Here is a 449,782-nt window from a genome sequence, read left to right as displayed (position 1 = left end):
TGATCCCGGCGAGCTCGGTCATCGTGACGCCGTCGCTGTAGCCGTCCGAGCGCCCGTCGACGACGACGAACACGAGGTGGTTCTCGTCGATCACGCCGACGGCGGTGCGGGGCTGTTCCCCCTGGATCGAGTGGTTGCCGAAGTTGGTGTCCACCTCGACGTCCTCGATGCCGGCCGCGATCTCGCCGTCATCGAGGAGGGACGGGCCGAAGGACAGCGTGTTCCAGACGCCGTCCGCGAGCAGCTGCTCCGCGGTCGTGGTGGTCTCGTCGTAGACCTGAACGGTGCCGTCCGTGTAGAAGGCGAGGCCCTGCCGTGCGCCCTCGTCCCGGTAGACCACGCCGTTGCGGATGACGATCCCGGTGTCGCGGAAGCCGTAGTAGTCGCCGTTGATGGCGAAGATGGCGTTGTTGGCCTCGGCGATGGCCGAGGTGGTCTCGGTGATGTTCTCGCCGAAGCTGTCGTCCGCGAACGCCGAGCGGAGGGTCGTCGCATCGGTGAGTTCGACGTCGGCCACGTAGTAGGTGACGGTCTCATCACCGGATCCCGTGACGACGGTGGAAATCTGGATGCTGCTGTCCTCCGAGGTGTAGGAGGTGTCGGTCAGGACGGTGTCGGTGTCGGTGTCGGTCTCCGTGTCGGTGTCGGTGGCGCTGGCGGTGGCGGTGTCGGTGGCGCTGTCCGTGGCAGCGGCGGTTTCGCTGTCCGTCGATCCCGCCTGCTCCGCCTCGTAGGCGGAGACGTCCGAGATCTCCACCTTCTCGACGACGAAACGGTCGAGGGCCCAGGCCGTGGTGCCGCCCGCGGCGAGGGTCACGGCGAGGGACGAGGCGAGGATGGTCTTGCGGAGGCGGTTCGGCGTGCGGGGCTTCGAAGAGGTTGGCATACCCCAGTTCTACGAAGCGGCCCTTTGGCTGCAGTGTGCCGTTCTTGTGCCAGGGCTGTGAGCAGCCGGCGGGGTCCTGGAGGACGAGCATCAGCGCCGGGACCGTGCCACTAGGAGCAAGGGGTAGACGTGCTCCCGGAGGTTGCTAAAATCATCGGGCGGGCAGCCGCTCGTCGATAAAGGCAAACCCGGTGTGAGCCGGGGACGCAAAGCCACGGGACCCATGAGGTCAGCCGGGCCGCCGAAGAGAACAGGTCCAGAGAATATGCCTCGGACACGCGAATTCACCAGCGTCGCCTCCACCATGGCCTCAGCAGCCGACTCCCTTGCCCTCGCACAGGCATCGCCGGCCGATCCACCGGGCGCGCTCCAGCACCATCGGGGAGCGTCAGGTCATGAGTAGTTCGAGCGATCGTCGTGCCGCCGTCGTCATCGAGGACGATCTCGACATCCGCAACCTCGTCTCCGCCGTCCTCGAGCAGGGTGGCTTCCAGGTCAGCGGCGCAACCACCGGGCGCGAGGGCGTGGACGTGGTCCGCCAGGAACACCCCGTCGTGGTGACACTGGACATCGGACTGCCCGACATCGACGGGTACGAGGTCCTCCGGCGGATCCGCTCCACCAGCGACTGCTACGTGGTCGTCCTGAGCGGACGCACGGACGAGACGGACATCCTCACGGCCCTCCAGGCGGGCGCCGACGACTACATCCTGAAGCCGTTCCGGCCCCGCGAACTGAGGGCGCGCATCGACGCGATGCTCCGCAGGCCCCGTATCGGCCAGCACGTCCACTCCACGCCTGCGCCGCCGGCTCCCGCCGCCGTCTCCAGCACCTCCTCCGCCGAGGCAGGAGCCGGGACGTCGTCGGACCATCTCCTGCGGAACGGCAGCCTCGTGGTGGACGGCGATGCCCGCACCGCGACCTGTTCGGGCATCGAGCTGCCGCTCACGAAGACGGAGTTCAATCTGCTGCACGAACTGATGCGCAGCAATGGCGCCGTGCGGACCAAGGAGGACCTGGTGCGTGTCTCCCGTGGCCGGGACTACCGCGGGTACAACTTCGTGAGCCGGACCGACGAACGGGCCATCGAGGTGCACATCGCCAACCTCCGCCAGAAGCTGGCCCGCGCCGACGGGAATCCGGAGCTCATCATCACTGTCCGCGGGGTCGGATTCCGGATCCTGCCCGGGCAGGCCCGGTCGCGTTAGCGCCCGACCGTCGGGTCAACCGTCGGGTCAGGGACGCCCCGGATAGATCTCCTGCAGTTCGCGGATGGTGTCAGAGGCGCATGCCCGGAGGAGGGCGACCGACCGCTGCGCGGCCTCGAGGTCGTCGGCCGCGATGAGCCGCTGCGTTGCGATCGCGGCATGGGTGAGGCGGGTAGCGCCCACCATCGCCGCCGACGTCGTGACGCTCAGGACGGCATCCTCGGCGCGTGGTGCGTCGCCTTCGCCGAACCGGAGGTCCAGCCGATTGAGCTTCCCCACCAGGGTCTCCGCGAAGTCCCGGGCGAACCGCTCGACGACGGACGTGCCCGGGAAGTCCCGTTCCATGTCCCGGAGGACGGCAGGATCGAGGAGCGGTGCGGCCTTTCCGGGCGCGTTCGCAGCCGGGTCGGCGTCGTTGAGCGGGGGTACCGTCCCGCCGTCCTGGCGCTGGCCAGGACGTGGCGGAGTCGGGTGGGTGGGCACACTCCCAAGGGTAACGACGGTCCGTACCTGTGGTGCAGCATCCACGGGTTCTTGCGCAAAGCTTGCGGAAGGTACGTGAGGAGCCTAGTAGTGATCCACCTCGACCCTCGCCGGCATTGCTGTACCGCCGCTGTGCCCTGCCACAGCAGGGAATGGGTATCCGCGGGCCCCGGTCAGGGGTCGCTCCGCCGCCGGCGTCCCCCGGCTGATGACCTCCTCGACGTCGTCGAGGACGGCCAGCAGGGGTGCATCCGCCGCCACGCGGTAGAAGCCTGCGAATTCGGGAAGTGCCAGGTAACCCTCCCGGTAGGCCCGGAGGTGCTGGAGGCTCTCCGCGTCGGTGCCCCGCGCCATGATCCGCCGGTAGGCCTCCTCGGGGCTCACATCGAGGAACACCACGGCGTCAGGGGGAAGCATCCGTGCCAGGGCGCCGAGGATTCGGCTCCGGCCGAACCCGCGGGAGCCGCGCAGCGCCTGCTGGCAGGAGAGGTGCCGGTCCATGATGACCACGCCGTCGAACCGCCGGGCGCGCAGGTGGTTCGCGACCACGTTGACCGATCGGACAGCGGACTCGGCGAGGTCGAGGACCCACACCGGGAGTGTTCGTCCGGATCGGTCGAGCCACGCCGCCACGGTGCGCCGTCCCGAGTGGTTGGCGAGGACGAGGGTGGGCCGGGACGGCCCGAGGAGCCGGCTGAGGGCGTGCGCGGCCGTCGTCTTCCCCGCACCGTCGATGCCTGCCAGGACGACGATGAAGCGGGCGGTGGTGCTCTGTGCTGCTGGGGTCATACTCCAGTTCTACGGCAGGAGCCTAGACGTGCTCTTGGTCCGGCATGTGCGCGGGCTGTGAGATCGGGAGGTCCACGCGGAACTGCGTGCGGCCCGGCTCGCTGGTCACACTGATGCTCCCGCCGTTCGCCTCGACCAGCGCCTGGACGATCGCGAGTCCGAGGCCCGTGCTACCCGCGCTCGCGGACCGCGCGGCGTCCCCCCGGCTGAACCGGGTGAAGATGGTGCCGAGGAAGGCCGGATCGATGCCCGGACCGGAATCCGTGACGGTGATGCTCGCGCGTCCCTCCCCCACTGCGAGGGCGGTGGAGATCACCGTGCCCGGCGGCGTGTGCTTGTGCGCGTTGGAGAGCAGGTTGATGAGCACCTGGCGGACCTCGGCCTCGACGGCCCGCACCTCGACGGGCTCGTCCGGCAGGTCCAGGCTCCAGGTGTAGCCCGGCGCCGCCACCTGCGCGTCGCTCGTCGTTTCGATCACGAGTTCGGTGAGGTCGACGTCGGATGCCTCGCCGCGCTGGCCCTCGTCGAGGCGCGCGAGCAGCAGGAGGTCCTCGACGAGGGACGACATGCGCTTCGACTCGCTGTCCACGCGTTCGAGCGCGGACCGTCCGGACGGGCTCACGGCCTCGCTCATGAGGACCAGCTCGGTGTAGCCGCGGATGGAGGTCAGGGGCGTGCGGAGTTCGTGGCTCGCGTCCGCCACGAACTGCCGCACCTTCATCTCGCTCGCATGGCGTTCCCGCAGGGCGCTCGTGACGTGGTCGATCATCTCGTTCAGGGCCAGCCCTACGGTGCCGACCTCCGTACCGGGCTGGGCTGCGGCAGGGGGGACCCGCACGGGGATGGCCACTTCGCCGGAGGACAGGGGAAGCTGCGAGACGGACGTCGCGACGGCCGACAGTTCCTCGAGGGGGCGCAGGGACCGGCGGATGATCACGGTTCCTGCGAGCCCGGTCAGCGCCAGTCCGGCCAGCGAGAGCCCGGCCACCGTGATGTCGAGGGACACGAGGGTGCTGTCGCGCTCGGTGGTGGACAGGCCGGTGACGAGGACGGAGCCGTCGGGGGTGAGGCCGGTGGGCAGGGCCGCGGCATCGACGCGGTAGCGCCCGCTCGAAAGCTCCAGTTCCGCGGGTCCACTGCCGGGGCCGACGGCGGCGAGGACGTCGAGGTCGGCGTCGGTGAGCGGTTCCGTGGTGCCGTCATCCTGCACGAGCGCGGAGTTCTGCGCCTCGCCGTCAGAGAAGACGGCGTTGAGGGTGCCCGGTCGCTGGCCGGCCGCGTTCTCCGGATCCACGTTTCGAAAGGGCCGGTCGTCGTCGTCGCCGGGCGGGCGCCCGCCGGGGAAACCGGCGCGCCCGGCGGCGGGCGTGAGCGCGTCGTCGAGCTGCCCCGTGAGGTAGCTGCTCATGGCGAGGTGGCTGAGGACGCCGATGGCCACGCAGATCGCCGTGAGCAGTGCGAGGGTCGCCAGGATCAGCTTCGTGCGGAGGTGCAGCGGACGGCGTCCCGGTCGGGCGCCCGCGGGATGCGGAGGAGTCACGAAGCCGCGGGTTTGAGCACGTACCCGGCGCCGCGGACGGTGTGGATCATGGGAGTGCGCCCGGCGTCGATCTTCTTCCGGAGATAGGAGATGTACAGCTCGACGATGTTCGCCTGGCCGCCGAAATCGTAGTTCCACACGTTGTCGAGGATCTGGGACTTGCTGACCACGCGGCGCGGATTCTCCATGAGGTAGCGCAGCAGCTCCCACTGGGTGGAGGTCAGGGCGATGTCCTCCCCATTGCGGGTGACTTCGCGCGTGTCGACGTTCATCACGAGGTCCCCGACCACCAGTTCCGCGGAATCCGACGCCGCGACGCCGGAGCGCTGGACGAGGCGGTGGAGGCGCAGCAGGAGCTCCTCCATGCTGAAGGGCTTGGTGACGTAGTCGTCGCCGCCGGCGGAGAGCCCCGAGATGCGGTCCTGCACGGCGTCCTTCGCCGTGAGGAACAGGGCGGGGACGTTCGGTGCGAACGTGCGGATCCTTTTGAGCGCCTCGATGCCGTCGACGCCGGGCATCATGACGTCGAGGACCAGGACGTCGGGGCGGAAGTTCCGCGCCGCGGAAACGGCTGCGGCGCCGTCACCGGCCGTCGTCACGCTCCAGCCCGCCATCCGAAGGCCCATGCTGACGAGTTCCGCGAGGCTCGTCTCGTCGTCGACGACGAGGGCGCGGATCGGGCTGCCGTCGGGATGCGCGAGGCGCGGCAGGTTGTCGGTCATGGAGTGGTGCGAGGCGTCGGCCATCGGGTCTTCCTGGTGTCTTCCGGAGGTACCGGCCGAGGCCGGAGCGAATGCGGGCGGAGCGTTGCGGTCCAGTATTCCGTACGGGTCTTGCGGAGTAGCGGACCGGGGCCGGCGTCAGGCCTCGAGCGGACCTGCCTCGGCCCCGATCGGGGCGAAGGCGGTGGTGCCGAGGACCGCGGCCAGGGCCATGGCCCCGAGGGCGGCTCTGAAGCCCGTGCGTCCGGTGGTCAGTTCGGGGGTGGGGCGGTAGGCAATCATTCTGTCCTCCTGGCGGGTGGTGTCTGTTCCCCTACTCTCCCGTCCTGACCTAGAGCCGCGCTTTCGCGAAGCTGTGCGTCTGCTGTGCAGGCCTGACAGCACCGATCGCAAGATTTTTACAGGCTAAGGGCTCGAAGATGACCGCAGTTCCGAACGTATGGGGGTAGTCATGAATTCCAGCGCTTTTCCGAGCAGCAACCTGAACCGACGCCAGTTCGGCGTTGCTATCAGCGGAGGGGCGCTCCTGCTGGCCCTCGGCGGTACGTATGGCGTGATCGCGCATACCAACGATAGTGCCGTCACCAGTGTGGGCACGGCCTTCGGCAGAGTTGCCATCCTTCGCGCTGGGCGCTTCGCGCGTCTTGACGCGTCGGGCCGCCCTGCAACGGGTGACCTGAGAGCGGCCAGATCGCGTTTCCAGGCCGGGAGCCGGGAGGGATCCCACCACGTCAGGGTGGGGGATGCGCCGGGAACGACTGATGACCATGGTCACGGCAGCTCCCTGCAGGACACAGGGTGGCCGCAACCGGTGAACCTCACGTGGGGTGACCTGCTCGTGCTTGAAGCGGAGATCCACAATGCCGGCCGTGACCCGGTGCTGTTCAGCCCCGCTCAACTACGGCTGACACTCACACCGTCGGGAATCACCATCACGCACCAGGACTCCGATCGCGGTCCCGGTGCACTGGCTCCGAAAGCCACGGAGCGCATCCTCATCAGCTACCTCGCGCCGCACTCCCAGACCGGCTTCGAGCTCGAGGTCTCGGATGCAGTGCGGGACGAACCGCTACGTCTCGCCCTGCCACCCCTGTCCACCACCCGGGCATCCTCATGAGCCCGCTGAGTTTGTACATCAACGAGGGGTTCCTGCCCATGGTGGACGGCTCGCTCGTCTACCACCGTGGATACGGTGACAGGGCTACCCGGATGAATGACACGAGCCCGTCGCTGACAACGGGACCATGGGTATTCACGGCCGCGGGACAGGTGGTCCCCAGCCGTAGCTATCCCCTGAATGCCCCGGTGCCGCCGTACGGCAGACCAGCCCCCCTGGGCCCGGACCCGGCGCTCCAGCGGCATTTCCTCCCCCGGCGTGCGTACTGGGCGAGTTCGTTCCCTGGGCGGACACTGATCGCCGAGACAGGAAGCACCATCAGCATCCTGTTGCACAACACACTGTCACAGCCCCACGAGATGCTCTTCCACGGCGCGGGTTCGGCAGGCGCGGACGTCACCAGCGGACCCATCGCTTCCGGACAGTCCACGCTCCTGGAGTTCCGTGCTCCTGTGCCCGGAACGTATCTGTTCTCCGATCCCGGCAACCAGCCCGTGGAGAGAACCTTGGGCCTGTACGGCGGCCTGGTGGTCATCGACCCCCAGAATGCCTGGCGGCTCGGCCCGAACGGACCCGAGTTCGAGCGCCAGTGGTTGTGGATGTGCCACGACGTGGTGCCGAACTGGGCGCGCATCGCCTCCCAGGGGCAGACCGTCGACCCGCGCACCACACCACCTGTGCCACGGTATTTCACGCTCAACGGATTTTCCGGTTTCCAAGCGCTGGCCCTCACCACCGACGTGGAGTTCAACAGGCATCGGGAGGAAGACACACTGCCCTCGGGGTATCCCCGGGATACCGATGTGCGCAACTTCAGCGCGTCCCCCGCCCCGGGTGCAGTCCGCACCGGCCAGCTCATGAGGATGCTCAACGCGGGCATCGTGAACCACCAACTGCACTACCACGGGAACCATGTGTGGACTGTGCGGGCCAACGGCGTCGACTTCCCGCGATCAGGCGGCCGCGTCAGCGCCGCGGGAGACGTCGTCCTTCAGCAGTGGGAGGACACGGTCCAGCTCCAGGCGGGAGAACGCAAGGAAGCGATGCTTTCGGTCCGCCGTCCGCCCGAGACCGTGGACGCGGTGTGGAACGCGAGGAACGAGGACTGGAAGTATCCCATGCACTGCCATGCCGAACCGTCGCAGACGGCAGCGGGCGGACTCTACCCCGGCGGTCTGATGGCCGACTGGGTGCTCGCCAACGGCCCCGTCGAGCCCGGCCTGCCGGGTTCGACGGGGGACGAGGCACACCACACGTTCCGGAGCCAGGTGGATTTCGCGTCGGACCAGCCGCAAGAGGGCAGCCCTAGTACCGAGTTCCCGCTCCGCCCGGACGTCTCGATGCACCTCGACTTCTTCAGCAGGGAGCTCACCTTCCCTGACGGCTCCTCCCGGGAGGTGTGGAGTTTCCAGAACGAGACGTCAGGCAGGCAGCTGCCTGCTCCGCTCGTGCGGATGACCGAAGGCGAGGTCTTCCACGGGACGGTCAAGCCGAGCAAGAACGTCCATACGATCCACTGGCACGGCATCGAGCCGGATCCCCGCAACGATGGCGTGGGCCACACCTCCTTCGAGGTGACTGGCAGCTACACCTATCAGTGGCGGCCCGAACCTGCGCAGCGGGGCAACCCGAACAAGGGCTCCGCCGGCACCTACTTCTACCACTGCCACGTCAACACACCCCTCCACGTCCAAATGGGCATGTTCGGGGCCCTCATCGTCGATCCGCCGTCCGACCCCGCCCGCCCCACCCCGACGGGAACCCGCCGCCATTCCTCCGAAGGGCCCCTGTACGACATCGCAACGGAGACGCTCATCGCACCGTACTCGATCGATCCACGGTGGCACGGGCTGAACCACGCCGCGGGGCTGTCCGGCGAGGACGTGGGCCTCAACCGCTTCGAGCCCAAGCACTTCTACCTGCTGGGGGCGTCATTCCTGCCCGCCCGAGAGGCGATCGCGTCTGGGCCCTCTCCGCGATGAAGGCGAACGTGGTGACCGGGGACAAGATGCCGACGCTGGTGCGGATGGTGAACGTCGACTATTTCCCTACACGCACCCGGTTCCTGGATGCTGACGGACGGCCTGCGCGAATCGCCGAACTGATCGCACACGACGGCCGACCCTTCTGGACGACCCCTGGCTCGTCGGCACCGGCCGTGCAGCCGTCGATAGCCGGGGAACCGCTGCTCACCAGCATTATCAAGTCGGGCGCGGCAGAGAAGTTCGACATCCTCCTGCGTCCTCCGACTCCTGGGAAGTACACGATCATGATCGAATTCCTGCACTGGATCACCGGCCAGGCCCTTGCGACGCGGACCGTCACCGTCACTGCTTCCTGACGAAGCACCGCGCTACCGCGCCGACGGCACCGCGCCGAGCTTCGAGGGCCACCAGATCTTCGGACCGATGTCGTACGCCAGGGCGGGGATCAGCAGCGAGCGCACCAGCACGGTGTCCAGCAGGACACCGAACGCCACGATGAAGGCGATCTGCGCGAGGAAGAGGATCGGGATCACGCCGAGCGCCGCGAAGGTCGCCGCCAGCACGACGCCGGCGGAGGTGATCACGCCTCCGGTCACCCCCAGTCCGCGGAGGATCCCGGGCCGAGTGCCGATCCGGAGCGATTCCTCCCGCACCCGCGTCATGAGGAAGATGTTGTAGTCCACGCCGAGCGCCACCAGGAACACGAAGGCGAAGAGCGGCACCGAGGCGTCCGCGCCCTCGAACCCGAAGACGCCGTTGAACACCAGCGCGGAGACGCCCAGGGCCGTCGCGTTCGAGAGGGCGACGCTGGCCACGAGGAGCACCGGCGCGAGGATGGACCGCAACAGGACGACCAGCACTCCGAGGATGACGAGCAGCACGATCGGGATGATCTTCCCGAGGTCCGCCAGTGCGGTGTCGTTGGTATCCACCGCCACCGCACTGACACCGCCTACCAGGGCATCCGGGCCGGCGTCGTCGAGGGTGGTCCGCAGTTCACGGACGACGTCCTCGGCCCGGTCCGAATCCGCCTGGTATTCGAGCGTCCCGCTGATGAGCACCCGGCCGTCCTCGACGACGGCGGCGCCACCGGGGTCCGCGGTCAGCGCGGCGTCGGAGACGCCCTCCTGTGCGGACACGACGGCGAGCGCGGCGTCGGCATCGGCTTCCGGTGCGACGACGTAGACCGGGCTGCCGGACCCGGCGTCGAAGTGGCGGCCGAGCGCCTCCTGGCCGTCGACCGCGTTCGACGGTGCCAGGATCAGGGCCGACTGCGGTACCCCGCCGGCCTGCAGCTGGGTCAGTCCGAGGGACCCGGCCACGAGGAGAAGCAGGGACGCGATCCACAGGACGCGTGGGCGGCCGGCCACCAGCAGGGCCACCCGCCTCCACAGGCCCCGGACCTGCTCGAGTCCGGTGGGTCCGGCGGCTGCCGCATGCCTGCCCCGGGGTGCGGCGGCCGCGGTCCGAGGGTGGTAGCGCGGGCGCAGCGGCCAGAAAGCGCCCCTGCCGAAGAGGAGCAGGAGTGCCGGGAGGAACGTGAGTGCTGCTCCGAGCGAGAAGGCGATGCCGATCGCGGCGATCGGTCCGAGGCTCCGGTTCGAGTTGAGGTCCGAGAAGAGCAGGCACAGCAGCCCGAGGATCACCGTGGCACCGGACGCGAGGATCGGCGCCACGGACGTCCGGTAGGCCACCCGCATCGCGTCCCACTTCAGCTCGTGCTCCGCCAGCGCTTCACGGAAGCGTGCGACGAGCAGCAGCGCGTAGTCCGTGGCGGCGCCGATCACGAGGATCGACAGGATGCCTTGGCTCTGGCCGGTGAGCTGGATCAGATCGAGCTTCGCGAAGCCGAAGACCAGCAGGATCGACGTCGCGAGCGCGAACACCGAGGTCAGGAGGACCAGGAACGGGAGGACGACGGAGCGGTAGACGGCCAGCAGGATGACGAACACGGCTCCGAGCGCCACGCCGAGCAGGATCCCGTCGATGCCGCCGAATGCCTCCACCAGGTCGTTCGTGAAACCCGCCGGTCCGGTCACGTATCCCGTCACGCCGTCGGGCAGTTCGTCCGTCAGGACGGTGCGCAGCTCCCCGACCACCTCTGCGAGTTCGGCATCGGAGGAGACGAAGGCGATGTACTGGACGGCCAGCCCGTCCTCGGACGGGATGGGTCCGGCGACGGCGGGCGCCCCAGCGGCCGGCGGTTCGAGCCCCTCCACCTCACCGAGCGCCACCCCGATCTCCTCGTACAGGCCGAGGTTCCGCGGCTCGATGGCCGTGTCAGATTCGGCGACGATTACCGCGGGAATGGCATCCGAGTCGCTGAACCGCTGCTGCAGCTCGCCCGCCTCCGTGGACTCGGCGCTCGCGGGCAGGAAGGACGCGGCGTCGTTACTGGAGACCTCCTCGAGCCGGCCGAAGGTCGGGCCACCTACCGCTGCCCCGACCAGCCAGATCAGCACGACGACGACGGGCAGCAGCACCCTCAACCAGCTGTTCCTCATGACGCTCTCCACCTTCCTGAATTATCTCTGCGATAAAGTATATCCATGGTGGAGATAATAGGAACCGACCTAAACTGGAGGAAAAGGAGGCGGGACCCATGGCGACGAAGGACGAACTCCTGGTACTCCTGCGGCAGTTCACCATCGAGACAGACCGCTACGTCGAGGCCGCCAGCGAGCGCGACAGCCTTTACCGCACCGACCTCCAGGCCCTGGGCATCATGATGGGCGCGGCCAGTGCCGGCCTCACCGTCACCCCTGGGCTGCTCCGGGAGGAGCTGAACCTGAGCTCGCCGGCCACCACCGCGCTCGTCGACCGCCTCGATTCCGCAGGCCACGTCACGCGCCGCCGCAGCGACGTCGACCGCCGGCAGGTGCACCTGGAGATGACCGAGAAGGCGCGCGCCACGGGCGCGATGCTGTTCGCCCCGCTCGCCCGCCACATCAGCGGGGTGTTCGACCAGTACTCGGACGAGCAGCTCGCCCTGCTGCTCGACATGATGCGGAAGGTAACCGACGCCACGGTTGCCGCCAAGAATGAGGCGCGGGACGACGTCGGTGCTTCCTGAGGGCCCTGCCGCGGGTTAGCCTTCCGGAATGAGCGATGAGGTCTATTCCCACGGACACCACCCGAGCGTGACCACGGCGCACGCGACGCGGACGGTCGCGTCCTCCGCCGCCTACCTCGAGCCCTACCTGGAGGCAGGCATGGACCTGCTGGACATCGGGTGCGGCCCCGGGAGCATCACCGCAGGGTTCGCGGACATCGTGGCACCGGGATCGGTGATCGGCATCGACAGCTCGGCGGACGTGGTCGCCCAGGCGGCCGAAACGCACCGGGACCTCGCGAACGTGGAATTCCGTGAGGGGAACGTCTACGACCTCGACTTCGCGGACGAGTCCTTCGATGTCGTCCATGCGCACCAGCTCCTCCAGCATGTCGCCGACCCGGTGGCCGCGCTCCGCGAGATGCGGCGCGTGGTGCGTCCCGGCGGCATCGTCGCCGCGCGCGACGCCGACTTCGGGGCCATGGCTTGGCATCCGGCGGTCGAGGAACTGGAGGAGTGGAGGACGCTGTACCGCGACCTGGCGCGCGGCAACCGCGGCGAGCCGGATGCCGGACGGAGGCTCCCGGGCTGGGCGTCCGCCGCCGGCTTCGCGCACGTGGAGGTGTCGTCGTCGAACTGGACCTACGCCACCCCCGAGGAGCGCAGCTTCCACGCCGGGTCCTGGGCGGATCGCGTCCTGCACTCGGCCTTCGCGGAGCAGACCCTCGACCGTGGGCTCGCCGACCAGCAGACACTCGACCGCCTGGCCGAGGGTTGGCGCAGGTGGGCGCGGATGGACGACGCCGTGTTCCTCATGCCGAGCGTGGAGATCCTCGCGCGGGACTGAGCACGTGCTCCCGGACCGTCGGCGATCACCCCGCCCGGGCAGTGGGTGCAAGCGCGGGATCCGCGGCTAGGCTGGCGGGATGTACCGCATCGTCACCGTCTGTACCGGCAATATCTGTCGCTCCCCCATGGCCGAGCTCATGCTGACCCATGCCTTCGCGAAGGCCGGCATGGCAGGCGACGTCGTCGTGGATTCCGCGGGCACCACCGACTGGGAGGCGGGCCGCCCCATCGACGAGCGCGCGGCGACGAAGCTGACCGAACTCGGCATCGAGAGCCACCTGCACCGGGCCCGCCGTTTCGAACCGGGCTGGTACCGCGAGCGGCACCTCATCCTCGCCCTCGACCTGGACCACTACCGCGAGCTGCGGTCGGAAGCACCGAACGACGACGCCCGGGACAGGATCCACCTGCTGCGCGAGTTCGATCCCTCGACGACGGACACCGACCTCGAGGAGCTGGGCATCTACGACCCCTGGTACGGCGACGCGAGCGACTTCGAAGCCACCTGGCGGATGGTCGACGCCGCGGTGGACGGCGTCGTCCGCTACGTCCGCAACGAGCTCGACGCCGACGGTTCGGACGGCTGACCTGCGGCGCTTACCATGAACGGGTGAATCCCTCCCTCTGGCTGGCGCTGCTCGGCGCCGGAACGCTGATCAGCTTCGTTCCCGGCGCCGGCGCCGTGAACACCATGAGCAACGCCCTGACGGTCGGCTTCCGCCGTTCCATCTGGGGCATCCTCGGGCAGCAGGCCGCGTTGCTGGTGCACATCGGCATCGCCGCGGCCGGCGTCGGGATCCTCGTCGCCAACTCACCCCTCGCCTTCAACCTCATCCGGTACACGGGCGCTGCCTACCTCGCATACCTCGGCGTCCGGAAGTTCCTCCAGAAGCCCGAGCGCAGCGACATCCGTGCACTGCAGGGTGATGAGGGAGCCTTCTCGATGTTCCGGCGCGGCGTGTGGGTCAACCTGCTCAACCCGAAGGCCATCGTGTTCTTCCTCGCCCTCATCCCGCAGTTCATCCGGCCGGAGGAACCGCTGCCCGCCCAGTATGGGGTGCTCGCCGCGACCGTCATCGGCATCGACGTCCTGGTCATGTGGTTCTTCTACGCCGGCACCGCGCGCTCCTTCCGCCGCTTCACGCAGGACGACCGCGGACAGGTCCTCCTGAACCGCACCTTCGGTTCGCTCTTCGTCGGCGTCGGCGCGCTGCTCGCCCTGGCCTGAGCCGTGCCTGCCGAGACACCCCTGCTCATCGCGATCGACGGCCGCTCCGGCGCCGGCAAGACCACCCTCGCCGTGGAACTCGCGGCACTCCTCCGCGAGCACCACACCGTCAGCCTCTTCCACCTCGAGGAGATCTACCCCGGGTGGGACGGGCTCGGCGACGGCATAGACCGCTACGTGAACCGCGTGGTTCGCCCCCTGAAGGCGGGACGGACCGCGCGATGGAACGCCTGGAACTGGGAGGAGGGCCGGGACGGGCCCGAGCGCACGACGCCGGCCGCCGAGATCGTCCTCCTCGAAGGAGTCGGCGCCGCGGCCGCCGCAGCCCGCGCCCACCTGGACGTCGTTCTCTGGGTGGAGGCCGACGAGGAGATCCGGCGCCGCTCCGCCCTCCAGCGCGACGGCGACACCTACGCGCCCTTCTGGCAGCGCTGGGCGGACCAGGAATCGGCGTGGCTGACCTCCGACGATCCGTGCGCCGCCGCCGACGTCGTCGTACAGGGCCACCACGGCCCGCAGCCCCGGGCGATCCGGCTCGCACTCACCGCCCTGCCCGCCTGCGCCGTCCTGCTGGCGCCGGAGCGTGCGGGACGGCGCGGGCTCACGGTCGACTGCGAGCGCATCGACGCGGTCCCGGACCCCGCCGCACTCTTCTCCGCGCTGTACGGCAGCGCCCCCACCGCCGCATGGCTCGACAGCTCCGACGCCGGCACCTCAGCGGCTCAGCAGCCCGGCGGCCGCAGCCGGTTCAGCGTCCTCGCCGATTCCGGCGGCGTCTTCGGGCAGCAGGCGCTGCACCGGGCCGGGATCACGGAGATCACCGCCGGAGCAGTCACGACCCGCATCCGCGAGCCCTTCTTCCGCTGGCTCGAGGACGTCTGGGGGCGCAGGGCCATCCGGACGCCCCAGGTGCCCGGATGCGAGTTCGGGCTCGGGTGGCTGGGCTACCTCGGGTACGAGCTGAAGCGGGAGACGGGGGGCACGGACTCCGCGCCTGGCGGCGATGCCCTGCCCGACGCCGCGCTCCTCTTCGCCGGCCGCGCCGTCGTCATCGACCACGACCACGGCGCCGTCTTCCTGCTGTCCCTCTCGGACGGACGGCCGGATCCGGAATGCGACGCCTGGCTCCGGCGGGCACGGGACGCCGTCGCGGCGCCGCCCCCCGCTCCCCCGTCGCCCCCGTCGCCCCCGCTGGGCGTGCCCCGCTTCGCCGTCCGCGACTCGCGCGAGGAGTACCTCGGGAAGATCCGCCGGGCGCAGGACGAGATTGCGGAGGGCAACACCTACGAGGTGTGCCTGACGACGTCGCTGTCCGCACGCGTGGAACGGACCGACCCGCTCTCCGCGTACCTCCGCCTGCGCACCGCGAGTCCCGCGCCGTTCGCACACTTTCTCCGCTTCCCGGGCTTCGCCATCGCGAGCACGTCGCCCGAGCGTTTCCTGGAACTCACCGCTGACGGCCGGATGCGGGCGGAACCGATCAAGGGGACCCGTGGCCGCTCGGCCGACCCGGACACCGACGCGGCCCTCGCCGAGGACCTCAGGACCTCGGAGAAGGACCGTGCGGAGAACATCATGATCGTGGACCTCCTCCGCAACGACCTCTCGCACCACGCCGTGCCGGGCTCGGTGACGGTCAGCCGGCTGTGCGCCATCGAGACCTATGCCACCGTGCACCAGATGGTCAGCACGATCGACGCCCGGCTGCGGCCCGGAAGCGCCCGCGCAGGCGTCATCGCGTCGGCGTTCCCCGCCGGCTCGATGACCGGCGCGCCCAAGATCAGCACCATGGCGATCCTGGACCGCCTCGAGGGAGCCCCGCGCGGCCCGTACTCCGGAGCCGCGGGCTACTTCAGCCTCACCGGCGCCGCCGACCTCGCCGTCGTGATCCGCACCCTCGTCCTGCAGGACGACGACGGCGGCACCCGCCTGACGCTCGGTGTGGGCGGCGCGATCACCGCCGATTCCGACCCGGCGGAGGAGTGGGACGAAGTGCGTGTCAAGGCCCGCGGCGTCCTGTCGGCGCTGGGCGCCACCTTCCCCGCCCCGGACTGACGCCGGTTCCACGGATATCCGGTCCGATGCTTGTGCGAGGTCTCCTCCTTCCCCTACAGTGGTCCGAAATAATGAATGCCATTCATTTTAGGCCGCCGGCAGCTCCGCCTGCCACGCGGCGGACCTCCCGTACCGCGAAGGAATCCCCGTGAACTCCGTACGATCCCCCCGCCCCGCACCGGCCGACGAGGTGCCGGGCCTGGCGCCCGTTGGCGGAACGATGCCCGCCGAATGGGCGAGGCACGACCGCACCTGGATGGCCTTCCCCCCGGCCAACGACACGTTCGGGCAGCTCGGCAGCAGCACGCTGCACCGGGCCCGGGCGGCGTGGGTCCGGGTCGCGGAAACCCTCGCCCGGTACGAGCCGGTCACGGTTCTCGCCGATCCTGCCGACGTGGACGCGGCGCGGACGATGCTGGGAGCGGGCATCGCCATCGAGGCCGTCCCCCTCGACGATGCATGGCTCCGAGACTCCGGGCCGACGTTCGTGCACGGGCGCGACGGAGCAGTGGACGCGGTCGACTGGGTGTTCAACGGGTGGGGAGCGCAGGACTGGGCCGCATGGTCCCGGGACGAGCACGTCGGCCGGGCCGTCGCACACCTCGCCGGGGTGGGCGCGTCGCAGAGCATGCTCGTGAACGAGGGCGGCGGATTCCACATCGACGGCCGCGGCACGGTCCTGCTGACCGACACCGTGCAGCTCGATCCCGGGCGGAACCCGGCGGCGACGAAGGAGTCCGTGGAAGCCGAGGTCCATGCCCGCCTGGGGACGCGCCATGCGGTCTGGCTGCCGCGCGGCCTGACGCGGGACTACGGCGAGTTCGGCACCCGGGGACACGTGGACATCGTCGCGGCATTCACCGCGTCCAGGACACTGCTCCTGCACCGGCAGGACGACCCCCAGCACCCGGACTTCGAGGTGACCCGCCTCCTGCGCTCCGCGCTCGGCTCGGCCGTCGACGCCGAGGGCACGCCGCTGACGATCATCGACGTGCCCGCGCCCACCGTCATCCGCGACGACGACGGATTCGTCGACTGGTCCTACATCAACCACTACGTCGCCAACGGCGTCGTCATCCTCTGCGCCTTCGACGACCCGAACGACGCGGTGGCCGCCGACATCCTCGCCGCCGCGTACCCGGACCGGACCATCGAACTGGTGGACGCCCGCGACATCTTCGCCTTCGGCGGAGGAATCCACTGCATCACCCAGCAGCAGCCGGCCCCGCGAAACCGTCAGGAGATGGACTGATGCCGATCGATGTCGTCGAAGCGACCATCCGGGACCTCCGCGAGGCCCTTGTGGCCGGCCGGACCACCAGTGAAGAACTCGTCACCGCCTACCTGCAGCGGATACAGGCCTACGACCAGGACGGGATACGGCTCAACGCCGTCGTCGTGATGAACCCCTCCGCCCTCGATGAGGCACGCGCCTCGGACGAGCGGAGGGCGCGCGGCGAGGCACGGGGACCGCTGGACGGCATCCCGTACACCGCGAAGGACAGCTATAAGGTGAAGGGCCTGACCGTCGCCGCCGGGTCACCGGCGTTCCAGGACCTCGTCGCCCAGCAGGACGCCTTCACCATCGGCCGGCTGCGCGACGCCGGAGCCATCCTCCTCGGCCTCACGAACATGCCCCCCATGGCCAACGGGGGGATGCAGCGCGGGGTGTACGGGCGGGCGGAAAGCCCCTACAACGCGGACTACCTCACCGCCGCGTTCGCCTCCGGATCGTCCAACGGGTCGGGGACGGCGACGGCAGCGAGCTTCGCCGCCTTCGGGCTCGCGGAAGAGACCTGGTCCTCCGGCCGGGCGCCGGCCTCGAACAACGGCCTCTGCGCCTACACGCCCTCGCGCGGCGTGATCTCCGTCCGCGGGAACTGGCCCCTCGTGCCCACCATGGACGTCGTCGTCCCCCACTCCCGCACCATGGCAGACCTGCTGGAGATCCTCGACATCATCGTCGCCGACGACGACGAGGCGCGCGGTGACTTCTGGCGCATCCAGCCGTGGATCGCCATCCCGCCGGCGTCGTCGCTGCGCCCGGACTCCTACCCGTCCCTCGCGCCCCGCACCCCCGACGACGCGCGCCGGCACCTCGCCGGGAAGCGCTTCGGCGTTCCGCGCATGTACATCAACGGGGACCCCGACGCCGGCACCGCGTCCTCCCCGGGACTCGGTGGGCCGACCGGGCAGCGCATCCGGACGCGGGACTCGATCCTGGACCTATGGGCGGCAGCTCGGGCCGACCTCGAACGGGCCGGGGCGGAAGTGATCGAGGTGGATTTCCCCGTCGTCTCCAACTACGAGGGCGACCGACCCGGCGCGCCGACCATCCGCACCCGTGGCCTGGTGAGCGCCGGATACCTGCGGAGCGAGATCGTCGACCTCTCGGCGTGGGCCTGGCACGACTTCCTGCAGGCGAACGGCGACCCGCACCTCGACTCGCTCGCCGACGTCGACGGCGCCGGCATCTTCCCTCCGGACAGTCGCGCGCTGCCCGACCGGTACTCGGGCTTCGACGACGACATCGCAGGATACCCCGGGCACATCCGTGCCCACGGGGCAGTCGACCTCACGGACATCCCGCATCTGGAGGAGGGACTGCAGGGGCTCGAGGAGACGCGACGGGTGGACCTCGAGTCCTGGATGGAGGGCCTCGGACTGGACGCCGTCCTCTTCCCCGCTGCAGCGGATGTCGGGCCGGCCGACTGCGACACCAACCCCGCGTCGGCGGACGTCGCCTGGCGGAATGGTGTGTGGGTGTCGAACGGGAACCTCGTCCCCCGACACCTCGGCATACCGACGGTCACCGTACCCATGGGGATGATGCACGACATCGGGATGCCCGTGGGACTGACGTTCGCCGGACCCGCCTACCGTGACACCGAGCTGCTGCGCCTCGCTGCGGCGTTCGAAGCCACGGGATCACCGCGACGATCAGCACCACCGCGGACCCCTCCCCTGTGACGGCCGGGGAAGCCCCTGATGACCGGCGCGACCTCCGGCGCTAGCTCGCGTCGGGGACGCTTCCCGGCACGGCTGTGTCAGGGGCCATCGAGGTGAGGTCCTCCAGGCTGGGCAGTGGCGGCTGGTCGACGGAGCCTTTCAGCTCGAGGACCTTCTCCGGCTCCAGATCGACGACCTCCGCGATGACCTCCGGGTCTTCGCCGTGCTCGAGCGCGACCACGATGGCTTCCTGGAGATTCAATTCGGCATGATCCAGTTCGAACGCCGCTGCCTCCTTGTCCGCTGCTGCGACGGCAAGCCGGTGACGGTCCTCTGCTGACATGATGCGCCCAGCCCTTCTCTTCCAATGGTCGAACACAGGGAGAGCGACGATGGGAACCGGAGGGCCCTGTCGTCGCTCGTGGCGTTCGATTGCACCTCCATTGTGCCTTTCCAGCGCCACAGCACCAGCGCGCGTCCGGCTTCGTTATCGAAGCGGCGCTTCTCCCGGACCATGGATAGCCGGTGGGCGCGACGCGCCGCACCGTTCCATGGGTCCTGACGGCCGTCAGGCGCGCCGTGTCAGTAGGATGATGACCAGCCGGCGACGCCGGCGACGGTTCAGAAGCGAGCCGGGTATCCACCGTGCTCGTTTCCCGAAGACAGGTGCTATGAACTCCCGGCTGACCCCTTCTGAACCCTTCCCCGAGGACCTGACGCCCCTGGAGCTGTCCGAGGTCGAAGTACTGAACAGCAGGATCCAGCGCGAGATGGCGCACGAGTATGTCCACGACGGCGAAGTCGATCCCGAGACGGGCCAGCGCAACGAGGAGCTCACCGAGGAACTGGACCGACGCGACGACGCCGACGCCGCCCGAGCGTCCACCTCCACCGCCGACGCCGCCCAGCTCTAGCCGCCGCCCGCCCTACGACCGCCGCGGGCACGCGCCGTCCCGTAGTACCTCAGGGAAGGCTTCGGGGGCCGTTGATCTCGTCCTCCACAGCGCGCGCCAGCACCCGCAGCTTCCTGCCGTCGCGGTGGGAGTAGTCCCGTGGTTCCTGGTCGATCACGCAGAGGGTGCCGACCGTCCACCCGCCCGGCCCGCGCAGCGGGTAGCCGGCGTAGAAGCGGATGTACGGCTCCCCGAGAACGAGCGGGTTGTGCCGGAAGCGATCGTCCTCGAGCGCGTTCCGCACGATCAGTGCCCCTGCGTTCCGGATGGTGGCGTTGCAGAAGGAGATCTCCCTCGGCATGTTCTGCTGGATCGGGCCGATGACGGATTTGAGGAACTGCCGGTGGTCGTCGATCAGTGCGATGATGACCGAACTGCACTGGAAGTACTCCTTGGCTTCCCTCGTGATCCTGTCGAAGCGCTCCTCCTGGCCGGTATCGAGCAGTCCGGTGCGCGACACCGCGTCGAGCCGCTCGACTTCCTGCTCCTCGTCGGTGAATAGGAAGGCTCCGGCGAGGCCGAGTGCCCGCCGGGAATCCTTCGGGGACTCCTGTGCTGCGTCCAGCCGGTGTTCGGAGCACCGTGGAACCCGGAAACCCCCCTCCCCCTGAGCCTCGGCCAGGAGTTCGTTCATCGCGTCGGCCAGCAGGTCGCACTCCTCGACGGGCAGTTCCAGCACACCGCCCACATAGGCTTCGATCTCGAACTGGGAGACAAGCCCACCCAGCGAGTAATAGCGGAGCCACACGTCCTCGAAGCCCAGGCCCGTGCTGGACAGCGCCTCCCTGATCCGTTGCACGTGTGCCTGCCGATTCATTCCCAGTCCTTCGCGCCGGCCGCCGGAAGTACGACGCCACGACGCCTATAGTGCGTCCCTGTCCCGCGATTCGTCAGCAGGCTTTCTACTACGGTACTGCTGTATCGGGAAGCGGTTTACCGCGAGCAGCATCCGACCCCTGGTTGCGGGTACACCACCGGCCCCGTCCCTCCGCCCGCACCTCCGGCGGCCCGACGTGGTTCCCGGGTGCGACGCCCGCTGGGTATGCGCCTCGGACGACGAGATCCTGTCCAGCGTACGGAACCACACCGCGACGGCCCACGGCTTGACGGACCTTCCCGCCGAAGTCAGGGAAGCGGTCCGGGTCCACACACTGCCTGCCTGACTGACGTCGTTGCATCCCGATCCGACCGCCGGTGCTTCCAGGGCCTCGCTGCGGCATGCCGAGGCGAGGGCATCGTCTGGATGTACCAACCCATCGTGGACACGGCGCGGGGCACCGTCGTCGGGTTCGAAGCCCTTTTGCGGTTCCCCGGCTTCACCGAGCAGGCGATGTCCCGACCCGCTTCGATCCGGTGATGGCGACCGACGACGCCGGCAATTTCGCGGGCCTCGCCCGTGTGGAGAGGCTCATCACGGCGCTCACCCGATCGGGGATTCCCGTCAGCTCCTGACGCGGTCAGTTCCTGACACGGTCAGCCCCTGGCACCGTCAGCCCTGACACCGCCGCCGTCAGGGGCCGTACGGATGTCCGGTGAGCCAGGCCAGCGCCTCGGCCGGGCACTCGAAGTAGCGCGTGGGGTACGGGGGGTTGTGCACCCTGGCGAAGAAATCCGCCAGTGTCCTGTCGACCGCGCTCGGGCCGACGATGGCCATGGCTGCGATGTTCAGCGCAGTCGCGAAACCGTGAAGAGCGCTCCGCGTGAGCGACACCATGCCATTGAGCTCCACCAGCATCGGCGGGCAGACGTCCCGGCACAGGGCGTTGGACCGTTCGATCAGTGCCGCAGCATCACTGTCGCCGACGCTCACGTTGTGCTGCCACTGGACCCACAGGACCTCGGTGCGTAGCTCGGCCACGAAGGCTTCCGCGGCGGCATCCCGTTCTTCCGCCATGCTCCCCAACCCCCTGTGGTGGTACCCGAGTGCCGAGCATCCCCTCGCACACTACAGACAGGGGTGGTCGGGCGCGAGCGGATACGCTGGGGGCCATGACTGTTCTCGTGTTCCTCGACCCGGCCCACGACGACGGCAGGGTCGTCGATGCCTCGCAGCCCCAGCTTCTGGCCACCGACCTGGGCGCCACCCGCGGCGACGGGATCTTCGAATCGCTCCTGGCCGTCGACGGGTCTCCCCGCAAGGAGCAGGCGCACCTGGCGAGGCTCGCGTCCTCGGCAGCGGCCCTGGACCTTACGGTCCCCGACGCCGAGGCATGGAGCCGTGCCATCCGCACCGGCCTCCGGGAGTTCGCGGCAGCGGAGCCGGAGCGCCGTGACGCCGTCGTGAAGCTCATCGCCACGCGCGGGGTCGAAGGCGCCGCGCGTGCCACGGCGTGGGTCCAGGTCGCTCCCGTGCCGGCGTCGACGCTCGAGCAGCGCAGGACGGGACTTCGGGTCCTGTTCCTCGAACGCGGCTATGACAGCACCGTGGCGCAGCGTGCGCCCTGGCTGCTGATGGGCGCCAAGACCCTCTCCTACGCCGTCAACATGGCGGCCCTCCGTTACGCGAAGGCCCACGGGGCCGACGACGTCATCTTCACCTCCTCGGACGGCAAGGTGCTGGAGGGCCCCACCTCGACCGTGCTGTTGGCCCACGACCGCGACGGACGGAAGACACTCCTGACACCGCAGCTCGAGAGCGGCATCCTCGCGGGTACGTCCCAGAGCGCCCTGTTCACGGCGGCGAAGGAGCAGGGGTGGGAACTCGGCTACGGCCCGCTCGAGCCGCACCACCTCCTCGACGCCGACGCGGTATGGCTGATCTCGAGCATCCGGCTCCTCGCACCCGTGCTCTCGATCGACGGCCAGGCCCTCCGATCCTCGCCCGCCCTCACAGCCGAGCTGACCGACCTCGTGGACCGGTTCGTGTAATTTTCACCACAAAAGCCTGCCCTACAGGCCGTTTACCGCGTCAAACGCTGATTTCCGCGCAGTTTCGTTTTGACCGGGCGCTTCGTGCTGCCATAGCGTTTTCTTGAAATCAAGAGCTCCAGCCCTCGGCCCTGGCCGGCTGGACAGCAACCCTCTCCCGTAGTGGGGTGCTCCAGGTGAAGATTCGGCCGCCGGGACCAGTCCCCCGGTTGGCAAGTACGGCGTCGTGCGGACCACCCAGAGATAACCGGGACAGCAGCCGCCACAACGCGCACGGCCAGAACAGCGAGCGTGTCACCAGCAGCCAGCAGCCTCCCCGGCAGCCATCCGTTCCTCCCCGAGATCCACCTCATCCAGTCGGCCCGCACCCCGGGCCAGCATCGAAGAAGGACCCCATGAACATCTCCCGCAAAGTCCTCGCGGCACTCGCCGTCCCGCTCCTCGCGCTGACCGTCTCCTGCGGCAGCAACAGCAGTAGCAGCAGCGAGCCGACCGCGACCACCGACGCCCTCGCCGGCAGCGACCAGCAGTCGCTCGACCAGTACACGACCGACGACACCACGCCGGTCGACGAGATCGACACCTCGAAGCTCGGCCTCATCACGGAGGGGACCCTGCGCGTGGGCACCCTCTCCGACGCCCCGCCAAACATCTTCATCGAGAACGGCGTCTTCACCGGCTACGACAACGAGCTGCTCCGCGCCATCGGCGACAAGCTCGGCCTCGAGGTCGAGTTCGCGTCCACGGACTTCTCCGCACTGCTCGCCCAGGTCCAGAACAAGCAGTTCGACGTCGGATCCTCCTCGATCTCCACGACGGCCGCCCGCCGCGAGAACGTCGGCTTCACCAACGGCTACGACTTCGGGTACATGGCCGTCGTCACGAAGAACGGCTCCTCGGTCACGGGCTTCGACTCCCTGTCGGAGAGCACCCGCATCGGCGTCGTGCAGGGCACCGTCCAGGACGACTACGTGACCAACACCCTTGGCCTCGAGCCCGTGCGCTTCGCGGACTACAACACGGTCTACGCGAACGTGAAGAACGGTCAGGTCGACGCATGGGTCGCCCCGTCCCAGCAGGCCACGGGCCAGGTGAAGGAGGGCGATGACACCACCATCGCCGAGACCATCATCAACACCGAGAACTTCACGGCCTACGCGGTCAACAGCGAGAACCAGCCCCTGATCGACGCGCTCAACTCCGGGCTCGACGCCGTGATCGAGGACGGCACGTGGACCGAGCTCACCAAGGAGTGGTACCCGGACCGCGAGATGCCCTCCGACTGGAAGCCCGGCAGCAAAGCCGTGGAAGTAAAGTAGCGGTCCCTGCATGAATGCCCTTGACCAGCTCTCGCAGACCTTCTTCGACTGGGAGGCAATGGCTGCGGTCCTGCCCGAACTCCTGGCGGTCGGACTGCGGAACACCCTGATCCTCGCCCTGTCCTCCGGCATCATCGGGACGGTCCTCGGCATGGTCCTCGCGATCCTGGGGATCTCCCGCAATCGGCTGCTCCGCTGGGTGGCGCGCATCTACACAGACATCTTCCGTGGAGTGCCTGCCGTGGTGATCATCCTGCTCATCGGCATCGGCCTCAGCCCGATCTACCGCCAGGTCACCGGCAGCACCAGTCCCTTCCCGATGGGCATCCTCGCCCTGTCACTGATGGCCGCCGCGTACATCGGTGAGATCTTCCGCTCCGGCATCCAGAGCGTGGAGAAGGGGCAGCTGGAGGCCTCCCGCGCGCTGGGCTTCAGCTACCGCTCCTCCATGCAGCTCGTCGTGGTTCCCCAGGGCGTGCGGCGCGTGCTGCCCGCCCTGGTGAACCAGTTCATCGCGCTGATCAAGGAGTCCTCGCTGATCTACTTCCTCGGGCTGCTCGCCAGCGAGCGTGAACTGTTCCGGATCGGCAACGACTCCGCGAGCACCACGGGCAACCTGTCGCCGCTGATCGCGGCGGCAGCACTGTACCTGTGCCTGACCATCCCGCTGACGCACCTGGTCAACTACATCGACAACCGGCTGCGGGTCGGCAAGCGGGAGAAGCCCGAGCCCGATGAACTGGCCGCGAAGATCGGCGAAGGAGCGAAGGCATGAAGACTCTCGAATCGGGGACCCTGACCGGCAGGGACCTCCACCTCTCCTTCGGCTCCAACCACGTGCTGCGCGGCATCGACCTGCACGTGGAGCGGGGCACGACGGCGTCGGTCATCGGCCCCTCCGGGTCCGGCAAGTCCACGCTCCTGCGCGTGCTGAACCGCCTGATCGAACCGGACAAGGGCGACATCCTGCTCGACGGCCGGTCCGTCCTGATGGACAACCCGGACGAGCTGCGCCGCCGCATCGGCATGGTGTTCCAGCAGTTCAACCTCTTCCCCCACAAGACCGTGGTGGACAACGTCTCCCTCGCACTGCGCAAGCTCCGGAAGATGTCCGCGGACGAGGCCCGGCAGAAGGCCCTCGCGCAGCTGGACCTGGTGGGCCTCAAGCACAAGGCCGACGTACGGCCCGGGAACCTCTCCGGCGGCCAGCAGCAGCGGGTGGCCATCGCCCGGGCGCTCGCCATGGACCCCGAGGTGATGTTCTTCGACGAGGCGACCTCCGCACTGGACCCGGAGCTCGTGAAGGGCGTCCTCGCACTCATGGCGGACCTCGCTACGGCGGGCATGACCATGGTCGTCGTCACCCACGAGATGGGCTTCTCGCGCAACGTCTCGGACACCGTGACGTTCATGGACGGCGGCGTCGTCGTCGAATCCGGTCCCCCGGCCGCGGTCTTCGACAACCCGCAGACGCCGCGGCTGAAGTCGTTCCTCTCGGACGTGCTGTAGCGGACGTGCTGTAGCGGTCCTGCCGCATCATCCGCTCAACCACAGGGGCTCCGCACACGCGGAGCCCCTGTGGCATTTCTCCCGCCGTTCGGTCGAGGGCGGCGCTCCGCGCGCAGTGTCCTGCCACGACGGCGGTCGTCCGGGTCAGGACAGGATGAAGTTCCAGGTCCCGGCCAGGACGGCCGCCGTCACTGCACCTCCGGCGATCAGGAGACCGACGACGGCGACAGCGGCGTCGAGCGGCGCCAGGGTGCTCTCGCGCGCCCACGTGCGCGGTCCTCCGCCGAAGCCGCGGGCCTCCATCGCCGTCGCCAGCCGGGTGGCCCGCCGGATGGCCTGCACGATCAGCCCGAAGGACTGCCCCAGCAGGTTGCGGGTCCGCGCGATGATCGAGCCGTCCGAGCCGATGCCCCGGGCGTGCCGGGCCAGCCCGAGGGCCTCCCACTCCTCCACCAGGAGGCCGACCAGGCGCAGCGACGCCAGCGCCCCCAGGACGAAGCGGTGCGGCAGGTGCAGCTTCTGCGCGAGCGCGTCGGCGAGGTCCGTGGGGTCCGTGGTGAGCAGGAGGAAGATGCCCGGGAGCGCGAGCGCCAGTCCCCTCAGCCCGACGGCGATGCCGGCCGCCACCGACCCCTCCGTGAAGAGGAGCGGCCCGACGTCGAGCAGGACGCGCCCCGTCTTCTCTGCCAGCAGGGCGGTTCCGTAGGCGCCGATCGCCGCGGCGATCAGCAGCGGCCAGATCCGCCGTGCCAGTCCCACCGCGCTGATGCCCAGGAGGGGCATCAGCGCGAGTTCGCAGGCGAGGACCACCGCGGCGCTCACCCAGTCGATGCTCGCCATCAGGGCGAGCGTGACGACGGTGGCGGCGAACAGCTTGGACACGGGATTGGCGCGCAGCAGCGTCTTCCCGGTCAGCACCGGGGTCAGGTAGTCGGTGCTCATCGGGTCACCAGCCGTCCCTCTCCGCCGGAGATGTGCAGGGTGGCGCCGCCCAGTGCCGCGATGAAGTCGGCATCGTGCGTGACGGAGAGGACGGAGACGCCCTCGTGGATCAGTTCGCGCAGCAGGGTGACGAGTTCGGCCCATGTCCCGGCGTCCTGCCCGAACGTCGGCTCGTCGAGGATGAGGATGCGCGGGGCGGTCGCGAGCATGGTCGCAACGGACAGGCGCCGCTTCTCCCCGCCGGACAGTGTGAAGGGATTGGCCTTCAGCAGGTGGGTGAGGCGGAGGCGCTCGGCGACGTCCGTGCGCTGCATGTCCTGGACCCCGCTCACACGCCGCGGCCCGAACTCCAGTTCGTCGGCGACGGTCCCGGTGAGGAACTGGTGCTCGGGCTCCTGGAAGACCGTCCCGATGCGCTGGACCAGTTCCGACGATCGCCAGCGGAACGGGTCGCCGCCGGCGGTCCCGGCCAGGGCCGCCGACGCCTCGAGCCGTCCCGCGCGCGGGCGGAGCAGGGCACCGAGCGTCAGGGCGGCGGTCGACTTCCCGGCCCCGTTCGGACCGGTGATGCTCAGCGCCCCGGCTGCGCGCACCTCGGTGTCGAGGTCCTCGACGACGGCCGGTCCCCGCCTCGTGCGGGCGACCGTCAGTCCGGAGGCCGACAGCAGGGCCTCGCCTCCGCCGGCGGGGGGCGGTCCGCCCACGACCGGCTGCCACCCCGGGACCCAGACACCTGCGGCGGCCAGTCGGTCACGGGTCGAGCCCTCGGCGAGCACGCTCGCCGGCGGCCCGTCGGCCAGCACCCCTCCAGCGGCGTCGAGCACGACCACGCGGTCGACGACGTCGGCCCACACCGCCACGCGGTGCTCGACGACGACGAGCGTGGCCCCGGTGCGCTCGAGGACGCGGACGACGGCGTCGCGGACCTCGAGGACTCCGTCGGGATCGAGGTTCGCGGTGGGCTCGTCGAGCAGGAGCAGGCCGGGTTCCATCGCGAGGACGGACGCGAGCGCGAGCCGCTGCTTCTGGCCCCCGGAGAGCGCCGTCGTGGGGTGATCGAGGGGGAGGTCGAGGCCGACGTCGTCGAGCGCCCGACCCACGCGCAGCCAGATCTCCTCGCGCGGCACCGACAGGTTCTCGGCCCCGAAGGCCACCTCGTCACCCACACGGGCGAGGACCACCTGCGTCTCGGGGTCCTGGAGGACGAGCCCGGCTCGTCCCCGGGCAGCGGCCGGCTGCGCGCCGTCGAGCAGGAGCTCACCCTCCTGCTCGCCCTCGTCGTCGGTGCCGAGCAGCCCGGCCAGGCCGGAGAGCACCGTGGACTTGCCCGCGCCGGAGGCCCCGAGGAGCAGGACCCGCTCCCCCGGAGAGATGTCGAGATCGAGCCGGCGTGCGGCGAAGGACTTCCGGCCGGCGTGGCGCCAGCCCCATCCCCGGGCGCGAACGTGGACGGCTCCCGTGGACGGGGACTGCGCTGGTGTCACTCGTCCGCCGTGCGGCCCGCAGCGAACGAGGACAGCACGCCCGTCCTGGCGAGGCCCCGCATGGCGAGCCAGGACAGCAGCCCGGCGATGACGATGCCGGAGATGGATGCGAACACCGTGTACAGGAGCTTGAACTCGAACGTCCACAGCGCGTTGTAGAGGATGTTCTCACTGATCGCGAGCGCGAGGCCGGCACCGAGACCGGCGAACAGCGCCACGGGCAGGTTCCACTTCCGGTACAGGAAGAGCAGGAAGACGAGCTCGGCACCGAGCCCCTGGATGGCTCCGGAGAGCAGCACGCTCAGGCCGAACTGCGTTCCGATGAGGGCCGATACCGCGGCGGCGAGGACCTCGCAGTAGAGTGCTGCTCCCGGCTTGCGGATGATGAGCCCGCCGAGGACCCCCGCGATGAGCCAGCCGCCGGAGTACAGCCCGGCCAGGGGCGGGAAGCCCGCCGTGAGCAGGCTGATGCCCGAGTACCCCGCGGACCATGCGAAGAACAGGACGCCGACGGCGACCGCGATGACCGAGGCCACCACGATGTCGACGACGCGCCATTGGCGGGTGCGGGGAGAGGTGCCCTTGAGGGCGGTTGATGATGCCATGGTGTTTCCTCCTGAGGTACAGGAGGGGAGGGTGGCGGGGCTGCCGGAGCAGTTTCCGTGCACTCTGAGAACTCGACTCCCTTCGCCGGTACTAGCCGGATCAGGTTCGAGGGTCTGCGGCGGTCCGCACTCTCAGCGCCCGTTCCCGCAGCATGCTGCGGATCGGCGCTCCCCTGTCGTTTGTTGGTTGAGCGTTACCGATCCTACACCGCAGGGGAAGCCCGGCAGGTGGTTGCGCGCCCGCCCGCCTCATGCAGGGTCCGGGTCCGTGCGTGCATCTTCCTGTGCCGGGGGCCGCCCGCCGCGGCTAGGCTAGGCGGAGGACTACCGGACCAGAAGGAGAGACATGAACGTACTGTTCAAGCTGCTCGGCGCGGGCATGAGCGTCGGCGCCGGCTTCGTGGGGACCAAGCTCGTCGACTTCCTGTGGGAGAAGATCACGGGTGAAGCACCACCGAAGAGCAAGGACGGGCTGGAGAACACCCTGCGCTCGGCCCTGGTGTTCGCGATCGTCTCGGGTGTGGTGAGCACCACCATCCAGGTTCTCACCAACCGTTCCACGCAGAAGGCGATCGACCGGTTCGCGAAGACCCGCGACCTGACCTGAGCGGATTTCACGCAGGAAGTTCCACGCAGTAGCGAGGGGCACTCTTCGGGGTGCCCCTCGCCGTGTCCCTGGGCAGTGCAGCTAGCCGCCCGGCCTGTTTCCTGCTCGATGTCCTGCTCCTGCTCCTGCTCCTGCCGAACGGCCTGCAGGATGCGGTGCAGGTTCATGCCGATCGCGGCCGCGGCGCCGAAGGGGACGTCCTTCGACGAGGACTCGTACGCAGCAATTTCGAGTGCCTTCAGGCTCCGCTCGGCCACCCGCAGCGTCCCGGCGTCGTCCTCCTCCACCGTCCACAGGTCCAGGACGTCGCCGACGGCGGTGAAGGCCTGCTGCAGGGGCTGCCGGACCGCGGCGGGCAGGGGCTGCTCGCGGGACGTTCCATGGAGCGCGTCCTGCAGCATGTTGGTGATGTTCAGCGTGTGGGTCGCGACGGCTTCGAGGACCTCGACGTGCCGGTGGTCGCGGTCCGCGTCGTGCGGATGGAAGCGCCGCCGGACGTTGCCCTTCCTGCTCTCGTCCGCGTACTGCAGGGCCTCCCGGGCATTCCGTACCGTGGCGGTGAGGTCGTCCCGCCGCTGGGGCCAGCGCGGATCATCCGCCGCCCAGTCCTCCTCGAGCGCCACGCCCATCTCCTGGAGCTGGCGGGACGCCGTCCTGCGGAGCCGGCTCACCTGCCCCACGGCGTCGTCCAGGTTCAGCGGCGGCAGGATCAGCGCGCTGACGGCAAGACCCACGCCCACGCCCACGACGGTCTGGACGAAGTACCCCATTGAGTACCCCAGGTCGTCGTTGCCGATAACCAGGACGAACAGCCCGGCGGACGCGATCCCGGAGCCGCCGCCCGCCGTCCTCCGCAGGGCGCCTGCGAGGAGTACGCCCACGCCGACGACGAAGGCGATCGTCAGCCAGTTCGGGTCCCCCGCCCACACGGCGATGTGGGCCAGGATGATCCCGATGGTGAGACCGGCCACCGTCTGCAGCCCCGACCTGAGCGTTCCCGCGACGGTCGGATACAGCGCGAGCAGTGCACCCAGCGGGGCGTAGTACGGATACCGGGAAGCCTCCCCCGGGATGGCGAGCGCGAAGGTCCAGGCGAGCGCGGCCGCGAGGGCTGCCTTGCCCGCGAAAAGGAGGTGGGGATGGACCACCGCGGCGCGGAGCCGCTCCTTCAGGTCGTCGTCGACGCGGGCGGCGAGGACGCCGCGGCCGGGAGGAGTCCTGTTCTTGGCCATCGGTGCAGTATGGCATCCGTACCTGGGCACACCGTCGACGTCCCGCCGCTCCGCACTCCGGGAGGACGCCGAAGGACCGCCCCGGGGGACGGTCCTTCGGTGTTTTGGCGCGGGTCTTCCGGAACAATGTTCCGGAGCAGCGTTCCGGGCCGGCGTTCCGGGATCTAGCGGCCTGCGCGGGCCGCCTGCTCGGTCTGCACGGTGGCCTTGTGCTCCTCGATGCGGGCCTGCTGCAGCGGCGTCTTCCGGTTGGCGTACCAGGCCGCTCCGAGCAGGAGGAACCACACCGGCGTGACGAAGAGCGCCAGCCGGGTGTCCTCGGCCTGCCCGAGCGCGACGAGCATGAACAGGAAGAAGGCCAGGACCACGTACGGCATGAACGCGGATCCGGGCATCTTGAACGCCGATGCCTCGTGCAGCTCCGGACGGCGGCGGCGGAACGCCAGGTAGCTGATGAGGATCATGGACCAGACGAACATGGTCAGGACCGAGGCCACCGAGGTGACAACCGTGAAAGCGCCGATCACGGAGTCGCCCGAGTAGAGCAGGATCAGCCCGGCGAGCAGGAAGATGCAGGAGAACAGCAGTGCGTTCTGCGGCACCTGGCGGCGGCTGAGCGTGCCGAAGGACTTCGGGGCGTTGCCGTCCTGTGCCAGTCCGAACACCATGCGCGACGTCGAGTAGATGCCGGAGTTCGCGCTCGAGGCGGCGGAGGTCAGCACCACCAGGTTGACGACGACGGCAGCGATACCGAGCCCGGCAAGGGTGAACATGCCGATGAAGGGGCTGTTCGCGGGATCGATGGTCCGCCAGGGGTTGACCGCCATGATGACGGTGAGCGCTCCGACGTAGAAGAGCAGCACACGGATGGGGATGGAGTTCACGGCGCGGGGAAGCGTCTTCTCGGGGTCCTTCGTCTCGGCGGCGGCGGTGCCGACCAGCTCGATGCCGGCGAACGCGAAGATCGCGATCTGGAAGCCGAGGATGAAGCCGAACAGCCCGTGCGGGAACATGCCGCCGTCGTTCCAGATGTTGGCGAGGTTCGCGACCTGCCCTGCGGGAGAGGTGAAGTGCGTGGCGATCATGACGATGCCGGTGGCGATCAGGGCCAGGATGGCCACGACCTTGATGATGGCGAACCAGAACTCGGCCTCGCCGAAGGCCTTCACCGTGGGCAGGTTCAGGAGCAGGAGCACCACCGGGGTGGCCAGCGCCGGGATCCACAGCGGGGTCCCGGGCGCGAGGATGTCCACGTAACCGGAGATCGCGACGATGTCGGCGACGCCCGTCACGACCCAGAAGAACCAGTAGGACCACCCGGTGAAGAACCCGGCCCAGGGGCCGAGCAGGTCTCCCGCGAAGTCGCTGAAGGACTTGTACTCGAGGTTGGACAGCAGGATCTCCCCCATGGCCCGCATGACGAAGAAGAGCATGAACCCGATGATCATGTAGACGAAGATCACGGAGGGACCGGCAAGCGAGATGGTCTTGCCCGAGCCCATGAAGAGGCCGGTGCCGATGGCACCGCCGATGGCGAGCAACTGGATGTGGCGGTTGCTCAGCGCCCGGGTCAGGTGGGGCGAGGAGCTGGAATGGCCGGTGGCGCGGGTCGAGGCCGGCGCCGAGAGAACGGGATCAGACATGGGGGAGGTGTTCCTTCCGCAGCCGCGGGGCAGGAAGGCAGCGGCGGTTGCGTGGGTAAAGACGGATATGACAGACATAAAACCCTGAACCGTAGGGGACTGAGAGTCAAATCACAGCCCCCTCGGCCGCCGACCGCGCGGGCGGGAGACCTTCTCCTGCCTCTCCGACGGGGCCATACTGGCCGCATGACTATCCTCGGCACCCGCCAGATCCTCGACGCCGATCTGCGCGACTGGCGGAAGCTGGCCCGGGCGCTCCACGCCCGCTTCCTGACCGGGAACTTCTCCACCGGCCTCGCCCTCGTCGCGGCCATCGGCGAGCTCGCCGAGGAGATGGACCACCACCCCGACGTCGTGCTGACCTACCCGCACGTCGACGTGAAGCTCCTCAGCCATGATGCGTCCGGCATCACGGAGCGCGACGTCCGGCTGGCCAGGGCGATCAGCGAACTCGCCTCCGCGCACGGCATCGCCGCCGACCCCGCGGCTCCCGCCGTCGTCGAGCTCGCCCTCGACACCGCCGACCCGACCGCGATCGGCCCGTTCTGGGCGGCGCTGCTGACAGGCGATTCCGGCGCGGTGGACGGCGACGACGTCGTCGACCCCTCCGGACGCGTTCCGCTCCTATGGTTCCAGCACACCGACGCGCACGAGACGCCGAGGCAGCGATTCCACATCGACCTCTGGGTGCCGCACGACGCGGCGGACGCCCGCATCGCGGCGGCGGTCGCCGCCGGAGGCACCGTGGTCGATGCCACCCGGGCGCCGTCCTTCACCGTGCTGGCCGACGCCGAGGGCAACCGGGCCTGCATCTGCACGACCCTGGACCGCTGATCAACGGCACCGGCGAGGAGGCCCGCCATGGAGCACGAGGACGCGATGGAGCACGGCGAACGGCACGACCCGGGGCGCGTCGACGTCCTGGTGGTGGGAGCCGGCCCCACCGGCCTGATGCTGGCGAACTGGCTGGTGAAGCTGGGCGTCCGGGTCCTGCTGATCGACGGCAAGGACGGCCCGACGGTGGAGTCCCGCGCCCTGGGCGTGCACTCGCGGTCCATGGAGATCTACGACCAGCTCGGCGTCGTGGACCGGGTGCTGGCCGAGGCCGTGCACGCCGAGTCCGTGCGGCCGGGTTTCGGGCGCACGGCCTTCCCTGCGGTCCCGCTGGGCGGCCTTGGCAGGGGACTCTCCCCCTATCCGGGGATGCACATGCTGGAGCAGAGCGCCAACGAGCGGCTCCTTGTCGACAACCTGCAGGTCCTCGGCGGATCCGTCCGCTGGGGGCACCGGCTGCGGTCGCTGGACCAGGTGGACGGCGGCGTCGTGGCCGTCGTCGAGGGGCCCATGGGCACGGCAACCGTGTCCGCGCGGTTCGCCGTCGGCTGCGACGGGGCGTCCTCGCGCGTCCGCACCCTGTCCGGCATCGCGTTCCAGGGGACCACCAGCCGGCAGACCTTCTACCTGATCGATGCGGTGGGAGTGAGCGGGCTTCCTCCCGCGTCCGTCAACATCCGCCAGGAGGCGACCGAGTTCCTCCTCGCCTTCCCCATGCGACCGGACGCCACGGGCAGGAACGGCCAGCGGCTCATCGGCACCGCGGGCGACGACGACATCCCGTCCGTCACCGAGGACTTCGCGCGACGCCGGATGGCCGAGTCGTTCGGCGTGACCTACGAGGACTACCGCTGGTTCTCCACCTACCGCATCCACCACCGGATCGCCGCGCATTTCTGCACGGGTTCCGTGTTCCTCGCCGGGGATGCGGCCCACGTCCACTCCCCGGTCGGCGCGCAGGGCATGAACACGGGGCTGCAGGACGCCCACAACCTCGCCTTCAAGCTCGCCGATGTCATCGCCGGGCGCGCGCCCGAGACGCTCCTCAGCCGTTACGAGGCGGAACGCCGGCCCGTGGCGGTGCGCCTGCTCACCACGACGGATCTGGTGTTCCGCGGGCTGACGTCCTCCTCGAAGGTCGTGATGGCCGTGCGCCGGTACGTGCCCCGGGTCGTGCTGCCGGTCGCCGTCACCCTGGTGCCCCGCCTGCCGCTCGGGCGGCGCCTCGCGGGTTACCTCGGCCAGATCCGCATCCACTACTGGATGGACGGGAGCACCGTGCGCCGACGCCGGGACGCCGTCGTCGGGAGGCGGCTGCAGTGGACCGGGGAGAACTTCGACGTGCTGCGCTCTGCAACCTGGCAGCTGCACCTGTATGCAGCGGACGAGGCAGGGATCCGGCACGCGGAAGCCACGGCGCAGGAGTTCGGACTCCCCCTCCACCGCTTCACGACCACCGGATCGACCCCCCTCCGCCCGGGCATCCTGTACCTCGTGCGGCCGGACGGGTTCGTGGCTGCCGCCTCGCGCCCGGAGGATGCCGTCCAGGCCCTGCACGCTGCCGGTGGGTACCAGCCCACGTCGAGCCCGGCCGGCGGCCGGCGCTCGTCCGGCTGAACGCTGCGCGTCGCTGCCCTGGGTGCCCGGGGAGGCCCGACCGGTACGACCACGGAGAGTCGGTGGAGCCGGAAGCGTCGTCTACGCCAACAAATGGCAATCCCTTGTCGCGCGAACGGTCCCTGGCCACGATGAAGCCATGTCCTCCCCGATTGCAGCCGAACCAGACCGATCCCTTCCCGTCCGAGGTCCCGCCTCCGCCAGCAGGAATGCTTACGGCGCCCAGGGGCAGCAGTTCGACGTCGATCTTCGGGCCGCGCCGTTCGATCTGGACGACGACGCCGTGGCCTGGGTGGAATCGACGATCACGGGCATGAGCCTCGAGGAGAAGATCGGCCAGCTGTTCGTCAACCACAACAACGATTACTCACCGGAGTACCTCGACGGTGTGCTGGAGAATTTCCACGTGGGCGGCATCCGGTATCGCCCCGGACCCTCAGCTGCAGTGCAGGAGCATATCCGCTACGCACAGTCCAAAAGCCGCATCCCGCTGCTGGTGGCGTCCAACCCGGAGATGGGGGGAGCCGGGAGCTGCGACGACGGAACGTTCGTGTCCACGCACCTGCAGGCCGGGTCCCATCCGGACAAGTCCATCGCCCGGCGGATGGGACAGGTAGCCGGGGTCGAAACCGCGGCACTGGGCTGCAACTGGGCGTTTGCGCCCATCGTGGACATCCACTACAACTGGCGGAACACCGTCATCTCCACCCGGGCCTTCGGCAATACACCGGAGGTCGTGGTGGAGCGTGCCAAGGAGTACTTCGACGGCATCAGCGAATCACCCACCGCCTGCGCCATGAAGCACTTCCCAGGGGACGGCGTGGACGAACGTGACCAGCATGTGGTCACCTCCTACAACACCCTCGGCTTCGAGGAGTGGAACCGGACCTACGGGCACGTGTACCGGGAGATGATCGGACACGGCGTGCAGTCCATCATGGCCGGGCACATCGGCGCGCCGGAACTGTCCCGGCACTTCCGGCCCGACACGGCGGATGCGGACATCCTGCCCGCTACACTGTCACCCGAACTGCTCCAGGACCTGCTGCGCGGCGAGCTCGGCTTCAACGGGCTGATCGTGACCGACGCCTCGCAGATGGTCGGGCTCACCCAGGCCAGGAAGCGCAGGGACCTGGTTCCTGAGACCATCGCGGCGGGCTGCGACATGTTCCTGTTCTTCCGCAACCCGGCCGAGGATTTCCGCTACATGCTGGACGGCTACAGGACGGGTGTTCTCACCGAGCAGCGCCTGCACGATGCATTGCGCCGGATCCTGGGACTGAAGGCAAGCCTCGGGCTGCACCGCACCCCTGCGGACCAGCTGGTTCCGCCCGTGGAGGCACTCGGGGTCATCGGCAGCGAGGCCCACCGGGCCGTGGCGGCGGACATCGCGGACAAGACCGTGACCCTGGTCAAGGACACCGCCTGCAATCTCCCCATCTCGCCGGCGACGCACAGACGGATCCGGCTGTACGGGATCTCGGGCGGGGCCGACTTCACCCGCGCCGATCCCCTGGCGTATCTGGACACCGTCAAGGAGGAACTGGAAGCCGCCGGGTTCGAGGTGCACCTCTTCCGGACGGCCGGCCAGCGTCAAGCCGCGGGGGAAACCGGCATGAACTTCATGAGGATCATGGCGGAGGAAGCCACCGACGACTACGCGGACAAGTACGACGCGGCGTTCGTTTTCGCCAATGTGAAAGGCTTCGCCCAGGAAGCCGCCATCAGGATCAAATGGTCGACCCCTCTGGCTGCGGAGATTCCCTGGTACGCCACCGAGGTTCCCACCGTGTTCGTGTCACTCAACCAGCCGAACCACCTGATCGACGTGCCCATGGTCAGAACCGCCATCCACGCCCATGCCGCATCCCGGGAAGCCATCCGTGCCACCATCGCCAAGATCCAGGGCACGTCCGCATTCCAGGGGACCTTCAACGAGAACGTCTTCTGCGACTCCTTCGACACCCGGCTCTGATCGCGCAGGGCCCAGAACCTGCCGCCCTGCCAGCAGGTTCAGAAACCTGTACGCAGAGGCATTGCCCCGAAAGGCAGATCCTATAGAATGTAGGAAAACGACCAGGAGGAATCGCAATGACGCGACTGTTCAATGAGCCCGGGGACTTCGTCGACGAGATGATCAGCGGCTTCGCGGCTGCGGCATCGCGCTGGGTCCAGCAGATCCCGGGCGGCGTCGTCCGTGCCGGCCGCTCGGCAGCACCGACGGTCTCCCTGGTCATCGGGGGCGGCAGCGGACACTACCCGGCCTTCGGCGGCCTCGTGGGGCCAGGCCTGGCGCATGGTGCCGTGATGGGCAACCTCTTCGCATCGCCGTCGGCACACCAGGTCCGCACGGTCGCCCGGACCGCCGACCAGGGCCGGGGCGTCCTCCTGAGCTACGGGAACTACGCGGGTGACGTCCTGCACTTCGACGAGGCGCAGGCCGAGCTGCGCGAGGCCGGGATGGACGTCCGCACAGTGACCGTGACGGACGACATCTTCAGCGCCCCCAAGGGCGAGGAGCACAAGCGCCGCGGCATCGCGGGGGACCTCACGGTGTTCAAGGTCGCCGGCGCAGCATGCGAGGAGGGCTACGACCTCGACGGGGTCGAGCGCGTCGCCAGCCGCGCGAACGATCGGACGCGCTCCCTCGGAGTCGCCTTCGGCGGCTGCACCCTTCCCGGCGCCGACGCGCCCCTCTTCGAGGTTCCTGAAGGCCGCATGGCCGTGGGACTGGGCATCCACGGCGAGCCCGGCATCGACGAGATGGACATCCCCACGGCAGCGGGCCTCGCCGAACTGTTCGTCAGCCGCCTCCTCGAGGAGGTCCCGGACGGCGTCGCCCTCGAGGGCGCGCGGGTCGTGCCCCTGCTGAACGGCCTGGGCAGTGTGAAGTACGAAGAACTCTTCGTCGTCTACCGCACCGTCCACCAGCTGCTCGGCGAACGCGGCATCAGCATCGTCGACCCGGAGGTCGGCGAACTGTGCACCAGCTTCGACATGGCCGGGTGCTCCCTCACGCTCCTGTGGCTCGACGACGAGCTCGAACGCCTCTGGACGGCGCCGGCGGACACCCCCGGCTTCCGCCGCGGCCAGGTCGCCGAGCAGCAGCGTTTCGACGCGGAGGTCAAGGACGACGCCGAGGAGACGGTCGGCAGGTCATCCGCCGAATCCCGTGCCTGCGCCGCCACCGTCGCCACGGCCCTCGAAGCCGTCGCACGCATCGTGGACGAGCACGCCGATGAACTCGGCAGGCTGGACCAGGTGGCAGGCGACGGCGACCACGGCATCGGGATGCAGCGCGGCGCCCACGCCGCCCGGGACGCGGCGCGCGCCGCCGTCGGGCAGGGCGCCGGCGCCGAGACGGCACTGCGGCACGCGGCCAACGCGTGGAGCGACCGTGCCGGCGGCACTTCGGGCGCCATCTGGGCGACCATCCTCAAGGCCCTTGGATCGGTGATCGGCGACGAGGCACGGCCCGGCGCGGAGGACCTCGCGCGCGGAGTGTCTGCCGCCAGTGACGCCGTCATGGCTTTCGGGAAAGCGAAGGTCGGCGACAAGACCATGATCGACGCGATCGTGCCGTTCTCCGACGAACTGTCGGCGAGGATCGGCGACGGGCAGGGGCTCGCCGAGGCGTGGTCGGGAGCCGCGTCCGCAGCCACGGCCGCGGCGGACGCCACGGCAGCGATGAAGGCCACCCTGGGGCGCGCGCGGGCCCATGGGGACAAATCCGTCGGCACGCCCGACCCCGGCGCGGTGTCCTTCGCGCTCATCTGCACCACCGTCGCCGACGTCATCAGTAGCGCAGCGGGCACCGGCCCGCAGGATCACTAGGAGAGAACATGGCCCTCAGACTCATCATCGGCTGCGACGACGCGGGATACCAGTACAAGGAGATCCTGAAGAAGGATCTCGAACAGAACGACCTCGTCGAGTCGGTGGTCGACGTCGGCGTGGGACCGGACGGCCATACGCCCTACCCCGCGGTCGCCATCGAGGCCGCCGAACGGATTGCCAGGGGCGAGGCGGATCGGGCACTGCTCATCTGCGGCACCGGGATCGGTGTCGCCATCGCCGCGAACAAGGTGCAGGGCATCCGTGCCGCCACGGCCCACGACTCCTTCTCCGTGGAGCGGTCCGTCCTGTCCAACGACTGCCAGGTGCTCTGCATGGGCCAGCGCGTCGTCGGCATCGAACTCGCCCGCCGGCTCGTGCGGGAGTGGCTGACCTACACGTTCGACACCTCGAGCGCGTCGAAGGCCAAGGTGGACGACATCCTCGCCTACGAGGGCGTGTAGCGACCCATGCCCAGGTTCACCATCGGCTCCAGCCTGAAGATGTACTTCGGCCACCGGCGCCAGGTCGAGTGGACCCGCCGCGTGGCGGAGATCGCCTCCGCCCACCCGGCGGTACGGGACGGAGTGGTGGAGCCCTTCGTCATCCCGACCTTCCCGTCCATCCCCGCCGTCCTGGACCTGGCTGCTCCCGCGGGCCTGCTCGTGGGAGCGCAGGACGTCCACTGGGAGGACGCCGGAGCCTTCACCGGCGAGGTCTCGGCGGCGGAGCTGGCGGAGCTGGGCGTGGGGCTCGTGGAGATCGGCCATGCGGAGCGCAGGGCGATGTTCGGTGAGACGGACTCCTCCGCCGCCCGGAAGGTCCATGCGAGCCTCCGTCACGGGCTGGTGCCGGTGCTCTGCATAGGCGAGGAGGAACGGGGCGAGCACGCGTCGGCGGTCGAGGCGTGCCTGCGCCAGCTCGAGGCGTGCCTCGCTGTCGCCCGCCATGAAGGGACCGGTGGGACGATCATCGTGGCCTACGAGCCGGTCTGGGCGATCGGGCAGCCGGAACCCGCACCCGATGTCCACATCCGCGCCGTCACCCGCGCCCTCCGCGCCCACCTGTCCGGAGACGGGCTACTGCACCATGCCCGGGTAATCTACGGAGGGAGTGCAGGCCCGGGCCTGCTGACGCGCATCGCTCCGGATGTCGACGGCATGTTCCTCGGCCGCTTCGCACACGACCCGGCTGCGTTCGGGGCCATTCTGGATGAGGCGTGGAAAATTGGGGTTGGCGATGACAGCAGGGCTCTCTGACCGTTCCGTTCCGGACATCGACCGGCGCGGGCTGCGGGACCGGGTGTACGACCGGATCCTCGACATCCTCCTCTCGAGCGAGATGGAACCGGGAGCGAGGCTCTCGATCGACACGCTGGCGAAGCAGCTCAAGGTCTCCCCGACCCCCATCCGCGAGGCCATGGTCCAGCTCGAACGCACGGGCCTGGTGACCCGAGAGGCCCTGAAGGGCTACCGCGTCGCTCCTCCCCTCGGAGCCGAGCAGCTCGACGAACTGTTCGAGGCCCGCATCATGCTCGAGGTCGAGGCGGCACGACTCGCGGCCCCCCGAGCGGCATCCTTCCTGCCTGCCCTGCAGCGGGCCCACGAACACCATCACCTGATGGGTGAACGGGTCACCGCAGCGATGCGGAACGGCGACGTACCCATCCGCACCATCCACGACTACTTCGACGCGGACAATGCCTTCCACCTGGTGATTTTGGACGCCGCCCGCAACCGGTACGTGCAGGACATGTATGCCAACCTCGGCGCCCTGACGCACCGGATGCGCCAGGCCGTCATCCGGGGGACGAGTGACGTCTCCGAGGCGGCCACCGAGCACGCCGCCATCCTGGAGGCCTTCGCCAGCGGGGACCTCTCCTCGCCCGTCGCGGCCCTGCGGGCCCACATCGAGGGCGTGCGTGCGCGCTCCCTGGACGACTCTCCCGGCGCCTGAGGAGCAACCTCAAAAACAGCTCGGCGAGGTCTTGCAGAGCCAGATCGGTCCGTCTATATTTCCTATAGGATCTTTTCCTTCTCCCCTTCCCGATTGCAATGGAGCAACGACATGCCTTCGCAGCCCGCGTTCACTGCCCAGGACTGGCCGATCGCCACGTGCCTGCACGGCATCCCCACGGTGAGCAAGGAGGGTGTAGCCCTCCACGACGCCGCCCCCGAGGCGTGGGACGACATGTTCACCCAGGTGGAACAGGTCGGATTCTCGCTCGCCGAACTGGCCGACAGCCACGTCCGTCCGGCCGACCTCGAGCCGTCCCGTCGCGACGAGTTCCTGTCCATCGCAGCCTCGCACGGCGTGCGGATCCCGTCGGTCCACCTGCAGCGGCAGAGCGTCATCATGCCGGGCCACGAGGAACGCAACCTCGCCTACGCCCACCGCACGATCGACGCGGCAGCCGAATGGGGCATGGAGGTGTTCTCCACCGGACTCCACCAGCCCTTCAGCGAGGCACAGCGCCGCGCCCTCTGGTTCTGGACGGCGGAGGGACCCAAGGACCCCGACGACCCGGAGGTCTGGCAGGCCGCGGTCACGCGCCTGCGGGAACTCGGCCGGCATGCCGCCGACGTCGGCCTGAAGATGTCGCTGGAACTGTATGAGGACACCTACCTCGGCACGGCGGACAGCGCCGTCCGCCTCGTGGAGGAGATCGGCCTCGACAATGTCGGGATCAACCCCGACGTCGCCAACCTCATCCGCCTGCACCGCCCGGTCGAGGACTGGCGTGAACTCCACGCGAAGCTCCTCCCCTACGCCAACTACTGGCACGTCAAGAACTACACGCGCGACGAGGCCGCCGACGGCTCGTGGGCGACGAGCGTTCCCAGCTCGATGGAGGCCGGGCTGATCAACTACCGCCAGGTGATCCGCGACGCCATCGAGCTCGGGTTCGACGGCATCTTCCTGTGCGAGCACTACGGCGGGGACAGCCTCGGGAACTGCGGCACCAACCAGACCTACATCCGCTCACTCCTGCCAGGGAAGAAGGACGCATGACACCGAAGAGAATCGCAGTCGTCGGATCGGGCTACATGGGCGGCGGCATCGCCCAGGTCCTCGCCCTGGCCGGCCACACCGTCCGGATCGCGGACGTGAGCGCCGAGATAGCGTCGTCGAACCTCGCGCGGCTGCTCTCCGAGGCGGACCAGTTCGCCGCCGACGGCCTGTTCCCCGCGGATGCGCGCCAGCGCATCGAGGCGAACGTCTCCGCCGCCGACTCCATCGAGGACGCCGTGTCCGACGCGGAGTTCATCGAGGAGGCGGTGCCGGAACGGATCGAGATCAAGCACGAGACGCTGCGGCGGATCTCGGCGGCAGCCCGTCCGGACGCCATCATCGGCTCGAACACCTCCACCATCCTGATCGCCAGCCTCGCGGAGGCCGTGGAGCATCCGGAGCGGTTCCTCGGCGTCCACTTCTCGAACCCCGCCCCCTTCATCCCCGGCGTCGAGCTCATCCCGCACCCGGGAACCGAGGACGGCATCATCCCGGTGGTCGAGGAGATCGTCGCCTCCACCGGCAAGGAGACGGCGCGCGTGAAGGATGCCACCGGCTTCGTGCTGAACCGGCTCCAGTACGCCCTGTTCCACGAGGCGACCCAGATCGTCGAGGAGGGCATCGCGACCGCGGACGACGTCGACACGATCGTCCGCACGACCTTCGGCTTCCGCCTTCCCGTCTTCGGTCCGTTCGCCATCGCGGACATGGCCGGACTGGACGTCTACGCGTTCTGCTACGCGTCCCTGCAGACCCGCTGGCCCGAGCGTTTCGCAACCCCCGATTCGCTGAAGCAACTCGTGGACGCCGGACACTTCGGGACCAAGACTGGATCCGGCTACCTCGACGTCCCGGCGGAACGCACCGCCGAGCTGATCGCCTACCGCAACAAGGCCTACGTGGCCATCAAGAAACTCATGGACGAACTCGGTCCTGCACCCATCCACTGATCCCAAGGAGGCCCTATCGTGGCACCAGCATTCCCCGACTCGAGGTCGGTCGTCCTCACCGGTGCGGCCTCGCCGCGCGGCATCGGCCGCGCGTCCGCGCACTACCTGGCAGGGCTCGGCTGGAACATCGGCATCATCGACCTCGATGACGCCGCGGCGAAGGCAGTCGCCCGCGAGATCGCGGAGGAGCACGGCGTCACGGCGGCCGGGGCCGGTGCCAATGTCGCCAACGAGTCCGAGGTACGGGCGGCCTTCGACACCCTGGAGGCCGAGCTCCCGCAGATCGTCGCACTGGTGAACCTGGCCGGGGTCTCCAGTCCCGTGCCCTACCTCGAGGTCACCGCCGAGGAGTGGGACCGCGTCATGAGCATCAACATGAACGGCGTCCACTACGCCACCCGTCGGGCCGTGGAGTCCATGGTCGAGTACGGGGTCGGGCGGGTCGTGAACCTGTCCTCGGTATCCGCGCAGCGCGGCGGAGGGACGTTCTCCAAGACCGTCTACTCCGCGGCGAAGGCCGGGGTCATCGGATTCACCCGCTCCGTGGCGCGTGAACTGGGCGGGGCGGGCATCACCGTCAACGCCATCTCCCCCGGTCCCATCGACACGGACATCATGGGCGGAACGCTCACGGAGGAACGCAAGGCCGCCATGGCGGCCGACGGGGTCCTCCCACGGATCGGCACCCCCCGTGACATCGCAGCAGCCATCGCCTACCTCATCAGCGAGGACTCCGGATTCGTGACGGGCCAGACCCTGAACGTCGACGGCGGCCTCTACATGCACTGACATGCGCGACTGGTCGAAGTCCCGCATCCTGTTCCTCGCCCTCGGCGTCGTCCTCGTCGTCATCGGGGCCTGGCTCATCCTCCCGGCACTCGTCGGGTGAGTCCCACCACCCACCACCAACTGCACTAAAGGAGAGGCCCATGTCCGCTACGGACGCGGTCAAAGACGACCTGGACAGCCCCGCGCTTGCCTCCGCCGTCAAGAAAGCTGCACGGCACCTGATGCCGATGCTCATCATCCTGTACTTCGTCGCGTTCCTCGACCGTACGAATGTGGGATACGCACAAGCCGCCCTCCAGGTCGACCGCGGCGTCTCCGCCGGGGCCTTCGCCCTCGGTGCCGGTATCTTCTTCATCGGTTACGCGATCTTCGAGATCCCATCCAACCTGGCGCTCAGGAAGCTGGGGGCACGCTGGTGGCTGGCCCGCATCGCCATCACCTGGGGCATCGTAGCCGCGGCCTTCGCCTTCACGACCGGCGACACCATGTTCATCATCCTGCGGTTCCTCCTCGGCGTCACGGAGGCCGGCCTGTTCCCGGGCGTGATCATGTTCCTCTCGGAGTGGTTCCCCAACAAGGTCCGCGTCCAGATGTTCGCCCTGTTCTACCTCGCCCAGCCCTTCTCCCAGATGCTCGGCAACCCCCTTTCCGGTGCCCTGATCTCCTTCGGCGACGCGTACACGCCATGGCACGGATGGCAGGTCATGTTCTTCGCAGAGGGCATGCTGGCCGTGATCGCCGGTATCGCCGCGATCTTCCTCCTCATCAACGGCCCGCAGGACGCGAAGTGGCTCGACAACGACGAGAAGCGCGCCCTGCTCAAGGTCATGGAGGCGGAGGACGTCGTCCGCAGCACCGACGGACCCTCGGGCATCCTGCGTGCCATGGGGAACTGGAAGGTCTGGTACTTCACGGTGATCTACTTCTGCCTGCAGGTGGCGGTCTACGGCACAACGTTCTACCTCCCCCAGCAGGTCAAGGCCATCATCAGCCCCGACGCCGAATTCTGGCAGGTCGGCCTGATCACGGCCATCCCCTGGCTCGTCGGCCTCTTCGTCTGCTACAACGTTGGCAAGCGCGCCAACACCATCCGGCGCCGCCGCACCTGGGGCACGATGTTCTACACCCTCACCGGGCTGGCGACCATCGGTGCCGCCTACGCCGGCGAGAACGGGATGCCCGTCCTGGCGATCGCGTTCCTCGTGGTCTCGGTCTCCAGCTTCCTGGCTTGCGGCCCGATCACCTGGTCCTACCCCACGGCGTTCCTCACCGGCACGGCGGCGGCAGCGGGCATCGGGCTGATCAACTCCCTGGGCAACCTCGGAGGATTCGTGGCCCCCATCATGCGCACCGCGATCGACGAGCGCTTCACGACCGAGACAGGCCTCTACGGCACCATCTCCGTCGGCGTCTTCGCCTTCCTCGCCGCAGTGATGTTCATCCTCACCCGCAACATGCGGTCCCGGTCGGACAACCTGCTGCCGGAGGAAGAAAAGGCAGCGGCAGTACCCGGCCACTGACGGCAAGCGGTCCATCGGCGGCGGCGCGGAGCTTTCTCCGCGCCGCCGCTGCTGGGTCCCGCACCCGATCCCAGGCTTCCACCCGACCACACCACGGAGTGCTGCATGCCCACCGAATCCGACCTCCTGTCCGGCTACCCGGCAGAACTGCCGATATCCGCCCGGGAGGTGGAAACAGCAGTCCAGGCCTCCCAACGGGACCTGCCCCGGATCTTCGTCGTCCTCGACGACGACCCGACCGGGACGCAGTCCGTGGCGGACCTTCCGGTCCTGACGCGCTGGGAGGTCGAGGATTTCTCCTGGGCCTTCCGCCAGGGCAAGCCGGCGGTCTATGTGCTCACGAACACTCGGAGCCTCGACGAGCCGGAAGCGGCAGCCCGGAACGAGGAGATCGTCCGGAACGCCCTGACCGCAGCAGCAGCCGAACCGGCCGCGGTCCACGTCAGCTTCGTCAGCCGGTCGGACTCGACCCTGCGCGGGCATTACCCCCTCGAACCCGACATCATCGCCGCGACCGTCCTCGAGGCCACGGGGGAAGCGACCGACGGCGTCGTCATCGTCCCGGCCTTCCCCGATGCCGGGCGCGTGACCATCGGCGGGGTGCACTACGTGCGGGCGCCCGACGCCGGCGCGGGCCGGCTCGTCCCGGTGTCGGACACCGAGTTCGCCCAGGACGCCACCTTCGGCTACCGCAATGCCTCGCTCGCGCACTACGTGGAGGAGAAGAGCGGCGGACGGGTCCCCGCGGACTCCGTGATCGTCCTGGACCTCGGCATCATCCGCGCAGGCAGCACGGGCGGTGGCCCAGCGGCATCGGCGAAGGCCATCGCGGACGCCATCGACGGTGCGACCGATGCCACGCCGATCGTCGCCGACATCGTGACCGAGAACGACCTGCGCGCCCTGGCCCTCGGCCTCGACGAGGCGGAACGCCGTGGCAGGAAACTGCTGTACCGGGTGGGACCGCCCTTCATGCGGGCCCGGATCGGGCAGGACATCCGTACCGAACTGACCGGGGACGAGGCCTATGCCGGCCATGAACCGTCGACTGCAGGCGGGCTGATCGTGGTCGGTTCGCACGTCGGCGTCACGACGCGGCAGCTCCGTATCCTCACCGAGCAGCACGAGCGGGCGCACATCATCGAGATCGACGTCGAGCAGCTCCTCGATGAGCGCGCGGCCCACCACCTCGACGGAATCGTCGGGGAGGTCGTGGCACGCCTCGCGGAGGGCGACGTCATCCTGCACACGAGCCGGCTGCTGGTCCGGACCAGTGATGCGGCCGCCAGCCTTCGAATCGCGCGGACGGTCTCCGCCGCCGTCGTCGCCGTCGTGAACCGATCGCTGAAGATCTTCCCGCCCCGCTTCGTGATCGCCAAGGGAGGCATCACCTCCTCCGACGTGGCCGCGCACGGTCTGCAGATCCGGCGGGCCATCGTCCGGGGCCCGATGCTCCCGGGGATCGTGAGTCTGTGGGAGCCGGTGGACGGCCCCGCCAAGGGCATCCCGTACGTCGTCTTCGCGGGCAATGTGGGAGACGATTCCTCCCTCGCCCAGGTCGCCAGGAAGCTCAGCGCGACCTTCTGACCAGCACCTCCAGGCACCACCCCCAGGCAGCACCCGCTCTAGCATTGGATGGCGATACCCATGACCGACAGCTACTCCGTCACAGTCCTCGGCCTCGGCGCCATGGGCCTGCCCATGGCCACACGCCTGGCCACCGGCCTCACGGTCCACGGCTTCGACATCGCCGAGCCGAGGCTCGCACTGGCCCGGGAGGCGGGAATCCGCACGTTCTCCTCCGCCCGGGAGGCAGCGACCGGCACCGACGCGCTCCTGCTCGCCGTGCGCAACGGCGAACAGCTCGACGACGTCCTGTTCGGCGACACGGGGGTGGCTTCCGTGCTGCGGGAAGGCGCCGTCGTCATCCTCACCAGCACCGTGGGGACCGACGCCGTCCCGGCGACCGTGGAGCGGCTTGCGGGGTACGGTGTCGCACTGGTCGACGCACCGCTCTCCGGTGGCCCGAAGCGCGCCGGCGAGGGCGATCTCCTGATCGTGGTGGGAGCCGAACCTGCGGCCCTGGAAGCGGCACGTCCCGTGCTCGAGCTCCTGGCCTCCACCCTGACCGTCGTCGGCGACAAGCCCGGGGACGGACAGGCCCTCAAGACCGTCAACCAGCTGCTGTGCGGCGTGCACATCGCGGCCGCAGCCGAGGCGATGGCCCTCGCGGACGCCCTCGGACTCGACCCGGCCCGGACCCTCGCCGCCCTCGAGGCCGGCGCAGCCGGGTCCTTCATGCTCTCGAACCGGGGTCCGCGGATGCTCGAGGCCTATTCGGACGAGGGAGCCGAGGTCCTCAGCCGCCTCGACATCTTCGTCAAGGACATGGGCATCGTGGGAAAGGCGACCCGCGCCGCCGGAATGGCCGCTCCCGTGGCTGCCGCCGCGGAACAGCTCTACCTGCTCGGCCAGGCGCAGGGACTGGCCGCCGCGGACGACTCGGCGGTCATCCGGGTCATCTCGCCCACCCGGCGCTCCGCCTAGCGCTGCACGCCACGCGAGTCCTCCACGAAGGGGTCCCTGCTGACCGAGCCGTGGCCCGACGCCGCCTAGGCTGCACCCTGGCGCGGGAAGACGCCGTCGAGGTAGGCACCGAGGAGGCGCGGGCTGAAGGGCTTCGCCATGAAATGGTTCGACCCGGCCGCGAGGCACTGTTCCTCGGTGAGTTGTGGGGGCCGGGCCGAGATCGTCAGGATGTGCGCGTCCGAATCGGCCCGAAGCCGGCTGCAGAGGTCGATTCCGTCGATGTCCGGAAGATTCAGGTCCAGGGTGACGAGTGAGGGGTCCACGGTGTCCAGGAGGCGCTGCCCCTCGGCACCCGTGACGGCCTCGTGCACCTCGAAGTCCCGCGAGGACAGGATGATGACGAGCAACTGACGGATATCGGCGTCGTCCTCAATGACCACGGCGACCCGCTGCCGCTCATCCAACTCCGAAACCAGCCTCAAATGTCATCGCTCCTCGATTCGAAGCAAGCTTACCGTCCGGGCCCGGACGGTACCACCTGGGGCGGGCGGGACGACGTCGAGGATCGCGGCCCGCACCGGCCTCCGCATCCCGTCAGATCGGGTGGATCAAGAGCGGGAGGCCGGCCCGGCCCGTGCGGCGCGACTCTCGAGCAGGTAGCCGACGGCGATGCAGAGCAGCATGAGGACGCTGGCGAACCCCTCGTTGATCACGGCTGGACGGGGGCATGCTCAGGTCCCGTGCTCAGGTCCCGTTCCCTCGTCCGCCCCCGCGTCCGCTGCCCCGGTCCGGCGGCGGAGGCCCGTCGCGGTCGTCCGCCGCCCGCACCACGACGTCGTCGAGCTCGTCCAGGGTGAGCAGATCACGTCGGAGGTGCCGGGTGCGGTATCCGGCACGGCCGACCATGTGCGCCGAGACGGGGCTCGTCAGCAGCTGGAACAGCCAGCACAGCACCAGCAGCGGCAGGAGCGCCCAGCTCCCGGACTCGACCGCGAGCGCCAGGAGGAAGAGCAGGAGCCCGAGGACCTGCGGCTTGGTCGCGGCGTGCATGCGGGAGAGCAGGTCGGGGAAGCGCACCAGGCCGATGCCCGCAGCGAGGGACAGGAGCGCCCCTGCGACCAGGAGGACGGAGACGACGACGTCGGTGACCACGGCGCTACTTCCTGTCCGTGACGAAGCGGGCCACGGTCACCGAGCCGACGAACCCGATCAGCGAGATCGCGACGAGCAGGATCAGGTTGTCGAGGTGCCGGTGCACGACCATGTTCAGCACCAGGGCCGCACCGATGATGGCGAGGACGACGTCGAGTGCCAGGACACGGTCGAGGATCGACGGTCCCCGCACGGCCCGGTACAACGCCAGGGCAGCCCCGGCGGCGAGTATTCCTCCGACGACATATTCCACCACCGTCATCTCGGCGCCTCCTCGGCCCGGAGTGCCGCGAGGTCGGCACTGCTTCCCATGATCCGAATCAGCCAGGCCTCCGTCGCACGGACGTTCCGGCGGATCGCGTCGGCCCCGGCGTCGTCCGCCACGTTCAGGCAGTGCAGGTAGAGCGTCGACGTCGAACGGTCCACCTCGAGGACGAGGGACCCGGGGATGAGCGAGATCGCGTGGCCCGTGGCCGTGACGAGGAAGTCGGAGGAGCTGCGCAGTTCCACGGCGACGACGGCGTTCCGCAGCGACGGTCCCTTGCTCACGGCGAGCCAGAACACCTGGAGGCTGGCGGTGACGAGTTCGTACAGGAACCAGCCGAGGAACGGCACCACCCACAGCACGTTGAAACGGCCCGTGAGTTCGACGGGCGGCAAGTAGAAGAGATTCACCACGACGTAGGCGATGAGGGCACCGAAGACGAGGTTGCCCGGGCCGAAGTCCTGCCACAGGGCGCCCCAGACGAGGACGAGCCAGATGACGAGGGGAAGCTCGGTGATGAGCGGTATGCGCTGGCGGGTCACCTGTCCGCCCCCTCTCCCAGGACTGCTTCGATGTACGGGGTGCGGTCCAGCATCTCCGAGGCTGCATCGTCGCTAAGCGTGAAGAGCGGACCGGCGAGGAGTGTCAGCGCCAGCCCGAGCGCCACGAGGCCGATCGTCGGCCCCGTCATGGTGCCGGGCAGGAGTGTCACCGGGTCCTTGCCGGCAAAGCGCCCCGTGTCCTCTCCGGTGACGTGATGGGACGTCCCCACGCCGGAGCCGTCCGCCGTGCTCGCCAGGAGGATGGGATCGGGATCCTCCGCGTCCGCCGGGCTCCGCCAGAACGCCCGGTTCCAGACGCGGGCCATCACCAGGAGCGTCAGCAGGCTCGTGACCACTCCCCCGGCCACCAGGACGTAGGCGAGCGGGGTCCCGAGTTCGATGCCCGCCTGGATGAGTCCGAGCTTCCCGAGGAACCCCGAGAACGGCGGGATGCCCGCGAGGTTCATGGCCGGGAGGAAGAAGAGGACCCCCAGGAGCGGCGACAGCTTCGCGAGGCCGCCGAGGCGGTCGACGTTGGCTGTTCCCCCGCGGCGCTCGATCAGTCCCGTGACGAGGAAGAGGCTCGTCTGGACGGTGATGTGATGGGCCACGTAGTAGACGGCTGCGCCGAGTCCGAGACGGGTGGAGATGGCCAGTCCGAAGACCATGTACCCGATGTGGCTGACGAGGGTGAAGGACAGCAGCCTCTTGATGTCCGACTGCGCCAGTGCACCGAGGATCCCCACGACCATCGTGAGCAGTGCGACCACCATCAGGAGGGAGTTGATGCGGTCGCCCGGGAAGAGCAGTGTCTCGACGCGGACCATGGCGTACACGCCGACCTTGGTCAGCAGCCCGGCGAACACCGCCGTGACGGGCGCGGGTGCCGTCGGGTAGGAGTCCGGCAGCCAGAAGGAGAGCGGGAAGACGGCGGCCTTGATGCCGAACGCCACCAGCAGCATCAGGTGGAGCACCATCTGCGTGGCCGGATCCACGTCCTCCAGCCGGACCGCGAGGTCGGCCATGGTGATGGTGCCGGTCGCGCCGTAGATCATTGCGATGGCGATCAGGAACAGCATCGAGGACACCACGCTGACGACCACATACGTCACGCCGGCCCGGATGCGCGGCGCGGTGCCGCCGAGGGTCATGAGGACGTAGCTCGAGGTGAGCAGGATCTCGAAGCCCACGTACAGGTTGAACAGGTCGCCCGTCAGGAAGGCGTTGGACACTCCGGCGACGAGGATGAGGTAGGTGGGATGGAAGATCGACACCGGCCCTTCCTCGTCGCCGTCGGTCATCCCCTGACCCGCGGCATAGATCAGGACGGCGAGGCTGACGGCGGACGAGACCACTAGCATGAGGGCCGAGAATTGGTCCACCACCAGCACGATGCCGAACGGGGGCTGCCACCCGCCGAGCGTCACGGCGTGCGTCCCGGCGCCGGGCGCGGCGAGGAGCATCCCGACCTCGATGAGCAGGGTGACGCTGAGCGTCGTGATGCTCACGGCACGCTGTGCCCGCGCGTGCCGGATGAGGATGAAGGTGACCGCCGCTCCGAGGAACGGCAGGACGACGGCGAGCGGAGCCAGGTCGGCCGCGATCATCGCGCCCCCCCCGGCGGGGCACCGGCGGTGCGGCCGGCGTCGTCGTACCCGTCCACCAGGCCGTCGTCGCCGGGGAACTCGGAGGTATCTGCGGCGATGTCGGCGTCGTCCTCGTAGTCGTAGCTGTCCTGGTCGGCGACGCGGCGGTCCTCCGGATCGTCCTGGACGTCGTCCTCCCGGCTCAGCACCCACGACCGGTAGATGATGCCGAGCATGAACGCGGTGACGGCGAACGTGATGACGATCGCCGTGAGGATCAGGGCCTGCGGCAGGCTGTCGGTGTAGTCCTCCGCCGCCGTCCCCGCGACGTAGAGGGGGGACTTCCCACCGCCTCCGCTCATGGCCAGGATGAGGATGTTGGCCCCGTTCCCCATGAGGATCAGACCGAGGAGCACTCGGGTCAGGCTGCGTTCGAGCAGCAGGTAGATCCCGGCGGCGAACAGGGCGGCCATGAGCGCGATGAGCGTGATGTTGACCGTCACGGCTGGACTCCTTCGGTGGCAGGCGGGACGAGGGCGTCGGGTCCGGCCGCCTCCTCGACGGGGCGATCGGCCTCGCTTCGCTCGTCGATCTCCGACCCTAGGCTCCGGAGGACGTCCAGGACGAGGCCCACGACGATGATGTACACCCCGATGTCGAAGATGGTGGACGTCACGAACTTCACGTCGCCGAAGACCGGCAACCAGAATTCCAGGATGTAGCTCTCGAGGACCTCGCCGCCGATCAGCAGCGGCGCTGCCGCCGTGAGGGAGACGATGGCGAGCCCGATGCCGAGCAGGGCTCCTGCACTGACCGGGCTGGCCTCGGCGAGCTCGAACCGTCCGCCGGCGAGGTAGCGGATGGCGAGGGCGAGGCCCGCCATCAGGCCGCCGGCGAAGCCCCCGCCCGGCAGGTTGTGGCCGGCGATCAGCAGGTAGATCGACAGCACGATGATCGTGTGGAAGAGCAGCCGCGTGATGACCTCGAAGATGATGGAACGGCGCTCGGGCGCGAGGGTCCGTCCGGCGACGAGCCAGGGGTCCCGGGCGACCGCGGCGAACCGCGCCGCCAGGGCCCGCGCAGCGTGCTCGCGGCCGTGCAGGGGCTCTTGCCCCCGGTCGACCGATCCGTCCTCCACTCCGTCGGCCCGGCGCCGCTTGTCGCCGCGGCCCCGGATGAAGATGAGGCTCGCGATTCCGGTGGCGGCGGTCGCCAGGACCGTGATCTCGCCGAGGGTGTCCCACGCGCGGATGTCCACGAGCAGGACGTTGACGGCGTTAGCTCCCCCGCCGTCCCTGTAGGCCAGCTCGGGGTAGGCGAGCGAGATGGGCGCCGCGGTCCTCGACGCCATGGCCGACATCGCGATGATCGCCATGATGCCGCCGAACGCTATCCCCAGCGCAGCGCGGAGGAGCCGGTGCCGGGTCTCCTCGCGGTTCCACAGCCGGGCCGGCAGCGAGCGCAGGGCGAGGACGAACGCGACGAGCACGATGGTCTCGACGAGCATCTGGGTGAGCGCGAGGTCGGGCGCACCGTGGAGGGCGTAGATGACCGCCATGCCGTAGCCGGTGATGCCCACCATCAGGACGGCCATGAACCGCTTGTCCGCCCGCAGCGCCGCGAGGATGCCCACCAGGATGACAGCCGCGGCGACGACCTGCCCCGGGGACTCCGCGATGCGGAAGTCCGAGGGCAGCGGAGCATCGAACAGGATCAGGGCGGTCAGCGGTGTGACGACGGCTGTGGCCAGGATGACGAAGAGGTAGAAGGACAGCGAGCCGCGCTGGGTGCGCCCCGTGACCCAGACAGCGACGTCGTCGAGGACGCCGACGGTGGAGCGGTAGACCACCTCGGCCTCCCGCACGGACGGCGCCCCGCCCTGCAGCCGTTCGACGGGAACGCGCAGGAGGTGGAGTGCGACGCCGGCCACGATGGTGACGACCGACAGCAGCAGGGGCAAGTTGAATCCGTGCCACAGGGCGAGGTGCGGCGTGCCCCCGCCGGCGAAGAGCGCGGCATAGGGCTGGATCGCTGCGTCGAGCGGGGCCGGCCAGATCCCGAACAGCACGGAGGCGACGGCGAGCACGGCGGGTGCCAGCAGGAAGGAGGCCCGGACCGGTTCGAAGGCCGTCTGCGGCCCGCCGTGCTTCAGCGCGAAGGCACCCCAGACGAACCGGGCGCTGTAGGCGAAGGTCAGGATGGAACCGAGCACGATCCCGCCGAGCAGGAGCACTCCGGCGGGGCCGTCCTCCGCGCGGTGCGCGAAGGCCTCGAACACCGACTCCTTCGCGACGAACCCCAGCAGTGGCGGAATGCCCGCCATGGACCCGGCGGCTACCAGCGCGACGACGAAGAGGACGGGTGCGGATCCTCCGATGCCGGACAGCACCCGGAGGTCCCGCGTGCCCGAGTGGTGGTCGATGATGCCGACCACCAGGAAGAGCGTCGCCTTGAAGAAGCCGTGGGCGAGGAGCAGGCCGAGGCCGGCCACGGCCCCGTCGCGCCCGCCGAGTCCCACGACCATGGTCAGGAATCCGAGCTGGCTCACGGTCCCGTAGGCGAGGACGAGCTTGAGGTCGAACTGGCGCAGGGCGCGCCACCCGCCGAGCAGCATCGTGGCCATGCCGAGGAGGAAGATCACGGGGTACCACAGGGCGGTGTCGGAGAATCCCGGGGCGAAGCGCGCGACGAGGAAGACGCCGGCCTTCACCATCGCCGCGGCGTGGAGGTACGCGCTGACGGGCGTGGGTGCCGCCATCGCGCCGGGCAGCCAGAAGTGGAAGGGCACGAGCGCGGACTTGGTGATGGCCCCGACCAGCACCAGCCCGATCGCGACGTCCACGAGTGTCCCGCGGCCCACGAGGGCCCCGGCACCGGCGAGGATCTCGGAGATCCGGTAGGTTCCGGCCGCCTGGCCGAGCATCACGAGGCCCACGAGCATGGCCAGGCCGCCGAAGGTCGTGACGATCAGTGCCTGCAGGGCCGAGCGGCGAGCCGAGAGGCGGTGGCGCGCATAGCCGATGAGCAGGTAGGACAGGATGGTGGTCAGTTCCCAGAAGATGAACATCAGGATCAGGTCATCGGCCGTGACCAGCCCGACCATGGACGCCGCGAATGCCAGCAGCTGGGCGCCGAACGCGCCCACGTCCGGATCGTCGTTCTTGAAGTAGCGCGCGCAGTAGAAGAGCACGAGCGCTCCGACCCCGAGGATCAGGATGCAGAGCACCGCGGCCAGCGCATCGAGCCGGAAGGCCAGCTCGAGCTGCAGGGTCGGGATCCAGGGGATGACGACCGACGGCGGGGCGCGGGGCCCGGCAAGCGCCTCCTGATCGGCTGCCAGGACTGCCGGCAGCTGGAGGAGGAGCCAGGCGAAACCCGCAGCGGGTGCGGCGGCCAGGACGAAGAACGCCGACCTGCCGACCCGGGAAAAGAGAACAGGCGCCCCGAGTGCCAGCGCGAACATCGCGATCAGCACGGTGAGCATGGGAGTCTCGATCTTCCACTGGGGGTCGGTCGGGCTCCTACCAGTCTATCGAAGGATTCCCTCCGACCTGCCCCCGGCCTCCCCGGGCCTTCCCTTCGGCCTCCCCGGGCCTTTCCCTGCCGACGCCCGAACCGCCGCCCCGCGCGCCGCGACGGGTCAGGCGTGACGGGCGTCATACGGCGCTAGCATTCACCCTATGAGTACCCACCAGCAGCTTCCGCAGCCCGCGGAAGCCCCTGCACCCCTTCCGGCGGTCGGATCCGGCCGCATCTTCAGCAAGCCCGTCCTCGCGTGGGCCTCCTGGGACTGGGGCTCGGCCGCCTTCAACGCGGTCATGACCACGTTCGTGTTTACGGTGTACCTCACGTCGGAAGCATTCGGCGGGGAGGAACGCGCCTCGCAGGTACTCGGGTGGGGCCTCGCCGTCGCGGGCCTGCTGATCGCCCTCCTCGCCCCTGTCACCGGGCAGCGCTCCGACAGCGGGGGCCGCCGGAAGCTCTGGCTCGGCGTGAACAGCCTCATCGTCGCCGTGCTCACCGCCCTGTGCTTCTTCGTGTTCCCGAGCCCCGGGATGCTGATCCTCGGCGTGGCCCTCATCGCCGCCGCCAACATCTTCTTCGAGTTCGCCGGAGTGAACTACAACGCGATGCTGACCCAGATCTCCACACCGGCCACGATCGGCCGAGTCAGCGGGTTCGGCTGGGCGATGGGTTACGTAGGCGGCATCGTGGCGCTCGTTGTGGTCCTCGTGGTGTTCATCCAGCCGGTGGTCGCCTGGCCGGGCGCCTCGAGCGACAACGGATTGAACATCCGGCTGGTGGCCGTCTTCTCGGCGCTGTGGTTCGCCGCCTTCGCGCTTCCGGTGATGTTCGCCGTGCCGGAGGTCCCGCACAGGGCCCGCGCGGCGCAGCTCGGATTCCTCGCCTCGTACGGCCTGCTGGTGCGGCGTGTGAAGGCCATCTACCGGGAGAGCCCCCACACGATCTTCTTCCTGCTGGCCAGCGCAATCTTCCGGGACGGCCTGGCCGCGGTGTTCACCTTCGGCGGCATCCTCGCTGCGGGCGCCTTCGGATTCTCCGCGAGCAAGGTGATCGTCTTCGCGATCGCGGCCAACGTCATCGCCGCCGCCGGCGCCGTGATCGGCGGCTTCCTCGACGACCGGATCGGGCCGAAGCGCGTCATCATGGGCGCCCTGGTGGGCCTGCTGGTCGCCGGGACGGCAATCCTCCTGCTCGGCACGGGAACGTATTCCTTCTTCGGCATGGAGTGGACCTCGGACACGACGTTCTGGGTCCTCGGCCTGCTGCTCACCCTGTTCGTCGGGCCCGCCCAGGCATCGTCCCGGGCCTACCTCGCACGCCTCGCACCCGTGGGGGACGAGGGCGAGCTGTTCGGCCTCTACGCTACGACAGGCCGCGCGGTCAGCTTCCTGGCCCCGACGCTCTTCGCCCTCTGCATCGGGATTTTCGGCTCGCAGCTCTACGGCGTGGTCGGCATCCTCGTGGTCCTGCTCGCCGGGCTCCTCGTCCTGCTGCCGGTCCGGCCGCCCTCCCGCGTGGTGCGCGCCGTCGTGCCCGAGGCATGACCCGCCGCTGCGGCCGGACGGTTCTGCCCGGGGGTCGGTGCGTCAGATGTCCGTCCGGTGGAAGTTGAGGTGGCTGCGCGACGCCGTCGGGCCTCGCTGGCCCTGGTACCGGTTGCCGTACTCGCCCGAACCGTAGGGGTGCTCCGCAGGAGAGGTCAGCTTGAAGAAGCACAGCTGCCCGATCTTCGACCCCGGCCACAGCTTGATCGGCAGGGTCGCCATGTTGGAGAGCTCGAGGGTCACATGGCCGGAGAACCCGGGGTCGATGAAACCCGCGGTGGAGTGCGTCAGCAGTCCGAGCCGGCCCAGCGACGACTTGCCCTCGAGGCGGGCGGCGATGTCGTCGGGGAGGGTCACCGTCTCGTAGGTGGACCCGAGGACGAACTCGCCGGGGTGGAGGATGAACGGCTCGTCCCGGGCCACCTCGACCAGGCGCGTGAGGTCCGGCTGGTCCTCGGCGGGGTCGATGTGCGCGTACTTGTGGTTGTCGAAGAGCCGGAAGTAGCGGTCGATCCGGACGTCGACGCTGGAGGGCTGCACCATCGCGGGATCGTGCGGTTCGAGGACGATCCGCTGGGCGGCCAGTTCTGCTCGGATGTCGCGGTCTGAGATCAGCACCGTCCAAAACTACCAGTCCTCCAGGACCCGGTTCAGCGCCCGATCTCGGTGCGCACGGCGAAGAGTTCGGGGAAGAACGTGAGCTCGAGCGCACGCTGCAGGAAGCCGACGCCGGACGAGCCGCCCGTCCCGGGCTTGAAGCCGATGGTCCGCGCAACGGTCTTCAGGTGCCGGAACCGCCACAGCTGGAAGTTGTCCTCGAGGTCCACGAGTTCCTCGCACGCCTCGTAGATGTCCCAGTGGCCGGCGGCGTCCTCGTACACCTGCTTGTAGACGGCGACGAGGGCCGGCTGGAACTCGTGCGCCACCGTGACGTCCCGCCCCAGGAGCTCGTCGGGGATGGCGTAGGCCCGCCGTGCGAGGAGCGCGATGAACTCGTCGTACACGCTGCTCTGCGCGAGGAGGTCCGAGAGCAGGGCGCGGGCTGCCGGGTCGGAGTCGAAGACCTGGATCATGGCGGCGTTCTTGTTGCCCAGCAGGAACTCGACGGCGCGGTACTGGTAGGACTGGAAGCCGCTCGAGGACCCGAGGTCGCCGCGGAACTCCGCGTACTCGGATGGGGTGAGCGTCGCGAGCACGGACCACTGCTCGGTCAGCGAGCGCTGGATGTGCTTGATACGGGCGATGCCCTTCATGGCGGCACGCAGGTCGTCCCCCTGCAGGTGAACGCGCACGGCGCGGAGCTCGTGCAGCACGAGCTTGAGCCACAGCTCCGAGGTCTGGTGCTGGATGATGAACAGCATCTCGTCGTGGTGCTCCGGCGAGCTCACGGGGTGCTGCGCGTCGAGCAGCCTGTCGAGCTCCAGGTAGGACCCGTAGCTCATCTTGTCCGAGAAGTCCCGCTCGATGCCCTGCTCCAGGTCGCGGGTGTTGCGCTCGACACTCATGCGGCAAGCCTACGTCCCCGGAATGTCGGTCCGCCCGGCTACGTTGGGACGAATCCAAGGAGGCCCATGCACCGGATCCACTGCGGCATCGTCCCGCCGCACCTTCTCACCCGGCTCGCCGCGCTCCGTGATCCGCGGCTCTCGGTCGCGGCCCGCGCGGCACGTCATGCACTGCTCGAGCTCGACCCCGTCCTGCAGGTCCGTTCGGAGGCCCTCCGCGCCCCGGTCCGCCGCGGTTCCGCCGTCGTCGGGACCCTGACACGGCGCATCTCCGACGCCGGCGGCCGGGAGGAACTCCCGGGGAACCTCGTGCGGGCCGAGGGGGCGCCGGCGACGGGGGACTCCGCCGCGGATGAGGCCTATGACGGCCTGGGTGCCACGTACCGACTGTTCAGCGAGGAGTACGGGAGGTCGTCGATCGACGGGGCCGGCAAGCCGCTCGAGGCCACGGTGCACTACGGCGCCGGCTATGACAACGCCTTCTGGGACGGCGAGCGCATGGTCTTCGGGGACGGCGACGGCGAGATCTTCGGCCGCTTCACGGCATCCCTGACGGTGATCAGCCACGAGCTCACGCACGGCTTCACGCAGTACTCCACGAACCTCGAGTACGAGGGCCAGTCCGGCGCGCTCAACGAGTCGCTGTCCGATGTGTTCGGCGTCCTCGTCGAACAGCGCGCTCTCGGGCAGGATGCCGCTGCCGCCTCCTGGCTCGTGGGTGCGGGCATCTTCACCGCGCACGTGGAAGGGAAGGCGCTGCGCTCCCTCGAGGCGCCCGGCACGGCCTACGACGACGACGTCCTCGGCAAGGATCCGCAGCCCGCCACCATGTCCGACTACGTGGACACGGCGTCGGACAACGGCGGGGTCCACATCAACTCCGGCATCCCCAACCATGCCTTCTACCTCGCAGCCACTACCCTCGGCGGCCCGGCCTGGAAGGGCGCGGGGCGCATCTGGTACGACGCCGTCCTCAACGGCGGCATCCCGTCGGACTGCGACTTCCCCACCTTCGCGAAGACCACGCAGGATGCCGCCGGGAAGCGTTTCGGGGTCGAGAGCCGCGAGGCCGACGCGGTGGCCGATGCCTGGTCGCGGGTCGGTGTGCCGGTGTGAGGATCGAGATCACCCGCTCGGGCGGTTTCGCCGGGCTCACCCGGAGCTGGACCCTCGAGGTCAGCCGGACGGAGGCCGAACAGCGCTGGCTGCCGCTCGCGGAGGCCCAGGCCGGGAGCAGCGGAGCGGAGTCCGGGTCGCAACGGGACCGCTTCACCTACCGCATCACCATCGGGTACACGGAGGTGCACCTCTCCGAGAACCGGCTCGATGATCCGTGGCGGGAGCTGATCGAGCGGGCGCGGGCGGCCGATCCCGGGAAGCCGGACGATCTGTTGTAAGGTGATGGAGCGGTCCAACCGCATGCGGGCGTAGCTCAATGGTAGAGCGCTAGCTTCCCAAGCTCGATACGCGGGTTCGATTCCCGTCGCCCGCTCTCCGCTCCCCTCCGGGGAGCTTCCGGGGTCCTCGCATGTGCTCGAGGCCACCTCCTTCGCCGAGCTGCCGGCCTGCGTTCCGCAGTATCCTTGAAGCGATGAATCGCACAATGTTCAAGTCGAAGATCCACCGCGCCACGGTCACCCACGCCGACCTGCACTACGTAGGGTCCGTGACCGTGGATCTCGACCTGCTCGACGCCGCGGACATCCTGCCCGGTGAACTCGTGTCGATCGTGGACATCACCAACGGCGCACGTCTCGAGACCTACACCATCGCCGGCGAGCGTGGATCGGGCGTCCTCGGCATCAACGGTGCCGCGGCGCACCTGGTGCAGCGCGGCGACCTCGTCATCCTGATCACCTATGCGCAGATGACCACCGAGGAAGCGCGCGCCTTCGTCCCCACCGTCGTCCACGTGGATGCCGGCAACCGCATCGTGGAGCTCGGCTCCGATCCCGCAGAGGCGGTTCTCGGCGACGTCGAGCGCCCTCCCTTCTCCCTGGACAACTCCACCGTCTCCGCCTGAGCGCTTTCCTCCGCCCTGGCCCCTCCTTCCGACCCCTCTATCCGCTGCGAGATAGTAAGCTGGCTGCCTAGCGGTTTCGACCGTCGAGGAATAGGGTCAAAAAGGAAGCATGCTTAGGCTGTCGATTCGATTGAATTGCCAGCCGGGTTGTCTACAAGGATGTGGAGGCTCGGTACGGATGCCGATGGATCGAAGAACACGCAGAGACGCGAAGAACCGCCCGAAGGCCGCCGTCCTGGCGGGCCTGATGATGGGGACGCTGGCCATGAGCGGGTGCGGTCCGGCCCAGGCGGACAACACGCTCACCTGGTACATCAATCCCGACGCGGGAGGCCAGGCCGCCATCGCACAGAAGTGCAGCGACGAGTCCGGCGGGAGCTACCGCATCGAGACCTCGCTCCTTCCGAGCGACGCCGCCTCGCAGCGCGAACAGCTCGCCCGCCGTCTGGCCGCGGGTGATTCGTCGCTCGACATCATGAGTCTCGATCCCCCCTTCATCCCCGAACTGGCGGAGCCGGGTTTCCTGGCGCCGGTCCCGGAGGATGTCCAGCAGAGCACCACCGAGAACGTCGTCGAGGGTGCCCTCGCCGGGGCGACCTGGAAGGACGAACTCGTCACGGTCCCGTTCTGGGCCAACACGCAGATCCTCTGGTACCGCAAGTCGGTCGCCGAGGCAGCCGGCCTCGACATGTCCAAGCCGGTGACCTGGGAACAGATCATGGAGGCCGCGAAGAGCCAGGAGAAGACGCTCGGGGTGCAGGGAGCTTCGGCGGAATCGATGACCGTGTGGGTGAACGCGCTCATCGAGTCGGCGGGCGGCTCCATCATCGTCGATCCCGAGGCCACTGCGGACACGATCGAACTCGGCCTCGACTCGGACGCCGGCACCGCGGCGGCCGAAGTGATCTCGACGATCGGCAAGGAGGGGCTGGGCGGCCCCGGCCTCCCCACACAGGACGAGAACGCCTCCCTCATCGGCTTCCAGGGTGACTCCGGCTCCTTCATGGTGAACTACCCGTTCGTCTGGCCGGCCACCTCCGGCGCTGTCGAGGCCGGGACGGTCGACAAGAAGGTCCTCGACGACATCGGCTGGGGGATCTTCCCGCGCATGACGGAGGACCAGGAGTCGGCGCCGCCGCTGGGCGGCATCAACCTCGGCGTCGGCGCCGAGAGCAGCAACCCCGAGCTGGCCTACGAGGCGATCCAGTGCATCGTCTCGGTCGAGAACCAGGCGGAATACTTCGTGACCAACGGCAACCCGCCGTCGAACACCGAGGCCTACGAGGACCCCCGCATCGAGGAGTCCTTCCCCATGGCCGAAACGATCAGGGACTCGCTCCAGGTCGCAGCGCCCCGTCCGCAGACACCGTTCTACAACGAGGTCTCCACCGGCATCCAGCAGACCTGGGCGCCGCCCGCCGCCGTCGATCCCGAGAGCACTCCCGGGTCGTCGAGCGACTTCATCACATCGGTCCTCAGAGGGGAGCAACTCCTGTGACCTCCGCCATTCCCGCCAAGACGACGACGGCGTCGTCCTCCGACCCCGGCCCGCGCCTCGACGCAGGCAACGGCAAGACCAATGGCAGGACCCGCCGGGCGCCGCAACAGTACAGCGACCGGGTCCGCGCCGAACGGCGGCTCGGCTGGATGCTCGCCGGTCCGGCCTTCGTCATCATGCTGCTCGTCACGCTGTACCCGATCCTGCAGGCCATCTACGAATCCCTGTTCCGGTTCCGCCTCACGGCACCGGATGAACGGGAGTTCATCGGCCTGGGGAACTACGGGGTGATCCTCAGCGACCCCGTCTGGTGGTCGGACCTGGGGACCACGGTCCTCATCACGGTCATCACCGTGGCCGTCGAACTCGTGCTCGGCTTCGCGCTCGCACTCGTCATGCACAAGGCCCTGAAGTCGGTCCGCGGGCTCCTGCGCACCGCGATCCTCGTCCCCTACGGCATCATCACCGTGGTGTCGGCCTTCGCCTGGTTCTACGCCTTCGACATCAGCTCCGGGTACGTCAACAACTGGTTCGGCTGGCTCCCCGGCATTGACGAGAACCTGAACTGGTTCGCGCAGGGACCCACTGCCCTGTTCGTCATCATGGCGTCGGAGATCTGGAAGACCACCCCGTTCATCTCGCTGCTCCTCCTCGCCGGCCTCGCGCAGGTGCCGGACGAGCTCAGCGAGGCGGCCAAGGTCGACGGCGCCACCTGGTGGGAGCAGATGCGCAAGGTCATCATCCCCAACATGAAGGCCGCGATCATGGTGGCCGTGCTGTTCAGGGCACTGGACGCCTTCCGCATCTTCGACAACGTCTTCATCATGACCAACGGTGCGTACAACACGGAAGTGCTGTCGCTGCTCGCCTACCGGCAGTCCATCAGCAGGCTCGAGATCGGTCTCGGTTCCGCCGTCTCCGTCCTCCTGTTCCTCTGCGTCCTGCTGATCTGCTTCGTGGCGATCAAGCTGTTCAAGGTCGATCTCGCCGGCACGCAGGGAGAAAAGTAATGACGAATACAACTACCAGGGGCAAGGTCCTCTGGACCGTCGTCACGATCCTCGTCCTGATCTACGCGCTGTTCCCCGTGATCTCGATCCTCGCGACGTCCTTCAAGGCGCCGAGCGATCTGACGAGCGGCAAGTTCCTGCCGACCTCGGGCAAGGCCACCACCAGCAACTATGAGCAGATCCTCGTCGGCGACGCACAGGGACTGTTCCTCTCGGCCCTGCGCAACTCGATCGGCATCTCGCTGATCGCCACGTTCATCGCCGTCGTGCTGGCCACCCTGTGCGCCTACGCGATCGCCCGGCTCGACTTCCCGGGCAAGAAGCTGGTGCTCACCACGGCACTGGCGGTCTCGATCTTCCCCGTCATCTCGATCGTGACGCCGCTGTTCAACCTGTGGCGCACCATCGGCCTCTACGACACCTGGCTCGGGCTGATCATCCCCTACCTGTCGCTGACCCTGCCGATCTCCATCTGGACCCTCGCCGCCTTCTTCCGGCAGATCCCATGGGAGCTCGAGCAGGCCGCGCAGGTGGACGGCGCGACGACATGGCAGGCCTTCCGCAAGGCGATCGTGCCGCTGGCCGCTCCCGGGGTGTTCACCACGGCGATCATCGCGTTCTTCATCGCCTGGAACGACTTCGTGTACGGGATCTCGCTGACCTCCACCGAGGCGGCACGGCCGGTTCCCGCAGCGCTCGCGTTCTTTACCGGTGCTTCGCAGTTCGAGGCACCGACAGGAGCCATCTCGGCGGCGGCGATCATCGTCACCATCCCGATCGTCCTCCTGGTCCTGCTCTTCCAACGCCAGATCGTCTCGGGCCTGACCTCGGGCGCCGTCAAGGGCTAACGCCCCCGGTTCAAGAAAAGGATTCGCACCATGGCTTCAATCACCCTCAACCACCTCGTCAAGAAGTACGGCGACGGCTTCCCCGCCGTCAACGACGTCAGCATCGACATCGCCGACGGCGAGTTCATCATCCTCGTGGGCCCGTCCGGCTGCGGGAAGTCGACGCTGCTGCGCATGATCGTGGGCCTGGAGGACATCACCGACGGCGACCTGCTCATCAACGGACAGCGCGTGAACGACAAGGCGCCGCGCGACCGCAACCTGGCGATGGTGTTCCAGAACTACGCGCTGTACCCGCACCTCACCGTGTACGAGAACATCGCGTTCCCGTTGCGCCTGGCCAAGGGCAAGCACTCCGAGGAGCAGGTGGACAAGCTCGTCACCGAGGCCGCGGCCACCCTGGAACTCACGGATCACCTGCAGCGCAAGCCGGCCAACCTCTCCGGCGGCCAGCGGCAGCGCGTCGCGATGGGCCGCGCGATCGTGCGGCAGGCGGACGCCTTCCTCTTCGACGAGCCGCTCTCCAACCTGGACGCCAAGCTCCGCGGCCAGATGCGGTCGGAGATCTCCCAAATGCAGCGCCGGCTGGGCGTCACCTCCGTCTACGTGACCCACGACCAGACCGAGGCCATGACGCTCGGTGACCGCGTGGCCGTCCTGAAGAAGGGCGAACTGCAGCAGATCGCCTCACCGCGCGAGCTGTACGAGCAGCCCATCAACCTCTTCGTGGCCGGGTTCATCGGCTCACCGTCGATGAACTTCCTGCCCGCCACCCTCGAGGGGAACATCCTCCGGACGGCCGTCGGCGACCTGGAGATCCCCGCCGAGAAGGCCCGGAAGGCGGCCGGCAAGAAAGTCGTCCTCGTGGGTGTCCGTCCGGAGTTCTTCGAGGACGCCAAGCTCGTCGAGGACCACAAGCGGTCCAACGGCTCCACGTTCAACGCGACGCTGACGCACACCGAGTGGCTCGGTAACGAGCAGTACGGGTACATCAACTTCGACCCGGCCCCCGAGATGCGCGAGTTGCTGAACAACCTCGCACGGGACATGGACGCCGACGAGCTGCGCCCGCAGGTGGTCGTCACCCTGGATGCCGCGAGCCGGATCCGCGGCGGACGTGAGGCGGAGCTCTGGCTGGACACCCGCAAGCTCCACCTGTTCGACGCCGAGACCGGTGAGAACCTGACACGCGACGCGGAGGCAGGCGCCGAGCTCACACGCCAGGCCGGCGAGGAGCGGGCCGAGGAGATCGAGATCGCCCAGCAGGCGGACGGACACGGGAACGGGAACGGCACCGGTTTCAGCAGCGGCACCTCCGGTCGGACGGGCGGCGCCCCGAACGCACAGGGTAACGGTGCCCCGGTCGACGCGGGCGCGAGCCGCTCCGGCGGCGCGACGGCGGCCGGCGGCAAGCACACCTCGGGCTGACCCGGCGCGTCCCCTGCTCCGGCAGGACGCAGCAGGACCGGCATCCGGAAGGGTGCCGGTCCTGCTGTGTAGTGTGGCCCTATGCCCGAACAGGATGCCGCCGCCCGGATCGCCGACATCGCCGCGGGATACGTCTTCGACGGTCCCACCCTGCACCTCGGCGCAGCCCTCGTGGACGGGACACTCCACGCCGACGCGCAGGTGCGCCTCCCGCTCGCCATGATGAACCGGCACGGCCTGATCGCGGGTGCCACGGGGACCGGCAAGACCGTGACCCTCCAGGTCCTGGCGGAGCAGCTCTCCGCGCAGGGAGTCCCCGTCTTCCTCTCCGATATCAAGGGAGACCTGACGGGCCTGGCGCGGCCGGGCACTGCCTCCGACCGGCTGGCCGAGCGGGCGGCGAGCGTCGGCCAGGACTGGACCCCCACAGCATTCCCGGTCGAGTTCCTCTCACTCGGCGGCGACGGAGCCGGCATCCCCGTCCGCGCCACCATCTCCTCCTTCGGGCCCCTGCTCCTCAGCCGCGTGATGGACCTCAATGAGACGCAGGAATCGAGCCTGCAGCTCGTGTTCCACTATGCCGACAGGAACGGCCTCGAGCTCTACAACCTCGCCGATCTGCGCGCTGTCATCGGCTTCCTCACCTCCGACGAGGGCAAGGGAGCCCTCGCGTCACTCGGCGGCCTCTCCAGGGCGACGGCCGGCGTGATCCTGCGCGAACTGGTCACCCTCGAGGCGCAGGGCATGGACGCCTTCTTCGGCGAACCCGAGTTCGACACCGCGGACCTGCTGCGTACCGCCGTGGACGGACGCGGCATGATCACGGCGCTGGAGCTCGTGGCCGCGCAGCAGAAACCGCGGCTCTTCTCGACGTTCCTGATGTGGCTGCTCGCGGACCTGTTCGCCGAGCTGCCGGAGGTCGGCGACGTCGACAAGCCCCGCCTCGTGTTCTTCCTCGACGAGGCGCACCTGCTCTTCGCCGGTTCCTCGAAGGCCTTTCGGGAATCGATCCAGGCCACCGTGCGGCTCATCCGGTCCAAGGGCGTTGGGATCTTCTTCATCACGCAGACGCCCAGGGACATTCCTGGGGAGGTCCTCGGCCAGCTGGCCAACCGGATCCAGCACGCCCTGCGCGCGTTCACGCCCGACGACGCGAAGGCATTGCGCGCCACCGTGTCGACCTTCCCGATGAGCCCGTACGACCTGGCGGAAGTCCTGACGTCCGCCGGAATCGGCGAGGCCGTCGTCACCGTCATGAACGAGCGCGGAGCCCCGACACCGGTTGCGTGGACCCGCCTGCGCTCCCCCGAGTCGGTTCTGGGCAGGGCGCCGGAGGGAACGGTTCCCGCTGTCGTCGCCTCGTCAGCTCTCCTGTCGGAGTACAGCCAGGCCATTGACGGTTACTCCGCCTACGAGAAGCTGACCGGTCGGCCGATACCTGCCGCTCTCCCGGGCGCTTCCTCTCCCGTCCCTGCCGGCCCACCCGGCGACGCGGTTCCCGATCGGTCGGCGGACATGTCCAGGGACGATCGCGACGCCGAGGCACAACGCATCGAGGAGGAGATCCTCGGGATGCCGTCCCGGCCCTCGCCGGGCGGCGGTCGCCGCTCAGGACGGGACGAGCGGGAGCGCGGCGTCCCTCGCGCGGAGCAGGACGGCGGCACGGGCCGGCCGTCGGCCCAGCGCGGACCGGACAGGGACGAGATGGCCGACCTTGCCCTGAAGGCAGCCGGCGTCATCGGCAGGGAGCTCGCGCGGGGTCTGTTCGGCACGAAACGCCGGAAGGGCCGTTGGTACTGAGGCCGGGCTGCTACCCGGCAGCCGGGGGCGCCGTCCGATGGTGGTGATCGAGATCGTGAGTTCCGCCCTCACGGCGCTGGGACCGGGGCTCCTCATCGCCGCCCTGGTGATCCGGCTGGTCTACGGCTCGTGGACCAGGACCCAGGCGATCACCTTCGAGCACGCGGGACATCCCTACCTGCGCTGGCACGACCACCGCTATCGCATCGTGGAGGCCCTGTGGTCGAGCTGTGCGCAGCAGCGGCGGGGAAACCCCGTCCCTCCGCCGCCGGCCCCCGGGAAGGACGTGAACATCTTCTATTCCGCCCGCAATCCCGGCCACTGGTCGCTGGAGGAGCCCTACCGGGGCACCCGCATCCTCGCCGTCGTAGGACTCGCATGCTTCATCGGAGGGGTGCTGCTGGGCTTCCTGCCCGGCTGAACGGGCACAGCCGGTACCGTTGAGAGGGTGCACACCCCCGTAGTGAAGGTCCTCGCGGCATGGCTGCTCGGCCTCATGCTCGTCGGCGCGGGTTTCATCGCCACCGTGGTTCTCCTCAACGGACGGCTCTACGGCCCGGAACACCAGGTGGGCCTGTACCTCGAGGCCCTGCGGCAGGGCGACGGCGGCAAGGCCCTGGGCCTGCTCAACGCCACCGTCCCGGAGGGCTCAAACCCCACCCTGCTCGACGGCGAGGCCCTGCGCCGGGCGTCCGCGTCCCTCGGGGACGTCGAGGTCGGCGACGCCCGGACGACGGACGGTGACCGGGTCGAGGTCCCGGTGACCTACAGCGTCGACGGGGCGGAGACCACCACGGTCTTCCCGCTCCAGCGGACGGGCACGGAGTGGGGCTTCTTCAATGTGTGGCGCTTCGAGCACACCGTCCTGCCCACGGTCGAGGTGTCGGCCCTGAACAGCGTCGAGGCCACGGTGAACGGCGTCGACGTCGGACTGCCCGACGGCAGGGCCGCGCTGGCGTCCTTCTACCCCGCCGTCGTCGACGCCACCTACGAGGGGAAGTACTTCTCCGCTCCCCCGCAGCACGCGGCGGTCACGAGCCGGGAGACGCCCCCTCCCGCGCTTGCCCTCGCCATGGAGGCGACGCCGGAACTCGTCCAGGCGGTCAACGACCAGCTGCACACGTTCCTCGACGGCTGCGCCGGCCAGACCGTCTTCCAGCCGACCAACTGCCCGTTCTACTACCTGACGAACGAGCGGCTGGCCGGCGGCATCGCCTGGTCCATCGAGGAATATCCGTCCGCGACGATCACACCGGACAACGGCCAGTGGTCGCTGGCTCCGCTTCGCGGGTCCGCCCGCATCGACACCCGGCTGCGTGACTTCTTCTCCGGCGCCATCCGGGACGTGTCGGAGTCCGTCCCCTTCGAATTCGAGGCGGACCTCCTGGTGACCGGGGACACCATCACGGTCACACCCGTGGTCCGCTACTAGCCGTACCGGACCGGCACGCAGGTCAGGGGATGAGGTTGTCGGCGCGGTAGCGGTCGAAGAGCGAGAGGAAGGCGTCGGATGTCCGCCGGTACCCCGTGAAGCCGGCGTCCCTGCTCTTGCCCATGTCGGTCACCACCTCGATGTCCCGGCCCAGGTCGCTGTCCGTGTGCCACCAGGAGGCCACGCGGTCCAGCCGCGGTTCGGCCAGCCCGTGGCGCTGAGCGAGCTCCGCCCACTGGTCCTCCCGTCCGGCCATGGCCTGCTCGAGCGGTCGCGGTGCGCCGGCATAGCCCTCCCACTCGACGCCGAAGTAGGCGGCGAGCCTCGGCCACATCCAGCGCCACCGGAACACATCGCCGTTGACGATGTTGAAGGCTTCGTCGGCCGCAGCGGGGGTCGTCGATGCCCAGAGCATGTGCTCGGCCAGCAGCCCGGCGTCGGTCATGTCGGTCAGCCCGTTCCACTGCGTCTCCGAGCCCGGGAAGACGAACGGCTCGCCCGACTCCCGGCAGAGGGTCGCCTGGGCCGCGAGTGTGAGGCCCATGTTCATGGCATTGCCCACCGCGTGGCCGATCACCGTGTGGGAGCGGTGCACCGACCAGGTGAACCCCTGCTCCGCCGCCGCCGCGAACAGCTCGTCCTCCTGCGCGTAGTAGAAGTTCGGCACCGGCAGGCGCGGCTCCTCCTCGTGGAACGGAGTGTCCGCCATCTCCCCGGCCGCGTACGCCTCGAACGGGCCGAGGTAGTGCTTGAGGCCCGTCATGAGGGCCACATGGGCCACGTCCTTGCCGCGGAGGGCGGCCAGCAGGTCGCGCAGCATGCCGGCATTGACCGAGATGTTCTCCTCCTCGGTGTCGCGCCGCGACCACGCCGTGAAGAAGACGTGCGTGGGGTTCTCCGGCGCGAGGACGGCTGCCAAGGACTCGGCCGACGTCAGGTCCGCCGACAGCCGGCGCACGCCGTCGCGCTCCGCTCCGGGCGTGCGGGACAGCGCCAGCACGGGCCATCCCTCCGCGGTGAGCTTCTCTACCAGGGCCGACCCGGCGATACCCGTGGCTCCGACCACGAGAGCCCTCCGCTGTCCGTCGCGAGCTGTTGCGGTTCCTGTTGCGGGTGCTGCCGTCATCCTGCGCTCCATCTCGTCGTGCCGCCGCCGGTGCCGGTGTCCCTGCGCGGGCCCGGGCACCGCGTGCGTCCTTCGGCCCGTTCCGGGCCCCGGAATCGACAAGCCGCCCTACGGGCAGGATATTCCGGCGACAGCTGGACCGGGGAGGGCGTCGGTGCCACGGATGCCTGTCCGGCTCAGGGCTCCTGGCCCGTGCCCTCGCCGGCCCAGACCTCCGTATAGAACTGCTGGGAATTCGCGTCCAGCAGTTCCGCATAGAGATCCGGCTTCAGGGCCTGGGCCGAGCCGGCAGGGACCTCGGGTGCGAAGGCGGACACGCCCAGTCCGGCCGCATGGTCCTGCAGGGTCAGGCCGGCGGCCTCGAGGATCGTGGGGTACATGTTCAGCTGGTCCACGCGCGGGCGCAGCGCGGGCGCCCCGCCGGGAACCCAGACCCGGTTGAAGACGGTGCGGTTCTCGTGGTGGTCCAGCTGCTCGTGGAACGCGTTGCCGGCGCTCATGAGCTTGAGGTGGTCGCCGGTGATCACGACGGCGGTGTCCTCGAGGTAGCCCTTGTCCTTCATGTAGTCCACGAAGCCGGCCACCTGGGTCATGGAGCAGGAGTACACGGAGGTGACCACGTTCTGGGTGTCCACGTCGCAGTAGTCGTAGACGTGCACGGGCTCGTGGGTGTCCAGCGTCAGCATGGACAGGTTGAACGGCTCGCCGGTGGCCTCCGCCTCGGCGTGCAGCCGGTCGATCTCGTCGCGGGCGTTCGCCATCAGGCGCTCATCGCTCAGGCCCCAGTCGCTACGGAAGCTCCTCTCCTGCTCGCCCGCGGCACGCCAGTCGGAGAGGTCCTTCTCCTCGGAGTAGCCGTGGGTCTCCAAAAAGACGTCCTTGGCGGCGAAGGAGGCGTTGGCGCCGCCCAAAAAGGCGCTGGTGTAGCCGTGCTCATCCAGGACGTCGCCCAGGCAGGTCAGCCCGCCCAGGTAGGTGTCGGCGCCGCCGCCGAGGTCGTTCGAGGGGGCGCTGCCCGCGGCGGAGCCTCCGGCCTTCAGCGGGACGCCGCACTGCGTCCCGACGATGCCGGCCATGGTCCAGCCTCCGCTCTCGTACTGCTGGAAGTCCTCCACGCTCTGCCAGCCGTCGGCGGCACTGGTGACCTCCTTGAGCGGTGCGAACGCGTCCTTCTCGAACAGCTGCTCGTCCTCGAGGGTGGCCTCGCCTGCCTCGAGGAAGATCAGCACCAGGTTGCGCTTGTCCGCATCGCTGGTCACGGTCGGTTCCACGTAATAGTCGCCGAGGTCGTAGTCCGAGTTCGCCGCCCTGATGTAGTCCCCGATACCCACCGTGGTGGAGAAGGCCGTGGCCCCGCCGATGACCACCGTGGCCACCAGGGCGGTGGAGACGGTGCGCAGGATCCACTGCCGGCGATCCGGACGCAGGTCCTCTCCGCTGCGGCGGCGTGCGCGGCGCCGGTAGTGCTGCCACACGGCGATCCCGACGGTGATGAGCACGGGCGCGACACCGACCCCCAGGATGCCGACCCACACGATGGATCCGCCCCCGCCGTCGGTCTCGACGGAGACGAGGTTCATGAGCATCTGGCTGACGGAGATCGTGCCCCAGTAGAAGCGGATGCCCGCGGCGGCGATGAGCAGGACGAGTCCCGCCCAGATCAGGAGGTAGACCAGGACGTGCCCCACGGCCACGCCGACCCGTCGGGTCACCTGAAGAATCCGGCCAGACATGGCAACACCTCGCGTTCCGGATGCCCGGGTCTTCGCCGAACACCCCTGACATCCGGCCCGTTCTCGGGCCCATCGAAGACTAGTACCGTTACGCTACCCGTTCAACAGCCGTTCACCCCGGCGCAAGGAGTTGTACACGGCGAGTTTGCACACCCGGCGCGGCGGCCCCATCCGGGGAACCTGCGCCACGGCTCTGCGCACCCGGCGCGGCGGCCCGCCATCCAGAGCGTCCAGCAGCACCGCGGGCACCTCAAGGGCGGCCGGCAGAGTGCGTCGCCAGGGCAGCGAGCTCGGCGAGCCCTCCGATCGCCGCCCCGGCACCCAGACGGGGCCGTCCCTGGACGCACGGAAAGGAGGGCACCCGGCCGATGCCCTCCGTTCCCTGATGGGTCAGTCGAGTCCGCGCAGGTCCAGGGTCAGGTCCGTGGCGCCGTCGGCCGTCACGGTAACGGGGATGCCCCAGTCCTGCTGGTACAGGTGGCACGCGGCGTGGTCGGGGATCTCGCCGCCCGGCTCGCCGTCGCAGGACGCGGCCCGCGCGGTGATGTGCAGGACGCCGTCGCCGGCCCCTGGCGCGAGCACGAGCTCGCGCGTCAGCCCGGTCGACGTGCCGCCCCCGGACACCAGGAGGGATTCGGGCGACGCGCTGATCTTCAGCTGCGTGGGATCGCCCCAGCGGTCGTCGAGCTTCTGCCCCTTCGGGGCTGTGAAGCGCACGGTCAGGGCTACGGGGCCCGCGGACATCGGGGTCTTGGGCCGCTGCGTCTGGGACGCGCCCTCGTCGACGGCGAGCGCCTCCTTGGGCAGGGGCACCCGGACCAGCTGGTGCCGGTTGGCCTCGACGACGATGAGCAGCGGATCCCCGCCCTCGGCCACGGGCGTCATGTCCACGAGGACGTCGGACGGTTCGGAGAGGCCGCGCAGCAGCGTGGACACCTGGCGGGTGGCCGGGTCGTAGCGGCGCACGGCACCGTTGTAGGTGTCGGCGATGGCGATGGAGCCGTCGGGGAGCGCCGCGACGCCCAGCGGGTGCTGGAGGCGCGCCTGGTCCGCGTCGCCGTCACGGAAGCCGAAGTCGAAGAGGCCGGTTCCGACGGCCGTCCGTACCTGCACCGTGCTGCGTCCGTCCACCTCGGCAAAGGTCAGGAAGCGGACCGACGAGGTCTCGGAATCGGCGATCCAGACCGTGCCGTCCGCGCCTTCGGCGAGGCCGGAGGACTGGGCGAACCACGCCTCGGAGGCGTCGCCGTCGAGCAGTCCCTCGAGGCCCGTTCCCGCCAGGACCTCGACGGCGGAGGTGCGGGGGTCGAAGCTGAAGATCTGGTGCGTGCCGGCCATGGCGACGACCACGCGGTCCAACACCGACGAGTACAGCACGTCCCACGGGGAGGACAGCGAGACGTTCAGCGCGTCCGTGCCGAGCTGGGTCTCCGTGAGGCGCGGGGTCTCGCTCGGGGCGCCGACCTCGGAGGCGTTCTCCTGCCGCCCCGTCTTCGTGTGGTTCCCGGCGTCCAGCAGGCGCTGGGTCCCGTTGCCGGCGAGGGTGCGCACCTCGCCGGTGGCGAGGGTCACGCCGCGCAGGCGGTGGTTGACGGAGTCGGCGACGACGACGTCGTACCCGACCTCGGAGGCCAGTTCGGCCGGCAGGAGGGCGACGCCCTGGGGCTCGTTGAACTGCGCCTCGTCGGCACCTCCGTCGCGGAAGCCCTTTATGCCGGAGCCGATGGTGCGGCGCACGGTGACGAGGTCCGCCTCGAGCTCGACGAGCCGGTGGTGACCCGTATCACCGGCGAGGAAGGTGCCGGTGGCGGGCAGGGCGAGCAGCTTGCCCGGGAACTTGAGGTCGCCCGCGGTGCTCTCGGCCGGCACGTACGGGCCGTTCCCCCGGTGCAGCGTGCCCTTGGCCTCGTGCTCGGCGACGAGCTCCTCCACGAGGGAGGTCAGGCCGGCGGCATGCCCCTCGCCGGACAGGTGCGCCACGATGTAGCCCTCGGGGTCGATGACCACGAGCGTCGGCCAGGCCCGTGCCGTGTAGGCCTGCCAGGTGGTGAGCTCGGGGTCGTCGAGGACGGGGTGGTGGATGTCGTAGCGCTCGACGGCGGCTGCGAGGGCCACGGGATCCGCCTCGTGCTCGAATTTCGGGGAATGCACGCCGACGGTCACGAGCACGTCCGAGTACTGCTCCTCGAGGGGCCGCAACTCGTCGAGGACGTGCAGGCAATTGATGCAGCAGAACGTCCAGAAGTCGAGGATCACGATCTTGCCCCGGAGATCCTCGAGCTGCAGCTGCCTGCCGCCGGTGTTGAGCCAGTTACGGCCGGTCAGCTCTGAGCCGCGCACGCGGTAGCCGGTGCGCACGGTGGTCTCGGTCATTCATCGTCTCCTGCTGTGGTGGCCCGCGCCGCGGGCTTGCCTCCCGGACGGGGTCCGACGTCGCGCGCGGCGAGGTCGGTGAACATGTTGTTGTAAGCCTCGAGATCGGCGTCGTTATTCCTGTCCGCCGCCCGGTCCTTGCGCTTGGTTTCCCGCGCGTCCGACCGCGACCACATGACGGCCACGCCGATCGCGAGGAGGAGGGTCGGGATCTCGCCGACTCCCCAGGTCACCGCGCCGCCCACCTGCTGGTCGGCGAGGGCCGAGGCACCCCACTCGCGGCCCATGTTGCCGAACCAGGATGCCTCGAGCAGGGACGTCGAACCCATCAGGGTCACACCGAAGAAGGCGTGGAAGGCCATGGTCGCGAAGAGGAGCAGGATCCGGAGGGGGTAGGGCGCGCGGAGCGGAACGGGGTCCGATCCGATCATCGAGAGCACGAAGATGTAGCCAGTGAGGAGGAAGTGCGTGATCATCAGCTCGTGGCCGACGTGCTCGCGCAGGGCGAAGCCGAACAGTGGTGAGTAGTAGAACACGATGATGGACGCCACGAAGTTGCCGGCGGCGAACAGCGGGTGCGTGATGATCCTCGACGGCCAGGAGTGCACGATCACGAGGATCCACTCCCGGAGCCCCCGCGTGCCGTCCCGGCGGGCGCCGAGTGCCTTGAGCGCGAGGGTCACGGGCGCGCCGAGCACCAGGAACAGCGGCACCACCATGGTGAGCGCCATGTGATCGATCATGTGGGCGCTGAAGAGCACCATGCCGTAGATGGCCGGCGCGCCGGACGTGAAGTAGGTCAGCAGCGCCATGCCCACGAGCCAGCTGAGGAGCCGTGGCACGGACCACGAGTCCCCGCGGCGGTGCAGCTTCACCATGCCCAGGATGTAGGCGACGCCCAGCGTCAGCGCGACCGTGATCCAGAGCCAGTCCGGCCGCCATTCGGTCAGCCAGCGGGCCGCGGTGGGCTCCGGCGGGAGGTCGTAACCGGACAGGATGCGGGCCGGGCCGGCCTCGGTGGGGAGCTCCTCCGTACGCGGAGGCGCGGTCCGTCCGAGGGCGCCGGCCACACCGGAGACGGCTCCCATGATGACCAGCTCGACGGCGACGAGCTGCCACAGCACGCGGCGCGCGGACAGCTTCGACGCGGTGCTGCCGGAGGACGCCTCGAGCTGCGGGATGATCCACTGCCGGTGCATCCAGCCGATACCGCCGAGGAGCAGCGTCGCGATGGTCTTGAAGGTGACCAGCAGCCCCCACGAGGAGCTGAGCTGCGCGAGGTCCGTGATGCGGAGGCTGGCGTTCACCACTCCGGAGCCGACCACGAGGACGAAGGCGAATCCTGCGAGGGCCGAGAAGCGCTTCAGGACCGGCAGCGTCTGCCCGCCCAGCGTGCCGCTGACGACGGCCAGGGCGATGATCCCGCCCATCCACAGGCAGATTCCGACGAGGTGCAGCGCGATCGAGTTCACGGCGGCGTTGTGGTCGTCCCCGCTCGCGGAATGGCCGATCAGCGCCATGGGCAGGAGGTTGAGGAGCGCCAGCACCAGCGTCAGTGCCAGGCCGGTCTGCGACCGGACACCGAAGAGGATCGTGGCAAGGACCGCGGAGACGATGGAGGTCACCAGCCAGGCGCGGCCCGTGGAGAAGTCGGTGAGGAAGGCGGCGAGCCCCTGCGTGTACGTGGGGTCGGTGCTCAGCGGCAGGCCCGCGGCGTCGGAATAGGTGAAGACCATGACACCGAGCGCCCCGAGCGTCCAGGCGACGGCGGAGACGGAAGCCAGGAGCAGCACACGAGCGAAGGCGGGGTGCTCGGCCGCACCGTCCTTCGGCTTCCGGCCGGTGTCGCCGACCTTCCGTGGCAGCAGGACCACCGCGAAGACGAGGGCACCGATGGTGGCGGCAGCCGCGGTGTTGTTGAGCACCTTGGCGACGGGCAGGCCCCACCTCGTCAGGGCGCCGGGGTCGCCGAGCTGGCGTGCGGCGGCCGCTCCCGAGTAGGACAGGGCCACGACGAGGGCTGCGAAGACGACGACGCCCGCAAGGATCAGCCAGCCGGTGCCGATGGCGCGGTCCGGAGAGTCGCCGGTGCGCGCCTGGCGGGGGTCTTTCGCTGTTGTGGACACATACACCATTCTCTACCCGAAGTAGAAAATAGGGCTAATCTCCGGGGTGCCTCGGGGGGACGGTGATGGCCGCAGCAGTGCAGCACGGAACGACGAAGGACCGCTGCCGGAACGGCAGCGGTCCTTCGTGGCACGTACTAGGTGATGGACTACTTGGCGGAAGCCTTGAGCTTCGAACCGGCGGTCAGCTTGACGCTGTGGCCGGCGGCGATCTGGATGGTCTCGCCGGTCTGGGGGTTGCGTCCGGTGCGGGCTGCACGGCTGGTGCGCTCGACGGCGAGCCACCCGGGGATGGTGATCTTCTCGTCCTTGGCGATGGACTCGGCGAAGACGTCGAACAGCGCGTCGAGGACGCTGTTGACTGACGCCTGGCTGGTGTCAGCCTTCGCTGCTACCTCGGCAACAAGTTCACTACGGTTTTTAGCCAATTTAGGTCCTCCTGGACGTCACTCTTCTGAACGAGCTTTCCACGGTATACGGAAAGCCTCTGTCCGAAAACCTATCAGCTAGGACGCCCCGCCCCGCGTGTTTACGCGGCTTTTCGGCTTAAACACGATCATTTCGAGGGTGTTTCGGGCCTGCGGGCGACCGCGGTGGGCCGTGTGGGTTCCTCCCCGGTAACTGCTCCTTCGAGGATCGCCGTCCACCGGTGATGCTAATCGTGCTTGTTTTTTTCCGGGGTGGTTAGCACTAGGCTCCATGGACCGCGGTCTAGCAGAAGGCCATGAAGCGGTCATTTGTGGAGTTCACTGTGAATCCTCGTGCCCCCGAATCGGACCAGCCCGGCACCACCCTCCTTCGAGGAGGGCATTCCAGGACCGCCGACACGTCGTCCCCGCCTGAGCCTTTCAGCCCCGGTGGCAGGCACGCCACGGCATCTGGGGGACGCGGAAATGCCGGCAATCCACAGACCATGGCCGGCGCCCTGGTCTTCGCGGTCCGGGACGTCCTACCCGCCGCCGGCAGGTTGGATGCCAAGGCCATAGCGGTGGAACTCGACAAGGGCCTCCGGGCATACTGGGGCCCGGATCACGGCATCACCACCAGTGAGATGCTGGCCACCGCCCGCGACATCAAGACCAGTGCCGCGACAGCAACCCTCAACTAGCGCCCGCGATGCTGTTTTCCCGGCTCGGCCGGTCGGAGCCCATCGGCGAGGCGACCAGGCATAGAATTTAGTTAGGTTGTTTAACAGAGGGCAGCCTTGGGTGCTCCTGGGGGTGCCGTGTGCAGTACGTGTCCACGTGCTGCTGCAGGCATCCCCGGGGGTATACCGACATGCGCCACACCTCACGGCTGCCGCACGGGTGTTCTGACGTGCAGCGCCTGCGAGGGGTTTTGTCCTACAGTCCGTCCGACGTGGATAGCTACGGGGTCTCGCTCAGCCGCCCCGTGGTGACGAGTTCCACAGCCACCTGCAGGAGCTTCGTGTTGGTGTTCGAGCTCGTCACGGTCAGAAGTTCGAAAGCCTGCTCACCGGTGAGCCCGTAGCGTTCCATCAGGATTCCCTTTGCCTGTCCGATCACGTCCCGGCTCTGCAACGCGATGGTCAGGTGTTCGACTTTCTCCGTTACTTCCCGCAGCCGCTCCGATACCTGCTCGAGCGCCGCGAGCCGGTCCCGACCCGTCACGCCGTCGGCCGGGTCGTTCGGGTCGTGCCCCATGATGCGATCCTTGCGTTGTCACCCGTGACCCGTTCGACAGGTCCCTTCCAGACACCCTCTCACGTGGTGTGCCGCCGAAGGACAATCTCGTGACGCCGGGAAGCCGGATGTTTCATGCCCACGGCCTGCGGGTCCGGTTCCCCCGTCGCCCATGGAGCTCCTCAGGCTGCGTCCGACGGATTGCAGGGCACGTGGTGGCATGGAAACGAAGAAGCCGGCAACCCGAGGGTTGCCGGCTTCTCTGCTCACCGCGCGGGGCGGTGGGTGGTGCTGTGGGACTGGAGTGTCCCGGGGTCTGCTACCAGCTCGACTTGGTCACGCCGGGCAGTTCGCCCTTGTGAGCCATGTCGCGGAAGCGGATACGCGAGATACCGAACTTCTGGATGGTGCCACGGGGGCGGCCATCGATCTGGTCGCGGTTGCGCAGGCGTACCGGCGAGGCGTTGCGGGGAAGCTTCTGCAGGCCGAGGCGTGCTGCTTCGCGTGCTTCGTCGGTGGCGTTCTCGTCGACGAGGGTCTTCTTGAGCTCGAGGCGCTTGGCCGCGTAGCGCTCGACGATGACCTTGCGCTGCTCGTTACGAGCAATCTTTGACTTCTTGGCCATGTTTAGCGCTCCTCTCGGAATTCGACGTGCTTGCGGATCTTCGGGTCGTACTTCATCAGGACCATGCGGTCCGGATCGTTACGACGGTTCTTGCGCGTCACGTAGGTGTAGCCCGTACCAGCGGTGGACTTCAGCTTGATGATCGGACGTACGTCCTTGTCCTTTGCCATTAGAGCTTCACTCCCCTCGCGAGGATGGACGCCACGACAGCGTCGATGCCGCGGACGTCAATCGTCTTGATGCCGCGGGCGGAGACCTGCAGCGTCACGTTGCGGCGCAGGGAAGGCACGTAGTAGCGCTTCTTCTGAATGTTGGGGTCGAACCGACGCTTGTTGCGGCGGTGCGAGTGCGAAATGCTGTGTCCAAAGCCGGGCTCGGCTCCGGTCACTTGGCAGTGGGCTGCCATAACTCTCCTCCAGATTAGATGAACGTGACGGAATCACTTGTTGAGCGTCCCGCCACCAGTAATGACACCGTTATTACTGCAGCTTTCCGGAGGTTGACCTGGCAGGGTGAGAACCTGCCGAAGCGCCTCGCCGCGGGGAAGACGGTGAAGATTAGGCGGGCGCGGCCTTGCGGCCGGCACAGCCTTAAATTCTAGGTAGTCACGGGTAGCTGGGCAAATCCCGGCCCGTCCTGGAACGGGTCGGCATCGTCCACAGCCAAACGCCCTACCATACTACCGACAGGATCCGGCTCGACCAAACCGGGTCAGTCGGTGCGCCGCCCGTCCCGGTCGACGACGGCGGGCGCGTCCGGTCCGGCGCCCACCCGCTGCCCTGAGACGTCGGCGCCCGAGTCGACGATCGCGTATTTCACGTGCGCGCCCTCCCTCACCCGGACCCGGTTCAGCAGGACGGAGTCCTCGACGACGGCGCCGGCCTCGACCGTGGCCCCGGAGCCGATCACGCTCCTGCGGACGGTCCCGTACACCACCGCGCCGGGGGCCAGGAGGGAGTCGGCCACGACGGCGCCCTCCCGGAGGAAGGCCGGAACCACCTGCGGGGGCTCCGTGAGGATCGGCCAGTCCGGGTCGGCGAGGTCCAGGCCCTTGCCGTCCACCAGGTCGAGGTGGGCGCGGAGGTAGTTGGCCGGCGTGCCGAGGTCCCGCCAGTACCCCTCGAGCCTGTGCTCGACGACCGATCCCCGCTCGACGAGGTGCGGCACGAGGTGGTGACCGTAGTCCCCGAGCCCGTCCCGGTCGTCCTGCAGGTGCCCGAGCGCATCGAGGAGCGTCGCTGCCGTGTAGAGGAAGACCTCCGCCGCGACGATCCTCGTCTGCGGCTCCTCGGGCTTGTAGGCGAAGGCTGTCACCCTGCCGTCGTCGTCCACCGCGACGACGCCGTGGTTGGAGGCGTCGCCGTCGAAGTCGACCGTGACCATCGTCAGCTCTGCTCCCGCGCGGAGGTGGGTGTCGACGACGTCGCGGTAGTCCAGGCGGTACAGGTGGTCGGAACTCAGCACCAGGACCAGGTCCGGCGCGAAGTCGCGGATGAAGGCGGCCTGGCGGAGCAGGCCGTCGGCGTTCCCCTCGGCGAATCCCTCCCCCTCGTGGCCGCTGAACGGAGGCAGCACCAGCAGCCCGCCGCGCGTGCGGTCGAGGTCCCAGGGCCGGCCGTTGCGGAGGTGGTCGTTGATGGTCTTGGGCTGGTACTGCTCCATGATCCAGACATCGGAGATCCCGCTGTGGTGCAGGTTGGACAGGGAGACGTCGATCAGCCGGAAGCTGCCGGCCAGCGGCATGGCCGGTTTCGCCCGATGGTGGGTCAGGGCGCCGAGGCGCCCTCCTGCTCCACCCGCCAGCACGATCGCGAGGATGCGGGGCTGGTGCCCGAACTGTGCGCGCTGGTCCATCGTGCCGTCCTTGTCCTGCCGGATCACTGCCCGGTGATGAGTGCCTGGTCGGGGGCCGGTCCCCTGCGGAGAGAACCGGACGCGGGGCCCAGAACGGCGGCCTCGGCCGCCGCTTCGCCGTCGGACAGGATCCAGTGGGCGCCGTCCATGCCCCGGAGGATCTTGCGGCCCACCCTCTCCAGGTCCGCAACGTCCTGTCCGTCCAGGGCGTCGAACACCGTGGAGCGGACCTGCGAGACGTGGGACACCGCGAGTTCGGTCAGCGTGTCGAGCCCTGCAGGGGTGAGCGAGGCCGTGGTCACGCGTCCATCGGAGTCGGAGGGCAGCCTGGTGACCCAGCCCCGGGCCTCCAGCTTCTTCACCACGTGGCTCAGGCGCGAGAGCGACGCCGCCGAGCGGGCAGCGAGTTCGCTCATGGGCAGGCGCGTCCCTTCCGACTCGGAGAGCATCGCCAGCACGTGGTAGTCGAACAGGGTGATCCGGGCCTCACGAAAGAGCTGGGCGTCGAGGGATGCCGGGAGCAGGGACGTCAGCGCGTAGAGAGCCAGCCATGCCCGCCGCTCGTCCGGTGTGAGCCATTGCGCCGCCATCCGCTCATTCTGGCACACGCCCTCCCCTGCCCCGTAGGGCGCCTCCGGCACTTCGACGGGTTGCAGATGGAGCGGGAACCGTACTCGCCCGTGCCCTCAGGCGCGAGCGGATGCCCGGTGCGGGTGGACCGGGGCCGGGTACTTCGCTGTCAGGGCATCTCCGGAGGAGACTCCGCGCAGGCGCCTGCCGACCCACGGTGTGACGTACTCGCGCGCCCACTGCGCATCCGCCCGCAGCTGCTCCATCCGCCGAAGGGCCGGGCGCGCATCGAGCTCCGGCAGGTCGATGGCATGCGAGGCCTTCATGGCCTCCAGGACCCGGGCGGCCATGAGCGTGTGGCCCGCCGTGGACATGTGCATCCGGTCGACGTCCCAGTACCTCCAGTCCTGGAACTCGCGCAGGCGCCAGTAGTCGACGATCGTGGCCTCGCGCCGGTCCGCGATCTCACGCACCCACTCGTTGTACACGGCGGTGCGCCCGCGGGTCTTGCCGAAGACGGCGGACCCCGCAGTGTCGAAGCCGGTGAAGAGCACGACGTCGGCTCCCGCGTCGCGGAGCCTGCCGATGCCGTCGTCGTAGTGGAACATCAGCCGGTCGATGTCGATCCGGGGGCGCAGGATGTCGTTGGCGCCGGCGTAGAGGGTGACGAGCGTCGGTTCGAGCGCCAGGGCTGCGTCGACCTGCTCGTCGAGGATCTGGCGCATCTTCTTGCCGCGGATGGCGAGGTTCGCGTAGCCCCAGGACGCGTCGGCCAGGATGAGCTGCTCGGCCACACGGTCGGCCCAGCCGCGGACGCCGTTGGGGGACCCCGGGTCCCAGTCACCCACCCCTTCGGTGAAGGAATCGCCAAGGGCCACATAACGCTGGGGAAAGGTCACCGTCAAAGATTACCCTCGGCACCGACGGCCACCGGGATAAGCTCGACGGAGCCATCCGTTGACACCCGCCCGAAGGACATCATGCCCGACGCATCTCCCGAAGCGACCCCGGACGCGGTTCCGGCGGTTCCGGACACCGGATCGCGCAGCCGACGTGCCGCGCTCATCATCAATCCCATCAAGGTCACCACGGTCGACGTGCAGGGCGCTGTCCAGCGCATCTCCGCCGAGGAGGGCTGGGAGGATCCCCTGGTTATCGAGACCACCGAGGACGACCCCGGGCACGGCCAGGCGCAGGAGGCCCTCGACGCCGGAGTGGACCTCGTGATCGCGGCAGGCGGGGACGGCACGGTGCGCTGCGTGGCCGAGGAGCTCGCGGGGACCGGCACCATGATGGCACTCGTCCCGCTGGGCACGGGCAACCTGCTGGCCCGCAACCTCGACATCGCCGTCGACGATCCGGATGCCGCCGTCGAGGCCGCCTTCCGCGGGACCGAGCGCACCATCGACGTCGTGCACGTGACGGTGGACCGCGCGCAGGACGCGCACGTGTTCCTGGTCATGGCCGGTATCGGGTACGACGCGGCCATCATGTCGGACACGCGCGACGACCTGAAGGACAAGGTGGGCTGGCTGGCCTACGTCGACGCGGGGATCCGCAACCTCCCGGGCAGGCCGGCGCGCACCACCATCTCGGTGGACGGCGGCAGGTCCTTCGAGCGCCGCCTGCGCAGCGTGATGGGCGGCAACTGCGGCAAGATCATGGGTGGCCTCGAGATCTTCCCGGGCGCGAAGATCGACGACGGCCTGATGGACCTCATGACCCTGGCACCCCGGGGGAAGCTCGGGTGGCTCGCCGTCGCCGGGAAACTGTTCACGCGCGGCAAGGGCAAGGACCCGTCACTGGAGTACTTCCAGTGCCGCACCGCGGAGGTCACCCTGCACGAACCGCTGGAGGTGCAGCTCGACGGCGATCCCCTCGGCAAGGCCACGCATATGGCGTTCGAGGTGAAGCCGGATTCGCTGCGTCTGCGGATGCCGCTGGGGTACAAGGACCCGGCCGTCGTCAGCGAGCCGCTGCCCTAGCAGGGGAGGATCGGACGGCTACAGCCAGGGCTTCGGGTCGACCTTCTTGTCGTCGACCATCACCTCGAAGTGGAGGTGGCAGCCGGTGGAGTTCCCCGTGCTGCCGACCGCCCCGAGGACGTCCCCGCGCTTCACCTTGGTGCCGGCCTGCACGTCGAGGGCGCTCAGGTGGTTGTAGGTGGTCTTCAGCCCGTCGCCGTGGTCGACCACGATGCGCTGGCCCCCGCCGTAGGCATGCCAGCCGGAGTCGACGACTGTGCCGGCATCCGCTGCCTTGACCGGCGTCCCGCAGGCACCGGAGTAGTCCAGGCCCTCGTGGAGTTCGTCGGCAGCCCCGCTCACGGGGTTGACGCGATACCCGAAGGTGGAGGCCAGGACCGGGTGGTCCACCGGAGCCCCGAAGGCCTTGCGGTCCTGGAGCGCAGGAGTGAGTGACGCGGAGCGTGCCCGGGCACTCGCGATGCCCGGCGCGACACCCTCCACGGCCCGACCGGCCCCCTCGAGGGTGAAGGTCACCGGCGCCTCCGCAGCAGCCGTGACGGCCTGCATGCCTGCTGCAGGGGTGGCCGCCGTCGTTGCCGAGGGTGCGACGGCACCCAGCAGCAGTCCCGCCGAGGCGAGGACGATGCCGGCCGTAGCGGCGTTTCCGCGCAGTCTCGCGAACGCCGTCGTACCTCCGGCTCTTTCCTGCCGGAGGTCGCGGCGCGTCGGCTGCGAGACCCACTGGAGGGCGCGATCGTCGGAGGCGCGAGGGCGCTCGGGCAGAACGGTATTCATCAACTGCTTACCTCTCTGGAACGCCCGCGAAGTTAGCTGTCGGATTCGAGCAAGAGTTGACTCGGCCCCTCTGCACGGCCCTCCACCGCGGAAATGTCGCAGGCGGGGCCGAACTAGCATGGAAGGGCTTCACCCCGAGGCGGCTCAGGCCGCCGGAACGTGGGTCCTCCACCCCTGTCACAGTGTGTTCAGGCGGTCCGCTGACAGGGTTAGGCGTACGGACCTGGATCTGGAATCCAGCTTTGACTGCTTAAAACAGTAGGTCACAGCGCACGAAGTTACAATTTCGTTATCGCATTTGGGGATAACTGTGATAAAGGTCGCCCGCCATAGTGCGGAGAGCGGTCCGGAACGGTTCGACGGCCGCGTCAGGTCAGTTCCGCGCGCCCCTTGCGCCAGTAGCCCATGAAGGCGACCTGCTTCCGGTCCACACCCACGTCCCGCACCAGGTAACGGCGCAGCCCGCGCACGACGGCAGCCTCACCGGCGATCCACGCGTAGAAGGGCTGGGTGCCGGAGGGTCGCCCGGGATTGACAGTCGACTGCACGACGGCCGCGTCGAGGAGCTGCGGGGTCTCCCAGAGGATGGTCCCGTCGACGTCGACCTCCTCGGGCTCCCTGCCCCCCTGGACGTCCGGGCCCGAGAGCGACACCCAGCCCGGCACGCGCACCGCGTCCCGGACGGCCGCCTCCAGCAATTCGCCGTGCGCCTTCCCTGCCCGGGCCAGCCACTTAATGGTCACCGCCGACCGCGTCGCGATCGGCTGGACGTCCTGCACGTCCGGCACCTCGAGGAACGCGGAGCCGCTGATGTCCTCGGGGAGTGCCTCGAGGATGGCGCTGATGGCCGGGACGGCCGTCTCGTCTCCGGCGAGGAGGACGTGCTGGGCGAGGCCGGGGCTCCACTCGATGCCTCCGTACGCACCCGCCGTCCTGCATTGCGCCGCCGACGCGTTGGGGCCGATCATGCAGACCCGGTCGCCGGGCCGGGCAGCCGCGGCCCACTCCGCCGCCGGGCCGCCGCGGCCGTCGTCGTCGAGGTGCAGGACGAAGTCGACGTCGATCTCCGTCCGCGGGCCCCGGCGACGCGCGGTGCGCACGGTGTACGTGCGCATGAACCCGCGCTCCTCCGCCTCCATGCCGAGCCACAGCTGGTACCAGTTCGCTGCGTTTCCGCGCTCCATCAGGCCTGCTATGTCGGGGCACTCCCGGCCGGCCGGCGGGATGATGATCTTGATCCGGAGGTCGAGGCTGTCCCCGGCCACCCCGAACGCCTCGAGGCACGCACCGCCGAAGGTGATGCGTCGGAAGGTGGCACCGAGGTCCTGCACGGCCGTGACGACGACGTCGAACGCCAGCACCATCGGTTCGGTGTCGGCGGCGGTCCGCCGCACGCTGCGCTGGGTCATTTCGGTCATGATGCTGCCTCCACGTGGGCCGGAACGGTGTCCTGGGGATTGGGTCGGTAGCCCCGGCCCTGCTCGCCGGCGGGGGACGTCCGGGCGTGGACCGGCGACGGGCCGTGGTACCTGCCGATGGGAACCACCATGGGTGTGCCGGACACGGGGTCCTCGACGACCCGGCACTCCAGGTCGAACACGCCTGACACCGTCTCCTGGGTGACGACGGCGGCCGGCGGCCCCTCGGCCACGATCCGGCCGTCCCGCATGGCGATCAGGTGGTCGGCGTAGCGCGCGGCCAGGTTGAGGTCGTGCAGCACCATGACGACGGTGGTGCCCGAGCGCCGGTTGAGGTCGGTGATGAGGTCGAGGACCTCGATCTGGTGCGTGACGTCGAGGAAGGTGGTGGGCTCGTCGAGCAGCAGGATCCCCGTCTGCTGCGCGAGGGCCATGGCGATCCACACGCGCTGGCGCTGCCCGCCGCTCAGCTCGTCCACGGTGCGGTCGGCGAGGGCGAGCGTGTCGGTGGCCTCGAGGGCGCTCGCCACGGCGTCGTCGTCCTCGGGCGTCCACTGGCGGAACCAGCCCTGGTGGGGGTACCGGCCCCGACCCACGAGGTCGGCGACGCTGATGCCGTCCGGAGCGACCGGCGTCTGCGGGAGAAGTCCGAGGACGCGTGCGACGGCCTTCGTGGACTGCTCCTGGATGTCCGCTCCGTTGAGCACCACGGTGCCCTCGGCCGGCTTGAGCAGCCGTGCGAGCCCGCGCAGCAGCGTCGACTTGCCGCACGCGTTGGCGCCGACGATCACCGTCACCCGGCCGGGCGGCAGGTCGACGGAGAGGGCGTCGACGACGGTGCGCTCGTCGTACGCGAGCGTGAGCTCCTCGGCGGACAGTGTGTCCGCCGCTGTGGGGTCGTGGCGCGGAGCCATTCTCAGCCTCCCTGGCCTGATCGGTTCGCCGTGGCGAGCAGCCACAGCAGGAACGGCGCACCGAGCGCGCCGGTGACGACGCCGACGGGCAGCGACGTCCCGGGAACGAGGTTGGCGGCGACGAAGTCCGCCCCGAGGACGATGACGGCACCCACGAGGGCCGCCATCGTCAGCGACGGCCGGTTGCCGAGCAGCCGGCGCGCGATCGGCCCGGACAGAAAGGCGATGGAGGCGATCGGCCCGGCGGCGGCGGTGGCGACCGCGGCGAGGGCGACGGCGGTGGACATCAGTCCCAGCCGCGACGCCTCGACGCGTACCCCGAGACCGGCTGCGGCGTCGTCGCCCAGTTCCAGGCCCTGCAGGCTGCGCGAGAGGACGGCCGCGGCGGGCAGGAGGACCACGAGGGCGGCAGCCAGCACGGTGGCGCGGTCCCAGTTGCTCGCATTGAGCGAGCCGGTGAGCCAGAGCAGCGCTTCGGTCGCCGTGCGGAGATCGGTGCGGGTGACGAGGAAGCTCACCAGCGCATGCATCAGCGCCGCGCACCCGATGCCGACGAGGATGAGCCGGTAGCCGGCCACTCCCCCGCGGCGCGCAATGAGGTAGATCGCCGCGGCGACCACCATCGCTCCGGCGAGCGCCGAGAGCGACACCGCGGCGCCCGCAGCCCCGAAGAGGACGATGGCCGTGACGGCGGAGGCGCTCGCCCCGTAGCTGATGCCGATGATGTCCGGACTCGCCAGCGGGTTCCGCAGCATCGTCTGGAAGACCGCGCCGGCAACGCCGAAGGCCAGGCCGACCAGGACGCCGATCACGGCGCGGGGCAGCTTGTTCTCGAGGACGATGAAGCTTGCCCCGGGGATGTCGGCCCCGCCGAGGATCCGGAAGAAGTCGGGGATGGTCACGGTGTAGGAGCCGAGCAGGACGGTGACGGCGAACAGCACGACGACGACGCCCGCGGCGGCACCGATCCGGACAGCCCTGCCGCGTCGGCGACGCGCGCGGACGAGCGCGAGCCGGGCAGCCGGGGCCGGGACCGACTGCGGAGGAGGGAGGGGGACGCCGGGACCGCGGTGGAGCGAGGTGCTCACAGCTGCGCCATCCTGCGCCGGCGCACGAGCCAGATGAAGAAGGGGGCGCCGACCACTGCCGTCATGATGCCCACCTGCACCTCGCCCGGCGGCAGGATGACCCGGCCGAGGATGTCGGCCCCGAGCAGCAGCACGGGTCCGAGGAGTGCGGAGAACGGCAGGATCCAGCGGTAGTCCGGCCCGACGGCGAGCCGCACCATGTGCGGGATCACGAGTCCCACGAAGGCGACCGGCCCGGCAGCGGCCGTTGCCGCGCCGCACAGGACCACGACGCCAAGTGCGGTGATACCGCGCGCCAGGTTCACGTTCTGGCCGAGGCCGCGCGCGACGTCGTCGCCCAGTGCCAGGCTGTTGAGGACCCTGCCTGTTCCGAGGGTCAGTACGAGTCCTCCGAGGAGGAACGGGGCCACGGCGGCGATGACGTCCCATCCCCGGCCGGACAGTGTGCCGACCTGCCAGAAACGGAAGGCGTCGAGGGTCTCCTGGCTCGAGACGAGGACGGCGTTCGTGAGGCTCCCGAGTCCCGCCGCCAGCGCGGCGCCGGCGAGGGCGAGCTTCACCGGCGTCGCGCCCTCCCGGCCGAGGCTCGCCACGGCGTACACGGCGAGCGCCGCGGCGCCCGCACCGGCGAAGGCGAACCAGATGTAGCCGGAGGCGCTGCTGAGCCCGAAGAGGTAGATGCCAACGACGACCGCGAGCGAGGCCCCGGCGTTGAGGCCGAGGATGCCGGGGTCCGCCAGCGGGTTCCGGGCGATGCCCTGCAGGGCGGCACCGGCGGTGGCCAGCGCTGCGCCGACGAGCAGGCCGACGACGGTCCGGGGGACGCGGGAGAGCACGACGGCCTGGTCGCCGTTCGAGGGATCGAAGGCCGTGATGGCGTCGATCATCGTCGGAAGGCCCACGGAACGGGCCCCGATGGTGAGCGAGCCGAGGCAGCATGCGAGGAGGACCACCGCTGCGATGAGGAGCTTCACCAGGGTCCGCCGCGTCGAGGACCGGCGGACGGCGGGGCGGGAATCCCCGGCGGGAGCGGGGCGCAGGGAGGAGGCCTGGACTGCCATGAAGCCTCCCTCAGACGGACGATCGGTCTGAAGTAAGGCTAGCCTACGCTCCTTGCAATTAAGAAACGAGTTTGTTCCCTAATGTCCCGCGGCCGGGCTGCCACGGGTGCCGTGGCGGCCCGCGCGGCTATGCGGCCGCGGGCGGCGTCCCGTCGCCGAAGGGCCGCCCGCCGAGGGAGTCCCGGCCGTGCGCGGTGGTCCACCCCGCGAGGTCCGGGCCCTTGGGCACGATCCCGGTCGGATTGATGTCCTCGTGGACGATGTAGTAGTGCTTCTTGATCTGCTCGAAGTCGATCGTGTCACCGAACCCGGGGGTCTGGAACAGGTCCCGGGCGTACCCCCAGAGGGCAGGCATCTCGGTGAGCTTGTTCCGGTTGCACTTGAAGTGGCCGTGGTAGACGGGGTCGAAGCGGACCAGCGTCGTGAACAGTCGGACGTCGGCCTCCGTGATGGTGTCCCCGACGAGGAACCGCTGCGTGGACAGGCGGTCCTCGAGCCAGTCCAGGGCCGTGAACAGCCGGTCGTAGGCGGCGTCGTAGGCCTTCTGGGAGCCCGCGAAGCCGCAGCGGTACACACCGTTGTTCACCTCGGTGAAGACCCGCTTGTTGACGGTGTCGATTTCTCCGCGGAGGTCCTCCGGGTACAGGTCCGGCGCACCCTCGCGGTGGAAGTCCTTCCACTCGCTGGAGAAGTCGAGCGTGATCTGCGGGAAGTTGTTGGTCACCACCGCACCCGTGGTGATGTCCACGAGGGCCGGCACCGTGATGCCGCGTGAGTAGCCGGGGTCGCGCTTGAAGAACGCTTCCTGCAGCCGCTCGATGCCGAGCACCGGGTCACGTCCGCCCGGGTCGAGGTCGAAGGTCCAGGACCGGCTGTCGTGCGTGGGTCCCGGCGTGCCGAGGGAGATGGCGTCCTCGAGTCCGAGGAGCCGCCGGACGATGATGGCGCGGTTGGCCCAGGGGCAGGCCCGGGCGGCGATGAGGCGGTAGCGCCCGGCCTCGACCGGGTAGCCGTCGGCGCCGTCGCGCGTGATCCTCGTCTCGATGTACTGGGTGTCGCGGGTGAACTCCTCCCCGGAGGTCACGTAGGACCCTTTGGTGCTGTGCTCGGACGTGTCAGCCTGCTGGGTGTCGGACATACCGCCAGTCTAGGACCGCGGACATGCGGGAGGCCCGGCCGTTGACTCGTCCGGGCCTCCTGTGCGTCGGGAGGGGGGCCTACCGTCCGGCGGCCTCCCGGCCGTACTTCTCGCGCAGCTCGCGTCCCTCGTTCACGAGTTTGCGCTGCTTTTCGTGCTTCTTCTCGGCGGCCTTGATGTCCCGTGGCGGGAGCTGGATGCTGTCCTCGGCCTCGATGCCGGCCTGGAGTTCGCGGGCACGCTCCATCTCGGCGTCGAACTCGACGCCGAACAGGAGGGAGAGGTTGGCGAGCCAGATCCAGAGGAGCAGGACGATCACACCGGCAATCGCGCCGTAGGTCTTGTCGTAGTTGCCGAAGTTGGCGACGTAGAGGGAGAACGCCGCTGTGGTGATCGCCAGGACGAGCAGGGCGATGAAGCCGCCCAGGCTCATCCAGCGGAACTTGGGCTGCTTGACGTTCGGGGAACCGTAGTAGAGCACCGCGATCATGAGCACCGCGAAGAACACGACGACCGGCCACTTCGCGATGTTCCAGATGGTGAGCGCAGTTCCACCGAGACCGATGGTGTTCCCAACTGCTTCGGCAACCGGACCCGACAGGACGAGCATGAGGCCCATGATCACGATCAGCACGAGCACGACGACGGTGATGAGGAGCATCTGAGGCCGCAGCTTGAAAAACCCGCGGCCCTCCTCGACCTCGTACACCCGGTTCATGGCGCGGGAGAAGGCATTGACATAGCCCGACGCCGACCAGATGGCGCCCAGGAGGCCGATCACGAAGGTCAGCCCGGCCGCCTGGTTCGAGGCGAGGTCCTCGATCGTCGGCTTGATCGTCTTCACGGCGTCGGCCGGGGCGAACTGGCCGACGATCTCCAGGACCTGGTTCGTGGTGGCCTGGGCCTGACCGAACAGTCCGAGGAGGGACAGCAGGGCGAGGATGCCCGGGAAGATCGCGAGCACCGCGTAGTAGGTCAACGCGGCGGCCAGATCGGTGCACTGGTCCTTGCCGAACTCGTTGAGCGACCGCTTGAAGACGTATTTCCAGGCCGGCTTCGAGACGTCTCCCGGATCGTCGGGCTTGCGAGGATCATTGGGGTCGGGCGCAGCCTGTGCCTTCTTGCCCGCCTCACTCTGCGGGTCGCTGCGCACCTTGCTGTTACTGCTCACGGGTACCTCCCAGTCGGGCCCTTGAATCGGTGTCGGGCGTCCTTACGGCTATACGGTTCCTTCCACTGCACCATAAGCTTGCTTAGCAGTCCAGTTCCGATCGGCCCGCCCTTGTGTCCCCGAACCACCACGCCCAGGAGTAGAGCATGCGCATCGCAGTCATCGGCGCCACCGGAAACGTGGGCACGGCGCTCCTCTCCCGCCTCCAGCGGGCTGCCCGCGACCGGGAGGCCATCCAGCGATCCGGCTACGACACGGCGGGGGACGCGGACGGCATCTCGATCACCGGGATCGCCCGCACCATCCCGGATACCTCGCAGGAACCGTACGCCGGCGTGGACTGGCACGCCATCGACGTCGGGACGGACGAGGGCCGGGACGCCCTGACGCTCGCGCTCGCCGGGGCCGACGCCGTCGTGCACCTCGCATGGGCCATCCAGCCGAACCGGAACGAGGCAGCCATGCGCCGCACCAATGTCACCGGCACGGCCAATGCGCTCCATGCTGCCGGCACCGCGGGCGTGCGCCATTTCGTCTGCGCGTCTTCCGTCGCCGCCTACTCCCCCTCGGACAAGGACACCCGCAGGGATGAGTCCTGGCCGACCGACGGCGTCGGGTCCTCGCAGTACAGCCGACAGAAAGCCGAGCAGGAACGGCTGCTGGATGCCTTCGAGCGGGACCGCCCCGAGATCCCCGTGGCACGGCTGCGCCCGGGGCTGATCTTCCAGGAGCAGGCGGGCAGCGAGGTGGGCCGCTACTTCCTCGGCCCGCTCGTCCCGAAGATCCTGCTCGGCGGCCTGCCGCTGCCGCTCCTGCCGGTCCCGTCGACCTTCATCTTCCAGGCGGTGCATGCCGAGGACATCGCCGAGGCGTACTGGCGCGTGGTCGCGCGCCGCGCGTCCGGGGCATTCAACATCGCCGCCGAGCCCGAACTCACACCGGGGCGCGTCGCCGACCTGCTCGGTGCCCGCCGCGTGATCGGCTTCCCGACACGCCTGCTGCGGTGGCTCGTCGGAGTGAGTTGGAGGCTCCACATCCAGCGCACCGACCCGGGCTGGATAGACCTGGCGGCGCAGAGCCCCGTCATGGACACGACCCGTGCGCGTAACGAGCTGGGATGGGAGGCGCGTCACTCCTCGCGTGAGGCGATGGCCGCGATCCTGACCGGGATGCGGAGCGGCACGGGCCATGGCGGCTCCCCCAAGATGTACCCGCGCCGAGCCCCGGACGCGGCCTGACGCCGCAGCAGCCGGGAGGCCGGCGGCGGGCAGGCTACAGCGATGGGCTGGCTACGGCGCCGGGCAGGCTACGGCGCCGGGACCCGGGGGCGTCGTCCGCGTCGACCAGTGGGATGCCCTCGGGTAGCTGATCCGGCGACCCCGGCAGGCTGACGGTGAATTCGGCGCCACCCTCCTCCACGTTGCGGACCCGGATCCAGCCGCCGTGGCTCTCGGCGATGCGGCGGCAGATGGCAAGGCCGAGGCCCGTGCCGGTGGCCTGGCCGAGCCCGTTCTCCGAGCGGTGGAACTCCTCGAAGACGCGCTCGAGATCTCCCTCGGGGATACCGATGCCGTTGTCGCGCACCCGGACGAGGGTCCTGCCGGTGGCCGCATCGGCCGACGTCGTGACGCTGACCTGCCCCGTGCCGTCGGTCCGCCCGTACTTCATGGCATTGCCCACGAGGTTCTCCATGAGCTGCAGGAAGAGGCGCTCGTCGGCGTAGACGGGGCGCGTGGCGTCCACGTCGAACCGGACGGCGGGAAGCTGCGTGCCCGGAAGCGCCGTCCGCAGGTCGATGATGCCCTCGACCACGTCGGCCACCTCGACGCGGGAGGCCGTGAGCTTCTCCTCCTTGGCGAGGCTGTAGGCCAGGAGGTTGCGGATGAGGTTGCGCATGCGCACGCTCGCCTGCTGCAGGCGCTCGATGCTCGCCTGCCGCTCGGCCGGCGGAAGGTCCGGATCCTCGAGCATCTCGAGCCACCCGTCGAAGACCGTGAGCGGCGTCAGGAGGTCGTGCGCGACGACGGACGCGAAGCGCCCGAGGTCGCGCTGGTATGCGCGCTCTTCGGTGACGTTGCGCATCACCACGACCGCGCCACGCTCACCGGGCAGGGGCATCGCGTCGACGGACAAGTGCAGAACCTCTCCGGAACAGTGCGTGAGGTCGATGTCCATCCGCTCCGTCACCGTCCCCTCCAGTGCGAGGGTCAGGGGATTGTCGGCCTCGTCGATCTGCCCTCCGCTGGGGGTCGTGGCCTCGTAGTCCCGCCGCCACACCTCACCGGGTCGGGCGGTCCCCGGTCCCAGCCAGCGTTCGCTCGCAGCGTTCTGGAAGATCAGCCGCTTGTCCGGCCCCGCGACGAGGACGCCGTCGTTCATCCTGCCGATCACGAGGTCACGGAGGTCCGCCGCGGCCCTCGCCTCCTCGTTGGCGCTGTAGAGGCGATCGATGAGGCGGCGCCGCTCGTCCATGCTCAGTGCCAGGACGGCGGACAGCGAGAACGCGATGAACATGAAGGACTGCGCCACGTAGGCGGCGACATCGGCATCGAGGTCCTGGAAGGGCCCGCGACCCGCGAGGGTGAAGAAGACCAGGAACGCGCCGCACACGAGGCCGTGCAGCATGGCCCATCCGGACCGGAGCCGGAGACCCGCCCACATGTGGGCAGGGATGGTCGTGTAGGCGATCGGCAGGGCTGCGCTCGTCCCGAAGGTGGCGACGTAGAGGATCACGGAGGCCAGGACCAGGAGTGCGTACTCGGCACGTCGCGCGACGGTGAGGGGCGGGCGGGGTCCGCCCGTCGCGCGGCTTCTGATGCTCGAAGCCGCCACGATCCCGAGGGAGCCGATCGCGGTCAGGGACACCGCGTGGCGCACCAGCCACGGGATGAAGGCGGAGAAGGGCTCCGCCGAGCCCTCCATGGCGACGCCGACGACGATGAACAGCGCGCCGACCGAACAGGCGCCGAGGGCGATGACACCCAGACGGAGGTACTCCCCCACACTCTGCACGCGCAGGGCAGGGACCAGCCGCCGGAAGAAGTAGGCGGCGACAGCGGTCTGCGCCACACTCCCCAGTGCTACCGCCAGGGCGAGGGCGACATTGAGGCCGGTTAAGACGTTGACCGCGGCGAGGACGGGAACGGTGACGGTCAGCGCAACGGTGAGGTCGCGCCGGGACCGGGACGCCCACAACCCCCAGAGGAAGTTGATGCCTGCCGCGGGCCACACGAGGGCGAGGCCCGAGGACTCGAGGGTGCTGTTGCGTCCGACGACGGCGGCCATGGCGAGCATCAGAGCGAACAGGACGTGAAGGGTCGCCGGAGACAACGCTGCCAGTCTCCCCGCGACCGCCTGCATCCGCCCCACGCCCATGCCACTACCCGTTCAGAAGGATCCTGCCGCGGTCTGACCAGAACCGGCGGCCCGGGGCCGGAATTGGCCACCGTCGCTCAGCATACTTGCTGGTACCTCCCTGCGTATGCTCCCCCGCTGGGCGGGGCGCCCGCCGGCACCCGCCCTGTGAGTGCCGGCTCAGGCGAGGGTGGCCGCGTCGATCACGAAGCGGTAGCGCACGTCGGAGGCGAGCACGCGCTCGTACGCCTCGTTGATGCCATCGGCCGGGATGAGCTCGATCTCGGGCGCGATGCCGTGCTCGGCGCAGAAGTCCAGCATCTCCTGGGTCTCCCGGATGCTGCCGATCCCTGACCCCGCGAAGGAGCGCCGCTGGTTGAACAGCGTGAACACATGCAGGGGAAGGGCATCCGCCGGGGCCCCCACGTTGACCATGGTCCCGTCCAGGCCGAGGAGCGAGAGGTAGGCGTCGAGGTCGATCTTCGCGCTCACGGTGTTGATGATGAGGTCGAAGGTGTTCGCGAGCTGCTTGAAGGTGTCGGGATCGCTCGTGGCGTAGTAGTACTCGGCCCCGAACCGCTTGCCGTCGTCCTCCTTGCTGAGGGTCTGGGACAGGACGGTGACCTCGGCACCCATGGCGTGCGCGATCTTGACGGCCATGTGCCCGAGTCCGCCGAGTCCCACGACGGCGACCTTCTTCCCCGGTCCTGCGTTCCAGTGCGCGAGCGGCGAGTAGGTCGTGACACCCGCGCACAGGAGGGGCGCGGCGGCCTCGTAGGGGATGCTCTCGGGGACCGACAGCACGAAGTCCTCGACGACCACGATGTGGGTGGAGTAGCCGCCCTGGGTGATCGAGCCGTCGCGGTCCACTCCTGCGTAGGTCCCGGTGTTGCCGTTCAGGCAGTACTGCTCTTCCCCCTGCTGGCAGTTCGCGCAGGTGCGGCAGGAATCCACCATGCAGCCGACACCCACACGGTCTCCGACCTTGTGCAGGGTGACCTCGCTGCCGGCTTCCTCGACGACGCCGACGATCTCGTGACCGACGGTGAGCGGATACTGCTGGGGTCCCCACTCGCCGCGCACGGTGTGGATGTCGGAGTGGCAGATCCCCGCGTACGCGATCCTGATCAGCACGTCCTTCGGTCCGACGTCGCGGCGCTCGATGGTCGTCGGTACGAGCGGCTCCGTGGCGGACGGGGCGGCATAGGCGTTGACGGTCTTCATGGGTTCCTCCTGGAGGATCGGTGACAACGAGCGGGCCGCTGTCGGTCCCAGTGCCCGCGCGTTGCCGCTGTCCAGCCGGACGGGGACGTCCTACTGATTCGCTGACCGAACCACCCTAGGACGAAAAGGGGCGGGAGTGGGAGTTCCGCGGGTACTTGCGATGCCGGGCGTTGTGGCCCTTGCCGCAGGCGGTGGAGGATGGCAGGAGACACCCGGGCGGACTGAAGGAGCTTCTCATGGACTACCTGTTCGACGTCCTCGTCATCGGTGGTGGCCCCGCGGGCATGGCGGCTGCCACCCGTGCGGCGGAACTCGGAGCCCGCACCGCCGTCGTCGAGCGTTCGGCACTCGGCGGCACCTGCGTGAACTCGGGCTGTGTCCCCACGCGCGTGCTCGCCAAGACCGCCCGCCTGTTCCGCGAGGTCCGCACGGCCTACGACTACGGGATCGTCGTGGCCGAGCCCAGCGTCGACTGGGACAGGACGGTGCAGCGGGTGCGCTCCACCGTCGCGCGGGTCCTCGAGGCCAAAGGGTACGGGCCCACCATGGAGCGCCTGGGCATCGAACTGATCGAGGGCGACGCCGAACTGACCGGGGCGCACACCATCTCCGTGGGCGGACGGGAGGTCACGGCCGCGTCGATCATCCTCTGTATCGGCGGCAGCGGCCGGCGCCTGCCGATCGACGGGGCCGAGCACGCCGTGCTGCCCCACGAGGTGCTGAGGCTGGAGAGCCTGCCCGGCTCGGTGGCCATCATCGGCGGCGGGCATACCGGCGCGCAGCTGACCACCATCTTCGATGCGATGGGCTCGAACGTCCTCCTGCTCGACCTCGCACCCCGGATCCTGATGACGGAGGATGAGGACGTCGCGGCGACCGTCACCGCGAGCTTCAGGGGCAAGGGCGTCCAGGTGGAGACCGGGATCGGCGGTATCGACAGCATCCGGAAGGAGTCGGACGGCCTCACGCTCACCTGGACGCGCGACGGTGAGCAGCAGTCCCTGCTGGTGGACGCGGTTCTCATGGCGGCCGGGTGGCCGGCGAACCTCGCAGGGCTTGGCCTCGACGCGGCCGGGGTGCAGGCTGCGCGCTCCTTCATCCCGGTGGACGAGTACCTGCGCTCCAACATCCCGCACATCTTCGTGGCCGGCGACGCCAACGGCAGCAGCATGCTGGTCCAGGCGGCGGTCTTCGAGGGCGAGACCGCAGCCGAGAACGCCGTGCTGGGTGCCACGCGCACCACGCCGCACCACCTCCTGCCCGAGGGTGGCTTCACCGACCCGGACTACGCGGGCGTGGGGCTCACCGAGGCGAAGGCGAGGGAGCGGGACGCGGAGTGCCACGCCGTCACGGTCCCGTACGCCGCCGTCGAACGGCCCATCATCGACGATCGCGAGCAGGGCTTCCTCAAGCTGGTCGTCGACCGGCGCCGTGAGCTGATTCTCGGCGCGCACGCGGTCGGCGAGAACGCCGTCGAGGTCATCACCGCCGTGGCTTCCGCCATGGCGGCCGGCACCGACCTCGCGACGCTCGCCCGCGTGAAGTTCGCCTACCCCACGTACAGTGCGGTCATCGGGCATGCGGCGAGGTCGGCCCTGCGCGGTTAGGTGCCGCCCTAGCTGCGGACGAGCACCAGCTCCTCCAGCGGAAGACGCCTGCGGGGTGCGGTCTCGCGCTCGGCCAGGGCTTCGGGGAGCTTGTCCGCCTCGTCCGCCGTGCCCACCGCCGTGATGGTCATGGGCTTCATGTTGTCGGGCAGGTCGAACGCGGCGACGATCCTGTCCCACTCGACCCCCGCCATCTGGTGGGTCACGAGGCCCTCCGCCTCCGCCTGCACGCTCAGGTGCGCCACGGCCTGCCCGAGGTCGTACTCCGCGTAGGGGCGCACATCGCCCTCGACGGAGGACGTCTCGGCGATTCCCACGATCAGGGCCGAGGCGTTGTGCGCCCAGGCGGCATTGAATCCCACGAGGGCCGAGACGATCGTGTCGAAGGCGGAGGTCCCACGGCGGGCGACGATGAACCGGCGGGGCTGGTTGTTGCTCGCCGACGGCGCCCAGCGCGCCGCTTCGAGCAGCGCATCCAACTGGTCCTCCGAAATGGTGGCCTGCGGATCGAAGGACCGCGGGCTCCAGCGCTCGGCGAGCTCGGGGAGGATGGGAACGCGGGTATCCGCGCTGCGGGTGGTGATGGCAGAACCGAGTGTCATGCGTGCTCCTGTGCTTGATCCGTAGGTGTTCGACGGCGCACCGTTGAGCCTCGTATCGGACAACAACGGAGTCCCCCGCGACATTCCGCCCCGGAACGGCAGGGGTCACGGAAGAACACGATGGAACCCGCAAATCGAATACATGTTCTATTCTTGGTCGATACGCAGGAGACGACCGAAGGACACCGGGTATGGCAGCACAGGCGGTTGGCGCAGGCGACGATGCACTGCGGGCACTCGACGAGCCGGCGGCGGTCCGCTTCACGCCGGCGGCCAGACCCCTCGCGTTGCGGTGGCACGGCTCCATCTGGCAGGTCGTCGGCGACCCCGTCCCGGAGCCCGCAGTGCGGGCCCGGAACGCTGCGCCGCCGGCCTGGCTGTTCACCGCGCAGACCGGGCCGGCCTCCCCCGTCCTGGAATTCAGGATCCGCTTCGACGCCCGGCGCGACGAGTGGCGGCTGCTCAGCGTCGGTGGCAGCTGACAGCGACCTCCTGACGCCGGCAGGGGTTCAGTGCCGGTCGGCCACCTCGGGACCACGCACCCGTGCGTCGCGGCGACGCCAGTAGGCAGCCATCGCCGCACCGGACACGTTGTGCCACACCGAGAAGATCGCGCCCGGCAGTGCGGCCTCGGGAGTCAGGTAGGTCCGCGCGAGGCCTGCGGCAAGGCCGGAGTTCTGCATGCCCACCTCGATGGCCGTCGTCCGTTTCGCCGACGTGGGCAGGCCGAACAGCCGGGCCGCACCGTACCCCAGCAGGTAGCCGAGTCCGTTGTGCAGGATCACGGCGGCGAACACCAGCAACCCCGCCGAGAAGATGATCGCCGCGCTGCCGGACACCACGGCGATCACGACGACGGTGATCGCCGCCACCGAGATCCACGGGAGCGCGGGGAGCAGCCGTTCGACGAGGCGGGGCAGGAAGTACCGGACGGCGAGCCCGACGACCACCGGGAGCAGCACGATCTGCAGGATCGACAGGCCGATCGCGGCGGCGTCCACCGGCATGTACTGGCCGGCCAGCCAGAGCGTGAGCAGCGGCGTCAGGACGGGGGCGAGGATCGTGGACACCGAGGTCATGGCGACGGACAGGGCCACATCGCCACGGGCGAGGTAGGACACCACGTTGGACGCCGTCCCGCCGGGGCAGCACCCGACGAGGATCACCCCGGCCGCGAGCGCCGACGGAAGCCCGAGCGCCATCGCGACGCCCCAGCCGAGCAGCGGCATGATGACGAACTGGGCCACGACGCCGATCGCCACGGGAATGGGGCGCTTTCCGATCAGCGCGAAGTCCACCGGCGTGAGCGTCAGGCCCATGCCGAACATGATGACTCCGAGGAGCGGATTGATCAGCGGGGCAAGTCCCGTGAAGCTGCCGGGCGTCAGGACTGCCACGAGTCCGCCGGCAAGGATGAGCAGCGGGAACAGTGTCACCGCGATCCTCGCACTGCGTTCTTCTGCGGCCTGTGGCTGGGACTTATCGATGCTCATTGTTAACCGAATACCACGTGTTGCCCCACGGAACCCACTGCTACAGTGTCTGTCACCCGGAAGGAAAGGGTACTTGGTTCCCCAACGGGAGGTAGGACGATGGCGACGACCGACAGGAAATTCACCGCCACCGAGGAGTCGACGAGCAAGCACCCGCACGATTGGGGGCGCGCCATGGCGGTTGCCATCTGCCGGCTCGCGGACATGGCGCGGGAAGCCGGCGACCCGGTGCACCACGAAGCGCTGGTCGGTGAAGACCTCCACCTGTTCGTGGAGGACACGGAGGACGGCGTGAACATCACGATGTCCTGGACCCCTCGCGAGCAGGGCACGGTGCCGCCCGCCCCGCCGGCGCTTCCGGCAGGGGACAGCGCGAACGGTGACGACCCGGGCGACGACGATCCGCACAGCGCCTCCGGCCAGCGGTTCGACCCGACGGGCGGCAGCACCGCGGGACTGGGCCAGTAACACCGACGCGGCACGCGGGACAGCCCCAGTATCGCTAAGCAGCCTTACTTTCTGCGGGGTAGGGTGAAGGGAATTGCCCGACCAACCACGCGGAGGACAGCATGAGTGAACGCCCGGACCCGTCGAATGCAGGAAATCCCGACCCGCTGGAGAACCACATCACCGGCCTCGAGCCCGGTGGCGGCGTGCCGCCGGGCGAGACGCCGCCGGCAGAGTCCAGCACGGCCTGGCAGCAGCAGGGACATGCGGACGAGGAGAAGACCTCGAAGGGCCGCCAGGCACTCTGGGTCACCATCATCGGAATAGTGGTCGTGCTGGCACTGCTCTACTTCGTCGGCTACATCGTGGGAATCGTCAACCTTTTCTAGGCCTTCCGGCACTGCACGAAGCCGGCACTGCACGAAGCCCCCGCCCGCTCTAGCGGACGGGGGCTTCGTGTTCCACCCGGGCGTCTAGGGCGCCTCGGCGCCGTCGCGGAGCCGGTAGTAGTCGATCAGCGCCGACTCCTCCTCCGCCGAGAGTTCGATATCGCTGAGGGCGCTCGGCGCATCGGTGATCTGGTCCTTCGTCCACGCGAGATGGAGGGCGTCGCCCTCGAAGTGCGAGTTCGCCAGGGGCACATAGTGCTTGCGTGAATTCAGCAGTCCGGTGGACACCGTAACCCAGGCCGGGATCCCCGACTCCTTCTCGAGGTGCACCTGGTTGACGTCACCGAGCTTCTTGCCGTTGCTGTCCCACGCCGTCGCGGCCTGGAGCTTGTTGATTTCCGCCTGAGCCATTGGAATTCCCTTTCATCGGAACAAGAGTCGGTTCATCGTCCATTCCAGCCCAGATGCAGCCGGAGGGCAATCTTGCGTCAGGCCTTGTCCGCGGCCTCTCCGAGCATCGGCAGGAAGCGGTCCAGCGCCCATACCAGGCTCAGGGGGTTGGCAGCGGAGATGGAGAGCGTCAGGGTGTTGTCGCTGTCCGCGACCAGTGCGCCCTTCTCCACGGCCGGGATCTGGCCGAGGAGGGCATCGCCGGCGATGGCCTCCTTGGTGGCCTCGTCCGCGACCCAGGTGACGAAGATGTCCGAGTCCAGTTCGTTGGCGCGCTCCGCGGACCACGGGATGAAGAACTCCTCGGACCCCTTCGTGTTCTCGGTGACGACGTCCGCCTGCACCATCCCGAGCTCGGTCAGGAACCTCGGACGGTTGTCGTTCTCCGTGTAGACGCTGACACCGTCCGCGCTGCCGGGTTCGAGGTTGCCGTAGATGAAGGTCTTGCCCTCGAGCTGCGGGTACTCGGCAGCAGCGTCCGCGATGGCCTGCTCCGTCTCCGACACCAGCTGCTCGGCGTCCCCGGACAGGCCGAGCGCCTTCCCGATGATGCGCGTGGAGTCCTGCCACGCGGTGCCGTAGGCCACCTCCGGGTATGCGACGACGGGTGCGATCTTGCTCAGGGTGTCGTAGTCCTCCTGTGACAGCCCGGAGTAGGCAGCGAGGATGACGTCGGGGTTCGTGGCCGCGATGTCGTCGAAGGCGATGCCGTCGGTCTCGGAGTACTGCACGGGGGCGTTCCCGGTCCCGATCGCCGCATCCAGCTCCTCGAGCTTGGCGTCCTTCCACGGCGTCGACTGGTTCTCGTTGCCGCCGTAGGAGTCGGCGGGCATGCCGACAGGAACGACGCCGAGGGCGAGGGAGACGTCGGCGTTGACCCAGGACACCGTCGCCACGCGCTCGGGCTTCTCGGTGAGGGTGGTCTCACCGAAGGCGTGCTCGATCGTGACGGGGAAGGCGTCGGCGGAGGCGCTGGTGCCGCCGGTAGCTGCGGTTCCGCTGTCGGCCGGGCCGGTGGAACAGGCGGAGAGGGACAGGACGGCGACGGCAGCAGCGGCGATCAGGCTGCGCAGGCGGGAGGGGGCCATGAGGCTCCTTGGCTTCTACGGCCTCGCGGAGGCCTGGGGACGGGGTAGAAGTAAGGCTAGCCTAAGCACGAGTCGATTAGGAAATGCTTTCGTTGCGTAATAGCTAATGTTCGCGTGCCCTGCGCGTCTCCCGATCGTTCGCCTTCTGCAGTGCCTCGACGAGCTCTTCCTTCGACATCCGCGAGCGGCCCGGTACGTCGAGCTTCTTGGCGAGGTCGTAGAGGTGCTTCTTCGAGGAGTTCGCGTCGACACCGCCCGCCGTCGGCCCGGTCCGGCCGCCCCCTCCCGCCGCCCGCTCGTCGGAGGGACCCCTCTTCTCCTTCGGCTCCCAGTGGTCCCCCACTTTCTCGAAGCCGTGCTTGAGCGAGGCGAAGGCCGTCCGTCGGGCGCGTTCCCCGTCGCCGTACTGCTCCTCCGCGGCGTCCAGCGTCGCCGCGAACGTGTCCTGGGCCTTCTCGTCGGATCGCTGCAGCGTGCTCGGGAGCGTGTCCGTCCTGACCTTGCCGTCCTTCGTGAAACGGGACATCGCTGCATCCTTCCGGGAGGTCGTCCCGGCCCTGCGGGCCCGCAGTGCCGGTACGAGAACGCTACCGCCCGTCAGCCGAGCGTCGCGAGGTAACGGACCAGTTCGCGGGGTGCGGACTTCGGCGCTACCGCTTCCACGGCCGCGTTGTAGTTGGTGTTCGTATTGACGTCGTAGGTCAGCACGCGGCCGTCCGCGGTCTCGATGAACTCGATGCCGCAGACCTCCAGGTTGTTCCGCCGCGCGAACTCCTCGAACCGGGCGATGACGGGGTGGTCGAAGTCCTCGCGCAGGCTGAAGAGCTGCTGGCCCGGCTCGGGGGCGATGGTGGCGCCGGGCGGCATGATGGGCCTGCCGGTCTCCGGGTCGATCGCGCAGGCGTCCGCGGGGCACAGCTGGAAGCCGCCGCGCGCCGTGTCCGCCGCGATGGCGTACACGAATGTGCCGCCCACGATCTCCGCCCGGGTGATGAAGGGCTCGGCGGCCTGGATGAATTCCTGGACCAGGGTGATGCCGTCCTGCGGCTCTTCGAACGCGCTCGAGGCGACATAGTCGGCGAGTTCCCCGTGCGAGTCGAACCTGCGCACGCCGAGGCCCTTGCCACCCTGGTTGTGCTTGACGATGAACGGCGTGTCGAATCCCTCCGCCGCTTCGAGGATGCGGTCCCGCCCGACGGCGGCAACGGTGCGCGGGGTGTCGATGCCCGCAGCCTTCAGCGCGGTGAGCTGGTCCACCTTGCTCATCTCGAGTTCGAGCACCCGCCGTCCGTTGACGGTACGGCGGCCGTGCGCCTCGAGCCAGGACAGGACCGAGCGGGCATAGTCCTTGGACAGGCCGTGGTCCCGGGTGTGGGCGGAGGCGCTGATCCGGGACCAGAAGATACCCTCCGGGGGAACGGAGTCGAGATCCAGCACGCCGTCCGTGAGCAGCCACTCCACCACCTCGACGCCTTCGGCCTCGAAGGCGCGGGCGAAGGGCGGGAACCACTCGGGGTTCTCGTGCAGGGCATAGACCGTTGTCACGGAGGTCCTTCCGATCGGCAGTGGAGATAAAGAGGTGAAGGCCAGACTAGCGGTCGGCAGCTCCGCCTTCGTCTCTGGTGCTGCCTTTGTCCCCCGTTCCGGCTCCACCGAACAGGGTGCCCCGCAGGGCGTAGGCCTGACCGCCGGCGAGCACGACGGTGATGAGGATGGCCATGGGCCAGGACAGGCTGGTGGCGTAGACGAGGACGAACGCGATGGACACGGCGAAGACCGCGATCGCGACCAGCAGGGCCATCCTCACCCCCGACCTGCGAGCGCCGGCCCCTGCCGGCGTCTGCCGCGGTACACCGGAATCGTCATCCACTGCGTCCTCCCCCTGGTAGATCCCCTGCACGCCGCCCGGTCGGCGTTCCAACGTGTCAGCCCGGAGGGCACCGGAAACGGCCTGATCGAGTCTGTACCATCCTGACCCCGATGACGGAGCCTTGGCCACCCTCTCCGAACGGCAGTGCTCCGCGGAGCCGCTTCGAGGACGGTGCGCTGCCCCCGGGAGCGTCAGGCGAAATAGGACGGCACGTCGATGGCGCCGCCCTGGTGCTGGAACTCCTCGTGCACCGCCCTGCGCAGGGAATCGTCGCAGAGATAGTCGAGCGCGGTGAGGGCGAGGCCCACGGCGCCGTCGAGCGCTCCCCGCTCCGCGTCCTCGCTCCTGGCCGCTGCGGCGAACCCGCGCGTATGCAGGGCCGTGGACGGCTCGGCGATGCGGATCAGCGGGTGGATACCGGGAATGCGGTAGCTCACGTTCCCGAAATCCGTCGAGGCAGCGAGCGTCTCCGAGACCACCCCGAGGGGAAGGGGAGCACGTCCGCGCCGCTGCTGGGCCACCGTCCACCGGCCGGTGAGGGCCTTGTTGGTGCGGATGGGGAGGGACGGGGGGTGCTCGTCCCACAGCAGTTCCACCCCCGTTCCCGTCATCAGGGCAGCACCCCGCGCCACGTCCTCGAGCCGCGCGCTGAGGTCCCTGAGGGTGGCGGGCTGCTGGGAGCGCGCGTAGAGCTTCAGGACGGCGCGGCCCGGGATGATGTTGGGGCTCGTCCCGCCCTCCGTGATGGTCGCATGGACGCGGTCGGACGGCGGCAGTTGTTGGCGCAGCAGCCCGATGCCCTGGTAGGCGAGATTCGCGGCGTCGAGGGCGTTCCGGCCCATGAAGGGCTGCGCGGAGGCATGCGCCTCGACACCTGTGAAGGCGATGGTGAGCAGTCGCCTACCGAGCCAGACCTGATCCGCGAGGTCGTAGCCGTAGGGGTGGACCATGATGGCGGCGTCGACGTCGTCGAACGCCCCGTTGCGGGCCAGGACCTCCTTGCCGGAGTGGCCCTCCTCCGCCGGCGTGCCGAGGAACAGGACGCGTCCGGGCAACCGGTCCGCCACCGAGGACAGCGCCAGGAAGGCACCGAGCGCCGCTGCCGAGATGACATTGTGCCCGCAGGCATGGCCGATCCCGGGGAGCGCGTCGTACTCGGCCAGGATCGCGATGGTCGGGCCCCGATCCGCGCTGCCCGCCGCCGCGCGCACCGACGTCTCGACGCCGTACTCGCCGAGGACCGCCTCCACGCCGTGAGCAGCGAGTCTCTCCTGCAGGAACGCCGCACTGCGGTACTCGCGGAACGCGGTCTCCGGGTGGTCGTGCAGCTCACGGACCACCTGCCGCAGGTCCGGGGCCAGCCCGTCCACGTGTCGCTCGACGTCCGAGGACAGGCCGGCCGGCGCTCCGCCGAACGGCGAGGGATCCGGCGCCGCCCCGGCTCGAAGCCTCAGGGTCCGCTCGTCGATCGACTGCAGGTAGGCCCGGTCCGGCTCGGTGGGTTCGCTCATCGGATCAGCTTAGGCAACGATCGGCCGGCGGACGGGCTCTCTGTACACCCTGGGCAACACTTCCGCGGACGCCGGAAAGATAACCTTCCGGAAATGTCCCGGCAACAACGCTCCCGAACTATGGAGTCATCAGCCCGGCAGGACGGGCCGCATCACCCTCAAGGAGCACCGATGACCGCCGTAGCCACCCCAACCGCCCGCATCCTCGACCTCGGCGTGCTCAGTGCCGGAACCGTCGTCGAGGCACGCCGCAAGAACGAGGTGCACTACCGCGGGTGCGTCGAGGACACCGCTCCGGGTCTCGGCATCGTCTGGATCCGCGACGACATGGCCGGGCACCGGGCCATCCTCCACCTCGACGAGTACAGCATCTGGCAGCTCAGCGCCTGAGCCGCCCGACCGGCGGAGGGCCTGCCCCTCCTAGACTGGAGGAATGACTGCAACCCTCGTGGCGAAGGACCTGACCGGGGGCCACGCCCACCGCACCCTCTTCTCGAAGCTCGACCTCACGGTCGCACCGGGCGACGTCGTCGGGGTGGTGGGCGCCAACGGCGCCGGGAAGACCACGCTCCTGCGACTGCTCGCCGGAGCGGACACGCCCCTCGGCGGAACCGTCCGGACCACCCCGCCCGACGCCTTCGTCGGCTGGCTGCCCCAGGAGCACGAACGCCTGGAGGCAGAGACGGTGGCGGGATACATCGGCCGCCGCACCGGGACGACGTCGGCCACGCTCGCCATGGAGGACGCCGCAGCAGCGCTGGGCAGTGGGGACAAGGGTGCCGACGACGCCTACGCGGCGGCACTCGACCACTGGATGGCGTCCGGGGCGGTCGACCTCGAGGACCGCATGCCCGGCGTGCTGGCCGACGTCGCCGGCGGCATCGATCCCGGCACTCCGACCGCGGCACTCTCGGGAGGACAGCTCGCGCGGGTCGCGCTCGCAGCCCTGCTGCTGAGCCGCTTCGACATCGTGCTCCTCGACGAGCCGACCAACGACCTGGACCTCGCCGGGCTCGAACGGCTCGAGGGGTTCATCCAGAACCTGCGCGGCGGCGTCGTCCTCGTCTCCCACGACCGCGAGTTCCTCGCGCGCTGCGTGACCACCGTCGTCGAACTGGACCTCGCGCAGAACAAGGTGGCCGTGTACGACGGCGGCTACGACGCCTTCCTCGAGGAACGCGCGGTGGCACGGCGCCACGCCCGCGAGGCCTACGAGGAGTACGCGGACAAGAAGCAGGACCTCGTGGGGCGTGCCCGGACGCAGCGTGAATGGAGCTCGCAGGGCGTGCGCAACGCCATGAAGAAGAGCCCGGACAACGACAAGATCCGGCGGAGGGCGAGCATGGAATCCTCCGAGAAGCAGGCGCAGAAAGTGCGCCAGATGGAATCCCGCATCGCGCGCATGGAGGAGGTCGAGGAGCCGCGCAAGGAGTGGCAGCTGCAGTTCACCATCGGATCCGCTCCCCGGTCGAGCTCCGTCGTCGCCACCCTGAGCAGCGCGTCCACCACCCAGGGGGGCTTCACCCTCGGTCCGGTGTCGCTCCAGGTCAATGCGGGCGAGCGCATCGGCATCACCGGCCCCAATGGCGCCGGGAAGTCGACGCTGCTGCGCCTCCTGCTGGGACACCAGGAGCCCGACGAGGGTGCTGCCTCCCTCGGTTCCAACGTGGCGGTCGGCGAGATCGACCAGGCACGGGGACAACTCGACGAGAACCTCCCCCTCGGTGAGGCCTTCGAAGCCCTCGTGCCGGAGCTGGCACAGGGCGAGGTGCGGACCCTGCTGGCGAAGTTCGGGCTCAAGGCGGACCAGGTGCGTGCCGCCGTCGGCTCCCTCTCCCCCGGTGAGCGGACGAGGGCGGGGCTCGCACTGCTCCAGGCGAGGGGGGTCAACCTCCTGGTGCTGGACGAACCGACGAACCACCTCGACCTTCCGGCCATCGAACAGCTCGAGGAAGCCCTGGAGGCCTACACGGGCGCGCTCCTGCTCGTCACCCACGACCGCAGGCTCCTCGAGAACGTCCGGCTCGATGAGCGCTGGCAGGTCGAGGACGGACGGGTCAACGTCGGCTGAACCCGTGCGCGCGCCGTTCCGTGGCACCATGGAGGCGAGGCGGACATCAGCCGTCTCCCGGACGAGGTGCCGTACCCGGTTTCCAGCAAGTCGGCCCGTGGAAGAGAGTCATGGCCTGGATCGTCCTCGTAGTCTCCGGAGTTCTCGAGGCCGTCTGGGCCACGGCGCTGGGCAGGTCCGAGGGCTTCAGCAAGCCGGCGCCGACCCTCGTGTTCGCCGTAGCCATCGTCGCCAGCATGGCCGGACTCGCCTATGCCATGCGCACCCTTCCGATCGGCACGGCCTATGCCGTCTGGGTAGGCATCGGTGCCGCCCTGACCGTCATCTACGCGATGGCCACCGGCGGCGAACCCGCATCACTGCTGAAGGTCGCGTTCCTCCTCATGATCGTGGGCGGTGTCATCGGGCTGAAGCTGGTCCACTAGCTGTACTGGGTCATGAGGTGGGTGACAGTCGGTTGATGGGTGTGGTTCCGATGCCTGTGTGGATGCGTTCAGTGTTGTAGTGGGTGAGGAACCGGTCAAGGGCTTCGGTGCGGGCTGTGTTCGAGGTGTAGGGCCGGCGGTAGGCTCATTCGGTTTGCAGGGTCCGGTTGAAGCGCTCGACTTTCCCGTTGGTCCAGGGGCAGTGGGGTTTGATGAAACGCTGCTCGGCGCCGATGGCTGTTACGGCTGCTTTGAGCGCGTGTCCGCGCCGGTGGGCCAGGGCGTTGTCGGTGATGATCCGTTCGATGCGGGAATCCCGTTCGTGGCGAAGAAGTCCCGGGCGCGCAGCAGGAACCCTGCGGCGGTGTCGGAGCGTTCGTCGGGATGGACTTCGGCGTACGCGAGCCGGGAGTGGTCATCAATAGCCGCGTGGACGTAGTCGTAACCGATGCCGTAACCCCGAACCTCTTCGGAGCGGCCGTGGGCACGCCAGCCGCCGCCGTCGGGGATCCGGCCGAGTTTCTTCACATCCAGGTGCACGAGCTCGCCCGGGCGGGCTCGTTCGTACCGGGCCTTGGTCGCCCTCGAGGCGCGGATCAGCTGCCCGGTGACCGGGTCGCACCAGGCAAGCCGGGGAACCTGGTGCCGGGACAGGATCCGGGAGACCGTCCGGGCCGGTACCCCGGTGGCGGCCGCGATGCGTAACGGTCCGGCCCGTAACTGCGTGCGGGCGGCAAGAACCACGTGCTCGGTCTCACGGCTGGTCCTGGTCGGGAAGGTCCTCGGGCGGCTGGAGCGGTCCTGCAGCCCGTCGATTCCTTCGGCCCGGTAGCGGCGCACCCACCGGTAGGCGGTCTGCCGGGACACGCCGAGTTCCTTGGCCACGTGCGCGACGGGCCGGCCTGCTAAAACGCGTTCAATGATGATTGATCGACCAAACGGGCTCAAACGAGGGATAACGTTGGACACGAGGACCTCCGGGAGGGTGCGGGAACTAGACAGCTCCACTAAGCCCGGAGGTCCTCCTCATTTTCAAGCCCTACCTGTCACCAACGTCCCGGCCCAGTACAACTAGCAGCCCTGCGCGCAGTCCTGCCCGGTGCCGCCTTCGCTGCCTGCAGGACGCACTCGAGCCGGACGATCACGAGTCCCGGTCAATCCGGCTCGCCGCTCCGCTTCTCGTACTCGGTGATCGCCGCGACCTTGGTCGCGGACGCCGACTGCTCGTCGAAACGGTAGCCGAGCCACTCCCGAACCAGCCGTTTGGCCAGTTCGAGTCCGATGACCCGCTCCCCGAGGCACAGGACCTGCGCATTGTTGGAGAGCACTGCGCGTTCCACCGAGAAGGAGTCATGGGCCGTCACGGCACGGATGCCGGCCACCTTGTTGGCACTGATGGCGACTCCGAGGCCCGTTCCGCAGATCAGCAGGGCCCTGTCGGCGTGTCCTGCAGCAATCTCGCCGGCTGCCGCGAAGGCCACGCTGGGGTAGGCGGTATCCTCATCCGCCTGGACCCCGACGTCCAGCACGGTCTCCACCTGGTCGCTCGACTCGAGGAGTCGTTTCAGCTCCTCCTTGTAGCGCAGTCCCGCGTCGTCACAGCCGATCACCAGTCGTAGTGGTTCCATTGCTTCTCTCCTGTCAGCATCCGCTGCCGCGATCAGTGGGCCACGTCCCTTTCTTCAGTGTTTCCCTGCGGCCCTCGGCTGTCAACGAGACGAAATCCCTTCGGGTGATGCCCGTGAGCTAGCGAGTGTTGACTGTCAACACTGAAGTGCGTAGTGTGCTTGACGTCACGTTCAGCAAGAGTGAGGGTCAACGACGATGTTCCATCCCCGCGTGGTGTGCTCATCCATCAGCTTCCGGCACCAGGATCTGCCGACGGCGCTGAGAACCGTGCAGGGACTGGGGTTCACGGAGCTGGATCTCGGCGCCCTTCCGGGAGTGTGCAACCACGTTCCGTTCGTCCTGGACACCCAGGCCGTCGACGAGGTCGCTTCCGAGGTTCTGCGCTCGGGCCTGCGCGTACGGTCGGTCAACGGTGACATCGGGGACCTGAACGCCCGCCTGACGCCGGTCGAGCGGACCGCCAGGACCAAGCACCTCGACATGCTCCTGGCGCTTGCGTCGGCCATCGGGGCGGCAGCACTGGTCCTGCCCTGCGGCGCCCCGTCGCACGATCCGCTCGTGTCGTTCGACGAGGACCTGGATCTGATCGCCGCGGCCCTGGGCGAGGCAGCCGACCGCGCAGCTGCGGCGGGCGTCGAGATCTGGGTCGAAGCGCCGCACTTCTTCCGCCTCTGCTGGGACATCGACCGCGCCCGGCACTTGCTGGACAGGGTGCCGCAGGAGTCCGTTGGCCTCGTCATGGATTTCAGCCACATCGTCGCATCCGGAGGGGATCCGGTGGAATTCGTCCGGCTCTTCTCCGACCGCATCCGCCACGTCCACCTTCGGGACGCGGTGCCCGGCAACATCAATCTGAGTATCGGCAACGGGCAAGTGGACTTCGCAGCGGGCTTCCGGGCCCTCTCTGACGCCGGATACCAGGGGCGCTTCGCCCTCGAGCTCGAAACGCGCGATGTCACCGACGACCAGCGACCCGACGCCACGGCAGCGGCTGCGCGCTTCATCTCCCGCCTTCTCTCGGACAGCACGTCCACCCCTCATGGGTCGCCTGCTCTCAGCGCCCACCACCCGAACTAGGAGAATCATGCCCAGCATCCAACGAACCGCCGTCATCACCGGAGCCACCTCCCCTCGCGGAATCGGCGTGACGACCGCCCGCCGCTACGCCCGGGAGGGGTGGGCCGTCGTCGTCCTCGACCTCGACGGGGAGACGTCCGCCAAGGTGGCGACGGACATCGGAAATGAATTCGCCGTCTCCAGCTTCGGCCACGAGGTCGACGTCACCGACGAAGCCTCCGTCACCGCAGCCCGCGATGCCGTGGCAGCCGAAGTCGCGGCCGGCAACCTGCCTCCTGTCGGGGCGCTGGCGAACATCGCCGGCATCACCTCCCCCGTGCCGTTCCTCGAGACGACCCTCGAGCTTTGGAACAAGGTGATGGCCGTCAATGCCACCGGCACCTACCTGGTGACGAAGGCCTTCCTTCCGGCGATGCTCGAGAACGGCTGGGGGCGGATCGTCAACATGTCCTCGGTGTCCGCCCAGCGAGGAGGCGGAGTGTTCGGGAAGGTCCCCTATTCCGCAGCCAAGGCCGCGATCCTGGGACTCACCAAGGCTCTCGCCCGCGAACTGGCGGACAGCGGAGTCACCGTCAACGCAGTCACCCCCGGCGCGGTTGACACGAACATCCGCGTCGGCAGTACGCCGGAGCAGGAAGCCGCGCTGGCACGGGACATCCCCCTCGGCCGCACCGCGACGACAGAGGAGATCGCGGCCGTCATCACGTTCCTGTCCTCCGACGACTCCTCGTACCTCACCGGAACCACGATCGACATCAACGGCGGCAGCCACCTGCACTGATCGCGGCTGGACCACGTCCAACCGCCGTCGGGCGTCCCGCCACGCGACTCCCGTTCCCTCCTGCGAGATACCCCTCCGTCGACTGTTGACAGTGGATGTGCTTCACGTCACACTTGAACCAGTCCACTGTTAACAGTCGACATCCCCACTCCTGAGCAAAGGATCGATTATGAGCAACGAAGCTCTGCAGATGCGAGGCCCGGTCAACGGGACCAAGGACGCCCGGAAGGTCGCCATCGGCTCCGGCGTCGGCGCCGTCATCGAAACGTACGACTTCATCGGCTTCGGCACGGCCGCCGCCCTCTACTTCGGCCCGGCGTTCTTCCCCGGAGCGGATCCCGTGACCGCGACCCTGGCCTCGTTCGCCACCCTCGGGGTCGGCTTCGCGGCCCGCCCCCTGGGCGGCATCATCGGTGGGCACCTCGGGGACAAGGTCGGACGCAAGCCCGTCCTTGTGGCCTCCCTGATCATCATGGGCCTGGCGACCTTCGCCATCGGCCTGCTGCCCACGTACGCCACCGTGGGCATCCTCGCCCCGATCCTGCTGGTCATCGTCCGCATCATCCAGGGCCTCGCGTTCGGCGCCGAATGGGGAGGAGCGATCCTCATGAGCTACGAACACGCGCCCTGGAAGTCCAAGGGCAAGTACACCGGCATCGTCCAGGCGGGCTTCCCCGTCGGGCTGCTCCTGGCCAACCTCGTCTTCCTCTCCAGCGCAGGACTCATCGGCGACTGGGCGTGGCGCATCCCCTTCCTCGCCAGCATCCTCCTGGTCATCGTCGGCCTGATCATCCGGTCGAAGGTCCCGGAATCACCCGTCTTCGAGGACGTGAAGGACCACGGCGACATCGTCCGGAATCCGATCGTCCAGGTAATCCGCCAGGACTGGCGCAGCATCGTCCGGGGCATCGGTCTCCGCGTCGCCGAGACTGCCGGCTACGCGGTAGCGGTCACCTACATGATCTCCTATCTCAAGAGCTCGGAACTGGCGACGCCGACCGAGACGCTCACCGCACTGTGCATCGCTTCGGCCATCGGCATCTTCGCCACCATGGGCTGGGCACGGCTGACCGACCGCATCGGCCGCCGACCGCTCTACATCTGGTCCTGCGCCTTCGCCGCCCTCTTCGCCATCCCCATGTTCCTGCTCGCGAACACGGGCCTGTTCATCTGCGTCATCATCACCATCGTCATCTCCTACGCCATCTGCCAGAACTCGCTCGCCGGCGCCCAGGGCTCGTGGTTCCCTGAGCTGTTCCAGGCCAAGACACGGGCCTCGGGAGCGTCCCTGTCCTACCAGATCTCCGCGATGGTCTCGGGATTCACCCCCTTCATCACCACGCTCCTGTTCGTCCGCTTCGGCTGGATGGGCCCGGCCCTGCTGTTCGGTACCTACGCCCTCATCGGACTGTGGGCGGCGCTCGCCACCCGGGAGACCTGGGGCCCCAAGGAACGCCGGCTGGCCGAGGAAGCGTCGAAGACCGCTCCCGTAGCCCAGCACGTCTGACCGACACCCACCGGGAACCAGAAAGAGCACCCCATGACCCTCACACCGACACCCACCACAACCCGCGGCCACGACGCAGGTCAGCCCGACTTCCGCGACCGGGTCAACACGGTCGAGGCATCCGCCTACCGGGCCCGGCACCATGCGCTGAACATGGGGGAGGTGCAGGGACAGGGCTACGTCGGCCAGGCACTGGGCTCCGCCGACATGTTCGCGGCCGTCTACACGGACCAGCTCCGCTACCGGCCCGAGGACCCGCACTGGAACGGCCGCGACCGGTTCCTGCTCTCCACGGGCCACTACGCCATCGGCCACTACGCCGCCCTCGCGGAAGCCGGCATCATCCCCGTCGACGAGCTGGACACCTACGGCTCGGACGAGTCCCGGCTGCCCATGTCGGGCATGGCGTCCTACACACCCGGCATGGAGATCTCCGGAGGCTCGCTGGGCCACGGGCTGGGAGTCGCGGTCGGCATGGCCCTGGGACTCCGCTTCCAGCAGTCCCCGTCCCGGGTCTTCAACTTCCTCTCCGACGGCGAACTCGACGAGGGGTCGACGTGGGAAGCAGCCATGGGCGCCCACCACCACCAGCTCGGCAACCTGACCGCACTGGTGGACATGAACGCCCTCCAGGCCGACGGAGCGACGAAGACGGTGCTGGGGATCGAGCCCGCGGCGGACAAGTGGGCGTCCTTCGGCTGGCACACCCAGCGCGTGAACGGGAACGACGCCGCCGCCCTCCTGTCCGCGCTCGACACCATCGCCCGCGAGGCCGGTCCTACAGGACGACCCTCCGTCATCCTGTGCGACACGAAGGTCGGCAAGGGCGTACCCCTCCTCGAAGAGCGGGAGAAGGCCCACTTCATGCGCATCGAAGAACACGAATGGCAGATCTGCAGGGATCAACTCACCGAAGGACACACGAAAGGGTCCCAGGCATGAGCACCACCACCGAGGCTCCCGACACCACAACAGCCGTCAAGCCGAAGCTGAAGACCTCCGCGATGATCGCGTCCTTCGCCGACCCGGGCCAGAAGACCGCTCCTGCGCCTTTCGGCCATGCATTGGTCGCAGCAGCGGAACAGGACCCGCGCATCGTGGGCCTGACGGCGGATCTCGGCAAGTACACCGACATGCACATCTTCGCCAAGGCGTTCCCCGAACGGTTCTTCCAGATGGGAATGGCCGAACAACTCCTGGTCGGTGCTGCTGCTGGAATGGCAGAAACCGGTCTTGTCCCCTTCGCCTCCACGTACGCGGTCTTCGCAGCACGGCGCGCCTACGACTTCCTCTGCCTGGACATCGCCGAACCGAACCTCAACGTCAACATCGTCGGCGGTCTCCCGGGGCTGACGACGGGGTACGGCCCCAGCCACCAGGCGACCGAGGACATCGCCATCTTCCGCGGCATGCCGAACCTCACCATCGTGGATCCCTGCGACTCGCTGGACATCGAGCAGGCCGTGCCCCAGCTGGCCGCGTCGGAGGGACCGACCTACCTCCGCCTGCTCAGGGGCAACGTTCCGACCGTCCTCGACGAGTACGACTACACGTTCGAGCTCGGCAAGGCCAAGGAACTGCGCCCGGGCCGCGACGTCGTCTTCATCTCCAGCGGCCTGATGACGATGAGGGCGCTCCAGGCGGCCGAGGAACTCGCACGCCATCACGTCGACGTCGCCGTCATCCACTCCCCCACCATCAAGCCCTTCGACAGCGAGACCGTCCTCCGCGAGCTGGGCAAGGACCGCCTGGTCGTCACCCTCGAGAACCACACCGAGGTGGGCGGCCTGTTCGAGACCGTCGCCGGCGTGGCGGTGCGTCATGGTGCCGGCGCCAGGATCGTGCCGATCGCCCTGCCCGACCTGTTCCTCGAAGCCGGGGCCCTGCCCACCCTCCACGAGAAATACGGGCTCTCCCGCGAGCGGATCGTGCAGAAGGTCCTCGGCGAGCTGTCATGACGGACAGCTCGCCCGGCCACCCCCGGCGCGGGTGACCGGCCCCGCATCCCATCGGGTTTGTAGGATCATTGTTGACATCGAAATGTCGACACTCGCAACTGGCGGAGGATTTCCATGACGGCACCACCAGCATCACTCCTCGGCGGGCTGGCCAGGAGCAATCTCCGTGAGCAGGCCCTCACCGCCCTTCGCCGAGCCATCACGACCGGGGAGCTCGCACCCGGCACGCACCTGGTGGAGACGGAGTTGTCCGACAAGCTGCAGATCAGTCGAGGGACACTGCGGGAAGCCATGCGGCAGCTGCAGCAGGAGGGACTGATCTCGGCGGGGGCGCGGGGGCGACTTGCCGTTCGCCACCTCGGCGCCAGCGACGTGCGGGACATCTTCCAGGTGCGTGCCGCACTGGAAGGACTCGCCGCGCGGATGCTGTCGGAGCAGGACAACCGGGACGCAGTGGTGCAGAAGCTCGAGGACGCGATCCAGCGCATGGAGGACTCGTCCGGCGGTGACCTCGATGAGCGCATCGAAGCGGACCTCGACTTCCACCAGGCGCTCTGCTTCCTGACCGGGAACCCGACACTTCTCCACTCATGGAAGTCCCTCGAAGGGTCCATCCGGATGAGCGTCATGTACGCGGGAGTGGAACGGGCGCTCAGCAACATGAGCCCTCACCGCCATGCGGGCATCGTCGAGGCCATCAAGACCGGCGACTCCGCCGGCGCGACCCGTGCGGTCGAAGAGCACATGCTCGATACCGCGCAGTTCCTCACCGGCAGCTGACATCCTCTGCACCCGCGCCTCCCGCTGAACCTCTTCCTCGCTGCTCCCCAGGGACCTGCTGGCCGATCTGGTGCGCCCAATCCTCTACTTTTCCCGCGGAGGCCTTGAGGCGGGACCCCGCCCTTGCGCCAAAACTGAACCTGATCGGCCGGTTCAGTTGAAGTGCGTGCGGGAGTATCGGAGAGGCTCAGCAGCGGGCCGCGACGAGGAGTTGAGCGCGATGCAGAACGAGGACACCCTGACGGCGATGGAGTTCGCAGGACTCTCCCCCTACGGAACCTGGATGCACTACTGCAACATGGGCGGCTCCACCGACTACTTCGAGCTCACCGCCTACCTGCACGGCCTGTACGAGCTCGACCCGGACGACGCCGACCTCGTCTCGCAGGCCGTCAACGAACTCATCGACGACACCTGCCCGGCAGAGGATGCAGGCATCTGCCGGGCGCCCTACTCCTGGACGCCCACCGGCGAACAACGCTTCGCCGACACCTGGCAGGACAGCGCGGACAGCGACCGGTCCGGCGCCGGCACGGTGCGGGTGCCCGTGGACGACCTCGTCGGGCCCCATTTCATCGACACCTTCGGCTCATGCTTCCTGGCAGGAGTGAATGTGAGCGCATTGCGCGGCCGGCCCGGCGTACCCCTCCCGCCCGGTGCCCCCGCGGAACTGCTCGGCGACGTCCTCGACAGCCGCGTGATCGGCCGCATCTTCTCCGCCGGACGCCAGTAGGCCTGCCGCCTAGACTGGCGCAGTCCGTACTTCTCCGAGGGGATGCCATGAGCCCGATGATGCGCGCCGCGGTGCTTCGCGCCGCCGAACTGCCCGTTCCCTATGCAGGGAGCAAGCCGCTCTCCCTCGAGATGGTTCCCGTGCCCGAGCCGAGGCCGGGCGAGGTGCTGGTCCGGATCGCGCGCGCAAGCCTCTGCCACTCCGACCTCTCCGTCATCAACGGTTCGCGTATCCGGCCGCTGCCGATGGCCCTCGGGCACGAGGCGACCGGCGTCGTCGAGCGCGTGGGCGAAGGCGTCGACGACGTCCGCACGGGAGACCACGTGGTCCTGGTGTTCGTCCCGGCGTGCGGATCGTGCCGGGCCTGCTCCGCAGGGCGCCCGGCGCTCTGCTACCGGGGCGCGGAGTCGAACGGAAGCGGCGATCTCCTGCATGGGCCCGCCGTGCTGCGCACCGCCGACGGGAACCGTATCAACCACCACCTCGGCGTCTCCGCGTTCGCGGAGTACGCCGTCGTCGCCCGCGAGTCCGTGGTGGTGATCGACGACGACGTCCCGTTCGACATCGCCGCGATGTTCGGCTGCGCGGCGCTGACCGGCATCGGCGCCGTCCTGAACACCGCCGCACTCCGCGAGGGGCAGTCCGTCGTCGTCTTCGGCCTGGGAGCCGTGGGACTGATGGCCGTGATGGCGGCGGCCCAGGTGCCGGGGACCACGGTGATCGCCATCGATCCCCTTCCGGCCAAGCAGGACCTGGGGCGGCGCTGCGGGGCGCAGCACGCCGGAGCGCCCGACGACGCCGCCCGCCTGGTGGCCGAGGTGACCGACGGGGGCGCCGACGTCGTGCTCGAGGCCGTGGGCAGTGGCCGCGTCATGGAAGCGGGCCTGCAACTGCTCGCGCGCGGCGGGGCCCTGGTATCCGTCGGACTGCCGCACCCCGAGCAGGACATCACGACGCAGGCCCTGCAGTTCGCGGGCATGGGACGGCGGCTGCTCGGTAGCTACATGGGCGATGCCGTCCCCGAGCGGGACATCCCCGCCTATCTGGACCTGTGGCGGAAGGGCCGCCTCCCCGTGGAACTCCTCCATACCGACACGCGTCCGATCAAAGACCTCAACGAGAGCCTCGACGCACTCGCCGAGGGACGGGTGGTACGACGGATCTTCACGCTTGGCCACTGATTTGTTGTCGATGGCACCAAATCCGAGTTCGTGCTTACCATGGCGACTGCACGTCTATTCAGAGGAGAACGACAATGCAGCAACGCACGCTCGGCGGTACCCCGGTCAGCGCTCTCGGACTGGGCGGCATGCCCATGTCCATCGAGGGACGCCCCGATGAGGACCGCTCCATCCGCACCATCCACGCAGCGCTGGACGCCGGCGTCACCCTGATCGACACCGCGGACTCGTACCACCGCGACGCGAATGAGGTGGGCCACAACGAGTTGCTCATCGCGAAGGCCCTGGCGACCTACGGCGCGGACAGCTCGTCCGTGCTGGTCGCGACCAAGGGTGGCCACCTGCGCCCCGGCGACGGATCGTGGACGCTGAACGGCCGTCCCGACTACCTCAAGGAGGCCGCGAAGGCCTCGCTCAAGCGGCTCGGTGTCGACGCGATCGGCCTGTACCAGTTCCACCGACCGGACCCGGAGGTCCCCTACGAGGACTCCGTGGGTGCTGTGAAGGACCTGCTCGACGAGGGCGTGATCCGCATGGCGGGCATCTCGAACGCCACCGTGGACCAGATCAAGCTCTCGAACGAGATCCTCGGCGGACGGCTCGTGTCGGTGCAGAACCAGTTTTCGCCCGCCTTCCGCTCCAGTGAGGACGAGCTCAGGTACTGCGGCGAGAACGGCATCGCTTTCCTGCCGTGGAGCCCGCTCGGAGGCATCAAGAAGGCCGGCGGACTCGGCGAGCAGTTCACGCCGTTCCAGGAGATCGCCGACCGGCATGGGGTCAGCCCCCAGCAGGTGTGCCTGGCCTGGGAACTCGCCCTGGCGCCGACGGTCATCCCCATCCCCGGGGCCTCACGCCCCGAGAGCATCCGCGACTCGGTCCAGGCTGCGGAGCTCGAACTCTCGGCCGACGAGCTCGCGACACTGTCCGGCACCCGTTAGCCCACCCACTCGAGACACTCCGGACGCCCGCCCTTCCCTGGAAGGGCGGGCGTCCGTGCTCGAACCTCCGGTATACGGGCGGGTCCACGGGAGCTGCAGGCGTCGGCAACCACGAGCCGGGATGGATCGACAGGCGCCGCGCGCTTACTCCCGGCCGTCCTCGGGAACAGGGCTGAGGTGTTCGTGGACCGCCCGGACGGCACCGCCGGAGCGGTGGAAGACGATGGTCTCGCGCTCGTGCGTGGTCTCCGGCGCGCCCGCGGTCGAGGTGGTCGTGCGGACGTCGTGGGTGAAGATCGCGACGTCCCCGAGCAGCTGCACCCTGGGGTTGCTGCTCGAGCAGCCGGTCACGCGCCAGCCCCCGGCGAGCCACTCCGCCCACAACTGCTCGTAGGCGCCTCGGGAGTCGAGCCTGCTGTCCTCGGTGTGGAAGACGAAGGTCGCATCCTCGGCGAAGCAGTCGAAATACGCGCGGGTGTCGGTGGCCCGGAAAGCATCGACGAGGACGGCGGCCGCCCGCATCACGTCCTCCTCGGTCAGATCTGTACTAGTCATGATCGGGCCTTTCGTGCCAGGAAGAGATGTTGTCCCTCGGTAAACCTTTGTTGTTGGAAGTGTCCGTGAGCATTCCCGCGGTGTCAACGGCAGCGACCCGGCCCGGGTCTTCCGGCCCCCGGATGATGGGGGCGCGTTGCTAGGGTGAAGCCATGTCTCCGAACCCTGTCGCCCTCATCACCGGCGCGTCCCGCGGCATCGGCCGCGCCATCGCCGACGAGCTGGCCCCGACACACCATCTGCTGCTCGGCGGTCGCGACCTGACCGCCCTGGCGCACCTCTCGTCGTCGTTCCCGTCCGCGGAGCCGTTCGCGGCTGAACTGCGCGACGCCGGACAGGTCGCCGCGGCGGTCGCGGGCATCCCCCGCCTGGACGTCCTGATCCACTCGGCCGGCGTCCTGCGGATGGGCGCGATCGCGGAGCTGTCCGACGACGCGTGGCGCGAGAGCTTCGAGGTCAACGTCTTCGCCGTCGCGTCCCTCACGCGCGCCCTGCTGCCGGCGCTGCGCGCGGCGGGCGGCCAGGTCATCGCCATCAACAGCGGCTCGGGCTACACCTCCGGGGCAGGCTCGGCGGTGTACAGCGGCACCAAATTCGCACTGCGGGCCTTCACCGACGCGCTGCGGGAGGAGGAGCGGCCGAACGGCGTGAGGGTCAGCTCCATCCACCCCGGCAGGGTGGCCACGGACATGCAGGAGGAACTGCATGCCTGGGAGGGCAGGGACTACCGGCCCGAGGCCTGGATCCGCCCGGACCAGGTGGCGAAGGGCGTGCGGCTCGCCGTCGACGCGACTCGGGAAGCGGCCGTCGAGTCGCTCAGCATCCGGCCCTCGGGTATCGCGCTGGGGTGATACCCCGTGCAGGTTCGCTGCGTCAGTCCGCGCAGAGGCAGAACGGGTGGCCCGCCGGGTCGAGGAACACGCGGAAGGTCGACCCGGGCTGGAACTCGTGCCGAACTGCGCCGAGGGCGATCACCGCGGCCTCGGCCTCGTCGAGGTCATCGACCACCACGTCGAGGTGTGCCTGCTGGGGTTTGTCCGTCGACGGCCACTTCGGCGGCGGATAGGGCTCGACCTTCTGGAAGCAGATCGACTGGCCGTAGTCGGCCCGGATCTCGGCCCAGTCCTCCGACACGTCGGCGGTCCAGTCCAGCAGCGCGCCGTAGAACGCTGCGAGGACGGCCGGATCGGGGCAGTCGAGGACGGTGCTGGGGAATCGTGCGATAGCCATGGAACCGACGATAGACCCGCACGAGGACGATCCGTGTCCGCATTCGGCGACAGGTTCTTCGCAGGCGGCACGCGCTGCGAACGGCGCGGGGCGCCGGCGCTCGACGCCGCCCTCAACCCCGGATTTCCACGCCGGATGTCGACGCCGGGACTGAACGGCGCCCCGACGCCGCCCCTCACGCCCGGTGGACCACGCCCGGCCGCCCGAACTGCGTCTGCACGCCGGGTGAGAACAGGACCGACTCCGGTGGGCCTTCGATCCGGAATCCGGCTGCGCCCAGCAGCCCGTCGTCGAACTCCGTCAGCGTCGCCGGGTGCAAGGGCCAGGGCGTGTGGGTGTTGGGGATGTAGAGGGTCCTCCCCGCAAGGGCGCTGTGCAGCCCGAAGCGCGCGGTCAGCTCCAGCGACAGGGCGTCCTCCGCTGTCCGGTCCGCATCCGGCCGGACCGCGAAGCGGGACGTGGCTTGCCTGCGGTACCGGACGACGTCGTACCCGTACTCGCGCCGCGCGCCTTCCCCGCGCTGGATCGGGGAGCACCTCGACCACACGTACGGGATCCCGCCCACGCGCGCGGCGAGCACGACGGCGAGGCGCGACGCGTCGAGGGTCACGAAGACGACGCCGCGCGTGCCGTCGGGTCCCCGCGAGTAGAGCCGGACGTTGATCTCCGGAAAGGACCCGAAGTACCGGACGGGCAGGCCCCTGCCCAGTCCGGCTCCGACCATGCGGAAGCCGATCAGCCCCACCCAGGACGACCCGTCCACCTCATCGGGCACCACTCCCGGGGGCAGGTAGGGTGCTGCCACCTCGGGGGCGATCCGCCAATGCAGGAACACCGCGTCCACCCAGCGCTGGTCCATGATCACGGGACGCGGCAGTGCGGGTGCGAGGTACCGGGCGGGGTCCGGCTGGTGGCCGCTTGTCACGCGGACTGCGCCCTAGAACGCATAGCGGATCCGGCAGTAGGGCAGTTCGGCCCCGGCCAGGCGGAGGAACTCATCGAGGTAGCCCCGCTTCTCATAGGCGATGTACCGCACGTTGGTGAAACCATTCTGCGACCGTTTGGTCTCCTGGAGGTCCGGCCGCCACAGAATCTCCTCGGCTTGTGGGTGCCAGCCCAGGTTGATCTCGTGCAACTGCTGGTTGTGCGTCAGGAAGATGACCTCCGCCGCGAGCTGCTGCTTCGCGGCCGGCGAGAGCGCGGCATCCAGCTGCCGGAAGAGTTCGCGCCAGTCCTCCTGCCAGCCGGGTGTGATGATCACCGGCGAGAAGTTGACGTGCACCTCGTACCCCGCGTCCACGAAGTCGTTGATGGCGGCGATCCGCTCGGCGACGGGAGTGGTGCGCACGTCCACCGTGCGGGCGAGCCTCTCGGGCATGAGCGAGAACCGGATGCGCGTGCGTCCCTGCGGGTCCCACGACAACATCTCCCGGTTCACGTACTTGGTGGCGAAGGAGAGCTTGGCGGTGGGGAGCTCGCGGTAGAGGTCGACGAGGTCCCGCACGTTGTCGCTGACGAGCGCGTCCACGGAGCAGTCGCTGTTCTCCCCGATGTCGTAGACCCACGCATGGTCATCGCACTGATTGGGTTCCAGTTTCATGCCCTGCCGGGCGACGTGCCGTTCGAGGTAGCCGCTGATCTGGTCGATGTTCGCGAAGACCGTGATCGGGTTGCTGTAGCCCTTGTGGCGCGGGACGTAGCAGTAGGCGCAGGCCATCGCGCAGCCGTTCGCCGTCGAGGGTGCGATGAAGTCCGCCGACCTGCCGTTGGGCTTGGCTGTCAGGGACTTCTTGACGCCGACGACGAGGGCTTCGGTCTTGATCCGCGCCCACCGGCGGACGTTCGCCTCATCGCCGCTGAGTTCGGGGATCCGCCAGTGGCTCGCGACCTCCACGACGTCGGCCTCCGGCCAGCGCGCGAGGATCTCCTTGCCCCTGGGCAGCTCGGCCGCGGCCGGCTCGACGTAGATACGGCTGATCTGGAGCAGCTTGCTGGCCTGGAGCATGCGACCTTTCGAGTGGCGGCTTTGCACCCAACATATCGGCCCGCACCGACATTTCCGGACCTCTGAGCACCCGTCCGCGGCTCAGCTCTCCGCGGCTCAGCTCTCCGCGGGAAATCCCGCCGAGTCGTCCGTGCCACGCTCCGCGGCATCGATGTTCGTGTCCGTCAGGACCAGGAGCCCCACGAGGAGGAACAACGTCAGCACGCCCATGAGAACGAAGACCGCCTCGATGCCCAGAGCATCCGCCAGCAGGCCCCCGGCTCCTGCGCCCAGCGGCATGGTGCCCCAGGCCATCAGCCGGAAGCCACTGTTCACCCGGCCCAGCAGCCGGTCCGGGGTGATGCGCTGGCGCAGGGACACCGAGATGACGTTCCACACCGCGATCGCGAGGCCGCCGAGCACATAGGCAGCCCCGATCAGCACGGGGCTGTCCGTCAGCACAGGAACCAGAACCATCAGGGCCGAGGCCGGAATGGCCAGGGCGAAGGATCGCGACCGGCCGAGGACCTCCTGGATCCTGTCGGCGACCAGGGCACCGGCCACGCTTCCCACGGCCAGCATGGCGAGCAGGACGGCGTAGCCGACCTCCGACAGCTTCAGGACCGATGACGGCCCCACGGCGTGGAGGACGAAGACCGCGAACGCCGCACTGGAGGCGAAGTTGAACACACCGACCATGAGGGCGAGTACCCGGAGCACCCGGGAGGCCCAGAGGAACCGCAGCCCCTCGGCGACCTCTGCCCGCATGCTCGTGGTGCCTGTTCGGGGCGTGCGGTAGGACCCCGGCAGCAGCAGCAGGGCGCCCGCGGCACACAGCCAGAGTGCCGCCGCACCCCCTGCGGCCAGCGCCGCTCCCAGGGCGACGAGTGCTCCGCCCAGCGGGGGCCCGATGAACTGGCCGGCCGTCAGTTCGACCGCGAACAGGCGGCCGTTGGCCCGCGGAAGCTGATCCCGCTGAATGAGCTGCGGAAGGATCGACTGCGCGGACGTGTCGTACAGCGTCTCCGCCGTGCCGATGACGAACCCGACCGCATACAGCAGCCAGATCGACATGCCCCCGCCCAGCGCTGCTCCGGCCAGCAGCAGGAGGGCGCAGGCGCGGACGGCGTTGGCCGAGGCCATCGCGCGGCGTCGGTCCAGCCGGTCGGACAGGGCACCGGAGGGCAGGGCGAACAGGAGCCATGGCAGGCTCAATGCCACGCCCAATCCACTGACGAGGACAGGCGAGGTGGTCAGGGCGACCGCCATGAGGGGAAGAGCCACCTTGAGGGCGCCATCGGCGAGGTTGGACAGCGCGGAGGACCCGAGGAGCGTCCAGAACGGACCCCCGAGGGGCGGCGCAGGCGAAGGCATGACTCAGGATGCCAGATGAACCGGGCCGGCGGGCAGCAACGCCCGCGGGAGCACCCGTGCCGGAACCGCCGACGGGGGCCGATGTGCAGGCCGGTAACAACAGGTAGTACCCTAACAATTAGCACGCAAACCTTCGTCCACGGAAGGGGTCCCATGGATACCAGAACCGACGACGATCTCCTGCTCGAGCGCCAACTATGCTTCGCACTGTCCGTGGCATCCCGCAGCGTGGTCGGCGCCTACCGGCCGGTCCTCGAGAAGCTCAACCTCACCCATCCGCAGTACCTCGTGATGCTCGCCCTGTGGGAGGAGAGCCCGCGCACGGTGCGGAACATCAGCCAGGCGCTCGCCATGGAGTCCGCGACCCTCTCCCCGATGCTCAAGCGACTGGAGACGCTGGGACTGGTGACCCGCACCCGGGTTGCCGGCAACGAGCGCGCCCTTGCCGTCGAACTCACCGCAGCGGGCCGGGAGCTCCGCGCCGATGCACGCCAGGTCCCGGTGACCATGATGGAACGGCTTGGACTGACCCGCGAGCAGGTCGAGATCCTCAACGACGCCATGCACGCCATCATCCGGGCGACGGGAACCGAGTTGCCGTCCTCGAGGCGCGCATCGTGACTCCCCCGACCCCGACCGTACGAACGACACCAGGAGAAGGATTACCCATGAGCAAGAAGGATCCGCTGTCCGCGCGTTTCATGACGGCCACCGGAAAGCTGCGCATGTTCTTCGGCCCCGCCCAGCGGGGTACGACGTCGGGGCCGATCGTCTACCGCGACGACGAGGCCCAGCGCCTCCGGCAGGAGGAACTGCAGCAGTGGACGGTGGTGCGCAACCCCGACGGGTCGACCTACCTCAGACGGAACGGGGAGTAGCGGCGGGAACCGCGCCGTCGGGCGCTTCCCGGGCCGGCGCCGGGGCGTGGCGACGAGCCGGCGTGGGTGCGGGCGGACCTCCCGGAGGCCGCATCGGTCTACCGATCGGTAACTTGCGGAATTCTTGCGTCTGGAGCGCAAGGAACGGGCGAAATCGGTGGCACACTATTGCAGTCAATGTTTTCTGCCCGTGGGGACTTTCAGGGCGCCCTCTTGACTTAGAAAAGGTCTCACCAATATGAGCACGCAGCGCCCGTCCGTCAGCACGCCCTCCGCGGCCTCCCGGCTGCCGAGGACCACGCTCCTCATGATGCCCGGCGGGCGCGATGCGCCGGGCGCCGGAGCACTCGCCGACCACCTGGCTGCCGAGACGGAGGGGTTGCTCGACTCACTCGAGGGAACCGTCGCCCGCCTCGCGCTGGCGCACCGCTCGTGCATCCCCGACCCCTGTGAGCGCGCCATGGACGACGAGGCCTTCGCCTGGGTACAGCAGTCCCTCGAGGACATCTCGGCGACCCTGCGCGGCCTCACGCTCGGGCGCGCTACTGACGATGCCGCCCCCATCGGGGCCTCCTTGCGCACGGTGACCGGCTCGGCCTGAGGCGCCATCAAGCCTCATACAAAACAATGCGCTGAACTCCGCCCGGGCGGAGTTCAGCGCATTGCCGTCAGGGCCGGTTCCGGCTCCGTGACTTCCGAATGGACTGCCGGATCTAGATGGACTGCCGGACCCGGATCCCGGCCCTGCCCATGGCGTCGGTGTATGCCGACTGGATCTCCTTGAGCCACAGCTCCTGATTGGCGGGCGTGCCCTTGAAGGCGCGCTCCCCCGGGGAACGGACCTCGTAGATCTTGAACCCGCGCTTGGCGATGGCACGGTTCTCGAGCTTCATGAGCCGGCGCGCAGCCTTGTGGGCATCGGCGCCGTGCGCCACGAGTGCCGAGGCGCGGGGAACCTGCTGTAGGAATGTCAGGAGGGGCTTCACCCCATCGGTGATCTGCTCCATGGTCAGCGCGCGTTCCTTGCCCTCCGGGAGGTACCAGGGATGGGCGTTCCACGGCATGAAAGCGTCGGGGCGAAGACCGATCGCTTCGTAGATCCCGGCCATGCGGATGGAACTCGGGTCGTCGTTCTCGAACGAGACGAATCCCGACGGCAGCGATGCTCCGGGATTCGAGAAGAGGCTGACGATCTTGCAGCCGTCGACATCATGGATGGGATCGATGTACGGCACGCCCGACCCCGGCTTGGACTCGGCCAGCGCGTCGCAGAGCCGGTTCACGTCCTCGATCTGTGGATCGTACCGCTGTTCCCATTGCTGGGCCCGATACGTGGGGTCTGCCATGCGCTGTACCAATTCCGCCTCCTCGCGGACGGCGCCTGGGGTGGCGCGAACGTGTCCGCAGACTTCCAGCCTACGCCAGTCCTTCGTGGGCACCGCTGCACCGGCATCAGCACTGGTATCAGCAGCGGTATCAGGCCGTGTTACCGGGCCGTGCCGACACGGCGCCCGGAAACCGACGTGGGCACTACCTGCACGAGCTGCCGGCGATCCCCGCCTGCCCATGGTTCACTGACCATGCGACCCCATACCGCCGACAGAAGTGCCTCGTCCGTCACGACGGCGGTCGATCCCTGCACCAGGACGGACCAGCCGGACATCTGCTCGGCAGCCACGTGATCGACCTGGAAGGCAACCCGGTCGAGGGACGTGCGGCCCAGGTCACCCGTGGATGAGGTGCGGAAGTAGACTCCGCGGTCGTGGACCACGTAGTTCACGGGGAAGATGAAGACGCGCCCATCCCTGAGGAACCCGATGCGGCCCGTGAGGCCGGTGCTGAGAAGGGCCCAGCATTCCTCCGGCTCGATGGCCTCATGGGAATGCCCTGCTCCCGGCATGTCCCAAACGTCGTAATCGGTGGTCATTGCGCGGTCCCTTCATCGATGAATCCGGACTCCTCCACCCTAGGGGAGCAAGGCCCTGGACGGGAGTCCGGCTGCCGACTTCTGTCCAGGGCCCGTGCGGACGTCAGCGGCTGCCGGTCTCCGTGCCTCCGGCGTCAGGCGAGGGTCGACACATAGGGATCCCAGTCCTCGGGCAGCGGCTCGGCCGCGGTTGCCGCGCTCAGCAGCGGGACGAACTCGCCCGTCGCGATACTTTCGGAGATCGAGACCATGGCATCGAGCACGTGGTACGCCATCTCGCCCTGCGCGCGGTGCGGACGGCCCTCGCGGAGGGCGCGCGCCATCTCGAGGACACCGCTGCCGCGGGTCGACGTCGCCCCGACTGCCGCGACGACCTGGGGTTCATCCGCTCCGGGGCGGGTGAGCAGCAGGTCGCCCGTGAAGGTGTTCGGGTCGGGGAAGGCGAGCGTCCCCTCGGTTCCGGTGACCTCGATGAAACCTGCACGCTTGAGCGGCGAATCGAAGCTGAAGATGCTTTGGGAAGACCCGCCGTCGGCGAACTGGGCGATCGCGCTGACATGGGACGGGACGGTGACGTCGAAGACCTCGCCGGCCTTCGGACCCGATCCGATGGTGCGCTGCTCCCTGGACTTCGAGCCGATGCCGGCTACCTTCGTGATGGCTCCGAAGGTCTGGACGAGGGCCGTCAGGTAGTAGGGACCCATGTCGAACAGCGGCCCTGCGCCCTCCTGGAAGAGGAACGCGGGGTTCGGGTGCCAGGACTCCGGTCCTGGCGACTGCATCAGCGTCAGCGCGGTGAGGGGGACACCGATGTCTCCCCGCACCACCAGGCGCAGGGCGGTCTGCAGGCCCGCACCGAGGAAGGTGTCCGGAGCGCACCCGAGCCGGACCCCTGCGGCGTCGGCGGTCTTCAGGAGGCCGAGGCCGCTCTCCCGGTCCAGCGAGAAGGGCTTCTCGCTCCACACGTGCTTGCCGGCACCCACAGCGGCGGTCGCGACCTCCACGTGCGCGGCGGGAATGGTCAGGTTCACCACGATTTCCACGTCAGGATGGTCCAGGGCGTCCTGCACTCCCCCAGATGCCGGGATGCCGAACTCGGCGGCCCGCGCGGCAGCGACCTCCTCGAACATGTCGGCGACGATGTGCACCGTCACGTCGGGGAAGCTCGTGAGGTTGGTCAGGTATTCCTTGCTGATGACCCCGGCGCCGATGACGGCGACGCCGACCGGGCCTGTGCGGCGGATCCCCGCGTTCTGGATGCTCACTTCTTTCCCTCGTTCAGGTACGCCAGGCTGTCCGCGACGGCGGTGAAGATGTCGCCGTCGAAGTCGTCGAGTTCCACGACGGCGGCCTCGAGCCCAGGAGCGGCGCCCAGCACGTCCCACACGCGCATCCGTCCGGAACCGACGGCCACCTGCTCCTTGTCGTTCTTCGTGAGCGGACCGTCCTTGATGTGGACGAAGCGCACGCGGTCACCGAGGCGGCGGAGCAGTTCCACGGGGTCCTCGCCGCCCACGGCCGCCCAGTAGGTGTCCACCTCGAGGACCACCTCCGGGTCGAGGTGGCCGGCGAGGACCTCGAGTCCGGAGACCCCGTCGATGCGCTCTTCCAGTTCGAACTCGTGGTTGTGGTAACCGACGGTGATGCCGTACCCGGCACCCTTCTTCGCCGCCGCGTTGAGCGCCTCGGCCGTGGCCTTGATATCGGCCTCCGACGTCCAGTGGGACCGCTCCACGTGGGGGTCGATCACGGTGCCGATGCCCAGCGTGCGTGCTGCCGCGAAGATCTCGTCCTGGTCGGCACGGAGGAGCGGCGCGTGGCCGGACGGCGCGGTCAGTCCGTTGGCCGACAGCGCTTCGGCCAGTTCATCCGCGGTGGCGACGAAGTTGTAGGGCTCGACAGCGGTGTAACCCAGTTCGGCGACGCGCTTGATGGTGCCGGGAAGATCCTCGCCTATCGCTGTCCGCAGGGTGTAGAGCTGCAGTGAGTACGTCACGGATTATTCTCCTCGCTGAGAAATCGGGGTTACTGAACCGGTTCAGGTAATGGGTCGAACCTAGGCGATAGTCCCGGGCCGGTCAAGGAAACGCGGGGCTATTGTGTAATCCATGGCCAAGGAAACCATCGCCGGTCTCGCGCAGCGCCTGGGCATCTCGAAGGCCTCCGTCTCCTATGCGCTCAACGGCCAGCCGGGAGTGAGCGAGCTGACCCGGCGTCGTGTCCTGGACCTCGCCGACGAACTCGGGTGGTATCCCAGCTCCTCAGCCCGCGCCCTCTCCCGGTCCCGGGCAGGCGCCGTGGGGATGGTGCTGTCCGCGGACCCCCTCCTGATCGGCACGGAACCGTACTACATGGGCCTTCTCACCGGCATCGAGACTGCGCTCGCCGAGGGCGACACGGCCCTGATGCTGCGGATGGTGGGCAAGGATCCGGAACAGGAGCGGGCCACCTACGAGCGGTGGGCCGGAGAGCGGAAGGTGGACGGCGTCATCCTGTTCGACCATCGCCACGACGACCCGCGACCGGCGCTGCTCGAGCGCCTGAGGCTTCCCTTCGTGCTGCATGGAGCGCCGGCCACGGAAGGTGCCGCTCCCCGGTCGGGAACCACGACCGACCACGCGCTGGACGCCGCCACCATCGTCGACCATCTCCACCGGGCCGGTCATCGGCGGATCGCCCACATCTCCGGCCCCCGCAGCTTCCTGCACGAGGAAGCGCGGATCGAGGGCGTGCAGGACCGCGCCGGCCGGCACGGCATGTCGGTGACGCGGTACGAGGCGGACTATTCGCTCGATTCCGGCCGCGATGCAGCCCTGGCACTCCTCCGCGCCGGGGAGGGGATCACCGCACTCGTCTTCGGGAACGACCTGATGTCGATGGGTGGCCTGCTGGCGATGCGCGCTATCGGCCTGCGCTGCCCGGACGACGTCGCCCTGGTGAGTTGGGACGACTCCCTGCACTGCGAGCTGGCCTCACCCTCCGTCACGGCACTGGCCCGCAATCCGGGCCTGCAGGGGCGGGTGGCCGCGGAACTGCTCCTGAGGCTGCTGGACACGGGCGCTGTCCAGACGGCCCGCATGCCTGCCGGTGACCTGATCGCCCGATCGAGCACCGGCGCCCTACCATAGGGCACCATGGACTCTCCCGACCCCCGCCCCCTGCCCGCAGAACGCGATGCCTCGGCCCGCGGGCTCGACGTCGTCCTGGTACCCAGGAAGGACGACGGCACGTTCGACGACGTTGCGGCCGCCCAGGGCCTCTCCGGTGACGACGGCGTCAAGACGATGGTGGCCAAGGTCAGCGGCGGGACCACGGTCTTCGTGCTCATTCCTGGGACGCGGCGACTGGACTGGGCGAAGCTGAGGTCGCTGCTGGCCGTGAACAAGGCGTCCCTCGTGAAACCGGAGGCGGCACTCGACATCACGGGATACGAGTCCGGGACCATCACGCCACTGGGCAGCAGCAGCGTCCTTCCGGTCTACGCCGACGAGCGGATTCCTGGACGCCGCATCGGCATGGGCTCGGGCTCCAGGGACTATCTGCTGTTCACGGATGCGGATCCGCTGCTGGCGTCGCTCGGTGCGACCGTCGGTGACATCACGTCGGAGCTCCCCGAGGAGTAACCCGCTCCGGCGGCATCCGGCCCTCAGGGGGCGGCTACAGGGCCACGAGGGCGTCGATGATGTCGCAGGTCTCCGTGCGCGTCGTGTAGTCCACCCGTGGGTCGATGAGGCGGATGGTGCCCGTGGCGTCCGCCACGACCACCGTGGGGAACGGGATGGCGCCGGTCCCGTCCATGTTGAGGCCTGCCACGTCGATGCCCAGGGCTGCCTGCGCCCGCACCACATCGGGACTCGGCACCGTCACGATCCCGAGGCGCGCGGCCAGGGCATTGCCCCTGTCCGCATAGAGAGCGAAATGAAGCCCATCGTCCCGGGCTGCCTGGACCGCGGAATCCGGCTCCTGCGGGCTGATCGCGATGAGCCGCGTCCCGAAACCCTCGACGACGGGACGGAGCTCGCGCTGGTACGTCTTCAGCGCGATGCTGCAGTAGGGACACCAGGAACCGCGGTAGAACACGATGATGGCGGACGCTGCGCCGAGCACCTCGCTCAGCCGCAGCCGCTGTCCTCCCGCGTCATACAGGAAGGAGTCGGGAAGCGTGTCACCCACTCGCGCGATCCCCTGCGGGAGGCCTGCGCGGCGGAGGTCCTGCTGTTCGCGGGCGAAGACCTCGGCGAGCACAGGGCCGATCTGCGCCTCGAAGGACGGGGTGAACTCGTCCACCTGCAAGGCAATGGTGTTCGTGAATGCCGGTCCCTGATTCATCTGTTCCCCTCACCAGATTCGCCCCGGCAGTCTCGAAACCGCGGCAGGACCCATTGTGGTGCAGGACACACGAAAATCCCAGCAAGGCGCCCCTTCCTGTCCTGCCGCCCGGCACGGATTCGAGGGGTCCTGCGTGCCGTCGGCGCAGTGCCGGGACGGCCTGCGGAAGACCTGCACGAATCCTTCGGCATATTTCAGGTGCGGAAGACCCTCCCCGGGCGGCTTCCCGGGACAATGGAGGAGGCTCCCGCGGCGCGGGAGACGCACCGCTCGGGCAGCCGCCCAGCGACAAAGGCAAACCCGGCGCGAGCCGGAGACGCAAAGCCACGGGACCCCTGCGGTCAGCCGGGCTACCGAACTCCTAGGTGCCGATCATGCTTCCAATCTCCTGCGTATCCGCCGGCTCCGCCCGTGGAACCGCCTACCGCCTCCTTCTCCTCGTCGCAGCGATGGCGGTCCTCACGTTCGGACTGACGCCCCCACCCGCGCAGGCCGCAGCGACGATCACCCTGAGCAGCACGTCCGGGGAAGCCGGTTCCCCTGTCACCGTCACGGGCGCCGGGTTCCCGAAGCGCACCAAGGGCACCGTCGTCGCGGGCACCGCGAAGGTGGCCGTGACGACGACGTCCACGGGCACGTTCCAGGTGTCGATCGGAATGCCCACCGCGCCGGGTACCGTGACCGTCACGGCCACGGCCGGCAGCGCCGTCGCGAGTGCCCCGTTCACCGTCGTCGACCCTGTTCCCGTGCCCTCCGGCACCCGGAGCATCCGGTTCGGTGTGGGCACGAACGGCGGAGCTGCCGCCGGCGGTGAGCTGGACGAGGTCGCTGCCCTCGCCGGGGAGGCTCCCTCGATCGTGCTGTCCTACAAGGACTTCAACCAGGCGGCACCACTCGCCGAGCTCGACGCCGTGCGGGCCCGGGGCGCCGAGACGCTCCTGACCTGGGAACCCTGGACGTGGGGCGGCGGCACGGAGCAGCCCGCCTACTCCCTTGACCGCATCGCGGCGGGAGACTTCGACGCCTACCTCCGTGAGTGGGGCACGGCGCTCGGCCAGTGGGGCCAACCCGTCTACCTCCGGTTCGCGCACGAGATGAACGGGAACTGGTATCCGTGGGCCGAGGGTGTCAACGGCAATGGCGCGGGCGACTATATCGCCGCCTACCGGCACGTGCACGACGTTGTCGCATCGACGGGCGCGACCAACATCAGCTGGGTCTGGAACCCGAACGTGCCCTACTGGGGCTCGACGCCCCTGGATCAGCTCTACCCGGGCGGCGACTATGTCGACGTCGTGGCGCTGGACGGCTACAACTGGGGCACGTCCCAGTCGTGGAGCGCGTGGCAGGAACCCGAGGTGCTGTTCGGGGAGGGCATCACGCAGCTTCGGCAGCTCGCCCCCGGCAGACCGATCATGATCGCGGAGACGGCTTCCTCCGAGGTCGGCGGATCGAAGCCCCAGTGGATCACCAGCCTGTTCCGCTATGTGTCCGCGCAGCAGGACGTCGTCGCCCTCGTCTGGTTCCACATCAACAAGGAAGCGGACTGGCGGATCAACAGCACCTCCGCCTCGGCCGACGCGTTCAGGGCGGGCCTCGCAGCACGCCGCTGACGGATGGAGCGCGGCGTCAGTCGGAGGAGCGCGAGGGCTGGCAGCGCGGACACCACCAGGTACGACGGCGGCCCGGGTCGCCGGGCACCTCGGCCCGAACGCGCACCGCCGTCCCGCAGCGCAGGCACGGCCTGCCGGCCCTGCCCACGACCCAGTGCTGTTCGCCCCTGCGGAGGGTGCCCGTGGTGACCTGGTGCGCTCCGGGCCGGGTGGCGGAGAAGCGCAGGCACCGCGCCCCGAGTGCCACCAGGGCGGGAACATCGACGTCGGCCATGACCGTGTCCGGGTGGAGGCCCCTGAGGAAGCAGAGCTCGTTGGCCCAGAGGTTGCCGAACCCGGCGACGTTGCGCTGGTCGAGGAGGGCAGCGGCGACGCGCGCGGCGGGATCGCGGCCGAGCCTGCGGACCGCGTCGTCCGCGGACCAGTCATGGCGCAGCGGGTCCGGCCCGAGGTACCCCACGACGTCCCCCTCCGCGGCGGTGGGCAGCAGGTCGACGACGGGCAGGTCCAGGCCGTACGCCGTCGGCCCGTCCGCCACCTCGAGGATCACGCGTGCATCGGGCAGGAGCCTGCGGGGCAGCGCCCTGCCTGCGGCCGTCACCGTCCACGACCCCTGCATCAACAGGTGCGTGTGGAGGGTGAGGCCGCCGTCGAACCGCGTCAGCAGGTGCTTCCCATGCGTCACATGCTCCGTCACGCGCATACCGTCTAGCGTGGTGGTGGCATGCGCGGGAACGCGGAGATCCCCGCGCTTCAGGGTGCGACCGTCGAGGGACTTCCTCAGCCTCGCCGCGAGCCGGAAGACGCTGTCCCCCTCGGGCATGATCCCTCCCCTGCTCCGTCCGTGATCCCGGGGAAAGGGTAGCCTCCGCCGCCGACACGGGCCGCCGACACCGCGCGAGCTGTCACCGGGCTTGTCAACCGCTGCGGAGGACCGGTTGCCCGTTGTGGCAGGGTTCCGGTGTTCCTAGCGTTGGCGGCATGACAAAGCCCATCACTCCCCGGCAGCACGGACTCATCGACTACGGCTTCTCCGCGTCGATGCTCACCCTTCCGTCCCTCTTCGGCATGAGCCGTAAGGCACGGCTCTTCTTCGCGATGTTCGGTGCCACCCAGGGTGCCGTCAACGCGGTCACCGACCAGCCCTTCGCCATCGCGCCGCTGATCAGTTTCCGTACCCACCGCACGGTGGACCTGGGCAGCACGCCCCTCTACGCCCTGGCTCCGCTGCTCACCGGCGTGGCTCGCGAGGGCAAGGCACGTGCCTTCTGGCTGCTCATGGGCGGCGTCCTGGTGGCGGTGTACAACCTCACGGACTGGCAGGCGAGCAACACCTCGAAGAAGAGCGGCGGCCGCTTCCGTTTTCGCTAGGCGACCGATAATATTTCCCTTTGCCGGGCCCCGCCCGGCAAGGGGGTCTAGAAGCGGGCCCGATTCACGTGTCCCGTCGCACCTCCGAACAGGCCCCCATGAGCACCAGACTGACGCCGTCCGAAGACTTCCCGCAGGACCTCACCACGCTCGGCTTGTCCGAGGTCGAGGTCCTCAACAGCAAGATCCATCGTGAACTGGATTACGAGTACACGCACGACGGCGAGCTGTCCATGGAGACGGAGGTCCGGCACGAGGAACTGACCGAGGAACTCGATCGCCGCGACCAGCAGCCCGAATCGGCGCCGGTCCGGCCCGAGGTCACGGAAGCGGCGCGCCGCTCCTCCTGAACGCGCTGCTCTCCCCGGTGCCCTGCGCTTCGAGCAGCCCGGTCGGCTCTCTTTCGGACAGCCTGGGCGCCGCGCACCGAAAATGCCCCTCGCCCCCCCTTGGTGCAGTGGTCTAGATTCGGAAGCACGGCAATCCACCGAAGGGAGAACAGCATGAAGAACAGACTGGTTTTCGGGGCGGGCATGGGTGTTGGCTACGTCCTCGGCACACGGGCAGGCCGGGGCGCCTACGAGCAGCTGCGGACGAGGGCCCAGAAGGTGTGGAACAGCCCCACCGTGCAGGACAGGGTCAGCTCCACCACCGACACGCTCAAGAGCAAGGCCCCGGCGTTGCAGGACTCCCTGAAGGGCAAGCTGAAGAAGGGCGGCTCGTCGTCGGACGACGGCGCAAAGGCACCCCAGAACCCGGGCAAGGACGTGGGCGCGAGCGGTGACCTCCCCCTGGACGTTCCGCCGGTCGTCACCGCCATGGACACGGGAAGTGCCGGCCTCGGCCCGAGCGGCGGGGATCCCCTCGTCACCGAGGACGCCCCCTTCCAAGGACAGGACGGGCAGACGCGCCCCGATCTCGACCGGTAGTCGACCCCGACAGGTAGTCGCAGGCGCACGGTAGTCGCAGGCGAGCGGAGGCCCCGGTCCAGCCGGGGCCTCCGTCGTGTCCGCGCCCCGGTCCGACGGCAGGTTGCGCCCCGGTCCGACCGGCAGGTTTCAGGCGCCCTCGCTGACCGATTCCTCGGCCTCCCTGCAGGTCTCGCAGTCCTCCTCGACCAGCATGGCGTTGATGGCGACCGCCATCCGGTAGGCGTCCCCCGCGGCCGGCACCAACTGGGCGGCAGGATCTGCGGCATTGCCGACGGCCCAGACCCGGTCGATGGAGGTACGCCCGATATCGTCGGTCGACACGCAGCCGTCGTCGCGCATCTCGCAGCCGAGGTCGGCCAGCAACGGCAGGCCCGCGTCGGCACCGGGCTCGCAGAAGATCGCTGAACAGGGAACCAGCGAACCGTCCTCGAGGCAGACGCCCTGCAGCGGACGCGGCCCGCCGTCATCCGGACCCAGAGCCAGGTGCCCGACCCGCCCCTCCGCGATCCGCACACCACGATTGCGCAGGCGTCGCTCGTCGTCCTCCGACAGCGCGCCGAGGAGGTGGGGGAAGAAGGTCACGTCCTCGGACCACTGGCGGACGAGCAGCGCCTGATGGATGGAGGTCGGGGCCGAGCCCAGGACGCCGAGAGCCTGGTCCCGGACCTCCCAGCCGTGGCAGTAGGGGCACTGCAGGAGGCCGCGGCCCCATGCCTCCCGGGCACCCGGAAGGTCGGGGAGGACGTCGCGGAGGCCCGTCGCCAGCAGCAACTGGCGTCCCCGCACGGTCGCCCCGTCGGCCGTGCTGATGGCCCAGCCGCCGGGCGTCTGTCCGGCGTGCTCCGCAGAGCTGTCGAGGAACTGCACTCCGTACGGCTCCAGGTCCTGCCGCGCGAGCGAGACCAGGGCCCCGGGCGGGGTCCCGTCCCTGGTGATGAACCCGTAGGCCGCATCGGCCGGAGCGTTCCGGGGCGTTCCCGCATCGATCACGACGACGCGGCGCTGGGCCCGCCCGAGGACGAGCGCAGCGCTCAGCCCCGACAGGCCGCCACCGATGATGACGACGTCGTATGTCTGGTCTTCCGGGCTGTCCATTCCTCCATCCGACCACGGCGGGACGATCCGGTGCGGCCCCAAATTCTTGTTGCGGTCAGGCGATGGGCCCGGTGGCACCCTCCGTGGCAGGAACTCCCAGTGCTGCGATGAGCGATGCGAAGCGCTGGTTCCCGGCGAGATCCTCGACGAGGACGGCCTTCCCCTCGGCGTCGGCGAGGGGGATGCGCCAGTTCGGGTACTCGTCGTTGGTGCCCGGCTGGTTCTGCGTGCGGCGCTCCCCGACGGCGTCGGCGAGCGCGACGCCCAGCAGCACCGACGGGGTCTGCGCGATGAGGGCGTGCAGCGCCTCGACGGTCTCCTGGACGCCCGGAGCCTCGCCCTCGAGCAGGCCGCGCTGCCGCAGGAGCTCGAGGAACTTCTCTTGGGTGGCGCGGTCCTCGGCCTGCTCCTCCTCGACGGGGCGGCTGAGCAGGCCGAGCTTCTCGCGCAGCAGCACGTGCTCGCCGGCCAGGTAGCCCGCACTCGGCGGGAGGTCGTGCACCGTGACGGTGGTCAGGCATCCCTTGCGGTAGGCCTCGGGAGGCAGGGGCCCGTCCTCGTCCTGCTCGAACCAGAGGATCGAGGTGCCGAAGATGCCGCGCTCCGCAAGGTACTCCTGCACCCCCGGTTCGAACACGCCGAGGTCCTCACCGACGACGATCGCCCCGGCACGCTCCGCCTCGAGGGCGAGGATGCCGATCAGCGCCTTGTGGTCGTAGTAGACGTAGGCCCCTCCCCCGGGCTGGGCGCCCTGGGGGATCCACCACAGCCGGAACAGGCCGAGGATGTGGTCCACCCGGATACCGCCCGCATGGCGGAGGATGTTCCGGAGCATGTCGCGGAAGGCCGCATACCCGGACTCGGCGAGCCGCTCCGGGTGCCACGGCGGCTGGCTCCAGTCCTGGCCGTGCTGGTTGAACATGTCCGGCGGGGCGCCGACGCTGATGCCGGCGGCGAGCACGTCCTGCAGCGCCCACGCATCCGCCCCACTGGGATGCACTCCGACCGCGAGGTCGTGCACCACGCCGATGGACATGCCGGCACCGGTGGCTTCGAGCTGTGCCTCCTGCAGCTGCTCGTCGACGAGCCACTGCAGCCACTCGTGGAACTCGATCCGCGCGGCGTGGCGCTCCGCGAACTCACGGGCGCCCGGCGACCCGGGGCGTCCGACGTCGTGCCATTCCGGTGCCCCGGGCGCGAGCGTCTCGGCGAGCGCGGACCACAGCGCGAAGTCGGCGAGCCCCTGGCCCTGGTGGGCGCGGTAGGCGTCGAAGTCGTGCTGGCGCTGTGCGGGGCGCTCGACGGCGAACACGAGCTCGAGGGCTTCGAGCTTGGCGGCGTAGGACGAGTCCCGGTCGAGGAGATCCGTGGCCGTGTTGGCTCCGGTGAACCGGGCGGCGAGGTCGCCGATCCTGGCGCGAGCGGCGTCATCGAGTCGCGCGTACTCCGGGATGTCCTCGATCCTCAGGTACAGGGGGTGGAAGTAGCGCCGCGTGGTCGGCAGGTACGGGGACGGCTCCACGGGTGGTACGGGCTCGGCGGCGTGCAGCGGGTTCACCAGCACGAACCCGCCTCCCTGTGCGGCGGCGGCCTGCGCCAGCCCGCCCAGGTCCGCGAGGTCACCGATGCCCCAGGACGCCGACGACCGGACCGAGTAGAGCTGGGCCATGAGCCCCCAGGTGCGGTGGTCCATCAGGGCCGCCGTCGTGCTCAGCCGGTCCGGCGTGACCACGAACGTGCACGACGACTGCTGCCCGTCGACGACCGCGTGCAGCGTGTGCCAGCCGAGGGGCAGGGCGTGGGGCAGCGTACCGTGCCGCCGCTCGAGGTCCTGCCCGTCGACGGTCCGCGTCTCCGTGGCCTCGGCGACCGTCCCGGTGTAATGGATGCCGTCCTCGTCGACAGCCCAGAACTCGACCTCGGCCCCGGCGGGCACGTGGAGCAGCACCGGGTCGACGTCGCGCTGGCGCACCACGACGACGGCGGGCAGTACCGAGCTCCACGGTCCGGCTTCCACGTCCTCCAGGGCCCGGGCGATGGCCGCGTCCGATGCGGCGTCGACGCCGAGGGCCGCGAGGACGGTGACGAGGGTCTCCGGAGCGACCCGGGCCGGCTTGCCGTCCCACCCCTTGAAGGTGGTCCCTACCCGGTGCGCCTCGGCGAGTTGCTCGAGCGGCGAGGTGATGGTGGGGGATGCTTCTGCGTGCTGTGTCGTGTCGGCCATGCCTCCAATCTAGGGGTGGATCAGCAGGCTCCGCATCCGGACGGGCAGAGCTCCCGCGATTTGACGGGACGCTCCGGCCGCCCGGCGGCGTAGCAGTCCGTGAACGGACGGACAAGCTGCCGCGGAGCACACCCCGTGCTGGCCGGAGCCCGTCCGGCGGTGACAGGGTGGGATCATGGCCTACTTCCTCGAGTACCTTGTCCCTGCGGAAAGCGGCGGGGCGGAATTGCCGGTCGACGACGCCAACGACGGCTTCACCGTCCCCGTCAGCGAGACCGCCGAGCGGGTGGTCCACGTCGACACCCTGCCTGCCCGCAGCCGCATCGTCGCCGACAGCCTGGAAGCTGCGCGGACCGAAGCAGAGCAACTCCTCCAGCACAGCAAGGCCGACACCGGCGAGCTCTTCGAGGACTCCGGGGATTCCCTGGAGTCGGGAGCGGGCCGGAGGGTGGGGCGGTTCCGCGAGGGTTCCGGGTGGAGCGAGGACTGACCGGCTACCAGGTGTCCTTCGTGTAGGCCGTGTTGAGCCGGGCGATCAGCGCACCGAGGTTCTCCACGTCCTCGGGCTTCCACGTGCGCATCAGCGCGGTGAAGGCGATGCGCCGCCCGCTCTGCGCGACGGAGAGCTGCTGCTCGCCGAGCGCAGTGAGCAGGACCCGCTGGGAGCGGGCATCGTACGGGTCGAGCTGTCGGATGACCAGGCCCAGCCGTTCCAGCCCTGCGAGCTGCCTGCTCACCGAGGGCTTTCCCACACCGATGCTCGCGGCGATGTCCGTTGCCCGCAGGGATCCTTCCCGCTGAAGGAGCGTCAGGATCCCGTAGGCAGCCGGCTCCATGTCGGGGTGCACGTTCTTTGCGAGGGCGTGGGAGGTGGTCCGTTCGCGGCGCCACAGCACACTCGTCTGCTCCTCCAGCACCTCGATCGCCCGATCGAATGCCCCTCCGTCGGGCCCCTTCACTGCTTCCATGGAGGAAGCGTATAGAGGCCGGAGGCAGGCAGGGGCATATTCGCCGGAAAAGTTGAAAAATTTCGGTGGATGGGCGCCGCGCGGGCGGATCCCGGTGGGCTCCCCGCGCAGTACTGCGGCGGGGCGGTTCCGGGGCCAGTGGCTCAGGGCCGGTGGCCGGCGGCGGGAGCCGTGCTCGAGCGGACCACCAACCGGGGGCGGAAGGAATCGCCCTCCACCGCCAGTTCACCGGACCGGTCGATCAGCGCCTCGATGCAGGAACGCCCCAGGTCCTGGAATTCCTGGCGCACGGTGGTCAGCGACGGCTCGTAGAATTCGGCCTCCGGCACATCGTCGAAGCCGATGACACTGATATCCCGGGGTATGCGACAGCCGCGCTCGCGCAGGGCCTTCACCAGCCCGAGCGCCATCTGGTCATTGCTCGCGAAGACGGCGGTGGGTCCGTTGTCGAGATCGACGGCACGGCCGGCCTCGTATCCCGACCGCGCGCTCCAGTCCCCCTGGTACACCGGCCCTTCACCCAGGTGGTGCTTTCCGAGGGCCGAACGCCAGCCGTCCAGTCGCCGCTGGGCGTCCACCCAGTCCAGTGGACCGGCGAGGTGGGCGATCCTGGTGTGCCCGAGCTCCATCAGGTGCTCGACAGCAGCGATGGCCCCGCCCTCCTGGTCGAGTGCGACGTCGCGTCCGAGGCCGTGGCCACCGCCTACCGTCACCATCGGGGTGCTGCCCTGCACTTCCGCGAGTACCTCGAGGGCCGAGACGTGCGGCGTGATCGCGATGACTCCCTCGACTCCGTGGTTGAGGAGATCGGTGAGTGCTTCGTTCACCGCCCTCTCGGAGTAGTCCTTGAGGGTCACCACCGTCAGGAAGTACCCCGCGCCGCGCGCGGCGTCCTGGATACCCATGAGCACGCTCGACGGTCCGTACTGCGCCAGCTCGCCGGCAAGGATACCGATGGAATGGGTGCGCCCGGTAGCGAGCCAGCGCGCGGCGGCGTTGGGACGGTAGTCGAGTTCGGAGATGGCCGCACGGACTTTCCTCCGCGTGGCTTCGCTGACGTTGGGGTGTCGGTTGACGACCCGGGAGACGGTCTGATGGGAGACGCCTGCCAGGGTCGCAACGTCCGTGAGGCTCGGGCCCCGCGGTGTGGTTACTTCGGTCATCCGGAATCGCCTTACTCCCCACGTGGTCCCAGTATGCACGACGTCGGGCCGTTCATCCCGCCTCAGTCAATGCGATCGGGACCCGCCAAGACCTCCCGCGGAAATGTGTCCAAGATCACTTGACGGTCGAATTGTTAGCGTTCACAATGGCTCGCAGGGCACGAGGCCCGGCGCAGCAACGACGGTGCACTTGCTCCTTGCTGTGGTCCCGAAATCAGGAGGCAGCAGTGTTCAAGAAATCTCTCGTGGCGGTCGTCGCAGCAACCCTGGCCCTCACGGCGTGCGGCGGAGGGTCCGACGCCGGTGGCGGTGCCGGTGGCGGTTCCGATGACGGGATCACCATGGGCTTCGCGCAGGTCGGCGCGGAGAGCGGCTGGCGCACCGCCAACACGAAGTCCGTCCAGGACTCGGCGAAGGAGGCGGGCGTCGAGCTCAAGTTCTCGGACGCCCAGCAGAAGCAGGAGAACCAGATCAAGGCCATCCGGTCCTACATCCAGCAGCAGGTGGATGTCATCGCCTTCTCGCCGGTGGTCGAGTCGGGCTGGGACACCGTGCTGAAGGAAGCCAAGGACGCCGACATCCCCGTCATCCTGACGGACCGTTCCGTCGACTCGTCCGACACCTCGCTGTACAAGACCTTCCTCGGGTCGGACTTCGTGGAGGAGGGCAAGAAGGCCGGTGACTGGCTCGTGGAGGACTCCGCCTCGACCGACGGGCCGATCAACATCGTGGAACTGCAGGGAACCACGGGGGCCGCTCCGGCGATCGACCGGAAGGAAGGCTTCGAAGCGGCCATCGCCGCAGATCCGGACCTGAAGATCGTCCAGTCCCAGACCGGTGACTTCACGCGCAGCGGCGGCAAGCAGGTCATGGAGGCGTTCCTCAAGAACACTCCCGACATCGACGTCGTCTACGCCCACAACGATGACATGGGCCTCGGCGCCATCGAAGCCATCGAGGCCGCCGGCAAGGTACCCGGCAAGGACATCAAGATCATCACCGTCGACGCCGTCAAGGACGGCATGACGGCGCTCTCCGAGGGCAAGATCAACTACATCGTGGAGTGCAACCCGCTCCTCGGCGATCAGCTCATGGACCTGGCGGAGAAGGTCGTCGCCGGTGAGGAAGTTCCGGCCCGCGTCGTCACCGAGGAGTCGGCCTTCACCCCCGAGCAGGCCAAGGAAGTCCTCGCCAGCCGCGAATACTAGGCCGGCAACGGCATCGGCCGGCCTGCGGGCAGGTCGGCCGGGCGCCATCCCCGGGATGCGGTGGGCACGCCCACCGCATCCCGCGAGAGAAATGACAGCACATGAACGAGATCGTCCCCGTGGTGGACATGAGCGGCATCTCCATCGAGTTCCCGGGCGTGAAAGCGCTGGACGCCGTGGATCTGCGCCTGTTCCAGGGTGAAGTCCATGCCCTGATGGGAGAGAACGGCGCCGGGAAATCGACGCTCATCAAGGCGCTGACCGGCGTCTACCCGATCGACAGCGGGACGATCACCGTGATGGGCGCGGCGCACCGCTTCTCCAGCCCTGCCGAGGCGCAGGCCGCACGCATCAGCACCGTGTACCAGGAAGTGAACCTCTGCCCCAACCTGTCCGTCGAGGAGAACATCCTCCTGGGGCGCGAACCCCGGCGGCGCGGCGGCATCCACTGGAAGGAGGTCCGGAGGAAGGCGAGGGAGGTCCTCGACCAGCTGCAGCTCGGGCACATCGACCCCGGGTCCGTCCTCTCCACGCACTCCATCGCCATCCAGCAGCTCATCGCGATTGCCCGGTCGGTCCAGGTCGACGCCAAGGTGCTCATCCTCGACGAACCGACGTCGAGCCTCGATGCCGATGAGGTCCAGCAGCTCTTCACCGTGATCAGGGCGCTCCGGGACCGGGGCGTGGCCATCCTGTTCGTCTCGCACTTTCTCGAGCAGGTGTACGAGATCTCGGACCGCATGACCGTCCTGCGGAACGGCAGGCTCGTGGGCGAGTACAGGACGCGGGAACTGCCGCGGATGGGACTCATCTCGAAGATGATCGGCAAGGAGATGGATGCCCTCGCGGAACTGGAACGGGCCGAGAGCCGCCGGCAGCCGGGCCGGCAGGACGAGGCGCCGGTGCTGCAGGCCCAGGACCTGGGGCGGAAGGGATCGGTTCGGGATGTGACGGTCGCCCTCCATGCAGGAGAGATCCTGGGTCTCGCCGGGCTCCTCGGCTCCGGGCGCACGGAGACGGCCCGGCTGCTGTTCGGCGCGGACCGGGCGGACCAGGGACGCCTGAGCATCGACGGCACTGCGCAGGCCTTCCGCAGTCCGCGTGCAGCGATCAACAAGGGGATCGCGTTCTCCTCGGAGAACAGGAAGGAGGAGGGACTGATCGGCGATCTGTCCGTCCGGGACAACCTCGTCCTGGCGATGCAGGCGAGCAAGGGCTGGCTGAGAAGGGTTCCCCGCTCCACCCAGGACCAGCTGGCCGAGAAGTTCATCCGGGCCCTGGACATCCGTCCCGCCAACAAGGACGCGCTGATCCGGAACCTCAGCGGCGGCAACCAGCAGAAGGTGCTCCTTGCACGCTGGCTGATCACCAACCCCCGGCTGCTCATCCTCGACGAGCCCACCCGGGGCATCGACATCGGCGCGAAGACCCAGATCCAGAGGCTCATCAGCAGCCTCGCGGCGGACGGGATGTCGATCATCTTCATCTCGGCCGAGCTCGAGGAAGTGCTGCGCCTGAGTGATCACATCGCCATCCTCAAGGATCGGCAGATGGTCGACCACATACCGAACGACGGAGTCACCATGGAAGACGTCATGACGATCATCGCGGGAACGCACGCATGAATGCCCTGCTGAAGCACCGCCTCACCTGGCCGGTACTCGCCCTGGTGCTGTTGCTCGTGCTCAACCAGCTGTTCCGCTCGGATTTCCTGTCCGTCCGCGTCCAGGACGGCCACCTCTACGGCAGCCTGATCGACATCCTCCGGAACGGGGCCCCGACGATCCTCATCGCCCTCGGCATGACCCTCGTCATCGCCTCCCGCGGTATCGATCTGTCCGTGGGAGCGGTGGCCGCCATCGCCGGAGCCGTCTCCTGCACCTACATCTACAATTCGCCCGACCCCTCGTCCCTCCGGACGGCGTCCGTCGGCGTGGCCATCGCCGTCGTCGCGGGCCTGGTACTCGGGCTGTGGAACGGATTCCTCGTCTCGGTGATCGGCATCCAGCCGATCATCGCCACCCTCGTCCTCATGACCGCCGGCCGCGGCCTGGCGCAGCTGGTGACGGACGGCCAGATCATCTCCGTCTCGAACGACTCCTACCAGGCGATCGGAGCAGGCTTCTTCCTCGGCCTCCCCATCTCGATCCTCATCGCGGCAGCCGCCTTCGGCGTCGCCGGCCTGCTGACCCGCCGGACGGCGCTCGGAACCCTCATCGAAGCGGTCGGCATCAATCCGGTCGCCAGCCGCCTCGCCGGGCTCAGCGCCCGCAGCATCATCTGGACCGTCTACGTCTTCAGCGGCCTGTGTGCCGCCATCGCAGGCCTCATGATCAGCTCGAACGTGACCGCGGCGGATGCGAACAACGCGGGTCTCTACATCGAGATGGACGCGATCCTCGCCGTCGTCATCGGCGGCACCTCGCTGGCCGGTGGGCGGTACAGCCTGGTGGGGACCCTCGTGGGGGCCCTGATCATCCAGACCCTCACGACCACCGTCTACACGCTGGGGATCCCACCCGAAGTCACCCTCGTCTTCAAGGCACTGGTCGTCATCGTCGTCTGCCTCCTGCAGTCCAGCAAGGCGCGGGACCTCCTTCGACGGCGCAAACGTCCCGTTGCCCAGCAGTCCGGCGTGAAGGTGGCTGTCTGATGTCCGTCCTCACCCGCACCGCGGCCCCCCTGGGCCGCGCCCGTATCGGCCGCCTCCAGGGCAAGGCCCGCTATGCACCCACCCTGGCGACCGTCGGGCTGTTCCTCGCGATGTTCGCCATCGGGGCCGGCATGTACCCGGGCTTCCTGTCCGGGCAGGTCTTCCTCAACCTCCTCATCGACAACACCTTCCTGATCGTGCTCGCCGTCGGCATGACCTTCGTCATCCTCACCGGCGGGATCGACCTCTCGGTCGGGTCCGTCGTCGCCCTCTCGATGATGATCGCGGCCGCGCTCCTGGAGGCCGGGTGGAACCCCTTCGTCGTGATAGCCCTCGTACTGCTCACCGGTACGGCCTTCGGCCTGCTCATGGGCCTGGTCATCCAGGTCTTCGAAATCCAGCCGTTCATCGTCACCCTCGCCGGGCTGTTCCTGGCGCGCGGCCTCTGCTACGTGATCAGCGTGGACTCCATCACCGTGACCGACCCGTTCTTCACCGCCATGGCGCAGGCACGCATCCCGCTGGCCGAGAAGCTGTTCGTCTCTCCCGGAGTCGTGATCGCGCTGGTCGTCGTCGCTGTCGCCTTCTACGTCCTGCACCAGACCCGGTTCGGGCGCACCGTGTACGCCATCGGCGGTGGGGAGTCCTCAGCGCTCCTCATGGGACTGGCCGTCCCGCGGACGAAGGTGCTCGTGTACGGGATCAGCGGTCTGTGCTCGGCGATCGGCGGGATCCTCTTCTCCTTCTACAGCCTCTCCGGGTACAGCCTGGCGGCGACCGGCATGGAACTGGATGCGATCGCTGCCGTGGTGGTGGGCGGCACGCTGCTCACCGGCGGGTACGGCTACGTCCTCGGATCCCTCGCCGGCGTGCTCGTCCTCGGCATCGTCCAGACGTTCATCTCCTACGAGGGGACCCTGAGCTCCTGGTGGACGCGCATCGTGATCGGCGCCCTCCTGCTCGCCTTCATCCTGCTGCAGAAGCTCTTCTCCCGGAAGGTGAAGCTCGCCTAGCGCTTCTCGGACGTACGTGCGCCCGGCCTCACCAGGTGGTGCGGACGAAGTCCCGGTGCATCTCCGTCTGGGTCAGCGCCGAGAGCAGCTGGAAGCCTTCCAGCCCCTTCCAGCCGGCGGTCCAGGTCAGCCGTGAGGCGATGTCCCAGATGCTCGGCCCGACGGATTGCGGATCCGCGTCCGCCTCCGCCAGGACTGCGGCCACTTCCCGGGCGCGCCTCAGGTGGTGCTCCGCGCACTCCTCCGCCCGCCCGGCCAGCCCCCTGAACCGGTAGCCGTGTCCCGGCAGGGCCTCGTGGTCCGGGAAGCGGCGCACGCGGTCGATCGATGCGAGGTAGTCGGCAAGCGGGTTCGACGCCGTCGGGCCGCCGAGTCCGAGGCCGGCGAACACCGTCGGCAGCACGTGGTCGCCCGTGAAGAGCAGGCCGCGGTCGTCGTCGCGGAGGCAGATATGTCCGGCCGTGTGGCCGGGTGTCGCCAGAACCTCGAGCCGGAACCCCGGGACGGGCAGGACGTCACCGTCGGACAGCACGCCGTCCACGGCCAGGGCGAGTCCTTCGGGCGACCGGTCGACGTACTGGGCGAGTTCGCTCCGCCGCTCCCCCGGGACGCCCCACCCCTCCAGCCTCCCCATCACCTCGTCGGTGTCGAGCACCCGGGTGCTGTGCCCTTCGAGTGCGCGACGCTCGGTGCCGTGCATCGCGAGCTGCGCCCCCGATGCGTCCCGCAGCCGGGCCGCCATGCCCACGTGGTCGGGGTGCAGATGCGTCCCGGTGATGCCGGTGACGGCCCCGGCCCCGGAACTCCCCGGGGCGATCTCCGTGAGGGCCGCGGTGAGCCGGTCCCAGTTCGCGTCGGAGTCCCAGCCCGGGTCGACGACGTGGACGCCCCCGTCAGCACCCTGCAACAGGTAGGTGAAGGAGTAGGCGAGGTGGCCGCCGGGCATGGGTTGCGCGAGGGCCCAGACGTCGTCGCGCACCCGGTCCAGGGGCGGGAGCTCACCGCGCCCGACGGCGTCCGCCTGGCGCGTGCTGGTGCTGTCCATGAATCCTTCCGGGTGGCCTGGTCCCATTCAACCAGTCCGGTGCTCCGCATCGGCGTCCTGCCGACGCCAGAACGCCCGCCCCCGCGCAGTGCGGAGGCGGGCGCTCAGCGCGAATGCGTCAGCCGCCGAACAGGGCCGCGACGCGCGTGAGTGTCTGGAAGACGCCGTAGGCGAGGGGAACTGCCACGAGGGCCCAGACGGCGGCGATGCGTGCTCCGGCCATGTCAGGCCTCCTTTGCGAATTGACGGGGTGTGTCACCGGCGGGTTCGTGGAAGCGGGAATCCACGGGCCGGACGAGCAGGTTGGCGATGAAGCCCACGATCAGCAGCCCCACCATGGTGAGCAGCGCGGGCTGGTAGGCGGCGGCCGTCAGCTCGCCGGGCGTGCCCTGCGAGTCGAGGATCCCGTTCACGATCAGCGGCCCGGCGATGCCCGCAGCGGACCACGCGGTGAGCAGGCGGCCGTGGATCGCGCCGACCTGGTAGGTACCGAACAGATCGCGGAGGTACGCCGGCACGGTGGCGAATCCGCCGCCGTAGAAGGAGATGATCACGAAGGCGAGCACGACGAACAGCAGGGTGGTGGACGATCCGGCCAGGGCCAGCACCACGTAGAGGACCGCTCCGACGCCGAGGTAGATCATGTAGTTGCGCTTGCGTCCGAGGATGTCCGACGTCGTGGACCACACGAACCGCCCACCCATGTTGCCGATCGAGAGCAGGCCCACGAAGCCGCCGGCGACCGCGACGGACACCGCCGTCGTGCCGTCCGCGCCGCGGAAGAAGTCCTGGATCATCGGCGAGGCCTGTTCGAGGATCCCGATGCCGGCGGTCACGTTGCAGAACAGGACGATCCAGACGAGCCAGAACTGGCGGGTCTTGATCGCGTTGGCCGCGGACACGTTGTCGGTGGTGATCAGCGGCTTGGACTTCAGCTGGGAGGGATCGAAGCCGTCGGGCTTCCAGCCGTCGGCCGGCACCTTGATGGTGAAGGCGCCGAACATCATGTACACGAGATAGATGGCTGCGAGGGTCAGGAACAGCTTCCCGACCGCGTCACCGCTGGCCACCCAGCCCTCGGTGCCGGAGTTCGGGTCGTACATGCGGAGCAGCTGCGTGGACAGCGGGCTCGCGATCAGCGCGCCGCCGCCGAAGCCCATGATGGCCATGCCGGTGGCGAGGCCGGGGCGGTCGGGGAACCACTTGATCAGGGTGGACACGGGTGAGATGTAGCCGATGCCGAGGCCGATGCCGCCGATGATCCCGTACCCCAGATAGACGAGCCAGAGCTGGTGGGTGAAGATGCCCAGCGCTCCCACCAGGAAGCCGGAGGTCCAGAACAGGGCGGAGGTGAACATCGCCTTGCGCGGCCCGTGGCGGTCCACCCATGTGCCCAGGACGGCGGCGGACAGGCCGAGCATCACGATGGCGATCGAGAAGATGATGCCGATCTGCGTCAGGCTCGCACCGAAGTGGGCCGTCAGCGCCGTCTTGTAGACGCTGGTCGCGTACGCCTGTCCGATGCACAGGTGGACGGCCAGCGCGGCCGGTGGAATGAGCCAGCGGTTGAACCCCGGTGGCGCAATGCTGTGGTCACGGTCGAGCCAGCCCATAGAGTGCCTTCCTTGTCAGCGTGAGTGGCCGCCCCCCGGCCCTGGTTGATCCAAGGTAAGTATGCTGTGCGTCACACCGGGAGGGGAACATCGAACGGCAGGCGGTATCCGTCGAGCGCCGAACGGCGTTTCCACCGATAATTGCCCAGTGGGCTTAGTAATCCCGCCTAGACTGGCACCCATGGCTACGACACACCAGGTTCCGGACACCCGACTGAAGCGAGGCATCTCAGGGCCGCTCCTGTACCTCTTCATACTCGGCGACGTCCTGGGAGCCGGCGTGTATGCGCTGGTCGGCGTGATCTCGGCCGAAGTCGGCGGTGCCATCTGGATGCCCCTCATGGTGGCCCTGGCCCTGGCCCTCCTGACCGCGGGATCGTATGCCGAACTCGTGACGAAGTACCCCAGGGCGGGCGGCGCCGCGGTATTCGCCGAACGCGCCTTCCATAAGCCGTTTCTCTCCTTCCTCGTGGGCTTCTGCATGCTCGCGGCGGGCGTGACGAGCGCCGCGGGCCTCGCACAGGCCTTCGCGGGCGGCTACCTCACCACCTTCATCGACGTACCCGCCGTTCCCGCCGCCCTGGTGTTCCTCGCCCTTCTGGCCGTGCTGAACATGCGCGGCATCAAGGAGTCCGTGCGCAGCAACGTGGTCATGACCGTCATCGAGGTGTCCGGGCTGGTTCTGGTCGTCGTCGTCGTCGGCGTCTTCATCGCCGGAGGCAACGGGGACATCTCGCGCGTCAACGAGTTCCCACCCGGGGTCAGCGCCGCATCCGCCGTCCTCGCCGCATCCCTGATCGCGTATTACTCCTTCGTCGGGTTCGAGGTGTCCGCCAACGTTGCCGAGGAGGTCCGGGACGTCAGCCGCGTGTACCCCAAGGCCATCTTCGGTGCCCTGCTGACGGCCGGCGTCGTCTATCTCCTGATCGGACTCGCAGCTTCCGCGGCGCTCGCCCCTGAGGAGCTCGCCGGGTCGAGTTCGCCCCTGCTCGACGTCGTGGCGGCGACGGGCGCGGGCATTCCGGAGTGGCTGTTCAGCCTGGTAGCCCTCATCGCCGTGGCCAACGGCGCCCTGTTGACCATGATCATGTCCAGCCGGCTCACCTACGGGATGGCGGAACAGGGGCTTTTCCCGTCGGTCTTCGACCGCATCCTGCCCCACCGCCGCACACCGTGGGTCGCCATCGTCGCGACGACGCTTGTGGCCATGGCCCTGACACTGACCGGCGGGCTCGAATCGCTCTCCCAGACGGTCGTCCTGCTGCTCCTGTTCGTATTCCTGAGCACCAACATCGCCGTCATCGTGCTCCGGAAGGACGAGGTGCAGCACCAGCACTTCCGCATCCCGGTGGTGTTCCCCTACCTCGCGATCGCATCATGCCTCCTGCTCCTCACGCAGCAGACAGGCGAGATCTGGCTCCGGGCCGGCATCCTGCTCGCGCTGGGGCTCGCACTGTACGGCGTCCAGCGGTTCGTGCGGGGCCGGGCAGTGCAGCCCACCGACCAGTAGCCCCGCCGGCAGGCGAACTGCGGTCCCGGTTGTCCCGCGCCCGGTAACCGGAATAATTCCTCCGGATACCGGGTTGCCGCCTGCAGGAAGCAATCCAGTACGAGGAGCAGCATGACCAGCAGCATCCAGATCCAGCTCGTCCGCCGTCCGGTCGGCACCCCCTCTCCAGCGGATTTTCGAACAGTCACCGTGGACCTCCCGGAACTCGGCGAGGACGAAGTGCGCGTCCGCAACGAGTACGTGTCCGTCGATCCCTACATGCGGGGGCGCATGAACGACGCGAAGTCCTACGTCCAGCCCTTCGGCCTCGACGAGACCATGACCGGCGGTGCGGTGGGCAGGGTCATCGAGTCGAGGAGCGACACCCTTCCCGTCGGGACCGCGGTTCTCCACGGCTTCGGCTGGCGGAACGTCGCCCAGGGCCCTGCGCAGCAGTTCTCACCCCTGCCGGAGACGGGACTGCCCCTGTCAGCCTTCCTCGGGGCGGCCGGCATGACCGGGCTCACTGCGTACGCCGGGCTGAAGCGCGTCGCGGCCCTTCGGGAGGGTGACGTCGTCTTCATCTCCGGCGCCGCCGGCGCGGTCGGCTCCATCGCCGGGCAGATCGCCCGCAAGCTCGGGGCCTCACGCGTCCTCGGCTCGGCCGGCTCGGCGGCGAAGGTGTCCCTGCTCAAGGACAGGTATGGATACGACGAAGCGTTCAACTACAAGGACGCTCCCGTACGGCAGCAGCTGCGCGCCCTCACGCCGGACGGCATCGACGTCTACTTCGACAACGTGGGCGGCGACCACCTCGAGGCCGCCCTCGACCGGCTCAACACCGGCGGCCGCGCAGCGCTCTGCGGAGCGATCTCGCAGTACAACGACACCGGGCGAACGCCCGGCCCGGACAACCTGGCGAATCTCGTGACGCGGTCACTGAAGCTGGAGGGATTCATCGTGGGGCAGCACCAGGACCTGCAGCCGGAGTTCGCAGAGAAGATGACGCAGTGGCTGACGGAGGGCAGCGTGGTGTTCGACGAGACCGTGGTGGACGGCATCGAAAATGCCGTCGACGCCTTCCTCGACATGATGAAGGGCGCCAACACGGGGAAGATGCTCGTTCGCCCCTGACCGCCGGCGTCGCAGCCGTGCCCGGATCGCTGCGCCACCGGGACCGGCTGCGATACTGGCGGCATGACCGTCGCCTTCACCTGCACCACGACCACGCCCATCGGGCAGTCAGAACTGTTCGAACGCTCCCGGAGCATCGATGCTCACACCGGATCCATGCGCTTCTCGCGTGAGCGCGCCGTCGGCGGCGTCACGAGCGGCCTGATCGGCCTGGGTGAGCAGGTCACCTGGCGAGCCTGGCACTTCGGCCTCCCCCTCCGGATGACGAGCATCATCACGGAGTTCGACGCCCCGTCCCGCTTCGTCGACGAGCAGCTCCGTGGCCCGTTCCGCGCCTTCCGGCACGTCCACGAGTTCAGCACGGCCGACGGCACGACGACGATGATCGACAGGATCGAGTTCACGGCACCGTTCGGGGTGGTCGGCACGGCGGTGGAGCGCATCCTGCTCCGCCCGTACGTGCGCCACCTCATCGTGGTGCGCAACAGGTTCCTGACGACGGCGCCGGCTAGTCGTCTCCGGCTGCCCGCAGCGTCGCCTCGAGCCGTACCCGCTGGTCCGCCGGCAGGAGAGTGCGGTACTGGGGGAACTCCGTAAGGAACTCCCGGACCCTCGGGCAGTAGGGGACGACGGCGATGCGCCGCTTGTGGGCATTGAGGAGCACCTGGCGGATGAGTGCCGGTTCGACGTCGACGGCGTCGAACCGCGGATCGACGACGGCCTGGATCAGGACGGCGTGCGATCCCTTCATCTCGTACTTCACATGGCCCACCATGGTGCCGTCACTGAAGAGTTCGAAGCGCGAGAACAGGGAGTTGTCGCGGAAGCCGCTGCGCGCCGTGACGGGCGCGGTCCGGGCCTCGGCCTGTACCTCACGCCGCTCGATCTCCTCGACCAGCACTTCGTAGCGGTGCAGTGCGTCCATCGGCGGGAAGTCCCGGTCGAGCAGACGGTACATCTGGTTGCACAGGACCCGGAGTTGACGGGTGGATACGGCGGCGAGGTCGCCGGGGAACTCCGACTCCTCCACCCTGGGGGTAGCACTGGGGGAAACGCGTGGAACCGCGCCCCACCCGAGCTGCTCCGACTCAGCCAGCTGAGCGGCCTGCGGATGGTAATCGACAAAAGAGGAAGTTTCCATGGTCAGCTCCACTATGGTGGTTCGATGGCCCGCTGCTAGGCCCTGCCGAAACTATAAACCCATTCCTGCTCGAAATGAAATTAAGTAGCCTTACTATTTCTTCGGCGGTGCACCTCCGGTGCGTGAACACCCCTTGAGCCAAAGTTGAGCATTCCTGCGGGAGCCCTTGAGAGGGTGAGGACTACGGTGAGCGGGATCGCCGCGCCGGCCGGGTGCGTAGACACCGCGCACCAGAGGAGCCCGCCTTGCAGTTCCAGACCGCCTCCACGGCCATGACGGCGTCATCCCTGACGCTGCCTGACGTGCACCTGCACTACCTCAATTCCGGCGGCTGCTTCGATGAACTGGAGGTCGACGCCTATCTCCACGGCCTCACTCCGCTCCCCCGTGAGGAGCGGGACTGCATCGCCCAGGCCGTCAACGAACTGATCGACGACGTGCTGGCCACGGGCGCCTCCGGGCCCCTGCCGCGCGCCTCCTACAGCAGCGCACCGGCAACGCGCGGCATCTCCTCCACGCGCGCGCGGCAGCAGCGGCTGGTCGGCTAGCCGTACCGTCCGGGAAGGTGCTGCACCCCGTCCGAGGCGATGCGTAGCAGGTCCTGCTCCGTGTTGACGGGGTGGCGGCCTGCGGGAAAGGCTGGGGGCTGACACCGACCCCTCGAGCAGGAGCCCCACCATGGCACTCGCCCCCACCGTCCAGCTGCGCAGCGGCGCCCGCCTCCCCCTCCTCGGCCTCGGCACCTGGCCGCTGAACGACGACGAGGCGGCGGAGACCGTGAGCCTCGCCATCGAGACCGGGTACCGGCTCATCGACACGGCGGAGAACTACCGCAACGAGAAGGGTGTGGGCGAGGGGATCCGCCGGTCCGGAGTTCCCCGCGAGGAGTTGTTCGTCACCACCAAGTTCAACAGCGAGCACCACAGCATCGACGGCGTGCGCCGCGCCTTCCGGGCCAGCACCGAGCTGCTGGGCCTCGACTACGTCGACCTGCTGCTCGTGCACTGGCCCAACCCCGGTCAGGGTCGCCACGTCGAAGCCGTACAGGGCATCGCGAAACTGATGGAGGAGGGGCTCGTGCGCGCCGTCGGCACGTCGAACTACAAGCCCGCCCACCTGCAGCAGGTTCTCGACGCCGGCATCGTGCCCGACGTGAACCAGATCCAGCTCGACCCCCAGCGCCCCCGGATCGAGGAGCGCGCGTTCCACAACGAGCACGGGATCGTGACGGAGTCCTGGAGCCCGCTGGGCCCCGGCAGCGGTCTGCTGGAGGATCCCGGCATCGTCGCGATCGCGGAAGCCCATGGCAGGACGCCCGCACAGGTGGTGCTGCGCTGGCACGTACAGCAGGGCATGGTCGCCATCCCGAAGTCGTCGAACCCCCAGCGGCTCGCGCAGAACCTCGGCATCTTCGACTTCGAACTCTCGGGCGCCGAACTGGCCAGCATCTACCTGCTCGACACGGGGAGTGCCGAGATCGTGGATTCGGACGCCTTCGGCCACTGATCCCGGCGCAGCCGCCGCTGGAATCCCTTGACACGCCATCCGGCCGCCGCGAAGGTAGTAAGCACGCTTAGTTCTTGCGTGCGGCCCGGTAATGCGTGCCGCACGCGGGAGCATCGACCGGAAGGAAGATCAGCATGGCGGACGAACCAGGCAACCAGACACCGAACACCCCCGACGTCAGCGAGACGGAGCTGCGGGAGATGAAGGTCGACGAGCTCCGCGAGGAGGCAAAGGAAGAGGGTCTTTCAGGAACCTCCGGGATGCGGAAGGGCGAACTCGTCGACGCGGTGGCCCAGGCGAAACAGGAGCACGCCGACGGGTCGGGGGCCGAGGATCCGAAGGCCGGCAAGGACTCGGGCGGCGAACCCGCCGATGCCTCCGAGGATGTCGGCGCCGGCCCCGACGGCGGCAGGATCCGGACGGGACCCGAGACCTCGAAGTCCCTGAAGTACTCCCAGGAGATCACCTCTCCCGACGAGGATCCCGAGCGTGAGGGCCGCAGCCTCGCGACAACGCACCACGAGGTCATCAAGCAGTGGGCCGAGGCACGGAACGCCCGGCCGGCCACCGTGGAGGGAACGGACCACGGGGATCATCTCGGCGTGCTGCGCTTCGACTTCAACGAGGACACGGACAAGCTGCGCCACGTGAGCTGGGAGGAATGGTTCCGGACCTTCGACGAACGCCAGCTGAACTTCATCTACCAGGAGCAGCGCAAGGACGGGAACCAGTCCAACTTCTTCATCCTCGAGAGCCCCAACCGCGAGGACGCCTGAGCGCCGGAAGGGTCCGGGCGGGAGGACAGAACGGCATATCCTTGGCAGTGCGCCCTTCCCGCCCGGCGGCCGAGCATTCCTGACGGCACTGCTGCGGGACGATCGGACACCCGCACCCAGTACCGAGAGGACACCTACGCTTGCTCGAGATCGCCGTGGTCCTCGCTGCCGGTTTCTGGGCGGGCATGATCAATGTCGTCGTCGGTTCCGGCACCCTGGTGACCTTCCCGGCCCTCCTGCTCTTCGGCTACCCGCCGATCGTCGCCAACATCTCGAACAACATCGGGCTCGTGGGCGGCGGACTGTCCGGCTCATGGGGCTACCGTCGGGAGATCGCCGCGAATCGGGGCCTCCTGCTGCGGCTCCTGCCCCTCTCCGTCCTCGGCGGGATCGCGGGGGCGCTGCTGCTGCTCGTCCTGCCGGCGGAGGCCTTCCAGGCGATCGTGCCCATCCTCATCCTCGTGGGCCTCGCCATGGTGGCTCTTGCTCCGCGCGTCCAGCAGGCCGCAGCGGCGAAGGCCGGGGAGAGCGCGCCCGCTGCGGGGCCGTCGCGCCGTCGGTCCCTGCTCCTGCTCGCCGGCATCGGCGTCCTCGGCATGTACGGGGGTTACTTCGGCGCCGCCCAGGGCATCCTGATCGTCGGCCTGATGAGCATGGTCACGATCGAGAGCCTCCAGCGCATCAACGCCATCAAGAACGTGCTGACCACGGCCGTCAACGGGGTCGCGGCCATCACCTTCATGGTGTTCGCCTGGGAGTCCATCAACTGGTCCCTCGTGCTTCTCATCGCCGTCGGCGCCACCCTGGGTGGCCTTCTCGGCGCCCGCGTGGGCCGCAGGCTCTCCCCCCTCGCGCTGCGTGCCACGATCCTCGTCATCGGCACCGCAGCATTGATCCGCATCGTCTTCTTCGCCTGACCCACCACCCCCGAACCCAGGAATCCCATGCAACGCTTTGCCTGCGCCGTCTGCGACGCGCCCCTGTTCTTCGAGAACTCCCAGTGCCTCGCCTGCGGCACACAGCTCGGCTTCCACCGAGGGGAGCGCGCCATCGCGCCACTGGACGACGACGGCGCGTACCGCGATCTCGAAGGCCAGCTCCTCCGGCGCTGCACCAACCTCAAGCTGTCGGGGTGCACCTGGCTCGTGCGGGAGGAGGGCGACAAATGCTTCAGCTGCAGCCTCACCCGGTCCCGGCCCGAGGACCACGACACCACGGGGCTCGCCCAGTTCCTCGACGCCGAACGCTCGAAACGCCACCTGATCTACGAACTCGACGTGCTCGGCCTGCCCATCGAGGACAGGATCCAGAACCCCGAGCGGGGACTCGCCTTCGATCTGCTCTCGAGCGTCGAGGAGAAAGTGGTGATCGGGCACCAGAACGGCCTGATCACCATCGACCTGGCCGAGACCGTCGACTCCCACCGCGAGAAGATGCGGGCCAAGCTCGAAGAGCCCTACCGCACCATGCTGGGACACTTCCGGCACGAGACCGGCCACTACTTCGAGGGCACGCTCGTCTTCTCCGATCCCGCCCTGACCGAAGATGCCCGCAGCATCTTCGGTGACGACCGCGCCAGCTACAAGGACGCCATCAAGCGGCACTACGACGAGGGAGCTCCCGAGGACTGGAAGAAGGAGCACATCTCCCAGTACGCGACGATGCACCCGTACGAGGACTTCGCCGAGACGTTCGCGCACTACCTGCACATCTGCGACACGGTGGACACCGCCCTGCAGTACGGGCTCGCCTCCGGTCCCGGCCCGAATACCTCGGAGGACTTCGGCGACGTGGTCCGGGAGACCTGGATCCCGCTCTCCGTCGCCCTCAACCAGGTGAACCGCAGCATGGGCGCCAACGACCTCTACCCGTTCGTGCTGCCGCCGGCCGTCATCGCCAAGCTCGATTTCGTGCACAAGCTCCGCGTGCGGGTCGGACACCCGGTCGCCGGATCGGTCGCGGGATAGCGGTGGGTCGCCGGGACTCCCGAGGTCCGGGCGGAGCGCAGCAGGGGGCTCAGGGCCAGAGCAGCTCCCGGCGCCAGCCCTCCCCGAACCGCGTGTAGAGCAGGCGCATGTGCCTGCGTTCCTGGTCCGCCTGCCAGAATTCGACGGCGTCCGGTGCCACGGTGAAGACCGTCCAGGTGGTCGAGGCGAGACCGTCCGCGGCCTCGATCCGATGCACCTGCTCCTCGACGGCCGCCTCGAGGTCCTCCCGGCTGCGCAGCACCGCGCTCTGGCTGCCGGCGAGGACGAGAGCACGGGCTACGGGATGGCGGCGCTGGAAATCGGCGTCGTTCTCCTCCGTGGTGCCGGTCGAGACGGACCCCCGGATCCTCACCTGACGGCCGGCCGCCGGCCAGAAGAAGGTCAGCGCCGCCGCCGGGTGCTTCCTCAGCTGCCGGCCCTTCGGACTGTCCATGCTGGACGCCACCTGCCATCCGGCGGACGTCACGTCCTTGAGGATCACCACACGCGCATCCGGCACGCCGTCCTCTCCTGTCGTCGCGAGGTTGACCGCGTGGGGCGCCGCGATGCCGTCCTCCACCGCGCGTTTCAGCCACTCGACGAAGAGGTCGACGGGCGAGGCCGGCGCGGCCCCGGGGTCGAAGGGCGGCATCTCCTCGGGGAAGACGGGTACGCCACGGACGACATCGCGGATCAGGCCTGGCTCACTCATGCGGCCAGCCTAACCGGGCCGCCTGCCGGCGTGGGCAGATCCACCGGTTCCGAATCGTCAAGCCGTGCCCGGGAGGGCCGGCCCCGACATGCCACCGGAAGCCACGGCATAGAGTCGTGAGATGCCAGCCCACCAGGACCAGTACGTAGGACCACGCGACCTCACGCGGTGGTCGTCGCCGATCGGCCGCCTGCTCGTCCGGTGCGTCCGCCCCCTCGCCCGGTGGGTCGGACCCCATACGGCCCTGCTGCTCATCATCACCATCGGCGGAGGAGTCGCCGCGGCGCTGACGGCGGCCTCCGCCGAAGTGTACGAGTCCGTCGTGGACGCCGACGGGGTCGCCGCCCTCGACCACCCGGCCCTCGACCTCGCCGTGTCCCTGCGCCAGGACTGGCTCAACGCCTTCATCACGGGATACACGAACATCGGCGGGCCGATCGGGATGCCCATCCTGGCGGTGTCGATCATGGTGCTGCTCGCGGTCCGCCGCAGGTCCTGGACTCCCGTGATCCTCCTGCCCGCGGCGGCCTTCGGCTCCCTGCTGATGACCATCGCGGGCAAGGACGCGATCGGGCGCCTGCGGCCTCCGATCGAACTCGCCGTCCCGCCCTATGAATCCTCGCCGTCGTTCCCCAGCGGACACTCGCTGAACGCCGTCGTCATCGCGGGCATCGTGGCCTACCTCCTCGTGCTGCGGCAGCACCGCAAGCGCACCCGGGCCCTCACCATCGTGCTCGCCGTCCTGTTCGCCACGACCATGGGGCTCAGCCGCGTCTACCTCGGCCACCACTGGCTCACGGACGTGCTGGTGGCTTGGACGCTCGGCGTCGCATGGATCGCCGTCGTCATCACCGCCCACCGACTCTTCCTGACGTTCCGCCTGCGCAGGTCGGCCCTCCGTGGCGCTCCCGCCTGAACCGCCGCCGGCACGGGCCGCACGCCCGCTACGGCGGGACGCCCAACGCAATCGTGCGGTGGTCCTCACTGCGGCGCGGCGCATGTTCGCCGCGCACGGGGCGGAGAGCAGCTTCGAGGACATCGCACGGGAGGCAGGGGTGGGGGTGGGCACCGTCTACCGCCGGTTCCCGGACCGCCGCGCACTCATCGAGGCGATCCTCGAACAGCGCGTGGACGACGTCGATGCGGTGGCGAGGGAGGCGCTCGCGGCTCCCGATCCGTGGGTGGCGGTGCGGTTCTTCGTCGGCTCCGCCGCCCGGATGCAGCTGGAGGACCGCGGCCTGCGGGAGCTGCTGCACGACGCCGGCTTCGTGTCGGCCGGGCTCGCGGTGCTCCGCCGGCGCATCGCCCCGGCTGCCGAGGAGCTGGCCCTCCGGCTCAGGACCGAGGGCGCGGCGAGGCCGGACCTCACGGGGAGGGACCTGCTCGTCCTCATCCGCATGCTCGGCTCCCTCGCCCCCGACCGTCCGGCGCCGCGGGCCGGTGAGCCGGTCAGGGAGCCGGTCGGGGAGGCGGACGGGGAGTTCGAGCGGTACCTCGGACTCGTCCTGGCCGGGCTCCGCCGCCAGACGTCCGGAGATGGTTAAGCAGAACCGACGGTTTCCCTTCGATAATGCCGACTTCCGCTGATGGACAGCCCCCTCCATACTTGGCAGGTGCGGAACGCACTCTCCCTCCTATGAATGGATCCCGATGTCTGACAGCTCAGGTGTGCAGGGCTCGCAATCGCTCCTGCGGCGCAAACCCATTGACAATGTCGAGGACGAGTCGGGCCGCACCGGCCTCTTCAAGAGCCTCGGCCTGTGGCAACTGACGGCGATCGGTGTCGGCGGCATCATCGGTGTCGGTATCTTCACGCTCGCGGGGCTCGTCGCGAACGGTGGGGAAGACGGTACGCCGGTCGGCCCGGCCGTCCTGATCTCGTTCCTGGTCGCGGGGCTCGCCAGCGCCGCGGCCGCCCTGTCCTACGCGGAGTTCGCGGGCATGATCCCCCGTGCGGGCTCCGCGTACACCTACGGCTACGTGGCGCTCGGTGAGATCATCGGCTGGTTCATCGGGTGGGACCTGCTGCTCGAATACATCGCGATCGTGGCCGTCGTCGCCATCGGCATCTCGGGATACTTCACGGAGTTCATGTCCGGCATCGGCGTCACCGTGCCCACCTGGATGCAGGGAACCCCGGACACCATCGAGGGCGGTGTGGTCAACGTCCCCGCGATCGTCGTGTGCCTGCTCATCACGTTCATCCTGAGCCGCGGCACCAAGACCTTCGGCAAGTTCGAGCTCGTCGCGGTCGGGCTCAAGATCCTGCTCATCCTCGGCATCGTCGGCCTCGGCTTCTTCTACGTCAACGCCGAGAACTACTCGCCGTTCCTGCCCTCCGGTTTCGGCGCCGTCTTCACGGGTGCGGCCACCGTCTTCTTCGCGGTCTTCGGCTACGACGCCATGAGCACCGCGGCCGAGGAGGCGACCGACGGCAAGAAGCACATGCCGAAAGCGATCCTCCTGTCCCTGCTGATCGCCATGGTGCTCTACGTCCTCGCGACCCTCGTCCTCACCGGCATGCAGAACTACGAGGACATCAGCCCCACGGCCGGCTTCGCCTCCGCGTTCCAGTCCGTGGGCCTTCCGGTCGTCGCGACGATCATCTCGGCCTTCGCCGTGATCTCCATCCTCACCGTCATGCTGACCTTCCTCCTCGGTGTGACGCGCGTCTGGTTCTCGATGAGCCGCGACGGGCTCCTTCCGGCCTGGTTCTCGACGACGGACCGCAACGGTACGCCGCAGCGCGTCACCTGGATCGCCGGGATCGCGGCGGCGTTGCTCGCCGGCGTCTTCCCCATCCGCGCGGTCGCCGACCTGACGAACATCGGGATCCTGGCCGCGTTCGTCGTCGTGTGCGTCGCGGTGATCGTGTTGCGCCGCACCCGGCCCGAGGTACCGCGTACCTTCAAGCTGCCCCTCATGCCGATCGTGCCCGCCTTCGGCGTCCTGGCCTCGCTCTTCCTGATGCTCCAGCTCCACTGGGAGACCTGGCTGCGCTTCCTCGTGTGGCTCCTGATCGGCCTGGCCGTCTACTTCTTCTACGGCCGGAAGCACTCCCTCATGAACCCGGACAGCCCCCGCCACGCCCTCCTCAAGCGCGGGGCGTAGCGCCTCCCGGCCCGGAACGGAAGGTCCCGCCGCACGGTCACGAATGTGCGGCGGGACCCGCCACCTCCTATCCTCGATGAGGGCCTTCCGCGTACCCGCGGACGCCGGCCCTCCCAACGATCCCCACAAGTGAAGGACCAGCACCCCCCATGGACCTCTTCCGGACCAAGTCCATCGAGCAGTCGATCAAGGACTCCGACGAAAAGGGACACGGCCTCAAGCGTTCCCTGAATACCTGGGACCTGATGATCATGGGTGTCGCCGTCGCCGTGGGCGCGGGCATCTTCTCGGTCGGAGCACAGGCTGCCGCCTTCAACGCCGGACCCGCCGTGACCATCTCCTTCGTACTCGCCGCGATCACCTGCGCCCTGGCCATCATGTGCTACGCGGAATTCGCCACGGCGCTCCCGGTCGCCGGCAGCGCGTACGTCTTCACCTACGCCACGATGGGTGAGCTGCTCGCCTGGATCATCGGCTGGAACCTCATCCTCGAACTGCTGATGGCGGCGGCCGTCATCGCGAAGTTCTGGGGCGTCTACCTCAGCGACCTCTTCAGCGTCCTGGACCTCGACATCCCCGCCGAGATCAGCGCCCTGGGCCTCGACCTCACCTGGGGTCCGCTGCTGATCGTCGCCATCTTCACGGCCGTCCTCATCTACGGCACCAAGCTCTCCGCCCGGGTCAACAGCGTCTTCACCGTCATCAAGATCGGCATCGTGCTGTTCGTGATCGTCGTCGGCTTCTTCTACGTCAGCCCCGAGAACTACACCCCTTTCGTGCCTGCCGCAGAGGCCGCCGCGGAGAGCGGGGCCGGCTGGGCCGACCAGCCTTTCCTCTCCTTCCTGAGCGGCGCCTCCCCGGCGACCTTCGGCTTCACCGGCATCATCTCCGGAGCGGCCCTCGTCTTCTTCGCGTTCATCGGGTTCGACGTGGTCGCCACGTCGGCCGAGGAAGTGAAGAACCCGAGCCGCACGCTTCCCCGCGGGATCTTCGCCGGGCTGATCGTGGTCAGCATCCTGTACATCCTCGTGACCCTCGTGGTGACCGGCATGGTGTCCTACAAGGACCTCGGGGCTTCCGGGGCGCCGTCACTGGCCACCGCCTTCCAGCTCGTCGGCGCCGACTGGGCTGCCGGCATCATCTCGCTGGGCAGCCTCATCGGCCTGACCACGGTCATCATGGTGCTGCTCATGGGACTTGCCCGCGTGATCTTCGCGCTCAGCCGGGACGGCCTCCTCCCCCGCGGCCTGAGCCGCACCTCGGACAAGCACGCCACGCCCGCCCGTACGCAGATCCTGTGCGGCGTCGTCGTCGCCCTGCTCGCGGGCTTCACGCAGGTGGAGGTGCTCGCGGAGATGATCAACATCGGCACGCTCTCGGCCTTCATCACGGTCAGCCTCGGGATCCTCGTGCTGCGCCGGAAGCGCCCGGACCTCACGCCGGCGTTCCGCGTCCCGTTCGGCAAGGTCATCCCGATCGCCTCCGCCGCCCTGTGCCTCTACCTCATGTTCAACCTGGCCACCATCACGTGGCTGTTCTTCGCGGTCTGGCTGGTCATCGGCTTCGCCGTCTACTTCGCCTACGGCAACCGCCACTCGCGCCTCCGCGTGCGGCAGCACGAGCACGTCTGACCCTCTTCGCCGCGCCCATTCCCGACGGACGTGCGCCGGCGGCCGCGGCGCGAGACAATGGTGCTCCCCGGAACTGCGGTTCCAGGGGGCACCATCCGTTTCTGCCAGCAGAAGGAACCCCATGTCCCAGGAGCCCTACCCCAGCGAGCGCCCGTTCTCCGGCAGCCATGCAAAGCCGTACGACGGCGGCGCGTACGGAAGCCAGGGTGGCTACCCCCCGTACCAGGCCGGGCAGCCGGGCCCCTACCAGCCGGGCCAGTACGCCCCCTCCTACCAGTCCATCGAGGGAGAGAAGGCCGCCCAGACCTCCCTCATCCTCGGGATCGTCGGACTCTTCGTTGCCGGGTTCATCCTGGGACCGCTGGCGATCTGGCAGGCGAAGAAGGCCGAGCGCCTGGGCGTACCGGCAACGGCGGGGAAGGTGCTCGGCTGGATCAATGTCGCGCTCTACGGCATCGCCATCCTGTTCGGAATCCTCCTGATCATCATCATGTTCGCGGGATTCTCAGCCTCCACCTACAGCAGCTGACGCCTCCGCCTACAACAGCCGACGCGGAGGGCCCGGCCGGCTACAGGGTGGGGAACAGGCGCGTTGACTGCTCGTCCGCTTCGAAGACGCGCGAGTGCGGCCCTGTCCCCACTATCAGCGGATCCGGTGCGCCGACCACGTCGGGGTCCTTCTCGTCGTAGTCGAGTACGGACAGGACATACCGGAGGGCCTCGATCCTGGCCCGCTTCTTGTCGTTGCTCTTGATCACCGTCCACGGGGCATCGGCCGTATTGGTGTAGAAGAACATGGCCTCCTTGGCTTCCGTGTACTCGTCCCACTTGTCGAGCGACTGCAGGTCCATGGGGCTCAGCTTCCAGCGGCGGACCGGGTCCGTGTGGCGCTGGGCGAAACGGCGCCGCTGTTCCTCACGGGACACCGAGAACCAGAACTTGATGAGGTGGGTGTCGCTGCGCACCAGCATGCGCTCCAGTTCCGGGGCCTGCCGCATGAACTCCAGGTACTCGGTGGGCGTGCAGAAGCCCATGACGCGTTCCACCCCGGCCCGGTTGTACCAGGACCTGTCGAACAGGACGATCTCCCCGCCCGACGGCAGCACGGACATGTAGCGCTGGAAGTACCACTGCGTCTGTTCCTTCTCGCTCGGCTTGTCCAGTGCGACGACCCGGGCACCGCGGGGATTCAGGTTCTCCGTGAACCGCTTGATCGTGCCGCCCTTGCCCGCTGCGTCGCGCCCCTCGAACAGGACGGCGACCTTGGTGCGGTTGGCCCTGACCCATCCCTGCATCTTGAGCAGTTCGATCTGCAGGGCCCGCTTGGCCTTCTGGTAGTCGCGCTCGGTCATCCGGGTGTCGTAGGGGTAGTCCTCCCGCCAGGTCGGCTGGTCCGGGTGGGGCAGCAGGACGTGCTCCCCGCCGTCGCTGTCCGGGGTCGGCACGGGGACCGGGGGCTGCTCGGCGCCCTCGACGGCGGGCGTGTCCGCCGGGGAGTCCGTCGGCTCGTCGTCCAGCTCGTCGGTCGGTTCCTCGCTCATCCTGCCTCCTCCTGTTGCAGTCGCCCAGGGCATACTTCGTCACGCCCGGAACCCCGACCGCCCGATCGCATCGTCCCAGAGGAAGCGCCGGAGAAGCATCAGGAGGCGGGAACTCGTCCCGGGTGGACGGATTCCGGCCGCCTTGCTACGACGGACGGATGCGGACGTCCGTGCGGGACGTTCTCCGGCAGGCTGCATCGGGCGGCACGGGCGGGGAATGCCGACGGCTCCCTCCGGGTTCTACGCGGTGCAGGCAGTCGAGCCAGGAGGACACGATGACAACGACCACCCAGACCGCCGAGGAACGGTGGCTGCGTTTTCGGCAGGCGCGCAACGAGGCCCTTGCGGAACCGCACGGCTGGCTGACGCTCACATCCTTCCAGTGGCTCGGCGACGAACCCGCGGCCCTCGAGCTCGTTCCCGGTCTTTGGTCGGCTGCGGGCGACACCGCGAGCCTGACCGCGCACTCCGCGGACGCCCTCACCGAGCTGGCGAGCGGCCGGCTCGTGGAGGGTACGCTCACGGCGGTACTGGCCGATGAGGAGTCGCTGATGTGGGTCGCCTACGGAGGTGCGGACGGCCGCCGGGTCGTGGTGGAGCTGGCACGGCGCGCAGGCCGCTACGCGATCCGGACGAGGGATGCCGAGTCGCCGGTGCTGACCGCGTTCACCGGGGTGCCCGTGTTCGACTACAACCCCGACCTCGTGGTCGTGGGGCGGTTCGAACCGAATGACGAGCCGCGCCAGGAGAGTATCCGGACGGCCCATCCCGACGTACCCGGGACCGCTTCGACAGTGGGCGACGTCGTCTTCTCCCTTCCGGACGAGAACAGGGAGTTCCGGCTCCATGCCTCCCAGGAGGACGCCGGTTCGCTCGCGATCACGTTCCACGACCGGACCAATGGGACGACCACTGCTTCGTGGCGGAAGGTTGCCACCCGCCGTCCGCGCCCGGACGGGACGGTGGTCCTCGACTTCAACCGGGCGATCAACTATCCCAGCGCCTTCACCCCGTACGGCACCTGCCCCATGCCGGTCCGTGCCAACGTCGTCGACGCGCCCATCGAGGCCGGGGAGAAGGACCCGTTGCGCTGAGGGACGGGCGTCGGACCAGGCGGTCCCGGTGCGGAGCTCAGACCTGCGAGTCCGGATAGATACTGCGGGTCTCGGTACGGCGGTTGCGGTTGGTCACCCAGTCCGTGGGATAGATCCTGGGCAGGATGTTGGCCAGCGCCAGTGAGGCGTAGACGACGGTGTTGATGGCCACGAACGCCGCGAGGATGGCGAACTCGCTGCTGCTCAGCACCGATTCCGGCAGGAGGATGCCGGTGGGAATGATGGGTCCGGCTGCTGTGGGGAACACGGGTCAGGCCTCCTGGAGAAAGGGTTCGGTCGCCGGAGCGGCATGGGCGAGGTGCTTCCAGCTGGCCTGGCGGCCGAAGGAGAGGTCGACGATGCCCTTGATGTAGACGAGGTTCAGGAACATGTCGAAGATCAGTTCCGGGAACAGCGTGACGGCGAGCAGCCGCGCCTTCCAGCCGCCCTTCCACACTGTGAGGACCCGCTCGACGGTGAAGAGGAGACCGAGCCCGAGCCAGAACGGGAACCAGATCCAGGTCTCGAGCGACACGGCCGTGAGCGTGATGAGCGCGAGGTAGGCGCCCAGGGCGATCACTCCGTACCCGATGCCGAGCTGCTGCGCCCAGTACCGCATCGTGGGCGCCGTGACTCCGTAGGCGCCGATGTTCTCGAGGGCACCCCGCTGCCAGCGCAGGCGCTGGTTCCACAGCGTGCGCCAGGAGGGCATCAGCTCGGTCACCACGGTGCACTCCTGCGGGGAGACCATCAGGCCTCCCAGGGACTTGAGGGCGATCGTCAGTTCGTTGTCCTCGGTCAGGGCTACGGTGTCGTAGACGTCACCGACCGCTCCCGGGATCGATGTACCGCGGCTCTCGGCGACCGTCCGCAGCGCCACCGGCCGGAAGAGCGATGCGGTGCCGGTGAGGACGAGGACACGGCCACGACGACGGCGCATCTGGCGTGCATAGCGGATGTACTCGTTGCGCTGGAACTGGCCGATCAGGCCGTGGCCCTGCTCGCCGTAGAAGAGCCCGCCCACGGCCATGAGCGCACGGTCGCCGGTGAAGCGTGCCACGGCGCCGGCAAGGAAGCCGTCGTCGAGCTGGGTATCGGCATCCATGACCATGACGACGTCGTTGTCACCCTGCTGCGGCAGGATCGCCGTCAGTGCCTGGTTGAGGGCGCCGGCTTTCTTCTTCGTGTTGTCCACCGACTCGATGACCTCGACGCCGGCCTCCCGGGCCAGGTGGACCGTGGCGTCGGTGCAGTTGTCGGCGACGACGATGATGCGCTCGGGCCGGTGCGACTGGCTCTTGAGGGACGCGATCGTCTGCGGGAGCGAGGCCTCCTCGTTGTGCGCGGGGATGAGGACCGTCACCGTGACCTCGCCCGCGAACCGGCCGCGGGTGGCCGCCATGATGACCTTCGGAGCAAGTGGTTGGTTTCCCGGATTCATCGACCGCCTCGACGTGGTGGCGATGCGCCGCTCCACCAGCGCGAGCCCGGCCCCCGCCAGCAGGGCGAGCGCGATGGCGGTCAGGATGGTGCTCATCCCGGGCGCATCGGAGTTGTAGAGGACGCGCCAGATGCCGATCACGGCGTCCTGCGACGACGCGATCGTCGTCTCGGGACGATTGGCCGCCACGGCGAACCACAACAGAGCCGCGGCTGCTGTCACGATGGCTGCGATGACCAGGCCGACGGCGCGGTCGAGCCGGCCCCCCGACGCGTAGGCAGGCAGCACGTCCGCTGCGGCCGGATGATCCTGCCCTGGTTCGGTTGGTGTCCTCGTCATCGCTACTGCGTCCCCCTGAGACCGGATGCCGCCGCAGTCGTCCCAACATGCAGCGGCCTACGTTGTGCACGGCAGCCATCCCCGGGCCGCCGCGCTTCTGGGACGAGTCTGCCGTAGCACCCCGAACCCAGTCCCGCGCGAAACCCGAAGAATTGTTCAAGGAAGGCCGTGGTCCCGCTGCGCGAGGACCTATCTCAGCGGTCCTCCGGCAGCCGCCGCACCGAGAGCGTACTGCTGGCGAAGAAGGCCAGCACGGAGGCCAGGAGAACCAGCAAGGCCGGCGTCCAGGACCCCGAGGCGTCGTGGACGAGACCTACCAGGGGCGGGGCCAGGGCGGCGACGCAGTACCCCGATCCCTGGACGACGGCGGATATCCGGCCGGCGGAGACCTGGTCCCGGGCGAGCCGGATGATGGCGATGAAGATCACCGTGATGCCGCCGCCCTGGGCGATGCCCCCACCGAAGGACCAGAGCCACCAGAGCTGCGGCGCCAGGAGCAGGCCGGCCGGCACGGCCGTCCACAGCACACCGAGGATGACGGTTACCGCCGTCGTACTCAGGAACCTGGCGGCGAAGGGCACTCCGAGGCCACCCGCGATGGCGAGGATCTGGAAGATGGAGGACGCTGCGCCGGCTTCGCCGACGGACATCCCCAGTTCGTCGTGCAGGTAGCTGGGCAGCCACGCGGTCACCCCGTAGTAGGAGAAGGCCTGCATGGCGAAGGCCACCGTGAGTCCCGCGGTGATCCACCCCGAGCCCTCCACGGGTGGCAGCTTCATCCCGCCGCCGTCCTCGGGGGATACCAGGAACGCATTCCTCGGACCCACTGCCAGCGTCCAGAAGGCGATCGCCCCCACGGCCAGGACGCCGACCGCTGCCAGCGCCACCCTCCACCCCGCCACCCCGGCCAGCGGCGCCGTGACCACCGAGGTGAGGAACGACCCGATGTTCAGAGCCGCGGTGTAGATTCCCATCGCCGTCCCCTGCCGGGCAGGGGAGAAATCGCGGCGGATGATCAGCGGCACCGCGATATTGCCCACCGTGATCGCGAGGCCGATCAGCACGGTGCCGGCCACCACCAGCAGGGGGCCGCCGGCGGAACGCACCAGCACACCGGCCAGCACACCGAGGATGGTCAGCGTCACCGCGAATTCCGCGCCCAGCCTCCTGGCAGCCAGGGACGCGAGTGGTGCCGCGACGGAGAAGCACAGGACCGGGATGCTGGTGAGCAGTCCCAGCAGGACGGGCGAGAAGTGCAGGTCCGCCTGCATCAGGTCCGCCACGGGGGCGACCGCCACGAAAGGGCCCCTCAGGTTGACGGCCACCAGTCCGATGCAGGCGAGCAGGATGTAGCTGCCGGGAACCCTGGCGAGGATCCGGCCGCTCACGGAGCGGGCGGCGGGAGAGGCGGTTTCATCACCTCTATTGCTATCACGCCTTGCTGGTGCAGGAACGGGCCGGCAGCGGCAGCCGATGCAGGCCGTCCCGGCGCACAATGGTCGGATGACCGATCCGATCGACGCCCTGATCCCCCGTCCGCTCCGGGAGCTGGCGCCGGGCGCCGTGCATCTTCCCGACTGGCTGGACCTCGGGCGTCAGCGGGAACTCGTTGCGCTGTGCCGGACCTGGGCGAGCGGACCTGTGCCGATGCGGGCCGTCACCATGCCGAACGGCGGAGTCATGTCGGTGAAGAGCGTGAGCCTCGGCTGGCACTGGCTCCCCTACCGGTACAGCCGCACTGCCGACGACGCCGGCGGCGGCGCCGTCGCGCCGTTCCCCGAGGTGCTCCGCACCCTGGGGCGCGACGCCGTGACCGCGGCCTACGGGCCGGAGGCCGGCGCGTCCTACGAACCCGATGCCGCCCTCGTCAACTACTACGACGACGCCGCGAAGATGGGCATGCACCAGGACCGGGAGGAACGCGTGAACGCGCCCGTGGTGTCCCTCAGCCTGGGCACGGCGTGCGTCTTCCGCTTCGGCAACACCGAGACCCGGAATCGTCCCTGGCAGGACGTGGAACTCCGGTCGGGCGACCTCTTCGTGTTCGGCGGGCCCTCACGGTTCGCCTATCACGGAGTCCTCAGGACCATGCCCGGCACGGCGCCTCCCGGCATCGGGTTCGAGGGGCGGCTCAACATCACGGTGCGGCAGACGGGCCTGGGCTAGGTCCTTCGAGGATCATTCCCCGCGCGTAGGCGGCCTGTCCCGCATGCTGCACGGCATCGTCCACCACACTGACCAGCCGGACCAGGAGCGTCACGGGCGGGTCCCAGTGCTCGTCGACCACCCGCTGCAGGTCCTCGTCCGCGAGGCCCGCGATCAGGCTCTGCGCCAGCTGGTGGACCGCGTCGAAGTAGTCGAGCAGCTGCTGCGCCGAACCGACCCGGACGGTGCCCACCTGGTCCGGTGAATGCCCGTAGCCGGTGTCATCCCGGTCGAGCTCCAGGGCCCAGCGGTCGGCGTAGCCGTGTGCCAGCCACACCTCCTCATGGCCGAACGCCTCGGCGAAGTGGCTGTCCTCCACCCGCGAGAGGTGCCAGATGAGCCAGGCGACGGAATTCGCCGTGCCACCCGGCCGGATGGACAGCTGGTCCGCCTCCAGACCGTCGACGGCACGGCGCACCAGGTCGGGCAGCCGGCCGTACGCCTCGGTCAGGACGTCGGCCGATGTCACCGGCGCTCCTGCCCGGCTGCGGCGGAACCGGACGCCAGCACCCTGAACCGCCGGCGCTGCTGGGCGGGAAGAAGCGAGAGGAACTGCGGGTGGGCGGCCAGGAAGTCCAGCGCCTCGGGACAGCAGGGCACGACGCCCAGGCGCCGGCGATGCGCATTGAGCAGTACGGCCTGCATCAGCACCGGCTCGAGGCCCAGGTGGCGGAATTTCGGGTCGACGACGGCGTGCAGCAGGAGGATGTCCCCGCCGCGCATCTCGTACTGCACATACCCGGCCATGATTCCCTTGCGGTACAGCTCGAACCGGGAGAAGAGGGCGTTGTCGCGGAACGTCTCACGGGCGTCGTCCACTCCGCCGCGCTGCACGGCGTCGCGCTCACGCCGCGTGAGTTCCTCGACGAGCGCGTCGTACCGCTCCCGTGTCTCGAGGGCCGGACGGTCCAGATCGAGGAGCTGGTAGGTGCGGTTGCACAGAATCCGCAGATGGCGCGTCGATGCCCCGGCGAGGTCGCTCGGAAAGTCGGCTTCCTGGGCCTGCGGCACGGCGGAAAGATGCACACGCCGGGTTCCCCCCGACGGACTTGCCCCGTCCTGACGTGCGGCGGAATGCTCGAGAATGTGCGGCAAGTGTTCCATGGTCAACTCCACATCCGGGTGGGTCCTCAGCCGCCTGCTCGACAGTTCCTGCAGTCTAGGTGACGTGTGTGATATTGGAAAGGTCGGCCCCTGTCAACAACCGGACCTCAGGCGGAGACACCCGACTCGCGGTAGAAACCCTCGATATGATCCCGCACCAGGTCCGCGGCCCGGCCCCCTTGGCCGGCCAGCACGGCGCCGAGGACCGCGCGGTGCTCCCGCCGGAGCCTCTCCGACGTCGCTGTCCAGTCGGGAAGTCCTGCGGTCAACCGCCGCGTGTAGTCCTCGATGGACCCGCGCAGCGATCCCATCATGGCGCCCACCAGAACGTTCCCGGCCGCCTCCGCGAGCGCGACGTGGAAGAGCGCATCGCGCTCCAGGAACCCCGCCGGGCCGTCGTCGTGCTGATCCATCTCGTCGAGGAGCCGGGCCGCCCGCTCGAGGGATGGCGAGTCCGGGGACGCGTGGGCCGCCGCCCACGTCTCCAGCAGGAGGCGCGTCTCCACGATGTCCCTGATGGGCAGGTGGGTGCTTGCCACGTGCAGCCGGAGGGCGGAGTCGAGGGCAAGTGCGGGGTTTCCCGTGACGACCGTGCCCGCCAGGGGCCCGGACCCGACACCGGCGCGGACGACGCCGAGGGCCTCCAGGACCCGCGTACCCTCACGTACCGAGGCCCGGGAGATCTTCAGCTGCTCCGCCATGGTGCGCTCGCCGGGCAGCCGGGACCCGATGGCGAGCCGCCCCGCGGCAAGTTCCTGCTCGAGCCATGCCGAGACCACCTGATGATTGCGCATGCGGCCAGCATAGCTTGTGTGGTCCGACCACAGGCCGTAGGATCTGTGGTCAGACCTCAGGCGGATCCGCCACCGTGATCCGGGCCGACGACGAGCAAAGGCACCCCATGCACCCATCCTCCAGCGCACCCGTTCCCCCGGCCCTCAGGCGCCGGGTCCCCAGGGTCGCGGACCTGGCTCCCCTCATGCAGTTCAAGAAGCCCGAGATCAGCGCAGCCGCCCGGCTCCGGCGGGCCAACACCGTCTGGGACCTGCGCGACATGGCCAAGCGACGGACACCCACGGCACCCTTCGACTACACGGACGGTGCCGCCGAGGCCGAGATCTCGCTCCGCCGTGCGCGGGAGGCCTTCCTCGACCTCGAGTTCCGGCCGGGCATCCTCCGCAACGTGCAGACCGTCAGCACCGTCACGCCGATCCTCGGGAAGGATTCGGCCCTGCCGTTCGGCATCGCGCCGACCGGTTTCACCCGCATGATGCAGTCGGAGGGCGAGTACGCCGGCTCGCAGGCGGCGGCAGCGGCAGGCATCCCCTACACGCTCTCCACCATGGGCACGGCCTCCATCGAGGACGTGGCGGAGGCCGCCCCCAACGGGCGCAACTGGTTCCAGCTCTACCTGTGGACGGACCGGGACCGCTCGATGGAGCTCATCGCCCGCGCGGCCGCCGCGGGGAACGACACCCTCATGGTCACCGTCGACACCGCGGTGGCCGGCGCCCGGCTCCGCGACGTCCGCAACGGCATGACCATCCCGCCGGCGCTGACCCTGAAGACCGTTCTCGACGCCTCGTACCGGCCGGCCTGGTGGTTCAACTTCCTGACCCACGAGCCGCTCTCGTTCGCCTCGCTCTCACGCTACTCGGGCACCGTGGCCGACCTCATCAACTCGATGTTCGATCCGACGCTCACCTTCGAGGACCTGGACTGGCTGCGCAGCGTGTGGAAGGGAAACCTCGTGGTCAAGGGGATCCAGACGCTCGACGACGCGAAGAAGGCCGTGGACCACGGAGCGGACGGCATCATCCTGTCCAACCACGGCGGACGCCAGCTCGACCGGGCACCCATCCCGCTGCACCTGCTGCCCCGCGTCGCAGCCGAGCTCAAGGGCAAGACCGACATCATCCTGGACACGGGCATCATGAGCGGTGGCGACGTCGTAGCAGCCCTGGCCCTCGGAGCGGACTTCACGCTGATCGGCCGCGCCTACCTCTACGGACTCATGGCCGGCGGCCGCAAGGGCGTGGACCGCACCATCGAGATCCTCGGCAGGGAGACGGCGCGTACCATGCAGCTGCTCGGGGTGAACCGCATCGAGGACCTCACCCCGGACCACGTCCGGCTGCTCGGCGACGCGACGGCGGACCTGCGCGAAGTCGCCGTGACACCCTGACGCCCTGACGCGGCCCGGCGCGGCCGGCCTGCACCCCCGGGCCCACGAATGGGCCCGGGGGTGCGGCGGTTCCGGCCGTCCCCGATTCGCCACGTCTCATTCTGATGACGGACACCGGGAAAGCCCCGGAGGGGGTCTATTATTTCCCCAGTGGACCTGCCTGGGGCGGGCCCGAACATAAGTCTGGGGAGACGAAATATGGGACGTGGGCGGAAGCATTTTCCGTTGCGTTACAGGCGCGCGCGGTCGCTGCTCTACGTGGTCGGCCTGTTCTGGTTGTGGCTGTGGCTCGGCGGCGCCGCGTTGATGGAGGGTCTCTACCATTCGCCACTGCACGCCGTGCTCGCGATGTACGCGCTGGCCGTCGTCATACCGGTATCGATCGCCGCCGCGCTGCTCGCAGGAATCCAGATGGCCCTGACGCGCCGGCGCCCCTACACCGCCGTCGTCGTGAAACTCCCGGCCGCACCGCAGCAGCCACCGCTCCAGCCTGCCCACTGGTGGTACGGCGAGAAGGTCTCCTGACCACCTCCCGTTGCACCGGGAAAATGCTGGACGGTCCGAGCAGGCGGCTGGCACGCTGGACAGGGTCCGCACCCTCCGACGACGGGGACCGTCATCGCTTCGTCCACCCAGCCGCCCGCGCAGCATGCCGTCGCCCTCCAGCGCCGCAACGTCCTCGTCGGCGTCCTCTTCGGGTGCGGGGTCATCGCGTTCATCGACGAGGCCGTCTTCCACCAGCTCCTCCACTGGCACCACTTCTATGACAGGTCCACGCCCGCGGCCGGCCTCGTGTCCGACGGCGTGTTCCATGCGTTCAGCTGGTTCGCGACGGTTGCATCCCTCTTCCTCTTCGCCGATCTGAGACGGCGGAGCGCCCTCCAGGCCCGGCGCTGGCTGGGTGGCATCCTCGTGGGCATCGGCGGCTTCCAGCTGTTCGACGGCCTGGTCCAGCACAAGCTCCTCGACCTGCACGAGGTCCGGTACGGCGTGGACCTGCTCCCCTACGATCTGGCATGGAACGGCGCGGCCCTCGCATTCCTGCTCGCGGGGGTCTCGGTACTGCTCGCGGCACGGCGCGCGGAGACCCGGCGTGGCTGACCACTCCGGCCCGGGGCATCCGGTGCCGGTTCCCGAAGGCATCGACAGCTTCCCCCTGGACACCGGGATCGTGCTCGTCTGGCTGGGACTCGCCGTGCTGTACCTGGCCGCGGGCCGCGGTGCGGTCCTGCGGGGACGGAGCGGATGGCCGGTCCGCCGAACTGCCGCCTGGCTGGCCGGGACCGGCCTGGGATTCGTCTCGACGGGGCCGCTCGCACGGGCTGCCGTCGACAGCTTCACCGCGCATACCGTGGTCCACCTCGTCCTCGGCATGCTCGTCCCGCTGCTGCTCGTGCTGGGAGCTCCCGCGACCCTGTTCCTCCGGGCCGTCCCCGCGTCCGTCGGGCGCCGTTACAGCCGGCTCGCCCGTACGGCGCCGCTGCGGATCGGCACGCATCCGGTGGTTGCGACACTGCTCTCCACGATCCCCCTGGCCCTCCTGTACCGGGACGGCGCCGCCCTCGGACTGGCCCATCATCCGGTGCTCGGGCCGCTGCTCCACCTCCACTTGCTCGTGTCGGGCGTTCTCTTCACATACGCCGTCGTCGGCGTGGACCCGAACCCCCACCGGGCACCGGCATGGCTGAGGGGTAGTGCGATCGTCGTCGGCATCGCGGTCCACTCCGTGGTGTCGAAGCATCTCTCCTCCCTCGCGGGCCAGGGCGCCGTGCCACCCGATGCGGAGCAGGCAGCGCACCTCATGTACTACGGCGGGGACGCCGTCCATGTGATGCTCCTCGTGGCATTCTGCGCCCAGGTCTACCGGGCGGCAGGACGGCGGCTTGGCCCGGCAGCGCGAGGGGCGGGCGCGCCCCTCCCCGGATCCGCCGGATAGCACTGCCGGTTCCCGACAGCCTCTCGACCACGGACCAGCGCCGACTGTTCACCCTGCGGTCACCATCCTCAAGTGGACAGCAGTATGTCAGTCCGCATATAACTAGTTTGTAGAACTAGTTGACAGTATGGTTCGTATTCTTGATCGAAAGGTAAGTGAGCCATGACGCAGACAATCAGTGCCATCAGCGCTATCGCCGCTATCGGCGCAGGAGATACGGCCGTAGGAGCCCCCCTCCACTGTGGTGAGCCCATGACCCTGCGCGAGACCTCCTACGTGGGGTCCTCCTACGGCATGATTCCGCAGCCCTCCGCCGGGTTCGACGTCGAACTCGTCTGGGCCTGCTCGTGCGGCTTCCAGCTCTCGCACGAGGAGCCCGCCGAACTCGCATACCCCCTGTCTCCTGCCCTGCGCCGCGTCGCGGCGGCTGCGGCGGACCTCGAGTCGATCCAGTGGCACCTCGACCAGCTCACCGACGAACTCGAGTCCGCGGTGGTCGAAGCAGCAGACGCCGGTGCGGCGATCGTCGACATCGCCGAGGCCGCGCAGCTGGAGCCCGGCGAGGTGCAGCAGCTCGCCTCGGGAGGACGCCTCCTCGACGTAGGCTAGGCAGCACGCCGGCCCTGACCGGACCGGCCCGCAGCCCTGTCCGCGGGCCGGGTCACGGATCGACGGAAAGGCCACACGCCATGAACGAACCCGCCTGGGTCCAGCACGCCATCTGGTGGCACGTCTACCCCCTCGGGTTCATCGGGGCGGAGAAGGCCGCGACGGCGGAGCCCGCCGCCATGCACCGGCTCCTGGACCTGGTGCCGTGGCTCGACTACGCAGTGGAACTGGGAGCGTCGGGCCTGGCCCTCGGTCCCGTGTTCGCGTCGGAGACGCACGGCTACGACACCACCGACTATTTTCGGATCGACGCCCGCCTCGGGACGTCGGAGGACTTCGACACCCTGGTGCGCGAGGCGCACCGGCGCGGACTCCGCATCCTGCTCGACGGCGTCTTCAACCACACCGGGCGCTCGTTCACCCCGTTCCAGGACGTGCTCACGGACGGTCCGGGAGCGGCGACCGCCTCCTGGTTCACGCTGGACTGGCCCGACGGCGCCGGCCCCGGCACCGAACCGGGCTACCGAGACTTCGAAGGCCACCACCACCTCGTGGCCCTGAACCACGACGAGCCGGCCGTCGCGGACTTCGTCGTCGACGTGATGGAGCACTGGCTCCGGCGCGGCGCGGACGGCTGGCGGCTCGACGCGGCCTACGCCGTCCCGGCGCGGTTCTGGGCCTCGGTGACCGCCCGCGTCCACGCGTCCCACCCCGACGCCTACTTCGTCGGCGAGTACATCCACGGCGACTACGCCTCCGAGGTCCGGGACGGCGGCCTCGATTCAGCGACCCAGTACGAACTGTGGAAGGCCGTGTGGAGCTCGCTCAACGACGCCAACCTCTTCGAACTCGCCGCCGCGCTGGAGCGGCACAACGCGCTGCTCGGATCCTTCGCACCGCTCACGTTCCTCGGCAACCACGACGTCACACGGATCGCGAGCAGGCTCACCGACCCCGCCCTGCTGCCGCACGCCGTCGCCGTCCTCCTCACCGTGGGGGGCACACCGTCCATCTACTACGGGGACGAGCAGGGCTACCGCGGCATCAAGGAGGACAGGGCAGGGGGCGACGACGACGTCCGGCCACTCTTCCCACCCGCGCCCGGGAACCTCTCGCCCGTAGGACGGCCCGTCTTCGACGTGCACCAGGAGCTCATCGGCGTCCGGCGCCGCCACCCCTGGCTGCACCGCGCGAGGACCGAGGTGCTGCAGCTGTCCAACGAGGTGCTCGCGTACCGCGTCGCGGTCGAGGGCCCGGAAGCCCTCGTGGTCGCACTGAACCTCTCCTCCGATGCCCAGCCGGTTCCGGCTACGGGGCCGCTGTCCGTACTCGCCGGACAGGCGACCCTCGACGCGTCCTCCGGCAGGGCGACCCTGCCGCCCCGGGCCTGGGCCGTCCTCGGCTGACACCTGGGCTGCCGTTCGGGAACCCGAGCGACGTCGGCGCGGGAACCGGGGATAATGAAACTCCACGCCGCACTGCAGAGGAGGGCCGCATGAGTCCGGAAGACCTGTCCCGTGACACCGATACGGTCGATTTCACACCCTGGCCGCGTCCTGTTCCGCAGCAGGTGCTCAACGGCCTCAAGAAGCTCCTGCTGGTGGCGGCACTCCTCGTGGGCTTCCACCAGCTCGTCCCCTCGACGACTCTGGGATCGTCACTGAGCAGCACCTTCACCCTCCTGGTGGTGATGTCCTGGCTCGGACCCCTGGCCCGGATCCTGGCGGCACGGCCCTGGGCGCGGAAGGCTGCCGAGGAATAGGCCATCCTCGGACACGCTGCGACGAAAGAGGCGAGGCTCCTGCAGGAGCCTCGCCTCTTCCGAACCGTGGAGCTTAGGGGAATCGAACCCCTGACCTTTTCATTGCGAACGAAACGCTCTACCAACTGAGCTAAAGCCCCGGATACCACTTCCGAACACCAACACTGTACCCAAGAGGGTGGCGTTAGCCCAAAGCGGCGCACGAACCGGCACGGCCTCCGGAGTGTCAGCCTGTGGGAGTAGCCTTTGCACCATGTCCAGCAATCCCTCCCAGGCGGCGCCTGCCCCGCTCCAGAACGACGTCCGGCCTTGGCCGGCCCTGTGGTCGCTCGTCATCGGGTTCTTCATGATCCTCGTCGATTCGACCATCGTGTCCGTCGCCACGCCTGCCATCATGGAGGGGCTCGGTGCAGGCATCGACAGCGTCATCTGGGTGACGAGTGCCTACCTGCTGGCCTACGCCGTCCCGCTGCTCGTCACGGGCAGGCTCGGAGACCGCTTCGGACCGAAGCGGGTCTACCTCGTCGGCCTCGTGGTCTTCACGCTCTCCAGCGCGTGGTGCGGACTGTCCGGAACCGTGGAGATCCTCATCATCGCCCGTGTCCTGCAGGGGCTGGGCGCCGCGCTCATGACCCCGCAGACCATGTCCGTCATCACGCGGATCTTCCCGCCCGAGGGTCGTGGCGCTGCCATGGGCCTCTGGGGGTCCGTGGCCGGTGTCGCGACACTCGTCGGGCCCGTCCTCGGCGGGGTGCTCGTCGACTCCGCCGGATGGGAATGGATCTTCTTCATCAACGTCCCCGTGGGCGTGGTGGGATTCATCCTCGCCGCACGCCTCGTTCCCACCCTCCCGACGACGTCCCACCGTTTCGACATGCTCGGGGTGTTCCTCAGCGCGGCCGGCCTCTTCTGCCTCGTCTTCGGAATCCAGGAGGGCGAGAGCTACGACTGGGGCACCATCGCCGGCCCCCTCTCCGTGTGGTCGCTCATCATCACCGGCATCCTCCTGCTCGTCGCCTTCGTCGCCTGGCAGAGGTTCAACCGCGGAGAGCCGCTGGTCCCCCTCACGCTGTTCCGCGACCGCAACTTCTCCCTCGCCAACACGTCCATCACCGCGATGGGCTTCTCGATCACCACCATGTCGCTGCCGCTCATGCTCTACGCGCAGACGGTGCGCGGTCTCTCGCCCACGCAGGCAGCCCTCCTGCTGACCCCGATGGCCGTCATCTCGGGTGTCCTCGCCCCGTTCGTGGGCAAGTACGTGCAGCGCAGCAATCCGAAGTACATCGCGATCGCCGGCTTCGCCGGGATGTCCGCAGCCCTCTTCTGGATGGGCTCGATCCTCACGGCGGACGTCCCCATCTGGCAGCTCCTGCTCCCCATCTCCCTGCTCGGCTTTTCGAGCGCAGGGATCTGGGCGCCGGTGTCCCTGACGGCCACACGCAATCTCGCACCCTCCCTCGCCGGAGCGGGCTCCGGCGTCTACAACACGACCCGCCAGATGGGCGCCGTCCTGGGCAGTGCCGCCGTCGCAGCCGTGATGCAGTCCCGGCTGATGGCCAATCTCGGAGGCGGGGGCATCAGTGCGACACCCGGAACGGCCCTTCCCGAGGAGGCGAAGGCGGGGTACGCCCTCTCCATGGGGCAGTCGCTCTACCTGCCCGCCATCGTGATCATCGTCGGTTTCGCGGCAGCCCTGTTCTTCGCGAGGCCCCAGCAGAACCGCGTATGGGAGAGTGACGCCGGTGCCGCCCGCGGTCCCGGCACCCATCCGGCGCCGGCCGACCGGCAGCGGGAAGCGACAGCGGCCGACACCTGAGCTGTTGCCTCAGGGAACTACCGGTAGTCTTCTCGCATGGCTGATGAGATGAAGGACATCGAGAAGGATGCGGGCACCCCGGAGGCGAAGGAGGTGTCGGACGATTTCGTCGTCCGGGAGCACACCTCCCCCTCCGGCCTGAAGTACACGACGACGACCGGACGTCTCGTGCTGCGGCGCGAGGAGACGAAGGACGGCAAGGCTGACGGCTTCAAGCCGAAGGCCGAGATCTTCGTCGTCGCGTACACGAAGCAGGATCCCGAGCCCGGGCGCCCCGTGACCTTCGCCTTCAACGGTGGCCCCGGCTCCGCGTCCGTATGGCTTCACCTGGGCCTGCTGGGGCCGCGCCTCGTGGACTCCGGCGACGCCGGGACCATGACACCCGCGCCCTTCGGGCTCGTCGACAACCCCGACAGCCTGCTCGAGTCGAGCGACCTCGTCCTGATCGATCCCGTGAACACCGGCTTCTCCCGCGTCGTCGAAGGTGAGAAGGCGGACGAGTTCCACGCGTTCGTGCAGGACCGGGACCTCGTCGCGGAGGTCGTCCGGCTCTGGACCACGCGCAACAACCGCTGGCTCTCCCCCAAGTACCTCGTCGGGGAGTCCTACGGGACCCTGCGGGCCGTTGCGGTGGCCGGGCGGCTCTTCGACGCCTACGGCATGGCGGTCAACGGACTGGGCCTCATCTCGACGGTGCTCAACATGTCCACCCTGCGGTTCTTCCCCGGGAGCGACCTCCCCTACGCGCTGCATCTGCCCACCTATGCCGCCATTGCGCACTACCACGGCCGGCACGGCGACCGGGAGCTCACGGACGTGGTCCGCGAGGCCGAGGAGTACGCGGCCCGGGACTTCGGCTACGCGCTGACGCAGGGCACGCGGCTGACGCCGGAGGAGTACGACGAGGCCGTCGCGCGCCTGCATGCCATCACCACCCTCGACGAGGGCTTCATCCGCCGCACGAACCTCCGCTGGGCGTACCACGAGTTCGCCGCGGAGCTCCTGCGGTCCGAGGGCCTGTCGGTCGGCCGCATCGATGGGCGGTTCGCGGCACGGCCCGAGAACCTGCAGTCGTCCGACTCCTTCGACGATCCGAGCCTCCGGGCCATCACGGGGCCCTACTCGGCCGCCATGAACCACTACGTCCGGGCCGAGCTCGGCTACGAGAACGACCTCCCCTACGAGATCCTGACCGCCCGCGTGCAGCCCTGGAGCTACAGGACGTTCGAGGGTGCGCCCGTGGACGTCTCGGGCGTCCTCGAGCGGCTCCTCGCCCACAATCCCACGCTGCGGGTCCACGTGGACTACGGCTACCACGACGGCGCGACGCCGCACTTCGCCGCCGAGTACGTCTGGGCGCACATGAACCTCGACGAGGCCGCGCGCGCCCGGTTCACGCACCACTACCACGAGGCCGGACACATGATGTACCTCAACCCCGTAGCACGGGACGCCCAGCTCCGGGCCCTGCGGGCCTTCGTCACCGAGGGGCAGACGGGCCAGGGATAGTAAGTAGGATGATGATAACGACCGCGACAGCCGACGCCGGTCACCGACCGTAAGGACATCACCATGCTGAAGAGGATCATCTGGGCCCTGGTGCCCATCGTCGCGTCCCGCGTGCTGAACAAGCGCCGCACCACCCAGCAGCCGCGGGCCAACAAGACTCGGTACAAGGGCACGTACGGCAGGTAGCACCAGCGGGCTGCACGGAAGGGGCTTGGTCATCGCACTGCGCGACGAGGACGGCTTCGCCGACATCCGCTCCTATGCCGCGATCGGTGACGGGCGCACGGTAGCCCTGGTGTCGCTCGACGGATCCATCGACTGGTATCCCACACCGGACCTCGATTCCACGCCGGCCTTCGCCCGCCTGCTCGATGCGGGCGAAGGCTTCCTGGCCCTGGCACCCACGGCGGAGTTCACGGTGGAACGCCGGTACGCGGACGGCTCGAACGTCCTCGAGACGACCTACACCACCGCGACCGGCACCGTCCGCGTCACCGACTCACTGAATACCGGCGTGGCCGGCAGGCTGCCCTGGGGCGAGCTCGCCCGCCGGGTGGACGGCGTGACGGGACGTGTGGAGATGGCATGGTGCGTCACGCCCGGCACCTGCTTCGGCTCCGCCTCGCCCTGGCTCGACAACGGGCCGGAGCACCCCGTCCTCCGCATCGACGCCGTCGGTCTCGGTGTCCTCGGCATCGACCACGGCCTGAAGACACCGGAGGGCCGCTCCGTCGAGGGAGCCTTCACGACGTCGGCCGGATCGCGGCACCTCGTCGCGGTGGTCTCCACGCACGGCGAGCCGCTGCCGCTCCCCGACCCGCGGACCATCGACGACGGCGTGGACCGCACCATCCGCAACTGGCAGGCCTGGTCGGACAACTTCGCGTACGACGGCGATTACCGGCACGCCGTCCTGCGCAGCGCCCTCACCCTGAAACTGCTGCTGCACAGCCCGTCCGGGTCGATCGCGGCCGCCGCGACGACCTCCCTGCCCGAAAGCGCAGCCGGCGGCAAGAACTGGGACTACCGCTATGCGTGGGTACGGGATACCGCCTACACGCTGCATTCGCTGACCCGCGCAGGGCTCCGCGAGGAGGTGCATGGTGCCGCGTCCTGGATGCTCAAGAACCTCCGGTCCCAGGGCTCCGACCTTCAGGTGTTCACCCACCTGAACGGCAGCATCCCCGAGGGTACCCGTCGTCCGGACGCCACGGGCTGGCGCAACAACGGTCCCGTGGTCGACGGGAATCCGGCGGCGGGGCAATTGCAGCTGGGCGTCTTCGGCGACGTGTTCGACATCGTCTGGCAGTATGTCCAGGCCGGTCACGTGCTCGATCCCGCGACCATGCGGCAGCTCGCCGACCTCGCGGACCTCACCTGCGATGTCTGGCAGCGCCGCGACGCCGGCATGTGGGAACTGCCGGAGGAACGGCACTACGTCACGTCCAAACTGGGCTGCTGGAACGCACTGCGCTGTGCCGTGCTGCTCGCGGAGCACGGACAGTTGCAGGGCCCCGTGCAGCGATGGTCCGCGGAGCGCGACCGCATCCGGGACTGGGTGCACGAGCACGGCTGGTCGGAGGAGCGGCAGAGCTACATCTGGTATCCAGGGACCACGGAGCTGGATGCCTCGATCCTCCTGCATGCGATCAGCGGCTTCGACACGGGACCGCGCATGTCGTCCACCATCGACGCCCTGCGCGAGGAACTCGGCGCGGGTCCACTGCTCTACCGGTACAGCGGCATGCAGGACGAGGAGGCGACCTTCGTGGCCTGCGCCTACTGGGCGGTCTCGGCGCTCGTCGCCGTCGGCCGCCGTGACGAGGCGGTGGACCTCATGGAAGAGCTCCTGCCCCTCGCGAACGACGTCGGCATCATGTCGGAGATGATCGAGCCCTCCGACAACTCGTTTATGGGTAACATCCCCCAGGGTCTGAGCCATCTCGCACTGATCGTGGCGGCCCTGTCCATCTCGGGCAAGTCCTGAGGGTCACCTCGTGGTGAAGTAAATCCACACGCCGATGACCCAGGTGGTCCCGGCGAGGCAGGCGAGGGCCAGTTCGGCGAGGATGCCGAGCCCCGTCGCCTTCAGCGCGTGGAGGCTCGACGTGAGCGCCGCCCCGGCGTCGCGCTGCCGCACGTACTCGCTGGCGAACAGCCCGAGGGCGAACCCGACGAACAGGCCGACGACGGGGATCACGAACATGCCGACGATCCCGGCCAGGACTCCGATGGTCACGGACCTGCCCGGGATGGAACGCTTCTTGAGGGTCCGTCCGGTGAGGACGAGGCCCGCAGCGAGACCGGCCGCCGCGAACACCGTGCCGATCGAGAACACCGCCCAGCCCTCGGTGCTCGTGACCGTGAGCGCCCAGGCGAGGAGCGACACGATGATCAGGATGCTCCCCGGCAGGACCGGGACCACCACTCCCGCGACACCGACGGCGATCAGCGCCCCGCAGACGACCGTCATGAAAACCTGTAAATCCATGACCCCAGTCTTGCATCCCGTACGCGGCACGACGCGGGCACCGGCCCGATCGATGAACGCCGTGGAATACTGGAGGAAATACTAAGGCAACTTAGGGAGCCTTCGGGCCCTGACATCAGGAGGACCAGTGAGTACACCAGGAACAGGGAACACGGACGGCGACCGCGGGGCGGGGGCCCGGCGCGCCGACGGCCCCGACAACCCCACGGAACTGATCGACACCGGACGGTCGGGCTCAGGCGCCAGCAGTGCCGGACGTGCCGACAGCACCCCTGCCGACGGTCGCGGGACCGGCGCGACACGGGCCGGTGCCCACGACGGGGGGAGCGACTACGTGCCCGGCGCCTACTCGTCGGAGGACGACACCAGCGGCGACTACGTCCCGGGTATGTACTCGGACACCTCGGACAGCACTCCGACCCGCGCGTACACCCCGGCGCCGATCTCGGCCTCGCGCGATGCCTCGCCGCGCAACGAGGACACGACGCCCCAGACGCAGGTCGTCCCGGTGACGGCCCCCAAGCGGTCTGCCCGCGCCGACGCCGACGACCGGGGCCGCGAGCGCGACGTGCGAAGCACATCCGCGGGATCCGGGGTGCCGAGCCTCGAGGACCGCAAGCTGCTCCATCGACGCGAGAAGGAGCACTTCGGGGGCATGAAGTTCGGCTCGGCGTTCTTCGGCTGGCTCACCGCGACCGGGATGTTCGTCCTCCTGTCGGCACTCGTCGGCGCACTGGCTGCGCTCTTCGGCGTCGGCGCCGACCTCTCCCCCGCGGACGTGAGGATCGGATCGGGCGAGGCGCAGACCGCGGGCCTGACGGCCGCCGTGGTCTTCGGCGTCATCCTCCTGCTCTCCTACTTCGCCGGCGGGTATGTCGCAGGGCGCATGGCGCGATTCAGTGGCGTGAAGCAGGGCGTCGCGGTCTGGCTCTGGGCCATCATCGTCGCCGTCGTGCTCGCCATCATCGGTTTCATCGTCGGCAACCGGGCGAACATCACCGATCGGTTCCAGAACCTCGGCGTCCCCTCCGCCCAGGAGCTTACGGGACCCGGACTCATCACCCTGCTCGTGGTCGCCGCCGTCGCACTTCTCGGCGCGATCCTGGGTGGCCTTGCCGGGATGCGCTACCACCGGAAGATCGACCGCGCCGACTTCGACGCCCTCGACGCCGAGTAGCACGCGCGCCGGCAGGACCAACGGAACAGCCCCGGACGCGAGTCCGGGGCTGTTCCGTCGTTCGGGTGCTGCGCGGCTCAGGGCGAGGGCATCCCGCCGTTGACGTTCAGCGTCTCACCGAGCACGTAGCTCGCCTCGGACGACGCGAGGAAGACATACGCGGGGGCCAGCTCGGTGGGCTGGCCGGCGCGGCCCAGCGGCGTGCTCTTGCCGAACTCGGGCAGGGCCTCCTTGGGCTGGCCGCCCGAGATCTGCAGCGGCGTCCAGATGGGACCCGGCGCCACGGCGTTCACGCGGATGCCCTTGGGTGCGAGCTGCTGCGCGAGCCCCTTCGTGAAGTTGTTGATCGCTGCCTTGGTGCTCGCGTAGTCCAGGAGGGTCGGCGATGGCTCGTAGGCCTGGATGGACGTGGAGTTGATGATGGCCGAGCCGGGCTGGAGGTGCTTGAGAGCCTCCCTGGTCACGCGGAAGAACGAGTAGATGTTCGTCTTGAACGTGTGGTCCAGCTGCTCGTCGCTGAGTTCCTCGAGCGATTCGATGGCCACCTGCTTGGCGGCGTTGTTGACGAGGATGTCCAGCCCGCCGAGTGCGTCGACGGCCTGCTGGACCAGCGAGGTGCAGTACTCGGGATCCTTGAGGTCGCCCGGGATGCACACCGCTTTCCGTCCGGCGTCCTCGATGATGCCCTTGATGACTTGGGCGTCCTTCTCCTCCTCGGGCAGGTAGGACAGGGCGACGTCGGCACCCTCGCGTGCGTAGGCGATGGCGACGGCCGCCCCGATACCGGAATCGGACCCGGTGATGAGCGCCTTGCGCCCCTCGAGGCGTCCCGTCCCGCGGTAGGACGTCTCGCCGCGGTCGGCCTTGGGCGCCAGCTCGGCGTCGAGCCCCGGTTCCGGGGACTGCTGCTCCGGGGGCGCGATGCTCTCGAACCGCGTGACGGGATTCTGGAAGGTGTACTGGTCGGTCGATCCTGATGTGCTGTCGGAGGTCATAGGTGTTCTCCCTGTACAGAATGCGTGTCCTGCGCCGCGTGGGGCGCTCTGGGCTTGTCGACTGGCCGCTGAAGCTAAGCCTACTTATCACCCTAGGCGCGTCGGGATGACCGGACAAGGTCAGCCTCAGGCCCGGATGGGCGGTGGCGCGGCGAGCCGTCGACGCCTACAGGCGCGCAGATACCAGGTCGGATAGCGGGATCCGACGGCGTGGAATCAGAAGACGATTGAGAAGAAACCCGCGCCGACGCTGAGGATCATGGCCGCAACGACGAGCCAGACGATCGGGGTACGGAGCTTGCGCATGGTGTCCATAGTGGGCCCAGTCTAGTCGCCGCGTCGTCGGGGCGCCCCTGCGGAATCTTCATCGGGGTCAGGGCGCGCCGCGACCGCCTAGGCCCGGCCCCTGGTGGGAGACTCCACCCAGTGCTGCCAGTTCACGAGGTCGACGGAGGGCGCATCATGCTGCTGGTCATGTCGAGAGAGGATCGCGCGTGCCTCTGTCGGCAGGTTCACGGAATGGTCGCAACTCAGGGGCAGCACGGTCATGACCAGTTCAGCGCCGGCACCCGCGGTCAGGGCGTCAAGGTCGACGATCCACGGTGCGCTGTCCCAGAAACGGTCGGCGACCACCCTGTTGTCGACCGTCAGTTGTGCGATGTCTCCTGTCCACTCGATCTCCAGTTCGCGTCGTCCGTGCCCCTGCCCATGAGGGACGTCGATCCTGTATGAGGCTCCCAATCTTCTAAGGTCCTCCTGGGAAGGGGCACTCGCCCGCCCACCCGATTCACCATAGCTCCCCGGCACCTGGCGGGCCGGCCGCAGGAGCGTGACCGGGAGCTGGTGTCGGCCGGCAGGGCTCTGCGGAGGTCGAGCCAGCACGGGGACGAAGGCATGGGCCGACGGCTGATAGCGGTGAGCGTCCGGTTCCGGTACTGGAGAGCGCCCGTGCAGGACACCGTCCACGTCACGCCAGACAGGATGGTCCGAGAGCACCACTTGCCGTTCCGCGCCGTCGCCGAGTACCCAGACGCGGTCCGCGTCCGCGGCGGGCAGCACGACGACGTCGATGTGCGTCGTCGGTGTGGAGCACCGGTACACCTGCATCCGGGTGACGGTTCCCGGTCCGGTTGACGCGTCGCCTTCGCTGTCCCCGTAGGGAGTGACGGTGACGCCGTCGGCCCACTTCCACGTCAGCGGGATGTCGTACTCGGCCGTGAGAACGAGGACGGTGATCGTTCCGTCCTGCAGCGTGGTCAGCGGTGAAGCGGTGGCCCATTCGAGCTCGACGCCGTTGATGACCAGACCCAGGGGCCAGTGTGCGAGGGTTCCGGAGGGGATCGCCACGGCGCCGCGTGGGAAAAGCGTGCGCTTGTCACCCATCGTCACGTCGAACCGGGCGTCCTCATACGTGTTCAGCGGAACGTGGGGCTGATGCCATGTGATGAAGAGAAAGGCACTTTGCCCGTCGCTCCGCAGCGCCCACCGAAGAGTCGTGACGTCGTCGACCCCGGCCGGTCCCCGAGGTGGGAGCTTCGACTCCATGGGACCCAGCGACGAGCCGAAGGCGTCCAGGAAAGCATGCTGGCGCCGTAGCAGGGTATGGCTCGAGTTGAGCCGCCCCGAGGCGCCGATAGGAGCATGGAAGTCGTAGTCGTACTGGGGCAGGTCGTTGGGGTATCCGCTGTCGTGGGATTCCTGCAGCGGGGTCGTGTAGGAGTGGTCTGCGCTGGAGGGGTTGATCCCTCCGGTGTACATGTAATAGCCCTGCCACGCGGAGCCGCTGCCGATCTTGTTGTGGGCGACGGCGGCGATGTCGAGCCCGGTGGGACGTGGCCGCCGATGGTAGGCGGTGGCCATCCCTCCCCCCAGTTCGCAGGTTGCCGGCGGGTAGGGACTCTGCGCCGACGACGAGGTGCGGGGAGCGGTGCGGAGGTCCGCGCCGATGCCGGGGTCGTCCCACTCGTGGGAGAAGAAGAAGTGCGCGCGGAAGCTCGGGTCCCACGGTTCATCCGCGTCGACCCAGAAGCCGTCCCCATACCCACCGAACAGGGGGATGACGTCCTCAAGGGGCAGGTCCGCGCTGCCCCACGCCGTCGCCGTGTAGAAGGGGGCGGTGATGCCGCTGTCGATCGCCAGCCGCTTGAGCGTGCTGATGTGGCCTGGCTGGTCATACAGCTCGTTCTCGAGTTGGACGGCCAGCACGGGGCCCTCGGGCCCGCAGAAGGGTGCCACCTGGGAACCGAGCTGTCGTAGCCACGGTTCGACCAGTGCCAGGTACGCAGGATCGTCGGTGCGGTGCCGCACCGGGGCGTCCTGGACCCAATCGGGGAACCCTCCGTTGCGCACTTCTCCGTGACACCAGGGGCCGATCCGCACGACGACGGCCAGGCCGAGCTCCGCGCACAGGTCGATGAAGGCTGCAATGTCGAGCCTGCCGGCGAATGACACGGCATCCCGCTGAGGCTCGTGATGAATCCAGAACGCATAGGTCGCCACGACCGTGATTCCGCCGGCCTTCATGAGGTTGAGGCGATCCCGCCACTGGTCCCGGGGGACGCGGCTGTAATGCATCTCGCCGGACACCGGGATCACTGGGAGCCCATCGCGCTCCATGGACCACGGCGTCATCCGGTACCGGGACGGCTCACCCTGAAGGGGAGGCTGAGGCTTCCCGGTCGTCCGCGTGGATCGTCCATCGATCGTCAGTGGTGCGGGTTGCGCATCGGGCATCATCGGTACCGGCTTCCCGCCGGCCTCTCGGCCGGCTTTCGTTCGTCGGGCGTCCTACAGAACTCAGCGTAAGGGGAGCTGCAGAGGATCCTTCGTCACCAGCGCCGGCTCCAACGCCCTCCAGACAGCGTGCAGGCGAATCTCGAAGTACGCGGCCCGATCGAAGGGTCAGCACCTGACAGAAGGTCAATTCTTGGCAATTCATTTGGAGTCTCAAAAGGGGTGTTAAGCGCCTGTTTCATCAGTCCTTTCTTATTGTCCGCGCGGACAGCGCCGTTTCGTGCACGCGGTTTACAGTCTGTATGGTCGGTGACGACCGGCATTCTCTTCTCGCCGACTTCGGCGACACCCCTTAGGGTTGGTGAGAGCATCGCCATGGTTCTCGTCTCGAGAAAGCTGCCAATCGTCCGCCGAGTAAAGGATCAGACATGCCGAACCCTGTAGTCGTTGGTGTTGACGGCAGCAGAACTGCCTACAAAGCGGCGGAGGTCGCCCGGAACCTCGCCGTCGCTCTCAACGCCCCACTACTTGTCGTCTCTGCGTTCGACAGCGATCGCACCGAGGTGCGACGCACTGGAAATGAGGAGTTCATTATCTCTGCAGCTGGCGATGCTGAAAGAGCAGCGGAGCGAGTTGTTCAGAGCCTTCAGGGTCACGGCGTCGAGGTAACTCACTCCATAGCTCATGGCAAACCAGCCGACGCGCTAGTTGAGGAAGCCGCCCGGGTGGAGGCACGAATGATAGTAGTAGGAAATCGCCGCATGCGAGGCGTGGGCCGAGTGTTAGGAAGCGTAGCAAATAGCGTTGCTCACAGCGCCACATGTGATGTGTACATCGCCAACACCTACGACGCTGAATAGGTTGTCGACCAATGCTGAACCTGAAGTGTCTCTAGTCGGCACGAACTCTGACGGGTAGGGATTCCCAGGCCCGGAGCGTGTTGTTGTGGTGCCTGCGGGTCTGTCCGGAGATCTCAATAGTGGTAATCCTTCTGGCTAGAGCGCTGAGAAGCGTGGAGGCTTCCAGGCGGGCGACGTGCTGGCCAACGCATTGGTGGATGCCGAAGCCGAAGCCGACGTGGCCGGAGGGGTCCCTACTGAGGTCGAACTCGTCGGGATTTTCCCAGCGCCTGGGGTCACGATTGGCTGATCCCAGGAACATGAGGATTTTTCGGCCCTCAGGGATGACTGTTCCGCCAACTTCGATGTCTCTCGTAGTGGTCCGGAAGAACGTCTGCACGGGTGATTCAAACCGCACGGCTTCGTCGAACGCGGTGCGCACCAGCCCCGGGTTTTCGCGTAGTCGGGTCCACTGCTCGGGGTTGGTTGCGAAGGCGTAAATCAGTGCAGCGAGGCCGTTGACGGTTGTGTCCACTCCGGCCGTGAGCAACGAGCGGACGATTAGTGGTGCTTGGGCTTCTGTGATGTCTCCTCTGTCTGCGGCAGCCCAGATCTGGGCCCCGAACCCGTCAGGGGTAAGCACTTCGCGTGCGCACTGGGCGGCGATCGATGTGGACAGCTCGGCGACACGGGGGGCGCCTTGGGCTACCAGTTCGTTGGCCGGCCCGAAGGCGTTGAAGGCGTGGTTCCCGTAGGGCAGAAGATCCTCCCGGCCCTTGTGGGGTATGCCGACGGCGTCGGGAAAGACGCGGAGGGGGAAGGCTGCGGCAAGGTCGGCGACGGCATCGAATTCCGTGCCATTGGCCAGCAGCTGATCGATGAGGTTCTCGGCGTCTGCGGCCCAGGACTCGGAGAGCCGACGGATTTCACGTGGTCCGAGGATCTTTGTGAGTATCGCGCGGGGGGCGTCGTGGTGCGGCGGGTCGGCTTCCAGTAGCAGGCTTGGGGGCCGCCACGGCTTTTCGTAGCGAAAATTGCTCAGGCCGACACCGGCCGCGGATTGGAATGTTTGCCAGTCGGTCAGGGCCGCGTGGACTTCTTCGTAGCGGCTCAGGGCATAGACGTCGTACTTCTTGAGGTACACAACCGGCCCGGCGGCGCGGAGCTCGGCTTGGAAGGGCAGCGGATCCTCCAGGACGTCGTAACTGAAGGGGTCGACGTCACTGACAGGGGTTTCGAAGGTGGCAACCGGGGAAGTCATCGTTGGTCCTCTCGCAGGGAGCGTGTCAAAGGTCAAGTACGAGGCGGTCGCTGCACGAGCGCGAAACGCAGGGGAACATGCAGTGCCCGGCAGCGCGGTCGGCGTCGTTGAGGATGGAGTCGCGGTGATCCGGCTTCCCAGCCAGTACGGCGACCTCGCAGGTTCCGCAGGTGCCCTCTTTGCAGGAGGTCAGCATGCTGATGCCGGCATTCTGTAGGGCGTCGACGATGCTGATCTCGGGGGACACTGTCACGGAGAGCGCCGCCCGGGCCAGCTCCACTTCGAAGGCGTCGTCTCTGGCAGGAGCACTTTGAGCCTTAGCGGCGAAGTGTTCCATTCGCAGGAGACCGATGGGCCAGTCTGCACAATGACGTTCGATCGCGGTCAGCAGGCGTTGCGGGCCGCATACATACACCTTGGTGTCGGTGGCAGGACCGCCGATGAGTTCGTCCAGCCGGCACGGTCCCGACTCGTCTTTTGGCAGCACCACCACACGGTCACCATGCACGGCCAACTCGTCGAGGAATGCCATGGTGGTCCTTGAGCGTCCCAGGTACAGCAACTTCCAGTCAGCACCCAGCAGATCCGCTTGCTGGACCATGGGCACCATTGGGGTGATACCGATTCCGCCGGCAACGAAGACGTACTTCTCCGACGGCACCAGCCGGAAGTTATTCCGTGGTCCTCCCACCGCAACCATCGTTCCGACAGCAAGTTCCTCGTGGATGTATGCCGATCCCCCGCGGCCCTCCGGCTCACGCAGGACAGCAATACGGTAGCTGTGTGCGTCCCACCGATCCCCGCAGAGGGAATACTGCCGGTTGACGCCCGAGGGCAACACAACATCGATGTGCGAGCCCGGCGTCCAATCAGGCAACCTACGCCCGTCGGGATGGGCCAGAGTCAGTGCCACCACGCCATCGGCGGCCTTCTCTTTTGCCGTCACCATCAGCTTGACCTGTAACGGCTCCGTCGCGGAATTCATTCCAGTGAACATCTCAGCTCCTTCGCTCGCTGTTCACTTCAAGAATTGCTCGCGTGTGGCGCCCGTCACCACTGGACTATCAATGGTTGAGAGTGAAGTTCCATCGGAATCTAGCGAAGGGGCGGTGCCGGGTACTCCATGGCGCGGGAAACGGCTGCAGAGGCGGCCTGAAGAACAGCAATCCGGGATCGCGCGGTGTCATCGTTCGGAAGCACTATGGCTAATGCGGCCACAGCGTTGCCACTTGGGTCGCGGACCGGTACGGCGATGCCGGTGGAGTCGGGATGGATGTGCCCTGCCAAAAAGGCGTATCCCTGCCGACGCACCTCGGCGAGGGCGAATCTGAGTTGAGGGGGATTGCTGATGGTCTGGTCTGTAAACATCTTCAGAGGCCGCGCTATGACGCGTTCCTGTTGCTCAACTGGGGCATGGGCCAGTAGAAGCAACCCCGATGATGAAGCGTGCAAGGGCAGCCGCCCTGCAACGCGGGTGTAGTTGATGACCGCACCAGGCGCGGTCAAACGTTCGATGAAGAGGACGTCGTCGCCTTCGAGCACGCCGAGCTGAATGTGCTGGCCGACGATGCCGTGAAGGTCCTCCATGACCGGCATCGCGGCTTCCCGCAGGCTCAATGTCGGTGATGCCCTGGAGGCGACTTCCCACATCCTCACACCAATCCGCACTCCCCTGTCCTTGTCTCGCTCAAGCCAACCGACGCGGCTCAGTTCTTCCACCAACCTCGAAGCCGTCGCGATATGAAGCCCCGATCGGCGGGCAATCTCGGTGATGGTCAGCACCGTATCGCCGGGTCCGAAAGCCTCGACGATCCGGACGGCACGGGAGAGAACAGACTCTCCCCCTTGGGTACGGGGCATGATCACCAGCGTCCTTAATTGCCGAAGCGGTGTCGAGCGCAGCTTCCGCTGTATAAGGCGGCAATCCCACGACAATTCCAGCGAAGCATGTACTGCAATTTCCGTCTAGCCACTGCAGCCATCGGAATAAGGCCACATCAAACTTCCTCGCGGTGCCCGCATAGGTCGCTCAACACTACGCATGGACGTCACTTCACCTATGGGACATGCACTTGCTGCGCCTCAGGGGAGGGCAAAAAGACGCGCGTCCTGATCATCAGCGATGCGATGAGCGCGGACACGAGGAGCAGTGCTGCCGTTGCAAGGAAAACTGCGCGGTACCCGGCTACCAGCGCTTCCACCGACTCACTGTCCTGTTGTCCCAGGGCGACGGTGTAGACGATGGATATGGCGGCAAGTCCAAGTGACCCGCCGACCTGCCCTGATGCACTGGATGCTGCTGCGGCGGCTCCAGCGTCCCGATCCGCCACATTGAACAGCGCAAGGTTCTGGAGGGGAACGATCGAGAAGGCGAAGCCCGAGCCCAGCAGGATCATCCCGGGCAGGACCTCTGTCCAATACGATCCGTCGATGGTGACGCGGCTTAGCCAGAGCAAGCCCACAGCGCTGAGCACCGGACCGAAGACCAGCTGGCGGCGTGGCCCGTGGCGGTCCATCAGCTGGATGGCGAAGTACACGGATGCCATCAGGGCTGCCGTAATGGGCACCGTTGCCAGACCCGCGACCAAAGGCCCCATGTTAAGGACGGATTGCAAGTGGAAGGTGAGGTACAGCATGGTGCCTGTCATTACCGCCCCCATGAGTGCCTGCAGGATGAAGGCTGCCGCTCGATTGCGGTCCTGCAGCACATAGAGAGGAAGGAGCGGTGAGGGTGAGCGCTGTTCTACCTTGACGAAGACCGCGAGCAGAATGAGTCCGAACACGATCGGGGCGAAGGACTGGAATGGTGAAGTGGTGTTCTGGGCGTTGCTGAGACCAAAAACCAGGAGCCCGAAGCCGGTTGAAACGGTGAGGGCGCCAGCGATGTCGTAGCGACCCCTGCTGCGGGAGGCGGGGTTCGACAGCACCCACTGCCCCGCTACGAGCCCAAGGAGGACGAGCGGTACGTTGATCAGCAGGCACCACCTCCAGTCGGCGTACTCTGTGAGCACTCCGCCCAGCAGAAGCCCCAGCACGGAACCTATGCCGGAGAGGCTGCCGAAAACGGCGAATGCCGTGTTCCGTTCCTTGCCGGACGGGAAGGTGACGGTCAGCACCGCCAAGGCGGCCGGAGCCAGCAGTGACGCGGCGAGTCCCTGTCCTCCGCGGGCCAGAAACAGGCTGAGGCCACTCGAGGCGAGACCGCCCCACACAGATGTTGCACCGAACAAGGCCAGCCCGAGCAGGAATGTGCGTTTATGCCCCCAGTGGTCCGCGATCCGGCCACCTAGGAGTAGAAAGGACCCGAATGCCAGGACATAGGCGGTGACCACCCAGTGCCGCTCGGAGTCCGCAAGGGAGAGCTCTTCCTGCGCGCTGAGTAGTGCGACGTTGATGATCGTCCCGTCCAGGACGATCACGAGTTGAGTGAGTGAGACAGTACCGAGCACTATCCAACGGCTGTGCTGCGTCGGCGTGGAAGGCATAGGGGGCCCCTTTCGAGAAAGTTGAAAGGTCCTTGGGTTTCCAGCCCGGATCTCCTGCGCAGGTTTACTGGCAGCGAAACCGCTCCGACAGGGTCGGCTAAGACGAATGGAATGAACCTAGGGCAATCGGGCGGCGCAGGGCAAGTCCGGCCATAGCGCCTAGAGCGGGACGGTGAGAAACTCCTCAAGGAACTCTTTGATCAGCTCAGCCTGCGAAAACGCTGCCGGCCGGTACAGGGCCTGCAGCTGCAGGCCATCGGACAGTGCAACGTATGCTCGGGCAAGCCGGTCCGGATCGTGCCCTTCGCGAAGGGTACCTTCGGCGGCGGCTTCTGTCAGAGCGCGCTGAACGGTCCCGACGATCAGGTCATAACGGCCCTGAAAATAGTCATGGGCCGGGTGCTCGATGTCTGTCGCCTCAGCTGCGAGCATCGCGAACATCTGGGTAAGAGAATCCCCCTGGTCACGGCTTGCGATCTCGACCAGACCGCGCAGCAGATCTATCCCCTCCCTGCCCTCCAAATGCTTGTTCGCGTCGAGGTCACGTCGGAACAGGACCTCCTGCAGCAAGTCGAACTTGGAGGCGAAATGGTGGCGCAGACCGGGCAGGGTCAGTCCTGCCCTCTTCGCTATCTCGCTCATCGACGCACTGACGAAGCCCGCTGTGGAGAACACGCTGAGGGCTGCGGTGACGATATCGTCACGGCGCTTCGCCGTTTTGGCGTACTCCCCTCGGGGTTTCGTTGCTGTTGTGGTCATGCAGCGACCGTATCAGCGCCGCCTCAGGATGAAAACCTTGAGCACCAAAAGTTTTCCTCATAAAAACCTTTTGTGCCTAAGGTTTTGGTGGTAGGTTCACGTTGACCTTGCTGTAGCAAGACATGAGATCCCTTCGAAAGGACCGTGCAATGAAGCACACGCGCACCCTGCGGCTCGCAGCGGCCGTCGTCGCCACCCTGGTTGGTCTGACGGCATGCGCCGGCGAGCAGCCGAGCGATGACGCCACCGCTCAATCCGGTGAACTGAAGTTGGGCGTTGTGAACCCGAACACTTCCTTCGCCCCTTGGGAAGCGGCGTGGGCAATGGAGTCGCCATACCTCCAGGCCGTGTATGACACTCTCCTGCGGGCAGAGCCGGATGGAACCATCGTTGCCGGACTCGCCGACAAGTGGGAATGGGACCAGTCCAAGACGAAGCTGACCCTGACGCTGCGCGACGGCGTCACGTTCAGCGATGGAGCGCCAGTTACTGCTGAAGTTGCTGCCGAAAGCCTGAAGCGGTTTCGCGACGGTACCGCGGCCAACGCCTCCTACCTGACCAGCGTGGCCGACGCGGAGGCGGTGGACGAGAAGACCCTCCTGGTGTCCTTGAAGAGCCCTGATCCGTCACTGCTAACGTCACTGTCCCAGAACGCAGGCCTCGTCGGAAGCCCGGCCATGTGGGAGGACCCGGACGCGTCCAACAATCCCATCGGCAGTGGTCCCTATGTGCTCGACAAGGAAGAGACGATTGTCGGTTCTACCTACGTCTTCGACGCCAAGGAAGGTTACTGGGACCCCGAGTCGGTGCATTACGACAAGATCACCATGAATCTGTACAGCGACGCGACAGCGCTGATGAACGCCATCAAGGGCGGTCAAGTCGACGCTACGGCATCACAGACTCCGACTCAGATTCCGGAGGCCGAAGCCGCCGGATTCAAATCTCAGCTCACCGAAGCTACCTGGGCTGGGTTTGTTCTCGCGGACCGGGAGGGCAAGCTCAACCCGGCCTTGAAGGACGTGCGCGTCCGGCAGGCCATCAACTACGCCTTGGACCGTGAAGGCCTCGTCAAGGGACTTGCGGCAGGATACGGCTCGCCAACGGCACAGACGTTCGACAAGTCTTCCGACGCTTACCTGCCCGAACTCGACGATGCCTACCCGTACGACATCGAGAAAGCCAAGAAGCTTCTGGCAGAAGCAGGCTACGCCAGTGGGCTTGACCTTGTCATGCCCAGCAACAATTTCGTCCCCGAGTCGGAGTTCGCTGTCTACAAGGAACAACTGGGCAAGGCCGGCATCAACGTCACGTGGGAGACCACTGGCGATGACCTGTTCGGCAAGATGCTGGGGGGAACCTGGGCAGCATTCCCGATGGTTCTGGAGACGCCTAAGTCCGGCTGGGCAGGGATCCAGTTCGCCCTGGCGCCATGGGCTCCGTTCAACGTCTTCAAGGGCACGGACCCAAAGGTCATGGAATACATGACGACGCTCGGCACCGCTGAGGGCGAGGAAGCACAGAAGGCCAGCCAGGACCTGAACAGGTACGTCGTGGAACAGGCGTTGTTCGCACCGGCTTACCGGGCTCAAAGCGCTTTCTTCACCAAGCCCGGCATCTCGGTCGAACTCCAGTCCGACAACGGCATGCCTTACCTCTGGAACATCAAACCCGAAAGCTGAGCGAGCGGCCGGGGGCGGCACTGCTGCCGCCCCCGGCACTCGTAACTACTGCCATGACTAAATTTATTCTTCAACGGCTGTTGGCCGGATTTCTTACCATCGCGTCCCTGAGCGTCGTAGCCTTCTTCCTCCTGTACCTCAGCGCGGGAGACGCTGCACGCAACATCGTGGGCCAGAACGCACCGCAGGAACTCGTCGACCGGAAGGCGGACGAGCTCGGACTCGAACGCCCTCTGATCACCCAGTTCCTCGAATGGGCTGGCGGAGCAGTGCAGGGAGACCTCGGTCGTTCCTGGTTCACCGGGCAGACCGTCACCGAAGCGTTGACCACCCGCCTTCCGGTCACGCTGACTCTGACGATCGGCGCCGTCCTGCTCTCGGCCATCATCGCCGTCCTTCTGGGGGTCATTGCCTCTCAGCGCCGAGGCATCATCGACCGGTTCATCCAGATCGGCTCGGTCACACTCGCCGCCGTTCCAGGGTTCCTGATCGCTCTGGTGCTGGCCCTCGTGTTCGCGCTCACCCTGCGCTGGTTTCCCGCAACCGGGTACGTCCGCCCTGGCGCCTCGCTCGTCGGGTGGCTCTCGACCATCACGTTGCCCATCATCGCGCTGTCCATCGCAGCGACTGCGGGTGTCGCCCAGCAGGTACGTGGTTCCATGATCGACGCGAATCGCCTCGACTACGTCCGCACGCTGCGTGCCCGGGGCTTGCCGGAGCGCCGTGTCCTGTTCATGCATGTCCTGCGCAATGCCGCCGCACCCGCGCTGAGCGTGCTGGGCCTGCAGTTCATCGTCCTCTTCGGTGGAGCAGTCGTCGTCGAGCAGGTCTTCTCCCTGCCGGGACTGGGCCAGACCGCCATCACCGCAACGTCCCAGGGTGACGTGCCCGTCGTCATGGGGCTGGTCATCCTCACCGCCCTCGTCGTCTTCATCGTCAACCTCGCCATTGACCTGCTTCAAGGCTGGCTCAACCCGAAAATGCGGCAATCATGACCCAACAACTTGTCACCCTCGCGCAGCCTGCACCGGCTCCCGCAGGCCGCCAGTCCCTCCGAGGCCGGCTACTGAGGAATCCGCTCGGTATTATCGCGCTGGTCTATCTCGGCATGATCACGGTCATCGCCCTCGTCGGTCCTCTCCTCGCACCTTTCGCCCCTGATGAGGCCTCCCTGCAACTCGTCTTCGCCCCTCACAGCGCAGAGAACCTGCTGGGCGCCGACAGCGCGGGCCGCGACGTGTTCTCCCGTCTGCTTCACGCAACCTCTGTGAGCCTCGCCGGTGCGGCCCTCGCCGTCGCCGTCGCCGCCGTGATCGGCATCCCGGCGGGGCTGATCGCCGGGTACCGCGGCGGCTGGTTCGACACCGTGGCTGCGTGGCTGTCGGGTTTGATCCTCTCCCTGCCCGCCATCGTGGTCCTTCTGGCCGTGCGGGCAGTTGTCGGCCCGTCCCTGTGGATCGTCATGGCAATCTTCGGCGTCATCCTCTCCCCGTCCTACTACCGCGTCGTCTTCAACGCGGTCCGGGCCGTTCGCGAGGAGCTGTACATCGACGCCGCAAAGGTGTCCGGCCTGACAGACCTGCGGATCATTGGCCGGCACATCCTCAGCGCGGTCCGGGCCCCGGCCATCCTCCTGACCGCGGGGCTGCTCGCGGTAGGCATCGCCATCCAGGCCGCCCTGGACTTCCTCGGCCTCGGAGATCCGGCACTGCCCACCTGGGGCGGAATGCTGTCCGAAGGCTTCTACAACATCTACCGCGGGCCGTTGCTGATCCTGTGGCCGAGCCTCACCATCGGCCTGACCTGCATCGCCTTCACGCTGCTGGGCACCGCCCTGCGGGACGAACTCGAGATGAGCGGAGACCGCAACAAGGACCGCAATATCCCGTGGACTCCCCCGTCGACGCGCCCTGAGCCCCCGATCCGGCACGGTGACAGCACCCAGGCCGATCCTCTTCTGCGGGTCGACAACCTCTCCGTCGCGTACCAGGTGGACGGAGCTTGGAAAACCGTCGTCGACGACGTGTCCCTGCACATCGCATCCGGCGAGGTACACGCCCTGGTCGGTGAATCGGGGTCCGGCAAGACGCAGACGGCTTGGTCAATCCTCGGCCTGCTCCCTCAGGGCGGCAGGATCAAGGCCGGCACCATCACCTTCGATGGAACAGAACTGACCACGGCACGCTCACGTGCCCTACAGGAGATCCGCGGTCGCCGCATCGGTTACGTCCCACAGGAACCGCTGTCCAACCTTGACCCCTCGTACACCATCGGGCACCAGCTCATCGAACCGATGCGCATCCTGCTGGGCATGGATCGGAAGACCGCCCGGGACAACGCCCTGCACCTCCTCGAACGTGTGGGTATCACCGACCCACTGCGCGTCTACTCCGCCTACCCGCACCAGATCTCCGGCGGCATGGCGCAAAGGGTGCTGATTGCCGGTGCCATCTCCTGCAAACCTCAGCTGATCATTGCCGACGAGCCGACCACTGCTTTGGACGTCACCGTTCAGGCCGAGATCCTCGACCTGCTGCGCACCCTGCAGCGTGAGGACGGGGTCGCGATGCTCCTGGTCACCCACAACTTCGGTGTCGTCGCTGATCTCGCCGACCGGGTGTCGGTCATGCGCTCAGGGTCGATCGTGGAGACCGGCACCGTGGTGGATGTCTTCGGCGGAGCGCGGCACGAGTACACCAAGAAACTCTTCGCAGCTCTGCTCGATGACGCACCTGCACGCCCGGCCTGGACACAACGCGAGGTGACAGCATGAACGCCCTGGAACCCACCACAGCCACACACGGTGGAGTGACCACCGGCGGTGCGCTGCTCGCCGTGGACGGCGTCAAGGTCGCCTACAAAGTGAAGGGCCTCGGACGAAAGAAGGCCGAGATCCTCCACGGGGTGAGCCTTGATCTGCGCCCTGGAGAAACCCACGGCCTCGTCGGTGAGTCCGGGTCCGGAAAGTCGACGCTCGGACGGGCCATCCTCGGCCTCGCCCCCGTTTCGGAAGGCTCCATCACCTTCCAGGGAGAGGACACCACCCACGCGTCGAAGCGGCGCCGCCGGGACCTCGCACAAGACATCCAAGCCGTTTTCCAGGACCCTTACTCCTCCCTCAGCCCCGCTCTGACGATCGGCGACACTCTGGCCGAACCGCTTCGTGCCCTGGGTGTCTCCCGCAGCGAAGCGTCCCAGCGGGTCAACGAACTGCTCGACGTCGTCCAACTGCCCTCCGACGCTCTCAGCCGCTACCCGCGGGAATTCAGCGGAGGGCAGCGCCAGCGCGTCGCGATCGCGCGCGCCCTGGCGCTGTCACCGAAACTGATCGTCTGCGACGAGCCGGTGTCCGCGCTGGACCTTACGACCCAGGCACGCGTTCTGGAGCTGCTGCTTCAGGTGCAGGAACGGACGAACGTGGCGCTGCTGTTCATCTCCCACGACCTCAGCGTCGTGCGAGTCATGAGCCACCGGGTGTCCGTCATGTACCGGGGGGACATCGTCGAAACCGGCGAGGCCGCCCAGGTCACCAGCTCCCCCACACACCCCTATACGCAGCGCCTGCTCCTGGCCGCGCCCGTAGCTGACCCCCAACGCCAGGCCGAACGACGACACGCGCGAGCGGCCACGATGACTTCCTGCCTCGACGAGAAACGACGGACACACGCATGAACCCCACCGATACGCCAACGTCCCTGCACAGCGAAAGTGTGGACGAAATCCTCAGCGGACTCACCATTGAGCAGAAAGTTGGCCTGCTGTTCCAGCCCATCGCCATGATCGGCGACGACGTCGATCTCGATGCCCCCTCCCCGCTCGGCGGCGGATCTCTCCGGCATCAGATCGTCGACAAGGGAATCCGCTACTTCTGCCTCGCGAGCATGCCCGAGCCAGCCAACTCCGCCACAGTGCTGAACACCCTGCAGGACCTGGCGACCTCCACCGGGTCACGGCTGCCCATCATCTTCTCGACCGACCCGCGGCACGCATTCATCCAGAATGCGGGCGCGAGCCATCGCGCGAGCGGAGTATCGCAGTGGCCGGAACCGATCGGGTTCGGTGCACTGCGAGATCCTGACGCCGTCAGGGCGTTCGCTGACGTCGTCCGTCAGGACTACCTCGCCATGGGCGTGCGTATGGCTCTGCACCCTCAGGTCGATCTGGCCACGGAACCAAGGTGGGCCCGACAAGCCCAATCATTCAGCGCCGATCCCCACCTCACCGCAACGCTTCTGCGCGCATATCTTGAGGGCCTCCAAGGATCTACCCTCGGGCCGACGAGCATAGCGGCGACGGCAAAGCACTTCCCGGGAGGCGGACCCCAACTCGACGGAGAGGACCCGCACTTCCCCTACGGGCGCGAGCAGGTCTACCCCGGAGGCCGCCTCCGCGATCACCTGATTCCCTTCGAAGTCGCGATCGAGGCAGGCGTTGCCGCGATCATGCCCTACTACGGTATGCCCGTCGGACTGACGCTCAACGGCGAACCGGTCGAGGAAGTCGGCTTCGCCTTCAACCGCCAAATCCTGATGACACTGCTGCGCGAGGAACTGGGCTTCGACGGCATCATCCTCAGCGACTTCGGTCTGATCACGGACGCAACAGTCTTCGGCAAGCCCTTCCCTGCTCGCGCGTGGGGAGTGGAACACCTGACCGGTCAGCAGCGGGTCAGTAAACTCCTCCACGCGGGAGTCGACCAGTTCGGCGGTGAAAGCAACACGGAGCTGGTAGTGAATCTCCTTGAAGCGGGCGACCTCAGCGAGGAACGACTCGACGCATCCGTCCGCCGCCATGTCACGCTCATGCGCGACCTCGGCATCACTGCGTCCGACGCTGACAAACGACCCCTAGAGATCGGAACCGCCGAGCAGATCACGCTGGGCGAATCCACACAGGCAGCCTCCCTCACCGTCCTCACGAACCAGGACGCCGGAGGAAAGCCGCTGCTGCCGTTGAGCGTTCCGCAGAAGGCCTACCTCGTCAACGTCGACCCGTCGGCACTGCCGGAGGGGTGGACGGCCTCACCGATCGAGGAAGCGGCGGTCGCGGTCGTGCGGTCGCACGCCCCGTACGAGGAACGCGACACCTACTTCCTCGAGAACGGAATGGAACAGGGATCCCTGGATTTTTCCGAGGACTTCATCCATGAGATGCGCTCCATCGCCCGACAGGTGCCTCTCGTCCTCGTCGTTACCCTGTCCCGGCCCGCGATACTGACACCCCTCGCCGAATTCGCATCGGCCATTGTCGCTGATTACGGTGCTTCCGACACAGCGGTCCTCGATGTGCTCACCGGCCGTGTACGCCCTCGCGGGAAGCTGCCCTTCGAATTGCCACGCAGCATGGAAGCCGTCGCCGCGAGCCGACCTGATGTGCCTTCCGACACCACAGACCCACTGTTCCCCATCGGATGGGGCCTGAATCTGGTTGGGGCAGAAGCGTGAGGGCCATGAGCGACGGCACGAGGGACCTCATTGTCAGCGCGCTGCGTGGAGCCCTGGACGTCGAACATACCGCCCGAGGGCTCGTCCCGCACAGGCTCCCCCGATCGGTCGATGCATACCACGACGAGGAGACGCTGAGAGCAAACGCCACACAGCCCTCCGGGGTCCGCCTCGCCCTGGCCACAGCAGCGAACAAGGTGACGCTGACTGCTCTTTCGACGCGCCGGTTCTTCCCCGGCATGGACCCTGAATCGGTCGAGGTGCCCTACGGGGCGGTGAGCGGTGGACTCACCGTTGAGCAGCGGGAGATCGAGGGGTCCTACGATCTCCTCCAACTTTCCGGACCGCCGGAGCACCATCCCGGCACACCAGCATCGCTGGTGTTCGAGTTCCGCGGCGACGGAACAGTCCGCGACGTGGAAATCTGGCTGCCCAACAACGCGACGGTAGAAATCCTCGACCTGCAGGGCGACGCACCCATCCAGGCAGCGCCACCCTCCGACCTTCCCCGATGGACGCATTACGGAAGTTCGATCAGTCACTGCGCGGAGGCTGACTCCCCACTGTCGACCTGGCCAGCAGTGGCAGCTCGCGAGCTCGGCCTGAACCTCACCTCACTGGCCTTCGGTGGCGGTGCGCACCTCGACCATTTCGTCGCACGCGTCATAGGCGACCTCGATGCGGATCTCATCAGCCTCAAGATCGGCATCAACATCGTCAACGGTGACACGATGAAGCGCCGCACCTTCATCCCAGCCGTCCATGCCTTCCTCGACACGATCAGGGAAGCACAACCGCACGTTCCGATTCTTCTCATCTCACCGATTGCCTGCCCCATGCAGGAGAACGATCCCGGCCCCATCACCTGGGATCTGGAGGCGGCAGGGCTGCGCACTGTGCCGTCGTCCATGCCCGGGCAGAACTTCGGATCCCTCACCCTCACCGACATCCGCTCCATCCTGGCCGGCATCGTCGACGCCCGCTCCGTGGCGGACCCTGCACTGTACTACCTCGACGGCCTGGAACTGTTCGGGCCCGACGATGCCCCCGACCTCCCCGACGGGCTCCACCCGAATACGGCCGGTTACCTTCGCATGGGAAACAGGTTCGTGGGGAACGAACACACCAACGAGTGGCTCCGTGGAACCCGATCAGGATCAGGGTTCGGCCGGATGAGCGCCTCCCCTGCCTGACAGGGGGATGCACACACGGGATCGTCGGCTTGTCGCGACCCCAGGCACCCCCAGCCTCTTAGAACCGTCTGACACTAGAACCGAAAGAAGCCCATGACTGCACTGACCTGGTCCGCTGCGATGATTGCGCCCGACGAGGATTTCGGGGGCGCACCGCTGCTTCGCAAGCAATTCTCCCTGGTCGAGGGACACGGAGCGCCCACCAGTGCAATCCTCCGGGCGACATCATTTGGAATATACGAAGCCACCATCAACGGCGAGCCCGTCGGAGACGACGTGCTCAGCCCGGGATGGAGTTCCTACGAGTGGCGCCTGCGCTACCGCACGTACAACGTCACCGCCCTGTTGCAGCCCACCAACGTCCTCGGCATCTCACTCGGCAATGGCTGGTACCGGGGCAACCTGGGCTTCAACGGCAACTCGGCGTTCTACGGGACCGAACTGGCTTTCTTCGGCCAGCTGAACATCGAATACGCGGACGGTTTCACCCAGACAATCAGCAGCGATTCCACCTGGGAAGCGGGTCCTTCCGGCATCACCGCCAATGACCTCTACAACGGCCAGTCCATCGATGCCGGCATATCCGGCGCCGACTGGACAGAACCGGGCTACGACACGTCCTCCTGGACCGGAGTGCATCTGGTCGACTTTGACTACTCGAGGCTGGCCGAACCTGTCAGTGCTCCCGTGGTCAGGAATGACGTCCTGCAACCTGCCAGCATCCACACCTCGCCAAGCGGCAAAACCCTGGTCGACTTCGGTCAGAACATCGTCGGCTGGCTACGATTCACCGTTCAGGGGGAGCCGGGATCCGTCATCACCCTGCGGCACGCGGAAGTACTCGAGGACGGCGAATTGGGTACCCGGCCACTGCGAACCGCACTGGCCACCGACACGATCACGCTTTCGGGTGATCATGACTTCTTCGAGCCGACCAAAACCTTCCATGGATTCCGCTATGTCGAGGTGACCGGTTGGCCCGGTGACCTGACTGCGGAGTCGCTGGAAGCGGTCGTCGTCCACACCGCACTGGAACGGACGGGCTGGTTCGAGTGCTCCAACCCGCTGGTGAACAAACTGCACGAAAACGTCGTGTGGGGGCTGAAAGGTAATTTCCTTGACCTGCCGACCGATTGCCCGCAGCGCAACGAGCGACTCGGCTGGACCGGGGACATTTCCGTATTCACGCCCACAGCCGCATTCCTTTATGACGTAAAGGACTTCCTTCAGGACTGGCTACTGGATGTCGCCGTCGAGCAGAAGGCCGCTGACGGCACCGTCCCCTTCACCGTCCCGGACATCCTGAAGTACGAGGAACGGCCGCCGTACTTTCCCGCACCCGAATCAGCAGCGATCTGGGGAGATGCCGCAGTATGGGTTCCCTGGGCATTATGGGAAGCCTACGCAGACCGGTCCGTGCTCGAGCAGCAGTACGAGTCCATGGCAGCGCACGCCCGGCGCGTCGAAAGTCTCCTCTCCCCCACCGATCTGTGGGATCAGGGGTTCCAGTTCGGTGACTGGCTCGACCCGGATGGCCCACCCGACCAGCCCTGGATCTCCAAGGCCGACAACGGTGTCGTCGCCACAGCCTGCCTCTACAGGACGGCCGGCATCATGGCCCAGACCGCATCCATCCTCGGTCATGCTGATGACGCTGAACACTTCACCGAGTTGGCGGACAGGGTGCGGGAGGCGTTCAACGAGCACTACGTCACCGCACAGGGCACGATCCTCAGCGACTGCACCACTGTCTACGCCCTCGCCCTTGCTTTTGAAGTCCTCGATGACGAGAAGAAACGCCTGTTCGCTGGGCGCCGTCTGGCCCAGCTCGTCGCCCAGAACGGGTATCGGGTCTCCACCGGATTCGCCGGCACACCGTTCATCACCTGGGCCCTGTCCGAGGCCGGTTACGTCGAGGACGCGTACAAGTTGCTGCTGGAGGAACACTGCCCGTCCTGGCTTTACCCCGTGACCATGGGGGCGACGACGGTTTGGGAACGATGGGACTCGATGCTGCCCGACGGCACCATCAACCCCGGTGAGATGACCAGCTTCAATCACTATGCCCTCGGCGCGGTCGCAGACTGGCTCCACAAGGTCGTCGGAGGCATCCGGCCCCTCGAGCCCGGCTACTCGAAGATCCTGTTTGCTCCGAGACCCGCACCCGGAATCGAGTGGGCACGCACCAGTCTTGTAACCGCCCACGGCACTATCCGCAGCGAATGGCGTGTTTTTCCGGACGGCGACATGGAACTCACCGTCTCCGTGCCGGAAGGGACGACCGCCGAAGTCGATCTGCCCACCGAAGCCCGGCGGGTCATCCTCCCAGGGCATCACACCTTCAAGACCCCAGCGCTTCATTTCTAGATCCACATCGAAGCTCGCCTCCGCGGCATCGGCGTCATCACGGCCAGCGGGACCAGCACAGTACATCTCGGCCGCAGGCCGACGCAGCGACAACGACCCGAATTTGAGGAGAACCATGAAGCACGGTGAGGCCACCCTGCAAAGCGCCCTACACGACCCGTCGGAGCACGACACTGAGCCCCAACAGGAGTCCGCGCCCACCGCGAACACTCCTGCGTCCCCCTTCACCCCGATCGTGGCGGGTTTTTTCCCCGATCCGTCCATCTGCCGGGTCGGACCCGATTACTACCTCGCGGCCTCATCCTTCGAGTATTTTCCGGGGGTTCCCCTCTTTCACAGCACCGATCTGCTCACCTGGCAGCAGGTCGGCAACGCGCTCACCCGCGAGGAACAACTCAACGTGCGCACAAGTCCAGCGTCTGCCGGGATCTGTGCGCCGACACTCCGCCACCATGACGGTACGTTCTACCTGATCACGACGAACCAGGCTGAGATGATGCGCGGCCACATCGTCGTAACGGCCAGTTCCCCCGAGGGCCCCTGGTCCGCTCCTACCCATATCGGCGGCACCATCGGTATCGACCCTGATCTGGTGTGGGACGAGCAGGGACAATGCTTCGTCACGTGGACGTCCTTCGACCCGACCTGCTTCGGCATCGTTCAGGCACCGGTCGACCTCGACACCGGCGCGTTCACCGGGCCCACGCAACAACTCTGGTCCGGGACAGGCCTGGCAAGCCCGGAAGCTCCCCATATCTTCCGTCGCGGTGACTGGTGGTACATGGTCATCGCCGAAGGTGGCACCGAACACGGCCATGCCGTAAGCATCTCCCGGTCCCGCACTGTGCAAGGGCCTTTCGAGGGGTGCCCCCAAAACCCGATCCTCACCCACAGCGGCCTCGACCACCCGGTCCAAAGCACCGGGCACGCGGACTTCGTCGAACTCGCCGACGGCGGATGGGCGATGGCATACCTCGGAACCCGACCCCGAGGGTCCGGCTTCCATGTCAACGGTCGTGAAAGCTTCCTCGCCGGCATCACCTGGGTCGATGACTGGCCCGTCGTCCTGGAGGAGCACTACAACGTTCCCCTGATCGACCACTCCTTCACCGACACCTTCGACCATCCCGCCCTGGCGCCCCGCTGGGTGTCGCCGCGTGAACCAGCGTCCGACTTCACCCGTCCGGGAGAGACCGGAGGCCTCGTCCTCGAGCCGGCCTCTGATCCCCGCGCGATGCTTGCGGTCCGGCCCCGCGATGAACAATGGACCGCGACCGCCTCCTTCGACCTCGGCCATGACGGTGCCGCCAGTCTCGTCCTCGCCATCGACGACGACCACCGGTACACGGTCTCGGCCGACAGCGGCACCATAAGGGTCACCGCCACTATCGGACCACTCGCCGCGGAAGTGGCCTCCGCCAGCACGTCTGGGGTCACGAGCCTCTACATCCAAACCCACGAAGCACCACGCGCCCACCCGGGCGCCCCGAGCGGACCCGACCTCGTAGCACTCGGCTACATCGATCACGGTGCACCCCTCGAACTGGCACGGCTGGACGGCAGGTACCTTTCCTCGGAAGTCGCGGGCGGGTTTACCGGACGCGTCATCGGAATTCGCGCTGATCGCTCCGCTGTGCACCTCACATCCTTCGAGTACCGCACCGACACCACGCGCCCTCAGTAACCCACAACCAGTCCCTCAATGGGACGGACCACCAGGTACGCCTCGGGGCCCGATGGGTTGTGCGTCCCGGTTACCGCCCCTCAACTGATGCACCACGACGGCGGCCAACCCCGCCTCCATGAACCAAGCTGAAGGAGACACTATGTCGCTCCGCACACTGACCTCACCCGACGGAACCGAGTTCCGCGATCTCAACCACAACGGCACGATGGAACCGTACGAGGATCCGCGTCTTTCTCCTGAGGATCGCACCGAGGACCTCCTTACCCGGCTCACGCTGAAGGAAAAAGTCGGTCTGATGTTCCAGACTGTCATCGAGGTCGGGCCCGATGGAGATCTCCTCGAACAGCCCGGGTTCATCTCGAAATCCCCGACAACCGAAGTCATCGTCGGCAAATGCATGACGCACTTCAACGTGCACCAGATCCGCACCGCCCGCCAGGTAGCACGGTGGAACAATGCGCTGCAGGCACTCGCGGAAACAACCCCGCATGGGGTTCCTGTCACCATCAGCACTGACCCCCGGCACGCCTTCACCGAGAACGCCGGGGTGGCCTTTCCCGCCGGCCCCTTCTCGCAGTGGCCCGAAGCCCTCGGACTCGCCGCCCTGAATGATGTGGAGGCAATACGGTCCTTCGCTGAGGTGGCCCGCCAGGAGTACCGTGCAGTCGGCATTCGGTCAGCGCTTCACCCCCAGATCGACCTCGCCACGGAACCTCGATGGGGGCGCCAAGCCCAAAGCCTCGGACACGACGCGAACAGGGTCGCGGAGTTCACCGCCGCCTACATCCAGGGGTTCCAGGGCGATGTCCTTGGACCCGACAGCGTCGCGTGCATCACCAAGCACTTCCCCGGCGGCGGGCCTCAGAAAGACGGAGAAGACGCACACTTCCCCTACGGACGCGAGCAGGTCTACCCCGGTGGGATGTTCGACTACCACCTCAAACCATTCATTACCGCCATCGAGCACGGCACGGCGGGGATGATGCCCTACTACGGGATGCCCCAGAACCTGGTCCGCAACGGTGAAACCATCGAGGAAGTCGGCTTCGGGTTCAACAAGCAGATCATCACGGACCTTCTCCGCGGCGAGCTCGGCTTCGACGGCGTCGTCGTCACGGACTGGGAACTCGTCAACGATAACCACGTCGGGGATCAGGTGCTGCCCGCGCGGGCCTGGGGCGTTGAGGACCTGACACCGAAAGAGCGTATCGAGCGCATCCTCGAAGCGGGCGCGGATCAGTTCGGCGGCGAGGAATGCGTCGACCTCCTTCTGGACCTGCTGGCTGAAGGTCGCGTTGACGAGGCGCGCATCGACGCTTCCGTCCGGCGTCTGCTGCTCGTCAAGTTCCGTCTTGGTCTTTTCGACGACCCGTATGTGGACGAAGACGCAGCAGAAGCCCTCGTCGGGCGCGAGGACTTCCAGGCGCAGGGATTTGCGGCACAGGCAACATCCATCACCGTCCTCGAGAACAAGGAACACCAGGGTGCGCCCATCCTGCCGCTCACCCATTTCTCGAACGCCCCCGCCATCTACAGCGAAAACATTAAGACGGAGGCTTACTCGGACTGGGCTCACCCTGCTGATTCACCGGAGACCGCTGACCTCGCGATCATCCGGTTGGAAGCGCCCTTCGAGCCCCGAGCTGACCTGTTCCTGGAAGCATGGTTCCATCAGGGATCTTTGGAGTTCCCTCCCGGCCTCGTTCATCGCCTCCGCCGTATCTCTGACCACTGTCCGCTCATCGTCATCATCAACTTCGACCGGCCCGCGATCGTCACACCCCTGGTGCCCTTCGTATCCGCCCTCGCGGTGGACTACGGCAGTTCAGACCGGGCGGTGCTCGCGGCTCTCACCGGTGATGTCACGCCGGTAGGAAAGCTCCCGGTCGAGATTCCCCGATCGATGGACGCCGTGCGTGCGTCCCGGGAAGACGTGCCCTCCGACACCGAAGATCCGATGTACCCGGTTCACTTCGGGCTCTCCATCTGAATCCGTGGTTGGCCCGCCCATCCGCTGGGCCAGCAACGGTCAGCACGTCACATCGAACGCGCCTGTCCTGAAGGAGTGAACTCCAGCGTGAGCAACGTCGACATAGCCTTGAGCAGGCAACGCCAACCGGGACAGGGGTCACAAACAGCTCTCCGCGCTCGAAACTGCGAACTCATCCGTCAAGTCCTCCGCAGCAAGGGGCCGATGACGCAGATCGAAATCGCCCACGAAACAGGCTTGTCCCCGGCTACCGTCTCAAACCTCGTCAACCAACTCGAAGACGGCAGCGAGGTCATGTGCTCTCTCACTACTCGCTCGGGTCGTAGAGCCAAACTCGTCAGCCTGGTGCACGCAACCTCGGCCGTGAGCTGATCCAGCGGAGCCCCACGCCCACCTACCGTCAACCTCGACTCATACGTCTTCAAATGGAAGGCACAGCAACGAGATATGCGGCGCTTGGCGCCGTTATCACACCCTTCATCAGCCATTTCGCCGGGCTCGACCTGACCGCTACCTGACAAAAGAGTAGTTATCGGCGATCCGCTCTGGTGGCATAAGAGGGATGATTGGAAGCCGTTGCGCCAACCCCTGTGAAGGATATCCGGTAGCTGCTCGGCGTTTCTGTACCTCGTGGTGATTCAATGCTCCTGCCGAATCTGTTCATCGGGGTCGTCCTGGGGCCGGAGCCTCCCTTCGCTGTTCGATTGGTGCCGGAACGATCGACATGAGTTAAGTTGGCGAAGTTCGGCGTTGAGCAATGGCTGCAGGCTACGGTGCTCTCTGGGTGGGATGCCGGCAAAGACCGTTTCCAGAATCTGGAGTGTGTCACCGTGCGCAACCAGTATTACTGCCCGGCCCGAGTGAAGGGCCTCGATCTCGGCTAGGAGGCTCAGAACCCTGCTGCGTACGCTTTCCACGCTCTCTACGCTTGCAGTGAGCTCGCCCCTGGAGTCGGCGGCCCAGACCCGCGCGTAGTTTTCGACTCCGGTGCCGTCGAATTTCCCGAAGTGTCGCTCACGCAAGCGTGGATCAATCGTTGTGGTCCCACACCCGAGGACTCCTGCCAGGATGTCCGCGCTCTGGCGAGCCCGAATGAAATCCGAACAGATCAGCAGGACGTCGGCTCCCAGGCCGGAGGTCTCTGCAGCTGCCTGAACCTGTCTCTTGCCTCTTTCGGTTAGTCCTGCCTCGTGCTGGGTATCGGCTTCGATGCTGCTGGCGATGATGCCGCGAAGGTTGGCGAAGCTCTCTCCGTGGCGCATGACCATGTAGCAGTTGCGCCATCCCCGGTCCCTGGCTTCTTGTTCGTAGCCCATCCGCCGCATCTCCCGCAACCTCTTTCGATGTCATGGCACCCTTGACGTCTAAATCGATTTAATCCTAACCTCTAACGGTCGACCTAAATCGATGTAGGCATCACTTTCACAGATTTCCACCTACAGAGAGGTACTGGAAATGTCGCTTGCTACATCCGACAGCCCCCGCGTGAAGAAGTTCCAGCGTAAAGTCACCCTGCTGTCCGCGGGCGGCACGTTCCTTGACGGCTTCGACCTGACCGTCATTGCCGTGGCGCTTCCACTGATCGCCCAGCACTGGGACATCAGTGCGCTGGAGAAGAGCCTGGTAGTGTCATCCGCCATCATCGGTTCCTTCGTCGGAGCGAGCTGGCTCGGCAATCTCACCGACAGGTTCGGGCGCAAGGCGATGTACGTGATCGACCTGCTCGCCTTCGTCGTCTTTGCAGCCCTCACCGCCTTCAGCCAGGACGTCTGGCAACTGATCGTCCTGCGGTTCCTCCTCGGAGTCGGCATCGGCGCCGACTACCCCATCTCCGCAACGCTCGTGTCGGAGTTCGCCTCCACCAAGCGCCGGGGAATGCACAGCACGTCCCTCGGGGCGATGTGGTTCGTCGGTGCCGTCGCCGCATACGTCATCGGCCTGGCCGTCGCGCCTCTGGGCGACTGGGCATGGCGCGCACTCCTTCTGACGGGTGCCGCCTTCGCCCTCGTTGTGTTCGTCCTCCGCTCCAAGCTGCCCGAATCACCGCGCTGGTTGATGTCGAAGGGCAGGACCGATGACGCACGGGCAGTGCTCAGGGCGATCACCGGCGAAGAGCCCGACGACGAGGACCTCCGCGTCGTCCCTGCGCCAAAAGTCCGGGCCAAGGTACTGTTCTCCACGTCCCTGCGGAAGCGAACTTTCTTCGTGTGCGGCTTCTGGTTCTGCTATGCCACTGCCTACTACGGCATTTCGATGTACACGCCCACCATCCTGGCGCCACTGGCCAACGGCAACCGGACGATCATCATCGTCGGCTCCGGATGTGTTGCGCTGCTGGGCCTGACGGGTGCGATCATCGGCATGAATCTCGTGGACCGGTGGGGTCGCCGGCCCTTGATCATTATGTCGTTCTCCGGCCTGACAGCCGCGCTGGTGGTCCTGGCCCTCGCCCAGCAGCCGACGCTCGTTTTCCTGGTGAGCCTGTTCAGCATCGCAGTCCTCTTCGCGAACTCCGGTGGCGGCATTCTGAACTTCGTGTATCCCACGGAGCTCTTTCCCACATCCGTCCGGGCCACCGGAGCCGGCCTGGCCACGTCGGTCAGCCGTATCGGTTCCATCCTGGGCGTCCTGGTTTTCCCGAACTTCGTCGCCGCCTGGGGCAACAACGCCGCGCTCTGGTTCTTCGCTGCGGTGGGCCTCTGCGGCCTGGTGATCTGCCTGACACTGGCGCCGGAAACCAAGAACAAGAGCCTTGAAGAAATCAACATCGAAAGCGAGTCCTCCCTTGTCTAACCCCCATGATGATCAGCGCGGTGGTCTGCCGGCCAATGACACGACCGAAGCGACCATCGTGAAGTCACCGCCCCAGGAGCGCGGCTACCGCAGGCTCGAGCCTGGCCCCGGCGAACCCCACGTCGGACGCCACGAATTGACAGACAAGGACGCCGACGGAAAGTGGTCCGGGCACGGCGAGACGCTGGCCCGACTTATCCACATCACTGACTTCCAGTTAGCAGACCTCGCCTCACCGAGCCGGGTCGAGTTCTTGCAGCGCCTCACAGGACAACCCGCCTGGCGCAGGATGCTTCCGGCATACAGGCCGCAGGAATTCATGTTGACGCAGGCAGTAGAAGCCGTTGTGCGAACGGTCCGGCGGGAAAGTGAAGAAGGGCGCGTCGACTTCGTCGTCACCACCGGCGACAACACGGACTCGGCCCAGGAGAACGAACTCGCTACGTACCTGACCCTGATGAACGGCGGCGACATCGACCCCGGACACGACAACGGCGGACTGGCGGAAACTGTCACGTGCTCGGGTGACCCCGCGTACTGGAACCCTGAACCCGCCTCGGCGGACACCTGGAAGCAGGAGTACGGCTATCCCGACTACCCCGGCGCCGTCGCGGCCGCCGCCAAGAAGTTCACCGGCGCCGGCCTGGGAGCTCCCTGGCTGACCTGCTTCGGCAACCACGACTGCCTGGTGCAGGGACGGGCCCGAGCACAGGCTGGGTATGACGATTTCCTGACTGCCAACCGCAAACCAGTGGCACTCCCGGCGAGGCCTTACAACGGCGCGGATGCGTTGAACGATTACTGCGAGGACCCGCTGTGGGTATCCCAGGGGCCCAGCATGTCCATCGAAGCCAGCCCTGAACGACGGATGGTCAGCAAGAAGGAATACATCGAACGCCACTTCGAAACCACTGGAGTACCCGAAGGCCATGGCTTCACGGCCGAGAACATCAGCACCGGAACGGCCTACTACGCCTACGACGGCGTCCCCGGGCTTCGGGTCATCAGCCTCGACACCACCAACCCTGCGGGCAATGTCGACGGCTGTGTCAACGAAAAGCAGTACCGCTGGCTGGAGGACCGCCTTCAGGAAGTGCATTCGACATATCTTGCCGGCGACGGCACAGAGGTCAGTACCGGCAACGAGGACCGTCTCGTGATGATCTGCTCCCACCACGGGCTGTCCACGATGACCAACGACACCCCTCACCCGGACGGTGAGCACCTGTATCTGGCGCCCGATGTGGAACGCCTGCTCCACCGCTTCCCCAACGTGGTGCTTTGGCTCTCCGGACACACGCACGTGAACCGCATAACACCGCGCCCGCGCACGGGTGGAGGAGGATTTTGGGAGGTGTCCACCAGCTCGGTGGCCGAATGGCCAGTGCAGCTCCGCACCGTTCACTTCACGGTTGTGAAGAACGCGGGAGTGCGGATCCGCACCACCATGATCGATTCCGCCGTCCCCGTCACTCCCACCGGGGGAACAGACCTCCATGACCTTGCGTCACTGCACCGGGAAGCCGCAGCCAATGACGCAGGCTCGGTGGGAGGCCTGGAAGCCGAGGGCAAGCCCGCAGACAGGAACGCCGATCTCCTGGTCCCCTTGCCATCGTCGACCCTCAACGGCCTCGCCGGGCTTATCCGCTTACCCGAGTTGTCTCTGGGCACCAACCAGTGAAGCCGTAGGAAGCACGAGGTATCGCGACCATGGACCCACGCATCGGTTTGTTCAGCGGCACGACTGACGTAGAAATAGCACTTCTCGTCTCGACCTTTATCCTGTGTTCCCTCATCGGCATCGAACGGCAGATCTGGCAAAAGAGCGCCGGATACAGAACTCATGTCCTGGTCGGCCTCGGCTCCTGCGCATTCACTCTGGTGTCTGCCTATGGGTTTGCAGGCGTCCTTGGTTCCGAGGTGAACTTGGATCCCTCCCGGATAGCTGCGCAAATCGTCAGTGGCATCGGATTTCTTGGTGCCGGCGTCATATTCAAGGGACGGGACGTGGTCCGCGGCCTGACGACGGCGGCAACGGTCTGGGAGGCAGCCGCTGTAGGTGTGGCGTGCGGAGCAGGCATGGTGTCCCTCGGTATCGCCCTCACCGTCATCCATCTGTTCACGCTGTTCTTCGTGGCCCCGCTTGTGCGCAAGATTCCGACAGCGGACAGGAAGCGCACCCTGCGCATCACCTATGAGGACGGCCATGGGGTTCTTCGCCAAGTACTCGCAGTAGCCTCATCTATGGGGTTCACTTCCGCGGTGTTGCGAAGCCGGCGCATCGGGGAGGAGAAGCCGCTGGTCCTGATGGAAGTTCGTTTCCTCGGCAAGCACCCCCTGCACAACCTGATCCCGCCTCTGATGGAACTTTCGGGGGTGGAGAGCGTGGCGGTCAGGGGGTCGAGCACCAGAGACTCCGAGCAGGAATACGGAAACGCCTGAGGCACGGGAGCGATACCTCAACACGATTAGGTCTACGGCAGAATGAAACGTATGACGGTGGAACCATGAAGGACCGGAACGGGAAGTCGCGGGTGACCCTGAAAATGGTGGCCTCAGCCGCCGGCGTATCCCCGACACTGGCCAGTTTCGCCCTCAACGACAAGGCGGGCGTCTCCCCAAAGAACCGCGCTGAAATCCTGCGCATAGCAGGAGAACTGGGCTACCAACCTGATCCCCTGGCTAGGGAGTTGCGGACGGGCAAAGCGCAGATGTTCGGATTCATCGTCCGCAACTTCGCCAATCCCTTCTTCAACGACGTACTCACCGGGATGCAGGAGGCAGCTGTCCAAGATGACATCACAATCATCGCCATGGACTCGCACTACTCCCAGGACCGTGAAATCAGCCATATCCGCAAGTTGTCATCGCGCCGCATCACCAATCTCGCGATCGCACCCGTCGGCGCAGCAGAATCTGTCCTGCCCTGGTCCAAGTCAACCCCTCATTCACGTCTCGTCCTGGTTAATTCCTCGATCGAATCGGAATCAAGTGTCGCTCATGTGTCACCCGATGCTGTCTCCGCGGTCACACAGGCTTTCGAACATCTGCGGGAGTTCGGCCACGAACGGATCGCTTTTCTTTCCGCCCCGCCGGGAATCATGTCCGACGCTGACCGGTACTTCGCATACGAGGAACTCTGCAAAGCCCACAGGGTTGCCCCATGTGCCATCTTCACCCCGCTGGAAGCGGGAGGAATCGCCCACAACATCGAGCAGGCGTTGTCCAAGCCTGAACCCCCTACCGCGATCATCACCAATTCCGACTTCTCCGCCCAATACGTTTACGTAGTTGCACGGAAGCTTGGCCTGGCCCTGGGGCGGGACCTGTCCCTTGTAGGCCACGACGACCTGGACACGTCCCGCCTCTTCGATCCACCCATGACAACCCTGCGAGTGGATCGCCGCCAACTGGGGCGCGAAATCTATGCCCGCCTTACGGGAACGACCACTGCGGATCACCGGGAACCGGTACAGCTGATCGTGCGCGCAACAACCGGACCCCCACCGTCACGAAACACGCCTCATGCGAAAGAGTAGCTGGAGCCAAGGGCGCAATTGGTCGACTGGAACCGAGGAGAGCCTGCAGACCGCGAAGCAGACACACACGGCCAGCCGCCCGTCGAGATCCGGCATCCTTCTATCAAGCCGATTCATGACGGGCGTGGAGGGTGACCCGAGGTCCTTCACCCACCTGACAAAAGGTTCATCACCGGCCTTTCAAAACTGGCGGGAGAGTGCCCGCAAAAGGGGTTGTGCCCGGCAGCTGGCCGGGGATTTACCCCAGAATTTTCGGGCTCAGAACTTGCCAGCTAGCCCCCGGTTCGCGGCGGGGCTGTCCAGGCAGGAAGGGTTAAAAGGCGCTTCGGAGCCGGTGCCGTCAGCCGACCATTCGGAGTGTCCGGAGTGTTCGGCCTGCTGAAAGTTGACAGTAATCTCAATGGCTAGCGGCGTGAGGTTTCCTGTGAAGACTGCGGCCCGCAGCAATCACTTGGTCCTCCTGCCCGGGGAGAGTCGAGCACATCGAGTTCGAGAGGGGCCGGTTCGTCAGAACCGGCCCCTACCTGTGCGCTACTGCTGTGCCTTGACCGCGCGGTGACGGCCACGGCCCGCACGGATCAACCCGGCACCGAGAGCCAGGAAACCGGCACCGATGCTCCCGGCAATTTTCATGCTGTCGTCGGTGCCCGTGTAGGCAAGCTGTCCTGTGCTGTCAGTGGCCCCGTTGTCATCGTTGGTCACGAGGACTCCACCGTTGCCGGTGTTGTTCCCGGCGCCCCCCTCGGTGCGGTTTCCTTCGGTATCCAGCTCACAGCCGATACCGTCGCTGTCCCGGTCGAGACCGGCACGGAAGCCCTCTTCACCCATGAGTATGGAGCGGCCCAGTGCGTCCCGGACCTCGGCGCAATTCTCGTAATAGACACCGACCGCTGCATGGTCGAGCACCGGGAGAACGTTGTCGGGGGTGTCCACGACGACAACCGGCGTAGTGGGCACTTCCACGATTACGGGGACCTCTACCTCGACAGGCACAACGACGACGGGAGTCTCCGCAACGGGGACCTCTTCGGCAGGGGTCTCCTCTGCGGGGACTTCTTCGACGGGTGCCTCGCCGGCGGGGATTTCCTCAGCAGGGGTCTCCTCAGCGGGAAGCTCGGGACTCGGCCCCTCCGGGGTTTCCGGGGTAGGCACCGCGGGAGTCTCCGGGGTAGGCACCGCGGGGGTCTCCGGGGTAGGCACCGCGGGAGTCTCCGGGGTAGGCACCGCGGGGGTCTCCGGGGTAGGCACCGCGGGAGCTTCCGGGGTAGGCACCGCGGGAGTCTCCGGGGTAGGCACCGCGGGGGTCTCCGGGGTAGGCACCGCAGGAGTCTCCGGGGTAGGCACCGCAGGAGTCTCCGGGGTAGGCACCGCAGGAGTCTCCGGGGTAGGCACCGCGGGAGCTTCCGGGGTAGGCACCGCAGGAGTCTCAGGGGTAGGCACCGCAGGAGTCTCAGGGGTAGGCACCGCAGGAGTCTCCGGGGTAGGCACCGCAGGAGTCTCCGGGGTAGGCACCGCAGGAGTCTCAGGGGTAGGCACCGCAGGAGTCTCAGGGGTAGGCACCGCAGGAGTCTCCGGGGTAGGCACCGCAGGAGTCTCCGGGGTAGGCACCGCAGGAGTCTCAGGGGTAGGCACCGCAGGAGCTTCCGGGGTAGGCACCGCAGGAGTCTCCGGGGTAGGCACCGCAGGAGTCTCCGGGGTAGGCACCGCAGGAGTCTCCGGGGTAGGCACCGCAGGAGTCTCCGGGGTAGGCACCGCAGGAGTCTCCGGGGTAGGCACCGCAGGAGTCTCCGGGGTAGGCACCGCAGGAGTCTCCGGGGTAGGCACCGCAGGAGTCTCCGGGGTAGGCACCGCAGGAGTCTCCGGGGTAGGCACCGCAGGAGTCTCCGGGGTAGGCACCGCAGGAGTCTCCGGGGTAGGCACCGCGGGAGTCTCCGGGGTCGGGGTTTCGGGGACCTCGGGGCCCTCCGGGATGGGAGCGACGACGACAGGCGCGGGAACCAACACGTAGGAGTAGTGAGAGATGTCCTTCCCGCTGGAGTGGCTGATCGTCACCTGGGACTGGGGGGGAGACAGAACCACGGTCTCGGGACCGTTGCCCTGGTTGGAGGAACCGGCCTTGACGCAGTAACTCGCAATGAGCTGACCCTGCGGGGCAGTAATGGAGATCTGGGTGAGTCCTGACTCCGTAACGTCCTGCTTGCCGCTCGTACCTTCGCCACACACCTGGTCGACAGGTTCCGCCAGATGGCCTGTTGCGAACGCCGGGGCAACAGAAAACGTGCTGAGACCGGCAGTGACGGCGAGGGCGAGTAGCCCTGTGCGCTTGTTCATTTTTACCTGTTGTTTCTGTTGGTTGAGTTCGGGCGTGAATAGGCGCGTAGGTCGCGCCCGCCTCGCCGTGTCCGTTGAGGTCGACGTCGATTGCGACGACGGGTATTTGTGCGGAACCGGTGGCATGGCCCCGCGGCACTCCGTGAAGCGTGGTATGACCTGACTTCTGAACCGTCCAGTCGTTCCGGACTTTCGCGTCACCCAGTGCCACGTTCAGGAGCTGCGAATACTGCGGACACTTTCCAAGTGCATGCAGAAGGCGCGGTCCCCTCGCGCGAAGTACAACACTCAATCTATGAACCCTGGGAGGAGGAAACAGGAGTGGCAACTACTCGTAAATCGCCAGGCTCATCGGAAAAACAAGCCGTTACTACCCATCAATCGACTGTTGACTACTCGAAGAACGAAAAGAAACTACTCGCTACACATCCCTGGCCGCCTCGGTGATGACCACTCACGAAACCGGCTGAACCGCCTGTCGACGCCGCGGCGGCGGCGGATGACACCGTTCCGGCCGTCGCCTTCCCCGGGCGGACGGAAATAATCTCTGCCTCCCCGTGGCTGGAAGGGACATGGAGCAGCGCATCGCAGTCACAGGTTCAACCGGCACCGTGGGTGGCCAGGTCGCCCGCATCCTCGCAGCGGAAGGGGTGCCGTTGATCCTGCCGGTCCGGTCGCCGGACCGCGCGCAGCATCTGCCCGAGTCGATCGTTCGCCAGACCACCTACGCGGACTTCGACGCGTCCGCCGAGGCGCTCGCCGGCGTCGACCTCCTGTTCATGGTGTCGGCCGCCGAGGAAGCGGACCGCGTCGCCACCCACCGCACCTTCATCGATGCGGCGAAGGAAGCAGGTGTCCGGCACATCGTCTACACCTCCTTCCTGGGCGCCGCTCCCGACGCGACGTTCCTCCTCGGACGCGACCACTGGTACACGGAGGAGCACATCCGCAGATCCGGCATGTCGTGGACGTTCCTCCGTGACAACCTGTACCTCGATGTGGTGCCCGCCCTCGCGGAAGACGGCGTCATCCGCGGACCGGCCGGGAACGGACTGCTGTCCGCCGTCGCCCAGGCCGACGTCGCCCGTTCCGCCGCGGCGGTCCTGCGGGCACCCGACGCGCATGTCGGCACGGCGTACCACCTCACCGGACCGGAAGCCTTCACCCTGGCCGAGGCCGCGGCACTCATCACCGAGCTCACGCCCGCCACCGTCCGGTTCGAGGACGAGACCTACGAGGAGGCCCTCGCGTCCCGCGCCCACCACGGTGCCCCCCGCTGGCTGGTGGAGGCCTGGGTCAGCACCTACACGGCCATCGCCCGCGGCGAGATGGCCGGGGTGACACCCGACGTCGAACGCCTCACGGGACGCCGGCCGCTCAGCCTCCGGGACCTCCTCACGGCGAAGTCCTAGGCATGCGCAGGGACGTCGTGCCGGACCCGGAAGCAAGCCGGACCTTCTACAGATTCCTCACCTCCGTCGTCGTCCCGCGCCCCATCGCATGGGTCTCGTCGACGTCCGCGGACGGGGTGGACAACCTCGCGCCGCATTCGTTCTTCACGGTCGCGTCGGTCAATCCGCCGATCATCCAGTTCACCTCCGTGGGCCGCAAGGATTCCGTCCGCAACATCGAAGCCACGGGCGAGTTCGTGGTCGGTTTCACGCCCGAGGACCTGTTCGAGGCCGTCAACGCGACCGGCACCAATTTCCCGCCCGACGTCAGTGAGTTCGACGCCGTCGGCCTCACCCGGGAGCCCAGTGCCACCGTGCGCCCGCCGCGCGTCCTCGAATCGCCTGTGGCCCTCGAGTGCCGGCTGCACCTGATCCAGGACATGGGCGACTGCACGCTCGTCTTCGGTGAGGTGCTGCACGCCGTGGTGTCCGAAGACGTGCTCGACGGCGACCTGCCGGCCATCGACGCCCTGAAGCCGCTCTCGAGGCTCGGCAGGAACGAGTGGGGAACCGCGGGCAGGATCCGCACGATCTCCCGCATCCCCGTCGGGGAATGGCCGGGTCACTACGATGCACCCGGAGGAGCCGGTACGCATTGACCGGACGGCCCGGGACCAGGGGCCGCCCAGGATGCTCCCGTAGAGTGGAGGAATCTGCGGGTTAGCACCCCACCCCGGCTGGGAAGCCTACCGCGACCCCCAGGGACCCCCATGAGCGTTACCGCCGCCCCGCGCACCGTCCGCATCTCCAAGCCGAACGACATCGTCGCCTCCTACTCCGTCCTGCTCAAGCAGGTCCGCAAGGAGGGCCTCCTGAACCGCCGTCGGCGGTTCTACATCTCGGTGTTCGCGGTCCTGGCCCTGGCCATGGGCGCGGCCTGGACGGGGTTCGCACTCCTGGGCGACACGTGGTTCCAGCTCCTGGTCGCGGCCGTGCTCGGCGTGGTCCTCACGCAGGTCGCCTTCCTGGCCCATGAGGCGTCGCACCGCCAGATCTTCAGCACCCGGGGCGCCAATGACTGGTCCGGACGCATCCTCGCCGCCGGCGTCGTCGGCATCAGTTACGCCTGGTGGATGGACAAGCACACCCGCCACCACAACGACCCCAACACCAGGGGCAAGGACCCGGACATCGAGGTGGACACCATCTCGTTCCTCGAGGAGGACGCCGCGAACGCCCGCGGCCTCCAGGCGTGGGTCACGCGCCGCCAGGGCTACCTCTTCTTCCCCCTCCTGACCCTGGAGGGCATCAATCTGCACGCCCGTTCCATCAGCACCCTGTTCTCCCGCCGCACCATCAAGGGCCGTTGGGTGGAACTGGCGCTGCTCGGGGCACGGTTCGGCGCCTACCTCGGCATCCTGTTCTGGTTCCTCCCCATCGGCCTGGCCTTTGCCTTCCTGGGCGTCCAGCTGGCTGTGTTCGGCATCTACATGGGCGCGAGCTTCGCACCGAACCACAAGGGCATGCCCGTGGTGCCGCGGGACAGCAAGCTGGACTTCTTCCAGAAGCAGGTCCTCACCTCGCGCAACATCCGCGGCGGGTCCTTCGTCAACAATGCCTTCGGCGGGCTGAACTTCCAGATCGAGCACCACCTCTTCCCGGACATGCCGCGCCCGCACCTCCGCCGCGCGGCCGTCATCGTCCGGGAGCACTGCGAGCGGCTCCGCGTGCCCTACACCGAGGTGGGCGTCGCAGCCTCCTACGGAGCCGTGGTGTCCTACCTTAACCGCGTCGGCCTCGCCGCACGCGATCCCTTCGACTGCCCTCTGGTCAACCGCTTCCGACGGCCCTAGGTACCACGCGGGACGCTGTGGCAGGAATACTAAGGGTGCTTTCTACTGCGCCCCCAACCCGTTACGGTGGATGAATGTTCTTCCTCTTCGGCCTCACCACGCGTGAGCACCTCCAGTTCACACGCTCAGCCACCTGCCGTTACTGCGGGATGCACGCACCCCAGCAGGTGATCCAGCGCAAGACGAAGCTCTCGGTGTTCTTCATCCCGCTCCTCACCCTCAAGAAGACACGCCTGCAGGTCTGCACGAACTGCGGCGGCACCTCGAGGATCAGCGGCTCGGAGCAGCGCGCCCTCGCCTACTGACCCTGTCCCTCAGCTGCTCGCGGCGTGAATGGTGCCCCTGACCATGCTGATGCTGGAATGGGCGGGGTTGCCGTCGAGGGGCTCGTCCGAGATGTCGACGATGGGATACCTCGCCAGGTCGATGTCCGCGGGCACGGCGAAGCTGGCGTGATCCGCGTCCATGAGGCCGACGCTGTACATCTCCTGCAGGTCGGGGGCTATCAGCCACACCTGCCTGTACCCCTCCGGAGTGGCCCCCGTCAGGTCGACGTCGAGGCTTAGGGTGCCGTCGTCGGAGCGGGAGACGGTCGCTTCCCCAGACCCCGAGAAGCCGGGCAGGGGGTCCAGCTCGGCCTGGGCCAGCACGACGCCGTCCTCGTCCGCGCGCAGCGATTCCAGCCCCCACAACGCTCCGCCGCCCACGAGGATCCCGACGCCGGCGGCAACCGCGAGCCATCGGGCGGAGAACTGCCGCCTCCTCCCGCCGGCCGTGTCCCTGGCTGCATTTAGGGGGCGTACGTTCCCCGACGGTTCGGAGGCCGATGCTGCGCCGTCCACCCCCAGCTCGGCGGGTAGGCCGAGTTCGGTCTTGATCGCGTCCCAAACTGCCGGGCTCGGACGTTCGAGGACGGTCAGCGGCCCCTCGGCCTTCGCGGTGGTGACGACACGGCGAAGTGCGTCCACCTCGGCGGAACAGGTGCCGCACTTCCCCAGGTGCTCCTGCGACCGGAGGTCGAGTGGCTCACCCAGCGCAGCCAGACCGACGGCGTCCGGGTCAAGATGCTGCATCCCACTCCTCCAATCGATTGCGTAGGTGCACGAGACTCCTTCGGATGTGGCTCTTGACGGTTCCTAGCGGAAGATTCATCCTCGCAGAGATCTGCTGGTGGGTGAGGTCTTCGTAGAAGGCCAGCCTGAGGATGGAACCCTGGGGCTCTCCGAGCCGTTCGAGCTCCGATGCGAGGACCACGCGATCGGCGATGGTGTCCACGCTGGCATCGAGTGCCGCGCCGGTTTCGGGCGCGAATCCCGCCCGTACCACCAGGCGCTCCTGCCTGCTCCTGGCCGACAGATGATCGAGGATGACGTTCCGGCAGATCCCCACGATCCACGCCGGCAGAGGACCCGACTGCGGATCGAAGCTGTCCCGGGATCGCCACGCCCTGACGAAGACGTCCTGGGTGATGTCGGCCGCCGCCCCACTGTCCCGCAGGGACCGGAGGGCGATGGTGTAGACGAGCGGGGAGAAGCACCCGTAAGCGGTGGCCATTGCGCGCTCGTCCCCCGCGGAGAACTGCAGGTCGAGTTGCCTCGTCCACTCAGGGCCAGGAGCTGCCATGTGTCACTCCTCAAGCCGGGGCCGGTGCCGCACCGATGCGACGTCCTGCGATCCTTGGCTCCTGTCCCACGAGACTCAGAGCGGTAAGGCTGTGAGCACCACATTATCCTCATAGTCTCCTATCTCCGACAGCCATTCACCCCCGCACGTGATGATTTTCAGTTCATGGTCACCGCCGCGCTTGAAGATCTCCGATCCGTCCAACGTGGCCTTCGGGACGTTCCGCACGTCCGAGACGGCGTAGGTCAACGACCGGCCGTCCTCCAGCCCGACAGTGACGGTGGTCCCGATCGGCACGTCCTTCAGCTGGGCGAACGGCATCACCTCCGTGAGGCTGTCGACGTGGGCGGCGATCACCGCATTCCCGGCCTCCGCTCCGGGTGCAGGACCGTACCGGTACCACCCCGCTTCATAGAAGCTGTCCGGGATCTCCATGGCGCCGTTCTCCTCGATCCCGACGTCCACGACGTTCACGGAGATGTCCGTGCCGGCGATGTCGAGGGTCACCGGGGCCGGGTCGGGAGGCTGGAGCGCGCCGTCCGCCTGCTGGATGGGCACCGGTGCGACCGCCTGCGGCGTCGCGGCGGCGTCGGTCGTCGGGGCGGTGTCGGTCGTCGGGGCGGTGTCGGTCGTCGGGGCGGTGTCGGTCGTGGTGGCTGCGGCGCCATCCTCGGGGCCCGGCCGCGCAGAGGGGGGCGCGGTGAACACGGGCACCGGGTCCGCCGACGACGGATCGTCGCCTCGCGCACATCCCGTGAGGAGGACGGAGGCAAGGACTGCCACTGCGATCGCTGATGGTCTGGAATGCACGGTGTCGGACTTCCCTGTGAGGGCCGGGCGGGGAGGAGAGTCGAACAGCCTCCCCGCCCGGCGCTGCGGTTTCAGGCCCGCACGGTCCGACGACGTGCCGCGGCTACGGCACCGGCGAGCAGAACCAGGAGGGCTGCACCCATCCCGACGGCTGCCCCGTCGTCGTCCTGCGCTGCGAGGCCGGACTGGCCCCCGGGAACGGCGCCGGGAGACGAGTGGAGGCCCTCGATCGTCTGTGTGGCGAGCGCGAGGTTGCCGGCCTCCAGGCTTCCCCAGGCGTACACGATCGTCGAGGTGCCTTCGGGGAGGTTCAGGTCGGCAGGGCCGATCACGGGGGCGGTGGTACCGGTGGCCGCGACTGCCGCCGACACCATACCTGGATCCGTGGTCAGGGAGGCTTCGGCGGGATTGGCGAGGTTCTGGACGATCGCCGCACCCCCGGCCAGGACGTCGACAGCCGGGGCGGCCGCAACATGGCGGACCGTCAGCCGCGTCTTGCCTGCCTCGATGGTCGAGACGTCATTGGTGAAGAAGTTCGCCGTGGGCTGCCCTGCGGCGTCGAGGTTCGCCGTCGCGGTGTAATTCCCGCCGGCCTCGAGCTTCACGTCCACCGGGCCGATCACCGGCGCGCTGGCGTCGGCGGCATCGGCCGCCGTGATGGCCAGCTGGTAGTCCCCGGCCGGCAGGTCGAGCGGACCCGCCAGCGTGCCCGGGGCGAAATCGTCCAGCGTGAGGGTGCCGTTCACATAGACGTCCACGGTGAGATCGGGCACTCCATGGAGGACCGACAGGGTTGCACCGGCCGGGGCTTCGGCGGCAGTTGCCGGGGCAGCGACGGACGCCGCTCCCAGGGCTGCTACGGCTCCAATGGCAAACAAGCTTCTTTGCATGACTACTCCTTGGTGTGGTCCCGTGGCTGGGACTTTTCGCTGACATCCGGTACTACCCGGATGAGCGGCGATTTGGATGCAAGGAGCTGGAAATTTTTTGGTCAGGCGTTCCAGAGGCCGTAGGAATCAGCGAGCGAGGAGATCTTCTGTGCGCGCGCAAGACGCGGCAGGTAGGACCCGTCGCCGACGACGGCGCCCGCGGCATGCTCACGCAGGAGTTCGGCGGCCCAGCTGATCTCGGACTCACTCGGCGACAGCCCGCGGTTGATCGTGTCAGCGGCCTCGGGCCGCAGGCACAGCTTGCCCGTCATGCCCATCGAGGCCGTGACCTTGCAGGCGTCGAGCAGTTCGTCGCCCAGGGCTCCGACGGTCGGACCGTCGATCGGGCCGGGGAGCTGCCCGACACGTGATGCGACGACGAGCTTGGAGCGCGCGTAGGCGAGCGCCATCGGCTCGTCCGATGCCCCCGTGTCACGCCGGAAATCGCCGACGCCGAAGGCGAGGCGGAACGTGCCGGGAGCGCTGGCGATCGCCGTCGCGTTCTCGATGCCGAGGGCGGATTCGACCAGGGCGAGGACGGGCGTCCCCGCCTGCAGGCGCATGGCGGTGTGGGTGACCTGCTCGGGCTTCTCCGTCATGGCGAGCATGACCCCGCGCAGGCCGGGCGCCTTGGACAGGGCAGCGAGGTCGTCCGCCCAGTACTCGGTCTCGATGCCGTTGACGCGCACCCACGCGGTCATGCCGGTGGACAGCGCCTCGACCACGCGCTCGCGGGCCTCGGCCTTGCCCGCAGCGGGGACCGCATCCTCGATGTCGAACACCACCGAATCCGCCTCCGAGGTGAGGGCAGGGATGAAGTTGTCCTCTGAAGCAGCGGAGGCCAGGAGCCAGGATCGGGAGAGCTTGGCGGGAAGCGCGGCGGCGCGGCTGTTTCTGAGGGAAGCCATCCTCAAACAGTACTGAGGACTGCCGCGCATTATCCAACGGAGACGCCCCGCACCTCGTGAACACTACGACCAAAACGGGCTGCCCGTCGGGAGGGACACGCCTCGCACCTTGACCCGCCGAAGGGTCGGGCCTACCATTCGTATACGATTTCGTACTCGGCGTGGAGCACTCGGGTCGGGCCGCCTTCTGGGGGGCCCCTCGCGGGAGTGCTCGTCGCCTCTGCCCGCCCCCATATGCGTCGGAGTGACATCCGATGCCCACCCGCAGCACCAGCCGTCGTCAGAAAACAAGGGAGTTTTTCATGGCACTCGCGTCCGAACATACCGACCCCGGCAACGGAACCCGTATGAGCGCTGCGGACCGCAAGGTCCTGGCCGGAACGATGGTCGGTACCACCATCGAGTGGTACGACTTCTTCATCTTCGCCCAGGCTGCAGGCCTCGTGTTCGCGAGCCTGTATTTCGGGCCCCTCGAGGGCGAGAGCCCGGGCCTCGCCCAACTCGTCTCCTGGGCGACGATCGGCATCAGCTTCTTCTTCCGGCCCCTGGGCGCTGTCGTCGCCGGGCGTCTCGGCGACCGGATCGGACGCAAGGCGATGCTGGTGTTCACCCTGGTCATGATGGGTTCCGCCACCGCCCTCATCGGCCTGCTGCCCACCTACGCCCAGATCGGCGTCTGGGCTCCGGTTCTGCTCATGCTGCTGCGCATCCTCCAAGGCTTCTCCGCCGGCGGGGAGTGGGGCGGCGCGGCCCTGATGGCCGTCGAGCACGCACCGGTGGACAAACGCGGCTTCTGGGGCGCCTACCCGCAGATCGGCGTGCCGGTCGGCATGATCCTGGCAACGCTCGTCCTGTTCGTGCTGCGCAGCTCCATGAGCCCGGAGGCGTTCCTCGCCTGGGGTTGGCGCATCCCGTTCCTGCTGTCCGTCGTCCTGATCGTCATCGGCTACTTCATCCGCGCCGCCGTTGCCGAGAGCCCCGTCTTCAAGCGCATGATCGAGCGCAAGCGGGACACCGCCACCCCGCTGCGCAGTCTCCTCAGGACCAACAAGCGCCAGGTGATCCTCTCCGCCGTCATCTTCATCGGCAATAATGCCGCCGGTTACCTCGTGATCGCCTTCCTCTCCTCGTACGCGCAGAAGAGCCTGGGCATGCCCGCTGCGCCCGTCCTCCTGGCAACCCTTCTGGCCTCGTTCGGCTGGCTCATCTTCACGCTGTACGGAGGCATCCTCTCGGACAGGATCGGCCGCGTCCGTACCTTCCAGATCGGTTACGCGCTCATCTTCGTCTGGATGATCCCGATGTTCCTGATGATCGACACACGGAACATCTGGGCCTACGGCATCGCCATCTTCATCCTCACCATCGGTCTCGGCCTCTCCTACGGACCCATGTCAGCCATGTACGCGGAGATGTTCCCCGCGAACGTCCGCTACTCCGGCATCGGCATCGGCTATGCCCTGGGCGCCATTCTGGGCGGTGCCTTCGCTCCCCTGATCGCCCAGGCCCTGCTCGGCAGCACCGGATGGTCGGGGTCCATCGGGCTGTACATCATGGCCCTGTGCGCCATCTCGTTCATCGGGGCGAGCCTGGTGAAGGAGACCAGGGGTGCGCCCCTCGAAGCGGACAGGAGCTCCGCGGACGCTGAGGGCACCACCCGCTAGGAGAGCCCGGCAGGCGGCGGCAGGGGACTCCCTTCCGCCGCCTGCCAGGTGCCACGCCTGACCGGGCCGCCGGTCCGCTATAGTGGCGATCGTCGGGCGCCGAACGCGCCGTGCCTGAAAAAGAGGCAATAAGGGCGAAGCGGCCCGAGGCACATACGGAAATCACCCACCAACGTCGTCCGGGTGACCGTGTGCGTCACTCGCCGCTGCCCGGAGGACGTTCGTCCCGAAAAGATTCCTGATGACCTCAGTCTCAGCCCGCATCGTGTCCGCCCTCCGACCCGCCGTCACCGAGGTCTTCGGTGTCATGGGGAACGGAAACGCCCACTTCCTGGACGCCGTGATGGCGTCCTCCGACTCCCTGCACTACACCGCCGTGCGCCACGAGGCGGGCGCCGTCGCTGCCGCTGACGCCTACTATCGAGCCAGCGGGAACCTCGCCGTCGCCACGACCACCTACGGGGCCGGGTTCACCAATGCCCTGACGCCGCTTGCCGAAGCCGTGCGGGCCGATATCCCGCTCGTCCTGGTCGTCGGCGACGCTCCGACCACGGGCCTGCGTCCGTGGGACGTGGACCAGTCCCAAATCGCGAAGGGGCTCGGCGTCACCACCTTCACCGTGTCGGCGACCCGCCCCGGGGAGGTGACGACAGCAGCCCTCGACCACGCACTCCAACACCGGGAAGCGGTGGTCCTCGCCATCCCCTACGACCTCGCCGGCGTCGAGGCCGCGGAGGAGGAAGCACGCACCACAACGCCTGCGGATCCCCTCCCCACCCCGGCCGACGGCGACATCCGGCGCATCGCCGACCTCCTGTCCTCGGCACAGCGACCCCTGGTGCTCGCCGGCCGGGGAGCCTGGCTGAGCAGCGCACAGGACGCGGCCGCGAGGCTCGCGGAGCGTATCGGAGCCCTCACGGCGACATCCGCCTTCGCCGCCGGATTCTTCCAGGAGCACCCTTCGGACCTCGGCGTGGCAGGAGGCTTCGCGTCCGCCCGCACGGCGGACCTCATCGAACAGGCCGACGTCGTCCTGGTCCTCGGTGCGCGCCTCAACCAGTTCACGATGCGCTTCGGCCACTCCTTCAACCCCACCGCACGCGTCATCCAGGTCGACCTCGCAGTGGGCCCGACCTCCTCCGCCGTCACCGACTTCATCCGCGGGGACGCCCGGGCGGTGGCGCAGGTCCTCCTCGAAACCGTGGAGGAAACGCCTGCGGACCGCCGCTGGCGGAACGCCGCCGCCCGGCAGGCGCTGCACGCCCACGACGAGCGCGACGACGGGGAGCCGACCGCCCCCGACGGCCGCCTGGACCCGCGGAGCCTGTGCCGCCTGCTCGACCGGCTGCTACCTGCGGACCGCACCATCGTGCAGGACGGCGGCCACTTCATCGGCTGGGCGCCCGGCTATCTGCACGTTCCGGCACCGAACCGCATGATCATGGTCGGCACGGCGTACCAGACCATCGGCCTCGGGTTTCCGAGTGCCGTCGGTGCCGCCCGCGCCCTGCCCGGCTCGACGATTGTCCTCTGCACCGGAGACGGCGGGGCCCTGATGGCCCTCGCTGACCTCGACACCGTCATCCGCTCAGCGCGCCGCGCGGTCATCGTGGTCTTCAATGACGCCGCCTACGGGGCCGAGATCCACCAGTATGCCGTGCGTGGCATCAATGCCGGGCCCATGATGATCGAGGAGGTCGACTTCGCTGCGCTCGCCACTGCACTCGGCGCCAGGGGCAGGACCATCGGTTCCCTCGATGACCTCGCCGAACTGGAGGGCTGGCTGGCGTCCGACGACGACGGCGTGCTGCTGCTCGACTGCAAGGTCTCACAGCAGGTCGTCGCGCCCTATATGCAGGAGATCGTCGCTGCTGCTACCGGCGCCCGCTGAGGTCAGCGCCGCACACGGTAGCGGGAGGTGACGACGCCCGAGCCGAAGACATGGCTCCCGACGAGTTCGAGGTCCGTCCGGCGCTGGTGGCGCGGGAAGAACGGGCGCCCGCCACCGACCAGCACGGGGTGGACCCTGACCCGGTACTCGTCGATGAGGCCCAGTGCCGCCGCCTCCTCGGCGAGCGCGGCGCCCCCGATCGCGATATCTCCCTCCGCCGGCTCCGCTCGCAGGCGCTCGATCTCCTGTAACAGGCTGCCCGACGCCAGGCGGGTGTTGCTTCCGCGGACTGCAGTGAGCGAGTGGGAGAACACCACCTTCGGGAGTGGTTTCCAGAGCGCGGTCCACTCGCGGTCCGCCTCACCGATCGACGGCTCCTGGTCGGCGGTCTCCCAGTACAGCATCGTCTCGTAGAGTCGGCGGCCCAGCAGGTGGACACCGATCGTGCGGATCTCGTCGATGGCTGACCGGAAGACCTCCTCATCCGGTGTCGTAAAGTCGAATCCCCCATCCGGACCGACGATGTAGCCGTCCAGGGAGACCCCCATCGAATAGGTCACAGTGCGCATCAGTTCTCTCCTCCGTGGTAGGTCAGGACTCAGCCCCTTGCACCCGCGTCCGGTCGGGCTGCGGCTGTACTTCCACGCCAGGCTCCGTCATCAGCGCCGGATCCCTTTCCAGAAGTACAGGATCGGACCGAAGAAGTTGATCGCTATGACGGCGGCCCACCGTGCCCTTGTTGGTGTTGTCCCGGTAGGTGCTGCGCGGTCAGCCATGGGCGTCTCCCACGTCGGAGCCTGTGCACCGGAAGCGGGGTGGAGCGTCGTTCCCGGTGCGGGCGGGCGGATCCTTCGGGTGCCCATTCCACCACGGCCCGAGGTCCACCACCATGCCGCGGGTGGAGGTTTTCGGGAAGGAACAGGAGGGACAGCGCCCACCTCACGGGAGAAGGGAGTACTACAGTGAAATACCGCGGACCTTCCACTCGCGGCCCATCAGTCGCCACAGGAGAACCGCATGGCTGCCAGCCGCAATCCGCTCGAGGACCTGCGCGAAACGATCGGGCATCTGGCCGATCAGCTGAAGCTTCCCGGTTCGGAGCGGGTGGATGACCTGATGGGTGATCTCATCGGTACCCGGCCCGGGCCGGCCCGGCCGCTCTCCGAGGTGCAGGCCGAGCTCGACGCGCTGGTCGGGCTGGAAACCGTGAAGGAACAGGTGCGGGCGCTCGTTGCACTACTGCAGGTCCAGGCGCGCCGCAAGGCGCACGGGCTGCCGGAGGTGGCGACATCACAGCACCTGGTATTCCTCGGAAACCCGGGCACCGGTAAGACCACGGTGGCTCGGCTCCTGGCCGAGATGTACCGCGCGGTCGGACTGCTGCAGAAAGGCCACCTGGTCGAGGTCGACCGGTCGGGCCTGGTGGGACAGTACGTCGGTGCGACCGCCATCAAGACGGACCGGGTGATCCGGCGGGCGCTGGACGGCGTCCTGTTCATCGATGAGGCCTACGCCCTGACCCCGGAGGACGGCCGGACGGACTTCGGCCCCGAGGCGATCGAGGTCCTGCTCAAGCGGATGGAGGATCACCGCCACCGTCTGGTCGTGATCGTGGCCGGCTATCCGCGGCTGATGGAGTCGTTCCTGCTCTCCAACCCCGGCTTGCGCTCCCGGTTCGCCCGCGAGATCACCTTCCCGGACTACTCCGTCGACGCGCTCCAGACGATCTTCACCCAGATGCTGGTCCAGCACGAGTACACGCTGGAGCCCGGCGCGGAGCAGATGCTGCGCCGCGTCCTCGCCGGCCTTCACGCCGGAGAGGACTCCGGCAACGCGCGGTTCGCCCGCACACTGTTCGAGCAGGCGCTCAACCGCCAGGCACTGAGGCTGTCCCTCGACGAGGACCGGGACCTCGACGCGCTCGATCGCGACGACGTCATGACGCTCACGACGGACGACATCGTCGAGGCTGCACGAGCCCTGGGCGAGGGACCTGCGCCGGAACCCGAACCGGAACCCGAGCCGTCGCGGTGGTGGCGCTGGCTGTTCGGACCGACATGACGGACCTGGTATGGGGAAGAGCAGGAGGGACGGTCCGATGACCGAGCTGGCAGGAGCATCCGAACGGGCTGCCGTGGGCAGCAAGTCCCAGCAGGCGTACGCCGCAGTCACGGCGCGGATTGTGGACGGCACCTACCCGCCCGGGCACCGCCTCGTGCTCGCGAAGATCGCCCATGACCTCGGCGTGAGCGTGGTGCCCGTGCGTGAGGCGATCCGCCGCCTCGAAGCCGAGGGCCTGGTCACCTTCACGCGCAATGTGGGAGCGACGGTCGCGGGCATCGATCCCACCGAGTACCTCTATACGATGCAGACCCTGAGCCTCGTCGAGGGCGCGGCCACAGCGCTGTCCGCTCCCCTCATCGGCCCCGGGGACATCACCCGCGCGCGCGCGGTCAATGAGGAGATGCGGGCATGCCTGCAGCACTTCGACCCGCTGCGCTTCACCCGGCTGAACCAGGACTTCCACGCCATCCTCTTCGAGCAGTGCCCCAATCCCCACATCCTCGACCTGGTGCACCGGGGCTGGAACCGCCTGGCATCCCTGCGGTCCTCGACCTTCCGTTTCGTTCCCGGCCGCGCCCGGGAATCGGTCGAGGAACACGAGGCGCTCCTCCAGCTCATCGAGACCGGTGCGGACGCCGACGCGATCGAGCGGGCCGCCCGCCTCCACCGCGGTGCAACCCTCGACGCCTACCTGGCACACTCCGGCGCCGACCGCTAGGACCTTCCAGCGGCAGCAAGCCGGAGCCTGCAGGTGGACGGGCCGCCCAGCGGCTACAGATATCGGTTCCGGTGGTCACAGCCCGGTGCTAACGGTCACCAAGACTGCGCACAGGGTGGGTTCGTAGAACTGATGTATGACCCTCCACGACCCTTCGACCCAGGTCCCTCCCGTCACTCCGCGCCGGCTGTTGCCGCCGGCGCCCGTCGTACCGCCGACCCTGGGCCTGCCCCTCTCCGCCTACCGGCAGAGGGCACGTAGGCGGTTGCAGGCGACCGACGCCCTCACCGTCGTCCTGGCCGCGTCCGTCGCTGTTGCTGTTGCCCTCTACCTCAGCGACGGCGGAGCATCGGGCTTCGGGACGCCGTCGGGATTCCTGACGTCCCTGGGAGTGGTCGCGGGCCTCGCCGCCATGGACCTGGTGCTGGTCATGTTCCTGCTGTCGGCGAGGGTACCGGCCATCGACAGGACGATCGGGCAGGACAAGGCCCTCGCGCTCCACGGGGCGCTGGGCAAACCCATCCTCTACCTGCTGGCCGCGCATGGTGCGCTGCTGCTCCTGGGGTATGCCGCCACCGAGGGCATCAGTCCGATCACCGAAGCATTCTCGCTCTGGGCGAGCGGCCGAAACCTGCAGTGGGCGGTGGTCTCCCTGGGCCTGTTCACCCTCGTCGCCGTCACCTCCCTGGTGGCCGTCAAGCGCCGGCTCGACCAGGAGGTCTGGCATGCTATCCACCTGCTGACCTACGCTGCGGTGGCCCTCTCCATCCCGCACCAGTTCAGCCTCAGCGGACTCTTCTCGCCCGGCACCCTCCAGCGGTGGTACTGGCTGACACTGATGATCCTGACCGGCGCAGCCGTCCTGGCCTATCGGGTGCTGGTACCGCTCACCCGCTCCCTGCGTCACCAGGTGCGCATCACCCGGGTCACCGGCGTTGCCCCGGGCGTGGTCACCATCGACATGACGGGCCGGGACCTCGAACGATTGCATGCCCAGGCAGGACAGTTCTTCATCTGGCGTTTCCTCACTCCGGAACTCTGGTGGCAGCCCCACCCGTTCTCCGTCTCGGCTCCTCCGACGCGGACGTCCCTGCGCATCACGGTCCGGAACCTCGGAGCCGGCACCGCCAGGCTGATGGACATCCGCCCCGGGACGAGGGTGGCGATCGAAGGCCCGTACGGCATCTTCACCGAAGCCGCCCGCACCTCGCGCCACGTGCTCCTGGTGGGCTCGGGCATCGGCAACGCCCCGATCCGCGGGCTCCTCGAGGGCCTGACCTTCCTTCCCGGGGACGCAACGGTGATCCTCCGTGCATCCAGTCCTGCCGAGGTGTACCTCCTCGACGAGATCAGCGCCCTGTGCGAGTACCGGGGCGCGCGCCTCTTCGTCCTGACCGGCCGGCGGGCAACCGGGCACTCGTCCTGGCTGCCGGCGACGGCGGTGGGAGCGGGCTACACCCTCGCCTCCTACCTGCCGGCGGGGCAGGTTCCGGACGTGTACGTCTGCGGTCCCCTGCCCTGGACCGACCTCGTACGGCAGGACGCCCTCGACGCCGGGATCCCGGCCGGGAGCATCCACGCGGAGAAGTTCGCACTATGAGGGCCCGGGCCATCCTCGGATCGGCTGCCGCCTCCCTGTCGATCCTCGTCCTGGGCTGGCAGCTCGGCGGACAGCCTGCCACTGTCGCTGGCAGCACCACGAGCCCACCCACCGGCACCGGCACCGATGATGGGTCGCCTGCCAGTAGTGCGCTGGACACGGGGGCGGCCGCCTCCTACACGGGCACCACCAGCACGTCCCGGTACGGCTCGATCACCGTATCGATCACCGTCGAGGACGGAACGCTCACCGATGCCACCGCCGAGGTGAGCGCCGACGACGGACGGTCCAGGAGCATCAGCGCACGCGCGGTTCCCCTCCTGCGCAGCGAGGTGCTCACGGCGCAGTCGGCGGACGTGAGCATGGTCAGCGGGGCCACGTACACGTCCGAGGGCTACCTCTCCTCGCTGCAATCGGCACTCGATCAGGCAGGCCTGTGACAGGACGGCGCTGCCCCGCAACGCCTCCAGCCACGCCTCCAAGCCCTCCTGCAGAACCACCCCTGGACCTCCTGCGCGACAGGGCTCCACCTTCCCCCGAAAGGACGAACCATGAGACTCCGGGCCTTCGCTTCGGCAGTCACCATCACCACCTGCATCCTCATCGTCGGCTGGCAGCTCGGCACTTCGACCAGTGATGCGACGGCGACGACGGCCCAGGACCGCGACGGGCGCGCTGAAGGACGCATGTCCCAGGCCTTCGCCGACCGCTCCGGCCGCCCCGGGCGTGCGGGCGGGGATGGGCGCGGAGCGCGTTTCGAGGCTGCCGCCACCCCAGCTCCCTCCACCGCCCTCGACGCCTCGGACGGCACCTTCTTTGGCCCCCCGATCCCCTACCCCCGCGGGTCGGTGGAGGTCGGAGTCACAGTAGCGGACGGCGTCATCACCGACGTCGAGGCCTCACTCGTCGCCCAGAATCCGGTATCGCGGGACATCAACGGGCAGGTGGCACCCCTGCTCCGGAACGCCGTCCTCACCACGCAGACCAGCGACATCACCATGATCAGCGGGGCGACCTACACGTCCGAGGCGTACGCCGCCTCGCTGCAGGCCGCCCTCGACCAGGCCACACCATGACGGCCGCGACCCCGGAGACCCCCGCCGGCAGTCCTTCTGACAGTCCGGCTGACAGTCCGGCCGACAGCCCAGCCGCCGGACCCGCCGCCGTCTTCCGGACGATGGGCACGGTCGTGAGTTTCCGCGCCCCCCTGGCGGTGCGGGCCGCCTTCACGGCAGACCTCCAGCAGGTCTTCCGGGAGCACGACGAGCGCTTCAGCCTGTACCGGCCCGACTCCGAACTGAGCAGGGTCGCCGCAGGCCACCTCGCGCTGTCCCGCAGCTCGGAAGAGCTCCGGGACATGTACGCCCTTGCGGTGGAATGGCGCAACGCCACCGGGAGCCTGTTCCAACCGAACGCGCCGGACGGCCGGCTGGACCTCAACGGCGTCGTCAAGGCCGACGCGATCCACCGCGCCGGGATGTTCCTGGAGCAGCAGGGGGTGACGGACTGGTCGCTGAACTGCGGCGGCGACATCCTGTGCAGCGGCCTCCAGTCCCCCGGAGTCCCATGGACCATCGGCATCGCCGACCCCGCCGATCGCACGGCCCTGGTCGCCACGGTGGCGACCTCACCTACCCGCAGGGCGATCGCCACCTCCGGGACCAGCGAACGCGGACAACACATCTGGCCCCGAACGCGCCGGGAGGCGGGAGCGCCCCTCGACCAGGTCACCGTCGCCGCAGCCGACATCCTCACCGCCGACGTGCTCGCCACCGCTATCTGTGCCGGAGGCTCCGGCAGCATCCGGGACCTCGCGGAACGGTTCGGCGTCGACGTATGGGCGATCGACGGCGACCGCCAGCTGATCCGGACGCCCTGAACGAGGATCGGCCCCGGCTCGGCCGATGCCGCGGGTGGCTCGTCACCGGGGCGCATCGCCGTCGTGGTGCGAAGCTCCCCTCCCGCTAGGCTCCACTCATGACACGATCCTCCGGCACCCGATCCCTCCGACGAACGGCCGGAGTCGCGGCCCTCCTGCTGGGGGTGGTCTCTGCGTTCCAGGCGGCACTGGCGGGAGGAGCGCCGTGGGGCTCGGCCGCCTACGGCGGCTACCACCGCGGCACACTGCCGGCCAGGTTCCGGGCGAGCAGCGCTGCCTCGTCGCTGGCCTACCTCGCCCTCGCCCTCGTCACGGTGGGCGGGCGCCCGGGGACGACGGCGAAGCGCCGGATCCTCAATGGCTCCGCGGGCCTGATGGGGGTGGGCACGGTGATGAACCTGGCCTCGCGGTCCCGCGTCGAACGCCTGCTGTGGACACCCGTTGCAGGGGCGCTCGCATTTACCCTGCTGCGCGTGGCCCGGAACCTGCCGGACCGGGCATAACCCCTACAGCTGGTCCTCGAGGTGGAAGACCTCCTCGAGCCGGAGGAAACCCTCGTCGGGCCGACCGTCGAGCGCGACGAAGAACGGCGCCATGTCCGCCTGCCACCGCGCATTGACCTCGGTCCCGGCCATGGCTGCCTGGGAGGCGGCGAAGTCCTCGCACTCCACGTAGCCGATCAGCAGGCCGTCCGGACGCAGGAACAGCGAGTAGTTGTTCCATCCCGTCTCCTTGAGCGCCCGCGCCATGTCCGGCCAGATCGCGGCGTGGCGCTCGCGGTACTCGGGGATCCGCTCGGGCCGGACCTGCAGCTGGAAACACACGCGTTCCATCGATTGTCGTTCCTTTCGGAGGGGTGATGCCGGAGGGGTGATGTCGGAGGGTGATGTCAGAGGGGTGGTATCAGAGGCTGACGTGGCGGTGTTCGACGCCGAGGAGGGACGCTGCCGCCTTCACGTCGGCGGCGCGGTGCCCCACACAGAGCGCCCAGTGGTGGCCGATGCCGGTCTGGCTCCAGGCGTCCACCCACAGGCCGGGGTCTCCCCCGAAGTCCACGCGCGACGTCGTGTTGCCGATGGCCAGCAGCGGACCGGGGACCACGGTCCCCTCGGACGTGATGAAGACGTAGGAGCCGTCCGGGTCCTGTCCGATGCCGAAGGTCGTGACCGGCCCGTGCCGCACGTCGAACTCGACCGAGACGCCCCAGCCGCGCTTGCCGTGATACACCCCGAGTCCGCGCAGCAGCGGGTCGGCGGCGCTGACGGCGAGGTGGGCCGGGCCGTCGTGGCCCATCTCCACCACGTTGTCGAAGAAGTTCAGTGCCTGGATCTCGGTGAAGGACCCACCCGCTCCCATGGCCTGCGCCGCCAGCATGGCGATCGACGTCCGCAGCTCGTACTCGCCGGCCATCGGCACGCCGCGCGCGGTGAGGATCGAGGCGCCGAGGATCATGCCCGCCCCGAGACGCTCATGCTGCTCGCCCGCGAGCCCGCGGTGGTAGTAGGCGAGGGAATCGAGGTCGAATTCCGCCACGAGCCGGTCGAGCCCCACGGAGACCTGGGCGCCCCAGGCGAAGTCCTCGTCGTTCACCGACTCGTCCACGGTGAAGAGGTTCCGGGCGAGGGCCACGCGCTCGCGCACCTGCTCCTCCGTCACCTCGCCCACGAACTCGCGCAGGTCGTCGAATTCGAGGACCTCGACGTGGGAGCCGAACGTCGTCGACACCGTGGTGAGGTCGGTGGAGACATCGAGCATGCCGGGATACACGTGGCCCATGAGCCCGTGGCGTGCGTGCCGCAGCCTGCCGCGGACCCCTGCCGCGTGGACCCACGTGTTGATGCGCTCCCAGGCCGATTCCTGCTTCAGGTGGCCGGACACGGAGCGGAACGGGATGCCGGCCCGCTGGAAGACGTTGGCTACCTCGGGCACCGGGCACTGGCCGCAGTAGGCGAGCCATTTGCCGGTGTCGAAGTTCGCGTGGTCCATGGCCTCGGTGGGCTGGAGGTCGATCACGAGGACCGGCGTCTGCGACCGCTGGGCGATCGGCAGCACCATCGAGGATGTCAGGTACGTGGTGAGGAAGATGACGATCAGGTCGCAGTCCGCGCGGCGGAGCTCCTCCGCCGCGGAGGCCGCCTCGCGGGCATCGGACACGAACCCGACGTCGGTCACCTCGGCGTCGAGCCGGTTGAACCGTTCCGTCACATAGCGGGCCGACTCCTGCAGCTGCGGAAGGAGGTCGGGGAACTGGGGCCAGTAGGCGCCGAGGCCGCCCGAGACGAGCCCGAGGCGGGTGGGCCGGCGGCGGATCGGCTCGAGCAGGCCGGACAGGGCCGGCGGGGCGGACCCGGCGGGAGGATCGGTGGTCATGGATGCTCCTCGAACAACAGGTGCGACGACGGATGGAACAGGTGGAAGACAAGCGGAAAGGGCGGGACGCCTGAGGGCGCCCCGCCCCTGGGACGACTAGAAGTCGTAGTCGTCGATGTTGTCCGCGTTGAACTGCGTGGGCGGACCGACCAGGACGATCCCGCCGTCGCCGACCTCACGCTCGCCGAGTTCCCCGGCTTCGAAGGTGTCACCGGTCTCGCCGGTGATGTCGCCGTCGGCCAGTGCCTTGCCGGCGAATGCCGCAACGTATCCGAGCTGTGCCGGATCCCAGAGCGCGAACTCGGTGACGGTGCCGTCCTTGACGAACGGGCGCATCTCGTTCGGCAGGCCCAGGCCCGTGAGGGCGACCTTGCCCTTGTACTCCGAGGTGGAGAGGTAGCGGGCGGTGGCCGCGATGCCGACCGTGGTGGGCGAGATGATGCCCTTCAGGTCCGGGTAGGCCTGCAGGAGTCCCTGTGCTTCCTGGAAGGACTTTGTGTCGTCGTCGTCGCCGTACACCTTCGCCACGAGCTCGATGTCCGCGTAGTCCGGGTTGGACTCCAGTTCCTCCTCCATGAACTTGATCCACTCGTTCTGGTTGGTGGCGTTGGCCGTGGCCGAGAGGATGGCGATCTCGCCCTTTCCACCGATCTGCTCCGAGATCAGCTCGAGCTGGATCAGGGCCACGTCCTTGGCGTTGACCTGGCTGACGAAGAGGTCGCGATAGTCGGGGTTGGTGTCCGAGTCGAACGCCACGATCTTCGCGCCCGCCGCGCGGGCTTCCTCGAGGGCGGGGCCGACGGCGTCGGGGTCGTTCGCGGCGATGACGATCACGTTGGTGCCGCGCTGGGTCTCGGCGTTGATGAAGGACACCTGGCTCGAGGCGCTGGCGTCCAGCGGCCCGACGACCTCCGAGGAGGCGAAGCCCGCTTCCTTCGCGCCGTCCTCGCCGCCGCCCAGTACCACGTCGGTGTAGGGGTTGTTGAGCTGCTTGGGGATGAAGGTGATGGTCTGGTCGCCCTCGGACCCGCTGCCGGACTCGCTGCCGCTGCCTTCGGTGGCCGCACCGCCGCCGCAGGCGCTGAGGATCAGGGCTGCGCTGGTTGCGAGGGCTGCGAATGCCGCCCGTCGTCCGGTGGATCCGGAATGGATGAACCTCATTGTTTCTTCCTTTCGATGGGCGCTGGGGACCCGGCGCCGGGTGCAACCCTAGGAGGACGGCCTAGGGAAGTGGAGCAGTGCGGACACGCCGGGAGTGGCGGGCCTGCTTGATGGCGGACGCGATGTTCGGCGCCACCACCGAGATGATGAGCAGCGAGCCCGTCACGATGATGAGGACCACTTCGGAGACGCGGTCCAGTTTGAGGGCGTAGTTGATGGTGCCGATCAGCAGCACCCCGGCGAGGACGCCCGGGATGGAGCCCTTGCCGCCGAAGATCGAGACGCCCCCGAGCAGCACCGCCGCGATGACGGCGAGTTCGAGGCCGCTCGCGTTGTCGCTGCGGGCACTGGAGTAGCGGAGGGTCCAGTAGATGCCGGCGAGCGCGGACACGGTGCCGGTGGCCAGGTACAGCAGGAACTTGGAGCGGGCGACGTCGATGCCGACGAACGTCGCCGCTTCCTTGCTGTAGCCGAGGGCGAAGAGCCCGCGGCCGAACGGGGTGAAGTGCAGGACGACGGCGAAGGCGATGATGAGCAGGACGACGCCGACCATGACCGTGGGGATGCCTGTTCCGCCGATCTTCGAGGTGAAGAAGGCCGTGAGGCCCGGCGGGAAGTTCGCTACCGCGTTGTCGCCGATGACCACGAGGGCGAGGCCGCGGAAGAGCGCCAGCGTGCCGATGGTGACGGCGAGGGACGGTAGGCCGAGGTAGGCGATGAGCACCCCGTTGAAGGCGCCGGCGACGAGGCCGGCCAGCACGCAGATCACCAGGACGAGGCCGATGTTCATGCCTCCCTGCCAGAGGACTCCCATGAGGGCGCTCGTGAGGCCCGCGATGCTGGCGACCGAGAGGTCGATCTCCCCCGAGATGATGACGAGCGTCATCGGCAGTGCGATGAGCAGGGTGGGGATCACGTCGAGGAGGAGGAACCCGACCGTGACCGGGGAGGCGAAGCGCGGGATCACGATGCTCGCGTAGATCACGACGACGAGCAGCACGTAGATCATGACGGCGTCGCGCCCGAGCAGGATCCGCGCGGCACCCGTGCGGCCCTTGGGTACGGCCAGCACCTTCGAGGTGTCGGTCTTGCCCGCGCCCGGTCGTGCCTGCTTCGGGCGCTTCTCGACCCCCTGGCTGGTGCTTCCAGGTGTTCCTGCCATGTGCCTGCCTTTCGCTGGGGAGCCGTTGTCCGGCCGGTGCCCTTCGGGCGGGAGGATGGTTGGGGCGCCTGAGGGATCAGACATTGCGGGCCTCCGCGATCCGGAGTTTCCTGGCCGACCGAACGCTGGCGATGCGGTCGATGACGACGGCGGCGAGGATGAGGATGCCCACGATGGCCTGCTGCCAGAACTTGTCGACGCGCAGCGCCGTCAGTGCACTCGTGATGGTGGTCAGGAGCAGGGCGCCGACGGCGGCCCCGAAGACCGTGCCGCTGCCGCCGAAGATCGCGACGCCGCCCACCACCGCGGCGGCGACGACGTCGAGCTCGAGACCCGACCCCGTCGTCGCGCCCACCGAGTTGAAGCGGCTGGCGTACAGCACGCCGGCGAGCCCGGCCAGGAGCCCGTTCACCACGAAGGCGAGCAGGACGCGGCGCTGGACGGGGATGCCGAACAGCCGGGCCGCGTCGGGCTCGGACCCGATGGCGTACAGGTCGCGTCCCGGGCGGGTGCCGAGCATGTACACGGCGACGATCGCGACGACGACCACCGCGATCAGCGTGATGACCGGGAACCCGAGGACCGTGTCGACGGAGAGGTTGCCGAAGGCCTCGGGCCGGTCACCGGCGAAGTACTGCGTGCCGCCGGCCCAGGCGTTGCTGATGCCGCGGAAGATGTAGAGGGTCCCGAGCGTGATGACGAGGGCCGGAACCTTCGCGATGGTGATGAGCAGGCCGTTGAGGGCCCCGAGGGCCGCGCCGAAGAGCATGCCCAGCAGGAACACGGCGACGATCGGCAGGTCCGGTGCGGCCACGAAGATGCTGCCCGTCCCGAACGCCACGAGTCCGAGGATCGAACCGACGGAGAGGTCGATGTTCCGCGTGATGATCACGAGGGTCTGGCCGACGGCGAGGATCATGAGGATGGTCGCGTTCAGCAGCAGGTCCTTGATGCCCTGCTCGCTGAGGAAGAGCGGGTTGAGCGCCCAGGTCACCGCGACCAGCACCACGAGGGCGAAGATCACGGGGAGTTCGCGGAACTTCATCAGAGACGCGAGCGCCGAGGGCCGTGCGTGCTCGGACGGGGTATGTGCGGGGGCCGCACTCTTGCTGTCGAGGCTCATCGCGTTGTCTCCAGGGATGCGGTTGCGGCGTGCATGACGGTTTCGGCCGTGGCGTCCGAGCGGTCCAGCCTGCCCGTGATGCGGCCCTCGCGCATGACCAGGACGCGGTCGGCCATGCCGAGCACCTCGGGCAGCTCGGAGGAGATCATCAGGATCGCGATCCCCCGCCCGGCGAGTTCGGAGATCAGGCGGTGGACCTCGCTCTTGGTGCCGACGTCGATGCCGCGCGTGGGCTCGTCGATGATGAGGAGCTTCGGGTCCGTGGCGAGCCACTTCGCGAGGACCACCTTCTGCTGGTTGCCGCCCGACAGGGTGGAGACGGCGTGCTCGGGCGAGCCCGCCTTCACCTGCAGCCGCTTGCCCCAGGTCTGGGCAGCGTCGCGCTCGGCCCTGCCGCTGATGAGTCCGAACCGCGCGAGCGAATGCCGCAGGGTCAGGGCCGCGTTGCGTTCCACGGAGAGCTCCATGACGAGGCCCTGCTTGCGGCGGTCCTCGGGGACGAAGCCGATGCCGGCGTCGATCGCCGCCCGGGGGTCCTTCCCGCGCAGCCGCTGCCCGAACATCTCGACGGTGCCCGACTCGTACCGGTCGATGCCGAAGACGGCGCGTGCCACTTCGGTGCGGCCCGCGCCCACGAGCCCGGACAGCGCGACGATCTCGCCGGCCCGCACCTCGAAGTCGATGTCGTGGAACACGCCCGGCCGCGTCAGCCCGCTCACCTTCAGGACGACGTCGCCGACGTCCGTCTCGCTCTTGGGGAACAGGGCGTCGATGTCCCGGCCCACCATCTCGCGGACGATCGCCTCGACCGACGTCGCCCCCGTCTCGTGGGTGGCGATGTACGTGCCGTCGCGCATGACGGTGATGCGGTCGCACAGGCCGAAGACCTCGTCGAAGCGGTGCGAGATGAAGAGGATGCCGCTGCCGGCATCGCGCAGGCGGCGGGCGACGGCGAACAGGCGGTCCACCTCGACGCCGCTGAGGGCGGCGGTGGGCTCGTCCATCACCAAGACGCGGGCGTCCAGCGAGATGGCCTTGGCGATCTCGATGATCTGCTGGTCGGCGATCGACAGTCCCTCCGCCACGCGGTCGGGATCGATGGGGACGCCGAGCTGATCGAAGAGCTCCTTCGCCCGGCGGCGCATCTCCACGCGGCTGATGAGGCCGAACCGGCCCTTGGGCTGGCGTCCGATGAAGATGTTCTCGGCGACCGTGAGGTCTGGGAAGAGCGTGGGCTCCTGGTAGATGACCGAGATGCCGGCAGCCTTGCTTTCGGCGACGTTGCGGAAGCTGACGGGCTGCCCTGCGACGAGGAATTCGCCGGCGTCGGGCTGGTGCACGCCGGCGAGGATCTTCACCAGCGTGGATTTCCCGGCGCCGTTCTCCCCCACCAGGGCGTGGACCTCGCCGGCCGCGAGGTCGATGGTCCCGTCCGCGAGGGCGACGACCGGGCCGAACGTCTTCAGGGCCCCCCGCAGGGTCAGCACGGGAGTCCTTGCCGGTATGGCCGGGTCGGCGGCCTCACTGCCACGACCATCAAAGTGCGTCACTGCAACTCCTCAGGAGAAATGAATCGTTTCAGAGCTACGATCCATTCCGAATACTAGGCGTGACCTCCATCACCGTCAACAGGCCGAGATCGAGTTGTTACCTCGGCTGCCGGAGCAGTCAAAGTCCTTAGCCGACAGCGCGGATCGGCGCCGTCGTACTGCCGCGCTCCACGAGTTCCGGGTCGAAGATGACCTGCCGTCGCCGTGAGGCCGGACCCTCGATCTCCTCGAGGAGGAGTTCGACGGCAGTGCGTCCCATGAGTTCGGTCGGCTTGCGGACGCTCGTCAGGGGCACCACGGCCGAGGCGGAGAAATCGATGTCGTCGTAGCCGATGAGGGCCAGGTCCTCGGGGATCCGGAGTCCCCGGATCAGCAGGACCGCCTGCATGACACCGATCGCGAGGAGGTCGTTGGCACAGAAGATGCCGTCGGGGAGTGCACCCGGCCGGCGCTGCGCAATCGCTTCCCCCACGTCCCTGCCCGCGAGGACGGTCATGGCATCGGCCTCGACCACTTCGAGCACCGCGCCGTCGTGTTCGTCGACCGCCTGCCGGGCACCCGCCAGCCGGTCCGCCACCTGGCGGTAGTCCGCCCGGGTCCCGACGAACACGATCCGCCGGCGCCCTGCCTCGAGCAGATGCCGCACGGCCATGTAGCCGCCCGCGACGTCGTCCACGGACACGGAACTGCAGCGGCGCTGCGGGTCGACGCGGTCGACCAGCACCACGGGCATGCCGCGCTTGCGCAGCGCCTCGACACGGGGCCCCACGTCCCCGACGGGCGAGATCAGCATGCCCTGCACTCGCTGCTGCTCGAAGACGTCGATGTACCTCGCTTCGCGTTCAGGATCCTGGCCGCTGTCCCCGAGCACCACGGTGCTGCCGTTCTCGGCGGCGCAGTCCTCCGCCGCCCTGGCGAGGGAGGAGAAGAACGGGTTGCCGACGTCGAGCACGATCAGGCCGATCGTGCGGCTCTGGCCCGCCCTCAGTTGACGGGCGGCATCGTTGCGGACGAAGCCGAGCGCGTCGATCGCACCCTGCACGCGCTCCCGGGTGGCGGCGGAGACGCGTGCGGGGTGGTTCAGCACGTTGGACACCGTGCCGATCGCCACACCCGCCCGGTCCGCAACGTCCTTGATGCTGACTGGTCGACTCTCCATCGGTACCTCGAAGCTCGTGTCCGGCGCCGGACGGGGCCGGCGGCAGGACTGTTGACACTCGGTCTTCTGCAAGGATAACTTTGAAACGTGCCAATGAAACGATTCAAAGGCGCACCAGTTCTGCGCCCTCCTCCCGGGTTCCGCCGGGGCACAGGAAGTCCGCTGAGAAACCCCCGCCCGGAGTGGAAGCACCCGGTCGCCACCACGCTGGAGAGAGTACATGACTGTCATCGACGACATCGCTGCGGAGCTGGATCAGCTCGCCATCGAGGTGCCCTCCTGGGCCTACGGAAATTCCGGAACACGCTTCAAGGTCTTCGCGACCCCTGGCACGCCCCGCACGGTCGAGGAGAAGATCGCTGATGCGGCCATGGTCAACAAACTGACGGGCCTCGCTCCCAGCGTGGCCCTCCACATCCCGTGGGACAAGGTGGACGACTACGGGAACCTGGCGTCCTTCGCGGGTGAGCACGGCATGAAGCTCGGCACCATCAACAGCAACACGTTCCAGGACGACGACTACAAGTTCGGCAGCCTGACGCACAGCGACGCCGCGGTGCGGAACAAGGCCATCGACCACATGTACGAATGCATCGAGGTCATGAACGTCACCGGTTCACGTGACCTGAAGATCTGGCTCGCGGACGGCTCCAACTACCCGGGCCAGGCCGACATGCGCTCCCGCCAGGACTGGCTGCAGGACTCCCTGCGGAAGGTGTACGACCGCCTCGGCGAGGACCAGCGCCTGGTCCTCGAGTACAAGTTCTTCGAGCCGGCGTTCTACCACACGGACGTCCCCGACTGGGGCACCTCCTACGCCCACTGCCTGCAGCTCGGCGAGAAGGCCCTCGTCTGCCTCGACACCGGACACCACGCACCCGGAACGAACATCGAGTTCATCGTGGCGCAGCTGATCCGGCTCGGGAAGCTCGGCTCCTTCGACTTCAACTCGCGCTTCTACGCCGACGACGACCTCATCGTCGGTGCCGCGGATCCGTTCCAGCTGTTCCGGATCATGGCCGAGGTGGTCCGCGGCGGCGGCCTCGACCCGTCCAGCGGCATCGCACTCATGCTCGACCAGTGCCACAACCTGGAGGAGAAGATCCCCGGCCAGATCCGCTCCGTGCTGAACGTGCAGGAGATGACGGCGCGGGCCCTGCTCATCGACCGTGCCGCGCTGACCGCGGCGCAGGAGTCCGGCGACGTGCTGGGCGCCAACGCCATCCTGATGGATGCCTTCTACACCGATGTCCGGCCCGGACTCGCGCAGTGGCGTGAGTCCAAGGGCCTCCCGGCGGATCCGCTGGCCGAGTACCGGGCCAGCGGCTACCAGGACCGGATCAACAGCGAACGACAGGGCGGCCAGCAGGCCGGATGGGGAGCATGACAGTGACCACGGCAGGAAACACCACGACGATAGGGCCCGCGACCAGCACCCCAACGAACGGCCCGACGAACGGCCCGACGAACCCGACGGTCAATCAGACCGTGCAGGACCTCATCGGGCGCTCCAACCGGCTCGGAGCCGACAAGCGCAACACGAACTACGCCGGCGGCAACACCTCGGCGAAGGGCACCGGCTTCGACCCGGCCACCGGCGAGGACGTGGAACTCCTCTGGGTCAAGGGCTCCGGTGGTGACCTCGGGACCCTGAAGGAGTCCGGGCTCGCCGTCCTGCGGCTCGACCGCATGAAGGCCCTCCGCTCCGTCTACCCGGGGGTGGAGCGTGAGGACGAGATGGTCGCGGCCTTCGACTACACACTGCACGGCAAGGGCGGTGCAGCGCCGTCCATCGACACGGCCATGCACGGCCTCGTCGATGCCGCCCACGTCGACCACCTGCACCCCGACTCGGGCATCGCGATCGCGACGGCCGCGGACGGCGAGGCACTGACCTCCACGATCTTCGGCTCGAAGGTCGTCTGGGTGCCCTGGCGCCGGCCCGGTTTCCAGCTCGGACTCGACATCGCCGCCATCAAGGAAGCCAACCCGCAGGCCATCGGCACGATCCTCGGCGGCCACGGCATCACCGCGTGGGGTGACACCTCCGCCGAGGCCGAGGCGAACTCGCTGGAGATCATCGAGACGGCCGAACGCTACATCGCCGAGCACGGCAAGGCCGAGCCCTTCGGCCCCGCCCTCGAGGGCTACGCGGCACTGCCCGAGCAGGAGCGCCGGGCCAAGGCCGCTGCCCTCGCCCCGACCATCCGCGGGCTCGCCTCCACGGACAAGGCCCAGGTGGGCCACTTCACCGACGACCCCCGCGTCCTCGATTTCCTGGCCTCCTCCGCGCACCCGCGCCTCGGCGCGCTCGGGACGAGCTGCCCGGACCACTTCCTGCGCACCAAGGTCAAGCCGCTCATCCTCGACCTCCCGGCGGAAGCCGACATCGAGAGCTGCCTGCTGCGCCTGCGCGAACTGCACGCCGAGTACCGGACGGACTACGCCGCGTACTACGAGCGCCACGCGACACCGGAGTCCCCTGCCATGCGCGGCGCGGACCCGGCGATCGTGCTGGTACCCGGCGTGGGCATGTTCTCCTTCGGGGCGAACAAGCAGACCGCCCGCGTCGCCGGGGAGTTCTACCTGAACGCCATCAACGTGATGCGCGGCGCCGAGGCCATCTCGACCTACTCCCCCATCGAGGAGAGCGAGAAGTTCCGCATCGAGTACTGGGCCCTCGAGGAGGCCAAGCTCGCGCGGATGCCGAAGCCGAAGTCCCACGCCGGGCGCATCGCCCTGGTGACGGGAGCGGCGTCGGGCATCGGCAAGGCCATCGCCACGCGGCTCGCCGCCGAAGGCGCCTGCGTGGTCATCGCGGACCTCAACATCGACAGCGCCGGCGCCGTGGCGGAGGAGCTCGGCGGCCCCGACGTCGCCCTCGGCGTGCAGGCGGACGTCACGGACCCGGCCCAGGTGCAGGAAGCCGTGCAGGCAGCCGTGCTGGCCTTCGGTGGACTCGACCTCGTGGTGAACAACGCGGGACTGTCCATCTCCAAGCCCCTCCTCGAGACCACCGAGAAGGACTGGGACCTGCAGCACAACGTCATGGCGAAGGGCTCCTTCCTCATGTCGCAGGCCGCCGCGAAGGTCCTGATCGAGCAGGACATGGGCGGGGACATCATCTACATCTCCTCCAAGAACTCCGTGTTCGCGGGCCCCAACAACATCGCCTACAGCGCCACCAAGGCCGACCAGGCACACCAGGTACGCCTGCTCGCCGCGGAACTGGGCGAATACGGTGTCCGCGTCAACGGCATCAACCCCGACGGCGTCGTCCGCGGCTCCGGCATCTTCGCCGGCGGCTGGGGCGCCAAGCGGGCCGCCGTCTACGGCGTGGAGGAGGAGAAGCTGGGCGAGTACTACGCGCAGCGCACCCTGCTCAAGCGCGAGGTGCTCCCGGAGAACGTCGCGAACGCCGTCGCCGTCCTGACGTCCGCCGAACTCTCGCACACCACGGGCCTGCACATCCCCGTGGACGCGGGCGTGGCCGCGGCGTTCCTGCGCTGACATGGGCGTTGGTTCTGGAGCCGTCTTCGCCGCCGTCGACATCGGGGCATCCTCCGGACGCGTGATCCTCGGGAAGCTGACGGACGACGGTCCCGAACTGGTGACGGTGCACCGCTTCCCCAACGGCGCGCAGTTCCTCGGGGGTGCCCTGCGCTGGGACGTCGAGGCACTGTTCACCGAGGTGGTCGCCGGACTCGCGACCGCCGCGGACACGGCGGCGCGGGCCGGGGACACCGTCACGAGCATCGGGATCGACACCTGGGCGGTGGACTACGGGCTGGTCGACGCCTCCGGCACGCTCCGGCACCTGCCGTTCAGCTACCGCGACGCCCGCACCGAGGCGACCATCGGCGTGGTGCACGCCGCCCTGCCGCCGGAACGGCTGTACGCGCGCACCGGGCTGCAGTTCCTGCCCTTCAACACGCTGTACCAGCTGGCGGCGGAGCGGTCGCTGGCCGGGGTGCAGGCACTGCTCATCCCGGACCTGCTCGCCTACCGGCTGACCGGCGCGCGCTGCACCGAGGCCACCAACGCGTCCACCACGGGGCTGCTCGACGCCGGGACGGGCACGTGGGCGGAGGACCTCTTCGCCCCGCTCGGGCTGGCACCCGACCTGTTCCCGCCGCTCGTGGAACCGGGCACGGTGGTCGGCCGGCTGCTGCCCGCGGTCGCCGCGGCGGCGGGACTCCCCGCGTCCACCGCCGTCGTCGCCGTCGGTTCCCACGACACCGCCTCCGCCGTCGCCGCCGTCCCCGCCGACTCGCCCCACTTCGCCTACATCTCGTCCGGTACCTGGTCGCTCGTCGGCGTCGAACTCGACGCGCCGATCCTCACGGACGAGAGCCGCGCGGCGAACTTCACGAACGAGCGCGGCGTCGACGGGACCATCCGCTACCTCCGCAACACGGGCGGCCTCTGGCTCCTGCAGGAATGCCTGCGGGAGTGGAGCATCGAGGGGCCCGAGCCGGACCTCGTCGGGCTGCTCGCGGCCGCCGCGACGCTACCGGCCGGCGGACCGACCATCGACGCGGACAGCAACGACTTCCTCGCCCCGGACGGGATGCCGGGCAGGATCCGCCGGGCAGCCGAAGCTGCAGGGCATGCGGCACCGTCATCGCGGGAAGCGGTGGTCCGGTGCATCCTGGACAGCCTCGCGGATGCCTACGCCCGCACCCTGCACGACGCCGCCCGGCTGTCCGGTCACCGCATCGACGTCATCCACGTGGTCGGCGGCGGGTCGCAGAACGCCCTGCTGTGCCAGCTGACCGCGGACCGGACCGGCCTGCCCGTCCTCGCGGGCCCCGTGGAAGCGACCGCGCTCGGCAACATCCTCGTCCAGGCACGTGCAGCCGGGCTCCTGGCTGCCGGTCCTGGCCTTGCCGGGATCCGGGCAGCGGCGCGGGCTGCGGCCCGGACCGTGCGGTACGAGCCCGCGGACGCGGCACTGTCCCCAGCGAGGTAACCGCGTAACGTGCGGCGTGAAGCGGCCGCGGGTGAGACCTTTCAGGGGGTCTCGCGTGCGGCCGCGCGGCGTCACATGCGGCCGAAGATGGAGCGGATCACCGCGAAGATCCCGTAGCAGATCAGGCCGACCGCGATCGCCGTCAGGACGTAGACGCCCATCGGGTGGTACTGGAGCGCCTTGAGGCTGCCGTCCAGCCCGGTCGATTCCTGCGGATTGCGGTCCAGTCCGGCAAGAACGAACAGGCTGCCCACGAGGAGCAGCGCGAGCCCCTTGGCCACGTGCCCCACGACGCCGATGACCTCGATGACCCGCCCCCGGTGCGTGTCCTCGAACTTCCTGAGTTCGGGCCGGAAGCCGCGGCGCATGCCCTTGACCACGAAGTGCACCCCGATCCCGAGGACGACGCCTGCCGCGACGAACACGAGGAGGGCCCCGAAGTTCGAGGTCATGAGGGACCTTGTGAAGTCGACGGTGGACTCCGAGGAGTCGGGGCCGTCGCCGAGTGCGAAGCGCGCGAACGTGCCGGCCATGGACCCGTAGATGAGGACGAGCGAACCGGAGGAGATGTGCTTGCCGATCCGCTTCCCGGTGGGGAGATGCCGCGCGCGCAGTGTCGCTTCACTGAACTGCCACAGCGCCAGGCCGGCGCAGCCGATCGCGGAGACCCACAGGATCGGTGTTCCGAACTGGCCCTCGGCGACCTCCTCGAGCGCGCCTGTCGGCTCGGCCTCACCGTTGCCGCCGAAAGCGAGGCGCAGTGCGATGGCGCCGATCAGGACGTGCACCAGTGCGAGCGCCGCGAACCCCAGCCGCGCCGTGACATCGAGCGCACGCGTGTCGGAGACCTGCTCGATGACGTCCGCGGCCCGGCTCGGCAGGCTCTGCGGGTCCGCGCTGCTGTCCGTCGTCACTGCGTCATCCTCCCGGTGCCGTCGTCCAGGCGCCGTTCCTCGCGAGGACGGTCGCCGCGGTAGTTGCTCAAGCATAGGAGAGCACGCGGGGACGCGGGTATCCCATCCGCGGGCTTGCGCCGGTGGACCTGGAGTGAATTCCTGCTACCGATCGGCCAGGGGCTCAGCTGTACCAGAACCACTGGGGCGGGCGCCATGATGCCGGAACCGTATGGGCATTGAAGGTGCCGCACTCGGAACAGGTGTAGCTCGCGCTTGCCGCGATCAGGTCGCTGGAGTGGTCCGCCTGCCGTGCGGGGACGAATTCCTCGAAGATCAGGTACTCGTCGGTTCCGCACCGGGGGCAGGATGGTGCCTCACCCGTATCCATCTGGAGGAAGGAGGAGCCGCTCGTGCGCAGGCTCCGCCCGGAATCGATTGTTGTCATGACACTCACCGTTTCAGTCTTGCAACCGACGCTGGAAGCAAGTAGTAAGGGTACTTGTATCCAAGAATATAGCCGCCCGTTTCTCGGAAGCGAAGGCCCCGTGCTGCCCCTGGGGATGCCGCGCCCGCCGGCTGGCACAATGTCCCTATGACGGCCAGGGCCCCGAGATCCGCAGCAGCACTCCCACCCGAGCAGGCGGGCCCCCTGCGGCGTGCCCTCACCGACAGTGCCGACGTGACGGTCTTCGTGGACGGCACCGCCCACCGGCTTCCCCCCGAGGCGCAGGCCGCCGTCGTCGACCTCCTCGCCCGGTTGTCCGACGGAGACGCCATCCAGGTGACCTCGGTGGCCGAGCTGCTGACGACATCCCAGGCGGCCGAACTCGCCGGGATCTCGCACAGCTACCTGCGCAAGCTCACGGATGCAGGCACCCTCCCCGTCGAATACCGCGGCTCGCACCGGCGTCTGCGGAGGTCGGACGTCGAGGAGTGGCTCCGCAGCCAGTTGCGGCGCACCGATCCGTCCGCCCCACCCGCTGCCCGGGAGCCGGAGGATCCGGCCGCGTCCTAGGACTGCTCGAAGCGCGGGCGGGACCGCCAGCGCCGGGCCTTCAGCGCGAGGTGCAGTTCCAGCCGCACCATGCCGCCGAGCGGATCGGCGCCGATGAGCGACCGGATCCGCGCCAGCCGGTTGTACACGGAGCTGCGGTGCAGGTGGAGCTGCACCGCGACATCCTGCACCGAGCCGTTCTTGTCGTACAGCAGTTCGAGGACCGGCAGGAGCTCGCCCACGCGGTCGGCGTCGCTCAACTCCCCGAAGTGCACGCTGCCCTGCGCGGGCGCCTGCCAGCCCACGGAGCCGAGGAACTGGTAGACGCCGATCTCCGCATAGGAGGACACGTCGCCGAGCTGCGGGTCCACCGCAGCCGCCTGCACGGTGTGCTGCGCCTGGGAGAAGGTATCGGCAAGGCCCCGGAGATCAGCTGCGGGTTCGCCGAGCCCGAGCACCACGCGCCCGGCGGGACGCCCCGCCCGCTTGGACACCTCGTCGCGGTACCTGTCGAGGACCTCCTGCAGGGCCCTCCGCCCGATGTCCGGGCTGCACAGCAGGACGGCGAAGGTGGAGGCTCCGGCGCTGAACAGGACGGGTGCGACGCCGACGGTCGCCTGGAGCGCGAGGGTCCGCTGAAGGAGGGCGGCCTCGTGCGGATCGTAGCCCTCGCCCCCCGCCGGCTCCGTCCGCCCGGGGGTCGCCCTTTCCACCCGGGAGCCGGGCGCGGACCCCCTGGTCGTTCCTCCTGGCGCCGCCGTCGTCGGCCTATCCGGCCCCGCACCGGTCAGCTCGTGCACCACCGCCACGCGCCAGGGCCCGCCGCCGAGTTCACGCCAGCCCCGCAGTTCCTCGACGGCAGCAGCGACACCGCGGCAGGCCGCCAGGAACGTGGCCTCACGCTGCGTCCGCCGCTCGGAGGACGCGGTGTCCGTCTCGAGGAGCAGTTCGGCGAGGCGGTCGATAGTCGGCCGGACCGCCGGCAGGGCCGCCAGGATGCCGGACGCCGGATCGTCGTCGGATTGCTGCTGTACCCACAGGTAGCCCACCCGGAAACCGCGCACCAGCAGTGGGACGCACACGCGCCCCAGCATCCCGAGCTCCTCGTTCGCCGGTACGGCTACGGCGCGGACGGCCCGCGCGATCCCGTGGCGGAGCTGCCATTCGCTCACGTCCGCGGGGACCTTCTTGCTCAGCAGGAAATTGACCCTCACGCGGTCGGCCGAGGTCTGGTGGCTGCTGTAGGCGAGGAGCGCGCCGTCGGGGTCCTCGAGGGAGAGTCCGCGCCCGAGCTTCTGCGCGATCGATTCGACGACGTCCTCGATGGCCTGGTTCTGCACAGCCCCACAGTAGACGGGCGGCACGATCCGGACGACATCTGCCGCTCCCGAACTCGACATCTGTCGATAGCGGCGGGAGGGAACGGGTGCTAGTGGTCCAGCTCACAGGGTACGAGGGTCGCGGAATGACGGGCACAAGCTTCCGTGGAACCAGGCAGGGCCTGCGCAAGGGTGCCGCTCGTTCGTCGGGGAACCGCCGCGGGCTTGAGGTCCTGTCCCTATTCTGGACCTACCCCGCCCATCCCGATCCCGTGGAGAACCCAATGATCATCGGCGTCCCCAAAGAAGTGAAGAACAACGAGTTCCGCGTCGCCATCACCGCATCCGGCGTCCACGAGTTCACCGCGCACGGGCACACCGTGCTGGTCGAGCGGGGAGCAGGCGTCGGCTCCACCATCACCGACGCGGAGTACGAGGCCGCGGGCGCGGAGATCGTCGACGCCGCCGATGACGTCTGGGCGCGCGCGCACATGGTCCTGAAGGTCAAGGAGCCCGTCGCCGCCGAGTACCACCGGTTCCGGAAGGGGCTCATCCTCTTCACCTACCTCCACCTGGCAGCGGAGCCCGCGCTGACCCGGGCGCTGCTCGATGCCGGGGTGACGGCCATCGCCTACGAGACCGTCCAGGACGGACGGACGCTGCCGCTGCTCGCCCCGATGTCCGAGGTGGCCGGCCGGCTCTCCGTGCAGGTGGGCGCCCAGGTGATGACCGCCCCCGCCGGTGGTCCCGGACTGCTGCTCGGCGGCGTCGCAGGTGTCCGCCCCGCCAAGGTGGTCGTGCTCGGAGCCGGCGTCGCCGGCACCAACGCGACCGCGATGGCCGTCGGCACGGGCGCGGAGGTCACGATCCTCGACATCAACATCGCGCGGCTCCGCGAGCTCGATGCCCTGTACTCGGGCCGCATCAAGACCGTCGCATCGAACTCCCTCGAGATCGAGAAGTCCGTGCTCGAGGCCGACCTCGTCATCGGTTCCGTCCTCATCCCGGGAGCACGGGCGCCGAAGCTCGTGACCAACGCGCTCGTGGCCCGCATGAAGCCCGGCAGCGTGCTCGTGGACATCGCGGTGGACCAGGGCGGATGCTTCGAGGACTCCCGCGTCACCACGCATGAGGACCCCACCTTCACCGTGCACGGGTCACTGTTCTACTGTGTGGGCAACATGCCGGGGGCCGTTCCCAACACCTCGACCTACGCCCTGACCAACGTGACCCTCCGCTACGCCGTCGCGCTCGCGGACAAGGGTGTCCGCGGCGCCTTCGAGGCCGACCCGGCGCTCGCCCGTGGACTGAACGTCGCGTCGGGCACGGTCGCGCACCACTCCGTATCGGAGGCGCACGGCCTCGACCTGGTCGAGGACTGGCGGGCGCTGGTCTAGCGCCGCCTCACCGCGTCCTGCGCGCGGGGAAGGCCGTGTGGACCTGTTCGATGATGCGCACGACCGCGAGCGCATCCTCCGTCGACACCGGCGCCGGGCCGGATCCCCGGATGGCCGCGGCAACACCGGCGTAGAACCCGGTGTAGGTGCCCGGCCCGACGGCGAACGGCTCGGCGTGCCCGTTCCGCACCAGGAGCCCGCGCGCGAGGTCCGCATCATCCGCGGCCCTGCCCGGGATATCGCCCGGCAGCACCCCTGCCGCGAGGAGTTCTTCCTGCGGATCGGTGCCGGTGACGGTCAGTGCTGCGGCCTCGCCCGTTACCCGGAAGCGGGGGCGGGCCAGGGGGACGAGGGTCCCCGCATGGAGGTGGCTCGTGATCCCGTCGCGATGCTGGAGCACGAGGAAGAAGGCGTCGTCGGCCCGGGCGCCCTCGCGGTCCATCCGGAGGTCGGCGAACACCGGGACGGCGGGGCCGAACAGGGTGAGGGCCTGGTCGATCAGGTGCGGGCCGAGGTCGTAGAGGACTCCCCCGCCGTCCCCGGCCCCCGCCTCCCGCTTCCACTGCTTCGTGATGGACGGCTTCCAGGATTCCAGGGCGGATTCGAAGATCCGGATCCTGCCCAGGGAGCCCGGCTCCACCATCGACCGCACGGCCAGGAAGTCCCCGTCCCACCGCCGGTTGTGGAACGGCACGAGGAGGCGGTCCGCCGCACGCGCCGCGGAGATCAGGCGCTCGCCGTCGTCGGACCGCACCACGAAGGGCTTGTCGGCCACGACGTGCAGCCCCCTGCCGATCGCCTCTCCGGCCAGCGGTGCGTGGGTCGGGTTGGGCGTGCTGAGAACGGCCAGGTCCAGGTCCGGCACCGCCTGTAGCGCTTCGTGCAGGGTTCCGACGACGACCGCGTGCGGATAGGCCGCCCGGGCGGCCTGCCGTCGGTCCGGACTGGGAGTCACGACGACGGCGAGGTCGAAGCGCGGATCGTGCTCGATGAGCGGAGCGTGGAAGACGCGGCCGCCGTGCCCGAATCCCACCAGTACGGTCCTGATGGGCCTGTCATGCGCCGTCATCGTCGTCCACCTCGCTCCACCGCCGGAGGTTCTCCCGGGCCGCCCCGAGTGTACAAGGGCGCCTGGCCCCTACCGCCGGGCGGCCGTTGCGAGCGCGGTGACGAGGACGCTCCACGAGGCAGTGAGGCGGGCGTTGGTCATGCCGCGGTTCTCCTGCAGGTGCAGCAGGAGTCCGGCATTGAGGAAGGCAGCCAGCTGGTACGCGGCAAGCTCCGGATCCTGCACACCGGCCTCCCGCAGCAGCATGGACAGGTGCAGCCGGGTGAGCCGCTGCGTCGGGTGCTCGAGGTCCGGACCGCCCCGCTGCTCGGCCGCCCGGAGGATCTGCCCGTCCAGGCGCATCCTCCCGATGCTCGCCTCACCGAAGGCGATGAGGCGATCGAGCGGCGGCGCACCGGGACCCAGAGGAGGCGGACCGGCCATGAACGCAGTCTGGAAGGAGCGGCCGGCCTCGTCGGCGAGGGCGTGCAGCAGGCCCGCCCGATTGCCGAACCGCCGGTACACGGTCCCCTTGCCGACACCCGCACGACGCGCCACCGCGTCGGTGGTCAGCTTGTCCGGGCCGCAGGTGGCGACGATCTCGGCCGCGGCGTCGAGGAGGAGACGGCGGTTGCGCGCCGCATCCATGCGCTCCCCGTCGTCTCCCGGAATCCGGATCATCTCCCCGCCCTGCATGCCGCAACTATAGCCACGGAATAAAGCGGACCGCGGTCCGCTTGTACGGTACAGACGCCTCAGCTGCGTTCCCCTTCAGCCTGACCGCGAGGTCACATACCCCTGGGAGTACAGATGTCCACCACGATCCTGACCCTCGTCGGCAGCCTGCGCGAGGGCTCCATCAACCGCCAGCTCGCCGAAGCGGCGGCGGAGCACGCTCCCGACGCCGTCGACGTCGTCACCTTCGACGCCCTCAGCGAGGTCCCGTTCTACAACGAGGACATCGACAACGACGCCGACCGCCCGAAGGCGGCCGACGATCTCCGCGCCGCCGCTGCCGGCGCCGACGCCCTCCTGCTCGTCTCCCCCGAGTACAACGGCACCATGCCCGCCGTCCTGAAGAACGCCATCGACTGGCTGTCCCGCCCGTACGGAGCCGGTGCCATCTCGAGCAAGCCCGCGGCCGTCATCGGTTCGGCCTTCGGCCAGTACGGCGGAGTCTGGGCCCACGACGAGGCCCGCCGCGCCCTGGCGGTCGCCGGTGCCTCGGTCGTCGAGGACGCCAAGCTGTCCATCGGCGGTTCCATCACGCGCTTCGCCGAACTGCACCCGAAGGACGACTCGGAGGTCGCCGGCCAGGTGACCGAGGTGCTCTCCGCCCTCGCCGGGGCAACCGCACCCGTCGCGGCCTGATCCACGTTCCCCGACAGGGCTGACGCGGCAGGACTCCCGCAGCAGGACCACACGACAGGACGCCGGCGCATCCCGCGCCGGCGTCCTGTCGTTTCTGGTGCCCGTCCGTCTCCTGTGCTTCTTCCTGCCTGCTGTTGCGGTCCGGTCAGTGCCAGAGGCTGTCGGCCCAGGCGGCGTCGCGCAGGTAGTCCCTGGCCGGGCCGATCTCCCAGAGCTGGCCCTGGGACTCGAGGACGCCGTCGTTCTGCATGGATTCGACGGCCTCCGAGGAACACCCGAGGGCGTCCGAGAGGTCGGCATCGTCAAGTGCCAGCACGATGGTGTTCCTGGAGTTCATGGTGCAGTCCTTTCGCTCGAGAGGTTTCGACGGGCCGATGGAGCGGTACGTGGTCTGGCGAGCTCGGTCTGCGGTTGCCAGGTCCGTGCGTAGAGCCCCAGGGCAGCTTCCTCCCGGGCGACGAAACCGAGCCGGTTGAGTGCCATGTGCGCCTGGTACACGGTGAGATGCTGAGCACTGCGGCTGACGTGGACCTTGTCCGCGCGGTACAGGTAGGTGTCGAGGGACCGGACCCACCGGCGCCGCCAGTTGTGCACGGTGGACTCCGCGGCCGTCGCGGCCATCAGGGCGTGGAAGCCTGTCGACTTGGTGGCGACCCGCAGGGTCATCGCCTCGCGGACGCCCGAGGCGCGGGGGCCGACGTCGGCGGTGCAGGTCCGGAGGTGGCCGTCCCAGTAGGCATCCCAGGAGAGCCGGTGGCGGTCGGGCCACGTGGCCGAGTGCGGTCCGCGCATCATGCTGTCCGCGGCGTCGAACAGGAGAAGCGCACCGAGGGCGGAGCGGCTCTGCATACGGGGAAAGCGCGCGGTGGCCCACAGCGCGAGTTCCGAACTGAGTTCGAAGACTTCCTCGGCGAGGTGCAGGCCCTCCACGCCGCCGTACTTGACGAGGTCCGCCTCGAGCTGCGGATCAGCCATCTCCTGGCCGCCGGAGTAATAGGTGTTGCTCACCGGGGCCGTGAACTGCTGGCGGACCGCCAGCAGGGGGAATTTCCCTCCGCTGCTTGCCTGGAGTGCCCGCTGGAAGGCCTGTAGCCGTTCGAGGACACGGGGGTGTGCGTGGATGCTGAGCCGAACCTGGCCGGTGGGCGCGTCGTCCATCCGGGTGAAATACCAGCGCTTGGCGCCGAGTGCCTGGGCCTGCGCCACCAGCGGGGTAACCAGCTCTTCGATGATGCCGTCCGCTACATCGAAGCCACCCGTCGAGAGGGAGAGATGCCACCATTGAGTGCTGACGACCATTCGTGAGGCGGTTCGAACGGCGGTCAACTGGCTCATGGCTCTCTCCTTCAGGGTCTGTGATTACCCCCGCTGGGGCGGGCTCTGGGTGGGGCCTCCGGGCTCTAGTCCGGGGCCTCCTGTTACTTGGGCCAGTCCCAGCTACTCGCTGCGACCTCACCCTTGGGCCAATCCCAGCTTGTTGCGCTGATCGACTGGCCCGCCGGCGCAACAGCCCCGACCAGGATCATCAGGCCCGCAGTTGCGCCGAGTACCTTTTTCATCGCGATCCTTTCCTGCCCGCTTTCCGGGCGGTCGAGCTGCTCCTGCACCGCAGTGCCCGGATCCTGCGGGAGACCCCTCTCGTGCCTCCCTGTGAACCGGCTTCACCAGAATGTCCGGCTCGTGCAGGTAGTGTCCAGCAGTACGGATGGCCGTTTGTGGACATGGCGTCAAGAGGACTCGGCTCCGCTGTCCGGGCCGGCGGTGAACCGCTTTCCGCCCCGGAAATCTGCCGAACGGCGGGGATTATGAGGATTTGCGACCTGCCGGAATTGCCTGTCACTCTGATCTGTCATTAACTGGACATGTCATGTTTTTTCCTGCGCAATGATGCCGCTGGCATCACAGCGGCCCGGACAAGGACTGCCCATGCTGGACGCGACGTCGCTCGAGGTCTACCGGTACGCCGTCGGACACCCCGGCTGGACCCGCTCCGAAGCCTCGGATGCGCTGGGCCTGACCCTGCGCCGCATCGACCAGGCCATCGCCGCCCTCTCCGACCGCCGCCTGCTCAGCCCGCAGGCCGGCAGCGCGGCGGGACTGGTCGCGGTGTCCCCCGACGTCGCACTCGCCGACCTCGTCGACGCGGACGAGCGTGCCATGCAGGAACTGAAGTCACGCATCAGCGGCCAGCGGCGTGAACTCTCCAGCCTCCTGCCCACGTTCCTCGAAGCGCGGAAGAACGTGCTCGCCAGCACCTCCGTGGAGACGCTCGAGGACCCCCACCTCATCCACCGGGTCCTCATCGACTACGGGCGGGACGTCACGGAGAAGGTCTACATAGCCCAGCCGGGACAGGGCTCGACGGCGGACGTCCACGAGGAGAGCGTCCGCAAGGACCTGGAACTGCTGGAGAACGGCGTACGACGGCGCACCCTCTACGACACGAGCACGCGGGACCACGTGCCGACCCGCAAGGCCGTGGAGGCGATCGCGGCCGGGGGCGGCGAATTCGGCGTCCTGCCCTTCATCCCCCTGCGCATGCTCATCTTCGACGACAAGCTGGCCCTGGTGGCACGCCAGCTGACGCGGGACGACAAGGCAGCCCTGGTCATTCGGGACCACAGCCTGATCAACATCTTCACGCAGCTGTTCGACATCGCCTGGGAGCTCAGCGAATCCTTCCTCGCTCCCGACCAGGTCGGGTCGCCCCTGAGCAGCCTGCAGCGCTCGATCATCCAGGGCCTGGCCAACGGCCTGTCCGACGAGTCGATCGCCCGGCGCCTGGATATCAACGTGCGGACCTGCCGCCGACACATCGCCTGGATGCTGGAGACGCTCCGCGCGGAGAGCCGGTTCCAGGCCGCCCTGAAGGCCCGCGAGGCGGGCTGGGTCTGAGCGGGGGCTTCCCGGAGAGGCGGACCTGTCGCGCGTAGTCAACAGCTGTTGCCTGTTGGTGAACCCGCGCCTAGAATCGCGGGATGTCCTCCAGTGAAGCCTCCGCAGACCTCCTGCCCGCCGAGACCGAAGCAGCTCTCGAACGGGCAGTCGATTCGCACAACCGCCACGAGCAGCTCTTCTCGGTACGGGCGGCGAACATCAAGCAGTCCGCCGTCCGCGACGTCTTCGACATCTCGATCCGCCCCGGGCTCGTCTCCCTGGCAGGCGGCAGCCCGTACCTGAAGTCCCTGCCGCTCGAGGATCTCGGCCGCACGGCCCAGACGATCATTGCGGAGCACGGCCTCGAGGCGCTGCAGTACGGCGGCGGGCAGGGCATGGAGCAGCTCCGTGAACTCGTCTGCGAGGTCATGGCGGCAGAGGGCATCGAGGGGGCCGACCCCGACGACATCGTGATCACCACGGGGTCGCAATCCGCCCAGGACGTCGCTGCCAAGGTCTTCTGCAATCCGGGGGACGTCATCCTCTGCGAGGACCCGACCTATGTGGGGGCGCTTAACACCTTCGAGGCGTACGAGGTGGACGTCGTCGCGGTCCCCATGGACGACGACGGCCTGATCCCCGACGAGCTCGAGCGCACCATCACGGCGCTCGAGGCGCAGGGACGGGCGATCAAGGTGCTCTACACGATCCCCAGCTTCAACAACCCGAGCGGCATCACCATGGCCGCGGACCGCCGGCAGCGCGTGGTCGACATCTGCCGCGCGCACAACATCCTCGTCCTCGAGGACAACCCCTACGGCATGCTGCGCTTCGACGGCGAGCCGCTGAGGCCCATGCGTGCGGACAACCCCCACGACGTCATCTACCTCGGCTCCTTCTCGAAGATCTTCGCGCCCGGCGTGAGGCTCGGCTGGGCCCTGGTGCCCAAGCACCTCTACCGCCGGTTCTACCTGGCCTGCGAGGCCGTGGTGCTCTGCCCGTCCCCCCTCACGCAGATGCTGGTGACCGCCTACCTCACCGAGTACGACTGGCGCGGGCACCTGCACACCATGCGCAGCCTGTACCGCGAGCGGTGCGACGCCATGCTCGGCGCCCTGGCCGAGGAACTGCCGGAGGGGGTCCACTGGACCACGCCCGACGGCGGATTCTTCGTCTGGGTCACCCTTCCCGAGGGCATCGACACCTATCCCCTGCTATACAAGGCGATCGACGCCGGCGTGGTCTTCATCCCCGGAGCCGCCTTCACCCCGTCGGACGAGCCGTCCAACAAGCTGCGCCTCGCCTTCAGTGCCGTGGCGCCCGAGGACATCGTCGAGGGCGTCCGGCGCCTCGCACCGATCCTGCGGGCAGCGATCGAGGAGAACCTGGCCTGATTCGCGGGAAGCGGAGGCCCGGCGTGCGCGACGCCGCCGGGCCGTCCTGCCGCCGCGGCCTCAGCGGGGCGGCCGCTTCTGCTGGCGCAGTGTCACCCCGATGGAGATGAGGGCCGCGACGATCACGAGGATGGACAGCCGCGCCACCGCGTCCAGCCCCGGGAGGACCAGCTGCAGGATGCTGGAGGCGACGACGCCGATCACCAGGACGAGCAGGAGCCTGCTGAGGGGATAGCGCGCGCGGGGCCGGCGGCCCGGCCCTCCGCCTGTCCCTTTGCCTGTCCCCTCGCCGGGCAACTGCTGGTTCATGCGCCCACCCTAGTCGAGCAGCAGTGCGGGCTCCTCGAGGATGGAGGCGACGTCGGCCATGAAACGGGCACTGAGGTCGCCGTCCACCACACGGTGGTCGAACGAGCCGCCCAGGGTCGTGATCCAGCGGGGGATGACCTCGCCGTCGAGCACCCACGGCTTCTGCTTGATCGTGCCGAACGCAACGATCGCCACCTCGCCCGGGTTGATGATCGGCGTTCCGGTGTCGATGCCGAGTGCTCCGATGTTGGTGATGGTCAGCGTGCCGCCCTGCATCTGGGCCGGCTGCGTCTTGCCCGCCCTCGCCGTCGTCGCGAGGTCGTTCAGCGCCAGCGCCAGTTCCTTCAGGGACAGGTCCTGCGCGTCCTTGATGTTCGGGACCATGAGGCCGCGCGGGGTGGCGGCGGCGATGCCGAGGTTCATGAAGTGCTTCACATGGATTTCGTCCTCGGCCCAGGTGGCGTTGACCGACGGGTTGCGTGCCGCGGCCCAGATGACGGCCTTGGAGAGGATGAGCAGGGGCGAGACTCTAATGCCCTCGAAGTCGCGGGATGCCTTGAGCCGCTTCACGAACTCCATGGTCCGGGAGGCGTCGACGTCCACGAAGATGCTGACGTGGGGCGCCGTGAAGGCGCTCTGGACCATGGCCTTCGCCGTGGCCTTGCGGACGCCCTTCACCGGGATGCGCTCGATCCGCCCGCCGCCGAGGAGCTTGCGGTCCGCCCAGAAGGAATCGGCGCCGTCCTGCTCCGCGTCGCGCTGCGACTGGTAGCTCATGAGGTCCTGCTTCGTGACCTCCCCCGCGGATCCCGTGGCGGGGACGTCGGCGAGGTTGATGCCGAGGTCGCGCGCCGCCTTGCGGACCGGGGGCTTCGCCAGGACGCGGTTGATCAGCTGGTTGAGGGGATTGCTCCTCGCGGGCGTGTCCGCTTCCGCGGGCTGTCCGGCGGACGTGGCTGCCGGAGGATTCGCCGGGGGATTCGCCGCAGGGCTCGGCAGCTCCGGGCCGGCACCGGCTGCCGGCGCCTTCCGCGGCCGGCGCTTCACCGCGTCGGCCTTCGGTCCGGTGCCCACGAGAGGACCCGGGGCCGTCTCGGGTGCGGCTGCCGGCGGTTCGGATGCGTCGTCTCCCGGGCCGGCCGGGTGACCCGCCTCCAGCCCTCCGAGCTCGCCGGGCATGCCGGGCACCGGCAGCTCGCCGTCCGGCACGTGGGCTTGTGCCGGCGGCAGGTGGTCCACGCCGCCCTGCACCCCGTTTCCGGGTGCTTCCGCACCGTCCTGGGACCCGCGCGCGACGCCGTCCTGCCCGCTTCCAGCGTCGGGAGTGGCGTCCCCGGAGTCCTCGACGGAGATGATGGGCGTGCCGACCTCGATGGTCTCCCCCTCGGCCACGAGCAATTCGGCGACGGTCCCCGCGTAGGGGGAGGAGAGCTCGACGAGGGACTTGGCGGTCTCGATCTCGCAGATGACGTCGTTCACGGACACCGTAGCTCCGGGAGCCACCTTCCACTGCACGATCTCCGCCTCGGTGAGGCCCTCACCGACGTCGGGCAGGTTGAACGTATTGAGCGTCATGATGGTCCTTCAGTAAGCGAAGGCACGGTCGAGTGCCTCGAGGATGCGGTCGATGTCCGGCAGGTACTGTTCCTCCACACGGGCCACGGGGTAGGGCATGTGGAAGCCGCCCACGCGGATGACAGGCGATTCGAGGGACAGGAAGGCACGCTCGGAGATCCGCGCGGCGATCTCGCCGCCGATGCCGCCGAAGGTGGGTGCCTCGTGCGCGACGATCAGCCGACCGGTGCGCGTGACCGACTCCGTGACCGTGTCGAAGTCGATCGGCGAGATGGAACGGAGGTCGATGACCTCGATGCTCCGGCCGTCCTCATCAGCAGCTGCGGCGGCCGCGAGGGCCACGGGGACGAGCGGCCCGTAGGCGACGACGGTCGCGTCCGTCCCCCGGCGCAGGACATGGGCGGAGAACGGGTCCCCCGCGGGGGCGGACGTGTCCACCTCACCCTTGAGCCAGTAGCGTCGCTTGGGCTCGAAGACAATGACGGGGTCCTCGCAAGTGACGGCCTGCTGGATCATCCAGTAGGCGTCCTGGGGGTTCGACGGCGTGATGATCCGCAGTCCGGCCGTGTGCGCGAAGAGCGCCTCGGGGGACTCCGAGTGGTGCTCGACGCTGCCGATGCCGCCGCCGTACGGGATGCGGATGACGACGGGAGCGCTGAGCATGCCGTCGCTGCGGGTCCGCAGCTTGGCGAGCTGGGTGGTGATCTGGTTGAAGCCCGGGAAGACGAAGCCGTCGAACTGGATCTCGCAGATGGGGCGGTACCCGCGCAGGGCCAGGCCGATGGCCGTGCCGATGATGCCGGACTCGGCCAGCGGCGAGTCGACCACCCGCAGCGCCCCGAAGTCCTTCTTCAGGCCGTCCGTCACGCGGTACACGCCCCCGAGCTCCCCGATGTCCTCGCCCATCAGCAGGGTCTTCGGATCCGATGCGAGCGACGCCCGCAGTCCCTCGTTGATCGCCTTCGCGATCGTCATCGTCGCCATCAGGCGTGCTTCCCTTCATCGGCGAACCCGGCCTCGTATTCCTGGAAGAACCGCAGCTCCTCCTGGACGAGCGGATGCGGTTCTGCGTACACGCTGGCGAAACGGTCCGCGAGTTCCGGCGACGTCATCGACAGCACGGCCTGGCGCAGCTCCGTCGCCATGGCACGGGCCTCCGCGCCGAGCTCCTCGAAGAATGCATCATCCGCCATCCCGGCCGACCGGAGGTAGGACTCGAGCCGTGCCAGGGGGTCCCGCGGCTGCCACTCCTGCTCGTCGCGTGACAGCCTGTACTTGGTCGGGTCGTCCGCGGTCGTGTGGGCGCTCATGCGGTACGTGTAGGCCTCGATCAGGACCGGGCCCTGTCCGGACCGGGCATGCTCGAGGGCCCAGCGCGTGGCGGCCTCGACGGCGACCACGTCGTTGCCGTCGACGCGGATGCCCGGGAACCCGTAGCCCTCCGCCCGCTGGGCGAGGGGCACCCGGGTCTGGACGCTGGACGGGACGGAGATGGCCCACTGGTTGTTCTGGCAGAAGAACACGACGGGGGCGTTGAAGGACGCCGCGAACACCATCGACTCGTGGATGTCACCCTCGGAGCTCGCCCCGTCGCCGAAGTAGGCGATGGAAGCCGCCGGCGGCAGGGACGGGTCGGCGAGCTGGTCCCGCTGCATGCCCATCGCATAGCCGACGGCGTGCAGGGACTGCGCCGCGAGCACCAGCGTGTAGAGGTGGAAGTTCCGCTCGCGCGGATCCCAGCCGCCGTTGGTCACGCCCCTGAACAGGCGGAGGATATCCGGGAGTTCGACACCGCGCGTCAGGGCAACGCCGTGCTCCCGGTAGGTGGGGAAGGCGTAATCCTGCGGCTCGAGGGCACGACCGGACCCGATCTGCGCGGCCTCCTGCCCGGTGAGCGGCACCCAGAGGGCGAGCTGGCCCTGGCGCTGCAGGGCCGTGGACTCCTGATCGAAGCGACGGATCAGGAACATGTCCCGGTAGAGCGAGCGCAGGTGCGCTGCGTCGGAGGCCGAGAGGTACGGGGAGAAGTCGATGGTCCTGCCGGCGATCTCCGCCGTCAGCCCGCCGGCCATGGTCCCATCGGCCGAGAGGATCTGCAGCATCCCGGCGTCCGGCTCCTGCCGGGCGCCGAGGTCGGGGGAGTGCACGGCACGCCCGACTTCCTCGACCTCGAATTCCGCTGCCGGCAATCGGCTGCTGTTCATCCCTGCTCCTCACCCGACGCAGCACATTCCTTTCGAGGAATGTATGCTGTAAGCCATACACCGAAGAACATATGTCCCGGCGACGTACTGATCAAGACTAGTCAGCGCGGGCCCGTGGGCCTATTTAAGACCGCGTCCTTCGCTGACTGGCCGGTGCGTGTAGCCTCTGCACAGTTCCAGGAAGCGCGTATTCGCGGCCTCCTCGCCGATGGAGACCCGCACGCCCTCCGATCCGAAGGGCCGTACCGACAGGGCCCGTTCCCCTGCCTTCGCGGCGAAGTCCTCGCTGTGCTCGCCCAGCGCAAGCCAGACGAAGTTCCCCTCGGCTTCGGGCACGGTCCATCCGAGACTGCGCAGCCCCTCCACCACACGGATGCGCTCGTCGACGATCGACTGCACGCGGGCCTCGACCTCCCCGATGTGGCGCAGCGAGGTGACGGCGGCGTGTTCGGCGATCTGCGACACGGCGAACGGGACGGCGCTGACCCTCAGGTGCTCGGTGAGCGCCTGCTGGGAGACGGAGTACCCGACCCGCAGCCCCGCGAGGCCGTGGGCCTTGGAGAAGGTGCGGAGCACGATCACATTCGGGTGCTCCCGGTAGAGGGCGATGCCGTTGACGGCGTCCGGGCGGCGGACGAACTCCTGGTACGCCTCGTCGATCACGACCACGACGTGCGGGGGCACCTCCGCCAGGAAGTCGACGACCTCCCGGCGGGTGAGGATGGGGCCCGTGGGGTTGTTGGGCGTGCAGAGCAGGACCACACGCGTCCGGTCGGTGATCGCCGCGGCCATGGCCTCGAGGTCATGCGTGCCGTCCGCCCGGACCGGCACCTGGACGCCGGCCGCACCGGCGAGCCCGACGCTGATGGGATAGGCCTCGAACGACCGCCAGGCGTAGACCACCTCGTCGGGTGCGTCGAAATCGTTCTGCCCTGCGAAGGTGGCGAGGATCTGGTTGAGGGCGCCCAGGCTGCCCGCACCGGTCACGATGTCGGTGGCCGGGACACCCAGGTAGCCCGCCAGCTCAGTCCGCAGGGCTGTGGTGAGCGGGTCCGGGTACCGGTTGATCGACGTCTCGGACGCGATCGATTCGAGGACGGCGGGCAGCGGCGGCAGGGGGTTCTCGTTCGACGAGAGCTTGAAGCTCTCCAGCCCCTCGACGACGACGGGAGGCTTGCCGGCCGCGTAGCGGGGGAGCTTGCCGAGGACACCGCGGGGACGGATTTCGGCTGGGCTGCTGCCAGCACCCGGCTCATCGGAGGGCGTTACCGGCAGGTCATCGATCGACGTCATGGCCATAGCCTAGACCGGCTTCCCTGCGGCCCGCGTGCACGCGCGGCCCCGGTGCCCCTCCCGGGCGGGGACGCCGGAACGCCGTGAAGGAATAGCGGCGAGCGGTTCCACCGGCGCCGGCCGCGGCCAGGAGGGCCGTCGCGGGTGCAAGCGACGGCGCTTCGCTCGCATCGACGAGGCGGGCGCCCTCCGCGTAGTTCTCCAGCTTGTGCGCCGGGCCCAGGCCCCACGGCTCCGGCGACCCGTCCGTCCTGCGCCCGAGGGCCGGCACCGGATTGTGCAGGGTGACGGTGGTGCGGTGGCGGTCATCGCTGTTGAGGGTCGAATCGAGTTCCGGGACGGCATCCGCACTGTGTTCCAGATGGAGGTACTCACCGGTGCCGGATTCGTGCCAGCCGGTCGGAGAACCGACCGTCAGGACGAGTTGCACGTCGTACCGCCCGCCCATCGCGCCGGCGAGGTTGACGGCGTGGAGTCCACCCTGGCTGTACCCCGCGACGATCAGGGAATCACCGGCGTGGGCGCCGGCCCGCCCGAGGGCGTCCAGGACAGCCGCCTCGGTGAAGCGGCTGTCTTCTGCGAGCGCCTCCGCGATGCCGCCCATGTCGAACGGATTGCTGCCCGCCGCCCCCTCGGGTCCCGGCTGCGTTCCCGGCAGCACGACGACGTAGACCGGGCTGTCCGGGGTGCCTGCCCGCAGAACCTCGAAGGTCCCCGGATCGTCGGCCTCCACTGCGGCCAACCGGCCGACGACGCCCTCGACCGTCCCGTCGAACGCCACAGGAGTGCCGGCCGCCCGATTGCGCAGTGCGATCGGACCGACCTCCAGCGCTCCCCCGCTGATCGCTCCGCGGGCAACTGCGCGGACCGTCGCCGCGCTCCCGGCCCGCGCCGCATCAGCGGCCGCTGCTGCCACGCCGTCCGCCACCCGGTAGGCCTGCAGGCTCGCCCGGAGCCGTTCCTCCGTCGAGGCCAGGGAGCGCCCATTGTCGACGGCGATCGTCCGCGCTCCGTCGAGCTGCGAGTGTGCGCCCTGGTAGTGCAGCCCCGCGCCGTCCCCAAGAGGCTGGAGGTGCAGGACCCGCCAGGGCAGGTCGCACACCTCGCGATCGAGGCGCCCGAGGGAGACGGCGACCTCTCCTGCCTCCAGTGCGAGGAGGGAGAGCACGCGGGCGGCCTCCTCGAGTTCCTCCCACTGGAAACGGATACCACCGACACCGCCGCGGACGGACAGGGGGCCGTCGTCGCCCTCCACCGGGCGGAGCCCGTCCGTCACGGTCCTGCCTGCCGCCGGAGCGCTTCCGCCTCGAGGACCAGCCGGCCGTACTCGTCGAGGTCGCGGGCTGCCGACTCGAGCAGGTCGATCGTTCGGGAGAGTTCCCGGCAGCGCTCGCCGAGGTAGGACCTGAAATTGTCTCCTGCCGGGGATTCCCAGGACCGCACGCTGACGGACAGTGCATGCCGCCGGATGCCGGCGAGCCTGCCGGCGTGCCACCGCACGGCTGCCGTCAGGGCGGCTACGTCCGTGCTCGCGGCCGCTCCCTGTCCGACCGCCGGACCCGCCTCCAGCCGCTCCATCGCCTTGCCCCTCTCCTGGCCGTTCCCCCACGCTAGGAGCACGCAGGGTGCCGGTCCGGCAGGGCGGCAGGTATGTGGACAGCAGCGTGAACTCCGGGGCCGGCCTCGTGAAAGAATGGCGCAATGGCTGACTCCACGCTCTCCCGGGTTGAATTCGCTGCACTGTCCCGAGGGGAGGCGACGTCCCTGACCCTCGGCCCGCTCGACGGCCGGTACCGCGAAGCGGTTGCCCCGCTCATCGACTTCCTCTCGGAAGCGGCCCTCAACCGCGACCGCGTCCACGTCGAGGTCGAATGGCTTCTCCACCTCACGCGCTCCGCCGTGCTGCCCGGCACGGAGCCGCTCACCGAGGAGCAGGAGGCCCGGCTCCGCGCCGTCGTCACGTCCTTCGACGCGGACTCGGTCACCGAACTCGGCGAGATCGAGAAGGTCACCGTCCACGACGTCAAGGCCGTGGAGTACTACATCGGACGGCGCCTCGAGGGCATCGGCATCGGCCGACTGAAGCCCCTGGTCCACTTCGGCTGCACCTCGGAGGACATCAACAACCTGTCCTATGCCCTCGGCATCAAGGGTGCCGTGCTGGACATCTGGCTCCCTGCCGCGCGGGACCTCGTCGCCTCGATCGCGGAGCTGGCCAGGACCTCGAGGGACACCCCGATGCTCTCGCGCACGCACGGCCAGCCGGCGACGCCCACCACGCTCGGCAAGGAGATGGCGGTCGTCGCGCACCGCCTGAACCGGCAGCTGGACCGCATCGCCTCGACGGAGTTCCTCGGCAAGATCAACGGCGCAACGGGCACCTATGCCGCGCACTACGCCTCGGTCCCGCAGGCCGACTGGCAGGAGGTGTCCCGGTCCTTCGTCGAGGGTCTCGGGCTCACCTGGAACCCCCTCACGACGCAGATCGAGTCGCACGACTGGCAGGCGGAGCTGTACTCGGACGTCGCTCGGTTCAACCGGATCCTGCACAACTTCTGCACCGACGTCTGGAGCTACATCTCCATCGGCTACTTCGCCCAGATTCCTGTGGCGGGAGCGACGGGCTCGTCCACCATGCCCCACAAGGTCAACCCGATCCGCTTCGAGAACGCGGAAGCCAATCTGGAGATTTCCTCGGCACTGCTCGACGTCCTGGCGTCCACCCTCGTGACCTCGCGCTGGCAGCGGGACCTCACGGACTCCTCGAGCCAGCGCAACATCGGCGTGGCTCTCGGCCATTCGCTGCTCGCCATCTCGAACGTGGCGAAGGGACTCGCCCGCCTCGACGTGGCCGAGGACGTCCTCGCGGCGGACCTCGACGACAACTGGGAGGTCCTCGGCGAGGCCGTGCAGATGGTTATGCGGGCCGAGGCGATCGCCGGGGTACCGGGGCTCGACGATCCGTACGAGCGCCTGAAGGAACTGACCCGCGGCCACCGCGTGGACGCGGGACGCATGCGCGAGTTCGTCGGCAGCCTGGGGCTCAGCGCAGAGGCCGAGCAGCGGCTCCTGGACCTCTCCCCCGCCAGCTACACCGGGATCGCCGCGCAGCTCGTGGACCACCTGGGCTGATCCTGCCCCGCTCGGCGGAGACCATCACCGACACGGCGGTCAAGGACGTCACTCGCGCCGTCACTGGGACGCGCAGCCTCCGGGTTATGCCGGAAGCTGTGACCTCACGGCTGCGGGGATTCCTCCGGACTGACGGGACGAGCCAGTTCCTCCAGGCCGACACCGCCCTGTTCACATCGCACGAGATTCTCGACCCCGAGCATAGGGCCGTCGACGCGCACACCACGGCGCAGCGGAGGGGTCCCGCTCACCTAGGGCCAGATCAGCCTCGGATGGACACGCAGTGGGCCGGACGACCGGTCGCTCTCATGTGGACCGACAACCTCACCGACGCACGCATTGATGCCCTGGCGCGGGTGCAGGGCATCGACCCGACCAGCCCGTCGACGCTTCGACCAGGAAGGCACGGTGGACGGTGCAGGCAATGACCGTCGAACTCCAACTGACAAATCCAATTGTGCAGACACTGTCTCCACAATCACTCGTGGCATCAAACGCCCGACACGGTAGGTCGCGCACGAAGTTCGGGTGAGCTGGCTCGCTGCGATATCCGTCCACGGCAGTCCAGCGCACAGACCCTGATGGGCACCAGGGAATACCGTCACACTATGCGTCACATGCTCGGTCGTTCTGAGTCACCGATGGTTATGTCCACCTACACGAACTGGAGCCTGCCGGCCGCGGAGCAGCGCTCTGCCGACCGCCGATGAGCTCACCGCGATGTTCGATCAGATCGCATTAGAGAGTGCCGAATAAAAGGGGGTCCAACCCCTTCCCGAACTACCGCCCGACATAAGGTCAATTATCGGCGATCAGCGGTGGGCCAAAGGCTGGTTTCTTGAGCCTAGAGGATGTCCTGTCCAAGCACCGTTTTTACCCCGCCGTGAGGTTACTGCGCTGGGGCAGGAGTTGGTGCATCAGTGGCGTCTGAGTTTTCGTGCTCCAGTGCAGCGGTGATGGCGGCCGGCGACGGCAGTGTGGCTTGTTCGTCTGCGGGAAGCGCTTCGTAGGTGTAGGACGTCACGGCCAAGGGTTGAGTGGATCCCTCGAGGGCGTAGCGCACGACTCGTTCACTCTTCGATCCACAGACCAGGATCCCAACAGTTGGTGCTTGCCTTGGGAGTCGCATGGTGTCGTTGACTGCTGCTACGTAGAAGTTGAGTTGTCCCAGGTTCTCCGGTTTGAACTTCCCGGCCTTGAGTTCGACGACCACATACCGGTCGGAAGGGACGTGATAGAGCAGGAGGTCAATGTAGAAGTCGTCCCCGTCAATGCTGAGATGGTGTTGTCGGCCGACAAAGGCGAACCCTGGTCCAAACTCTGCCAGTGTCTGGGCCATCCGAAGGGTCATGGCCTCCTCGATGGCGTGTTCCTGAGCTTCCTCGGTCAGACCGAGGAAATCGAGTACCAGCGGGTCCTTCGCAACTTCCCGCGCCAAGTCTGTGCCCACGCCGGGTAGCCGTGCTTCAAGATTGTTTGGCGCCGCGCCTGCCCGGGCATGAAGATTGGTTGAGATTTGGTGTTCGAGGACGGCCACTGACCAGCCGTGCTGGGCGGCGCGCGATGCGTACCAGGTCCGCACTTCGTGGTCGTCAATCTTGGTCAGAAGCGTGACGTTGTGGCTCCAGCTCAATTGTCCAGACGGTGTCTGGACAATTGGTTCCGAAGCATCCCATGCCGCTGCGAAGGCGCGCATGTTGTAGAGGTTGGTTCGGGAGAAGCCCCTCATGTGGGGGAACTCCGCTTTCAGATCCTTCGCCAAGCGTTCGAGGACCCTACTCCCCCAGGGTTCGTCCGCCTGCCTGTCCAGAATGGACCGCCCGATGTTCCAGTACAGCTCGATCATCGCGGTATTCACGACGCGCTGCGCGCGGTGCTGTGCTTCCCGCACCAGCGTCTTCAAGGCCGTGAGCGCGGCGGCATAATCTCCCGGGAGATCTGGTTCGAGCTGAGGCATAAAACCACCCTAGTTGGAGTGGCGTTCCTTCCTGCCATCGCCAAGGGAGGCCCATAGTCACCGCTCCAACCCCCAGCTCGCAGCTCGCAGCTCCCCCAGCGGGGCGTCGGGAGGGTAATAGCGCCACAGCCTGTGGCGCTATTGAAGGAACGATCAGCAATGGGCTCTGTTCTTCTGTGTCTCCGTGTACCAGCGACTAGGTTGTCGTACTCTTCTCTGATGGCGTCGGCTGACGCCTGCCAACGATTCCTGGCGAGCGGGCTAACTGACAGAACGTCGGTTATCGATGTTCGAACTTGGTGGGGAGGTGCCGGGCAGAACACGTTCCCGAAGGGCCGTGCTCGCCGAGGGCGTTCAGGCCCGCGAGGAGGTTCTTCACCTCAGACGCCCTGCATCCCTCGCCGACGATCGCGCGGAACACCCCGGGTCTTCGCTAGCACGACGCACCTCTCCATGGCGTACCGACGTGTCCTTGACGCTGCCTCGGCGGCAACAGGACGCTGGAGAGATGGAGTGGTTGACCGATGTCCTGGCGGCCGAGGACTACGAGGTGGGCCGGCAGATCGTGCAGCGCGGCGTCGCGGCCGTGTACCTCGTGGCATTCCTGTCCGCGGTGGCGCAGTTCCCGGCGCTCCTCGGCGAGAAGGGCCTGATGCCCGTGCCGGAGTTCCTCGAACGGGCCGGGAAGCGCGCCGGCCCCTCACTGTTCCACCGGCGCTACTCCGACCGCCTGCTGCTGACCGTCGCCTGGTCCGGCGCGGCCATCGCCGCACTGCTCGTGGTCGGGCTCCCGCAGGCGGGGCCGCCGTGGCTGCCCCTGGCGGCCTTCCTCGTCATCTGGTGGCTCTACACCTCGATCGTCAACGTGGGACAGACCTTCTACGGTTTCGGGTGGGAGAGCCTCCTGCTCGAGACCGGCTTCATCGTCGCGTTCCTCGGATCGAACGAGGTCGCCCCGCCGTTCCTGGTCCTGCTGATGATCCGCTGGCTCGTCTTCCGCCTCGAATTCGGAGCGGGCATGATCAAGATGCGCGGCGACCGCTCCTGGCGCGACCTGACCGCGCTGTACTACCACCACGAGACCCAGCCGATGCCGAACCCGGCCAGCCGCTTCTTCCACCTGTTGCCCAAGCCGCTGCACCGCCTGGAGGTCGCGGGCAACCACGTGACGCAGCTGGTGGTCCCATTCCTCCTCTTCGCACCGCAGCCCATCGCCGGATTCGCGGCCCTCATCATGATCGTCACGCAGGGCTGGCTAGTGCTGTCGGGCAACTTCGCCTGGCTCAACACGCTGACGATCATTCTGGCCTTCGCCGCCGTCCCCGATTCCTTCTACGCCGCGGTGGTCCCGGCCTTCGACGCGGCCGGGACGTACGAGGAAACCCCGCTGTGGTTCACCGTCGTCGTCGTGCTCGCCATGCTGTTCCTCGCCTACCTGAGCTGGCCGTCCCTCCTGAACCTGTTCGCACGGCGGCAGCTGATGAACGCGAGCTTCAACCGCTGGCACCTCGGCAACGCCTACGGCGCGTTCGGCAGCGTCACGAAGGTCCGCTACGAGGTGATCGTCGAGGGGACTCTCGACGACGTCGGGCCGGGCGCGCAGTGGCGCGAGTACGAGTTCAAGGGCAAGCCGGGAGACCCGTCCCGCATGCCGCGCCAGTTCGCCCCGTACCACCTGCGGCTCGACTGGATGATGTGGTTCCTGGCCCTCGGCTCCGAGCGGGGCTGGTTCACCCCGTTCCTGGTCAAGCTGCTGCAGGCGGATCCGCTGATCCTGAAGCTGCTGCGGAAGGACCCGTTCGACGGCGCCCGGCCGCGCTATGTCCGGGCCCGCATCTTCCTGTACCGCTTCTCGACGCGCGCGGAGAAACGCGCGACCGGGCTCTGGTGGATCCGCGAACCCCAGGGCGTACTGGTCCATCCGGCGTCACTGCGGGCCGAGGTCTCCTGAGGCCGGAGGCCACAAGGCTCCCCCGCCCAGCTGGACGAGGCGCTTCTCCTTCGCGTCCCAGCGCCGGACGATCCCGGCGTCGAGCCGCTCGGACGGACGGTCCCGCAGGATGCCGAGGGCTACGGCCAATTGGTCCGCGGTGAGTCCGTGACCGAGCGTGATGTGCGGCGTCCAGGACCCGGGAACCGTCGTGGGCACGGCGCCCGGGACGCCGTCGAGGGCCAGCCAGATGCGACGGTGCAGGTCGGCCAGGGCGTCATCGGCCACGACCTGCCGGGCGAGCACGAACTTCCGCCGCGTCGGGAAGACGAGGAAGCCGGCCGTCACCAGCTCCAGCGCGTCCCCCGTGGCGGCGGCGGCGAGGTCGACGTCGTAGCGGTCGTCGATCCTCGCGGCAGCCGCGAGCGTGATGTGCGGGGCGTTGCTGAAGGACTGGTGGCGCGACTGGTTCGGCAGGCCCTCGGCTTCGAGAGCTGCCCAGTCCCCGAGGACGAAGAGGTCCGACGTCGGGTCCAGCAGGAGTTCGACGCTATCGGCCATGCCGCATCCATCCCGGTCCTGTCCGCGGACCCCATGGCGGTACCGTGCTCAGTGCGGCCGCCGCCGGAAGTCGCCGACCCCCGTGGACCCGTCCACCTCGGTGCTGCCCGTCCGCGGATCACGTTGCGGCCGCTGGTAGGCGAGCTCCCCGCCGCTGCGCCCGCCGAAGGGCCGCCCGTGGTCGGCGTACTCCTCGCGGAAGAAGGCCAGCGCCCACTCGCCGAGCAGGATGCGCGCGCCGGTGCGGAGGACCGATTCCTGCCGGCCGCCCACGCTTCCCGTGACGATCCCGTGGGGAATCAGCACGTACTCGTCGTCCTCCGTGTGGAGGACCTCGGCGTGGAGGTCGTCGAGGCCGGCAAGGTGCAGCATCGTGTCGTCGCCGCTTCCGATCGTGGTGCGATCGGCGGTGAGTTCGAATTCACGCGGCACCTGGCCGTTCCAGGTCGCGGAGTTCTGAACGAAGATCAGCCGCGGGCGGCCCCCGCCGCGCACGTAGTGCGTCGTCGTGATCGTCCGCTTGATCCGTCGGTTGACGGTCGGCACCAGTGGGAACGGCGTCGACGGGGGAAGAAGCGACAGCGGAAGGGTCGACGGCGACGCGCCCTTCTCGAGTGCGCGCCGGCCGACGCCGAGCAGCGGCGCGAGCGTGCCGGGCGAGCCGAGCCGGATGTGCGGGGACCTCGTGATCAGCCGCTGCGCGAGGGAGGGTTTCACTGCGCCGAGGCTGATCAGGAGCCCGTTGGGCCCGGTCACCGAGAGCGCGAGGCCGCGTGCTGCGAGCTGCCCGGCGAAGCCGCGCACCTGCCCGAGGCTGGGGAGGTTGGTGCCGCGGAAGGACCCGGGGTCGTCGACGAAGATGTCGACCGTGGTCCCGGCTGCCGTGACCGTGCCGGACAGACGTGCTTCCGGCCGGCCGTCGGCTGCCGGTTCCGCCAGCGAGAAGTCGATGGCTATGTCGAGCCGAAGGGACGGTGCCATGTCGCTTGCGACGAATCAGCTCGCGGAGGGGTTGGAGGCGCCGGCGGCATTGTCACTCGTGGTGATGCGGAGCGTGCCGTCGAACTTCCAGGTGGCGCGGGGAGCGTCCGGGCCGATATCGCGCGGCACCTCGATGGTCATGTCCTGCAGGGTGTAGTTGATCGCGGCGCCCCGGCCGGTCAGGTAGGACCACATCTCCTCGGCGAGGTCGGTCCAGTCGCGGATGGTGTGCGAGTCGCCGGCGGTGACGGGCGAGGTGTTCTCAGTCATGTCGAATCCTTCGTGGATGAGCCAACAATGACAGACGTCCTCTAACTCCGTCTGACTTAGGTACAGCACACCCTAGCCGAGGGCCGGGGTTACCGGAACCCGTCCCGAGGGACGGGTTCCGGCCCGCGGGTCACCACTTCGGATGGACGGTGGCCCGGAAGTGGCGGTCGTAGATGTCGGCGACGGCGGCGCTGATCTCCGCACCGAGGCCCACGGAGTCGGCGGCCGCGGCATTGGCCCGGGCCTGCTCGGGATTGCGCGCTCCGGGGATCACCGTGCTGACGCCGTCCCGCGCGATGATCCAGGCAAGCGCGGCCTGCGCGGTGCTCACGCCTTCGGGGACGAGTTCCGCGAAATCGCGTGCTGCCTGCAGTCCGGTCTCGTAGTCCACGCCGGAGAAGGTCTCGCCGACGTCGAACGCCGCGCCGGTCCGGTTGTAGTTCCGGTGGTCGTTCTCAGCGAACGCGGTGTCCTTCGTGTACTTGCCGGACAGCAGGCCCGATGCCAGGGGCACGCGGGCGATGATGCCGACTCCCGCCGCCTTGGCTGCCGGCAGGACCTCGTCGAGCGGCTTCAGCCGGAAGGCGTTGAGGATGATCTGTACGCTGGCGGTGTTGCCCCGGGCGATCGCGGCGAGCGCCTCGTCGGTGCGCTCCACGCTGACGCCGTAGTTCCTGATGACGCCGTCGCCGACGAGGGTGTCGAGGGCATCGAAGACCTCGTCGGAGCTGTAGACGGCGGTCGGCGGGCAGTGCAGCTGGACGAGGTCGAGGGCGTCGACGCCGAGGTTCTTCCGCGAGCGGTCGATCCACTGCCGGAAGTTGGACAGGGTGTAGTTCTCGGGCACCTGGTCGACGCGGCGGCCCATCTTGGTGCCCACGAGGATGTCCAGGTCCGGATTGGCAGCGAGGAACCGCCCGATCGTCGTCTCGCTCCGTCCGTCGCCGTACACATCGGCTGTGTCGAAGAACGTCACGCCGGCTTCGACGGCTGCATCGAGGACGGCGACGGCGTCCTTGTCCTCCACCTCGCCCCAGTCGGCGCCGAGCTGCCAGGTACCGAGACCGATGACGGAGACGGGGCGGTTGGTTCTTCCAAGAGTTCGTTGTTCCATGGTTCCGACTATAGGCCGGGCAGGGTCGCCGTCGTCGCCTTCTCCGGGGCGTGGACCGGAGCCGCCGGCCGTCGAGCCGGGGTCATGGCGTACTGGAGCGCCAGGTTCAACGGCTACGCGCCACTCCTGCTGACGGTGAGGTCGCCAAGTACCAGCTTGAAGGCGAGAACGAGCATCACCGCACCGGTAGCGAGATCTACCAACCGCCACGTCTGCGGGCTGCTGAGCGGTCCGGACAGCGCCCGGGCCCCGTACCCCAGGGCGGGGAACCAGACGGCGCTTCCTGCCACCGCCCCTGCCGCGAAAAGCCACCGGGCATCAGGGCCGTGCTGGTTGGCGAGACTGCCCAGCAACACGACGGTGTCGAGGTAGACGTTGGGGTTCAGGTACGTCACGGCCAAGGTCGTCACCACTACCGGGCCCCGCGACCGCTGAACCTCAACGGTCAACGGTGACGGTTTCAGTGAAGCAGCAAAAGACCGCACCGCCCACCACCCGAGGTAAGCGGCCCCACACCACTTCAGCACGATCAAGGCGGCAGGAACCCCGGACACCAGCGCCCCGATCCCGAAAGTGCCCCCGAGGATCAGCAACGCGTCGCTGGCAATACAAAGCACCACCACCACGCCCACATGCTCCCGGCGGAGGCCTTGACGCAGCACGAACGCGTTCTGCGCTCCAATGCCGAAGATCAACGCAAGGCCGGTCATCAGCCCTGCACCCCAAATGCTCCACATGGTTTCGACCTGGTACCGGCCCTGGCAGGGCCCCTGGATTCTCGTTGAACAGGTCTGGCGCCAAGTCCTCGGTCCCGGGTGGACCCGCTCGGCGGAAGTTGCACGCGGTGGCGCCGTTGTGGACGCGCCCACCCCACCTCTTCGTCAGAGGATGCCGGTGACCGTTGCAGTATTGCGGCTACCCTGCCCGGCCGACGTGTCGACGACGTCGTTGACCAGGGGTGCGACACCACAGAACGGGACGTAGTAGGAACAGTCGAGCGGACTTACGAGTCGAGGCCACCGTGATCAGCGGCGGAGGAACAACAGCGCTCAAGGGCCCGTTGGGATTCGTCAACGAGCACCACCTTCGCCCAGCTCGAACGTGGAGGTTCCCACAGCATGCGCCTACGAGTGCAAGAGATCAACGCATCGAAGCCCTTTGATTTTTCCCTGGGCAGACAGCATCGGACCGGGATTCGCCTTCGTGCGGAAGGACTTATCAACACCCTCACCACGCCTGGAGGTGGCGTTCCCTGCGGATCACTCGCAGGGCAGAATCCTTTCCATGAAGGGCCTTTTCACGCTGCATGTCCGTTGGCGCTGAGTGACACCATGGGCGCATGGCATTCACTCCGGCCGGTAGGGACAGCATGGCTGCCGCTCACGTTGGCCCTCCAGTCAAGGGTAGGAACCACACGCCTCGCCCCGATCCTCCGTCCAGGGGACACATCGGCTGGATAGTGGCCGGCTCACTGACTGCCGGGGTCCTCGCCGCAGTTCTGTTGGCCGCCGCGCCGTTCATTCCGGTAACGGAGAGCGGGGTGACCGGGGCCATCCTGGTCGGGCTTGCGCTGGGGTGGGCCATGCTGGCCGTGCTCTCGGGACGGTTCACCGATCAGCCGCAGAAATGGGCCGCAGTTCCCGCACTCTTCCTGGGACTGGCCGGGTGTCTCCTGGTGGTGTTCGGTCCCCCGATGCGCGAGGCGCTCACCTGGGTGTGGCCGCCTGCAGTACTGGTGTTGGCCCTCTGGATGATTCTCCAGGCGAGGCGGCGGCTTCGGAGCCGCAGCGGACGCCTCCTGCTCTACCCGGTGATCGCAGTGCTGGTTCTTGCCTCGATCGGTGGAGGGTACGAAGCCGCAGGCGAAGCGGCGGACGCGAAGGCCCACTCGATGCCGGGCCGGCTGATCGATGTGGGCGGACACCGCCTGCACCTGGATTGCACCGGTTCAGGCAGTCCTACCGTCGTGCTCGAACCGGGCGCCGGCGGAGTGTCATCGGATCTCGAACGGATAGCCCCGGCCGTTGCCCTCGACACCCGGGTATGCGTCTATGACCGGGCAGGTCGTGGGTGGAGCGATCCGGCGAACACCCCGCAGGACGCCGCACGGATTGCCACCGACCTTCACACGCTGCTGCAGCGCGGGAACGTGCCCGGGCCGTACGTGCTGGCGGGACACTCGTTCGGCGGACTCTACGCGCTGACGTTCGCTGCACGCTATCCCGAGGACGTGGCCGGGCTGGCCCTGGTGGACTCGACCGCGCCGGCATCCGACCCGGATACGGAACCAGCACACGGCACCGGATCTGGATCCGGTTCCCAGGGCACGACGCGGCGGGTCTCGGCACTTGCCGCGGGCGTAGCGCGACTGGGCATCGGCCAGTTGCTCGGCGTGACACCCACCCACCTGCAGAGCACCCTCGACGAGTACGGCCAGGGCGGCGCATCGACGCAGCAGGCTGCCGCCCTCGACGACCTCACCGACAAGCCGCTGGTCGTTCTCACAGCAGGCAGCGGCAGCCAGCCCGGCTGGGGCGCGGCGCAGGACGCCCTTGCCGCCTTGTCGACCAACAGCGTGCACCGCGTCATCGACGGGGCCACCCATGCCTCGTTCATCACCGATCAGGAGGACGCGGCCGCGGCTGCCCACGGGATCCTCGACGTCGTATCCGCCGTGCGGACCGCAAGCCTGGTCATACCGTAGGGCGGAGGACTGTACGGGACCGCTCAGCCGGGCAGTGTTCGATGTGCGGGATTAGGGTTTCCCCATGACCAGTAAGGACAGCGTCGTCGACGCCTGGTTCGACCAACAGTCGCACACGATGACCACCGCCGCTCGGACACTCAGGAGTGCAATCCTTCGGGCGGTGCCAGAAGCCGTCGAGAGCATCAAGTGGCAAGCACCGAACTTCGCGAGAGGCGACGATTTCGCGACCTTCAGTATGCGTCGGCCCGGAGTTCTCCAGGTCATCCTCCACACCGGCGCGAAACCAAAACCGGAATGGCCGGCCATTCCCCTGGATGACCTCGATGGGCGCTTGAAGTGGGTTGGCCACAACCGTGCGGTGATCACGTTCACGTCGCCAGAGGATGTCGCTGAAGCCCTCCATGTGTTCGAGCAGGCCATTGGCGTCTGGGCGGCCCACATCTCATCCGACGTCCCGGGCGCCGATGGCTGAACGACGCCCCAGCGATCGCTGACCCAGGAGCAGCGTGCAGCCGCTCCTGGCTCGCGTGCTCCGCGGACGTCTCCAGATAGTGCACCGCGTAGCCCGCCTCCGACGGCCGTCGGGCCGCTTGACTGTAAGCATGCTTAGTGGTTCCGTGGGAAGACCGACCGGCTCGCGAAGGGACCACCATGAGATCGCTCTGGCTCGACACTGCTCCGCACATCCCGTCCGACACCCTGCAGGACGGCACCGCGTACGACTCCGTGGTGGTGGGAGCGGGACTGACGGGCCTGACGACGGCGCTCCTGCTGGCGCGGGCGGGCCACCGTGTGGCGGTCCTCGAGGCGCGGACCGCCGGAGCGGTGACCACGGGCAACACCACGGCGAAGCTCTCCCTCCTGCAGGGCACCAGCATCTCGACGATCCTCCAGCACCACGACGCCGAACTCGCCCGCGCCTACGTCCTGGGCAACCGCGAGGGCCAGAGCTGGCTGCTGCGCTTCTGCGACGAGCACGGGATCGGCTACGAGACCCGGGACGCCGTCAACTACGCGACCACCGACACCGGCGCCCGCAAGCTCGTCTCCGAGCACGAGGCGTGCACCGAGGCGGGCCTCGCCACCGAGCTCGGCGCCGCCACCGATCTTCCCTTCCCCGTCCGCAAGACGCTGCGCCTGAAGGACCAGGCGCAGTTCCACCCGCTCGAGGTGCTGGCCGGCCTGGCGTCGGAGCTCCGGCGGCACGGCGGTGCGCTGATCGAGGGCGTCCGGGTGGAGGGCGTCGCGAAGACCGGGTCGGAGGGCGTGGAGTTGAAGACCACCGCGGGCGCCGTGACGGCATCGAACGTGGTGCTCGCCACGGGCATCCCGATCCTCGACCGGGGAGGCTACTTCGCCGTCCTGCAGCCGATGCGCTCGTACTGCGTGGCCCTGACCGTACACGACGACGTCCCCGAGGACATGTACCTCAGCGTCGATTCGCCCACCCGTTCCCTGCGCACGGCGACCGTGAACGGGACCAAGTACCTGATCGCGGGCGGCAACGGCCATCGGGTCGGGCACAGCTCGAACACCCAGGGCCGGGTGGACGGCCTCACGCGCTGGGCGCAGGAGTACTTCCCCACGGCGCGGCCCGCCTACGCCTGGTCCGCGCAGGACTACGCCCCTGCCGCCGCCGTGCCCTACGTCGGCAAGGTCCCGGCCGGCGGCGGGCACATCTATGCGGCGACGGGCTACAACAAGTGGGGCATGACGAACGCCGTCGCGGCATCCATGGCCCTGTCCGGCGAGATCCTCGGGGGCAACATGCCGTGGGCCCAGACCCTCTACCGGACGAAGGTCAGCCCTGCGGACGCGCTCCAGACCGCCCAGGCGAACGCCGTCGTCGGCATGGACCTGGTGACCGGTTGGCTGTCGGGCCTCGCGAAGACCGGCTCCTCGGCCCCCGGAGAGGGCGAGGGCCGCGTCATCCGGGAGGGCGCACGGCCCATCGGTGTCTGCACGGTCGACGGCGTCCAGCATCGCGTCTCGGCCGTCTGCCCCCACCTGCGCGGCGTCCTGACCTGGAACGACGCCGAGCGGTCCTGGGACTGCCCGCTGCACGGTTCGCGTTTCACGGCCGACGGGAAGCTGCTCGAAGGGCCGTCGACCTCCGACCTGGCGGACACGCGGCGCTGACGACCGCAACCGACCGGGAGCCCGCGCTCGCACTGCATCGGCCCCGGTAGCGCCTGTCGCCGCGACCGGCGGATCCCGCGGACGAGCTCAATCGGAGGCGGCGCCGGCGCTGTCCGCCTGGAGCTGGACGGCGTAGTCGTAGGCCTCGAGCAGGAACTCGGTCCACTCGCGGTCCTGGTCCTCCGTCCCGGACTCCTCCGGCGCGATGCCCACCCACTCCCGGGCCGTCCCTCGTCCGATCCGCGCCGGAACCGCAGCACCCTGGGCGACGAGGGCTGCTGCGCGTTCCGCGGGCACCTTGACCATGAGCCGGCCCTCCCGGTCGAGCAGGGCGAACAGCTTCCCGTTCAGGGAGATCGCGGCACTCCCGAACATCGTGGTGCGCCCGACACCGGCATGGTCCAGCAGCCCGCCGACCAGCCGGTCGAGGCGCACGCCCGCCTCGGCGCGCTGAGCGCGGCGGTCCGCTGCCTCGTCGTCGTTCATCGGTCCCTCCCCCGAAGCGGTACTGCAGGTCCGCCGCTCCCATCCGCGGCGGACACCGGAGGGGCGATGCGCACCGCCGCCTCCTGCTCCCTCATTGCCGGGCGTCCCGCCCCGCCATGTCCTTCAGCAGGTCGCGCATCTCCGTGAGCAGGGCGGTATCCACGGGAATCGGGTCCTCCGCGGGTACGTGGGGAGCGGCGCGGTGGTGGAGACGCCGGTTCGCGGAGTTCAGGGGGACGACGAAGAGGAAGTAGACCACGGCCGCCGTGATGAGGAACGAGACTGCCGCCGTGATGACGGCACCGATGTCGACAAAGGTGGCATCGTTGCCCGGCCGGATGTTGAAACCGAATCCGGCGGCATCGACTCCGCCCGCGGACGCGATGATCGGGTTGATGATGTTCGCGGTGAAGGCCCCCACGAGGGCGGTGAAGGCGCCGCCGATCACGACGGCGATCGCCAGTTCGACGACGTTGCCGCGGAGAATAAAATCCTTGAAGCCCTTGATCATCGTCATCCCTGGTCGGTGGTTGCTGGGTGGGCCGGATGTTCCTGCACGGCCCACTCTAGGGTCAGATCCTCCGGGATGCATGGCTGGAGCGGCCGGTCAGGAGCCGGTGGCCCTGCGGGCGGAAACGATGAGGTCGACGACGTCGAGCAGTTCCTCGATCTCCTCGCTGCTGGTCCGGCCGGCACCGGCGGAGGCGAAGAACGCGGCATCGTAGTAGAGCCCGTCACCCAGCAGCTTGACGGCGCGCGCCGTCGTGCGATCACCGAGCTTGGCCTCGAGGGCGTCCAGCCACCGTTCCTGGATCCCGGCGAGGGAGGCCTTCGCCGTGGGGTGGCCCTGCTGGGCGAGGCGGGCCATCGACACGAGAGCCCGGTCGAGGGCGCTGTCCTCGAACACCGAGGTGCGGACGTAGTAGCGGGCCGCTCCGTCCGGCGCCGACGTCATGGCCTCGCGGTCCTTGTCGGCCAGTCCCCGGAGCCGGTCGGCGAGCCCGTCCACCAGTGCCTCCTTGGAGGGGAAGTGGTACAGCAGGCCACCCTTGGAGACATCGGCGGCGGCGGCGACCGCCTCCATGGTGGCGGCCCTCTCGCCTTCGCGGATCAGCGCGTCTTCGAAGCTGTCGAGGATGCGCTCACGGGAACTGGACACTCCTTGATGATACCGGTCACTTTTGTTGTACTGTACCGGCTGGACGGTATAGCTTAGATGAATGACCACTTCACCTTCCACCTCCGCGCGCACCGGGGTGAACCCGCGTGCCGTTTCCCCCTCCTCCCCCGCCTCCCTTGCCGGCCGCCGCGAATGGTTCTCCCTCGCCGTGCTGATGCTGCCGGTGCTGCTGGTCTCGGTCGACAACACCGTCCTGAGCTTCGCGCTGCCGGAAATCTCCCGCCACTTCGCCACAAGTGGCACCACACTGCTCTGGATCGTGGACAGCTACCCCCTCGTGCTCGCGGGACTCCTGGTCGCGATGGGCAGCCTGGGAGACCGCTTCGGCCGCCGGCGCCTGCTCATGATCGGCGCGGCCGGCTTCGCCCTCTTCTCCGTGGTCGCAGCCTTCGCCCCGACCGCGGCCTTCCTCGTCGCGTCCCGCGTCGGCCTCGGTGTGTTCGGCGCCATGCTCATGCCGTCGACCCTGTCGCTGATCCGCAACATCTTCGCCGACCGGAACCAGCGGAGGATCGCCATCGCGGTGTGGGCCGCAGGGTTCTCAGCCGGCGCTGCCCTCGGCCCCCTGCTCGGCGGCGCCCTGCTCGAGCACTTCTGGTGGGGCTCGGTGTTCCTCCTGGCGGTGCCCGTACTCGTCCTCATGCTCGCGCTGACCCCGGCCGTCGTGCCCGAGTCCAGGGACTCGAACCCGGGCCGCGTGGATTACGCCGGCATCGCCCTGTCCATCGCGACGATGCTGCCGATCGTCTACGCCATCAAGAACCTGGCGAAGGGAGGTCCACTGCTCGTCTCCGTGACGGCGGCATTCATCGGCCTCGCCGCCGGCACGGCGTTCGTCGTGCGCCAGCTCCAGCGGCGCGACCCGATGCTCGACGTCCGCCTGTTCACGGTGCGGGCCTTCACGGGAGCCGTCCTGGTGAACCTCCTCGCGATCTTCTCGCTCGTCGGGTTCCTGTTCTTCGTCTCGCAGCATCTGCAGCTGATCCTGGGCTACACCCCGCTCGACGCCGGGCTCGTGCTGCTGCCGGGCCTCCTGGTGACCATCGTCGCCGGCCTCGGCGTCGTACCGCTCGCCCGGCGGCTGCCGCCGCATGCCGTCGTCTCGGTGTCGCTGCTCTTCTCGGCCGTTGCCTACGCGATGATCGCCCTGCTCGGCGAGGGCGGATCGGCGGGCTTCCTCCTGGTCGCCTTCGTCATCCTCGGGATCGGCGTGGGAGCGTCGGAAACGGTCTCCAACGACCTGATCCTGTCCACGGTGCCGGCCGACAAGGCCGGAGCCGCCTCCGCCGTCTCGGAGACCGCCTACGAGGTCGGCTCGGTCCTCGGCACCGCGGTGCTGGGCAGCATCCTGCTCGCCTCCTACCAGCGGAACCTGATGCTCCCCGCGGGCCTCACCTCCGCACAGGTGGAGTCGTCCACGGAGACCCTCGGGGGTGCCGTCGAGGTCGGCACGCAGCTCGGCCCGACCTCCGCTGCGCTCCTGCGGGATTCGGCGTTCGCCGCCTTCGACAGCGGCGTCACGGTCACCTCCGGCATCGCAGCCCTGCTCATGGTGGGGGCGTCCGTACTGGCGGCGTGGAGCCTGCGCGGCGAGGCGAAGGCCGGACCGGCGCGGGCGGCCGCCGACCACTAGGACGACGAATGCACCCGGCGAGTACCGACTCGCCGGGTGCATTCGTGTGTCACGGCCGGCATCGGACGCCGGCTCCGCTCGCCGACCCGCTTCGCCCCTACCGGCGGGCGGTTTTTTCGCACGCGCTGACGAGGAGGACCGCGCAACTGAACCAGATGGCGCCGGCTGCCCCCAGCGGGGCGGCAAGGAAACCGGCGGTGATCGGCATGACGACCTGTCCTACGCGGTTGCCGGTCAGCCGGACGGCAAGAGCCGTGCCCCGCCACCCGTCAGGGACGGCAGTGGAGACGAGCGTCATCGTCAGCGGCTGCCCGAGACCGAGGCAGAACCCGCCGATGACCAGCAGCGGTACGACGATCCACGGCTGACCGACGGTCAGCGGGGGGAAGATCAGAGCCACTCCGGATCCGTACAGGCTGACGAGCAGCAGCGTCCGGGACGACAGTCGGGAGGACAGCCAGGGCAGGCAGGATCGGGACAGGATGGAAGCAGCCCCACGAATGGCCAGCAGCACCCCGATCTGGGCGGGTGGAATGCCCGCCTCCTCCCCCGCAAGGGGAAGGAAGGCGGTCAGGATGTCCAGCATCGCCAGCAGCGACAGGGATGCCAGCATGTGGGACGGCACGCCCGCTCGCCCCAGGATCGCCGACAGCGTCGCCCGTTCCTGTCGGGCAGGCAGAGAGCGTCCGTCGTCGGGCTGTTCGGGACCTCCGGCGGGAGTGCCGACAGCGGGGGCAGGGGCCGTGCTCTCGGGTGGCCGGGCGGTGCGGAACAGCACGATCGGAGCCGCCAGCAGCGACAGGCCTGCGCCGACCCACAGGGCTACCGTGATACTGGCGGAGCGCTCCGCGGAGACCGTTCCGAGGCTGGAGCCCAGCAGGAGGCCCGCGATCAGTGGTCCGACGAGTTGTCCGGCGGAGTAGGCCGCCGTGAACCATCCGAAGGCGGCGTTCATCTGCCCGGGACGGGCATGGCGGGTGATCAGTGTCTGGCCGGCGATGGTGAAGACCAGGTGCCCGAACCCGAGCAGTGCATTGGCTCCTGCGACGAGGGCGATGCTGGAGGACAGCGCAAGCGCCAGGGAGCCCAGGCCGAGCAGGGCCGCTCCCAGGGCGACCAGCCGGCTCAGCCGCCGCATCCTGTCACTGAGCCGCCCGAGCGGCAGCGCACTGAGCAGGGGGATGAGGGCGTAGGCGGCAGTCACCAGGCCGATGGTGGTGGTGTCCGCGTCGAGGGCCAGAAGCTTGTAGGTGGTGACGGGCCGCACGAGGTTGAGTGCGGTCTGGGTCAACAGGGCGCCTCCGGCAAGGATCCACAACCAACCCCACGAGCGCTGGGGCGCGATGCTAGGAGACATCCGGACGATCTGGGAGAAGCATTGCGGCCTGCGTTCCTATCTCATACTCGATCGAACCCGGCCCGCGAGACCTCCAGGTAGCTGATCGCCGCCCGGATCCCCAGACGCAAGCCTTCCCCGATGCGGTCCGGGGCAGGCTCCGAGGCTCCGGCCCCGTGCAGAGCGGGATGGGCGTCCGCGCTGGACAGCCAGAGCGGATCGGGGGAAGCAGCATCGAGGGCCGATCCGAAGACCAGGGCGTCGAGCATGGAGATCACCGCCAGGTGCTGCTCCCGCGGCACGCCGGCCTCGGCGAGCGCCGACGCCAGGACCTCGTACAGGGCCAGCGTCGGCGCGTCGTCGACCATGCGCCCCAGGAGCAGCGGGATCGCCGAAGGGTAGCGCGCCACGGCCTCCCGGTAGGCCAGGACCCAGTACTCGATCCTCGACTGCCAGCTCGCGTCCGCCCCACCCAGCGCGTCGAGGTCGATCTCGCGGTAGATCCGCTCCCGGAGGGCCTCGATGATCTCGTCCCTGCCCCCGATCATGTGGTGGTACAGCGAGGAGGGATTGACGCCCAGGTGCTGGGCGATCCCGGTGATCGTGAAGTCGCGGTGCCTGCCGACCAGTTCCAGGGCGGCTTCGAGGATGATGTCCCGAGACAACAGTTGCTTGCGTGGCCGTGCCATTCTCCGAGTATGGCAGACCCCGGATTCTCCTCCCCCAGCGAGCAGAAGTGGTGACGGACCGCATAACCGAATAAGATTTGGTTAGGTGTGAACCACGTCATATTCTTGGGCCACGCCTGTTCCTCCGGGAACGGGCGCCGTCCCCGACCTGCAGTCCGCCGCCAGCACGGCGACGACGGCGACCCTTCCAGCCCCTACCGACGAAGGTGACCATGTCGCACGTTCCGAACGACCAGACACCCGCCCTCACGGCTCCCCCGCTGATCGAGACACGCTCGATCGACTGGGTCCCCGAGAACGAACGCCACGGGAAGCTATGGCATCAGGCACCCCTGTGGTTCCTCGGCAACTTCCAGTACTTCTCCATCCCGATCGGCTTCATCGGCCCGTCCCTGGGACTGTCCTTCGGCTGGACCGTGCTCGCCAGCATCCTCGGCATCGCCGTCGGCACCGTGTTCATGGCCTTCCACGCGTCCCAGGGCCCGACCATGGGCCTCCCCCAGCTGATCCAGTCACGGGCGCAGTTCGGCTATCGCGGCGTGATCGTGCCGCTCCTGGCCACGCTGTTCACCTACATGGCCTTCAACGTCGCCGACACCGTGCTTCTCAGCGAAGGCCTGAGCGGCTCCTTCGGCTGGAACCCCACGGTGATCGCCGTGCTGGCAACCCTCGCCGGGGTGGTCCTGGCCATCTTCGGCCACGACTGGCTCCACAAGGCATTCCGCATCCTGCTGTATGTCTCGCTGCCGATCATGACGATCCTGACGATCGGCGTCATCACCGGCGCTGCCGGCGGGTCGTTGAGCGGCGGGGAGTACGGATTCACCTGGCCGGCCTTCATGGCCCAGTTCGCTGCCTGCGCTGCCTACAACATCACGTATGCCCCGTACGTCTCCGACTACTCCCGCTACCTGCCCACCACCACCCGGGCCCGGTCGGTGATCGCCGCAGTCTTCTTCGGTGCGTCGTCCTCGGCGATCTGGCTGATCATCCTCGGCGCCTGGCTGTCGATCGCGCTCGGTGCGACGGACGGGCTCGTCGGGCTCCAGACCGCGGGCAACTCCGTCTTCGCCCGCCTGGGGGACGCGGCCGCCCTGCTCTCCGCGCTTGCGCTCACGGCGACCATGGGCATGAACGCCTACGGCGGAATGCTGACGGTGCTCACGACCATCGATTCGATCCGGCCCATCAAGCCGAGGACCACCGCACGCGTCGTGACCATCCTGGCTCTGGCCGTCGCCTGGTACGCCATCGCCGCTTCCATCAACTCGGGCGCGGTCGCGACCGTCTTCTCGGCCCTGACCCTGATGCTCTACATCCTGGTGCCGTGGACGGCCACGAACCTCGTCGACTTCTTCCTCGTCCGGAAGGGCCACTACGCGATCACCGACCTGTTCACCCCGAAGGGCATCTACGGCGCCTGGGGCTGGCAAGGGCTGACGGCATTTGCCATCGGCCTGCTGACCGAGATCCCGTTCATGCTGCTGCCTGCCGTCGGGAACTGGAGCTACGTGGGCCCCGTGGCCACGGCGCTCGGGGGCGTGGACATCGCCTGGTTCGTGGGCCTCCTGACCACGTCGGTGGCATACCTGCTGCTCAGCCGGACCATCGACCGTGGCGCCGAGGAAGCGCACCTGCGGGAGAGCAACGAGAAGCTCTCGAAGACCATCACCACAGACTAGGAACAGCCCGTGACCGACACTTCCGCTTTCACCTTCCGGCCAGGGGCCGGACCGTCCCTCGAACCCGTCCAGGTACGGCCCCCGGACCGCGGGCAGGTCCGCGTGGAGATCCGTGCCACCGGGGTCTGTCACTCCGATCTGCACATCGTCAACGGGGACTGGCCCACGGAACGCCCCCTGGTCCTGGGCCACGAGGCGTCCGGCGTGGTGCAGGAGACGGGGCCCGACGTCACGGACCTGGCGCCAGGGGACCATGTCGTCCTGTCCTGGTTCGCCCCGTGCAGGAAATGCGTCAACTGCGCGGCGGGCAGGGGCTGGCTCTGCACGGGGACCACCGCCCTGGACCACACACTGCCGGACGGGAGCACGCCGTTCTCCGACGGGAACGGGCAGGACCTGTGGCCCTATCTCGGGCTCGGGACCTTCACCAGCGAGGTCGTCGTCCCGGAGACGGCCGCCGTGAAGGTGGGCAAGGACGTCCCGTTCACCGTCGGGGCGCTGCTGGGCTGCTCGGTGACGACCGGCGTGGGCGCCGTGCTCAACACCGCCGATGTCCCGGCCGGATCGTCGGCGGTCGTCATCGGCTGCGGCGGGGTGGGCCTGTCGGTCATCATGGGGCTCAAGCTCGCCGGCGCGTATCCGATCATCGCCGCCGACCTGTCCGAGGCCAAACGCACCAAAGCGGAAGAACTGGGCGCGACCCTCACCGTCGACCCGCGGACGACGGACCTCGCGTCCTACGTCAGCGAGGAACTCGGAGGGGTGGACTTCGCGTTCGAGGCCATCGGCAACGAGAAGGTCATCGAGACCCTGCCGGGGCTGCTGGCCCCCGGCGGTGCTGCGGTGCTGGTCGGGATGACGCGCATCGGTGCGCGGTCCTCCATCGACCCCTTCGACCTCGCCGACCAGGGCAAGCGGATCCTCGGCTGCAACTACGGGTCCAGCGTCGCGCACGTCGACATCCCCCGCCTGTCACGGCTCTACCTCGCCGGGCAGCTGCCGCTGGAGGAACTCATCGACACCGTCCGCCCGCTGGGCGATGCACAACAGGCACTGGATGAACTGGCGGCAGGGTCCGGGCTGCGCTCGATCCTGATCCCCGGCGGTCGATGACGCACAGTTAGCGTCCTCGATCCCCCTTGCACAGATCGGAGTCCACGATGCGTGTCGTCATCCTCGACAGCACCGAGGACATCGGCGCCTATGGAGCCGGCGTCATCCTCGACGGCGTGCGCCGGGGCAGGATCCACACGCTCGGCGTCGCCACCGGGTCCTCTCCGCTGGCCATCTACCGTGCACTGGCCGACCAGTGGATCCCCGCCCTGGCCCAACTGAAGGCCTTCGCGCTCGACGAGTACGTCGGCCTCCCGGCGGACGACCCCCGGAGCTACCGGTCGGTGATCCAACAGGAAGTGACCGACAAACTCCGCCTCGACCCGGCCAACGTCCATGTCCCGAACGGCTGCGCCGCCGACCTGGACGCCGAATGCGAGCGGTACGAGGCGGCGATGGCCGAAGCGGGGGGTGTGGACCTGCAGCTGCTGGGCATAGGTCGGAACGGGCACATCGGGTTCAACGAGCCGAGCTCCTCCCTGTCCTCGCGCACCCGGCCGAAGACACTGATGGCAGCCACCCGCAGGGACAACGCACGCTTCTTCCCCGATCCCGGGGACGTCCCCCGCCACTGCCTCACCCAGGGGCTCGGCACGATCCTCGACGCGGCCGAGGTGCTGCTCGTCGCCCAGGGCTCGGCCAAGGCCCCGGCGGTACGCGCAGCACTCGAGGGACCGCTGTCCAGTATGTGCCCGGCGTCGGTGCTGCAGCTGCACCGTCGGGCGACCGTCGTCCTGGACGAGGAGGCCGCACAGCATCTCGCGCTACGGGAGTACTACCTCGACACAGGAAGGAACCCGATCGAGGGCATGCGGGCGTGACTACCGTCGCGTTCCACAGCACCACCTAGATCGACGCCGACGGCGAGACCACCGACTTCTGGGTGGTGACCGAAGCGAGGACGATCACCGCCACCGACACAGGGACAGGATGGTATACACGCGCCTCGGACATCGTGATCGAGGGCCCGTTCCTGTTAGTCGACAAGCGGGGCGCCCACAACGCGGAATGCCTCACCTATCCCTCCCCGGACAGCGTAGGCCGCCTGCTCGAGGCCGGCAGTGACTCAGGAACCCAGTCCGGGCGGGTTGAGCTCGGACTTCTCGATCGCCTCGGTGGTCAGGCCCCAGCGGTCCAGGATCTTGCCGTAGGTGCCGTTGTCGATCAGGTGGTTCAGCCCTGCCTGCGCGGCCGCGGCGAAGCCGTTGCCCTTCTGCGTGGCCACGGCGATGTTGGCTTTCTTCGGCCAGCCGCCGTCCACCAGGCCCACCAGCGTGGTTTCGCCGTCGGCCCGGGCCTTGTAGGCGCCCGTGGCGTTCGGGCCGAAGGACACGTCGGCCCGGCCGGACTGCAGGGCCAGCGAGGACGCCGAGTCGTCGTCGTAGTACTGGAATTCGACCGGCTCCAGCCCGTTCTTCGTGTTCTCGGCATCCCACTCCAGCAGGATCTTCTCCTGGTTCGTCCCGGAGCCCACGATCACCCGGAGGCCTGCGATGTCCTTCGCCTCCTTGATCTCGCTGATCGGGGCATCGGACGGAGCGTAGAAGCCGAGCAGGTCATTGCGGTAGCTGGCGAAGTCGAACTTCTGCTTGCGCTCCTCGGTGACCGTGACATTGCTGATCACGGCCTCGTACTTGCCGGACTCCACACCGAGCGGCCAGTCGGCCCAGGTCACCGGGATCACCTCTGCCTCCAGGCCCAGTGACTCGGCGAGTGCGTAGGCGATGTCCACCTCGTTGCCGATCGCGGTCGTGTTGTCGGTCGCGTAGAGCGCCAGCGGGGCGGCGAAGGGGCTCACGGCCACACTGAGCTTGCCGTCCGCACTGACCTCCTCCGGCACCAGGGCCTGCGCGTCGGCGGAGGCGTCGGACGTGAACCGGTCCTGCTCCGGCGAGAGGTTGAATTCGGCCGCCGGGGACGCCGTGGACGCGGCGTCCACCGGAGTGAGCCCGTCCACTGCCGCCGAGCCGGGATCCGCGCAACCGGCCAGGCCCAGCAGGGCCGGGCCGAGCAGGGTGACGCCGAGCAGTGCGTGTGGCCGGGAGCGGCGGGGCGAGGGAGCGGTGCTGTTCATGGTGCAGGCCTTCCGGTCTGTCTTACGGGTGGGTGGGGCTCGATGGGTGGGTGGGTCAGCGGATGGCTGGTTCGCCGGCTGCGGCACGGTCCGGGACCGCGAGCCCCAGGTTCTCGCGCAGGGTGGTCCCCCGGTACTGCGTGGGGTAGACCCCGCGTTCCTGCAGTTCGGGGACCAGGTGGTTGACGATGTCGTCGAGGCCGGTGGGGATCAGCCAGGGGGAGATGTTGAAGCCGTCCACGGCACCGACACGCGCGTAGTCGGCCAGGGTGTCGGCCACCTCCGAGTACGAGCCCACGAAGGAGGCGTCCGACCGCGCGGCTTTCGCGCGGACGAATTCCAGGATGCTCTGCCCCTTCTCCGCCGCCTCCTGGCGCCACTGCGCTGTCAGTTCTCCAGCCTTGGCCCCGTGGAAGCCGCTGCCGCGGGTCTCCGAGGTCTCCTCGACCGCCGGGTCGATGTCCGGCAAGGGTCCGTCCGGATCCCAGCCGTCCAGCTGCCGGCCCCAGAACTGCTCGAGGTAGGCGATGGCCTGCTGTGGCCCGATCTGGAGTTCGCGGACCCAGGCCTTCTTCTCCGCTGCCTCCGCGCTGGTCGGGGCCAGGATGAATTCGCTGGCGGGCATGATCTTCACGGCGTCGGCGGGACGCCCTGCACGGAGCGTGCGCTCGATGATGTCGGCACGGAAGGCCACGGCGGCGTCGAACTGCGGGTGGGCGGAGAAGATGACATCGGCCTGCCGCGCCGCGAAGTCCCGCCCGGCAGGGGAATCCCCCGCCTGGAACAGCACCGGGTGGTGCTGCGGGCTGCGCGGCAGCCGCGGGGTGTAGTCGACGGTGTAGTGCTGTCCCTCGTGGTGCACGCGGCGCACCGCTCCGTCCGCCGGCCAGTTCCCGGCCGTCCCGGCTGTCCCGGCGGTCCCGTCGGAGGCGATGGCGTCCGGGGCCCAGGAGTCCCAGATGGCCTTGGCCGTCCGCACGAACGCCTCGGCGTGGACGTAGCGGTCGGCGTGGTCCAGGTATCCGCCGCGACGGAAGTTCTCCCCGGTCCAGGCGTTGTCGGTCGTCACCATGTTCCATGCGGCACGACCGCCGGAGATCAGGTCCAGCGAGGACAGGCGATGGGCCAGGTCCGCCGGGTCGTTGTAGGTCGTGTTCTGAGTGGCCGCGAGCCCGATGTGGGTGGTGACCGAGGCCAGCGCGGCGAGCATGGTCTGCGCGTCCGGCCTGCCCACGACGTCCAGCGCGTGGGGCCTGCCGAGGTGTTCCCTCAGGCGGAGTCCCTCGCCGAGGAAGAACGCGGCGAACAGTCCGCGCTCGGCCGTTTGCGCTATGCGGCGGAAGGACTCGAAGTCGGTCTGGGAGCCGGATTCGGCTGCCTTCCAGATCGTGCCGGAGTTGACTCCCTGGAAGAAGACACCGAGCTGTAGCGTGCCCGATGGAGTGAAGGCGCTGCTGTGCTGTGGCATGGGATCCCCTAGTTTCCGGCGGTGGTGGACGGGTGGGCGTAGCGGCTGGCCGGGCGTGGAAGTCCCAGCAGGTCCCGGAAGGTGCCGTCCTGGACCGGTGCGCGGAGTGCGCCGCGGCGCCTCAGCTCGGGCAGGACCCACCGGGCGAGTTCGTCCAGTTCCACGGCGAGCGACGCCGGGTGCAGACGGACGCCGTCGGCTTCCGCCAGGAGCGGTTCGAGGAAGTCCACGAGGTCGGCTGCGGAACCGACGTACCGTGCGCGGCCGCTCACCGGACCGGTGGCCCGCTCCACGGCGGCCTGCCCTCGGGCGTCCAGGACGACGTCGAGCTCGCCGACGATCGCCACTGCCGCTCCCAGCCGGTGCCGGACGTCCCGGATCTCCGCGGTCAGCAGTTCCGGCGTCGGAGCGGTGACGAGCACGGCATCGACGGCGTCCGCCGGAACCTGCCCCGTACCCACGATGGAGGCGGGAGCAAGGATCGGCAGCTGTCCCTGCAGCGGGCGGGGGATGATGGACGGGCCCTTGACGGAGTAGGGGGCGCCGAAGCCCTCCGGGGTCTTGTAGTCGACGTAGTGCAGCTTGTCCGCATCGATGTACCGGCCCGTGGCGACGTCGCGGATCACGGCGTCGTCCTCCCACGAGTCCCACAGGCGGCGGGAGACCTCGATCGATGCGGCGGCTTCCTGCGCCAGGGCGGTGCCGCTCACGTTCTCGCGGCCTACGGCAGCTGCCGTTTCGGGGAATTCCGCTGCCGTTGCGATCCACCCGGCACGGCCACCGGAGACGTAGTCGAGGCTTGCCAGCTGCGTGGAGACGTGGAACGGCTCGGTGTAGACGGTGTCCACCTCGGGAACCAGCGCGATGGTCCGCGTGACCGGTCCGGCGTAGGCAGCGCGCTGCAGGGCGTTCACGCGGCCGGCACGCGGTGAGTCGGCGAAGGTGGCCACGTGGAATCCTGCGGATTCGGCGGCGAGGACGGCTTCAGCCAGGCTCGCGAAGCCGTCGGGACTTCCGAACCCCGTTCCGTCCCACCCGGCTCCGTCGAGTTCGATGGCCAGGAACCCGGCCCTGGCTGCTGTTGCGGTGCGGTCGTCGATCGTGCTCACTGCTGGTCCTGACGCTCGTAGGGGATCTTCTCGCCGGCTTCGATGGCCACCGGCAGCCGGTTCTCCGCCGGCGGCAACGGGCAGGTGGCGAGGTCCGTGTAGGCGCAGGGCAGGTTCACGGCATGGTTGAAATCGAGCTGCACGGACCCGTCCTCGGCCGGGACCACGGACAGCGAGCGGTTGGCGGCATACGTCGTGCGGCCGGACGTGTAATCGGTGAACAGCACGAGGAGCGATCCGGGGGCGAAGCCGTTGAATGCCGTCAGGGTCAGTTCCTGGCCGGCGAGCTCGAAGCGGATCTCGCCCGGCGCTTCGTAGACGTGCTGGATGCCTTCGACGGCGGCGCCCACCGTGGTGGGGCGAGGCGCGGGGAACGGCACGAAGGTGCCGGCGACGGAGAACTCCGGGTTCGGCGCATAGGCGGGCGTCCCGCGGTAATCCCGCAGCAGGGCGGTGTGCGGATCACGCGGCCGGACGACGTACCGGCCGCCACGCTTGGCAACCTCGATCACCGATTCGCCGGCGACGAGGTCGATCCCGCCCCGCTCCGCGATGGGGCCGATCGTGATCGTGGTGCCGGCCTCCGCGTTCAGCTCCTGACCGTCGCGCTGCAGGCTCTCGCCCGGCTCCAGGACGATCCGCACGGCGTCGTCCTCGGCGCTCCACGCGCCGGGGGCACCGTCCAGCCGGACGGAGGTGGTCCCCAGCCAGTGCAGGTGGGTGACGCCAAGGAAACCGTGCGGGTGGGCGCGGTGGCGTTCGTGTGCGGCGTGCCACTGCTCCCAGGCGGCGGTGAAGGGCGGAATCTCAGTGTGCGTAGGCATGGTTGCTCCTGCTGGTGTGGGCGGCGGTCTCGGGGCGGCTGCCGTAGGGGTCCTCGTCCTCCCACAGCGTGGTGGGCGCAGCCGCGCGGACCACCGGGATGACGTCGGCGGCGAACCGCTCCAGGATCTCGATCTGCTGCTCGAACGGAAGGGTGGTGGGCAGCGAGATGGACTGCAGGGAATGCCCGTACAGGGCGTGGTAGTCCAGGATCTTCGCGGCGACGTCCTCCGGGCTGCCGACCAGGGCGGGCCCTTCCGCGACGGCGTGGTCAATGTCCCGGAACGGGGAGTTGTTCCCGGGCACGTTCCGTCCCGCCGTCAGGGCTTCATAGACGGGACCGAACGCCTGCTTCGCGGCGGCGGTGCTGTCCGCGAGGAAGATCCCTCCGGCTCCGGAGCCGGAGGCGATGTAACGCTGCGCCGGGTCATGCCCGGCGGCCAGGTACTGCTCGGTGTAGTGGTCGATCAGTACCTTGTAGTTCTCCCGCGGCTGGATGGCGTTGGCGGTGAACAGCGGATCCCCCCAGGTGGCCGCGAGCTCCACCGACCGGAGCGACGTCGCGGAGCCGTGCCAGACCCGCGGCGCCCCGGCGAAGGGTCGCGGCGTCGTCGTCACCGGTTCCACCAGCGGCGCCCGCAACTCGCCGGACCAGGTCACGTCCTCCTCACGCCAGAGACGGCGCAGGAGGGCGTACTTCTCCTCCAGCAGGTCCCACTGCTGCGCCAGGTCCAGACCGAACAGTGGATACTGCAGCACTTCATTGCCCTTGCCGATGACGAGTTCCAGGCGTCCCCGGCTGAGCTGGTCGATGGTGGCGTAGTCCTCCGCCACGCGCACCGGATCCAGCACCGACAGCACCGTGACCCCGCTCTGCAGCCGGATCGTGTCGGTCACCGCTGCGATGGCAGCGAGCACCGCGGTCGGCGAGGAGGAGAGGAACTCCCCCGCGTGCCGCTCCCCCACCGCGAACGCATCGAAGCCGAGCTCCTCGGCCCGCTGCGCGGTCCGGATCACCTGGTCGAACCGGTCCGCCGGCGAGACGATGCTCCCGGTCACCGGGTTTCTCAGGTGAGGGATGATGTCCAGGACCTGGAATTTCACGGCTGGTCCTACTTGCCGAAGTTCGCGGCGTTCACCACGGTCGATTCGGGGATGGCCTCGTCGGCCAGGCCCCAGCGCTCCAGCACCTCGCCGTAGCTGCCGTCCTCGATGGCGGAGTTGATGGCCGCCGCGAGCGGCTCGGCCAACCCGTTGTCGCGCAGCGTGGTGGCTGCGACCAGGGTCTCCGACGGCCAGCCGGCGTTGACCTTGCCGACGATCTTCAGGTCGTCCCGGGTGTTCTCGCGGTAGGTGGCGCTCGGGTACGGGGAGAGGTTCAGGTCCAACCGGCCGGAGGAGAGCGCCAGGATGGTGTCCGCGTCGTTGCCGTAGTACTGCAGTTCGGCGGGCGCCTTGCCGGCGTCCTCGAGCTCCTTGTTCCATGCCAGCAGGATCTTCTCCTGGTTGGTCCCGGAGCCGACGGCGACCTTCTTGCCGGAGATGTCCGCGGAACCGTTGACGGCGAGGTCCGAGTCCTCGCGGGCTTCGAAAGCCATGAACGCTGCGCGGTACGGGGCGAAGTCGAAGAGCTGCACGCGGTCCCCGTTGATGCCGACGTTGGAGAACACGGCTTCGAAGTCCCCGGACTGCGTCTTCAGCGGCCAGTTCTCCCAGGAGGTGGCCTGCAGGTCCAGTTCGAGGCCGAGCTTGTCCGCGACCAGCTGGGCGATGTCGGTCTCGTTGCCGATCACGGTCTTGTCGTCCGTCGCGTAGACCGACAGCGGAACCGCGAACGGGCTCACCCCGACGGTCAGCTTGCCGTCCTCGGCGATGTCGGCCGGGACCTGCGCAGCGAGGTCGGCGACTTTCTCTGCGCGGACGCGGTCCTGCTCCGGCGCCAGGTTGTAGACGATGCCGTTCTCGGCCGGGGCGGCGGATTCACCGGTTCCGGACGCTGCCGCTTCCGGGTCGGCGCAGCCGGCCAGGGCCAGGAGGACGAGGGCTGCGGCGGACAGGGCCGGAAGCCGGCGAGGCTCGAGAGATTTCATGGGTGTTCCCCTTCTTGCGGACGGAATTCGGGATTGGGAAAGTTCGTGGAGTTCAGAGGTTGAAGGCCGGTTCGATGACCTTCGAGAGGAAGGCCTTGGTGCGCTCGTGCTGCGGGGCACCGAAGATCTGCAGCGGGGTGCCCTCCTCGACGATCTGCCCCTGGTCCATGAACACCACGCGGTCGGCCACGTCGCGGGCGAAGCCCATCTCGTGCGTGACGACGATCAGCGTCGTGCCCGAATCCGCCAGGCTGCGGATCACGTCCAGCACCTCGCCCACCAGTTCCGGGTCGAGCGCGGACGTGGGCTCGTCGAACAGGACGATCTTCGGATCCAGCGCCAGCGCCCGGGCGATCGCCACGCGCTGCTGCTGGCCACCGGAGAGCTGGCGCGGGTAGACATCGACCTTGTCCGACAGGCCGACGCGTTCGAGCAGCTCCAGGGCCCGCGCCCGTGCCTGGGCGTGCGGGCGGTGCTGGGCGTAGACGGGGGCTTCGATGATGTTCTCGACGGCGGTCAGGTGCGGGAAGAGGTTGAAGTTCTGGAACACCATGCCGATGTGGGTGCGCTGGGCCAGGATTTCCTTCTCCCGCAGCTCGTGGAGTCTGCCCCCGCGTGCCTTGTACCCCACCAGCTCACCGTCCACGGAGATGTGGCCGGCGTCGACCTTCTCCAGGTGGTTGATGGTGCGCAGGAGGGTGGACTTGCCCGACCCCGAGGGGCCGAGGATCACCACCACCTCGCCCGGTTCGACGGTGAGCGAGACACCGCGCAGCACCTCGACCTGGCCGAAGGACTTGTGGACGTCGCTGATCTCGACGAGTCCGCGGGTGGCGGCTGCAGCGGCGACGGCCGGAAGGGCTGGCGAATTCATCGTGCGACCTCGGATGTCTTGGCGTGGGTGGAGAAGAAGCGCCGGACCCGCTGCAACGGGGTCGGCGGCAGTGTGCGGACGGCACCCTTGGAGTAGTGGCGCTCGATGTAGTACTGGAAGATGCTGAGCACGGAGGTGATCACCACGTACCAGACGGTGGCCACCAGCAGCAGGGGCAGGACCTGCTGGGTGCGGTTGTAGATGACCTGGACCGTGTAGAACAGCTCCGAGTAGGCCAGCACGTAGACGATCGACGTGCCCTTGACCAGGCCGATGATCTCGTTGAAGGCCGTCGGCAGGATCGATCGCATGGCCTGCGGCAGCACGATCCGGGTTGACCGCCGCCAGGCGGGGATGCCCAGGGCCGCAGCGGCCTCGAGCTGACCCTGGTCGACGGCCAGGATGCCGCCGCGGATGATCTCCGACGAATAGGCGGCCTGGTTCAGCGTCAGCCCCAGGATGGCGGCGGCGAACTGGCTGATGAGCGTGGTGGTCTGCACCTCGAAGAAGCGCACGTCGGTGAACGGGATCCCCAGTGAGATCTTCTCGTAGAGGTAGCCGAGGTTGTACCAGAGCAGCAGCTGCACCAGGAGCGGTGCGGAGCGGAAGATCCAGGAGAACGTCCAGGACACCGAGACCAGCAGCGGCGAGGAGGACAGCCGCATCAGCGCCAGGATGAAGCCCAGGATGAACCCGAGGGTTCCGGCGATGGCCGTGAGTTTCAGCGTCTCGCCCAGGCCGCGGAGCACGGACTCGGCGGTGAACCACTGGGCGACGACGTCCCATTCCCACCGCGGGTTGGTCAGCAGCGACCACAGGACCCCCGCGACGAAGAGGGCCACGAGTGCCGTGCCGGCCCAGCGCCAGGGGTGGCGGGCGGCCACCACGGGGTATCCGGAGTAGTCGTGGGCAGTGCGGGGTGCGGTTCCGCCCGACGGCGGAGGGCCGGCTTCTCCCGATGGCGCAAGGCCGGCGTCACCCGGCGCCGAAGGCAGGGCAGCGTCCGGGGCCGTCGTCTCCGGGCGGGTCTCACTTCTCGGTGCTGCGGCACTCACGCGCCACCTCCCTCTCGTCCTGCGGCCTTGCCTGCACGGTGCAGCCGGCTTCCGGGTCCGAAAAATCGGGCCGGTGGCCTGAACCTAGAACAGGGAGGGTGGCGCCCCCAAAACGGGGTTCACGGGGAGTAAACCGACGACGCATAGGCTCCGCCGCGGGACGGGACAGGGCGCTTCATGACCCCTCATTGCGTAATATTTCGGCCGGTGAAGGCGGGTTACCGCCTCCCTGCGGCAGCTCCCCGCCGGCTCCTAGGATGGGCAGGACCGCGGGCCCGAATGCTGCCCGGGAAGGAGCACCATGACGATCGACAGCGTGCCGGGTCGACCGCACGATGGCCGGAAGGCCGCCGTCGTTCTCATCGGCGGCGGTCCGCGGGCGGCCCTGATCCTGGAACGGCTTGCCGCCAATCGACCCGGGCTCTTTGCCGGCCCCCTGACCGTGCACGTCGTGGAGCCGCACCGGCCGGGCTCCGGCCGGATCTGGCGGCGGGACCAGAGCCCGCTGCTGATGCTCAATTCCCTGGCCGCCGACGTCACCATGTTCACCGACGACTCGGTGCAGTGTGCCGGTCCTGCTGTCGCGGGCCCCGGGCTCGTCGACTGGGCGCGGGGCGTCGTGGACGGCAGCATTCCGGACGTGGACGTGCCGGATGAGGACCTGCGCCGGCAGCTGCGCACCCTCCTCCCCACGACGTTCCCCACGCGCCGCCTGCAGAGCCTGTACCTCGAGTGGTTCTTCGCCCGGGCCGTCCAGGCCCTCGGTCCGCAGGTGCCGGTGGCCGTCCACCGGGACCTGGCCGTGGACGTGGCGGCCGACGGCGCCGGTTACCGCGTGGTGCTGGCGTCGGGTGCCGTGCTGCGCGCGGACGCCGTGGTGATGACCGTCGGCCACACCGATTCGGAACCGGAGCCCCGGTCCGTCGCCTATGCCGGCTTCGCGGCCCGGCACGGCCTCTTCCATGCGCCGCCGGCCTACACGAACGACGTCGACTTCTCCGCCCTGCGCCCGGGGCAGGAGGCCATCGTCTCCGGTATGGGGCTGGCGTTCATCGACCTGGTGGTGCTGCTGATGGAGGGCCGCGGCGGCCGGTTCGTCGACGCGCCCGGCGGCACCCTCCGGTACATCGCCTCCGGGAACGAACCGGTGCTGTGGGCAGGGTCCCGCCGGGGCGTCCCGTACCGTTCCAAGATCAGTTCACTGCTGCGCGGTGAACCGGCCGGCCCCCCGCGCTACCTGACCGCCGGTGCCGTCGCTGCGCTGCTCGAGGTGCACGGCCGGCTGGATTTCTGGCAGCATCTGTGGCCGCTGATGGCCAAGGACGCCGCCTTCGGCTACTACCGCGAGCTGTTCACCGGGCACCCGGAGCGGGTGGCGCTGCCCTGGTCCGAGTTCCTGCCCCGCTTCGACGCCGCTGACTGGTACTCGGACGACCGGCGGGCACTCGTGGACCAGGCCGTCCCCGACGCGGCCGACCGGCTGGAGCTCGAGGAACTCGACCATCCGCTGGCGGGGATGCACTTCGGCGGTCCCGACGACGTGCAGGACACCGTGGCGGACCAGATCCGCGAGGACCTGCGGCTGCGGGACGGCGGCGCGAATTCGGAGACCCTCGGGCTGTTCCTGGGGCTGCTGTACGTGTACTTCGAACTGGGCCGGCTGGTGCCGATGGACGCGCTCACACCCGCCTCGCGCCCACTGGTCAGCGGCTGGTGGCACGGCTTCTTCAGCTACGTCGACTCCGGCCCGCCCGCCCGCCGGCTGCGGGAACTGCTGGCGCTGCACGAGGCCGGCTTTGTCAGGTTCCTCGGCCCCCAGCTGCAGGTGGGCACCGACGAGGAACTCGGACTCTTCACGGCCTCGTCCCCGCAGGTGCCCTCCACCGTGACGGCGACCGCGCTCATCGAGGCCCGGTTGCCGGGCCCCTCCCTGGCAGGCTCCGCGAACCCGCTGCTGCGGTCACTGTCGGAATCGGGCCTCGGCTCCGAGGAGCGCACGGGCAGCGAAGCGACGGCAGCCGGCACCGGGAAGGTGCTGGTCGATTTCTCCTCCCGGCTCGTCGCCGCGGACGGGAGCACCCGGCCGGGCCTGTACGCCGTCGGGCCCGCGGCCTCCGGCTGGAGCGGCGGGGCGTTCTCCCGCCCCTCCAGCAACGCCGCCCCGTTCCGTGACAGCGATGCCCTGGCACGGAGGATCCTCACCGACCTGATGGAACTGCCTGCTCCCGCTCCGGACAGCTTTACCAGTGCCCGGCTGGCCGCCAGCATCACCCAGCTCCACTCGTCCCTGACCTGACCGAACCTGAGCCCACCTGACCTGAAGGACCCCTGATGACGAACTCCCTGCCCCTCGGGGCCCTCCCGGAACTGACGGTGCTGCACCTGCCGCTGGAGGATCCCCGCGTGCAGCCGCTCGTGGACGGGCTGATCGAGGAATACGACAGCAGGTACGGGACCCTGTTCGGCGGCGCCGGCAAGGAGATGCGCCGCTATCCCGCCGAGGAATTCGCCGCCCCGCACGGCGCGCTGCTGATCCTGCAGGAGGAGGGGCAGACCGTGGCCGGCGGGGCCTTCCGCCGGTATGACGAGCAGACCGCCGAGCTCAAGCGGATCTGGACCCACGCCGAGCACCGCCGTCGTGGCCTGGCCCGCCGGGTGCTCGTCGAACTCGAGGCGGAGGCCGAGCGTCGCGGCTACCGCCGGATCTACCTCACCACGGGCCCGCGCCAGCCGGAGGCGAAGAACCTCTACCTCGCCACGGGCTACCGCCCGGGCTTCGACCTGGCAGCCGACCCGGAGACGGTTCTGCACCTGTCGTTCACCAAGGAACTGGCTGCCCCGCAGGATCCGCGGAGCTGATCCCCGCCTCCCGTAGGAGGAACGAGGCTGATCCTCGCCGCCCCGGGCGGCGCAGCTGGCCCCGGATAGTCCCGTGGTCGGGTGGGTTTCCGGGCAGGACTCCGCTGGTCCTGCCCGGGAGGAGCGGGACCAGCGGTGGCCCTGCGGGACATCAGGAACGCGCCAGGACCTGCTCCGCCGTCGAGAGGCGGACGCTCCCGCGCGCGGCCCTGGTCGCGGCGACGAGGTTGCGCAGCGAGAGGACCGTTTCGTCATAGCCGCGGGTCTTCAGGCCGCAGTCGGGGTTGATCCACAGCTGCTGCGCCGGGAGGGCGGCCAGCGCCGTGTCGATGAGACCGGAGATCTCCTGTTCGGAGGGCACGCGCGGTGAGTGGATGTCGTAGACGCCCGGGCCGATTCCGCGGGAGTAGCCGAAGCCGGCCAGGTCCGCGACGACCTCGAGGCGGGAGCGGGCCGCCTCGATGCTCGTGACGTCCGCGTCCAGCCCGTCGATGGCCGAGATGACCTCGCCGAATTCCGAGTAGCACAGGTGCGTGTGGATCTGGGTCCCGTCCTCGGCGCCGGCGGTCGCCAGCCGGAACGCGCGGACGGACCAGTCCAGGTATGCCTGGTGGTCGGCCGAGCGGAGCGGCAGCAGTTCGCGCAGGGCGGGCTCGTCCACCTGGACGATGGCGATACCGGCGGCCTCGAGGTCGGCGATCTCGTCCCGCAGTGCCAGCGCGACCTGGTTGGCCGTCTCGCCCAGCGGCTGGTCGTCGCGGACGAAGGACCAGGCGAGGATCGTGACCGGGCCGGTGAGCATGCCCTTGAGCGGACGTTCGGTCAGCGACTGCGCGAAGCTGATCCACGGAACCGTGAACGCCTGGGGACGCGACACATCCCCCCACAGGATGGACGGACGCGTGCAGCGCGACCCGTAGGACTGCACCCACCCCTGCTCCGTGGCCGCGAACCCGTCGAGGTTCTCCGCGAAATACTGGACCATGTCATTGCGCTCCGGCTCGCCGTGCACCAGCACGTCCAGTCCGAGGCCTTCCTGCAACCGCACCACGTTCGCGATCTCCTGGCGCAGGAACTGCTCGTACTCCGACTGCGAGATGCTGCCGCTGCGGACCGCGGCACGGGCGCCGCGCACCTCGCGGGTCTGCGGGAAGGACCCGATGGTGGTGGTCGGCAGCAACGGCAGCCCCAGCCGCTCCTGCTGCGCTTCTGCCCGCCGCTCGGCAGGGCCGCGGGTGAACGCCTCCTCAGTCAGGCCGCGGGTACGCGTCCGCACCGAATCCACCACGACGCCGTCGAACCGTGCCCGGTGGCCCAGGGCCTCCTCCGCGTCCTGGAGTTCCGCGGCGACGGCCGGGCGTCCCCCGGCCAGGCCGCGCGCCAGCACCACTGCCTCACGCACCTTCTGATCTGCGAAGGCCAGCCAGGCCGGCAGGTGCTCCGGCAGCCCCGTCTCGGCCTGCACGTCGTGCGGCACGTGCAGCAGGGAGGTGGACGTCGCCGTCGTGACCGCCGTTCCCGTCTCCTGCTGCAGGTCTTCCAGCACCCCCAGCGAGAACCGCAGATCGTTGCGCCACACGTTCCGGCCGTCCACGACGCCGGCGACCAGGCGGGTGCCGCCCAGTGCCTGCAGCGCCTCGGCGGAGGGCCGCGATCCCCGGACCAGGTCCGCATGGACCGCCTCCACGCCCGCGGTGGCGAGCACGGCGAGCGCCTGGCCCGGCCTCGCCGGATCACCGGCGGTGCCGTAGCCGGTGGTGACCAGCAGGGCGGGTCGTCCTGCAGTACCGGCCAGCTGCCGGTACACCCGCTCCACCAGCCCGCCGGGTGCTGCCAGCTCACCGCCGCGGTCACCGACGAGGCCCGGCTCGTCCAGCTGCACCCACTCGGCCCCCGCCTCCGCCAGCGACGCGAGGATGCCCACGTAGGCCGCCACGGCGTCGTCGATCCGCTCCAGCGGGTCGAAACCGGCGGGTGCCCCGTCCTCGGGCTTGGCCAGCAGCAGGTAGGTCACGGGACCCACGAGCACCGGGCGCAGCACGGTGCCGCGCTCGCGCTGCCGGCGGACGGTCGCGGTCAGGCCGTGCGCCACGGCGACGAACGGTGTCCCCGGACCGATCTCGGGCACCAGGTAGTGGTAGTTCGTATCGAACCACTTGGTCAGCTCCAGCGGCGCGCGCTCGCCGTCGCCCCGGGCCAGCGTGAAGTAGCCGGCGGTGTCCACAGAACCGTCCTCCGCGGCCAGGTCGGCGAACCGAGCCGGCAGAGCTCCCAGCGCCGCCGTCGCGTCCAGGACCTGGTCGTAGAGCGCGAAGTCCGCCGGGATGGAGGAATCGCCGCGATCCAGCCCCAGTTCCACGAGTCGGGCGACCGTGCGGTCCTGCAGCTGGTCGGCAGCGTGCTGCAGTCCGGCCTCGTCCAGGCGGCCCGCCCAGTAGGCCTCGACGGCCTTCTTCAGCTCACGGCCGGGCCCGATGCGGGGGTAGCCGAGGATCGTGGCGGCGGGGAAGGTGTTCTCGGTGCTCATGGTGTTCTCCTCTGGACGGTGTGTCGGTCGTGGTTCGGATTCGGGGGGGGGGCAGGGTCAGGCCGGGACGGCGGCCGGCGTGCGCGCCACCGGCAGGTCGATCTCCTCGATGACCTCGATGGACGCGCGATGGTCGTTGAAGGTGTACAGGTGCACGCCCGGGGCCCCTGCATCGAAGGCCGCCCGGGCCAGCACGGCCGCTGCCCGCACGCCGATCCGTCGGCGTTCGGCTTCACCCGAGGCGGTCTCCAGGCGGTGCAGGAGGGCAGGGTCGGGACGGACGCCGGTCATTCCGGCCAGCCGTTCGAGCCGGCGGATGTTCCCCAGGGGCATCACCCCGGGAATGATCGGGATGGTGACTCCCGCGGCCCGGGCCGCGGTGAGCAGGCGGACGTAGTGGGCGGGATCGAAATACACCTGCGTGATGGCGAAGTCTGCACCGGAACGCTGCTTCGAGACCAGCACCTCGACGTCGTGCAGGAATGACGGCGATTCCGGGTGCCGATTCGGGTAGGCCGCCACCCCCACCGCCAACCGACCGCCGGCGAGCGCGGCTCCGTGCCGGGCCTCGACCTCCCGGATCAACTCCACCAGGGACTGGGCGAAGGGAAGCTCGCCGCGCACTGCCTGCGGGTCCTGCGGCAGGTCCCCGCGCAGGGCCAGCAGGCCCCTCACCCCCAGTGCGACGAGCTGCCGCACCAGCAGGTCAAGGCTCGCCCGTGTCTCCCCCACGCAACAGAGGTGGGCCAGTGGTCGCAGTCTGGTGTTGCTGGTCAGGTGCCCGATCAGCTCGATCGAGGCCAGGCGCCGCGCCGGTGTGCCGCTGTAGGTCACCGAGACGTAGTCGGGGCGGGTGGCCTCCAGCTCGTCGATCGTCCGCAGCACCGCCTCCCCTGCTTCCGGGGTGGCCGGCGGATACAGCTCGTACGACAGCGACGGCGGTACCGCTGCCTGTTTCTTCGAAGTCATCCCCGCTCCTCGGTATGTCCGAGGGAGTGCACCAGGATGCGGGCCGGAAACCAGCGATCCGGGTGTGCCGGGACCGCTCGCGGGTGCGCTGATGCATGTCCATCGGTTCTGGCATTAGCACCGGTTCCGCTGCTCTCCCAAGGGAGGGCAACGGAATGGTTGCTGCGGCGTCAACAAGCCAGATCTCTCGGCCGCTCTTGATGGTTGGTGGGATCACTGTAAGCAGCACCCCGGCCCTGGGTGCAGAACGTGCGACGACAAGGCGCCGCATGACGTTCCGGGACGCCGGTTTCGTCACATACTGCATCCCGGGCGACATGTGACGATCCCGCGTCATCCGGTGATCCCGGTTCTGGCTGGCCTTCCTCTTCGAGGTGACCGCGGGTCGAGTACGAAGGCGGCGCTTGCCTGCCCTCATCGCGCTCGACACCGCGAGGATACGGATAGAGCACAGTGTTTCGCTAGAGAGGAGGCTCCAGGCGGGCATTCAAACTCATTGCAGCTCCGAGAAGGTCTGCGGCGCCCCACCATTCGACCGCCACCCCGCCCCTGAACCGAACAAGGTGCATGGCGGTAATGGCTACCGGTCTGCCGGTAGCGGGCAGACCGAGGAACTCCCCTTCGTGCGTTCCGGTCCACAGCACCCGACCGGCGATCTTGTCGCCTTCAACCACTGCGTCAGAGATGGCTCCCGTCATATCGGGAAAGGCAGCATGCATACTGTGCATCCAGAAAATGAAGCCCTCCCGCCCTCCAGGCTGACCGGGCACGGGCATGTGGTCGATCACATCAGCAGCGATCAAACCCTCCAGAGCGACGGCATCATCAGCGCCGACCGCAGAGATGATCCCTTCATATACTCCTCGCAAGCCTGAACCGTCTGGCATTGCGGCTCCTCGCACTCTGTTCAAGGGCTGCTTACCGGCCACCTCTGCCAGTGTGGGCCGGTGACCACGGGCAGGCAAGCACCAACCCGTTGGGCTGAACTGAACGGCAAGGTGGCATCACGGCGCTGATCGCGTGTCGTCTCGGACCCGACGTGGTTAAGCTGAAGCACCTACCAACAGGATCGTTAGTAGGTGCTTCTTCGTTGCGGGGACAGGATTTGAACCTGTGACCTCTGGGTTATGAGCCCAGCGAGCTACCGAACTGCTCCACCCCGCGGCGCAAAGACGACCTTACTCACCGCAGGATGAATACACCAATCGGCCCTCGCGATCCAGTGATGATCTGCGATCTGGTTTCAGGGTCACGGGGCGCTTCAGCCACGGCAGAGGTAGGCACTTCTCGGCGTCGTTCCTGCCGCTGCCGTGGAAGACTGCTGGCATGGAGGCTCCCGCGCGCGATCACGACCTCGTCCTCTTCGGTGCGACCGGCTTCGTCGGTGAACTGATCGCCGGATATCTTGCGGACCATGCTCCGCCGGGCCTGCGCGTGGGGCTCGCGGGGAGGTCGAGGGAGAAGCTCGAGGCCGTACGGTCCAGGCTGCCCGCCGCCGCGCAGGACTGGGCCCTCATCGAGGCCGACTCGGAGCACCCTGACTCACTCGCTGCGCTGGCCGCCAGAACCCGGGTGCTCTTCACCACGGTGGGTCCCTACGCGAAGTACGGACTGCCCGTCGTCGAGGCGTGTGCCCGCGCCGGCACCCACTATGGGGACCTGACGGGCGAGGTGTCCTTCGTCCGTGAAGCCATCGACCGCTTCGACGCGTTGGCAAGGACTACCGGCGCACGGATCGTCCATGCGTGCGGCTACGACTCCATCCCGTCGGACCTCGCGGTGCTCCTCCTGCACCAGGCCGCGGTGGCCGACGGCGCGGGCGGACTGACCGAGGTGCAGCTCGTCGCCAGGGCGAAGGGTGGCTTCAGCGGCGGCACCATCGAGTCGATGCGTGGGCAGCTCGACGGCATGCGGTCGGATCCTGTGCTGCGATCGCTCGCGGGTGATCCCTACTCCCTCAGTCCGGACCGCACGGCGGAGCCCTCGACCCGGCAGCCGTCGGACCTGGGGTGGGTCGGCCGGTCGGAGGACGGCCTGTGGACCGCACCCTTCATCATGGCGTCGGTGAACACGCGGATCGTGCGTCGCAGCAATGCCCTGCAGGGGTGGACCTACGGCCGGTCCCTGCGGTACGGCGAGGTGATGGGTGTGGGGCGGGGGCTCGTCGGCGTCGTCCGCGCCGGAGCGACGGCGCTCGGCCTGCGGGTGTTCGGAGCCGCACTGGCCCTACCCCCGACGAGGAAACTACTGGACCGTGTCCTTCCGTCGCCCGGTGCGGGTCCGAGCGAGGCCGCGCGGCGCTCAGGCTGGTTCCGTTCCCAGGCGACTGCTTCCTCGGAGAGCGGCCGGCGGTACCGGGCCGTCGCAGCCGGCCCGGGCGACCCCGGATACGCCGCCACCGCCGTCATGGCCGGGGAGGCTGCGCTCTCTCTGGCCCTCGACGGCGACCGCCTGCCGCCCGCCGCAGGATCACTGACCCCGGCGACCGCCCTCGGCGACGTCCTGGTGGAGCGGCTGCGCGCGGCAGGCCATACCTACGAGGTCATTTCCCTCACCTGATGCAGGCGATGATGCACTCTCCTTCGGACCTGAAAGCGGCACAGGTTCGCTGTCAGTGGTGACCGGCTTCTGTGGTGCCGAACATCAGGGTCCGGCGCTGCACGTCGTAGTACACGGTCTCGGCTGAGGAGAGCAGGTCCTGAAGGTTGTCGGCATCATCGGCGTCGATCGTGAGGACCTCCTCCCATGCACCCTGATCAAGGACCAACTGCAGGGTCCACGAGCCAGGCTGGCCAGGCTCTCCCGCCACCCAGCTGAACTGGTAATGGCTGAGTTGCCGGACCTTGATGCTGTCATCGGTGATGGGCTGATTCAGGTTCTGTGCCATGGCGCTGTGTTCCTCCTTGTACAACCCGCCGCTGACGGGCTTCTGAACTGGATGGAGCAGGAACCGGGACACCCGTCGGTTTCACACGATGATCAGACGGACCCGGTGCCCTCAACCTAGTTCCGCCTCCAGCCCCGGTAAACGGCCTCGTCACATTTGCAGAACCTTGACGGATCAAAGGCGTCACCGCTTACCTACCTCCGTCCGACCGCGCCGCGCCCGCTGAGGTGCACGACAGCTGAGGCACCGATGAAAATGGGGGTGCAATCGGTTCGTGCTCAGGTAGTGGCTTTCCACCTGAGGATCGATGCTCCTGCTTTCATTGCTGGTCCGGCGGGCACCACTCTCATCGCGGTGTTGCGAACAGTGATACTGATCCTGCTTTCAAGCCCAGCTCCGACTTGCCCAGCACTTCGGGATTGGCGGGCTATCTTCTGGGTGCGAGGGCGGCGGGATGCGTCAAACGTGCCCAATGCGGACTGCAGGGACACGCCCTCATTGGCGGGCCGACCGATCAGAAGCCCCACGCATGCGCCGTCCTCCAGCGAGGAATTCGCTCCTTGTCCCATGGTGGGGATCATCGCGTGTGCTGCGTCACCGATGAGCACGACCCGTCCGAAGACATAGGTGTTGAGGTCAGGGGCCAGGTCGTAGACGTCGTGACGGATGACCTGATCGCGTGGGGTGAGATCGATGAGAAGTCGTACGGGGTCCGCCCATCCCTTGAAATGGTGCATGGCGGCGGCCTTCTCATCGGGCCAACGATGGCCTTCCTTCGAGGAGGTGTACCCGTACCAGTACACCTGGGCAGCTCCGATACGCACGGCCCCGAACTCTGTTCCCGGGCCCCACCTGACGATGAAATCCTCCGTCACAAGCGCCGAGTCGGGCACGATTCCACGCCACGACGATTTGCCGCTGAACCGAGGCGCTGCTCCGGGAGCAACGAGGCCCCTGACAGTGCTGCGAAGACCGTCGGCCCCGATGACAAGGTCCGCGTCATAGGACACGGTGCCCTTCGCCCCCACACAGTCCACTCGCACCCTGGCCCCGCCCGGTGTACCCGGAGTGACGCTGACGACCCGGGTACCACTCATCAGCACGGCCCCTTGAGCAGCAGCGAGCAGCACGCCATGGAGGTCCCGTCGGTGGATCCCGTAGACCTCCTGGCTCGAGCTGGATGTACTGGCGAGAGGAACGCGCAACAACCATGAGCCGTGTTCATCGGTGGTACCGGCCATGCGTACCCGGTAACCCGCATCGCGGACAGCAGCGTCAACGCCAAGAGAAGCCAGAGCCGACATCCCATTCGGAGTGATGGTCAGCCCCGCACCGACCTCCGTGAAGGCTCGCGCCCGCTCGAGCACAGTCACCTTCCAGCCATCGTGCACGAGAGAAGCAGCCGCAGCCAGACCGGCAATGCCCCCGCCAACGACTACCGCGTGGTGCTCGACCGTCATGACAACGCCCTTTCAACTGCCTCCATCCGCCGAGCCTACGCGGAGCAGTTACCGATCGCGGCCAGGGGCCCCGGTAAGCGAGCTGAGCAGCACGCGATGTCTCACAACACCGACGACGACGCCACCCCCGACGTCTACCAACACCGCCTGTAGGAAGTCGTCCAACACCGCGACGCGTGCTCTACCCAAATTTCATGTTCTGCGGTAGAGATAGCCGAATCGGCGCCTCCGCGACGCCTTCGCATCGCTTACGGCGGTACTGGGCAGGCCCGCTGCCGCTCCATCCCATGCGGCAGGCTCCACGGCCGGATCCGCTTCCACCCTCCAAGGAGTTCACATGACCGACCTCGTTCCCGTCATCCCTAGCCGTGTATGGGCAGTGGCCTCGGGAGATTCCTCCCGTCAGGTGCTCACCTGCGCAGCGGCCGCCGCCCAAGTGCTCCTGCCCACGTTCTACGGTCCACGGTTCCGAGGTGAAGACGCGCCACCCAACGTGATCCAGCCGGCCGCTTACGCCTTCACAGTCTGGTTTCCCATCTTCGCCTCATCCATCGCCTACGCGGTCCATCAGGCGCGCGGTTCCGCCCGCACCCGGGACGCCTGGCGTGCGGCGGGCTGGCCTCTTGCCGGGGCATTCGCCGCTACCGGTATCTGGGCGCCGCTGGCGAAGTCGGGCCGGCCCTGGAGCGCCCAGGGTGCACTGGTCATGATCGCCGTCCTGGCAGAGACGGGACGGCACCGCATCGCCCAAGCCGAGCGAAGGGACGAGTTGAGCGCCGGCGAGGTGGCGGCGGTCGCCCCGGCGGCAGGAATGCTCGCAGCATGGGGGCAGGCAGCATGCGGAGTGAATCTGGCCGCCATGCTCGTCGCGAAGGACATCGTTCCTGCTGGACCGAAAGCCGCTACAGCGGGAGCGGCCCTCCTCACGGCGCTCGGCGCGGTCGGCACCAGGGCCGTCTCGGCACCGGAACGGGCAAGCGTCTCCTCCCGGTTCTACGCCGGCACCCTCCTTTGGGCGTTCACCGGGGTAATGATCGGGCAACGCCAACGATCCCGGTCCGCCGTTGCAACAGCAGCCGGTGCTGCCCTTACGATGCTGGTCGCCGCGGCCAAGAAGCGGTGACACCAGGCATGCCACCCACGGCGCTGCAATGAACGGACCCAGGCCCTTGGGCTGGATGACGCGCTCCCCACGTATCGGCGTGCCGGCCCGCACCAGGTCATTGGCTGCCGGCGCCACCGGCGCCGGTGGCGACCAAAGCCAGCTTCTCGAACGAATCGCTCCACCCGTTCCGATGCAGAGTCAGGCGTTCCTCGGTCAGGAAGGGGCCCTGCGAGAGGACCACCCGGGTCCCTGTTCCGGCACCGGCGAGGGAGAGGTCGACGACGGTCTCCCGGTCGTCCGGCGCCGGTTCCTCCCACGCGAAGGTGTAGACCAACCGCCAGGGCGGGTCGATCTCCAGGAACTCCCCTGAGAGGTGAAACGGCTCGCCCTCGGGTGGGGCCATGCGGAAACGGTAGCGACCGCCGACCACCAGGTGGACGTCCACGGCAGGGATGCTGAACCCGTCCGGGCCCCACCATGTCGCGAGCGCGTCCGGTTCCGTCAGCAGCCGGAACGTCTCCTCCACCGGGGACGGTACCGTGCACTCCAGGTTCAGGACCAGACCGGGTTGCTCACTCATCGCCCCACTCTGCCACCCGCTGCCGGGACGGGCCAACGATGATTGGGGGCCGGCTCTGGAGGGACCTGCAGGCCTTAGCGCCATTGAATGTGCGGCTGGCTCGGCACCCCAGGGAGAAGACCACGTAATCTCAGGAGTTGGATTTTCCGAAGCTCTCTCGGGCGGAAGGCGGTGCCGCGTGGCGAACTCTGATTCGGGTGATTCCGTCGTGGATCGGGTCGTCCGGCTGATCTCCGCTTTCCCGGAGGGCAGGGCGTTGCAGCTGTCCGAACTGGCCGGCCGCGCGGGCCTGCCGCTCACCACGACCCATCGGCTGGTGCGGCAGCTCGCGGGACACAACTTCCTGGAGACCGGGCCCGACGGAATGGTGCAGCCGGGACTGCGGCTGTGGGAGCTGGCGAACAGGGCCTCCCCCGCGCTCGCGCTACGCCAGGCGGCCCTGCCGTTCATGGAAGACATCCAGCAGGTCCTTCACCAGAACGTCAATCTGGCCGTGCTGGACGGGGAGGACGTTCTCTTCGTGGAGCGGCTGTCGCGGCGCGGGTCGGTCAACAACCGGGCACAGGTCGCCGGCAGGATGCCTGTCCACGTCTCGTCCGCCGGGATCGCGCTCATGGCGTATCAGGACAGACTGCTGCAGGCCCAGTACCTCGAGCACTTCGGAGCTCCGGACGACGGAACCACCGTCGATGCGGTCCGGGCGCTCCTGAGTGAGACGGCCAGGCAGGGATTCGCCCAGTTGGAGGGCGTCGTGGATCCGGACACCTGGGGCATTGCCGTCCCCGTGCTGGACCGCCGGCAGCACGCTGTCGCGTCGCTCGGCGTCGTGGTTCCCCCGCGGGAGATGCGCGTGCAGGCACTGGTGCCCGCCCTGCAGACCGCGGCCCGCGGTATCGCCCGCGCCCTGGCCGATGCGGGCCGGCCCGGCTCCTGGACGTCGGGTGGAAGTATTTCCCGTACGGATACTTGATATCAAGAATTACGTCTTCCTCGGATACATGCCGTACGTCACAGTTGTCCTGAACGTGCAACGATCCGCCCGCCAGTACCCCGAAGGAATTCAGCGTGGAAACTCCTCTCTCCCATCTTGCCCATCTCGAGATCACCTCCCCGGACGTCGAAGCCTCGGCTCGGTTCTATGAGGAGAAATTCGGGATGCGCATCATCGACCGCGTCGACGGCGACGTCTACCTTCGTTGCTGGGGCGACTACTACCGGTACAGCCTGATCATCACCGAAGGCCCGGAGGCGTCCCTGGGCAGGATGGCCTGGCGGACCGACAGCGCCGCCGCCCTGGAGGCAGCGGCCCAGCGCGTGGAAGCCACCGGCGTCCAGGGCACCTGGACCGCCGGCGGTCACGGCTTCGGCAAGGCCTACGAATTCACGGGCCCCTACGGCCACTCCATGCGCCTGTTCTACGAGGTCGAAAGGTTCGTCGCCGAGCCGGAGTTCGCCTCCACCTACCCCGACCGCCCCGAGCGCCGCTCCAGCCATGCCGCCGCCCCCCGCTTCCTCGACCACGTCACCGTGGCGAGCTCGGACGTGCGGGGATTCGCCGACTGGCACAACAAGGCGCTGGGCTTCCGCGTCATGGCCTTCGTCGACCTGGACGAGGCACCCATCACGGTGTTCTCCGTGCTCACGACCAACGAGAAGTCCCACGACCTGGGCGTGGTCCTGGACACCTCCGGCCGCCCCGGTCGGGTGAACCACATCGCGTTCTGGGTGGACACCACGGAGGACCTCCTGCGCACCGCGGACGTGATGATGGAGAACGGCACCCCGATGGAATACGGGCCCTCCATCCACGGTGTGGGAGAGCAGAACTTCCTGTACTTCCGCGAGCCCTCCGGCCTGCGCGTGGAACTGAATTCCGGCGGCTACCGCAACTACGTTCCGGACTGGGAAGCCAACACCTGGAAGCCATCCCAGGGCTCCAACAACTTCTACAGGAACGGTGCCATGCCGCACTCCATGACCGAGTCCTTCCCGCCCGCGGACGGGTTCACCGCCACCGAAGAAGGCGCCTCCCCGGAGATGAAGGAAGCCCTCCTGAACCCCTACGCACAGCACGGACGGGGCTAGGAACCATGGCAGAGCAGACGTATGCACTGATCCGCTTCCAGGAGCCCGGCGGCAACAAGGCCCGCGCCGGCCTCCTGGTCGGCGAGCAGGTCCTGCCGTTGGACGAGGACATCACGTCCCTCATCCAGCACTGGGACACCCTCGAGAGCCAGCTGGACGCCCTTGCCGCTTCTGCCGGGAACGGCACGAGCCTGACGCTCGCCGACGTCGAGGTCCTGGCACCGGTGGAACCCGCCCAGGTGCTTCAGACCGGCGCGAACTACCGCAAGCACGTGATCGACCTCGCCGCCGCCCACCGCGAGCCCGGCGAGGACGAGGCGGAGGTGCGCGCCAGGACCGCGGAGATGATGGACAGCCGCGCCGGGCAGGGCACACCCTACTTCTTCATCGGCCTGCCGACGGCGATCGCCTCCGCCACCGACGACCTCACCCTGCCGGCCTACTCGAAGTCCCATGACTGGGAACTCGAGCTGGCGGCCGTCATCGGCCGGGAAGCCTTCCGGGTGACCCCGGAAGAGGCCCTGGACTACGTGTTCGGGTACACCATGGTCAACGACATCACCACCCGGGAGTACGTCTTCCGCAAGGACATGCCCGCCATCGGATCCGACTGGTACCGGGCCAAGAACGCCCCGGGCTTCCTGCCCACCGGCCCGTTGCTCGTTCCGGCCAAGTTCTTCGGCGATCCGCAGGACGTGCAGGTGACGCTGAAGCTCAACGGCCAGGTCATGCAGGACGAATCCACGCAGGACATGATCTTCGGCGTCGCCAAGCTCATCAGCGAGGCCTCACAGACCATGCCACTGCGCGCCGGCGACCTCGTCCTCACGGGCAGCCCGGCCGGCAACGGCGCCCACTGGGGCAGGCTGCTGCGCGACGGGGACGTCATGGAGGGCACCATCACCGGCCTCGGCACCCAGCTCATCTCCTGCAGGGACGAGATCCCGGCCGAAAGCGGCCGGTCATGACCATCTCCGCGGACAAGGCGACACCGCTCTCGGGCAGCCCCCGAATCGACCGCACCGACGCCATGGGCAGCATCAGCGCCATGGCCGAAGCGCACAACAACTGGGGCCGGTGGGGTGAGGACGACGTCCTGGGCACCCTCAATTTCATCGACGCCGCCAAACGGCTCGAGGCCGCCGCGCTGGTGCGCACCGGGGAGATCTTCTCTCTGTCCCAGCCCTTCGACACCAATGGCCCGCAGAAGGGGTGGCGGCGACGCACCAACCCCGTGCACACCATGACGGACACCGGGGTGGATGCCGAACGCGGCAACCAGGGGTTCCCGCACGGCTTCGGTGGCGCCGACGACGTGATCGCCATGCCACTGCAGTGTTCCACCCAGTGGGACGGGCTGGGCCACATCTTCGACCGCGGCAAGGCCTGGAACGGACGGGCGGCGGGCGACGTCGTCACCTCCGAAGGGGACCTCGTCACCGGCATTGAGACGGCCGCGGCCAGGATCGCCACCCGAGGCGTCCTGCTGGATGTCGGCCGCGGGCTCGCCGAGGAGACCGGACGGGACGACGGCGAGCTGCCGGACGGCTTCGCCATCACCGTGGACCACCTCGAAAGGACCATGGAACGCCAGGGTCCGAGCTCGACCGTGCGCCGGGGCGACATCGTGATCATCCGCACCGGGCAGTACACCCGCGCCCGCCGCGAGGGCTGGGGCGAGTACGCCGGTGGCGCCGCCCCGGGCCTGTCCTTCGGCACAGCCCCCTGGCTGCACGCGAGTGAGATCGCGGGCATCGCCACCGACACCTGGGGTTTCGAGGTGCGGCCCAACGAGTTCGACGCCGCCTTCCAGCCGCTCCACCAGATCGCCATCCCCAACCTGGGGCTCTTCCTGGGCGAGATGTGGGACCCCGACGCCCTCGCGGAAAGCTGCGCAGGGGACGGCAGGTACGATTTCCTGCTCATCGCAGCGCCCCTCCCGATCACCGGCGCCGTCGGCTCACCGGTGAACCCGATCGCGCTCCGGTAGCTCCCGCACGCGAGCACCACCATCAGCAGTAACGCCGTCAATACAAAGGAGTCAGCGATGGCAGCAGTACAGAAGGTCGGAATCGTCGGGGCCGGAGCCGCGGGACTGACAGCGGCCATCCTCCTGGCGGATGCCGGCGTCGAGGTCGAGATCCTGGAGCGCGCGGACGCCCCCCAGACGCTCGGTTCCGGGATCACCCTGCAGGGCAACGCGCTGCGGATCTTCCGCCGGCTCGGCGTCTGGGACCAGATCTCCGCCAAGGGGTACCCGTTCAGCACTGTGGGACTGCGGGCGCCGGACCCGGCGGGAACGGTTCTCGCCGTGCTGGACGACATCCGCACCGGCGGTGACGACCTGCCGGCCACCCTCGGCATGTACCGTCCCGAACTCACCTCGATCCTGCGTGAACGCGCCCTGCAGTCGGGAGCCGTCATCACGTACGGCACGTCCGTCACCGGCGTGGCTGATGATCTCTCTGACATCGGGGGCACCGTCACGGTGGAGACGTCCGACGGCGGGCGCCGCACCTATGACCTGCTGATCGGCGCCGACGGGCTGCACTCGGCGGTCCGCAAGGCCATCGGGATCGACGTCGAACCGGTGGCCACCGGGATGGGCATCTGGCGGGCCTTCGTGGAACGTCCCAAGGATGTGGTCCGCACGGACCTCACCTACGGCGGCCCCTGCTACATCGCCGGCTACTGCCCCACCGGGCCGGACACCATCTACGCCTACCTCGTGGAGAAGGCGCAGGAGCGCAGCCAGGAGGACGGGCCAAGGATCATGTCGGAGCTCGCCGCGGCCTACGGGGGTCCATGGAACGAGATCCGCGCGAACCTGGACTCCAGCGCCCGGGTCAACTACACCAGGTTCACCAGTCACCTCGTCGACGGGGACTGGCACCGCGGCCGCACGGTCATCATCGGTGACGCTGCGCACAGCTGCCCGCCCACGGTCGCCCAGGGCGCCGCGATGGCCGTGGAGGACGCCGCAGTCCTGGCCGAGCTGCTGATCAGCCACGACGAAGTCACCGAGACGCTCTGGAAGGAGTTCTCCGACAGGCGGCTGGACCGTGCGCGCGCCGTGGTCGGCGCCTCCGTCCAGCTGGGCCAGTGGATGCTCGACGGCGTACGCGACGCCGATGTGCCCGGGCTCATGCACGGCCTGTCCACCCTGCTGAAGGAAGAGGCGTGATGGCTCCCGTACCCGACGCCGGCTCGGTGGTGGACGTCCACGCCCACGCGCTCCTTCCCGCACTGCAGCAACTCGTCGCCGAGGCCGATCCGGCGGGCTTCGCCGCCCAGCAGGAACTGGAAGTCCGCCGCAACGGCGGCCCGTCGATGGCCGCCTCCGGACAGATGATCAAGGAACGCTGGCCGCAGCTGACGGACCTGGGGCGCCGCCTGGCGGACATGGACGCGCAGGGGGTGGACGTGCAGCTGGTGTCGCCCTCGCCGTCGCACTTCTCCTATTTCGCGAAGCCGGAGCTCTCCCTGGAGCTGGCACGCCGGGCCAACCGGGCCATCAGGGCGTTGGTGGACCAGGCGCCGGACCGGCTCAACGGGCTCGGCCTGGTCCCCCTTCAGCACCCGCAGCTGATGGTGGAAGCCCTGGAGGACGCCGTCATCGACTGCGGACTCCTGGGCGTGGAGATCGGCTCCTTCGCTGCCACTCCGGGAGATCCTGACCGGACCACGGTGGAACTCTCGGACCCGCGCCTCGAGGATTTCTGGTCGCGCGCGGAGGAACTGGGCGCCATCGTCTTCCTGCACCCGTTCGGCTGCTCCCTCGACGAGCGACTGGACCGGTTCTACCTGGCCAACACGGTCTCGCAGCCCGCGGAGAACGCTGTCGCCCTGTCCCACCTCATCTTCAGCGGAGTCCTGGACCGGCACCCCGGCCTGAGGATCCTGGCAGCTCACGGCGGCGGCTACCTTCCCAGTACGCTGGGCCGTTCGGACCATGCCTGGCGCGTGCGGCCGGAAGCGCACGGCTGCGCGGAGGCGCCGTCCTCGTACCTGAAAAGGCTCTATTTCGATTCTCTGGTCCACAGCCCCGCGGAACTCCGCGCGCTCGTCGCGGCCGCCGGACCGGAGCAGGTCCTGCTCGGCTCCGACTACCCGTTCGACATGGGCTCGGACCGTCCGGTCGCCGACGTCCTCGCCGCCGGGCTGCCGGCCCGGGACCAGGGCAGTGTCCTGGCCGGCAACGCCGCAGCCCTCGGCATCACCGCTGCAGCCATCCAGTCCGTCCGACCGACCTCCTGAGGAACCCCATGGTGAAGATCGCGCGCTGGAACGACGACGGCGGGACGCAGTCCGGCTTCATGGAGGGGGACGCGTGCTTCGCACTGCCCGCCGGCACCACTGTCGGCACCCTCCTGGAGGCCGGGCTCGCCGAAACCCTGCGCCTCGCGGAGAAAACCGTCCGTACCGCCCCTGCTGTTCCGCTGGGTGACGTCACGCTGCTTGCCCCGCTCGTTCCGGCGACCATCCGGGACTTCGTGGCCTTCGAGGAGCATGTCGAAGGGGTCCGGAAGAGCATCGACGGCGTGGCCGGCGTGGTGCCCGAGTGGTACGAAGCCCCCACGTTCTACTTCACCAATCCCCATACGGTGACCGGCACCGGCACGGTGATCGGCATCCCTGCAGGCTGTGACGCGCTGGACTTCGAGACGGAGGTAGCCGCCGTCGTCGGGCGTGTTCCCGGAAGCGACGGCAGCAACCTGTCCGCTGCGGAGGCGCACGATCATATCTTCGGCTACACGGTGCTCAACGACTGGTCCGCGCGGGACCTGCAGCGCCGCGAGATGAAGGTCAGCCTCGGCCCGTGCAAGGGCAAGGACTTCGCCAACACCCTGGGACCCTGGATCGTCACGGCGGACGAGTTCGAGGACCGGCACGACGCCGAGGGGTTCCTGCCGATCTCCCTGGCCGTGGAGGTCAACGGGAAGGCGATCGGCCAGGACCTGCTCTCCAACATGGGCTGGCCCTTCGCCGAACTGGTGGCCTACGCCTCGCAGGACTCCGTCGTGCGGCCGGGCGACGTGCTGGGTTCGGGGACCTGCGGCAGCGGCTGCCTGGCCGAGCTGTGGGGGCGGAACGGCTCGCAGACTCCGCCGCCTCTGACGACCGGGGACGTGGTGCGGATGACGGTGGAGGGAATCGGGACCATCGAGAACACGGTCGGAACGCGGCGCGAAGCAGTGACCCGGGTGGCTGCGCGGACACGTCCGCGGAACCGTGCCGTGACCTCCGCTTCCGCCTCCCCCGCCGGCAGGGCCTAGGTGATATCCCTCCAGCTCGAGGGCCGGACGGTCGTGGTCACCGGAGCCGGCCAAGGGCAAGGGGCGGCGGAGGCGCGGCTCCTGGCAGCGGCGGGGGCGCGTGTCATTGCCACTGACCTGTCCGAGGACATGCCGGACGGCGTGGTGGCATCCGCCGCGGACAGCCCGCTCTACCGGCGGCTGGATGTCACCGATGCCTCGGGTTGGAAGGACCTCGCCGGCTGGATCGGCTCCCAGGGCTGGACGGTGGACGGGCTGGTGAACAACGCCGGCATCACGCAGCGCAGCAGGCTGCTGGATGCCTCGGTGGCGGACCTGCAGAAGGTCTACGAGGTGAATGTCGCCGGATCCCTGCTCGGCATCCAGGCCCTCGCTCCGCTGATGGGTGAGGGGTCCTCCATCGTGAACGTCGGGTCCGTGGCGGCCCTCACCGCCCACTATCCCGTGGCCTACACCACCAGCAAGTGGGCCCTGCGGGGACTCTCGCAGGTGGCGGCGATGGAGCTCGGTCCGCGCGGCATCCGCGTCAACACCGTCCATCCCGGATTCATCGAGACACCCATGACGGCCACCGTGAAGCCCGAGTTCCGTCAGGCGACCCTGGCCGAGACACCGCTGGGCCGCACCGGTACGGCGGAGGAGGTGGCCGGCGTGGTGCTGTTCCTGCTCAGCCCGCTCTCCTCCTTCGTCACCGGCGCGGACATCCCGGTGGACGGCGGCCAGTCCGGTCACGGCGGGGCCAAGGCGGTCTCCGACGCGCTGAGGTAGCCGCGCCCGGAGGTGCTGGTCATCCCGTAGGGAAGACCCCGTTACGCCTACACGGTATCCGCGACGCTGATGGCCACCGGGTGGACGGTCGCGGGGAAGAGCTCGTGCAGGCGGAAGCAGGCCCGCTGGACCACGGACCGCAGCCAGACGCCGGCGGGATCCTCCGTCTGTGACGGGTGCCAGTACATGGCCTCGACGAGGGAGGCTTCCGCACCTTCGGAGAACTCCAGCACCACGATGTCCGCGCCCCGCTGGGCGCGTGCGGCCAGCATCCGCGGCACCAGTGCCACCAGGTCCGTGCCCTCGACCAGCAGCGGCAGCGACAGGAAGCCGGCCACCACCGCCGCCACCCGGCGCTGCAGCCCACGCGATTCGAAGAGCTTGTCCGATGGCGTGCTGATCCCCTCACCAAAGTAGCCGACGGCGTGCGGAACCTCGGTCAGGGCTTCGAGGGTCAGGCGTGGCTGCTGGAGCAGCGGATTCCCGGCGCCGGCCACGGCCACGAAACTGTCCCGGAACAGCTGCTTCGAGGCGCCCTGCATCTGGTACCCGGTGGGCCCCACCATCAGGTCCATCCGTGAAAACTCGGCCATCTGCCCCTGCATCCCCGAGGCGCCGGTGGGAACGAAGTCCACCGACACGTTCGGCGCTTCCTCCTGCAGGATCCGCCGCAGCGGCCCGACGATGAGCGCTGCCGCGTAGTCCGAGGCCGCGATCACGAATTCACGCTCGCTGGTGGCGGCATCGAAGCCGGACCGCACACGCGTGGCCCGCTGGATGTGGAGCATCGCTTCATCCACCAGCGGGACCAGTGCCTGCGCGAAGGGCGTGAGGTCATAGGTGCGGCCATTGCGGACCAGGAGTTCGTCGTCGAAGTGCCTCCGCAGCCGGGCCATCGCAGCGCTGGTAGCGGGCTGGCTGAGCCCGAGCCGTTCCGCGGCCCGGGACACGTTGCGCAGCTCCAGCAGGACCTGCAGCTGCGGCAACAGGTTCAGGTCCAGGTTCTTCATACCCCTAGGTTATCCAGCTGTGCCTGGCCTGCCCGCAGACCCTACGGGACCACAGGCGCCATGCGGGGCCCCCGGGCCAGGACAGCCAGCAGCGCCACGGCGCACGCGATGCCCAGCGCACCGAGCGCCACGCCGAGGCTTCCCAGGCCTGCGGAGGCCGCTCCGATGACGATCGGCGTGAGGAACTGCCCGATGAACAGGGTCGCGGTCCAGATGCCCGTCCCACGCCCCCGCTGCTGGAGATCCAGTCCGGTGACGGCCCACGTCAGCAGGGTGGGCAGCAGGATGCCCGTCCCGGCACTGGCAACCACCGCTCCTCCGATCGCCAGCGGCACGGTGCCTGCGATCGACACGACGAACAAACCGACGGCGGCCAGTCCGAAAGCGAGTGCCAGCAGGTTCCGCGTCCCGAGCTTCGCCAGGAAACGGAACGAGATGGCCCCTGCCGCCGTCGCGAGGGAGGCGATGGCGGCGGCGATCCCGATCAGTGCCGCATCCGCGACACCCAGGCCGGTGATCACGTAGGGCAGGTGGACGATCAGTGCGTAGAAGACGATGCCGCCGAACAGTGTCACCGCTGCCGGCGCACCGATCTGCCGCCACGGCACCGGAGTCCTGGCCGCCGTCGTGCGCTGCGTCCGGTCCGGTTCCCACAGCTTGAAGATCATGGGGATGACGATGACGGCGCTGGCGGCATACAGCCAGAACGGCGTCCGCCAGCTGATGCTGCCCAGGGCTCCGCCCAGCGCGAAGAAGGCGGTCGCCGCGAGCGCGCTGACCATGGTCTGCAGCCCCAGGTACTTGTTGCGCTGTTCCCCCGCGTAGTAGTCGGTGATGAGGGTGGTGCAGCACGTGATGATGGCCGCCTCGGCGATACCGACCCCCACGCGGGACAGGGCGATCGATCCCAGCGTCTGCAGCCACAGCGGTGCCGTACCGAAGACCGCGTAGGCGAGCATCGCACCGACGAGCAGCTGCTTGCGGCCCACCCGGTCCGCCACCCACCCGGCCAGGGGAGAGAAGAGTGCCACGAACAGTGCCGGCAGGGTCAGGGTGAGCGGCACCAGGAGGGCCACGCCCGGAGTATCCGCGAAGGCCTGATTGAGCGTGGGCAGGACAGGTGCCAGCAGGACCGCGCCGAGGACCGGCATGCAGCTTCCGGCCACCAGCAGCGCCGCCTGGATCCGGCCGGCAGGGCCCGGAGCGGCGGCTGGAACCGGGGCAGTCCGGGTATCGGTCCCCGCGGGATGAATATTCTCCATTGAATTTCCTTCGCCTCGTGATGGTCACGCGGGCCTGGCGCCGTGTGGACGCAGGATGTGACTGTGCTCACTGTGGCAAGGCTCGGGATATCGGGGAATCATGCATTTGGAATAGCTGGTATCCACGGGACGGATGCCCGACCGAGGCGCGCGCCTACCGTTGCGCGACCGACGGCCGCTCCGAGCGAGGTGCCTATTCTCCGGGGTGCACCGGTGTCCGTAGCGGTCTCACGCTGTCGCGTTCGCTGTGGCGAGGGTGATGGTGCGGTGGGCGAGATCGGAGATGCGGGAGTTGTCGTAGCCGAAGACGGCTGAGCGGGTCCGGTCCTGAAGGGGTCCGACGAAGTGCTCCGGCAGGGCTGCGGCGCCCAGGACGGTTCCGGCGACCGCGCCTGCCGTGGCTCCGTTGGAGTCGGTGTCCCATCCGCCCTGCACGGTGAGGCCGACCGTGGTGGTGTAGTCGCCGTCGCCCCAGAGGAGCCCGGCGGTGATGATGGCCGCGTTGTTGACCGTGTGGACCCAGCTGTAGTGCCCGTAGTGGTGCTGGATGGTGGAGAGCGCCTCGTCCCAGGTCGCGCCGCTGCGGTGCAGGTTCCGGACCCGGTGCAGGGCTTCGGCGAGCCGGGAGCGGGCCGGCACGAAGTGCAGTGACCGTTCGAACGCTTCGGCGACGGTCGAGGCCGCGGCGGCAGAGGACATCAGCGCGGCGGACCACATCTCGCCGTAGATGCCGTTGGCCCGGTGGGAGAGGGTCGCATCGTTGTAGGCGCTGAGAATTGCCTGCTCCGGGCGCCCGGGCTGCGTCCAGCCGTGGGCGTCCCCGCGGATCAGGGCACCGATCCATTCGCGGTAGGGGTTTCGGGTGGTGGCGACCTCCCCGATGGGAACGTTGGTGAGGAGGTTGACGTAGGCGGCGCGTTCGGCGGTGAAGACCCGCAGGTAGGGCACGTAGGCCAGCCACGTCGCGGCGACGTCGGCGGGCGTCAGATGCATCCCGTGGCGTTCGAGCATGTGCAGGGCGAGGATGGTGTAGTCGATGTCGTCGTCCCGGTCCGATCCTGCGACCCTCCCGCGCGTGGTGTTCACCCAGTTCTCCTCCAGGCGGTAGCCCTCGGGCATCGGGTCCATCGCCGGGACGTAGTCCCGCAGGGGGTAGGAGCCGGTCAGCTCGAGGTAGGAGCGGATCCGGTCGCTGGTCCAGTAGTCCCCGCTCTCGATCGGCTTGCCGAGGTTGCAGCCGGCGATGCGCCCGAGCCATCCCCCCAGGATGCGGTCGTGCAGCTCGGGACCAGGGGCGGGTATGACGGCCGGACGCGGCGGGGACGGCATGCTGTCGAGGATGTCGGGCAGTGCGTCGGGTTCCTCGTAGTCCCATGCGCCGGTCCTCGGAAGGTCCGCCAGTTCGGCGAGGAGGTTCTCCAGTCCCTGCCGGTCGTGCTTCCCGGTATCGGCCAGGCGTCCGGACAGCTGCGTGACGTCATGACCGGTTTCGCCGCGCTGCCGCAGTTCGTCCGAGACGAGGTCGTGAACATCGAGCGGGTCATGCATGGAAGGGCCTTTCGTCGCGCTGCGGAGCGATCTTCCTGAACGGCATCATCCGGCATCCTAACCCCGCAGGTCCTGGGCAGCTCCGGGCCGTTGTGAGGCGGGTTACGACGACCAGGAGGCCCCGGTGGGACCGGAGCCTCCTGGTCTTACTGGCAGCGGTCAGCCGCGGCCGCCGCCGAGGATTCCCAGGTCGACTGCCTTGGCGGCACCGTCGGCTTCCGCCTGCGTCAGGGAGCCGTCCGCCACTGCGGCGTCGAGCCGCTCCTGCACTGCTGCGGAGCGCTCGGCCTGCTCCTCGGCCTCGAGCTCGTCGACCGCGGTCTGCACTGCGGCCTCCTCGAGACCGAGGGTCTCGGCGAGCGACGCGATAGTGGCACTCTCGAGTGCGTCACGGTCGGGCCTCTCCCCGTTGGTGGTGCCGGCATCCGCCGCGGCAGCATTCCGAGCGGTCTGCAGTGCGTCGGTGACCGTTGCCTCGTCGATGCCGAGCTGGGTGGCCAGCTCGGCCGCATCGATGCCTCGGTGGTGTCCGCCGCGGGGGTCGCCACCGCCGGTTGCGTCGTCCCCGGTCGTCGCGTCCGCAGTGGCCGACGACGTCGCGGTCGGGGTGGGCGTCGTCGTCTCTGTTGCGAAAGCCATCCCGGTAGCCCCGAGGCTGAGGCCGAGGGCGACGGCCGCCGCGCTGGCGCCGAGTGCGATCTTCTTCGGATTGAACATTCTGGTGATCCTCGCTTCGCCGCAGTGCGGCCTTGGTGGTTGTGGTCCGGGTGGGTGGACTACTTCCACTGTGGGGCGGCGAGGTAGGCGAGCGCTGTCGCGAAGCTGTTCGGAGACTGTGAGACCTCCGGCACGGGGCCGGAGGAGCGCCAGGGCGGCTAACGACCGGTCAGCAGCGAGAAACCGAGGTGCGGCACGTCGATCGGGATCAGCTCTTTGTCGCCCGGAACGGTGCGGATCCGCTCCCCCACCAGGTACGCCCCGGAATTCCCGACCACCACACGGCCGCTCCCGTTGAGCAGTGCGGCGTCTCCGGGAATGGCCCGGAGGACGGGCATGAAGATCTCTTCGAGCTTCCGGATACGTATGTCGCAGCCGGCCACTCCTGCGAACTTCCCGTCGAGCTGGATGGGCGCCGAGTGCGTGAGGATGTACTCGTCGAACCCCAGGTAATCGACGTACGGACCCCACGCCGTCTGCTCGCCCGTGCGGCTCGCCGAGGCGAAGAAGGGCATGTTCTGGTAGTCGTAGAACCGTTCCCCTCCCGGTGTCAGGTCGAATTCCAGCTTCTCGACGGTGTGCTCGCGCTTGATCCACCACTCGAGGCCGCCCTCACTGCTCCTGATGGCTTCCGTGGCGAAGATGACGCCCGCTCCGACGACGAAACCATGCGTCTCGAGGAACTCCCTGGCCAGGCCCTCGAGCTTCCCGATGTCGCCGGGGGTGATGTTCAGGGGACGGGGGCGGTCCGCCCACAGCATCGACATCCGCGCCGCGAGGGCATGGACGTCGACGCCGAGTGCGTTCATCCAGGCAGCGATCTCGGCTGCGGCCTTGGCGGCAAAAGCATTCGTCATGGCTGCTCCTGCTCGTCCGCGGGATACCCGAGGGACAATTTGGTGTCCACCAGATGATGGACGTCGTGGCGGATGTGCTCCAGCACCAATCGCTGGGCGTCCTCGGCGGCGTCGTCCGCGATGGCACGCGCCAGTGCGAGATGCTCGGCCGCGACCCGTTCAGGATCGCGGGTCACTGGCAGGGGCGCCCAGAGTGCCTGCACGATCTCGGCCTGTAACCGTATCTCCGCATTCGTGAGCCTCGGGGACTGCGCCAGGACCGCCAGCTCGATGTGGAACCGGCTGTCGGCGCGTGCGCGCGCTTCCGGCTTGTCCGACATGACGAGACCCCGGGCGAGCTCGAGGAGCCTGCCGACCTCGTGGGGTTCCGCGCGTTCGCAGGCAAGCCTCACCGTGGCGGCAGCGATCGCGGCGTGCTCGTCACCGACATCCCGGATCTCGGCGATCGAGGTCTCCCGGAACCACTTCTTCATCACGTCTGCCGAGGTGAAGGGTTGCTTGACGATGAACGTCCCACCGCTGCGTCCACGCCGTGTGGCGACGATGCCCTGGTCCCGGAGGTCGGACAAGGCTTCGCGGAGGGTGGACGGTGCAACGCCGAACATCTCCGACAGGGCCGTCTCCGAGGGGAGCCGCTCACCGACCTTCAGCAGGCCCAGCGAGATCGCCTTGGAGATCCTGTTCACGATGGCTTCGGAGCGCTCGGTCTCCGGCAGCGATCGGTAGACGTGCGCTTGAAAAGCGGTGGTGGGTGCCAAGAACAGACTCCATGCGTGGAAGGACAGCACTAACTGTAGTCGGGGCATCGACCTTCGCTCCCTCTTCCTCCGAAGCCTACCGGACAATGCATGTAATCCAACGGAAACATAGGTTATGCCACCCTTGTCCCTCAGTAGCCGGAGTTGAAGCGGCTGAATGGCGCTGTTCTGGCCCGACGTTGCAGATTTAAACATTTGAAACTACAGTTTTTACGACGTGGTCCAGCTCACATGAGCCCCCAGGGACCCGAGAGAAGGAATCCGATGCGTGTAGATAGTGCGGAACCGGCCGAGCAGTCCGTGGCCGACGAGGACGCTGAGCATCTCGCCAGCCTCGGTTACTCCTACGAGAGGCAGTTCAAGCGGGAGATGACGTTCTGGGGGAACGTCTCCCTCGGCTTCACCTACCTGTCGCCGGTCGTGGCCGTCTATTCACTGTTCGCGGCGTCGCTGGGCGTCGCCGGACCTCCGATGTTCTGGTCCCTCGTGATCGTCGGCTTCGGTCAACTCCTGGTGGCCACGGTCTTCGGGGAAGTCGTCGCGGCGTACCCGGTGGCCGGAGGGGTCTATCCCTGGTCCCGCAGGCTCTGGGGCCGCAAATGGGGCTGGATGAATGGCTGGGTCTACCTCGTGGCGCTCCTGACCACCATCGCCAGCGTCGCCTATGGGGCAGGACCATTCCTGAGCACCCTTGTCGGCATGGAGAACACCGTCGACTCCGTCATCATTTCGGGCCTTGTGGTCATAGCGCTCGCGACGGTGCTGAACCTCGGCGGAACAAAGGTGCTGAACACCGTGGCGATGATCGGCCTCCTGGCGGAACTCGGCGGTGCACTGGCAGTCGGAAGCTGGCTGCTGCTGACCGCCCGGCAGCACGACCTCGGCGTCCTGTTCCAGGCATTCGGCGCAGGGGAAGGCAGCAACTACTTCGTGGCGTTCGCCGCGGCGGGATTGATCGGCATCTTCCAGTACTACGGCTTCGAAGCCTGCGGCGATGTGGCCGAGGAAGTTCCGAACCCGGGCCGCACCATCCCCAAGGCCATGAGGATGACCATCTACATCGGTGGCTTCGCAGCGATGTTCGTCTGCCTGTCCCTGATCCTCGCCGTCCCCGATTTCGCCGCGGTGATCTCCGGCACCGACACGGATCCCGTCGGCAACATCCTCCTCTCCGCATTCGGCCCGATCGGCTTCAAGGTGGTCCTCGCCGTCGTCATGGTCTCGTTCCTCTCCTGCGTGCTGAGCCTGCAGGCGGCCACCTCGCGCCTCGCCTACTCGATGGCCCGTGACGGCATCCTCCCGGGCAGCAAACTCCTGAGCACCTTCAGCGAATCGCGCCATGTGCCCCCGTACGCGCTGCTCCTTGCAGGACTGGTGCCGGCCCTCATCGTGATCGGATCGAAAGTCTCCAGCGACGCCCTGACGGTGATCATCTCCTTCGCGGCGATGGGCATGTACATGGGCTTCCAGATGGTCGTCCTGGCCTCGCTCCGCGCGCGCATCCTCGGCTGGAGGCCGAACGGAGCTTTCCAGCTGGGCGCCTGGGGTATCCCGGTGAACATCGCGGCCCTGGTGTGGGGCGTGCTCGGCATGGTCAACATGGCCTGGCCCCGGACACCGGAGGACGGCTGGTTCGCCAACTACGTCGTCCTGATCTCCGCGGTTTCCGTCGTCGTGATCGGCCTGATCTACATGGCCTGGAAGAAGCCGCACCTCAAGGGCGATGCTCCGGCAGCCGATGCCGTTCCGGCCGGCGCGAAGGTTGAGAGGTAATACGCTCATGCTGATCACCGGTATCAAGAGCCGTCCCGTCTACGACGAGCTCACGCCCATGGCGGACGGCCTCGTCCACATCGCTGCCGCACAGGGCAGCGGCGGAGGACCGCTCCTGCGCCTCCTCGGAGACATGACTCCGGAACAGCGGGCCGCGACCACCGTCCTGTACTCGACCGAGTCGTTCACCGGACACAACCATCTGGCTGCGCTACAGGCCTTCGATGTCTTCGACCTCATCGAATTCCCGAGCAACGCCGCTGCCGTGAGCGGACTCGACGCGCTTCTCGCGACAGCAAGGATGGGAACCCGCCTGTACCTTGCCGGGTCGGAGGGATTCATCGGAACCTCCATGCAGGTTGCCACGTCCTACGGCATGAACCGGGATGAGGTACTGCGTGAACATGCGGGTTCCTTCGTTCGGCGGGTGTGGTGCGCGCACTGCAGCCACTATTCCGAGAACGTGACGAAGCGGGTATTCCAATGCCCCGGGTGCGAACGCCACCTGATCGTCCGGGACCACTACTCGGGACGGCTCGCCGCGTTCCAGGGAGTCAAGGCGGACGGCGAAGTACCCGGCGAACTACCGGACAACGAGGAGTTGGACACATGAGCGAGGCGCACCACGGAGCCCTGCAACTCAGGGTGAAGCGTGTCGAGGCGGTAACGCCCGAGATCAACCGGTACACGTTCACCGCGGCCGACGGATCGTGGCTTCCCCCTTTCTCGGGGGGCAGCCACATCGCGGTCCTGATCCCGTGCGAGGGAGGGACACGACGGAACGCGTACTCTCTTATGAGTTCGCCCTACGACACCAGCGAATACCAGATCGCTGTCCGCAGGGTGGAGGGCGGGAACCGCGGGTCGATCGCGATGCACGAGAACGTGCGCGAGGGCGACCTGCTCGGTGCCACCATCCCGGCGAACCTCTTCCCCATCTCCAAACACGCCCGCCATCACCTCTTCATCGCCGGCGGCGTCGGTGTCACTCCGATCTTTTCGCAACTGGACGAACTGAGCCTCAAGGGAAGCTCGTTCGAACTCCACCTGGCTGTTCGCGGCCCGGAGCATGCAGCCCTCGGCCGTGAGCTCCAGCAGCGCTATGGCGACGCAGTGAGGGTGTACGGGGACGGCGACGGTTCGAGGCTGGTCGCGTCCGACATCCTGGCCGGACGGCCGCTCGGAACGCACACCTATGTCTGCGGGCCCACGCGGATGGTCGACGACGTCATCGGCGCCGCTCACACCCTCGGCTGGTCGGACTCGAACATCCACTTCGAACGGTTCGAGGACCTGGGATCGACGGGAGATCCGTTCTCCGTCACCCTTGCGCGGTCCGGGGCGGTCATCGAGGTGTCCCCCGAACAGTCGCTGCTGGAGGCCGCCGAGGAGGCGGGCCACAAACTGCCCTACCTCTGCCGGGGAGGCGCCTGCGGCGAGTGCGAGATCGAAGTCCTGGAACTCGAAGGCACCATCGACCACCGGGACGACTGGCTGACCGAGTCGGAGCGGTGCACCAACAAGCTCATCATGCCCTGTGTCTCGCGGGCCACCTGTACGAAACTCGTCATCAATGCCTAAGGAAACCTCCATGACCGCGACCCCCGAGTCAGTCGAATCCACGCCGATCGAGACCTACACACCGGAGGGCGAGTACCTCTTCCGGAACTCCCGCGAGGCCGTGCGGCGCCTTCCCTTCCCGTTCCCGGACGACGAGTACATGTACTCGATGAACCTCGAACCCCACGTCCCGGCAGGCGACGGTGCCCTGATGGCCGCCTTCGACATCGATGAGCACTACGTGTCGGAGTGCGCGCACCGCGCCCAGATGCTCAGGGAGATGCCGGGAGTCCACTACATCGCGCTCCCGCACATGATGGAAGCACAGTGGGACCTCCTGGAACTCATCTTCGAGTCGTACGCCAGGGACTTCCCGGAACACTTCACGCTCCTAAAGAACGGGAACGAGTGGCGGTGGCAGAACCGGCCGCTCGGCATCGACGACGTGTTCACCTTCGGCGATCCGACCACCCTGCCGATGGACCCCATGGAGTACGCGACGCGACAGGCGCAGGGCGAGTTCGTCGTCCTCGAGGAGAAGGACAACACGCTGGTCATCGGTGCCGGTATGACGACCCAGCGCGCGGACTACTCCCTCCAGTTCAACATGGGCATGAACTTCGCCGAGTTCCACGGTCCCGTGCCGAAACTGCACGAGATGGGGATCCTGGACAGGGCGCTGAAGTTCCTGCTCCGCATGAAGCCCGGTCATCCCGTCCGGCGGGTCAACTGGTCCCTCACCGTCCACCCGCGACTCGAGACCTCGGTGGAGACACTCCCGGAGTGGGCGCCGGACCGGGCGACAGTCACCCCCGAGAACGCAGGAGAGATGGTGTACCTGCGCATCGAGCTGCAGCCCCTGCATCGCCTCCCCCGGTCCAACGGCATGGTGTTCCCGGTCCGCACGTACCTCGTCAGCCTGGCCGAGCTGGTAGACCATGCTCCCGACTGGGCCAAACGACTGCATCGAGCCCTCGCATCCCTCGACCCCGAACTCGCTGACTACAAGGGTTTCCACCGCTACCACGCTGCCGCTGTCGCATGGCTCTCCCAGCACGACGACGGCGCACCCCTGGCGACTGGCTACCCCTGGATCGAGGATGGGATCCAGCCCGGCGGCAATTAGTCCCTGCGAAAGGGCACACCGGGCCGGTCGACCCGCCATCGATCAAGGGCGGTGGGTCGACCGGATCGAGCCCCCGTCGCCATCCCCTCGACCCGGATCTCCATGGAGGTCCGGGTCGAGGGTGTTGGCGCCCGCGAGCTGGGCGAGCAGGTGTCCGAGCTGGGCAGACTGCTCGCCGGTAAGTGGAGCGACGAATTCGGCCTCGTGCGCTTCGGCGATCTCGCGCAGCCGGCGCAGCACCTCGCCACCCTCCGGAGTCAAGCGGAGTTCGTGATTGCGGCGGTCGGCCCTGCTGCGCTCCCGCTCGACCAGACCGCGTGCCTGCAGCGAGTCGATGAGCGACACCACGCGGCTGGGAACGGCCCCCAGCCGGTCGGCCAGGACCCGCTGGCTCAGCCCCGGCGACCTACCGACCAGACGAAGCACGCCCGCCTCCGTCGGCGTGAGGCCGATCTCCCGCGTGCGCTCGGCGAAGCGCGACGATGCCAGGGCCCCGAGCTGTGAGAGCAGGAAAGCAGTGCGCTTCGGCTGCGAGCTGGCGGAGTCCATGGAACCAGATTACTCCTTGACAGAATGATTCAACCGGCGAATCATTCTTTTTGTAATACACCTCTTCCGAGGAGTGATCATGACTGATACCGCCCTTCCTCGCACCAGCCGCACTGCCAGTTCCGGCGGGCCCCCGCTGGGCATCCTGGCGGTGGTGAGCCTCGGCCTCACCCTCGGGGGCCTGGTGATGAGCACGATCCTCACCGGCGGCCATCCGTTCGTCTCTCCGTTCTCCACGTCGACGCAGGTCGCCGCGTACTTCCAGGAGAACCCCGGAGCCGTGCGGCTCGCGAGCATGATGCAGTTCGGATCAGCTGTGCCGCTGGGCATCTACGCGGCCACCGTCTACGCCCGGCAGCTGCGCCTCGGCGTCCGGGTCGCCGGACCGGGCATAGGACTGTTCGGCGGCATCACGGCAGCTGGTTTCCTCATGCTCTCGGCGTTCGTGAGCTGGGTGCTCAGCCGCCCGGAGATCACCACCGATGTCCCCCTCACCCATGCGCTGTCGTTGCTCGCATTCATCGCCGGCGGGGTGGGATACGTGGTCGGCCTGGGGCTCCTCGTCGCAGGCATCGCCGTCCCGGCGCTCGTCCTCGGGCTCCTGCCGCGGTGGCTCGCATGGGCGGGCCTCGTGATCGCTGCGCTGTCCGAACTGAGCTTCCTCTCGATGACCATCGAGCCGGTCCAGTTCCTGCTTCCCATCGGGCGGTTCGGCGGGCTCCTCTGGCTGGTAGCGGCCGGCTTCCTCCTGCCGCTCGGCAGGTCAGCCGCCAACCGCGCACGATGAACAACGCGGAAGGCCCGCCCGGATGACCGAGCGGGCCGGCGGATGGTCGCGCCATCCAGCGTCGGTCATCCGGCGTCGGCCGTTCGAGGCCGGATCCGAACGGGCTAGCGGCGGAGGACCTTGCGTGCCAGGACGTTGCCGAGCAGCTGGACGGCCTGGACGAGCAGGATGATCACGATGACCGCCGCCCAGGTGACGACGGGGTTGAACTGCCGGTAGCCGTACTGGATCGCGAAGTTACCGAGGCCGCCGCCGCCGACGTATCCGGCCACGGCCGACATGTCGACGAGGGCTACGAAGATGAAGGTGAATCCGAGGATCAGTGGGCCGAGAGCCTCGGGGATGAGGATCGTCAGGATGATGCGCAGTCGTCCTGCGCCGACCGAGCGCGCAGCCTCGATGACCCCGGGCTGGACGGTCAGCAGGTTCTGCTCGACGATGCGGCTGATGCCGAATGCTGCCGCGAGGGACAGGGTGAAGATGATGGCACTGTTGCCGATGCCGGTTCCCGTGACGGCGCGGGCGAGGGGTTGAGCTGCGGCGAGGAAGATGATGAACGGGATCGGCCGGAAGATGTTCACGATGATGTTCAGGGTGCCGAACACGGCCCGGTTGCCGAGGATGCTGCCGGCCCGGGTGGTGTAGAGACCGATGCCCAGCAGGAGCCCTCCGAGGCCTCCGAAGAGGAGACTGAGGCCCACGATGTACAGGGTCTCGTAGGTGGCTTCCCACAGCTGGGGTGTCAGGGGAATGAGGTCTTCCATCAGGCGAGTTCCTTCACGGTGATACGGCCGGCCATGTGGTGCAGGGTCGTGTCGATGACGCTGTCCGCCCCGGTGAGCGCGAGGGTGAGGTGCCCGAAGGCGCGGCCCCGGATGTCGTTGATGCCGCCGTAGATCAGTTCGAACTCGATGCCGGCAGCGGCCAGTTCGAGGAACACGGATGCCTGCGACGAGTCGCCGTCGCGGAAGGAGAAGGTGACGATCCGTCCTCGGTGCCTCTCCCGCAGTGCTGCCAGTTCATCAGGTGCGGGGATGCCGCGGACCACGGTGGAGACGAACCGTTGCGACGATGCTTCACGGGGGTTGGAGAACACGTCGAAGACATCGCCCTGCTCCACGATCCGTCCGCTGTCCATGACGGCCACCTTGGTCGCAAGCGTCTGGATGACGTCCATCTCATGCGTGATCACCACGATGGTGATGCCGAGTTCCTCATTGACCCGGCGCAGGAGGCGGAGTACTTCGTGGGTGGTCTCGGGATCGAGTGCCGAGGTGGCCTCGTCCGCGAGGAGGATCTTGGGTGAGGTCGCCAGGGCGCGGGCGATGCCGACGCGTTGCTTCTGGCCGCCGGAGAGCTGTTCCGGGTAGTTCGATGCCTTGTCCGCGAGTCCCACGAAGTCGAGGAGTTCGGTCACGCGGGCCTGGATCTCGTCCCTGGTCCTGCCCGCGACCCGCAGGGGGTAGGCCACGTTGTTCCAGACCGTCTTGGCGCTGAAGAGGTTGAACTGCTGGAAGATCATGCCGATGTCCAGGCGCAGTGTGCGCAGCTGGCGGTCCGGGACGTTCGTGACTTGGTGCCCGTCGACGATGATGTCGCCGCTGGTCGCCTTCTCGAGGGCGTTGATCAGACGGACGAGGGTACTCTTCCCTGCCCCCGAGTAACCGATGATGCCGTAGATCTCCCCCGCCTCGATGTCGAGGCTGACGTTGTCGATGGCATGGACGAGCGGTTCGCCGCGGCGTCCCGGGGGGAAGCTCTTCGTGACGTTCCGCAGTGAGATGAGTGGCATCGTGTTCCTAGCTGAGGGATGCGTGTGGCCGGCCAGGATCACCGGTCGGCCACACGCGGAAGAGAAGGCTGATCAGCCCTGGGCGCGGGTGTCTTCCTCGACGGTGTCGAGGGACGTCTTCAGCTCCTCCACAGGCACCTTCAGGAACTCGGCGGTTCCGCCCGAGGTCTCCTGCACGGCGTCGAGGACTTCCTGGTTCTCCTGGTAGATGCTCACCAGCTTCTGATAGGTCTCGTTGTTCTCCTCACCGGCGCGCGAGGCGAAGATGTTGACGTAGGCGGCGGCGGCCGGATCGGTCGGGTCATCCTGGGCGATGGCGTCATCGAAGTTCAGGCCGGCGTCCTGCACGAAGTCGTTGTTGATGATCGCAGCGGCGACGTCCGGAAGGGAGGTCGGCGTCAGTGATGCCTCGAGGGTCGTGACGGTCACCTTGGATGCCGCCTCGTCGACGTCGTCGATGGTGGAGAAGGCGCTGCCGCCGTCCTTGAGGGTGACGAGGCCGGCGGACTGGAGGACGAGCAGGCCGCGCGCGAGGTTGCTCTCGTCGTTCGGCACGGCGACGGTCGACCCCTCGGGGATCTCCTCCACCGACTTGTACTTCGTGGAGTAGAGACCCAGCGGGTAGATGGCGGTCGATCCCACAGGAGTGAGATCCTCGCCGCTGGAGACGTTGTAGCGGGCGAGGTAGACGAGGTGCTGGAACTGGTTGAGGTCCAGCTCGCCTTCCGTGAGCGCAGGGTTGGGCTGCGTGTACTCGGCGAAGTCGACCACCTCGAGGTCGATGCCTTCCTCGGCGGCCGCATCGGTCAACGCGGCCCACTCCGGGTCGCTCGCACCCACGACTCCCAGGCGGACGGTCTCGTTGCCTCCCTCGGAGGCCTCCGAGGAGCCACAGGCAACAGTGAAGGCGAGGAACGGGACGACGGCGACGGCCAGGAGCTTGCGGGAGTTGATCATATTTTGTTTCCTTCGGACGGGTACCGGCTCAGCGGACGGCTCAGCGGCAGGGGAATCGGGACAGAAGCACCCAGCAGTCGCGCAGCAGTACTGACGGACAGCTCAGGCTGCTCGGACGTGGTTCTACTGGACTGACATGCTCGCTCACTGGATGCTGCGGGCGTTCTCCGGCAGGGCCTCGAAGAAGCGCCGCGGGAATCGCCGTACTTGCCGTCCGGAGTATCCCGGCGGCCGAATCTTCACCTGGAGCACCCCACTACGGGAGAGGGTTGCTGTCCAACCGGCCAGGGCCCATGGCTGGAACTCTTGATTCTTCTGGGAACGCTAGGCGACAGCATCGAACACGGTCAAAACGACCGTGACCCGGTGCGTCATATTCGACGACCCGCGTCGGCGGAGGGCGCATGACGCGTCGCCCCGGCGAAGGCCGTCAGGCCGGGCTCGACCCGAACCAGACCCGCACGGTGAGCCCGCCCCCGGGAGTCTGGTCGAAGCCCAGGCGCCCGCCGTGCGCCTGCGCGATGCGCACGCACGTCGCCAGTCCTATCCCGGTACCGGACGGATCGCCCTCCCGTCCGAGCCGCACCAGCGGCTCGAGCACGCGGTCGTACTCCTCGGGCGGGATGCCCTTCCCGTTATCGGCGACGTCGAGGCGCCAGAACTCCGCAATGCCGGTGCCCGTGATGTGCACTTCCGACGGGACACCCGGACGCGCATAGGCCACGGCGTTGGCCACCAGGTTCTGGATGAGGACCCGGAGCTGCTCGCGGTCGGCGTGACCGTGGAAGTCCCCGACCGTGATCTCCACGCCGTCGACGTGGTGCCCCAGATCGTCGACGGCGGCCGCGACGGCTTCGGCGAGGGAGACGGTCTCGAGGTGCGCCGTGCCGCCCACGCGCGAGTAGCCGAGCAGGTTCTCGACCATGGAGGACATCCGGAGGGCGCTCGCGCCGATGCGCTTGAAGTACGTGCCCGCCGGGCCTTCCTGGAGCGCCGGCTCATCCTCGGCGAGCTCCGCGAGGCCGACGACGTTGGTCAGCGGTCCCCGCAGGTCATGGCTGATCCGGCCGGCGAATTCGCCCAGCAGTTCGTTGCTGCGCTGCAGCTCGGACACCGTGGCATCCAGCTGACGTGTGCGCAGCTGGAGGTCGAGGACGTCGACGACCTGCGCGGCCAGCGTCTCGAGCCCCGCGGCCTGCTGGTCGGTCAGGTTCCCGGGCTTCTCGTCGAAGATGCAGAGGGTGCCGAGCGGTACGCCGTCCTGCGTCAGGAGCGGGGTGGTGGCATAGAACCGGACGGCACCGAAGCGGCCGTCGACGAAGGGATTCGACCGGAAGCGGGGGTCCTCGGTGCAGTCCGCGACCACCACGGTGTGGCCGTACTTGAAGACCTGCCCGCACAGCGAATCCTCCCGGGCGCACATGAGGGGTTCGAGTCCCTTGGCGGCGATCTGGTGGAACTCGTCCTCCGTGATCACGTTGATGGCGCCGTACCGGGCGTTGCAGAGCTGGACGGCCAGGGCCACGAGGTTCTGCAGGGCGGCGGGGGCGTTCGCGGGAGCGGCAGGCCGCGGCATGGACCCGACGGGGGACGCTTCGCCCAGGGCCATGCCCAGCCCGTACTGCGAGAGCAGATCAGTGTGCTCCGAGCCCCGCGCCGTCCGTCGTCCGGATGCCTGATCAGTCATGACTCCACGTCCTCCCAGTAGCCGCGTGCAGGAATCTGCCTCCTAGGGTAGACCCCGGGCCCACGCGCACAGCGAACACCGGGCCCGCCCGCGAGGTGCCGCTCCGGGATCGGGGACAATGGAGGAGTGGTCCTGTTAACCGAATCCCCCGTCCTCGACGCCGACGCCGTCCGCCGCGAGGCCGGACGCCGTCGTACCTTCGCCGTCATCTCCCACCCTGACGCCGGGAAGTCCACCCTCACGGAAGCCCTGGCCCTCCTCGCCCGCGCCATCCAGGACGCCGGCGTGACCCACGGCAAGTCGAGCCGCCATGCCACCGTGTCCGACTGGATGGGCATCGAGCAGGAGCGTGGCATCTCGATCAGCTCGGCCGCACTCCAGCTGACCTATCGCGACACCATCCTCAACGTCGTCGACACCCCGGGCCACGCGGACTTCTCCGAGGACACCTACCGTGTCCTCGCCGCCGTCGATTCCGCCGTCATGCTGATCGATGCCGCGAAGGGGTTCGAGCCCCAGACCGTGAAACTGCTGGCCGTCTGCAAGCAGCGCAACATCCCGATCATCACGGTGATCAACAAGTGGGACCGGCCGGGCCTGGACGCCCTCGGCCTGATCGACGACGTCGGCGAGCGCACCGGAATGACACCCGTTCCCCTGACATGGCCGGCCGGGATCGCCGGTGACTTCCAGGGACTGCTGGACCTGCGCGCACGGCGGGCCATCGCGCTCGAGGCCGTCGAGGCGGGAGCGCACGCCGCCGAGGAGACGGACATCGACATCGACGCCCTCGATTCCCGTGACGCCGGCGCCTGGCTGGACGCGCGCGAGGAATCCGGCCTCGTCGAGTCCTCGAACGGTTCGTTCGATCGCGAGGAGTTCGAGGCCGCGCGGCAGACGCCGGTCCTCTTCGCTGCGGCGGCCAAGAACTTCGGCGTCTCGCAGCTCCTCGACATCCTCGTGGATGTTGCTCCCTCACCGAGCCCGCGCCCCTCGAAGGAGGACGAGCCGAGGCCCATCGACGCGCCGATGTCCGGCTTCGTCTTCAAGGTGCAGGCCGGCCAGGACAGCGCGCACCGTGACCACATCGCCTACCTCCGCATCTGCTCGGGTACGTTCGAGCGCGGCATGGTCATCACCAACCAGCGCACCGGCAAGCCGTTCGCCACGAAGTACGCGCACCGTGTCCTCGGCCGCAGCCGCGAAGTGGTGGACACCGCCTGGCCGGGCGACGTCGTCGGCCTCGTGAACGCGACGAGCCTCCGCGTGGGCGACAGCCTGTTCGCCGAGCAGCCCGTGCAGTTCCCCGACATCCCGCGCTTCTCACCCGAGCTGTTCGCCGTCGCACGGGCCAAGGATCCCGGGCGGTACAAGCAGTTCCGCCGTGGCATCGAGCAGCTCGAGCACGAGGGCGTGGTGCAGGTGCTGCGCTCGGACCTCCGAGGTGACCAAGCGCCCGTCCTCGCCGCCGTCGGAGCCCTGCAGTTCGAGGTCGCTGCCGAACGGCTCGGCACCGAGTTCAACGCGCCGACGTCGCTCGACAACCTGTCCTACACGCTCGCGATGCGCGTTGCACCCGAGAGCCAGGGCGTGCCCCAGACCTTCCGCGGTGGCGAGATCATGTTCCGGTCCGACGGCGAGATCGTGGCCGTCTTCGGTGACAAGTGGAAGGTGGGGCACTTCAAGAAGGACTTCCCCGACGTCATCCTCGAGCCGATCGGCGCCGCCGTCGACCAGTAGGTGCGCCTTCCGCGCGCGTCGGCGCGACCTCGATGACGGGTGCTGCGTCGAGCCACGGATTCGGCACCGCCGCTTCCTCCCCCGACCGGTCAACGACAGCTGTCGCGTTGCAGTCCGCAGATCATGTGCTTCCGAGAATCCCGGTCAGGCGTTCCACCCCGGAGCCCGTCACGTGCTCGAGCCCGGCCGGACGGCCGGAGGCGACGAGCAGCAGATCCTTGACGCGTCCTCGCACCTGAGGTCCCTCCCCGAATGACCAGCGCACATCGGTCGCGACGAGCTTGAGTCCATCAAGGCGCTCGGGGGCGCCGAGCAACCGGTTCGTCACGACATAGGCCAGGACCGGGACGGCCACGTCGAGGCGCACAGGGTGGCGCCGGTCGAGCGGGCGTGCGATGTCCTGGCCGTGCACGAGCAGGTCCATCAACGGGTCCATAGGACCACTGCCCGGAATGCGCCGGGACGACTGGGCGCTCTCGCGCAGCTGCTGAACGAGTTCTGCAGCGGTGAACCTCGCCGCACGGTCGCGCGCGGTGTTCGCGACCATCCGGTTGAAGTTGCCGCGGGCTTTGATCGCTGCAGCGGCGAGGAAGCCGACCGAAGCCCTGGTCGGGATTGTCAGATGAGCTACAACTTCCCGTACGTTCCAGGCAGGACACAGGGAGGGCATGGCCCATTCGGCGTCGTCGAGGTCTTCCAGGAAGTCACACAGGTCATGCCGTTCGGTCTTCACAGCCGCCGCTATCTCGTCCGGCTTCATGATCCGCGCTCCTCCACTGGTCCTGCGGTGACAGGAGCAGTGTTCCATTCAGGGCATGGAAGCGCCAGAGTGACAATCAGTTCGCCCCCCGTCGCGCGCATCTGCTCGGGTTCAATCGAGGGGTTCGCCGCAGGTGTCGGGTTCTTTCGCGAAGCGGTACCAGTCGGGTAGGGCTGCGGTGAACTCGGACCGGATCGCGGGTTCCTCCACCGCGGTCCAGTCCACGGCGGCGCCGACCTCGGGTTCGACCTTGTTCCATTCGAACCAGTTGACCATCTTCAGCTGCGGGAACCGCTCGGGTATCTCGGGGTCGAAGACCTGTTCCCACCAGGCACGCTTGATGTTCAAGGTCCGCAGGTCCCCGATATCAGCGGTCACCAGGGCCGCTGTCTCCGGAATGGCGACGGGCTTGCCGTGACCGACCCCGTACTGGGCGTAGAAGTCCGGCAGCATCGAATCATCCCCGTTCGTCCCGTTGTACGTGCCGGTGAGCTGGTCGGCGAACTTTCCCTCCTCGGGCATCTCGCTCTCACCCCACGGGTACGTCCTACCCCAGTGGTAGAGGGACATGCCCACCCAGTCCACGGCGTCATCCCCCGGGTAGTAGGGCGCGTAGGGGTCATCGAACGGTGTCAGGACCCCATCACCGGTCGTGTCCAGCACCGTGAAGTCCTGGCCAGGAAAGCCCGGCGTGCCGGGCAGGGACTCGTAGGTGCCGCCCGCGAATGGATAGCCTCCCGCATAGTTCGGCGCCCACATCATCGCCGATCCCGGCGCGATCCGGTGGACGGCGTCGGCCACCCGGCGGAAGGCCGCGATGTACTCGGCGGGCTGCTGGCCCCAGGGGTACCAGGAACCGTTCATCTCGTGGGCGAAGCGCACGATGACCGGGACTCCGCTGGCATTGAAGCGTGCGAGCATGCCGGCCAACTCATCGGCGTGGTCCTCCGTGACCGCGTCCAGTCCCTCCATCGGCTCGAGCGTCAGCAGGAGCATCCCCCCGTTTTGCCGCAACTGCTCCGCGGCCGACGCGAGCAGGCCAGGGTCCTCCTCGCCGAGCGGGAAATCCGCGAAGGTGACAGCCACCGCGGGGCGCTCACCGAGCTTGTCCGAATACTCAGCCAGGGTCTCCCGACCCCACTCGAGGTTCACGCCCATCAACGTCCCGTCCTCGGGTGCGAGGTTCCGTCCGTCAATAGGCTCGCAGGAAACAGCCCGGGGATTGATATTGCACGCGCAGAGCGCAAGCAGAAGGAGCACCGCGAACAGGCGGGCGAGAGATGGGACCACCCGTCGTATCCAAGGTGGTGCCCAACCATGGTGTCGGCGAGCTTGCCCAGCTGCGAGCTGCGACACTGCCCGCGTTGTCCGGGTCGCGGCTCCCGGCGCAAGGCCGCTACCGGCCCTCATGCGCGTGACTGTGCGTCGTCGTGCCACTACAAACTCATCCCCCAGCTTTGCCCAGCGCCACAGCCAGACTCCGCTGACCCCCACCCCTATCCTCCCAGCCCACAATCAACACCCCTGCCCCCTGCCTCAGGGACGACCAAGGATTCCGGCAATTTCAGTCAACGTAAATTCCGTTCACACCCGTGGAGCGGGTTCATTCTTCTGGCAGCGATGTGAGTGCTGCCGATCAGACTGCTGGTCCGCCGTTGAGGGTGCGTGGTGGTGGTGGCACCGTTCGGAGGGTGGTGAATTCGGTGAGGAGCTTGAATCCCTGCCTGTCGACGGACCCGTGACGCGCCGCGAGGACGACGACGCCGGTGCCGGCGTCCCGGTCGAGTCCGATCCAGCTGCTGAACCCTCCGGTGCTGCCGTTGTGCCAGGTGATCATTCGGCCCTCGTGCTTGAGCGCGATCCAACCCGCACCGATACGGACCCGGGGAGTGAAATCCGAAACCGGATCAAGCGCGGACAAACCTTGGGCTGTCCCGTCGAGGACCGAACGAAGGAAGCCGCGCATGATGCTGATGCTCGCGCGGACGCCACCCGCAGGCGCGACGGCCTCACCTACCCAGGCCGCCTGGGGGCGGCCGAATCGGCTGACACCGGTCAGGTCCGTGGGGCCGATGTCCTCCGCACGAATGGGAGTCCGGAATCCATTCCCAAGGACGTCCTGAAGGAGTTGTTCGTAGCTGCTCCCAGCTGCTTCCGCCACCGCATGCCCCAGTAGCTGGAAACCCAGGTTGGAGTACCTGGGCCGAGGGGCGCCGAGGCGCAGGTTGCGCGTCTGGTCCAGAAGCTCGGTCAGCGAATCACCGTAAGGGTTCTCGCCATAGCTCCAAAGTTTGAGGGTCCGGCGAAGCGGATGCATTCCTGGAGGCAACCGTGGAAGACCGGAGCGATGGACAGCCAGGGAACTCAGGCTCACAGAGCCGACCTCTCCGTGACCCTCGAGCGGAAGCAACTCGCGAAGAACTGTCGTTTGCGAGATGAGGCCCCGTTCTGTCACGTCCCGGTACAACATACCGGTGAGCACCTTTGAAATCGACCCGATCTCGAAAGACGATTGATCATCGCAACCCGCCGTCGCGACCATTTCTCCACGAGGTGCGACTACTGCCACTGCCGTCACTGCCGCAGGTGATCCGAACGCGCGGGCCGCCGCGCGCACAAGTTCAGCGCTTCCGATCCATTCATTTCCCATTCGAAAAATCTCTCTCCTCAGGAACCCGTGACGATCAGGAAAGTCGGAGAACGGACCCTGGGAAGTACCGTGGAGCCGTCACTGAACGGTCTTCGGTACATGCCCTGGGGCCGCGGCCGCTTCATGCTGCGGTCTATCGCTTCCCGTACTTCCGGTGGACTGCCTGCTTTGACACGCCGAGGCACTGCGCAATGGCTTCCCATGACAGCCCGGCTTGGCGAGCGTTGCGGACGAGGACCGCCTCGCTGCGCCCCACCTCCCGATGAAGCTCGGCAATGATCTGCAAAGCACCAGCGGGCGCCTTACCGTCCAGCGATCCGACGAGCGTTTTCAAGTCCGCAAACTCCACTCGTCAATACTAGTTGACGAGTGCAGGGGTTCAACTGGTCGTTTCCCAAGGTGCTACGCGAGGTGGCCGGCGACGTTGATGACGCGTCCAGCGGGGTCCCGGACGAAGAACCGGCGGACGCCCCAGGCCTCGTTGCGTATCTCCCGCACAATTTCCAGGCCGGCTGTTTGGGCTAGAGCATAGGCTGCGTCCACGCTGCCGACTTCCAGTGAAATGTCCACCGACCTGAGCTCTGGATCCACGGCAGTGGGACTGCGCCAGGCGACGATCAGTTGAGTCGTGGGCGTGCTTCTCGACGCGAACATGGTCATGCCATCCTCATCCATCGCGACACGGAAACCGAGAAACGATTCGTAGAATTCTCGCGCGGCTGCCGGGTCATCGGTCACGATGACGGGCATCGCCCTGCGAATCTCCATGCATGACTTCCTACCACCTGTCGCGAGCAAACGGGAGCGATCGGCCGGATCCTGCAACTCTCAAGAGCCCTGGCGATGGGCGCTTCGACTCCAGGCAGTGCCGGTGCAGGCAACGATAGTGTGGCGCCATGGCAATCGAAGTCCTTCCCGCGACGGCGTTCACTGACATAGCGGCGGTGCTGGGGCCGAAGCGGCCTGATGCGAATGTGTGCTGGTGCCTCAGCTACCGCATCCCGTCGAAGCTGAACGTTGCACTGCGCGGTCCGGAGCGCGGGGTTCTCGTGCAGGAGCTGGCCGCGCAGGTTCCTCCGCCGGGGGTGCTCGCATATGACGGTGACGAGGTTGTGGGGTGGGCAGGAGTGCATCCGCGCGCCGACACCAGCTTCGCCCGGAACCGGAAGATTCCGCATGTGGATGACCGTGACGTGTGGTCGGTCTGGTGCATCAGGGTACGGCCGGGCCATCGCGGCAAAGGTGTCTCCCACCACTTGCTCGCCGGCGCTGTTGAGTTTGCGCGCGACCACGGGGCGCCGGTGATCGAGGGCTACCCGGTCGACAACCACGGTGAAAAGGTGGACCTCACCATGGCCTACGTGGGCACCCGTGCGCTGTTCGAGCGGGGCGGGTTCACCAAGGCCGCTACGACCGACTCGGTTCTCAACGGGTTCCCACGAGTGCTCATGCGGCGCGAGCTGTGACGAGAACCGTCGAATGTCTGTCAGACATTCGACGGCACATCGATCGCCTGGTTGCTACAGCCTCTTCCTCATCCTCACACTGGTGACCTCGTAACCCAAGGATTCATACAGCCCTCGAGCGGCGGTGTTGAACCCGAAGACGCTGAGCCCAAGGGCGTGGGCTCCCTGGGAACGTGCGTACTCTTCCGCAAGCAGCATCGTTGCTCGGCCGAGGCCTTTGCCTCGATGCCCTGGTTCAATCACTACATCCCACACCCACCATGACGCCTCGTCATCAGGCTCGCCCTGGGCAATCCAGAGATAGCCGACTGCTGTCCCGGCGCTGTCGACGACATCGAACACGGCATTGGTGGCGGTCGGACCATGGGTAGGGAAGGCGCCGTCCAGTGCTTCCGCGGCTTGGCGATGCGCGGCTTCCGGCGATTCACCTGTGGCGACGAGATCTGCTATGAATTCGGTCCGGCTCCGGTCGAGCCATTCCGGGAATCGCTCCGCGCTCATCGGTACAAGTCGAATACTCATGCACCCAGTGTGGGGTCGAGACACGAGATTGCACCCCGGCGCGGCGTTATAGGCTGCAAAGGCCGGTCCTGGGGATCGGGGTCTTCATCCTTGCCTGCGGAGCACCGCGGCGCGTCGTCACTTCCATCGGCGCGCCGCGGATTCTGCCTGCACCGGCGGGGTGTCATTTGGGGGAAAGGTCGTGGCGTGGAGCGCCGAACATTCATCAGTGCAATTGTGGCCAGCGGCGTCGTTCTTGGCCTTGCCGCCTGTACGCAGCCCGCCCGAATAGCCTCAGAGGGTTTACGGACGGCACCGCCCACCGGTTCTCCGGTTCCGACGTCCGTCCCTTCCCCGGCACCGCCGGCAACGACACCGGCGCCAGTTCCGTCGCCCGTGGCACCTGCTGTGCTGAAAGTGCCGCTACCGGCGGGTGTCATCACGAGTCTGCCCACGTCCGAGCAGCTTCTTGCATGGACGGTCGATGATGGATCCGACAGCGAGGTCATCCGGCGCTATCTCGACTTCGCTCGCACAAGCGGTACCCGGCTGACCTTCTTCCTCAACGGCTCCTACCCTGGGTGGTCCGAGCACGCGGAACTGCTCGCACCGCTTGTAGCCTCCGGCCAGGTCCAGCTCGGCAACCACACGTGGTCCCACGCCGACCTCACAGCTCTCAGCGATGCGGAGATCGTCGCCGAGCTGCAACGGAACCATGACTTCATCGTCTCCACGTTCGGCACTGATCCCCGCCCGTACTACCGGCCCCCGTACGGGTACCGGGACGAACGAACCGATGCGGCGGCGGCCTCGATCGGCTACACATCCCCTGTCATGTGGTACGGGTCCCTAGCCGACTCGGCGCTTCGGACCGACCGGGAAATCCTCGACCTCGCCCATCAATGGTTCCTCCCCGCCCATATCGTGATCGGACACGCGAACTTCCTCCCGGTCACACGGGTATTCCCCCAACTCGAACAGCTCATCACTGACCGCGGGCTGACCACGGTCACTCTGAACGACATCTTCAGCACCTGAGCCGATTGCCACCAGGGCCTGAACAAATGTCTTCGACGGACGCTTTGTCATTGCACCGCATCGGGACGACGGGCATCCTAGTTGGCGGAGGGTTTACATGTCCACGATTGCGCTGTTCCATTCTGTGCTCGGAGTCCGGTCCGGCATCCGGGACGCGGCGGATCGCCTTCGCGCCGCGGGTCATGACGTGCTCGTCGTCGACCAGTACGACGGCCGCGTATTTGACGACTATGACGAGGCCGGTGCATTTGCACAGTCCATCGGCTTTCCTGCGCTTATGGCGCGTGCTGTTGACGCGGTGAGCACCCTTGAGGATGGGTTCGTGGCTATGGGCTTCTCGAACGGAGGCGGCATGGCAACCCACGTCACCGTGTCCCGGAAGGTCGGTGCCGCAATTCTCTGTTCGGGTGCTCTGCCGCTCGAAATGATCGGCGCAGCCGTTTGGCCTCCAAGCGTTCCCGCACAGCTTCATTACTCGGTCGACGACCCGTTCAAGGCCGAGGGCGCGGTTCATTCCGTGCTGCGTTCGATAAACGAGGCCGGCAACGTCGCAGAGTATGTCCAGTATCCGGGCAGCGGACACTTGTTCGCCGATGCTTCGCTGCCAGATGAGTACGATGCGGCCGCGGCGGAAGCGATGTGGGCACACGTCCTGCGCTTCCTTCGGGAACACAGCGCTTAGGGCTTGAGCTCGCCGTGTACTCGCGGGCTGCGACACCTGTCATGAGTGCACACACGGGGCTTGGCATACGGGCAGGCACTTCGTGGTGCTATTTTTGGCGCAGTGACATTCTTACTTTCTCTGTGATCCAGAGTCGATGCAGCGGTTCCCGTTCGCTTCCCTCGGAAGTGGTGATTCCGTGTGCCGTCCAGGGAACTCCCTCGCGAGTTCCCTGCCCCCGGCCCCCCACCGAACCGACCCAGAGAAGATGCCATGCCCTCCACCTCGAAGAACTTCACCGCGCCCTCCGTCCCTGCTCTGAACAGGGAGTCGTTGCGCCCTGACTGCAGCAACTGCTTCGCGCTCTGCTGCACGGCCCTCGGCTTCTCCCGCACGATCGACTTCGCCGTCGACAAACCAGCAGGGACTCCCTGCCAGAACCTGGCACCCGACTTCTCCTGCACCATCCACGACAGCTTGCGGCCGCGAGGCTTCCGGGGATGCACGGTCTTCGACTGCTTCGGAGCGGGGCAGAACGTCTCCCAGAACCTCTTTGGAGGAATCAGCTGGAAAGCGAGCCCGGAATCAGCGAAACGGATGTTCCCGGCGTTCGAGATCGTCCGTCAACTCCACGAGATGCTCTGGTACCTGACAGAAGCCGGCACCAGGACCTTCGACCCGGACACCTCGCACCAGGTCGACCAGCTCAGAAGAACCATCGAAAGTGCGATGACCGACGCGCGGCAGGTCCTCTCCCTGAACCTCGGCGATCTGCACGCGCGGGTTCGGTCCGTGCTGATGGACGTCAGCGAAGAAGTGAGAGCTTCCTATCTCGCCACGGGGGACGACCATCTGGATATCGAGTTCACTCCCGGGGCCGACCTCATGGGCAGGAAGCTACGGTCCCGGCCAATGTGCGGGGCGAACCTTCGAGGTGCCTACCTCATCGCCGCCGACCTTCGGGACTGTGACCTATCGGGTGCAGACCTCCTCGGCGCCGACCTCAGAGATGCACGTTTCGAAGGGGCCGACCTGTCCAAGGCCCTCTATCTGACCCAGGCCCAGCTCAACGCCGCCCAAGGCAACACGAGCACACGCCTGCCCGCCGACCTCGACAGTCCTCTTCATTGGTCGAACAACAGCCAGGAGCACACCCGACAGAGGACCGAATGAACGCCAGAGTTCACCGGCGTTTCACCCCCGAAACGGACGTACCATCGGGCATGGCTCGTCTCGGAATGAAAATGGCATGCACGTTCCTGGCCCTGCTGGGACTGACGGTCACCGGAATGGCACCGGTGGCGGCAGCCCCGTCATCGGGAACCGCGGACCCGGTGGGCAACGACGTGTCCTGGCCCCAGTGCAGCAAGACGCTTCCCAGTTCGACAGCATTCGCGATCGTAGGCGTGAACGGCGGACTGGCCAACAACACCAACCCTTGCCTCGATGCCCAACTCAAGTGGGCCGCGGACGCTACGAGGACCTCCGCAGTAACTGCGCAGCCCAAAGTGGCTCTGTACGTGAACACCGCCAACCCAGGACATGCGGGCTCCTGGTGGCCGTCGTCCAACATCAATGACGACGGCAAGGTGGTGTCCAACCCCTACGGGAACTGCGCGGACGAAGTGCCAGGGACCGTCAGCCTCGCCTGCTCCTACATGTACGGCTACGTGAGAGCTTTCCAGGACGCTGCCGTCCGAGGCATACCGAAGACCGTCTCCTATTTCTGGTGGCTGGATGTGGAGACGGGCAACAGCTGGCAGACCGGCGCGAACGGCCCCGCCTTGAACCGGGCTGATCTGGAAGGAATGGTCGCCTACTTCCGGAGCATTCCGAGCTCCGGTGTCGGCATCTACTCGACGGGCTATCAGTGGGGAACCATCGCCGGGACCGTGCCACCCGGCACCCCCCTCTATGGATTGCCGAGTTGGCTGGCAGGTGCCAGGACCCTGCAGGGAGCGAAGTCGAATTGTTCTCTGCCTGGTCTGACGCCCACCAGCATCGTAAAAGTGACGCAGTACGTCTCGGCCGGACTCGATTACGACTACTCGTGCCCGTACCCGCAGGTCAAGTAAGCGTCCTCACGGAGTTGGCTGGCCACCCTGGCCCTTCCGATCAAAGACCCCGTCCCGTCGTCATCGAGCGCCCATAGACTCCCCCACCCGACGGGTGTACCTTTCGGCTGTGGAAGGCTTCGCGCATCTTCGAACGCCGACCGCGAGTTCGACGAACTGCGCGCGAGGGCATACGGGCCGCATGCCGATATCGGCGCCGACCCTCCGGCTCTCGCGAGGTTGCGCGAACTCGAGGCAGCGCACCGCGCTGACGTCGAGCGTGGGGCGGGTGCCCCCATGAGTGGAAGCCGTCGGGCGGATGCCCCTGCGAGCGAAAGCCGTCGGGCGCATGCCCCCACGAGCGATAGCGCAGCCGGTACGGATGTCGCGCCGACAGCGGCTCCCGCCAGCGCTGCCGCAGCAGGAGATCAGGTGGCCCCGGAGCCGACGGAGCCGGCGGCCGCCCCGCCGTCACAGCCAGTAAAGGCGGTGAAGGAAGGCTCGCCGCGGTCGCAACGGACGACGGCGACGAGGTGGAACCGCGTCGCGTGGACGGCTGGCGCATTGGTCGTCGCGGGCGGGATCGTCGCGACGACCTTCTTCTTATCAGCACCGCGTCCCGCGGCTACTCTGCACCCGACCGCGGTCGAGGCCGATAAGCAGGTCCGCGAACTGGTGGCCGTGGAAGTTCCCCTGTTCGAGATCGACACCTCGACCCTCCGCGCGTATGAGTCATATCGCGGCCTCGAGATCTGGTCCGCGGTGAACGCGTTCGGCTCGCCCTGTCTCGTGGCGGTGCACCGGGCAAGCGGCAGTCTGTCAGATGCGCGCTGCGCTCCGGCTCCGGCGGACCTCATCATGGATGTCTCGTCGTTCGGCGACGGATTCGAAGGATTCGACGGGCTCACCGGCGATGGCATTATCCGGTTCATGCTTCGTGGCGACACGGTGGATGCCTACGTCCACCTCATGCCGGAGGCAGCCTGATGGACGCATCCTCGCCCTCCTCGGATGCTGAGCGTGAACTGGGTGAACTCCGCAGGAGAGCGTACGGCCCGCACTCCGATATCCAAGCTGACCGCGCTGCCCTGGCGAGGCTGGCAGAACTGGAAACGGCAGGCACAGGGAACCCGCCTGAAGGCGACGACACCGAGATCGACGAACCCGCAGCAGCCGCGGAAAGCGTGCCGGTGGTCGACGTCGCCCGAACTGTGTCCGCAGCTGATCGGCGGGACCAGGCAGCCGGCATTGCGCCCGTGGTGGCGTCCAGCAACGACCCATCAAGGTCGCGTTGGCATTCCATCTGGCTTTACGCCACGGCCACACGCGCCCACCGCAGTTGGTCCGTGGCCGGCACGCTCGTGGTCCTTTTTGCCCTCGCGTACTCCTTGGAGTGGCTCATCGGACCGCATTCCGATGCCACATTGCATGCAACCGAACACGAGGCGGACGACGTGGTGTTCTTGATGCTGGACGTCCTGGGAGCCGACGTCGACCGCTCCAGCCTTCGCGGCTACGAACCGTATCGGGGAGTCGAACCCTGGTTCTCCGTGGACAGGCAGGGCCTTCAGTGCTTCATGATCATCGACCGCTCGGGCCCCACGGTCGACGGCGCCAATTGCGTGCCACCTGGGGTTGATCTTTTTGCGGACATCGGCGCGTGGCCCCTTTTGGGGGACGACTCCATGGATGGACTCCCGGACGGGAGCATTATCCGGTTCCACCACCGCGGAGACTCGGTGGACGTCTCCCTCTACCCCGCATCAGAGGCCGGCTGACGCTGCATGCAGGGGACGCGCCCTAGCTGTTCCGGCCTCGCGCCGCGACGGCCCAGCGCTCCTCTGCGACGCCGTCGCGCACCGCGAGCACCTCGTCCACGAGGTTGACGGTCAGGCACACGTGGTTGGGCACGACCCGCAGCCGCGCACCCAGCGGTGGTACGTCCTGTCCGGACGGCCACTCGACAGTGGCGTGATGCTCCGAGAGGGCCACGATGCGCGCATCCGGGTGGTCCAGGAGCCGTCCGTACCCTGTGGCCCATGCCGCACGGTCGGTGCCCAGGACCTTGCTGCCGGCATCCACGACGAACCGGGGCTCCCCTGCCGGTCCGGTCCGACGGCTGACGACCGTGCTTTCGACGGTGAGCGCGATGTCCTCCGGCCTGCAGTGGCCGAGTTCCCACTGCTGGGCGTCCCCGAACACGTAGACGCCCGGGCGCAGTTCGGTCAGGGTGTCGCCTGAGGACGAGAGAGCCGACGGCGTCGAGCCCCCACTGACCTCGAGCTCGGTGAAGCCGGCGTCCTGCAGGGAAACGGCGGCCGCCGACAGGGCCGCGTTCTCGTCAGCGACGGCCGGCGCCGCCGCGCCCGGCCCGTAGCTGTGGCCCGGGAAGGTGAACACCCCGGTGACAGACAGGCCCGCTGACGCCGCGGCCAGTGCGACGTCGGCGGCCTGGAGCGGCGGCACGCCGCTACGGTGGTGGCCGCTGTCGATCTCGACCCGCACCGCGACGCGTGAAGCGGCAGCTCCGAGGCTGCGGGCCACCTGCTGCGCACCCTCCGCGGAATCGACGCCCAGGGTCAGGCGGGCGACATCGGTCAGTGCGAGGAGCCGCCCCGCGGCCCGCTCGTCGACCCACAGCGGATAGGCGATGAAGATGTCCTCGATCCCGGTGGCGGCGAAGACCTCCGCCTCACCGATCGTCGCGACAGTCAGTCCGACGGCGCCGGCCGCCACCTGCCGGTGGGCGATCCCGGGAATCTTATGGGTCTTGGCATGCGGTCGCAGCGCGAGCCCATTCTTCGCCGCGAACGACGCCATGGCGGCGACATTGCGTTCCAGGATATCGACGTCCACGACGACGGCGGGAGTCGCTGCCGCGATGGGGGCTGCCGCGGTCGAAGCTCCGGTCGTCTGGCGGGTCACGCGTCGAAGTGGGTTTCGGGGAGTTGCTGGCCGATCGACGTGACGACCGCTGCGGCGATGTCCGCGAGCTTGACGTTCCGCCCGCTGGACGCGGCCTTGAGGATCGTCATCGCGGTGTCGTGGCTGCACCGGTTCTGCCCCATGATGATGCCGGCTGCGACGTCGATCGTGGTACGCGAATTCATCGCGGCCCGGAGTTGCTCGCCCGTATCGGCGAGATGCGCGACGCGGACAGCCATGCGGAGGGACTTCGAGGCTTCCCGGGCGAGGTCCACGGCGGCAGCGATGACCGCCTCGTCGAAGGCATTGGGCCGGGTCGAATACAGATCCAGGCCGGCTGCTGCGAGACCGTCGAGCGGGATCGGCACACCGAGCGCCGAGCGGACACCATGGTTGATGATGGCTCCCGTGTAGTCCCCGAAGCGGGATTCGCTGCGGAAGTCGGCGACGACATAGACCTGGCCCTCGCGGGCAGCCCGGATGCAGGGACCGTCGTCGAACTGGTACTGGACCTCGTCCATCAACCGCGCCTGCTCGCTGCTGCTCGCCACACTTCCCTTGGAGCGCGGGCGGAGGAGGGTGACCCCGCAGAACATTTCTTTGTCCTCCGACGACATGGCATCCGCGGCGAGCTTCGCCAACCCGTCGAGGAACTCGTTCACATCGGAGCTCTCCAGCACCATGTCCTGCAGCATCCCGGGCAGGGACACTTCGCCGAGTATCTGGTCGTCAGCCACTGCTATCCACCTTCTGCTCGCGTCGGGGCCGCCAGCGCGTGGCCCATTATTTCCCACGCTACCCGCATGGCGGGCCCGCGGGAAACAATCATCCTAACCCCCCGCCCAGTAGCCACGATCGGACCGAGTCAGGACCGAACGACGACGGCGCAGGCGCCCCTGCCGGCCCGCTGCGCCGTGCGCACGTGCCGGAGACTAGGAGGCGCGTCCCGCAGGCGTCAGGCCGCCGGAGCAGGCAGCGCCGGGCTCGCGGGTCTGCTCGCCCTGGATGTATTTGTCGAGGAAGGTGGCGAGCCGCGCATCGTCGGCGGAGTCGACCTTCAGCTGCAGGCCCCATGCGCTGGCGGCGACCGGGGAGTCGAGGTCCGGGTACGGGCTGAGCAGCACATAGGCGCGTGTACCCACGAGCTCGGTCAGCTTGTCGATCTCCTCCTGGCCGATGTCCGGGTTGTACGTGATCCAGACGGCGCCGTGCTCCATGGAGTGGACGGAGTTCTCGTTGGGCAGGGCCTCGGTGTAGACACCGCAGTTGGTCCAGATCGGAGCATGATTCCCTCCGACGGGAGGCGACTGCTCGTACTCGACGGGAGTATCGACGTGGTCGAACGTCACGTCGGGGTACTCCTGGACGCCCTCGATCGGCTGGGCCGCGGCGTCCTCCCGCTCGCGGTTGACCTGGACCTGATTCACGATCACGAGGGTCACCGCGATGATGATCGCCAGGATGACCGCGCCGATGCCGCCGAAGATCAGGGCGTTGCGCTTGCGCTCGCTCGCCCGCTGCTGGGCTTGGATGGCGGCCAGGCGCGCTTGGCGGTCCTGGTTCTCCTGAGACCGTTTCTTGTTCAACGAGGTGTCCTTCATGCTGGGGTGGCTGCGGCGTTCACCGCGGATCGGATAGCGCCGGAACCCAATGTACCGGCGAGGCCCGCCGGTCCCTTAACCGGCGCGGTTTGGGGGAATGCCCTACAGGGCGTCGAGCATGGTCTGCATCAGGGTGATCTCGGCCTGCTGGCCCGACTGGATCTTCGTGGCCAGCGAGCGCACCTGGTCGGTCTCCGCGAGTTCCGCGCCGGCTTCGGCCATCTCCACGCCCGCCGTGTGGTGGCTGATCATGAGGGTGAGGTAGAGCCGCTCCGCGTCCTCGCCGCGGGCTGCGCGGAGTTCGTCGAGCTGCTCCTCGGTGGCCATGCCGGGCATGAGCCCGTCGGGACCGAGCATCGAGGCGCCGTCGTTCCCGGACCCCATGTCCATGCCGGCGTGCTCGCCGGAGCCGGCGGCCATCCACTCCATGCGCGGCTGGGAGGTGCTCTGGCTGAGGTTCCACTCCTCGAGCCACGCATACATCTGCCCGGCCTGCTGCTGCTGCGTGAGGGCGATGTCGTAGGCGATCGCGCGGAGCGTCTCATCTGTGACGTTCTCGCGCACGATCATGGACATCTCGACGGCCTGGTTGTGGTGCACCTGCATGTCGCGGGCGAACCCCGCATCCGCGCTGGTGGTGCTGGGAAAGGAGGGGCCGGCGGAGACGCGTCCGGCCGTGAAGGCCAGTGCGAAGAGGGCCAGTACGGCGATTCCGGCGAGGAGCAGGAGGACTCGCTTCTGCCAGCCCGACAGCGAGAGGGTCATGGACGTCCTTGGGTTGGAGGTGTTCCGGTCAGCCACGGTACGGGACTCCGCTGGGCGTTCCCTCAACACGGGCAGTGCGAGGGAATAGTGTCCCGGGTTGGCCAGTTATACCCCCTGAGGGTATATTGAAGACGACACGAGGAGCGAATTCATGACCACCAGCACGCAGAACCCGACACCGCACGGCTACACCGCGGACAAGGACGCGTACCTCAAGAGGTTGCGCCGTATCGAAGGCCAGGTGCGTGGCATCGCCCGCATGGTCGAGGAGGACCAGTACTGCATCGACATCCTCACGCAGGTAGCGGCCGTCAACAAGGCTCTCCACGCCGTGTCGATGGGCCTGCTCGAGGAGCACATCTCGCACTGTGTCGTCGGAGCAGCCCAGGAAGCCCAGAACTCCGGCAGCAGCGACGCCGTGCAGGAGAAGGTCCAGGAGGCGACGGCGGCGATCGGCCGGCTCCTGCGCTAGCAGAACCCCATCCAGTTACACCCCAGCCCCATCCGATCCTTCAGGAGGACACCATGAGCACCACCACGATCAGCATCACCGGCATGACCTGCGGCCACTGCGTCAGCGCCGTGAAGAATGAACTCTCGGAACTCCCCGGCGTCGAGAACGTCGACGTCGACCTCGTCAACGGCGGCACCTCCACGGCCACCATCTCGTCCTCCGCTCCGCTGGACGCCGCGTCGATCGACGAAGCCGTCGCCGAGGCCGGCTACAGCGTGGTGCCCGCGGGTTCCTGACATGGCGACCCAGCAGATTCCGGTGCAGGGCACGGAGCAGGAGCAGCGCGTCGTGGAGCTCTCCATCCAGGGCATGACGTGCGCCTCCTGCGTGGCACGCGTCGAGCGGAAGCTCGGCAAGCTCGACGGCGTGGAGGCGAGCGTCAACCTCCCTCTGGAGAGCGCCGTCGTCCGGGTCCCCGCGTCCGTGAGCGACCAGGACCTGATCGACACGGTCGTGGCGACGGGCTACGGCGCCCACGTGGTGCATCCGGACTCCGCGGGAACGGGCGATCACGACTCCGCGCCGTCGCTCCTCGGAGCCCGCCTGGTCCTGGCCGCCATCCTGTCCGTGCCGGTGCTGCTGATCTCCATGGTTCCCGCCCTCCAGTTCCCGGACTGGGGCTGGGTGGTGTTCGCACTGTCGCTGCCGGTGGTGACCTGGTCCGCCTGGCCGTTCCACCGGGCCGCCGCCATCAACGCACGCCACCTGTCCTCCACCATGGACACGCTCGTCTCGATCGGCGTCACGGCGGCCTTCCTCTTCTCGGCCTGGCAGCTCTTCGCGGATCCGGCCATGACCCGGCACGCGGGCATGGCCGGCATGGAGACCTCCGCCCTCTACTTCGAGGTGGCCACCGTCGTCGTGACGTTCCTGCTGCTCGGCCGCTTCCTCGAAGCGTCCGCCAAGCACCGCGCCGGGGATGCCCTGAAGTCGCTCCTGGACCTCGGCGCCAAGGAGGCCCACGTGCTGCGCACCGTCGACGGCGAGCGCACCGAGGTCACGCTTCCCGCCAACGCGCTGATCCCGGGCGATGAGTTCGTCGTCCGCCCGGGCGAGAAGATCGCTACCGACGGCGTCGTCACCGAGGGCGCCAGCGCCGTCGACACCGCCCTGCTGACGGGTGAGAGCGTCCCGGTCGAGGTCACTCCGGGAGACGTCGTCACGGGTGCCACGATCAACACGTCCGGCCGGCTCGTGGTGAGGGCCACCCGCGTCGGCGCCGATACGGTCCTGTCCTCCATGGGGCGCCTCGTCAGCCAGGCGCAGAGCGGCAAGGCGCGGATCGCACGGCTCGCGGACCGCATCAGCGCGGTCTTCGTCCCGGTGGTCCTCGTTCTCGCGATGCTCACCTTCGTCCTGTGGCTCGTGCTCACCGGCGACCTCGACGCGGCCTTCACCGCGTCCGTCACCGTCCTGGTGATCGCCTGCCCGTGCGCCCTCGGCCTCGCGACACCGACGGCGCTGCTGACGGGCACCGGCCGCGGCGCCCAGCTCGGCATCCTCATCCGCGGGCCGCAGGTCCTCGAGGACACCCGGACCGTGGACACCATCGTGCTGGACAAGACCGGCACGGTCACCACCGGCACCATGGCCGTCGACGACGTCGTCGTCCTGTCGGACATCTTCGCCACCGACCTCCTGCGGCTCGCAGGAGCCGTCGAGGCCGCGAGCGAGCACCCGATCGCCCAGGCCATCGCCCTGCACGCCGCCGGGAACGGCAGGCTTCCGGAAGCACACGACTTCTCGAGCGCCCCCGGAGGCGGCGTCCGCGCGACCGTCGGGGATGTCGTCGTCACGGCCGGACGGACCGGCTGGCTCGACCGGAACGGCATCCGTCCCACCGGGACGCAGGCGGCCGCCCTCCGTGCCGCGGAAGACGCGGGCACGACGGCGGTATGGGTCGCCGTCGACGGCGACGTCGCCGGATTCATCACGCTGTCCGATACCGTCAAGGACGGTTCGGCCGCCGCCATCGGGCGCCTGCGCCGCCTCGGCCTGCGGCCCGTCCTGCTCACGGGCGACAACCGCGCGGTCGCCCTGCAGGTGGCAGCGACCGTCGGGATCGACGCCGCGGACGTTCGGGCAGGCGTGACCCCGGCCGGCAAGGTCGACGCCATCCGGGAGCTGCAGGCCGCCGGGGCGACCGTGGCCATGGCGGGCGACGGCGTCAACGACGCCGCGGCCCTGGCCCAGGCGGACCTCGGCATCGCGATGGGCTCGGGCACCGACGTCGCCATCGAGGCGGCCGACCTCACCGTGATGGGCAACAGCCTGGAGCAGGTGGCCCAGGCCATCGAGCTCTCGCGACGCACGCTGGGCACCATCAAGGGCAACCTGTTCTGGGCCTTCTTCTACAACGCCGTCGGCATCCCCGTCGCGGCACTGGGCCTGCTCAACCCGATGCTGGCCGGGGCGGCCATGGCTGCGAGCTCCGTGCTCGTCGTCGCCAACTCGCTGCGGCTGCGCAGCTTCGGCAAGTAGGTCCAGCCGCCGGGACGCCGCGAGGTTCCGCCGGCACCCCCAAGGGTCATGTGGAGGAACTGCCCCCGGCCGGCCCGCCTGTGCCGAGGTCGAGGTCGAGGTCGATCGGGAGTGACGGGGCGAGCCGGCGCAGCGACGTGAAGGTGGGCACGAGGGCGTCGTACAGCTCGGCGAAGACCGGCAGCAGCGAGGCGTACACCGCCGCTGCAGCCGGTTGCGGCCGCACGGTCTCCTCGATCTCGATCATGTCGGCGACGACATCGATCGATTCGATGAGGCCGAGGGCCTCCATCCCGAGCAGCGCCGCACCGAATCCGGAGCCCTCCTGCCCGTGGGCGAAGTCGATCGGCATCCCGAACGTGTCGGCGAGGATCTGGCGCCAGAGCGGGCTGCGCATGACGCCCCCGGTGGCCCGGATGCGGTTGACCTCGAGTCCGGCGGACCGCATGGAATGCAGCACCAGCGCCAGCTGCAGGCTGACTCCCTCGAGTGCCGCCCGCACCAGGTGCTCGCGGCGGTGGGCCCGGCTGAGGCCGACGTAGGCGCCGCGCGGCAGCGAGCTCCAGTGGGGAGCCCGCTCGCTGAGGAGGTACGGCAGCATCAGCAGTCCTCCCGACCCGGGGGCCACGCGTGCTGCCAGTGCCAGCAGTTCCTCCTCGGGGGGCTCGGCCAGGTCCGGGGCGAGTGCATCGCCCGCCCACCCCAGCACCACTCCGCCGTTGTTGATCGCACCGCCGACCACCCACCGGGTGGAGGTGAGCGCGTAGCAGAACACGCCGCCGAGCGGGTCGACCGCGGGGCGCTCGACCGCCACACGCAGGGCCCCGCTGGTACCGATCGAGCACGCCGCGACGCCGGGGCGCACCGCACCGACCCCCAGGTTGGCGAGTGGACCGTCCGCGGCACCGACGACCACGGGCGTCGCGGCGGGCAGGCCCACTGCGGCCGCGGTGTCGTCGGTCAGCGCGGGCAGCATCGCGGTGGTGGGGACGATCTCCGGCAGCTGCTCGGGCAGGATGCCGGCAATCGCGAGGGCCTCCTCGTCCCACGACAACGTGGCCATGTTCATCAGGCCGGTCGCCGAAGCGATGGAGTGGTCAACGACCAGCGCGCCGCACATGTTCAGGAGCACGAATTCCTTGATGCCGACCCAGAACCCGACACCCTCGCACAGCTTCGGCTCCTGCTCCCGGAACCACACGAGCTTGGGCAGGGGTGACATCGGATGCACGGGTGTCCCCGTCCGCCGGTGCAGGGCGAGCCCCCCGACCGAGGCGCGCAGGCGCTCGGCCTGGACGCGGGACCGCGTGTCGGCCCAGGTGATGACCTGGGTCAGCGGTTTCCCGGTCGGGGACAGCCCGATGACGCTGTGCATCGCCGAGCTGAAGGAGAGCCCCGCGACGCGGTGGGCGCCCACCTGGTTCACGACCTCGCGCACCGACTCGAGCGCCGCGGCCAGGATGAGCAGCGGGTCCTGGACGGCGTGCCCCGGGTGGGGCTCCTCCAGCGGGTAACCCACCGAATGGGACGCCTCGAGCGTCCCGTCCGTGCGGAAGGCCACCGCCTTGGTATTGGTCGTGCCGAGGTCTACGCCGATCACGACCGGCGCAGTACCGGGGCGGGAACTGCCGGCTGCAGGGGTGGTCATTGCTCGCCGGTCCACAGGGAGATGATGACCTTGCCGGAGGCTTCGGAGTCCTTGGCGACGGCGAAGGCCTCGAGCGCCTGGCCGGCCGGCAGCTCATGGGTGATGACGTCCTCGATGCCCGGGGTGTCGAGGAGCAGTTCGATGGCGTGGTCGATCTCGTCGTCGAACCGGAAGGCTCCGCGGAGCTGGAGCTCCTTGGAGATCAGCGGGGCGAGATTGATGCCCCGAGGTTCGTTGGGGACCATCCCCACCTGGACGACGACGGCCGCCCGGCGCGCGGCCAGCAGGGCAGCACTGACGGCTGCGGGAACGCCGGAGCACTCGAGCACGACGTCGAACGCCAGAGCCGGCAATTCGTCGGTGCCGATCTGGACGGTGGAGTGGGCTCCGAGCCGTCGGGCGCGTTCCAGGGGTCCGGGCAGCACATCGGTGGCGGTGACCTCGGCCGCGCCCTCCGCGATGCAGGCGGCCGTGGCGAGGAGACCGATCGGCCCCGATCCCGATACGAGCACCCGCTTGCCCCGGACTCCTCCGGCGACCGTGATCCCGTGCAGTGCCACGGCGAGCGGCTCGGCGAGAGCCGCCCGACGCAGCGACAGGCCGGCAGGGAGGGGGCGCACCATGTCCTTGTCGACGAGCAGGAACTCGCTCATCCCACCCTGGGTGTGCGGCCAGGTGGACGCGCTGCCGAGGTAGGCGCCCCCGGGCCACAGGTGGCGGCGGTCCTCGATGCCGGGCTCGGGGCTTCCGAAGGTAGCCGGGTGGACGGTCACCGGGGTACCCGGAGCGAGGTCACCGGAAGGGTCCGCGTCCACGGTGCCGGACACCTCGTGACCCGGAACGAGCGGTTCGCGCACGACGTACTCTCCGTTGGCGCCCTCGTTGTAGTAGTGGAGGTCGGACCCGCAGACGCCACCGAAGGCCATCCGGAGCCGGACCTGCCCGGGACCGGGCTCCGGCGTCGGAAGCTCGGTCTCGACGAGATCGAGCTTTCCGTTGATGACGAGCGCTCTCATGTGATGCCTTCCCTTTCAGTTCCACGCACGGCGACCGCGGCCGCCGGCGAGGGCGTCAGACGACAGAGGTCATTCCGCCGTCGACGAAGATGTTCTGGCCGGACACGAACGTCGATGCGTCGGAGGCCAGGTAGATGAGGGTCCCGATGAGCTCCTCGAACTTCCCCCACCGCTGGGCGGGGGTGCGGTTGATGACCCAGGTGTTGAAGGCCTCGTCCTCGACCAGCGCCCGGTTCATCTCGGTCGCGAAGTACCCCGGCGAGATCGCATTGACCTGGATGTTGAACCGGGCGAGGTCGGCCGCCATGCCCTTGGTCAGCATGACCACACCGCCCTTGGTCGCGGAGTACGGGGCGATGGTCTGCCGGGCGAGCATCGACTGGACCGAGCCGATGTTGATGACCTTGCCCGAGCCACGCTCCGCCATCCGCCGGGTGACCTGCCGGGAGACGTAGAAGACGCTCGACAGGTTCGTCGTGACGATGGCGTCCCAGTCGGCCGGGTCGAAGTCGTTGAACGGCGCGCGCCGCTGGATACCGGCATTGTTGACGAGGATGTCCGGCACGCCATGCTCCGCGACGAGCGCCGCGATACCTTCAGCGGCCGCGTCGGCATCCGTGACGTCGAACGTCGTGGTGGCCGGGACGGTGCCGGTTGCGTCGCCGATGCCGTCGGCGGCCTTCGCCACGGCCTCCGCGTCGCGTCCGTGCACCACGACGCGCGCGCCGGACTGGGCCAGGCCCGTGGCGAGGGCATACCCCAGGCCTCGGGAGGAGCCGGTGACCAGTGCCAGCCGGCCCGTGATGTCGAAGGCGCCGGGTGTCATCAGCCGAGCCAGAAGACGAGGAGCGTCAGTCCGAATCCGGCCACGGATTCGAGTGACTGCTGAACGGTCCAGGTCTTCAGCGTGGTCTTCACGTCCATGCCCATGAGCCGGCCGACGAGCCAGAAGCCGGAGTCGTTGACGTGGCTGGCGAATACGGATCCGGCCGCGCTCGCGAGCGTGATGGCGACGATCTCGAGGGGGCTGAACCCGCCGGCGACCACGGCGGGGGCCATGAGTCCGGCGGTGGTGACGAGTGCCACGGTGGCCGAGCCCTGCGCCACGCGGAGGATGACGGCGATGATGTAGGCGGCGAGGATGATCGGCAGGCCGATGGAGGCGAGGGAGTCCGAGAGCGCGTCGCCGATACCGGAAGCGCGCAGCACGCCCCCGAACATGCCGCCGGCACCAGTGATGAGGATGACGGAGCAGACCGGGCCGAGCGCGGAGTCGAGCACCTTCTCCAGGGCCGTGCCGTTCTCGCCGCGCCGGTGCCCCAGGACAGCGGTCGCGACGAGCACGGAGATGAGCAGCGCCACAGGCGATGAGCCGATGACCGTCAGGACCTGCACCCAGGTCTGCTGCTCGGCGTCGACGACGCCCGCGGCGTCGAGGAAGTCCAGGCCGGTGTTCATGAAGATGAGCACGAGTGGCAGCAGCAGCATCCCGACGACGGTGGAGAACTTGGGCGGGTTGACCGGCTGGTCCTCATCGACCGCACCGAACAGTGCCGGCACCGGAAGGATGTACTTGGTGGCGACGAACTTGCCCCACAGGTAACCCGTCACGTACCAGACCGGGAAGGCGATCAGCAGGCCGACCAGGAGCACCAGCCCGATATTCGCGCCGTAGAGCTCGGTCGCTGCGACAGGACCGGGGTGCGGCGGCACGAAGACGTGCATGACCGAGAAGGCCGTGGCGGCGGGGATGCCGTACAGCAGCACGTTGGTGCCGCCCATGCGCCGGGCGACGGCGAAGATGATGGGCAGCATGACGATCAGGCCGGCGTCGAAGAAGATCGGGAAGCCCATGATCAACGACGCGAGGCCGAGTGCGAACGGCGCCCGCCGTTCACCGAAGACGTCTACGAGCTTGTCGGCGAGGACCCGGGCCCCACCGCTGTGCTCGATCATCTTCCCAAGCATCGCCCCGAGCCCGATCAGCAGTGCGACGGACCCGAGGGTGGTGCCGAAGCTCGTCACCAGCGTGGTGACGATCCCGCTGGCAGGGATGCCCGCGGCGAACGCGGTCACGAGCGAGACGAGGACCAGCGTGAGGAACGCGTGCACCTTGAATCGAATGACCAGGACGAGGATCAGGGCGATCGCGCCCGCCGCGATGCCCAGCAGGGGTCCAGCCCCCAGTGTTTGGGTCCAATCTTCCACAGAACTCTCCGTTGATGTTCAGCCCCCCGTGGGGCGGTTTTGCGCTTGGAGCGATAGTGTGTCACAAAGATCACACTTACAGCAAGAAAGATGACACCTTTGAGTCGCAGCATGCCAAACCTGTCACCCGCTCCGGTGCTGCACAATTCCATCCTCGAACGTCTCGGCACGGAGATCGTCCAGGGCGTCCGACCGCCCGGCAGCGTGATCACGCTCGCCCGACTGGAGGACGAGGCCGGGGTCTCCCGGACAGTGATCCGTGAGGTCGTACGGATTCTCGAATCGATGGGCATGGTCGAGTCCCGGCGGCGCGTGGGTGTGACCGTACTCCCCGCCGCGTCGTGGAGCGTCCTGGATCCCCAGCTCATTCGCTGGCGGCTGACGGGAGCGGAACGGCACGCCCAGCTCCACCGGCTGACCGAGATGCGGCTCGCCCTCGAACCGACGGCCGCCCGCCTCGCCGCGCGCCGGGCGACCGCTGAAGTAGGAATAGAGCTGCTCGAACTCGCCAGTCGCCTGCGTATCCTCGGAGAGGCGGGCCAGGGCCATGAGCAGCCCTACCTGGAGGCCGACATCGCGTTCCACGCATTGCTGCTGGCAGCAAGCGGTAATGACATGATCGCCTCCCTGCACGGAATCGTGACGGAGGTGCTGGCGGGCCGGACCGACCTCGGCCTGAGTCCGGCAGACCCGGTCCCCGATGCGTTCGACAACCACGAGGCCATCGCCCGCGCCATCATGGACCGCGACGAAGACCGTGCTGAGCAGTACGCCAAGGCCGTCGTCATGGAGGTGTGGCAGGAACTGGGCAACATCTGAGCGATTCGGCGGTTCCCGTTCCGGCAGTCCGGGCGCCCGCGAATCAGCCGGGCAGGCCTGCGTGGACCAGTCCCCGGAGCGTTTCCGCGTTCCGCACGGCGTGGCCGCCGCCGTCGTTGTTGAAATAGACGTAGACGTCCCGGCCGGAACGGTGCCACTCCAGGATCCGCTCCGCCCACCAGCGCAGATCCGCATCCGAGTACGAGCCCGCGTACAGATGCTCGTGGTCCGGCCCGTGCAGCCGCACGTACACGAAGGGCGCCGTCGTCTTCAGGATGCACGGCAGGCCGGCGCCGCTCATCACGCAGTACGCGGCCTGGTGTCGCCCGAGCAACTCGTAGACGGCGTCGTCGTCCCAGCTTTCGTGGCGGAACTCGACGGCCACCCGGATCCACCACGGCACCCGGGACAGGAAGTAGTCGAGGCGGGCGTCGTCGCGCTCCATGGTCGGCGGGAGCTGGACGAGCAGGACCGCTCGCCGGTCGCCCAGCTCATGCCAGCAGCGGGCGATCCGCTCGATCCAGACCTCCGGCGCGTACAGCTTCTTACCGTGCGTGAGCCCGCGCGGCGCCTTCACGGACAGCGCGAACCCGGGGGGAAGACGACGGTGCCATCCGGCGAAGGTCGTATCGCGCGGCCAGCGGTAGAAACTGGCGTTCAGCTCCACCGTGTCGAATCGTGCCACGTAGTGGTCCAACCGCTTCGCCGACGGCGTGCCCTGCGGATAGCAGATGCCGTTCCAGTGGTCGTAACTCCATCCGGAGGTACCGATGCGGATTTCGCTCACCGTCGCCACACTACCCAGCACCGTCCGCTCCCGTTCTTTCGTCGTCGGTCTTGAGCGTCGGGTTCGGGCACCGTACGGTGTTCGAACGGCAAGCACATCAGGAGATGACATGTCCCTCGTCCGCGTGCACAACTTCTCGGTCTCCCTCGATGGCTTCGGCACCGGCGAGGGCCAGCAACTCGACGCCCCCTTCGGCCACGCGGGCTCGCGGCTGATGGAGTGGGCTTTCGAGACCCGCACCTTCCGCGAGATGGGCCTCCCTGGGGAGTCGGAGGGATCCTCGGGCGTCGACGAGGCGTTCGCCCGCGGGTGGGCGCCCGGAATCGGCGTGGAGATCATGGGGCGCAACAAGTTCGGTCCTCACCGCGGGCCCTGGGAGGACGAGGAATGGAAGGGCTGGTGGGGAGACAACCCCGTCTTCCACACCCCTGTCGTGGTGCTCACCCACCATCCCCGGCCGGTACTCGAGATGGAGGGCGGGACGACCTTCCACTTCGTCGACGCCGATCCCGGGTCCGCACTCGAGCAGGCCCGCGCCCTGGCGGGCGACCTCGACGTCCGGATCGGTGGCGGCGTCAGCACCATCCGACAGTTCCTGGAGGCCGACCTGATCGACTCCATGCACATCGTCGTCGTGCCGATCGTCCTGGGCCGGGGCGAACGGCTCTGGGAGGGGCTCGAAGGACTCGAAGACCGCTTCGAGATCGAGACGACCCCTTCCCCGCGCGGAGTGCTGCATATGGTCTTCACGCGGAGGGCCCGGTAGGCCGCTCGGGAGCGGTTACCCCTCCGACAACCGTTCGGGGAAGGTCCTTGCCCGGTCGATGAACCGGCAGCGACCGCCCGGGCGGTAGATCAGTGGTGGTACTGGTGGACGACGGCGTGGCCCTTACCGCGGCTGATCAGCCAACGGTTCACGGGGGTTGTGATCAGGAAGGCCAGGACCAGCGAGGCGGCAAGGGACATCCAGAACAGGACAGAGGCGATGCCGGCGTCCATGGCACCAGGGATGGTGAGCATGGCGGTGTTGTCGATGATCTCCATCACCGTGATGGAGATGGTGTCCGCCGCGAGAGCTACCTTCAGTGCGCTGCGCCAGGGCACTCCGGCACGGAGGACTCCGCGCATCGTGAGTGCGTAGCCGAAGACGAACGCCAGTGCGACGGACAGGACGACCGTCGCCAGGTCGTGCAGGCCGAGGCTGGTGCCGATCACCATGCCCAGGACCTCACCGATGGCACATCCGGTCAGGCAGTGCAGGGTCGCTGTCGCGGCCATCGACCAGGACGTCGCCGCCGGCCCTCCGTCATGGGCGTGGTGGTCATGGTGTCCGGAATGCAGGTGCTCGCTCATTCTTCCTTCTCCTTCAGCTGGTGCCGTACGCGACTGCAGCACGCAGTCCCCTGTCACCGCCTGGTACCCCCCAGGGGTATAAGAGTAGCATATACCCCTGGGGGGTACCAAGACCACCCTGCCCTCCGGCATCGGCTCGGATCTCTCCGGTGAACCCGCCCCGGTATCCGGCACTTAATCTCCCAGAGCACCGGGTGCGGGAAGTGCGTCGAAGCGTCGTCGGTATTCCGTGGGCGTGGTCCTGAACGCTGCCGCGAAGTTCTGCCGCATCGTGACGGCGCTGGCGAACCCGCTGGCATCAGCGACCTGGTCCATGGGCAGGTTCGTCTCCTCGAGCAGCCTGCGGCTCTCGTCGAGCCTCCTGCTGCGCACCCACGCTGCAGGGGTCGCCCCGGTGCTCGCACGGAAGGTCCGGACGAAGGTACGCCGACTCATATGAGCCCGTACCGCCAACTGTTCGATGGTCAGCGGCTCGGCGAGGTTCTGGAGCGCCCACTCGAGCACTGCCGAGACCGGGTCCTCGCCACGCTGGGGTGGAAGGGGACGCTCGATGTACTGGGCCTGGCCCCCCTCGCGGTGCGGTGCCACGACAAGCGCACGCGACACCGAGTTGGTCGCCGCCGCACCGAGATGCCTGCGGACCAGGTGCAGGCAGGCGTCGATGGCCGAAGCGGTCCCGGCCGACGTGATGACGTCCCCGTGATCGATGTACAGGACTGATGCGTCCGTCCGGACGCTCGAACGCCGCTCTGCCAGGGCATCCACGACCTTCCAGTGCGTGACCGCCTGCCGCCCATCGAGCAACCCGGTGTCAGCAACGGGAAGAGCACCCATGCAGAGCCCCGCGATCGTCGCACCACGCTCGTGGGCTGCCCTCAGGACATCCTGCAGCCCGTCCCCGGCGACCCTTCCGTCGTCGAACCACGAAGGCACGACGACGATGTCGGCGTCACCGGAGACCTGCGGTCCCGCAACGCCGCTGATGAGGTAGCCCTCCGCGGTCCTGACAGCCCCCGCCCTGTCCGAGAACAGGGTCGTCGTCCACTGCTCGTACCCCTGCCGCCTGACCTCGTCGAAGACCATCTGCGGCACCGCGAGATGGAACATCGGCACGCCGTCGAAGGCGTAGATGGCGATGTGCACGCATCCTCCGATCAAGATGTTGGCGCAAATCCATCGTAGGTCAGCAGTCGTGCCACTTCTATCGGAAGGGGGCGGGGCGAAGAATGAAGGAATGCCGTCGCCGGACGGCACCGGAAACCAAGGAGAACCCCCATGACCGCACTCCGTCGCGCACTCGTTATCGTCGACGTCCAGCAGCAGTACTTCGACGGCCCGCTGGAGATCCAGTACCCGCCGCACACCGAATCGCTGCCGAACATCGTGCGGGCGATCGACGCCGCCACTGCTGCAGGCATTCCCGTCGTCGCCGTCCAGCACAGCGCGGGAGAAGGCGCTCCCGTCTTCGACCCGGCGTCTCCGCAGTTCGCACTCCACCCCGAGGTGGAGCAGCGCAAGGCAGAGAGCTGGAAGTCGCTCACCAAGCAGTACGGCTCCGTGTATGCCGGCACCGATCTCGCGGACTGGCTGCGAGGGCAGCAGATCGACACGGTCACCCTGGTCGGCTACATGACGAACAACTGCATCCTTGCCTCCTCCGTCGAGGCAGAGTTCCTCGGCATCGGCACCGAGGTCCTGTCGGACGGTACCGGCGCCATCAACCTCGCCAACGAGGCGGGCTTCGCGCCCGCACAGGCCGTGCACCAGACGCTGATGGCCCTGCTGAACTCCAACTGGGCCAAGGTCTCCACGACCGAGGCATGGACCCGGGCGCTCGCGGCCGGACAGCCGCTGGCGGGAAGCGACCTGGGCAGCTCCGCCATGGCCGGCGCCGAGCGCGCTTCGCAGACGGACGACGTGCGGGTATGAGCCAGCGCTCAGGTGTCGCGGCCTGACTCCGTCAGCAATGCCGTGCACCTCGTGCAGCGGGCCACTCGGCCCACCGGGTGACGGTGCGCAGGACATGCGGCCGAAGCCGCCGTCAGGGCCTCGGCACCGGCTCCACGGGGTTGGGCCGGTCCAGCGCGGCTGCCCGGGGGGCTTCGGTGCTGCGGAGCTCGTCCAGCCGCACGCACACCACGCCTGCGACGATCAGGAGTCCGCCGAGCAACTGCATGGCCCCGGGCAGCTCGCCGAGGATCAGCCACGCCGCGAGCACGGCGAACATCACCTCGGTCAGCGCCACGAAACTTGCCACCTTGGAACCGAGGTGCTGGGCGGCGAGGATACCGGTCACGTACGCCGCCACCGTCGCCACGAGGACGAGAACGACGACGGGCACGATCCAGCTATAGGTACCTCCGGCCAGCGAGACGTCCGCGAACACGAACCGGAACGGCATGATGCCCGTCAGCCCGAGGACCAGGATGCTCGCGGCCGCGACCACCATTCCCCCGCCCGCCATCACGAGCGGAGGGAGCGATTCGTCCACCCGCGCGGACATGAGGAAGTATACGACGAGGCACACGGCCGCGGCGATCCCGAAGAGGATGCCGACCGGGTCGAGCCGGGTGTCACCGGTGAGGTCCAGGACCAGCAGGAGTCCGAGGATGGCCGTGACGGCCCCGATGATCGTGAGGGCCTGCGGCGCCTTCCGCGAGCGCAGCCACAGGAAGCCGACGAGCAGCACGGGCGCGAGGTACTCGAGCAGGAGCGAGACACCGACGGACATGCGCTGGACGGCATTGAAGTAGAACAGCTGGCACAGGGCGATGGCCGTGGTGCCGTAGATGGCGATCGTCAGCGCATTGCCGCGGAGCGTGGACCAACGTCCGCGCATGGCGATCAGCACCGGGACGAGCAGCACGAGGGCCGCTCCTCCGATCCGGAGGCCGACGGCGGCGCCGGGACTCCAGCCGATCTCGAGGAGGGACTTCGCGAACGGGCCCGAGACGCCGAACGTGGCTGCCGAGACGATGGCTATCCAGAGGCCGGCGGTGGGGCGCAGGGTCACGTCCACTCCTTCGGATCGCTGATTGGTGTCATGGGTGACAAGTAGTTATGGTCGTGACACTAGAGGTGCGTGATGTCAGGAGTCAACATGTCTTTCACCTATGACACGGAAGTGGCACTCGCGTCAGCCGCCGCCCTCATCAACACCACCAGGGAGGACACCGACCCGCTCGACACCCTCGAGGGGCTCGACCGCTTCCTCGCCGAGCAGCGCTTCTCCGGCTCCCGGACGCACACGGAGGCCGAACTCCAATCGGTCCGTGCCCTGCGCGCCGAGCTCGAGGTGATCTGGTTCGCGGAGGAGGACGACGCCGTCGGGCTCGTGAACGCGATCCTTCGCCGCACCAACGCACTCCCCCAGCTCGTCCGCCACGACGAGTGGGACTGGCACCTCCACGCCACCGCGCCAGAGGCCCCCCTCGAGGAGCGCATGGCCACGGAGGCCGCCATGGCCCTTGCCGACGTGATCCGCGGACACGAGCTCGACCGCCTCCACTCCTGCGCGGCCGAGGACTGCGACGGCGTGGTGCTCGACCTGAGCCGCAACCGGTCACGGCGCTTCTGCGACACCGGCAACTGCGCCAACCGGACCCACGTGAAGGCGTACCGCGCCCGGAGGGCCCAGAGCGCCTAGGGCACAGGAACGTATCGCTTCGGTAACGTTCGCCCGAAGTCTTGATGAAACGCTTGTCAGTGGATATGTTGTCTTCGCCTACATATTGTCGATCGCAACGTCGACCGGGCGCTACAGCGTTGTTTCAGCTCGATCCAGCCGCAAGGGACACCAGAGACGACCCGCCGTCATCGCCGGCTCCTTCCTCTGAACGCCCCCATCGGTCGGGTCCTTTTCAAAGGCACTACCCATGACCACGATCAAGAATGTCTCGGCCTTCCTGCTGGCAGTCGGTGTCGCAGCGGGAATGTCGGCCTGTGCGCCGGCAGGATCGACCGCCCCCGAAGCCGAGGGCGACGACGCCGCCACCACCTGCAACGTCGGCATCTCCATGCCCACCCGAAGCCTCGAGCGCTGGATCAACGACGGCGAGGGACTCAAGGAGAAGCTCGAGGCCGCCGACTGCACCGTCGACCTCCAGTACGCCGACAACAAGACGGACCAGCAGATCAGCCAGATCCAGAACCAGGTGGCGGGCGGAGCGAAGATCCTCGTCGTCGCAGCGATCGACGGCCAGACGCTCGGCCCCGCGCTCGAGGACGCAGCATCCCAGGACGTCAAGGTCATCGCCTACGATCGGCTCATCAACGGCACGGAAGCCGTGGACTACTACGCCACGTTCGACAACTACAAGGTCGGCCAGCTCCAGGGCCAGTTCATCGAGGAGAAGCTCGGCCTCGCCGACGGCAAGGGCCCCTTCAACCTCGAGCCCTTCGCCGGCAGCCCCGATGACAACAACGCCGCGTTCTTCTTCGCCGGTGCCTGGGACGTCCTGCTGCCCTACGTCGAGTCCGGCCAGCTGGTCGTCCCCTCCGGGAAGTCCCCCGCCGACAACGACGGCTGGAAGTCCATCGGAATCCTCGGCTGGGGTTCGGATGACGCCCAGGCCGAGATGGACAACCGCCTGCAGTCCTTCTACACCGGCGGCGACAAGGTCGACGTCGTCCTGTCCCCCAACGACAGCCTCGCGCTGGGCATCGAGGCTTCCCTCGACTCCGCGGGCTACAAGCCCGGCACCGACTGGCCCCTCATCACCGGGCAGGACGCGGATGTCGCCAACGTCAAGGCCATCCTCGGAGACCAGCAGTCGATGACCGTCTGGAAGGACACCCGCGAACTCGGAAGCCAGGTCGAGTCCATGATCACGGCGATCGTCGCCGGTGACGAGGTCGAGGTCAATGACACCGAGACCTACGACAACGGCAGCAAGGTCGTTCCGTCGTACCTCCTGGATCCCGTGGTGGTGACGAAGGACGACGTCGAGCCGAAGCTCGTGGAGTCCGGCTTCGTCAAGGCAGCAGACATCGGTCTCTGACCTCCGGGAGCGGGGCGCGGCCATGGCCGCGCCCCGCTCTTCCCCTCCAGCGAAGCGAGAACAGCATGAGTGACGTAATCCTCGAGATGGACGGAATCGTCAAGGAGTTCAGCGGCATCAGGGCCCTCGACGGCGTCTCGGTCAGCGTGGAGCGCGGCGAGGTCCACGCGATCTGCGGCGAGAACGGGGCGGGGAAGTCCACCCTGATGAAGGTGCTCAGCGGCGTCTATCCGCACGGCAGCTTCGACGGGACCATCACGCTCGATGGACGGCCCGTCGCCTACAGCTCCATCAATGACAGCGAGCGCGACGGCGTCGTCATCATCCACCAGGAACTGGCCCTCAGCCCCTACCTGTCCATCGCCGAGAACATCTTCCTGGGCAACGAGGTCCAGCGCGGCGGGGTGATCGACTGGAACAAGACGAACCTCATGGCCGCCGAGCTCCTCGCGCGCGTGGGGCTGCAGGAGAATCCCGCGACGAAGGTCCTCGAGCTGGGAGTGGGCAAGCAGCAACTCGTCGAGATTGCGAAGGCGCTGTCGAAGGAGGTCAAGCTCCTCATCCTTGACGAGCCGACCGCGGCCCTGAACGACGACGACTCCGCCCACCTGCTCGGTCTGATCGAGCAGCTGCGCACCCAGGGCATCACGTCGATCATCATCTCCCACAAGCTGAAGGAGATCCGCGCCATCGCCGATACGGTCACCGTCATCCGCGACGGGCAGACCATCGAATCCTTCGATGTCACGGACAGCGATGACATCGAGACCCGCATCATCCGTGCCATGGTGGGGCGGCCGCTGGACCATCAGTTCCCACCGCGCGAACCGGACATCGGCGAGGAGAAGTTCCGGGTCGAGGAATGGACCGTGCACCACCCCATCGACGTGGAGAGGGTCGTCGTCGACCGCGCGTCGTTCTCCGTGCGCGCCGGGGAGATCGTCGGCTTCGCCGGACTCATGGGAGCCGGCCGGACAGAACTGGCGATGAGCATCTTCGGACGCTCCTACGGGAGCGGGATCTCCGGGCGGGTCTATAAGGACGGCAGGGAGATCCAGACACGGACCGTCGGCGAGGCGATCCGGAACGGGATCGCCTATGTGACCGAGGACCGCAAGCGCTACGGCCTGAACCTGATTGGCAGCATCACGGTCAACGTCTCGGCGGCTGCCCTCGGCAAGCTCGCCAAGCTCGGCATCATCGACCGGAACAGGGAGTACGCCGTCGCGGACGAGTACCGCAAGCAGATGAACATCAAGACGCCGAGCGTCTCCGCCGTGGTGGGCAACCTGTCCGGCGGGAACCAGCAGAAAGTCGTGCTCAGCAAGTGGATCTACTCGGGACCCGACGTGCTGATCCTCGATGAGCCGACGCGGGGGATCGACGTCGGCGCCAAGTACGAGATCTACGGAATCATCAACGAGATGGCGGCACAGGGCAAAGCGGTAATCGTCATCTCCAGCGAGTTGCCCGAACTGATCGGCCTCTCGGACCGCATCTACACCATCGCGGAAGGCAAGCTCACCGGCGAGCTGGATCGCGCCCATGCCAGCCAGGAGGAACTCATGCGCCACATGACCGCCGCCCGGATCCAAGGAGCACAGGCCCCATGACCACCACCACACCCGAGCAGGCCACCGCGCCCGTCCCGCCACGGCCGGAGCTCGCGAAGAAGAAGCGGCGCAGGGTCGACATGCGCCAGTACGGCATCCTCGCCGCCCTCGCCGTCATCATCCTGCTGTTCCAGGTCCTCACCGGCGGCCGCCTGCTGTACCCCGGCAATGTGAGCAACCTGATCCAGCAGAACGCCTACGTCCTCATCCTCGCGATCGGGATGGTGATCGTCATCATCGCCGGCCACATCGACCTGTCGGTGGGGTCCGTCGTGGCGACGGTAGGAGCGGTTGCCGCACTGTCGATGAACAGCTGGGGGCTTCCGTGGGGTGCGGCCGTCGCGCTGTCACTCCTCGTCGGCGCACTGATCGGAGCATGGCAGGGATTCTGGGTCGCCTTCGTGGGCATACCGGCCTTCATCGTCACGCTGGCCGGCATGCTCGTCTTCCGCGGTGTCGCCCTCGTGCTGCTGACCGGCGGAACGATCAGCGGACTGCCCCGGCCGTTCAACTCCATCGGATCCGGCACGCTTCCCGCGACCGGCACGCCCGACCTCATCACGCTCGGCATCGGAGCTCTCGCCTCGCTGGCGCTGGTGGTCCAGCAGCTCAAGGGACGCGCGGACCTGCGCCGCCTCAACCTGCCCCGTGAGCGCACCGTGTCCTTCGTCCTCAAGGTCGCGATCGCCGTCGTCGCCATCATGTACCTGTGCTACCTCCTCGCGTACAACCGCGGCACGCCGATCATCCTCGTCATCCTCGCGACCCTCGTCCTGCTCTATTCGTTCCTGCTCTCACGGACCGTCTTCGGACGCCACGTCTACGCCATGGGTGGGAACCTCTACGCGGCGATGATGTCCGGGGTGAAGACGAAGTGGGTCAACTTCTTCATCTTCGTGAACATGGGCTTCCTGGCGGGTCTCGCGGGTGTCGTCAGCACGGCGCGTGCCGGCAGTGCTGTGGCCTCGGCCGGCCAGAGCTTCGAACTCGATGCCATCGCCGCCGTCTTCATCGGTGGTGCCGCGGTCCAGGGCGGTGTCGGCACCGTGGTCGGCGCGGTAATCGGCGGCCTCGTCATGGGCGTCCTCAATCAGGGGCTGTCCATCCTCTCGGTGGACGCAGCCTGGCAGCAGGTCATCAAGGGCCTCGTGCTCCTGCTCGCCGTCGCGTTCGACGTCTACGGCAAGCGCCGGAACGGCCGCTAGGTGGACTGAGCCGGAGTGCCGGCTGCGCAGGTGAAGGATGAAGACCTCTAGTGTCGGTGGTTGCACGCCGACGATCAAGGGGTCTTTTTCCTTTTCAATCGATGGAGTTGAAGAATGTCAGCGTGTCGCGTGCGACCAGGTCGGGGCATTCCCAGAGGACCATGTGAGCCACGCCCGGGTAGATCCTTACAACCGAGCCGGGTATTCGAGTCGCCAGGGCTTGCTGATGTTCCCGCGGCAGCAATCCGTCATGCTCACCCCATAGGAGCAGTGCGGGAGCGCGAATATTTCCTAGATCGGTGGGTGGCGTGGCGGCACTCAAGCCTTGCAGTATGCCCTTCCAGGCATGGGCGGGCATCTTGACACCGTCGAGAACCCGGTCCTCGATGAACCACGAGGGAACCTCGTGCAGTAGTGGAAACCAGGAGAGCGACTCTCGAACCCAGCTCTCGTCGATGGGGTCAGCCAGGCGCTCCACCTCATCGGCGAACGAGGCCCGCCCGTGGAGACTCAGGGGAACGCCGACGAGTACCAGCGACACGACTCTTTCCGGGTAGGTGACCGCCAACTGCTGGGTGACGTATCCACCGCTGGAGGAGCCGAGAACGCAGACCTTCGGCACGTCGAGTGCGTCGAGAATCGCGGCAACGTCTTCCGCCTGGTCGGACAACGAGTAACCGGACTCCGGCTTGTCCGCGTCGCCCTGCCCCCGGAGGTCGGGGGCGTAGATCCTGCACCCAGGAAGTAGTGGCACGAGCCGATCAAAGCTCTTTCGCGACTCGCCCCACGCATGCAGCAGCAGTACCGGCCGCGCGTCGGCGTCGCCGTGCACGAGACACGGTACCGCGATGCGTGTCCGGAGCGTGAGATCCAGGACCTGCTCTTCCATCGCCCGGCTGACCAACCTCCCTGGGCAGTACAGCTAGGGCACCAGCTCGTAGAAGCGGAAGAACCCGAAGTCCTCGATCGGCAGGATTCTGACGTCGGCGAATCCGGCGTCCAGAGCGTATCGGCGGAGCGTGTCCGGTCGCATGACGGTGCCAGTGCCGGCGCTGTCGGGATGCGCCATTCCGTCGGGCAGGCAGATCAGGAGGCTGAAGCCGTACATGAGCCGTTCCAAGTCGTCGCCCGGAGGAGCGAAGGATGCGGCCACGGCCTCGTCCATGACAACCAGGGTGCCGTCCTGCCGGAGCGCCCGGCGCGCCGCGGCCAGCACCTCGACCGGGTAGGGCAGGTCATGAACGCACTCGAAGGCGAAGATCGCGTCGAATCGAGCCGAGGGCAATTCCGTCGCGTCGGCATGCTCGAAGCTGACAGCACTTCCCGTGATGGTCGCGTTGGTCCGCGCGAGCGTTATCGACTCGGTGTCGATATCGAATCCGTGCACCCGCGCCATCGGAAACATCCGGGCAAGCGCGATCGTCGACCAGCCGGCGCCACACCCGATGTCGGCGATCCTGGTCCCCTCTGGCTGCAACCGGGACATCAGTGAAGGCGCTCCGCCCAACGCATCGGCCAGTTTCAACTCGAACCATGGTCGATTCATCTCGGCCTGGGACTCGCGGGCATCAGCGCCGAACTCCGACCACGAGACCCCGGTGCCGGTCCGATAGGAACGCTGCAACGCCGGAAGCTGGATCGCCGCACCGGCGAGCATCCGAGCCAGGGGCGCGAGATAGTTGAGGCTGCCCGTATCGGTGAGGACTTCGGCCGAGCCCTGCGGCAGGGTGAAACGGCGGCTGTCATCCCCCGTGACGGCGAGCAGGCCCGTGATGGCCTGCTGCTCGAGCCACTCGCGAACGTAGCGCTCGGACGTGCCGGTCCGCTGCGCCAGCTCGGACGACGACGCAGGCCCCTCCCTCGCAAGGCTCCGATACCAACCGAGCCGATCGCCGAGGTGGATGGCGAGTATGTCTATCGTGCCGCGCGCCGCATCCAGGATGCGTTCGGCGACAGCTTCAGCATCCGGGTCCGGGCCCATGCTTCCTCCGACGGCGGTGTGTTCGTGGAGCTCAGGATGTACCCGTTGCAGGCAGCTGGCAAGGCATGGGCAGGCACACCACCTGCCGCGGTTGTTGCGTGGGAGTCCAGCGGGACTAGCCCGGGCCCTCCGCCCGATCGATACCCTCCACGCCGTCCCCCTGGAAGCCGTCCTCCGAATAGCCCCCATCGGCGAGGCCCTGCTGTACCTGCTCCTCCGAGGACGCGGTGAATGCGGACCCGTACTCCGGCGGGTAGATGCCGGAGTACGGCGCCAGTCCCGGACCTGCGGGGAGGGTTTCCTGCCCTTCGGAGAAGCCGTCGTCCGATGCGGGATAGTTGCTGCCGAGCAGGCTCCTCGTCAGGGACGCCGCGTCCGCCATGAGCTCGTCCACCGCCGCGAGGAGATGGTCGTCCGCCACCGGCACGCCCTGCAGTGCGGCAGCGAGGACCGCGCGCCGCACCAGCTCCCGCGTGAAGGACGCCGTCGTGCCCTCGATGTGCGCTGCAGCGGAGCCGATGGCCCCGGGGCTGAACGGGAGGTTCCGGGCGTAGAGCCGCAGCAGCTCCGCCCGCTCGTGCTCGGCAGGCAGGGGCACCTCGACGGCCAGGTCCACGCGGCCCGGGCGTTGTGCGAGCGCGCGCTCGAGCATGTCGACGCGGTTGGTGGTGAGGACGAAGGTGACGTCGGCGTCGTCGTCGAGCCCGTCCATCGCATCCAGCACCTCGAACAGCAGGGGCTGGGGTCCGTGGCCGAAGCTGCGGTCCTCGGCGATCAGGTCGCAATCCTCGAGCACCACGATCGACGGCTGCAGGGCGCGTGCCATGCGGGCCGCCTCCCCCACGTGGGCGAGGGTGCCGCCGGACAGCAGGATCGCCGTCGTTCCCGTGCTCGCGCTCAGCAGGAAGCGGACGGTGTGGGTCTTGCCCGTCCCCGGCGGACCGTACAGGAGGATGCCGCGCTTGAGGTGCTGACCGGCCGCCACCAGCGCTTCGCGGTGGGCTGCGATACCGAGGGCATGCTCCGTGACCCTCGCCAGGAGCCCCTCGGGAAGGATGACGTCGTCGGCCGTCAGGGTGGGGCGCGCGTGGAACGTCACGCCGGCGCTGCTCGGGCCGAAGTCCTCCATCGTGAAGGACAGGATCTGGCCCTTCAGGACACTCTCGCGCTGCATCCGCCGCCGGAACTCCGCGAGGAAGTCGGCGGTCACCGCTGGGTCCGGGCAGAGCACCTCGAGGGAGGCGGACTGCCGTCCGTACCGCGGATCCGCCTTGCGCTGCAGGAGCGCGATGGGCACGCCCGCGCGGCGGAAGAGCCGGAGGCCGAGTGCCACCGTCTGCCGCTGCCGGTCCGGCGCGACCGGCAGGTTCGCGTAATCCGGTTGCGCCAGGGGGAAGTTCGGATACAGCGCGGACTGCTGGAGCATGTCGCTCAGCGACATATGGTGGCGCTGGTCTCCTCCCCCGATGCCGACGAGCCGCCCGCCGGGCCCCGTGAGGGACACGAGGATGATGTCCGCGTCGACATAGCGGCTGCCCGAAACGTCCTCCACGACGACGGGAACGCTGCCCGCTTCCGCACCCAGATGGGCGCTGAGGGTGTCGAGGAGTTCCCGGCCGCGCGCGGTAGAGGGCTGGGCCTCCTGCGCGAGGCGGACGAGTGTGCCGAAGGTGCTGATGAATCCTGCTACGTCATCCTGCATGAGGGGAGGCTAGCAGTAGCGTCAAGAGGGCGCGGGGGTCAGGTGTCCTGCTTCGGCAGGCGCTCCCCGTAGCGGGGCTCCTCGCCGGCCTCCTGCTGGGCGTCGGGCCCCTGATCCGCGGCGGACTGTGCGGGCGGTGCCTGCCGGTCCGGCCTGGCGGATGAGCGGTTGATGCCGGAACCCTTGCTGAGGTGCTCCGAGTTCGGCGTCTCGGCCATCATGAGCATGGCGCAGATGACGAGGGAGGCGATGAACGCGATACCCGCGGCCGTCAGGCCCAGGTCGACGCGCAGCTCCTTGCTGCCGCCGCCGGTGGCGAAGATCGACGTCGCGACCCCGGCCACCACGGCCAGGACCGCGGAGAAGACGAGCGGTGCCTTGATGCCGTGGCGGAATCGTCCCTGCGTGGGCTTCCCCGGCTGGCGCTTGGCCACGGGCACTCCTTCCGGTGGTGCGAGATTTCTACAAGACGTAGAGGCTCTAGTTTACGGGGTCCGGCTCGCCCTGGGCGCCGGAAACGGACGGTGCGCTGAGCGCTGAATCGTGCCGGTAGCCGAGCGCGGCGATACCGAGGACGACGGCGGTCAGCAGCGCGCCCCCACCGGTCACGCCGAGCAGGGCGTGCGCGCCGAGCTCCTCGACGAACGGGAGGATGGCGCCCGTGGCCAGGCCCACGACTCCAGCGGTGACGAGGTCCCGGGCGGCAACGTGGCCGCGGACCGCGAGCCCCCGTACCAGCTCGGCGGCACCGGCGACGGCCAGCGCGACGGCGCCGGCGAAGGCGAAACTGCGGTCGTCGAGGAAGACGAGGCTGGCGATGCCCGCACCGAGGAGCAGGCCGCCGCCGATCTCGGTCAGCAGCCTGAACCGGGGGCCCCAGTGCGCCATGCGGTGCGTCCACAGGTAGGCCCCGCCGTTCAGCAGGAGATAGAGCCCGCCTGCGAGGGACATCACCAGCGTGGACGGGTCGCGCCAGAAGATGGTGACGAGCCCGAATACTGCGCTCACCACGGCGCGGACCAGGAACGGCTTCCAGACCGTGAGCTGGACGCCATCGGAGTCGGGGCCGGTGCCAGGGGCAGGCGATGCAGCAGCCATCAGGGGCCTTCCTGGACGGGGTACGGGAGCCGGGGGATCGTGTCCAGTTTAGTCTTCCGCGCCCGGTCCTCCATCGGCGGTGAACCCGGGGAGACCGCCGGGGCCGGGACCACCGACCGCCGCCGACGCATGATCGCGGCGGGCAGCCAGTTGCACAGCGCCCAGTAGGCCACACCCACCACGAGCGAACCTCCCACGGCCAGGACCGGGCTGAGCGGGAGCAGGACCGGATAGACGAGCCAGTGGGTGAGGTAGATGTACAGGGACGCCGCGGCAAGCCAACCGACCACGCGGCGCAGGACCGTCGGCACCGGCAGCGCCGGCACCCAGATGAGCAGCAGGATGCCGGTGGCGACGGTGACCTCATGGATGGTGCTGGTGGCGCTGCTGGAGAAGCCCGGAACACTGAGTACCGTCAGCACCGAGACCGTCCACCGGTGCACGCCGGTCCGGGCGGAGGCGAGGGCCCAGCCCAGGGCGAAGAGCCAGAACACGGGCGCCGGCTTCGGCAGCCCGGGGTCCATGATGTCGTAGCGGCTGATCAGCCCCATCACCACCAGGCCCAGTGCGAAGCCGAAGGGAGCCCAGCGCTGGAGCCGGTCGGCCCACGGCACGGCCAGAAGCGCCGTCACGCCGATGAGGATGTAGGTCAGCATCTCCACGAACCAGAAGTGCCACTGGGTCGTGAGCTCCTGCGGCCCGACCATCCCGTTGAGCAGGAAGACGTTCGCGACGCTGTAGTCGTCGGTGAGCAGGTAGGCCACCGCGATGAACGCCACGCAGGGCACCACGATCCGGGTCAGGCTGCGCAGGTGGCGGCGCAGCCGCGGAGCGCGTTCGCCGCCCAGCTGGAACCGCGCGAAGTTGTACCCCGCCACGGCGAAGAGGAGGTGGGCGGTCTGGAAGTGGAAGAGATGCACGTGCGTCGCCACGATGCACACGATCGCCACGGCGCGCAGCACGATCGACGTCTCCAGGAAGGACACGACACGACGCCGGGGCTTCCGGCGGCGCTCCAGCTCGCGGACGGACAGCAGGTGCCAGTCGGCCGGAAGCCGTCCGATCGCCTGTTCCAGCCGCACCGAGACGGCGACATAGGAGAGGGAATCACCGTCGAGGGAGACGAAGGTGTCGCCGTCCCCGATGTCGCTCCGATCCAGTGCCTCCGCGAAGATGCGCCGTATGTCGTCGCGATCACCACTCGGGGTTTCGGGGGCGGCCGGGGGTGCCTGCGCGGCCAGCCGGCGCACGGCCGGGTAGTCGACCTTGCCGGTCGTCAGCCGTGGCAGCCGCTCCACGGAATGCATCCCGACCGCCGCACGCGGCAGGCCCACGCTGCCGGCGAGGACCTTGGTCAGGAGCGAGGAGTCGTGTTCGCCCTCGACGGCGACGACGAGGCCGTCATCGGATCCGGCGGCCGCCGCGGTGACGCCCAGCTCCGCCAGGATGCGCTCGACCTGCCCGAGATCGATGCGCAGGCCCGCGAGCTTCACGAACCGGCTGCGCCGCCCCACGACTTCGTAGAGTCCGTGGGCGTTCCTGCGGGCGAGGTCACCGGTGCGCAGTTCGTGGATCGCCCGGCCCAGGGCGAGGTCGGCAGGCTGTTCGGCATAGCCGAGCATGACGTTGGGACCGGTGTAGACGAGTTCCCCGTCCTCCAGGTCCTCCACCGGCTCGATGCGGAAGGCGCCGCCCGGGACCGGCACCCCGATGGTCCCCGGGTGCTCGGCGGCGAGGTCCGGCGGCAGGTAGGCCATGCGGGCGGTCGCCTCCGTGGCCCCGTACATGACGAACAGGTCCCAGCCGTGGCGCCGTCCGATGCCGGCCCAGGAGCGCACTTTCTCGGGCGCAAGCCTGCCGCCCGCCTGGGTGACGTAGCGCAGATGCGGAAGGTCCGCCTCTGCGAAGCCCACGCGCTCCAGCAGGTCGAAGGTGTAGGGGACGGCCGCGAACGACGTCGCCCGGCTGTCCCGGAAGAGGTCCCAGAAGCAGGGGTCGACGACCGAGAGGTCCGTGAGGACCAGCCCGGCCCCGCGCATCAGGTGGCTGTTGACCACGGACAGGCCGTAGCAGTAGTGCAGGGGCAGGGTCGTGGCGGCGCGGTCGTCCGGCTCGATGCGGAGGTACTCGGCGATGGAAGCGGCGTTCGCCGTGAGGTTGGCGTGCGAGAGCCGCACGAGCTTCGGGGAGCCGGTGGATCCCGAGGTGCTGAGCAGCAGGGCCAGTTCGGGATGCAGCTCGTGCCGCGACCCGGGACGGCGTTCCTCGAGGACCGGGACGCCCTCACCGGGGCGCAGCACAACGTCGGGATCGTAGGCCGCCACGAGGGATTCCAGTGCTGCGGGCTTGTCCGCCGGCACCAGGAGCAGGGGATGGCCGGCAGACAGCGCGGCCAGGTAGCCAACGAGGGAGTCCAGTGCGTTGCGGGCGGCCAGCAGCACCAGCCGGCGCTCCGTGCCCAGGCGGGCGGCGAAATCGTCCACGCGCCCGGCGAGCTCCCGGTACGTGATCACGCCGTCGTCGGTGATGACGGCGGGCCGTCCGCCGTGGCGGGCGAGGTCGGTGAAGGCGATCTGGGCGAGTTCGGGCTGCGCGGTCACGGCGCTGCCGTCCCGGGATCAGTCAACAAGGTGGAGGCCTAACGTAGCGGAAGGGGTTCGGAGGACGGCCGTGCCAGGGAGCTGCTCGGCGGCGGGGACGTGATGGCCTTGTCGCCCAGGAGCAGCGTGGGGGTCGTGCCCGCGGTGACGGAGACGGCGACTGCCGTTCCCACCGGGTGGCGTACGGTGTGGGGCTGCCACGAGCGCAGGGTCCGGCCGGAGGCCAGCCGGACATGGTGGAGCACGAACGCGCCGTGGTACTCGATCGCGCTGACCTGTGCGGACGCGTTCGGGTCCGGCCGCAACGCCACCTCGTGCGGCCGCAGTACGACCTCGACGTCCAGATCGCTGTTCGCCCATCCCGGGACCGTCGAGACGATCCCGATCTCGCAGGTCAGCAGGGCGCGGTGCACGTGCGCCGGGAGGAAGTCGGCATCGCCCATGAAGGAGGCGACGAAGCGGGTCGCGGGCTGCTCGAACACCTTCTCCGGCGTATCGGCCTGCTCGATGACGCCGTCACGCATGACGACGACGCGGCTGCCCACGGACAGGGCCTCCGTCTGGTCATGGGTCACGAGCACTCCCGTGGTGCCGGTCTCGCGCAGGGTCGCGACCGTGTCGCGGCGCACCTGCGCGCGCAGGGACTCGTCCAGGCTGGAGAAGGGCTCGTCGAGGAGCACGACGGCGGGCCGGGGCGCCAGGGCGCGAGCCAGGGCCACCCGCTGCTGCTCGCCGCCGGACAGCTCATGGGGATAGCGGTGCGCGAGGTGGGACAGCCGCACGAGATCCAGGACCTCACCTACCCGCGTCCGTCGTTCGCTCCGGCCCAGCCGGTCGAGGCCGAACTCCACGTTGCGGGCGACCGTCAGGTGCGGGAAGAGGGCGTGGTCCTGGAACACCAGCCCCACCCTGCGCTGCTCGGGTTCCACGAAGCGGCGCCCGTCGGCCATCACCTTGCCTGCGACCCGGATGATGCCGGCGTCCGGCCGTTCCAGGCCCACGGCCAGGCGGAGGGTCGTCGACTTGCCGCAGCCCGACGGGCCGATCAGGGTCACGAGTTCGCCGGCCGTGACCGTCAGGTCAAGCGCGTCCACACCCACGGACCGGCCGTAGTGCCGGGTCACCCCCTCCAGTGACAGGGCGGCTGGGACGCCGTCGGCGAGGAGCCGGGCTTCCGTCGTCGGTCGAGTCATGCGTCTACCCTCCCGCGGGTCTCGGCCCGGCGGGCCTGGCGGACGAGGACGACGACGGGCAGGATTGCGGCGGCGACGATGACCAGCGCGGGCAACGAGGCCTTCTCCCAAAAGTTCTCGCGGGCGAGTTCGTAGACCCACACGGACGCGGTCGTGAATCCGAAGGGCCGCAGCAGCAGCACGATGGGCAACTCCTTCACGGCATCGATCATCACCAGCATCAGGGCCACGGCCACCCCGGGCCTGGCGAGGGGGGCGTGGATGCGGGTCAGGATCCGCCGCGGAGTGGCACCGAGGCTCAGGGCCGCGAACGTGACGGTCGGGGGTATCTTCGCGAGGCTTGCGTCCACCGCCTGGTAGGCGGGCGCGAGGAAGCGGATCACGTAGGCGTAGAGGATGCCCAGGACCGACCCGGTCACGAGGATCCCCGTGCCACCCGGGACACCGGCGCGTTCGAGGGCGGTATCGACCGCCGCGAACGCGATCAGGACCCCGATGCCCACGACGGCGCCCGGGACCGCGTAGCCGAAGGTGGTCAGCTGCGCCGCGGAGGCGGCGATCCGCCCGCCGCTGATGCGCACCGCGTGGCCGACCGCCACGGAGAGCGCCACGCAGGCCAGGGCGGTGACCGACGCCACGAACAGGGTGCTGACGAGGTACTCGCCGAAACGGGGGTCCGTCAGGACGCCGGATTTCCCTGCCTCCCCGACCGCCCATACGAGCAGTTGCAGCACGGGGATCAGGAAGCCCGCGGCGAGAGCCGTGATGCACAGCGCGGTCGCCGCCCATCCGCGCGCGCCGCGGAGCCGCTCGGGCTGCAGGCCCTGTCCGCGTCCGCCCTGCTGGTGGTACCGTGCACGGCCGCGCAGCGCCCGCTCACCGGTCAGGACGGCCACGGCGAACAGCAGCACCAGGACCGCCAGCTGCGTCGCGGCATGGAAGTCGAACGTGCCCTTCCATACGAGGTAGACGCCCACGGAGACGGTCTGCACGTTGAAGTACTGCACCGTCGCGAAGTCGGTCAGCGTCTCCATCATCACCAGGGACAGGCCCGCCGCCAGGGACGGCCGGGCCAGCGGGAGCAGTACCCGGCGCAGCGTGCGCGCCCGCCCGGCTCCCAAGGTGCGGGCCGCGTCGTAGGTGCCGGCGGACTGCTCGATGAGCGCCGCACGCACCAGGAGGTAGACGTAGGGGTACAGGGACAGGGACATCACCAGCACCGCGGCCGGCAGGGAGCGCACCTCGGGCACCCAGACGTCGGGGCCCAGCACGGCGCGCAGGGCCGACTGCACCGGTCCCGCGACGTCGAAGACCGAGAGGAAGACGAAGCCGAGGATGTAGGCGGGCACGGCGAGGGGCAGGACGAGCAGCCACACCAGGACGTTCCGCAGGGGAAAATGGTACGCGGTCACCAGCCATGCCAGCCCTCCGCCCACCAGGAGCGTGCCCGCGGCCACACCCACCATCAGGGCCAGGGTGGTGAGCACCATCGCGACGATTCCCCGCGGCGGGGCGGTGTCCCCCACGCTGCCGACGCCGTCGAGCACGACGGCCAGGACGGGCGTGGCGACGAGCAGTGCCACGACGACGACGAAGGCGGACCACGCCGGACGCCCGGCCCCGGACGTCCGCCCGCGTGTCGGGGTCCTCGCCTCGGCGAGGACCCCCGTTCCGGTCACTTGTATCCGGCCTCTGCGAGCAGATCGACGGCCTCGGCGTTGAGGTCGCCGTAGGCCTCCGCGTTCAGCGGCATGCGCTTGAACTCGCCGAATTCGGCGATCAGCGGTTCCGGTTCCGCCGCGGGGTTGACCGGGTACTCGTGGTTACCGTCCACGAAGGGGTTCTGCCCGTCGGTGGCGAGCCATTCGATGAGCCGCTGGGCGTCCTCGGCGTTGTCCGAGCCCTCGACGACGCCGGCACCGGAGATGTTCACGTGGGTCCCCGCCCCCGCCTGGCTCGCCCAGAACAGGTCCACGTTCAGGTCCGGGTTCTCCGCGAGCGTGCGGGCCAGGTAGTAATGGTTGTTGATGCCCACGTCACAGGATCCGGCATCGATGGCTTCGAGCAGCAGGACGTCGTTGCCCATGATCTCCACGTCATTGGCGACCCACCCCTGAACGATCTTCAGGGCCTCCTCCCGGCCGTGAAGGTCGATCAGGCTCGCGACGAGGGACTGGGTGTACGCGGAGGTGGCGTCACGCATGCAGAGCCGTCCCTTCCACTTCGGGTCGGCCAGTCCGGCGTACGTCTCGGTGGCGTCGAACTCGGCGGGATCCACCGCATCCGGGTTGTAGGTGACCGTGCGGGCGCGCATGGCCAGTCCGTACCACTGGCCCTGTGCGTCGCGGAGGTCCTCGGGCACGGCGTCGTCGAGCACCGGGGAGTCGAGCTCGGCCAGTTCGCCCTGCCGGGCCGCGTTCCAGAGGTTGCCGGCGTCCACGGTCAGGAAGATGTCGGCCGGCGTGTCCGCCCCCTCGGCCTTCAGGCGTTCGAGGAGTTCGGCGTCGTCACCGCTGATGAACTCCACGGTGATCCCCGTCTCGTCGGTGAACTGCCCGAACGCGCCCTCGAGGTCGTAGTGGCGGGCGGAGTAGATCTGGAGATCGGCCGACTGTCCGCCGATGATGCCGCAACCGGTCAGTGCGGCCGAGAGGACGGTGAGCCCTGCGGTGGCTGCGATCAGGGGGCGAGGATGCATCGGGGCTCTTCTCGGCGAGGGGCAGTACGGCGACCCCGGTGGGAATTTGGCAAGGAAAGCCTAACTTAATTCCTCGCCCTGTTCCCCCTCGCGTGTACCAGAACCGATCCGCTGCCTCAGGTTTCCCGCCGGCCCACCATCTCGCGGATCCACAGCGGGGCGAACGGGGACGTGCAGTTCGGCGGCGTCGGGTAGTCCTTGAGGACCTCGAGCCGCTCTCCGATCGCGAGGGCTCGCTCCCGCTGGCCGGCGTGCTCGATCCCGATCTGCGCCAGTGTGTGGTTCATGGCCCACTGCAGCCGGTCGGGGGCCTCCTTCATCTCCGCCTCGATCTCATCCAGCAGGCCGTCGAGGTTCACGCCCTGCGGATTCTTCACCACCCGTTCGCTCGTGAGCGCCCATCCCGCGCTCGCGACCACGGGATCCGGGTCCGCCCTCCACTCGACCCGGAGCTGCTCGGCGTGCGGGCTCTTCTTCACGACGTAGTTCACGAGCCAGTCGTGCACCTTCGGAACGCGGGCCTCGCGCAGCATCGCGTCCAGCTCGTCGTGCCCGAAATCCTTCGGCCGGCAGATCAGCAGCGACAGCAGCCGCGCGGGCGTCTGGCCCGTGGCCCACAGGTCGCGGGCCAGCTCCTGCTGGGTCTTCAGCCGCCTGGCCAGCGCACGCAGGGCCGACAGGTTCACGCCGTGGTCGTCGCCGTGCTTCTCGTTCACCGCGCGCATCCGCGGATCCTCGAGCGCGGACAGCTCCGCCAGCAGCTGCTCCACCGTCGTCTCGGACATTCCCTGCCTCCGGTCCTCCTGGACGCCGTTCTGCGGCCCCTCGTGACAATGGTCCCGCCCGCACGGGGATCGCGCCACCGGTCGGAGCACGATGGCAGAAGGCTATGCGGCGCCCGCAGCCCTGCTGCGCGTCGCACCGGTCACCATCCACCGGTCGTCCCGCACACGCCAGCCCAGGGTGGCGGCCCTGGCCAGCATGTAGCCCACACCGAAGGCGAGCCACAGCCACACGATCCCCTCCGCGCCCGTGAGGTCCGCCCTGGCGACGAGGACCAGCAGCGGCAGGTAGGCCACGAGGTTCACGACGCCGGCGACGGCCAGGTAGCGGGCGTCGCCGGCGCCGATGAGGACGCCGTCGAGCACGAAGACGAACCCGCAGACCGGCTGGGCCGCGGCCAGCACCCAGAGCCCCGCGGCGAAGGCTGCCTGCACGGCGGGATCCGGAGTGAAGATCCAGCCCAGGAAGGGTGCCACGGCAGCCAGCAGGCCTCCGGTGATCACGCCGAACCCCACGCCCCAGGCGATCATCCGCCGCGTCAGCGCGTGTGCCAGGGGCCGGTTCCCCGAGCCGAGTTCCTTGCCGATGAGCGCCTGTGCGGCGATGGCGAGGGCGTCGAGCGCGAAGGCGAGGAAAGTGAAGACGGTCATGACCAGCTGGTGCGAGGCGAGGCTGAGGGACCCCTGCGACGTCGCGACGAACACGGTGGCGAGGATCGCCACCCGCAGGGACAGGGTGCGCAGCATGAGCCACGAGCCCACGCCCGCCGTGGCGCGGATGCCGCGGAGGGAGGGCCGCAGGGGCACCCGTTCCCTCCGTGCGGACCGCACGATCAGGACGACGTACACGGCCGCCATGCCCCACTGGGCGAGACTCGTCCCGAGGGCGGAGCCGGCCACCGACATCCCGGCGCCGTAGACCAGCAGGTAGTTGAGGAGGATATTGACGCCGAAACCCGCACCCGCGACGACGAGCGGCGTGCGCGTGTCCTGCAGCCCCCGCAGCACGCCCGTCGCGGCGAGCACCACGAGCATGGCCGTGAGGCCGGGCATGGACCAGCGCAAGTAGTCGACGGCGAACGCGTGCACCGCGCCCTGGGCACCCATCAGGGATGCGAGCTGGGGCGCTGTGGCCCACCCGATGACGGACAGCAGGACCCCGAGAACGACGGCGAGGCCCACGCCGTCGCGCCCTGCCGCGAGCGCGTCCGGCAGGCGGCCCGCTCCGAGGAGGCGCGCGACAGCGGGAGTCGTCGAGTAGGCGAGGAAGACCATAAGCCCGACGGCGGTCTGCAGCACCGTGGAGGCAAGCCCCACCCCAGCGAGCTCTCCGACTCCGAGGTGCCCGACGATCGCGGAATCGGCGAGCAGGAAGAGCGGCTCGGCGATGAGGGCGCCCAGCGCGGGCACGGCGAGGCGGAGGATACTGCGGCTGAGCAGGCGGTTGCCGGGAAGGGTCTGGTGCACCCATCCAGCCTAGGCTGGGCGGCGGCAGGGCCTAAGCTGGAGGGACCCGAACCGGCCGCACGGACACCAGGGGAGTCATGAAACTCGGCACCAGGCAGTACCTGGCAGGACTGGTCCTGCTGTTCCTCAGCACGCTCTTCGTCCCCCAGGCAGTGTCTGACTTCGCCCGGGCCGCGTCCACCGGCACACCGGCGCCGGCGGCGGCACCCCTGCTCCTGGTGATCGGCCTCCTCATCATCCTGGCCGCGGCGGCCTGCATCGGCTGGGGCTACTGGCTCACCCACCGGCACGGCGCCCCGCGGAAGCGCAACCCCGAGGACGATCCCGACGAGCCGCTGCTGCGCCCAGGCTACGGCCCCGCCCCCTCGGAACGCGATGCGTGGCGCGAGCATCCCCTGCGCCGCCCCGACCGGGACGCCGACGGCCACTCGTAGGTTCCACGCCCGGGTCGGCATGTCCCTGCAGGATACGCGGGCGGGAGTTCCGCTCCTGTCCAGTCCCGCGGCTCTCTTTTTCGTAGTTGTCCACCGGGCGATGCCCTCCGTACGGTCTTAGGCAGGAGCGGGTACAGCGTGACGCGGACGTCGCGCCTGCCCTGCTGCCCGGTCGACGGGCACGTATCGAGGAGGATCACCGCATGATGCCGAATGCCAGCACCCGGACCGCAGCCGTTCCGCTGACCCTCGCCCTGCTGCTCGCCGTCACCGGGTGCACCGACGGCGCCACCACGGACTCTGCGTCGGATGCCCCGGCACAGGTGCAGGGCACCCCGGACGGCTCGTCGGGCGGATCGTCGGGCGGGACGGAGTCGGGCGGACAGCAGGCGGACATGAGCATCCCCGATATCGTCGATACGGTGCAGCCCTCGGTGGTCACCATCTTCACCGAGGACGGCCTCGGCAGCGGCGTGATCTACACCGAGGACGGCCTCGTCCTCACCAATGAGCACGTGATCAGGGGCAACGAGGACGTGGAGGTAGCCTTCGCCGACGGGCAGCGGGTGTCAGGGACGGTCGAGGCCGCCGACGCCGTCTCGGACCTGGCGCTCGTGCGTGCCGACCGCACCGATCTCCCTGCGGCGACCTTCCAGTCCGGCCTGCCGCGGATCGGCGAACTCGCCGTCGTCATCGGATCCCCCCTCGGCTTCGAGAACACGGCGACGTCGGGCATCATCTCCGGCCTGCACCGCGAGATCCCGGGGTCCGCGTCCACGAGCCAGTCACTCGTCGACCTCATCCAGACCGACGCGGCGATCAGCCCGGGCAACTCCGGCGGCGCCGTCGTGAACGGCCGCGGCGAGATCATCGGCATCAGCGAGGCGTACATCCCGCCCTCCCAGGGCGCTGTGGCGCTCGGCTTCGCGATCCCGGCTCCCACCGCCACGGAGGTGGCCGAGGAACTGCGCGAGGACGGCACGGCGGAACACGCGTTCATGGGGCTGGCACCGGGGGCCATCACACCGCAGATCGCCCAGCAGCTGAACCTCGAGGACGCCACGGGTGTGGTGGTCCTGTCGGTGTCGCAGGGCGGGCCGGCCGACGACGCCGGGATCCGGCCGGGAGACATCATCACCCGGATCGGCGACGAGGACCTGTCGGCACCCGAGGATCTCCTCGCGGCGCTGCGTCAGCGCGACCCGGGTGAGACGGTCGCCGTCGAGACCCGCCGGGGTTCGGAGACGGAGACCGTGGACGTACGGCTCGCGGACCGGCCCTCCGCGGAAGGCTGACGGGACGCTCAGAGAATGCTCCACGCCTTCCAGCCCGGGAACACCTCGTGCTGCATCTCCTGCGCGAGGAGCTCGAGGTCCTGGAGGTCCTGGTCGGTGAACGGGCGGGGGGAGGTCGACATGACGCACAGGGTCCCGATCAGCCAGCCGCCCGGACCGCGGAGCGGGTAGCCCGCGTAGAAGCGGATGTGTGGCTCCCCGGCGACGAAGGGGTGGGACCGGAAGCGCTCGTCCTGCGTCGTGTCCGTCAGGACCAGCGGGCCGGAGGAGCGGATGGTCGCGTTGCAGAAAGCCTTGGTCCGCTCGAGGTCCTGGTCCGCCTCACCCACCGCCGACTTGATGAACTGGCGGTCGTCCGCGATCAGCGCGAGGGTCGCCACTTCGCACCCGAACCGTTCCGCAGCCCGCCGGGTGATCCGGTCGAACCGGTCCTCGGGAGGCGTGTCCAGGAGGTGGAGCTGCGCCAGCGACCGGAGCCGCTCGCCCTCCGCGGTCTCCGGGTCGAGCAGCACGGAGCCGGCGGCGCCCAGCTGACGGAAGGCGTCAGTCGTCGACCCGGACAGGAGCTCCGTCCCGGGCCGGCCTCCCATATCCGCTCCCTGCCCCGACGCTTCGCGGGCCGCTTCGGCGAGGAGTTCGCACTCGAGGGGTGGAAGCTCCGCCTGTCCGCGGAGGTACGCGTCGATCTCCACCTCCGACAGGGACCCGCCCAGCGCGAAGTACTGGATCCACGCTTCGGCGACGGACATGCCGGCCCGCCGCAACGCGTCGGCGGTGAGTTCGTGCCGGCTTCGTTCGTTCATCGCTCCCCGTTCCCCCGGAGTTCGCCCTACTCGAAGTGCGTCTTTGCGGGCCCGTGGCCGAGTGACTGCAGGATGGAGGCCGCTACGTCCCGGAGCTTGATGTTCCTCGCACTGGAGGCCGCCTTGAGGATCGACATCGCCTTGTCCTGTGAGCACCTGTTCTGCCCCATGATCACACCCACGGCCAGGTCGATGGTGGTCCTGCTCTCCATGGCGGCACGCATGTCGGCGCTCGAATCCGTCAGTTTGGCGATGCGCACCGCCAGGCGGAGCGACACCGAGGCCTCCTCGGCGAACCTCTGCGCGGCGTCGATCGCTTCCTCGCTGAACGCATCCTTCAGGGGCGAGTAGAAGTTCAGTGCCGCCGTCGCCTCGCCCTCGAGCGGGATCGGAACGCCCAGGGCGGACTTGATGCCGTGCCCGCTGATCGCCCTGCTGTACTCGGGGAAGCGTTCCTCGGTGTCGAAATCACTGACGTAGTGGATGACGCCCCTGCGGGCCGCGCGCAGGCACGGTCCGTCGTCGTACTCGTACTGGACCTCGTCCATCTTCTGGGCGTCGGTGCCGTTGCTCGCGACCGTCGTCTTCGTCCGTGCCCGCAGCAGGGTGACGCCGCAGAGGACCTCGTCGTCTTCGGCCGACAGGGTGGAACCCGCGATCTTCACCAGTTTCGTCAGGAACTCCTCGACATCGTCGCTGTCGAGTACCATGTCCTGGAGCAGGCCCGGAACCGCCGGGCCCCTGCCTCTTTCGTGATCAACCAACTGGGAAACCTTTGCGTCAACCCTTTGCTGACCACGCGCGATGCCGGCCAAGGGAAGGTGATGGACCGCCTGCTGCTAAACGGTCAAGGAAATATTACCGAATCAGGGAGGTTCCGTGGTGATCGTGGCCGCGGCCCCACCCCCGGAGGGTCGACTGTCAAGCTGAGGCGATCTTGATGCAGCTCACCTCGGGGCTTGAGGAGCACGGCGCACACTGGAAGTACGCAGCATATGGCCCGGACATGTCCGCGGACTGACGTTGAATACATCGATGTGCTCGCACGGACATGGGGCCGTCGGTCAGGAGTCAAGCAGCCGGCTCCCGACCGACAGCTTGGATCACGGCCCCGAGGGCAGCCCGAGCGCGGCATGCTGTCCGCGGTAGACGGCGGTGCGGAGCTCGATCGCGTAGGGTTCGAGGGCCGGCATGCCGAGCGCCGTGGCGACAGCTATCTCCGCTTCGATGTCGTAGGGCACGCGCACGAACTGGATGCCGAAAGGCGCCGACCGACCGCCGTCCGGCTCCCCCTCGAGGATCACGTAGGACGCCTGCGGCTCGTCCAGCGGGTTGCCGACGCTCCCCACATTGACGAGCGTGCGGCCCCGGTAGGTCGAGACGAACGCGTCATGGATATCGCCGTAGCAGACCGTGTCCGGCCGGGGCCCGTTCCCGGTCAGTTCCGTCGCCGCGAACATCCCTTCGAAGTCGTCGTCGGTGTGCCGGGCGTGCACGCGGTGGTAGACGCTCTTCGCCGATGCATGGAACATCCGGATGCGCCGTCCGCTCAGCACGATCTCGTGGGAGAGCGGGAGTGACTGCAGCCAGCGGCGGTCCTCCGGCGTCAACTCGTTGTGCCACCACCAGCCGGCGTCGTCGCGCCATTCGGGCGCCTCACTGGGCAGGAAATCGTCCCAGTTGCCGCGCACCGTGACGGCGCAGTGCAGGCGGCTCAGGCGCACGCACTCGGATCCGCGGGGCCCCTTCCCTGCGACGTCGCCGAGGTTGTAGACGGTGCTGATGCCGCGGTGCCGAAGATCCTCCAGCACGGCCGTGAAGGCCGTGACGTTCCCGTGGAGATCCGAGATCACCGCAACGCGTTCCATGCCGTTCAGGCTATCCGCAGCCCGCCGCACCCGCGACCGGGGGCCTTGAGAGGACTGTGCAACTCCTGATGCAACGCAGGTTCCGCTTGCCGCCGCGGGGAGGCCCTTCCTAGCGTTGAGGAAACGAGAAAGTGCGCTTGGTCAACGGAAGGACGGGTACCAGAATGAAGCACTGGATGAGAGACCACGGCCTCATGATCACGAATGGGGCACTGTTCCTCCTCTCCTTCGTCGGCATGGTGCTCAGCGGAGTGCGCACCTACAACGAGGAGCAACTGTCCCACGGCGAGCCCGGCGTGACGCTCGCCGGCTTCCTGCTGACGGGCGACTTCCTCGAGGCGACCTTCGAGAACTGGGAGTCGGAGTTCCTCCAGATGGGCATGTACGTGGTCCTCACCGCCTATCTCTTCCAGCGCGGTTCCTCCGAGTCGAAGCTGCCAGGCAAGCACGAACCACAGGATGACGACCCCCGTGCCGCAGCACCGCATCCGGACACGCCGTGGCCCGTGCGCCGCGGCGGCCTCGTCCTCCGGTTGTACGAGCATTCACTGTCCATCATGTTCTTCGTCCTGTTCGCGGCGTCGTTCCTCCTGCACGCCGTGGGCGGCAGCGAGGCCTACAACGACGAGCAGGCCAGCCACGGCGAGCCCGGAACCACCGTGCTGGGCTACATGGGCACGTCGCGGTTCTGGTTCGAGTCCTTCCAGAACTGGCAGAGCGAATTCATGGTCATCGCCCTGATGATCGGGGCGTCCGTGTACCTGCGTGAACGCGGGAGCGTGGAGTCCAAGCCCGTGGCCATGGCCCACAGCGACACGGACACCTGATCGCCGCTATCCTCGTGGTGCCAGGCCGCCTCCGCCGAAGGGCCGTTCGATGCCGCACCACCAGCAGGGCCCTCCTGCCGCCCTCCACCGCACGGAGGCGGAGCTGACGGTACGGCTCCGTGCCGCCGGCTGCGTGTTCGCCGAGGACGAGGCCCGCCTGCTCGCGGGGAGCGGCGCCACGGATGAAGTCCTGGCTGCGATGCTCGACCGCCGGGTCGCCGGGTTTCCGCTCGAACACATCCTCGGCTGGGTGGACTTCTGCGGGCTGAGGCTCGAGGTGGGACCGGGAGTGTTCGTACCGCGTCAGAGGTCGGCATTCCTCGTGGCGTGCGCCGCGGACCTGACGACGGCAGGCGCGACCGTCCTGGACCTCTGCTGTGGCTGCGGGGCCCTCGGAGTGGCGCTCGCGGACGTCGTGCCGGACCTGCGGCTGCACGCCTCGGACATCTCCGGGGCCGCCGTCGGCCTGGCACGGAACAACCTCGCCGGCCTCCAGGCGGAGCTCTACGAGGGCGACCTGTTCGACCCGTTACCCCTGTCCCTCAAGGGGACCGTGGACACGCTGCTCTGCAACACGCCCTACGTACCCTCCGCGCGCGTGCAGACCCTTCCGCCCGAGGCGAGGGTGCACGAGCCCCTGATCAGTCTCGACGGCGGGGAGGACGGACTGGAGGTGCAGCGCAGGGTGGCACGCGAGGCACCCGACTGGTTGGTCCCGGGTGGGCACATCCTGTTCGAGGTGGGAGAGGACCAGGAGCAGGAGTGCCTCCGGCTCCTCCGGGACGGGGGCTTCGATGCCTGGTCCCGGAGCCTCGGGGACGAGGGGCCGACTGTGGTGATCGGGCGTCGTCCGGCATGATCCTCGTCCGGGGGTCGCCGAGTCGCCGGCAGCCGCTTTGGGGAGGGACCGGTCCGGTTTACCGTTCCCGGCGCACTGACCGACGGGCGGGCAGCTGCGGCGAGGGCTGCTGGACCCGACGCGCTGCGGTCCCGGGAGGACCGTCCGGCCTGGTGACGGCCCCGGGACGGCCATGGCCTGCTGCGGTGCAGGTGCTGAAGGCGGAAACACTCCCCGGGCCGCCGGCCGCGGCGCCGCTGTACGGGGCGCGGCAGCAGGCGCGGGGGCCCATCCTGGCGAGGTCGTCGAGAAGTTCGTTCACGGCCTGCGCGACGCAGTCGCGGTCGGCATCGGGGAGGGTCATCATCCCGTGGAGGTAGGCATCGACCTCGAACTGTCCGATGGACCCTCCCATGTTCAGGAAGTGGTCCCAGACGAGCATCAGGGGCAGGTCCGCGTGCCTCATCGCGGTATAGGTGAGCAAGCCTTGCATTGGCGGATTCCTTCGGGCGGCCCGGACGGGGGCAGGAAGCCGCTCGGTAGCCGCCACCCGGCGGGCAGCGCGGCAAGGTACCCTGGGCGGCCGGCTTCCTGACTGCCCGGGAAGCACCGGCGCGTGCCGGGAACCCTTGTTCTCCTCATTCTGGCATCAGCACTGCAACCCCTGCAGGATTTTTCTCCGACTGGACGAGTCGGGAATCAGCGGGTATTCCCGCTCACGTCAGCGGACGCAGCGCAGACAGTACGACGACGACGCCGACGCCATAGTCGGCGTCCCAGCGCGCTTGGAGGGAGCCGTCGTCGTACACCACAGTGACTGTGAGGTACCCGTCGCGGACTTCCCCGCTGAGCGGCAGGTCGTCGCCGGCACCGGAGAAGATCTCCTGCTGGATACGGTCGAGCTCCTGTGCGCTCGCAGGACCCCGCCTCCCCTCGGCGAGGCGGGGATCCTCGACGGGCATGGTGTCGTAGAGGGAGAGCGGGATCGGTTCGCCGGTCCTCGTGAAGACGGCGCCGTCCCAGGTGCCCGTCACCGCGTAGGCGCCCCAGGTGACGCCGGAAGCGGTCTCGGACTGCTCCGCGAGTGACCAGTCCCAGCCGGCAATCCCGGGCCCGCTGCACTGGGGCGGATAGGACTCCATCACACCTCCGAGGCAGAACCGCGGCAGGGCGTCCCCGACCTGCAGCACGGTGCCCTGTCCGATCAGTTCGCCCTCGGCGGCCCGTGCTGCAGGTGCCGAGGCGGACGCAGGCTCCACGGCGGACGGGTCGGGACCGGGCGCGGGGACGGGCTCGACACCGGGGTTTCCCGGTGTCGCACACGCAGCGAGGACGACTGCTGCAAGGGCTGCAAGGCCCGGTCGAGCCGGCCATGTCATGCACCCATGATCTACCCCTCGCGGCACCAGGGCGGGGCCGCTGCCGGAATCGGCGCTGAACCGTGACTCGGAGGAGACGGACTCCGCCCGGGTCTTGCCATACATAGCACCGCTATGCTTCGATACCTGATACATCTAGGTATGGAGGCATCGTGCGCATCGATAAGGATCTGGTCGCCGCCTCGGCGACGCCACTGGTGCTGGGCATCCTGGCGGGAAGCGATCTGCACGGCTACGCCATCCTGAAACGGGTGGGCGAGTTGTCCGGCGGAGGCATGCAATGGACCGACGGCATGCTCTATCCCCTCCTGCACAGACTCGAGCGGCTCGGCTACGTCTCGTCGTCCTGGGGGTCCTCCGAGATCGGCCGCAGGCGCAAGCACTACGCCATCACGCCCTCGGGGCTCGAGGCGCTCACCGAACGGCAGCAGCAGTGGACCGTCGTCGCCGACACACTGCGACAGGTCTGGCAGGACTTGCCGCCGACCGCAACAGAGGCGTGGGCGTGATGGACACCCACGCAGGGCTGGAAGGCCAGATCGATCGCTGGCGCGGCTACGTCCTCCGCCACCAGGCGATCTCCGCCGCGGACGTCGACGAACTCGAGGACCACCTCCGGGAGCAGATCGCCGACCGCCGCGCCACGGGACTCGACGACGAGGAGGCCTTCCTTGTCGCGATCAAGCGCCTCGGCAACCTGGACCAGATATCCCGCGAATTCGCCCGGGAGCACTCCGAGCGACTGTGGAAGCAGCTCGTCCTCGTTCCGGCCGATACGGGCGGGAGCACGCCCGCGTGGCGGGAACTCGTCGTCGTGCTCTGCCTGGCCCTCGGCGCAGGCGCCACCGTGAAGGCCGGGATCGCCGGAATCGGCACCGATTCGGCGCTCGTACGAAATCTCGGCCTCCTGGTCATGCCCTTCGCGACCGCGTACTTCGCCTGGAAGAGGCACCTCGCCCGGCCCGTACTGGCAACGATCGTCGTGTCCTTCGCGGCCCTGGCTGCTGTCCTCAACCTGTACCCCTTCACCGCCTCCGGCTCCACCGAGGTCCTTGCCGCACTGCACGCACCTGTCGTGCTCTGGCTGCTGCTGGGGCTCGCGTATGTCGGGGGCCGCTGGCGTTCGGACCGGCGGCGCATGGACTTCGTCCGCTTCACGGGCGAACTGGTGATCTATCTCGCCCTGCTGGCGCTGGGTGGGGCAGTGCTGGTCGGGCTCACGCTCGGAACCCTCTCGCTGATCGGCGTGGACTTCGAGCCGGTCCTCGAGGACTGGATCCTGCCCTTCGCGGTCCCCGGCGCCCTGGTGGTGGCCGCGTGGCTGGTCGAAGCGAAGCAGCAGGTCGTGGAGAACATCGCCCCGGTGCTGACCAAGGTCTTCACACCGCTGACGGTGGTCATGCTCCTCGTCCTCCTGTCCGTGCTGGTGGGAGCGGGTGACCTGAACAGCATCGACCGGGACCTGCTCATCCTGATGGACGCCATCCTCGTGCTGGTCCTCGGCTTGGTGCTGTACTCGGTCTCCGCCCGGGATCCCCTCACACCGCCGGGGCTGTTCGATGCCCTGCAGGTGGCACTGGTCACGCTGGCCCTGGCGGTCGACGCCGTGATGCTGACGGCGATGCTGACCCGCCTCGCCGAGTTCGGCGCGAGCCCCAACAGGCTTGCGGCGCTGGGCCTCAACGTGCTGCTGCTGGTCCACCTGGTCCGCGCGGCCTGGCTGGCCGTCGGATTCCTGCGGGGGCGGCGTGCCTTCGCGGCCCTCGAAAGGTGGCAGACCCGATACCTGCCGGTCTACGCGCTGTGGGCCGCCGTCGTCGTCCTGGCCTTCCCGCCCCTCTTCGGCTTCAGCTGACCCGCGCTGCCCGCTGGAGCCTACTCCCCCGTGATCTCGAGGCTTCTCAGGCGCACGATCTCCCGCACGACGGCGTCGGGCAGCGGGTTCGCCGCCGAGAACCGGATGGTCCCCCTCGACAGGGAGAAACCGCCGAGCGACAGCGCGACGGCGTCGATCACCGCGGAGGAGAACGGATAGAGCGAGAGATGCTTCGCTGCGGCGGCGACGGCGACGAGCGGTTTCCCCTCGAGCAGGAGCGCCGGGAGACCGTAGCTCCAGCCGTCCTCCGTGTCGGTCCGGGCCGCACGGACCACGTCGACGACGTGCTGGAGGTAGGCCCGATCGGATTCCCGCAATTCGCCGATGGTGTCGTCGACCGATCCCATGCGCCGATGCTAGACCCCTGTTGGATCCGGGGAAAGAACCGGGGCCATCCTGCCGCGCTATCGGTTTTCAGGATGGCCCCGGAGTTCATGGTGCCGGTTCGTGCCGGCAGGTACCGTCAGCGTGTGGAATCGCTCGTCGCCTTGACGGCGAGGACGGGTCGGTCGACCTGGAGCAGGATCCGCTGGGCATGGCTGCCCATGATGAATTTCCCGACCTGGCTCCGCTTCCGCAACCCGATGACGATGAGGGAGGCGTCGATCTCTTCAGCGAGTCCGATGAACTCGTCGGTGAGGTCGTCCGTGTGCCCGGGCTGCCGGACGACCGCCTCCACGCCGGCGGCCCTGGCCCGCCGGACCAGTTCGGCGACCTTGTCCTCCGGTACGAGGACGGGATCCACGGGGGCTCCCTTGCGGGGCGAGTTGAGGATGACCGCGTTGGTGTCCCTGAGCTGCGCCTCCTTCAGTCCGGCTTCGAGGGCAGCCTCTCCTTCGGGAGTGGGGACATAGCCGATGAGGATGCTCATACCGATTCCTTGCGCTTGGTGGGGATGGTCGTGGTCTTGGCCGCCCGGTTCTTTCGAGCCTTCTGGAGGACCGGAAGGAGAATGACGACGACGAAGACGAGGAGGAGGACGGCCGTGATGGGACGACCGGCGAACTGGGTCGCGTCGCCACCGAAGAGGAGGAGCGACCGACGAAGGCTCTCCTCGAGCAGTGCCCCGAGGACGAACGCCAGGACGAGCGGTCCGGGTTCGAATCCGAACTTCTTCATCAGGTACCCGATCACACCGAAGAAGATGACCAGCCAGATATCGAAGATGCTGTTGTTGATCGTGTACACCCCGATGAGGGTGATGAGCACGGTGACCGGGGCTAGGATCGCGGGGCGGACACGGAGGATCCGCACGAAGACGCCGACGAGGGGGATGCTCATGATCAGCAGCAGGATGTTGCCGATGTACATGGAGTTGACGACGCCCCAGAACAGCTCCGGGTCGTTCTGCACGAGTTGCGGGCCCGGCGTGACGCCCTGGATGAGCAGGGCACCGAAGATGATGGCCATGGTCGCGTTCGCGGGGATACCCAGCGTGAGCAGGGGGATGAAGGACGACGTCGCTGCCGCGTTGTTCGCGGTCTCGGGTCCGGCGACGCCTTCGATGGCGCCCTTCCCGAAGCGTGACGGGTCCTTGGCCCGCTTCTTCTCCATCGCGTAGGCCGCCAGGGATGAGAGGGTGGCGCCCCCACCGGGGAGGATGCCCAGGAAGAATCCGAGCACGGACCCGCGGCCGATGGCCCCGGAGGCCTGCTTCAGGTCCTTGCGGGAGGGCCAGACGTTGGCCACCTTCGCGGGGGCGGAGACCTTGTTGTGGCGTTCCTCGAGGTTGTAAAGGATCTCACCGAGCCCGAAGATGCCCATCGCGATCGGAACGAAGTCGAGTCCGTCGGCGAGTTCCAGGCTTCCCAGGGTGAAGCGGGACTCACCGGTGAAGCCGTCACGGCCCACGGTCGCCAGCAGGAGTCCGACGGCGGCGGCGATCAGGGATTTGAGCCTGCCACCGTTGCTGACGGTGGCGACCAGGAGGATGCCGAGCAGGGCCAGGGCCGTGTATTCGGGCGGGCCGAAGTCGAGGGCGAAGCCGGCGACGAGGGGAGCCAGGAACGTCAGTCCGACGATGGCCACCGTGCCGCCGACGAAGGATCCGATGGCTGCCACACCGAGCGCCGTCCCTGCCCGGCCCTGCTTCGTCAGCGCGTAGCCATCGAAGACGGTGACCACGGAAGATGCTTCACCCGGCAGCCGGAGCAGGACGGAGGTGATGGTCCCGCCGTACTGGGCGCCGTAGAAGATGCCGGAAAGCATGATGATCGCAGTGACGGGTTCGATGCCGTAGGTCAGGGGCAGCAGGATCGCGATGGTCGCCGCCGGGCCGAGGCCGGGCAGGACGCCGATCAGCATGCCGATGACGACGCCGAGCAGGCAGTACAGGAGGTTCGTCGGCTCGAGGACGACGCCGAAACCGTTCAGTACCGGTTCAAAAAATTCCATGGGGGTTCCCTAGAACAGATGCGGGATGGGCACGTTGAGAGCGAAGACGAACAGCAGGTAGAACGCGGCGGTGATTCCCACGCTGAGCAGGGCCGTCATCCGCCAGGTCTCCCGGCCCAGGAAGCGGAGCCAGACCACGCACAGGAGCAGTGCCGGGATCTCGAAGCCGATGCGTCCGATCAGGAGGGTGAAGACGATGAGGCTGACGAGGCCGGCCGCGACCTGGAGGCTGGAGCGGGAGAACTTCTCCGCGTCCAGGACATTCCGTCCGAACAGGGCGAGGGCTATGCCGAGGACCATCAGCAGGACGCTGATGAGAAAGGGCCACAGGCCCGGTTCCGGGTCGGCAGGGGACCCCAGCCCCATTCCCAGCGAGCCGAGGGTGCCGGCGACCCCGATGGCGGTCACGACGAGCGCGGAGGCGACGTTCGCGCCCGGCCCGGCGGCGGGGGGTTTCTCCTGCTCCCACTGCGCGGCGAGGTCCTCCGGCGTCAGGTCGTCGACGAGATGGTGCCCATGGTCGGGAGCCTGGTGTTCGGGCTCCCCGTGGAGGGCGTGCGAACCGCCGGTCGCCCGGCGGTCCGCGTGAGGCGACGATGTCACTTCTCGCCGCCGAGGTCGATCTCGTACTTCTCCACGAGCTCCTTGTACTTGGCGGCGTTGGCCGTCCACTCCTCGGTGACCTGCTCACCATCGATCTCGTGCGGGGTGAAGAGGTTCTCCTCGTTGAACTCCTTGTACTCCTCGCTCTCGAACGCGGCCGAGACGGCTTCGCGGAGCTTCTCCACTGCCGGCTCCGGGGTACCCTTGGGCGCCGCGATGGCACGGTACTGCGACACGGGGACGTCGTAGCCCTCCTCGAGGGCGGTGGGCACGTCCGGAAGGTACTGGTTGCGCTCCTCGGAGAATGTCACGATCGGCCTCAGGGTGCCGGCGTCGATCTGCGGCATCGCCTCGCCCAACTGGATGGTGGCGAAGTCCACCTGGTTCCCGAGGATCGCCGTCATGGCGGGAGAGCCGCCGTCGAAGGGAACATCAGTTCCGTCGACGCCTGCCTGCTTGAAGAGCAGCGCCTGCGCCAGCTGGCTACCCGTGCCGACGCCCGTGGTGGCGAAGTTGAACGACTTGTCCGCGGCCACGATGTCCTCGACGGTCTTGTACTCGGACTCGGCGTTGGCCACCAGGACGTAGTCGTCCTGCGAGATGCCGGAGATCACCTCGAGGTCCTCCAGTTTCACGGCTTCGTCCTCGCTGACGGCCAGGGGCGTGATGGCGATCAGAGAGGCGTTGAGAAGGATCAGGGTCTGCCCGTCCGGCTTCGCGTTGGCGACTTCCTGCGTGGCCAGTGCGCCATTCGCGCCGGGCTTGTTGACCACCGGAATCGGTACGCCGAGGGCGTCCGAGGCGTTCTCGGCAATGGCCCGACCGATGAGGTCGGTGCTGCCACCGGGATCCTGTCCGATGGTCAGTGTCACCGGACCGGAGGGGAAGTCGCTTCCGTCGTCGCTTCCGCCGGATGTGGCGACATTGCCACCGCAGGCGGAGAGGGTCAGTGCCAGGACAGCTGCTACACCCATGGTCGACGCTGAGCGACGGGCGAACTTCGAGTGAAACATGAGAATCTCCTTTGATGGAGGTCTAGGAGTGACCGTCTGTGATGACGCTCACCCTGAGCCTGTACAGAAAGCTTAGAAATCCTCGTCATGCATGTCTAAGCCCAATAAAGTATGAGCTGATACCCTCTGTGCATCATGTACTCCCTTGATCAGTTACGCGGATTCGTTGCCGTAGCCGAAGAACTGCACTTCGGCAGGGCCGCCGAACGTCTGCGCATGACACAGCCACCGTTGAGTCGGCAGATCCAGAAGCTGGAGAAGGCGATCGCCGTCCAGCTGTTCGAGCGGGACAGCCGTGGCGTCACCCTCACGGCCGCCGGCACCGCGTTCCTCGGGGAGGCACAGCGACTCCTGGCATTGGCTGAGAGCGCCCCGGATCTGGCCCGTCGTATCTCGAGGGGGTCGGCCGGGTCGATCCGGCTCGGTTTCACCGCGGCGTCGACCTTCGGCATCCTGGGTGCCCTGCTCAACGAGATCTCCAGCGAGCTGCCCGAAGTCGACATCGAGCTGCGGGAAATGGTCACGCGTGAGCAGATCGATGCCCTCCGGGACGGGGACATCGATCTCGGGCTCGCCCGTCCCCCCTTCGATGAACAGGTCTTCGGATCCCGGTTGCTGTACCGGGAACCCCTCGTCGCAGCGGTCCCGGACGGCCACCGTCTCGCCACCCTGGGCAGGCCCGTGACCATCGAGGACCTGAGGGGCGAAGCACTCATCATGCACTCCCCCACCCAGGCGAAGTATTTCTACGACCTCATCGTCCGCCTGGCCCCGGCCGGGCAGCTGAACTACGTCCATACGGTGGCCCAGATCCTCACGATGGTGTCCCTCGTCGCAGCCCACCGCGGCATCGCCCTGGTGCCCCATTCGACGACGGTCCTCGGCATCGACGGCGTGCAGTACTGCGACCTGGACGGCTTCGGTTCGGATCCCGTCGAACTCTTCGCCATCTGGCTCAAGGAGTCGAAGAACCCCGCCCTGCACCGGGTCCTCGACGCCATCACCGAACGCCACGGGTAGGACGGACGATACCTGGAAGGTATCGATCCATTCTAAAACAGTCTTAGACACGTATCGCCGCGCTTCATACGCTGAGGGGTATCGAACCTCTGTGGCGCCCCCGACGGTCGCGCCACCTCTACCGAAGGGTCTCCCCGTGGCTCACCTGAATCCCTCCGAGCTGGCGCAACGCATCAAGTCGGGCCTGCTCTCCTTCCCCGTCACGCACTTCGACCAGGAGTTGCAGTTCGACGAGGGCCGGTACCGCGAGCACCTGGCCTGGCAGTCCGACTTCGACGTGGCGGGACTGTTCGCTGCCGGCGGCACGGGCGAGGGCTTCTCCCTTACGACCGCCGAGATGGACCGGGTCGTCCGCGTCGCCGTCGACGAGATCGGCGGCAAGGTGCCGGTCATCGCTCCGGCAACGGGAGGCACGTTCTCGGCCATCGGGCACGTGCGCGCGGCCGAGGAGGCCGGCGCGGACGGGATCCTGCTCATGCCGCCCTACCTGACGGAGGCCGATCAGGAGGGCCTGATCGAGCACGTCAGTGCCGTGTGTGCAGCGACGAGCCTGGGCGTCATCGTCTACAGCCGCGCGAACGCCGTCCTGACCGACCGCTCCGTCGCGATCCTCGCCGACCGCAACCCGAACCTCATCGGGTTCAAGGACGGCATCGGGAACATCGAGCAGATGACCCGGATCTACGCCCGGGTGGGGGAGCGCCTCACCTACATCGGCGGCCTGCCGACGGCGGAGACCTTCGCCCTGCCCCTCCTCCAGCTGGGCGTGAGCACGTACTCGTCTGCGATGTTCAACTTCGTCCCCGAGTTCGCCCTCGCCTTCTACCGCGATGTCATCGCCCAGGACCGCACGGCGGTCTACGAGAAGCTGAACGACTTCGTCATCCCCTACCTGGACATCCGTGACCGCGTGAAGGGATACGGCGTCAGCATCATCAAGGGCGGGCTCGACGCGGTGGGCCGCGACGGCGGGCGCGTGCGTCCGCCCCTGCAGAACCTCACCGATGCCGACCAGTTCGAACTGTCCACCCTGATCAAGAAGATCAGCTAGGAGTCCCGATATGACCACCACTTTCAGCACGACCATCACCGGCCGGTCACTCATCGCCGGCCGCGCCGTCGAAGGATCCGCCGGCACCGCGTACGCCATCGACCCGGCCACGAACGAGAAGATCGAACCGGTCGTCACCCTGATCGACGGCGTCCAGCTCGCCGAGGCCACCGCCGCAGCAGCGGCTGCCTTCGACACGTACCGGGCCACGACACCCGCCGAACGTGCCGCTTTCCTCGAGCGCATCGCCGACAACATCGACGCCCTCGGTGCCGAACTGACTGAGCGGGCCGTCCGCGAGACCGGCCTGCCCGCCGCACGCATCGACGGCGAACGCGCCCGCACCGTGGGGCAGATGCGCCTCTTCGCCGACGTCGTCCGCCAGGGTGATCACGTGCAGGCCCGCATCGACCCCGCACTCCCCGACCGCGCTCCCCTGCCCCGCCTGGACATCCGCCAGCGCCACATCGCCCTCGGCCCTGTCGCGGTCTTCGGCGCCAGCAACTTCCCCCTCGCGTTCTCCACCGGCGGAGGCGATACGGCGTCGGCCCTCGCTGCCGGCTGCCCCGTCATCGTCAAGGCCCACAACGCGCACCCCGGCACCGCCGAACTCGTCGGCCACGCCATCACGCGGGCAGTCGAGGAATCCGGGCTGCCGGCCGGGGTCTTCTCCCTGGTGTTCGGCGCCGGCACGTCCATCGGACAGGCCCTCGTGGCCGACCCGCACATCAAGGCCGTGGGATTCACGGGCTCCCGCAGCGGCGGCACCGCCATCATGGCAACCGCCGCGGCCCGGCCGGAACCGATCCCCGTGTACGCGGAGATGTCCTCGATCAACCCGGTCTTCGTCTTCCCGGGGGCCATCAGCGACGACGTCGACGCCCTCGCCTCCGGCCTCGTCGGATCACTGACGATGGGCGCAGGACAGTTCTGCACCAACCCCGGACTGGTCTTCGTGCCCGCCGGCGGCCAGGGAGACCGGTTCGTCGCGGCTGCCTCCGACGCGCTCCGGGAGACTCAGGGCTCCACCATGCTCACCCGTGGCATCGCCGAGGCATGCGCGGCGGGAGTGGCGAAGCTGCGCGGCGAATCCGACGTCGACGTCGTCGCGGAAGGCCGGCCCGGCCCCACGAAGAACGCCCCCGGCGCCGTGCTCTTCACCACCACCACGGACACCTTCCGGGACAACGCCGGCCTTCAGGAAGAAGTCTTCGGAGCTGCGGGGGTCTTCATCCGCTACACCGGCGAGGACGAACTCCTCGCCGCCGCCGAGGCCCTGGAGGGTCAGCTCACAGCGACCATCCACGCGACCTCGGCGGATACTGCGGACATCGCTCCCCTGCTGCCGGTCCTGGAGCGACGGGTCGGGCGGATCCTGTTCAACAGCTGGCCGACCGGCGTAGAAGTCGGCCACGCCATGGTCCACGGCGGCCCCTACCCTGCCACCTCGGACTCCCGCTCCACCTCTGTGGGATCACTGGCCATCCTGCGGTTCCAGCGACCGGTCAGCTACCAGAACATCCCCGACGAGCTGCTCCCGGCGCCGCTGCAGGACGCCAATCCGTGGAAGCTCAACCGCCGTGTGAATGGAACCGTCGTGAATGCGGAGACCGGACGATGACCTCAGCAACCCCGACCGTCGCCTCCGTCGAAGTCGTCCCTGTCGCCGGGCACGACAGCATGCTGCTGAACCTCAGTGGAGCCCACGGGCCCTACTTCACCCGCAACATCGCCATCATCACCGACTCGGCGGGCCGCACCGGCCTGGGCGAGGTCCCCGGGGGCGAAGCCATCCGCTCGACGATCGAGGAAGCCGGTGACCTGCTGGTCGGCCGGCCCATCGCGCTCTACCGCCAGCTGCTGCGGCAGGTGTCCGAGCGCTTCGCCGATCGCGACGCCGGCGGCCGGGGCGCCCAGACGTTCGACCTCCGTACGACGATCCACGCGGTGACCGCCATCGAATCGGCGCTCCTGGACCTGATGGGCCAGCACCTCGAGGTCCCCGTCGCGGAGCTCCTGGGCGAAGGGCAGCAGCGCGATCGTGTCCAGATGCTCGGCTACCTCTTCTATGTCGGCGACCGCACCAGCACGGATCTGCCCTACCTCAGCGGCGATGACACGTCGGACGCCTGGGGACGCCTCCGCCGGGACGAAGCCATGACCCCGGAGGCCATCGTCGCCCTCGCGGAAGCCGCCCAGGAGAGGTACGGGTTCCAGGACTTCAAGCTCAAGGGCGGGGTGCTCCCGGGCGCGGAAGAGGTAGAGGCCGTCAAGGCCCTGGCTGCCCGCTTCCCGGAAGCCCGGATCACGCTCGACCCGAATGGTGGCTGGCTCCTCAAGGACGCCATCGAGCTGTGCTCGGGACTCCACGGTGTCCTCGCCTACGCCGAGGATCCCTGCGGCGCGGAAGGAGGATTTTCGGGCAGGGAGACCATGGCCGAGTTCAGGCGCGCCACGGGGCTCCCCACAGCGACCAACATGGTCGCCACCGACTGGCGCCAGATGGCACACGCCATCCGCTCCAACGCGGTGGACATCCCCCTCGCCGACCCGCACTTCTGGACGATGCAGGGCTCTGTCCGCGTGGCGCAGCTCTGCAACGACTTCGGCCTCACCTGGGGGTCCCACTCCAACAACCACTTCGACATCTCCCTTGCCATGTTCACGCATGTGGGAGCGGCTGCGCCGGGGAACATCACGGCACTGGATACGCACTGGATCTGGCAGGACGGGCAACCCCTCACACGGGAACCCCTTCCGATCGAGGGCGGGTTCATCACAGTCCCGCAGCGTCCGGGCCTCGGCATCGACCTGGATCGCGACGCGCTCCAGGCGGCACACGAGCTGTACCTGGAACACGGCCTCGGTTCCCGCGACGACGCTGCGGCCATGCAGTACCTCGTGCCGGACTGGACCTTCGACCCGAAGAGGCCCTGCCTCGTCCGGTGACCGACCCTGACCTCCCGACCCCAGACGAAGGATCTCCCATGAATTCCAGTACCACCCTGACCAGCCCGGTGGCCACGTCGACCGGCATCGACGCGGCGATCGATCGGATCCGCCACGTCAAGCTGTCGACCCTGACGCTTCCGCTGGCCACGCCCATCAGTGACGCGAAGGTGCTGACCGGCAGGCAGCGGCCGATGACCGAGATCGTCTTCCTCTTCGCGGAGATCACCACGGACGACGGCCACTCCGGGATCGGGTTCAGTTACTCGAAGCGCGCGGGCGGGCCGGCGCAGTATGCGCACGCACGGGAGATCGCCGACAACCTGCTGGGCGAGGACCCCAATGACATCGGGCGCGTGTACCAGAAGCTGCTGTGGGCCGGCGCGTCGGTGGGACGCAGTGGGGTGGCGACGCAGGCCATCGCAGCGCTGGATATCGCCCTTTACGACCTGAAGGCCAAGCGGGCGGGCCTTCCCCTGGCGAAGTTGCTGGGCTCGTACCGCGATTCCGTGCAGACCTACAACACGTCCGGTGGGTTCCTCCAGGCGTCCATCGAGGAAGTGAAGGACCGCGCCACCCGGTCGCTCGCCGACGGAATCGGCGGCATCAAGATCAAGGTGGGCCATCCCGATTCCCGCGTCGACCTGGCGCGGGTCGCCGCTGTCCGGGAGCACCTGGGCGAGGGCGTCCCCTTCATGGTGGACGCCAACCAGCAATGGGACCGGCCCACGGCCATGCGGATGGGCCGCACGCTGGAGCAGTTCGACCTCGTATGGATCGAGGAACCCCTCGATGCCTACGACGCCGAAGGGCACGCCCAGCTCGCGCAGGCGCTGGACACCTCCATCGCGACGGGCGAGATGCTGTCGAGCGTCAGCGAACACATCGACCTCATCACCCATCGGTCCGTCGACATCATCCAGCCCGACGCACCGCGGATCGGAGGCATCACCCCCTTCCTGCGCCTGGCCGCACTGGCCGACCAGGCGGGACTGCAGCTTGCTCCCCACTTCGCCATGGAGATCCACCTGCACCTGGCGGCCGCCTATCCGAGGGAACCCTGGGTCGAGCACTTCGAGTGGCTCAATCCCCTGTTCAACGAACGCCTCGAGACCCGCCAGGGACGGATGATCGTCCCCAACCGGCCCGGCCTGGGATTCACCCTCTCCGACCAGGCCCACGCCTGGGTGACGGACTCCGTGGAGTTCGGCCGGAAGTGACCGTCCGGGTCCTACCGTGGGACGGTAGGACCCGGACGGGTGTGGCAGGTACGACGTTGGAAGCCTGCCACACCGACCCTCCAGGTCAGGGCCGGGCGAGCGAGGCGAGTTCCCGCGCCATGTTGGTGCCGGCCCGCTCCGCCCAGAGTGACTGCCCCCGCCCCGTGCGGTACAGCGGGTCGAGCGCGAGCAGCCGCTGCAGGACACTTCGCCGGCCGGCGATGAATGCTTCATCTGGAATATGCGAATATTCCGCCCGCACCACTGCCGCGTAGCGCGCGTAGTCCTCGGGCGATCCGCCGAGAACCGAGAGGTCGGCGTCGCACAGGAGCTGCCCCGCCCTGTCCTCCGCCCGAGGATCGTGGCCCACCGTGAGGAGCACCAGGCGCTCGACCTCCCGCACCACGGCGCCGTCCACGCGGCCCGTCAATCGCTCGACGGCGAGCGCCGCGGAGGCCTGTTCGTCCTTCCCGGCCGCACCCTCGTAGACGGCGTCGTGGAACCAGGCGGAGAGGAGGACGGGCATCCGCTGCGGCTCGTCCGTGGGCTCGAAGAGCTGGTCCAGGGCTTCCAGGACGGCAAGCAGGTGCACCGGGGTGTGGTACCTCCGGTGGGGCTCGCTCCACCGGTCCAGCAGCTCTCCGGCCAGGTCGGGATCCGTGGGCAGGATCGACGCCCACCGCGACAGGAGGGCCGCCCGGAGTTTCGGTCCCCGGCGTCGGGCAGGGACCCGGAGGCCGCTGGCGATCAGGGCCCGTACCAGCTCGGTCCCGCTCACCTCGAGGGCGCCCTGCTCCACCAGTTCCCGGTACCGCCGGGCCGGCACGTCGTAATGGTCCTCGTCGAAGGCCCTGTGCGGGATCCCCGCAGCCGCCGCGAAGGCGTGGAGCTCCTCGAGTGACGACGTCGACACCAGGTGGGAGAACACGGTTCCGTGTGCCGGCCAGGACGGCGGATCGATGAGGACAGCCATAACCGGCAGTCTAGGGTTCAGCCCTCTTCGGCGCGGAGTCCGTAGGACGCCAGGACGTTGCCCTTGCTCGTGATGGTCGTCTCCTGCAGTTCCAGCCGTGTCACCGGATCCGTGGGCGCGAAGAGGTGGCGTCCCGAACCCGCGACCACCGGGTGGATCATCAGGAGGAGTGAGTCCAGCAGCCCGGCGAACAGGAGCTGGCGCACCAGCGAGATGCTGGCACAGATCGCGATGTCCCCGCCGTCGGTCTGCTTCAGTGTTCGGACGAACTCCTCGAGCGGTGCGTCCATGAGGGACGCGTTGGTCCAGCCCAGATCCCCGCTGAGCGTACGCGAGGCCACGAACTTCCGTACCGGGTTGATGAAGCTGCCGAAGGGGTCGGCGGACTCGGCGGAGGGCCAGTAGCCGGACCACTCCTCGTACCCGTGGCGGCCCAGCAGAACGGTATCCACCCGGCTGATCATCGCCCCCATTCCTGCGCCGAGTTCCGGGTCGAAGCTGTCGAACTGCCAGAGGTGTGGTGATTCGACGACTCCGTCGACGGAGGAGAAGAGGCCTGCTGTGAGTTTGCGCATGGGGTGCTCCCGGTATCGGTTGGCGGCTTTCCACACAATAGACGGAGCGGGGTCGGTTCAATCATCGGCGGAGGAAGAAATTTTCGGGCCGCCTCCTCCCGCCCCGGGACGGCCATCGCTACGCTCGATGCATGCAGCCCGTGACCGCCACTCCGCCCCGAAGAACCCTGCCCGGAACGGAAGCGGAGACGGAGCCCTTCGAACGGCTCCTGGAAGCTTCCCGACGTGAGTTGACCGGGTACTGCTACAGGATGCTCGGTGAAGCGTCCGAGGCCGAGGATGCCGTGCAGGAGACCATGATCAAGGCCTGGTCACGGCGCGACTCGTTCGCCGGCGAATCCTCCCTGCGCACCTGGCTCTTCCGGATCGCGCACAACGTCTGCGTGGACATGCTCCGCAGCCCGCAGCGCCGCGCGCGCCCGATGGACCTCGGTCCGTCCACCCGCACCGCGGATGCCGTGCTCGGGGCGCCCCTCACCGAAGGCGTGTTCGTGCAGCCGATCCCCGACGAGCGCGTCATCGACCCGTCGGGCGATCCGGCGGCCGTCGCCGAGGCCCGCGACACCATCCGCCTGGCCTTCATCGCCGCCCTGCAGCACCTGCCCCCACTCCAGCGCAGCGCGCTGATCCTGTGCGAGGTGCTGCGCTGGTCGGCGGCGGAGGTCGCCGCCCTGCTCGAGGTCACCACGGCCTCGATCAACAGCGCACTCCAGCGTGCGCGCAAAACGATGGCACACCACGAGCCCACCGCGCCCATGCCCCTCGAGGACCCGGCGCACAAGGACCTGCTCGCCAAATACCTGCGTGCTTTCGAGTCCTACGACATGGAGGTACTCGTCTCGCTCCTGCGGGACGACGTCGTCCTCTCTATGCCGCCCTTCAACCTCTGGCTCCGTGGTCCGGCCGATGTGCGTGCCTGGTTCCTCGGCGAAGGCAGCGTCTGCGAGGGTGGGCGGCTCATCCCCCTGGCCATCAACGGATCGGGTGGTTTCGCCAATTACCACCTCGTCGAACCCGGCCTGTGGGAGCCGTTCGCGATCCAGGTCATCGAAACGGATGGCGAGCGCATCGTGGGCCACCACAACTTCCTGTACCCGGAGATGTTCGAGGCATTCGGACTGCCACTGGTGATCGACGAACGCGAGACGGTCCTCGAGGACTAGCGTCACGCCTGCACGACGGCGGCAGCGACAGCAGGTCACAACACGGAGAATTTCCAGGCGGAGCGGCGTCAGGAATACCCTTGTCGTCCCCATTCACGAAAATCCCGATACTTTTCGGGGATTGCAGGATAAGGTCGGGAACCGGGGGCTGATGAATTCATTCGCACGACACAGGAGAATGTGATGGCACAGCGCGTACAGGTGCAATTGGTCGACGACCTCAGTGGTGAAGAGGCACAGGAAACAGTGCGGTTCGCACTCGACGGCACGAACTATGAAATCGACCTCACCCAGGACAATGCAAATTCCCTGCGTTCCGCCCTCTCCGCCTATGTGGACAAGGGCCGCAAGGCGGGCTCCGGCCGACAGTCGGCAGCGAGCCCGAAAGCCTCCTCCCGGTCGAAGCGCGAGGACACGCAGCAGATCCGCCAGTGGGCCCAGGAGAACGGCTTCAATCCGAGTTCACGCGGCCGCATCACGCAGTCGATCATCGACGCCTACAACGAGAGCCGCTAAGCGCGGCGGCCCCTCCGGGCCTATCAGACGGACCTTTAGGACGATATGTCCGGTAATGGTCCCGGCATAGGAGCCATGGCCGCCGCCTGCGTCCCGGAATCGAACGGGACATCGACCGGGACACAGGCGGACGCAGCACATTGTGCGACGTCGAGGAATACGGCGGTCGATCCACGCAGGCAGTCGATTCACCACACGGGGAATTCAGTGGGAAGGAGGCGGGAACCAGGAATGGGGCCCGCCTCCTTTCGATCTGGACCGAAGAAGAACGAAACCTTCCCGCTAGTCCCCGTTCCGGGCCTCGCGTGCCCATGCCGCGGCCTTGGCGGGACTTTCGAAATAGCGGGATTCCGAGAGGGACTGCTCCACGAAGGCGGCGATGACCTGGTCCACGGGACCCGTGCCGACGAAGGCCACGCGTGAGGTGAGGTCGCACTCCAGCATCGCGGTGCGGGCGTTCGCCGTGATCCCGACCATGCCCTGCAGGTGGATCACCAGGGGCAAAAGGTAGCCGTCGGACAGCTCGCGGATACCCTCGTACGACTCGAGGATGTCGGTGACGGTGAGCAGCGAGCCGGGAGCCCACCAGAGCACGAGCAGCCCGGAGCGGACTTCGACGCAATGCTTGCCGGCGCAGTGCCGGCGGGTGCCGGGGGTGTGGCCGGGACCGGGACAGGGCCGCGCGGGCGCGGCGTTCCCTAGGAAGATCTGATGCAACGGTGCCTCCAGGTGAACGGATGATCCGCTCCCCAGCGATCGAATACGCCAACTGTGGCAGGCTCCGCTGGTGATTTCATGGATGCGGACAGAAGCGGGTAGCGGCACCTGTACAAAACGGGTGGTGCGTGGCATCGTCCCAAGTGATTTGCATCATCGGGCCGGGGTGGAAACCGGAACACGCCAACGGGGGCAGCCATGTCAGCAGCAGGAACCACCCTTCTCGCCATCGGTACGAAGAAGGGCCTGTGGCTCGCTTCGAGTACCGACCGGGAGACCTGGACGGTGTCGGAGCCGAAGTTCCTCATGGAGGAGATTCCCAGCGTCGGCATCGACACCCGCGGCGGCAGGACCCGCCTCTTCGCCGGGCGTATGTCCTGGCACTTCGGTCCCTGCATCGCGCATTCGGACGACCTCGGGGAGACCTGGGCGGAACCTCAGGAGGGCAGCATCCGCTTCGGAGCGGACGACGGGGCCGCGCTCGAGCGGATCTGGCAGATCCAGCCCGATGCGGAGAACCGGCCCGGAGTGGTCTGGGCGGGATGCCAGCCGATCTCCGTCTGGAAGTCCACGGACCACGGGGAGACGTTCGAACTGAACCGCGGCCTCTGGGACCACCCGCACCGCAGCGAGTGGGGCGCCGGTTTCGGCGGAGCAGCCGCACACACTGTCCTGCCGAGTCCCGCGGATGACACCGTCCACGTCGCCATGAGTACGGGCGGCGTCTACCGGTCCGACGACGGCGGGGGTTCCTGGCAGCCCCGCAACCACGGCATCAGTGCCTATTTCATGCCGGACCCTGCACCGGAGTTCGGCCAGTGCGTGCACAAGGTGGCCCGCGACGCCGTCGACCCCGACCGCCTGTTCGCGCAGAACCACCACGGCGTGTACACGAGCCACGACCGCGGCGACTCCTGGCAGTCCATCGCGGAGGGCTTGCCGGCCGACTTCGGCTTCGTGATGCTCACCCACCCGCACCGTAGCAATACCGCCTGGGTCATCCCGCTGAAGGCCGACGGTGAGCGGATCCCACCCGACGGCCACCTCATGGTGCACAGGACGGACGACGCCGGTGCAACCTGGCAGGCCAGCGACGCCGGACTGCCGCGGGCCGACTACAACGCCGTGCTGCGTGACGCGGCCTGCGTCGATACGGCGGAGGTCCCGGGCGTCTACTTCGGGACACGCGGGGGAACCGTCTACGCGAGCGCCGACGAGGGCCGCACCTTCCGGGAAGTGGCGAGCCACCTGCCGGACGTGCTCTCGGTGCGCGCCGCCGTCGTTCCCGCCTGACCAGGAGCATGCCCACCATGGCCTCCGTGACCGTCCTGATCCCCACGCTCCTCCGCCCCTACGTCGACGGACGCAGCGAGATCAGCATGAACGTGCCCGACGACGGGAACGTGTCGTCACTGCTGGACGACCTCGGCGCCGGGCGCCCCCTGCTCGACCAGCGCATCCGCGAGGAGACCGGCGCACTGAGGCGCTACGTGAACATCTACATCGACGGCGAGGACGTGCGCCGGATGGACGGGCTGGGAACCCCGGTTCCAACAGGCGCGACCGTCATGATCATCCAGTCGGTCGCGGGCGGCTAGGGCCGGGACGGGGCGTAACACAAAGTTAACCGCGCCCGCGGCGGACCGAAACGTGCCGCTGTCTACCATTGCTCAGCGCGGTGTGCCATCCCGGTTCCGCACCCACCCCCAGTGCGACTCCGGGCTCTGTCCCCTCGGGCACACGAAAGCGCTGTCACGGAAATGGACTTCCCATGGATTCTGGAAACGTCGCTTGGATTCTCGCCAGCGCCGCGCTCGTCTGTCTGATGATCCCGGCACTGGCCCTGTTCTACGGAGGAATGGTGGGCTCCCGCCGCATCCTCAACATGATGATGATGTGCTTCGGCGGCGCGAGCCTCGTCGCTGTGCTGTGGGCGCTCTTCGGGTACTCGATGGCCTTCGGCAACTCGGTAGGCGGCCTCGGACTGATCGGTGATGTCGCCGAGTACGCCGGCCTGGGCCAGCTGCTGGCCGAGGACCCGGATGCATCCATCCCACCCATCCTGTTCGCAGCCTTCCAGCTCTTCTTCGCCTGCGTCACCACGGCGCTGGTTGCCGGCGCTGCAGCGGGCCGCATGAAGTTCGGCGCGTGGATGATCTTCGCCGGTGTCTGGGCGACCCTGGTCTACTTCCCGATCGCCCACTGGGTGTTCGCCTTCAGTTCGGAGGACGGCTCGGTGGTCGGCGGCTGGATCGCGAACAACCTCGGTGCCATCGACTTCGCCGGTGGCCTCGCAGTGCACATGAATGCCGGTGTCGCCGCGCTCGCCCTGTCCCTCGTACTCGGACGCAGCCACGGCTGGCCGAAGGTGGACCACGCCAAGCCGCACAGCCGGCCCCTCGTCCTCGTGGGCGCCGGGCTCCTGTGGGTCGGCTGGTTCGGCTTCAACGCAGGCTCCGCCCTCTCCGCAGGACACGCCGCCTCGGTGGTCTTCCTCAATACCGCCATCGCCGCTTCCGCGGGCCTTCTCGCGTGGGCCCTCGTGGAACGCATCCGCAACGGGGCCGCCACCAGCATGGGAGCCGCCTCGGGCCTGATCTCCGCGCTCGTCGCCATCACCCCCGCCTGTGGGGCCGTCAGCCCCATGGGAGCCCTGGCCATCGGCGCGATCGCCGGAGCCGTCTGCTCACTCGCGATCGAGCTGAAGTTCCGGCTGGGCTTCGACGACTCGCTCGACGTCGTCGGCGTACACCTCATCGGCGGCATCCTGGGAACCCTGCTCATCGGGTTCTTCGCCACCGAGGATGCCCCCAACGGCGTCGCCGGGCTGTTCTACGGCGGCGGCGCCGGCCTGCTGGGCGTCCAGACCGTCGCGACCGTGGCCGTCCTGGTCTACTCCTTCGTGGTCACCTGGGTGATCGCACAGGTCATCCAGCGCACCGTCGGCCTCCGCATCGAACAGGAGGACGAGCTGCGCGGCATCGACATCGCCGCCCACTCCGAGTTCGCCTACCTGACCGACGAGGATCCCGTGGACCTCGGAGCGCCGCGCAAGTAACGTCAGGCCGTGTCCGGGTCGTCGAACGGCCTGGGCACGACGGCGGAGAAGCAGTGCCTTCCGAAGGGGATGCACTGCTTCTCCGTGTTCGTGGTGCTGTTCATTCCGCATCCGTTATATGCGTGCGGCCATCTTCGATCGGCAGTCCGCACCACAGCGCGAGACGGCAGCGACGCTGCGACTCGAGGCGCTCAGGCCACAACGGCAGGCGGCACGCCTGCGTGGCGGGCGGACCGTTCGCCGGGGCGGGGGGACCGTCCGGCGGACTGATGCACCCTAAAGCCGCAGGGCGTTGAGCTGCGCGAGAGTTTCGTCCGGGCCCACGGCGGTAATGCCGTGCACTCGCGCCCAGGACGTGAGCTCCTCGGTGATGGCCTGGGACACTCCAGACCAGCGGGCGTAGGGCAGGACGTAGATGGAGTCGATGTCGGCGTGCGTGGGACCGAGGAGCCGCAGGCCGCCACAACCGACCGGCTGCCCCGTGGCGAGTTCGTAGGCGATGAGGAAGACGGCGATATCGTTCCCGTCGTCTTCCCGCACGGGAAGGGCACTCGGCCCCCGTCCCCGCTCGTTCTCGGCGCGCAGCGCTTCCCGCAGCCCTGTGGCCACGGGATTGGCCCAGGGGACCTGTCGAACCCTCAGCGTCTGCATTGCCGCCTCCTGTGGAAGTGTTGTGCTTCCACGCTACGGAGCGGCGGTTTCGGCCGCGTTTCCGTCCGCGAAACTCCATGTGCACGTCTTCCCACATGCACCGGGGGCCGCCGGGGCTCCTGGCGGGGCAGCCCCTGTCAGCCTCTGGCTTTCCTGAAGAAAGTAGCCTACGATCGCCGGCATGCCCCTGAGATCCGATTGGTCCGACAGCCAGTGCCCCCTTGCCCGGGGGCTCGAGGTCCTGGGCGATCCGTGGAGCCTGCTCGTCCTGCGCGAGGTCTTCTTCGGCAAGGCTCGGTTCGAGGACATCAAGGCCTCCACCGGCATCGCAGACAGCGTCCTCAGCAAGCGGCTCTCCGCCCTCACCGCGCATGACCTGCTCGCCCGAAGGCCGTACGACGACGAATCCGGCAGGACACGCCACGAGTACGTGCTGACGCCGAAGGGCGAAGGCACGCTGCCGGTCCTCAATGCCATGATCCATTTCGCCGAGCAGCACCTCGGCGCACCCTCGGAGTCCGCGCACATGCAGATCATCCACTCTTCCTGCGGACGCAGGACCACCAGCGCGGACAGGTGCGACGCCTGCCACGAGGAACTCACCGCCGACACGACGACGTGGGTGAGCTTCGCCCGCGCGGAGGGACCCGTCCAGCTCGCGGGTTCGCAATGAGCCACGCCACCCGGGGGCGCCGGGGTATCCACCCGGCATGGATCGTGGCCGCCGTGGCCTTCCTGACCCTCGTCGGAGCCGCAGGATTCCGTGCCGCTCCGTCCGTGCTGATGGTCCCCCTCGAGCAGGAGTTCGGGTGGTCCCGCGGCATCCTGTCCCTGGCCGTCAGCATCAACCTCGTCCTCTTCGGGCTCACTGCACCCTTCGCCGCCGCCCTCATGGAGAGGTTCGGCGTCCGCCGGGTCACCTCCTTCGCCCTCCTGGTCATCGGCGCCGGAAGCGCCCTGACCGTCTTCGTCCGGGAACCCTGGCAGATCCTCCTCACGTGGGGCGTCCTGATCGGCATCGGAACCGGAAGCATCGCCCTCGTCTTCGCGGCGACCATCGCCTCCACCTGGTTCGTCCGCCGTCGCGGGCTCGTAGTCGGGATCCTGACCGCGGGCAGTGCGGCCGGGCAACTCGTGTTCCTCCCGGTGATGGCCGTGCTGGTCGAGGCGGCGAACTGGCGGACGGCATCGCTCGTCATCGCGGCGGGCGCACTCGTGGTGATACCCCTCGTGCTCCTCTGGGTGCACGACTCCCCCGCGGACATCGGCGTCCGCCCCTACGGAGCGCCTTCAGGCGCTGAAGGGACGGAGGAACCCGCCGCGCCGCGAGCGGCCGACTCGACCAACGCCGCGGTGCGGGCACTGCGTGCGCTCCGCGCGGCATCCCACCACCGCACGTTCTGGGCGCTGGCCCTCGGCTTCGCCATCTGTGGAGCGACGACGAACGGCCTCATCGGCACACACTTCATCCCGTCCGCTCATGACCACGGCATGCCGACGACGACGGCCGCGGGGCTCCTCGCCGTCGTCGGGATCTTCGACATCGTAGGGACCATCGCCTCCGGCTGGTTGACCGACCGCTACAACCCCAAGGTGCTCCTCGCCGCCTACTACCTCTTCCGCGGCGTCAGCCTCTTCGTGCTGCCCGCGCTGCTGGCCGCGACGGTCCGGCCGCCGATGGTGATCTTCATCGTCATCTACGGGCTGGACTGGGTGGCGACGGTGCCTCCGACGGTCGCCCTCTGCCGGAGTGCGTTCGGCGCCGACGGGCCCCTCGTGTTCGGCTGGGTGTTCGCCGCGCACCAGCTCGGTGCGGCCGCCGCAGCCGTGGGAGCGGGACTCATCCGGGACACGACGGGCGAGTACACGATCGCCTGGTTCGGGGCAGCCGTCCTTTGCGTCGTGGCGGTGCTGCTCACCGTCCTGGTCCGCCGGGACACGGAGGCCGCCCCACGGCGGGACGCGGTCACCAAGGCCCTCGTCCCGGCTGACGACTGACACCAACGACTGACGGACGCCGACGCCCGTCGCCCGCCGCCGTCGTCCCGGCTCTGTCTGGCTCACCGGCAGCCGGTGGGCTGGCCACCGCGGGAGGTCAGGTCCGGAACCGGACCACGGCGCCCGGCGGCAGTTGCGCCGCACGGTCCAGGTCCGCGGAGGCGACGACGGCGATCACCGGATAGCCTCCCGTGACCGGATGGTCGGCCAGGAACAGTATCGGCAGGCCCGACGGTGGTACCTGCAGGGCTCCACGCACCGTCCCTTCGCTCGGCAGTTCTCCCTCGCGCGTCCGCCTCAGGGACGGGCCGTCGAGCCGCAGGCCGATCCGGTTGGACTGCGCCGTGACCGTCCAGTCCGTTCCGCATAGGCGGGCGAGCGCGTCGTCGTCGAACCAGTCGTCCCGGGGACCCGGGACCACCCGCAGGACTTCCGGCCCCCCGGGCGGCCACAGGACTTCCGCGGAACCCACCGCCGACCGCCCCGGCGGCCCCACCGGCAGGCTCATCCCCCTCGCCAATGCGGGAGGACCGAGTCCCGACATCGAATCCGTCGACCGGCTGCCCAGCACCTCCTCTCCGGCGAATCCACCCCGCACGGCCGTGTAGGCACGTAGGCCCGACACCGGAGGGGACTGCCGCAGCACCTCGCCGTCGCGCAGCAGGAAGGGCGTGCAGAGGGACGCCTCGCGCTCACCGCCGTCGGGCAGGGCGATGGCCAGATCCACGTGGGCACCGGTGACCGCGAGGACCTGGTCCTCCACGGCCCGGAGGGCAAGTCCCCCGTTGAGGCTCTCGATGACCGCCGAGCCGGCAGCATTTCCCACGAGCCTGTTCGCCTGTCGGAACGCGGCACGGTCCAGCGCCCCTGCCCCGGCGACGCCGAGTGCCATGCGGCCGGGCCTGCCGAGGTCCTGCAGCGTGCTGTAGAGGCCGGGGTCGACGACGATGAGGCCTCCCTGTCCGTGTGGAGGGGCAGGAGCCACCGCGGCCGGCACCGCGGCCACCTCGACCAGTTCGCGGACCGCAGCGAACCGGACCCGGTTGCCGGGCCGGATGAGGGCAGGTTGCGCGCGGCGGGCGTCCCACAGAACGGCGGCAGTACGGCCGATGAGCTGCCAGCCGCCGGGCGACTCGCGCGGGTACACCGCCGAGAAGGTGCCGGCGAGCGCCACGGATCCTGCCGGAACCGCCGTGCGGGGCGAGTCCCTCCGTGGGACCTCCCGGCGGGGGTCCCCGCCCGTGAGGTAGGCGAACCCGGGGGCGAAACCACCGAAGGCCGCCACCCACGGCGTCGTCGTGTGGGCCGTGATGACAGCGTCCTCGCTCAGGCCCGTCAGCCGGGCCACCTCGGTGAGGTCGGCGCCGACGTACTGCACGTCGATGGTGACGAGCGTGTCGTCCTGCTCGGCGGGCAGGGACGGATCCATCGCACGAAGGCGGTCCGCGAGGGCCCCCACCTGACGGGTTTCCCGCACCGTGACCAGGACCGTGCAGGCCGCCGCCACCACGTCCACCTGGCCCTCGACCGGATGTTCCTGGAGCTGCGCCTGCACGCTCAGCACCTCCGGCAGGCCGGGCAGTTCGATGAGCAGTCCGCAGTCCCCGACGGGCCGCAGGGTCCTGCCGGCCTGCCGCGGGCCGGCCGTGTCAGGCGAAGGCACCGACCGTCACGCCCGCGGACGCGAGTGCACGGCGCACTGCTGCGGCCATCGCGACGGCGCCCGGCGTATCCCCATGGACGCAGATGCTCTCGGCGTTGACGCGGACGCGGGAACCGTCGATCGCCACCACCTCCCGCTCCGCCGCGATGCGCAGCACGTGCTCGACGACGTCGGACTCGTCCCTGAGCACGGCCCCGCGCTCCCGCCGGGAGACGAGCGAGCCATCGGGCAGGTAGGCCCTGTCCGCGAAGGCCTCGACGACGGTGCGGAGCCCGGCCGAGCGCGCCTCCGCCTCGATGACGGAATTCGGCAGCACCAGGAGCGGCAGCGTGTCATCCACCTCGCGGACCGACCGCACCACGGCGCGGGCCTGGCCCTCGTGCACGGCGATCGTGTTGTACAGCGCGCCGTGCGGCTTCACGTACTTCACCGCCGTGCCTGCCGCACGAGCGAGGGCCTGAAGTGCCCCGATCTGGTAGACCACGTCGTCGGTCAGCTGGGAGGGGTCGACGTCCATGAACCGCCGGCCGAAGCCCGCCAGGTCCCGATAGCCGGGGTGCGCACCGACGGTGACTCCGGCCGAAGCGGCCGCCGCACACGTGGCCCGGATCCCGGTCGGGTCTCCGGCGTGGAACCCGCAGGCCACATTGACGCTGGAGACCGACTCGATGATGCGGGCGTCGTCCCCGAAGGTCCAGTTGCCGAACGATTCTCCGACATCGCTGTTCAGATCCATTGCCGCCATGTGGCCTCCGTTCGGGCTTCCCGCCTCGCATTCCCGTCCAGCATGCCCGGTGGACGCCCTTCAGTGTGGACGCCGGCCGGCCGTCAGGGCTCCGACTTGAACCCGGTGAGCTTGTGCGAGCCGTCGCAGTAGGGCTTGAGCACGGACGCGCCGCACCGGCAGAGTGCTACCGTCCGCCGGGTGCGCGGCAGTTCCTTGCCGTCCGCACCGACGAGTTCGAAGTCGCCACGGATGAGGAGCGGGCCGTTAGGACAAGCGACGATGGACACCGGGGTACTGCCGGAGTTGAGCGGGCGCTCCGGTGCCGGCCCGGACAGGTCGGGCGCCCCGCTCACGAAGCCATCGATTCCGAGGCCCGCAGCGAGGAGCGGCCCGCCTCCCAGGCATCCATGATGTGGACGGTCATGAGGGTGTCGACGGCGAGTCCGGCGGCCGCTCCGAACAGGACGTCCTGCAGCAGTCGCGGATCGGATTCGACGAGTCCGCCGGCCATGTCCCGCCCGGCGATCTGCTCATGGACGGCATCGGCCTCGACGTGTTCGTCGAAGTACTCGAGCGCGTCCTCGCCGTACCCGAGGCGCTTGAAGCCGCGCGAGTACAGGCGGTTCGGCTGCGATGACGTCATCTCGTAGGCGGCCAGATGTCCGACGATCGCCCCTCGAAGCCGGCGGTTGAGGCCGAACAGTGACATGAGGTTGTTCACCGCCAGGGTGATGGCGGGAGTGGCATCGAGATAGGCGCCATACGCGTCGTCCATGCCGAGCTCACGCATGGTGCGGGCGAAGAGTGCGGAGTGCATCCGCGCGGGCAGGCCGTTCCCGTACTCGTCGGCCTGGATCTCCACGAGGGCTGCCTTGGATCGGCCGGCCAGGCGCGGGATCGCCCACGTGTGCGGGTCGGCTTCCTTGAGCTGGTAGATGGACTTGTGCACGAGGAACTCGTGGAGCTGCTCGTTCGTCGCGGACTTCGCCACGTAACGGGACATGCTCGGGCCGGAATCCTCGCCGGTCATCCGGAACAGCTCGGCGCACACTGCTTCGCTCGTCGCCTCCGGCAGGTCCCCGAGGACGACTTCGTCCCGGACCCTGCGCTCGAACGCCGCCTCGAGCTGCTGCCGCACGCGAAGGAGGTCGGGATTCCATTCCCAGTCGTCGCCCGCGCCGTCGATTCCGCTGTAGTGCAGCTCGTACAGGCAGAAGAGCGCGAGCTGGAGGTCGTCGTCGTGCAGGATGTCCGCCGTCTCGGAGAGCGCGGCCTCGACGAGCGCGCCGAGCCGCTCGAGCGCGTCCTGCTGCGACTCGGTTGTTCCGGCAATGATGGTCAGGACTAGGGCGCTGACTTCTCCGCGCGGGGAGGGCTGCTTCATCAAGGACCTCTCTGTCGACAGGGCTACCCCATGGAGCCGGGGCGTCAATGCTAAGCGTACTTCGCTTTCGTGCGTCGTGGTGCCCGCCGCCGGGACTGCCGCGCACGACGACGCCGGACCGATGAACACCCGAAGGTGCCCACGATCCGGCGTCGTCGTGCGGTACTCGATGTGCCGTACTCCACGTGCGGATTCAAGGTGCCGCACACCGGACTCCCGCCCACGGGGCGGATGTCCGGGTCAGGCGCGGCGCGTGGCGGAGCGGTCGCGGCGACCGAGCGCGAGGGCCAGGCCGATCATGCCGACAGCCAGCAGGAAGTGCAGCCAGTCGTCCGCGGTGTTCACCGGGACGAAATTGGCCGACGACTCCTGGCCGATCACGAGTCCGTAGAGCCACAGGATGGCGTAGATGATTCCGCCACCGAGGAGGTACGAGCGCGCCCCCGACTCCGTCCTCGACATGGCCACGCCGGCGATGCCGAACAGCAGGTGGACGATGTTGTGGAGGATCGAGACCTGGAAGATCCCGAGCAGCATCGCCTCCGACTGGTGTCCGGCGAACATCATCGTGTTGTAGTTCGAGGTGATTCCGGGAATGAACCCCAGGATGCCGACCAGCAGGAAGACGATGCCCACTGCTTGGGCAGCGCGCTGCAGGGTGGTGCGGCCACTCTCCACCGTGCGGTTATTCGTATTTGTCATGACAGTCTCCTTCTCCTCGGTTGTGCGATGGGTTATTCGCGGTTCAGCTTGTCCTGCACGGTGCCGGCCATCTTCTCGACGGTGTTCGGGATCTCCGTGGTGCCATAGAAACGGGAGTCCGGGTGGGTGGCCGGCGGCATGGGCGCACTCGTGGTGGGGCCCTCGTGGTAGGTGAACTCACCCTTCCCGTCCGGACTCGGTCCGGAGGCCCAGCGACCCTCGGCCGCTGCCTTGCCGTCCGAGAAGTTGAGGTACTGGTAGGAGACCTCCCGGGCTTCCTTCTTGATCGGGAAGTTGCTCGGCACGGGCATCTCCTCGAGCTTCGATTCCTGCAGCTCCCTGGCGGCCGCCACCCACTGGTTCTGGTGCATGGTGTCCCGTGCCAGGAGGAAGGACAGCATGTCCCGAACGCCGTGGTCATCCGTCATGTGGTAGAGGCGGGCCACCTGCAGCCGGCCCTGCATCTCCGCGTTCGCATTCGCGGTGAAGTCCGCGAGCAGGTTGCCGCTCGCTGTCACGTAGCTGCCCTGCCAGGGGTTGCCCATACTGTCCACGGGTCGGGCACCGGCTCCGGCCACGATGGCGTGCTGGAGGTCGGTGCCACCGACTACTGCGGCGATGGCGGGATCGGACTGTACGGCATCCTCGGTGATGCCGAGCGGCGCTTTCTCGAGGAGCTGCGCGATCATCGTCGCCAGCATCTCGACATGCCCCATCTCCTCGGCGCCGATCCCGAAGAGCAGGTCACGGTATTTGCCAGGGATATGGGCGTTCCAGGCCTGGAAGCTGTACTGCAGTGCCACGGTGATCTCGCCGTACTGGCCGCCGAGGACTTCCTGCAGCTTGCGCGCGTAGACCGCGTCGGGCTTGTCCGGGCTGGCCTTGTACTGCAGCTCTTGCTTGTGGAAAAACACGGTTGCTACCTCCCACGTAGGGTCCTCGCCGACTTGGACCCGCTCCTTCTGGAAGCGGTTGCGAAGGTCCTCTTGATTCGACGCTAAGCGCGCCACTAGGATTTTTGGAAGATACTAAGTCTACTTATTTAGATGTTGCGGGATCTTGCGAAAGAGCTTGCAAAAGTTAAGGTAAGCATGCTTAGCTTCAGTGATAAGTCCAGCACGAGATGCCGGACCATCGCATCGAGAACACGATGGAGCGTCCGCGTTAACGGCAATATCAACGTTAGGAAGAACCATGACTACGCAGAATTGGCCGCAGGATCCCCTGGTTCCCTCCACCACAGGCAGCGAATCGTCCACTTCGGACCTTGGCGCCCACGAGCTCGGCACCACCGGATCAGCCGGCGGTAGCTCCGGATCGAAGACTTCCGCTGCCAAGCACCAGGCCCAGCAGGTGGGCCAGGAAGGCAAGGAAGCAGCCAAGAACGTAGCCGGCACCGCCGCCTCCGAGGCGAAGAGCGTCGCTGCAGAGGCCGGCTCGCAGGCCAAGAACCTGTTGGGCACGGTGACCTCCGAGGTCAAGAACCAGGCCGGCACGCAGCAGCAGAAGATCACCCAGGGCATCCGCAGCATCTCCGATGAGCTGAAGTCCATCGCCGAGAAGTCGGACAACCACGTGGTATCCAGCGTCGTCCAGCAGGCCTCTCAGCGCACCGACTCGGCAGCGAGCTGGCTCGAGGGCCGCGACGCCGCCGACATCCTTGAGGACGTCAAGGCCTTCGCACGCCGCAAGCCCGGAGCATTCCTCGCCATCGCGGCCGGATCGGGACTCGTCGTCGGCCGCCTGACCCGCGGGTTCACCGGCAACCGGGAGTCCGGGACCACCTCCGGTTCCGCCCGGAACTTCGCATCGACCGACACCGCCACGACCGGAACCTACCCCGGTTACACGGAGACGGGAACCGATCTCTACACCGGCACCCCCGCTACTGCCGGCTTCGGTGAGGCGACCCACGGCCAGCACGTCGCAGGTTCCAACCCCGCGTTCGTCGACCCCACGGACGACTACCCCACCATCCCGCCGGGAACCCCTCCCGTGGGCACCCTGCCGAATGACGGGAGCCTGCGCTGATGGCTGAGGCATACACCGGCGGCGCCCACCAGGCCGCCGCACCCCTGCCGACGGAGGCCGAGCAGCGCTCCGCCAACGCCTCGGTGGGCGAACTCCTCGGGGAGGTGACGAAGGACCTCTCCAAGCTCATGCGCCAGGAAGTGGCTCTGGCGAAAGCCGAAGCCACGGAATCGGCGAAGAAGGCCGGAAAAGGTGCCGGCATGTACGCCGGCGCAGCGGTCGGAGGTCACTTCGTCCTCCTGTTCCTGTCCCTTGCCCTGATGTGGGGCCTCGGCGCACTCATGCCCCTCGGCTGGGCCGCCGTCATCGTCGCCGTCATCTGGGGCATCATCGCCGCGGTGCTGGCATCCAGGGGCAAGAAGGAAATGCAGCAGGTCAAGGGTCTCCCCCAGACAGCGGAGACCGTCAAAGAGATCCCGCCGACACTGAAACCAGGTGAGCAGACACGATGAGCCAGACACCAGAAGAGATCCGCGCAGATATCGAACGCACCCGCGAGGAACTGGGCACCAACGTCGACGCCGTGGCAGACAAGGTGAATCCCGCAAATATCGCGCACCGCCAGACCGAGAAGGTCAAGACCAGCTTCAGCAACGTGAAGGAGACCGTCATGGGCAAGGCCGAGGACGTCAAGGACTCCGTTATGGGCAAGGCGGAAGATGTCAAGGACTCCGTGACCGGCAGGGCTGGCGACGTCAAGGACAGCGTCAGGAGCACGGCCGGCAGCGGGAAGGGTACCGCCCAGTCGGCCGCCGGCACCGCCAAGGACAAGGCCGCCCACGCGGGACACGCCGTCCAGAATGCTCCGCACCAGCTCACCAGCAAGGCTGCAGGTAACCCGCTCGCAGCCGGCCTGATCGCCTTCGGCGCCGGCCTGCTCGTTGCGTCCCTCATTCCGGCCAGCCAGAAGGAGCAGGAGGCGGCATCCCAGCTCAAGGAGCAGGCGGCGCCCCTGAAGGAGAAGGTCACAGAGGCCGCCAAGCAGATCGTGGAGGACGTGAAGGAGCCGGTGCAGGACGCCGTCCAGTCCGTGAAGGAGTCGGCCACCGATTCGGTGCAGACCGTGAAGGACGAGGGTCAGCAGGCCGCCGGCCACGTCAAGGGCCGCGCCCAGGACGCCACGTCGAACGTCAAGCAGAGCTGACCTACGAGGTACAGACGACGGAAGCCACCGGGATTCGTTCCGGTGGCTTCCGTCGTTAGCGGTTCCGCCAGTTCCCGGTTCCGCCAGTTCCCGCGTCCGTCAGGGCGAGCGGCGAGGCGTCACCTATCAGGTGAGGAGCGCCTCCGCTTCCGACCGGCTGATGACCGCCTGCCGGTACTCCACGGACAGGATCTCGAGCATCGCAGCCGCGTACTGCGCGTTGGTGCTGCCGATGGCGTCGAGTACGTAGCTGACACGGAAGTCGTGCGCGAAAGCATCGGCGCCCGTGTGCGCCACGCAGTTGTGGGTGGAGACGCCGGCGAGGACGAGCCGCTCCACGCCGTAGCCCCGGAGGCGCTCCGCGAGGTCCGTGCCGAAGAAGGCACTGTCGCGGGTCTTCGTCACGGTCTCGAGCCCTCCGACGCGGAGGCCCTCGACGGCGTCCGCCTGGTGCGTCCCCCGGAAGATGAACCCCTGGTCGTCATCGAGCATGGAGACCGTCCACGTCGAGCGGTCCGGGAGGTGTTCGGTGCGGGCCACCAGCACCGGCGCCCTCCCTCGCTGTGCGGCGTCGATCAGGGCGTTGCAGGCGCCCACCAGGGCTTCCTGGGCGCCGGCGAGGACCTCGTCCTCGAAGAAGGCGTTCTGCATGTCGATGATGAGCAGCGCCACCCTGCCCCTCTCCGACCCGGCTGAAGCGTCAGAGCGCGGCATCCGGCTCCCGGGGGGCATCCCTGACAAGCTCCTCGCGGGCCGCGGCGTCCGCTTCGAAGGGCACGATGTCCAGCATGGACGGGTAAAGGCCGATCAGGGCGGCATCGTGGCCCCCTGCGAGCCCTGGCAGGACGACAAGGTCCGCTGGCTGGGCCAGGGCGTCCGGCAACGCCTCCGCCAGGCGTCGCACGTCGTTCTCGGTCATGGTCGCCGCTTGGGCGATCTGGGCGATGGTATGTCCGTCGGCGAGGGCCAGCCGGATGGCCGCGCCGCACACCATCGCGAGCCGGTCACGCTCGAATTCGGCGTTCTCGAGATCCGCGGCGGCGATCATGACCTGATTGATATGAGGGGGACGTGCGGCTGCCATGGGGCGCCTTCCGGTGACGTGAGCGACGCGCGACACATGCCCAAGCGGGCATATCGCGTCATCCAGCAGGATGTTCGGCCGGTGGCTGGACCTTCCGGCCATTGTACGGAAGCTCTCGAGGCCGGCAAAGCCGCCCTGTGCGGGCGCTCGTCCGGTGCTTGGAAACGCGGGATTACGGCTGTGGATTTCAAGAGAAACGCTAAGCCTGCTTCCAATTAACTACTAAGTGTGCTTACTCTAGAGGCCGGTGGTTCGCCAGGGACTCCGGTCCCGGCGGAACCTACAGCCGAGAATTCCATACCCCTCGCAGTGAGATTACTCAGAAGGAGAAGGAAATGATTACCCAGGAACACATCGATACCCTGCTCGGCAACGGCGGCAATGTCCTCGGTTCTGACGGAGAGAAGATCGGCTCCATCGGCCAGGTCTACCTCGACGATCAGACCGGTGAGCCCAGCTGGGTCACGGCGAAGACGGGCCTGTTCGGCACGTCCGAGTCCTTCATTCCCCTTCAGGGCGCTGACGTCGCAGGCCATGACGTCCGCGTGCCCTACACCAAGCACCAGGTGAAGGATGCCCCCCGGATCGAGACCGACGGCAACCTGAGCCCGGAGGAAGAGGATCGCCTCTACCGCCACTACGAAATCGGCGGCGGCACCGACACCAACACGGGCACCAACACGGGCACCAACACGGGCACCAACACGGGCACCTACTCCGACACGACGACGACCGGCACCACGGGCACTACCGGCTTCGCCGGACAGGGTGACCGCGATGTCGACATCGACACCACCTCCGGCCGCCACTCAGGCCTGACGGACACCGACACGGCCACGACCGGCACCACCGGGCGCGGCGCCGTCGGCCACGACACGTCCGGCCCGACCACCGACGAAGCAATGACGCGCTCCGAAGAGCAGCTGCACGTCGGAACGGAACGCCGTGAAGTCGGCCGCGCCCGCCTGCGCAAGTACGTGGTCACCGAGAACGTCACCCAGACCGTTCCCGTCAGCCACGAGGAAGTCCGCATCGAGCGCGAGCCCATCACGGAGGCCAACCGCGGCGAGGCCTACGCCGGCCCGGACATCAGCGAGGAAGAGCACGAAGTGACCCTCCACGCCGAGCGCCCCGTCGTCGAGAAGGAAACTGTCCCGGTCGAGCGCGTACGCCTCGACAAGGAGACCGTGACCACGAACGAGACGGTCAACGGTGAGGTCCGCAAGGAAGAGATCGAGGTCGACGGCGCAGATGACACCCGCCGAGGCAACGACCTCGGGGACGACACCCGCCGAGGCAACAACCTCTAAGCACAATGTGAACGATGAAGGGCCCGGGGCATGGCTCCGGGCCCTTCGTCGTCCTCGGTCGGCCGGCACCCGCTCCGGCCCCGCCGTCGCGCCCAGGAAATGGCAGAGAATGCCATCGCCCCCCAATTCACACGATAATAAGCCTGCTGTCTATTTCGGGCGAAATTGTCTAGAGTAAGTAGTAGGAACAAGCGCATCCACCGCGTACAACCGAGGAAGGACACGCCATCGTGCCGGAGTTAAACGATTGGTCGACCAGCCGCCTGCTCACGACCGCGGCCCGCCTCGTCGAGCACTCATGGAACGAGAAGCTCCTGAGCATCGGCATCACGCACGCCGGCCTGACGACCCTCGGCGTTCTCGAACGCGAGGGCACCCTGACAGGCGTGCGCCTGGCGCAACTGGTCCACGTCCAGGCACAGACCGTTGGACGGACCCTGGACCGCCTCGAGAAGCGCGGGCTCGTGACTCGGCTGCGCAACACAGCAGATCGCCGCAGCCAGCGCATCACCATCACCTCTGCGGGGCTGAAGGCGCTTGAACGGGCGAAGAACATCGAGCACGAGCTGATGTCCGAGGACGGCCTTGCCTCCGAAGACCTGCGCGACCGCCTGAAGACGGTCATCAACGAACTCGGGCCGAAAAAGGACTAGTAGCCCCCGCCGTCCGCGGCCATGTTGTTGAACCGTGAGTAGTGGCCCTGGAAACCGACCACGAGGGTCTTGGTGGGCCCGTTACGGTGCTTGGCCACGATCACATCGGCCTCGCCGGCACGGGCCGATTCCTTGTCGTACACGTCGTCGCGGTGGAGCAGGATGACCATATCGGCGTCCTGCTCGATCGAGCCGGACTCGCGGAGATCGGAGACCTGCGGGCGCTTGTCCGTCCGCTGCTCGGAGCCACGGTTCAGCTGTGAGAGCGCGACGACCGGCACGTTGAGTTCCTTGGCCAGCAGCTTCAGTGCTCGCGAGAACTCGGAGACTTCCTGCTGGCGGGACTCGACGCGCTTGCCCGATGACATCAGCTGGAGGTAGTCCAGCACTACGAGCTTGAGGTCGTGCCGCTGCTTGAGCCGCCGGCACTTGGCTCGGATCTCCATGAGGGACATGTTCGGGCTGTCGTCGATGAACAGGGGCGCGTCGTTCATGCGGCCCATCGTCGTGGCGATCTTGCCCCACTGCTCGTCCTTGATGGTGCCCTTGCGCAGGTCCTGCAGGCCGATGGTGGCCTCGGCGGACAGCAGGCGCATCGCAATCTCGTTGCGGCCCATCTCGAGCGAGAAGAAGACGGTGGTCATGTTGTGCTTGATGGCCGCCGAGCGCGCCCAGTCCAGGGCGAAGGTCGACTTACCCATGGCGGGACGAGCTGCGACGACGATCATCTGGCCACCATGCAGCCCCTGGGTCAGCTCGTCGAGTTCGTAGAATCCTGTGGGGACGCCGGTCATGCCCTCGCCGCGATGGCCGGCCGACTCGATCTCGTCGACGGTGCCCTCGATGATGTCCTTGAGCGCGACGTAGTCCTCAGCCGTGCGGCGCTCGGCGACCGCGTACACCTCGGCCTGTGCGGCGTTGACGAGATCGTCCACCTCGCCGTCGTTGGAGTAGCCGAGCTGGACGATCTTCGTGCCCGCGTCGACGAGCCGGCGAAGGACGGCCCGTTCACGCACGATCTCGGCGTAGAAGCCGGCATTCGCCGCGGTGGGAACGGACTGGATCAGCGTGTGGAGGTACGCAGGCCCGCCGATGCGGGAAATCTCTCCCCGCTTGGTCAGCTCGTCCGAGACGGTGACGGCGTCGGCCGGCTCCCCGCGGCCGTAGAGGTCGATGATGGCCTCGTAGATGCTCTCATGCGCGGGCCGGTAGAAGTCGATGCCGCGAAGCACCTCCACGCAGTCGGCGATTGCATCCTTGGAAAGCATCATCCCGCCCAGGACGGACTGCTCGGCGACGAGGTCCTGGGGAGGCGTACGTGAGAATTCCGGGGTACGAGTGTCCGGTGATGAATCTGCATGTGCCAGGGACACTGTAGGGCCTTTCTCCTGCTGTCGAAGCGGCAGTCGCCGAGGCGTCCGCCGGAAACCCGGGACGGGTCTGACAGGTCAGGCCTATCACTCTCCACCCTCACTATTGGGAATCTCCAGCAACGCTAGACCTCTTCCCGGAGGGCACCAAGCGCTGTGCCAACAGGGGGTGTGGGTAAGTGGAAATAAGCTGTGGATTACGTGCCATCTCTTGTGCACAGGATGGGGACAACCCTGTGGACAAAGAAATTGTTCTGGCCCCAACAGGGCTCTGACCTGCGGAAACGTTATCCCCCGGCTGTGGACTCAAACTAATTTCCACGCCCCTCCGTCCACAGGTGCTCTGTTGACAACCAGCGAAAAGGCGCTTCCATGTGCCCTCGGGGGGCACATATCCCCACCCCTCCATACGGTTCCAGCCCGGCGTGCCACGGGCGTAGGGGCAGGACTAGGCGATATGCAGTTCCCGGTACCCAGGACCTCCCGGAGATGCCGAAAGAAGTCGCTGCGGGACATGTACCTGCCGGCGGACTTCCCGTGCGTACTTTCAGGGAAAGGTTTGCGTTGACGAGCCCGGGAGGGACGGTGACGCGTTAAACACAGGAAGCCCCCGCTTCCGCGGAGGCTTCCTGGTGAACCTGGTCTCGCTGCCGGCTTGTCAGCTGGCGACGACGTCCAGATCGATGACTGCTGCTACGTCCTCGTGCAGACGGACGTTGGCCTGGTACGAACCGACCGACTTGATGTGAGCCGGCAGTTCGACCTTGCGCTTGTCGATCTTGCCGAGGCCTGCGGCCTCGACGGCCTTCGCGACGTCGTCGGCCTTGACGGTGCCGAACAGGCGGCCGGAGCCACCCGCCTTGACAGTCAGGGTGACGGGCTTCGCCGACAGTGCGGCGGCCTGGCGCTGGGCGTCCTCGAGCGATGCGTGCTCGCGGGCGGAGCGGGCAGCCTTGATCGAATCGACCTGCTTCTCGCCACCCTTGCTCCACATCAGGGCGAAACCGCGGGGCAGAAGGTAGTTACGTGCGTAACCGTTCTTCACCTCGACGACGTCGCCTGCGGCACCGAGTCCGGTGACTTCCTGGGTCAGAATGAGCTTCGACATGGTGTGTGTCCCTTTCCCTAGCCGCGGCCAGCGCCGGAGTACGGCAGGAGTGCAACTTCGCGGGCGTTCTTGATTGCCTGGGCGATCTTGCGCTGCTCCTGCACGGTCACACCGGTGACGCGACGGGCACGGATCTTTCCGCGATCGGAAATGAACTTACGCAGCAGGGCTACGTCCTTGTAGTCGATGACGGTGACGTCAGCGGCCTTCAAGGGGTTGGACTTTGGTTTGGGCTTACGGAGTTCAGCCTTAGCCATCGTGGTGCTCCTTTTTCTGTTGGAGCCCGCAGAACGATTCTGCGGGATGGGAAGTACCAGTTCCTTGCGGAACTGCGGCAGGGGTTCCGGGAACGGAACCTGCTACCTAGAAGGGAGGCTCGGAGTCGGGGCCGTTGCCCCAGCCCTGCGAGTTGCCACCCGAGGGAGCACCCCAGGGGTCTTCCGCAGGCTGCTGGGCCGGCTGTCCGCCGCCCCAGCCCGAACCGGAGTTCGAACTATTGCCACCGGAGTTTCCACCCGAGTTGCCGCCGAAGCCGCCGCCGTTCCCGCCGCCTGAGCGCTGGGTACGCGTGACCTTCGCCGACGCATAGCGCAGGGATGGACCGATCTCGTCCACCTCGAGCTCCATGACGGTGCGCTTCTCGCCCTCTTTGGTGTCGTACGAACGCGACTTGAGACGGCCCTGGGCAACCACGCGGGTTCCCTTGGTCAGGGTCTCGGCAACGTTCTCCGCAGCCTCACGCCACACCGACGCACGGAGGAACAGCGTTTCGCCGTCCTTCCAGTCATTGGTCTGGCGATCGAAGGTGCGAGGAGTGGACGCGATGGTGAAGTTGGCAACCGCCGATCCCGACGGCGTGAACCGCAATTCGGGGTCGTTGGTGAGGTTGCCGATCACCGTGATGACTGTTTCGCCTGCCATGGTGCCTCCTTGAGTTCCTACCCGCGGGAGCGGGGTGGATGGATGAGGGATCTGCCGAAATTATTCGGCGGAAACCTTCTGCTCCTCGGGGCGGATGATCTTGGTGCGCATGATCGTCTCGTTGAGGCTCAGCTGGCGGTCGAGCTCGGAAGCCACGGCCGGGGTCGCGGTGAAGTTGACGACGGCGTAGATGCCCTCGGTCTTCTTCTGGATCTCGTACGCAAGGCGCCGACGTCCCCAGATATCCACCTTGTCCACGGTGCCGCCGCCATTGCGGACGACATTCAGGAACTTCTCAAGTGTTGGGTCGATGGAGCGTTCCTCGACGTCGGGGTCGATGATTACCATCAATTCATATGCACGCATGTGTGAACCCACCTCCTCTGGGCTGAACGGTCGCGGTCTTTCCGCAACAGGAGGTTCTTTAGCGTTGGTCCGGCCGCCGTCCGCGGTATTTACCGCAGACCGGCTCTGGCACAGACGTATCAATGTTACCGGACGATTGACCGTCGACGAACTCGTGTGGACCGTGCCGGTCTGGGCCTACCGCCCGCCGCGGAAGAACGCGGTGGTGGCCGTCGCGAGGTGCCCTGGGTCCTCGACGCCGCATAGTTCACGCGCCGAGTGCATCGACAGCAGCGGAGTCCCGACGTCGACCGTGCGGATGCCGAGGCGCGTGGCCGTCAGCGGACCGATGGTGGAACCGCACGGCATCCCGTTGTTGGAGACGAACTCCTGGTAGGGCACGCCGCTGCTGCGGCACAGTGCAGCCCAGAAGGCGGCACCCGGCGCGTCGGTGGTGTAGCGCTGGTTGGCGTTGATCTTGAGTAGCGGTCCGCCGTTGAGCACCGGCAGGTTCACCGGATCGTGCCGCTCCGCATAGTTGGGGTGGACGGCGTGGCCGGCATCGGCCGATACGCAGAACGACGACGACAGGGCTCGCAGGCGCTCCTCCGTCCCGGCCCCGAGGCCGAGCGAGATGCGCAGCAGCATGTCCTCGAGGAAGGGTCCGCTGGCACCGGAGCGGGATCCGCTGCCCACCTCCTCGTGGTCGAAAGCCGCGAGGACCGCGATCGGCCCGTCGGCAGGACCGCCGGCAGCGTCGATCAGCGCCGTGAGCCCGGCATGCACGGACGAGAGGTTGTCGAGCCGCCCGGAAGCGAAGAACTCGTCCTGTGCGCCGAAGACGCGCGGTTCCTGGGTGTCGGCGACGACGACGTCGAACCCGCCGATCTCGCCCGGATTCACACCGGCACTGGCGGCGAGCAGTCCGAGGAGGTCCGCGTCCGCGGGGTTGCCGAGGCCCCAGACCGGGTTCATGTGGCGCTGCTTGTCCAGTGCCAGGCCGTCGTTCACCGCGCGGTCCAGGTGGATGGCGAGCTGCGGGAAACGCAGCAGCGGCCCGGTGGACACCAGGTGTTCGCTGCCATCGTGCAGCGTCAGGCGGCCTGCGAGCGCGAGTTCCCGGTCGAGCCAGGAATTCAGCAGCGGCCCCCCGTAGACCTCGACGCCGGCCTGCAGCCAGCCGTACTTGCCGGTGGTGGGTTTGGGTTTGAGCTTGAACGACGGCGAATCGGTGTGGGCGCCGAGGATGTGGAACGCCGTCGTGGGGCCGGCATTGTCGGGAACGGACCACGCGATCAGCGCGCCGTCACGGATGACGTAGAAGCGACCCGCACCGCCCTCCCAGGCGTCCTGCTCCGCCAACTCGCGGAATCCCGCGGCGGCGAGCCGCCGCCCAGCGTCTGCCACGGCGTGGAAGCTCGACGGGGACGCCGCTACGTAGGCGCCGAGGTCCTGGATGTGCGCTGGAGTGCTCATCCCCTGATTCAACCAGACCCGCGTTACGGCACCCCGGCGGATCACCGTGCCGTTCCATGCCTGCGGCCTGTCCACCCATACCCCTTACTGCAGGGATCATGCGGGACCACGTAGGAAACGGTATGGAAAACAAGTATCAGATAGGAAGGTCGAGTAACGGATACTGTGTCTCCGCGCAACTAATCCCCGTAGATTTCTGGACGTCACCTCGACATTCCCCTTAGGTCTCCAGGAGTAGCCGTGCGCGTCAACAACGCGAAATCCGTCCTTATCCGTCGCGTTGCAAGCGCAGTCATCCTGCCGGGAGTCCTGACCAGCATGCTGGTCCTCGCCCCGCAGGCGTCGGCCGAGACCGCCCCTGTGTCGGGCATCTGCAACGGTGTAACGAACCAGCTCGCGCACCGTGGAACCGTCCAGGAGAACCTCCTCAAGGCCGCCGCCCGCAAGAACGCCGAAGTCATCACCAAGCTGCAGGCCGAACGTGCAACCCTTGAGGCGAGGGCCGCCACTCTCACGTCGGAGATCGCTGCGGCGGACAAGGCAATCGCCGACCTCGAGGCCAAGAATGTCCTACTCAATGGCGAGATAAAGACTGCCGCCGCGGACCTCGCGACCGTCACCGCACAGCAGGCAAGCACCACAACTGCGATCGCCACGGCGAAAACGGCCCTGGCGGATCTCGTAACTCAGCAGGAAGCCAAGACGGCCGAACTGGCTCCCCTCCAGGAGCAGCTCACCGCCGCGCAGAACGCCTCGACGGCCCTCCAGGATCAGGCCGCAGCCGTGGCCGCCGATCTGACAACCAACCAGGAAGCACTGGCCACTGCGGACAAGGAGCTCGCTGAACTCAAGTCCGTCGCCGCGCAGGCCGCCGGCGAACTCGCCGGCCAGAACGCAGCAATCGCCACAGCCGAGGGTGAACTCACCTCACTTGCAGCAACCGCACAGAAGGCGGCCGACGCAGTAGCTGCCGGAACGCAGGCAGTCACCGACGCCGAGGCCGAACTCGAGCGACTGGTTAACTCCGGCACCGCGGCCCAGGATGTCCTCGACGCGCAGAACACGGCGATCGAGACAGCGAAGACCGAGCTCGTCACGCTCCAAGGTGTGGCGAAGACGGCTGCTGACGCGGTGACCGCCAAGAACACGGCGATCGAGACAGCTAAGACCGAGCTCGTCAGGCTCCAGGGTGTCGCGAAGACGGCTGCTGACGCGGTGACCGCCAAGAACACGGCGATCGAGACAGCGAAGACTGAACTCGTCAGGCTCCAGGGTGACGCCAAGAAGGCAGCAGATGCCGTCGCAGCGAACACCGCAGCCATCACCTCGGTGAACGCGGCAATCACCCAGCTGCAGAAGGACATCACCGCCGCAAAGGCTGCGGTCTCGGCAAAGCAGGCCGAAGTGAAGAAGGCACAGGACGAGCTCGATGCGCTCCAAGCCCGAAGGACAACGCTGCTCGACGAAATTGCCGCCCTTAACACTCAGATCAACGCCATCAACGGCAACTCCCAGTTGAAGCGGGATCTGATAGCCAAGCGTGATGCAAAGCAGACTGAGCTCACCACGATCAACGGGCAGATCACCGACAAGAAGGCTGCAATCTTCGCGCTGCAGGGCGAACTCGCCCCCCTCCAGAATCGGGTCACAGATCTCAATGCCCAGCTGCTCGCCAAGCAGGGTGAGAGCAGCGCCCTCCAGAAGCAGGCAGCCCCGCTGCAGGATGCGCTGACTGCCGCGAACGCGTCGGTTGCCACCAAGGACGCCGAGATCAAGACCCTCCAGGGCCAGCTTCCCGCCCTGACAACGGCACTGAGCAATGCTAACGCAGCGGTGTCTGCGAAGCAGGGCGAACTGACCACCCTGCAGGGCCAGCTTCCGGCGCTCCAGAACACCGCAACTGCCGCCGCCGCTGAAGTGACCGCGCAGGAGAAGGTAGTTGCCGGCCTTGTGGCCGACCTTCCGAATCTGACAGAGGGTGTCGCCGAAGCCGAGAAAGCCATCGAGGCACAGAAGGTGCTTCTCGAAGGACTGCGGGGAGACCTGGTCAAAGCCCAAGTCGCGTCTGCTGATGCATCGAAGGCCGTCGACGCGAAGAAGGCCGAGCTCACGGGCCTGACGGAGCGGCTGCCCCTGCTGCAGGCCGCAGCTGACAATGCCGCCTCTGCTGTCACCACCAAGCAGGCCGACATCACGAAGCTCAATGCCGACATCGACAAGCTCGTGGCGTCGCTTACGGGGCTCAACGGCCAGATCACCGCCAAGGAGGCCGAGATCCTGTCCGTTCAGAACCAGGTGGCCCCGCTGCTTGACCAGCTGACCAAAGTGAATGCGGACATCAGTGCGACGGAAGCCGCGCTCAAGACCCTGCAGGCCCAACTCACCGCCCTCGACAAGCAGGTCACGGACGCGCAGGCGGTTCTGCGCACCCTCAAAGCGCAGAAGAAGACGAACAAGGAAGCCATCGCCGCCCAGACTGCATCGGTCATCGTGCTGGAAGACAAGCTCGGTGCCGTCCAGAACCAGATCAAGGCCATCGACGGACAGATCGCCCTGGGCGGTTGCGTAGCCTGATCGCCCGTCTCCGACAGCAGAAACAAACCCGGGGCCCGGGTGGACGCCTTGCACAGGTGTCCACCCGGGCCCCAGTCCGTTGAACATGGTCCGCCCAGGGCTCGTCCCTGAGCCGGACGGGAGGCACATTCCGCGGCTCCGAGGGTACGCCCGGGGACCGGTTCCCCTACCGGCGCGGTTCGCAGGTCCTGAAGGGGCGTCAGTGCGCCGGCCCCGGCACCACGATCCCGTTCTCGTAGGCGTACACCACGGCCTGCACGCGGTCGCGCAGGTCCAGCTTGGTGAGGATCCGCCGGACGTGCGTCTTGATGGTCGCTTCCGAGAGGAAAAACCGAGCGGCGAGTTCGGCATTCGAGAGACCCTCGGCGATGGCTTCGAGGACTTCGCGTTCCCTCGGGGTCAGCCCGTCCAGCCGCCGGTCCGGCACCATCGCCGCGTGCGCGGGCGGCAGCGACCGGACGTAGGTCTCCAGCAGCCGCTGGGTGACGCGCGGGGCGACGACGGCATCGCCGCTGGCGACCACCCGCACCGCGTGCACCAGGTCCTCGGGCGCCACGTCCTTCAGCAGGAACGCCGAGGCGCCCGCCTGCAGCCCTGAGAACGCGTATTCGTCGAGGTCGAAGGTGGTCAGGATGATGATGCGCGCATGTGAACCCGACGCTGTGATCCGACGTGTGGCCTCGATCCCGTCGCCCTGCGGCATCCGCACATCCATCAGCACGACGTCGGGTGACAGTTCCGTGGCAAGCCGGATTGCCTCACTGCCCGTCGATGCCTCCCCGGCGATCACCAGGTCCGGCTCGCCCTCGAGGATGAGCCGGAAGCCCATCCGCAGCAGTGGTTGATCGTCAGCGAGCAGGACCCTGATGGGCGTGCCCGGCGTGCCAGACATGCTGTGCGTGGTCATCCTTGTCCTTCCCCCGTTGGTTGCCCGCTTCGCCGTGGGCGTCGGGCACGGTCAGTTGCACGTCGACGGTCCAGCCGCCCGAGGGACGGTTGCCGCATTCGACCGAGCCCGCGTAGATGGCGGCGCGCTCCCGCATGCCCGCGATGCCCTGCCCCGATCCGAGTGACACCACCGGACCCATGGCGCCCCGGCCGTCGTCGGCGACGCGCAGGGACACGCAGTCGCCCGTCCTGACGATCGAGATGTCGACCAGCGTAACCCCCTTGCCGTACCGCAGGACGTTCGTCAGTGACTCCTGCAGAATCCGGTACACGGTGAGCTGGAAAGCTGGATCGTCGGGCAGCCTAGGCCCACTGGTGGTCACCCGCAGCGGTAGGCCCGCGGCGCGGAAGCCGTCGAGGAGCTGCGCCAGCGAACTCGACGCCGGCAGGGGTTCGAGCGAGTCCGTGCCGGCTTCCGCGCGAAGTACCCCGAGGACGCGCCGCATGTCGGCGATGGCGGTGCGTCCGGCGCCCGACAGTTCACGGAGCACAGCGACGGCGCGGTCCGGGTCCCGCTTCATCACGACGGCGGCGCCGTCCGAGAGGGCAACCATCACCGTGAGCGAGTGTGCGACGACGTCGTGCATCTCGCGTGCGATGCGGTTCCGCTCCCCCGCCGATGCGAGCTCGGCGTTCCGCGCCGCCCACTCACGCAACTCGCTCTCGTGTTCGCGGTCGCGCCGCACCGTGACCCCGACGCCCACCGCCACGGCGAGGAACATGACGACGAAGCCGCTGAGGAGCCAGACCACACCGGGCGCTTCGGCGAACATCGCGGGCGGGATGAGGAAAAGCGCTCCGACGGACAACACAATGGCTGCGGCGGCTGCTATCAGGGTCTTCTTCAGCGGGTAGGTCGCTGCAACCGTGTACAGGGCGATCATCGTCCCCACCCCGACGCTGCCCGCACCCTCTGTGAGGAAGCTGGCCGGTGGATCCAGGAGTGCGAGAAAGGCCAGGACGAGTAGTGGCCGGTCACGACGGAACACCAGTGCCCCGGCAGCCAGGGCCACGGCGGGCAGGGCCAGCCATTTGCCGCTTCCGATGATCATCAACAGCGCGTTGGGGAAGACTGCGATGAGGAACGCGAGGATGACGACGGCGTCCATGGCCCGCGGATACCTGCGGAAGAACCGCCGGATGGGACCCAGGCGGCGTGCATTGAGTTCGCTGAAGGAGACCGCGGCCGTCCGTTCCGCGGTCTCCCTCACCAGGGGTTCGTCACTCATCGCCGGTGGCGGTTGCCATGGTGTCCTAGACGTCCCGCTTCTTCACGGCGACCAGTGCCAGGACGAGGAGCACGAGTGCCCAGGCTCCCATCACGAGGCCGCCTTCCCACTGGGTCAGGGCGTCGTCGGCGGTCGTGATCGCGACCATCTGGTTCCCGGCGTCTGCCGGCAGGAAGCGTGCGGCCTTGGGGATCCAGTCGGCCAGGCCCGAGATCAGCTGGACGATGATCGGCAGCACGAAGAAGATGCCGACCGCGGTGACCACGCCACCGGCGGTGTTGCGCAGCAGGATCCCGACGGCCATGGAGATCACGGCGACGAGCGCGAGGAAGGTGCCGGTGTTGATGATGCTGGCCAGGACGCCGTCGTCGCTGAGCGCGAAGCCGAGGTCCTCACCCGCGAGGATGGGCTGGGCGACGAGGTAGGACACCAGGGCGCTGCCGAACCCGACGAGGAAGGCGACTCCGGCGATGATGACCGCCTTCGCCAGGAGGGCCGGGATGCGCTTGGGCACGGCGATCATGGTGGAGCGGATCATGCCGGTGGTCCACTCGCTGGCGATCAGGACCACCGCGAGCGACGCGATCAGCAGCTGCCCGAAGGCCAGGCCCGACGACGGCACGGTGAGCACCTGCCCTGCCACACTTTCCGGACCATCCGGCGGAGGCTGGAAACCCGACGGGGCGTTAGCGTCACCGACGGACTGGGCCATGACCGTCAGCGACCAGGCGAAGAGCGCCGCGAGACCCACCATCACGACCACGGTGCAGGCGATCAGGATGACGGTCGAGGGGACCGTGGTGATCTTGATCCACTCGGACTTCAGGACCCGGCCGAAGGTGACGCCGGGTCCCGCGCCCCGATCCTGCCGCGGCCGTAGCCGAACGGGCGCCGACAGGGCCGGTGCAGGTGTTGACGTCGGTGTTGATGATGACGGTGCCATGGTCAGCGTCCTTCCACTGGTGCAGCGCCCTGGTTGCCGCTGGGCAGGCTGTGCGACTGGTACTCGACTTCGGTCTGGGTCAGTTCCATGTAGGCGTCCTCGAGGGACACCTGGAGCGGCGTCAGCTCGTACACGAGGACGCGCTCACGCAGGGCCACCTCGGCGATCCGTCGCGGTTCCACTCCCGTGATCTCGATCAGCTCCGGTTCAAGGATCTGCGAGGTGACGCCGTTCCCGGCGAGGCTCCCGAGGAGGTCGTGGGGCCGGTCGGCGCGGACGCGGACCCGCGCCCTGCCCTGACCGTCGATGATGGACTGGATCGGGGCATCCGCGATGATGCGTCCGCGTCCGATGACGATGAGGTGGTCGGCCGTCAGCGCCATCTCCGACATCAGGTGCGAGGACAGGAAGACGGTGCGGCCCTCGGCGGCGAGGCCCTTGGCCAGATGACGCACCCACTGGACGCCCTCGGGATCCAGGCCGTTGACCGGCTCGTCCAGGATGACCGTGTGGGGATCCCCGAGGAGGGCTGCGGCGATCCCGAGCCGCTGGCCCATGCCGAGCGAGAAACCGCCGACCCGCTTCCTCGCCACTGGTCCGAGGCCCGTCAGTTCGATGACGTCCCTGACCCGACCGTTGGGGATGCCATGGGTCGCCGCCATCGCGCGAAGGTGGTTGTAGGCGGAGCGCTTGGGGTGGACTGCTTTGGCATCCAGGAGTGCACCCACCTCGCGCAGCGGCGCCCGATGCTGGGCGTAGGGCCGGCCGTTGACGGTCACGTGCCCCGATGTCGGATTGTCGAGGCCCATGATCATGCGCATGGTGGTGGACTTGCCTGCGCCGTTCGGACCCAGGAAGCCCGTGACCTTGCCGGGCTGCACAGTGAATGAGACGGCGTCGACGGCGGCTTTCGCACCGTACCTCTTCGAGAGGGCCTGGGCCTCGATCATGGTGCATCCTTCAGCTGTCGATGACATGGGGCCCGCAGTCGCGGGCCCGTCACCAACACTAGGCCCGGGGCCGGTGGAGGTCACCGGCCCCAGGGATGATCGCCGACTGGGACCCAGTACGTCTTTCGGACGACGACGCAGCGCTAGCGTGAACTGATCGATGCGAACTTCCGGATGCACAGCGGAACGAAGACCACCAGCATCAGGACCGCCCCGATCAGCACCATCGGGACCGCGTTCTGCATGGGCCAGGCGTCCGGGAGTGGCTCCGACCCCACGTTGCCGAACAGTTCGCGGGCCGCCTGGACGAGCGCGGACACCGGATTCCAGTTCGCGAAGGTCTCGAGCGCACTGGGCAGGGTCTGCGACTGCACGAAGGCGTTGGAGATGAACGTGAACGGGAACAGGATCATGAAGGACGCGTTGTTGATCACCTCGGGGGACTTCACCGACATGCCCAGCAGTGCCATGACCCAGCTGAACGCGTAGGAGAACAGCAGCAGGAGCCCGACGCCGGCGAAGAAACTGCTCATCGAAGCGTTGACGCGCCAGCCCACCAGAAAGCCGGTTGCCATCATGATGACCACCGACAGCGCGTTGAGCACGAGGTCGCTGTTGGTGCGGCCAATCAGCACGGCCGAGGAACTCATGGGCAGGGTGCGAAAACGGTCGATGATGCCGTCCTTCAGGTCCTGTGCCATCGCGGAGCCCGAGAAGGTGGACCCGAAGATGACCGTCTGCGCGAAGATGCCCGCCATGAGGTACTGGGTGTAGTCGGTTCCCGCCACCTGGATGGAGCCACCGTAGATCTGGCTGAACAGCAGCACGAACATGACGGGCTGCAGCACGGCGAAGACCAGCATGTCCGGCGAGCGCTTGAGCTTGGTCAGGTTCCGCTTGGTCACGGTCCAGCCGTCGGAGAACCACATGGCGAACTCCGACGGGGGTGCGGAGCGGGCATCGTCCTCGGGCCCGGACCGCTGGTTCTCCGGCTGCGTGCCTTCCGGCGCCAGGATGCTCATGCTGCGACCTCCTTCGTGGCTTTGTCCTCGGTCTCCTCGGCGTGTCGGCCCGTGAGCGTGAGGAAGACGTCGTCGAGACTCGGGCGCCGCATGCCGGCGTCGTGCAGTGCAATGCTGCGCTCGCCGAGCTCCGACAGGATGTACTGGAGGGCGCGCGGCCCGTCCGTGACCGCTACCTCCAGGGTGCGTCCGTCGTCGCCGATCCCCGGCTCGCCGTCGCCGTGCCGCCCGAGGATCTCACGGGCGGCAGGGGCGTCGGCGGCGTCGACGAGCGACACCACCACGCGGTGTCCGCCGATCTGCGCCTTCAGCTGGTCCGCTGTTCCCTCGGCGATTGTCCTGCCGCCGTCGATCACCGCGATGTCGTCGGAGAGCTGGTCCGCTTCCTCGAGGTACTGCGTGGTCAGGAGCAGCGTGGTGCCGGCGTCGACCAGGTCCTTGATGATGCCCCACAGGGCGAGGCGGCTCCGGGGGTCCAGGCCCGTGGTCGGCTCGTCCAGGAACAGGATCTTGGGATTGATCACCAGCGCCCCGGCGAGGTCGATGCGGCGCCGCATACCACCGGAGAACCCCTTGACGGGGCGGTTGCCTGCCTCCGTCAGTTCGAACTGGTCGATGAGCTCCTGCGCCCGGCGCTTCGACTCCCGGGCGCCCAGGTGGTAGAGCCTCCCCACCATCTCGAGGTTCTCGAGGCCGGTGAGACCTTCATCAACAGCCGCGTACTGCCCGGAGACGCCGATGATGCGCCGGGCTGCCTTGGGGTTCCTCAGGACGTCGATGCCGTCGATGTGCGCGGTACCCGCCGTCGGCTGGATGAGGGTGGTCAGGATCTTCACCACGGTGGTCTTGCCTGCACCATTCGGGCCCAGCAGGGCCTTGACTGTTCCCTGGGGAACGGAGAGATTCATGCCGTCGAGGGCGTGGACGGGCCCGCTCTTCGACGAATAGGTCTTCTTCAGACCTTCTGCCTCGATGATCGCCATGCAGAAAGGGTAGGACCGCCGGTCCGGGTCTCCTAGGCGGTTCGGTCAAAACCTGTCCGCAATGGTTCCGGGGTCTCCTTCGGGCGTTCGCGGGCGGCGGGAGCGACCAGGAAGGAGGCGAGGACGGCGACTCCGACAGCGAGCAGCGCTGTCCGGATACCCACGAGGTCGCCGAGGAAACCGATGAGGGGCGGACCAGCGAGGAAGGCGGTGTACCCGATGGTGGAGACGACCGAGACGCGGGCGGCGGCACGATCGGGCTCGTCCGCGGCGGCGGACATCCCCATGGGGAATCCGAGGGCCGCGCCGGCGCCCCAGAGGATCGCGCCGACGGCGGCGAGCGGCACATTGGGCGCCACGACGAAGACCACGAGCCCCACGAGCGAGGACCCGAGGCTGGCCTGCAGGACGCGGACGCGGCCGAACCGGTCGATGAGGCTGCCACCCACGAAGCGCAGCGCCGTCATCGCGGCGACGAAGACCGCGAACATGACTGCCCCGGTACTCTCCGTGGTGCCGAGGCCGTCGACGCTGGCCTTCGCCACCCAGTCGTTCGCTGCGCCCTCGGTCAGGGCTGCGCCGAGCACCACGAGTCCGATCAGCAGGGTGCGGGGCTCACCCCATGCACCGATGCCCTTGGTGCGGGTTCCGCCCGTCTGCGCCCCGACCAGGTGCTCCTCTGCCCGTGGGAGGAAGTAGCGCGGTATCCACAGCGAAACGACGAGGCTGAGCACTGCGACGGCGACCAGGTGGACCGGCAGGCCCACGTCCATCGCCGACAGTCCCGCCCCGACGAGCGCGCCCACGAAGGCCCCTCCGCTGAACGCGGCGTGGAAGCGCGGCATGATCGTCCGCCCCACCCGGTGTTCGACGTGGGCCCCCTCGATGTTCTGCGCCACATCCCACAGGGCGATCCCGCACCCGAAGAGGAACAGTCCGACGGCGACCACGGGCACCGAACCGTTCACCAGACCCAGTGCGACGGCGCTCGCGGCCAACGCGGCGGCAGTCCCGCCCAGACGGACCGTGTTGGCGGTGCCGAAGCGGGCGGCGACGATGCCTGCGAGAGGAAGGGACAGCATCGATCCGATGGCGCCCACGAGCAGGAGGGTCCCCATCTGGCCCGAGCCCAGCCCCAGGGTGGCTGCCGCGGCGGGGATACGGGCCGCCCAGCTGGCGAAGACGAGGCCGTTGAGCGCGAAGATGGCATAGGCGGCGAACATGGCGGCTCGGACGGTGGGTTTCACTCTGCAACCGTAGGCGGAGGTCGCCGTGCGCCACAAACGGGCGCGGCCGGGCGGGGGGCTCCGCCGAACCCTGCCGGAGGGTCAGGTCTGCGGGCGGATCCGGACGTGGACGGCCGCGAGCAGCGCGTCCTCGCAGGAGACTTCCTCCTCGTCGGAACCGGGGACGAGCACCTGCAACGGCTGCAGCGCTCCGTCCCCACCCAGCCGCACAGTCCCCGAGAGCACGACCACGGCGGCGGGGCTGTGGGTGCCGCCGAGGCGCAGTGGGCCGCTGACGCGCTGCACGTCGATGGATCCCTCGCACACCGTGCGCCGGGTCATCAGGTTGAGGTTGCGGGTGGGTCCCTCCAGTACCTCGACGCGCACATCGGCCTCACCCGGGAACGCTGCGAGCGCGCCCAGCTCCAGGTCGCGGCTTTCCCCGTCGACGGCCATCCTCAGCAGTCCTTCGGAGCCCATGACGAAGGTGCGGTCGACTCCCGGCAGGGAGGAGAACGCTCCGTCGTGCACGATGTCGGCGATGCTGAGGCGCCAGTCGAAGTCGGAGTAGCCGGCGCCCGGCGGCGCCTTGAGGACTTCGTGCGTGACGCCGCCCCCGTTCGCCCACGGGCTGCCCTCGAGCAGGAGAGGGTCGATGATCCGGGCGTGCGGGCTGACTTTGCGCTGCGGGGTGCCATGCATCGACCCAGCATTGCATGGCGGATGACCGCGATGGAGCCCAGACCATCGCCCGGGCCTGCGGGAAATTGCACCTGCACAACCTCGAACCAGAGGACTTCGTGGCCCTCACGATCGAGGCCTCGGCCATGGCACGGGTTCCCCTGTCAGGCACCAGCTGGGTTCCCGGTGCGGGCTAGGGTTCCTCCATGACCGATTCTTCCGACTTCGTCGTGGTCGGTGCGGGGCTGGCCGGTGCCGCCACCGCCTGGCAGCTCGCCGCGCGCGGCCACTCCGTGACCATCCTGGAACGCGATGTTCCGGCAACCTCCAGTGGCAGCTCGCACGGCTCGGCGCGCATCTTCCGCTACGCCTACCCGGACACCTTCTACACGCGGGCCGTCGTGGAGTCGAAGACCCTGTGGGACGAGCTCGAGCGCAGCAGCGCGCAGCAGCTCATCACTCAGACCGGCGCCGTCGACTACGGCGCCGGTCGGCAGCCCGAGCTGCTGGCAGGGATCCTCGCGGGAGCCGGCGTCGACCACGAAATCCTCGGCGCGGACGAGGCGAGGTCCCGCTGGCCCTCCATCGCCTTCGACACCCCCGTGTTGTGGCACCCCGGAGCAGGGGTGATCGACGCCGAGACCTCGGTCCGGGCGATGGTGGACCTGGCCGTCGGACTCGGCGCGGAACTGCGGATCGGCTGGACCGTCACCGGAGTGGAACGGGAGGGCGCTGCCTACCGCCTCCTGTCCGACACCGGCGCCTCTGTCGTCGCCGGGAACGTCGTCGTCGCTGCCGGCGGCTGGCTTCCAGACCTGCTGGGGAGGCTCCCGCTGCCGGAAGGGTTCCTCGCGGGCGTCCCGGAGATCACCGTGCGGCAGGAGCAGGCCTTCCATTTCCGGTACCGCGACGACGGCCCCTGGCCCACGTTCATCCACAAGGCCGCGGACATGCAGGTGTACGGGTTGCCCGGTGGCCGCGACGCGGACTTCTCGGGCCAGAAGGTCGCCGAATTCAACGGGGGCAAGGCTCTCCCGTCCGCGGCACGGCAGGACGGCGTCATCGATCCTGCCAACCGCCGCCGGGTGGCCGATTATGTGCGGCGGTACCTGCCGGGCCTCGACCCCGAGCCCTACGCGGAGACGACCTGCCTCTTCACGAACACCCCCGACGAGGAGTTCTTCCTCGACCGGGCGGACGGACTGACGGTCATCTCCCCCTGCTCCGGCCACGGCGCGAAATTCGCACCCCTGATCGGCCACTGGGCGGCCGATCTCGCAACCGGCTCGGCGGATCTTCCCCCGCGATTCCGACAGGCCACCAGCCGGTTCAACGGACGCTGAGCCGACATGCGCGTTCGATTCCTCCGTGACCGGGAAGATGGAAAGGGCCAACGCCGGCCAAGTCCGCAGGGTACAGGCTGGCCCAGGGGATCTCTGCCTCGGAACTCGCCCTGCTCACCGGCATGTCGAAGGCCGTGGTGTCGAAGATCGAGACGGCCAGCACGTCCTGTTCCTTGACGACACTGCGGCGACTGGCGGACGGGCTGGGAATCCCTGTCACGGTGCTGTTCGCGGCACCGACACGGACCGGGACGCTGCATTCAAGAAGCATGGGCAGGGCAGTGTGACCGTGCGCAGTTGAACGGCTACCGCCCCGGAACCGCCTGGTCCAGGTCCACCTCGATCTGCTCGGCCGTCACGGTCACGATCGCACCCAGCGAGAGCCTCCGGGTGTCCTCCTGGCGCGTCCAGCGCGGGAGCTTTCCGCCGTCGAACTCGGCGTTGCGTTCGTACGAGAAGGTGGTTTCGGCGTCGTCGGACCAGAGCCGGTACACCCCGGGCTGGTAGGACTGCTCGAGCGTGAAGGTCGGCTCCCCGACCAGTGCCCAGCGGGGATCGCGGACATCCTCGGGATCCCCGAACAGGTAGGACCTGTTCGGGCAGCCGCTCGGAGCCGCCTCCGTAGACGCGATGCACCGGTCGAGGACCGCGGTGACCTCGGCGACGGCGTCAGTCATGACCGAAGGGGTCACGACCGGCTTCACCAGCACTCCGCGTGATGCCACCCCGTCCGCCGTGACCGTGACCGCCTGCTGGGCCCCGTAGGACAGGTACCGGGAGGGCGCCGGCGGCGAGACGACGTACTCCCCGGGAAGCGCCGGGAGGACCACGGAACGCAGGCCCGGGTACGGAGTGGCCTCTCCTGGGGGCAATGCCACGCCGGCTCCGTTGACGGTGAGGGTTTGCAGGTCCTCGGGGATCACCATGCTGATGGCGGTGACGGGTTCCGGCCCGTCCAGGCGCCATTCGCCGAAGAACACGCCGGTGTATCCGGTCCGGGTCAGGGTGAACTCGAGGGTGCTGGTGCTTCCGTCCTGCATCAGCTGAGCCGTCACCGTGGCCGTGTCGTCGTTCACCGAGATGTCGCGGAGCTCGTAACCCGTGATGCGCTGATCGGCCGTGCCGTACACGGCGTTCGACAGGAGGGCGTCCTGCCCGTCACCGGGGGTTCTTCCGAGTAGGCTCCGGGACGCCTCGGCGTCACCTGCGACGAGGGCGTCGAGGTAAGCCTCGACCGGCTTGTCGGGTCCGAAGACCGACTGGTCGACCAGCTTGATCGTCACGATGGCTGCAATCAGTACCACCGCGACGACGACGCCTGCCCAGATCGCCCTTCCCCTCGCGCCCCAACCCGTTCCAGTCCCCATGATTCCCCCATGTGCGGCGATGCGGTATCGCCCGCAGTCGTCGTCGTCCACCCTACCGAGGGTGCGTCTGCGACCGGTGGTGCCCCGGCTGCAGGCCCGGTTATCCACGATTGTGGATAACCCTGTGGAGGACCTGTGGACGAAGGCCTTTTCAGCGGACCCGGACGACCCGGCTCTCGTCCCACACGGGTTCCTTGGTCTCGTACACCTTGCCGTCGGAGCCGAAGACGAGGAACCGGTCGAAACTCCGTGCGAACCAGCGGTCGTGCGTCACGGCCATGACCGTGCCCTCGAAGGCGTCGATGGCACGCTCGAGCGCCTCCGCCGAATGCAGGTCGAGGTTGTCCGTCGGCTCGTCGAGCAGCAGCAGGGTCGCACCGGACAGCTCCAGCAGGAGGATCTGCAGGCGGGCCTGCTGGCCGCCCGACAGGGAGTCGTAGGGCTGCTCGGCCTGTGCCGCCAGCCCGTAGCGGTCGAGGACGGCTGACGCTGCTTCGCGGCCCAGGCCGGACCGGTGCTCGTCGCCCCGGTGGAGGATGTCGACGAGCGTGCGCCCGAGGAGGTCGGGGCGCGAGTGCGTCTGGGCGAAGAACCCCGGCCGGATGCGCGCGCCCAGCTTCACGGAGCCCTCGTGGGGAACCGGCGCTATATCGACGTCGGACACGGGCAGGTGCTCCTTGTCCGGGTCCGACCCCCCACCGGCGAGCAGCCGCAGGAAGTGCGACTTGCCGGAGCCGTTGGACCCCAGCACTCCCACACGGTCGCCGAACCAGATCTCGGTGCTGAAAGGCTTCATGAGGCCCGTCAGTTCGAGCTTCTGGGCCACGACGGCGCGCTTGGCGGTCCGTCCGCCCTGCAGCCGCATGGACACGTTCTGCTCCAGCGGGATCGCTTCCGGCGGCCCCGCCTCCAGGAACTTCGCGAGGCGGGTCTGTGCAGCGTGGTACCGGTTGGCCATGTCCGAGCGGAACGCCGCCTTGTTCTTGTACATGTTGACGAGTTCCTTGAGCTTGATGTGCTCCTCGTCCCAGCGCTTGCGCAGCTCCTCGAACCGCGCGTTCCGGTCCTCTCGCGCCTTTAAATAGGTCTCGAATCCGCCGCCGTGCGTCCACGACGACGCCCCCAGGGCGCCCGGCTCGAGCGTCACGATGCGCGTTGCGGCGTTGGCGAGCAACTCACGGTCGTGGCTGACGAACAGCACGGATTTCTTCGACTCGCGGAGCTTCGCCTCGAGCCAGCGCTTGCCCGGGACGTCGAGGTAGTTGTCCGGCTCATCGAGGAGCAGGAACTCGTCAGGACCGGAGAACAGCGCTTCGAGTACCAGCCGCTTCTGCTCGCCGCCCGAGAGCGACGACGCCGCCCGGTACTGGGCCCGGTCGAACGGGACGCCGAGGGCAGCCATCGTGACCTCGTCCCACGTGGTCTCCAGCTCGTAGCCGCCGGCATCGCCCCAGTCCGCGATCGCCTGCGCGTAGCGCATCTGCGTGGGCTCGTCGTCGGCCTCCATCATGGCGAGTTCGGCGTCGTCGATCCTCTTGGCCGCGGCGGCCAGCACCGGTGGCGCGGCCGAGACGAGCAGGTCGCGGACGGTCGTGTCGTCGCGCACCTGGCCGACAAACTGCCGCATGATCCCCATGGTCCCCGAGCGGCTCACCGCCCCTTCATCGGGCGTGAGGTCACCGGCGATGATGCGCAGGAGGGTGGTCTTCCCCGTGCCGTTGGGTCCGATCAGTGCCGTCTTGTGGCCGTCGCCGACCTTGAACGCAACGCCGTTGAGCAGTTGCCTGCCGTCGGAGAGGAAGTAATCGATGCCGGATACGTCAAGATGAGCCACATATCCAGTGTTTCATCCACTGACAAACCCGCGGGACCCGCCGCCGTCAGTCCTGCTGGTCGCCCGGCATCATGCGGTACCCCACGCCGCGCACGGTCCGGATGAAACGGGGGTTGCTGATGTCCTCGCCGAGCTTCTTGCGGAGGTTGCGGATGTGCACCTCGACGAGGTGGTGGTCCTGGCTCCACCCGTCCCCCCATACCCGGTTCAGCAGCGCCTCGCGCGTCCACACCCGATGTGCCCCCGTCAGGAGCGTCTCCAGCAGGTCGAACTCGATGCGGGTCAGTGCGAGCTCCTGACCGGCGAGCGTGACGACGCGACCCTCGACGTCCATGACCAGACCGTTATGGCGCAGCAGCTCGTTGCCGCCGGGTTCCGGCGGCTGGACAGCGCCGGTGCCGGCACCGGGACCGGTGCGGGGACGGCGGAACATCGCCGACACGCGCGCGGAGAGCTCCCTGGGGCTGAAGGGCTTGCCGATGAAATCGTCCGCGCCGATCTCGAGGCCGATCAGACGGTCGATCTCGTCCTGCCGTGCCGTCACCATCACGATGTACGCGTCGCTGACGGCTCGGCACTGCCGGCACACCTCGACGCCGTCGAGATCGGGCAGGTTGAGGTCGAGGGTGACCAGGTCGGGCCGGTGTTCCTTCAGTGCCGCCAGGCCCTCGAGCCCCGACGAGGCCTCGACGATCGTGAAACCGTTCATGCGCAGCGTCGTGGCGAGCAGTTCGCGGATGTCCGGATCGTCCTCGACTATCAGCGCCGTGCGTTGGGACGGAGGAGCGGACATGAAACAAGGGTTTCATACATCGGTGTCCGTTGGCGCCCCGGGCACGGAGTTGTCTTGAACAAATCTTGAGAAACGCCCCCCTCGCCCCCGTAGACTGCCCGGATGCTACCGACCACCCTCAGCACCGTGCAGGTCGACGGCCTGACCGTCCGCGTGCTCACGACGCCGGGACCCGACTCCTCCGCCCGGAGCCCGTACGTCCTCGTCCACGGACTGGGCATGACGCATCGCTACCTCGATCGCCTCCGTGCCGAACTCGCCGCGGACGCCGTCGTGCACTCGATCGACCTGCCCGGGTACGGGCCGGACCCGCAGCCCCGGAGGGAGCTCGGCGTCGAGGACCACGCCGCACTCATCGCCGAGGCACTCGCAGCACTGGGCATCTCCTCCTGCACGCTCGTGGGCCATTCCATGGGCGTGCAGTTCGTCACAGCAGTCGCCCTGCAGTTCCCGGCACTCGCCGAACGGATCGTCCTCATCGGACCTGTCGTGGACAGGCGCCGCCGGACCGTCCTGCAGCAGGCTCTCTCCCTCGGGCACGACACGTTCCGCGAAAGCCCGTCGGCGAATTTCACGGTCTACACCGACTACCTCCGCACGGGCATGCGCTGGTACCTGCGCCAACTGCTGCACATGATGGAGTACCCCCTGGAGCGCGCCGTCGAGCGGGTCCAGTGCCCCGTCCTGGTGGTGCGAGGAGGTCGGGATCCGGTGGCACGGCGCCGCTGGTGCAGGGAGCTGGCGGAGCGGGCACCGTTCGGTTCCCTTCTCGAGATCGAGGGCCAGCCGCACGTCGTGCAGCACTCGGCGGCCCGCGCCGTCGCGGATGGAATCACCGCGTTCCGGAGGTTCCCCGTTCCCGCCGGCGTGCCTTCCTTGTCCGAAGCTTCAGCTTGGGCGACGGGAAAACTTGAAGATTGAAGCGCATAGTAGACATATTGCGGTTGGTCCCGTCCCCCCTGTAGTTGCGACCGACCGCAAAGACACGACACCCGGCCGGCGCTGCAAGCAGCACCGGCCGGGTGTTCCAAACCTCTGAAGGAACATCGCATGCCTGATTTGGAAGAGTGGTCGACCAGCCGCCTGCTCACCACCGCCGCCCGTCTCGTGGACCACGCGTGGAACGAAAGGCTGCTCGACATCGGGATCACCCATGCCGGCTACACCACCCTCGGCGTGCTCTCCCGCCAGGGCACCATGACGGGAGCCAAGCTGGCCCTCGCAGTCCACGTGCAGGCGCAGACGATCGGCAAGACCATCGAGAAGCTCGAGCGGCAGGGGTTCATCTCCCGCATCCGCGACAGCATCGACCGCCGCAGCCAGCGCATCACGATCACCCCGGCCGGCGTCGAAGCGCTCGCCAAGGCGGAGGACATCGAGCGCACGCTGATGGTGGGAGAAGGCCTGGAATCCTTCGAGCTGCGCAGCCTGCTCCGCGGCATCGTCGGGGAGCTCGCCCCCCAGCGCCAGAGGCCCACAGCCGCGATCGTCTGAACCCCCGGGTTCCCATGATTCTCAAGAGCGGCCGCTCTTCCTGTGCAGGCACCCCTACACGACACCTGCCGCGATTGCTAGACAATCTAACTATGCATCGTAAGATGTCCGGGTGAACGCCGAACAACAGAACGCTGCAGCTGTGGCCGAACTGCAGGACCTCATGCTCACCAACGAGAACGTCGACCAGTTCCTGGAGGACCTGGCAGGCCTTTCCGCACGCATCCTCGGTGAATCCGTGGAGGTGCAGTGCGGCGTCACGTACCGCCACCGGAGCCTCGCGACCACTGTCGCGTGCAGCAGCGACGAGGCGAGAATCCTGGACGAGATCCAGTACGGCTTCGGCGACGGGCCGTGCCTGCACGCGATCAGCACGGGCTCCACCGTGATCGTCGACGACGTCCGGACGGACGGCCGGTGGCCCGAGTACTTCGAGGCCGTCGCCGGCCACGAGTACTTCGCCATGATGGGCGTCCCCCTCGTGCTCGGACCCGAGGGCGGCGCTGCGCTGAACTTCTACGGCGCGAGCCCCAGTACCTTCACGAGCAGCGCGCAGGCCCTCGCGGAGGGCTTCGCCACGCAGGCGGCGAAGGCGCTGCAGATGGTCCTCCGTGTATCGCAGCACGCCAACACCTCGTCAAACCTCCGGGCCGCGATGGAGTCGAGGACCACCATCGACATCGCGATCGGGATCATCATGGGGCAGAACCGCTGCACGCAGGCCGAGGCGTACACGATGCTGAGCCGGGCCTCGAACGCCCAGAACGTGAAGGTCCGCGAGATCGCGCAGCGCATCGTCAGCGGGATCACCACCGCGCCGGCCGAGACGCACTTCTCGAACTAGGAGGACGGGCCCCGCGTGCAGTTCCCGCGCATAACGGTCAGGACCTGATGGCCCCGGCCAGGTCCGATGCGGCCAACTCGGCGAGGTCGTTGAAGCTGTACAGGTGCAATCCCTCGTATCCGGCGCCGTGCAGCGCATCCACCAGCGGTGCCGGATCGTAGGAGGCCGACGAGAGCAACTGCCTCACCACGGATCCGGTGTCTGCACCGCCGGCAGAGCGCTTCAGGAAGCCGAGGGACTGGCCCACGCCGATCCGGCCGGCGAGGCGGAGCAGCCGGTAGATCCTCACGGGGCCCGGGATCCCCGCCCAGACGGGCAGGGTGATGCCGTCGAGCCGCAGCTTCGAGGGGAAGGCCCGGAGGATGTCCGGGGAGAAGCAGAGCTGGGTGACGCACCAGGAGGCCAGCTCCTGCTTGGCCGCCAGCGTCCTCGCCAGTTCCTCCTCCGCGGTCCCCGGGTGCCCCTCCGGGTACACGGCGATGCCCATGCGGAGCACTCCCCCGGACAGGTCCGCGACGTCCTCCATGAGCGCGCCACTCCACGCGTAGGGTCCCGCCGCGTCCGCTGCGTCGCCGCCCACCACGAACACGTCCGTAATACCCGCATCGGTGCACTGCGCCACGTAGCCGGCCAGCTCCGCCCGGCCGGTCACCGACCGGGCTGCCAGGTGCGGAACGGCCGTGTACCCGGCGCGGGCCAGGTCCACCGCCACACCCACGGCCTGGCGCGGCCCGTGGTGCGGAAGGCAGGTGACGGTCACGACGGCGGGCGCGGGCACGTGCGCCCGCAGCCGCTCCACCAGGTCATCCCCCGGAATCACTTCTATCCGGACCGGCAGGTCAGCCACGCGCTGTCAGCACTCCACCACGTTCAGGGCGAGCCCACCGCGCGCGGTCTCCTTGTACTTGTCCATCATGTCCGCGCCGGTGTCCCGCATGGTCTTGATGGCGACGTCGAGCGAGACGTGGTGCTGACCGTCGCCGCGCACGGCCATGCGCGCCGCGGTGATGGCCTTCATCGCGCCGACGGCGTTCCGCTCGATGCAGGGGATCTGGACGAGGCCACCCACGGGGTCGCAGGTCAGGCCAAGGTTGTGCTCGATCCCGATCTCCGCGGCGTTCTCGACCTGCTCCGGGGTCCCGCCCAGGACCTCGGCCAGCGCTCCGGCGGCCATGGCGCAGGCGGAGCCCACCTCACCCTGGCAGCCCACCTCGGCCCCGGAGATCGACGCGTTCTTCTTGAAGAGCGAGCCGATCGCCGTGGCGGCGAGCAGGAACCGGACGACGCCGTCGTCGTCGGCGCCCGGGACGAAGTCCACGTAGTACTTCAGGACCGCGGGGATGATGCCCGCAGCCCCGTTGGTCGGCGCCGTCACCACGCGCCCGCCCGCTGCGTTCTCCTCGTTGACGGCTAGGGCGAAGAGGGTGACCCACTCCATGGTGCCGAGGCGGTCGTTCGGGTCGTCGGCCTTCTCCAGCAGCTGCCGCTGCCGTTCCGCCCGGCGCCGGACCTTCAGTCCGCCGGGCAGGATCCCACCCGTCGTCGTCCCGCGCCGGATGGTGTCCTGCATGACGTCCCAGATCTCGAGCAGCCCCGCGCGCACCTCGTCCTCGGTACGCCAGGCCAGTTCATTGGCCAGGACGACGTCGGAGAAGGACCACCCGGTGGTCCGGCAGATCTCCAGCAACTGGTCGGCCGTGCCGAAGGGGTGCGACACCGGAACGGGCTTGAGGGCCGCCGTCTCCGAGCCGATCTGGTCCTCGTCGAGAACGAATCCCCCACCCACCGAGAAGTATTCCCTCGTCTGAATAACATCCCCTGCGGCGGAATATGCCGAGAAGCGCATGCCGTTGGTGTGGTAGTCGAGGCGCTTGCGGCGGTGCAGGATGACGTCCGTCTCGGGCTGGAACGGAATCGGATGCCCACCCGCGAGGTTCAGCGATCCGACCTCGCCGATGCGTGTGATGCGGGCGTCCGCGGACGTCGGATCCACCAGGTGCGGCCGCTCTCCCTCGAGCCCGAGCAGCACGGCCTTGACCGTGCCGTGCCCGTGGCCGGTGGATCCGAGCGATCCGAAGAGGTCCACCTGCACGCGCTGCACGTCGGCCAGCAGGTTCCCGGTGCGCAGTACTTCCGTGAAGAGGTAGGCCGCCGTCATCGGTCCACCCGTGTGCGAACTCGAGGGCCCGATGCCGATCTTGAACAGGTCGAAGGCGCTGATCGTCACTGGGATGCCCCGGTGGGCTTCGCGCGCTTGTAGAACGGCGTGGCGATCACCGTGAACGGTTCGGGCCGTCCGCGGAGGTCCACCTGGACCTCGGTGCCGACGGCGGCGTACGCCGACTCGACGTAGGCGAGTGCCACCGGGTAGCCCAGGGTGGGGCTCGGCAGGCCGGACGTTACGGTGCCGACGGTCCTGCCGTCGGCGACGATGTCGTACCCGGCCCGTGCGGACCGTCGTCCGACGGCCCGGAGACCGACCAGGCGCCGTACCGGCTCGACGGCCTTCAGCGGTTCGAGCACGGAGCGTCCCACGAAGTCCTCGGCCTTCTTGGTGCTGACCACGGGCCCGAGGCCGGCCTCGAAGGGGCTGGTGTCGAGGCCGAGCTCATGCCCGTACAGGGGCATCCCGGCCTCGAGGCGCAGCGAGTCGCGCGCTGCGAGACCACAGGGCAGCAGCCCGTGCGGGCCTCCGGCCTGCAGTGCGGCATCCCAGAGGCGCACTGCCAGATTGCTGCCGATGAAGATCTCGAAGCCGTCCTCACCGGTGTAGCCCGTCCGGGCGAGGAGCACGGGAACACCAGCGAGCTCGAGCTCGACCGCGGCGTAGTACTTCAACTCGCGGATGATGCCGGCGTCCTCCGGGCGCGCGAGGTCGAGGAGGACGGCTTCGGCCGTCGGTCCCTGCACGGCGATGAGGGCGGTGGCCTCGGACTGGTCCTCCACGGCGACGTCGAAGCCCTTGGCGCGGAGGCGCAGTTCCTCGGCGACGACGGGCGCGTTGGAGGCGTTGGGCACCACGAGGAAGGAGTCCTCGGCGAGGCGGTACGTGATGAGGTCATCGATCACGCCGCCCTCGGCGTTGCAGATCAGCGAGTACTTGGCCTTGCCCACGGCGAGAACCGCGAGGTTGCTGACCAGGGCGTAGTTCAGGAACTGTGCTGCCTGCGGTCCGCTCACGAGGACCTCGCCCATGTGGGACAGATCGAAGAGGCCCGCGGCGTTCCGGACGGTGTGGTGTTCCTCCAGCTCGCTGCGGTACTTCAGGGGCATCTGCCAGCCGCCGAAGTCCGTGAAGGACGCGCCGTGCGCCTGGTGCTGGGTGTACAGGGCGGTGTGCTTGCTCTGCTCGCTCACGTGGGGTTCCTAGTCTTCGAAGGCTTCGATGGGCGGGCAGGAGCAGATCAGGTTGCGGTCGCCGTGGGCGCCGTCGATCCTGCGCACCGGCGGGAAGTACTTGTCGTGGCGCAGCGAGCGCAGCGGGTAGGCCGCGAGCTCGCGCGGGTAGGCCTGCGTCCACTCGTCGCGGACGAGCACCTGCGCGGTGTGGGGCGCCTGGCGCAGCGGGCTCTCCTCGATGCTGAACTCACCGGCCGCGACGCGGTCGATCTCGCCCTTGATCGCGATCATCGCCGAGATGAAGCGGTCCAGCTCGGCGAGGTCCTCGGACTCCGTGGGCTCGACCATCAGGGTGCCCGCCACGGGGAAGGACAGCGTGGGGGCGTGGAAGCCGTAGTCGATGAGGCGCTTGGCGACGTCCTCCGCGGTGACGCCGGTGGCGGCCGTCAGCGGGCGGAGGTCCAGGATGCATTCGTGTGCCACGAGGCCCTGGACGCCCGTGTAGAGCACGGGGAAGTGCTCGGTCAGGCGTGCGGCGACGTAGTTGGCGGCGAGCAGCGCATGCGCCGTCGCGCTGGTGAGCCCTTCCGAGCCCATGAGCGCGATGTAGGCCCAGGAGATGGGCAGGACACCGGCCGAACCGTACATCGACCCTGAGACGGGAGTGCCGCCCGCGGCATCCGGTCCGCCGTCGGTCGCGATGTCCCGGTTGGCGTCCCCGGGCAGGAACGGGGCGAGGTGCGCGGCCACGGCCACGGGGCCGACGCCGGGTCCACCGCCGCCGTGGGGGATGCAGAAGGTCTTGTGCAGGTTCAGGTGGGAGACGTCGCCGCCGAACTCACCGGGCTGCGCGAGGCCCACGAGGGCGTTCAGGTTGGCGCCGTCGATGTAGACCTGGCCGCCGGCGCCGTGCACCTTCTCGCAGACCCAGCGGACGTCCTCCTCGAACACGCCGTGCGTCGAGGGGTAGGTGATCATGATGGCGGAGAGGTTCTCCGCGTGCTGCTCGATCTTGGCGAGCAGGTCGTCGTGGTCGATGTTGCCGTTCGCGGCGGTACCGACCACCACGACCTTCATCCCGGCGAGGACGGCGGAGGCGGCGTTCGTACCGTGCGCGGAGGACGGGATGAGGCAGACGGTGCGGTTCTCGTCACCCCGTGAGCGGTGGTAGCCGCGGATGGCGAGCAGGCCCGCCAGCTCGCCCTGGGAACCGGCGTTGGGCTGCAGGGATACGCGGTCGTAGCCGGTGATCTCGGCGAGGCGCTCCTCGAGGTCCGTGATCAGCTCACGCCAGCCCTCGGTCTGGTGCTCGGGGGCGAAGGGGTGGATCGAGGCGAACTCCGGCCAGGAGATGGACTCCATCTCGACGGTCGCGTTGAGCTTCATGGTGCAGGAGCCCAGCGGGATCATGGTGCGGTCCAGGGCGAGGTCCTTGTCCGAGAGCCTGCGCAGGTAGCGGAGCATCGCTGTCTCCGAGCGGTGCAGCGAGAAGACCGGGTGCGTCAGGAAATCGGAGGTCCGGTGCAGGTCCGCGGGGATCCTGTCCCGGACAGCCGCGGATCCTTCGGTCGTGCCGCCGAAGACCGCGGCGACAGCGGCGATGTGCTCGGGAGTGGTCGTCTCGTCGCAGGAGATGCCGAGGTGGTCGGCGTCGACGCGGCGGAGGTTGTAGCCCTGCGCCTCGGCCTTGTCGGCGTACTCGGCGGCCTTGCCCGGAACGCGGACCAGGAGGGTGTCGAAGAACGCGTCGTGCACGACGGCGGCAGCGGAACCCTCGAGGGCGGTGGCCAGGTCGACGGCCCGCTGGTGGGTGGTGCGCGCGATCGCCGTCAGCCCCTCGGGGCCGTGGTACACGGCGTACATGGAGGCGACGATCGCCAGCAGCGCCTGGGCGGTGCAGATGTTGCTCGTGGCCTTCTCGCGGCGGATGTGCTGCTCGCGGGTCTGCAGTGCCAGGCGGTAGGCGGGTGCGCCGTCGGCGTCCTTCGAGACGCCCACGAGGCGGCCCGGCAGCATGCGCTCGAGGCCCTTGCGCACCGCCATGTATGCGGCGTGGGGGCCGCCGAAGAAGAGGGGCACGCCGAAACGCTGGGCGGAGCCGACGGCGATGTCCGCGCCCTGCTCGCCCGGAGCCGTGATGAGCGTCAGGGACAGGAGATCGGCGGCGACCGTGACCAGTGCGCCGCGCTCCTTGGCCGCGCTGATGACGGCTGCGTGGTTGCGCAGCGCGCCCGAGGCGCCGGGCTGCTGCAGGACGACGCCGTTGATGTCGCCGTCGGGCAGGCCGGCGGAGAGATCCACGATCTCGACGTCGAATCCGAGCGCCTCGGCGCGGCCGCGCACGACGGCGACGGTCTGCGGGAGGGCGTCGGCGTCGATGACCGTGCGGCCCTTGTTCTTGCCGGAGCGGCGCATGAGGAGGACGGCCTCGGCGACGGCGGAGGCTTCGTCGAGCAGCGAGGCGTTCGCGATGTCGAGGGCCGTGAGGTCCTGCACCATCGTCTGGAAGTTCAGGAGGGCCTCGAGCCGGCCCTGGGAGATCTCCGGCTGGTAGGGCGTGTAGGCCGTGTACCAGGCGGGCGACTCCAGCACGTTGCGGCGGATCACCGGGGGCGTGACGGTGTCGAAATAGCCCTGGCCGATCATCTGGACGGCGGTGCGGTTGCGGCCCGCGATGCGCCGCAGTTGCGCCAGCACCTCGGTCTCGCTGAGGGCAGCCGGCAGGTCCAGCGCACGGTCGAGGCGGATGCTGGCGGGAACCGCCATGTCCACGAGCTTCTCCAGGCTCGGGTAGCCGAGGACCTCGAGCATGCGGGCGGCGTCGGGGGTGCGTGGGCCGATGTGGCGGTCGGCGAAGGTGGATGCGGCGCCGGATGCGGCATCCTGTGCGGTGCCGGGCCGGGAGTCGAGCGAGGCGGTCATGGGGAACTCCGTACGTCAGAAGGGAGCGCGGTAGCGCGTGCCTGGTCGGGTTCCTCCCCGCTCTGTGTGGGACCTGAGAGTTTCCGCAGGGCTCCGCGCCTGCTTGCACCGTCGGTGAGCGTCGGGCGTGCCCGATGCTGCTTTCCAGAGTTGCCTATCCGCAGCGGTACTGGGCCTGAGAGATTCCTGGGGAGGATTTGCTCCTACGGCGCCTACCGGTTTTGTGTCGACGGGAGGACTCTCCCGCTGCAGATCAGTGGCATATTCAGTTGGGATGTGCGGCGTGTGAGCCGCCACACAGCTTACCGCGCCGGGCGGATCGGAGGCAAAGATAGCCCAGTCTGCGGCTGAACAATAGCCCCTGCACCGGCACCCGGGAAGGGTTGCGGAACCCTCCCTCCGAGGTCCTGTCGCGGGCGGGACAGCCGGACTACCGTGGATCTACACGCTTCTCGAGCATCTGGAGTCTCAATGCCGATTCCCCGCCTCCGCTCGGCCGCCGCCGCCCTGGCGCTGGTAGCCGCCGTCATGGTGCCAGCGCCGCCTGCAAGCGCGGCGGGTGCGTCCTACGTCGCCCTCGGCGACTCCTACTCCTCGGGGACGGGCACTCGCTCGTACCTTGCGGACGGGACCTCCTGCCAGCGCTCGGTCTACGCGTATCCCTCGCTCATCGCCAGCGCCAGGGGCTACGCCCTCAACTTCCGTGCCTGCTCGGGGGCGACGGTCCCCGACGTCGTCGCGACGCAGCTCGGTGCCCTGACCCCCACGACGTCCTACGTCTCGCTGAGCGTCGGCGGGAATGACGCCTCCTTCGTCCCCGTCCTCACGGAGTGCGCGAAGCCGGCCTGGATGAGCAACTGCAACGCCGCCATCGACCGCGCCCAGGCCTTCATCGTCAACCAGCTGCCGGCCAGCCTCTCGTCGCTGTACGCGCAGATCCGCGCGCGCGCGCCGCAGGCCTCCGTGACGATCGCCGGGTACCCGCGGCTCTTCAACGGGGAGGACTGCAATGCGGGCACCTGGTTCTCGCCCACCGAGGAAGCGCGGCTGAACGCCACCGCGGACCTGCTCAATCGCACGACGGCGACGGCGGCAGCCGCGGCCGGCTTCACCTTCGGCAACCCCACCGTCCCCTTCGTGGGCCACGCGGTATGCGACAACGTCGAATGGCTCAACGGGCTCTCGAGTCCGACGTCGGAGTCCTACCACCCGAACAGGACAGGGCATGCCTCGGGATACGTGCCGCTGCTCAGCGCTTCCCTCACCGGAGTCCGTGTCGGTGTCACGCAGGCGACCGTGCAGTCCGCAGAGCTGTCGGCCCCTGCGTTCACACAGCAGCAGCAGGGCTATGCGGCGGAGGACGCGAGGATCACACCGAAGAAATTCGTGGCGCCGGACCTGAAGAGCCCGGCGGCACGGGCTGCAGCGGCGCGGGCCGGCGTCGACCTCGCCGATCCCGCGAGCATCGATCGCGCCGACCGCGCGGCGGAGGTCCGGCAGAACTGCGGACGGCAGGGGTAACACGACGGCGGGTAGTTGAGATTCATACGTTTGCATGGAATAACCCCGACGGCGGGCCGGTTCTCCTAGCAGGCCCGACGCGGGTCGGAACACCAAGCACGGGAGCGACACCATGGCACGCGAACTGGAACTCGGACTCGACACCTTCGGTGATGTCACGCGCGGGCAGGACGGCAACCCCGTCCCCTACCCGCAGGTCATCCGCAATGTGATCGCCGAGGCCGTCCTCGCCGACGAGGTCGGCGTCGACTTCATCGGTGTCGGTGAGCACCACCGGGACGACTTCGCCGTCTCCGCGCCCGAGACCGTCCTCGCCGCCATCGCAGGGCAGACGAAGCGCATCCGGCTCGGCTCGGCCGTGACGGTCCTCAGCTCGGACGACCCGGTGCGCGTGTACCAGCGGTTCGCCACGCTCGACGCCGCCTCCAACGGCCGCGCCGAGGTCATCCTGGGCCGCGGGTCCTTCACGGAATCCTTCCCGCTCTTCGGCTACGACCTCTCCGACTACGAGCGCCTCTTCGAGGAGAAGCTCGACCTCTTCTCCGAGCTGATCAAGGAGGGC

Annotated in this window: 442 protein-coding genes, 3 tRNA genes, 2 pseudogenes and 8 riboswitches (2 of these 455 cut by a window edge); of the genes and pseudogenes, 216 read left to right on the top strand and 231 right to left on the bottom strand. The window is 68.2% G+C overall.

Translation table 11 applies throughout. From position 1 onward, the window contains the following. Positions 1-886 carry the 5' portion of a phosphodiester glycosidase family protein gene (locus P5G52_RS05615; RefSeq protein WP_301225431.1) on the bottom strand. The gene continues 143 nt to the left of window position 1, outside the view, so only the first 886 of its 1,029 coding nucleotides appear in the window; it begins with the start codon at positions 884-886; the stop codon falls past the left edge of the window. A gap of 171 nt (positions 887-1,057) precedes the next feature. Next, positions 1,058-1,132: riboswitch (cyclic di-GMP riboswitch) on the top strand. Between the two features lie 149 nt (positions 1,133-1,281). On the opposite strand from P5G52_RS05615, the gene P5G52_RS05610 reads away from it, so the two are divergent. Further along, positions 1,282-2,094 carry a response regulator transcription factor gene (locus tag P5G52_RS05610; protein WP_301225429.1) on the top strand — a complete coding sequence of 271 codons (813 nt, stop codon included), beginning with the start codon at positions 1,282-1,284 and terminating at the stop codon, positions 2,092-2,094. A 27-nt stretch (positions 2,095-2,121) separates the two neighbouring features. Here the strand turns inward: P5G52_RS05610 and P5G52_RS05605 are convergent, their stop codons facing one another. The 6 genes from P5G52_RS05605 to P5G52_RS05580 form a co-directional block, all read right to left on the bottom strand. Then, a complete protein-coding gene (locus tag P5G52_RS05605; RefSeq protein WP_301225427.1) occupies positions 2,122-2,577 on the bottom strand; it encodes a hypothetical protein in 456 nt (151 codons plus the stop codon). Between the two features lie 84 nt (positions 2,578-2,661). Next, complete coding sequence (locus tag P5G52_RS05600; RefSeq protein ID WP_301225425.1) at positions 2,662-3,366, bottom strand: AAA family ATPase; 705 nt, start codon at positions 3,364-3,366, stop codon at positions 2,662-2,664. Between the two features lie 22 nt (positions 3,367-3,388). Continuing rightward, positions 3,389-4,906 carry a HAMP domain-containing sensor histidine kinase gene (locus P5G52_RS05595; protein ID WP_301225423.1) on the bottom strand — a complete coding sequence of 506 codons (1,518 nt, stop codon included), beginning with the start codon at positions 4,904-4,906 and terminating at the stop codon, positions 3,389-3,391. Beyond that, on the bottom strand, positions 4,903-5,652 hold the full coding sequence (locus P5G52_RS05590; RefSeq protein WP_301225421.1) for a response regulator transcription factor: 750 nt from the start codon (positions 5,650-5,652) through the stop codon (positions 4,903-4,905). The genes P5G52_RS05595 and P5G52_RS05590 overlap by 4 nt, the downstream gene beginning before the upstream one ends. 114 nt (positions 5,653-5,766) lie before the next feature. Then, positions 5,767-5,910, bottom strand: a complete 144-nt coding sequence (locus P5G52_RS05585; RefSeq protein WP_301225419.1) for a hypothetical protein — start codon at positions 5,908-5,910, stop codon at positions 5,767-5,769. A 49-nt stretch (positions 5,911-5,959) separates the two neighbouring features. Continuing rightward, positions 5,960-6,403, bottom strand: coding sequence for a hypothetical protein (locus P5G52_RS05580; RefSeq protein WP_301225417.1), 444 nt, complete (start codon positions 6,401-6,403; stop codon positions 5,960-5,962). 36 nt (positions 6,404-6,439) lie between these two features. Here P5G52_RS05580 and P5G52_RS05575 point away from each other — a divergent pair, with 36 nt between their 5' ends. The 3 genes from P5G52_RS05575 to P5G52_RS05565 are packed head-to-tail and all read left to right on the top strand — an operon-like array spanning position 6,440 to position 9,086. Further along, on the top strand, positions 6,440-6,745 hold the full coding sequence (locus P5G52_RS05575) for a hypothetical protein (RefSeq protein WP_301225415.1): 306 nt from the start codon (positions 6,440-6,442) through the stop codon (positions 6,743-6,745). Next, entirely contained in the window at positions 6,742-8,727 is a 1,986-nt protein-coding gene (locus tag P5G52_RS05570; RefSeq protein ID WP_301225413.1) for a multicopper oxidase domain-containing protein, read from the top strand. The genes P5G52_RS05575 and P5G52_RS05570 overlap by 4 nt, the downstream gene beginning before the upstream one ends. A gap of 11 nt (positions 8,728-8,738) precedes the next feature. Further along, positions 8,739-9,086, top strand: coding sequence for a hypothetical protein (locus tag P5G52_RS05565; protein ID WP_301225411.1), 348 nt, complete (start codon positions 8,739-8,741; stop codon positions 9,084-9,086). Between the two features lie 12 nt (positions 9,087-9,098). Here the strand turns inward: P5G52_RS05565 and P5G52_RS05560 are convergent, their stop codons facing one another. Further along, entirely contained in the window at positions 9,099-11,234 is a 2,136-nt protein-coding gene (locus P5G52_RS05560; protein ID WP_301225409.1) for an MMPL family transporter, read from the bottom strand. A 98-nt stretch (positions 11,235-11,332) separates the two neighbouring features. Between P5G52_RS05560 and P5G52_RS05555 the strand changes: the two genes are divergently transcribed. From P5G52_RS05555 to P5G52_RS05525, 7 genes are all read left to right on the top strand, one after another. Next, entirely contained in the window at positions 11,333-11,803 is a 471-nt protein-coding gene (locus P5G52_RS05555; RefSeq protein ID WP_301225407.1) for a MarR family winged helix-turn-helix transcriptional regulator, read from the top strand. A gap of 28 nt (positions 11,804-11,831) precedes the next feature. Continuing rightward, positions 11,832-12,629 carry a methyltransferase domain-containing protein gene (locus P5G52_RS05550; RefSeq protein ID WP_301225405.1) on the top strand — a complete coding sequence of 266 codons (798 nt, stop codon included), beginning with the start codon at positions 11,832-11,834 and terminating at the stop codon, positions 12,627-12,629. Between the two features lie 79 nt (positions 12,630-12,708). After that, entirely contained in the window at positions 12,709-13,218 is a 510-nt protein-coding gene (locus P5G52_RS05545; protein WP_301225403.1) for a low molecular weight protein-tyrosine-phosphatase, read from the top strand. A 23-nt stretch (positions 13,219-13,241) separates the two neighbouring features. Further along, positions 13,242-13,859, top strand: a complete 618-nt coding sequence (locus tag P5G52_RS05540; protein ID WP_301225401.1) for a LysE family transporter — start codon at positions 13,242-13,244, stop codon at positions 13,857-13,859. 3 nt (positions 13,860-13,862) lie between these two features. Beyond that, positions 13,863-15,914 (top strand): aminodeoxychorismate synthase component I, encoded by a 2,052-nt coding sequence (gene pabB, locus P5G52_RS05535; RefSeq protein WP_301225399.1) that lies wholly within the window; start codon positions 13,863-13,865, stop codon positions 15,912-15,914. A gap of 220 nt (positions 15,915-16,134) precedes the next feature. Continuing rightward, complete coding sequence (locus tag P5G52_RS05530; protein ID WP_301228665.1) at positions 16,135-17,166, top strand: agmatine deiminase family protein; 1,032 nt, start codon at positions 16,135-16,137, stop codon at positions 17,164-17,166. After that, a complete protein-coding gene (locus P5G52_RS05525; protein WP_301225397.1) occupies positions 17,166-18,884 on the top strand; it encodes an amidase in 1,719 nt (572 codons plus the stop codon). The genes P5G52_RS05530 and P5G52_RS05525 overlap by 1 nt, the downstream gene beginning before the upstream one ends. 40 nt (positions 18,885-18,924) lie before the next feature. On the opposite strand, the gene P5G52_RS05520 is transcribed toward P5G52_RS05525, so the two are convergent. Beyond that, the gene (locus tag P5G52_RS05520; protein WP_301225395.1) at positions 18,925-19,206 is read right to left on the bottom strand and encodes a hypothetical protein; all 282 of its coding nucleotides are present in this window, start codon (positions 19,204-19,206) and stop codon (positions 18,925-18,927) included. 328 nt (positions 19,207-19,534) lie between these two features. Between P5G52_RS05520 and P5G52_RS05515 the strand changes: the two genes are divergently transcribed. Next, positions 19,535-19,777, top strand: a complete 243-nt coding sequence (locus P5G52_RS05515; protein WP_301225393.1) for a hypothetical protein — start codon at positions 19,535-19,537, stop codon at positions 19,775-19,777. Positions 19,778-19,826: 49 nt separating this feature from the next. Here the strand turns inward: P5G52_RS05515 and P5G52_RS05510 are convergent, their stop codons facing one another. After that, positions 19,827-20,633, bottom strand: coding sequence for a GAF domain-containing protein (locus P5G52_RS05510; RefSeq protein ID WP_301225391.1), 807 nt, complete (start codon positions 20,631-20,633; stop codon positions 19,827-19,829). Between P5G52_RS05510 and P5G52_RS18285 the strand changes: the two genes are divergently transcribed. Further along, positions 20,584-20,979, top strand: a complete 396-nt coding sequence (locus P5G52_RS18285) for a DUF1059 domain-containing protein (RefSeq protein ID WP_363321865.1) — start codon at positions 20,584-20,586, stop codon at positions 20,977-20,979. The two genes, P5G52_RS05510 and P5G52_RS18285, sit on opposite strands and share 50 nt — an antisense overlap. A gap of 347 nt (positions 20,980-21,326) precedes the next feature. On the opposite strand, the gene P5G52_RS05500 is transcribed toward P5G52_RS18285, so the two are convergent. Then, positions 21,327-21,710: a DUF7793 family protein gene (locus tag P5G52_RS05500; RefSeq protein ID WP_301225387.1), complete on the bottom strand. Its 384-nt coding sequence runs from the start codon at positions 21,708-21,710 to the stop codon at positions 21,327-21,329. Between the two features lie 95 nt (positions 21,711-21,805). On the opposite strand from P5G52_RS05500, the gene P5G52_RS05495 reads away from it, so the two are divergent. The 4 genes from P5G52_RS05495 (at position 21,806) to P5G52_RS05480 (ending at position 25,512) form a co-directional block, all read left to right on the top strand. Next, on the top strand, positions 21,806-22,684 hold the full coding sequence (locus tag P5G52_RS05495; RefSeq protein WP_301225386.1) for an aminodeoxychorismate lyase: 879 nt from the start codon (positions 21,806-21,808) through the stop codon (positions 22,682-22,684). Positions 22,685-22,791: 107 nt separating this feature from the next. Continuing rightward, positions 22,792-22,909: riboswitch (SAM riboswitch) on the top strand. 170 nt (positions 22,910-23,079) lie between these two features. Then, positions 23,080-24,003 carry an ABC transporter substrate-binding protein gene (locus P5G52_RS05490; protein WP_301225384.1) on the top strand — a complete coding sequence of 308 codons (924 nt, stop codon included), beginning with the start codon at positions 23,080-23,082 and terminating at the stop codon, positions 24,001-24,003. A 10-nt stretch (positions 24,004-24,013) separates the two neighbouring features. Then, on the top strand, positions 24,014-24,778 hold the full coding sequence (locus tag P5G52_RS05485; RefSeq protein ID WP_301225382.1) for an amino acid ABC transporter permease: 765 nt from the start codon (positions 24,014-24,016) through the stop codon (positions 24,776-24,778). After that, positions 24,775-25,512: an amino acid ABC transporter ATP-binding protein gene (locus P5G52_RS05480; RefSeq protein WP_301225380.1), complete on the top strand. Its 738-nt coding sequence runs from the start codon at positions 24,775-24,777 to the stop codon at positions 25,510-25,512. Before P5G52_RS05485 ends, P5G52_RS05480 begins: the two co-directional genes overlap by 4 nt. 144 nt (positions 25,513-25,656) lie before the next feature. On the opposite strand, the gene P5G52_RS05475 is transcribed toward P5G52_RS05480, so the two are convergent. From P5G52_RS05475 to P5G52_RS05465, 3 genes are read right to left on the bottom strand one after another with little or no spacing between them, the layout of a single operon-like run. Beyond that, positions 25,657-26,454 (bottom strand): energy-coupling factor transporter transmembrane component T family protein, encoded by a 798-nt coding sequence (locus P5G52_RS05475; protein WP_301225378.1) that lies wholly within the window; start codon positions 26,452-26,454, stop codon positions 25,657-25,659. After that, positions 26,451-27,938, bottom strand: a complete 1,488-nt coding sequence (locus tag P5G52_RS05470) for an ABC transporter ATP-binding protein (RefSeq protein WP_301225377.1) — start codon at positions 27,936-27,938, stop codon at positions 26,451-26,453. Before P5G52_RS05470 ends, P5G52_RS05475 begins: the two co-directional genes overlap by 4 nt. Beyond that, entirely contained in the window at positions 27,935-28,543 is a 609-nt protein-coding gene (locus P5G52_RS05465; protein ID WP_301225376.1) for an ECF transporter S component, read from the bottom strand. Before P5G52_RS05465 ends, P5G52_RS05470 begins: the two co-directional genes overlap by 4 nt. Before the next feature lie 60 nt (positions 28,544-28,603). Further along, a riboswitch (TPP riboswitch) is annotated at positions 28,604-28,728 on the bottom strand. A gap of 161 nt (positions 28,729-28,889) precedes the next feature. Here P5G52_RS05465 and P5G52_RS05460 point away from each other — a divergent pair. Further along, positions 28,890-29,150, top strand: a complete 261-nt coding sequence (locus P5G52_RS05460) for a DUF4235 domain-containing protein (protein ID WP_087074208.1) — start codon at positions 28,890-28,892, stop codon at positions 29,148-29,150. Positions 29,151-29,881: 731 nt separating this feature from the next. On the opposite strand, the pseudogene P5G52_RS18280 reads toward P5G52_RS05460, so the two are convergent. Both P5G52_RS18280 and cycA read right to left on the bottom strand, forming a co-directional pair. Next, a pseudogene (locus P5G52_RS18280) lies at positions 29,882-30,382 on the bottom strand (FUSC family protein); the annotation flags it as partial. 164 nt (positions 30,383-30,546) lie between these two features. Further along, positions 30,547-32,025 carry a D-serine/D-alanine/glycine transporter gene (gene cycA, locus P5G52_RS05450; protein ID WP_301225371.1) on the bottom strand — a complete coding sequence of 493 codons (1,479 nt, stop codon included), beginning with the start codon at positions 32,023-32,025 and terminating at the stop codon, positions 30,547-30,549. 186 nt (positions 32,026-32,211) lie between these two features. Between cycA and P5G52_RS05445 the strand changes: the two genes are divergently transcribed. The 13 genes from P5G52_RS05445 to P5G52_RS05385 all read left to right on the top strand — a co-directional run bounded on the left by P5G52_RS05445 (position 32,212) and on the right by P5G52_RS05385 (position 47,128). Further along, positions 32,212-32,859 carry a 4a-hydroxytetrahydrobiopterin dehydratase gene (locus P5G52_RS05445; protein ID WP_301225370.1) on the top strand — a complete coding sequence of 216 codons (648 nt, stop codon included), beginning with the start codon at positions 32,212-32,214 and terminating at the stop codon, positions 32,857-32,859. Between the two features lie 27 nt (positions 32,860-32,886). After that, positions 32,887-34,476: an FAD-dependent monooxygenase gene (locus P5G52_RS05440; RefSeq protein WP_301225369.1), complete on the top strand. Its 1,590-nt coding sequence runs from the start codon at positions 32,887-32,889 to the stop codon at positions 34,474-34,476. 139 nt (positions 34,477-34,615) lie between these two features. Further along, positions 34,616-36,451 (top strand): glycoside hydrolase family 3 protein, encoded by a 1,836-nt coding sequence (locus tag P5G52_RS05435; RefSeq protein WP_301225367.1) that lies wholly within the window; start codon positions 34,616-34,618, stop codon positions 36,449-36,451. Positions 36,452-36,567: 116 nt separating this feature from the next. Further along, complete coding sequence (locus P5G52_RS05430; RefSeq protein WP_301225365.1) at positions 36,568-38,310, top strand: dihydroxyacetone kinase family protein; 1,743 nt, start codon at positions 36,568-36,570, stop codon at positions 38,308-38,310. An 8-nt stretch (positions 38,311-38,318) separates the two neighbouring features. Continuing rightward, entirely contained in the window at positions 38,319-38,774 is a 456-nt protein-coding gene (locus tag P5G52_RS05425; RefSeq protein ID WP_301225364.1) for a ribose-5-phosphate isomerase, read from the top strand. A 6-nt stretch (positions 38,775-38,780) separates the two neighbouring features. Next, the gene (locus tag P5G52_RS05420) at positions 38,781-39,569 is read left to right on the top strand and encodes a triose-phosphate isomerase family protein (RefSeq protein ID WP_301225362.1); all 789 of its coding nucleotides are present in this window, start codon (positions 38,781-38,783) and stop codon (positions 39,567-39,569) included. Further along, on the top strand, positions 39,550-40,266 hold the full coding sequence (locus tag P5G52_RS05415; RefSeq protein WP_301225360.1) for a GntR family transcriptional regulator: 717 nt from the start codon (positions 39,550-39,552) through the stop codon (positions 40,264-40,266). Before P5G52_RS05420 ends, P5G52_RS05415 begins: the two co-directional genes overlap by 20 nt. A gap of 111 nt (positions 40,267-40,377) precedes the next feature. Then, positions 40,378-41,322 (top strand): sugar phosphate isomerase/epimerase family protein, encoded by a 945-nt coding sequence (locus P5G52_RS05410; RefSeq protein WP_301225358.1) that lies wholly within the window; start codon positions 40,378-40,380, stop codon positions 41,320-41,322. Next, on the top strand, positions 41,319-42,272 hold the full coding sequence (locus tag P5G52_RS05405) for a 3-hydroxyacyl-CoA dehydrogenase family protein (protein ID WP_301225356.1): 954 nt from the start codon (positions 41,319-41,321) through the stop codon (positions 42,270-42,272). Before P5G52_RS05410 ends, P5G52_RS05405 begins: the two co-directional genes overlap by 4 nt. Positions 42,273-42,290: 18 nt before the next feature. Continuing rightward, positions 42,291-43,061, top strand: coding sequence for an SDR family NAD(P)-dependent oxidoreductase (locus P5G52_RS05400; RefSeq protein ID WP_435868645.1), 771 nt, complete (start codon positions 42,291-42,293; stop codon positions 43,059-43,061). A gap of 140 nt (positions 43,062-43,201) precedes the next feature. After that, entirely contained in the window at positions 43,202-44,581 is a 1,380-nt protein-coding gene (locus P5G52_RS05395; protein WP_301225354.1) for an MFS transporter, read from the top strand. A 105-nt stretch (positions 44,582-44,686) separates the two neighbouring features. Further along, positions 44,687-46,168 carry a four-carbon acid sugar kinase family protein gene (locus P5G52_RS05390; RefSeq protein ID WP_301225352.1) on the top strand — a complete coding sequence of 494 codons (1,482 nt, stop codon included), beginning with the start codon at positions 44,687-44,689 and terminating at the stop codon, positions 46,166-46,168. 60 nt (positions 46,169-46,228) lie between these two features. Beyond that, positions 46,229-47,128 (top strand): NAD(P)-dependent oxidoreductase, encoded by a 900-nt coding sequence (locus tag P5G52_RS05385; RefSeq protein WP_301225350.1) that lies wholly within the window; start codon positions 46,229-46,231, stop codon positions 47,126-47,128. A gap of 65 nt (positions 47,129-47,193) precedes the next feature. On the opposite strand, the gene P5G52_RS05380 is transcribed toward P5G52_RS05385, so the two are convergent. From P5G52_RS05380 to P5G52_RS05350, 7 genes are all read right to left on the bottom strand, one after another. Then, positions 47,194-47,592, bottom strand: a complete 399-nt coding sequence (locus tag P5G52_RS05380) for a response regulator transcription factor (RefSeq protein ID WP_301225348.1) — start codon at positions 47,590-47,592, stop codon at positions 47,194-47,196. A 262-nt stretch (positions 47,593-47,854) separates the two neighbouring features. Further along, positions 47,855-48,262, bottom strand: coding sequence for a monovalent cation/H(+) antiporter subunit G (gene mnhG / locus P5G52_RS05375; RefSeq protein ID WP_301225346.1), 408 nt, complete (start codon positions 48,260-48,262; stop codon positions 47,855-47,857). A gap of 4 nt (positions 48,263-48,266) precedes the next feature. Then, a complete protein-coding gene (locus P5G52_RS05370) occupies positions 48,267-48,524 on the bottom strand; it encodes an MrpF/PhaF family protein (protein ID WP_301225344.1) in 258 nt (85 codons plus the stop codon). Next, positions 48,521-49,069 carry a Na+/H+ antiporter subunit E gene (locus P5G52_RS05365; RefSeq protein WP_301225342.1) on the bottom strand — a complete coding sequence of 183 codons (549 nt, stop codon included), beginning with the start codon at positions 49,067-49,069 and terminating at the stop codon, positions 48,521-48,523. The genes P5G52_RS05370 and P5G52_RS05365 overlap by 4 nt, the downstream gene beginning before the upstream one ends. Continuing rightward, positions 49,066-50,676, bottom strand: a complete 1,611-nt coding sequence (locus P5G52_RS05360) for a Na+/H+ antiporter subunit D (RefSeq protein WP_301225340.1) — start codon at positions 50,674-50,676, stop codon at positions 49,066-49,068. Before P5G52_RS05360 ends, P5G52_RS05365 begins: the two co-directional genes overlap by 4 nt. Next, positions 50,673-51,158: a Na(+)/H(+) antiporter subunit C gene (locus P5G52_RS05355; protein ID WP_301225338.1), complete on the bottom strand. Its 486-nt coding sequence runs from the start codon at positions 51,156-51,158 to the stop codon at positions 50,673-50,675. The genes P5G52_RS05360 and P5G52_RS05355 overlap by 4 nt, the downstream gene beginning before the upstream one ends. Beyond that, positions 51,155-54,139, bottom strand: coding sequence for a Na+/H+ antiporter subunit A (locus P5G52_RS05350; protein ID WP_301225336.1), 2,985 nt, complete (start codon positions 54,137-54,139; stop codon positions 51,155-51,157). The genes P5G52_RS05355 and P5G52_RS05350 overlap by 4 nt, the downstream gene beginning before the upstream one ends. Positions 54,140-54,335: 196 nt before the next feature. On the opposite strand from P5G52_RS05350, the gene P5G52_RS05345 reads away from it, so the two are divergent. After that, on the top strand, positions 54,336-55,724 hold the full coding sequence (locus P5G52_RS05345) for an MFS transporter (RefSeq protein ID WP_301225334.1): 1,389 nt from the start codon (positions 54,336-54,338) through the stop codon (positions 55,722-55,724). 42 nt (positions 55,725-55,766) lie between these two features. Here P5G52_RS05345 and dcd read toward each other — a convergent pair whose 3' ends face one another. Together dcd and P5G52_RS05335 are read right to left on the bottom strand one after the other, a co-directional pair. Further along, positions 55,767-56,342: a dCTP deaminase gene (gene dcd, locus P5G52_RS05340; RefSeq protein WP_301225332.1), complete on the bottom strand. Its 576-nt coding sequence runs from the start codon at positions 56,340-56,342 to the stop codon at positions 55,767-55,769. Between the two features lie 32 nt (positions 56,343-56,374). Continuing rightward, positions 56,375-57,229, bottom strand: coding sequence for a tryptophan 2,3-dioxygenase (locus tag P5G52_RS05335; RefSeq protein ID WP_301225331.1), 855 nt, complete (start codon positions 57,227-57,229; stop codon positions 56,375-56,377). Positions 57,230-57,295: 66 nt separating this feature from the next. Here P5G52_RS05335 and P5G52_RS05330 point away from each other — a divergent pair, with 66 nt between their 5' ends. From P5G52_RS05330 to P5G52_RS05280, 11 genes are all read left to right on the top strand, one after another. Further along, on the top strand, positions 57,296-58,345 hold the full coding sequence (locus tag P5G52_RS05330; RefSeq protein WP_301225330.1) for a M4 family metallopeptidase: 1,050 nt from the start codon (positions 57,296-57,298) through the stop codon (positions 58,343-58,345). Continuing rightward, positions 58,342-58,626 (top strand): protealysin inhibitor emfourin, encoded by a 285-nt coding sequence (locus tag P5G52_RS05325; RefSeq protein WP_301225328.1) that lies wholly within the window; start codon positions 58,342-58,344, stop codon positions 58,624-58,626. The genes P5G52_RS05330 and P5G52_RS05325 overlap by 4 nt, the downstream gene beginning before the upstream one ends. Before the next feature lie 24 nt (positions 58,627-58,650). Then, positions 58,651-58,721, top strand: a tRNA-Gly gene (locus P5G52_RS05320). Between the two features lie 99 nt (positions 58,722-58,820). After that, positions 58,821-59,252 (top strand): aspartate 1-decarboxylase, encoded by a 432-nt coding sequence (gene panD / locus P5G52_RS05315; protein WP_301225326.1) that lies wholly within the window; start codon positions 58,821-58,823, stop codon positions 59,250-59,252. 178 nt (positions 59,253-59,430) lie between these two features. Continuing rightward, on the top strand, positions 59,431-60,750 hold the full coding sequence (locus P5G52_RS05310) for an extracellular solute-binding protein (RefSeq protein WP_435868644.1): 1,320 nt from the start codon (positions 59,431-59,433) through the stop codon (positions 60,748-60,750). After that, the gene (locus P5G52_RS05305) at positions 60,747-61,760 is read left to right on the top strand and encodes a carbohydrate ABC transporter permease (RefSeq protein WP_301225322.1); all 1,014 of its coding nucleotides are present in this window, start codon (positions 60,747-60,749) and stop codon (positions 61,758-61,760) included. The genes P5G52_RS05310 and P5G52_RS05305 overlap by 4 nt, the downstream gene beginning before the upstream one ends. Then, on the top strand, positions 61,760-62,608 hold the full coding sequence (locus tag P5G52_RS05300) for a carbohydrate ABC transporter permease (RefSeq protein WP_301225320.1): 849 nt from the start codon (positions 61,760-61,762) through the stop codon (positions 62,606-62,608). The genes P5G52_RS05305 and P5G52_RS05300 overlap by 1 nt, the downstream gene beginning before the upstream one ends. A 30-nt stretch (positions 62,609-62,638) precedes the next feature. Continuing rightward, entirely contained in the window at positions 62,639-64,036 is a 1,398-nt protein-coding gene (locus P5G52_RS05295; RefSeq protein ID WP_301225318.1) for an ABC transporter ATP-binding protein, read from the top strand. Positions 64,037-64,117: 81 nt separating this feature from the next. After that, positions 64,118-65,836 carry a helicase HerA-like domain-containing protein gene (locus tag P5G52_RS05290; RefSeq protein WP_301225316.1) on the top strand — a complete coding sequence of 573 codons (1,719 nt, stop codon included), beginning with the start codon at positions 64,118-64,120 and terminating at the stop codon, positions 65,834-65,836. A gap of 37 nt (positions 65,837-65,873) precedes the next feature. Further along, positions 65,874-66,257 (top strand): hypothetical protein, encoded by a 384-nt coding sequence (locus P5G52_RS05285; RefSeq protein ID WP_301225314.1) that lies wholly within the window; start codon positions 65,874-65,876, stop codon positions 66,255-66,257. 27 nt (positions 66,258-66,284) lie between these two features. After that, a complete protein-coding gene (locus P5G52_RS05280) occupies positions 66,285-67,268 on the top strand; it encodes a hypothetical protein (RefSeq protein ID WP_301225312.1) in 984 nt (327 codons plus the stop codon). Positions 67,269-67,290: 22 nt separating this feature from the next. On the opposite strand, the gene P5G52_RS05275 is transcribed toward P5G52_RS05280, so the two are convergent. The 5 genes from P5G52_RS05275 to P5G52_RS05255 form a co-directional block, all read right to left on the bottom strand. Next, on the bottom strand, positions 67,291-68,394 hold the full coding sequence (locus tag P5G52_RS05275) for an SDR family oxidoreductase (RefSeq protein ID WP_301225310.1): 1,104 nt from the start codon (positions 68,392-68,394) through the stop codon (positions 67,291-67,293). A 176-nt stretch (positions 68,395-68,570) separates the two neighbouring features. Beyond that, the gene (locus P5G52_RS05270) at positions 68,571-70,127 is read right to left on the bottom strand and encodes an LTA synthase family protein (RefSeq protein ID WP_301225308.1); all 1,557 of its coding nucleotides are present in this window, start codon (positions 70,125-70,127) and stop codon (positions 68,571-68,573) included. Positions 70,128-70,517: 390 nt separating this feature from the next. After that, the gene (locus tag P5G52_RS05265; protein ID WP_301225306.1) at positions 70,518-72,500 is read right to left on the bottom strand and encodes an NHL domain-containing thioredoxin family protein; all 1,983 of its coding nucleotides are present in this window, start codon (positions 72,498-72,500) and stop codon (positions 70,518-70,520) included. Next, a complete protein-coding gene (locus P5G52_RS05260; RefSeq protein ID WP_435868643.1) occupies positions 72,497-74,635 on the bottom strand; it encodes a bifunctional copper resistance protein CopD/cytochrome c oxidase assembly protein in 2,139 nt (712 codons plus the stop codon). Before P5G52_RS05260 ends, P5G52_RS05265 begins: the two co-directional genes overlap by 4 nt. A 140-nt stretch (positions 74,636-74,775) precedes the next feature. Next, positions 74,776-75,054 carry an HU family DNA-binding protein gene (locus tag P5G52_RS05255; RefSeq protein WP_087074140.1) on the bottom strand — a complete coding sequence of 93 codons (279 nt, stop codon included), beginning with the start codon at positions 75,052-75,054 and terminating at the stop codon, positions 74,776-74,778. Positions 75,055-75,539: 485 nt separating this feature from the next. Here P5G52_RS05255 and P5G52_RS05250 point away from each other — a divergent pair, with 485 nt between their 5' ends. Further along, on the top strand, positions 75,540-75,734 hold the full coding sequence (locus P5G52_RS05250; RefSeq protein ID WP_301225303.1) for a hypothetical protein: 195 nt from the start codon (positions 75,540-75,542) through the stop codon (positions 75,732-75,734). Between the two features lie 259 nt (positions 75,735-75,993). Here the strand turns inward: P5G52_RS05250 and P5G52_RS05245 are convergent, their stop codons facing one another. From P5G52_RS05245 to P5G52_RS05215, 7 genes are all read right to left on the bottom strand, one after another. Continuing rightward, positions 75,994-76,290 carry an ANTAR domain-containing protein gene (locus P5G52_RS05245; RefSeq protein WP_301225301.1) on the bottom strand — a complete coding sequence of 99 codons (297 nt, stop codon included), beginning with the start codon at positions 76,288-76,290 and terminating at the stop codon, positions 75,994-75,996. A gap of 298 nt (positions 76,291-76,588) precedes the next feature. Continuing rightward, entirely contained in the window at positions 76,589-76,894 is a 306-nt protein-coding gene (rpsN, locus tag P5G52_RS05240; RefSeq protein WP_087074136.1) for a 30S ribosomal protein S14, read from the bottom strand. Between the two features lie 2 nt (positions 76,895-76,896). Continuing rightward, positions 76,897-77,064, bottom strand: a complete 168-nt coding sequence (gene rpmG / locus P5G52_RS05235) for a 50S ribosomal protein L33 (RefSeq protein ID WP_019481734.1) — start codon at positions 77,062-77,064, stop codon at positions 76,897-76,899. Continuing rightward, positions 77,064-77,300, bottom strand: a complete 237-nt coding sequence (rpmB, locus tag P5G52_RS05230) for a 50S ribosomal protein L28 (protein WP_043441573.1) — start codon at positions 77,298-77,300, stop codon at positions 77,064-77,066. Before rpmB ends, rpmG begins: the two co-directional genes overlap by 1 nt. Before the next feature lie 305 nt (positions 77,301-77,605). After that, positions 77,606-78,748, bottom strand: a complete 1,143-nt coding sequence (locus P5G52_RS05225) for a glucose-1-phosphate adenylyltransferase family protein (RefSeq protein WP_301225295.1) — start codon at positions 78,746-78,748, stop codon at positions 77,606-77,608. Positions 78,749-78,771: 23 nt separating this feature from the next. Further along, positions 78,772-79,338 carry a MarR family winged helix-turn-helix transcriptional regulator gene (locus tag P5G52_RS05220; protein ID WP_363321864.1) on the bottom strand — a complete coding sequence of 189 codons (567 nt, stop codon included), beginning with the start codon at positions 79,336-79,338 and terminating at the stop codon, positions 78,772-78,774. 96 nt (positions 79,339-79,434) lie between these two features. Then, entirely contained in the window at positions 79,435-80,217 is a 783-nt protein-coding gene (locus P5G52_RS05215) for an SGNH/GDSL hydrolase family protein (RefSeq protein ID WP_301225294.1), read from the bottom strand. An 81-nt stretch (positions 80,218-80,298) separates the two neighbouring features. Here P5G52_RS05215 and P5G52_RS05210 point away from each other — a divergent pair, with 81 nt between their 5' ends. Beyond that, positions 80,299-81,303, top strand: coding sequence for a diacylglycerol/lipid kinase family protein (locus P5G52_RS05210; RefSeq protein WP_301225292.1), 1,005 nt, complete (start codon positions 80,299-80,301; stop codon positions 81,301-81,303). An 18-nt stretch (positions 81,304-81,321) separates the two neighbouring features. Here the strand turns inward: P5G52_RS05210 and P5G52_RS05205 are convergent, their stop codons facing one another. The 7 genes from P5G52_RS05205 to P5G52_RS05175 form a co-directional block, all read right to left on the bottom strand. Next, positions 81,322-82,080, bottom strand: a complete 759-nt coding sequence (locus P5G52_RS05205) for a M23 family metallopeptidase (protein ID WP_301225290.1) — start codon at positions 82,078-82,080, stop codon at positions 81,322-81,324. 6 nt (positions 82,081-82,086) lie between these two features. After that, positions 82,087-82,285: riboswitch (cyclic di-AMP (ydaO/yuaA leader) on the bottom strand. A gap of 163 nt (positions 82,286-82,448) precedes the next feature. Next, positions 82,449-83,498: a siderophore-interacting protein gene (locus P5G52_RS05200; protein ID WP_301225288.1), complete on the bottom strand. Its 1,050-nt coding sequence runs from the start codon at positions 83,496-83,498 to the stop codon at positions 82,449-82,451. Then, the gene (locus P5G52_RS05195; RefSeq protein ID WP_301225286.1) at positions 83,495-84,412 is read right to left on the bottom strand and encodes an ABC transporter ATP-binding protein; all 918 of its coding nucleotides are present in this window, start codon (positions 84,410-84,412) and stop codon (positions 83,495-83,497) included. The genes P5G52_RS05200 and P5G52_RS05195 overlap by 4 nt, the downstream gene beginning before the upstream one ends. 2 nt (positions 84,413-84,414) lie before the next feature. Then, positions 84,415-85,380, bottom strand: a complete 966-nt coding sequence (locus tag P5G52_RS05190; protein ID WP_301228657.1) for a FecCD family ABC transporter permease — start codon at positions 85,378-85,380, stop codon at positions 84,415-84,417. 116 nt (positions 85,381-85,496) lie between these two features. Then, positions 85,497-86,561, bottom strand: coding sequence for a FecCD family ABC transporter permease (locus P5G52_RS05185; RefSeq protein ID WP_301225284.1), 1,065 nt, complete (start codon positions 86,559-86,561; stop codon positions 85,497-85,499). A gap of 127 nt (positions 86,562-86,688) precedes the next feature. Beyond that, positions 86,689-87,699: a glutathione S-transferase family protein gene (locus tag P5G52_RS05180; RefSeq protein WP_301225282.1), complete on the bottom strand. Its 1,011-nt coding sequence runs from the start codon at positions 87,697-87,699 to the stop codon at positions 86,689-86,691. A 79-nt stretch (positions 87,700-87,778) separates the two neighbouring features. Then, complete coding sequence (locus tag P5G52_RS05175) at positions 87,779-88,870, bottom strand: YihY/virulence factor BrkB family protein (RefSeq protein ID WP_301225280.1); 1,092 nt, start codon at positions 88,868-88,870, stop codon at positions 87,779-87,781. A gap of 146 nt (positions 88,871-89,016) precedes the next feature. Between P5G52_RS05175 and P5G52_RS05170 the strand changes: the two genes are divergently transcribed. After that, positions 89,017-90,108 (top strand): NAD-dependent epimerase/dehydratase family protein, encoded by a 1,092-nt coding sequence (locus tag P5G52_RS05170; protein WP_301225278.1) that lies wholly within the window; start codon positions 89,017-89,019, stop codon positions 90,106-90,108. Between the two features lie 34 nt (positions 90,109-90,142). Here the strand turns inward: P5G52_RS05170 and P5G52_RS05165 are convergent, their stop codons facing one another. Both P5G52_RS05165 and P5G52_RS05160 read right to left on the bottom strand, forming a co-directional pair. After that, positions 90,143-92,200, bottom strand: coding sequence for a sensor histidine kinase (locus tag P5G52_RS05165; RefSeq protein WP_301225276.1), 2,058 nt, complete (start codon positions 92,198-92,200; stop codon positions 90,143-90,145). A 204-nt stretch (positions 92,201-92,404) separates the two neighbouring features. Then, positions 92,405-93,448 (bottom strand): NAD(P)-dependent alcohol dehydrogenase, encoded by a 1,044-nt coding sequence (locus P5G52_RS05160; protein ID WP_301225274.1) that lies wholly within the window; start codon positions 93,446-93,448, stop codon positions 92,405-92,407. Positions 93,449-93,684: 236 nt separating this feature from the next. Between P5G52_RS05160 and P5G52_RS05155 the strand changes: the two genes are divergently transcribed. After that, a complete protein-coding gene (locus P5G52_RS05155) occupies positions 93,685-95,055 on the top strand; it encodes a dihydrolipoyl dehydrogenase family protein (protein WP_301225272.1) in 1,371 nt (456 codons plus the stop codon). 8 nt (positions 95,056-95,063) lie between these two features. On the opposite strand, the gene P5G52_RS05150 is transcribed toward P5G52_RS05155, so the two are convergent. Continuing rightward, complete coding sequence (locus P5G52_RS05150; protein WP_301225270.1) at positions 95,064-95,657, bottom strand: nitroreductase family protein; 594 nt, start codon at positions 95,655-95,657, stop codon at positions 95,064-95,066. A 191-nt stretch (positions 95,658-95,848) separates the two neighbouring features. Here P5G52_RS05150 and P5G52_RS05145 point away from each other — a divergent pair, with 191 nt between their 5' ends. Then, on the top strand, positions 95,849-96,139 hold the full coding sequence (locus tag P5G52_RS05145; RefSeq protein ID WP_301225267.1) for a hypothetical protein: 291 nt from the start codon (positions 95,849-95,851) through the stop codon (positions 96,137-96,139). Positions 96,140-96,166: 27 nt separating this feature from the next. Here P5G52_RS05145 and P5G52_RS05140 read toward each other — a convergent pair whose 3' ends face one another. After that, a complete protein-coding gene (locus P5G52_RS05140) occupies positions 96,167-97,150 on the bottom strand; it encodes a bile acid:sodium symporter family protein (RefSeq protein ID WP_301225265.1) in 984 nt (327 codons plus the stop codon). A gap of 99 nt (positions 97,151-97,249) precedes the next feature. On the opposite strand from P5G52_RS05140, the gene P5G52_RS05135 reads away from it, so the two are divergent. Together P5G52_RS05135 and P5G52_RS05130 are read left to right on the top strand one after the other, a co-directional pair. Continuing rightward, positions 97,250-97,618, top strand: a complete 369-nt coding sequence (locus tag P5G52_RS05135) for a hypothetical protein (protein WP_301225263.1) — start codon at positions 97,250-97,252, stop codon at positions 97,616-97,618. Positions 97,619-97,719: 101 nt separating this feature from the next. Next, positions 97,720-97,986, top strand: a complete 267-nt coding sequence (locus tag P5G52_RS05130) for a DUF6480 family protein (RefSeq protein WP_301225261.1) — start codon at positions 97,720-97,722, stop codon at positions 97,984-97,986. An 84-nt stretch (positions 97,987-98,070) separates the two neighbouring features. Here P5G52_RS05130 and P5G52_RS05125 read toward each other — a convergent pair whose 3' ends face one another. The 6 genes from P5G52_RS05125 to P5G52_RS05100 all read right to left on the bottom strand — a co-directional run bounded on the left by P5G52_RS05125 (position 98,071) and on the right by P5G52_RS05100 (position 102,905). After that, positions 98,071-98,397 (bottom strand): PRC-barrel domain-containing protein, encoded by a 327-nt coding sequence (locus tag P5G52_RS05125; protein WP_301225259.1) that lies wholly within the window; start codon positions 98,395-98,397, stop codon positions 98,071-98,073. A 77-nt stretch (positions 98,398-98,474) separates the two neighbouring features. Beyond that, positions 98,475-99,524: an iron-siderophore ABC transporter substrate-binding protein gene (locus tag P5G52_RS05120; RefSeq protein ID WP_301225257.1), complete on the bottom strand. Its 1,050-nt coding sequence runs from the start codon at positions 99,522-99,524 to the stop codon at positions 98,475-98,477. A 103-nt stretch (positions 99,525-99,627) separates the two neighbouring features. Further along, positions 99,628-100,050 carry a ChaB family protein gene (locus tag P5G52_RS05115; RefSeq protein ID WP_301225255.1) on the bottom strand — a complete coding sequence of 141 codons (423 nt, stop codon included), beginning with the start codon at positions 100,048-100,050 and terminating at the stop codon, positions 99,628-99,630. Positions 100,051-100,121: 71 nt separating this feature from the next. After that, positions 100,122-101,069 carry an ATP-grasp domain-containing protein gene (locus tag P5G52_RS05110; protein WP_301225253.1) on the bottom strand — a complete coding sequence of 316 codons (948 nt, stop codon included), beginning with the start codon at positions 101,067-101,069 and terminating at the stop codon, positions 100,122-100,124. A gap of 46 nt (positions 101,070-101,115) precedes the next feature. Next, entirely contained in the window at positions 101,116-101,394 is a 279-nt protein-coding gene (locus P5G52_RS05105) for a hypothetical protein (RefSeq protein ID WP_301225251.1), read from the bottom strand. A gap of 191 nt (positions 101,395-101,585) precedes the next feature. Continuing rightward, positions 101,586-102,905, bottom strand: coding sequence for a M20 family metallopeptidase (locus P5G52_RS05100; protein WP_301225249.1), 1,320 nt, complete (start codon positions 102,903-102,905; stop codon positions 101,586-101,588). A 171-nt stretch (positions 102,906-103,076) separates the two neighbouring features. On the opposite strand from P5G52_RS05100, the gene P5G52_RS05095 reads away from it, so the two are divergent. From P5G52_RS05095 to P5G52_RS05085, 3 genes are all read left to right on the top strand, one after another. Beyond that, complete coding sequence (locus P5G52_RS05095; RefSeq protein ID WP_301225247.1) at positions 103,077-103,295, top strand: hypothetical protein; 219 nt, start codon at positions 103,077-103,079, stop codon at positions 103,293-103,295. A gap of 43 nt (positions 103,296-103,338) precedes the next feature. After that, positions 103,339-104,976, top strand: coding sequence for an ABC-F family ATP-binding cassette domain-containing protein (locus P5G52_RS05090; RefSeq protein ID WP_301225245.1), 1,638 nt, complete (start codon positions 103,339-103,341; stop codon positions 104,974-104,976). A 110-nt stretch (positions 104,977-105,086) separates the two neighbouring features. Further along, positions 105,087-105,401, top strand: a complete 315-nt coding sequence (locus P5G52_RS05085) for a DMT family transporter (RefSeq protein WP_301225243.1) — start codon at positions 105,087-105,089, stop codon at positions 105,399-105,401. Between the two features lie 10 nt (positions 105,402-105,411). On the opposite strand, the pseudogene P5G52_RS05080 reads toward P5G52_RS05085, so the two are convergent. Together P5G52_RS05080 and P5G52_RS05075 are read right to left on the bottom strand one after the other, a co-directional pair. Beyond that, positions 105,412-106,370: pseudogene (locus tag P5G52_RS05080) on the bottom strand (IS481 family transposase). Between the two features lie 185 nt (positions 106,371-106,555). Next, on the bottom strand, positions 106,556-107,029 hold the full coding sequence (locus tag P5G52_RS05075) for a ribose-5-phosphate isomerase (protein ID WP_301225241.1): 474 nt from the start codon (positions 107,027-107,029) through the stop codon (positions 106,556-106,558). Between the two features lie 196 nt (positions 107,030-107,225). On the opposite strand from P5G52_RS05075, the gene P5G52_RS05070 reads away from it, so the two are divergent. The 9 genes from P5G52_RS05070 to P5G52_RS05030 all read left to right on the top strand — a co-directional run bounded on the left by P5G52_RS05070 (position 107,226) and on the right by P5G52_RS05030 (position 115,985). Further along, a complete protein-coding gene (locus P5G52_RS05070; RefSeq protein WP_301225239.1) occupies positions 107,226-108,107 on the top strand; it encodes a sugar phosphate isomerase/epimerase family protein in 882 nt (293 codons plus the stop codon). 7 nt (positions 108,108-108,114) lie between these two features. Beyond that, the gene (locus tag P5G52_RS05065; protein ID WP_301225237.1) at positions 108,115-108,888 is read left to right on the top strand and encodes an SDR family NAD(P)-dependent oxidoreductase; all 774 of its coding nucleotides are present in this window, start codon (positions 108,115-108,117) and stop codon (positions 108,886-108,888) included. Between the two features lie 169 nt (positions 108,889-109,057). Then, the gene (locus tag P5G52_RS05060; protein WP_301225235.1) at positions 109,058-110,395 is read left to right on the top strand and encodes an MFS transporter; all 1,338 of its coding nucleotides are present in this window, start codon (positions 109,058-109,060) and stop codon (positions 110,393-110,395) included. 33 nt (positions 110,396-110,428) lie between these two features. Then, positions 110,429-111,337 (top strand): transketolase, encoded by a 909-nt coding sequence (locus P5G52_RS05055; protein WP_301225233.1) that lies wholly within the window; start codon positions 110,429-110,431, stop codon positions 111,335-111,337. Beyond that, positions 111,334-112,353: a transketolase family protein gene (locus P5G52_RS05050; protein ID WP_301225231.1), complete on the top strand. Its 1,020-nt coding sequence runs from the start codon at positions 111,334-111,336 to the stop codon at positions 112,351-112,353. Before P5G52_RS05055 ends, P5G52_RS05050 begins: the two co-directional genes overlap by 4 nt. Before the next feature lie 114 nt (positions 112,354-112,467). Beyond that, positions 112,468-113,133, top strand: a complete 666-nt coding sequence (locus P5G52_RS05045; RefSeq protein ID WP_301225230.1) for a GntR family transcriptional regulator — start codon at positions 112,468-112,470, stop codon at positions 113,131-113,133. Between the two features lie 220 nt (positions 113,134-113,353). Further along, complete coding sequence (locus tag P5G52_RS05040; RefSeq protein ID WP_301225228.1) at positions 113,354-113,866, top strand: hypothetical protein; 513 nt, start codon at positions 113,354-113,356, stop codon at positions 113,864-113,866. Positions 113,867-113,925: 59 nt separating this feature from the next. Continuing rightward, positions 113,926-115,047 (top strand): alcohol dehydrogenase catalytic domain-containing protein, encoded by a 1,122-nt coding sequence (locus P5G52_RS05035; protein ID WP_301228655.1) that lies wholly within the window; start codon positions 113,926-113,928, stop codon positions 115,045-115,047. 74 nt (positions 115,048-115,121) lie between these two features. Then, a complete protein-coding gene (locus P5G52_RS05030) occupies positions 115,122-115,985 on the top strand; it encodes an aldo/keto reductase (RefSeq protein WP_301225226.1) in 864 nt (287 codons plus the stop codon). Positions 115,986-116,129: 144 nt separating this feature from the next. Here the strand turns inward: P5G52_RS05030 and P5G52_RS05025 are convergent, their stop codons facing one another. Next, a complete protein-coding gene (locus tag P5G52_RS05025) occupies positions 116,130-116,540 on the bottom strand; it encodes a YybH family protein (RefSeq protein ID WP_301225224.1) in 411 nt (136 codons plus the stop codon). A 152-nt stretch (positions 116,541-116,692) separates the two neighbouring features. Between P5G52_RS05025 and P5G52_RS05020 the strand changes: the two genes are divergently transcribed. Beyond that, the gene (locus tag P5G52_RS05020; RefSeq protein WP_301225222.1) at positions 116,693-117,391 is read left to right on the top strand and encodes an SDR family oxidoreductase; all 699 of its coding nucleotides are present in this window, start codon (positions 116,693-116,695) and stop codon (positions 117,389-117,391) included. 22 nt (positions 117,392-117,413) lie between these two features. Here P5G52_RS05020 and P5G52_RS05015 read toward each other — a convergent pair whose 3' ends face one another. The 4 genes from P5G52_RS05015 to P5G52_RS05000 all read right to left on the bottom strand — a co-directional run bounded on the left by P5G52_RS05015 (position 117,414) and on the right by P5G52_RS05000 (position 121,128). Further along, complete coding sequence (locus P5G52_RS05015) at positions 117,414-117,770, bottom strand: VOC family protein (protein WP_301225220.1); 357 nt, start codon at positions 117,768-117,770, stop codon at positions 117,414-117,416. Positions 117,771-117,945: 175 nt separating this feature from the next. Then, positions 117,946-118,629, bottom strand: a complete 684-nt coding sequence (locus P5G52_RS05010) for a YqjF family protein (RefSeq protein ID WP_301228653.1) — start codon at positions 118,627-118,629, stop codon at positions 117,946-117,948. Positions 118,630-118,707: 78 nt separating this feature from the next. Then, positions 118,708-119,775, bottom strand: coding sequence for a spore photoproduct lyase family protein (locus tag P5G52_RS05005; RefSeq protein WP_301225218.1), 1,068 nt, complete (start codon positions 119,773-119,775; stop codon positions 118,708-118,710). A 96-nt stretch (positions 119,776-119,871) separates the two neighbouring features. Next, positions 119,872-121,128, bottom strand: coding sequence for an MFS transporter (locus P5G52_RS05000; RefSeq protein ID WP_301225216.1), 1,257 nt, complete (start codon positions 121,126-121,128; stop codon positions 119,872-119,874). Positions 121,129-121,281: 153 nt separating this feature from the next. Here P5G52_RS05000 and P5G52_RS04995 point away from each other — a divergent pair, with 153 nt between their 5' ends. The 3 genes from P5G52_RS04995 to P5G52_RS04985 all read left to right on the top strand — a co-directional run bounded on the left by P5G52_RS04995 (position 121,282) and on the right by P5G52_RS04985 (position 122,607). Further along, the gene (locus P5G52_RS04995) at positions 121,282-121,749 is read left to right on the top strand and encodes a MarR family winged helix-turn-helix transcriptional regulator (protein ID WP_301225214.1); all 468 of its coding nucleotides are present in this window, start codon (positions 121,282-121,284) and stop codon (positions 121,747-121,749) included. Between the two features lie 47 nt (positions 121,750-121,796). After that, positions 121,797-122,006: a hypothetical protein gene (locus P5G52_RS04990; RefSeq protein WP_301225212.1), complete on the top strand. Its 210-nt coding sequence runs from the start codon at positions 121,797-121,799 to the stop codon at positions 122,004-122,006. Positions 122,007-122,244: 238 nt separating this feature from the next. After that, a complete protein-coding gene (locus P5G52_RS04985) occupies positions 122,245-122,607 on the top strand; it encodes a hypothetical protein (RefSeq protein ID WP_301225210.1) in 363 nt (120 codons plus the stop codon). 112 nt (positions 122,608-122,719) lie between these two features. Here the strand turns inward: P5G52_RS04985 and P5G52_RS04980 are convergent, their stop codons facing one another. The 4 genes from P5G52_RS04980 to P5G52_RS04965 form a co-directional block, all read right to left on the bottom strand. Beyond that, positions 122,720-123,352, bottom strand: coding sequence for a uracil-DNA glycosylase family protein (locus tag P5G52_RS04980; protein ID WP_087074068.1), 633 nt, complete (start codon positions 123,350-123,352; stop codon positions 122,720-122,722). 140 nt (positions 123,353-123,492) lie between these two features. Beyond that, complete coding sequence (locus P5G52_RS04975; RefSeq protein ID WP_301225204.1) at positions 123,493-123,933, bottom strand: pyridoxamine 5'-phosphate oxidase family protein; 441 nt, start codon at positions 123,931-123,933, stop codon at positions 123,493-123,495. A 134-nt stretch (positions 123,934-124,067) separates the two neighbouring features. After that, positions 124,068-125,192 carry a Gfo/Idh/MocA family protein gene (locus P5G52_RS04970; protein ID WP_301228651.1) on the bottom strand — a complete coding sequence of 375 codons (1,125 nt, stop codon included), beginning with the start codon at positions 125,190-125,192 and terminating at the stop codon, positions 124,068-124,070. Positions 125,193-125,194: 2 nt separating this feature from the next. Continuing rightward, complete coding sequence (locus P5G52_RS04965; protein WP_301225202.1) at positions 125,195-125,929, bottom strand: sugar phosphate isomerase/epimerase family protein; 735 nt, start codon at positions 125,927-125,929, stop codon at positions 125,195-125,197. A gap of 112 nt (positions 125,930-126,041) precedes the next feature. Here P5G52_RS04965 and P5G52_RS04960 point away from each other — a divergent pair, with 112 nt between their 5' ends. Both P5G52_RS04960 and P5G52_RS04955 read left to right on the top strand, forming a co-directional pair. Then, on the top strand, positions 126,042-127,061 hold the full coding sequence (locus P5G52_RS04960; protein WP_301225200.1) for a LacI family DNA-binding transcriptional regulator: 1,020 nt from the start codon (positions 126,042-126,044) through the stop codon (positions 127,059-127,061). A 6-nt stretch (positions 127,062-127,067) separates the two neighbouring features. After that, positions 127,068-127,556, top strand: a complete 489-nt coding sequence (locus tag P5G52_RS04955) for an aminoacyl-tRNA deacylase (RefSeq protein WP_301225198.1) — start codon at positions 127,068-127,070, stop codon at positions 127,554-127,556. Between the two features lie 34 nt (positions 127,557-127,590). On the opposite strand, the gene P5G52_RS04950 is transcribed toward P5G52_RS04955, so the two are convergent. Beyond that, positions 127,591-128,262, bottom strand: coding sequence for a peroxiredoxin-like family protein (locus P5G52_RS04950; RefSeq protein WP_301225196.1), 672 nt, complete (start codon positions 128,260-128,262; stop codon positions 127,591-127,593). Positions 128,263-128,545: 283 nt separating this feature from the next. Beyond that, a riboswitch (cyclic di-GMP riboswitch) is annotated at positions 128,546-128,620 on the top strand. Between the two features lie 16 nt (positions 128,621-128,636). Here P5G52_RS04950 and P5G52_RS04945 point away from each other — a divergent pair. After that, complete coding sequence (locus tag P5G52_RS04945) at positions 128,637-129,875, top strand: glycoside hydrolase family 26 protein (protein ID WP_435868642.1); 1,239 nt, start codon at positions 128,637-128,639, stop codon at positions 129,873-129,875. 16 nt (positions 129,876-129,891) lie between these two features. On the opposite strand, the gene P5G52_RS04940 is transcribed toward P5G52_RS04945, so the two are convergent. Next, entirely contained in the window at positions 129,892-130,698 is an 807-nt protein-coding gene (locus tag P5G52_RS04940; RefSeq protein WP_301225194.1) for a DNA-formamidopyrimidine glycosylase family protein, read from the bottom strand. Between the two features lie 158 nt (positions 130,699-130,856). Here P5G52_RS04940 and P5G52_RS04935 point away from each other — a divergent pair, with 158 nt between their 5' ends. From P5G52_RS04935 to P5G52_RS04925, 3 genes are all read left to right on the top strand, one after another. Then, positions 130,857-131,246, top strand: coding sequence for a hypothetical protein (locus tag P5G52_RS04935; protein ID WP_301225193.1), 390 nt, complete (start codon positions 130,857-130,859; stop codon positions 131,244-131,246). Positions 131,247-131,344: 98 nt separating this feature from the next. Further along, complete coding sequence (locus tag P5G52_RS04930; protein ID WP_301225192.1) at positions 131,345-131,596, top strand: hypothetical protein; 252 nt, start codon at positions 131,345-131,347, stop codon at positions 131,594-131,596. 153 nt (positions 131,597-131,749) lie between these two features. Further along, complete coding sequence (locus P5G52_RS04925) at positions 131,750-132,175, top strand: hypothetical protein (RefSeq protein ID WP_301225191.1); 426 nt, start codon at positions 131,750-131,752, stop codon at positions 132,173-132,175. A 129-nt stretch (positions 132,176-132,304) separates the two neighbouring features. Here P5G52_RS04925 and P5G52_RS04920 read toward each other — a convergent pair whose 3' ends face one another. Together P5G52_RS04920 and malQ are read right to left on the bottom strand one after the other, a co-directional pair. Then, on the bottom strand, positions 132,305-133,273 hold the full coding sequence (locus P5G52_RS04920; protein WP_301225189.1) for an NAD(P)/FAD-dependent oxidoreductase: 969 nt from the start codon (positions 133,271-133,273) through the stop codon (positions 132,305-132,307). A 55-nt stretch (positions 133,274-133,328) separates the two neighbouring features. Beyond that, positions 133,329-135,497: a 4-alpha-glucanotransferase gene (gene malQ, locus P5G52_RS04915; RefSeq protein ID WP_301225187.1), complete on the bottom strand. Its 2,169-nt coding sequence runs from the start codon at positions 135,495-135,497 to the stop codon at positions 133,329-133,331. 175 nt (positions 135,498-135,672) lie between these two features. Here malQ and P5G52_RS04910 point away from each other — a divergent pair, with 175 nt between their 5' ends. Beyond that, positions 135,673-135,987, top strand: coding sequence for a hypothetical protein (locus P5G52_RS04910; protein WP_301225185.1), 315 nt, complete (start codon positions 135,673-135,675; stop codon positions 135,985-135,987). A gap of 4 nt (positions 135,988-135,991) precedes the next feature. On the opposite strand, the gene P5G52_RS04905 is transcribed toward P5G52_RS04910, so the two are convergent. Continuing rightward, the gene (locus P5G52_RS04905) at positions 135,992-136,465 is read right to left on the bottom strand and encodes a MarR family winged helix-turn-helix transcriptional regulator (protein ID WP_301225183.1); all 474 of its coding nucleotides are present in this window, start codon (positions 136,463-136,465) and stop codon (positions 135,992-135,994) included. Between the two features lie 143 nt (positions 136,466-136,608). Then, complete coding sequence (locus P5G52_RS04900; RefSeq protein WP_301225182.1) at positions 136,609-137,628, bottom strand: LacI family DNA-binding transcriptional regulator; 1,020 nt, start codon at positions 137,626-137,628, stop codon at positions 136,609-136,611. 227 nt (positions 137,629-137,855) lie between these two features. On the opposite strand from P5G52_RS04900, the gene P5G52_RS04895 reads away from it, so the two are divergent. From P5G52_RS04895 to yjfF, 4 genes are all read left to right on the top strand, one after another. Continuing rightward, positions 137,856-138,836, top strand: coding sequence for an ABC transporter substrate-binding protein (locus P5G52_RS04895; protein ID WP_301225181.1), 981 nt, complete (start codon positions 137,856-137,858; stop codon positions 138,834-138,836). A 101-nt stretch (positions 138,837-138,937) separates the two neighbouring features. After that, positions 138,938-140,461 carry a sugar ABC transporter ATP-binding protein gene (locus P5G52_RS04890; protein ID WP_301225180.1) on the top strand — a complete coding sequence of 508 codons (1,524 nt, stop codon included), beginning with the start codon at positions 138,938-138,940 and terminating at the stop codon, positions 140,459-140,461. Continuing rightward, positions 140,458-141,489, top strand: a complete 1,032-nt coding sequence (locus tag P5G52_RS04885) for an ABC transporter permease (protein ID WP_301225179.1) — start codon at positions 140,458-140,460, stop codon at positions 141,487-141,489. The genes P5G52_RS04890 and P5G52_RS04885 overlap by 4 nt, the downstream gene beginning before the upstream one ends. After that, positions 141,489-142,502 (top strand): galactofuranose ABC transporter, permease protein YjfF, encoded by a 1,014-nt coding sequence (gene yjfF / locus P5G52_RS04880; protein ID WP_301225178.1) that lies wholly within the window; start codon positions 141,489-141,491, stop codon positions 142,500-142,502. Before P5G52_RS04885 ends, yjfF begins: the two co-directional genes overlap by 1 nt. Before the next feature lie 28 nt (positions 142,503-142,530). Here yjfF and P5G52_RS04875 read toward each other — a convergent pair whose 3' ends face one another. The 3 genes from P5G52_RS04875 to P5G52_RS04870 form a co-directional block, all read right to left on the bottom strand. Then, a complete protein-coding gene (locus P5G52_RS04875; protein ID WP_301225177.1) occupies positions 142,531-143,547 on the bottom strand; it encodes an MBL fold metallo-hydrolase in 1,017 nt (338 codons plus the stop codon). 118 nt (positions 143,548-143,665) lie between these two features. Further along, entirely contained in the window at positions 143,666-143,770 is a 105-nt protein-coding gene (locus P5G52_RS18355; protein WP_435868641.1) for an MFS transporter small subunit, read from the bottom strand. 1 nt (position 143,771) lies between these two features. Beyond that, entirely contained in the window at positions 143,772-145,160 is a 1,389-nt protein-coding gene (locus tag P5G52_RS04870) for an OFA family MFS transporter (protein WP_301225176.1), read from the bottom strand. Between the two features lie 181 nt (positions 145,161-145,341). On the opposite strand from P5G52_RS04870, the gene P5G52_RS04865 reads away from it, so the two are divergent. The 3 genes from P5G52_RS04865 (at position 145,342) to P5G52_RS04855 (ending at position 148,380) form a co-directional block, all read left to right on the top strand. Then, positions 145,342-146,670, top strand: coding sequence for an APC family permease (locus P5G52_RS04865; protein WP_301225175.1), 1,329 nt, complete (start codon positions 145,342-145,344; stop codon positions 146,668-146,670). A gap of 111 nt (positions 146,671-146,781) precedes the next feature. Further along, on the top strand, positions 146,782-147,783 hold the full coding sequence (locus P5G52_RS04860; protein WP_301225174.1) for an NADP-dependent oxidoreductase: 1,002 nt from the start codon (positions 146,782-146,784) through the stop codon (positions 147,781-147,783). Positions 147,784-147,846: 63 nt separating this feature from the next. After that, entirely contained in the window at positions 147,847-148,380 is a 534-nt protein-coding gene (locus tag P5G52_RS04855; RefSeq protein WP_301225173.1) for an SRPBCC family protein, read from the top strand. On the opposite strand, the gene P5G52_RS04850 is transcribed toward P5G52_RS04855, so the two are convergent. Beyond that, positions 148,292-148,924 carry a GNAT family N-acetyltransferase gene (locus P5G52_RS04850; RefSeq protein ID WP_301225172.1) on the bottom strand — a complete coding sequence of 211 codons (633 nt, stop codon included), beginning with the start codon at positions 148,922-148,924 and terminating at the stop codon, positions 148,292-148,294. The genes P5G52_RS04855 and P5G52_RS04850 overlap by 89 nt on opposite strands. 245 nt (positions 148,925-149,169) lie before the next feature. Here P5G52_RS04850 and P5G52_RS04845 point away from each other — a divergent pair, with 245 nt between their 5' ends. From P5G52_RS04845 to P5G52_RS04825, 5 genes are all read left to right on the top strand, one after another. Further along, positions 149,170-149,472, top strand: coding sequence for a hypothetical protein (locus tag P5G52_RS04845; RefSeq protein WP_301225171.1), 303 nt, complete (start codon positions 149,170-149,172; stop codon positions 149,470-149,472). A gap of 130 nt (positions 149,473-149,602) precedes the next feature. Beyond that, positions 149,603-150,430, top strand: coding sequence for an aldo/keto reductase (locus P5G52_RS04840; protein ID WP_301225170.1), 828 nt, complete (start codon positions 149,603-149,605; stop codon positions 150,428-150,430). Positions 150,431-150,564: 134 nt separating this feature from the next. Further along, positions 150,565-151,206, top strand: a complete 642-nt coding sequence (locus tag P5G52_RS04835) for a Rho termination factor N-terminal domain-containing protein (RefSeq protein ID WP_301225169.1) — start codon at positions 150,565-150,567, stop codon at positions 151,204-151,206. Between the two features lie 140 nt (positions 151,207-151,346). Continuing rightward, complete coding sequence (locus tag P5G52_RS04830; protein WP_301225168.1) at positions 151,347-152,123, top strand: sulfite exporter TauE/SafE family protein; 777 nt, start codon at positions 151,347-151,349, stop codon at positions 152,121-152,123. A gap of 27 nt (positions 152,124-152,150) precedes the next feature. Further along, positions 152,151-153,173: a zinc-binding metallopeptidase family protein gene (locus P5G52_RS04825; protein WP_301225167.1), complete on the top strand. Its 1,023-nt coding sequence runs from the start codon at positions 152,151-152,153 to the stop codon at positions 153,171-153,173. Positions 153,174-153,222: 49 nt separating this feature from the next. On the opposite strand, the gene P5G52_RS04820 is transcribed toward P5G52_RS04825, so the two are convergent. After that, positions 153,223-153,885 carry a pyridoxine/pyridoxamine 5'-phosphate oxidase gene (locus tag P5G52_RS04820; RefSeq protein WP_301225166.1) on the bottom strand — a complete coding sequence of 221 codons (663 nt, stop codon included), beginning with the start codon at positions 153,883-153,885 and terminating at the stop codon, positions 153,223-153,225. Between the two features lie 121 nt (positions 153,886-154,006). Between P5G52_RS04820 and P5G52_RS04815 the strand changes: the two genes are divergently transcribed. The 5 genes from P5G52_RS04815 (at position 154,007) to P5G52_RS04795 (ending at position 159,156) form a co-directional block, all read left to right on the top strand. Further along, the gene (locus tag P5G52_RS04815) at positions 154,007-154,801 is read left to right on the top strand and encodes a phosphatase PAP2 family protein (RefSeq protein WP_301225165.1); all 795 of its coding nucleotides are present in this window, start codon (positions 154,007-154,009) and stop codon (positions 154,799-154,801) included. A 58-nt stretch (positions 154,802-154,859) separates the two neighbouring features. Then, a complete protein-coding gene (locus P5G52_RS04810; protein WP_301225164.1) occupies positions 154,860-155,429 on the top strand; it encodes a TetR/AcrR family transcriptional regulator in 570 nt (189 codons plus the stop codon). 106 nt (positions 155,430-155,535) lie between these two features. Beyond that, complete coding sequence (locus P5G52_RS04805; RefSeq protein ID WP_301225163.1) at positions 155,536-156,996, top strand: amino acid permease; 1,461 nt, start codon at positions 155,536-155,538, stop codon at positions 156,994-156,996. 149 nt (positions 156,997-157,145) lie between these two features. Then, a complete protein-coding gene (locus tag P5G52_RS04800; protein ID WP_301225162.1) occupies positions 157,146-158,627 on the top strand; it encodes an APC family permease in 1,482 nt (493 codons plus the stop codon). Positions 158,628-158,748: 121 nt separating this feature from the next. Then, positions 158,749-159,156, top strand: a complete 408-nt coding sequence (locus P5G52_RS04795; protein ID WP_301225161.1) for a DUF4190 domain-containing protein — start codon at positions 158,749-158,751, stop codon at positions 159,154-159,156. 40 nt (positions 159,157-159,196) lie between these two features. Here the strand turns inward: P5G52_RS04795 and ppk2 are convergent, their stop codons facing one another. Continuing rightward, on the bottom strand, positions 159,197-160,168 hold the full coding sequence (gene ppk2 / locus P5G52_RS04790) for a polyphosphate kinase 2 (protein WP_301225160.1): 972 nt from the start codon (positions 160,166-160,168) through the stop codon (positions 159,197-159,199). A 275-nt stretch (positions 160,169-160,443) separates the two neighbouring features. Here ppk2 and P5G52_RS04785 point away from each other — a divergent pair, with 275 nt between their 5' ends. Continuing rightward, a complete protein-coding gene (locus tag P5G52_RS04785) occupies positions 160,444-161,262 on the top strand; it encodes a DUF1684 domain-containing protein (RefSeq protein ID WP_301225158.1) in 819 nt (272 codons plus the stop codon). A 37-nt stretch (positions 161,263-161,299) separates the two neighbouring features. Here the strand turns inward: P5G52_RS04785 and P5G52_RS04780 are convergent, their stop codons facing one another. The 3 genes from P5G52_RS04780 to P5G52_RS04770 form a co-directional block, all read right to left on the bottom strand. After that, positions 161,300-161,530 carry a hypothetical protein gene (locus P5G52_RS04780; RefSeq protein WP_301225156.1) on the bottom strand — a complete coding sequence of 77 codons (231 nt, stop codon included), beginning with the start codon at positions 161,528-161,530 and terminating at the stop codon, positions 161,300-161,302. Positions 161,531-161,533: 3 nt separating this feature from the next. Continuing rightward, entirely contained in the window at positions 161,534-163,042 is a 1,509-nt protein-coding gene (locus P5G52_RS04775; protein ID WP_301225154.1) for a glycosyltransferase family 2 protein, read from the bottom strand. Between the two features lie 194 nt (positions 163,043-163,236). Then, positions 163,237-164,430, bottom strand: a complete 1,194-nt coding sequence (locus P5G52_RS04770; RefSeq protein ID WP_301225152.1) for an MFS transporter — start codon at positions 164,428-164,430, stop codon at positions 163,237-163,239. Between the two features lie 115 nt (positions 164,431-164,545). On the opposite strand from P5G52_RS04770, the gene P5G52_RS04765 reads away from it, so the two are divergent. Beyond that, positions 164,546-165,208 carry an alpha-ketoglutarate-dependent dioxygenase AlkB family protein gene (locus P5G52_RS04765; RefSeq protein ID WP_301225150.1) on the top strand — a complete coding sequence of 221 codons (663 nt, stop codon included), beginning with the start codon at positions 164,546-164,548 and terminating at the stop codon, positions 165,206-165,208. Here the strand turns inward: P5G52_RS04765 and P5G52_RS04760 are convergent. The 3 genes from P5G52_RS04760 to P5G52_RS04750 form a co-directional block, all read right to left on the bottom strand. Then, positions 165,180-165,716 carry a mycothiol transferase gene (locus P5G52_RS04760; RefSeq protein ID WP_301225148.1) on the bottom strand — a complete coding sequence of 179 codons (537 nt, stop codon included), beginning with the start codon at positions 165,714-165,716 and terminating at the stop codon, positions 165,180-165,182. The two genes, P5G52_RS04765 and P5G52_RS04760, sit on opposite strands and share 29 nt — an antisense overlap. Then, positions 165,713-166,258, bottom strand: a complete 546-nt coding sequence (locus P5G52_RS04755) for a GNAT family N-acetyltransferase (protein WP_301225146.1) — start codon at positions 166,256-166,258, stop codon at positions 165,713-165,715. The genes P5G52_RS04760 and P5G52_RS04755 overlap by 4 nt, the downstream gene beginning before the upstream one ends. Positions 166,259-166,458: 200 nt before the next feature. Then, positions 166,459-167,145 (bottom strand): FadR/GntR family transcriptional regulator, encoded by a 687-nt coding sequence (locus P5G52_RS04750; protein WP_301225144.1) that lies wholly within the window; start codon positions 167,143-167,145, stop codon positions 166,459-166,461. A 107-nt stretch (positions 167,146-167,252) separates the two neighbouring features. On the opposite strand from P5G52_RS04750, the gene P5G52_RS04745 reads away from it, so the two are divergent. The 7 genes from P5G52_RS04745 (at position 167,253) to P5G52_RS04715 (ending at position 172,843) form a co-directional block, all read left to right on the top strand. Next, positions 167,253-168,536, top strand: a complete 1,284-nt coding sequence (locus P5G52_RS04745; RefSeq protein ID WP_301225142.1) for an alpha-hydroxy acid oxidase — start codon at positions 167,253-167,255, stop codon at positions 168,534-168,536. Positions 168,537-168,761: 225 nt separating this feature from the next. Beyond that, positions 168,762-169,061 (top strand): hypothetical protein, encoded by a 300-nt coding sequence (locus tag P5G52_RS04740; RefSeq protein ID WP_301225140.1) that lies wholly within the window; start codon positions 168,762-168,764, stop codon positions 169,059-169,061. A 93-nt stretch (positions 169,062-169,154) separates the two neighbouring features. Then, positions 169,155-169,637 (top strand): DUF2243 domain-containing protein, encoded by a 483-nt coding sequence (locus tag P5G52_RS04735; RefSeq protein WP_301228648.1) that lies wholly within the window; start codon positions 169,155-169,157, stop codon positions 169,635-169,637. Beyond that, entirely contained in the window at positions 169,630-170,472 is an 843-nt protein-coding gene (locus P5G52_RS04730; RefSeq protein WP_301225138.1) for a cytochrome c oxidase assembly protein, read from the top strand. The genes P5G52_RS04735 and P5G52_RS04730 overlap by 8 nt, the downstream gene beginning before the upstream one ends. A gap of 162 nt (positions 170,473-170,634) precedes the next feature. Further along, positions 170,635-171,081 (top strand): hypothetical protein, encoded by a 447-nt coding sequence (locus P5G52_RS04725; protein WP_301225137.1) that lies wholly within the window; start codon positions 170,635-170,637, stop codon positions 171,079-171,081. A gap of 80 nt (positions 171,082-171,161) precedes the next feature. Continuing rightward, complete coding sequence (locus P5G52_RS04720) at positions 171,162-172,487, top strand: alpha-amylase family glycosyl hydrolase (protein ID WP_301225135.1); 1,326 nt, start codon at positions 171,162-171,164, stop codon at positions 172,485-172,487. Positions 172,488-172,576: 89 nt separating this feature from the next. After that, positions 172,577-172,843 carry a hypothetical protein gene (locus P5G52_RS04715; RefSeq protein WP_301225133.1) on the top strand — a complete coding sequence of 89 codons (267 nt, stop codon included), beginning with the start codon at positions 172,577-172,579 and terminating at the stop codon, positions 172,841-172,843. Between the two features lie 67 nt (positions 172,844-172,910). On the opposite strand, the gene P5G52_RS04710 is transcribed toward P5G52_RS04715, so the two are convergent. After that, positions 172,911-172,983 (bottom strand) — tRNA-Ala (locus P5G52_RS04710). Positions 172,984-173,096: 113 nt separating this feature from the next. Here P5G52_RS04710 and P5G52_RS04705 point away from each other — a divergent pair. From P5G52_RS04705 to P5G52_RS04690, 4 genes are all read left to right on the top strand, one after another. Then, on the top strand, positions 173,097-174,662 hold the full coding sequence (locus P5G52_RS04705) for a DHA2 family efflux MFS transporter permease subunit (protein WP_301225131.1): 1,566 nt from the start codon (positions 173,097-173,099) through the stop codon (positions 174,660-174,662). Between the two features lie 36 nt (positions 174,663-174,698). Further along, positions 174,699-176,171, top strand: a complete 1,473-nt coding sequence (locus tag P5G52_RS04700; RefSeq protein ID WP_301225129.1) for a S10 family peptidase — start codon at positions 174,699-174,701, stop codon at positions 176,169-176,171. A gap of 63 nt (positions 176,172-176,234) precedes the next feature. After that, on the top strand, positions 176,235-176,357 hold the full coding sequence (locus P5G52_RS04695; RefSeq protein ID WP_301225127.1) for a hypothetical protein: 123 nt from the start codon (positions 176,235-176,237) through the stop codon (positions 176,355-176,357). Positions 176,358-176,382: 25 nt separating this feature from the next. Beyond that, entirely contained in the window at positions 176,383-178,158 is a 1,776-nt protein-coding gene (locus P5G52_RS04690) for a glycoside hydrolase family 15 protein (RefSeq protein ID WP_301225125.1), read from the top strand. A 3-nt stretch (positions 178,159-178,161) separates the two neighbouring features. On the opposite strand, the gene P5G52_RS04685 is transcribed toward P5G52_RS04690, so the two are convergent. After that, a complete protein-coding gene (locus tag P5G52_RS04685) occupies positions 178,162-178,662 on the bottom strand; it encodes a DUF456 domain-containing protein (RefSeq protein WP_301225123.1) in 501 nt (166 codons plus the stop codon). A 127-nt stretch (positions 178,663-178,789) separates the two neighbouring features. On the opposite strand from P5G52_RS04685, the gene P5G52_RS04680 reads away from it, so the two are divergent. Continuing rightward, a complete protein-coding gene (locus tag P5G52_RS04680; RefSeq protein WP_301225121.1) occupies positions 178,790-179,839 on the top strand; it encodes a Yip1 family protein in 1,050 nt (349 codons plus the stop codon). A gap of 77 nt (positions 179,840-179,916) precedes the next feature. Here P5G52_RS04680 and P5G52_RS04675 read toward each other — a convergent pair whose 3' ends face one another. Then, positions 179,917-180,834 carry an SDR family oxidoreductase gene (locus P5G52_RS04675; protein ID WP_301225119.1) on the bottom strand — a complete coding sequence of 306 codons (918 nt, stop codon included), beginning with the start codon at positions 180,832-180,834 and terminating at the stop codon, positions 179,917-179,919. 393 nt (positions 180,835-181,227) lie between these two features. Continuing rightward, the gene (locus P5G52_RS04670) at positions 181,228-183,450 is read right to left on the bottom strand and encodes a beta-galactosidase (protein ID WP_301225117.1); all 2,223 of its coding nucleotides are present in this window, start codon (positions 183,448-183,450) and stop codon (positions 181,228-181,230) included. A 545-nt stretch (positions 183,451-183,995) separates the two neighbouring features. Here P5G52_RS04670 and P5G52_RS04665 point away from each other — a divergent pair. Then, the gene (locus P5G52_RS04665) at positions 183,996-184,427 is read left to right on the top strand and encodes a universal stress protein (RefSeq protein WP_301225115.1); all 432 of its coding nucleotides are present in this window, start codon (positions 183,996-183,998) and stop codon (positions 184,425-184,427) included. 31 nt (positions 184,428-184,458) lie between these two features. On the opposite strand, the gene P5G52_RS04660 is transcribed toward P5G52_RS04665, so the two are convergent. The 5 genes from P5G52_RS04660 to P5G52_RS04640 all read right to left on the bottom strand — a co-directional run bounded on the left by P5G52_RS04660 (position 184,459) and on the right by P5G52_RS04640 (position 189,911). Then, entirely contained in the window at positions 184,459-185,667 is a 1,209-nt protein-coding gene (locus P5G52_RS04660; RefSeq protein WP_301225113.1) for a cytochrome P450, read from the bottom strand. A 25-nt stretch (positions 185,668-185,692) separates the two neighbouring features. Continuing rightward, positions 185,693-186,664, bottom strand: a complete 972-nt coding sequence (locus P5G52_RS04655) for a PDR/VanB family oxidoreductase (protein WP_301225112.1) — start codon at positions 186,662-186,664, stop codon at positions 185,693-185,695. A gap of 98 nt (positions 186,665-186,762) precedes the next feature. Continuing rightward, positions 186,763-187,527, bottom strand: coding sequence for an IclR family transcriptional regulator (locus P5G52_RS04650; RefSeq protein ID WP_301228647.1), 765 nt, complete (start codon positions 187,525-187,527; stop codon positions 186,763-186,765). Between the two features lie 197 nt (positions 187,528-187,724). Continuing rightward, positions 187,725-189,152, bottom strand: coding sequence for an MFS transporter (locus tag P5G52_RS04645; protein ID WP_301225110.1), 1,428 nt, complete (start codon positions 189,150-189,152; stop codon positions 187,725-187,727). Positions 189,153-189,311: 159 nt separating this feature from the next. Further along, positions 189,312-189,911, bottom strand: coding sequence for a TetR/AcrR family transcriptional regulator (locus P5G52_RS04640; RefSeq protein WP_301225108.1), 600 nt, complete (start codon positions 189,909-189,911; stop codon positions 189,312-189,314). Positions 189,912-190,060: 149 nt separating this feature from the next. On the opposite strand from P5G52_RS04640, the gene P5G52_RS04635 reads away from it, so the two are divergent. The 10 genes from P5G52_RS04635 to P5G52_RS18275 all read left to right on the top strand — a co-directional run bounded on the left by P5G52_RS04635 (position 190,061) and on the right by P5G52_RS18275 (position 204,646). Then, positions 190,061-191,593, top strand: coding sequence for an ABC transporter substrate-binding protein (locus P5G52_RS04635; RefSeq protein WP_301225106.1), 1,533 nt, complete (start codon positions 190,061-190,063; stop codon positions 191,591-191,593). A gap of 53 nt (positions 191,594-191,646) precedes the next feature. Then, on the top strand, positions 191,647-192,588 hold the full coding sequence (locus tag P5G52_RS04630) for an ABC transporter permease (protein WP_301225104.1): 942 nt from the start codon (positions 191,647-191,649) through the stop codon (positions 192,586-192,588). Then, on the top strand, positions 192,585-194,366 hold the full coding sequence (locus P5G52_RS04625; protein WP_301225102.1) for a dipeptide/oligopeptide/nickel ABC transporter permease/ATP-binding protein: 1,782 nt from the start codon (positions 192,585-192,587) through the stop codon (positions 194,364-194,366). Before P5G52_RS04630 ends, P5G52_RS04625 begins: the two co-directional genes overlap by 4 nt. Continuing rightward, positions 194,363-195,265 (top strand): ATP-binding cassette domain-containing protein, encoded by a 903-nt coding sequence (locus tag P5G52_RS04620; RefSeq protein ID WP_301225100.1) that lies wholly within the window; start codon positions 194,363-194,365, stop codon positions 195,263-195,265. Before P5G52_RS04625 ends, P5G52_RS04620 begins: the two co-directional genes overlap by 4 nt. Beyond that, complete coding sequence (locus tag P5G52_RS04615) at positions 195,262-197,037, top strand: glycoside hydrolase family 3 protein (RefSeq protein WP_301225099.1); 1,776 nt, start codon at positions 195,262-195,264, stop codon at positions 197,035-197,037. Before P5G52_RS04620 ends, P5G52_RS04615 begins: the two co-directional genes overlap by 4 nt. Positions 197,038-197,042: 5 nt before the next feature. After that, positions 197,043-198,230 (top strand): GDSL-type esterase/lipase family protein, encoded by a 1,188-nt coding sequence (locus tag P5G52_RS04610; protein WP_301225097.1) that lies wholly within the window; start codon positions 197,043-197,045, stop codon positions 198,228-198,230. A 93-nt stretch (positions 198,231-198,323) separates the two neighbouring features. Next, the gene (locus tag P5G52_RS04605) at positions 198,324-200,597 is read left to right on the top strand and encodes a family 78 glycoside hydrolase catalytic domain (protein WP_301225095.1); all 2,274 of its coding nucleotides are present in this window, start codon (positions 198,324-198,326) and stop codon (positions 200,595-200,597) included. A gap of 115 nt (positions 200,598-200,712) precedes the next feature. Further along, positions 200,713-202,281, top strand: a complete 1,569-nt coding sequence (locus tag P5G52_RS04600; protein ID WP_301225093.1) for a glycoside hydrolase family 43 protein — start codon at positions 200,713-200,715, stop codon at positions 202,279-202,281. 142 nt (positions 202,282-202,423) lie between these two features. Continuing rightward, positions 202,424-204,274 carry a glycoside hydrolase family 3 protein gene (locus P5G52_RS04595; RefSeq protein WP_301225091.1) on the top strand — a complete coding sequence of 617 codons (1,851 nt, stop codon included), beginning with the start codon at positions 202,424-202,426 and terminating at the stop codon, positions 204,272-204,274. A gap of 75 nt (positions 204,275-204,349) precedes the next feature. Next, entirely contained in the window at positions 204,350-204,646 is a 297-nt protein-coding gene (locus P5G52_RS18275) for a DUF7343 domain-containing protein (RefSeq protein WP_363321863.1), read from the top strand. A 266-nt stretch (positions 204,647-204,912) separates the two neighbouring features. Here P5G52_RS18275 and P5G52_RS04590 read toward each other — a convergent pair whose 3' ends face one another. Next, positions 204,913-205,590 (bottom strand): histidine phosphatase family protein, encoded by a 678-nt coding sequence (locus P5G52_RS04590; protein WP_301225089.1) that lies wholly within the window; start codon positions 205,588-205,590, stop codon positions 204,913-204,915. 139 nt (positions 205,591-205,729) lie between these two features. On the opposite strand from P5G52_RS04590, the gene P5G52_RS04585 reads away from it, so the two are divergent. The 4 genes from P5G52_RS04585 to P5G52_RS04570 all read left to right on the top strand — a co-directional run bounded on the left by P5G52_RS04585 (position 205,730) and on the right by P5G52_RS04570 (position 210,606). Then, positions 205,730-207,067 carry an MFS transporter gene (locus P5G52_RS04585; RefSeq protein WP_301225087.1) on the top strand — a complete coding sequence of 446 codons (1,338 nt, stop codon included), beginning with the start codon at positions 205,730-205,732 and terminating at the stop codon, positions 207,065-207,067. A 58-nt stretch (positions 207,068-207,125) separates the two neighbouring features. Then, positions 207,126-208,748 (top strand): TIGR03767 family metallophosphoesterase, encoded by a 1,623-nt coding sequence (locus P5G52_RS04580; protein WP_301228646.1) that lies wholly within the window; start codon positions 207,126-207,128, stop codon positions 208,746-208,748. 29 nt (positions 208,749-208,777) lie between these two features. Beyond that, positions 208,778-209,509, top strand: a complete 732-nt coding sequence (locus P5G52_RS04575) for an MgtC/SapB family protein (protein WP_301225085.1) — start codon at positions 208,778-208,780, stop codon at positions 209,507-209,509. A gap of 65 nt (positions 209,510-209,574) precedes the next feature. Then, complete coding sequence (locus tag P5G52_RS04570) at positions 209,575-210,606, top strand: LacI family DNA-binding transcriptional regulator (RefSeq protein ID WP_301225083.1); 1,032 nt, start codon at positions 209,575-209,577, stop codon at positions 210,604-210,606. Positions 210,607-211,137: 531 nt separating this feature from the next. Here P5G52_RS04570 and P5G52_RS04565 read toward each other — a convergent pair. Further along, positions 211,138-211,758 carry an excalibur calcium-binding domain-containing protein gene (locus tag P5G52_RS04565; RefSeq protein WP_301225082.1) on the bottom strand — a complete coding sequence of 207 codons (621 nt, stop codon included), beginning with the start codon at positions 211,756-211,758 and terminating at the stop codon, positions 211,138-211,140. Between the two features lie 1,751 nt (positions 211,759-213,509). On the opposite strand from P5G52_RS04565, the gene P5G52_RS04560 reads away from it, so the two are divergent. The 4 genes from P5G52_RS04560 (at position 213,510) to P5G52_RS04545 (ending at position 216,486) form a co-directional block, all read left to right on the top strand. Beyond that, entirely contained in the window at positions 213,510-214,349 is an 840-nt protein-coding gene (locus P5G52_RS04560; protein WP_301225081.1) for an SDR family oxidoreductase, read from the top strand. Between the two features lie 2 nt (positions 214,350-214,351). Beyond that, on the top strand, positions 214,352-214,987 hold the full coding sequence (locus P5G52_RS04555) for a flavin reductase family protein (protein ID WP_301225080.1): 636 nt from the start codon (positions 214,352-214,354) through the stop codon (positions 214,985-214,987). A gap of 111 nt (positions 214,988-215,098) precedes the next feature. Then, positions 215,099-216,181 carry a fatty acid desaturase family protein gene (locus P5G52_RS04550; RefSeq protein ID WP_301225079.1) on the top strand — a complete coding sequence of 361 codons (1,083 nt, stop codon included), beginning with the start codon at positions 215,099-215,101 and terminating at the stop codon, positions 216,179-216,181. A 74-nt stretch (positions 216,182-216,255) separates the two neighbouring features. After that, positions 216,256-216,486 carry a zinc-ribbon domain-containing protein gene (locus tag P5G52_RS04545; protein ID WP_301225078.1) on the top strand — a complete coding sequence of 77 codons (231 nt, stop codon included), beginning with the start codon at positions 216,256-216,258 and terminating at the stop codon, positions 216,484-216,486. Positions 216,487-216,495: 9 nt separating this feature from the next. On the opposite strand, the gene P5G52_RS04540 is transcribed toward P5G52_RS04545, so the two are convergent. The 5 genes from P5G52_RS04540 to P5G52_RS04520 form a co-directional block, all read right to left on the bottom strand. Continuing rightward, positions 216,496-217,254, bottom strand: a complete 759-nt coding sequence (locus P5G52_RS04540) for an anti-sigma factor (protein WP_301225077.1) — start codon at positions 217,252-217,254, stop codon at positions 216,496-216,498. Then, positions 217,241-217,804 carry an RNA polymerase sigma factor gene (locus tag P5G52_RS04535; protein WP_301225076.1) on the bottom strand — a complete coding sequence of 188 codons (564 nt, stop codon included), beginning with the start codon at positions 217,802-217,804 and terminating at the stop codon, positions 217,241-217,243. The genes P5G52_RS04540 and P5G52_RS04535 overlap by 14 nt, the downstream gene beginning before the upstream one ends. A 75-nt stretch (positions 217,805-217,879) precedes the next feature. Then, positions 217,880-218,614, bottom strand: a complete 735-nt coding sequence (locus P5G52_RS04530; RefSeq protein ID WP_301225075.1) for a class F sortase — start codon at positions 218,612-218,614, stop codon at positions 217,880-217,882. A 71-nt stretch (positions 218,615-218,685) separates the two neighbouring features. After that, a complete protein-coding gene (locus tag P5G52_RS04525) occupies positions 218,686-219,504 on the bottom strand; it encodes a DUF4397 domain-containing protein (protein ID WP_301225074.1) in 819 nt (272 codons plus the stop codon). 101 nt (positions 219,505-219,605) lie between these two features. Beyond that, positions 219,606-220,451 carry an HpcH/HpaI aldolase/citrate lyase family protein gene (locus tag P5G52_RS04520; protein WP_301225073.1) on the bottom strand — a complete coding sequence of 282 codons (846 nt, stop codon included), beginning with the start codon at positions 220,449-220,451 and terminating at the stop codon, positions 219,606-219,608. Positions 220,452-220,753: 302 nt separating this feature from the next. Between P5G52_RS04520 and P5G52_RS04515 the strand changes: the two genes are divergently transcribed. Next, the gene (locus P5G52_RS04515) at positions 220,754-222,115 is read left to right on the top strand and encodes an MFS transporter (protein WP_301225072.1); all 1,362 of its coding nucleotides are present in this window, start codon (positions 220,754-220,756) and stop codon (positions 222,113-222,115) included. A 241-nt stretch (positions 222,116-222,356) separates the two neighbouring features. Then, complete coding sequence (locus P5G52_RS04510) at positions 222,357-224,006, top strand: thiamine pyrophosphate-binding protein (RefSeq protein WP_301225070.1); 1,650 nt, start codon at positions 222,357-222,359, stop codon at positions 224,004-224,006. A 2-nt stretch (positions 224,007-224,008) separates the two neighbouring features. Here P5G52_RS04510 and P5G52_RS04505 read toward each other — a convergent pair whose 3' ends face one another. Beyond that, positions 224,009-224,575: a dihydrofolate reductase family protein gene (locus tag P5G52_RS04505; protein ID WP_301225068.1), complete on the bottom strand. Its 567-nt coding sequence runs from the start codon at positions 224,573-224,575 to the stop codon at positions 224,009-224,011. Positions 224,576-225,023: 448 nt separating this feature from the next. On the opposite strand from P5G52_RS04505, the gene P5G52_RS04500 reads away from it, so the two are divergent. The 7 genes from P5G52_RS04500 (at position 225,024) to P5G52_RS04470 (ending at position 230,770) form a co-directional block, all read left to right on the top strand. Further along, positions 225,024-226,067, top strand: coding sequence for an AAA family ATPase (locus P5G52_RS04500; protein ID WP_301225066.1), 1,044 nt, complete (start codon positions 225,024-225,026; stop codon positions 226,065-226,067). 37 nt (positions 226,068-226,104) lie between these two features. Then, positions 226,105-226,788, top strand: coding sequence for a GntR family transcriptional regulator (locus P5G52_RS04495; protein ID WP_301225064.1), 684 nt, complete (start codon positions 226,105-226,107; stop codon positions 226,786-226,788). A 136-nt stretch (positions 226,789-226,924) separates the two neighbouring features. Continuing rightward, complete coding sequence (locus tag P5G52_RS04490) at positions 226,925-228,388, top strand: ferredoxin reductase family protein (protein ID WP_301225062.1); 1,464 nt, start codon at positions 226,925-226,927, stop codon at positions 228,386-228,388. After that, positions 228,385-228,828: an FMN-binding protein gene (locus P5G52_RS04485; RefSeq protein WP_301225060.1), complete on the top strand. Its 444-nt coding sequence runs from the start codon at positions 228,385-228,387 to the stop codon at positions 228,826-228,828. The genes P5G52_RS04490 and P5G52_RS04485 overlap by 4 nt, the downstream gene beginning before the upstream one ends. A 111-nt stretch (positions 228,829-228,939) precedes the next feature. After that, entirely contained in the window at positions 228,940-229,464 is a 525-nt protein-coding gene (locus P5G52_RS04480; protein ID WP_301225059.1) for an FMN-binding protein, read from the top strand. Beyond that, on the top strand, positions 229,461-230,267 hold the full coding sequence (locus tag P5G52_RS04475; protein WP_301225057.1) for an FAD:protein FMN transferase: 807 nt from the start codon (positions 229,461-229,463) through the stop codon (positions 230,265-230,267). Before P5G52_RS04480 ends, P5G52_RS04475 begins: the two co-directional genes overlap by 4 nt. Positions 230,268-230,365: 98 nt before the next feature. Continuing rightward, on the top strand, positions 230,366-230,770 hold the full coding sequence (locus tag P5G52_RS04470) for a hypothetical protein (RefSeq protein WP_301225055.1): 405 nt from the start codon (positions 230,366-230,368) through the stop codon (positions 230,768-230,770). A 3-nt stretch (positions 230,771-230,773) separates the two neighbouring features. Here the strand turns inward: P5G52_RS04470 and P5G52_RS04465 are convergent, their stop codons facing one another. The 7 genes from P5G52_RS04465 to P5G52_RS04435 form a co-directional block, all read right to left on the bottom strand. Beyond that, positions 230,774-231,100: an L-rhamnose mutarotase gene (locus P5G52_RS04465; RefSeq protein ID WP_087071745.1), complete on the bottom strand. Its 327-nt coding sequence runs from the start codon at positions 231,098-231,100 to the stop codon at positions 230,774-230,776. A gap of 70 nt (positions 231,101-231,170) precedes the next feature. Next, on the bottom strand, positions 231,171-232,637 hold the full coding sequence (locus P5G52_RS04460) for an L-fucose/L-arabinose isomerase family protein (RefSeq protein ID WP_301225051.1): 1,467 nt from the start codon (positions 232,635-232,637) through the stop codon (positions 231,171-231,173). A gap of 96 nt (positions 232,638-232,733) precedes the next feature. Beyond that, on the bottom strand, positions 232,734-233,798 hold the full coding sequence (gene rhaS, locus P5G52_RS04455; protein WP_301225049.1) for a rhamnose ABC transporter substrate-binding protein: 1,065 nt from the start codon (positions 233,796-233,798) through the stop codon (positions 232,734-232,736). Positions 233,799-233,859: 61 nt separating this feature from the next. Then, positions 233,860-234,960 (bottom strand): ABC transporter permease, encoded by a 1,101-nt coding sequence (locus tag P5G52_RS04450; RefSeq protein WP_301225047.1) that lies wholly within the window; start codon positions 234,958-234,960, stop codon positions 233,860-233,862. A gap of 76 nt (positions 234,961-235,036) precedes the next feature. Continuing rightward, the gene (locus P5G52_RS04445; RefSeq protein ID WP_301225045.1) at positions 235,037-236,083 is read right to left on the bottom strand and encodes an ABC transporter permease; all 1,047 of its coding nucleotides are present in this window, start codon (positions 236,081-236,083) and stop codon (positions 235,037-235,039) included. Continuing rightward, complete coding sequence (locus P5G52_RS04440; RefSeq protein ID WP_301225044.1) at positions 236,080-237,633, bottom strand: sugar ABC transporter ATP-binding protein; 1,554 nt, start codon at positions 237,631-237,633, stop codon at positions 236,080-236,082. Before P5G52_RS04440 ends, P5G52_RS04445 begins: the two co-directional genes overlap by 4 nt. 127 nt (positions 237,634-237,760) lie before the next feature. After that, positions 237,761-238,792: a LacI family DNA-binding transcriptional regulator gene (locus P5G52_RS04435; protein ID WP_301225043.1), complete on the bottom strand. Its 1,032-nt coding sequence runs from the start codon at positions 238,790-238,792 to the stop codon at positions 237,761-237,763. 220 nt (positions 238,793-239,012) lie between these two features. Between P5G52_RS04435 and rhaI the strand changes: the two genes are divergently transcribed. The 3 genes from rhaI (at position 239,013) to P5G52_RS04420 (ending at position 243,764) form a co-directional block, all read left to right on the top strand. Continuing rightward, positions 239,013-240,179 carry an L-rhamnose isomerase gene (gene rhaI, locus P5G52_RS04430; protein ID WP_301225042.1) on the top strand — a complete coding sequence of 389 codons (1,167 nt, stop codon included), beginning with the start codon at positions 239,013-239,015 and terminating at the stop codon, positions 240,177-240,179. 101 nt (positions 240,180-240,280) lie between these two features. Beyond that, the gene (locus P5G52_RS04425; protein ID WP_301228645.1) at positions 240,281-242,302 is read left to right on the top strand and encodes a bifunctional aldolase/short-chain dehydrogenase; all 2,022 of its coding nucleotides are present in this window, start codon (positions 240,281-240,283) and stop codon (positions 242,300-242,302) included. Position 242,303: 1 nt separating this feature from the next. Further along, positions 242,304-243,764 (top strand): rhamnulokinase, encoded by a 1,461-nt coding sequence (locus P5G52_RS04420; protein WP_301225041.1) that lies wholly within the window; start codon positions 242,304-242,306, stop codon positions 243,762-243,764. Between the two features lie 71 nt (positions 243,765-243,835). On the opposite strand, the gene P5G52_RS04415 is transcribed toward P5G52_RS04420, so the two are convergent. Continuing rightward, positions 243,836-244,678, bottom strand: coding sequence for a DUF1206 domain-containing protein (locus tag P5G52_RS04415; RefSeq protein WP_301225039.1), 843 nt, complete (start codon positions 244,676-244,678; stop codon positions 243,836-243,838). Between the two features lie 163 nt (positions 244,679-244,841). Continuing rightward, complete coding sequence (locus tag P5G52_RS04410; protein WP_301225037.1) at positions 244,842-245,105, bottom strand: hypothetical protein; 264 nt, start codon at positions 245,103-245,105, stop codon at positions 244,842-244,844. Positions 245,106-245,252: 147 nt separating this feature from the next. Here P5G52_RS04410 and P5G52_RS04405 point away from each other — a divergent pair, with 147 nt between their 5' ends. Beyond that, the gene (locus P5G52_RS04405) at positions 245,253-245,675 is read left to right on the top strand and encodes a helix-turn-helix domain-containing protein (RefSeq protein WP_301225035.1); all 423 of its coding nucleotides are present in this window, start codon (positions 245,253-245,255) and stop codon (positions 245,673-245,675) included. Here P5G52_RS04405 and P5G52_RS04400 read toward each other — a convergent pair. After that, positions 245,672-246,994 (bottom strand): PucR family transcriptional regulator, encoded by a 1,323-nt coding sequence (locus P5G52_RS04400; RefSeq protein WP_301225033.1) that lies wholly within the window; start codon positions 246,992-246,994, stop codon positions 245,672-245,674. The two genes, P5G52_RS04405 and P5G52_RS04400, sit on opposite strands and share 4 nt — an antisense overlap. A 263-nt stretch (positions 246,995-247,257) precedes the next feature. Here P5G52_RS04400 and ald point away from each other — a divergent pair, with 263 nt between their 5' ends. Then, entirely contained in the window at positions 247,258-248,370 is a 1,113-nt protein-coding gene (gene ald, locus P5G52_RS04395; protein WP_301228644.1) for an alanine dehydrogenase, read from the top strand. A gap of 7 nt (positions 248,371-248,377) precedes the next feature. Here the strand turns inward: ald and P5G52_RS04390 are convergent, their stop codons facing one another. Both P5G52_RS04390 and P5G52_RS04385 read right to left on the bottom strand, forming a co-directional pair. After that, positions 248,378-249,439: a Gfo/Idh/MocA family protein gene (locus tag P5G52_RS04390; RefSeq protein WP_301225031.1), complete on the bottom strand. Its 1,062-nt coding sequence runs from the start codon at positions 249,437-249,439 to the stop codon at positions 248,378-248,380. A 69-nt stretch (positions 249,440-249,508) separates the two neighbouring features. Further along, entirely contained in the window at positions 249,509-250,114 is a 606-nt protein-coding gene (locus P5G52_RS04385) for a TetR/AcrR family transcriptional regulator (protein ID WP_301225029.1), read from the bottom strand. A gap of 114 nt (positions 250,115-250,228) precedes the next feature. On the opposite strand from P5G52_RS04385, the gene P5G52_RS04380 reads away from it, so the two are divergent. Further along, a complete protein-coding gene (locus P5G52_RS04380; protein WP_301225028.1) occupies positions 250,229-250,789 on the top strand; it encodes an NAD(P)H-dependent oxidoreductase in 561 nt (186 codons plus the stop codon). Positions 250,790-250,934: 145 nt separating this feature from the next. Here the strand turns inward: P5G52_RS04380 and P5G52_RS04375 are convergent, their stop codons facing one another. The 3 genes from P5G52_RS04375 to P5G52_RS04365 all read right to left on the bottom strand — a co-directional run bounded on the left by P5G52_RS04375 (position 250,935) and on the right by P5G52_RS04365 (position 252,348). Then, on the bottom strand, positions 250,935-251,126 hold the full coding sequence (locus tag P5G52_RS04375) for a hypothetical protein (protein WP_301225027.1): 192 nt from the start codon (positions 251,124-251,126) through the stop codon (positions 250,935-250,937). After that, positions 251,123-252,124, bottom strand: coding sequence for a lantibiotic dehydratase C-terminal domain-containing protein (locus P5G52_RS04370; RefSeq protein ID WP_301225025.1), 1,002 nt, complete (start codon positions 252,122-252,124; stop codon positions 251,123-251,125). The genes P5G52_RS04375 and P5G52_RS04370 overlap by 4 nt, the downstream gene beginning before the upstream one ends. 83 nt (positions 252,125-252,207) lie before the next feature. Continuing rightward, complete coding sequence (locus P5G52_RS04365) at positions 252,208-252,348, bottom strand: hypothetical protein (protein WP_301225023.1); 141 nt, start codon at positions 252,346-252,348, stop codon at positions 252,208-252,210. Positions 252,349-252,715: 367 nt separating this feature from the next. Here P5G52_RS04365 and P5G52_RS04360 point away from each other — a divergent pair, with 367 nt between their 5' ends. Beyond that, positions 252,716-253,684 (top strand): helix-turn-helix transcriptional regulator, encoded by a 969-nt coding sequence (locus tag P5G52_RS04360; protein ID WP_301225021.1) that lies wholly within the window; start codon positions 252,716-252,718, stop codon positions 253,682-253,684. Between the two features lie 83 nt (positions 253,685-253,767). Beyond that, complete coding sequence (locus P5G52_RS04355) at positions 253,768-255,060, top strand: aminotransferase-like domain-containing protein (protein WP_301225019.1); 1,293 nt, start codon at positions 253,768-253,770, stop codon at positions 255,058-255,060. A 60-nt stretch (positions 255,061-255,120) separates the two neighbouring features. On the opposite strand, the gene P5G52_RS04350 is transcribed toward P5G52_RS04355, so the two are convergent. The 7 genes from P5G52_RS04350 to P5G52_RS04320 form a co-directional block, all read right to left on the bottom strand. Further along, positions 255,121-255,369 carry a hypothetical protein gene (locus P5G52_RS04350; protein WP_301225017.1) on the bottom strand — a complete coding sequence of 83 codons (249 nt, stop codon included), beginning with the start codon at positions 255,367-255,369 and terminating at the stop codon, positions 255,121-255,123. 9 nt (positions 255,370-255,378) lie between these two features. Then, on the bottom strand, positions 255,379-256,944 hold the full coding sequence (locus tag P5G52_RS04345; RefSeq protein ID WP_301225015.1) for a dihydrolipoamide acetyltransferase family protein: 1,566 nt from the start codon (positions 256,942-256,944) through the stop codon (positions 255,379-255,381). A 9-nt stretch (positions 256,945-256,953) separates the two neighbouring features. Next, a complete protein-coding gene (locus P5G52_RS04340) occupies positions 256,954-257,928 on the bottom strand; it encodes an alpha-ketoacid dehydrogenase subunit beta (RefSeq protein ID WP_301225013.1) in 975 nt (324 codons plus the stop codon). Beyond that, entirely contained in the window at positions 257,928-259,148 is a 1,221-nt protein-coding gene (gene pdhA, locus P5G52_RS04335) for a pyruvate dehydrogenase (acetyl-transferring) E1 component subunit alpha (protein WP_301225011.1), read from the bottom strand. The genes P5G52_RS04340 and pdhA overlap by 1 nt, the downstream gene beginning before the upstream one ends. Positions 259,149-259,268: 120 nt before the next feature. Beyond that, positions 259,269-260,441, bottom strand: a complete 1,173-nt coding sequence (locus P5G52_RS04330; protein ID WP_435868640.1) for a histidinol-phosphate transaminase — start codon at positions 260,439-260,441, stop codon at positions 259,269-259,271. Beyond that, positions 260,425-261,717 carry a hypothetical protein gene (locus P5G52_RS04325; protein ID WP_301225008.1) on the bottom strand — a complete coding sequence of 431 codons (1,293 nt, stop codon included), beginning with the start codon at positions 261,715-261,717 and terminating at the stop codon, positions 260,425-260,427. The genes P5G52_RS04330 and P5G52_RS04325 overlap by 17 nt, the downstream gene beginning before the upstream one ends. Continuing rightward, the gene (locus tag P5G52_RS04320) at positions 261,714-262,019 is read right to left on the bottom strand and encodes a hypothetical protein (protein WP_301225006.1); all 306 of its coding nucleotides are present in this window, start codon (positions 262,017-262,019) and stop codon (positions 261,714-261,716) included. The genes P5G52_RS04325 and P5G52_RS04320 overlap by 4 nt, the downstream gene beginning before the upstream one ends. 123 nt (positions 262,020-262,142) lie before the next feature. On the opposite strand from P5G52_RS04320, the gene purB reads away from it, so the two are divergent. Beyond that, positions 262,143-263,573, top strand: a complete 1,431-nt coding sequence (gene purB, locus P5G52_RS04315) for an adenylosuccinate lyase (protein WP_301225004.1) — start codon at positions 262,143-262,145, stop codon at positions 263,571-263,573. A gap of 889 nt (positions 263,574-264,462) precedes the next feature. On the opposite strand, the gene P5G52_RS04310 is transcribed toward purB, so the two are convergent. After that, positions 264,463-265,530 carry a PDDEXK nuclease domain-containing protein gene (locus tag P5G52_RS04310; RefSeq protein ID WP_301225002.1) on the bottom strand — a complete coding sequence of 356 codons (1,068 nt, stop codon included), beginning with the start codon at positions 265,528-265,530 and terminating at the stop codon, positions 264,463-264,465. A 508-nt stretch (positions 265,531-266,038) separates the two neighbouring features. Here P5G52_RS04310 and P5G52_RS04305 point away from each other — a divergent pair. Beyond that, a complete protein-coding gene (locus P5G52_RS04305; RefSeq protein ID WP_301225001.1) occupies positions 266,039-267,481 on the top strand; it encodes a lipase maturation factor family protein in 1,443 nt (480 codons plus the stop codon). Here the strand turns inward: P5G52_RS04305 and P5G52_RS04300 are convergent. The 5 genes from P5G52_RS04300 to P5G52_RS04280 form a co-directional block, all read right to left on the bottom strand. Then, entirely contained in the window at positions 267,458-268,021 is a 564-nt protein-coding gene (locus tag P5G52_RS04300; protein ID WP_301224999.1) for a 2'-5' RNA ligase family protein, read from the bottom strand. The genes P5G52_RS04305 and P5G52_RS04300 overlap by 24 nt on opposite strands. A 48-nt stretch (positions 268,022-268,069) precedes the next feature. Beyond that, complete coding sequence (locus tag P5G52_RS04295; protein ID WP_301224997.1) at positions 268,070-269,002, bottom strand: FHA domain-containing protein; 933 nt, start codon at positions 269,000-269,002, stop codon at positions 268,070-268,072. 15 nt (positions 269,003-269,017) lie between these two features. After that, positions 269,018-269,272, bottom strand: coding sequence for a hypothetical protein (locus P5G52_RS04290; RefSeq protein WP_301224995.1), 255 nt, complete (start codon positions 269,270-269,272; stop codon positions 269,018-269,020). Positions 269,273-269,402: 130 nt separating this feature from the next. Further along, a complete protein-coding gene (locus P5G52_RS04285; RefSeq protein ID WP_301224993.1) occupies positions 269,403-270,386 on the bottom strand; it encodes an aldo/keto reductase in 984 nt (327 codons plus the stop codon). A 113-nt stretch (positions 270,387-270,499) separates the two neighbouring features. After that, positions 270,500-271,096, bottom strand: a complete 597-nt coding sequence (locus P5G52_RS04280) for a LysE/ArgO family amino acid transporter (protein WP_459076895.1) — start codon at positions 271,094-271,096, stop codon at positions 270,500-270,502. 830 nt (positions 271,097-271,926) lie between these two features. On the opposite strand from P5G52_RS04280, the gene P5G52_RS04275 reads away from it, so the two are divergent. The 3 genes from P5G52_RS04275 (at position 271,927) to P5G52_RS04265 (ending at position 275,232) form a co-directional block, all read left to right on the top strand. After that, positions 271,927-273,090 carry an alpha/beta fold hydrolase gene (locus tag P5G52_RS04275; protein ID WP_301224989.1) on the top strand — a complete coding sequence of 388 codons (1,164 nt, stop codon included), beginning with the start codon at positions 271,927-271,929 and terminating at the stop codon, positions 273,088-273,090. 64 nt (positions 273,091-273,154) lie between these two features. Next, positions 273,155-273,565, top strand: coding sequence for a DUF1801 domain-containing protein (locus tag P5G52_RS04270; RefSeq protein WP_301224987.1), 411 nt, complete (start codon positions 273,155-273,157; stop codon positions 273,563-273,565). A gap of 179 nt (positions 273,566-273,744) precedes the next feature. Next, positions 273,745-275,232 carry an FAD-dependent oxidoreductase gene (locus P5G52_RS04265; protein WP_301224986.1) on the top strand — a complete coding sequence of 496 codons (1,488 nt, stop codon included), beginning with the start codon at positions 273,745-273,747 and terminating at the stop codon, positions 275,230-275,232. 87 nt (positions 275,233-275,319) lie between these two features. On the opposite strand, the gene P5G52_RS04260 is transcribed toward P5G52_RS04265, so the two are convergent. From P5G52_RS04260 to P5G52_RS04250, 3 genes are all read right to left on the bottom strand, one after another. Beyond that, positions 275,320-275,718 carry an MmcQ/YjbR family DNA-binding protein gene (locus P5G52_RS04260; RefSeq protein ID WP_301224985.1) on the bottom strand — a complete coding sequence of 133 codons (399 nt, stop codon included), beginning with the start codon at positions 275,716-275,718 and terminating at the stop codon, positions 275,320-275,322. Positions 275,719-275,809: 91 nt separating this feature from the next. Next, on the bottom strand, positions 275,810-276,229 hold the full coding sequence (gene mscL, locus P5G52_RS04255; RefSeq protein WP_301228643.1) for a large conductance mechanosensitive channel protein MscL: 420 nt from the start codon (positions 276,227-276,229) through the stop codon (positions 275,810-275,812). A 96-nt stretch (positions 276,230-276,325) separates the two neighbouring features. Then, positions 276,326-276,877 (bottom strand): TetR/AcrR family transcriptional regulator, encoded by a 552-nt coding sequence (locus tag P5G52_RS04250; RefSeq protein WP_301224984.1) that lies wholly within the window; start codon positions 276,875-276,877, stop codon positions 276,326-276,328. Positions 276,878-276,938: 61 nt separating this feature from the next. Between P5G52_RS04250 and P5G52_RS04245 the strand changes: the two genes are divergently transcribed. Then, on the top strand, positions 276,939-278,531 hold the full coding sequence (locus tag P5G52_RS04245) for an MFS transporter (protein WP_301224983.1): 1,593 nt from the start codon (positions 276,939-276,941) through the stop codon (positions 278,529-278,531). Between the two features lie 97 nt (positions 278,532-278,628). On the opposite strand, the gene P5G52_RS04240 is transcribed toward P5G52_RS04245, so the two are convergent. Next, positions 278,629-279,888 carry an MFS transporter gene (locus P5G52_RS04240; protein WP_363321861.1) on the bottom strand — a complete coding sequence of 420 codons (1,260 nt, stop codon included), beginning with the start codon at positions 279,886-279,888 and terminating at the stop codon, positions 278,629-278,631. 41 nt (positions 279,889-279,929) lie between these two features. Beyond that, positions 279,930-280,556 (bottom strand): TetR/AcrR family transcriptional regulator, encoded by a 627-nt coding sequence (locus tag P5G52_RS04235; RefSeq protein ID WP_301224979.1) that lies wholly within the window; start codon positions 280,554-280,556, stop codon positions 279,930-279,932. Positions 280,557-280,768: 212 nt separating this feature from the next. Here P5G52_RS04235 and P5G52_RS04230 point away from each other — a divergent pair, with 212 nt between their 5' ends. From P5G52_RS04230 to nagB, 3 genes are read left to right on the top strand one after another with little or no spacing between them, the layout of a single operon-like run. Then, a complete protein-coding gene (locus P5G52_RS04230; protein WP_301224977.1) occupies positions 280,769-282,238 on the top strand; it encodes a purine-cytosine permease family protein in 1,470 nt (489 codons plus the stop codon). 9 nt (positions 282,239-282,247) lie between these two features. Next, positions 282,248-283,351, top strand: coding sequence for an alcohol dehydrogenase catalytic domain-containing protein (locus P5G52_RS04225; RefSeq protein ID WP_301224975.1), 1,104 nt, complete (start codon positions 282,248-282,250; stop codon positions 283,349-283,351). A 47-nt stretch (positions 283,352-283,398) separates the two neighbouring features. Continuing rightward, the gene (gene nagB, locus P5G52_RS04220; protein ID WP_301224973.1) at positions 283,399-284,172 is read left to right on the top strand and encodes a glucosamine-6-phosphate deaminase; all 774 of its coding nucleotides are present in this window, start codon (positions 283,399-283,401) and stop codon (positions 284,170-284,172) included. A gap of 245 nt (positions 284,173-284,417) precedes the next feature. On the opposite strand, the gene P5G52_RS04215 is transcribed toward nagB, so the two are convergent. Genes P5G52_RS04215 through P5G52_RS04180 form a run of 8 tightly spaced genes read right to left on the bottom strand, consistent with a single transcriptional unit; the run spans position 284,418 to position 292,843 of the window. Continuing rightward, positions 284,418-285,425, bottom strand: coding sequence for an ABC transporter substrate-binding protein (locus P5G52_RS04215; protein ID WP_301224971.1), 1,008 nt, complete (start codon positions 285,423-285,425; stop codon positions 284,418-284,420). Between the two features lie 55 nt (positions 285,426-285,480). Further along, positions 285,481-286,893 (bottom strand): NtaA/DmoA family FMN-dependent monooxygenase, encoded by a 1,413-nt coding sequence (locus P5G52_RS04210; RefSeq protein ID WP_301224969.1) that lies wholly within the window; start codon positions 286,891-286,893, stop codon positions 285,481-285,483. A gap of 8 nt (positions 286,894-286,901) precedes the next feature. Next, positions 286,902-288,002: an LLM class flavin-dependent oxidoreductase gene (locus tag P5G52_RS04205; RefSeq protein WP_301224967.1), complete on the bottom strand. Its 1,101-nt coding sequence runs from the start codon at positions 288,000-288,002 to the stop codon at positions 286,902-286,904. Further along, positions 287,999-288,826 carry a DUF1684 domain-containing protein gene (locus P5G52_RS04200; protein WP_301224965.1) on the bottom strand — a complete coding sequence of 276 codons (828 nt, stop codon included), beginning with the start codon at positions 288,824-288,826 and terminating at the stop codon, positions 287,999-288,001. The genes P5G52_RS04205 and P5G52_RS04200 overlap by 4 nt, the downstream gene beginning before the upstream one ends. Further along, complete coding sequence (locus P5G52_RS04195) at positions 288,810-289,928, bottom strand: LLM class flavin-dependent oxidoreductase (RefSeq protein WP_301224963.1); 1,119 nt, start codon at positions 289,926-289,928, stop codon at positions 288,810-288,812. Before P5G52_RS04195 ends, P5G52_RS04200 begins: the two co-directional genes overlap by 17 nt. Positions 289,929-289,936: 8 nt before the next feature. Then, the gene (locus P5G52_RS04190; RefSeq protein WP_301224961.1) at positions 289,937-290,914 is read right to left on the bottom strand and encodes a transporter substrate-binding domain-containing protein; all 978 of its coding nucleotides are present in this window, start codon (positions 290,912-290,914) and stop codon (positions 289,937-289,939) included. 52 nt (positions 290,915-290,966) lie between these two features. Next, the gene (locus P5G52_RS04185; protein WP_301224959.1) at positions 290,967-291,788 is read right to left on the bottom strand and encodes an amino acid ABC transporter ATP-binding protein; all 822 of its coding nucleotides are present in this window, start codon (positions 291,786-291,788) and stop codon (positions 290,967-290,969) included. Beyond that, entirely contained in the window at positions 291,785-292,843 is a 1,059-nt protein-coding gene (locus P5G52_RS04180; RefSeq protein ID WP_435868639.1) for an amino acid ABC transporter permease, read from the bottom strand. Before P5G52_RS04180 ends, P5G52_RS04185 begins: the two co-directional genes overlap by 4 nt. Before the next feature lie 301 nt (positions 292,844-293,144). Here P5G52_RS04180 and P5G52_RS04175 point away from each other — a divergent pair, with 301 nt between their 5' ends. Both P5G52_RS04175 and P5G52_RS04170 read left to right on the top strand, forming a co-directional pair. Beyond that, a complete protein-coding gene (locus P5G52_RS04175) occupies positions 293,145-295,139 on the top strand; it encodes an FAD/NAD(P)-binding protein (RefSeq protein WP_301224957.1) in 1,995 nt (664 codons plus the stop codon). 35 nt (positions 295,140-295,174) lie between these two features. Beyond that, positions 295,175-295,702 carry a GNAT family N-acetyltransferase gene (locus tag P5G52_RS04170; RefSeq protein ID WP_301224955.1) on the top strand — a complete coding sequence of 176 codons (528 nt, stop codon included), beginning with the start codon at positions 295,175-295,177 and terminating at the stop codon, positions 295,700-295,702. Between the two features lie 151 nt (positions 295,703-295,853). Here the strand turns inward: P5G52_RS04170 and metE are convergent, their stop codons facing one another. The 4 genes from metE to P5G52_RS04150 all read right to left on the bottom strand — a co-directional run bounded on the left by metE (position 295,854) and on the right by P5G52_RS04150 (position 300,362). Then, a complete protein-coding gene (metE, locus tag P5G52_RS04165) occupies positions 295,854-298,229 on the bottom strand; it encodes a 5-methyltetrahydropteroyltriglutamate--homocysteine S-methyltransferase (RefSeq protein WP_301224952.1) in 2,376 nt (791 codons plus the stop codon). 57 nt (positions 298,230-298,286) lie between these two features. Beyond that, positions 298,287-299,198, bottom strand: a complete 912-nt coding sequence (locus tag P5G52_RS04160; RefSeq protein WP_301224950.1) for a methylenetetrahydrofolate reductase — start codon at positions 299,196-299,198, stop codon at positions 298,287-298,289. Positions 299,199-299,294: 96 nt separating this feature from the next. Then, positions 299,295-299,405, bottom strand: a riboswitch (SAM riboswitch). 254 nt (positions 299,406-299,659) lie between these two features. After that, on the bottom strand, positions 299,660-300,085 hold the full coding sequence (locus P5G52_RS04155) for an ester cyclase (protein ID WP_301224948.1): 426 nt from the start codon (positions 300,083-300,085) through the stop codon (positions 299,660-299,662). A 203-nt stretch (positions 300,086-300,288) separates the two neighbouring features. Next, positions 300,289-300,362 (bottom strand) — tRNA-Met (locus tag P5G52_RS04150). Positions 300,363-300,524: 162 nt separating this feature from the next. Here P5G52_RS04150 and P5G52_RS04145 point away from each other — a divergent pair. Further along, positions 300,525-301,757, top strand: coding sequence for a saccharopine dehydrogenase family protein (locus P5G52_RS04145; RefSeq protein WP_301224946.1), 1,233 nt, complete (start codon positions 300,525-300,527; stop codon positions 301,755-301,757). Positions 301,758-301,809: 52 nt separating this feature from the next. Here P5G52_RS04145 and P5G52_RS04140 read toward each other — a convergent pair whose 3' ends face one another. Together P5G52_RS04140 and P5G52_RS04135 are read right to left on the bottom strand one after the other, a co-directional pair. Beyond that, positions 301,810-302,085 carry a hypothetical protein gene (locus P5G52_RS04140; protein WP_087075677.1) on the bottom strand — a complete coding sequence of 92 codons (276 nt, stop codon included), beginning with the start codon at positions 302,083-302,085 and terminating at the stop codon, positions 301,810-301,812. A gap of 278 nt (positions 302,086-302,363) precedes the next feature. After that, positions 302,364-303,545 (bottom strand): FAD-dependent oxidoreductase, encoded by a 1,182-nt coding sequence (locus P5G52_RS04135; RefSeq protein WP_301224941.1) that lies wholly within the window; start codon positions 303,543-303,545, stop codon positions 302,364-302,366. Positions 303,546-303,882: 337 nt separating this feature from the next. Here P5G52_RS04135 and P5G52_RS04130 point away from each other — a divergent pair, with 337 nt between their 5' ends. Next, entirely contained in the window at positions 303,883-304,668 is a 786-nt protein-coding gene (locus P5G52_RS04130; RefSeq protein WP_301224939.1) for a hypothetical protein, read from the top strand. Between the two features lie 97 nt (positions 304,669-304,765). On the opposite strand, the gene P5G52_RS04125 is transcribed toward P5G52_RS04130, so the two are convergent. Continuing rightward, entirely contained in the window at positions 304,766-305,230 is a 465-nt protein-coding gene (locus tag P5G52_RS04125; protein WP_301224937.1) for an SRPBCC family protein, read from the bottom strand. Between the two features lie 178 nt (positions 305,231-305,408). Here P5G52_RS04125 and P5G52_RS04120 point away from each other — a divergent pair, with 178 nt between their 5' ends. From P5G52_RS04120 to P5G52_RS04085, 8 genes are all read left to right on the top strand, one after another. Continuing rightward, positions 305,409-306,200, top strand: a complete 792-nt coding sequence (locus P5G52_RS04120; protein WP_301224935.1) for an IclR family transcriptional regulator — start codon at positions 305,409-305,411, stop codon at positions 306,198-306,200. A 95-nt stretch (positions 306,201-306,295) separates the two neighbouring features. Continuing rightward, positions 306,296-307,315: a VOC family protein gene (locus tag P5G52_RS04115; RefSeq protein ID WP_301224933.1), complete on the top strand. Its 1,020-nt coding sequence runs from the start codon at positions 306,296-306,298 to the stop codon at positions 307,313-307,315. A gap of 5 nt (positions 307,316-307,320) precedes the next feature. Further along, positions 307,321-308,283: a fumarylacetoacetate hydrolase family protein gene (locus tag P5G52_RS04110; RefSeq protein WP_301224931.1), complete on the top strand. Its 963-nt coding sequence runs from the start codon at positions 307,321-307,323 to the stop codon at positions 308,281-308,283. Further along, positions 308,280-309,305, top strand: coding sequence for a cyclase family protein (locus tag P5G52_RS04105; protein WP_301224929.1), 1,026 nt, complete (start codon positions 308,280-308,282; stop codon positions 309,303-309,305). The genes P5G52_RS04110 and P5G52_RS04105 overlap by 4 nt, the downstream gene beginning before the upstream one ends. Positions 309,306-309,362: 57 nt before the next feature. Further along, the gene (locus P5G52_RS04100; protein WP_301224927.1) at positions 309,363-310,499 is read left to right on the top strand and encodes an FAD-dependent monooxygenase; all 1,137 of its coding nucleotides are present in this window, start codon (positions 309,363-309,365) and stop codon (positions 310,497-310,499) included. Further along, the gene (locus P5G52_RS04095) at positions 310,499-311,572 is read left to right on the top strand and encodes an amidohydrolase family protein (RefSeq protein ID WP_301224925.1); all 1,074 of its coding nucleotides are present in this window, start codon (positions 310,499-310,501) and stop codon (positions 311,570-311,572) included. Before P5G52_RS04100 ends, P5G52_RS04095 begins: the two co-directional genes overlap by 1 nt. A gap of 8 nt (positions 311,573-311,580) precedes the next feature. Continuing rightward, a complete protein-coding gene (locus P5G52_RS04090) occupies positions 311,581-312,591 on the top strand; it encodes a fumarylacetoacetate hydrolase family protein (protein WP_301224923.1) in 1,011 nt (336 codons plus the stop codon). Further along, on the top strand, positions 312,592-313,359 hold the full coding sequence (locus P5G52_RS04085; protein WP_301224921.1) for an SDR family NAD(P)-dependent oxidoreductase: 768 nt from the start codon (positions 312,592-312,594) through the stop codon (positions 313,357-313,359). Between the two features lie 47 nt (positions 313,360-313,406). Here the strand turns inward: P5G52_RS04085 and P5G52_RS04080 are convergent, their stop codons facing one another. From P5G52_RS04080 to P5G52_RS04055, 6 genes are all read right to left on the bottom strand, one after another. Next, positions 313,407-314,369: a LysR family transcriptional regulator gene (locus P5G52_RS04080; protein ID WP_301224919.1), complete on the bottom strand. Its 963-nt coding sequence runs from the start codon at positions 314,367-314,369 to the stop codon at positions 313,407-313,409. Between the two features lie 41 nt (positions 314,370-314,410). Continuing rightward, on the bottom strand, positions 314,411-315,631 hold the full coding sequence (locus tag P5G52_RS04075; RefSeq protein WP_301224918.1) for an MFS transporter: 1,221 nt from the start codon (positions 315,629-315,631) through the stop codon (positions 314,411-314,413). Positions 315,632-315,859: 228 nt separating this feature from the next. After that, a complete protein-coding gene (locus P5G52_RS04070; RefSeq protein WP_301224916.1) occupies positions 315,860-317,179 on the bottom strand; it encodes an ADP-ribosylglycohydrolase family protein in 1,320 nt (439 codons plus the stop codon). A gap of 159 nt (positions 317,180-317,338) precedes the next feature. Continuing rightward, positions 317,339-317,896, bottom strand: coding sequence for a hypothetical protein (locus P5G52_RS04065; RefSeq protein ID WP_301224914.1), 558 nt, complete (start codon positions 317,894-317,896; stop codon positions 317,339-317,341). A 158-nt stretch (positions 317,897-318,054) separates the two neighbouring features. Next, positions 318,055-318,753 (bottom strand): cache domain-containing protein, encoded by a 699-nt coding sequence (locus P5G52_RS04060; RefSeq protein WP_301224912.1) that lies wholly within the window; start codon positions 318,751-318,753, stop codon positions 318,055-318,057. Then, positions 318,750-319,511, bottom strand: a complete 762-nt coding sequence (locus P5G52_RS04055) for a FadR/GntR family transcriptional regulator (protein WP_301224910.1) — start codon at positions 319,509-319,511, stop codon at positions 318,750-318,752. Before P5G52_RS04055 ends, P5G52_RS04060 begins: the two co-directional genes overlap by 4 nt. A gap of 264 nt (positions 319,512-319,775) precedes the next feature. On the opposite strand from P5G52_RS04055, the gene P5G52_RS04050 reads away from it, so the two are divergent. The 4 genes from P5G52_RS04050 to P5G52_RS04035 are packed head-to-tail and all read left to right on the top strand — an operon-like array spanning position 319,776 to position 323,970. Beyond that, the gene (locus tag P5G52_RS04050; RefSeq protein ID WP_301224908.1) at positions 319,776-321,284 is read left to right on the top strand and encodes an APC family permease; all 1,509 of its coding nucleotides are present in this window, start codon (positions 319,776-319,778) and stop codon (positions 321,282-321,284) included. Positions 321,285-321,291: 7 nt separating this feature from the next. Continuing rightward, the gene (locus P5G52_RS04045) at positions 321,292-321,897 is read left to right on the top strand and encodes a dimethylamine monooxygenase subunit DmmA family protein (RefSeq protein ID WP_301224906.1); all 606 of its coding nucleotides are present in this window, start codon (positions 321,292-321,294) and stop codon (positions 321,895-321,897) included. Next, entirely contained in the window at positions 321,894-322,865 is a 972-nt protein-coding gene (locus tag P5G52_RS04040) for a PDR/VanB family oxidoreductase (RefSeq protein ID WP_087071645.1), read from the top strand. Before P5G52_RS04045 ends, P5G52_RS04040 begins: the two co-directional genes overlap by 4 nt. A gap of 10 nt (positions 322,866-322,875) precedes the next feature. Then, positions 322,876-323,970: a heme-dependent oxidative N-demethylase family protein gene (locus P5G52_RS04035; RefSeq protein ID WP_301224903.1), complete on the top strand. Its 1,095-nt coding sequence runs from the start codon at positions 322,876-322,878 to the stop codon at positions 323,968-323,970. A 42-nt stretch (positions 323,971-324,012) separates the two neighbouring features. Here P5G52_RS04035 and P5G52_RS04030 read toward each other — a convergent pair whose 3' ends face one another. Next, positions 324,013-324,519, bottom strand: a complete 507-nt coding sequence (locus P5G52_RS04030) for a MarR family winged helix-turn-helix transcriptional regulator (protein ID WP_301224901.1) — start codon at positions 324,517-324,519, stop codon at positions 324,013-324,015. A gap of 79 nt (positions 324,520-324,598) precedes the next feature. Between P5G52_RS04030 and P5G52_RS04025 the strand changes: the two genes are divergently transcribed. After that, on the top strand, positions 324,599-325,306 hold the full coding sequence (locus P5G52_RS04025) for a hypothetical protein (RefSeq protein WP_301224899.1): 708 nt from the start codon (positions 324,599-324,601) through the stop codon (positions 325,304-325,306). Between the two features lie 104 nt (positions 325,307-325,410). Here P5G52_RS04025 and P5G52_RS04020 read toward each other — a convergent pair whose 3' ends face one another. The 4 genes from P5G52_RS04020 to P5G52_RS04005 form a co-directional block, all read right to left on the bottom strand. Further along, the gene (locus tag P5G52_RS04020) at positions 325,411-326,070 is read right to left on the bottom strand and encodes a methionine ABC transporter permease (protein WP_087071641.1); all 660 of its coding nucleotides are present in this window, start codon (positions 326,068-326,070) and stop codon (positions 325,411-325,413) included. Further along, complete coding sequence (locus tag P5G52_RS04015; protein WP_301224896.1) at positions 326,070-327,098, bottom strand: methionine ABC transporter ATP-binding protein; 1,029 nt, start codon at positions 327,096-327,098, stop codon at positions 326,070-326,072. Before P5G52_RS04015 ends, P5G52_RS04020 begins: the two co-directional genes overlap by 1 nt. A 72-nt stretch (positions 327,099-327,170) precedes the next feature. After that, entirely contained in the window at positions 327,171-328,055 is an 885-nt protein-coding gene (locus P5G52_RS04010) for a MetQ/NlpA family ABC transporter substrate-binding protein (protein WP_435868638.1), read from the bottom strand. 198 nt (positions 328,056-328,253) lie between these two features. Next, positions 328,254-328,367: riboswitch (SAM riboswitch) on the bottom strand. A gap of 118 nt (positions 328,368-328,485) precedes the next feature. Next, positions 328,486-329,742 carry a GAF domain-containing sensor histidine kinase gene (locus P5G52_RS04005; RefSeq protein ID WP_301224894.1) on the bottom strand — a complete coding sequence of 419 codons (1,257 nt, stop codon included), beginning with the start codon at positions 329,740-329,742 and terminating at the stop codon, positions 328,486-328,488. Between the two features lie 126 nt (positions 329,743-329,868). On the opposite strand from P5G52_RS04005, the gene P5G52_RS04000 reads away from it, so the two are divergent. Further along, a complete protein-coding gene (locus P5G52_RS04000; protein WP_301224892.1) occupies positions 329,869-331,482 on the top strand; it encodes a peptide chain release factor 3 in 1,614 nt (537 codons plus the stop codon). A 121-nt stretch (positions 331,483-331,603) separates the two neighbouring features. On the opposite strand, the gene P5G52_RS03995 is transcribed toward P5G52_RS04000, so the two are convergent. The 5 genes from P5G52_RS03995 to P5G52_RS03975 all read right to left on the bottom strand — a co-directional run bounded on the left by P5G52_RS03995 (position 331,604) and on the right by P5G52_RS03975 (position 335,660). After that, on the bottom strand, positions 331,604-332,242 hold the full coding sequence (locus P5G52_RS03995) for a maleylpyruvate isomerase family mycothiol-dependent enzyme (RefSeq protein WP_301224890.1): 639 nt from the start codon (positions 332,240-332,242) through the stop codon (positions 331,604-331,606). A 111-nt stretch (positions 332,243-332,353) separates the two neighbouring features. Further along, positions 332,354-333,400, bottom strand: a complete 1,047-nt coding sequence (locus P5G52_RS03990) for a glycoside hydrolase family 26 protein (RefSeq protein WP_301224888.1) — start codon at positions 333,398-333,400, stop codon at positions 332,354-332,356. Between the two features lie 478 nt (positions 333,401-333,878). After that, positions 333,879-334,892 carry a serine hydrolase domain-containing protein gene (locus P5G52_RS03985; RefSeq protein WP_301224886.1) on the bottom strand — a complete coding sequence of 338 codons (1,014 nt, stop codon included), beginning with the start codon at positions 334,890-334,892 and terminating at the stop codon, positions 333,879-333,881. Positions 334,893-335,025: 133 nt separating this feature from the next. Beyond that, positions 335,026-335,241, bottom strand: coding sequence for an AsnC family protein (locus P5G52_RS03980; protein ID WP_301224884.1), 216 nt, complete (start codon positions 335,239-335,241; stop codon positions 335,026-335,028). A 53-nt stretch (positions 335,242-335,294) separates the two neighbouring features. Further along, entirely contained in the window at positions 335,295-335,660 is a 366-nt protein-coding gene (locus tag P5G52_RS03975) for a VOC family protein (RefSeq protein ID WP_301224882.1), read from the bottom strand. Between the two features lie 128 nt (positions 335,661-335,788). Between P5G52_RS03975 and P5G52_RS03970 the strand changes: the two genes are divergently transcribed. Further along, complete coding sequence (locus P5G52_RS03970) at positions 335,789-336,358, top strand: GNAT family N-acetyltransferase (protein ID WP_301224880.1); 570 nt, start codon at positions 335,789-335,791, stop codon at positions 336,356-336,358. Positions 336,359-336,412: 54 nt separating this feature from the next. Here P5G52_RS03970 and P5G52_RS03965 read toward each other — a convergent pair whose 3' ends face one another. Then, positions 336,413-336,880, bottom strand: a complete 468-nt coding sequence (locus P5G52_RS03965; RefSeq protein WP_301224878.1) for a GNAT family N-acetyltransferase — start codon at positions 336,878-336,880, stop codon at positions 336,413-336,415. 375 nt (positions 336,881-337,255) lie between these two features. Between P5G52_RS03965 and P5G52_RS03960 the strand changes: the two genes are divergently transcribed. The 6 genes from P5G52_RS03960 to P5G52_RS03935 all read left to right on the top strand — a co-directional run bounded on the left by P5G52_RS03960 (position 337,256) and on the right by P5G52_RS03935 (position 342,390). After that, positions 337,256-337,897 (top strand): polysaccharide deacetylase family protein, encoded by a 642-nt coding sequence (locus P5G52_RS03960; RefSeq protein WP_301224876.1) that lies wholly within the window; start codon positions 337,256-337,258, stop codon positions 337,895-337,897. Positions 337,898-337,994: 97 nt separating this feature from the next. After that, the gene (locus P5G52_RS03955) at positions 337,995-338,579 is read left to right on the top strand and encodes a dienelactone hydrolase family protein (protein WP_301224874.1); all 585 of its coding nucleotides are present in this window, start codon (positions 337,995-337,997) and stop codon (positions 338,577-338,579) included. A 252-nt stretch (positions 338,580-338,831) separates the two neighbouring features. Continuing rightward, a complete protein-coding gene (locus P5G52_RS03950) occupies positions 338,832-339,731 on the top strand; it encodes a pentapeptide repeat-containing protein (protein WP_301224872.1) in 900 nt (299 codons plus the stop codon). A 50-nt stretch (positions 339,732-339,781) separates the two neighbouring features. Beyond that, positions 339,782-340,633, top strand: coding sequence for a glycoside hydrolase family 25 domain-containing protein (locus P5G52_RS03945; protein ID WP_301224870.1), 852 nt, complete (start codon positions 339,782-339,784; stop codon positions 340,631-340,633). Positions 340,634-341,101: 468 nt separating this feature from the next. Further along, positions 341,102-341,599 (top strand): hypothetical protein, encoded by a 498-nt coding sequence (locus P5G52_RS03940; protein WP_301224869.1) that lies wholly within the window; start codon positions 341,102-341,104, stop codon positions 341,597-341,599. Further along, positions 341,599-342,390 (top strand): hypothetical protein, encoded by a 792-nt coding sequence (locus P5G52_RS03935; protein ID WP_301224868.1) that lies wholly within the window; start codon positions 341,599-341,601, stop codon positions 342,388-342,390. The genes P5G52_RS03940 and P5G52_RS03935 overlap by 1 nt, the downstream gene beginning before the upstream one ends. Positions 342,391-342,412: 22 nt before the next feature. Here P5G52_RS03935 and P5G52_RS03930 read toward each other — a convergent pair whose 3' ends face one another. The 4 genes from P5G52_RS03930 to P5G52_RS03915 form a co-directional block, all read right to left on the bottom strand. After that, positions 342,413-343,537 carry an alanine racemase gene (locus P5G52_RS03930; RefSeq protein ID WP_301224867.1) on the bottom strand — a complete coding sequence of 375 codons (1,125 nt, stop codon included), beginning with the start codon at positions 343,535-343,537 and terminating at the stop codon, positions 342,413-342,415. Further along, positions 343,534-344,274, bottom strand: a complete 741-nt coding sequence (locus tag P5G52_RS03925) for a GAF and ANTAR domain-containing protein (protein WP_301224866.1) — start codon at positions 344,272-344,274, stop codon at positions 343,534-343,536. The genes P5G52_RS03930 and P5G52_RS03925 overlap by 4 nt, the downstream gene beginning before the upstream one ends. A 195-nt stretch (positions 344,275-344,469) precedes the next feature. Further along, the gene (locus P5G52_RS03920; protein ID WP_301224865.1) at positions 344,470-345,123 is read right to left on the bottom strand and encodes a thioredoxin-like domain-containing protein; all 654 of its coding nucleotides are present in this window, start codon (positions 345,121-345,123) and stop codon (positions 344,470-344,472) included. Positions 345,124-345,240: 117 nt separating this feature from the next. Further along, positions 345,241-345,903, bottom strand: coding sequence for a DUF305 domain-containing protein (locus tag P5G52_RS03915; protein ID WP_301224863.1), 663 nt, complete (start codon positions 345,901-345,903; stop codon positions 345,241-345,243). A gap of 151 nt (positions 345,904-346,054) precedes the next feature. Between P5G52_RS03915 and P5G52_RS03910 the strand changes: the two genes are divergently transcribed. The 3 genes from P5G52_RS03910 to P5G52_RS03900 are packed head-to-tail and all read left to right on the top strand — an operon-like array spanning position 346,055 to position 348,898. Beyond that, complete coding sequence (locus tag P5G52_RS03910; protein ID WP_301224861.1) at positions 346,055-346,375, top strand: metal-sensitive transcriptional regulator; 321 nt, start codon at positions 346,055-346,057, stop codon at positions 346,373-346,375. A gap of 53 nt (positions 346,376-346,428) precedes the next feature. Next, the gene (locus tag P5G52_RS03905) at positions 346,429-346,653 is read left to right on the top strand and encodes a heavy-metal-associated domain-containing protein (RefSeq protein WP_301224859.1); all 225 of its coding nucleotides are present in this window, start codon (positions 346,429-346,431) and stop codon (positions 346,651-346,653) included. Between the two features lies 1 nt (position 346,654). Next, positions 346,655-348,898: a heavy metal translocating P-type ATPase gene (locus P5G52_RS03900; RefSeq protein WP_301224857.1), complete on the top strand. Its 2,244-nt coding sequence runs from the start codon at positions 346,655-346,657 to the stop codon at positions 348,896-348,898. A gap of 46 nt (positions 348,899-348,944) precedes the next feature. Here P5G52_RS03900 and P5G52_RS03895 read toward each other — a convergent pair whose 3' ends face one another. The 4 genes from P5G52_RS03895 to P5G52_RS03880 are packed head-to-tail and all read right to left on the bottom strand — an operon-like array spanning position 348,945 to position 353,770. Beyond that, complete coding sequence (locus P5G52_RS03895) at positions 348,945-350,546, bottom strand: gluconokinase (protein WP_301224855.1); 1,602 nt, start codon at positions 350,544-350,546, stop codon at positions 348,945-348,947. Continuing rightward, complete coding sequence (locus tag P5G52_RS03890; RefSeq protein ID WP_301224853.1) at positions 350,543-351,562, bottom strand: L-idonate 5-dehydrogenase; 1,020 nt, start codon at positions 351,560-351,562, stop codon at positions 350,543-350,545. The genes P5G52_RS03895 and P5G52_RS03890 overlap by 4 nt, the downstream gene beginning before the upstream one ends. A 55-nt stretch (positions 351,563-351,617) precedes the next feature. Continuing rightward, entirely contained in the window at positions 351,618-352,388 is a 771-nt protein-coding gene (locus P5G52_RS03885; RefSeq protein WP_301224851.1) for an SDR family oxidoreductase, read from the bottom strand. Next, entirely contained in the window at positions 352,388-353,770 is a 1,383-nt protein-coding gene (locus P5G52_RS03880) for a GntP family permease (protein ID WP_301224850.1), read from the bottom strand. Before P5G52_RS03880 ends, P5G52_RS03885 begins: the two co-directional genes overlap by 1 nt. A 111-nt stretch (positions 353,771-353,881) precedes the next feature. Between P5G52_RS03880 and P5G52_RS03875 the strand changes: the two genes are divergently transcribed. After that, positions 353,882-354,589 carry a FadR/GntR family transcriptional regulator gene (locus P5G52_RS03875; protein ID WP_301224849.1) on the top strand — a complete coding sequence of 236 codons (708 nt, stop codon included), beginning with the start codon at positions 353,882-353,884 and terminating at the stop codon, positions 354,587-354,589. 43 nt (positions 354,590-354,632) lie between these two features. On the opposite strand, the gene P5G52_RS03870 is transcribed toward P5G52_RS03875, so the two are convergent. Further along, positions 354,633-355,376 carry a DUF72 domain-containing protein gene (locus P5G52_RS03870; RefSeq protein WP_301224847.1) on the bottom strand — a complete coding sequence of 248 codons (744 nt, stop codon included), beginning with the start codon at positions 355,374-355,376 and terminating at the stop codon, positions 354,633-354,635. A gap of 109 nt (positions 355,377-355,485) precedes the next feature. Between P5G52_RS03870 and P5G52_RS03865 the strand changes: the two genes are divergently transcribed. Next, positions 355,486-356,142: a dihydrofolate reductase family protein gene (locus P5G52_RS03865; RefSeq protein WP_301224845.1), complete on the top strand. Its 657-nt coding sequence runs from the start codon at positions 355,486-355,488 to the stop codon at positions 356,140-356,142. 89 nt (positions 356,143-356,231) lie between these two features. Here P5G52_RS03865 and P5G52_RS03860 read toward each other — a convergent pair whose 3' ends face one another. Together P5G52_RS03860 and P5G52_RS03855 are read right to left on the bottom strand one after the other, a co-directional pair. After that, positions 356,232-356,729: a DUF4396 domain-containing protein gene (locus P5G52_RS03860; protein WP_301224843.1), complete on the bottom strand. Its 498-nt coding sequence runs from the start codon at positions 356,727-356,729 to the stop codon at positions 356,232-356,234. A gap of 174 nt (positions 356,730-356,903) precedes the next feature. Beyond that, the gene (locus P5G52_RS03855; RefSeq protein WP_301224841.1) at positions 356,904-357,872 is read right to left on the bottom strand and encodes a GlxA family transcriptional regulator; all 969 of its coding nucleotides are present in this window, start codon (positions 357,870-357,872) and stop codon (positions 356,904-356,906) included. A 132-nt stretch (positions 357,873-358,004) separates the two neighbouring features. Here P5G52_RS03855 and P5G52_RS03850 point away from each other — a divergent pair, with 132 nt between their 5' ends. Beyond that, positions 358,005-358,658, top strand: a complete 654-nt coding sequence (locus tag P5G52_RS03850; protein WP_301224839.1) for an isochorismatase family protein — start codon at positions 358,005-358,007, stop codon at positions 358,656-358,658. A gap of 112 nt (positions 358,659-358,770) precedes the next feature. Here the strand turns inward: P5G52_RS03850 and P5G52_RS03845 are convergent, their stop codons facing one another. Then, positions 358,771-359,742 (bottom strand): EamA family transporter, encoded by a 972-nt coding sequence (locus P5G52_RS03845; protein ID WP_301224837.1) that lies wholly within the window; start codon positions 359,740-359,742, stop codon positions 358,771-358,773. Positions 359,743-359,829: 87 nt separating this feature from the next. On the opposite strand from P5G52_RS03845, the gene P5G52_RS03840 reads away from it, so the two are divergent. From P5G52_RS03840 to mmsB, 4 genes are all read left to right on the top strand, one after another. Next, the gene (locus P5G52_RS03840) at positions 359,830-360,375 is read left to right on the top strand and encodes a CGNR zinc finger domain-containing protein (RefSeq protein WP_301224835.1); all 546 of its coding nucleotides are present in this window, start codon (positions 359,830-359,832) and stop codon (positions 360,373-360,375) included. Positions 360,376-360,604: 229 nt separating this feature from the next. Further along, on the top strand, positions 360,605-361,729 hold the full coding sequence (gene chvE, locus P5G52_RS03835) for a multiple monosaccharide ABC transporter substrate-binding protein (protein ID WP_301224834.1): 1,125 nt from the start codon (positions 360,605-360,607) through the stop codon (positions 361,727-361,729). A 65-nt stretch (positions 361,730-361,794) separates the two neighbouring features. After that, complete coding sequence (mmsA, locus tag P5G52_RS03830; protein WP_301224833.1) at positions 361,795-363,342, top strand: multiple monosaccharide ABC transporter ATP-binding protein; 1,548 nt, start codon at positions 361,795-361,797, stop codon at positions 363,340-363,342. Next, positions 363,339-364,547, top strand: coding sequence for a multiple monosaccharide ABC transporter permease (gene mmsB, locus P5G52_RS03825; RefSeq protein ID WP_301224831.1), 1,209 nt, complete (start codon positions 363,339-363,341; stop codon positions 364,545-364,547). Before mmsA ends, mmsB begins: the two co-directional genes overlap by 4 nt. 94 nt (positions 364,548-364,641) lie before the next feature. On the opposite strand, the gene P5G52_RS03820 is transcribed toward mmsB, so the two are convergent. The 11 genes from P5G52_RS03820 to P5G52_RS03770 all read right to left on the bottom strand — a co-directional run bounded on the left by P5G52_RS03820 (position 364,642) and on the right by P5G52_RS03770 (position 378,068). Further along, a complete protein-coding gene (locus P5G52_RS03820) occupies positions 364,642-365,436 on the bottom strand; it encodes an alpha/beta fold hydrolase (protein WP_301224829.1) in 795 nt (264 codons plus the stop codon). A gap of 33 nt (positions 365,437-365,469) precedes the next feature. After that, a complete protein-coding gene (locus tag P5G52_RS03815; RefSeq protein WP_301224827.1) occupies positions 365,470-366,528 on the bottom strand; it encodes a class I SAM-dependent methyltransferase in 1,059 nt (352 codons plus the stop codon). Positions 366,529-366,643: 115 nt separating this feature from the next. Then, positions 366,644-368,230, bottom strand: a complete 1,587-nt coding sequence (locus P5G52_RS03810; RefSeq protein ID WP_301224825.1) for an AAA family ATPase — start codon at positions 368,228-368,230, stop codon at positions 366,644-366,646. A 38-nt stretch (positions 368,231-368,268) separates the two neighbouring features. Next, on the bottom strand, positions 368,269-368,664 hold the full coding sequence (locus P5G52_RS03805) for a hypothetical protein (RefSeq protein WP_301224823.1): 396 nt from the start codon (positions 368,662-368,664) through the stop codon (positions 368,269-368,271). Positions 368,665-368,710: 46 nt separating this feature from the next. Beyond that, the gene (locus tag P5G52_RS03800) at positions 368,711-369,328 is read right to left on the bottom strand and encodes a hypothetical protein (protein ID WP_301224821.1); all 618 of its coding nucleotides are present in this window, start codon (positions 369,326-369,328) and stop codon (positions 368,711-368,713) included. Further along, positions 369,328-371,928, bottom strand: a complete 2,601-nt coding sequence (locus P5G52_RS03795) for an AMP-binding protein (protein ID WP_301224819.1) — start codon at positions 371,926-371,928, stop codon at positions 369,328-369,330. Before P5G52_RS03795 ends, P5G52_RS03800 begins: the two co-directional genes overlap by 1 nt. Positions 371,929-371,966: 38 nt before the next feature. After that, on the bottom strand, positions 371,967-373,121 hold the full coding sequence (locus P5G52_RS03790; RefSeq protein WP_301224817.1) for an ABC transporter ATP-binding protein: 1,155 nt from the start codon (positions 373,119-373,121) through the stop codon (positions 371,967-371,969). Next, positions 373,118-374,800 carry an ABC transporter permease gene (locus P5G52_RS03785; RefSeq protein WP_301224815.1) on the bottom strand — a complete coding sequence of 561 codons (1,683 nt, stop codon included), beginning with the start codon at positions 374,798-374,800 and terminating at the stop codon, positions 373,118-373,120. The genes P5G52_RS03790 and P5G52_RS03785 overlap by 4 nt, the downstream gene beginning before the upstream one ends. After that, entirely contained in the window at positions 374,797-375,819 is a 1,023-nt protein-coding gene (locus P5G52_RS03780) for an extracellular solute-binding protein (RefSeq protein ID WP_301224813.1), read from the bottom strand. The genes P5G52_RS03785 and P5G52_RS03780 overlap by 4 nt, the downstream gene beginning before the upstream one ends. A gap of 116 nt (positions 375,820-375,935) precedes the next feature. Continuing rightward, on the bottom strand, positions 375,936-376,604 hold the full coding sequence (locus P5G52_RS03775) for a DNA alkylation repair protein (protein ID WP_301224811.1): 669 nt from the start codon (positions 376,602-376,604) through the stop codon (positions 375,936-375,938). 102 nt (positions 376,605-376,706) lie between these two features. Continuing rightward, positions 376,707-378,068 carry an MATE family efflux transporter gene (locus P5G52_RS03770; protein WP_301224808.1) on the bottom strand — a complete coding sequence of 454 codons (1,362 nt, stop codon included), beginning with the start codon at positions 378,066-378,068 and terminating at the stop codon, positions 376,707-376,709. A gap of 77 nt (positions 378,069-378,145) precedes the next feature. On the opposite strand from P5G52_RS03770, the gene P5G52_RS03765 reads away from it, so the two are divergent. Both P5G52_RS03765 and P5G52_RS03760 read left to right on the top strand, forming a co-directional pair. Continuing rightward, positions 378,146-378,502 (top strand): hypothetical protein, encoded by a 357-nt coding sequence (locus P5G52_RS03765; protein ID WP_301224806.1) that lies wholly within the window; start codon positions 378,146-378,148, stop codon positions 378,500-378,502. Positions 378,503-378,705: 203 nt separating this feature from the next. After that, entirely contained in the window at positions 378,706-379,797 is a 1,092-nt protein-coding gene (locus P5G52_RS03760; RefSeq protein ID WP_301224804.1) for a S1C family serine protease, read from the top strand. 8 nt (positions 379,798-379,805) lie between these two features. Here the strand turns inward: P5G52_RS03760 and P5G52_RS03755 are convergent, their stop codons facing one another. The 3 genes from P5G52_RS03755 to P5G52_RS03745 all read right to left on the bottom strand — a co-directional run bounded on the left by P5G52_RS03755 (position 379,806) and on the right by P5G52_RS03745 (position 382,468). Then, positions 379,806-380,600, bottom strand: a complete 795-nt coding sequence (locus tag P5G52_RS03755) for a GAF domain-containing protein (protein WP_301224802.1) — start codon at positions 380,598-380,600, stop codon at positions 379,806-379,808. A gap of 26 nt (positions 380,601-380,626) precedes the next feature. Then, entirely contained in the window at positions 380,627-381,310 is a 684-nt protein-coding gene (locus P5G52_RS03750; RefSeq protein WP_301224800.1) for a GAF and ANTAR domain-containing protein, read from the bottom strand. Positions 381,311-381,703: 393 nt separating this feature from the next. Beyond that, a complete protein-coding gene (locus tag P5G52_RS03745) occupies positions 381,704-382,468 on the bottom strand; it encodes a metallophosphoesterase family protein (protein WP_301224798.1) in 765 nt (254 codons plus the stop codon). Positions 382,469-382,644: 176 nt separating this feature from the next. On the opposite strand from P5G52_RS03745, the gene P5G52_RS03740 reads away from it, so the two are divergent. After that, complete coding sequence (locus P5G52_RS03740) at positions 382,645-383,295, top strand: DUF6766 family protein (RefSeq protein WP_301224796.1); 651 nt, start codon at positions 382,645-382,647, stop codon at positions 383,293-383,295. A 49-nt stretch (positions 383,296-383,344) separates the two neighbouring features. Then, positions 383,345-384,154, top strand: a complete 810-nt coding sequence (locus P5G52_RS03735) for a putative protein N(5)-glutamine methyltransferase (protein ID WP_301224794.1) — start codon at positions 383,345-383,347, stop codon at positions 384,152-384,154. A 58-nt stretch (positions 384,155-384,212) separates the two neighbouring features. Here P5G52_RS03735 and P5G52_RS03730 read toward each other — a convergent pair whose 3' ends face one another. Further along, positions 384,213-384,626, bottom strand: coding sequence for a hypothetical protein (locus P5G52_RS03730; RefSeq protein WP_301224792.1), 414 nt, complete (start codon positions 384,624-384,626; stop codon positions 384,213-384,215). Positions 384,627-384,849: 223 nt separating this feature from the next. Beyond that, positions 384,850-385,512, bottom strand: coding sequence for a hypothetical protein (locus P5G52_RS03725; protein WP_301224790.1), 663 nt, complete (start codon positions 385,510-385,512; stop codon positions 384,850-384,852). 152 nt (positions 385,513-385,664) lie between these two features. On the opposite strand from P5G52_RS03725, the gene P5G52_RS03720 reads away from it, so the two are divergent. Beyond that, on the top strand, positions 385,665-386,021 hold the full coding sequence (locus P5G52_RS03720; protein ID WP_301224788.1) for a PadR family transcriptional regulator: 357 nt from the start codon (positions 385,665-385,667) through the stop codon (positions 386,019-386,021). Next, positions 386,021-387,367: a permease prefix domain 1-containing protein gene (locus tag P5G52_RS03715; protein ID WP_301224786.1), complete on the top strand. Its 1,347-nt coding sequence runs from the start codon at positions 386,021-386,023 to the stop codon at positions 387,365-387,367. The genes P5G52_RS03720 and P5G52_RS03715 overlap by 1 nt, the downstream gene beginning before the upstream one ends. Before the next feature lie 20 nt (positions 387,368-387,387). Here the strand turns inward: P5G52_RS03715 and P5G52_RS03710 are convergent, their stop codons facing one another. The 5 genes from P5G52_RS03710 to P5G52_RS03690 all read right to left on the bottom strand — a co-directional run bounded on the left by P5G52_RS03710 (position 387,388) and on the right by P5G52_RS03690 (position 391,398). After that, positions 387,388-387,735: an iron chaperone gene (locus P5G52_RS03710; RefSeq protein WP_301224784.1), complete on the bottom strand. Its 348-nt coding sequence runs from the start codon at positions 387,733-387,735 to the stop codon at positions 387,388-387,390. Positions 387,736-387,851: 116 nt separating this feature from the next. Continuing rightward, on the bottom strand, positions 387,852-388,259 hold the full coding sequence (locus P5G52_RS03705; RefSeq protein ID WP_301224782.1) for a universal stress protein: 408 nt from the start codon (positions 388,257-388,259) through the stop codon (positions 387,852-387,854). Further along, on the bottom strand, positions 388,256-389,782 hold the full coding sequence (locus P5G52_RS03700) for a tripartite tricarboxylate transporter permease (protein WP_301224781.1): 1,527 nt from the start codon (positions 389,780-389,782) through the stop codon (positions 388,256-388,258). Before P5G52_RS03700 ends, P5G52_RS03705 begins: the two co-directional genes overlap by 4 nt. Before the next feature lie 9 nt (positions 389,783-389,791). Beyond that, positions 389,792-390,385, bottom strand: coding sequence for a tripartite tricarboxylate transporter TctB family protein (locus P5G52_RS03695; protein WP_301224780.1), 594 nt, complete (start codon positions 390,383-390,385; stop codon positions 389,792-389,794). Further along, positions 390,382-391,398 (bottom strand): Bug family tripartite tricarboxylate transporter substrate binding protein, encoded by a 1,017-nt coding sequence (locus P5G52_RS03690; protein ID WP_301224778.1) that lies wholly within the window; start codon positions 391,396-391,398, stop codon positions 390,382-390,384. Before P5G52_RS03690 ends, P5G52_RS03695 begins: the two co-directional genes overlap by 4 nt. 135 nt (positions 391,399-391,533) lie before the next feature. Between P5G52_RS03690 and P5G52_RS03685 the strand changes: the two genes are divergently transcribed. The 5 genes from P5G52_RS03685 to P5G52_RS03665 all read left to right on the top strand — a co-directional run bounded on the left by P5G52_RS03685 (position 391,534) and on the right by P5G52_RS03665 (position 397,638). Then, the gene (locus tag P5G52_RS03685) at positions 391,534-392,418 is read left to right on the top strand and encodes a LysR family transcriptional regulator (protein WP_301224776.1); all 885 of its coding nucleotides are present in this window, start codon (positions 391,534-391,536) and stop codon (positions 392,416-392,418) included. A gap of 136 nt (positions 392,419-392,554) precedes the next feature. After that, complete coding sequence (gene kdgD / locus P5G52_RS03680; RefSeq protein ID WP_301224774.1) at positions 392,555-393,469, top strand: 5-dehydro-4-deoxyglucarate dehydratase; 915 nt, start codon at positions 392,555-392,557, stop codon at positions 393,467-393,469. 10 nt (positions 393,470-393,479) lie between these two features. Continuing rightward, the gene (locus P5G52_RS03675; protein ID WP_301224772.1) at positions 393,480-395,090 is read left to right on the top strand and encodes an aldehyde dehydrogenase (NADP(+)); all 1,611 of its coding nucleotides are present in this window, start codon (positions 393,480-393,482) and stop codon (positions 395,088-395,090) included. Continuing rightward, positions 395,087-396,418, top strand: a complete 1,332-nt coding sequence (gudD, locus tag P5G52_RS03670) for a glucarate dehydratase (protein ID WP_301224770.1) — start codon at positions 395,087-395,089, stop codon at positions 396,416-396,418. The genes P5G52_RS03675 and gudD overlap by 4 nt, the downstream gene beginning before the upstream one ends. 38 nt (positions 396,419-396,456) lie before the next feature. Beyond that, a complete protein-coding gene (locus tag P5G52_RS03665) occupies positions 396,457-397,638 on the top strand; it encodes an L-talarate/galactarate dehydratase (RefSeq protein ID WP_301224768.1) in 1,182 nt (393 codons plus the stop codon). A gap of 85 nt (positions 397,639-397,723) precedes the next feature. On the opposite strand, the gene P5G52_RS03660 is transcribed toward P5G52_RS03665, so the two are convergent. Both P5G52_RS03660 and P5G52_RS03655 read right to left on the bottom strand, forming a co-directional pair. Beyond that, positions 397,724-398,611: a DUF4031 domain-containing protein gene (locus P5G52_RS03660; protein WP_301224767.1), complete on the bottom strand. Its 888-nt coding sequence runs from the start codon at positions 398,609-398,611 to the stop codon at positions 397,724-397,726. 17 nt (positions 398,612-398,628) lie between these two features. Then, positions 398,629-399,186, bottom strand: a complete 558-nt coding sequence (locus P5G52_RS03655; RefSeq protein WP_301224765.1) for a dihydrofolate reductase family protein — start codon at positions 399,184-399,186, stop codon at positions 398,629-398,631. A gap of 131 nt (positions 399,187-399,317) precedes the next feature. Here P5G52_RS03655 and P5G52_RS03650 point away from each other — a divergent pair, with 131 nt between their 5' ends. Continuing rightward, the gene (locus P5G52_RS03650; protein ID WP_301224763.1) at positions 399,318-400,349 is read left to right on the top strand and encodes a sigma-70 family RNA polymerase sigma factor; all 1,032 of its coding nucleotides are present in this window, start codon (positions 399,318-399,320) and stop codon (positions 400,347-400,349) included. Positions 400,350-400,532: 183 nt separating this feature from the next. Further along, on the top strand, positions 400,533-400,865 hold the full coding sequence (locus P5G52_RS03645) for a histone-like nucleoid-structuring protein Lsr2 (RefSeq protein WP_301224761.1): 333 nt from the start codon (positions 400,533-400,535) through the stop codon (positions 400,863-400,865). Between the two features lie 282 nt (positions 400,866-401,147). On the opposite strand, the gene P5G52_RS03640 is transcribed toward P5G52_RS03645, so the two are convergent. After that, positions 401,148-401,582, bottom strand: a complete 435-nt coding sequence (locus P5G52_RS03640) for a hypothetical protein (protein ID WP_301224760.1) — start codon at positions 401,580-401,582, stop codon at positions 401,148-401,150. Positions 401,583-401,780: 198 nt separating this feature from the next. On the opposite strand from P5G52_RS03640, the gene P5G52_RS03635 reads away from it, so the two are divergent. From P5G52_RS03635 to P5G52_RS03625, 3 genes are all read left to right on the top strand, one after another. Further along, positions 401,781-402,875, top strand: coding sequence for a WD40/YVTN/BNR-like repeat-containing protein (locus P5G52_RS03635; protein WP_301224759.1), 1,095 nt, complete (start codon positions 401,781-401,783; stop codon positions 402,873-402,875). Between the two features lie 8 nt (positions 402,876-402,883). Beyond that, complete coding sequence (locus P5G52_RS03630) at positions 402,884-403,180, top strand: MoaD/ThiS family protein (protein ID WP_363321860.1); 297 nt, start codon at positions 402,884-402,886, stop codon at positions 403,178-403,180. 173 nt (positions 403,181-403,353) lie between these two features. After that, on the top strand, positions 403,354-404,640 hold the full coding sequence (locus tag P5G52_RS03625; protein WP_301224757.1) for an ammonium transporter: 1,287 nt from the start codon (positions 403,354-403,356) through the stop codon (positions 404,638-404,640). Between the two features lie 276 nt (positions 404,641-404,916). Here P5G52_RS03625 and P5G52_RS03620 read toward each other — a convergent pair whose 3' ends face one another. Then, positions 404,917-405,291 (bottom strand): GNAT family N-acetyltransferase, encoded by a 375-nt coding sequence (locus P5G52_RS03620; protein WP_301224755.1) that lies wholly within the window; start codon positions 405,289-405,291, stop codon positions 404,917-404,919. A 181-nt stretch (positions 405,292-405,472) separates the two neighbouring features. Here P5G52_RS03620 and P5G52_RS03615 point away from each other — a divergent pair, with 181 nt between their 5' ends. Then, positions 405,473-405,964 carry a winged helix-turn-helix transcriptional regulator gene (locus tag P5G52_RS03615; protein ID WP_301224753.1) on the top strand — a complete coding sequence of 164 codons (492 nt, stop codon included), beginning with the start codon at positions 405,473-405,475 and terminating at the stop codon, positions 405,962-405,964. Next, positions 405,961-407,289 (top strand): MFS transporter, encoded by a 1,329-nt coding sequence (locus tag P5G52_RS03610; RefSeq protein ID WP_301224751.1) that lies wholly within the window; start codon positions 405,961-405,963, stop codon positions 407,287-407,289. The genes P5G52_RS03615 and P5G52_RS03610 overlap by 4 nt, the downstream gene beginning before the upstream one ends. Before the next feature lie 97 nt (positions 407,290-407,386). Here P5G52_RS03610 and P5G52_RS03605 read toward each other — a convergent pair whose 3' ends face one another. The 6 genes from P5G52_RS03605 to P5G52_RS03580 form a co-directional block, all read right to left on the bottom strand. Next, complete coding sequence (locus tag P5G52_RS03605) at positions 407,387-408,952, bottom strand: 5-oxoprolinase subunit B/C family protein (RefSeq protein WP_301224749.1); 1,566 nt, start codon at positions 408,950-408,952, stop codon at positions 407,387-407,389. Continuing rightward, complete coding sequence (locus tag P5G52_RS03600) at positions 408,939-409,697, bottom strand: LamB/YcsF family protein (RefSeq protein ID WP_301224747.1); 759 nt, start codon at positions 409,695-409,697, stop codon at positions 408,939-408,941. Before P5G52_RS03600 ends, P5G52_RS03605 begins: the two co-directional genes overlap by 14 nt. Positions 409,698-409,780: 83 nt before the next feature. Then, the gene (locus P5G52_RS03595) at positions 409,781-410,032 is read right to left on the bottom strand and encodes a CDGSH iron-sulfur domain-containing protein (protein WP_435868637.1); all 252 of its coding nucleotides are present in this window, start codon (positions 410,030-410,032) and stop codon (positions 409,781-409,783) included. Continuing rightward, positions 410,029-411,063 (bottom strand): iron-containing redox enzyme family protein, encoded by a 1,035-nt coding sequence (locus P5G52_RS03590; RefSeq protein ID WP_301224745.1) that lies wholly within the window; start codon positions 411,061-411,063, stop codon positions 410,029-410,031. The genes P5G52_RS03595 and P5G52_RS03590 overlap by 4 nt, the downstream gene beginning before the upstream one ends. A gap of 240 nt (positions 411,064-411,303) precedes the next feature. Beyond that, a complete protein-coding gene (locus P5G52_RS03585) occupies positions 411,304-411,765 on the bottom strand; it encodes a DUF4383 domain-containing protein (RefSeq protein WP_301224743.1) in 462 nt (153 codons plus the stop codon). A gap of 32 nt (positions 411,766-411,797) precedes the next feature. After that, complete coding sequence (locus P5G52_RS03580; protein ID WP_301224741.1) at positions 411,798-412,679, bottom strand: manganese catalase; 882 nt, start codon at positions 412,677-412,679, stop codon at positions 411,798-411,800. 280 nt (positions 412,680-412,959) lie between these two features. Between P5G52_RS03580 and P5G52_RS03575 the strand changes: the two genes are divergently transcribed. From P5G52_RS03575 to P5G52_RS03565, 3 genes are read left to right on the top strand one after another with little or no spacing between them, the layout of a single operon-like run. Beyond that, positions 412,960-413,796: a hypothetical protein gene (locus tag P5G52_RS03575; protein WP_301224739.1), complete on the top strand. Its 837-nt coding sequence runs from the start codon at positions 412,960-412,962 to the stop codon at positions 413,794-413,796. Beyond that, on the top strand, positions 413,796-414,248 hold the full coding sequence (locus P5G52_RS03570) for a phage holin family protein (protein WP_301224737.1): 453 nt from the start codon (positions 413,796-413,798) through the stop codon (positions 414,246-414,248). Before P5G52_RS03575 ends, P5G52_RS03570 begins: the two co-directional genes overlap by 1 nt. Beyond that, complete coding sequence (locus P5G52_RS03565; protein ID WP_301224735.1) at positions 414,245-414,940, top strand: DUF3618 domain-containing protein; 696 nt, start codon at positions 414,245-414,247, stop codon at positions 414,938-414,940. Before P5G52_RS03570 ends, P5G52_RS03565 begins: the two co-directional genes overlap by 4 nt. 126 nt (positions 414,941-415,066) lie before the next feature. Here the strand turns inward: P5G52_RS03565 and P5G52_RS03560 are convergent, their stop codons facing one another. Together P5G52_RS03560 and P5G52_RS03555 are read right to left on the bottom strand one after the other, a co-directional pair. Continuing rightward, positions 415,067-415,654: a cysteine hydrolase family protein gene (locus P5G52_RS03560; protein ID WP_301224733.1), complete on the bottom strand. Its 588-nt coding sequence runs from the start codon at positions 415,652-415,654 to the stop codon at positions 415,067-415,069. Further along, positions 415,641-416,024, bottom strand: coding sequence for a hypothetical protein (locus tag P5G52_RS03555; protein WP_301224732.1), 384 nt, complete (start codon positions 416,022-416,024; stop codon positions 415,641-415,643). The genes P5G52_RS03560 and P5G52_RS03555 overlap by 14 nt, the downstream gene beginning before the upstream one ends. A gap of 335 nt (positions 416,025-416,359) precedes the next feature. Here P5G52_RS03555 and P5G52_RS03550 point away from each other — a divergent pair, with 335 nt between their 5' ends. Together P5G52_RS03550 and P5G52_RS03545 are read left to right on the top strand one after the other, a co-directional pair. Continuing rightward, positions 416,360-417,334, top strand: coding sequence for a DUF2382 domain-containing protein (locus tag P5G52_RS03550; RefSeq protein ID WP_301224731.1), 975 nt, complete (start codon positions 416,360-416,362; stop codon positions 417,332-417,334). 230 nt (positions 417,335-417,564) lie between these two features. After that, positions 417,565-417,987, top strand: coding sequence for a MarR family winged helix-turn-helix transcriptional regulator (locus tag P5G52_RS03545; RefSeq protein WP_301224730.1), 423 nt, complete (start codon positions 417,565-417,567; stop codon positions 417,985-417,987). Here the strand turns inward: P5G52_RS03545 and dnaB are convergent. The 6 genes from dnaB to P5G52_RS03515 form a co-directional block, all read right to left on the bottom strand. Continuing rightward, on the bottom strand, positions 417,984-419,360 hold the full coding sequence (dnaB, locus tag P5G52_RS03540; protein WP_087071875.1) for a replicative DNA helicase: 1,377 nt from the start codon (positions 419,358-419,360) through the stop codon (positions 417,984-417,986). The genes P5G52_RS03545 and dnaB overlap by 4 nt on opposite strands. 655 nt (positions 419,361-420,015) lie before the next feature. Beyond that, a complete protein-coding gene (gene rplI, locus P5G52_RS03535) occupies positions 420,016-420,465 on the bottom strand; it encodes a 50S ribosomal protein L9 (protein WP_087071874.1) in 450 nt (149 codons plus the stop codon). A gap of 17 nt (positions 420,466-420,482) precedes the next feature. Further along, complete coding sequence (gene rpsR / locus P5G52_RS03530; RefSeq protein ID WP_005273147.1) at positions 420,483-420,722, bottom strand: 30S ribosomal protein S18; 240 nt, start codon at positions 420,720-420,722, stop codon at positions 420,483-420,485. A gap of 106 nt (positions 420,723-420,828) precedes the next feature. Continuing rightward, positions 420,829-421,386: a single-stranded DNA-binding protein gene (locus P5G52_RS03525; RefSeq protein ID WP_301224728.1), complete on the bottom strand. Its 558-nt coding sequence runs from the start codon at positions 421,384-421,386 to the stop codon at positions 420,829-420,831. Positions 421,387-421,446: 60 nt separating this feature from the next. Beyond that, a complete protein-coding gene (rpsF, locus tag P5G52_RS03520) occupies positions 421,447-421,752 on the bottom strand; it encodes a 30S ribosomal protein S6 (protein ID WP_043442549.1) in 306 nt (101 codons plus the stop codon). A gap of 177 nt (positions 421,753-421,929) precedes the next feature. Then, a complete protein-coding gene (locus tag P5G52_RS03515) occupies positions 421,930-423,207 on the bottom strand; it encodes a M18 family aminopeptidase (protein ID WP_301224725.1) in 1,278 nt (425 codons plus the stop codon). 240 nt (positions 423,208-423,447) lie between these two features. On the opposite strand from P5G52_RS03515, the gene P5G52_RS03510 reads away from it, so the two are divergent. Next, complete coding sequence (locus P5G52_RS03510) at positions 423,448-425,781, top strand: coiled-coil domain-containing protein (protein WP_301224723.1); 2,334 nt, start codon at positions 423,448-423,450, stop codon at positions 425,779-425,781. A 199-nt stretch (positions 425,782-425,980) separates the two neighbouring features. Here the strand turns inward: P5G52_RS03510 and P5G52_RS03505 are convergent, their stop codons facing one another. The 8 genes from P5G52_RS03505 to P5G52_RS03470 form a co-directional block, all read right to left on the bottom strand. Further along, positions 425,981-426,673, bottom strand: coding sequence for a response regulator (locus P5G52_RS03505; RefSeq protein ID WP_301224721.1), 693 nt, complete (start codon positions 426,671-426,673; stop codon positions 425,981-425,983). Then, on the bottom strand, positions 426,630-427,958 hold the full coding sequence (locus P5G52_RS03500) for a sensor histidine kinase (protein ID WP_301224719.1): 1,329 nt from the start codon (positions 427,956-427,958) through the stop codon (positions 426,630-426,632). The genes P5G52_RS03505 and P5G52_RS03500 overlap by 44 nt, the downstream gene beginning before the upstream one ends. 25 nt (positions 427,959-427,983) lie before the next feature. Further along, entirely contained in the window at positions 427,984-428,901 is a 918-nt protein-coding gene (locus P5G52_RS03495; RefSeq protein ID WP_301224717.1) for an ABC transporter permease, read from the bottom strand. A gap of 2 nt (positions 428,902-428,903) precedes the next feature. Continuing rightward, on the bottom strand, positions 428,904-429,851 hold the full coding sequence (locus P5G52_RS03490) for an ABC transporter ATP-binding protein (protein ID WP_301224715.1): 948 nt from the start codon (positions 429,849-429,851) through the stop codon (positions 428,904-428,906). Positions 429,852-429,994: 143 nt separating this feature from the next. Further along, positions 429,995-430,780: an ABC transporter permease gene (locus P5G52_RS03485; RefSeq protein WP_301228635.1), complete on the bottom strand. Its 786-nt coding sequence runs from the start codon at positions 430,778-430,780 to the stop codon at positions 429,995-429,997. Positions 430,781-430,869: 89 nt separating this feature from the next. Beyond that, a complete protein-coding gene (locus tag P5G52_RS03480; protein ID WP_301224713.1) occupies positions 430,870-431,856 on the bottom strand; it encodes an ATP-binding cassette domain-containing protein in 987 nt (328 codons plus the stop codon). Between the two features lie 32 nt (positions 431,857-431,888). After that, the gene (locus P5G52_RS03475) at positions 431,889-433,079 is read right to left on the bottom strand and encodes an MFS transporter (protein ID WP_301228633.1); all 1,191 of its coding nucleotides are present in this window, start codon (positions 433,077-433,079) and stop codon (positions 431,889-431,891) included. A gap of 105 nt (positions 433,080-433,184) precedes the next feature. Continuing rightward, positions 433,185-433,784 (bottom strand): HutD/Ves family protein, encoded by a 600-nt coding sequence (locus tag P5G52_RS03470; RefSeq protein ID WP_301224711.1) that lies wholly within the window; start codon positions 433,782-433,784, stop codon positions 433,185-433,187. Between the two features lie 14 nt (positions 433,785-433,798). Here P5G52_RS03470 and P5G52_RS03465 point away from each other — a divergent pair, with 14 nt between their 5' ends. From P5G52_RS03465 to P5G52_RS03455, 3 genes are all read left to right on the top strand, one after another. Then, the gene (locus P5G52_RS03465; protein WP_301224709.1) at positions 433,799-433,960 is read left to right on the top strand and encodes a hypothetical protein; all 162 of its coding nucleotides are present in this window, start codon (positions 433,799-433,801) and stop codon (positions 433,958-433,960) included. Positions 433,961-433,969: 9 nt separating this feature from the next. Beyond that, positions 433,970-435,106: an FAD-dependent oxidoreductase gene (locus P5G52_RS03460; RefSeq protein WP_301224707.1), complete on the top strand. Its 1,137-nt coding sequence runs from the start codon at positions 433,970-433,972 to the stop codon at positions 435,104-435,106. A gap of 122 nt (positions 435,107-435,228) precedes the next feature. Beyond that, complete coding sequence (locus P5G52_RS03455) at positions 435,229-435,393, top strand: helix-turn-helix domain-containing protein (RefSeq protein ID WP_301224705.1); 165 nt, start codon at positions 435,229-435,231, stop codon at positions 435,391-435,393. An 18-nt stretch (positions 435,394-435,411) separates the two neighbouring features. Here the strand turns inward: P5G52_RS03455 and P5G52_RS03450 are convergent, their stop codons facing one another. The 3 genes from P5G52_RS03450 to P5G52_RS03440 form a co-directional block, all read right to left on the bottom strand. Further along, complete coding sequence (locus tag P5G52_RS03450; RefSeq protein WP_301224703.1) at positions 435,412-436,473, bottom strand: hypothetical protein; 1,062 nt, start codon at positions 436,471-436,473, stop codon at positions 435,412-435,414. 151 nt (positions 436,474-436,624) lie between these two features. Beyond that, the gene (locus tag P5G52_RS03445) at positions 436,625-438,307 is read right to left on the bottom strand and encodes an ABC-F family ATP-binding cassette domain-containing protein (protein ID WP_301224701.1); all 1,683 of its coding nucleotides are present in this window, start codon (positions 438,305-438,307) and stop codon (positions 436,625-436,627) included. A 46-nt stretch (positions 438,308-438,353) separates the two neighbouring features. Further along, entirely contained in the window at positions 438,354-439,100 is a 747-nt protein-coding gene (locus P5G52_RS03440; RefSeq protein WP_301224699.1) for a response regulator transcription factor, read from the bottom strand. A gap of 102 nt (positions 439,101-439,202) precedes the next feature. Here P5G52_RS03440 and P5G52_RS03435 point away from each other — a divergent pair, with 102 nt between their 5' ends. The 3 genes from P5G52_RS03435 to P5G52_RS03425 all read left to right on the top strand — a co-directional run bounded on the left by P5G52_RS03435 (position 439,203) and on the right by P5G52_RS03425 (position 441,438). Continuing rightward, complete coding sequence (locus P5G52_RS03435) at positions 439,203-440,021, top strand: alpha/beta fold hydrolase (RefSeq protein ID WP_301224697.1); 819 nt, start codon at positions 439,203-439,205, stop codon at positions 440,019-440,021. A gap of 129 nt (positions 440,022-440,150) precedes the next feature. After that, complete coding sequence (locus P5G52_RS03430) at positions 440,151-440,594, top strand: MarR family winged helix-turn-helix transcriptional regulator (RefSeq protein WP_301224695.1); 444 nt, start codon at positions 440,151-440,153, stop codon at positions 440,592-440,594. Positions 440,595-440,706: 112 nt separating this feature from the next. Further along, complete coding sequence (locus P5G52_RS03425; RefSeq protein ID WP_301224693.1) at positions 440,707-441,438, top strand: GAF and ANTAR domain-containing protein; 732 nt, start codon at positions 440,707-440,709, stop codon at positions 441,436-441,438. Between the two features lie 37 nt (positions 441,439-441,475). Here P5G52_RS03425 and P5G52_RS03420 read toward each other — a convergent pair whose 3' ends face one another. From P5G52_RS03420 to gcvP, 4 genes are read right to left on the bottom strand one after another with little or no spacing between them, the layout of a single operon-like run. Continuing rightward, positions 441,476-442,285, bottom strand: a complete 810-nt coding sequence (locus P5G52_RS03420) for a methylenetetrahydrofolate reductase (protein WP_301224691.1) — start codon at positions 442,283-442,285, stop codon at positions 441,476-441,478. Positions 442,286-442,291: 6 nt separating this feature from the next. Continuing rightward, entirely contained in the window at positions 442,292-443,665 is a 1,374-nt protein-coding gene (locus tag P5G52_RS03415) for an L-serine ammonia-lyase (protein ID WP_301224689.1), read from the bottom strand. Beyond that, positions 443,662-444,795: a glycine cleavage system aminomethyltransferase GcvT gene (gene gcvT / locus P5G52_RS03410; RefSeq protein WP_301224687.1), complete on the bottom strand. Its 1,134-nt coding sequence runs from the start codon at positions 444,793-444,795 to the stop codon at positions 443,662-443,664. Before gcvT ends, P5G52_RS03415 begins: the two co-directional genes overlap by 4 nt. A gap of 9 nt (positions 444,796-444,804) precedes the next feature. After that, positions 444,805-447,699: an aminomethyl-transferring glycine dehydrogenase gene (gene gcvP / locus P5G52_RS03405; protein ID WP_301224685.1), complete on the bottom strand. Its 2,895-nt coding sequence runs from the start codon at positions 447,697-447,699 to the stop codon at positions 444,805-444,807. A gap of 154 nt (positions 447,700-447,853) precedes the next feature. Next, positions 447,854-447,955: riboswitch (glycine riboswitch) on the bottom strand. 215 nt (positions 447,956-448,170) lie between these two features. Here gcvP and P5G52_RS03400 point away from each other — a divergent pair. Both P5G52_RS03400 and P5G52_RS03395 read left to right on the top strand, forming a co-directional pair. Then, on the top strand, positions 448,171-449,220 hold the full coding sequence (locus tag P5G52_RS03400) for an SGNH/GDSL hydrolase family protein (RefSeq protein ID WP_301224683.1): 1,050 nt from the start codon (positions 448,171-448,173) through the stop codon (positions 449,218-449,220). Positions 449,221-449,332: 112 nt separating this feature from the next. Then, positions 449,333-449,782, top strand: partial view of an LLM class flavin-dependent oxidoreductase gene (locus P5G52_RS03395; RefSeq protein ID WP_301224681.1) — the beginning only. Its footprint extends 582 nt past the window's final position; the window shows 450 of its 1,032 coding nt (coding positions 1-450); its start codon is at positions 449,333-449,335; its stop codon lies beyond the right edge, outside the window.

Source organism: Arthrobacter burdickii (assembly GCF_030433645.1).
GTDB lineage: Bacteria > Actinomycetota > Actinomycetes > Actinomycetales > Micrococcaceae > Arthrobacter_D > Arthrobacter_D burdickii.
This window is presented reverse-complemented; position numbering and strand designations above follow the sequence as displayed.

Coding starts and splice junctions, on each gene's coding strand:
- P5G52_RS05515 (WP_301225393.1), top strand. CDS start 19,535: ATGAACTCCCGGCTGACCCCTTCTGAACCCTTCCCCGAGGACCTGACG.
- P5G52_RS03755 (WP_301224802.1), bottom strand. CDS start 380,600: ATGAACGAACGAAGCCGGCACGAACTCACCGCCGACGCGTTGCGGCGG.
- P5G52_RS04700 (WP_301225129.1), top strand. CDS start 174,699: ATGGCTGATGAGATGAAGGACATCGAGAAGGATGCGGGCACCCCGGAG.
- P5G52_RS05465 (WP_301225376.1), bottom strand. CDS start 28,543: ATGGCATCATCAACCGCCCTCAAGGGCACCTCTCCCCGCACCCGCCAA.
- P5G52_RS05245 (WP_301225301.1), bottom strand. CDS start 76,290: ATGGGGCACGACCCGAACGACCCGGCCGACGGCGTGACGGGTCGGGAC.
- P5G52_RS04050 (WP_301224908.1), top strand. CDS start 319,776: ATGCGTGTAGATAGTGCGGAACCGGCCGAGCAGTCCGTGGCCGACGAG.
- P5G52_RS03590 (WP_301224745.1), bottom strand. CDS start 411,063: ATGAAGCAGCCCTCCCCGCGCGGAGAAGTCAGCGCCCTAGTCCTGACC.
- P5G52_RS03470 (WP_301224711.1), bottom strand. CDS start 433,784: ATGCATGGCACCCCGCAGCGCAAAGTCAGCCCGCACGCCCGGATCATC.
- rpsR (WP_005273147.1), bottom strand. CDS start 420,722: ATGGCTAAGGCTGAACTCCGTAAGCCCAAACCAAAGTCCAACCCCTTG.
- P5G52_RS04795 (WP_301225161.1), top strand. CDS start 158,749: ATGTCCCAGGAGCCCTACCCCAGCGAGCGCCCGTTCTCCGGCAGCCAT.
- P5G52_RS05095 (WP_301225247.1), top strand. CDS start 103,077: ATGACCGCCGTAGCCACCCCAACCGCCCGCATCCTCGACCTCGGCGTG.
- P5G52_RS04685 (WP_301225123.1), bottom strand. CDS start 178,662: ATGGATTTACAGGTTTTCATGACGGTCGTCTGCGGGGCGCTGATCGCC.
- ppk2 (WP_301225160.1), bottom strand. CDS start 160,168: ATGAGCGAGGAACCGACCGACGAGCTGGACGACGAGCCGACGGACTCC.
- P5G52_RS04890 (WP_301225180.1), top strand. CDS start 138,938: ATGAACGAGATCGTCCCCGTGGTGGACATGAGCGGCATCTCCATCGAG.
- P5G52_RS03675 (WP_301224772.1), top strand. CDS start 393,480: ATGACCACCACTTTCAGCACGACCATCACCGGCCGGTCACTCATCGCC.
- P5G52_RS05285 (WP_301225314.1), top strand. CDS start 65,874: ATGGTGGTGATCGAGATCGTGAGTTCCGCCCTCACGGCGCTGGGACCG.
- P5G52_RS04385 (WP_301225029.1), bottom strand. CDS start 250,114: ATGCAGGGCGGGGAGATGATCCGGATTCCGGGAGACGACGGGGAGCGC.
- P5G52_RS04550 (WP_301225079.1), top strand. CDS start 215,099: ATGAGCGTTACCGCCGCCCCGCGCACCGTCCGCATCTCCAAGCCGAAC.
- P5G52_RS05100 (WP_301225249.1), bottom strand. CDS start 102,905: ATGAGCGAACCCACCGAGCCGGACCGGGCCTACCTGCAGTCGATCGAC.
- P5G52_RS04230 (WP_301224977.1), top strand. CDS start 280,769: ATGTCGCACGTTCCGAACGACCAGACACCCGCCCTCACGGCTCCCCCG.
- P5G52_RS05510 (WP_301225391.1), bottom strand. CDS start 20,633: ATGAATCGGCAGGCACACGTGCAACGGATCAGGGAGGCGCTGTCCAGC.
- P5G52_RS04495 (WP_301225064.1), top strand. CDS start 226,105: ATGACCGAGCTGGCAGGAGCATCCGAACGGGCTGCCGTGGGCAGCAAG.
- P5G52_RS04420 (WP_301225041.1), top strand. CDS start 242,304: ATGGGCGTTGGTTCTGGAGCCGTCTTCGCCGCCGTCGACATCGGGGCA.
- P5G52_RS04330 (WP_435868640.1), bottom strand. CDS start 260,441: ATGACGTCGATCGATGACCTGCCGGTAACGCCCTCCGATGAGCCGGGT.
- cycA (WP_301225371.1), bottom strand. CDS start 32,025: ATGTCTGATCCCGTTCTCTCGGCGCCGGCCTCGACCCGCGCCACCGGC.
- P5G52_RS05250 (WP_301225303.1), top strand. CDS start 75,540: ATGGCCGGCGCCCTGGTCTTCGCGGTCCGGGACGTCCTACCCGCCGCC.
- P5G52_RS03765 (WP_301224806.1), top strand. CDS start 378,146: ATGAAACTCGGCACCAGGCAGTACCTGGCAGGACTGGTCCTGCTGTTC.
- P5G52_RS05475 (WP_301225378.1), bottom strand. CDS start 26,454: ATGAGCACCGACTACCTGACCCCGGTGCTGACCGGGAAGACGCTGCTG.
- P5G52_RS04100 (WP_301224927.1), top strand. CDS start 309,363: ATGGCAGCAGTACAGAAGGTCGGAATCGTCGGGGCCGGAGCCGCGGGA.
- P5G52_RS04980 (WP_087074068.1), bottom strand. CDS start 123,352: ATGGCAGACCCCACGTATCGGGCCCAGCAATGGGAACAGCGGTACGAT.
- P5G52_RS04380 (WP_301225028.1), top strand. CDS start 250,229: ATGTCCACCACGATCCTGACCCTCGTCGGCAGCCTGCGCGAGGGCTCC.
- P5G52_RS04365 (WP_301225023.1), bottom strand. CDS start 252,348: ATGAAAAAGGTACTCGGCGCAACTGCGGGCCTGATGATCCTGGTCGGG.
- P5G52_RS05200 (WP_301225288.1), bottom strand. CDS start 83,498: ATGACCGAAATGACCCAGCGCAGCGTGCGGCGGACCGCCGCCGACACC.
- P5G52_RS05130 (WP_301225261.1), top strand. CDS start 97,720: ATGAGTGAACGCCCGGACCCGTCGAATGCAGGAAATCCCGACCCGCTG.
- P5G52_RS05195 (WP_301225286.1), bottom strand. CDS start 84,412: ATGGCTCCGCGCCACGACCCCACAGCGGCGGACACACTGTCCGCCGAG.
- P5G52_RS03705 (WP_301224782.1), bottom strand. CDS start 388,259: ATGAGCATCCTCATCGGCTATGTCCCCACTCCCGAAGGAGAGGCTGCC.
- P5G52_RS03810 (WP_301224825.1), bottom strand. CDS start 368,230: ATGCAGGATGACGTAGCAGGATTCATCAGCACCTTCGGCACACTCGTC.
- P5G52_RS04960 (WP_301225200.1), top strand. CDS start 126,042: ATGGCCAAGGAAACCATCGCCGGTCTCGCGCAGCGCCTGGGCATCTCG.
- P5G52_RS03430 (WP_301224695.1), top strand. CDS start 440,151: ATGCCTGATTTGGAAGAGTGGTCGACCAGCCGCCTGCTCACCACCGCC.
- P5G52_RS03950 (WP_301224872.1), top strand. CDS start 338,832: ATGCCCTCCACCTCGAAGAACTTCACCGCGCCCTCCGTCCCTGCTCTG.
- P5G52_RS05160 (WP_301225274.1), bottom strand. CDS start 93,448: ATGAAGACCGTCAACGCCTATGCCGCCCCGTCCGCCACGGAGCCGCTC.
- P5G52_RS03760 (WP_301224804.1), top strand. CDS start 378,706: ATGATGCCGAATGCCAGCACCCGGACCGCAGCCGTTCCGCTGACCCTC.
- P5G52_RS03625 (WP_301224757.1), top strand. CDS start 403,354: ATGGATTCTGGAAACGTCGCTTGGATTCTCGCCAGCGCCGCGCTCGTC.
- P5G52_RS05440 (WP_301225369.1), top strand. CDS start 32,887: ATGGAGCACGAGGACGCGATGGAGCACGGCGAACGGCACGACCCGGGG.
- P5G52_RS04630 (WP_301225104.1), top strand. CDS start 191,647: ATGACTAAATTTATTCTTCAACGGCTGTTGGCCGGATTTCTTACCATC.
- P5G52_RS05360 (WP_301225340.1), bottom strand. CDS start 50,676: ATGATCGCGGCCGACCTGGCTCCGCTCGCCGTCGTCCTGCCGTTCCTC.
- P5G52_RS04295 (WP_301224997.1), bottom strand. CDS start 269,002: ATGGCACCGTCCCTTCGGCTCGACATAGCCATCGACTTCTCGCTGGCG.
- P5G52_RS04725 (WP_301225137.1), top strand. CDS start 170,635: ATGACGCAGACAATCAGTGCCATCAGCGCTATCGCCGCTATCGGCGCA.
- P5G52_RS04595 (WP_301225091.1), top strand. CDS start 202,424: ATGTCGCTCCGCACACTGACCTCACCCGACGGAACCGAGTTCCGCGAT.
- panD (WP_301225326.1), top strand. CDS start 58,821: ATGAATCGCACAATGTTCAAGTCGAAGATCCACCGCGCCACGGTCACC.
- P5G52_RS03910 (WP_301224861.1), top strand. CDS start 346,055: ATGACCACCAGCACGCAGAACCCGACACCGCACGGCTACACCGCGGAC.
- P5G52_RS04615 (WP_301225099.1), top strand. CDS start 195,262: ATGAACCCCACCGATACGCCAACGTCCCTGCACAGCGAAAGTGTGGAC.
- nagB (WP_301224973.1), top strand. CDS start 283,399: ATGCGTGTCGTCATCCTCGACAGCACCGAGGACATCGGCGCCTATGGA.
- P5G52_RS05555 (WP_301225407.1), top strand. CDS start 11,333: ATGGCGACGAAGGACGAACTCCTGGTACTCCTGCGGCAGTTCACCATC.
- P5G52_RS03890 (WP_301224853.1), bottom strand. CDS start 351,562: ATGAGAGCGCTCGTCATCAACGGAAAGCTCGATCTCGTCGAGACCGAG.
- P5G52_RS05085 (WP_301225243.1), top strand. CDS start 105,087: ATGGCCTGGATCGTCCTCGTAGTCTCCGGAGTTCTCGAGGCCGTCTGG.
- P5G52_RS05350 (WP_301225336.1), bottom strand. CDS start 54,139: ATGCTCACCGTGCTGATCGCGATGTTCGCGCTGGCACTCGGGGCGCCT.
- P5G52_RS05050 (WP_301225231.1), top strand. CDS start 111,334: ATGAGCACCACCACCGAGGCTCCCGACACCACAACAGCCGTCAAGCCG.
- P5G52_RS04340 (WP_301225013.1), bottom strand. CDS start 257,928: ATGGCGACGATGACGATCGCGAAGGCGATCAACGAGGGACTGCGGGCG.
- P5G52_RS04290 (WP_301224995.1), bottom strand. CDS start 269,272: ATGACTGAGAACACCTCGCCCGTCACCGCCGGCGACTCGCACACCATC.
- P5G52_RS05425 (WP_301225364.1), top strand. CDS start 38,319: ATGGCCCTCAGACTCATCATCGGCTGCGACGACGCGGGATACCAGTAC.
- malQ (WP_301225187.1), bottom strand. CDS start 135,497: ATGGCCGACACGACACAGCACGCAGAAGCATCCCCCACCATCACCTCG.
- P5G52_RS04280 (WP_459076895.1), bottom strand. CDS start 271,096: ATGACCGGCCTTGCGTTGATCTTCGGCATTGGAGCGCAGAACGCGTTC.
- P5G52_RS05045 (WP_301225230.1), top strand. CDS start 112,468: ATGACGGCACCACCAGCATCACTCCTCGGCGGGCTGGCCAGGAGCAAT.
- P5G52_RS04135 (WP_301224941.1), bottom strand. CDS start 303,545: ATGACGGTCGAGCACCACGCGGTAGTCGTTGGCGGGGGCATTGCCGGT.
- P5G52_RS04745 (WP_301225142.1), top strand. CDS start 167,253: ATGCACCCATCCTCCAGCGCACCCGTTCCCCCGGCCCTCAGGCGCCGG.
- P5G52_RS03710 (WP_301224784.1), bottom strand. CDS start 387,735: ATGGGATCGGTCGACGACACCATCGGCGAATTGCGGGAATCCGATCGG.
- P5G52_RS03455 (WP_301224705.1), top strand. CDS start 435,229: ATGTCGAAGGCCGTGGTGTCGAAGATCGAGACGGCCAGCACGTCCTGT.
- P5G52_RS05220 (WP_363321864.1), bottom strand. CDS start 79,338: ATGGCGGCGCAATGGCTCACACCGGACGAGCGGCGGGCATGGCTGGCT.
- P5G52_RS04855 (WP_301225173.1), top strand. CDS start 147,847: ATGACCGTCGCCTTCACCTGCACCACGACCACGCCCATCGGGCAGTCA.
- P5G52_RS03460 (WP_301224707.1), top strand. CDS start 433,970: ATGACCGATTCTTCCGACTTCGTCGTGGTCGGTGCGGGGCTGGCCGGT.
- P5G52_RS03690 (WP_301224778.1), bottom strand. CDS start 391,398: ATGTTTCACTCGAAGTTCGCCCGTCGCTCAGCGTCGACCATGGGTGTA.
- chvE (WP_301224834.1), top strand. CDS start 360,605: ATGACCACGATCAAGAATGTCTCGGCCTTCCTGCTGGCAGTCGGTGTC.
- P5G52_RS04660 (WP_301225113.1), bottom strand. CDS start 185,667: ATGACTTCCCCGGTTGCCACCTTCGAAACCCCTGTCAGTGACGTCGAC.
- P5G52_RS04475 (WP_301225057.1), top strand. CDS start 229,461: ATGACGGCCGCGACCCCGGAGACCCCCGCCGGCAGTCCTTCTGACAGT.
- P5G52_RS05290 (WP_301225316.1), top strand. CDS start 64,118: ATGCCCGAACAGGATGCCGCCGCCCGGATCGCCGACATCGCCGCGGGA.
- P5G52_RS04860 (WP_301225174.1), top strand. CDS start 146,782: ATGACCAGCAGCATCCAGATCCAGCTCGTCCGCCGTCCGGTCGGCACC.
- P5G52_RS05390 (WP_301225352.1), top strand. CDS start 44,687: ATGCCCACCGAATCCGACCTCCTGTCCGGCTACCCGGCAGAACTGCCG.
- P5G52_RS05495 (WP_301225386.1), top strand. CDS start 21,806: ATGACTGTTCTCGTGTTCCTCGACCCGGCCCACGACGACGGCAGGGTC.
- P5G52_RS03500 (WP_301224719.1), bottom strand. CDS start 427,958: ATGAGTGACGAACCCCTGGTGAGGGAGACCGCGGAACGGACGGCCGCG.
- P5G52_RS05000 (WP_301225216.1), bottom strand. CDS start 121,128: ATGCCTTCGCCTGCGCCGCCCCTCGGGGGTCCGTTCTGGACGCTCCTC.
- P5G52_RS05310 (WP_435868644.1), top strand. CDS start 59,431: ATGCCGATGGATCGAAGAACACGCAGAGACGCGAAGAACCGCCCGAAG.
- P5G52_RS04610 (WP_301225097.1), top strand. CDS start 197,043: ATGAGCGACGGCACGAGGGACCTCATTGTCAGCGCGCTGCGTGGAGCC.
- P5G52_RS05480 (WP_301225380.1), top strand. CDS start 24,775: ATGAAGACTCTCGAATCGGGGACCCTGACCGGCAGGGACCTCCACCTC.
- P5G52_RS05300 (WP_301225320.1), top strand. CDS start 61,760: ATGACGAATACAACTACCAGGGGCAAGGTCCTCTGGACCGTCGTCACG.
- P5G52_RS04310 (WP_301225002.1), bottom strand. CDS start 265,530: ATGCCTCAGCTCGAACCAGATCTCCCGGGAGATTATGCCGCCGCGCTC.
- P5G52_RS03735 (WP_301224794.1), top strand. CDS start 383,345: ATGCCGCACCACCAGCAGGGCCCTCCTGCCGCCCTCCACCGCACGGAG.
- P5G52_RS03945 (WP_301224870.1), top strand. CDS start 339,782: ATGGCTCGTCTCGGAATGAAAATGGCATGCACGTTCCTGGCCCTGCTG.
- P5G52_RS04320 (WP_301225006.1), bottom strand. CDS start 262,019: ATGGAGCGGCTGGAGGCGGGTCCGGCGGTCGGACAGGGAGCGGCCGCG.
- P5G52_RS03655 (WP_301224765.1), bottom strand. CDS start 399,186: ATGCGCAAACTCACAGCAGGCCTCTTCTCCTCCGTCGACGGAGTCGTC.
- P5G52_RS03635 (WP_301224759.1), top strand. CDS start 401,781: ATGTCAGCAGCAGGAACCACCCTTCTCGCCATCGGTACGAAGAAGGGC.
- P5G52_RS04140 (WP_087075677.1), bottom strand. CDS start 302,085: ATGGCACAGAACCTGAATCAGCCCATCACCGATGACAGCATCAAGGTC.
- P5G52_RS04070 (WP_301224916.1), bottom strand. CDS start 317,179: ATGCATGACCCGCTCGATGTTCACGACCTCGTCTCGGACGAACTGCGG.
- P5G52_RS04820 (WP_301225166.1), bottom strand. CDS start 153,885: ATGAGTGAGCCAGGCCTGATCCGCGATGTCGTCCGTGGCGTACCCGTC.
- P5G52_RS05075 (WP_301225241.1), bottom strand. CDS start 107,029: ATGGAACCACTACGACTGGTGATCGGCTGTGACGACGCGGGACTGCGC.
- P5G52_RS05270 (WP_301225308.1), bottom strand. CDS start 70,127: ATGTCTGGCCGGATTCTTCAGGTGACCCGACGGGTCGGCGTGGCCGTG.
- P5G52_RS03480 (WP_301224713.1), bottom strand. CDS start 431,856: ATGGCGATCATCGAGGCAGAAGGTCTGAAGAAGACCTATTCGTCGAAG.
- P5G52_RS03615 (WP_301224753.1), top strand. CDS start 405,473: ATGCCCCTGAGATCCGATTGGTCCGACAGCCAGTGCCCCCTTGCCCGG.
- P5G52_RS04705 (WP_301225131.1), top strand. CDS start 173,097: ATGTCCAGCAATCCCTCCCAGGCGGCGCCTGCCCCGCTCCAGAACGAC.
- P5G52_RS03820 (WP_301224829.1), bottom strand. CDS start 365,436: ATGGAAGAGCAGGTCCTGGATCTCACGCTCCGGACACGCATCGCGGTA.
- P5G52_RS04175 (WP_301224957.1), top strand. CDS start 293,145: ATGACGATCGACAGCGTGCCGGGTCGACCGCACGATGGCCGGAAGGCC.
- P5G52_RS03505 (WP_301224721.1), bottom strand. CDS start 426,673: ATGTCTGGCACGCCGGGCACGCCCATCAGGGTCCTGCTCGCTGACGAT.
- P5G52_RS03895 (WP_301224855.1), bottom strand. CDS start 350,546: ATGACCACCCCTGCAGCCGGCAGTTCCCGCCCCGGTACTGCGCCGGTC.
- P5G52_RS05585 (WP_301225419.1), bottom strand. CDS start 5,910: ATGATTGCCTACCGCCCCACCCCCGAACTGACCACCGGACGCACGGGC.
- P5G52_RS04095 (WP_301224925.1), top strand. CDS start 310,499: ATGGCTCCCGTACCCGACGCCGGCTCGGTGGTGGACGTCCACGCCCAC.
- P5G52_RS04715 (WP_301225133.1), top strand. CDS start 172,577: ATGAGTCCGGAAGACCTGTCCCGTGACACCGATACGGTCGATTTCACA.
- P5G52_RS03515 (WP_301224725.1), bottom strand. CDS start 423,207: ATGAGCACTCCAGCGCACATCCAGGACCTCGGCGCCTACGTAGCGGCG.
- P5G52_RS05140 (WP_301225265.1), bottom strand. CDS start 97,150: ATGAGCATCGATAAGTCCCAGCCACAGGCCGCAGAAGAACGCAGTGCG.
- P5G52_RS04920 (WP_301225189.1), bottom strand. CDS start 133,273: ATGGACAGCCCGGAAGACCAGACATACGACGTCGTCATCATCGGTGGC.
- P5G52_RS05225 (WP_301225295.1), bottom strand. CDS start 78,748: ATGGACCAGCGCGCACAGTTCGGGCACCAGCCCCGCATCCTCGCGATC.
- P5G52_RS03600 (WP_301224747.1), bottom strand. CDS start 409,697: ATGGCGGCAATGGATCTGAACAGCGATGTCGGAGAATCGTTCGGCAAC.
- P5G52_RS04200 (WP_301224965.1), bottom strand. CDS start 288,826: ATGCCTACGCACACTGAGATTCCGCCCTTCACCGCCGCCTGGGAGCAG.
- P5G52_RS05275 (WP_301225310.1), bottom strand. CDS start 68,394: ATGACGGCAGCACCCGCAACAGGAACCGCAACAGCTCGCGACGGACAG.
- P5G52_RS05590 (WP_301225421.1), bottom strand. CDS start 5,652: ATGGCCGACGCCTCGCACCACTCCATGACCGACAACCTGCCGCGCCTC.
- P5G52_RS04500 (WP_301225066.1), top strand. CDS start 225,024: ATGGCTGCCAGCCGCAATCCGCTCGAGGACCTGCGCGAAACGATCGGG.
- P5G52_RS04215 (WP_301224971.1), bottom strand. CDS start 285,425: ATGAACAGCACCGCTCCCTCGCCCCGCCGCTCCCGGCCACACGCACTG.
- P5G52_RS03885 (WP_301224851.1), bottom strand. CDS start 352,388: ATGACACCCGGCGCCTTCGACATCACGGGCCGGCTGGCACTGGTCACC.
- P5G52_RS04925 (WP_301225191.1), top strand. CDS start 131,750: ATGAAGAACAGACTGGTTTTCGGGGCGGGCATGGGTGTTGGCTACGTC.
- P5G52_RS04655 (WP_301225112.1), bottom strand. CDS start 186,664: ATGTTCACTGGAATGAATTCCGCGACGGAGCCGTTACAGGTCAAGCTG.
- P5G52_RS03875 (WP_301224849.1), top strand. CDS start 353,882: ATGCCAAACCTGTCACCCGCTCCGGTGCTGCACAATTCCATCCTCGAA.
- P5G52_RS04170 (WP_301224955.1), top strand. CDS start 295,175: ATGACGAACTCCCTGCCCCTCGGGGCCCTCCCGGAACTGACGGTGCTG.
- P5G52_RS03485 (WP_301228635.1), bottom strand. CDS start 430,780: ATGTGGTTCTCCGACGGCTGGACCGTGACCAAGCGGAACCTGACCAAG.
- P5G52_RS03585 (WP_301224743.1), bottom strand. CDS start 411,765: ATGACAAATACGAATAACCGCACGGTGGAGAGTGGCCGCACCACCCTG.
- P5G52_RS03685 (WP_301224776.1), top strand. CDS start 391,534: ATGTACTCCCTTGATCAGTTACGCGGATTCGTTGCCGTAGCCGAAGAA.
- P5G52_RS04870 (WP_301225176.1), bottom strand. CDS start 145,160: ATGGGCTGGCTCGACCGTGACCACAGCATTGCGCCACCGGGGTTCAAC.
- P5G52_RS04035 (WP_301224903.1), top strand. CDS start 322,876: ATGACCGCGACCCCCGAGTCAGTCGAATCCACGCCGATCGAGACCTAC.
- P5G52_RS05145 (WP_301225267.1), top strand. CDS start 95,849: ATGGCAGCACAGGCGGTTGGCGCAGGCGACGATGCACTGCGGGCACTC.
- P5G52_RS04525 (WP_301225074.1), bottom strand. CDS start 219,504: ATGCAAAGAAGCTTGTTTGCCATTGGAGCCGTAGCAGCCCTGGGAGCG.
- P5G52_RS05135 (WP_301225263.1), top strand. CDS start 97,250: ATGGCGACGACCGACAGGAAATTCACCGCCACCGAGGAGTCGACGAGC.
- P5G52_RS04030 (WP_301224901.1), bottom strand. CDS start 324,519: ATGGACTCCGCCAGCTCGCAGCCGAAGCGCACTGCTTTCCTGCTCTCA.
- P5G52_RS05600 (WP_301225425.1), bottom strand. CDS start 3,366: ATGACCCCAGCAGCACAGAGCACCACCGCCCGCTTCATCGTCGTCCTG.
- P5G52_RS05570 (WP_301225413.1), top strand. CDS start 6,742: ATGAGCCCGCTGAGTTTGTACATCAACGAGGGGTTCCTGCCCATGGTG.
- P5G52_RS03730 (WP_301224792.1), bottom strand. CDS start 384,626: ATGCAAGGCTTGCTCACCTATACCGCGATGAGGCACGCGGACCTGCCC.
- P5G52_RS05345 (WP_301225334.1), top strand. CDS start 54,336: ATGAGTACCCACCAGCAGCTTCCGCAGCCCGCGGAAGCCCCTGCACCC.
- P5G52_RS03965 (WP_301224878.1), bottom strand. CDS start 336,880: ATGAGTATTCGACTTGTACCGATGAGCGCGGAGCGATTCCCGGAATGG.
- P5G52_RS05530 (WP_301228665.1), top strand. CDS start 16,135: ATGCCCGCCGAATGGGCGAGGCACGACCGCACCTGGATGGCCTTCCCC.
- P5G52_RS05150 (WP_301225270.1), bottom strand. CDS start 95,657: ATGACACTCGGTTCTGCCATCACCACCCGCAGCGCGGATACCCGCGTT.
- P5G52_RS04975 (WP_301225204.1), bottom strand. CDS start 123,933: ATGACCACCGATTACGACGTTTGGGACATGCCGGGAGCAGGGCATTCC.
- P5G52_RS05015 (WP_301225220.1), bottom strand. CDS start 117,770: ATGGCTATCGCACGATTCCCCAGCACCGTCCTCGACTGCCCCGATCCG.
- P5G52_RS03490 (WP_301224715.1), bottom strand. CDS start 429,851: ATGATCGAGGCCCAGGCCCTCTCGAAGAGGTACGGTGCGAAAGCCGCC.
- pdhA (WP_301225011.1), bottom strand. CDS start 259,148: ATGAACAGCAGCCGATTGCCGGCAGCGGAATTCGAGGTCGAGGAAGTC.
- P5G52_RS04245 (WP_301224983.1), top strand. CDS start 276,939: ATGACCACTTCACCTTCCACCTCCGCGCGCACCGGGGTGAACCCGCGT.
- P5G52_RS04265 (WP_301224986.1), top strand. CDS start 273,745: ATGAGATCGCTCTGGCTCGACACTGCTCCGCACATCCCGTCCGACACC.
- P5G52_RS04125 (WP_301224937.1), bottom strand. CDS start 305,230: ATGAGTGAGCAACCCGGTCTGGTCCTGAACCTGGAGTGCACGGTACCG.
- P5G52_RS05120 (WP_301225257.1), bottom strand. CDS start 99,524: ATGGCCCCCTCCCGCCTGCGCAGCCTGATCGCCGCTGCTGCCGTCGCC.
- P5G52_RS03995 (WP_301224890.1), bottom strand. CDS start 332,242: ATGAAGCCGGACGAGATAGCGGCGGCTGTGAAGACCGAACGGCATGAC.
- P5G52_RS05055 (WP_301225233.1), top strand. CDS start 110,429: ATGACCCTCACACCGACACCCACCACAACCCGCGGCCACGACGCAGGT.
- P5G52_RS04025 (WP_301224899.1), top strand. CDS start 324,599: ATGACTGATACCGCCCTTCCTCGCACCAGCCGCACTGCCAGTTCCGGC.
- P5G52_RS03435 (WP_301224697.1), top strand. CDS start 439,203: ATGCTACCGACCACCCTCAGCACCGTGCAGGTCGACGGCCTGACCGTC.
- P5G52_RS04835 (WP_301225169.1), top strand. CDS start 150,565: ATGGCGGACGAACCAGGCAACCAGACACCGAACACCCCCGACGTCAGC.
- P5G52_RS05415 (WP_301225360.1), top strand. CDS start 39,550: ATGACAGCAGGGCTCTCTGACCGTTCCGTTCCGGACATCGACCGGCGC.
- P5G52_RS05040 (WP_301225228.1), top strand. CDS start 113,354: ATGCAGAACGAGGACACCCTGACGGCGATGGAGTTCGCAGGACTCTCC.
- P5G52_RS04635 (WP_301225106.1), top strand. CDS start 190,061: ATGAAGCACACGCGCACCCTGCGGCTCGCAGCGGCCGTCGTCGCCACC.
- P5G52_RS05210 (WP_301225292.1), top strand. CDS start 80,299: ATGCCCGACGCATCTCCCGAAGCGACCCCGGACGCGGTTCCGGCGGTT.
- P5G52_RS05010 (WP_301228653.1), bottom strand. CDS start 118,629: ATGGACCAGCGCTGGGTGGACGCGGTGTTCCTGCATTGGCGGATCGCC.
- mmsB (WP_301224831.1), top strand. CDS start 363,339: ATGACCACCACCACACCCGAGCAGGCCACCGCGCCCGTCCCGCCACGG.
- P5G52_RS03970 (WP_301224880.1), top strand. CDS start 335,789: ATGGCAATCGAAGTCCTTCCCGCGACGGCGTTCACTGACATAGCGGCG.
- P5G52_RS04460 (WP_301225051.1), bottom strand. CDS start 232,637: ATGACCACCGATCCTCCCGCCGGGTCCGCCCCGCCGGCCCTGTCCGGC.
- P5G52_RS05180 (WP_301225282.1), bottom strand. CDS start 87,699: ATGTCCGACACCCAGCAGGCTGACACGTCCGAGCACAGCACCAAAGGG.
- P5G52_RS03570 (WP_301224737.1), top strand. CDS start 413,796: ATGGCTGAGGCATACACCGGCGGCGCCCACCAGGCCGCCGCACCCCTG.
- P5G52_RS04650 (WP_301228647.1), bottom strand. CDS start 187,527: ATGCCCCGTACCCAAGGGGGAGAGTCTGTTCTCTCCCGTGCCGTCCGG.
- P5G52_RS04750 (WP_301225144.1), bottom strand. CDS start 167,145: ATGCGCAATCATCAGGTGGTCTCGGCATGGCTCGAGCAGGAACTTGCC.
- P5G52_RS03660 (WP_301224767.1), bottom strand. CDS start 398,611: ATGGCTGTCCTCATCGATCCGCCGTCCTGGCCGGCACACGGAACCGTG.
- P5G52_RS05385 (WP_301225350.1), top strand. CDS start 46,229: ATGACCGACAGCTACTCCGTCACAGTCCTCGGCCTCGGCGCCATGGGC.
- P5G52_RS04935 (WP_301225193.1), top strand. CDS start 130,857: ATGACAAAGCCCATCACTCCCCGGCAGCACGGACTCATCGACTACGGC.
- P5G52_RS03700 (WP_301224781.1), bottom strand. CDS start 389,782: ATGGAATTTTTTGAACCGGTACTGAACGGTTTCGGCGTCGTCCTCGAG.
- P5G52_RS05025 (WP_301225224.1), bottom strand. CDS start 116,540: ATGACTAGTACAGATCTGACCGAGGAGGACGTGATGCGGGCGGCCGCC.
- P5G52_RS03790 (WP_301224817.1), bottom strand. CDS start 373,121: ATGACTCGACCGACGACGGAAGCCCGGCTCCTCGCCGACGGCGTCCCA.
- P5G52_RS04010 (WP_435868638.1), bottom strand. CDS start 328,055: ATGATCAACTCCCGCAAGCTCCTGGCCGTCGCCGTCGTCCCGTTCCTC.
- P5G52_RS04490 (WP_301225062.1), top strand. CDS start 226,925: ATGACCCTCCACGACCCTTCGACCCAGGTCCCTCCCGTCACTCCGCGC.
- P5G52_RS03555 (WP_301224732.1), bottom strand. CDS start 416,024: ATGGCAGCCGCACGTCCCCCTCATATCAATCAGGTCATGATCGCCGCC.
- P5G52_RS04590 (WP_301225089.1), bottom strand. CDS start 205,590: ATGGGCTACGAACAAGAAGCCAGGGACCGGGGATGGCGCAACTGCTAC.
- P5G52_RS03905 (WP_301224859.1), top strand. CDS start 346,429: ATGAGCACCACCACGATCAGCATCACCGGCATGACCTGCGGCCACTGC.
- P5G52_RS04020 (WP_087071641.1), bottom strand. CDS start 326,070: ATGGAAGACCTCATTCCCCTGACACCCCAGCTGTGGGAAGCCACCTAC.
- P5G52_RS05490 (WP_301225384.1), top strand. CDS start 23,080: ATGAACATCTCCCGCAAAGTCCTCGCGGCACTCGCCGTCCCGCTCCTC.
- P5G52_RS05525 (WP_301225397.1), top strand. CDS start 17,166: ATGCCGATCGATGTCGTCGAAGCGACCATCCGGGACCTCCGCGAGGCC.
- P5G52_RS05030 (WP_301225226.1), top strand. CDS start 115,122: ATGCAGCAACGCACGCTCGGCGGTACCCCGGTCAGCGCTCTCGGACTG.
- P5G52_RS05005 (WP_301225218.1), bottom strand. CDS start 119,775: ATGCTCCAGGCCAGCAAGCTGCTCCAGATCAGCCGTATCTACGTCGAG.
- P5G52_RS05560 (WP_301225409.1), bottom strand. CDS start 11,234: ATGAGGAACAGCTGGTTGAGGGTGCTGCTGCCCGTCGTCGTCGTGCTG.
- P5G52_RS03560 (WP_301224733.1), bottom strand. CDS start 415,654: ATGCCGCGCTCTGACGCTTCAGCCGGGTCGGAGAGGGGCAGGGTGGCG.
- P5G52_RS04480 (WP_301225059.1), top strand. CDS start 228,940: ATGAGACTCCGGGCCTTCGCTTCGGCAGTCACCATCACCACCTGCATC.
- rpmB (WP_043441573.1), bottom strand. CDS start 77,300: ATGGCAGCCCACTGCCAAGTGACCGGAGCCGAGCCCGGCTTTGGACAC.
- P5G52_RS04950 (WP_301225196.1), bottom strand. CDS start 128,262: ATGAATCAGGGACCGGCATTCACGAACACCATTGCCTTGCAGGTGGAC.
- P5G52_RS04300 (WP_301224999.1), bottom strand. CDS start 268,021: ATGGCCGATAGCGTCGAACTCCTGCTGGACCCGACGTCGGACCTCTTC.
- yjfF (WP_301225178.1), top strand. CDS start 141,489: ATGTCCGTCCTCACCCGCACCGCGGCCCCCCTGGGCCGCGCCCGTATC.
- P5G52_RS03850 (WP_301224839.1), top strand. CDS start 358,005: ATGACCGCACTCCGTCGCGCACTCGTTATCGTCGACGTCCAGCAGCAG.
- P5G52_RS03620 (WP_301224755.1), bottom strand. CDS start 405,291: ATGCAGACGCTGAGGGTTCGACAGGTCCCCTGGGCCAATCCCGTGGCC.
- P5G52_RS03990 (WP_301224888.1), bottom strand. CDS start 333,400: ATGGGCGTGAACCTCGAGTGGGGTCGGGAGACCCTGGCTGAGTATTCG.
- P5G52_RS04075 (WP_301224918.1), bottom strand. CDS start 315,631: ATGGAGAATATTCATCCCGCGGGGACCGATACCCGGACTGCCCCGGTT.
- P5G52_RS05205 (WP_301225290.1), bottom strand. CDS start 82,080: ATGAATACCGTTCTGCCCGAGCGCCCTCGCGCCTCCGACGATCGCGCC.
- P5G52_RS04190 (WP_301224961.1), bottom strand. CDS start 290,914: ATGAAATCTCTCGAGCCTCGCCGGCTTCCGGCCCTGTCCGCCGCAGCC.
- P5G52_RS04805 (WP_301225163.1), top strand. CDS start 155,536: ATGTCTGACAGCTCAGGTGTGCAGGGCTCGCAATCGCTCCTGCGGCGC.
- P5G52_RS04145 (WP_301224946.1), top strand. CDS start 300,525: ATGGAGGCTCCCGCGCGCGATCACGACCTCGTCCTCTTCGGTGCGACC.
- P5G52_RS04695 (WP_301225127.1), top strand. CDS start 176,235: ATGCTGAAGAGGATCATCTGGGCCCTGGTGCCCATCGTCGCGTCCCGC.
- ald (WP_301228644.1), top strand. CDS start 247,258: ATGATCATCGGCGTCCCCAAAGAAGTGAAGAACAACGAGTTCCGCGTC.
- rplI (WP_087071874.1), bottom strand. CDS start 420,465: ATGTCGAAGCTCATTCTGACCCAGGAAGTCACCGGACTCGGTGCCGCA.
- P5G52_RS05265 (WP_301225306.1), bottom strand. CDS start 72,500: ATGACCGAGACCACCGTGCGCACCGGCTACCGCGTGCGCGGCTCAGAG.
- P5G52_RS03985 (WP_301224886.1), bottom strand. CDS start 334,892: ATGGGAAATGAATGGATCGGAAGCGCTGAACTTGTGCGCGCGGCGGCC.
- P5G52_RS05155 (WP_301225272.1), top strand. CDS start 93,685: ATGGACTACCTGTTCGACGTCCTCGTCATCGGTGGTGGCCCCGCGGGC.
- P5G52_RS05170 (WP_301225278.1), top strand. CDS start 89,017: ATGCGCATCGCAGTCATCGGCGCCACCGGAAACGTGGGCACGGCGCTC.
- P5G52_RS05065 (WP_301225237.1), top strand. CDS start 108,115: ATGCCCAGCATCCAACGAACCGCCGTCATCACCGGAGCCACCTCCCCT.
- P5G52_RS04665 (WP_301225115.1), top strand. CDS start 183,996: ATGCCGAACCCTGTAGTCGTTGGTGTTGACGGCAGCAGAACTGCCTAC.
- P5G52_RS04065 (WP_301224914.1), bottom strand. CDS start 317,896: ATGTTCAATCCGAAGAAGATCGCACTCGGCGCCAGCGCGGCGGCCGTC.
- rhaS (WP_301225049.1), bottom strand. CDS start 233,798: ATGAGGTTCATCCATTCCGGATCCACCGGACGACGGGCGGCATTCGCA.
- P5G52_RS05520 (WP_301225395.1), bottom strand. CDS start 19,206: ATGTCAGCAGAGGACCGTCACCGGCTTGCCGTCGCAGCAGCGGACAAG.
- P5G52_RS05335 (WP_301225331.1), bottom strand. CDS start 57,229: ATGAGTGTCGAGCGCAACACCCGCGACCTGGAGCAGGGCATCGAGCGG.
- P5G52_RS04405 (WP_301225035.1), top strand. CDS start 245,253: ATGACGGCCAGGGCCCCGAGATCCGCAGCAGCACTCCCACCCGAGCAG.
- P5G52_RS04930 (WP_301225192.1), top strand. CDS start 131,345: ATGAGCACCAGACTGACGCCGTCCGAAGACTTCCCGCAGGACCTCACC.
- P5G52_RS04045 (WP_301224906.1), top strand. CDS start 321,292: ATGCTGATCACCGGTATCAAGAGCCGTCCCGTCTACGACGAGCTCACG.
- P5G52_RS05395 (WP_301225354.1), top strand. CDS start 43,202: ATGTCCGCTACGGACGCGGTCAAAGACGACCTGGACAGCCCCGCGCTT.
- P5G52_RS04905 (WP_301225183.1), bottom strand. CDS start 136,465: ATGGAAGCAGTGAAGGGGCCCGACGGAGGGGCATTCGATCGGGCGATC.
- P5G52_RS04410 (WP_301225037.1), bottom strand. CDS start 245,105: ATGACAACAATCGATTCCGGGCGGAGCCTGCGCACGAGCGGCTCCTCC.
- P5G52_RS03865 (WP_301224845.1), top strand. CDS start 355,486: ATGTCCCTCGTCCGCGTGCACAACTTCTCGGTCTCCCTCGATGGCTTC.
- P5G52_RS04260 (WP_301224985.1), bottom strand. CDS start 275,718: ATGAACGACGACGAGGCAGCGGACCGCCGCGCTCAGCGCGCCGAGGCG.
- P5G52_RS04940 (WP_301225194.1), bottom strand. CDS start 130,698: ATGCCCGAGGGGGACAGCGTCTTCCGGCTCGCGGCGAGGCTGAGGAAG.
- P5G52_RS04765 (WP_301225150.1), top strand. CDS start 164,546: ATGACCGATCCGATCGACGCCCTGATCCCCCGTCCGCTCCGGGAGCTG.
- P5G52_RS03775 (WP_301224811.1), bottom strand. CDS start 376,604: ATGTCCGAGACGACGGTGGAGCAGCTGCTGGCGGAGCTGTCCGCGCTC.
- P5G52_RS03440 (WP_301224699.1), bottom strand. CDS start 439,100: ATGTCCGCTCCTCCGTCCCAACGCACGGCGCTGATAGTCGAGGACGAT.
- P5G52_RS04865 (WP_301225175.1), top strand. CDS start 145,342: ATGGCTACGACACACCAGGTTCCGGACACCCGACTGAAGCGAGGCATC.
- P5G52_RS05260 (WP_435868643.1), bottom strand. CDS start 74,635: ATGGTGTATGTGTCCACAACAGCGAAAGACCCCCGCCAGGCGCGCACC.
- P5G52_RS04945 (WP_435868642.1), top strand. CDS start 128,637: ATGCTTCCAATCTCCTGCGTATCCGCCGGCTCCGCCCGTGGAACCGCC.
- P5G52_RS04555 (WP_301225080.1), top strand. CDS start 214,352: ATGCGCAGGGACGTCGTGCCGGACCCGGAAGCAAGCCGGACCTTCTAC.
- P5G52_RS04800 (WP_301225162.1), top strand. CDS start 157,146: ATGGACCTCTTCCGGACCAAGTCCATCGAGCAGTCGATCAAGGACTCC.
- P5G52_RS05115 (WP_301225255.1), bottom strand. CDS start 100,050: ATGTCCCGTTTCACGAAGGACGGCAAGGTCAGGACGGACACGCTCCCG.
- P5G52_RS05020 (WP_301225222.1), top strand. CDS start 116,693: ATGTCTCCGAACCCTGTCGCCCTCATCACCGGCGCGTCCCGCGGCATC.
- P5G52_RS05550 (WP_301225405.1), top strand. CDS start 11,832: ATGAGCGATGAGGTCTATTCCCACGGACACCACCCGAGCGTGACCACG.
- P5G52_RS04600 (WP_301225093.1), top strand. CDS start 200,713: ATGAAGCACGGTGAGGCCACCCTGCAAAGCGCCCTACACGACCCGTCG.
- P5G52_RS04130 (WP_301224939.1), top strand. CDS start 303,883: ATGACCGACCTCGTTCCCGTCATCCCTAGCCGTGTATGGGCAGTGGCC.
- P5G52_RS03565 (WP_301224735.1), top strand. CDS start 414,245: ATGAGCCAGACACCAGAAGAGATCCGCGCAGATATCGAACGCACCCGC.
- P5G52_RS04305 (WP_301225001.1), top strand. CDS start 266,039: ATGGAGTGGTTGACCGATGTCCTGGCGGCCGAGGACTACGAGGTGGGC.
- P5G52_RS04160 (WP_301224950.1), bottom strand. CDS start 299,198: ATGACTTCGAAGAAACAGGCAGCGGTACCGCCGTCGCTGTCGTACGAG.
- P5G52_RS03400 (WP_301224683.1), top strand. CDS start 448,171: ATGCCGATTCCCCGCCTCCGCTCGGCCGCCGCCGCCCTGGCGCTGGTA.
- P5G52_RS04990 (WP_301225212.1), top strand. CDS start 121,797: ATGAGCAAGAAGGATCCGCTGTCCGCGCGTTTCATGACGGCCACCGGA.
- P5G52_RS04345 (WP_301225015.1), bottom strand. CDS start 256,944: ATGACGCTCAATACGTTCAACCTGCCCGACGTCGGTGAGGGCCTCACC.
- P5G52_RS05090 (WP_301225245.1), top strand. CDS start 103,339: ATGACTGCAACCCTCGTGGCGAAGGACCTGACCGGGGGCCACGCCCAC.
- P5G52_RS04575 (WP_301225085.1), top strand. CDS start 208,778: ATGGACCCACGCATCGGTTTGTTCAGCGGCACGACTGACGTAGAAATA.
- P5G52_RS05295 (WP_301225318.1), top strand. CDS start 62,639: ATGGCTTCAATCACCCTCAACCACCTCGTCAAGAAGTACGGCGACGGC.
- P5G52_RS04670 (WP_301225117.1), bottom strand. CDS start 183,450: ATGGAGCGCGATGGGCTCCCAGTGATCCCGGTGTCCGGCGAGATGCAT.
- P5G52_RS03575 (WP_301224739.1), top strand. CDS start 412,960: ATGACTACGCAGAATTGGCCGCAGGATCCCCTGGTTCCCTCCACCACA.
- P5G52_RS04540 (WP_301225077.1), bottom strand. CDS start 217,254: ATGCAGCATCTTGACCCGGACGCCGTCGGTCTGGCTGCGCTGGGTGAG.
- P5G52_RS04535 (WP_301225076.1), bottom strand. CDS start 217,804: ATGGCAGCTCCTGGCCCTGAGTGGACGAGGCAACTCGACCTGCAGTTC.
- P5G52_RS04875 (WP_301225177.1), bottom strand. CDS start 143,547: ATGGACAGCACCAGCACGCGCCAGGCGGACGCCGTCGGGCGCGGTGAG.
- P5G52_RS03900 (WP_301224857.1), top strand. CDS start 346,655: ATGGCGACCCAGCAGATTCCGGTGCAGGGCACGGAGCAGGAGCAGCGC.
- P5G52_RS05610 (WP_301225429.1), top strand. CDS start 1,282: ATGAGTAGTTCGAGCGATCGTCGTGCCGCCGTCGTCATCGAGGACGAT.
- P5G52_RS05545 (WP_301225403.1), top strand. CDS start 12,709: ATGTACCGCATCGTCACCGTCTGTACCGGCAATATCTGTCGCTCCCCC.
- P5G52_RS03630 (WP_363321860.1), top strand. CDS start 402,884: ATGCCCACCATGGCCTCCGTGACCGTCCTGATCCCCACGCTCCTCCGC.
- P5G52_RS05185 (WP_301225284.1), bottom strand. CDS start 86,561: ATGGCAGTCCAGGCCTCCTCCCTGCGCCCCGCTCCCGCCGGGGATTCC.
- P5G52_RS04985 (WP_301225210.1), top strand. CDS start 122,245: ATGAGCACGCAGCGCCCGTCCGTCAGCACGCCCTCCGCGGCCTCCCGG.
- P5G52_RS03840 (WP_301224835.1), top strand. CDS start 359,830: ATGTCTTTCACCTATGACACGGAAGTGGCACTCGCGTCAGCCGCCGCC.
- P5G52_RS03740 (WP_301224796.1), top strand. CDS start 382,645: ATGAGAGACCACGGCCTCATGATCACGAATGGGGCACTGTTCCTCCTC.
- P5G52_RS04785 (WP_301225158.1), top strand. CDS start 160,444: ATGACAACGACCACCCAGACCGCCGAGGAACGGTGGCTGCGTTTTCGG.
- P5G52_RS05420 (WP_301225362.1), top strand. CDS start 38,781: ATGCCCAGGTTCACCATCGGCTCCAGCCTGAAGATGTACTTCGGCCAC.
- metE (WP_301224952.1), bottom strand. CDS start 298,229: ATGAGCACCGAGAACACCTTCCCCGCCGCCACGATCCTCGGCTACCCC.
- P5G52_RS04005 (WP_301224894.1), bottom strand. CDS start 329,742: ATGACTGATCAGGCATCCGGACGACGGACGGCGCGGGGCTCGGAGCAC.
- P5G52_RS04435 (WP_301225043.1), bottom strand. CDS start 238,792: ATGGAGAGTCGACCAGTCAGCATCAAGGACGTTGCGGACCGGGCGGGT.
- P5G52_RS04390 (WP_301225031.1), bottom strand. CDS start 249,439: ATGACGGCGCATGACAGGCCCATCAGGACCGTACTGGTGGGATTCGGG.
- P5G52_RS03550 (WP_301224731.1), top strand. CDS start 416,360: ATGATTACCCAGGAACACATCGATACCCTGCTCGGCAACGGCGGCAAT.
- P5G52_RS04910 (WP_301225185.1), top strand. CDS start 135,673: ATGGCCTACTTCCTCGAGTACCTTGTCCCTGCGGAAAGCGGCGGGGCG.
- P5G52_RS04840 (WP_301225170.1), top strand. CDS start 149,603: ATGGCACTCGCCCCCACCGTCCAGCTGCGCAGCGGCGCCCGCCTCCCC.
- P5G52_RS04515 (WP_301225072.1), top strand. CDS start 220,754: ATGGCACTCGCGTCCGAACATACCGACCCCGGCAACGGAACCCGTATG.
- P5G52_RS04370 (WP_301225025.1), bottom strand. CDS start 252,124: ATGAGCCAGTTGACCGCCGTTCGAACCGCCTCACGAATGGTCGTCAGC.
- P5G52_RS05405 (WP_301225356.1), top strand. CDS start 41,319: ATGACACCGAAGAGAATCGCAGTCGTCGGATCGGGCTACATGGGCGGC.
- P5G52_RS05060 (WP_301225235.1), top strand. CDS start 109,058: ATGAGCAACGAAGCTCTGCAGATGCGAGGCCCGGTCAACGGGACCAAG.
- P5G52_RS03860 (WP_301224843.1), bottom strand. CDS start 356,729: ATGAGCGAGCACCTGCATTCCGGACACCATGACCACCACGCCCATGAC.
- P5G52_RS18355 (WP_435868641.1), bottom strand. CDS start 143,770: ATGGCCGGAGCACGCATCGCCGCCGTCTGGGCCCTCGTGGCAGTTCCC.
- P5G52_RS03955 (WP_301224874.1), top strand. CDS start 337,995: ATGTCCACGATTGCGCTGTTCCATTCTGTGCTCGGAGTCCGGTCCGGC.
- P5G52_RS04850 (WP_301225172.1), bottom strand. CDS start 148,924: ATGGAAACTTCCTCTTTTGTCGATTACCATCCGCAGGCCGCTCAGCTG.
- P5G52_RS04060 (WP_301224912.1), bottom strand. CDS start 318,753: ATGACGAATGCTTTTGCCGCCAAGGCCGCAGCCGAGATCGCTGCCTGG.
- P5G52_RS04545 (WP_301225078.1), top strand. CDS start 216,256: ATGTTCTTCCTCTTCGGCCTCACCACGCGTGAGCACCTCCAGTTCACA.
- P5G52_RS04015 (WP_301224896.1), bottom strand. CDS start 327,098: ATGCCACTCATCTCACTGCGGAACGTCACGAAGAGCTTCCCCCCGGGA.
- P5G52_RS05435 (WP_301225367.1), top strand. CDS start 34,616: ATGTCCTCCCCGATTGCAGCCGAACCAGACCGATCCCTTCCCGTCCGA.
- P5G52_RS04570 (WP_301225083.1), top strand. CDS start 209,575: ATGAAGGACCGGAACGGGAAGTCGCGGGTGACCCTGAAAATGGTGGCC.
- P5G52_RS04465 (WP_087071745.1), bottom strand. CDS start 231,100: ATGGAACGCGTGTGTTTCCAGCTGCAGGTCCGGCCCGAGCGGATCCCC.
- P5G52_RS03800 (WP_301224821.1), bottom strand. CDS start 369,328: ATGGCTGCTGCATCGCCTGCCCCTGGCACCGGCCCCGACTCCGATGGC.
- P5G52_RS04955 (WP_301225198.1), top strand. CDS start 127,068: ATGGACTCTCCCGACCCCCGCCCCCTGCCCGCAGAACGCGATGCCTCG.
- P5G52_RS04645 (WP_301225110.1), bottom strand. CDS start 189,152: ATGCCTTCCACGCCGACGCAGCACAGCCGTTGGATAGTGCTCGGTACT.
- P5G52_RS03815 (WP_301224827.1), bottom strand. CDS start 366,528: ATGGGCCCGGACCCGGATGCTGAAGCTGTCGCCGAACGCATCCTGGAT.
- P5G52_RS03495 (WP_301224717.1), bottom strand. CDS start 428,901: ATGGCACCGTCATCATCAACACCGACGTCAACACCTGCACCGGCCCTG.
- P5G52_RS03650 (WP_301224763.1), top strand. CDS start 399,318: ATGCAGCCCGTGACCGCCACTCCGCCCCGAAGAACCCTGCCCGGAACG.
- mmsA (WP_301224833.1), top strand. CDS start 361,795: ATGAGTGACGTAATCCTCGAGATGGACGGAATCGTCAAGGAGTTCAGC.
- P5G52_RS04210 (WP_301224969.1), bottom strand. CDS start 286,893: ATGCCACAGCACAGCAGCGCCTTCACTCCATCGGGCACGCTACAGCTC.
- P5G52_RS03665 (WP_301224768.1), top strand. CDS start 396,457: ATGAATTCCAGTACCACCCTGACCAGCCCGGTGGCCACGTCGACCGGC.
- P5G52_RS04105 (WP_301224929.1), top strand. CDS start 308,280: ATGACCATCTCCGCGGACAAGGCGACACCGCTCTCGGGCAGCCCCCGA.
- P5G52_RS03475 (WP_301228633.1), bottom strand. CDS start 433,079: ATGTTCGCCGCCTATGCCATCTTCGCGCTCAACGGCCTCGTCTTCGCC.
- P5G52_RS05035 (WP_301228655.1), top strand. CDS start 113,926: ATGCGCGCCGCGGTGCTTCGCGCCGCCGAACTGCCCGTTCCCTATGCA.
- P5G52_RS04155 (WP_301224948.1), bottom strand. CDS start 300,085: ATGCCAGACGGTTCAGGCTTGCGAGGAGTATATGAAGGGATCATCTCT.
- P5G52_RS05460 (WP_087074208.1), top strand. CDS start 28,890: ATGAACGTACTGTTCAAGCTGCTCGGCGCGGGCATGAGCGTCGGCGCC.
- P5G52_RS03745 (WP_301224798.1), bottom strand. CDS start 382,468: ATGGAACGCGTTGCGGTGATCTCGGATCTCCACGGGAACGTCACGGCC.
- P5G52_RS04185 (WP_301224959.1), bottom strand. CDS start 291,788: ATGAATTCGCCAGCCCTTCCGGCCGTCGCCGCTGCAGCCGCCACCCGC.
- P5G52_RS04825 (WP_301225167.1), top strand. CDS start 152,151: ATGCAACGCTTTGCCTGCGCCGTCTGCGACGCGCCCCTGTTCTTCGAG.
- P5G52_RS04560 (WP_301225081.1), top strand. CDS start 213,510: ATGGAGCAGCGCATCGCAGTCACAGGTTCAACCGGCACCGTGGGTGGC.
- P5G52_RS04720 (WP_301225135.1), top strand. CDS start 171,162: ATGAACGAACCCGCCTGGGTCCAGCACGCCATCTGGTGGCACGTCTAC.
- P5G52_RS05485 (WP_301225382.1), top strand. CDS start 24,014: ATGAATGCCCTTGACCAGCTCTCGCAGACCTTCTTCGACTGGGAGGCA.
- P5G52_RS04640 (WP_301225108.1), bottom strand. CDS start 189,911: ATGACCACAACAGCAACGAAACCCCGAGGGGAGTACGCCAAAACGGCG.
- P5G52_RS04450 (WP_301225047.1), bottom strand. CDS start 234,960: ATGGCAGGAACACCTGGAAGCACCAGCCAGGGGGTCGAGAAGCGCCCG.
- P5G52_RS04375 (WP_301225027.1), bottom strand. CDS start 251,126: ATGAACTCCAGGAACACCATCGTGCTGGCACTTGACGATGCCGACCTC.
- P5G52_RS04445 (WP_301225045.1), bottom strand. CDS start 236,083: ATGAGCCTCGACAGCAAGAGTGCGGCCCCCGCACATACCCCGTCCGAG.
- P5G52_RS05330 (WP_301225330.1), top strand. CDS start 57,296: ATGCACCGGATCCACTGCGGCATCGTCCCGCCGCACCTTCTCACCCGG.
- P5G52_RS04815 (WP_301225165.1), top strand. CDS start 154,007: ATGCCAGCCCACCAGGACCAGTACGTAGGACCACGCGACCTCACGCGG.
- rpsF (WP_043442549.1), bottom strand. CDS start 421,752: ATGCGTGCATATGAATTGATGGTAATCATCGACCCCGACGTCGAGGAA.
- rpmG (WP_019481734.1), bottom strand. CDS start 77,064: ATGGCAAAGGACAAGGACGTACGTCCGATCATCAAGCTGAAGTCCACC.
- P5G52_RS04775 (WP_301225154.1), bottom strand. CDS start 163,042: ATGACGAGGACACCAACCGAACCAGGGCAGGATCATCCGGCCGCAGCG.
- P5G52_RS04485 (WP_301225060.1), top strand. CDS start 228,385: ATGAGGGCCCGGGCCATCCTCGGATCGGCTGCCGCCTCCCTGTCGATC.
- P5G52_RS04510 (WP_301225070.1), top strand. CDS start 222,357: ATGACCTCAGTCTCAGCCCGCATCGTGTCCGCCCTCCGACCCGCCGTC.
- P5G52_RS05070 (WP_301225239.1), top strand. CDS start 107,226: ATGTTCCATCCCCGCGTGGTGTGCTCATCCATCAGCTTCCGGCACCAG.
- P5G52_RS03525 (WP_301224728.1), bottom strand. CDS start 421,386: ATGGCAGGCGAAACAGTCATCACGGTGATCGGCAACCTCACCAACGAC.
- P5G52_RS04585 (WP_301225087.1), top strand. CDS start 205,730: ATGTCGCTTGCTACATCCGACAGCCCCCGCGTGAAGAAGTTCCAGCGT.
- P5G52_RS04110 (WP_301224931.1), top strand. CDS start 307,321: ATGGCAGAGCAGACGTATGCACTGATCCGCTTCCAGGAGCCCGGCGGC.
- P5G52_RS04470 (WP_301225055.1), top strand. CDS start 230,366: ATGACACGATCCTCCGGCACCCGATCCCTCCGACGAACGGCCGGAGTC.
- P5G52_RS04520 (WP_301225073.1), bottom strand. CDS start 220,451: ATGGCTTCCCTCAGAAACAGCCGCGCCGCCGCGCTTCCCGCCAAGCTC.
- P5G52_RS03975 (WP_301224882.1), bottom strand. CDS start 335,660: ATGGAGATTCGCAGGGCGATGCCCGTCATCGTGACCGATGACCCGGCA.
- P5G52_RS04675 (WP_301225119.1), bottom strand. CDS start 180,834: ATGACCTCCGACAGCACATCAGGATCGACCGACCAGTACACCTTCCAG.
- P5G52_RS04235 (WP_301224979.1), bottom strand. CDS start 280,556: ATGGCACGGCCACGCAAGCAACTGTTGTCTCGGGACATCATCCTCGAA.
- P5G52_RS05445 (WP_301225370.1), top strand. CDS start 32,212: ATGACTATCCTCGGCACCCGCCAGATCCTCGACGCCGATCTGCGCGAC.
- P5G52_RS04620 (WP_301225100.1), top strand. CDS start 194,363: ATGAACGCCCTGGAACCCACCACAGCCACACACGGTGGAGTGACCACC.
- P5G52_RS05410 (WP_301225358.1), top strand. CDS start 40,378: ATGCCTTCGCAGCCCGCGTTCACTGCCCAGGACTGGCCGATCGCCACG.
- P5G52_RS03645 (WP_301224761.1), top strand. CDS start 400,533: ATGGCACAGCGCGTACAGGTGCAATTGGTCGACGACCTCAGTGGTGAA.
- P5G52_RS03935 (WP_301224868.1), top strand. CDS start 341,599: ATGGACGCATCCTCGCCCTCCTCGGATGCTGAGCGTGAACTGGGTGAA.
- P5G52_RS03725 (WP_301224790.1), bottom strand. CDS start 385,512: ATGACATGGCCGGCTCGACCGGGCCTTGCAGCCCTTGCAGCAGTCGTC.
- P5G52_RS03915 (WP_301224863.1), bottom strand. CDS start 345,903: ATGACCCTCTCGCTGTCGGGCTGGCAGAAGCGAGTCCTCCTGCTCCTC.
- gcvP (WP_301224685.1), bottom strand. CDS start 447,699: ATGACCGCCTCGCTCGACTCCCGGCCCGGCACCGCACAGGATGCCGCA.
- P5G52_RS05430 (WP_301225365.1), top strand. CDS start 36,568: ATGACGCGACTGTTCAATGAGCCCGGGGACTTCGTCGACGAGATGATC.
- P5G52_RS04995 (WP_301225214.1), top strand. CDS start 121,282: ATGGATACCAGAACCGACGACGATCTCCTGCTCGAGCGCCAACTATGC.
- P5G52_RS05125 (WP_301225259.1), bottom strand. CDS start 98,397: ATGGCTCAGGCGGAAATCAACAAGCTCCAGGCCGCGACGGCGTGGGAC.
- P5G52_RS04285 (WP_301224993.1), bottom strand. CDS start 270,386: ATGGAACAACGAACTCTTGGAAGAACCAACCGCCCCGTCTCCGTCATC.
- P5G52_RS03465 (WP_301224709.1), top strand. CDS start 433,799: ATGGCGGATGACCGCGATGGAGCCCAGACCATCGCCCGGGCCTGCGGG.
- P5G52_RS03780 (WP_301224813.1), bottom strand. CDS start 375,819: ATGCATCCTCGCCCCCTGATCGCAGCCACCGCAGGGCTCACCGTCCTC.
- P5G52_RS04360 (WP_301225021.1), top strand. CDS start 252,716: ATGCTGGACGCGACGTCGCTCGAGGTCTACCGGTACGCCGTCGGACAC.
- gudD (WP_301224770.1), top strand. CDS start 395,087: ATGACCTCAGCAACCCCGACCGTCGCCTCCGTCGAAGTCGTCCCTGTC.
- P5G52_RS04885 (WP_301225179.1), top strand. CDS start 140,458: ATGAATGCCCTGCTGAAGCACCGCCTCACCTGGCCGGTACTCGCCCTG.
- P5G52_RS04625 (WP_301225102.1), top strand. CDS start 192,585: ATGACCCAACAACTTGTCACCCTCGCGCAGCCTGCACCGGCTCCCGCA.
- P5G52_RS03610 (WP_301224751.1), top strand. CDS start 405,961: ATGAGCCACGCCACCCGGGGGCGCCGGGGTATCCACCCGGCATGGATC.
- P5G52_RS04270 (WP_301224987.1), top strand. CDS start 273,155: ATGACCAGTAAGGACAGCGTCGTCGACGCCTGGTTCGACCAACAGTCG.
- P5G52_RS04240 (WP_363321861.1), bottom strand. CDS start 279,888: ATGTCTCCTAGCATCGCGCCCCAGCGCTCGTGGGGTTGGTTGTGGATC.
- P5G52_RS04090 (WP_301224923.1), top strand. CDS start 311,581: ATGGTGAAGATCGCGCGCTGGAACGACGACGGCGGGACGCAGTCCGGC.
- P5G52_RS04900 (WP_301225182.1), bottom strand. CDS start 137,628: ATGACCGAAGTAACCACACCGCGGGGCCCGAGCCTCACGGACGTTGCG.
- P5G52_RS04350 (WP_301225017.1), bottom strand. CDS start 255,369: ATGAACCAGCAGTTGCCCGGCGAGGGGACAGGCAAAGGGACAGGCGGA.
- rhaI (WP_301225042.1), top strand. CDS start 239,013: ATGACTGTCATCGACGACATCGCTGCGGAGCTGGATCAGCTCGCCATC.
- P5G52_RS03715 (WP_301224786.1), top strand. CDS start 386,021: ATGGACACCCACGCAGGGCTGGAAGGCCAGATCGATCGCTGGCGCGGC.
- rpsN (WP_087074136.1), bottom strand. CDS start 76,894: ATGGCCAAGAAGTCAAAGATTGCTCGTAACGAGCAGCGCAAGGTCATC.
- P5G52_RS04040 (WP_087071645.1), top strand. CDS start 321,894: ATGAGCGAGGCGCACCACGGAGCCCTGCAACTCAGGGTGAAGCGTGTC.
- P5G52_RS05370 (WP_301225344.1), bottom strand. CDS start 48,524: ATGACGGTGGTGGAATATGTCGTCGGAGGAATACTCGCCGCCGGGGCT.
- P5G52_RS04605 (WP_301225095.1), top strand. CDS start 198,324: ATGACTGCACTGACCTGGTCCGCTGCGATGATTGCGCCCGACGAGGAT.
- P5G52_RS04355 (WP_301225019.1), top strand. CDS start 253,768: ATGTCCTCCAGTGAAGCCTCCGCAGACCTCCTGCCCGCCGAGACCGAA.
- P5G52_RS04080 (WP_301224919.1), bottom strand. CDS start 314,369: ATGAAGAACCTGGACCTGAACCTGTTGCCGCAGCTGCAGGTCCTGCTG.
- P5G52_RS04505 (WP_301225068.1), bottom strand. CDS start 224,575: ATGCGCACTGTGACCTATTCGATGGGGGTCTCCCTGGACGGCTACATC.
- mscL (WP_301228643.1), bottom strand. CDS start 276,229: ATGATCAAGGGCTTCAAGGATTTTATTCTCCGCGGCAACGTCGTCGAA.
- purB (WP_301225004.1), top strand. CDS start 262,143: ATGGCTGACTCCACGCTCTCCCGGGTTGAATTCGCTGCACTGTCCCGA.
- P5G52_RS03750 (WP_301224800.1), bottom strand. CDS start 381,310: ATGGTACTCGACAGCGACGATGTCGAGGAGTTCCTGACGAAACTGGTG.
- P5G52_RS05500 (WP_301225387.1), bottom strand. CDS start 21,710: ATGGCGGAAGAACGGGATGCCGCCGCGGAAGCCTTCGTGGCCGAGCTA.
- P5G52_RS03450 (WP_301224703.1), bottom strand. CDS start 436,473: ATGGGGACTGGAACGGGTTGGGGCGCGAGGGGAAGGGCGATCTGGGCA.